This window comes from Rhizobium sp. CBN3, assembly GCF_030518245.1.
Classification (GTDB): domain Bacteria; phylum Pseudomonadota; class Alphaproteobacteria; order Rhizobiales; family Rhizobiaceae; genus Rhizobium; species Rhizobium aethiopicum_A.
This window is the reverse complement of sequence record NZ_JAULSE010000001.1, coordinates 57,672-511,019: the sequence shown is the minus strand read 5'-3', so window position 1 is coordinate 511,019 and position 453,348 is coordinate 57,672. Positions and strand designations below refer to the sequence as shown.

General features: G+C 60.6%; 454 protein-coding genes, 1 tRNA gene and 9 pseudogenes (2 of these 464 running past the window's edge). 208 read left to right on the top strand and 256 right to left on the bottom strand.

Features of this window, described 5'->3' with window-relative positions:
* The 3 genes in view from QWJ46_RS02565 to QWJ46_RS02555 are tightly spaced (at most 58 nt apart) and all read left to right on the top strand, a layout consistent with a single transcriptional unit that may run on beyond the window.
* Positions 1-856, top strand: partial view of a marine proteobacterial sortase target protein gene (locus QWJ46_RS02565; protein ID WP_302748857.1) — the end only. The gene continues 1,526 nt to the left of window position 1, outside the view; only the last 856 of its 2,382 coding nucleotides appear in the window; its start codon lies off the left edge, out of view; its stop codon occupies positions 854-856.
* Positions 846-1,607 carry a class GN sortase gene (locus tag QWJ46_RS02560; protein ID WP_302748856.1) on the top strand — a complete coding sequence of 254 codons (762 nt, stop codon included), beginning with the start codon at positions 846-848 and terminating at the stop codon, positions 1,605-1,607. Before QWJ46_RS02565 ends, QWJ46_RS02560 begins: the two co-directional genes overlap by 11 nt.
* 58 nt (positions 1,608-1,665) lie before the next feature.
* Positions 1,666-2,808 carry a PQQ-dependent sugar dehydrogenase gene (locus tag QWJ46_RS02555; protein ID WP_302748855.1) on the top strand — a complete coding sequence of 381 codons (1,143 nt, stop codon included), beginning with the start codon at positions 1,666-1,668 and terminating at the stop codon, positions 2,806-2,808.
* A gap of 21 nt (positions 2,809-2,829) precedes the next feature.
* Here QWJ46_RS02555 and QWJ46_RS02550 read toward each other — a convergent pair whose 3' ends face one another.
* A complete protein-coding gene (locus QWJ46_RS02550; protein ID WP_302748854.1) occupies positions 2,830-3,261 on the bottom strand; it encodes a hypothetical protein in 432 nt (143 codons plus the stop codon).
* Positions 3,262-3,435: 174 nt separating this feature from the next.
* Here QWJ46_RS02550 and QWJ46_RS02545 point away from each other — a divergent pair, with 174 nt between their 5' ends.
* The 3 genes from QWJ46_RS02545 to QWJ46_RS02535 all read left to right on the top strand — a co-directional run bounded on the left by QWJ46_RS02545 (position 3,436) and on the right by QWJ46_RS02535 (position 5,629).
* A complete protein-coding gene (locus QWJ46_RS02545) occupies positions 3,436-4,326 on the top strand; it encodes a DMT family transporter (protein ID WP_184454195.1) in 891 nt (296 codons plus the stop codon).
* Between the two features lie 486 nt (positions 4,327-4,812).
* The gene (locus QWJ46_RS02540) at positions 4,813-5,028 is read left to right on the top strand and encodes a cold-shock protein (protein ID WP_003561293.1); all 216 of its coding nucleotides are present in this window, start codon (positions 4,813-4,815) and stop codon (positions 5,026-5,028) included.
* A gap of 148 nt (positions 5,029-5,176) precedes the next feature.
* Positions 5,177-5,629, top strand: coding sequence for a BA14K family protein (locus QWJ46_RS02535; protein ID WP_011426247.1), 453 nt, complete (start codon positions 5,177-5,179; stop codon positions 5,627-5,629).
* Positions 5,630-5,688: 59 nt separating this feature from the next.
* On the opposite strand, the gene QWJ46_RS02530 is transcribed toward QWJ46_RS02535, so the two are convergent.
* Positions 5,689-6,561, bottom strand: a complete 873-nt coding sequence (locus QWJ46_RS02530; RefSeq protein WP_302748853.1) for an oxidoreductase — start codon at positions 6,559-6,561, stop codon at positions 5,689-5,691.
* 71 nt (positions 6,562-6,632) lie between these two features.
* Here QWJ46_RS02530 and QWJ46_RS02525 point away from each other — a divergent pair, with 71 nt between their 5' ends.
* On the top strand, positions 6,633-7,055 hold the full coding sequence (locus tag QWJ46_RS02525) for a helix-turn-helix domain-containing protein (protein ID WP_085778894.1): 423 nt from the start codon (positions 6,633-6,635) through the stop codon (positions 7,053-7,055).
* On the opposite strand, the gene QWJ46_RS02520 is transcribed toward QWJ46_RS02525, so the two are convergent.
* The 4 genes from QWJ46_RS02520 to QWJ46_RS02505 form a co-directional block, all read right to left on the bottom strand.
* On the bottom strand, positions 7,052-8,428 hold the full coding sequence (locus QWJ46_RS02520) for an ATP-binding protein (protein ID WP_184454191.1): 1,377 nt from the start codon (positions 8,426-8,428) through the stop codon (positions 7,052-7,054). The two genes, QWJ46_RS02525 and QWJ46_RS02520, sit on opposite strands and share 4 nt — an antisense overlap.
* Positions 8,429-8,502: 74 nt before the next feature.
* Positions 8,503-9,204 (bottom strand): response regulator, encoded by a 702-nt coding sequence (locus QWJ46_RS02515; RefSeq protein ID WP_011426251.1) that lies wholly within the window; start codon positions 9,202-9,204, stop codon positions 8,503-8,505.
* Positions 9,205-9,696 carry a MarR family winged helix-turn-helix transcriptional regulator gene (locus tag QWJ46_RS02510; RefSeq protein WP_064804038.1) on the bottom strand — a complete coding sequence of 164 codons (492 nt, stop codon included), beginning with the start codon at positions 9,694-9,696 and terminating at the stop codon, positions 9,205-9,207. It abuts the gene before it with no gap.
* Between the two features lie 504 nt (positions 9,697-10,200).
* Complete coding sequence (locus tag QWJ46_RS02505) at positions 10,201-10,818, bottom strand: DUF1236 domain-containing protein (protein WP_184454189.1); 618 nt, start codon at positions 10,816-10,818, stop codon at positions 10,201-10,203.
* Positions 10,819-11,109: 291 nt separating this feature from the next.
* Here QWJ46_RS02505 and QWJ46_RS02500 point away from each other — a divergent pair, with 291 nt between their 5' ends.
* Positions 11,110-11,763 (top strand): MBL fold metallo-hydrolase, encoded by a 654-nt coding sequence (locus QWJ46_RS02500; RefSeq protein WP_302748852.1) that lies wholly within the window; start codon positions 11,110-11,112, stop codon positions 11,761-11,763.
* 51 nt (positions 11,764-11,814) lie between these two features.
* Here QWJ46_RS02500 and QWJ46_RS02495 read toward each other — a convergent pair whose 3' ends face one another.
* The 4 genes from QWJ46_RS02495 to QWJ46_RS02480 all read right to left on the bottom strand — a co-directional run bounded on the left by QWJ46_RS02495 (position 11,815) and on the right by QWJ46_RS02480 (position 14,145).
* Positions 11,815-12,156 carry a tRNA-binding protein gene (locus QWJ46_RS02495; RefSeq protein ID WP_302748851.1) on the bottom strand — a complete coding sequence of 114 codons (342 nt, stop codon included), beginning with the start codon at positions 12,154-12,156 and terminating at the stop codon, positions 11,815-11,817.
* Between the two features lie 11 nt (positions 12,157-12,167).
* Entirely contained in the window at positions 12,168-12,995 is an 828-nt protein-coding gene (proC, locus tag QWJ46_RS02490) for a pyrroline-5-carboxylate reductase (protein ID WP_302748850.1), read from the bottom strand.
* Between the two features lies 1 nt (position 12,996).
* Entirely contained in the window at positions 12,997-13,497 is a 501-nt protein-coding gene (locus QWJ46_RS02485) for a YbjN domain-containing protein (protein WP_004680153.1), read from the bottom strand.
* A 387-nt stretch (positions 13,498-13,884) separates the two neighbouring features.
* The gene (locus QWJ46_RS02480; protein WP_011426257.1) at positions 13,885-14,145 is read right to left on the bottom strand and encodes an accessory factor UbiK family protein; all 261 of its coding nucleotides are present in this window, start codon (positions 14,143-14,145) and stop codon (positions 13,885-13,887) included.
* 205 nt (positions 14,146-14,350) lie between these two features.
* On the opposite strand from QWJ46_RS02480, the gene lgt reads away from it, so the two are divergent.
* The 6 genes from lgt to QWJ46_RS02450 all read left to right on the top strand — a co-directional run bounded on the left by lgt (position 14,351) and on the right by QWJ46_RS02450 (position 20,343).
* Positions 14,351-15,199 (top strand): prolipoprotein diacylglyceryl transferase, encoded by an 849-nt coding sequence (lgt, locus tag QWJ46_RS02475; RefSeq protein ID WP_184454179.1) that lies wholly within the window; start codon positions 14,351-14,353, stop codon positions 15,197-15,199.
* A gap of 19 nt (positions 15,200-15,218) precedes the next feature.
* On the top strand, positions 15,219-16,319 hold the full coding sequence (locus QWJ46_RS02470) for a class I SAM-dependent methyltransferase (RefSeq protein WP_302748849.1): 1,101 nt from the start codon (positions 15,219-15,221) through the stop codon (positions 16,317-16,319).
* Positions 16,320-16,429: 110 nt separating this feature from the next.
* Positions 16,430-17,224: a peptidoglycan editing factor PgeF gene (gene pgeF / locus QWJ46_RS02465; RefSeq protein ID WP_184454175.1), complete on the top strand. Its 795-nt coding sequence runs from the start codon at positions 16,430-16,432 to the stop codon at positions 17,222-17,224.
* A 5-nt stretch (positions 17,225-17,229) separates the two neighbouring features.
* On the top strand, positions 17,230-18,381 hold the full coding sequence (locus tag QWJ46_RS02460) for a Xaa-Pro peptidase family protein (protein ID WP_184454173.1): 1,152 nt from the start codon (positions 17,230-17,232) through the stop codon (positions 18,379-18,381).
* A gap of 102 nt (positions 18,382-18,483) precedes the next feature.
* On the top strand, positions 18,484-19,305 hold the full coding sequence (locus tag QWJ46_RS02455) for a hypothetical protein (protein WP_302748848.1): 822 nt from the start codon (positions 18,484-18,486) through the stop codon (positions 19,303-19,305).
* A gap of 105 nt (positions 19,306-19,410) precedes the next feature.
* Positions 19,411-20,343, top strand: a complete 933-nt coding sequence (locus QWJ46_RS02450; protein ID WP_184454169.1) for a ribose-phosphate pyrophosphokinase — start codon at positions 19,411-19,413, stop codon at positions 20,341-20,343.
* A gap of 204 nt (positions 20,344-20,547) precedes the next feature.
* On the opposite strand, the gene QWJ46_RS02445 is transcribed toward QWJ46_RS02450, so the two are convergent.
* Positions 20,548-22,092, bottom strand: a complete 1,545-nt coding sequence (locus tag QWJ46_RS02445; RefSeq protein ID WP_302748847.1) for a hypothetical protein — start codon at positions 22,090-22,092, stop codon at positions 20,548-20,550.
* Positions 22,093-22,493: 401 nt separating this feature from the next.
* On the opposite strand from QWJ46_RS02445, the gene QWJ46_RS02440 reads away from it, so the two are divergent.
* The 5 genes from QWJ46_RS02440 (at position 22,494) to QWJ46_RS02420 (ending at position 27,707) form a co-directional block, all read left to right on the top strand.
* Positions 22,494-23,108, top strand: a complete 615-nt coding sequence (locus QWJ46_RS02440; protein ID WP_085860135.1) for a 50S ribosomal protein L25/general stress protein Ctc — start codon at positions 22,494-22,496, stop codon at positions 23,106-23,108.
* A 227-nt stretch (positions 23,109-23,335) separates the two neighbouring features.
* Entirely contained in the window at positions 23,336-25,687 is a 2,352-nt protein-coding gene (locus QWJ46_RS02435) for an EAL domain-containing protein (RefSeq protein ID WP_302748846.1), read from the top strand.
* Positions 25,688-25,711: 24 nt separating this feature from the next.
* Entirely contained in the window at positions 25,712-26,425 is a 714-nt protein-coding gene (locus QWJ46_RS02430) for an ABC transporter substrate-binding protein (RefSeq protein WP_302748845.1), read from the top strand.
* Positions 26,426-26,517: 92 nt separating this feature from the next.
* Complete coding sequence (pth, locus tag QWJ46_RS02425) at positions 26,518-27,249, top strand: aminoacyl-tRNA hydrolase (RefSeq protein ID WP_302748844.1); 732 nt, start codon at positions 26,518-26,520, stop codon at positions 27,247-27,249.
* Complete coding sequence (locus tag QWJ46_RS02420) at positions 27,246-27,707, top strand: GNAT family N-acetyltransferase (RefSeq protein ID WP_302748843.1); 462 nt, start codon at positions 27,246-27,248, stop codon at positions 27,705-27,707. The genes pth and QWJ46_RS02420 overlap by 4 nt, the downstream gene beginning before the upstream one ends.
* A 9-nt stretch (positions 27,708-27,716) precedes the next feature.
* On the opposite strand, the gene clpS is transcribed toward QWJ46_RS02420, so the two are convergent.
* The 3 genes from clpS to QWJ46_RS02405 all read right to left on the bottom strand — a co-directional run bounded on the left by clpS (position 27,717) and on the right by QWJ46_RS02405 (position 28,786).
* Entirely contained in the window at positions 27,717-28,028 is a 312-nt protein-coding gene (gene clpS, locus QWJ46_RS02415) for an ATP-dependent Clp protease adapter ClpS (RefSeq protein ID WP_210630466.1), read from the bottom strand.
* A 91-nt stretch (positions 28,029-28,119) separates the two neighbouring features.
* Positions 28,120-28,518 carry a type II toxin-antitoxin system VapC family toxin gene (locus tag QWJ46_RS02410; RefSeq protein WP_302748842.1) on the bottom strand — a complete coding sequence of 133 codons (399 nt, stop codon included), beginning with the start codon at positions 28,516-28,518 and terminating at the stop codon, positions 28,120-28,122.
* Positions 28,508-28,786 (bottom strand): AbrB/MazE/SpoVT family DNA-binding domain-containing protein, encoded by a 279-nt coding sequence (locus QWJ46_RS02405; protein WP_302748841.1) that lies wholly within the window; start codon positions 28,784-28,786, stop codon positions 28,508-28,510. The genes QWJ46_RS02410 and QWJ46_RS02405 overlap by 11 nt, the downstream gene beginning before the upstream one ends.
* A 153-nt stretch (positions 28,787-28,939) precedes the next feature.
* Here QWJ46_RS02405 and ychF point away from each other — a divergent pair, with 153 nt between their 5' ends.
* Complete coding sequence (ychF, locus tag QWJ46_RS02400; protein ID WP_184454151.1) at positions 28,940-30,043, top strand: redox-regulated ATPase YchF; 1,104 nt, start codon at positions 28,940-28,942, stop codon at positions 30,041-30,043.
* Between the two features lie 287 nt (positions 30,044-30,330).
* Here the strand turns inward: ychF and QWJ46_RS02395 are convergent, their stop codons facing one another.
* Complete coding sequence (locus QWJ46_RS02395) at positions 30,331-31,404, bottom strand: hypothetical protein (protein ID WP_302748840.1); 1,074 nt, start codon at positions 31,402-31,404, stop codon at positions 30,331-30,333.
* A 192-nt stretch (positions 31,405-31,596) separates the two neighbouring features.
* On the opposite strand from QWJ46_RS02395, the gene QWJ46_RS02390 reads away from it, so the two are divergent.
* Positions 31,597-32,088 (top strand): MaoC family dehydratase, encoded by a 492-nt coding sequence (locus tag QWJ46_RS02390; RefSeq protein WP_184454147.1) that lies wholly within the window; start codon positions 31,597-31,599, stop codon positions 32,086-32,088.
* Positions 32,085-32,552, top strand: a complete 468-nt coding sequence (locus QWJ46_RS02385) for a MaoC family dehydratase (RefSeq protein ID WP_184454145.1) — start codon at positions 32,085-32,087, stop codon at positions 32,550-32,552. Before QWJ46_RS02390 ends, QWJ46_RS02385 begins: the two co-directional genes overlap by 4 nt.
* A gap of 18 nt (positions 32,553-32,570) precedes the next feature.
* Here the strand turns inward: QWJ46_RS02385 and QWJ46_RS02380 are convergent, their stop codons facing one another.
* From QWJ46_RS02380 to petA, 4 genes are all read right to left on the bottom strand, one after another.
* Entirely contained in the window at positions 32,571-33,113 is a 543-nt protein-coding gene (locus tag QWJ46_RS02380; protein WP_020921912.1) for an adenine phosphoribosyltransferase, read from the bottom strand.
* 115 nt (positions 33,114-33,228) lie between these two features.
* Positions 33,229-34,113, bottom strand: coding sequence for a cytochrome c1 (locus QWJ46_RS02375; protein ID WP_302748839.1), 885 nt, complete (start codon positions 34,111-34,113; stop codon positions 33,229-33,231).
* Between the two features lie 25 nt (positions 34,114-34,138).
* Complete coding sequence (locus QWJ46_RS02370) at positions 34,139-35,419, bottom strand: cytochrome b N-terminal domain-containing protein (protein WP_064804088.1); 1,281 nt, start codon at positions 35,417-35,419, stop codon at positions 34,139-34,141.
* A 14-nt stretch (positions 35,420-35,433) separates the two neighbouring features.
* Positions 35,434-36,012 carry a ubiquinol-cytochrome c reductase iron-sulfur subunit gene (gene petA / locus QWJ46_RS02365; protein ID WP_011426278.1) on the bottom strand — a complete coding sequence of 193 codons (579 nt, stop codon included), beginning with the start codon at positions 36,010-36,012 and terminating at the stop codon, positions 35,434-35,436.
* A 286-nt stretch (positions 36,013-36,298) separates the two neighbouring features.
* On the opposite strand from petA, the gene QWJ46_RS02360 reads away from it, so the two are divergent.
* The gene (locus QWJ46_RS02360; RefSeq protein ID WP_184454140.1) at positions 36,299-37,231 is read left to right on the top strand and encodes an endonuclease/exonuclease/phosphatase family protein; all 933 of its coding nucleotides are present in this window, start codon (positions 36,299-36,301) and stop codon (positions 37,229-37,231) included.
* Here QWJ46_RS02360 and QWJ46_RS02355 read toward each other — a convergent pair.
* Positions 37,187-39,100 carry an ABC transporter ATP-binding protein gene (locus QWJ46_RS02355; RefSeq protein ID WP_302748838.1) on the bottom strand — a complete coding sequence of 638 codons (1,914 nt, stop codon included), beginning with the start codon at positions 39,098-39,100 and terminating at the stop codon, positions 37,187-37,189. The two genes, QWJ46_RS02360 and QWJ46_RS02355, sit on opposite strands and share 45 nt — an antisense overlap.
* A 161-nt stretch (positions 39,101-39,261) precedes the next feature.
* Here QWJ46_RS02355 and QWJ46_RS02350 point away from each other — a divergent pair, with 161 nt between their 5' ends.
* On the top strand, positions 39,262-39,492 hold the full coding sequence (locus QWJ46_RS02350; protein ID WP_184454136.1) for a CopG family transcriptional regulator: 231 nt from the start codon (positions 39,262-39,264) through the stop codon (positions 39,490-39,492).
* 82 nt (positions 39,493-39,574) lie between these two features.
* Here the strand turns inward: QWJ46_RS02350 and QWJ46_RS02345 are convergent, their stop codons facing one another.
* Positions 39,575-41,431: an ABC transporter ATP-binding protein gene (locus tag QWJ46_RS02345; RefSeq protein WP_302748837.1), complete on the bottom strand. Its 1,857-nt coding sequence runs from the start codon at positions 41,429-41,431 to the stop codon at positions 39,575-39,577.
* A 384-nt stretch (positions 41,432-41,815) separates the two neighbouring features.
* Here QWJ46_RS02345 and QWJ46_RS02340 point away from each other — a divergent pair, with 384 nt between their 5' ends.
* Both QWJ46_RS02340 and QWJ46_RS02335 read left to right on the top strand, forming a co-directional pair.
* Positions 41,816-42,277: a tRNA (cytidine(34)-2'-O)-methyltransferase gene (locus QWJ46_RS02340; protein ID WP_184454132.1), complete on the top strand. Its 462-nt coding sequence runs from the start codon at positions 41,816-41,818 to the stop codon at positions 42,275-42,277.
* Between the two features lie 198 nt (positions 42,278-42,475).
* Entirely contained in the window at positions 42,476-44,122 is a 1,647-nt protein-coding gene (locus QWJ46_RS02335; protein WP_302748836.1) for a Na/Pi cotransporter family protein, read from the top strand.
* 3 nt (positions 44,123-44,125) lie between these two features.
* Here the strand turns inward: QWJ46_RS02335 and QWJ46_RS02330 are convergent, their stop codons facing one another.
* Entirely contained in the window at positions 44,126-44,386 is a 261-nt protein-coding gene (locus QWJ46_RS02330) for a hypothetical protein (RefSeq protein WP_064804101.1), read from the bottom strand.
* A 167-nt stretch (positions 44,387-44,553) separates the two neighbouring features.
* Between QWJ46_RS02330 and hemF the strand changes: the two genes are divergently transcribed.
* From hemF to QWJ46_RS02315, 3 genes are all read left to right on the top strand, one after another.
* Positions 44,554-45,465 (top strand): oxygen-dependent coproporphyrinogen oxidase, encoded by a 912-nt coding sequence (gene hemF / locus QWJ46_RS02325; RefSeq protein WP_184454127.1) that lies wholly within the window; start codon positions 44,554-44,556, stop codon positions 45,463-45,465.
* Positions 45,466-45,567: 102 nt separating this feature from the next.
* Entirely contained in the window at positions 45,568-45,831 is a 264-nt protein-coding gene (locus QWJ46_RS02320; protein ID WP_184454125.1) for a hypothetical protein, read from the top strand.
* Positions 45,832-45,944: 113 nt separating this feature from the next.
* Positions 45,945-46,130, top strand: coding sequence for a DUF1059 domain-containing protein (locus QWJ46_RS02315; RefSeq protein ID WP_064806262.1), 186 nt, complete (start codon positions 45,945-45,947; stop codon positions 46,128-46,130).
* A gap of 72 nt (positions 46,131-46,202) precedes the next feature.
* On the opposite strand, the gene QWJ46_RS02310 is transcribed toward QWJ46_RS02315, so the two are convergent.
* The 3 genes from QWJ46_RS02310 to QWJ46_RS02300 are packed head-to-tail and all read right to left on the bottom strand — an operon-like array spanning position 46,203 to position 48,723.
* A complete protein-coding gene (locus QWJ46_RS02310; protein ID WP_184454123.1) occupies positions 46,203-47,456 on the bottom strand; it encodes a CCA tRNA nucleotidyltransferase in 1,254 nt (417 codons plus the stop codon).
* On the bottom strand, positions 47,453-48,103 hold the full coding sequence (locus QWJ46_RS02305; RefSeq protein WP_302748835.1) for a CoA pyrophosphatase: 651 nt from the start codon (positions 48,101-48,103) through the stop codon (positions 47,453-47,455). The genes QWJ46_RS02310 and QWJ46_RS02305 overlap by 4 nt, the downstream gene beginning before the upstream one ends.
* Positions 48,100-48,723 (bottom strand): DUF1285 domain-containing protein, encoded by a 624-nt coding sequence (locus QWJ46_RS02300; protein ID WP_184454119.1) that lies wholly within the window; start codon positions 48,721-48,723, stop codon positions 48,100-48,102. The genes QWJ46_RS02305 and QWJ46_RS02300 overlap by 4 nt, the downstream gene beginning before the upstream one ends.
* A gap of 158 nt (positions 48,724-48,881) precedes the next feature.
* On the opposite strand from QWJ46_RS02300, the gene QWJ46_RS02295 reads away from it, so the two are divergent.
* From QWJ46_RS02295 to QWJ46_RS02275, 5 genes are read left to right on the top strand one after another with little or no spacing between them, the layout of a single operon-like run.
* Positions 48,882-49,892: a MoxR family ATPase gene (locus QWJ46_RS02295; protein ID WP_184454117.1), complete on the top strand. Its 1,011-nt coding sequence runs from the start codon at positions 48,882-48,884 to the stop codon at positions 49,890-49,892.
* A 13-nt stretch (positions 49,893-49,905) separates the two neighbouring features.
* Entirely contained in the window at positions 49,906-50,826 is a 921-nt protein-coding gene (locus tag QWJ46_RS02290) for a DUF58 domain-containing protein (protein WP_302748834.1), read from the top strand.
* Positions 50,823-53,636, top strand: coding sequence for a DUF4159 domain-containing protein (locus tag QWJ46_RS02285; protein ID WP_302748833.1), 2,814 nt, complete (start codon positions 50,823-50,825; stop codon positions 53,634-53,636). Before QWJ46_RS02290 ends, QWJ46_RS02285 begins: the two co-directional genes overlap by 4 nt.
* Position 53,637: 1 nt before the next feature.
* Entirely contained in the window at positions 53,638-55,710 is a 2,073-nt protein-coding gene (locus QWJ46_RS02280) for a hypothetical protein (protein ID WP_302748832.1), read from the top strand.
* Between the two features lie 4 nt (positions 55,711-55,714).
* Positions 55,715-56,131, top strand: coding sequence for an N-acetyltransferase (locus QWJ46_RS02275; protein WP_302748831.1), 417 nt, complete (start codon positions 55,715-55,717; stop codon positions 56,129-56,131).
* Here the strand turns inward: QWJ46_RS02275 and QWJ46_RS02270 are convergent, their stop codons facing one another.
* A complete protein-coding gene (locus QWJ46_RS02270) occupies positions 56,132-56,734 on the bottom strand; it encodes a GNAT family N-acetyltransferase (protein WP_302748830.1) in 603 nt (200 codons plus the stop codon).
* A 179-nt stretch (positions 56,735-56,913) separates the two neighbouring features.
* Between QWJ46_RS02270 and QWJ46_RS02265 the strand changes: the two genes are divergently transcribed.
* Complete coding sequence (locus tag QWJ46_RS02265) at positions 56,914-57,924, top strand: glutathione S-transferase family protein (RefSeq protein WP_302748829.1); 1,011 nt, start codon at positions 56,914-56,916, stop codon at positions 57,922-57,924.
* A 33-nt stretch (positions 57,925-57,957) separates the two neighbouring features.
* On the opposite strand, the gene QWJ46_RS02260 is transcribed toward QWJ46_RS02265, so the two are convergent.
* On the bottom strand, positions 57,958-58,437 hold the full coding sequence (locus QWJ46_RS02260; RefSeq protein WP_184454106.1) for an NUDIX domain-containing protein: 480 nt from the start codon (positions 58,435-58,437) through the stop codon (positions 57,958-57,960).
* A 70-nt stretch (positions 58,438-58,507) separates the two neighbouring features.
* Between QWJ46_RS02260 and QWJ46_RS02255 the strand changes: the two genes are divergently transcribed.
* The 4 genes from QWJ46_RS02255 to QWJ46_RS02240 all read left to right on the top strand — a co-directional run bounded on the left by QWJ46_RS02255 (position 58,508) and on the right by QWJ46_RS02240 (position 61,671).
* A complete protein-coding gene (locus QWJ46_RS02255; protein ID WP_302748905.1) occupies positions 58,508-59,416 on the top strand; it encodes a metallophosphoesterase in 909 nt (302 codons plus the stop codon).
* A gap of 158 nt (positions 59,417-59,574) precedes the next feature.
* A complete protein-coding gene (locus QWJ46_RS02250; protein WP_184454104.1) occupies positions 59,575-60,135 on the top strand; it encodes a hypothetical protein in 561 nt (186 codons plus the stop codon).
* Between the two features lie 185 nt (positions 60,136-60,320).
* The gene (locus tag QWJ46_RS02245) at positions 60,321-60,830 is read left to right on the top strand and encodes an RNA polymerase sigma factor (RefSeq protein ID WP_302748828.1); all 510 of its coding nucleotides are present in this window, start codon (positions 60,321-60,323) and stop codon (positions 60,828-60,830) included.
* A 1-nt stretch (position 60,831) separates the two neighbouring features.
* Positions 60,832-61,671: an anti-sigma factor gene (locus QWJ46_RS02240; protein WP_184454100.1), complete on the top strand. Its 840-nt coding sequence runs from the start codon at positions 60,832-60,834 to the stop codon at positions 61,669-61,671.
* 229 nt (positions 61,672-61,900) lie between these two features.
* Here the strand turns inward: QWJ46_RS02240 and leuA are convergent, their stop codons facing one another.
* From leuA to QWJ46_RS02225, 3 genes are all read right to left on the bottom strand, one after another.
* Positions 61,901-63,619, bottom strand: a complete 1,719-nt coding sequence (gene leuA, locus QWJ46_RS02235) for a 2-isopropylmalate synthase (RefSeq protein WP_302748827.1) — start codon at positions 63,617-63,619, stop codon at positions 61,901-61,903.
* Positions 63,620-63,962: 343 nt separating this feature from the next.
* Positions 63,963-65,162 (bottom strand): benzoate/H(+) symporter BenE family transporter, encoded by a 1,200-nt coding sequence (locus tag QWJ46_RS02230; protein WP_302748826.1) that lies wholly within the window; start codon positions 65,160-65,162, stop codon positions 63,963-63,965.
* Positions 65,163-65,344: 182 nt separating this feature from the next.
* Positions 65,345-65,929, bottom strand: a complete 585-nt coding sequence (locus QWJ46_RS02225) for an ATP-dependent Clp protease proteolytic subunit (RefSeq protein ID WP_011426306.1) — start codon at positions 65,927-65,929, stop codon at positions 65,345-65,347.
* A gap of 231 nt (positions 65,930-66,160) precedes the next feature.
* Here QWJ46_RS02225 and QWJ46_RS02220 point away from each other — a divergent pair, with 231 nt between their 5' ends.
* Positions 66,161-66,919 (top strand): DUF2076 domain-containing protein, encoded by a 759-nt coding sequence (locus QWJ46_RS02220; RefSeq protein WP_302748825.1) that lies wholly within the window; start codon positions 66,161-66,163, stop codon positions 66,917-66,919.
* A 137-nt stretch (positions 66,920-67,056) separates the two neighbouring features.
* Here the strand turns inward: QWJ46_RS02220 and queF are convergent, their stop codons facing one another.
* The 5 genes from queF to QWJ46_RS02195 all read right to left on the bottom strand — a co-directional run bounded on the left by queF (position 67,057) and on the right by QWJ46_RS02195 (position 72,004).
* Positions 67,057-67,521, bottom strand: coding sequence for a preQ(1) synthase (gene queF, locus QWJ46_RS02215; RefSeq protein ID WP_064810998.1), 465 nt, complete (start codon positions 67,519-67,521; stop codon positions 67,057-67,059).
* On the bottom strand, positions 67,521-68,435 hold the full coding sequence (gene emfA, locus QWJ46_RS02210; RefSeq protein ID WP_302748824.1) for a CDF family cation efflux transporter EmfA: 915 nt from the start codon (positions 68,433-68,435) through the stop codon (positions 67,521-67,523). Before emfA ends, queF begins: the two co-directional genes overlap by 1 nt.
* Positions 68,436-68,635: 200 nt before the next feature.
* Positions 68,636-69,316: a DUF2161 domain-containing phosphodiesterase gene (locus QWJ46_RS02205; RefSeq protein ID WP_302748823.1), complete on the bottom strand. Its 681-nt coding sequence runs from the start codon at positions 69,314-69,316 to the stop codon at positions 68,636-68,638.
* Between the two features lie 15 nt (positions 69,317-69,331).
* Entirely contained in the window at positions 69,332-69,571 is a 240-nt protein-coding gene (locus tag QWJ46_RS02200) for a hypothetical protein (protein WP_003561395.1), read from the bottom strand.
* Positions 69,572-69,814: 243 nt separating this feature from the next.
* Positions 69,815-72,004, bottom strand: coding sequence for an anthranilate synthase (locus tag QWJ46_RS02195; RefSeq protein ID WP_302748822.1), 2,190 nt, complete (start codon positions 72,002-72,004; stop codon positions 69,815-69,817).
* A gap of 425 nt (positions 72,005-72,429) precedes the next feature.
* Here QWJ46_RS02195 and QWJ46_RS02190 point away from each other — a divergent pair, with 425 nt between their 5' ends.
* Entirely contained in the window at positions 72,430-73,440 is a 1,011-nt protein-coding gene (locus QWJ46_RS02190) for an extensin family protein (protein WP_302748904.1), read from the top strand.
* A gap of 139 nt (positions 73,441-73,579) precedes the next feature.
* Here QWJ46_RS02190 and QWJ46_RS02185 read toward each other — a convergent pair whose 3' ends face one another.
* Positions 73,580-75,259 carry a formate--tetrahydrofolate ligase gene (locus QWJ46_RS02185; protein WP_184454084.1) on the bottom strand — a complete coding sequence of 560 codons (1,680 nt, stop codon included), beginning with the start codon at positions 75,257-75,259 and terminating at the stop codon, positions 73,580-73,582.
* A 141-nt stretch (positions 75,260-75,400) separates the two neighbouring features.
* Positions 75,401-77,071 carry a hypothetical protein gene (locus tag QWJ46_RS02180; RefSeq protein WP_302748821.1) on the bottom strand — a complete coding sequence of 557 codons (1,671 nt, stop codon included), beginning with the start codon at positions 77,069-77,071 and terminating at the stop codon, positions 75,401-75,403.
* Positions 77,072-77,402: 331 nt separating this feature from the next.
* Between QWJ46_RS02180 and QWJ46_RS02175 the strand changes: the two genes are divergently transcribed.
* Both QWJ46_RS02175 and QWJ46_RS02170 read left to right on the top strand, forming a co-directional pair.
* Positions 77,403-78,128: a LuxR family transcriptional regulator gene (locus QWJ46_RS02175; protein WP_184454080.1), complete on the top strand. Its 726-nt coding sequence runs from the start codon at positions 77,403-77,405 to the stop codon at positions 78,126-78,128.
* 102 nt (positions 78,129-78,230) lie between these two features.
* A pseudogene (locus tag QWJ46_RS02170) lies at positions 78,231-78,359 on the top strand (diguanylate cyclase); the annotation flags it as partial.
* Between the two features lie 10 nt (positions 78,360-78,369).
* Here the strand turns inward: QWJ46_RS02170 and QWJ46_RS02165 are convergent.
* The 3 genes from QWJ46_RS02165 to QWJ46_RS02155 form a co-directional block, all read right to left on the bottom strand.
* The gene (locus QWJ46_RS02165) at positions 78,370-79,500 is read right to left on the bottom strand and encodes a DUF2333 family protein (RefSeq protein WP_302748820.1); all 1,131 of its coding nucleotides are present in this window, start codon (positions 79,498-79,500) and stop codon (positions 78,370-78,372) included.
* 138 nt (positions 79,501-79,638) lie between these two features.
* Positions 79,639-80,712: a hypothetical protein gene (locus tag QWJ46_RS02160; protein WP_302748819.1), complete on the bottom strand. Its 1,074-nt coding sequence runs from the start codon at positions 80,710-80,712 to the stop codon at positions 79,639-79,641.
* A gap of 72 nt (positions 80,713-80,784) precedes the next feature.
* The gene (locus QWJ46_RS02155; RefSeq protein ID WP_302748818.1) at positions 80,785-81,387 is read right to left on the bottom strand and encodes a thymidine kinase; all 603 of its coding nucleotides are present in this window, start codon (positions 81,385-81,387) and stop codon (positions 80,785-80,787) included.
* A gap of 236 nt (positions 81,388-81,623) precedes the next feature.
* Between QWJ46_RS02155 and QWJ46_RS02150 the strand changes: the two genes are divergently transcribed.
* The 6 genes from QWJ46_RS02150 (at position 81,624) to QWJ46_RS02125 (ending at position 87,323) form a co-directional block, all read left to right on the top strand.
* Positions 81,624-82,580, top strand: a complete 957-nt coding sequence (locus QWJ46_RS02150; protein WP_184454074.1) for a choline ABC transporter substrate-binding protein — start codon at positions 81,624-81,626, stop codon at positions 82,578-82,580.
* A gap of 74 nt (positions 82,581-82,654) precedes the next feature.
* On the top strand, positions 82,655-83,500 hold the full coding sequence (choW, locus tag QWJ46_RS02145) for a choline ABC transporter permease subunit (protein WP_088393198.1): 846 nt from the start codon (positions 82,655-82,657) through the stop codon (positions 83,498-83,500).
* Positions 83,497-84,549: a choline ABC transporter ATP-binding protein gene (gene choV, locus QWJ46_RS02140; RefSeq protein WP_064804161.1), complete on the top strand. Its 1,053-nt coding sequence runs from the start codon at positions 83,497-83,499 to the stop codon at positions 84,547-84,549. The genes choW and choV overlap by 4 nt, the downstream gene beginning before the upstream one ends.
* Positions 84,550-84,580: 31 nt before the next feature.
* Positions 84,581-85,330, top strand: coding sequence for a HugZ family protein (locus tag QWJ46_RS02135; protein ID WP_184454072.1), 750 nt, complete (start codon positions 84,581-84,583; stop codon positions 85,328-85,330).
* A 108-nt stretch (positions 85,331-85,438) separates the two neighbouring features.
* The gene (locus QWJ46_RS02130; protein ID WP_064684394.1) at positions 85,439-85,756 is read left to right on the top strand and encodes a helix-turn-helix transcriptional regulator; all 318 of its coding nucleotides are present in this window, start codon (positions 85,439-85,441) and stop codon (positions 85,754-85,756) included.
* A 241-nt stretch (positions 85,757-85,997) separates the two neighbouring features.
* Entirely contained in the window at positions 85,998-87,323 is a 1,326-nt protein-coding gene (locus tag QWJ46_RS02125) for an aspartate aminotransferase family protein (protein ID WP_064804165.1), read from the top strand.
* A gap of 78 nt (positions 87,324-87,401) precedes the next feature.
* Here QWJ46_RS02125 and QWJ46_RS02120 read toward each other — a convergent pair whose 3' ends face one another.
* Complete coding sequence (locus QWJ46_RS02120; RefSeq protein WP_302748817.1) at positions 87,402-88,316, bottom strand: HD-GYP domain-containing protein; 915 nt, start codon at positions 88,314-88,316, stop codon at positions 87,402-87,404.
* A 465-nt stretch (positions 88,317-88,781) separates the two neighbouring features.
* Between QWJ46_RS02120 and QWJ46_RS02115 the strand changes: the two genes are divergently transcribed.
* Positions 88,782-89,885 carry a branched-chain amino acid ABC transporter substrate-binding protein gene (locus tag QWJ46_RS02115; protein WP_302748816.1) on the top strand — a complete coding sequence of 368 codons (1,104 nt, stop codon included), beginning with the start codon at positions 88,782-88,784 and terminating at the stop codon, positions 89,883-89,885.
* A 115-nt stretch (positions 89,886-90,000) separates the two neighbouring features.
* On the top strand, positions 90,001-91,698 hold the full coding sequence (ade, locus tag QWJ46_RS02110) for an adenine deaminase (protein WP_302748815.1): 1,698 nt from the start codon (positions 90,001-90,003) through the stop codon (positions 91,696-91,698).
* A gap of 22 nt (positions 91,699-91,720) precedes the next feature.
* On the opposite strand, the gene QWJ46_RS02105 is transcribed toward ade, so the two are convergent.
* Entirely contained in the window at positions 91,721-93,442 is a 1,722-nt protein-coding gene (locus tag QWJ46_RS02105; RefSeq protein WP_302748814.1) for an alpha-glucosidase family protein, read from the bottom strand.
* Positions 93,443-93,728: 286 nt separating this feature from the next.
* Here QWJ46_RS02105 and QWJ46_RS02100 point away from each other — a divergent pair, with 286 nt between their 5' ends.
* The 7 genes from QWJ46_RS02100 to QWJ46_RS02070 all read left to right on the top strand — a co-directional run bounded on the left by QWJ46_RS02100 (position 93,729) and on the right by QWJ46_RS02070 (position 100,803).
* Positions 93,729-95,309, top strand: coding sequence for a peptide ABC transporter substrate-binding protein (locus QWJ46_RS02100; protein ID WP_302748903.1), 1,581 nt, complete (start codon positions 93,729-93,731; stop codon positions 95,307-95,309).
* A 48-nt stretch (positions 95,310-95,357) separates the two neighbouring features.
* Positions 95,358-96,281, top strand: coding sequence for an oligopeptide ABC transporter permease OppB (oppB, locus tag QWJ46_RS02095; RefSeq protein ID WP_184454058.1), 924 nt, complete (start codon positions 95,358-95,360; stop codon positions 96,279-96,281).
* A complete protein-coding gene (locus QWJ46_RS02090) occupies positions 96,278-97,195 on the top strand; it encodes an ABC transporter permease (protein ID WP_184454056.1) in 918 nt (305 codons plus the stop codon). Before oppB ends, QWJ46_RS02090 begins: the two co-directional genes overlap by 4 nt.
* A gap of 1 nt (position 97,196) precedes the next feature.
* Positions 97,197-98,198, top strand: a complete 1,002-nt coding sequence (locus QWJ46_RS02085; RefSeq protein WP_302748813.1) for an ABC transporter ATP-binding protein — start codon at positions 97,197-97,199, stop codon at positions 98,196-98,198.
* Positions 98,191-99,177 (top strand): ABC transporter ATP-binding protein, encoded by a 987-nt coding sequence (locus QWJ46_RS02080; RefSeq protein WP_302748812.1) that lies wholly within the window; start codon positions 98,191-98,193, stop codon positions 99,175-99,177. The genes QWJ46_RS02085 and QWJ46_RS02080 overlap by 8 nt, the downstream gene beginning before the upstream one ends.
* A gap of 177 nt (positions 99,178-99,354) precedes the next feature.
* Positions 99,355-99,696 (top strand): hypothetical protein, encoded by a 342-nt coding sequence (locus QWJ46_RS02075; RefSeq protein WP_210630395.1) that lies wholly within the window; start codon positions 99,355-99,357, stop codon positions 99,694-99,696.
* Between the two features lie 183 nt (positions 99,697-99,879).
* Positions 99,880-100,803, top strand: coding sequence for a sugar kinase (locus QWJ46_RS02070; RefSeq protein WP_302748811.1), 924 nt, complete (start codon positions 99,880-99,882; stop codon positions 100,801-100,803).
* Positions 100,804-100,887: 84 nt separating this feature from the next.
* Here the strand turns inward: QWJ46_RS02070 and gstI are convergent, their stop codons facing one another.
* Complete coding sequence (gene gstI / locus QWJ46_RS02065; protein ID WP_184454046.1) at positions 100,888-101,079, bottom strand: glutamine synthetase translation inhibitor GstI; 192 nt, start codon at positions 101,077-101,079, stop codon at positions 100,888-100,890.
* A 431-nt stretch (positions 101,080-101,510) separates the two neighbouring features.
* Here gstI and QWJ46_RS02060 point away from each other — a divergent pair, with 431 nt between their 5' ends.
* From QWJ46_RS02060 to QWJ46_RS02050, 3 genes and pseudogenes are all read left to right on the top strand, one after another.
* The gene (locus QWJ46_RS02060; RefSeq protein ID WP_011426340.1) at positions 101,511-102,551 is read left to right on the top strand and encodes a glutamine synthetase beta-grasp domain-containing protein; all 1,041 of its coding nucleotides are present in this window, start codon (positions 101,511-101,513) and stop codon (positions 102,549-102,551) included.
* A gap of 237 nt (positions 102,552-102,788) precedes the next feature.
* A complete protein-coding gene (locus QWJ46_RS02055) occupies positions 102,789-103,970 on the top strand; it encodes a glycosyltransferase family 1 protein (RefSeq protein ID WP_302748810.1) in 1,182 nt (393 codons plus the stop codon).
* Positions 103,971-103,984: 14 nt separating this feature from the next.
* Positions 103,985-104,175 (top strand): annotated as a pseudogene (locus tag QWJ46_RS02050) (MarR family transcriptional regulator); the annotation flags it as partial.
* 212 nt (positions 104,176-104,387) lie between these two features.
* Here QWJ46_RS02050 and der read toward each other — a convergent pair.
* The 3 genes from der to QWJ46_RS02035 form a co-directional block, all read right to left on the bottom strand.
* The gene (der, locus tag QWJ46_RS02045; RefSeq protein ID WP_064804199.1) at positions 104,388-105,809 is read right to left on the bottom strand and encodes a ribosome biogenesis GTPase Der; all 1,422 of its coding nucleotides are present in this window, start codon (positions 105,807-105,809) and stop codon (positions 104,388-104,390) included.
* 16 nt (positions 105,810-105,825) lie between these two features.
* Complete coding sequence (locus QWJ46_RS02040) at positions 105,826-106,509, bottom strand: tetratricopeptide repeat protein (protein WP_184454040.1); 684 nt, start codon at positions 106,507-106,509, stop codon at positions 105,826-105,828.
* 105 nt (positions 106,510-106,614) lie between these two features.
* Positions 106,615-107,199: an NnrU family protein gene (locus QWJ46_RS02035; protein ID WP_302748809.1), complete on the bottom strand. Its 585-nt coding sequence runs from the start codon at positions 107,197-107,199 to the stop codon at positions 106,615-106,617.
* Positions 107,200-107,320: 121 nt separating this feature from the next.
* Here QWJ46_RS02035 and QWJ46_RS02030 point away from each other — a divergent pair, with 121 nt between their 5' ends.
* Complete coding sequence (locus QWJ46_RS02030) at positions 107,321-108,310, top strand: polysaccharide deacetylase (RefSeq protein WP_302748808.1); 990 nt, start codon at positions 107,321-107,323, stop codon at positions 108,308-108,310.
* A 58-nt stretch (positions 108,311-108,368) separates the two neighbouring features.
* On the opposite strand, the gene sbmA is transcribed toward QWJ46_RS02030, so the two are convergent.
* From sbmA to glpK, 8 genes are all read right to left on the bottom strand, one after another.
* Positions 108,369-109,634 carry a peptide antibiotic transporter SbmA gene (gene sbmA / locus QWJ46_RS02025; RefSeq protein ID WP_184454034.1) on the bottom strand — a complete coding sequence of 422 codons (1,266 nt, stop codon included), beginning with the start codon at positions 109,632-109,634 and terminating at the stop codon, positions 108,369-108,371.
* A 119-nt stretch (positions 109,635-109,753) separates the two neighbouring features.
* Positions 109,754-110,968 (bottom strand): MFS transporter, encoded by a 1,215-nt coding sequence (locus QWJ46_RS02020; protein ID WP_302748807.1) that lies wholly within the window; start codon positions 110,966-110,968, stop codon positions 109,754-109,756.
* Positions 110,969-111,334: 366 nt separating this feature from the next.
* The gene (gene map / locus QWJ46_RS02015; protein WP_302748806.1) at positions 111,335-112,093 is read right to left on the bottom strand and encodes a type I methionyl aminopeptidase; all 759 of its coding nucleotides are present in this window, start codon (positions 112,091-112,093) and stop codon (positions 111,335-111,337) included.
* Between the two features lie 81 nt (positions 112,094-112,174).
* A complete protein-coding gene (locus tag QWJ46_RS02010; protein WP_302748805.1) occupies positions 112,175-113,236 on the bottom strand; it encodes an LLM class flavin-dependent oxidoreductase in 1,062 nt (353 codons plus the stop codon).
* Positions 113,237-113,725: 489 nt separating this feature from the next.
* Positions 113,726-114,193 (bottom strand): SRPBCC family protein, encoded by a 468-nt coding sequence (locus tag QWJ46_RS02005; protein WP_302748804.1) that lies wholly within the window; start codon positions 114,191-114,193, stop codon positions 113,726-113,728.
* 90 nt (positions 114,194-114,283) lie between these two features.
* The gene (locus tag QWJ46_RS02000; protein WP_302748803.1) at positions 114,284-115,543 is read right to left on the bottom strand and encodes an RNA polymerase sigma factor; all 1,260 of its coding nucleotides are present in this window, start codon (positions 115,541-115,543) and stop codon (positions 114,284-114,286) included.
* Positions 115,540-115,914, bottom strand: coding sequence for a YciI family protein (locus QWJ46_RS01995; RefSeq protein ID WP_302748802.1), 375 nt, complete (start codon positions 115,912-115,914; stop codon positions 115,540-115,542). Before QWJ46_RS01995 ends, QWJ46_RS02000 begins: the two co-directional genes overlap by 4 nt.
* Before the next feature lie 109 nt (positions 115,915-116,023).
* Positions 116,024-117,517 (bottom strand): glycerol kinase GlpK, encoded by a 1,494-nt coding sequence (gene glpK / locus QWJ46_RS01990; protein ID WP_302748801.1) that lies wholly within the window; start codon positions 117,515-117,517, stop codon positions 116,024-116,026.
* Positions 117,518-117,773: 256 nt separating this feature from the next.
* Here glpK and QWJ46_RS01985 point away from each other — a divergent pair, with 256 nt between their 5' ends.
* The 5 genes and pseudogenes from QWJ46_RS01985 to xdhC all read left to right on the top strand — a co-directional run bounded on the left by QWJ46_RS01985 (position 117,774) and on the right by xdhC (position 124,103).
* The gene (locus tag QWJ46_RS01985) at positions 117,774-118,550 is read left to right on the top strand and encodes a 3-hydroxybutyrate dehydrogenase (protein ID WP_302748800.1); all 777 of its coding nucleotides are present in this window, start codon (positions 117,774-117,776) and stop codon (positions 118,548-118,550) included.
* Positions 118,551-118,576: 26 nt separating this feature from the next.
* Complete coding sequence (gene xdhA / locus QWJ46_RS01980) at positions 118,577-120,040, top strand: xanthine dehydrogenase small subunit (RefSeq protein WP_302748799.1); 1,464 nt, start codon at positions 118,577-118,579, stop codon at positions 120,038-120,040.
* Positions 120,041-120,254: 214 nt separating this feature from the next.
* Positions 120,255-122,594 (top strand): xanthine dehydrogenase molybdopterin binding subunit, encoded by a 2,340-nt coding sequence (gene xdhB / locus QWJ46_RS01975; protein ID WP_302748798.1) that lies wholly within the window; start codon positions 120,255-120,257, stop codon positions 122,592-122,594.
* A 24-nt stretch (positions 122,595-122,618) separates the two neighbouring features.
* A pseudogene (locus tag QWJ46_RS01970) lies at positions 122,619-123,038 on the top strand (endonuclease domain-containing protein); the annotation flags it as partial.
* A gap of 249 nt (positions 123,039-123,287) precedes the next feature.
* Positions 123,288-124,103, top strand: a complete 816-nt coding sequence (xdhC, locus tag QWJ46_RS01965; RefSeq protein ID WP_302748902.1) for a xanthine dehydrogenase accessory protein XdhC — start codon at positions 123,288-123,290, stop codon at positions 124,101-124,103.
* On the opposite strand, the gene QWJ46_RS01960 is transcribed toward xdhC, so the two are convergent.
* Positions 124,079-124,282, bottom strand: a complete 204-nt coding sequence (locus tag QWJ46_RS01960; RefSeq protein ID WP_184454010.1) for a hypothetical protein — start codon at positions 124,280-124,282, stop codon at positions 124,079-124,081. The two genes, xdhC and QWJ46_RS01960, sit on opposite strands and share 25 nt — an antisense overlap.
* Before the next feature lie 101 nt (positions 124,283-124,383).
* On the opposite strand from QWJ46_RS01960, the gene QWJ46_RS01955 reads away from it, so the two are divergent.
* Positions 124,384-125,280: a LysR substrate-binding domain-containing protein gene (locus QWJ46_RS01955; protein WP_302748796.1), complete on the top strand. Its 897-nt coding sequence runs from the start codon at positions 124,384-124,386 to the stop codon at positions 125,278-125,280.
* A 54-nt stretch (positions 125,281-125,334) separates the two neighbouring features.
* Here the strand turns inward: QWJ46_RS01955 and QWJ46_RS01950 are convergent, their stop codons facing one another.
* Complete coding sequence (locus QWJ46_RS01950; RefSeq protein ID WP_184454006.1) at positions 125,335-125,667, bottom strand: hypothetical protein; 333 nt, start codon at positions 125,665-125,667, stop codon at positions 125,335-125,337.
* Positions 125,668-126,020: 353 nt separating this feature from the next.
* On the opposite strand from QWJ46_RS01950, the gene QWJ46_RS01945 reads away from it, so the two are divergent.
* From QWJ46_RS01945 to QWJ46_RS01925, 5 genes are all read left to right on the top strand, one after another.
* Entirely contained in the window at positions 126,021-127,265 is a 1,245-nt protein-coding gene (locus tag QWJ46_RS01945; protein ID WP_302748795.1) for a urate hydroxylase PuuD, read from the top strand.
* Positions 127,262-128,572: a guanine deaminase gene (gene guaD / locus QWJ46_RS01940; protein ID WP_302748794.1), complete on the top strand. Its 1,311-nt coding sequence runs from the start codon at positions 127,262-127,264 to the stop codon at positions 128,570-128,572. The genes QWJ46_RS01945 and guaD overlap by 4 nt, the downstream gene beginning before the upstream one ends.
* Positions 128,573-128,615: 43 nt before the next feature.
* Positions 128,616-128,936, top strand: a complete 321-nt coding sequence (locus QWJ46_RS01935; protein WP_184454000.1) for a type II toxin-antitoxin system HigB family toxin — start codon at positions 128,616-128,618, stop codon at positions 128,934-128,936.
* Positions 128,929-129,306 carry a type II toxin-antitoxin system HigA family antitoxin gene (locus tag QWJ46_RS01930; RefSeq protein ID WP_184453998.1) on the top strand — a complete coding sequence of 126 codons (378 nt, stop codon included), beginning with the start codon at positions 128,929-128,931 and terminating at the stop codon, positions 129,304-129,306. The genes QWJ46_RS01935 and QWJ46_RS01930 overlap by 8 nt, the downstream gene beginning before the upstream one ends.
* Positions 129,307-129,384: 78 nt before the next feature.
* Positions 129,385-130,527: an alpha-hydroxy acid oxidase gene (locus QWJ46_RS01925; RefSeq protein ID WP_302748793.1), complete on the top strand. Its 1,143-nt coding sequence runs from the start codon at positions 129,385-129,387 to the stop codon at positions 130,525-130,527.
* 69 nt (positions 130,528-130,596) lie between these two features.
* On the opposite strand, the gene QWJ46_RS01920 is transcribed toward QWJ46_RS01925, so the two are convergent.
* From QWJ46_RS01920 to QWJ46_RS01910, 3 genes are read right to left on the bottom strand one after another with little or no spacing between them, the layout of a single operon-like run.
* A complete protein-coding gene (locus QWJ46_RS01920) occupies positions 130,597-131,037 on the bottom strand; it encodes a hypothetical protein (RefSeq protein ID WP_302748792.1) in 441 nt (146 codons plus the stop codon).
* On the bottom strand, positions 131,034-132,362 hold the full coding sequence (locus QWJ46_RS01915; RefSeq protein WP_302748791.1) for a phosphatase PAP2/dual specificity phosphatase family protein: 1,329 nt from the start codon (positions 132,360-132,362) through the stop codon (positions 131,034-131,036). Before QWJ46_RS01915 ends, QWJ46_RS01920 begins: the two co-directional genes overlap by 4 nt.
* A 10-nt stretch (positions 132,363-132,372) precedes the next feature.
* Positions 132,373-134,157: a bifunctional alpha/beta hydrolase/class I SAM-dependent methyltransferase gene (locus QWJ46_RS01910; protein WP_302748790.1), complete on the bottom strand. Its 1,785-nt coding sequence runs from the start codon at positions 134,155-134,157 to the stop codon at positions 132,373-132,375.
* A 197-nt stretch (positions 134,158-134,354) separates the two neighbouring features.
* Here QWJ46_RS01910 and QWJ46_RS01905 point away from each other — a divergent pair, with 197 nt between their 5' ends.
* From QWJ46_RS01905 to QWJ46_RS01890, 4 genes are all read left to right on the top strand, one after another.
* Entirely contained in the window at positions 134,355-134,966 is a 612-nt protein-coding gene (locus tag QWJ46_RS01905) for a CDP-alcohol phosphatidyltransferase family protein (RefSeq protein WP_302748789.1), read from the top strand.
* Positions 134,967-135,152: 186 nt separating this feature from the next.
* The gene (locus tag QWJ46_RS01900; RefSeq protein ID WP_302748788.1) at positions 135,153-136,292 is read left to right on the top strand and encodes a PspA/IM30 family protein; all 1,140 of its coding nucleotides are present in this window, start codon (positions 135,153-135,155) and stop codon (positions 136,290-136,292) included.
* Positions 136,293-136,297: 5 nt separating this feature from the next.
* The gene (locus tag QWJ46_RS01895) at positions 136,298-136,945 is read left to right on the top strand and encodes an OB-fold-containig protein (RefSeq protein WP_302748787.1); all 648 of its coding nucleotides are present in this window, start codon (positions 136,298-136,300) and stop codon (positions 136,943-136,945) included.
* Positions 136,942-138,708, top strand: a complete 1,767-nt coding sequence (locus QWJ46_RS01890; protein WP_184453983.1) for a flotillin family protein — start codon at positions 136,942-136,944, stop codon at positions 138,706-138,708. The genes QWJ46_RS01895 and QWJ46_RS01890 overlap by 4 nt, the downstream gene beginning before the upstream one ends.
* Before the next feature lie 21 nt (positions 138,709-138,729).
* Here QWJ46_RS01890 and QWJ46_RS01885 read toward each other — a convergent pair whose 3' ends face one another.
* The 8 genes from QWJ46_RS01885 to QWJ46_RS01850 form a co-directional block, all read right to left on the bottom strand.
* The gene (locus QWJ46_RS01885) at positions 138,730-139,470 is read right to left on the bottom strand and encodes a metallophosphoesterase (protein WP_302748786.1); all 741 of its coding nucleotides are present in this window, start codon (positions 139,468-139,470) and stop codon (positions 138,730-138,732) included.
* The gene (gene uraH / locus QWJ46_RS01880; RefSeq protein ID WP_184453979.1) at positions 139,471-139,827 is read right to left on the bottom strand and encodes a hydroxyisourate hydrolase; all 357 of its coding nucleotides are present in this window, start codon (positions 139,825-139,827) and stop codon (positions 139,471-139,473) included.
* Positions 139,824-140,345, bottom strand: coding sequence for an ureidoglycolate lyase (locus tag QWJ46_RS01875; RefSeq protein WP_184453977.1), 522 nt, complete (start codon positions 140,343-140,345; stop codon positions 139,824-139,826). The genes uraH and QWJ46_RS01875 overlap by 4 nt, the downstream gene beginning before the upstream one ends.
* Complete coding sequence (locus tag QWJ46_RS01870) at positions 140,329-140,691, bottom strand: DUF86 domain-containing protein (RefSeq protein ID WP_302748785.1); 363 nt, start codon at positions 140,689-140,691, stop codon at positions 140,329-140,331. Before QWJ46_RS01870 ends, QWJ46_RS01875 begins: the two co-directional genes overlap by 17 nt.
* The gene (uraD, locus tag QWJ46_RS01865) at positions 140,688-141,188 is read right to left on the bottom strand and encodes a 2-oxo-4-hydroxy-4-carboxy-5-ureidoimidazoline decarboxylase (protein ID WP_302748784.1); all 501 of its coding nucleotides are present in this window, start codon (positions 141,186-141,188) and stop codon (positions 140,688-140,690) included. The genes QWJ46_RS01870 and uraD overlap by 4 nt, the downstream gene beginning before the upstream one ends.
* Positions 141,188-142,111, bottom strand: a complete 924-nt coding sequence (puuE, locus tag QWJ46_RS01860; RefSeq protein WP_184453971.1) for an allantoinase PuuE — start codon at positions 142,109-142,111, stop codon at positions 141,188-141,190. The genes uraD and puuE overlap by 1 nt, the downstream gene beginning before the upstream one ends.
* A 114-nt stretch (positions 142,112-142,225) precedes the next feature.
* Complete coding sequence (locus tag QWJ46_RS01855) at positions 142,226-142,933, bottom strand: DUF1045 domain-containing protein (RefSeq protein WP_184453969.1); 708 nt, start codon at positions 142,931-142,933, stop codon at positions 142,226-142,228.
* A 114-nt stretch (positions 142,934-143,047) separates the two neighbouring features.
* The gene (locus QWJ46_RS01850; protein WP_302748783.1) at positions 143,048-144,226 is read right to left on the bottom strand and encodes an FAD-binding oxidoreductase; all 1,179 of its coding nucleotides are present in this window, start codon (positions 144,224-144,226) and stop codon (positions 143,048-143,050) included.
* Here QWJ46_RS01850 and mnmD point away from each other — a divergent pair.
* Complete coding sequence (gene mnmD, locus QWJ46_RS01845; protein WP_302748782.1) at positions 144,225-144,953, top strand: tRNA (5-methylaminomethyl-2-thiouridine)(34)-methyltransferase MnmD; 729 nt, start codon at positions 144,225-144,227, stop codon at positions 144,951-144,953. The two genes, QWJ46_RS01850 and mnmD, sit on opposite strands and share 2 nt — an antisense overlap.
* A 26-nt stretch (positions 144,954-144,979) precedes the next feature.
* Here the strand turns inward: mnmD and QWJ46_RS01840 are convergent, their stop codons facing one another.
* Positions 144,980-148,405 carry a response regulator gene (locus QWJ46_RS01840; protein ID WP_302748781.1) on the bottom strand — a complete coding sequence of 1,142 codons (3,426 nt, stop codon included), beginning with the start codon at positions 148,403-148,405 and terminating at the stop codon, positions 144,980-144,982.
* Between the two features lie 338 nt (positions 148,406-148,743).
* On the opposite strand from QWJ46_RS01840, the gene QWJ46_RS01835 reads away from it, so the two are divergent.
* From QWJ46_RS01835 to QWJ46_RS01825, 3 genes are all read left to right on the top strand, one after another.
* Positions 148,744-149,052 (top strand): hypothetical protein, encoded by a 309-nt coding sequence (locus QWJ46_RS01835; protein WP_184453961.1) that lies wholly within the window; start codon positions 148,744-148,746, stop codon positions 149,050-149,052.
* Between the two features lie 71 nt (positions 149,053-149,123).
* Positions 149,124-150,239 carry a DNA alkylation repair protein gene (locus QWJ46_RS01830; RefSeq protein ID WP_302748780.1) on the top strand — a complete coding sequence of 372 codons (1,116 nt, stop codon included), beginning with the start codon at positions 149,124-149,126 and terminating at the stop codon, positions 150,237-150,239.
* Between the two features lie 247 nt (positions 150,240-150,486).
* Positions 150,487-152,208 (top strand): DEAD/DEAH box helicase, encoded by a 1,722-nt coding sequence (locus QWJ46_RS01825; protein ID WP_184454322.1) that lies wholly within the window; start codon positions 150,487-150,489, stop codon positions 152,206-152,208.
* Between the two features lie 125 nt (positions 152,209-152,333).
* Here the strand turns inward: QWJ46_RS01825 and QWJ46_RS01820 are convergent, their stop codons facing one another.
* Both QWJ46_RS01820 and QWJ46_RS01815 read right to left on the bottom strand, forming a co-directional pair.
* Positions 152,334-153,101 carry a glucose 1-dehydrogenase gene (locus tag QWJ46_RS01820; RefSeq protein WP_302748779.1) on the bottom strand — a complete coding sequence of 256 codons (768 nt, stop codon included), beginning with the start codon at positions 153,099-153,101 and terminating at the stop codon, positions 152,334-152,336.
* 4 nt (positions 153,102-153,105) lie between these two features.
* Positions 153,106-153,996 carry an aldo/keto reductase gene (locus QWJ46_RS01815; RefSeq protein WP_302748901.1) on the bottom strand — a complete coding sequence of 297 codons (891 nt, stop codon included), beginning with the start codon at positions 153,994-153,996 and terminating at the stop codon, positions 153,106-153,108.
* A gap of 168 nt (positions 153,997-154,164) precedes the next feature.
* Between QWJ46_RS01815 and QWJ46_RS01810 the strand changes: the two genes are divergently transcribed.
* From QWJ46_RS01810 to QWJ46_RS01800, 3 genes are all read left to right on the top strand, one after another.
* Complete coding sequence (locus QWJ46_RS01810) at positions 154,165-155,073, top strand: LysR substrate-binding domain-containing protein (RefSeq protein ID WP_302748778.1); 909 nt, start codon at positions 154,165-154,167, stop codon at positions 155,071-155,073.
* Positions 155,074-155,151: 78 nt separating this feature from the next.
* Positions 155,152-156,141 carry an AraC family transcriptional regulator gene (locus QWJ46_RS01805; RefSeq protein WP_302748777.1) on the top strand — a complete coding sequence of 330 codons (990 nt, stop codon included), beginning with the start codon at positions 155,152-155,154 and terminating at the stop codon, positions 156,139-156,141.
* A gap of 58 nt (positions 156,142-156,199) precedes the next feature.
* Complete coding sequence (locus tag QWJ46_RS01800) at positions 156,200-157,408, top strand: MFS transporter (RefSeq protein WP_302748776.1); 1,209 nt, start codon at positions 156,200-156,202, stop codon at positions 157,406-157,408.
* Between the two features lie 133 nt (positions 157,409-157,541).
* Here QWJ46_RS01800 and QWJ46_RS01795 read toward each other — a convergent pair whose 3' ends face one another.
* Positions 157,542-158,441, bottom strand: coding sequence for a DMT family transporter (locus tag QWJ46_RS01795; RefSeq protein WP_302748775.1), 900 nt, complete (start codon positions 158,439-158,441; stop codon positions 157,542-157,544).
* Between the two features lie 575 nt (positions 158,442-159,016).
* Between QWJ46_RS01795 and QWJ46_RS01790 the strand changes: the two genes are divergently transcribed.
* Genes QWJ46_RS01790 through QWJ46_RS01780 form a run of 3 tightly spaced genes read left to right on the top strand, consistent with a single transcriptional unit; the run spans position 159,017 to position 162,204 of the window.
* The gene (locus QWJ46_RS01790; RefSeq protein ID WP_041678724.1) at positions 159,017-160,426 is read left to right on the top strand and encodes a circularly permuted type 2 ATP-grasp protein; all 1,410 of its coding nucleotides are present in this window, start codon (positions 159,017-159,019) and stop codon (positions 160,424-160,426) included.
* Entirely contained in the window at positions 160,426-161,367 is a 942-nt protein-coding gene (locus QWJ46_RS01785) for an alpha-E domain-containing protein (protein ID WP_302748774.1), read from the top strand. Before QWJ46_RS01790 ends, QWJ46_RS01785 begins: the two co-directional genes overlap by 1 nt.
* Before the next feature lie 12 nt (positions 161,368-161,379).
* Positions 161,380-162,204, top strand: a complete 825-nt coding sequence (locus tag QWJ46_RS01780; RefSeq protein ID WP_302748773.1) for a transglutaminase family protein — start codon at positions 161,380-161,382, stop codon at positions 162,202-162,204.
* 20 nt (positions 162,205-162,224) lie between these two features.
* Here the strand turns inward: QWJ46_RS01780 and QWJ46_RS01775 are convergent, their stop codons facing one another.
* From QWJ46_RS01775 to chvE, 8 genes are all read right to left on the bottom strand, one after another.
* The gene (locus QWJ46_RS01775) at positions 162,225-162,635 is read right to left on the bottom strand and encodes a type II toxin-antitoxin system VapC family toxin (RefSeq protein WP_302748772.1); all 411 of its coding nucleotides are present in this window, start codon (positions 162,633-162,635) and stop codon (positions 162,225-162,227) included.
* Positions 162,632-162,874, bottom strand: coding sequence for a type II toxin-antitoxin system Phd/YefM family antitoxin (locus QWJ46_RS01770; protein WP_302748771.1), 243 nt, complete (start codon positions 162,872-162,874; stop codon positions 162,632-162,634). Before QWJ46_RS01770 ends, QWJ46_RS01775 begins: the two co-directional genes overlap by 4 nt.
* Before the next feature lie 117 nt (positions 162,875-162,991).
* Positions 162,992-164,731, bottom strand: coding sequence for an L-arabinonate dehydratase (gene araD, locus QWJ46_RS01765; protein ID WP_302748770.1), 1,740 nt, complete (start codon positions 164,729-164,731; stop codon positions 162,992-162,994).
* 61 nt (positions 164,732-164,792) lie between these two features.
* Positions 164,793-166,226: an aldehyde dehydrogenase family protein gene (locus QWJ46_RS01760; RefSeq protein ID WP_302748769.1), complete on the bottom strand. Its 1,434-nt coding sequence runs from the start codon at positions 166,224-166,226 to the stop codon at positions 164,793-164,795.
* A gap of 67 nt (positions 166,227-166,293) precedes the next feature.
* Positions 166,294-167,289 (bottom strand): AraD1 family protein, encoded by a 996-nt coding sequence (araD1, locus tag QWJ46_RS01755; RefSeq protein ID WP_302748768.1) that lies wholly within the window; start codon positions 167,287-167,289, stop codon positions 166,294-166,296.
* 115 nt (positions 167,290-167,404) lie between these two features.
* Positions 167,405-168,616 (bottom strand): multiple monosaccharide ABC transporter permease, encoded by a 1,212-nt coding sequence (gene mmsB / locus QWJ46_RS01750; RefSeq protein WP_302748767.1) that lies wholly within the window; start codon positions 168,614-168,616, stop codon positions 167,405-167,407.
* Positions 168,613-170,151: a multiple monosaccharide ABC transporter ATP-binding protein gene (gene mmsA, locus QWJ46_RS01745; protein WP_302748766.1), complete on the bottom strand. Its 1,539-nt coding sequence runs from the start codon at positions 170,149-170,151 to the stop codon at positions 168,613-168,615. The genes mmsB and mmsA overlap by 4 nt, the downstream gene beginning before the upstream one ends.
* 99 nt (positions 170,152-170,250) lie before the next feature.
* On the bottom strand, positions 170,251-171,315 hold the full coding sequence (gene chvE / locus QWJ46_RS01740; RefSeq protein ID WP_184453931.1) for a multiple monosaccharide ABC transporter substrate-binding protein: 1,065 nt from the start codon (positions 171,313-171,315) through the stop codon (positions 170,251-170,253).
* A 271-nt stretch (positions 171,316-171,586) separates the two neighbouring features.
* Between chvE and QWJ46_RS01735 the strand changes: the two genes are divergently transcribed.
* The 3 genes from QWJ46_RS01735 to QWJ46_RS01725 all read left to right on the top strand — a co-directional run bounded on the left by QWJ46_RS01735 (position 171,587) and on the right by QWJ46_RS01725 (position 174,321).
* A complete protein-coding gene (locus QWJ46_RS01735) occupies positions 171,587-172,594 on the top strand; it encodes a LysR family transcriptional regulator (protein ID WP_184453929.1) in 1,008 nt (335 codons plus the stop codon).
* A gap of 90 nt (positions 172,595-172,684) precedes the next feature.
* Positions 172,685-173,146, top strand: coding sequence for a hypothetical protein (locus QWJ46_RS01730; RefSeq protein ID WP_302748765.1), 462 nt, complete (start codon positions 172,685-172,687; stop codon positions 173,144-173,146).
* A 305-nt stretch (positions 173,147-173,451) separates the two neighbouring features.
* Positions 173,452-174,321 (top strand): Hint domain-containing protein, encoded by an 870-nt coding sequence (locus QWJ46_RS01725; protein WP_302748764.1) that lies wholly within the window; start codon positions 173,452-173,454, stop codon positions 174,319-174,321.
* Positions 174,322-174,503: 182 nt separating this feature from the next.
* Here the strand turns inward: QWJ46_RS01725 and QWJ46_RS01720 are convergent, their stop codons facing one another.
* Positions 174,504-174,788: a hypothetical protein gene (locus QWJ46_RS01720; RefSeq protein ID WP_302748763.1), complete on the bottom strand. Its 285-nt coding sequence runs from the start codon at positions 174,786-174,788 to the stop codon at positions 174,504-174,506.
* A gap of 157 nt (positions 174,789-174,945) precedes the next feature.
* Here QWJ46_RS01720 and iolG point away from each other — a divergent pair, with 157 nt between their 5' ends.
* Positions 174,946-175,938 carry an inositol 2-dehydrogenase gene (gene iolG, locus QWJ46_RS01715; RefSeq protein ID WP_302748762.1) on the top strand — a complete coding sequence of 331 codons (993 nt, stop codon included), beginning with the start codon at positions 174,946-174,948 and terminating at the stop codon, positions 175,936-175,938.
* Between the two features lie 432 nt (positions 175,939-176,370).
* On the opposite strand, the gene QWJ46_RS01710 is transcribed toward iolG, so the two are convergent.
* On the bottom strand, positions 176,371-177,594 hold the full coding sequence (locus QWJ46_RS01710) for an ROK family transcriptional regulator (protein ID WP_302748761.1): 1,224 nt from the start codon (positions 177,592-177,594) through the stop codon (positions 176,371-176,373).
* A 273-nt stretch (positions 177,595-177,867) separates the two neighbouring features.
* Between QWJ46_RS01710 and xylF the strand changes: the two genes are divergently transcribed.
* The 10 genes from xylF to arsH all read left to right on the top strand — a co-directional run bounded on the left by xylF (position 177,868) and on the right by arsH (position 185,530).
* Positions 177,868-178,908, top strand: coding sequence for a D-xylose ABC transporter substrate-binding protein (gene xylF / locus QWJ46_RS01705; RefSeq protein ID WP_302748760.1), 1,041 nt, complete (start codon positions 177,868-177,870; stop codon positions 178,906-178,908).
* A gap of 263 nt (positions 178,909-179,171) precedes the next feature.
* Positions 179,172-180,485, top strand: coding sequence for a sugar ABC transporter permease (locus QWJ46_RS01700; RefSeq protein WP_302748759.1), 1,314 nt, complete (start codon positions 179,172-179,174; stop codon positions 180,483-180,485).
* Between the two features lie 14 nt (positions 180,486-180,499).
* The gene (locus tag QWJ46_RS01695; protein ID WP_088393066.1) at positions 180,500-181,282 is read left to right on the top strand and encodes an ATP-binding cassette domain-containing protein; all 783 of its coding nucleotides are present in this window, start codon (positions 180,500-180,502) and stop codon (positions 181,280-181,282) included.
* Positions 181,283-181,487: 205 nt separating this feature from the next.
* A tRNA-Arg gene (locus tag QWJ46_RS01690) sits at positions 181,488-181,564 on the top strand.
* A gap of 821 nt (positions 181,565-182,385) precedes the next feature.
* Positions 182,386-182,748, top strand: coding sequence for a helix-turn-helix transcriptional regulator (locus tag QWJ46_RS01685; protein WP_302748758.1), 363 nt, complete (start codon positions 182,386-182,388; stop codon positions 182,746-182,748).
* Positions 182,736-183,173: an arsenic resistance N-acetyltransferase ArsN2 gene (arsN2, locus tag QWJ46_RS01680; RefSeq protein WP_302748757.1), complete on the top strand. Its 438-nt coding sequence runs from the start codon at positions 182,736-182,738 to the stop codon at positions 183,171-183,173. The genes QWJ46_RS01685 and arsN2 overlap by 13 nt, the downstream gene beginning before the upstream one ends.
* Positions 183,174-183,188: 15 nt before the next feature.
* Entirely contained in the window at positions 183,189-183,716 is a 528-nt protein-coding gene (locus tag QWJ46_RS01675; protein ID WP_302748756.1) for an arsenate reductase ArsC, read from the top strand.
* On the top strand, positions 183,713-184,408 hold the full coding sequence (locus tag QWJ46_RS01670; protein ID WP_302748900.1) for an MIP/aquaporin family protein: 696 nt from the start codon (positions 183,713-183,715) through the stop codon (positions 184,406-184,408). The genes QWJ46_RS01675 and QWJ46_RS01670 overlap by 4 nt, the downstream gene beginning before the upstream one ends.
* Positions 184,405-184,827: an arsenate reductase (glutaredoxin) gene (gene arsC, locus QWJ46_RS01665; protein ID WP_302748755.1), complete on the top strand. Its 423-nt coding sequence runs from the start codon at positions 184,405-184,407 to the stop codon at positions 184,825-184,827. Before QWJ46_RS01670 ends, arsC begins: the two co-directional genes overlap by 4 nt.
* Positions 184,802-185,530 carry an arsenical resistance protein ArsH gene (gene arsH, locus QWJ46_RS01660; protein WP_302748754.1) on the top strand — a complete coding sequence of 243 codons (729 nt, stop codon included), beginning with the start codon at positions 184,802-184,804 and terminating at the stop codon, positions 185,528-185,530. The genes arsC and arsH overlap by 26 nt, the downstream gene beginning before the upstream one ends.
* Before the next feature lie 3 nt (positions 185,531-185,533).
* Here the strand turns inward: arsH and QWJ46_RS01655 are convergent, their stop codons facing one another.
* The 3 genes from QWJ46_RS01655 to QWJ46_RS01645 form a co-directional block, all read right to left on the bottom strand.
* On the bottom strand, positions 185,534-186,340 hold the full coding sequence (locus QWJ46_RS01655) for a sulfite exporter TauE/SafE family protein (RefSeq protein ID WP_302748753.1): 807 nt from the start codon (positions 186,338-186,340) through the stop codon (positions 185,534-185,536).
* 107 nt (positions 186,341-186,447) lie between these two features.
* On the bottom strand, positions 186,448-187,659 hold the full coding sequence (gene arsK, locus QWJ46_RS01650) for an arsenite efflux MFS transporter ArsK (RefSeq protein ID WP_302748752.1): 1,212 nt from the start codon (positions 187,657-187,659) through the stop codon (positions 186,448-186,450).
* Positions 187,652-188,014, bottom strand: a complete 363-nt coding sequence (locus QWJ46_RS01645) for a helix-turn-helix transcriptional regulator (RefSeq protein ID WP_302748751.1) — start codon at positions 188,012-188,014, stop codon at positions 187,652-187,654. Before QWJ46_RS01645 ends, arsK begins: the two co-directional genes overlap by 8 nt.
* Positions 188,015-188,056: 42 nt before the next feature.
* On the opposite strand from QWJ46_RS01645, the gene QWJ46_RS01640 reads away from it, so the two are divergent.
* Entirely contained in the window at positions 188,057-188,569 is a 513-nt protein-coding gene (locus QWJ46_RS01640) for a DUF6428 family protein (RefSeq protein WP_302748750.1), read from the top strand.
* A gap of 304 nt (positions 188,570-188,873) precedes the next feature.
* A pseudogene (locus QWJ46_RS01635) lies at positions 188,874-189,940 on the top strand (cyclic nucleotide-gated ion channel).
* A gap of 49 nt (positions 189,941-189,989) precedes the next feature.
* Here the strand turns inward: QWJ46_RS01635 and QWJ46_RS31230 are convergent.
* Positions 189,990-190,094, bottom strand: a pseudogene (locus tag QWJ46_RS31230) (dihydrofolate reductase); the annotation flags it as partial.
* Positions 190,095-190,368: 274 nt separating this feature from the next.
* Between QWJ46_RS31230 and QWJ46_RS01625 the strand changes: the two are divergent.
* From QWJ46_RS01625 to QWJ46_RS01610, 4 genes are all read left to right on the top strand, one after another.
* Positions 190,369-192,351: an acyltransferase family protein gene (locus tag QWJ46_RS01625; RefSeq protein WP_302748748.1), complete on the top strand. Its 1,983-nt coding sequence runs from the start codon at positions 190,369-190,371 to the stop codon at positions 192,349-192,351.
* Between the two features lie 309 nt (positions 192,352-192,660).
* The gene (locus QWJ46_RS01620) at positions 192,661-194,514 is read left to right on the top strand and encodes an adenylate/guanylate cyclase domain-containing protein (RefSeq protein WP_302748747.1); all 1,854 of its coding nucleotides are present in this window, start codon (positions 192,661-192,663) and stop codon (positions 194,512-194,514) included.
* Between the two features lie 136 nt (positions 194,515-194,650).
* The gene (locus QWJ46_RS01615) at positions 194,651-196,168 is read left to right on the top strand and encodes an FAD-dependent oxidoreductase (protein WP_302748746.1); all 1,518 of its coding nucleotides are present in this window, start codon (positions 194,651-194,653) and stop codon (positions 196,166-196,168) included.
* 337 nt (positions 196,169-196,505) lie between these two features.
* Entirely contained in the window at positions 196,506-197,873 is a 1,368-nt protein-coding gene (locus QWJ46_RS01610; protein ID WP_302748745.1) for a DUF882 domain-containing protein, read from the top strand.
* A gap of 601 nt (positions 197,874-198,474) precedes the next feature.
* Here QWJ46_RS01610 and QWJ46_RS01605 read toward each other — a convergent pair.
* Complete coding sequence (locus tag QWJ46_RS01605; RefSeq protein ID WP_302748899.1) at positions 198,475-198,756, bottom strand: DUF982 domain-containing protein; 282 nt, start codon at positions 198,754-198,756, stop codon at positions 198,475-198,477.
* Positions 198,757-199,035: 279 nt separating this feature from the next.
* Here QWJ46_RS01605 and QWJ46_RS01600 point away from each other — a divergent pair, with 279 nt between their 5' ends.
* The 4 genes from QWJ46_RS01600 to QWJ46_RS01585 all read left to right on the top strand — a co-directional run bounded on the left by QWJ46_RS01600 (position 199,036) and on the right by QWJ46_RS01585 (position 201,164).
* Entirely contained in the window at positions 199,036-199,302 is a 267-nt protein-coding gene (locus QWJ46_RS01600) for a BON domain-containing protein (RefSeq protein WP_184453902.1), read from the top strand.
* Between the two features lie 122 nt (positions 199,303-199,424).
* Positions 199,425-199,820, top strand: coding sequence for a DUF1236 domain-containing protein (locus QWJ46_RS01595; RefSeq protein WP_302748744.1), 396 nt, complete (start codon positions 199,425-199,427; stop codon positions 199,818-199,820).
* Between the two features lie 97 nt (positions 199,821-199,917).
* A complete protein-coding gene (locus QWJ46_RS01590) occupies positions 199,918-200,706 on the top strand; it encodes a DUF1236 domain-containing protein (RefSeq protein ID WP_302748743.1) in 789 nt (262 codons plus the stop codon).
* Positions 200,707-200,837: 131 nt separating this feature from the next.
* Entirely contained in the window at positions 200,838-201,164 is a 327-nt protein-coding gene (locus QWJ46_RS01585; protein ID WP_184453896.1) for a GYD domain-containing protein, read from the top strand.
* Between the two features lie 91 nt (positions 201,165-201,255).
* On the opposite strand, the gene QWJ46_RS01580 is transcribed toward QWJ46_RS01585, so the two are convergent.
* Together QWJ46_RS01580 and QWJ46_RS01575 are read right to left on the bottom strand one after the other, a co-directional pair.
* Positions 201,256-202,254, bottom strand: coding sequence for an ABC transporter permease (locus tag QWJ46_RS01580; protein ID WP_302748742.1), 999 nt, complete (start codon positions 202,252-202,254; stop codon positions 201,256-201,258).
* A gap of 33 nt (positions 202,255-202,287) precedes the next feature.
* Positions 202,288-203,198, bottom strand: a pseudogene (locus tag QWJ46_RS01575) (ATP-binding cassette domain-containing protein).
* 80 nt (positions 203,199-203,278) lie between these two features.
* Here QWJ46_RS01575 and QWJ46_RS01570 point away from each other — a divergent pair.
* On the top strand, positions 203,279-204,259 hold the full coding sequence (locus QWJ46_RS01570; RefSeq protein WP_302748740.1) for an NAD(P)-dependent oxidoreductase: 981 nt from the start codon (positions 203,279-203,281) through the stop codon (positions 204,257-204,259).
* A gap of 48 nt (positions 204,260-204,307) precedes the next feature.
* The gene (locus tag QWJ46_RS01565; protein WP_184453890.1) at positions 204,308-205,297 is read left to right on the top strand and encodes a sugar-binding protein; all 990 of its coding nucleotides are present in this window, start codon (positions 204,308-204,310) and stop codon (positions 205,295-205,297) included.
* A gap of 41 nt (positions 205,298-205,338) precedes the next feature.
* Here QWJ46_RS01565 and QWJ46_RS01560 read toward each other — a convergent pair whose 3' ends face one another.
* Positions 205,339-206,214 (bottom strand): LysR family transcriptional regulator, encoded by an 876-nt coding sequence (locus QWJ46_RS01560; RefSeq protein ID WP_302748739.1) that lies wholly within the window; start codon positions 206,212-206,214, stop codon positions 205,339-205,341.
* A gap of 124 nt (positions 206,215-206,338) precedes the next feature.
* Here QWJ46_RS01560 and ampC point away from each other — a divergent pair, with 124 nt between their 5' ends.
* From ampC to QWJ46_RS01515, 9 genes are all read left to right on the top strand, one after another.
* Entirely contained in the window at positions 206,339-207,493 is a 1,155-nt protein-coding gene (gene ampC / locus QWJ46_RS01555) for a class C beta-lactamase (protein WP_302748738.1), read from the top strand.
* 376 nt (positions 207,494-207,869) lie between these two features.
* Complete coding sequence (locus tag QWJ46_RS01550) at positions 207,870-208,850, top strand: NAD-dependent epimerase/dehydratase family protein (protein ID WP_184453884.1); 981 nt, start codon at positions 207,870-207,872, stop codon at positions 208,848-208,850.
* Positions 208,851-208,988: 138 nt separating this feature from the next.
* Complete coding sequence (locus QWJ46_RS01545) at positions 208,989-210,167, top strand: glycosyltransferase family 2 protein (RefSeq protein ID WP_184453882.1); 1,179 nt, start codon at positions 208,989-208,991, stop codon at positions 210,165-210,167.
* Complete coding sequence (locus QWJ46_RS01540) at positions 210,161-213,163, top strand: glycosyltransferase (protein WP_302748737.1); 3,003 nt, start codon at positions 210,161-210,163, stop codon at positions 213,161-213,163. Before QWJ46_RS01545 ends, QWJ46_RS01540 begins: the two co-directional genes overlap by 7 nt.
* 4 nt (positions 213,164-213,167) lie before the next feature.
* Entirely contained in the window at positions 213,168-214,244 is a 1,077-nt protein-coding gene (locus QWJ46_RS01535) for a glycosyltransferase family 2 protein (protein ID WP_184453878.1), read from the top strand.
* Positions 214,244-216,004, top strand: a complete 1,761-nt coding sequence (locus QWJ46_RS01530) for an ABC transporter ATP-binding protein (protein WP_184454317.1) — start codon at positions 214,244-214,246, stop codon at positions 216,002-216,004. The genes QWJ46_RS01535 and QWJ46_RS01530 overlap by 1 nt, the downstream gene beginning before the upstream one ends.
* Complete coding sequence (locus QWJ46_RS01525; RefSeq protein ID WP_184453876.1) at positions 215,994-217,103, top strand: glycosyltransferase family A protein; 1,110 nt, start codon at positions 215,994-215,996, stop codon at positions 217,101-217,103. Before QWJ46_RS01530 ends, QWJ46_RS01525 begins: the two co-directional genes overlap by 11 nt.
* Before the next feature lie 1,193 nt (positions 217,104-218,296).
* Positions 218,297-218,503 carry a hypothetical protein gene (locus QWJ46_RS01520; protein ID WP_004676311.1) on the top strand — a complete coding sequence of 69 codons (207 nt, stop codon included), beginning with the start codon at positions 218,297-218,299 and terminating at the stop codon, positions 218,501-218,503.
* A 208-nt stretch (positions 218,504-218,711) separates the two neighbouring features.
* Positions 218,712-218,912, top strand: coding sequence for a hypothetical protein (locus QWJ46_RS01515; RefSeq protein WP_302748736.1), 201 nt, complete (start codon positions 218,712-218,714; stop codon positions 218,910-218,912).
* A gap of 80 nt (positions 218,913-218,992) precedes the next feature.
* On the opposite strand, the gene QWJ46_RS01510 is transcribed toward QWJ46_RS01515, so the two are convergent.
* The 7 genes from QWJ46_RS01510 to QWJ46_RS01480 all read right to left on the bottom strand — a co-directional run bounded on the left by QWJ46_RS01510 (position 218,993) and on the right by QWJ46_RS01480 (position 224,587).
* Positions 218,993-219,241, bottom strand: coding sequence for a hypothetical protein (locus QWJ46_RS01510; RefSeq protein WP_184453874.1), 249 nt, complete (start codon positions 219,239-219,241; stop codon positions 218,993-218,995).
* A 103-nt stretch (positions 219,242-219,344) separates the two neighbouring features.
* Positions 219,345-220,052, bottom strand: coding sequence for a TfuA-like protein (locus QWJ46_RS01505; protein ID WP_302748735.1), 708 nt, complete (start codon positions 220,050-220,052; stop codon positions 219,345-219,347).
* Entirely contained in the window at positions 220,049-221,236 is a 1,188-nt protein-coding gene (locus QWJ46_RS01500; protein ID WP_302748898.1) for a YcaO-like family protein, read from the bottom strand. The genes QWJ46_RS01505 and QWJ46_RS01500 overlap by 4 nt, the downstream gene beginning before the upstream one ends.
* Positions 221,237-221,278: 42 nt before the next feature.
* Entirely contained in the window at positions 221,279-221,491 is a 213-nt protein-coding gene (locus tag QWJ46_RS01495) for a hypothetical protein (RefSeq protein ID WP_085779099.1), read from the bottom strand.
* A gap of 20 nt (positions 221,492-221,511) precedes the next feature.
* The gene (locus QWJ46_RS01490; protein WP_302748734.1) at positions 221,512-223,356 is read right to left on the bottom strand and encodes a peptide antibiotic resistance protein; all 1,845 of its coding nucleotides are present in this window, start codon (positions 223,354-223,356) and stop codon (positions 221,512-221,514) included.
* A 9-nt stretch (positions 223,357-223,365) separates the two neighbouring features.
* Positions 223,366-223,791 carry a helix-turn-helix transcriptional regulator gene (locus QWJ46_RS01485; RefSeq protein WP_064804372.1) on the bottom strand — a complete coding sequence of 142 codons (426 nt, stop codon included), beginning with the start codon at positions 223,789-223,791 and terminating at the stop codon, positions 223,366-223,368.
* Positions 223,792-223,954: 163 nt separating this feature from the next.
* On the bottom strand, positions 223,955-224,587 hold the full coding sequence (locus tag QWJ46_RS01480; protein WP_184453866.1) for a bifunctional 2-polyprenyl-6-hydroxyphenol methylase/3-demethylubiquinol 3-O-methyltransferase UbiG: 633 nt from the start codon (positions 224,585-224,587) through the stop codon (positions 223,955-223,957).
* A gap of 513 nt (positions 224,588-225,100) precedes the next feature.
* Here QWJ46_RS01480 and QWJ46_RS01475 point away from each other — a divergent pair.
* Positions 225,101-225,970 carry a DUF6030 family protein gene (locus QWJ46_RS01475; RefSeq protein ID WP_302748897.1) on the top strand — a complete coding sequence of 290 codons (870 nt, stop codon included), beginning with the start codon at positions 225,101-225,103 and terminating at the stop codon, positions 225,968-225,970.
* 18 nt (positions 225,971-225,988) lie between these two features.
* Here the strand turns inward: QWJ46_RS01475 and QWJ46_RS01470 are convergent, their stop codons facing one another.
* Positions 225,989-226,342 (bottom strand): hypothetical protein, encoded by a 354-nt coding sequence (locus QWJ46_RS01470; protein WP_302748733.1) that lies wholly within the window; start codon positions 226,340-226,342, stop codon positions 225,989-225,991.
* 193 nt (positions 226,343-226,535) lie between these two features.
* On the opposite strand from QWJ46_RS01470, the gene QWJ46_RS01465 reads away from it, so the two are divergent.
* From QWJ46_RS01465 to QWJ46_RS01415, 11 genes are all read left to right on the top strand, one after another.
* On the top strand, positions 226,536-227,609 hold the full coding sequence (locus QWJ46_RS01465) for an endo-1,4-beta-xylanase (RefSeq protein WP_302748732.1): 1,074 nt from the start codon (positions 226,536-226,538) through the stop codon (positions 227,607-227,609).
* 31 nt (positions 227,610-227,640) lie between these two features.
* Positions 227,641-228,792: a glycosyltransferase gene (locus QWJ46_RS01460; protein WP_184453860.1), complete on the top strand. Its 1,152-nt coding sequence runs from the start codon at positions 227,641-227,643 to the stop codon at positions 228,790-228,792.
* Complete coding sequence (locus QWJ46_RS31225; protein WP_368046066.1) at positions 228,792-229,298, top strand: DapH/DapD/GlmU-related protein; 507 nt, start codon at positions 228,792-228,794, stop codon at positions 229,296-229,298. Before QWJ46_RS01460 ends, QWJ46_RS31225 begins: the two co-directional genes overlap by 1 nt.
* A complete protein-coding gene (pssM, locus tag QWJ46_RS01450) occupies positions 229,295-230,197 on the top strand; it encodes an exopolysaccharide glucosyl ketal-pyruvate-transferase (RefSeq protein WP_368046065.1) in 903 nt (300 codons plus the stop codon). The genes QWJ46_RS31225 and pssM overlap by 4 nt, the downstream gene beginning before the upstream one ends.
* Before the next feature lie 147 nt (positions 230,198-230,344).
* Positions 230,345-231,847: a lipopolysaccharide biosynthesis protein gene (locus tag QWJ46_RS01445; protein WP_302748731.1), complete on the top strand. Its 1,503-nt coding sequence runs from the start codon at positions 230,345-230,347 to the stop codon at positions 231,845-231,847.
* Between the two features lie 30 nt (positions 231,848-231,877).
* Positions 231,878-232,909, top strand: a complete 1,032-nt coding sequence (locus QWJ46_RS01440; RefSeq protein ID WP_302748730.1) for a polysaccharide pyruvyl transferase family protein — start codon at positions 231,878-231,880, stop codon at positions 232,907-232,909.
* A gap of 11 nt (positions 232,910-232,920) precedes the next feature.
* On the top strand, positions 232,921-233,742 hold the full coding sequence (locus QWJ46_RS01435) for a galactosyl transferase (RefSeq protein WP_302748729.1): 822 nt from the start codon (positions 232,921-232,923) through the stop codon (positions 233,740-233,742).
* Positions 233,743-233,823: 81 nt separating this feature from the next.
* On the top strand, positions 233,824-234,762 hold the full coding sequence (locus QWJ46_RS01430) for a glycosyltransferase family 2 protein (RefSeq protein WP_184453850.1): 939 nt from the start codon (positions 233,824-233,826) through the stop codon (positions 234,760-234,762).
* 24 nt (positions 234,763-234,786) lie between these two features.
* Positions 234,787-235,671, top strand: coding sequence for a glycosyltransferase family 2 protein (locus QWJ46_RS01425; RefSeq protein ID WP_302748728.1), 885 nt, complete (start codon positions 234,787-234,789; stop codon positions 235,669-235,671).
* The gene (locus QWJ46_RS01420) at positions 235,668-236,651 is read left to right on the top strand and encodes a glycosyltransferase family A protein (protein WP_302748727.1); all 984 of its coding nucleotides are present in this window, start codon (positions 235,668-235,670) and stop codon (positions 236,649-236,651) included. The genes QWJ46_RS01425 and QWJ46_RS01420 overlap by 4 nt, the downstream gene beginning before the upstream one ends.
* 24 nt (positions 236,652-236,675) lie before the next feature.
* Positions 236,676-238,016, top strand: coding sequence for an O-antigen ligase (locus tag QWJ46_RS01415; protein ID WP_184453844.1), 1,341 nt, complete (start codon positions 236,676-236,678; stop codon positions 238,014-238,016).
* A gap of 376 nt (positions 238,017-238,392) precedes the next feature.
* Here the strand turns inward: QWJ46_RS01415 and QWJ46_RS01410 are convergent, their stop codons facing one another.
* Positions 238,393-240,489: an acyltransferase family protein gene (locus tag QWJ46_RS01410; protein ID WP_302748726.1), complete on the bottom strand. Its 2,097-nt coding sequence runs from the start codon at positions 240,487-240,489 to the stop codon at positions 238,393-238,395.
* Between the two features lie 217 nt (positions 240,490-240,706).
* Here QWJ46_RS01410 and QWJ46_RS01405 point away from each other — a divergent pair, with 217 nt between their 5' ends.
* On the top strand, positions 240,707-241,168 hold the full coding sequence (locus QWJ46_RS01405; protein WP_210630236.1) for a glucuronosyltransferase: 462 nt from the start codon (positions 240,707-240,709) through the stop codon (positions 241,166-241,168).
* Positions 241,165-241,641 (top strand): glycosyltransferase, encoded by a 477-nt coding sequence (locus tag QWJ46_RS01400; protein WP_302748725.1) that lies wholly within the window; start codon positions 241,165-241,167, stop codon positions 241,639-241,641. Before QWJ46_RS01405 ends, QWJ46_RS01400 begins: the two co-directional genes overlap by 4 nt.
* Positions 241,642-241,680: 39 nt before the next feature.
* Here QWJ46_RS01400 and QWJ46_RS01395 read toward each other — a convergent pair whose 3' ends face one another.
* The 4 genes from QWJ46_RS01395 to QWJ46_RS01380 all read right to left on the bottom strand — a co-directional run bounded on the left by QWJ46_RS01395 (position 241,681) and on the right by QWJ46_RS01380 (position 247,769).
* Complete coding sequence (locus QWJ46_RS01395; protein WP_302748724.1) at positions 241,681-242,376, bottom strand: SGNH/GDSL hydrolase family protein; 696 nt, start codon at positions 242,374-242,376, stop codon at positions 241,681-241,683.
* A 209-nt stretch (positions 242,377-242,585) separates the two neighbouring features.
* Positions 242,586-243,893 carry an HlyD family type I secretion periplasmic adaptor subunit gene (locus QWJ46_RS01390; RefSeq protein ID WP_184453832.1) on the bottom strand — a complete coding sequence of 436 codons (1,308 nt, stop codon included), beginning with the start codon at positions 243,891-243,893 and terminating at the stop codon, positions 242,586-242,588.
* A 15-nt stretch (positions 243,894-243,908) separates the two neighbouring features.
* A complete protein-coding gene (locus QWJ46_RS01385) occupies positions 243,909-245,672 on the bottom strand; it encodes a type I secretion system permease/ATPase (protein WP_302748723.1) in 1,764 nt (587 codons plus the stop codon).
* Positions 245,673-246,149: 477 nt separating this feature from the next.
* Entirely contained in the window at positions 246,150-247,769 is a 1,620-nt protein-coding gene (locus QWJ46_RS01380) for a right-handed parallel beta-helix repeat-containing protein (protein WP_302748722.1), read from the bottom strand.
* Between the two features lie 629 nt (positions 247,770-248,398).
* On the opposite strand from QWJ46_RS01380, the gene QWJ46_RS01375 reads away from it, so the two are divergent.
* Positions 248,399-249,106, top strand: a complete 708-nt coding sequence (locus tag QWJ46_RS01375) for an Ig-like domain-containing protein (protein WP_184453826.1) — start codon at positions 248,399-248,401, stop codon at positions 249,104-249,106.
* Positions 249,107-249,385: 279 nt separating this feature from the next.
* Here QWJ46_RS01375 and QWJ46_RS01370 read toward each other — a convergent pair whose 3' ends face one another.
* The 5 genes from QWJ46_RS01370 to QWJ46_RS01350 all read right to left on the bottom strand — a co-directional run bounded on the left by QWJ46_RS01370 (position 249,386) and on the right by QWJ46_RS01350 (position 256,143).
* Complete coding sequence (locus tag QWJ46_RS01370; protein ID WP_302748721.1) at positions 249,386-250,087, bottom strand: hypothetical protein; 702 nt, start codon at positions 250,085-250,087, stop codon at positions 249,386-249,388.
* Positions 250,087-252,363 carry a polysaccharide biosynthesis tyrosine autokinase gene (locus QWJ46_RS01365; RefSeq protein ID WP_184453821.1) on the bottom strand — a complete coding sequence of 759 codons (2,277 nt, stop codon included), beginning with the start codon at positions 252,361-252,363 and terminating at the stop codon, positions 250,087-250,089. The genes QWJ46_RS01370 and QWJ46_RS01365 overlap by 1 nt, the downstream gene beginning before the upstream one ends.
* 51 nt (positions 252,364-252,414) lie before the next feature.
* Complete coding sequence (locus QWJ46_RS01360) at positions 252,415-253,134, bottom strand: sugar transporter (RefSeq protein WP_302748720.1); 720 nt, start codon at positions 253,132-253,134, stop codon at positions 252,415-252,417.
* An 85-nt stretch (positions 253,135-253,219) separates the two neighbouring features.
* A complete protein-coding gene (locus QWJ46_RS01355) occupies positions 253,220-254,431 on the bottom strand; it encodes a polysaccharide biosynthesis/export family protein (RefSeq protein ID WP_368046064.1) in 1,212 nt (403 codons plus the stop codon).
* Positions 254,432-254,733: 302 nt separating this feature from the next.
* Positions 254,734-256,143, bottom strand: a complete 1,410-nt coding sequence (locus QWJ46_RS01350) for an O-antigen ligase (protein WP_302748718.1) — start codon at positions 256,141-256,143, stop codon at positions 254,734-254,736.
* 302 nt (positions 256,144-256,445) lie between these two features.
* Here QWJ46_RS01350 and QWJ46_RS01345 point away from each other — a divergent pair, with 302 nt between their 5' ends.
* Both QWJ46_RS01345 and QWJ46_RS01340 read left to right on the top strand, forming a co-directional pair.
* Entirely contained in the window at positions 256,446-257,045 is a 600-nt protein-coding gene (locus QWJ46_RS01345) for a transglutaminase-like cysteine peptidase (protein WP_302748717.1), read from the top strand.
* Positions 257,046-257,313: 268 nt separating this feature from the next.
* Positions 257,314-258,633, top strand: a complete 1,320-nt coding sequence (locus tag QWJ46_RS01340) for a UDP-glucose/GDP-mannose dehydrogenase family protein (RefSeq protein WP_085779128.1) — start codon at positions 257,314-257,316, stop codon at positions 258,631-258,633.
* Between the two features lie 174 nt (positions 258,634-258,807).
* Here QWJ46_RS01340 and QWJ46_RS01335 read toward each other — a convergent pair whose 3' ends face one another.
* Together QWJ46_RS01335 and QWJ46_RS01330 are read right to left on the bottom strand one after the other, a co-directional pair.
* Positions 258,808-259,599, bottom strand: a complete 792-nt coding sequence (locus QWJ46_RS01335) for a metallophosphoesterase (protein WP_302748716.1) — start codon at positions 259,597-259,599, stop codon at positions 258,808-258,810.
* A 106-nt stretch (positions 259,600-259,705) separates the two neighbouring features.
* A pseudogene (locus QWJ46_RS01330) lies at positions 259,706-259,907 on the bottom strand (TolC family protein); the annotation flags it as partial.
* A 352-nt stretch (positions 259,908-260,259) separates the two neighbouring features.
* Between QWJ46_RS01330 and QWJ46_RS01325 the strand changes: the two are divergent.
* Entirely contained in the window at positions 260,260-260,502 is a 243-nt protein-coding gene (locus tag QWJ46_RS01325) for a KTSC domain-containing protein (protein WP_184453811.1), read from the top strand.
* A 161-nt stretch (positions 260,503-260,663) separates the two neighbouring features.
* Here the strand turns inward: QWJ46_RS01325 and QWJ46_RS01320 are convergent, their stop codons facing one another.
* The 3 genes from QWJ46_RS01320 to ung all read right to left on the bottom strand — a co-directional run bounded on the left by QWJ46_RS01320 (position 260,664) and on the right by ung (position 263,048).
* Entirely contained in the window at positions 260,664-261,269 is a 606-nt protein-coding gene (locus QWJ46_RS01320; RefSeq protein WP_184453809.1) for an alpha/beta hydrolase, read from the bottom strand.
* 10 nt (positions 261,270-261,279) lie between these two features.
* Positions 261,280-262,212, bottom strand: coding sequence for a VOC family protein (locus tag QWJ46_RS01315; RefSeq protein ID WP_184453807.1), 933 nt, complete (start codon positions 262,210-262,212; stop codon positions 261,280-261,282).
* A gap of 134 nt (positions 262,213-262,346) precedes the next feature.
* Positions 262,347-263,048, bottom strand: coding sequence for a uracil-DNA glycosylase (gene ung, locus QWJ46_RS01310; protein ID WP_302748715.1), 702 nt, complete (start codon positions 263,046-263,048; stop codon positions 262,347-262,349).
* 230 nt (positions 263,049-263,278) lie between these two features.
* Between ung and QWJ46_RS01305 the strand changes: the two genes are divergently transcribed.
* From QWJ46_RS01305 to QWJ46_RS01295, 3 genes are all read left to right on the top strand, one after another.
* The gene (locus tag QWJ46_RS01305) at positions 263,279-264,703 is read left to right on the top strand and encodes a phosphomannomutase (RefSeq protein WP_302748714.1); all 1,425 of its coding nucleotides are present in this window, start codon (positions 263,279-263,281) and stop codon (positions 264,701-264,703) included.
* A 40-nt stretch (positions 264,704-264,743) separates the two neighbouring features.
* Complete coding sequence (locus QWJ46_RS01300) at positions 264,744-266,171, top strand: mannose-1-phosphate guanylyltransferase/mannose-6-phosphate isomerase (RefSeq protein ID WP_302748713.1); 1,428 nt, start codon at positions 264,744-264,746, stop codon at positions 266,169-266,171.
* Between the two features lie 134 nt (positions 266,172-266,305).
* Entirely contained in the window at positions 266,306-266,611 is a 306-nt protein-coding gene (locus tag QWJ46_RS01295) for a hypothetical protein (protein ID WP_064804435.1), read from the top strand.
* A gap of 25 nt (positions 266,612-266,636) precedes the next feature.
* On the opposite strand, the gene QWJ46_RS01290 is transcribed toward QWJ46_RS01295, so the two are convergent.
* Positions 266,637-267,593: an endonuclease/exonuclease/phosphatase family protein gene (locus tag QWJ46_RS01290; protein ID WP_302748712.1), complete on the bottom strand. Its 957-nt coding sequence runs from the start codon at positions 267,591-267,593 to the stop codon at positions 266,637-266,639.
* Positions 267,594-267,854: 261 nt separating this feature from the next.
* On the opposite strand from QWJ46_RS01290, the gene QWJ46_RS01285 reads away from it, so the two are divergent.
* The gene (locus QWJ46_RS01285) at positions 267,855-268,871 is read left to right on the top strand and encodes an NAD-dependent epimerase/dehydratase family protein (RefSeq protein WP_184453799.1); all 1,017 of its coding nucleotides are present in this window, start codon (positions 267,855-267,857) and stop codon (positions 268,869-268,871) included.
* 36 nt (positions 268,872-268,907) lie between these two features.
* Here QWJ46_RS01285 and QWJ46_RS01280 read toward each other — a convergent pair whose 3' ends face one another.
* Both QWJ46_RS01280 and QWJ46_RS01275 read right to left on the bottom strand, forming a co-directional pair.
* Positions 268,908-269,294, bottom strand: a complete 387-nt coding sequence (locus QWJ46_RS01280) for a hypothetical protein (RefSeq protein ID WP_302748711.1) — start codon at positions 269,292-269,294, stop codon at positions 268,908-268,910.
* 184 nt (positions 269,295-269,478) lie between these two features.
* On the bottom strand, positions 269,479-269,631 hold the full coding sequence (locus QWJ46_RS01275; protein WP_009988813.1) for a hypothetical protein: 153 nt from the start codon (positions 269,629-269,631) through the stop codon (positions 269,479-269,481).
* A gap of 235 nt (positions 269,632-269,866) precedes the next feature.
* On the opposite strand from QWJ46_RS01275, the gene QWJ46_RS01270 reads away from it, so the two are divergent.
* From QWJ46_RS01270 to QWJ46_RS01245, 6 genes are all read left to right on the top strand, one after another.
* Positions 269,867-270,571, top strand: a complete 705-nt coding sequence (locus tag QWJ46_RS01270) for a CerR family C-terminal domain-containing protein (protein ID WP_184453795.1) — start codon at positions 269,867-269,869, stop codon at positions 270,569-270,571.
* Positions 270,568-271,581, top strand: a complete 1,014-nt coding sequence (gene hlyD / locus QWJ46_RS01265) for a secretion protein HlyD (protein ID WP_184453793.1) — start codon at positions 270,568-270,570, stop codon at positions 271,579-271,581. Before QWJ46_RS01270 ends, hlyD begins: the two co-directional genes overlap by 4 nt.
* A complete protein-coding gene (locus QWJ46_RS01260; protein WP_302748710.1) occupies positions 271,578-273,323 on the top strand; it encodes an ATP-binding cassette domain-containing protein in 1,746 nt (581 codons plus the stop codon). The genes hlyD and QWJ46_RS01260 overlap by 4 nt, the downstream gene beginning before the upstream one ends.
* On the top strand, positions 273,320-274,447 hold the full coding sequence (locus tag QWJ46_RS01255; RefSeq protein ID WP_184453789.1) for an ABC transporter permease: 1,128 nt from the start codon (positions 273,320-273,322) through the stop codon (positions 274,445-274,447). The genes QWJ46_RS01260 and QWJ46_RS01255 overlap by 4 nt, the downstream gene beginning before the upstream one ends.
* Position 274,448: 1 nt before the next feature.
* The gene (locus tag QWJ46_RS01250) at positions 274,449-275,561 is read left to right on the top strand and encodes an ABC transporter permease (protein WP_184453787.1); all 1,113 of its coding nucleotides are present in this window, start codon (positions 274,449-274,451) and stop codon (positions 275,559-275,561) included.
* A gap of 131 nt (positions 275,562-275,692) precedes the next feature.
* Positions 275,693-276,088, top strand: a complete 396-nt coding sequence (locus QWJ46_RS01245) for a DUF1236 domain-containing protein (RefSeq protein ID WP_064804450.1) — start codon at positions 275,693-275,695, stop codon at positions 276,086-276,088.
* A gap of 150 nt (positions 276,089-276,238) precedes the next feature.
* On the opposite strand, the gene QWJ46_RS01240 is transcribed toward QWJ46_RS01245, so the two are convergent.
* From QWJ46_RS01240 to QWJ46_RS01225, 4 genes are all read right to left on the bottom strand, one after another.
* On the bottom strand, positions 276,239-277,282 hold the full coding sequence (locus QWJ46_RS01240) for a Gfo/Idh/MocA family protein (protein WP_302748709.1): 1,044 nt from the start codon (positions 277,280-277,282) through the stop codon (positions 276,239-276,241).
* 9 nt (positions 277,283-277,291) lie between these two features.
* Positions 277,292-278,077, bottom strand: a complete 786-nt coding sequence (locus QWJ46_RS01235) for a ThuA domain-containing protein (protein WP_302748708.1) — start codon at positions 278,075-278,077, stop codon at positions 277,292-277,294.
* Positions 278,078-278,270: 193 nt separating this feature from the next.
* The gene (locus tag QWJ46_RS01230) at positions 278,271-278,612 is read right to left on the bottom strand and encodes a multidrug efflux SMR transporter (protein ID WP_064804454.1); all 342 of its coding nucleotides are present in this window, start codon (positions 278,610-278,612) and stop codon (positions 278,271-278,273) included.
* 18 nt (positions 278,613-278,630) lie between these two features.
* Positions 278,631-279,194: a TetR/AcrR family transcriptional regulator gene (locus tag QWJ46_RS01225; RefSeq protein ID WP_085779146.1), complete on the bottom strand. Its 564-nt coding sequence runs from the start codon at positions 279,192-279,194 to the stop codon at positions 278,631-278,633.
* Between the two features lie 166 nt (positions 279,195-279,360).
* Between QWJ46_RS01225 and QWJ46_RS01220 the strand changes: the two genes are divergently transcribed.
* Together QWJ46_RS01220 and QWJ46_RS01215 are read left to right on the top strand one after the other, a co-directional pair.
* Positions 279,361-279,771, top strand: a complete 411-nt coding sequence (locus tag QWJ46_RS01220) for a group II truncated hemoglobin (protein WP_302748707.1) — start codon at positions 279,361-279,363, stop codon at positions 279,769-279,771.
* Positions 279,768-280,139 (top strand): DUF423 domain-containing protein, encoded by a 372-nt coding sequence (locus QWJ46_RS01215; RefSeq protein ID WP_302748706.1) that lies wholly within the window; start codon positions 279,768-279,770, stop codon positions 280,137-280,139. Before QWJ46_RS01220 ends, QWJ46_RS01215 begins: the two co-directional genes overlap by 4 nt.
* A 235-nt stretch (positions 280,140-280,374) precedes the next feature.
* On the opposite strand, the gene QWJ46_RS01210 is transcribed toward QWJ46_RS01215, so the two are convergent.
* The 5 genes from QWJ46_RS01210 to QWJ46_RS01190 form a co-directional block, all read right to left on the bottom strand.
* A complete protein-coding gene (locus QWJ46_RS01210; RefSeq protein WP_302748705.1) occupies positions 280,375-280,689 on the bottom strand; it encodes an antibiotic biosynthesis monooxygenase in 315 nt (104 codons plus the stop codon).
* Between the two features lie 9 nt (positions 280,690-280,698).
* Positions 280,699-280,971 carry a hypothetical protein gene (locus QWJ46_RS01205; protein WP_184453775.1) on the bottom strand — a complete coding sequence of 91 codons (273 nt, stop codon included), beginning with the start codon at positions 280,969-280,971 and terminating at the stop codon, positions 280,699-280,701.
* Positions 280,968-281,375, bottom strand: coding sequence for a DUF2325 domain-containing protein (locus QWJ46_RS01200; RefSeq protein ID WP_302748704.1), 408 nt, complete (start codon positions 281,373-281,375; stop codon positions 280,968-280,970). Before QWJ46_RS01200 ends, QWJ46_RS01205 begins: the two co-directional genes overlap by 4 nt.
* Positions 281,376-281,481: 106 nt before the next feature.
* Positions 281,482-282,801, bottom strand: coding sequence for a TonB family protein (locus QWJ46_RS01195; RefSeq protein WP_302748703.1), 1,320 nt, complete (start codon positions 282,799-282,801; stop codon positions 281,482-281,484).
* A gap of 58 nt (positions 282,802-282,859) precedes the next feature.
* Positions 282,860-283,285 carry a hypothetical protein gene (locus tag QWJ46_RS01190; protein ID WP_302748702.1) on the bottom strand — a complete coding sequence of 142 codons (426 nt, stop codon included), beginning with the start codon at positions 283,283-283,285 and terminating at the stop codon, positions 282,860-282,862.
* Between the two features lie 255 nt (positions 283,286-283,540).
* Between QWJ46_RS01190 and QWJ46_RS01185 the strand changes: the two are divergent.
* The 3 genes and pseudogenes from QWJ46_RS01185 to QWJ46_RS01175 all read left to right on the top strand — a co-directional run.
* Positions 283,541-283,975: pseudogene (locus QWJ46_RS01185) on the top strand (iron ABC transporter); the annotation flags it as partial.
* A 172-nt stretch (positions 283,976-284,147) separates the two neighbouring features.
* Positions 284,148-284,492, top strand: coding sequence for a DUF883 family protein (locus QWJ46_RS01180; protein WP_184453767.1), 345 nt, complete (start codon positions 284,148-284,150; stop codon positions 284,490-284,492).
* Positions 284,493-284,501: 9 nt separating this feature from the next.
* The gene (locus tag QWJ46_RS01175; RefSeq protein WP_302748701.1) at positions 284,502-284,900 is read left to right on the top strand and encodes a hypothetical protein; all 399 of its coding nucleotides are present in this window, start codon (positions 284,502-284,504) and stop codon (positions 284,898-284,900) included.
* A 345-nt stretch (positions 284,901-285,245) separates the two neighbouring features.
* Here QWJ46_RS01175 and QWJ46_RS01170 read toward each other — a convergent pair whose 3' ends face one another.
* Both QWJ46_RS01170 and QWJ46_RS01165 read right to left on the bottom strand, forming a co-directional pair.
* Positions 285,246-285,803 (bottom strand): RNA polymerase sigma factor, encoded by a 558-nt coding sequence (locus QWJ46_RS01170; protein ID WP_011426507.1) that lies wholly within the window; start codon positions 285,801-285,803, stop codon positions 285,246-285,248.
* 9 nt (positions 285,804-285,812) lie between these two features.
* Complete coding sequence (locus QWJ46_RS01165; RefSeq protein WP_011426508.1) at positions 285,813-286,019, bottom strand: NepR family anti-sigma factor; 207 nt, start codon at positions 286,017-286,019, stop codon at positions 285,813-285,815.
* 248 nt (positions 286,020-286,267) lie between these two features.
* On the opposite strand from QWJ46_RS01165, the gene QWJ46_RS01160 reads away from it, so the two are divergent.
* The 5 genes from QWJ46_RS01160 (at position 286,268) to treZ (ending at position 293,475) form a co-directional block, all read left to right on the top strand.
* Positions 286,268-287,062 carry a response regulator gene (locus tag QWJ46_RS01160; protein ID WP_302748700.1) on the top strand — a complete coding sequence of 265 codons (795 nt, stop codon included), beginning with the start codon at positions 286,268-286,270 and terminating at the stop codon, positions 287,060-287,062.
* Between the two features lie 193 nt (positions 287,063-287,255).
* Positions 287,256-288,251 carry a sensor histidine kinase gene (locus tag QWJ46_RS01155; RefSeq protein WP_302748896.1) on the top strand — a complete coding sequence of 332 codons (996 nt, stop codon included), beginning with the start codon at positions 287,256-287,258 and terminating at the stop codon, positions 288,249-288,251.
* Between the two features lie 403 nt (positions 288,252-288,654).
* Complete coding sequence (locus QWJ46_RS01150; RefSeq protein ID WP_302748699.1) at positions 288,655-290,016, top strand: NAD(P)-dependent oxidoreductase; 1,362 nt, start codon at positions 288,655-288,657, stop codon at positions 290,014-290,016.
* A gap of 15 nt (positions 290,017-290,031) precedes the next feature.
* The gene (preA, locus tag QWJ46_RS01145; RefSeq protein WP_184453758.1) at positions 290,032-291,345 is read left to right on the top strand and encodes an NAD-dependent dihydropyrimidine dehydrogenase subunit PreA; all 1,314 of its coding nucleotides are present in this window, start codon (positions 290,032-290,034) and stop codon (positions 291,343-291,345) included.
* A gap of 141 nt (positions 291,346-291,486) precedes the next feature.
* The gene (gene treZ, locus QWJ46_RS01140) at positions 291,487-293,475 is read left to right on the top strand and encodes a malto-oligosyltrehalose trehalohydrolase (RefSeq protein ID WP_302748698.1); all 1,989 of its coding nucleotides are present in this window, start codon (positions 291,487-291,489) and stop codon (positions 293,473-293,475) included.
* Positions 293,476-293,544: 69 nt separating this feature from the next.
* Here the strand turns inward: treZ and QWJ46_RS01135 are convergent, their stop codons facing one another.
* Entirely contained in the window at positions 293,545-293,979 is a 435-nt protein-coding gene (locus tag QWJ46_RS01135; RefSeq protein WP_302748697.1) for a DUF6766 family protein, read from the bottom strand.
* Between the two features lie 431 nt (positions 293,980-294,410).
* Between QWJ46_RS01135 and QWJ46_RS01130 the strand changes: the two genes are divergently transcribed.
* Positions 294,411-296,090, top strand: a complete 1,680-nt coding sequence (locus QWJ46_RS01130; protein ID WP_302748696.1) for an alpha-glucosidase — start codon at positions 294,411-294,413, stop codon at positions 296,088-296,090.
* Positions 296,091-296,189: 99 nt separating this feature from the next.
* On the opposite strand, the gene ftrA is transcribed toward QWJ46_RS01130, so the two are convergent.
* Positions 296,190-297,188, bottom strand: coding sequence for a transcriptional regulator FtrA (gene ftrA, locus QWJ46_RS01125; protein WP_302748695.1), 999 nt, complete (start codon positions 297,186-297,188; stop codon positions 296,190-296,192).
* Between the two features lie 69 nt (positions 297,189-297,257).
* On the opposite strand from ftrA, the gene QWJ46_RS01120 reads away from it, so the two are divergent.
* Positions 297,258-297,668: a rhodanese-like domain-containing protein gene (locus QWJ46_RS01120; protein ID WP_302748694.1), complete on the top strand. Its 411-nt coding sequence runs from the start codon at positions 297,258-297,260 to the stop codon at positions 297,666-297,668.
* A 40-nt stretch (positions 297,669-297,708) separates the two neighbouring features.
* Here the strand turns inward: QWJ46_RS01120 and QWJ46_RS01115 are convergent, their stop codons facing one another.
* The gene (locus QWJ46_RS01115) at positions 297,709-298,731 is read right to left on the bottom strand and encodes an NAD(P)-dependent alcohol dehydrogenase (protein ID WP_302748693.1); all 1,023 of its coding nucleotides are present in this window, start codon (positions 298,729-298,731) and stop codon (positions 297,709-297,711) included.
* Between the two features lie 102 nt (positions 298,732-298,833).
* Between QWJ46_RS01115 and QWJ46_RS01110 the strand changes: the two genes are divergently transcribed.
* Positions 298,834-299,733, top strand: coding sequence for a LysR family transcriptional regulator (locus tag QWJ46_RS01110; RefSeq protein WP_302748692.1), 900 nt, complete (start codon positions 298,834-298,836; stop codon positions 299,731-299,733).
* Positions 299,734-299,762: 29 nt separating this feature from the next.
* Here the strand turns inward: QWJ46_RS01110 and QWJ46_RS01105 are convergent, their stop codons facing one another.
* Positions 299,763-300,407 (bottom strand): TetR family transcriptional regulator C-terminal domain-containing protein, encoded by a 645-nt coding sequence (locus QWJ46_RS01105; protein ID WP_184453741.1) that lies wholly within the window; start codon positions 300,405-300,407, stop codon positions 299,763-299,765.
* Between the two features lie 299 nt (positions 300,408-300,706).
* Here QWJ46_RS01105 and QWJ46_RS01100 point away from each other — a divergent pair, with 299 nt between their 5' ends.
* The 3 genes from QWJ46_RS01100 to hydA are packed head-to-tail and all read left to right on the top strand — an operon-like array spanning position 300,707 to position 304,001.
* Positions 300,707-301,960: a Zn-dependent hydrolase gene (locus tag QWJ46_RS01100; RefSeq protein WP_302748691.1), complete on the top strand. Its 1,254-nt coding sequence runs from the start codon at positions 300,707-300,709 to the stop codon at positions 301,958-301,960.
* Entirely contained in the window at positions 301,960-302,550 is a 591-nt protein-coding gene (locus QWJ46_RS01095) for an endonuclease domain-containing protein (RefSeq protein WP_302748690.1), read from the top strand. The genes QWJ46_RS01100 and QWJ46_RS01095 overlap by 1 nt, the downstream gene beginning before the upstream one ends.
* Positions 302,547-304,001 (top strand): dihydropyrimidinase, encoded by a 1,455-nt coding sequence (gene hydA, locus QWJ46_RS01090; RefSeq protein WP_302748689.1) that lies wholly within the window; start codon positions 302,547-302,549, stop codon positions 303,999-304,001. The genes QWJ46_RS01095 and hydA overlap by 4 nt, the downstream gene beginning before the upstream one ends.
* A gap of 58 nt (positions 304,002-304,059) precedes the next feature.
* Here the strand turns inward: hydA and QWJ46_RS01085 are convergent, their stop codons facing one another.
* Entirely contained in the window at positions 304,060-304,473 is a 414-nt protein-coding gene (locus QWJ46_RS01085) for a cupin domain-containing protein (RefSeq protein WP_184453733.1), read from the bottom strand.
* 94 nt (positions 304,474-304,567) lie between these two features.
* On the opposite strand from QWJ46_RS01085, the gene QWJ46_RS01080 reads away from it, so the two are divergent.
* The 7 genes from QWJ46_RS01080 to QWJ46_RS01050 all read left to right on the top strand — a co-directional run bounded on the left by QWJ46_RS01080 (position 304,568) and on the right by QWJ46_RS01050 (position 313,945).
* The gene (locus tag QWJ46_RS01080; protein ID WP_085779168.1) at positions 304,568-305,353 is read left to right on the top strand and encodes an ABC transporter ATP-binding protein; all 786 of its coding nucleotides are present in this window, start codon (positions 304,568-304,570) and stop codon (positions 305,351-305,353) included.
* 211 nt (positions 305,354-305,564) lie between these two features.
* On the top strand, positions 305,565-305,945 hold the full coding sequence (locus QWJ46_RS01075) for an endonuclease domain-containing protein (RefSeq protein ID WP_302748688.1): 381 nt from the start codon (positions 305,565-305,567) through the stop codon (positions 305,943-305,945).
* Positions 305,942-306,871 (top strand): ABC transporter permease, encoded by a 930-nt coding sequence (locus tag QWJ46_RS01070; protein ID WP_302748687.1) that lies wholly within the window; start codon positions 305,942-305,944, stop codon positions 306,869-306,871. Before QWJ46_RS01075 ends, QWJ46_RS01070 begins: the two co-directional genes overlap by 4 nt.
* Positions 306,868-307,995 carry an ABC transporter permease gene (locus QWJ46_RS01065; protein ID WP_184453725.1) on the top strand — a complete coding sequence of 376 codons (1,128 nt, stop codon included), beginning with the start codon at positions 306,868-306,870 and terminating at the stop codon, positions 307,993-307,995. The genes QWJ46_RS01070 and QWJ46_RS01065 overlap by 4 nt, the downstream gene beginning before the upstream one ends.
* A 59-nt stretch (positions 307,996-308,054) precedes the next feature.
* Positions 308,055-309,026, top strand: coding sequence for an ABC transporter substrate-binding protein (locus QWJ46_RS01060; RefSeq protein ID WP_184453723.1), 972 nt, complete (start codon positions 308,055-308,057; stop codon positions 309,024-309,026).
* Positions 309,027-309,421: 395 nt separating this feature from the next.
* The gene (locus QWJ46_RS01055) at positions 309,422-310,612 is read left to right on the top strand and encodes an efflux RND transporter periplasmic adaptor subunit (protein WP_302748686.1); all 1,191 of its coding nucleotides are present in this window, start codon (positions 309,422-309,424) and stop codon (positions 310,610-310,612) included.
* A gap of 12 nt (positions 310,613-310,624) precedes the next feature.
* Complete coding sequence (locus tag QWJ46_RS01050) at positions 310,625-313,945, top strand: efflux RND transporter permease subunit (RefSeq protein ID WP_302748685.1); 3,321 nt, start codon at positions 310,625-310,627, stop codon at positions 313,943-313,945.
* A 112-nt stretch (positions 313,946-314,057) separates the two neighbouring features.
* Here the strand turns inward: QWJ46_RS01050 and ureG are convergent, their stop codons facing one another.
* The 19 genes and pseudogenes from ureG to QWJ46_RS00955 form a co-directional block, all read right to left on the bottom strand.
* On the bottom strand, positions 314,058-314,669 hold the full coding sequence (gene ureG / locus QWJ46_RS01045) for an urease accessory protein UreG (protein WP_184453717.1): 612 nt from the start codon (positions 314,667-314,669) through the stop codon (positions 314,058-314,060).
* An 89-nt stretch (positions 314,670-314,758) separates the two neighbouring features.
* Positions 314,759-315,430: an urease accessory protein UreF gene (locus QWJ46_RS01040; RefSeq protein WP_184453715.1), complete on the bottom strand. Its 672-nt coding sequence runs from the start codon at positions 315,428-315,430 to the stop codon at positions 314,759-314,761.
* A 6-nt stretch (positions 315,431-315,436) separates the two neighbouring features.
* A complete protein-coding gene (gene ureE / locus QWJ46_RS01035) occupies positions 315,437-316,051 on the bottom strand; it encodes an urease accessory protein UreE (protein WP_184453714.1) in 615 nt (204 codons plus the stop codon).
* 88 nt (positions 316,052-316,139) lie between these two features.
* Positions 316,140-317,003 carry a GGDEF domain-containing protein gene (locus QWJ46_RS01030; RefSeq protein ID WP_184453712.1) on the bottom strand — a complete coding sequence of 288 codons (864 nt, stop codon included), beginning with the start codon at positions 317,001-317,003 and terminating at the stop codon, positions 316,140-316,142.
* Between the two features lie 330 nt (positions 317,004-317,333).
* Positions 317,334-318,005: a TIGR02117 family protein gene (locus tag QWJ46_RS01025; protein WP_302748684.1), complete on the bottom strand. Its 672-nt coding sequence runs from the start codon at positions 318,003-318,005 to the stop codon at positions 317,334-317,336.
* Positions 318,006-318,033: 28 nt separating this feature from the next.
* A complete protein-coding gene (ureC, locus tag QWJ46_RS01020; protein ID WP_184453708.1) occupies positions 318,034-319,746 on the bottom strand; it encodes an urease subunit alpha in 1,713 nt (570 codons plus the stop codon).
* A 3-nt stretch (positions 319,747-319,749) separates the two neighbouring features.
* Positions 319,750-320,388, bottom strand: coding sequence for a Urease operon accessory protein (locus QWJ46_RS01015; protein ID WP_302748683.1), 639 nt, complete (start codon positions 320,386-320,388; stop codon positions 319,750-319,752).
* A gap of 1 nt (position 320,389) precedes the next feature.
* Positions 320,390-320,797 (bottom strand): lysozyme inhibitor LprI family protein, encoded by a 408-nt coding sequence (locus tag QWJ46_RS01010; RefSeq protein ID WP_302748682.1) that lies wholly within the window; start codon positions 320,795-320,797, stop codon positions 320,390-320,392.
* Between the two features lie 17 nt (positions 320,798-320,814).
* Complete coding sequence (locus QWJ46_RS01005) at positions 320,815-321,120, bottom strand: urease subunit beta (RefSeq protein WP_302748681.1); 306 nt, start codon at positions 321,118-321,120, stop codon at positions 320,815-320,817.
* 10 nt (positions 321,121-321,130) lie between these two features.
* Positions 321,131-321,382 (bottom strand): DUF1272 domain-containing protein, encoded by a 252-nt coding sequence (locus QWJ46_RS01000; protein ID WP_302748680.1) that lies wholly within the window; start codon positions 321,380-321,382, stop codon positions 321,131-321,133.
* 9 nt (positions 321,383-321,391) lie between these two features.
* On the bottom strand, positions 321,392-321,694 hold the full coding sequence (locus tag QWJ46_RS00995) for an urease subunit gamma (protein ID WP_064695492.1): 303 nt from the start codon (positions 321,692-321,694) through the stop codon (positions 321,392-321,394).
* A gap of 28 nt (positions 321,695-321,722) precedes the next feature.
* Positions 321,723-322,544 carry an urease accessory protein UreD gene (locus QWJ46_RS00990; protein WP_302748895.1) on the bottom strand — a complete coding sequence of 274 codons (822 nt, stop codon included), beginning with the start codon at positions 322,542-322,544 and terminating at the stop codon, positions 321,723-321,725.
* Between the two features lie 138 nt (positions 322,545-322,682).
* Positions 322,683-323,378, bottom strand: a complete 696-nt coding sequence (urtE, locus tag QWJ46_RS00985) for an urea ABC transporter ATP-binding subunit UrtE (protein ID WP_302748679.1) — start codon at positions 323,376-323,378, stop codon at positions 322,683-322,685.
* Positions 323,379-323,396: 18 nt separating this feature from the next.
* Positions 323,397-323,915 carry a hypothetical protein gene (locus QWJ46_RS00980; RefSeq protein WP_302748678.1) on the bottom strand — a complete coding sequence of 173 codons (519 nt, stop codon included), beginning with the start codon at positions 323,913-323,915 and terminating at the stop codon, positions 323,397-323,399.
* A 76-nt stretch (positions 323,916-323,991) separates the two neighbouring features.
* On the bottom strand, positions 323,992-324,747 hold the full coding sequence (gene urtD / locus QWJ46_RS00975; protein WP_302748894.1) for an urea ABC transporter ATP-binding protein UrtD: 756 nt from the start codon (positions 324,745-324,747) through the stop codon (positions 323,992-323,994).
* A 104-nt stretch (positions 324,748-324,851) separates the two neighbouring features.
* Positions 324,852-325,916, bottom strand: a pseudogene (gene urtC, locus QWJ46_RS00970) (urea ABC transporter permease subunit UrtC); the annotation flags it as partial.
* Positions 325,913-327,538, bottom strand: coding sequence for an urea ABC transporter permease subunit UrtB (gene urtB / locus QWJ46_RS00965; protein WP_302748677.1), 1,626 nt, complete (start codon positions 327,536-327,538; stop codon positions 325,913-325,915). The pseudogene urtC and the gene urtB, both read right to left, overlap by 4 nt.
* A gap of 111 nt (positions 327,539-327,649) precedes the next feature.
* Positions 327,650-328,942: an urea ABC transporter substrate-binding protein gene (urtA, locus tag QWJ46_RS00960; RefSeq protein ID WP_184453692.1), complete on the bottom strand. Its 1,293-nt coding sequence runs from the start codon at positions 328,940-328,942 to the stop codon at positions 327,650-327,652.
* A 180-nt stretch (positions 328,943-329,122) separates the two neighbouring features.
* Positions 329,123-331,027, bottom strand: a complete 1,905-nt coding sequence (locus QWJ46_RS00955) for a phosphatase PAP2 family protein (RefSeq protein WP_302748676.1) — start codon at positions 331,025-331,027, stop codon at positions 329,123-329,125.
* A 177-nt stretch (positions 331,028-331,204) separates the two neighbouring features.
* Here QWJ46_RS00955 and QWJ46_RS00950 point away from each other — a divergent pair, with 177 nt between their 5' ends.
* Complete coding sequence (locus QWJ46_RS00950; RefSeq protein WP_302748675.1) at positions 331,205-334,588, top strand: ATP-binding protein; 3,384 nt, start codon at positions 331,205-331,207, stop codon at positions 334,586-334,588.
* Positions 334,581-335,498 (top strand): response regulator transcription factor, encoded by a 918-nt coding sequence (locus QWJ46_RS00945; protein WP_184453686.1) that lies wholly within the window; start codon positions 334,581-334,583, stop codon positions 335,496-335,498. Before QWJ46_RS00950 ends, QWJ46_RS00945 begins: the two co-directional genes overlap by 8 nt.
* A gap of 199 nt (positions 335,499-335,697) precedes the next feature.
* On the opposite strand, the gene QWJ46_RS00940 is transcribed toward QWJ46_RS00945, so the two are convergent.
* From QWJ46_RS00940 to QWJ46_RS00915, 6 genes are all read right to left on the bottom strand, one after another.
* Positions 335,698-336,819: a branched-chain amino acid ABC transporter substrate-binding protein gene (locus QWJ46_RS00940; RefSeq protein WP_088392846.1), complete on the bottom strand. Its 1,122-nt coding sequence runs from the start codon at positions 336,817-336,819 to the stop codon at positions 335,698-335,700.
* A 120-nt stretch (positions 336,820-336,939) separates the two neighbouring features.
* Positions 336,940-337,293: a DUF6867 family protein gene (locus QWJ46_RS00935; RefSeq protein WP_184453684.1), complete on the bottom strand. Its 354-nt coding sequence runs from the start codon at positions 337,291-337,293 to the stop codon at positions 336,940-336,942.
* A gap of 18 nt (positions 337,294-337,311) precedes the next feature.
* Positions 337,312-338,055, bottom strand: a complete 744-nt coding sequence (locus QWJ46_RS00930; protein WP_184453682.1) for an ABC transporter ATP-binding protein — start codon at positions 338,053-338,055, stop codon at positions 337,312-337,314.
* Positions 338,055-338,930, bottom strand: a complete 876-nt coding sequence (locus tag QWJ46_RS00925) for an ABC transporter ATP-binding protein (RefSeq protein ID WP_302748674.1) — start codon at positions 338,928-338,930, stop codon at positions 338,055-338,057. The genes QWJ46_RS00930 and QWJ46_RS00925 overlap by 1 nt, the downstream gene beginning before the upstream one ends.
* Positions 338,930-340,321: a high-affinity branched-chain amino acid ABC transporter permease LivM gene (gene livM / locus QWJ46_RS00920; RefSeq protein WP_184453679.1), complete on the bottom strand. Its 1,392-nt coding sequence runs from the start codon at positions 340,319-340,321 to the stop codon at positions 338,930-338,932. The genes QWJ46_RS00925 and livM overlap by 1 nt, the downstream gene beginning before the upstream one ends.
* Before the next feature lie 4 nt (positions 340,322-340,325).
* Positions 340,326-341,228, bottom strand: a complete 903-nt coding sequence (locus tag QWJ46_RS00915) for a branched-chain amino acid ABC transporter permease (protein WP_184453677.1) — start codon at positions 341,226-341,228, stop codon at positions 340,326-340,328.
* Positions 341,229-341,763: 535 nt separating this feature from the next.
* Here QWJ46_RS00915 and cysQ point away from each other — a divergent pair.
* Both cysQ and QWJ46_RS00905 read left to right on the top strand, forming a co-directional pair.
* Positions 341,764-342,561 carry a 3'(2'),5'-bisphosphate nucleotidase CysQ gene (cysQ, locus tag QWJ46_RS00910; RefSeq protein ID WP_302748673.1) on the top strand — a complete coding sequence of 266 codons (798 nt, stop codon included), beginning with the start codon at positions 341,764-341,766 and terminating at the stop codon, positions 342,559-342,561.
* 588 nt (positions 342,562-343,149) lie between these two features.
* Positions 343,150-343,875: a sugar transferase gene (locus QWJ46_RS00905; protein ID WP_184453672.1), complete on the top strand. Its 726-nt coding sequence runs from the start codon at positions 343,150-343,152 to the stop codon at positions 343,873-343,875.
* Positions 343,876-344,238: 363 nt separating this feature from the next.
* On the opposite strand, the gene QWJ46_RS00895 is transcribed toward QWJ46_RS00905, so the two are convergent.
* Complete coding sequence (locus tag QWJ46_RS00895; protein ID WP_302748672.1) at positions 344,239-344,532, bottom strand: hypothetical protein; 294 nt, start codon at positions 344,530-344,532, stop codon at positions 344,239-344,241.
* Between the two features lie 113 nt (positions 344,533-344,645).
* Between QWJ46_RS00895 and QWJ46_RS00890 the strand changes: the two genes are divergently transcribed.
* Positions 344,646-344,921 carry a DUF1153 domain-containing protein gene (locus QWJ46_RS00890; protein ID WP_007533628.1) on the top strand — a complete coding sequence of 92 codons (276 nt, stop codon included), beginning with the start codon at positions 344,646-344,648 and terminating at the stop codon, positions 344,919-344,921.
* A 20-nt stretch (positions 344,922-344,941) separates the two neighbouring features.
* Here QWJ46_RS00890 and QWJ46_RS00885 read toward each other — a convergent pair whose 3' ends face one another.
* Positions 344,942-345,409 (bottom strand): paraquat-inducible protein A, encoded by a 468-nt coding sequence (locus QWJ46_RS00885; protein WP_302748668.1) that lies wholly within the window; start codon positions 345,407-345,409, stop codon positions 344,942-344,944.
* Positions 345,410-345,544: 135 nt separating this feature from the next.
* On the opposite strand from QWJ46_RS00885, the gene QWJ46_RS00880 reads away from it, so the two are divergent.
* Positions 345,545-345,823 carry a GNAT family N-acetyltransferase gene (locus QWJ46_RS00880; protein ID WP_183699090.1) on the top strand — a complete coding sequence of 93 codons (279 nt, stop codon included), beginning with the start codon at positions 345,545-345,547 and terminating at the stop codon, positions 345,821-345,823.
* A gap of 156 nt (positions 345,824-345,979) precedes the next feature.
* Here the strand turns inward: QWJ46_RS00880 and QWJ46_RS00875 are convergent, their stop codons facing one another.
* A complete protein-coding gene (locus QWJ46_RS00875) occupies positions 345,980-346,333 on the bottom strand; it encodes a hypothetical protein (protein WP_011426566.1) in 354 nt (117 codons plus the stop codon).
* 437 nt (positions 346,334-346,770) lie between these two features.
* Between QWJ46_RS00875 and ctrA the strand changes: the two genes are divergently transcribed.
* Positions 346,771-347,472: a response regulator transcription factor CtrA gene (ctrA, locus tag QWJ46_RS00870; protein ID WP_007533606.1), complete on the top strand. Its 702-nt coding sequence runs from the start codon at positions 346,771-346,773 to the stop codon at positions 347,470-347,472.
* 217 nt (positions 347,473-347,689) lie between these two features.
* Here ctrA and QWJ46_RS00865 read toward each other — a convergent pair whose 3' ends face one another.
* Entirely contained in the window at positions 347,690-348,052 is a 363-nt protein-coding gene (locus tag QWJ46_RS00865) for a response regulator (RefSeq protein WP_011426567.1), read from the bottom strand.
* 119 nt (positions 348,053-348,171) lie between these two features.
* Entirely contained in the window at positions 348,172-348,819 is a 648-nt protein-coding gene (gene chpT / locus QWJ46_RS00860) for a histidine phosphotransferase ChpT (RefSeq protein WP_011426568.1), read from the bottom strand.
* Positions 348,820-349,341: 522 nt separating this feature from the next.
* On the opposite strand from chpT, the gene QWJ46_RS00855 reads away from it, so the two are divergent.
* The gene (locus QWJ46_RS00855) at positions 349,342-349,584 is read left to right on the top strand and encodes a hypothetical protein (RefSeq protein WP_302748643.1); all 243 of its coding nucleotides are present in this window, start codon (positions 349,342-349,344) and stop codon (positions 349,582-349,584) included.
* A gap of 325 nt (positions 349,585-349,909) precedes the next feature.
* Here QWJ46_RS00855 and QWJ46_RS00850 read toward each other — a convergent pair whose 3' ends face one another.
* The 14 genes from QWJ46_RS00850 to QWJ46_RS00785 form a co-directional block, all read right to left on the bottom strand.
* Complete coding sequence (locus tag QWJ46_RS00850) at positions 349,910-350,431, bottom strand: dATP/dGTP diphosphohydrolase domain-containing protein (protein WP_302748641.1); 522 nt, start codon at positions 350,429-350,431, stop codon at positions 349,910-349,912.
* The gene (locus QWJ46_RS00845; RefSeq protein ID WP_302748640.1) at positions 350,428-350,667 is read right to left on the bottom strand and encodes a hypothetical protein; all 240 of its coding nucleotides are present in this window, start codon (positions 350,665-350,667) and stop codon (positions 350,428-350,430) included. Before QWJ46_RS00845 ends, QWJ46_RS00850 begins: the two co-directional genes overlap by 4 nt.
* Entirely contained in the window at positions 350,664-351,026 is a 363-nt protein-coding gene (locus QWJ46_RS00840; protein WP_302748639.1) for a hypothetical protein, read from the bottom strand. Before QWJ46_RS00840 ends, QWJ46_RS00845 begins: the two co-directional genes overlap by 4 nt.
* Positions 351,023-351,223 carry a hypothetical protein gene (locus tag QWJ46_RS00835; RefSeq protein ID WP_302748638.1) on the bottom strand — a complete coding sequence of 67 codons (201 nt, stop codon included), beginning with the start codon at positions 351,221-351,223 and terminating at the stop codon, positions 351,023-351,025. The genes QWJ46_RS00840 and QWJ46_RS00835 overlap by 4 nt, the downstream gene beginning before the upstream one ends.
* On the bottom strand, positions 351,220-351,987 hold the full coding sequence (locus QWJ46_RS00830) for a hypothetical protein (RefSeq protein ID WP_302748637.1): 768 nt from the start codon (positions 351,985-351,987) through the stop codon (positions 351,220-351,222). Before QWJ46_RS00830 ends, QWJ46_RS00835 begins: the two co-directional genes overlap by 4 nt.
* Positions 351,984-352,520: a MazG nucleotide pyrophosphohydrolase domain-containing protein gene (locus QWJ46_RS00825; protein WP_302748636.1), complete on the bottom strand. Its 537-nt coding sequence runs from the start codon at positions 352,518-352,520 to the stop codon at positions 351,984-351,986. The genes QWJ46_RS00830 and QWJ46_RS00825 overlap by 4 nt, the downstream gene beginning before the upstream one ends.
* Before the next feature lie 232 nt (positions 352,521-352,752).
* The gene (locus QWJ46_RS00820) at positions 352,753-354,021 is read right to left on the bottom strand and encodes a helix-turn-helix domain-containing protein (RefSeq protein ID WP_302748634.1); all 1,269 of its coding nucleotides are present in this window, start codon (positions 354,019-354,021) and stop codon (positions 352,753-352,755) included.
* Positions 354,022-354,023: 2 nt separating this feature from the next.
* Entirely contained in the window at positions 354,024-354,272 is a 249-nt protein-coding gene (locus QWJ46_RS00815) for a hypothetical protein (protein ID WP_302748632.1), read from the bottom strand.
* A complete protein-coding gene (locus tag QWJ46_RS00810) occupies positions 354,272-354,712 on the bottom strand; it encodes a hypothetical protein (protein WP_302748631.1) in 441 nt (146 codons plus the stop codon). The genes QWJ46_RS00815 and QWJ46_RS00810 overlap by 1 nt, the downstream gene beginning before the upstream one ends.
* Positions 354,709-355,047 carry a hypothetical protein gene (locus tag QWJ46_RS00805; protein ID WP_302748629.1) on the bottom strand — a complete coding sequence of 113 codons (339 nt, stop codon included), beginning with the start codon at positions 355,045-355,047 and terminating at the stop codon, positions 354,709-354,711. Before QWJ46_RS00805 ends, QWJ46_RS00810 begins: the two co-directional genes overlap by 4 nt.
* Positions 355,047-355,592, bottom strand: a complete 546-nt coding sequence (locus QWJ46_RS00800; RefSeq protein WP_302748627.1) for a hypothetical protein — start codon at positions 355,590-355,592, stop codon at positions 355,047-355,049. The genes QWJ46_RS00805 and QWJ46_RS00800 overlap by 1 nt, the downstream gene beginning before the upstream one ends.
* Positions 355,589-355,843: a hypothetical protein gene (locus QWJ46_RS00795; protein ID WP_302748625.1), complete on the bottom strand. Its 255-nt coding sequence runs from the start codon at positions 355,841-355,843 to the stop codon at positions 355,589-355,591. Before QWJ46_RS00795 ends, QWJ46_RS00800 begins: the two co-directional genes overlap by 4 nt.
* Entirely contained in the window at positions 355,843-356,256 is a 414-nt protein-coding gene (locus QWJ46_RS00790; protein ID WP_302748624.1) for a MotA/TolQ/ExbB proton channel family protein, read from the bottom strand. Before QWJ46_RS00790 ends, QWJ46_RS00795 begins: the two co-directional genes overlap by 1 nt.
* 136 nt (positions 356,257-356,392) lie before the next feature.
* Positions 356,393-357,100 (bottom strand): serine protease, encoded by a 708-nt coding sequence (locus QWJ46_RS00785; protein ID WP_302748622.1) that lies wholly within the window; start codon positions 357,098-357,100, stop codon positions 356,393-356,395.
* 126 nt (positions 357,101-357,226) lie between these two features.
* Between QWJ46_RS00785 and QWJ46_RS00780 the strand changes: the two genes are divergently transcribed.
* Entirely contained in the window at positions 357,227-357,463 is a 237-nt protein-coding gene (locus tag QWJ46_RS00780; RefSeq protein ID WP_302748621.1) for a hypothetical protein, read from the top strand.
* Positions 357,464-358,104: 641 nt separating this feature from the next.
* On the opposite strand, the gene QWJ46_RS00775 is transcribed toward QWJ46_RS00780, so the two are convergent.
* Genes QWJ46_RS00775 through QWJ46_RS00705 form a run of 15 tightly spaced genes read right to left on the bottom strand, consistent with a single transcriptional unit; the run spans position 358,105 to position 372,363 of the window.
* A complete protein-coding gene (locus QWJ46_RS00775) occupies positions 358,105-359,496 on the bottom strand; it encodes an SGNH/GDSL hydrolase family protein (protein ID WP_302748619.1) in 1,392 nt (463 codons plus the stop codon).
* Position 359,497: 1 nt separating this feature from the next.
* Positions 359,498-359,812 carry a hypothetical protein gene (locus QWJ46_RS00770; protein WP_302748617.1) on the bottom strand — a complete coding sequence of 105 codons (315 nt, stop codon included), beginning with the start codon at positions 359,810-359,812 and terminating at the stop codon, positions 359,498-359,500.
* Positions 359,813-359,860: 48 nt separating this feature from the next.
* The gene (locus QWJ46_RS00765; protein WP_302748615.1) at positions 359,861-360,169 is read right to left on the bottom strand and encodes a hypothetical protein; all 309 of its coding nucleotides are present in this window, start codon (positions 360,167-360,169) and stop codon (positions 359,861-359,863) included.
* Positions 360,166-360,342: an anaerobic dehydrogenase gene (locus QWJ46_RS00760; RefSeq protein WP_302748614.1), complete on the bottom strand. Its 177-nt coding sequence runs from the start codon at positions 360,340-360,342 to the stop codon at positions 360,166-360,168. Before QWJ46_RS00760 ends, QWJ46_RS00765 begins: the two co-directional genes overlap by 4 nt.
* Before the next feature lie 49 nt (positions 360,343-360,391).
* Positions 360,392-360,763 carry a hypothetical protein gene (locus QWJ46_RS00755; RefSeq protein WP_302748613.1) on the bottom strand — a complete coding sequence of 124 codons (372 nt, stop codon included), beginning with the start codon at positions 360,761-360,763 and terminating at the stop codon, positions 360,392-360,394.
* Positions 360,760-361,356 carry a lysozyme gene (locus tag QWJ46_RS00750; RefSeq protein ID WP_302748612.1) on the bottom strand — a complete coding sequence of 199 codons (597 nt, stop codon included), beginning with the start codon at positions 361,354-361,356 and terminating at the stop codon, positions 360,760-360,762. Before QWJ46_RS00750 ends, QWJ46_RS00755 begins: the two co-directional genes overlap by 4 nt.
* Positions 361,343-361,594 carry a hypothetical protein gene (locus QWJ46_RS00745; RefSeq protein WP_302748611.1) on the bottom strand — a complete coding sequence of 84 codons (252 nt, stop codon included), beginning with the start codon at positions 361,592-361,594 and terminating at the stop codon, positions 361,343-361,345. Before QWJ46_RS00745 ends, QWJ46_RS00750 begins: the two co-directional genes overlap by 14 nt.
* A gap of 51 nt (positions 361,595-361,645) precedes the next feature.
* On the bottom strand, positions 361,646-362,494 hold the full coding sequence (locus tag QWJ46_RS00740; RefSeq protein WP_302748609.1) for a sialate O-acetylesterase: 849 nt from the start codon (positions 362,492-362,494) through the stop codon (positions 361,646-361,648).
* A complete protein-coding gene (locus QWJ46_RS00735) occupies positions 362,494-363,255 on the bottom strand; it encodes a hypothetical protein (protein ID WP_302748608.1) in 762 nt (253 codons plus the stop codon). The genes QWJ46_RS00740 and QWJ46_RS00735 overlap by 1 nt, the downstream gene beginning before the upstream one ends.
* 9 nt (positions 363,256-363,264) lie before the next feature.
* A complete protein-coding gene (locus tag QWJ46_RS00730; RefSeq protein WP_302748606.1) occupies positions 363,265-364,257 on the bottom strand; it encodes a hypothetical protein in 993 nt (330 codons plus the stop codon).
* Positions 364,254-367,898, bottom strand: coding sequence for a host specificity factor TipJ family phage tail protein (locus tag QWJ46_RS00725; RefSeq protein ID WP_302748604.1), 3,645 nt, complete (start codon positions 367,896-367,898; stop codon positions 364,254-364,256). Before QWJ46_RS00725 ends, QWJ46_RS00730 begins: the two co-directional genes overlap by 4 nt.
* A gap of 9 nt (positions 367,899-367,907) precedes the next feature.
* Positions 367,908-368,297, bottom strand: a complete 390-nt coding sequence (locus QWJ46_RS00720; RefSeq protein WP_302748603.1) for a C40 family peptidase — start codon at positions 368,295-368,297, stop codon at positions 367,908-367,910.
* Complete coding sequence (locus QWJ46_RS00715) at positions 368,297-368,800, bottom strand: DUF1833 family protein (protein WP_302748601.1); 504 nt, start codon at positions 368,798-368,800, stop codon at positions 368,297-368,299. The genes QWJ46_RS00720 and QWJ46_RS00715 overlap by 1 nt, the downstream gene beginning before the upstream one ends.
* 15 nt (positions 368,801-368,815) lie before the next feature.
* The gene (locus tag QWJ46_RS00710) at positions 368,816-369,169 is read right to left on the bottom strand and encodes a hypothetical protein (protein WP_302748599.1); all 354 of its coding nucleotides are present in this window, start codon (positions 369,167-369,169) and stop codon (positions 368,816-368,818) included.
* A complete protein-coding gene (locus tag QWJ46_RS00705) occupies positions 369,166-372,363 on the bottom strand; it encodes a phage tail length tape measure family protein (protein ID WP_302748598.1) in 3,198 nt (1,065 codons plus the stop codon). The genes QWJ46_RS00710 and QWJ46_RS00705 overlap by 4 nt, the downstream gene beginning before the upstream one ends.
* Before the next feature lie 54 nt (positions 372,364-372,417).
* Between QWJ46_RS00705 and QWJ46_RS00700 the strand changes: the two genes are divergently transcribed.
* Positions 372,418-372,660: a hypothetical protein gene (locus QWJ46_RS00700; RefSeq protein ID WP_302748597.1), complete on the top strand. Its 243-nt coding sequence runs from the start codon at positions 372,418-372,420 to the stop codon at positions 372,658-372,660.
* On the opposite strand, the gene QWJ46_RS00695 is transcribed toward QWJ46_RS00700, so the two are convergent.
* The 18 genes from QWJ46_RS00695 to QWJ46_RS00610 all read right to left on the bottom strand — a co-directional run bounded on the left by QWJ46_RS00695 (position 372,657) and on the right by QWJ46_RS00610 (position 385,094).
* Complete coding sequence (locus tag QWJ46_RS00695; RefSeq protein ID WP_302748595.1) at positions 372,657-372,863, bottom strand: phage tail assembly chaperone; 207 nt, start codon at positions 372,861-372,863, stop codon at positions 372,657-372,659. The genes QWJ46_RS00700 and QWJ46_RS00695 overlap by 4 nt on opposite strands.
* A gap of 23 nt (positions 372,864-372,886) precedes the next feature.
* On the bottom strand, positions 372,887-373,237 hold the full coding sequence (locus QWJ46_RS00690; RefSeq protein WP_302748593.1) for a hypothetical protein: 351 nt from the start codon (positions 373,235-373,237) through the stop codon (positions 372,887-372,889).
* A gap of 23 nt (positions 373,238-373,260) precedes the next feature.
* Positions 373,261-373,695: a phage tail tube protein gene (locus tag QWJ46_RS00685; RefSeq protein ID WP_302748591.1), complete on the bottom strand. Its 435-nt coding sequence runs from the start codon at positions 373,693-373,695 to the stop codon at positions 373,261-373,263.
* A 62-nt stretch (positions 373,696-373,757) separates the two neighbouring features.
* Positions 373,758-374,168 carry a DUF3168 domain-containing protein gene (locus QWJ46_RS00680; protein WP_302748589.1) on the bottom strand — a complete coding sequence of 137 codons (411 nt, stop codon included), beginning with the start codon at positions 374,166-374,168 and terminating at the stop codon, positions 373,758-373,760.
* Positions 374,169-374,187: 19 nt separating this feature from the next.
* On the bottom strand, positions 374,188-374,679 hold the full coding sequence (locus QWJ46_RS00675) for an HK97-gp10 family putative phage morphogenesis protein (RefSeq protein WP_302748587.1): 492 nt from the start codon (positions 374,677-374,679) through the stop codon (positions 374,188-374,190).
* Entirely contained in the window at positions 374,679-375,089 is a 411-nt protein-coding gene (locus QWJ46_RS00670) for a head-tail adaptor protein (RefSeq protein ID WP_302748586.1), read from the bottom strand. Before QWJ46_RS00670 ends, QWJ46_RS00675 begins: the two co-directional genes overlap by 1 nt.
* Before the next feature lie 115 nt (positions 375,090-375,204).
* Positions 375,205-375,615: a hypothetical protein gene (locus tag QWJ46_RS00665; RefSeq protein WP_302748585.1), complete on the bottom strand. Its 411-nt coding sequence runs from the start codon at positions 375,613-375,615 to the stop codon at positions 375,205-375,207.
* A 56-nt stretch (positions 375,616-375,671) separates the two neighbouring features.
* Entirely contained in the window at positions 375,672-376,106 is a 435-nt protein-coding gene (locus QWJ46_RS00660) for a hypothetical protein (protein WP_302748584.1), read from the bottom strand.
* Between the two features lie 15 nt (positions 376,107-376,121).
* On the bottom strand, positions 376,122-376,697 hold the full coding sequence (locus QWJ46_RS00655) for a head-tail connector protein (protein WP_302748583.1): 576 nt from the start codon (positions 376,695-376,697) through the stop codon (positions 376,122-376,124).
* The gene (locus QWJ46_RS00650; protein WP_302748582.1) at positions 376,694-376,927 is read right to left on the bottom strand and encodes a hypothetical protein; all 234 of its coding nucleotides are present in this window, start codon (positions 376,925-376,927) and stop codon (positions 376,694-376,696) included. Before QWJ46_RS00650 ends, QWJ46_RS00655 begins: the two co-directional genes overlap by 4 nt.
* A 49-nt stretch (positions 376,928-376,976) precedes the next feature.
* Entirely contained in the window at positions 376,977-378,215 is a 1,239-nt protein-coding gene (locus QWJ46_RS00645) for a phage major capsid protein (RefSeq protein ID WP_302748581.1), read from the bottom strand.
* Between the two features lie 72 nt (positions 378,216-378,287).
* Positions 378,288-378,917 carry an HK97 family phage prohead protease gene (locus tag QWJ46_RS00640; protein ID WP_302748580.1) on the bottom strand — a complete coding sequence of 210 codons (630 nt, stop codon included), beginning with the start codon at positions 378,915-378,917 and terminating at the stop codon, positions 378,288-378,290.
* Positions 378,914-380,140, bottom strand: coding sequence for a phage portal protein (locus tag QWJ46_RS00635; protein WP_302748893.1), 1,227 nt, complete (start codon positions 380,138-380,140; stop codon positions 378,914-378,916). Before QWJ46_RS00635 ends, QWJ46_RS00640 begins: the two co-directional genes overlap by 4 nt.
* A gap of 63 nt (positions 380,141-380,203) precedes the next feature.
* A complete protein-coding gene (locus tag QWJ46_RS00630; RefSeq protein WP_302748578.1) occupies positions 380,204-382,102 on the bottom strand; it encodes a terminase large subunit in 1,899 nt (632 codons plus the stop codon).
* Entirely contained in the window at positions 382,065-382,409 is a 345-nt protein-coding gene (locus QWJ46_RS00625) for a hypothetical protein (protein WP_302748576.1), read from the bottom strand. Before QWJ46_RS00625 ends, QWJ46_RS00630 begins: the two co-directional genes overlap by 38 nt.
* The gene (locus tag QWJ46_RS00620; RefSeq protein ID WP_302748909.1) at positions 382,372-382,578 is read right to left on the bottom strand and encodes a hypothetical protein; all 207 of its coding nucleotides are present in this window, start codon (positions 382,576-382,578) and stop codon (positions 382,372-382,374) included. The genes QWJ46_RS00625 and QWJ46_RS00620 overlap by 38 nt, the downstream gene beginning before the upstream one ends.
* A gap of 251 nt (positions 382,579-382,829) precedes the next feature.
* Complete coding sequence (locus tag QWJ46_RS31220; protein WP_368046071.1) at positions 382,830-383,162, bottom strand: HNH endonuclease; 333 nt, start codon at positions 383,160-383,162, stop codon at positions 382,830-382,832.
* A 900-nt stretch (positions 383,163-384,062) separates the two neighbouring features.
* Positions 384,063-385,094, bottom strand: coding sequence for a hypothetical protein (locus QWJ46_RS00610; RefSeq protein ID WP_302748574.1), 1,032 nt, complete (start codon positions 385,092-385,094; stop codon positions 384,063-384,065).
* Between the two features lie 189 nt (positions 385,095-385,283).
* Between QWJ46_RS00610 and QWJ46_RS00605 the strand changes: the two genes are divergently transcribed.
* Positions 385,284-385,709: a helix-turn-helix transcriptional regulator gene (locus QWJ46_RS00605; RefSeq protein ID WP_302748572.1), complete on the top strand. Its 426-nt coding sequence runs from the start codon at positions 385,284-385,286 to the stop codon at positions 385,707-385,709.
* Here QWJ46_RS00605 and QWJ46_RS00600 read toward each other — a convergent pair.
* From QWJ46_RS00600 to QWJ46_RS00455, 30 genes are all read right to left on the bottom strand, one after another.
* Complete coding sequence (locus QWJ46_RS00600) at positions 385,661-386,179, bottom strand: VRR-NUC domain-containing protein (RefSeq protein WP_302748570.1); 519 nt, start codon at positions 386,177-386,179, stop codon at positions 385,661-385,663. The genes QWJ46_RS00605 and QWJ46_RS00600 overlap by 49 nt on opposite strands.
* 259 nt (positions 386,180-386,438) lie before the next feature.
* Positions 386,439-388,679: a bifunctional DNA primase/polymerase gene (locus QWJ46_RS00595; protein WP_302748569.1), complete on the bottom strand. Its 2,241-nt coding sequence runs from the start codon at positions 388,677-388,679 to the stop codon at positions 386,439-386,441.
* 161 nt (positions 388,680-388,840) lie between these two features.
* Positions 388,841-389,365 carry a hypothetical protein gene (locus tag QWJ46_RS00590; RefSeq protein WP_302748567.1) on the bottom strand — a complete coding sequence of 175 codons (525 nt, stop codon included), beginning with the start codon at positions 389,363-389,365 and terminating at the stop codon, positions 388,841-388,843.
* Positions 389,362-389,694 carry a hypothetical protein gene (locus QWJ46_RS00585; RefSeq protein WP_302748566.1) on the bottom strand — a complete coding sequence of 111 codons (333 nt, stop codon included), beginning with the start codon at positions 389,692-389,694 and terminating at the stop codon, positions 389,362-389,364. The genes QWJ46_RS00590 and QWJ46_RS00585 overlap by 4 nt, the downstream gene beginning before the upstream one ends.
* Complete coding sequence (locus tag QWJ46_RS00580) at positions 389,691-390,650, bottom strand: hypothetical protein (RefSeq protein WP_302748564.1); 960 nt, start codon at positions 390,648-390,650, stop codon at positions 389,691-389,693. The genes QWJ46_RS00585 and QWJ46_RS00580 overlap by 4 nt, the downstream gene beginning before the upstream one ends.
* Positions 390,590-390,952 (bottom strand): DUF6511 domain-containing protein, encoded by a 363-nt coding sequence (locus QWJ46_RS00575; protein ID WP_302748563.1) that lies wholly within the window; start codon positions 390,950-390,952, stop codon positions 390,590-390,592. Before QWJ46_RS00575 ends, QWJ46_RS00580 begins: the two co-directional genes overlap by 61 nt.
* On the bottom strand, positions 390,949-391,182 hold the full coding sequence (locus QWJ46_RS00570; protein ID WP_302748562.1) for a hypothetical protein: 234 nt from the start codon (positions 391,180-391,182) through the stop codon (positions 390,949-390,951). The genes QWJ46_RS00575 and QWJ46_RS00570 overlap by 4 nt, the downstream gene beginning before the upstream one ends.
* A complete protein-coding gene (locus QWJ46_RS00565; protein WP_302748560.1) occupies positions 391,179-392,207 on the bottom strand; it encodes a DNA methyltransferase in 1,029 nt (342 codons plus the stop codon). The genes QWJ46_RS00570 and QWJ46_RS00565 overlap by 4 nt, the downstream gene beginning before the upstream one ends.
* Positions 392,204-392,695: an HNH endonuclease signature motif containing protein gene (locus QWJ46_RS00560; RefSeq protein WP_302748558.1), complete on the bottom strand. Its 492-nt coding sequence runs from the start codon at positions 392,693-392,695 to the stop codon at positions 392,204-392,206. The genes QWJ46_RS00565 and QWJ46_RS00560 overlap by 4 nt, the downstream gene beginning before the upstream one ends.
* Entirely contained in the window at positions 392,692-394,110 is a 1,419-nt protein-coding gene (locus QWJ46_RS00555) for a helicase (RefSeq protein ID WP_302748556.1), read from the bottom strand. Before QWJ46_RS00555 ends, QWJ46_RS00560 begins: the two co-directional genes overlap by 4 nt.
* Positions 394,111-394,413: 303 nt before the next feature.
* Positions 394,414-394,935, bottom strand: coding sequence for a siphovirus Gp157 family protein (locus QWJ46_RS00550; protein ID WP_302748554.1), 522 nt, complete (start codon positions 394,933-394,935; stop codon positions 394,414-394,416).
* Entirely contained in the window at positions 394,932-395,117 is a 186-nt protein-coding gene (locus tag QWJ46_RS00545; RefSeq protein WP_302748553.1) for a hypothetical protein, read from the bottom strand. Before QWJ46_RS00545 ends, QWJ46_RS00550 begins: the two co-directional genes overlap by 4 nt.
* A 43-nt stretch (positions 395,118-395,160) precedes the next feature.
* On the bottom strand, positions 395,161-395,319 hold the full coding sequence (locus tag QWJ46_RS00540; RefSeq protein WP_302748551.1) for a hypothetical protein: 159 nt from the start codon (positions 395,317-395,319) through the stop codon (positions 395,161-395,163).
* Positions 395,320-395,687: 368 nt separating this feature from the next.
* Positions 395,688-397,472 carry a DEAD/DEAH box helicase gene (locus QWJ46_RS00535; protein WP_302748549.1) on the bottom strand — a complete coding sequence of 595 codons (1,785 nt, stop codon included), beginning with the start codon at positions 397,470-397,472 and terminating at the stop codon, positions 395,688-395,690.
* Positions 397,472-397,750, bottom strand: coding sequence for a hypothetical protein (locus QWJ46_RS00530; RefSeq protein WP_302748547.1), 279 nt, complete (start codon positions 397,748-397,750; stop codon positions 397,472-397,474). The genes QWJ46_RS00535 and QWJ46_RS00530 overlap by 1 nt, the downstream gene beginning before the upstream one ends.
* Positions 397,750-398,256, bottom strand: coding sequence for a sigma-70 family RNA polymerase sigma factor (locus tag QWJ46_RS00525; RefSeq protein ID WP_302748545.1), 507 nt, complete (start codon positions 398,254-398,256; stop codon positions 397,750-397,752). Before QWJ46_RS00525 ends, QWJ46_RS00530 begins: the two co-directional genes overlap by 1 nt.
* Positions 398,237-398,746 carry a sigma-70 family RNA polymerase sigma factor gene (locus tag QWJ46_RS00520; protein WP_302748543.1) on the bottom strand — a complete coding sequence of 170 codons (510 nt, stop codon included), beginning with the start codon at positions 398,744-398,746 and terminating at the stop codon, positions 398,237-398,239. Before QWJ46_RS00520 ends, QWJ46_RS00525 begins: the two co-directional genes overlap by 20 nt.
* Positions 398,743-399,681 (bottom strand): oxidoreductase, encoded by a 939-nt coding sequence (locus QWJ46_RS00515; RefSeq protein WP_302748542.1) that lies wholly within the window; start codon positions 399,679-399,681, stop codon positions 398,743-398,745. The genes QWJ46_RS00520 and QWJ46_RS00515 overlap by 4 nt, the downstream gene beginning before the upstream one ends.
* Complete coding sequence (locus QWJ46_RS00510; protein WP_302748541.1) at positions 399,681-400,001, bottom strand: hypothetical protein; 321 nt, start codon at positions 399,999-400,001, stop codon at positions 399,681-399,683. Before QWJ46_RS00510 ends, QWJ46_RS00515 begins: the two co-directional genes overlap by 1 nt.
* Positions 400,002-400,291: 290 nt before the next feature.
* Positions 400,292-401,362, bottom strand: a complete 1,071-nt coding sequence (dnaN, locus tag QWJ46_RS00505) for a DNA polymerase III subunit beta (protein ID WP_302748540.1) — start codon at positions 401,360-401,362, stop codon at positions 400,292-400,294.
* 55 nt (positions 401,363-401,417) lie between these two features.
* Positions 401,418-401,804, bottom strand: a complete 387-nt coding sequence (locus QWJ46_RS00500; protein ID WP_302748539.1) for a hypothetical protein — start codon at positions 401,802-401,804, stop codon at positions 401,418-401,420.
* A 55-nt stretch (positions 401,805-401,859) separates the two neighbouring features.
* Positions 401,860-402,423, bottom strand: coding sequence for a DUF669 domain-containing protein (locus tag QWJ46_RS00495; RefSeq protein ID WP_302748538.1), 564 nt, complete (start codon positions 402,421-402,423; stop codon positions 401,860-401,862).
* Positions 402,398-403,210 (bottom strand): hypothetical protein, encoded by an 813-nt coding sequence (locus QWJ46_RS00490; RefSeq protein WP_302748537.1) that lies wholly within the window; start codon positions 403,208-403,210, stop codon positions 402,398-402,400. The genes QWJ46_RS00495 and QWJ46_RS00490 overlap by 26 nt, the downstream gene beginning before the upstream one ends.
* A 4-nt stretch (positions 403,211-403,214) precedes the next feature.
* The gene (locus QWJ46_RS00485) at positions 403,215-403,988 is read right to left on the bottom strand and encodes an ATP-binding protein (RefSeq protein WP_302748536.1); all 774 of its coding nucleotides are present in this window, start codon (positions 403,986-403,988) and stop codon (positions 403,215-403,217) included.
* Between the two features lie 100 nt (positions 403,989-404,088).
* Positions 404,089-404,364 (bottom strand): hypothetical protein, encoded by a 276-nt coding sequence (locus QWJ46_RS00480; protein WP_302748534.1) that lies wholly within the window; start codon positions 404,362-404,364, stop codon positions 404,089-404,091.
* A complete protein-coding gene (locus tag QWJ46_RS00475; protein ID WP_302748533.1) occupies positions 404,364-404,561 on the bottom strand; it encodes a hypothetical protein in 198 nt (65 codons plus the stop codon). Before QWJ46_RS00475 ends, QWJ46_RS00480 begins: the two co-directional genes overlap by 1 nt.
* Positions 404,558-404,737 (bottom strand): hypothetical protein, encoded by a 180-nt coding sequence (locus tag QWJ46_RS00470; RefSeq protein ID WP_302748531.1) that lies wholly within the window; start codon positions 404,735-404,737, stop codon positions 404,558-404,560. Before QWJ46_RS00470 ends, QWJ46_RS00475 begins: the two co-directional genes overlap by 4 nt.
* 65 nt (positions 404,738-404,802) lie before the next feature.
* On the bottom strand, positions 404,803-405,924 hold the full coding sequence (locus QWJ46_RS00465; protein ID WP_302748530.1) for a ribosomal protein L7/L12: 1,122 nt from the start codon (positions 405,922-405,924) through the stop codon (positions 404,803-404,805).
* A gap of 2 nt (positions 405,925-405,926) precedes the next feature.
* Positions 405,927-406,220 carry a hypothetical protein gene (locus QWJ46_RS00460; RefSeq protein WP_302748528.1) on the bottom strand — a complete coding sequence of 98 codons (294 nt, stop codon included), beginning with the start codon at positions 406,218-406,220 and terminating at the stop codon, positions 405,927-405,929.
* Positions 406,217-406,543, bottom strand: a complete 327-nt coding sequence (locus QWJ46_RS00455; RefSeq protein WP_302748527.1) for a hypothetical protein — start codon at positions 406,541-406,543, stop codon at positions 406,217-406,219. Before QWJ46_RS00455 ends, QWJ46_RS00460 begins: the two co-directional genes overlap by 4 nt.
* Positions 406,544-406,680: 137 nt before the next feature.
* Here QWJ46_RS00455 and QWJ46_RS00450 point away from each other — a divergent pair, with 137 nt between their 5' ends.
* From QWJ46_RS00450 to QWJ46_RS00400, 11 genes are all read left to right on the top strand, one after another.
* On the top strand, positions 406,681-407,262 hold the full coding sequence (locus QWJ46_RS00450; protein ID WP_302748525.1) for a helix-turn-helix domain-containing protein: 582 nt from the start codon (positions 406,681-406,683) through the stop codon (positions 407,260-407,262).
* A gap of 708 nt (positions 407,263-407,970) precedes the next feature.
* Positions 407,971-408,666: a S24 family peptidase gene (locus QWJ46_RS00445; RefSeq protein WP_302748523.1), complete on the top strand. Its 696-nt coding sequence runs from the start codon at positions 407,971-407,973 to the stop codon at positions 408,664-408,666.
* Between the two features lie 87 nt (positions 408,667-408,753).
* Positions 408,754-408,951 carry a hypothetical protein gene (locus tag QWJ46_RS00440; protein ID WP_302748522.1) on the top strand — a complete coding sequence of 66 codons (198 nt, stop codon included), beginning with the start codon at positions 408,754-408,756 and terminating at the stop codon, positions 408,949-408,951.
* On the top strand, positions 408,948-409,229 hold the full coding sequence (locus tag QWJ46_RS00435) for a hypothetical protein (RefSeq protein ID WP_302748521.1): 282 nt from the start codon (positions 408,948-408,950) through the stop codon (positions 409,227-409,229). The genes QWJ46_RS00440 and QWJ46_RS00435 overlap by 4 nt, the downstream gene beginning before the upstream one ends.
* Positions 409,230-409,365: 136 nt before the next feature.
* Positions 409,366-410,169 (top strand): pentapeptide repeat-containing protein, encoded by an 804-nt coding sequence (locus QWJ46_RS00430; protein ID WP_302748519.1) that lies wholly within the window; start codon positions 409,366-409,368, stop codon positions 410,167-410,169.
* A gap of 100 nt (positions 410,170-410,269) precedes the next feature.
* Entirely contained in the window at positions 410,270-410,530 is a 261-nt protein-coding gene (locus QWJ46_RS00425; RefSeq protein WP_302748518.1) for a hypothetical protein, read from the top strand.
* On the top strand, positions 410,527-412,488 hold the full coding sequence (locus tag QWJ46_RS00420; RefSeq protein ID WP_302748516.1) for a DEAD/DEAH box helicase: 1,962 nt from the start codon (positions 410,527-410,529) through the stop codon (positions 412,486-412,488). The genes QWJ46_RS00425 and QWJ46_RS00420 overlap by 4 nt, the downstream gene beginning before the upstream one ends.
* Positions 412,489-412,579: 91 nt before the next feature.
* Entirely contained in the window at positions 412,580-413,008 is a 429-nt protein-coding gene (locus tag QWJ46_RS00415; protein WP_302748514.1) for a hypothetical protein, read from the top strand.
* A 285-nt stretch (positions 413,009-413,293) separates the two neighbouring features.
* Positions 413,294-414,511: a tyrosine-type recombinase/integrase gene (locus QWJ46_RS00410; RefSeq protein ID WP_302748512.1), complete on the top strand. Its 1,218-nt coding sequence runs from the start codon at positions 413,294-413,296 to the stop codon at positions 414,509-414,511.
* Positions 414,512-414,686: 175 nt separating this feature from the next.
* Positions 414,687-415,274, top strand: coding sequence for a DUF1134 domain-containing protein (locus QWJ46_RS00405; protein WP_184454302.1), 588 nt, complete (start codon positions 414,687-414,689; stop codon positions 415,272-415,274).
* 116 nt (positions 415,275-415,390) lie between these two features.
* Entirely contained in the window at positions 415,391-416,551 is a 1,161-nt protein-coding gene (locus QWJ46_RS00400; RefSeq protein ID WP_302748511.1) for a hypothetical protein, read from the top strand.
* A 2-nt stretch (positions 416,552-416,553) separates the two neighbouring features.
* Here QWJ46_RS00400 and QWJ46_RS00395 read toward each other — a convergent pair whose 3' ends face one another.
* Both QWJ46_RS00395 and QWJ46_RS00390 read right to left on the bottom strand, forming a co-directional pair.
* Positions 416,554-417,375 (bottom strand): RNA methyltransferase, encoded by an 822-nt coding sequence (locus QWJ46_RS00395; protein ID WP_302748509.1) that lies wholly within the window; start codon positions 417,373-417,375, stop codon positions 416,554-416,556.
* Between the two features lie 6 nt (positions 417,376-417,381).
* Complete coding sequence (locus QWJ46_RS00390) at positions 417,382-417,765, bottom strand: hypothetical protein (RefSeq protein WP_184453660.1); 384 nt, start codon at positions 417,763-417,765, stop codon at positions 417,382-417,384.
* Positions 417,766-417,806: 41 nt separating this feature from the next.
* On the opposite strand from QWJ46_RS00390, the gene QWJ46_RS00385 reads away from it, so the two are divergent.
* Positions 417,807-418,832, top strand: a complete 1,026-nt coding sequence (locus tag QWJ46_RS00385; protein ID WP_302748507.1) for an RluA family pseudouridine synthase — start codon at positions 417,807-417,809, stop codon at positions 418,830-418,832.
* Positions 418,833-419,022: 190 nt separating this feature from the next.
* Positions 419,023-419,931, top strand: coding sequence for an RNA polymerase sigma factor RpoH (gene rpoH / locus QWJ46_RS00380; protein WP_085779205.1), 909 nt, complete (start codon positions 419,023-419,025; stop codon positions 419,929-419,931).
* Between the two features lie 337 nt (positions 419,932-420,268).
* Here the strand turns inward: rpoH and QWJ46_RS00375 are convergent, their stop codons facing one another.
* Together QWJ46_RS00375 and QWJ46_RS00370 are read right to left on the bottom strand one after the other, a co-directional pair.
* Positions 420,269-422,755: a hypothetical protein gene (locus tag QWJ46_RS00375; RefSeq protein WP_302748504.1), complete on the bottom strand. Its 2,487-nt coding sequence runs from the start codon at positions 422,753-422,755 to the stop codon at positions 420,269-420,271.
* 60 nt (positions 422,756-422,815) lie between these two features.
* The gene (locus tag QWJ46_RS00370) at positions 422,816-424,114 is read right to left on the bottom strand and encodes an adenylosuccinate synthase (RefSeq protein ID WP_302748502.1); all 1,299 of its coding nucleotides are present in this window, start codon (positions 424,112-424,114) and stop codon (positions 422,816-422,818) included.
* A 192-nt stretch (positions 424,115-424,306) separates the two neighbouring features.
* Between QWJ46_RS00370 and QWJ46_RS00365 the strand changes: the two genes are divergently transcribed.
* Positions 424,307-425,224, top strand: coding sequence for a DMT family transporter (locus tag QWJ46_RS00365; protein ID WP_302748500.1), 918 nt, complete (start codon positions 424,307-424,309; stop codon positions 425,222-425,224).
* Between the two features lie 2 nt (positions 425,225-425,226).
* On the opposite strand, the gene QWJ46_RS00360 is transcribed toward QWJ46_RS00365, so the two are convergent.
* The 5 genes from QWJ46_RS00360 to QWJ46_RS00340 form a co-directional block, all read right to left on the bottom strand.
* Positions 425,227-426,075: a GNAT family N-acetyltransferase gene (locus tag QWJ46_RS00360; RefSeq protein ID WP_302748498.1), complete on the bottom strand. Its 849-nt coding sequence runs from the start codon at positions 426,073-426,075 to the stop codon at positions 425,227-425,229.
* A gap of 330 nt (positions 426,076-426,405) precedes the next feature.
* Positions 426,406-428,190 carry an IlvD/Edd family dehydratase gene (locus QWJ46_RS00355; protein WP_302748496.1) on the bottom strand — a complete coding sequence of 595 codons (1,785 nt, stop codon included), beginning with the start codon at positions 428,188-428,190 and terminating at the stop codon, positions 426,406-426,408.
* A 285-nt stretch (positions 428,191-428,475) separates the two neighbouring features.
* Positions 428,476-431,676 (bottom strand): efflux RND transporter permease subunit, encoded by a 3,201-nt coding sequence (locus QWJ46_RS00350; RefSeq protein WP_302748494.1) that lies wholly within the window; start codon positions 431,674-431,676, stop codon positions 428,476-428,478.
* Between the two features lie 117 nt (positions 431,677-431,793).
* On the bottom strand, positions 431,794-432,984 hold the full coding sequence (locus QWJ46_RS00345; protein WP_184453643.1) for an efflux RND transporter periplasmic adaptor subunit: 1,191 nt from the start codon (positions 432,982-432,984) through the stop codon (positions 431,794-431,796).
* Positions 432,985-433,030: 46 nt separating this feature from the next.
* Positions 433,031-433,846 carry an alpha/beta hydrolase fold domain-containing protein gene (locus QWJ46_RS00340; RefSeq protein WP_184453641.1) on the bottom strand — a complete coding sequence of 272 codons (816 nt, stop codon included), beginning with the start codon at positions 433,844-433,846 and terminating at the stop codon, positions 433,031-433,033.
* Between the two features lie 164 nt (positions 433,847-434,010).
* Between QWJ46_RS00340 and QWJ46_RS00335 the strand changes: the two genes are divergently transcribed.
* On the top strand, positions 434,011-434,922 hold the full coding sequence (locus QWJ46_RS00335; RefSeq protein WP_184453639.1) for a LysR family transcriptional regulator: 912 nt from the start codon (positions 434,011-434,013) through the stop codon (positions 434,920-434,922).
* 246 nt (positions 434,923-435,168) lie between these two features.
* Here the strand turns inward: QWJ46_RS00335 and QWJ46_RS00330 are convergent, their stop codons facing one another.
* The gene (locus tag QWJ46_RS00330; RefSeq protein WP_302748490.1) at positions 435,169-435,912 is read right to left on the bottom strand and encodes an SDR family oxidoreductase; all 744 of its coding nucleotides are present in this window, start codon (positions 435,910-435,912) and stop codon (positions 435,169-435,171) included.
* A 115-nt stretch (positions 435,913-436,027) separates the two neighbouring features.
* Between QWJ46_RS00330 and QWJ46_RS00325 the strand changes: the two genes are divergently transcribed.
* From QWJ46_RS00325 to QWJ46_RS00315, 3 genes are read left to right on the top strand one after another with little or no spacing between them, the layout of a single operon-like run.
* Complete coding sequence (locus QWJ46_RS00325; RefSeq protein ID WP_302748488.1) at positions 436,028-436,936, top strand: LysR family transcriptional regulator; 909 nt, start codon at positions 436,028-436,030, stop codon at positions 436,934-436,936.
* Positions 436,937-436,959: 23 nt separating this feature from the next.
* Complete coding sequence (locus QWJ46_RS00320; RefSeq protein WP_184453633.1) at positions 436,960-437,274, top strand: hypothetical protein; 315 nt, start codon at positions 436,960-436,962, stop codon at positions 437,272-437,274.
* Between the two features lie 59 nt (positions 437,275-437,333).
* Positions 437,334-437,933: a DNA-3-methyladenine glycosylase gene (locus QWJ46_RS00315; RefSeq protein WP_302748892.1), complete on the top strand. Its 600-nt coding sequence runs from the start codon at positions 437,334-437,336 to the stop codon at positions 437,931-437,933.
* An 84-nt stretch (positions 437,934-438,017) separates the two neighbouring features.
* On the opposite strand, the gene QWJ46_RS00310 is transcribed toward QWJ46_RS00315, so the two are convergent.
* The 3 genes from QWJ46_RS00310 to QWJ46_RS00300 are packed head-to-tail and all read right to left on the bottom strand — an operon-like array spanning position 438,018 to position 441,232.
* Entirely contained in the window at positions 438,018-439,559 is a 1,542-nt protein-coding gene (locus tag QWJ46_RS00310) for a DHA2 family efflux MFS transporter permease subunit (protein ID WP_302748891.1), read from the bottom strand.
* Positions 439,552-440,775, bottom strand: a complete 1,224-nt coding sequence (locus QWJ46_RS00305; protein WP_302748486.1) for an HlyD family secretion protein — start codon at positions 440,773-440,775, stop codon at positions 439,552-439,554. The genes QWJ46_RS00310 and QWJ46_RS00305 overlap by 8 nt, the downstream gene beginning before the upstream one ends.
* Positions 440,768-441,232: a MarR family winged helix-turn-helix transcriptional regulator gene (locus QWJ46_RS00300; RefSeq protein WP_302748485.1), complete on the bottom strand. Its 465-nt coding sequence runs from the start codon at positions 441,230-441,232 to the stop codon at positions 440,768-440,770. Before QWJ46_RS00300 ends, QWJ46_RS00305 begins: the two co-directional genes overlap by 8 nt.
* Before the next feature lie 230 nt (positions 441,233-441,462).
* On the opposite strand from QWJ46_RS00300, the gene QWJ46_RS00295 reads away from it, so the two are divergent.
* The 3 genes from QWJ46_RS00295 (at position 441,463) to QWJ46_RS00285 (ending at position 447,624) form a co-directional block, all read left to right on the top strand.
* A complete protein-coding gene (locus QWJ46_RS00295) occupies positions 441,463-443,004 on the top strand; it encodes a sodium:proton antiporter (RefSeq protein ID WP_302748484.1) in 1,542 nt (513 codons plus the stop codon).
* Positions 443,005-443,263: 259 nt separating this feature from the next.
* A complete protein-coding gene (locus QWJ46_RS00290; protein WP_302748482.1) occupies positions 443,264-444,442 on the top strand; it encodes an efflux RND transporter periplasmic adaptor subunit in 1,179 nt (392 codons plus the stop codon).
* Complete coding sequence (locus QWJ46_RS00285; protein WP_302748480.1) at positions 444,439-447,624, top strand: efflux RND transporter permease subunit; 3,186 nt, start codon at positions 444,439-444,441, stop codon at positions 447,622-447,624. Before QWJ46_RS00290 ends, QWJ46_RS00285 begins: the two co-directional genes overlap by 4 nt.
* A gap of 28 nt (positions 447,625-447,652) precedes the next feature.
* Here QWJ46_RS00285 and QWJ46_RS00280 read toward each other — a convergent pair whose 3' ends face one another.
* Positions 447,653-448,429 carry a metallophosphoesterase family protein gene (locus QWJ46_RS00280; RefSeq protein ID WP_302748479.1) on the bottom strand — a complete coding sequence of 259 codons (777 nt, stop codon included), beginning with the start codon at positions 448,427-448,429 and terminating at the stop codon, positions 447,653-447,655.
* Positions 448,430-448,592: 163 nt separating this feature from the next.
* On the opposite strand from QWJ46_RS00280, the gene QWJ46_RS00275 reads away from it, so the two are divergent.
* Positions 448,593-449,705 (top strand): acyl-CoA dehydrogenase family protein, encoded by a 1,113-nt coding sequence (locus QWJ46_RS00275; RefSeq protein ID WP_302748477.1) that lies wholly within the window; start codon positions 448,593-448,595, stop codon positions 449,703-449,705.
* Between the two features lie 49 nt (positions 449,706-449,754).
* On the opposite strand, the gene QWJ46_RS00270 is transcribed toward QWJ46_RS00275, so the two are convergent.
* Positions 449,755-450,219, bottom strand: coding sequence for an Rrf2 family transcriptional regulator (locus tag QWJ46_RS00270; RefSeq protein ID WP_085780172.1), 465 nt, complete (start codon positions 450,217-450,219; stop codon positions 449,755-449,757).
* 176 nt (positions 450,220-450,395) lie between these two features.
* Positions 450,396-451,184 (bottom strand): SDR family NAD(P)-dependent oxidoreductase, encoded by a 789-nt coding sequence (locus tag QWJ46_RS00265; RefSeq protein WP_302748475.1) that lies wholly within the window; start codon positions 451,182-451,184, stop codon positions 450,396-450,398.
* Between the two features lie 140 nt (positions 451,185-451,324).
* On the opposite strand from QWJ46_RS00265, the gene QWJ46_RS00260 reads away from it, so the two are divergent.
* Positions 451,325-452,095 carry a TIM barrel protein gene (locus QWJ46_RS00260; RefSeq protein ID WP_302748473.1) on the top strand — a complete coding sequence of 257 codons (771 nt, stop codon included), beginning with the start codon at positions 451,325-451,327 and terminating at the stop codon, positions 452,093-452,095.
* On the opposite strand, the gene QWJ46_RS00255 is transcribed toward QWJ46_RS00260, so the two are convergent.
* Positions 452,092-452,625 carry a hypothetical protein gene (locus tag QWJ46_RS00255; RefSeq protein WP_302748471.1) on the bottom strand — a complete coding sequence of 178 codons (534 nt, stop codon included), beginning with the start codon at positions 452,623-452,625 and terminating at the stop codon, positions 452,092-452,094. The two genes, QWJ46_RS00260 and QWJ46_RS00255, sit on opposite strands and share 4 nt — an antisense overlap.
* A 91-nt stretch (positions 452,626-452,716) precedes the next feature.
* Here QWJ46_RS00255 and QWJ46_RS00250 point away from each other — a divergent pair, with 91 nt between their 5' ends.
* Complete coding sequence (locus QWJ46_RS00250; RefSeq protein ID WP_302748469.1) at positions 452,717-453,190, top strand: cupin domain-containing protein; 474 nt, start codon at positions 452,717-452,719, stop codon at positions 453,188-453,190.
* Between the two features lie 6 nt (positions 453,191-453,196).
* Here the strand turns inward: QWJ46_RS00250 and QWJ46_RS00245 are convergent, their stop codons facing one another.
* On the bottom strand, positions 453,197-453,348 hold the final stretch of the coding sequence (locus tag QWJ46_RS00245) for a sn-glycerol-3-phosphate import ATP-binding protein UgpC (protein ID WP_302748467.1). It continues 958 nt past the right edge of the window; 152 of the gene's 1,110 nt are visible here — the last part of the coding sequence; its start codon lies beyond the right edge, outside the window; its stop codon occupies positions 453,197-453,199.

Sequence of the window (453,348 nt, the reverse complement as noted above, 5' to 3'; positions counted from 1 at the left end):
CGGCTCGACCGATCAGGTGGCAAGCCGCATGAGCGAACTCTTCGCCAAGCTGCAGAACCCCGCAATGACCGATATCGCCGCGACCTTCGAAGGCATCGAAGCCGAGGATATCACGCCGAACCCGATGCCCGACCTCTATAGCGGCGAGCCCGTCGTTCTGACGGCGGAATTGCCGCAGGAAAAGCCTACCGGAAAGCTGCAGATCGTCGGCAAGACAGGCAACCAGCCCTGGCGCGTCGAGATGGATATCGCTAATGCCGCAGACGGCAACGGCATTTCCAAGCTCTGGGCGCGACGCAAAATCGAGGATTTCGAGGCCCGCGCCTATGAGCGCCAGGATCCCGCCGCACTCGACAAGAACATTGAGACGGTGGCGCTCGCCCACCACCTCGTCTCGCGCGTCACCAGTCTGGTCGCCGTCGACGTCACTCCGTCGCGGCCGGTAACCGAACCGCTCGGCTCGGCGAAGCTGCCGGTCAACCTGCCGGAAGGCTGGGACTTCGCAAAGGTCTTCGGCGAAAATGCCGTCCCGTCTGGCGGCGCCGAACGCCACGGCGCGGCCACGCCTGACGGAAGCGCCGAACCGCAACGGGCGGCAGCCGCAACGCAGGATCTCGCTGCATCGCCCGAGATCGCCAACTTGATCGCCGCGGCGCCGACGGCGAAAGCCGCCACGCTGATCGCGCAGAAGAGCTCGACCGTGAACCTGCCGCAGACGGCGACACGCGCCGACGAGCAGATCATGCGCGGGCTCACCATGCTGCTGCTGGCGATGGCGGCGGCGAGTGGGCTCGCCATCTGGCGCCGCCGCCTCAAGGGTCTCGTCACGGCCGGAGCCAAGCGCGATGGTGTCTAGCAACAATGAGGAAGCGGCCGAATTCGAGCCACTTCCGACCTATCTGGAACTCGCCATGGCCGCCGCCACGGCCCACGACATGCCGAAGGCGCGAAGGAGAAAGGGTTTCTTCCTCTGGCGTCTTTCGCCGATCGAAAAGACGATCGCCTTCGCCATTGCCGGTCTCGCCTTCTACGGCCTTGCGCTGATCGGCGACGGTTTTCTGCTGAAGGCGAAGGCGGAAATCTCGCAAGTCCTGCTGAAGCGTGCTTTTGCCGCCGAACTGAGCGGCAAGGAGACGAAACCCTGGCCCGGGGCCGATTTCACCACGGAAGCCAGGGTGCGTGCGCCGCGCCTCGGCAAGGAGGTGATCGTGCTTTCCGGCGCCTCCGGCGAAGCGCTCGCCTTCGGTCCCGCCTGGCTCGCCAATACACCGCAGCCGGGCGACGAAGGCACCTCCATCATCGCCGCCCATCGCGACACCCATTTCCGCTGGCTGCAATATATAAGGCCAGGCGATACGATCGAAGTTACCCGCCGCGACGGCAAGCTATTGACCTTCAAAGCCGGCGAAGGCCGCATTGCCCCCTGGGACGCGAGCGGCATCGACCCCTCCTCCGATGGCCGCCGCCTCGTACTGACCACCTGCTGGCCCTTCGATGCGACGGAACGCGGGCCGCTGCGCTACATCCTCGAAGCCGAACTAGTCGATGGTAGCGCGATCGGCTCCGTTCAACCGGCAAACACAAAGCCGTTATTACAGACAGACTGAGGCTTGAAGCTCTGCCCTGCCCCTCCACGTTCCGGATGGAGAGACGACGGGGAAGCAAATGACGAGAATATCCGCCTTCCATTTCGCCGCGGCGCTGGTTCTGTTCGGCGCCACACCGGCCAATGCGGCCGATTCCGTCAACACGCAAGGTCCTGCGGTTCGCGTCGAAAAACTGGCCGATGGTCTCGAACACCCCTGGGCGGTCGAAGTGTTGCCTGACGGCGCCTATCTCGTCACCGAGCGGCCGGGCCGCATGCGTATCATTCGCAATGGCAAGCTTTCCAAGCCGATCGGCAACGTGCCCAAAGTGAATGCCCGCGGCCAGGGCGGTCTTATGGACGTGGCGCTTGCCACGGACTTTGCCACGAGCAGAAAGCTCTATTTCACCGCCGCCATCGCCAACAGGCAGGGCTCCGGGACCGAGGCCTTCAGCGCGACGCTGTCCGCCGACGAAAAGACGCTTGAGGCGGTGACGCCGATTTTCACCATGAAGCGCTTCACATCGGGCAACATTCAATATGGCGCGCGCATCGCGGTCGCCCGTGACGGCACACTGTTCATCAGCGTCGGCGACCGCGGCGACCGCGACCGCTCGCAGGACTGGCAGGACGATGCCGGCTCGATCGTCCACATCAATGCCGACGGCAGCATCCCCGCCGACAATCCGTTCAAGGACGGCGGCAAGGCGCTGCCAGAGATCTGGTCGAAGGGCCACCGGAACCCGCAGGGCATCTCTTTCGATGCCAAGGTCGGCAAGCTTTATACCGTCGAGCATGGCGCACGCGGCGGCGACGAGATCAATCGGATCGAAGCGGGCAAGAATTATGGCTGGCCGATCATCACCTACGGCCGTGACTATTCGGGCGCCGAGATCGGCGAAGGCACCGCCAAAAGAGGGCTGGAGCAGCCGCTGCACTATTGGGATCCTTCGATCGCGCCCGGCGCGCTCGCCGTCTATCGCGGCGCCATGTTCCCGGAATGGGACGGCGACTTCCTCGTCGCGGCGCTGAAATTCCAGCTACTCTCACGCATGCAGCGCGACGAGAGCGGCGCCTTCGTCGCCGAAGAGCGCTTGTTCGAAGGCGATTACGGCCGCATCCGCGACGTCATCGTGGCGCCCGACGGCGCGCTGCTGATGGTGACGGACGAGGACGACGGCGCGCTGCTCAGGGTCTCGCGGGCGCAAGCCAACAATGGTTGAGATCTCGCCAGGCTCAAGCGTCTACTTACAGCTATATTCCCAGATGAAGTACTGAGAATGCCTGGCGTCGGGATCCTTGTCTTGCTCCGGATCCTTGCTCAACCAAATATTTCCGAGCGAGGAAACACCGTTCCGGCAGCTGTCCTTGATCAAAATCGCCACCATCTCGAAAACCTGCAAATGCCGGTCACGAAAAGACATTTCGGCCAGCGGGCCTGTGTATTTCTTCCCGTTATGAGTGACTTCAATTCTGCGGCTGTTCGGACCTGAAGCGGTAACGAGATAGCTGAACTTCGAACCACTGCGCTCTACAGTTCCGCTTTTTACAGCATCGCGGGCATCCGCTGGTTCTGTGGCAAGTGCCAAAAGTCCGCACAGCACAATGAACTTCAAATATTTTCCACCCATAAAATACGCGCTCCCGTTATCCGCCCATGATGCTGGCTTGATCATGTACAAAATCAGCAATCGGCCGGCATTACTACGGTTGCGATCCTTCGCTCCACAGTCACGTGATCTGCTTTGCGGTTAAGGTAATAGATCGACCCGTCAAAGTCTTCGTGCTTGCCTGGAGGAACCGCAACTGCTAACCGCTCGGACAGATCTCCCTTCCCCCTCGAGGACGACATGACGCGCATTCAGGCGAACCTCCTCCTGTTGCTTGCCGCCGCCATCTGGGGCGGCGGCTTCGTCGCGCAGTCGACGGCGATGAAGGCGATCGGCCCCTTCTGGTTCATCGCCTTGCGTTTTGCCGTCGCCACATTGGCCGTCTTGCCTTTCGTTCTTCTGGAAGCGCGCAAAGCAGAGGTGAAGACCAGCGCGCGCCATGCCAGGCTCTACGTCCTCACGGGTCTTGCCCTTTTCAGCGGTGCCGCCACCCAGCAGGTCGGCCTGCAGACGACGACGGTAACGAATTCCAGCTTCATCACCGGCCTCTATGTCGTCTTCGTGCCGCTCATTGCCGTGTTCTTCCTGCGCCGTGCCCCGCATTGGATCATCTGGCCGGGTGCGCTGACGGCGCTCGCCGGCATCTATCTCCTGTCCGGCGGTCAGCTCTCGGCGCTCACCTCAGGCGATCTCCTGACCGTGGTCTGCGCCGTCTTCTGGGCGATCCAGATCACCCTTGCCGGCACGACCGTCTCCGAGAGTGGAAGGCCGCTCGCGCTGGCCGCCACGCAATTTGCCGTCACCACGGTCTGCGCGCTGGCCATTGCCGCGGCGGTCGAACCGATCAGCCTTTCGGCGATTTGGGCCGCAGGACCTGAGATCCTTTATGTCGGCATCTTCTCGTCCGGTCTGGCCTTCGTCCTGCAGGTGATCGCCCAGCGCTACACGACGCCGTCGCAGGCGGCAATTTTCCTATCATCCGAAGCGCTCTTCGGCGCATCGCTCGCAGCCCTGATTCTCGGTGAGTCGATGCCGGCTATGGGATATACAGGTTGTGCGCTAATGTTTATCGCTATGCTTGTAGTCGAGATCGTCCCCGGCTTTGTTCGTCGCCGCCTGCCGGCCATCTGAACATGCGTCCAAATATGGGTGGATGCCGGATTTGAAAAAAATTTCAACGGATCCCGAAAGCCCGTTTACGTTGCATTTTTGGCAAAATCTGCCCGAAACTTACATTGCGGGCGATATAAATCGTTAATCATCTCCCATTCGCGGCGGAAATTTTGCGTTTTTGCGTAAACCAGATGTCGGCTGCAGTGTGCCCGCAAGGACACGTTAAAAAACTTTTGCTTGCCAAAATCCCTTAAACGCAGCACTCTCGGCGCGTTCGGGCATTTTGCGAGCATGGGAAGTCCTTAAGTATTTGCGCGCCGGGAACGCTAATATTCCGGTCAGCCGGTTCCGAAAAAGACAGGCGAAAGTCCTGTTTGGAGCAGGCCGAGGTAGAGGGGACCTTTTTCTCACATTTCAAGACTTGCCTGCCAACGCCTCCCGCAAGGAGGCAATGCTATGATGCTGCCCGTGTGGATGGCGGGCAGAGAGAAAAGGACCTGACGCATGGCCGAGACTGGGACTGTAAAATTCTTCAATACCGACAAGGGCTTCGGCTTCATCAAGCCGGACCGGGGCGGCGCCGACATCTTCGTTCACATTTCTGCCGTACAGGCCTCCGGGCTGGCCGGTTTGACGGAAAACCAGAAGGTAAGCTTCGACACGGAGCCGGATCGCCGCGGCAAGGGCCCCAAGGCCGTCAATCTGCAGATTGCCGGCTGAGCCCTTAACAAGGCTGTCGAATTCGAGTTGAAGCCCGGCAGCAATGCCGGGTTTTGTCGTTCAGCCTTCGTTCAGCTGCGGATTTGTAGGAATGTTGTCATCGAGAAAGGAACCGACATTCGGTTCCCGGAATTAGGGTATCACGCTTATGAACAGGCTCGCCAAAACTCTTTTGCTGACGGCAACGGCTGCCGCACTCACCCTCTCCGCCATCGGCGAGGCATCGGCCCGAGATCGCCATTGGCGCCGGAATGACGCGCTGGTTGGCGGCGCCGTCGGGCTTGCGACGGGCCTGATCGTCGGCTCGGCTATCGCGAATGCCAATAACGGCCCTGTTTACGATGAACCTCGCTACATCGACCCGCCGTACGAGCCGGATTACTATGAACCCGCTCCCGTCTACCGCGCCCCGCGCCGCGTCTACGTTGAAGAGCCGCGCTATGTCGAGCAGCCGCGCTACTATGCGCCCGTCCGCACGGCTGTGGAGCCCTGGTCGCCGCAATGGGAGCGTTACTGCTCTTACCGCTACCGCTCCTTCGATCCGCGCAGCGGCACCTATATCGGCAATGATGGCCGCAGCCACTTCTGCACCGCCGGCTGATCTGCCAACACGTCATCGCGAAGCGCCGCTCTCCAGCGGCGCTTTTGTTTTTGCCTCGTTCAGCCCGCCTTCTTCTCCCAGGGCATCGCCCGCAACTCGGCATCCGACTCGAAATCGGTCGAGACGCTGACCGCGCGCCATACCCGATCGGCCTCGATGCGTGCCGCATCCGACTTCTCGACATTGCGCACAGCATCACTGCCGAGCAGCAACCGGAGCGGCGGTTGGTCGAGACCGGCAATGTGAATGACGACGGCGGCCGCTTTGGCAGGATCGCCAGGTTGACGGCCGTCATATTCACGCTGGAAGCGCACCGTGGCGCCGACCGTTTCCGCATAGTCCGCGCGCCCCTCGGCCAGCACCGTCGAGGCACCGGCGAAATCAGTTCTGAAACCGCCGGGTTCGACCACTGTCACCTTGATGCCGAATGGCGCGACTTCCTTCGACAACACCTCCGAAAAGCCCTCGACGGCAAATTTGGCTGCCGAATAGGCGCCACGTCCGGCCGGTCCGATACGGCCGCCGACGGATGAGAACTGGATGATATGGCCCGCACCCTGTTCGCGCATCAGGGCGATCACCGCCTTGGTCATGATAACAGTACCGAAGAGGTTGGTCTCGACCTGGGCTCGGAAATCGGCGAGGCTGGTATCCTCGATCGGACTGACATTGCCGTAGCCGGCATTGTTGACAAGCACGTCGATACGGCCGAACCGCTTCACGCCAGCTTCCACCGCGGCAGCTGCCGCTTCCTCGTCGGTCACGTCGAGCGCCAGCGTCAGCACCTGATTGCCATATTGTCCGGAAAGATCCGCAAGCCGGGCAGGATCGCGCGCCGTCGCCAATAGATTGTCGCCGGCGGCCAGAACCGCCTCCGCCAGCGCCCGGCCGAGACCACGCGAACTGCCTGTAATCAACCACACCTTCGACATCGGAAACCTCTCCTTGATTGGTTCCCCGAGCATGTAGGTCCTATTGTTCCCGATCGAAAGAAGGTACCAGAATGATCTATACACACCTCGAGGTAACTGAAGTGGCCGGCGACATATTCGATTTCTGCTGCAACATGACCGAAGAGCAGGATGCACGGGCGCGCGCCTTGATAGAACGGGCGGCGGCGAAATGGCCACTGCGCATCCTGCACGCACTATCGGATGCCGGCGCGCCCTTACGCTTCTCGCGCCTCATGGAGCGGATCGAGGGCATCAGCCAGAAAGTGCTGACGCAGACGCTGCGCACCCTCGAAAGCGACGGCCTCATTATTCGCACCCTCTATCCCGAGATTCCACCGCGCGTTGAATATGAATTGACGCCGCTTGGCCGCGACCTCCTCATGCAGGTCGTCACTCTCTGGCGTTGGATCGTGGAGCGCCTGGATGAGTTCGATTCGCGCAAGGCCGTGAAGCTGACGGCAACGGACAATTAGGCCGGAATACGGATCGTTGCCCGTAAGCCCCCGAGCGGGCTGTCGCCGAGCGTGACGTTGCCGCCATGGCTGCGGGCAATATCGCGGGCGATCGCCAGACCGAGGCCGGTGCCTGATGCATCCAGGTTGCGGGCCGCATCCAGCCGGAAGAACGGCTTGAACACGTCCTCGCGATTCTTCTCCGGAATGCCCGGCCCGTCATCGTCGAAGATAACAGTCAGCCACTTGGCATTGTGCTTGGCCTCGATGTCGAGCCTATTGGCATAACGGCGCGCGTTCGAGGCAAGGTTGGTGACGAGACGCGTGAACGCATTCGGTCTGACGGAAATGTCGTCGTCGCCCTCGATCGAATAGCTGAACGTTTTACGATGCAGGACGAAGTCGGATTCCAGCTTGGCGAAGATCTCGCTGAGCTTCAGCTCGCCGACATCCTCTTCGACCTCGCCGCGGGCGAAGGCCATGTAGGCCTCCAGCATCGTCTGCATATCATTGACGTCGTCGTTTAGGCCATGCAGGTCGGGATTGTCGCCGGCGAGCGCCAGTTGCAGCTTGAAGCGGGTGAGAATGGTGCGCAGATCGTGGCTGACGCCGGAAAGCATCGCCGTCCGCTGCTCGATCTGCCGCTCGATGCGTTCACGCATCAGAATGAAGGCAAGGCCGGCGCGCCTGACCTCGTCGGCGCCGCGCGGATAGAAATTGTCGGGCTTCTGCCCTTTGCCGAAGCTTTCGGCAGCCCGCGCCAGCATCAGGATCGGCCGGATCTGCCCGCGCAGGAAGAGGATCGAAATGCCGATCAGCACCAGCGACGTGCCGACCATCCAGACGATGAAGATATGGGTGTTGGAGGCATAGGTCTGGCTGCGTTTGGCCAGCACCCGCAGGATCTTGTTCTCGAGCTTGATGCGGATTTCGACGAGATTCGAGTTGCCGACCGTGTCGATCCAGAAAGGCCGGTGAATTTCGTCGGTGATCTCATCGCTGAGAATGCCATCGAGGATCGAGAAGAACGGCTTGACGCGCGGCGGCGGCAGATCGCCGTCCGGCTCGATCGAAATCTGCAGGTTGAGCTGATCGCGCGCAATGCGGATGATCTCGTTATAGTCCGAATTCTGCGGATAGGTCTCGACGATCTCGATGATCGCGGCGATGTCTCGGGTGACGGCGAGCGACAGCCGCTCGGTCACCATTTGCCAGTGACGCTCCATGAAGACGGCGGCGACGACGGATTGCAGCAGCACCATCGGGATGATGATGATCAGCAGCGAGCGCGCGTAGAGTCCGGTCGGCAATCGGCGCCGCAGCCAGCGGACGATCCAGCGCCAGCCCGCCGCCGGAGCGCGGTCTTCCCGCCGCAAACTGTCCATTGTCACCATCGTCGGTCCCGGCCGTTCAGAGCACGATGCGGGAAAGTGTGAACGTCATCGGCATCATGCTCCACTTCTTAAATCTAGTCGATGCTCAGCCTGTATCCGATGCCGCGCACCGTCTGCAGCCAGACGGGGTTGGCCGGATCCTCCTCGATCTTGCGCCTGAGCCGGTTGATCTGCACATCGATCGTCCGCTCGCCGACCTCGGTGTCATTGCCGATCAGCTCGTGGCGGGGGATGGTGTCACCGGCGCGCCGCGCAAAGAGCAGCATGATTTCCTGCTCGCGATCGGTAAGCCGGATCACCTCGCTGGCTTTCTTTAACTCCTTGCGGGTCAAGGAGAAAGTATAGGGTCCGAACATGACCTGTTCGATCTTCAGCCCCTCACCGTTGGCGTTGCGGCGCAGGATATTGTTGATGCGCAGGACCAGCTCGCGCGGATCGAAGGGTTTGGAGAGATAGTCGTCGGCGCCGGCCTCGAGGCCTTCGATGCGGTTGCCCGATTCCGCCAGCGCCGTCAGCATGATGATCGGCACGTTCTTGATGGCTCGAAGCCCGCGGGTGACGTCGATGCCGGATTCGCCCGGCATCATCACATCCATGATGATGAGATCGAAATCGAGACCGGCAAGTTTGCGCTGCGCCTCGGCGCCGTCGGCCGCGACAGTGACGCGAAAGCCGTTCTCCGCGAGATAACGATTGAGCAGCGCGCGGATGCGAGAGTCATCGTCGACCACCAGCAGATGCGCCGCATCGTCGGAAATACCTGTCTTGACCGCCATTCAATCCGCCTTCTTTCTGTCCCGCATGCCTCTGAGGAAGGCCTTCACGCCCTCCCGCACCTGCGCAGAGGCTCCTTCGAATGCCCGCTCAATGCGGCGCGATTGCGGCTCTGCAAGGGCAAGCGCCAGCTCGCGCCCCGACTTCGTCGGATAAAGCTTGCGCTGCCGCCGATCCTCGGGACCGGCCACCTGGCGAATATAGCCCGAATCGATCAGCTGTTTCAGCACCCTTGCAAGACTCTGCTTGGTGATCTTCAGTGTGTCGAGAAGATCAGCAACCGTCATGCCCGGATTGCGGTTGACGAAATGCACGACGCGGTGATGCGCCCGTCCGAAGCCGCTCTTTTCGAGGATGGCGTCAGGATCAGAAACGAAGTCGCGATAGGCGAAGAAGAATAGTTCGATGATCTCGAAATCGATACCGCCTGTATCCTCCATCGGCGTGGCCAACGGCTCCGGCTTGCCTGCTTTGGGACCGGTCTGTCGTGACACTCGGCATTTCCTTTCTCGTTCCGCATGCTGCGGGAAACTTCCGCAAAGATAGGTCAGTATTATTGACATAAATTTACGCGACTAGTAGCTTTGCTGAACTTTGGTGGGAGCCCGCCCGGCTTCTCAATTTCCCTGGCACTTCTTTGGAAACCAAGGTCCGCCCGGAACTTCCGACGCAATAGTAATTCCCCTAGCGTCTGTGGATAAAACGTAATGGGGACAACAATCAACAGGTATGGCGGGTGAAGCGCCGGAGAAGGTTTGGGATCGCTTGGCATCGAGCGCGCGCGATCCTGCCGGAGGAACTGGCTGATTTCAGCGAATGTGTCCTCACCAGTTTGGCCGCGCAAGTAACGCCGGTCTCTGAGATGCCGAACCCTCAGAATATTAGCATTTTGTCAAATAAAGAAAGAAAGCTAGGAAAGTCAACCCTTGCGGGATTAAGGCGGGGAGGATTGCCCGGACCAGGCGGCCTGCCGACCGCCTCGGTAGTTGCCGATGATCTTACTGATAGACGTAGACGATCCGACGCGTCCCTGGATCGACCAGAACGGGCCGGTCGTTGATCCTTGTGTAGCGATATTCATAGTCCGGAATCGTCTGGAAAGTCACGTCGGCAGGCACTTCCGCGCCGACGACCACATCGCCGCCAAGCCGGACCGTCTCGGTCGGATTGGTCTCGATGTAGGTCCGCACCGTCTCCGGCGGCGTGATCGTTTCGACGGCTCCAACCGGACCGATCAATTCATCGCCCGGCGCCGGTTGCGGGTCGGCCGGGACAACGCTGGCGGTCGACTCGTAGGTCACGACGGGAACGCCGATCTCGGCGCGATGCTGCTCGACGATAACCTGGTTGCCGCCGTAGTCCATCTGCAGATAGTCCGCATAGACCCAGCCGCGCATGCCGTTGACGTCGACACGGCACCAGCGGCTGCCTTCGATACAGCCGTCAAGCACCGCGGTCGAACCGCGGGTGGCAAGGCCGACCGCCGGATATTGCGGACCCGGACCTGCGCGGACGTTGAGATCGTTGACCGTGGTGGCCACCATCTCCGCCTGCGCCAGACCGCCGCTCGCCAGGAGCACGGCTCCAACCAACAGGATGTTTCTCTTCAAGGTCATGTGAGCGTATCTCCTTGGTTTCGATGGCCGGACAACGCGCGGCGTTCCACGATGTTCCCACGCGGCCCACCCCGGCAAAACGCCCCCTGCAGATACGCTTCCACAAGCAATTGAAAAGCCAGAATAAAATTTGATTTCGTCGACGCGCTGAACGGCGGAAGAGACCTATAAACTTGTGTTGCAGTCGGTCTTTCTGCCGTGAAACACGCGTCAAAAGCAGAAGATTTCGGCTGTCCTCGCTGCCGTTTCGGACTATACCCTCAGCACCCCAGACACCCAAGCGAGGCACTTATGGGCATGCTCCAGGCCGGCATCATTCCGGTGACACCCTTTCAGCAGAACTGCACGGTCTTCTTCGATCCCGATACCCAGGAAGGCGTCGTCGTAGATCCGGGCGGCGACGTGCCGCTCATCCTTCAGGCGATCGAGAAAAGCGGCCTGACCATCAAGGAAATCTGGCTGACGCACGGTCATCTCGACCATGCCGGCGGCGCCGGGGAGTTGAAGGAAGCCCTCGGCGTCGACATAGTCGGCCCGCATCAGGACGACCTGCCGCTGCTGCAGCGCATCGAGACCCAGGCCACGACGTACGGCATATCAGGATTGCGCAATGTTCTGCCGGACCGCTGGCTGAAGAACGGCGACACGGTCTCCTTCGGCGCCCACGAATTCGAGGTCTATCACACGCCCGGCCATGCCCCCGGCCACGTGATCTATTTCAACCGCGCACAGAATTTCGCCCATCTCGGCGACGTGCTCTTCAACGGCTCGATCGGCCGCACCGACCTGCCGGGCGGCAATCATCAGCAGCTGTTGGATTCGATCCGCGACAAGGTCCTGCCGCTTGGCGACGACGTCGGCTTTATCTGCGGCCATGGGCCCGGCAGCCGCATCGGCGACGAAAGGCGAAGCAATCCGTATCTGCAGGAGATCAGGCCTCGTTGAGCATCCGATGCAGACACATCAGGCACCCGGCAAAATGGTGTGAGCCCATGCTCACATCATCTTCCTGCCGTTCGGCACCGGCTGTTCGACCGCCGCAAGCACGATCGCGCCATTCTCGTCCTCGAATCCCAGCGTCAGCACTTCCGAACGAAAAGGCCCGATCTGCCGCGGCGGGAAGTTGACGACGCCGAGTACCTGCCGGCCAATCAGGCTTTCCAGCGTATAATGCACGGTGATTTGCGCCGAGGATTTCTTGATGCCGATCTCAGGGCCGAAATCGATGAGCAACTTGAAAGCCGGCTTGCGCGCCTCCGGAAAAGGGCTCGCTTCGATGATCGTACCGATACGGATGTCGACACGCTCGAAATCGGCGTAGCTGATCTCTTCCGCCATGTGGTTCTTCCTCAGCCGGCCAGTTCCTCGGCCCGCTTGCGCGCCGCCGCAAGGGCTGCGTCGAACAGGGGCTGCATGCCGTTCTCGGCCATCAGCACGGCGAGCGCCGCCGCCGTCGTGCCGCCGGGAGACGTCACATTCTGCCGCAGCCGCGAAGCATCGTCGGGGGACTGGTGCAAGAGTTCACCAGCCCCCGCGACCGTTTCCCGCGCAAGACGCATGGCGAGGTCCGCCTGCAGGCCGAGCTTTCGGCCTGCCTCCGCCATACATTCGACGAGATAGAATACATAAGCCGGGCCACTGCCGGAAAGCGCCGTCACGGCATTGATATCGGCCTCCGCAGGCACCCATTCGACCGGGCCGGAGACGCTGAGAAGGGCATGGACGCGTTTGCGCTGCGGATCGCTGACTCCTGAATTGGCAAAGGCCCCGGTCACACCGCGGCCGACCATAGCCGGCGTGTTCGGCATGGCTCTCACCATGGCGGCTTTGCCGAGATGTTTTTCGAGAAAACCGAGCGTCTTGCCGGCTGCCACCGAGACGACGACCGTCGCCGGCCCGACGGCGCTCTTCACATCAGGCAACACCGTCTCCATCACCTGCGGCTTGACTGCGAGGAACAAGACGCTTGCCTTCAATTTCGCAGGGACCGCGGTCAGATGCGTCGCACCGGCTTCCTTGATCGTCGCCAGCATCGCCGACGAGGGGCCGGGATCCACAACGATGACGGCCGAACCCGGAACGCCGCTCTTCAGCCAGCCGGAGAGCATGGCTCCGCCCATGTTTCCGGCGCCGATCAGTACGACGGGATTTGCCGAGGAGAAAGCCTTCGCCGGCATCTTATGCCTCGCCCACCGTTTCGAACAGCACGGCTTCCATCGCCTTCGCCGCGTCCATGCCGGACCAGACAACGAACTGGAATGCCTGGAAATAGGCTTCGCAGGTGTCGAGCGCGCTGGAAAGCAGCACCTCTACCTGGCGATTGGTCGGCTCCGCGCCGCCTGCGAGCAGCAGCGACTGCCTGAAAATGACGACATCTTCCTGGCGCCAGAGGTCGAAATGACCCATCAGCACCTGCCCGTTGATCGCCGAGAGCAGCTTGACCACCTCGTTGACCCTGATGTCGGGGACTTTGATATCGAAAGCGCAGCCAAGATGCAGCGCCTCGAATTCCTCCATCCAGGAAAAGGAAACATGATAGTCCGCCCAGCGCCCCTCGACCGTCATCGCGATCTCGTCCTCGCCGGACCGCTCGAACGACCAGTCGTTGTTGGAGGCAACGTACTCGATCATATCGACCGGGTTCGACTGACGCTCGACTTCCAATTCCATCAGGTTCATGCAGCACCTTCTTGACCGGAACGAATGCGGCTTAGCTTGGGATACGAACACAAGAAAGACACACGCAATGCCGGAAACCACCATCGGATGATCGTTGAACCGCTGCCAGACTTAACGCAGATAACCTGCCCGGAGCTTACCAAGTCGCTTCGAATCATCATTTAAAATCAGTGTATAATGACCCTTGCCACCTGCCAGCCCCCAGAAGGGAAAATAGGGCAGACCTGCTGTGGAAAGCACTTCGAAACTCAATTCAGAAGGGAGATTAAACGACTCTGCGTATTGGCTTTTTTGGCAGTGTCCACAGGTGGAAAACTCACCTGGAATTTTTTATGACAGATGCGGCGTGTGGCATGAAGGCAACGCCGCATCTGCGCCCTACGGGATTTAGTGGGCCTCGCCGGCAAGCTTGGCCTCCAACGCCGCGATACGGGCGGCAAGCGCCTCGTTTTCATCACGCGCCTTGATCGCCATCTCGCGCACGGCCTCGAATTCCTCGCGCTTGACGACGTCCATACTGTTCAACCATCGCTCGGCCTGGGCGTTGAAAGCCGTCTCGATCTCCTTGCGGACACCCTGGGCGGCACCTGCCGCGTCGGTCATCAGCTTGGCGAACTCGTCCATGATGCGGTTCGTTCCGGTCGTCATGGCGTTTTTCTCCCTTCGCATAAGGTGAATTCAGCCCTTTTGGGGCCTCGAAGATTGAGGTAGGGCTTCGCCACCCGCGATGCAAGCGCTTTGCGCGGGATAGCCTTATCCTGAAGCGGGCAGCGGAGGCGCGATCACGAACAATGCACTTGACCGTCCGGGATCGCGGCGGCATGTTCCGCCGACCTCAACGGATGGGAAAACCTTGCCGACAGCAGCCAATCTCCTTGCCATCATGCCTTTCCCGGACATCGATCCGATCGCTTTTTCGATCGGTCCGTTGGCGATTCACTGGTACGGCCTGGCATACGTCGCCGGCATCCTGCTCGGCTGGGCCTATGCGCGCCGCCTCGCCGCCAACGACAGTCTCTGGCCGGGCAATACATCGCCGATGACGAAGACGCAGCTCGACGATTTCATCGTCTGGGCCGCCCTCGGCGTCGTGCTCGGCGGCCGTCTCGGCTATATCTTCTTCTATGACCTCTCCGCCGTCCTGCGCGATCCCATTCGCGCAGTCGAAATCTGGAACGGCGGCATGTCCTTCCACGGCGGCCTGACCGGCACGACAATCGCCATGATCATCTTTGCCCGCCGCAATGCCATTCCGATCTGGAGCCTATTCGATATCGTCGCCGCCGTCGTTCCCTTCGGCCTGCTCTTCGGCCGCATCGCCAATTTCATCAACGGCGAGCTCTGGGGCCGGCTGACCGACGTCCCCTGGGCCGTAGTTTTCCCGACCGGCGGTCCCTTCGCCCGCCATCCGAGCCAGCTCTACGAGGCCGGCCTCGAAGGCATCGTCCTGCTCCTGGTGCTTGCCGCCCTCGTCTACGGCATGCATGCGCTGAAAAGCCCTGGCTTCATCACGGGCGTCTTCGTCTGCGGTTATGCACTGTCGCGCATCTTCGTCGAGTTCTTCCGAGAGCCGGACGCCCAGCTCGGCTACCTCCTCGGCACGAACTGGCTGACCATGGGCATGGTCCTCTCCTCCCCGATGATCCTGCTCGGTCTCTGGGCGATCCTGCGGGCTCGCCGCCAGACTGCGCCGCAGCTCTGACAACGGCGGGACGCGCGACATGACCACCGCTCTAGGCGAAAAGATCAAGGCGATCATCCAGGCCAACGGCCCGATCAGCGTCACCGACTATTTCTCGCTCTGCCTCGCCGATCCCGAGCACGGCTATTACCGCACCCGCGAACCCTTCGGCCGTTCGGGCGATTTTGTCACCGCGCCCGAAGTCAGCCAGATCTTCGGCGAGATGATCGGCGTCTTCGTCGTCCATGCCTGGCAGCGCCACGGCACGCCGGCAGATGTGCGCCTGGTCGAGATCGGCCCTGGCCGCGGTACGATGATGGCGGATATGCTGCGTGTCATCGCCCGCATCGCCCCGCCGCTCTTCGACACGATGAGCGTGCATCTCGTCGAAACCAGCGAGCGCCTGCGCGACGTTCAGAGCCAGACACTCGAAGCCTATGGCGAGCGGATCGCGTGGCACGATGGCTTCGATGAGGTCCCGTCCGGCTTCACGCTGATTGCCGCCAACGAATTGTTCGACGCGATCCCGATCCGGCAGTTCGTCCGCACGCAAACGGGTTTCCGCGAGCGCATGGTCGGGCTTGACGCCGATGGCGAACTGACCTTTGCCGCAGGTGTCGCGGGCCTCGATCCCGCCCTACTGCCGGAACCGGTACAGAACCTGCCGCTCGGCACGCTTTTCGAGATCTCGCCCGCCCGCCAGGCCGTGATAATGGCGATCTGCGAGCGGCTGCGCGCCTTCGGCGGCACGGCGCTGGTCATCGACTACGGCCATCTCGTCACCGGCTTCGGCGATACGCTGCAGGCGGTGCGCATGCATGAATTCGACCCGCCGCTCGCCCATCCCGGCGAAGCCGACCTGACGAGCCATGTCGATTTCCAGCAGCTCGCCGAGACGGCGCTGACGGCCGGCCTGCATCTGAACGGCGCCCTGCACCAGGGTGACTTTCTGACCGGCCTCGGCATTCTCGAACGCGCCGCCGTCCTCGGACGTGACCGCGAACCGCAGACCCAGCAGGTGATCCAGTCGGCGGTCGACAGGCTTGCCGGCGCCGGTGAGGGCCGGATGGGCGAACTCTTCAAGGTCATGGCGGTTTCCCATCCTGCCATCGATCTCATGCCCTTTCGTCCGGTGGATTGACAGGGCGCACGCGGCTGAGCCAACATCCGCGCGAAACAGGAACTTGAAGCGCGCCGCGGATGCGATGCGCTCGGGACAAAACAAACCCCTCGAAAAACCCGGAATTACAGATGCAGGACGCGGCCTCTCCCGCACCGATCCAAAGCGCGCTGCTGAATGAAGCGACGGGCGGCACCATCCGCCACGGTTATTTCACCCGAGCGGGCGGTGTTTCCGAAGGAATCTATCGCGGTCTCAATGTCGGCCTCGGCTCCAACGACGAGCGCGGAAACGTCATGGAAAACCGCCGCCGCGTCGCCGCCTGGTTCGACCTGCCGCTCGAGCGGCTGGCAACCGTTCATCAGGTGCATTCGCCCGACGTCGTGACGATTGGCGCCGATTACGACGGCGCCCGGCCCGACGCGGACGCGATGGTGACCGCAGTTCCCGGCATCGCGCTTGGCGTGCTGGCCGCCGATTGCGGTCCGGTCCTCTTTGCCGACCCGGAAAATCGCGTCATCGGCGCCGCCCATGCCGGCTGGAAAGGCGCGCTGACCGGTGTTCTCGAAAACACCATTGCGGCCATGGAAGCCCTGAGGGCCGACCGCACCAGCATATTGGCCTGCCTCGGCCCCTCGATCAGTCAGGCGAGTTACGAGGTCGGGCCGGAATTCGTCGATCGGTTCGTCGCCGAAAATCCGGACTACGAACGCTTTTTCAAGCCGTCCGCAACGCCGGGCCGCGCCATGTTCGACCTGCCGGCGCTGACGATCGACAGGCTGACGCGGGCGGGTGTGCAGGCCGAAAACCTCGGGCTCTGCACCTATCCGGATAGCGAGCGCTTCTTTTCCTATCGCAGGACGACACATCGCAACGAGCCGGACTACGGCCGCCAGATTTCAGCGATATCAATCAGGGAGACTTGAGCAGAATGGCACTGCACTTCGAAAAGGCCGAGTACGCAAGCCGGCTTGCGCGCCTCACCGAAAAGATGAAGGAAGAAAAGCTCGACGCTCTGCTGCTCTTCGCCCAGGAAAGCATGTATTGGCTGACCGGCTATGACACCTTCGGCTACTGCTTTTTCCAGACGCTGATCGTCAAGAGCGACGGCACCATGGCGCTGATCACCCGCTCGGCTGATCTTCGCCAGGCCAAACACACGTCGATCCTCGACGACGTCCACATCTGGGTCGACAGGGTCAATGCCGATCCGACGCTCGACCTGAAGAACCTGCTGGTCGAGATGGATCTGCTCGGCGCACGCATCGGCGTCGAATATGATACGCACGGCATGACCGGCCGCATCGCCCGCCTGCTCGACGCGCAGTTGACCACTTTCGGCCAGATCGTCGACGCCTCCTATCTCGTCAGCCGTCTTCGTCTCGTCAAGAGCCCGACGGAGGTCGCCTATGTCGAGCGCGCTGCCGCTCTCGCCGACGACGCGCTCGACGCCGCAATCCGGCTGACGAAACCGGGCGCCGACGAGGCCGATATCCTCGCCGCCATGCAGGGTGCGATCTTTTCCGGCGGTGGCGATTATCCCGCCAACGAGTTCATCATCGGTTCTGCTGCCGACGCCCTGCTCTGCCGCTACAAGGCCGGCCGCCGCAAGCTCGACGCCAACGACCAGCTGACGCTCGAATGGGCCGGCACCTACGCGCATTACCATGCCGCGATGATGCGCACGATCGTCATCGGCGAGCCGATGCAACGCCATCGCGAGCTCTACAATGCCTGCCGCGAAACCATCGAGGCGATCGAGACCGTGCTGAAGCCCGGCCACACATTCGGTGACGTTTTCGACATGCATGCCAGGATCATGGACGAGCGTGGCCTCGCCCGCCACCGGCTGAATGCCTGCGGTTATTCGCTCGGCGCCCGCTTCTCGCCCTCCTGGATGGAGCACCAGATGTTCCATGTCGGCAATCCGCAGCCGATCGAGCCGAACATGTCGCTCTTCGTGCATATGATCATTGCCGATTCCGATACCGGCACGGCAATGACGCTCGGACAGACCTACCTGACGACGGCGGATGCGCCGCGCACACTTTCCCGTCATTCGCTCGATTTCATCGGCCTTTGAAGACCGGGACTGACCGGTGAGAATCCGGAATTGACAGAGGACCATGCCCGCCCGCATAAATCCGGGCGGGCTGATGCGATTGTGGGAAGGACGGATCACGGGATGACGCGAGCTGCGACTGTGCCCACGCTCCTGTTCGTCATGGCTCTGCTGACCGCTTGCAACACCACCGACGCGCTGACGCCGCAAGTCGGCATCGGCGAGCCCTCCGGAGGTCCGCCGTCAAGCCCGGTGACGCAAGGCGAGGCAGAACGTCTGGCTGGCGCCCGCCAGCCGGTTTTTGCCGGGAGCACGCAGCCGAGCGGCTATCATCCGGCCTATGATCAATCGCAAAGAACCTATCGACCCGGCAGCGGCGCGCCGCCGACGACGATGCAGGAGCAGGCAGACGCTCTGTCCAGAAACGGCTCCTCGCCCGCCGCCTCCGCTCCGATCGAGGGACAGGCGCTGCCGCCCGCTGCCGCCGGCGCCGGGACTCCAACACAGCCCGATCAGCGGCTTGACACGCAGCAACCGCAGCAGACCGCCGCCCTCACCCTCGGGACATCATCCGCGCGTGGCAATACCGTGCGCTTCCTGCCGATCATCGGGGCGCCGGTGCAAGCCGTGACTCCGCTCTCGCGCCAGCTCGGCGCCGAGGCGCGCGCCCACGGCCTGTCCATCAAGAGCTCGAACGATACGAGCAGTGATTACATCCTCAAAGGTTATCTCTCTGCCTTCAGTGACGACGGCAAGGTCACCGTGGTCTATGTCTGGGACGTTCTCGACGGCGGCGGCGCCCGCCTGCATCGCATCCAGGGGCAGGAAAGCGTACCGACGGCCGCCGCCGACCCCTGGGCGGGTGTCCCGGCTTCGGTGATGCAGCAGATCGCCTCGAAAACCATCGCGGAATTCACCTCCTGGCGGCAAACTCGGGGCGGTTAGTCACAAACTTTTTGCAAATATGAAAGTCTGTGGCGCCTTTGCCCTTGCATTCACGAGGAAGCTGACTAAAAAGCGCGGCTATCAGCGCATAACAGGCGGACCAAAATGAAGGTTTTCGCAGGCAATTCGAACCGGCAACTCGCCGAAGCGATCTGCAACTATCTCAATGTTCCTTTGGGAAGAGCCAGTGTCCGAAGGTTTGCCGACCAGGAAATCTTCGTGGAAATCCAGGAAAACGTGCGCGGCGAGGACGTCTTCCTCGTGCAGCCCACCGCCTTTCCCGCCAACGACCACCTGATGGAGCTGCTGATCATGATCGACGCGATGCGTCGTTCGTCGGCACGCCGCATCACCGCCGTTCTTCCCTATTTCGGCTATGCCCGTCAGGACCGCCGCGCATCCGGCCGCACGCCGATCTCGGCCAAGCTGGTTGCCAACCTCATCACCGAAGCCGGGGCCGACCGCGTCATGACGCTCGATCTCCATGCCGGTCAGATCCAGGGCTTCTTCGATATACCCACAGACAACCTCTTCGCCTTGCCCGTGCTGACGCGCGACATCAAGAGCCATTATGACCTCAGCAACGTCATGGTTGTCTCGCCCGACGTCGGCGGCGTGGTGCGCGCCCGCGCGCTCGCCAAGCGGCTGGACTGTCTTCTGGCTATCGTCGACAAGCGTCGCGATCGGCCGGGTGAATCCGAAGTCATGAACATCATCGGCGACGTCACCGGCAAGGACTGCCTGCTGATCGACGACATTGTCGATTCCGGCGGCACTCTCTGCAATGCGGCCGACGCGATGCTTGCCCAGGGCGCATCCAGCGTCACCGCCTATATCACGCACGGCGTTCTCTCGGGCGGCGCGGTCACCCGCGTCACCTCCTCGAAGCTGCGTGAACTCGTCATCACGGATTCGATCCAGCCGACAACGGCGGTGCTTTCAGCGCACAATATCCGCGTCGTGACGACGGCCCCGCTGATCGGCGAAGCCATCAGCCGCACGAGCCAGGAAGAGTCCGTCTCCAGCCTCTTCGATTAAAAAGCCTCTTCCGTCATGCTCGGCCTTGTGCCGAGCATCTGAACCCTTGGCAGCAAAGCGTTTATTTTCAGATATTTAATCGGCAGGAGCAGGTCCTCGGCACACAAGGCCGAGGATGACGTCACGGCTTTTGCAGTGGTTTGCCAGCAGCCTGAAGGCCGGCACAAGGCCGGCCTCTTTCATTCTGATTCCAACCGAGAACGTTCAAGGCTGCTGAGGTTGCGCAGGTAGTGCGTCCTGATCTTGGTCCGGTTCCTGCTGCTGGTCCGGCTCCAGCCCCTGATCCTGATCCGGACCATCCGGTCCCTTGATCTGTTGGCCATTGACCGCCACGGAACCATCGCGGCTGACGCTGACGTCCCAGCGCGAACGGCCATCCGGATCGGTCTTGGCAAAACCTTTCACCATCATGATGCCGAAGGAGACCTGGTTGAGATCGGGATCCGTCTTGGCAAGCTCCTGAACCGCCGCGATCGTCTTGTCGAGATCGCGGGCAAGGATCGTCGCCTCCATCGAATAATCCTTCTCGGTATCGACGCGACCTTCGATCTTGCCGATTATATCGACGTCATAGACCTGCGATTTGGCACTGATCTTCGGAAACTCGACGGCAAGCCGGCCATCGCGGAAGAGCTTCTTCGCCATCTCCTCGCCGGTCTTCTCGGACGCCGAATCCTTGAAATCCACCGCCATGAGGGCGTCGCCGAATCTTGCGAAATCCAGATTCGGAAGCGCGAGCTGGAAATCGAAGCTGGTCGGCACGAAGGCCGAATAGTTTGCCGGCATCAGCGGCGTGTCGAGGCTGATCTCCTGCGCATTCATGCCGAAGCCGAAACGCATGGCGTCACTCGGCCCCTCGATGGCGAGGTTGTAGCCGAATGCCTTGGCGCCGCCCTTGCCCATCTCGCTGCTGACGGTCAGGTCATTGACCCCGATCGTCTCGCTGAACAAAGTCAGAAGCGGGAAGGCTTCCTTCACTATTCCCTTTATCTTGTCGCTGTTTTCCGGACTCAATTCCTTCTCATCGAGATGGTCGAGCACGAAGAAGACCATCTCGCGAATCTGCTTGGCCGGCAGGCCGTTCACCTTGGCCCCGACATCGATCGAGCCGGCACGAAGTTCGATGGGTGGCATTTGCAGGCCGGAAACCTGCTCGACGAAATCAGACATCGAACCGCTGCCGGCGAAATCGATCCGTCCATTGCCGCCTGCGCTGTCGGTCGAACTCAGCGTCTGGTCCATGCTGGCGATGCTGGCATGGACCTCCTCGGTTTCGGTCTTGCTTGATATCTTGATGTCTTTGGCCGCGAAGGTGCCTGAGCGCAGATAGCTGATCGCCGGGTCGAAGACGCCGGAATAAACAAGCGACGCGATGGAATAGGTGAAATCCGTCGGCTTCTGGTCTGGACCCTTGAAATGGCCTGAGACATCGAGCTTGTTGTCGCCTTCGACGTTCCAGAGCCCACTGTCGAGCGGGGTGGCGAACATCGAAAACGGTGTCAGTCCTGTGATCGTAAACGTCGCCGGATCGGTCTTGGTAAGCAGCTTCGCCAGATCGTAGATGACCTCATAGCGCGTGCCGGCCGGATTGACGGTGATGAGGCCGCTTTTTGCCAAATCCTGCGGAAGCAGCTTCGTCAGGGTCTCCTTGACCGCATTGGCGCCCTCCTGGTTGATCTCCGCGCCCTCGGCCCCGGTGAAAAGGCAAAGGGCAAGCATACTCGTTGCCGTGACAAGTTTGAGACGCATAGTCTGGTTTTCTCCTCAGCCGCTTTTTGATTGCGGTCATCCAAAGATGCGAAGCGCGCCGATGTCAAGCCAAGTAGCGATAAGCACTGGCAATTTTGCCTTTGACCAGTGCATTTCACGAGTGATTTCAACAAGGTTCTCGCACTGGGATGGGTGCGGATTCAATCTGGGCGAGCTCGCTGTTCTCGATGATGGAGCGCCCTGGCGGAAGCCCCTCCATCGCCGAAAAACCGGCGCAATCGGCAACTTGCGTTTCCGAGCGACTTATACTATAGGCCACCGGTCCGCGTAGACACCCTTGGAGGCAACGCGGATGAGGATGGGAAAACCCGCCTCCGGTTCGATGGAACAAGGCTTTTGCCTGCCGCCGAACTCTCCAAATAACCTCGAAAGGAAAAGCCATGAGCCAGGAAACTTACGAGCTCAAGGCCGAGGCGCGCGAACGGGTTGGTAAGGGGTCCGCCCGTGAACTTCGCCGCAACGGTTTGATTCCCGCTGTCATCTATGGTGACAAGCAGGCCCCCATTGCCATCGCTATCAACACCAATGAGGTGACGAAGCGTATTCACGCCGGTGGCTTCATGACCACCGTAGCGACCATCGAAGTCGACGGCAAGAAGTACAAGGTTCTGCCGAAGGACTACCAGCTCGATCCGGTTCGCGACTTCACGCTGCATGTCGATTTCCTGCGCGTCTCCGGCAACACCCAGGTGACCGTCGAAATCCCGGTTCACTTCATCAATGAAGCGAAGTCTCCGGGCCTCAAGGTCGGCGGCGTTCTGAACATCGTCCGCCACGAAGTTGAAGTTCACTGCCCTGCCGATGCGATCCCGGAATTCTTCAACATCGACCTCAGCGGCAAGAAGATCGGCGACAGCATCCATATTTCGGAAGTCACCCTGCCGAAGGGCGTGAGCCCGGTCATCGACCGCGACTTCACGATCGCGACCATCGTCGCTCCGGCTGGCGGCGTCGACGAGAGCGGCGCGGAAGCTGAAGGCGAAGCCGAAGCCTGATCGCTTCGACCAATTGAGAGTATATGGCCCGCCTTACCGGTGAACTGGCTCCCGAAAGTCTAACTTTTCGAGAGCCGGGTCACGGGGAAGGCGGGCTTTTCATTGCCCGCCAAGCTTCCGTTTCAGCAACATTTAACATATTCGTGAAAGCATGGGCCGTCAGCTGCGAAGAAGCCGGCCCGAACGCGCGACAGCAAATATGCCGGCCTGGGGGAGTAGACGGAACCATGAACAATTCCGTTGAGAACAGGTTTTTTGGGATTGTTTGCGGAGCGCTGCTTGTTTTTGTCGCTCCGCTTTTTGTTCTCTTCCTTTTTCTTTCCTCGGAACGCGCCGATAAAGAAATACGTGACCATATCTCTGTTCTTCTTGTCGCCAACGCTCAGGCGCTGGCAAAACCGCTCTGGGACCTCGATGAGGAAAGCGTCACCCAGATCAGCGCGACGGTCGTTTCCCAAGGCGCCATCGTCAAGGTCGAGGTGCGTGATCAGTCGGGCCAGCTCGATGTCAGCCAATCCACCATTCCGCGTTCCTTTGACGGCAAGCTCGTGCAGGTGTCGCGTGCCATCATCTACAACACCGTCGACGGTCCGAAGAACCTCGGCAGCATCAGCGTCTATTATCCCGCCCTCGGACTGTTTTCCGGTCTGAAGCAGGAAGAGGTCGTCTTCATTTCGATCTTCATCTTCGCGGTTCTGACCGTTTTCGGCACAGCGCTGATCGGCAATCGATTCTTCGTCATCCAGCCGCTGATGCGTCTGACGGCGGCAATCGAGGCCACCCGGCAGCTCGGCTCGCGCCATCACGTCGACTGGCAGTCGAACGACGAGATGGGACGGCTTGCCCGCAGCTTCAACGAGATGCAAACCAAGCTCGAAAGCGAGGAGAAGGAGCTGAAGTTCGCCCATCGCCGCGCCACCGATATCTACAATCTGACGCCCGCCATGCTCTTCTCGCTCGATGAGGAAGACCGCATCACCGCCGTCAGCGAGTATTGGCTGCTTGCCACCGGATATAGCCGCGCCGACATCATCGGCCGCAATTTCGCAGATCTGGTGACGTCAAGCAGCCGCGATAAGTTCGTCAAGCGGCGCCAGGGCGAAAACGGCATGACGGTCACCGTCAAGTTCGTCTGCCTGGACGGCCGCACCATGGATATCCTCATCATGGAATCGGAAGCGGCCGCCGGCGCTGACGATCGCCTCTCGCTGTCCGTCATGACGGATGTGACCGAGCTCAAGGCTTCGGAGGACCGCAACCATCGCCAGGCAATCACCGACCATCTGACCGGCCTTCTCAACCGCCAAGGCTTCGAGGCGGTGCTCGATAACAAGATCGCAGCCGCAGACGCCGCCGGCCAGGAACTCGCCTGTCTCTTCGTCGATCTCGACCGTTTCAAGTGGATCAACGACAATATGGGGCACGCTGCCGGCGACACGGCGCTGATCGAACTCGTGGAGCGCCTGAAGACCCATCTTGCCCCCTCCGACGAGGCGGCCCGTCTGGGCGGCGACGAGTTCGCCATCCTGCTGCCGGCGAAGGACGCCGAAATACGCGCAAAAGCGATGTGCGAGCAGATCGCCTCGATCTTCGAAACGCCATTTGCCCCGGACATGCATCTGAGCGCGTCGATCGGCATCGCCATCTACCCACATCACGCCGCGACCGCGGCCGAGCTGCTGCAGAAATCCGACATGGCGATGTACGCCAAGAAACGGGACGGCAAGAACGGCGCACAGCTCTTCGACAAAGCCATGCTCGACCGCGCCCGCAGCCGCGCCGAAATCGAGGCCAATATCGAAGCCGGCCTCGTCGACAATTGGTTCGAAGCCTTCCTGCAGCCGATCGTCAATCTGAACGGCCGCGGCATTGCCGGGTTCGAGGCGCTGATGCGCCTCAACCATCCGCAGAAAGGTCTGATGCCGCCGGCCGAAATTATCAGCGTCGCCGAGGAGACGGGCAAGATCGTCCGCGTCGGCAACGTCATCATGGAAAAGGCGATTTCCAACCTCGCGAAAATCTCTCGCATATCGGGGATGCAGGATACCTACCTCGCCATCAACTTCTCGCCACTCCAGTTCGAGCCGGCACTGCCGGCCCGTCTAGCCGCGATCGTCGGTCGCCACGGCATCCGCCCCGAGCGTATCGTGGTCGAGATCACGGAAGCCGTGCTGATGCACGACAACCCGCAGATTCGCATGATCGTCACCGAGCTTCGTCGCTTCGGCTGCCGCATCGCGCTCGACGATTTCGGCACGGGCTACTCGTCGCTCAGCTACCTCAACCGTTTCCCTGTCGACATCATCAAGATCGACCAGTCCTTCACCCGCGCGAGCAACGACGGCGACGACGAGGTGCGCCAGAAGAGCCGCATGCTGATCGAAGGCATCACCACCCTGTCCCACAAGATGAACTGCACCGTCATCGCCGAGGGCATCGAGACGGAAGAGGAATGCCGCACGCTTCACCAGATGGGTCTGGACTATGGCCAGGGCTATCTCTTCCATCGTCCGCAGCACGCAGCCGCACTCATCGAGGAACTGATGGCTCCGCAGTCGGCCGTCGCGCGCGCCTCGTAAACGAAGAACGAAGGAGACGACACGATGAAAAAGCTCCTGCTTCTCGCATGTCTGGCGCTGCCATGCGCGGCCCACGCACAGACGGTTGCTTTCACGACCGAGGATTACGCCCCGTTCAACTATCGCGAAGGCAAAGAGATCAAGGGCGCGACGGTCGAGCAGGTCGAAAAGGTCATGGCTGCCATCGGCGTCGACTATACGATCGAAGTCATGCCTTGGGCCCGTGCTTTCAGCCTTGCCCGCACCGCACCGATGACATGTGTTTTCGCCACCGCCCACAACAGCGGGCGTGACCCATTGTTCAAATGGGTCGAGCCGCTGCTCATCGACCGAAACATCCTGATCACCCGCAAGGGTTCGGGCATCACCGCCAGCAATCTCGAAGAGGCAAAGAAATATACGATCGGCACCCAGCGCGAGGACTACACCGAGACGATCCTGAAGGAGAAGGGTTTCACCAAGCTGGACGTCGCCAGTGACTTCAACGCCACGCTGCGCAAGCTGCTCAGCGGTCGCATCGACATGATGCCGATCTCCGAACTCTATTACGATAAGCTGAAGGACGATCAGCCGGTGGAGATGGTGACGGTGCTCTCCGCTCAACCAATGGGCATCGCCTGCGAAAAGAGTTTTCCGAACGACCTGCTCGTCAAGATGCAGGCAGCGCTCGACAAGCTGATCGCCGACGGCAATCAGAAGCAGATTTTCCTGAAATACGGCATGGACCTGTCCGACTGATGCTGCCCGGCGGGCTGTTGCCCTTTCCGCTTGACTTTGCGCCCGTTTCCGGATGGTGAACATGGGCAAGCTTAAGCAAGGAAAGACAGGCCATGCTGATCATCGCGGGTCTTGGCAATCCCGGCGGCAAATACGCCGGCAATCGCCATAATATCGGCTTCATGGCCGTCGACGCCATTCATCGCCGCCACAGCTTCTCGCCCTGGTCGAAGAAATTCAAGGCCGAGATCGCCGAGGGCGAGCTTGGCGGCGAAAAGGTGCTGCTGATCAAGCCGCAGACCTATATGAACCTCTCCGGCGAGGCCGTCGGCGAGGCGATGCGTTTTTATAAGCTCCAGCCGGCGGACCTTGTCGCGATCTACGACGAGCTCGACCTTCCCCAGGGTAAGGCGCGGCTGAAGACCGGCGGCGGCCATGGCGGCCACAACGGCATCAAATCGTTGGACGCCCATTGCGGCAAGGAATACCGGCGGCTGCGCCTCGGCATCGGCCATCCCGGCGTCAAGGAAATGGTGCAAAACCATGTGCTCGGCGACTTCGCCAAGGCAGACAAAGCCTGGCTGGAGCCACTTCTCGATACGCTGGCCGACAATGCCGATATGCTGGTGCGAAACGAGGATTCACAGCTGATGAACAAGATCGCGCTGGCGCTCGGCGGCAAGCCCGACGAGGAAAAGCCGCGGAAGGAAAGCAAGGACAGCGAGAAGAAGCCGGCCGGCCAGTCGCATATCCGCCAGGCCCGCAACAACAACCAGCCAAAGCTGCCGGCCACCGGCCCGATGGCCGACATGCTGAAGAAGATGTTCGGCAACAAGGGGGAATGAGGCCGGTGCCGGACCAGGATTTTACCATCCGCAGTGCCGCTCCCGGCGATCTCGTGGGGCTGACCATCCTCTACCGGCATCTGAATCCGACCGATCCCATTCTCGACGGGACCATGGCCGAGGAGCGCTTTTCCGCCATTCTCGCCCAGCCCGGCATGATCGTATTCATCGGCTTTGCCGGCCCTCACGCCACCGCCACCGTCACACTGGTCGTCGTGCCGAACTTGACGCGCGGCGGCGCCTCTTATGCGCTGATCGAAAACGTCGTCACCCGCGCCGAGCACCGCCGGCGCGGCTATGCCGGCGCCGTCATCGGCCATGCGGTGAATGAGGCCTGGAAAGCCGGCTGCTATAAGGTGATGTTGCTCACCGGCTCGAAGAACCCGGCGACGCTGCGCTTCTACGAAAATTGCGGCTTTCTGCAGGACAAGACCGGCTATCAGATCCGCCGGCCGTGAGCTGAAAGGCTATTCCTCGGGCTCTGTGGTGAACATCAGCGGGAAACCCATCTCCTTGGCAAGGTCGATACCCTCCTTGGCCTTGGTCTCGGCAATGTCCTTGGCGCAGACCACGACCACGCAGGAGCCAAGCTTATGCGCCGTCATCATCACCCGATAGCCGGTCTCCTCGCTCATGCGGAAGACGACTTTCAGGATCACGATGACGAATTCGCGCGGCGTGTAATCGTCGTTGACGAGAATGACCTTGTAGAGCTTCGGCCTGTCCAGCTTCGGCTTCACCTTGGTCTTCGGTTTCAGGGCAACGTCATTGTCACTCATCGGAAAATCCACCCGTTGATGACATGAAAAGGCGGAAGAAACATCCGCCGGACTATATTGCACCGTCAGCACGGCAGTTCAATGACGGATATCACTCCGACGAGAGCAGGAGGCAGGCTCGCCCGGCGGTTTCGACGATGGCGGCAGCCTTCTTGTCGAAGGTCGCGAATACCTTCCCGCCAAGCCTGCGGCCTTCGAAGACGATGACGCCATCGGCGAAATCACCGCCGACATCGAGGAAGGACAATCCAGCCTCGACAGCTGCTCTGTCGTAGACGACCTTCCTGTCGGCTATCAGCAGCCGGATGGTCGCGGCGATCTCGGAGGCGCTTTTGCGATAAATCCGGCCGACGACCCAAACGAACTCGCAGAACGTCAGGTTGGAGACGAACAGCCGCTCAGCCTCGCGCATCAATATCCTTGCACGTTCCGTTTGCTTCGGATCGTCGTCGACGGCCGCCCGCACGAGCACATTCGTATCAACGATCATCGCCGATGCCGACCTCACCGGCCCAGCCCGCCTTTATGGCCTCATCGATTTCCTCGAGCGTCGCATGGATAGTGCCCTTGTTCTCGATACTTCCGAAGAAACTCTCGATGGAACCGCTGGCCGGCTTCGTTTTGACCGCAACGACCTCAAGCCTGCCGCCAGGTAGGAGATCGACGTCGATCTTGTCGCCGGGTCTGACCCCGAGGTGCCGAAGCACTTCTTTTCTCAAGGTGACCTGTCCTTTTGCCGTCACTGTCAAGGTTGTCATGCCAGCTATATCCTTTTCGCTGAAGGTAAGGCTAAACCGCCTTACCTTCAAGTCGGCCGGCCTTGCTTTTTCGATTCGTGCCGCAAACCCTTGACCCGAGCCGGTCATTCCCGCATAGGCAGGGCAAAGTTACCAATAGATATGGATCAAGCCATGGGCTTCAAATGCGGCATCGTCGGTCTGCCGAACGTCGGCAAATCGACCCTATTCAACGCGCTCACCAAGACGGCGGCCGCACAGGCTGCGAACTACCCGTTCTGCACTATCGAGCCGAACACCGGCGAAGTCGCCGTGCCCGATCCGCGCATGCGCAAACTCGCCGACGTCGCCAAGTCCAAGGAACTGATCCCGACCCGCATCTCCTTCGTCGATATCGCCGGCCTCGTCCGCGGCGCCTCGAAGGGCGAAGGTCTCGGCAACCAGTTCCTCGCCAATATCCGCGAAGTCGACGCCATCGTGCACGTGTTGCGTTGCTTCGAAGACAGCGACATCACCCATGTCGAGGGCCGTATCAATCCTGTCGCCGATGCCGAGACGATCGAGACCGAGCTGATGCTCGCCGATCTCGAGAGCCTGGAGCGCCGAACCGAGCAGACGCGCAAGCGCGCCACCGGCAAGGACAAGGAGTCGATGGCGATGCTGCCGATCATGGAAGCCTCGCTGAAGCTGCTCAACGAAGGCAAGCCGGTGCGCACGCTGCTGTCGACGCTCGATGCCGAGGAGATCGCTATCCTCAAGGGCCTCAACCTCCTCACCTCGCATCCGGTGCTCTATGTCTGCAACGTCGCAGAAGGCGATGCCTCGACCGGCAACGAATTCACCGCCGCCGTCGCCGCCATGGCGAAGGAGCAGGGTGCCGAAACCGTCATCATCTCGGCGGCGATCGAAGCTGAGGTCGCCCAGCTTGCCGAAGAGGAAGCCAAGGAATTCCTCTCTGCCCTCGGCCTTGACGAGGCCGGCCTCGACCGGCTGATCCGCGCCGGCTACAAGCTGCTGCACCTCATCACCTATTTCACCGTCGGTCCGAAAGAAACGCGCGCCTGGACGATCGAACGCGGCACCAAGGCGCCGCAGGCCGCCGGCGTCATCCACTCGGATTTCGAACGCGGCTTCATCCGCGCCAACACCATCGCCTACGACGATTACATCAAGTACAATGGCGAAGTGGGCGCCAAGGATGCCGGCAAGGCGCGCGACGAAGGCAAGGAATATGTCGTCCAGGACGGCGACGTCATCCACTTCCGTTTCAACACCTGATCAAATCGCTGCCGCCCTAGAGCTTTTCCGGGTTAGATTGAAGCATTCTGCCGGAGCAGGTTTTCGTCAGGGCAAAGGCGATTGGCGACGGGCATACCCCCAGGTACGTCCGAGCCGATCGCCTTTGATCCTGGCGGAAACATGCCCGGCCCTTCGGGTTGGCTGAAACGGGCCGGCTGATCGACCGGCCGGCTTGGCCGTAGAGCTTGGCTACGACGCGCGCCAGCCGGTCGACCATCCGACTCCGTTTGAGCCAACAGAATGATTCAATCTAACCCGGAAAAGCTCTAACCAGGCGGCAGCCTGTTTGCGATTGCCGGAGGCAGTGCCCTGAGCACCAGCCGGCGAAGCGGCATCCAGCCCGTTCCGATAATGAGCACGATCGCGCCGACGACGATCAGCGTCGTGAAGATGTAGGTATCGACAGTCGCATTTCCCTTCCGAACGACGCTGAAGATCGCAACGCCGAGAGACAGCAGCCCCGACGTGACGAAGGCGCGACGATCGATGACGAGGCCGATCAGCATCAGCGCCGCCACAGTCGCGACGACCACAGGCGTCCGGGCCGACATGTTCGCCAGGTCGAAAATACGGCCGGCTTCCCCGAACGACAGCAGGGAGACGGCACTGTAGAGCAGCGCCGGCGCCGCGCCGAGGTGCAGCCAGAAGGCGATATCCGAACGCGTCGTCCGCCGCAGTCGGTCGCCGAGGTCAAAATATAGCGCCGTCGCGAACAGGCCGAGCGCGCAGAGGAAAGCGACCGCGGCCAGCACGCCAAGATGATCGACGAAAAACGCGGGATTGCCGCTTAGCCATTGCACCAGGCGCAAAAGCAGCGTGAGCACCAAGGCAAGCGTCGACATGATAGTGAGCGCCAGCGACAACGGCACGCGATAGAGGGCATAATAGACGCAGAGCAGGATCGGAAAGCCGGCGACGAACTCCGTCAGATCCGCCCCAATTTCGGAGGTCCATGGCGTGAAGACGCGGGACATCAGCAAAAATGTCCAGCAGAACAGCGCGATCGTCAGGCTGACAGCCGGCAAGGCGAGCCGCTGGCGGCGCACCAGGATTTCCGAAAGCACGATGATAGCGACCGGCACGGCGTAAAGCGGCGCCAGGCCCCAGAGGCCGACGAGCGCGACGATAACACCGATGGTGATCAGCACGTCGTGAAAGCCGCGCACGAAGCGCGGCGTCTCGGTGTCCGACCAGGCCTGCTCCTCGGCTGCGACTGCCTTCTGCGTCTCAACGACAGACACGCCACGCTCGGTCAGAAACGGCAGAAGCCGCCCGCCCGCTTCCGACGAAATCAGCCCCTGGCGCGCCGCCTCGTCAAGTATCGACCTCAGTTCCGTCATACCGGATTATCTCCCGGGAATCATTGAGCCCGCGCGGATGCTATTGTAAGCACTAGAGCATGATGCCGAAAAGTGTAAGCGGTTTTCGGACGACATCATGCGCTAACTCTTTAATGTAGAACAGGATTCAGATTTTAGGGCGACCGGCCTAAAAACATCCTGTTCTAGGCGCTTGATATGGCGGAGGAGAGAATGCCGGCAGAAAAGCTGTCTTTCGAGGATTTTGAACCCGGCCGCCGTTTCGCCCTCGGCCCGAAACTGGTGCTCACCGAAGAAATCATCGAGTTCGCCAGCGAATTCGACCCGCAGCCGATGCATCTCGACGAAGGCGCCGGCCGCGCCAGCATCCTCGGCGGGCTTGCCGCCTCCGGCTGGCATACCTCGGCAATGCTCATGCGCATGATGGCAGACAGCTACGTGCTGAACGCGCTTTGCGAGGGTGCGCCGGGCATCGATCTGATGGAATGGCGAAAGCCGGTGCTTGCAGGCGATACGCTGCAGGGCCATTCGACCGTTCTCGAAGCCCGGCCGATGCGCTCGCGCCCCGGCATGGGCATCGTCAAATTCCGCCACGCGGTGGAAAACCAGCGCGGCGAACTCGTCTGCCTCTCGGAGAATTCCGTGATGATTCGCATGCGCCTCACTCCGGAGGATGCCAACGTGAGCTCGGAGCCGTCATCATGAGAATGTCCGAGCTTTACGCCGTTGGTCAGAAAGCCGAGATCGGCAGCTACACCTTCACCGAGGAAAACATCATCCGCTTCGCAACCCGTCACGATCCGCAGCGTTTTCACGTCGACAAGGAAGCCGCGAAAGACACGCTCTTCGGCGGGCTTTGTGCCTCGGGCTGGCATACCACGGCCGCCTGGATGCGGACCTTCCTCGCCTTCTGGCAAAAGCAAAGCGTCATTCTCGCCGAAAAGGGGCTGACGGCGCCCAAGCTCGGCCCCTCGCCCGGCTTCCAGAAACTGCAATGGCTGCGGCCGGTCTTTGCTGGCGACGTCGTGACCTATTCCGTCGCCTTCCTGTCCAGCCGACCACTCGCATCGCGGCCGGGCTGGCACCTCAACACCATCCTCTGCGAGGGCGTCAATCAGAACGGCGATCCCGTCATGCGCTTCGAAAGCGGCGTCCTGGAATTCGACTGACGCCGTCGCAATGCAGGCTCAATGCCCGGAGAATTCGACCAGCGTGTGTACGACGACGCCGAGCTCTTCCAGCTTCCTGCGGCCGCCAAGGTCGGGCAGGTCGATGACGAAGCAGGCACCGACCACCTCCGCGCCGATCTGGCGCAGAAGCTGCGTCGCACCCACGGCCGTGCCGCCGGTGGCGATGAGATCATCGACCAGGATCACCTTCTCGCCGGGCTGGACCGCATCGCGATGCATCTCCATTTCGTCGACGCCATATTCCAGGCTGTAGGCAATGCGCACGGTGTCGTGCGGCAACTTGCCCTTCTTGCGGATCGGTACGAAGCCCGAGGAAAGCTGGTGCGCCACCGCACCGCCGAGGATGAAGCCGCGCGCCTCCATGCCGGCGATCTTGTCGACCTTCGTGCCGGCATAGGGTTGCACCAGTTCATCGACCGCCCGGCGGAAAGCACGGGGGTTGCCGAGCAGCGTGGTGATGTCGCGGAAGATGATGCCGGGATTGGGATAGTCGGGGATGGAGCGAATGCTGGCTGCGAGCTCCGAAATTGTATTGCCCATGGAACGTCCGTATTTGCGAGCGCATAAAACCGGCCGCACCCTATCAATTGCCGAGGGTGGAACCAACAAAAAAGGCGGCTCGCAAGCCGCCTTTTCGAATTCAGGCACGGAACGCTTAACGTTCCTTGTTGGCGTAAACCGAGCGCTTCGTCAGGTAGATCAGCACGGTAAAGATCGCCAGGAACACCATCACCATGAAGCCGGTGCGCTTGCGCTCCTCGAGATGCGGTTCGGCGGCCCACATCAGGAAGGCGGAAACGTCCTTGGCGTATTGGTCGACGGTTGCCGGCGCGCCGTCGTCATAAGTTACCTGGCCGTCGGAAAGCGGTTTCGGCATGGCGAGAACGGCGGCAGCATGGAAATACGGGTTATAATGCGCGCCCTGCGCCACCTGGAAGCCGGCTGGCGGCTCTTCATAGCCGGTCAGCAGCGAGTAGATGTAGTCCGGGCCGCTTTCCTGATACTGCGTAAAGATGTCGAAGACGAATTGCGGGAAGCCGCGCTCGACTTCACGGGCCTTGGCGATCAGCGAAAAATCAGGCGGAGCCGCACCGTTGTTGGACGCGGCCGCGGCTTCAGCATTAGCGAAGGGCGATGGGAAATGATCCGAAGGGACTGCCTTGCGGGTGAACATTTCGCCGGCCGAGTCCGGCCCGTCCTGAACTTCGTAATTAGCCGAGAATGCCTTCACCTGTGCCTCGGAATAACCGAGTTCGTCGAGCGTGCGGAAAGGCACGAGGCTCATCGAATGGCAGGCAGAACAGACTTCCGTGTAGACCTTGAGGCCGCGCTGGAGCTGAGCCTTGTCGTAGTGGCCAAAGGGGCCGGCAAAGCTCCATTCCTGCTCCTTTGGCTCCTTTAGCGGATAGTGCGGCGTTGCGCCTTCCTCGTGATGCGCGGGAGCTGCACCATTCGCGGGCGTCGCTTCCTCGGCGAAAGCGGCGCTGCCAAGAAGAGCGGCGACGGCAAGCGGCAGAATGCTTGCAACAAGCGTTTTCATAGTTCTATTCCCTTCCGTCGCTCGCTTACGCATTGGCCGCCGCGGTGGCGCCAGTGGTCTTGTTGCGCTTTTCAAGCACCGCTTCAGTGATCGAGTTCGGGATGCGGCGCGGCGTTTCCACCAGACCCAGAACTGGCATCGCGACCAGGAAGAAGGCGAAGTAGAGAAGCGTGCAGATCTGCGACACGATGACGTAGCTGCCTTCCGCCGGCTGCGAACCGAGCCAGCCGAGGATGATCGCGTTGAGCACGAACAGCCAGAAGAACAGCTTGTACCAGGGACGATAGACCGCCGAGCGGACCTTTGAGGTGTCAAGCCACGGCAGGAAGAAGAGCACGATGATCGCGCCGAACATCACGAGGACGCCACCAAGTTTGGAGTCGATCGGTCCGATGTTGAAGGTGATCGAACGCAGCATCGCGTAGAACGGCAGGAAGTACCATTCGGGAACGATGTGGGCAGGCGTCTTCAACGGATCGGCCGGGATATAGTTATCGGCGTGACCGAGGAAGTTCGGCAGGTAGAAGACGAAATAGGCATAAACGAGCAGGAAGACGGAGACGCCGAGGGCGTCCTTCATCGTCGCATAAGGCGTGAAACGCACCGTGTCGGTCTTCGTCTTGACCTCGACGCCGGTCGGGTTGGTCTGGCCTGTGACGTGCAGCGCCCAGATATGCAGGACGACGACGCCGGCGATCATGAAAGGCAGCAGGTAATGCAGCGAGAAGAAGCGGTTCAGCGTCGGCTGATCGACGGCAAAGCCGCCAAGCAGGAACTGCTGCACCCATTCGCCGACCAGAGGGAAGGCCGAGAAGAAACCGGTGATGACGGTCGCGCCCCAGAAAGACATCTGCCCCCAGGGCAGGACGTAGCCCATGAAGCCCGTCGCCATCATCAGCAGGTAGATGACCACGCCGAGGATCCAGAGGATTTCGCGCGGCGCCTTGTAGGAGCCATAATAGAGGCCCCGGGCAATGTGCAGGTAGACGGCGACGAAGAAGAAGGAGGCGCCGTTGGCATGCAGGTAGCGCAGCAGCCAGCCGTGGTTGACGTCGCGCATGATCTTTTCAACGGAGTTGAAAGCGATCGTCGTGTCGGCGGCATAGTGCATGGCGAGCACGACACCCGTCAGGATCTGCACGATCAGCATGACGGAAAGCATCGCGCCGAAGGTATAGGCATAGTTCAGGTTTCTGGGAACCGGATATGCCACGAAGCTGTCATAGACCATGCGCGGCAGCGGCAGGCGCGCATCGACCCATTTTTCGAAGCCGGTTGATGGTTCGTAGCTGGAATGGCCACTCATAAATCAGTCTCCCCTCAACCGATCTTGATTTTGGTATCGGACACAAATGAAAAGGTCGGAATCGCCAGGTTCTGCGGCGCAGGGCCTTTGCGAATGCGGCCGGCCGTGTCGTAGACTGAGCCATGGCAGGGACAGAACCAACCATTGTACTCACCGGCCTGACCGAGCGGAACGCAACCGAGATGGGTGCAGGTGCCGATCATGACGATCCAGTTTTCCTTGTCCTTGCCGCCCGAACGGTCAACACCGGTTGCCTGCGCTTCAGGCGGAAGGTTCGCATTGCGCGCGATCGGATCCTTGAGATCCGCCAGCGGAACATCGGCTGCCGCCTTCACTTCCTCCGGTGTGCGGTTGCGGATAAAGATCGGCTTGCCGCGCCACTTGACCGTCAGTGACATGCCGGGCTCGAGGCTCGCGACATCGACTTCGATGGAGGCCAGCGCCAGCGTCGATGCATCCGGACGCATCTGGTCGATGAACGGCCATGCGACAGCAACAGCGCCGACAGCGCCCGCCATACCAGTGGTGAGATAAAGGAAATCACGGCGAGTGGGCTCTGCTGAAGCCTCGCTTGTCGTTACGTGTTCGCTCACGGCTTAACCATCCTCTGCGCAATTATCGCGGAATTCCGCCCCGCCCCCTCTGCTGGCGAATCGATCTGGACACATTTCGGCCATAGATTCCCCAGCAATCCGGCGCGTTCTAAGCTTGATCGCAAATTATGTCCAGCCTTGACAAGGGGATGAGGGCACAATGTCGCGGGAAATTTCAGATGAATTTTTTACGGCAAACCCCCGCTTGCCCCTATGTTGCATTGCAACAAAAAAGCCGCCGTGTTAGGCGCAACCGCAACGATGCCAGCCAGCCGGACCCGAGCGGATGAGAGACACGATCTTTTGCGTAATGAGCGTTCTCACAACTCTCGTCATCGCCATTATCTCGCTGCGCTATGTCAAAGATTTCTATCTGCTTTCTCTTTTTTACAGCTTCCAGATCCATCTGGCGGCGGCCGCAGCAGTGGCCTCCGGCATAGCCCTCCTCTTCAAGCGGCATTGGTACGCGCTGCTGACACTCGGCGCATCGATGGTTCTCGTCGTCCACGGCATCGTGATGACGCGTGAATTCGTCGAGCCTGCGGTAGACGAGAGCCGCCCTGCTCTCTTCAAGCTGATGTCCTTTAATATAGAGAACGACAATTTCGCAAACGGCGCTGATATCGCCGACATGGCGATCGGCTCGGGGGCCGACGTCGTCAACATCCTCGAAGCCGAACCGGTTCTGTCCGAATTACCGCGACTGCTGAAGACCTACCCCTATTATGTCGGCTGCGGCGTCGGCATGGAGCAATGCGATACGCTCGTCCTGTCGAAGCGCCCGCTGATCGAACCTCGCATCCGCAGCCTTGGCCTGCTGTGGCGCAACCGCCTGACGATCTCGACGATCGATTTTGACGGCCAGAAGGTCAACTTCCTCGCCGCGCACCTGACCAAACCTTATTATGACGAATTCCACGGCCTGGAAGTCGAAGATCTCGCCGAGATTATCCCTTCGCTGCCGGGACCACTCGTGCTTGCCGGTGATTTCAATACGTCGATTCTGGCGCCGGATGTGCAGTATCTCATGCGCAGCCAGGGCTTGGGCACAGCATCGCTGGAGCCTGCGACATGGCCGATCGCCGCCGGCCCCTTCGGCATTTCGATCGATCACGTCTTCAGCAAAGCGCCCCTGCGGCTGAAATCGGTCCGCCGCATCGAGAACAGTTTCGGATCAAACCATTTTGGCCTCGTGGCGGAATTCGTCCTCGATCCTTGAGTCTGCATCCTCGTCGGCCGCGAGGAAGCCGCCGGATTGGCGAGCCCAAAGCTCGGCATAGAGCCCGCCGCGGCGAAGCAGCTCGTCGTGGCTACCCTCCTCGATGATCCGGCCGAGATCGACGACGATCAGCCGGTCGAGCGCGGCGATCGTCGACAGCCGATGGGCGATCGCGAGCACTGTCTTACCCTCCATGATCCGATGGAGATTGGACTGGATCGCTTCCTCCACTTCCGAATCGAGCGCCGACGTCGCTTCGTCGAGAACCAGGATCGGCGCGTCCTTCAGCATGACTCGCGCGATGGCGATGCGCTGCCGCTGCCCGCCCGACAGTTTGACGCCGCGTTCGCCGACATGCGCATCGAAACCTCTGCGGCCCTGCTGATCCTGCAGGCGGGCAATGAAGTCGATGGCCTCGGCGCGTCGGGCCGCCTCGACCAGCCGCTCCTCGCCGGCATCCGGCCGTCCGAAGAGTATATTGTCGCGCACGGAACGATGCAGCAGCGACGTATCCTGGCTGACGACGCCGATCTGCATCCTGAGCGATTCCTGGGTCACCGTCGATATATCCTGACCGTCAACCAGGATGCGGCCTTCCCGGATGTCGTAGAGACGCAGCAGCAGGTTCATCAGCGTTGATTTGCCGGCGCCCGAACGCCCGACGATTCCGACCTTCTCGCCCGGACGGATGGTCAGGGAGAAATTCTCGACGACGGGCTGCTGACCCTTGCCATAGCGGAAGGAGACATTATCGAAGCGAATGCCGGGATGGCGGATCGTCAGGCTCGTCGCATCGGGCCGATCGACGAGCCCGAGCGGCTGGGAAATCAGTTCCGCAGAATTCTGGATGGTGCCGAGATTGCGCATGATGCCGTTGAACTGCGTCATCAGCCTGCCGAGCAGGAAATTCAGCCGGAGCACCAGCGCCAGCGAAAATGCCACCGCGCCGGAACTGATCAAGCCGCGCAGCCAGAGATCGACGCTCAAGCCCGCCATAGTCACGATCATCAGGCCGGAGAGCAGCGCCATGGAGGCCCTCACACCGGTGATGAACCGCGTGAAGCGCAGCACCGTGTCCTGATAGATATCGAAACCTTGGCGCATGTAGCGATCGCTCTCTTCATCGCGTGCGAACAGCTTCAGCGTCTGCATATTGCTGTAGGAGTCGACCATCCGGCCGTTCAGCATCGATCCGGCCTCCGCCGTTTCGCGGGAATGATGGCGGATCCGCGGGACGAAGTGGCGGGCAAGCAGGCTGAAGGCGCCGAGCCAGAACAGCACGACGGCGGCGAGTGTAAAGTCCAGTCGGGCGACGAGCACCAGCGTCGTTACCGCATAAATTCCGACAAACCAGACGCTTTCCATCAGCGAGGTGACGAGATCGCCGGTTGCCTGGCCGGCAGACCAGACCTTGGTGACGATACGCCCGGAGAAATCGCTCTGAAAGAACGACAATGATTGCCTTGAGACGTGGAGATAAGATTGCCAACGTGCTAGATTGTAGAAGCCCGGCGTGATCACCTGCTGATCGACGAGAGCAATCATGAAGGCGACGACGAAGCGCACGAGCCCGATGAGAGCGAGCATGCCGAACAGCTCGCCGCCATGAGCCGCGAGAAGACCGCTCCAGCCGACGCCGGGCTTAATGCTGGCGAGAATATCGACGAGGCGTCCGACGAACCAGAAGAGTGCCGCCTCGATTGCTGCCGACGTGCCGCCGAGAATGAGCATGGCGATGAACGGCGTCTTCGCCTGGCCGATGTAGAACCAGATGAAACCGAGCGTCGCACGCGGCGGCTGCAAGTTGTCGCGCGGACGGAATGGATCGATCCATGTTTCGAACAGGCGGAAGACGGGTCGCAGGAACATGGAAGCGATATAGGCGGATTGAGGGTGGCGGCAAAGGGAATGGAAAGCGGACGCAACCTAATATTTTGGTAATAAACGATAACATCGGCGGCATCGCCATTGATTGCCCCCGAAGCCGTCGCAATCTGACGATAGGATCGCGCTTCACCGGAGAGAAGGTCATGGAAACGAAAATGCTCGATGCGCATATTCCGCTTCCGCTTGCAGAAAGGTTGGATGCCCTGGCTCTCGACCTGGCGCTGCCGCGCGATGAGATCGTCATCAAGGCTATCGCCGCCTGGCTCGACAGCGAGGAACGCCGCCGCATCGTGGCACTGCGCACGATCGCAGCCGCCAACACCATCGTTGTCGTCGAACATGACCGCGTGATCGACTGGGCCGACAGTCTTTGAAAGCACGCCGGCCCGACCGCAGCCGGTCAAATCATCGCAATCATGAAAATGCCCTCCCCGCTCACGCCGGGAGGGTCGATTTTTATTCCGCGGCCTCTTCCGCCTCCTCGGCGTGATCGGAGAGGAAGCCGCCGGACTGGCGGTTCCAGAGGTCGGCATAGATGCCGCCATTTTCGATCAGTTCGCCGTGCGAGCCGGCCTCGATGATCCGGCCCTTGTCGAGCACGATCAGCCGGTCCATCTCCGTCAGCGTCGAAAGCCGGTGGGCGATCGCGATCACCGTCTTGCCTTCCATCAGGGCGAACAGATTTTCCTGGATCGCCGCCTCGACTTCGGAATCGAGTGCCGAGGTCGCCTCGTCGAGCACCAGGATCGGCGCGTCCTTCAGAAAGACGCGGGCGATGGCGATCCGCTGCCGCTGACCACCGGACAGCTTGACGCCGCGTTCGCCCACCTGTGCGTCGAGCCCCTGGCGGCCCTGCATGTCGACTAGCCCTTCGATGAACTCCCAGGCGTTGGCGCGTTTGGCGGCTTCGATCACTTCGGCGTCGCTCGCCTCCGGCCGGCCATAGGCGATGTTGTCGCGGATCGAGCGGTGCAGCAGCGACGTGTCCTGCGTCACCACGCCGATCAGCGAGCGCAGGCTTTCCTGCGAGACGCCTGATATATCCTGCCCGTCGATGGTAATGCGGCCGGCCTCCAGGTCATAGAAGCGCAGCAGCAGGTTCATCAGCGTCGTCTTGCCGGCGCCGGAACGACCAACCAGACCCACCTTCTCGCCGGCCTTGATGTAGAGCGACAGATTGTCGATGACGTCTTTGCCCTTGCCGTAGTGGAAGCGGATGCGATCGTAATGGATCGCCCCCTTCTTCGCCGTCATGTCAGGCGCATTCGGCTTGTCGACGATGTCATGCTGCTTGCTCATCATTTCCATGCCGTCATAGACCGTGCCGATGTTCTCGAACAGCGCCGAGACTTCCCACATGATCCATTGCGACATGCCGTTGACGCGCATGGCAAGACCGATGGCGATGGCGATCGCGCCGACCGAGATCGCCCCGTTCAACCAAAACCAGATCGACAAGCCCGAGACGACGAAGAGCGCGACGCAGTTGTTGAGATAGACGCTGATGTGGAAGAGCGTCACTTTGCGCATCTGCTTGTGCACGGTTTGCAGGAACTCGTCCATGCCCTCCCTCGCATAGACCTCCTCACGGCCCGCATGCGAGAAAAGCTTGACGGTGGCGATATTCGTATAGCTGTCGACCACGCGCCCCGTCATCATCGAGCGCGCATCCGCCTGCGTCGCCGCAATCTTGCGAAGCCGCGGCACGAAATAAGAGACGATGCTGACATAGACGGAGAGCCAGACGAGGATCGGGATCATCAGCCGCCAGTCGGCCGCCGCAATCACGATGATCATCGTCAGGAAATAGCTGACGACATAGACGAAGACGTCGAGGATCTTCATGACCGTTTCGCGCACGGCAAGCGAGGTCTGCATCACCTTGGTCGCGACGCGCCCGGCAAATTCGTTGGCGAAGAACGTCATGCTGTGGCGCAGCAGGAAGCGGTGCATCTGCCAGCGCGCCATCATCGGATAATTGCCGAGCAGCATCTGATGCATGATGAGGGAATCGAGCCCAGCCGCCAGCGGCAGGCCCACAAGCACCAGCGCCGCCATCCAGAACAGCTTGTGGCCTTCAGTCTGCAGGAAAGTGGCGCGATCGGCATTGGTCAGCCAGTCGACGATGTCGCCGAGGAACTGGAAGAGCGCCACTTCGCCGACGGCGATCAGCGACGTCAGCACGGCCATCAGGCCGAGCCAGGGTGCTGCCGGCTTGCTATAATGCCAGCAGAAGGCAAAGAGACCTTTCGGGGGCGCAACGGGCTCCTCGCTCGGAAAGGGATTGAGTCGCTGTTCGAACCAGCCAAACATGAAATTGCTCCGAAACATCACGTTCCGGCTCCTGGCTTCGCGCCATCTCGGCGCCATGCAAGCACATATGGGAACCGGACATTCAAGGGGCGAGGCTGAATCAGCCGCGCAATGGATCAAAAGGGAAGTTTTAGAAAGAAGCCCGCTCTAGCGGCGCCATGTCGCCTTGATCGGCATCACGGCGGGAAAGCGCATAATGAGCAAAATATTCATGAGGCCCTCCCTTGCTGGCGTTCGAAGACGTGCATGCATAACGCGAAAACTGCGAAATTTCCAGCCCTGAACTGGCGCGATTAGAACGTTTCTTGGCCAAACTGCGCCCTGTTGCGCCAAAATCACAGTTGTATTAGGCCTCCTGCGTCGAAACGAAGGGGCGGCGCCTGAATGACGAACCTCAGACTGGCACTCTACCAGCCGGACATCCCCGGCAATACCGGCACGATCCTGCGCCTTGCCGCCTGCCTCGGCTTCGCCGTCGATCTGATCGAGCCCGCCGGCTTCGACGTCTCCGACCGTAACCTGAAACGATCGGGCATGGATTATATCGCCGCCGCCGCTCTGACCCGCCATGTCAGCTGGGATCGCTTCGAGGCGTGGCGCGCCACGACCGGCCGTCGCCTGATCCTCGCCTCGACCAAGGCTGCCGATCGCTATACCAACTTCGCCTTCCGGCCGGACGATGTGCTGCTTTTCGGACGCGAAAGCGCCGGCGTGCCGGATCACGTGCACGAAAGAGCCGACGCCCGTATCCTCATCCCGATGGTCGAGGGCCAGCGCTCGATCAATGTCGCAATTTCGGCAGCCATGATCGTCGGCGAGGCGATGCGGCAGACCGGCTGGACTTGATCATCGCCGGCTTGGGAAAGATTGCCTGATATATTGCTGAAGTGTCGGAAATCGACATTGTCAATCCTTCAAAGCCGGGTATATTTATTAGCCGGGCAATCAAAAACATCGAGGGATTTGCACTATTTCAATAGCTTGGGAAGATGAGTCCTCAGGTCAATACCCCTCCAAACCGACGAAAGCAGAATAGATAAAAGAATGGATTCCATGATCATCATGATCAACCTGTTCGGAGCCGTGGCGCTGCTGCTATTCGGTCTCGCGCAGGTGAAGGACGGCGTATCCAGGGCCTTCGGCGCCCGGCTGAGAACCGGTCTGGCGACCGGTACGCGCGGCGGCCTTCGATCGTTCCTGTCCGGGCTGGTGGCGACCATCGCGCTGCAGAGCTCCACGGCAACGGCGCTGATGACCGCCTCTTTCGTCGAACGTGATCTGATAAGACCGCGCATGGCGCAGATCATCCTCCTCGGCGCCAATGTCGGCACCGCCATTACCGCCTGGATCGTCGCGACTGGAATCGAATGGCTCTCCCCACTCCTGATCCTCTCCGGCATCGTGCTTTACCGCGGCCGCTCCAGCACCCGCCAGGGCGCCGGCGCAGCGCTGATCGGCATCGGCCTGATGCTGTTGTCGCTGAATCTCCTGAGCCTTGCGACGGAGCCGATGCGCGCCTCACCCGCTCTCGCCGCTTTCATCAGCCTGCTGGATGGCGCTTTGCCCGTGGCGCTCCTCTTCTCGGCAGCGCTCGCCTTCGTCTCATCGTCCAGCCTGGCGGTTGTGGTGCTCATCCTGTCGCTCGCCTCGGCCGGCTTGATCTCAGCCGAACTCGTGATCGTGCTCGTGCTCGGCGCCAATCTCGGCGGCGCAATACCCCCTGTCGTCGCGACGATGTCCGGGCCGGTTTCGGCGCGACGCGTCACGTTCGGCAACCTTGCTGTCCGTACGCTCGGCTGCATCATCGCCTTACCGCTCGCCGGCTACGGCGCGGAATTCATCCAGATGCTGCCCTTCGGACCGTCAAAGCTGCCCGTCGACGCGCATCTGCTCTTCAACGTTCTGCTCGCCGCCCTCGCCTGGCCCTTCTCCCGACCGCTCGCCACGCTGATGACCCGTCTGGTTCCGGATCAGGCCGAGCCGGACACCGCGCCCAAATATCTGGACGCCCATGAGCTTTCGACGCCCGTCATTGCTCTAACCAGCGCTACCCGCGAAGTGCTCGGCATCGGCGATCTCATCGAGCGCATGCTGATCCGGGTCTCCGAGGCCTTCGAAGGCAATGACTCTTCCAAGCTTTCCGAGATCGCGACCCTCGAAGAGCGCGTCGACAAGCTGCAGCAGGCGGTGAAGGTTTATCTCTCGAAGCTCGGCCGCGAGGGGCTCAGCGACGAAAACGCCCGCCGCTCGATCGTCGTCATCGATTATGCCATCAATCTCGAACATATGGGCGATATCATCGAGAAAGGCTTGCTGGAGCAGGTATCGAAGAAGATCTCGCTCGGGCTGAGGTTTTCCGACGACGGTCATCAGGAATTGCGTAAGCTGTTCGACCTGACGATCGACAATCTCCGTGTCGCCCAGACGATCTTCGTCACTCGCGATTTCAATCTTGCGCGTCAGATGATGGAGACGAAGGTGGAGGTCCGGCGCATGGAGAAACAGTCGGCCGAACACCATCTGGAGCGCCTGCGTGACGGACGCGCCGACAGTCTGCAGACAAGCTCGCTGCATCTCGATATGCTGCGTGACCTGAAGAGGATCAACGCACACATCGTCTCGGTGGCGCATCCGATCCTGGATGAAAGCGGCCTTCTGATCGAAAGCCGCGTGCGCGCCGTCGCGGAGTGACGGTCAGTCGGCCGAAGGCAGGCGGCGCATGGTGAATTCGATTTGGTCACCGTCGAGCTGACGCCAGCTTTCCACCTCGGTCCAATAGGCGGCTTTCGGATATTCGTCGAACCATTCGCGCGCCTTGGCGCGGGCGTCGAGGAGGCCGAGGCAATATGTCTCACGCACGAAATGGTCTTTCTTACGGGCAGGATTTTCCGCCCGGTGTCTCGCCATTCTGCGTTTCAGACCGTCGAAGGACGGAGGTCCTGGAATTTTTGCCATCAACCCTACCTCTGTCGAAAAGATAGTATCGAAACCCTTGTTTTGCGAGTCGAATCTCGATGCCTTGGCCGCAGCTTGGCGAGGGGCGGCGTCGCCTGCTAGATGTGGCGGGTAACAAGGAATGAGCGAGTCGCATCCTCAACGGATGCCGGCCGCGGAGGCGTGACATGGAAAGACCGGAACTGCCAATCGGCTTGCCTGAGAATATCGAAGAGAAGAAGACGGCCGCCCGCAACTGGTTCGAAGGGCTGCGCGATACGATCTGCGCCTCCTTCGAAGCTCTCGAAGACGAGTTGCAAGGCCCCCTCTCCGATCATGAGCCAGGCCGCTTCGTCGCCAAGGAGTGGTCGCGTGAAGAAGGCGCCGGCGGCGGTGGCCGCATGTCGATGATGGAAGGCCGCGTCTTTGAAAAGGTCGGTGTCCATACATCAACGGTCCATGGCGAATTCTCTCCGGAGTTCCGGGCGCAGATACCGGGCGCCAAGGACGACCCGCGCTTCTGGGCCTCGGGCATCTCGCTGATCGCCCATCCCGTCAACCCCAACGTTCCGGCTGTCCATATGAACACGCGCATGGTGGTCACGACAAGCCGCTGGTTCGGGGGTGGCGCCGATCTGACGCCGGTGCTGTCGCGCCGCCGCACCCAGGAGGACGAGGACAGCCAGCTCTTCCACAAGGCCATGGAGATCGCCTGCCGCAATCACGCCGTCGCCGATTACGGCGCCTACAAGGCCTGGTGCGACGACTACTTCTTCCTGAAGCACCGCAACGAGCCCCGCGGCATCGGCGGCATCTTCTATGACTGGCTGCATTCGAGCGAGGAAGCCGGCGGCTGGGACGCCGATTTCGCCTTCACGCGCGATGTCGGCAGGGCTTTCGCCATGGTCTATCCGAAGATCGTTCGCTCCAACTTCAACAAGCCATGGACGGAAGCCGATCGTGACGAACAGTTGATCCGCCGAGGCCGTTACGTCGAATTCAATCTGCTGTATGATCGCGGCACGATCTTCGGCCTGAAGACCGGCGGCAACGTGGAATCCATTCTCTCGTCGTTGCCGCCTGTCGTGCGCTGGCCGTGAGACTGTAAAATCTCATCGATAATTCGAGCTGAGGGACCTTCATAAAAATTCAGTGAGTCCTAACTTTATATGTACGTGCGTAACAATCGGAGGAGGATTGTCATGACGACAAAAAGCGGCTCGCCTGCGTCCACGGATGCCCAGGAAACATTCCGTGCCATCGACACACCCGAGTTCCTGATCCGCATTGCCGAGAAACTGCGGGCCAAGAGTGGCTCCGATCTGCCGCTGTGCTGCTTCATCGAGCAGGTCAAGCTGCAGCTGGCCGGCGGAAAGTCGCCGGAGGATCTGCAGAATGACGCAGCCAACAGCAACACGCCCGGCCATCTCTCGGAAACCTATAAAGCTTGGGCAATGCCCGACTGAACCGCCTTGTCCGGTCGCCACCTCCTGCCGACCGGAACCTTCTCTTCGCACGTACATTTCATCAATCGCGTGAAAGCGCGATGGCCGTTGCGTCCCAGACAGAGGAGAAAACCATGCGACTTTTCGAATGCGGCACGCTCGTTCCCGGCTGTGCCTGGCACACCCGGGCGGATAATGACGCAGAGGTGGTTCGCCGCGCAGTCGAGCACCTGAAGACTGCTCACGGTGAAACGATCATACGCGAAAACATGGTTGATAACATCAAGGCACGCATCCGCGACGAAGCCACCGCCGCCTGACGGCCGGTCACCGAGTGCTGGCAACAACGATCGAAGCCGCGCCCGCATCCATCCGATGCGACGCGATGTCGACTATTGCGCGCGTTCCTGCAGCCGGGCGAGCAGCGCCGTCCGATCCGAGATGAAATTTTCCTCCACCCACTGATTTTCCAGCACCGCAAGCAGTTCGCCGACGCGAGGGCCGGATGCGACGCCCGCCGCAAGCACGTCGCCGCCATTCAGAGGAAACTGCGGCTTCTTCCAGTTCGCGGCCTGATCCATGAGCTTGCCGAGCCGCGCCGAACGCGCCATTTCGCCAAGATCGCCCTCAGCCTTGCCGCGTGCAACGGCAAGGGCAAGCTTCAGTCGGGTCACGATGCCGTCGAGGCCGTTACGGTAAAGCAGCCGTTCGAAAGCAGCCGGCGAGATTTCATCGTTGATCGGCGCCGCCATCGCCCAGGCCTTGAGAGTGGCCGCTTCCGCATTGGAGAGTTTCAGCCGGGCCGCAAGCGCCTCCAACCGCGCCGCATCGGGCGGCACGATGGCCATAAGGCGCAGCAGCGGATCAGGCGTCCAGCCGAGCGCCTTCTCGGTGGCGACAAGCGAAGGGATGGCATCGATCCCCCAACGTTCCGATTCCGGCAGAATTTCCGTCAACACCGCCACCTGCCGCATCCAGAGAAGTGCCCGGCCGGGATCGGCAGCACCGAGCAGTTTTCTGAGCTCCGACCAGACGCGTTCGGCCGACAGCGTCTTGAGTTTCGACCGCGCCGCCGCACAGGCCTTCAAGCCCTCCGCATCGGGCCGCCCGGAGCCGTAATAGGCAAAAAAACGGAAGAAGCGCAGAATGCGCAGATGGTCCTCGGCAATACGCCTTGCCGCATCGCCGATGAAGCGGATGTTGCGCGTTTCGATATCGGCAAGTCCGCCGACGAGATCAACCACTTCGCCCTCGGCATCGGCATAGAGCGCGTTGATTGTCAGATCTCGCCGTTCGGCATCGGCCTTCCAGTCGGTGCTGAAAGCGACCTTGGCGTGGCGCCCATCGGTTTCCACGTCGGTACGCAGCGTCGTCACCTCGAAAGGCTTGCCATCGATGACGAGCGTCACCGTGCCGTGCTGCAGTCCTGTCGGCACCGCCTTGATGCCGGCCGCCACCGCCCGCTCCATGACGATCTCAGGCCTCAGCGTGGTGGCGATGTCGATATCACTGACCGGCAGGCCCATCAGGCTGTTGCGCACCGCGCCGCCGACCACTCGCCCTTCCCCCGCATCGGCATTGGTAAGCGCAAGGACCCGGCCGAGAGCCGGGTCGCGGAACCATGCTTGGTCGGCAATGCCGGTCATGCATAAAGCCTTTCGTAGAGCGTGCGGACGATGCCGGCGGTGATGCCCCAGATCATCCTAGTTTCATAGGGCATGCGGTAGAAATGCCGGTCGATGCCGTCGATGACGCGCCTGTCGCGGCGGTGATTGGCCGGATTCATCAGGAAGGAAAGCGGCACCTCGAACACGTCGTCCACCTCGGCCGGATTGAGCCTCAACGCGAAACCCCGCTCGACGACGCCGAGTACGGGAGTAATGCGGAAACCGGTCGAGGCGAGATAGTTCGGCAGCCTGCCGACCGTCTCGACGAAGGAACCGGCCAGGCCGATCTCCTCCTCCGTCTCGCGGATCGCCGCCATTTCGGGCGAGATATCGGCCGGATCGATCGAGCCGCCGGGAAAGGCGATCTGGCCGGAATGTTTTCGCAGCGTCGTCGTGCGCTTGGTGAAAATCACACGCGCTTCCTGGCCATCGTCGACGACAGGCACGAGCACCGCGGCGTCGCGCAGCTTGAAGGTCGCCACCTCCTCCACGATATCAGGATTGAGGACATGGTCGCCGTGATCGCGCCAGGCATGATCCACCGGCCCGCCGTTCTGGTTGAGCGCGCGGCGGCGGAATTCGGCTGCTGAGAACAGCGGATAACGTTGGGTGATCGCATCGTTCATCGGCTAAGCGCATCCAGTTCATCGGCCGGCATGACGGGGAAGACCCCTCCGGCGGAGCGAACGGCAAACATCGCCTGCCCCTCCACCTCGAGCGTCTCGCCGAGCGCGACCAGTTCATACATCACCGCGCGTGACACCAGCGCCTCCAGCCGCCCGCGCACATGCAGATAGGGTTTCAATTCGGCATTGCCGCCCGCAATTGCAAAGCGCAGCCGATGCTCTCCTCCCGCCTCGACGACATCACCGACATTGGTGCGGAATGTGAGCACCTGGCGGCCCTCGCGCACAGTCACGCTCATCTCCACAGCGATGAACGGCGCGTCGATGACCCTGATCCCGACCTTTTCCACAGGAGTTACGAGATAAGTCTTTTCGTCCTCGTCTTTGCGCAGGACCGTCGAAAACAGCCGCACCAGCGCCGGTCGGCCGATCGGCGTACCCATGTAGAACCAGGTGCCGTCGGCCCTGATCTCCATGTCGATATCACCGCAGAAAGGCGGATTCCACCGCTCGACCGGTGGTAGCCCGCGTTTTTTACCGCTGTTTTCGGCAGACGCGCGCGAGATGAGCGCGGCAAGCCCCGCCGCATCCGCCTGTCCGCTGATTTCTTCGGCTGCCATTCTTCCGTCCCGGTTTGTCCTTAACGAAGTGAAGTCACGAGATAGTCATTCGTAACGAACTTGTCAGCCCGTCGCATCTCCATAACTCTATCGAGTATGAGGCAGATGTATAAGTCCGCCGATTCGCTGCCGAATGATTTCAGCCGTTGGAGATGCCCGTGGGTATGATGAAGACCGAAGCCAGCCTCGATGAAAAGGCGATCGTCGCCGCCGCCGAAAGGGCGCTCTCCGATATCGCCGCCATCCGCGGGGAAGTCTCGAAAGTGATCTTCGGTCAGGAAAGCGTCGTCGAGAACACCATTCTTGCTGTGCTGTCAGGCGGTCATGCCCTGCTCGTCGGCGTCCCCGGCCTTGCCAAGACCAGGCTGGTGACGACGCTCGGCGAGGTGCTGGGCCTTGCTGCCAACCGCATCCAGTTCACACCCGACCTGATGCCTTCGGATATTCTCGGCTCCGAGGTGATGGATCAGGACGACAGCGGCCGCCGTTCCTTCCGTTTCATCAAAGGCCCGGTCTTCGCCCAGCTCCTGATGGCCGACGAAATCAACCGCGCCTCTCCGCGCACACAGTCGGCACTTCTGCAGGCGATGCAGGAATATCACATCACCATCGCCGGCCAGCGCTATGACCTGCCGGCTCCCTTCCACGTGCTCGCCACCCAGAATCCGCTGGAGCAGGAAGGCACCTATCCCCTGCCCGAGGCCCAGCTCGATCGCTTCCTGCTGCAGGTCGACGTCAACTATCCCGAGCTCGCCGCCGAGCGACAGATCCTGCTCGAGACCACAGGCCTTGGCGAAACCCGGCCGGAAGCCATCATCGATGCGCAGCGGCTGATCGAAATCCAGACGCTGGTGCGTCAGATGCCGGTGAGCGAGACGGTCGTCGACGCCATCCTTTCGCTGGTGCGATCCGCCCGCCCCGGCCAGGGGAATGCCTCGACCGACAAGAACGTCGCCTGGGGTCCGGGCCCGCGCGCCGGCCAGGCGATGATGCTCTGCGCGCGCGCCCGCGCACTCTACGAGGGCCGCCTCGCCCCGTCCCTCGATGATATCTTCGCGCTTGCCGAACCGATTCTTCAGCACCGCATGGCGCTGACTTTCGCCGCCCGCGCCGAAGGCATGTCGGTGCGCGACGTCATCGCCGGACTGGTCAGGCAGGCAAAGGGATAAGGAAGCCGGACGCGTGGCATCTATCGGACAGACCGTCAACCCGACGTCAGGCAGCGATGCCCTTTCCCGCGCCAGGCAGCGGGCCTCGCTGATGCCGGACTGCCTGGTGGAGGCCAAGCGCATCGCCAATACGGTGATTGCCGGCTGGCACGGCCGCCGCAAGCGCGGCATCGGCGAGAATTTCTGGCAGTTCCGACCCTATGCCGAGGGCGAGAGCCTGTCGCGCATCGATTGGCGCCGCTCAGCCCGCGACGACCACACCTATGTGCGTGAGCGCGAATGGGAGGCGGCGCACACGATCTGGCTCTGGAGCGACATGTCGCCCTCGATGATGTACAAGTCGAGCTACGGTAGCGTCTCCAAGGAAAGCCGGGCGCTGGTCGTGATGCTGGCGCTTGCGGAAATCCTCGCCCGCTCCGGCGAGCGCATCGGCTGCCCCGGCATCATGGAACCCGTCTCTACCCGCAACGCCGCCGAACGCCTGGCATCGGCGCTCATGCACGCGCCGCTGACCGGCGGACTGCCGGAAACGGGAATGATCCGCGGCTGGAGCGACCTCGTGCTCATCGGCGATTTCCTCGACGACGCTCCTGTTATCATGGAGCGGCTCGGCCCGCTTGCCCGCCGCGGCCTGCACGGCCATGTGGTCGAGATAGCAGATCCCGCCGAAGAGATCTTTCCCTATAGCGGCCGCACCGAATTCATCGATCCGGAGACCGGCGCCAAGCTCATCTCCGGCCGCGCCGAACACATCCGCGATACCTATCGTAACGCCTACCTCGCCCGCAGGGAGAGCCTCGGCCAGTCGCTGCGCCATCTCGGCTGGACCTTTACGACCCACCGCACCGATCATCTTGCCTCGGAGGCGTTGGTTGCGGTCCACATGTACCTGTCCGGCATGCCGGCCAAGGCAACGCATGGGGGGCTGCTATGAACGCCCTTCCCTTCGCTTTCGCCTATCCCGCCATTCTCGGCGCCCTGATCGCCTTGCCGGTCATCTGGTGGCTGTTGCGGCTGACACCGCCCCGTCCGAAAACGGAGGTCTTTCCACCGCTGAAGATCCTTGCGTCGGTGCTGAAACGCGAGGAAACGCCGGCGCAAAGCCCCTGGTGGCTGACGCTTCTGCGCATGCTGCTCGCCGCCATCATCATCCTTGCGATTGCCGATCCGGTCTTCAATCCGCGCACCAATTCTCTGGCATCGGGCGGCCCGCTCGTCCTCTTCGTCGACAACGGCTGGGCGGCATCGCCCGATTGGGAGCGGCGCGTCCAGACCGCCGACGCGCTGGTGGACGATGCCGAATCCGCCGGCACGCCGGTAGCGATCGCCTTCACCGCCGATCCCACAAACGATGCCGTGCCCGGCACGGCAGCGAGTGCCCGCGACAAGCTGCGGGCTGCCGAGCCGCGGCCGCTGGTCCCCGATCGCGAGCGCGCCTTCCAGGCGCTGCGCGCGGCGCTCAACGGCGTCAAGCCCGGCACCCTCGCTTTCCTGACCGACGGCGCCGCCGCCAAAACCGATGATCCGACGGTGCGCAGGCTCGCCGAGCTCCAGCCCGCTGATCTGCGCCTGATCGAGGGCGATGCCACGAAGACGGTTGCCGTCACCGCGGCCAGCAATGCGGCCGACGCCATGACCGTCAAGGTCACGCGGCTCGACAGTTCGCGCCCCGCCTCCGTGGCGCTGAACGCCGTCGATGCCCAGGGCCGCTCGATCGCCAACGGCAGGGTGGATTTCCGTCCCGGCCAGAGCGTCGCCACGAGTTCGATCACCGCTCCCTTCGAGATGCGCAACGATTTCGCCCGCATCAGCGTCGACAATGGCGCGACGGCAGGCGCGGTCCACCTCCTCGATGATGCATTCAAGCGCCGCCGGGTCGTCCTGCTGTCCGGTACCGGAGCCGATGAATTCCAGCCGCTGCTGTCGCCGCTCTACTATATCCAGCGGGCGCTGCAGCCCTATGCCGATCTTATCCAACCCACCGATTCCGATCTGGCCGTTGCCATACCGAAGCTTCTCGCCAGCAACCCCTCCATCATCATCATGGCTGATATCGGCCGCCTGCCGGAGGAGACTTACGAACCGCTGACACGCTGGATATCGAATGGTGGCATGCTCCTGCGTTTCGCCGGCCCGCGCATGGCGGCGGCACCTGCCGACGATCCGCTCATTCCCGTAATCCTGCGCCAGGGAGAACGGGCGCTGGGCGGCACCTTGTCCTGGAGCGAACCGCAGTCGCTGGCCGAATTTCCGAGCATCGGCCCCTTCGCGGGCATACCGCGTCCCGCCGATGTAGTCGTCAAACGGCAGGTGCTCGCCGAGCCGACACCCGACCTTGCCGAACGCACCTGGGCGAGCCTCGCCGACGGCACGCCGCTGGTGACGATGAAGCAGCTGGCATCCGGCCAGATCGTCCTCTTCCACGTGACCGCGGAAGCGACCTGGTCCGATCTGCCGATCTCGGGCACTTTCGTCGATATGCTGCGTCACCTCCTGCAGATATCGCGCTCAGGCGGTGTGACGTCCGAGGCGCGCAGCAGCGCGCGTGTCTCCGAGACCCTTCCGCCCTACCGCATGCTGACGGCCAAGGGCGTGCTCGTCTCCGAGACTGGCTCGGCGCGACCTCTGATCCCCAGGGCCGGAGCCGAACCGACGGCGGATTTCGACAATCCGCCCGGCCTCTACGGTTCGGAAGATGGTTTCACCTCATTGAACGTGCTGCCCGAGAACGCCGAACTGAAGCCGCTCGATACCGCTGGAACCAATGCCGTGCGCGAAGGCTTGATCGGCGGCGAAAGCTGGTCGGCAAAGCCGGCTCTTTTCCTGGTCGCCTTTCTGCTGCTGCTCGCCGACAGCCTGGTCGTCCTCTTCATGAACGGCGCTTTCTCGCGATTGCGCCCGGCCGCTCGCACCATGGGCGTGATCGCAGTCATAGTCGGCGCAGGCTTCCTGCTGCAGCCCGGCGCACTTCAAGCCAACGACTCCCGGCCCGATGACGACCTCATTCTGCAGAGGCTTGACAACACGCATCTCGCCTATGTCGTCACCGGCGAGCAGGAAGTCGACAATATATCCGAGCGCGGCCTTGAGGGTTTGACCCAGTTCCTTACCTTCCGCACGACGCTGGAGCCGGCGCCGCCCGTCGGCCTTGACCTCACCAGGGACGAACTCACCTTCTATCCGATCATCTATTGGCCGGTTTCGGCAACGGCGCCCATGCCGTCATCGGCCGCGATCAGCCGCATCGACGCCTACATGCGCAACGGCGGCACCGTGCTCTTCGATACGCGCGACCAGATAAGCGCTTTGGACAATGGCGGCAATGTCAGCTCCAACGGTCAGAGGCTGCAGGAAATCCTCGCCAATCTCGATATCCCGCCGCTCGAACCGGTACCCTCAGATCACGTGCTGACGAAATCCTTTTATCTCCTGTCGAGCTTTCCCGGCCGCTATGCCGGCAGCCCGCTTTGGATCGAGGCCCGGCAAGGTGGCCGCGAAACGACCGAAAAATCGGCGGCGACGGCCGATGGGGTTTCGCCGATCCTGATCACCGGCAATGATTTCGCCGGCGCCTGGGCAGTCGACGAAAACGGCACGCCGATGCTGCCGACTGTGCCCTCGGATGAAGGACAGCGTGAATATGCCTACCGGGCCGGCGTCAACATCATGATGTACATGCTGACCGGCAACTACAAGACCGACCAGGTTCACGTTCCCGACCTCCTCGAACGGTTAGGGCAATGAGATGACCTTCGATTTTTCACCCTTCCTGCCCTGGCCGATTCTGGCCGCACTGGCCGTCGTCAGTGCTCTCATAGCCGCCTTTGCGATCTGGCGCGGCATTCGCGGTGCCTGGATCAGGACACTGGCCGCCCTCGCCCTGCTGACCGCCCTTGCCAATCCGGTACTGCTGCAGGAGGATCGAGATCAGCTATCGACGATTGTCCCCGTCATCGTCGACCGTAGCCAGAGCCAGCAGACGCCCGAGCGCACGAAGATGACCGATGACGCGCTTGCGGCATTGAAAGGGCAGCTTGCCCGCTTCCCCCAGATAGAACCCCGCTTCGTCGATGTCGAAGGCGACGTCAACTCCGACGTTCCGTCCACCCGCCTGTTCGATGCGCTGGCAGCCAACATCGCCGATCTCCCGGCCGCCCGCATCGGCGGCGCCATCATGCTGACCGACGGCGAAGTCCATGATGTCCCGGCCGCTAATCAGGCGCTCGGCTTCGATGCGCCGATCCATGGTCTCGTCACCGGCAAGCCCAAGGAATTCGACCGTCGGATCGAAGTCATCAAGGGACCGCGCTTCGGCATCGTCAACGAGGAGCAGCAGGTCGTCCTGCGCGTCTTCGACGATGGTCCAAGCCCCGGCGGCACGGCCGACGTCACGGTGAAGCTGAACGGCGACGAGATCGCTAGCTTGCAGGCAACGCCCGGTCAGGATACGCCCTTCTCCTTCAAGGTGCCGGCTGGCGGCAGCAACGTGCTCGAATTCTCCGTCGCCGCGCTTCCCGGCGAAGTCACCACCGCCAACAACCGCGCCGTCCACGTCATTGACGGCATTCGCCAGAATCTGCGCGTCCTGCTCGTCTCCGGCGAGCCGCATGCCGGCGAGCGCGCTTGGCGCAACCTCCTGAAATCCGACGCCTCGGTCGATCTCGTTCACTTCACCATTCTGCGTCCGCCGGAAAAGCAGGACGGCACGCCGATCAACGAGCTGTCGCTGATCGCCTTCCCGACGCGTGAGCTCTTCATCGATAAGATCAAGGATTTCGACCTGATCATCTTCGACCGCTATCAGGACCGCGCCAACGTGCTGCCGATGCTTTACTATGACAACATCGCCCAGTACGTGGAGAACGGCGGCGCGCTGCTGATCGCCGCTGGTCCGGAACATGCGAGCCCAGAGTCGATCGCGATGACGCCGCTCGCCTCCGTGCTGCCGGCAGAGCCGACGGGCCGGATGATCGAAAAGGCCTTCTATCCTCGCCTCTCGGAGGAAGGGCGCAAGCATCCGGTCACGCGCGGCTTGGACGGCTCCGGCGAGGACCCGCCGCATTGGGGCCGCTGGTTCCGCAGCGTCGATGTCGAACGACCGCAGGGCGAAACGATCATGGTTGGCGCCGACAACCATCCGCTGCTGGTGCTGAACCGCGCCGGCCAGGGCCGCGTCGCCATGCTGCTCTCCGATCAGGGCTGGCTTTGGGCGCGCGGCTTCGAAGGCGGCGGTCCAAATGTCTCGCTGTATCGCCGCATCGCTCATTGGCTGATGAAGGAACCAGCGCTCGAGGAAGAAGCGTTGACGGCGCGCGCCTCCGGCCGAACGCTTGAAGTCACGCGCCAGACGATCGGCGACAATCCTGGTAACGCCACCGTGCGTTATCCCTCCGGCAAGACCGAAACCCTGCCGCTCACCCAGACAGAACCCGGGCTCTACAAGGCCGAGAAACGCATGAACGAGGTCGGCCTCTTCGAAATCCGTAACGGCAAGTTATCGACGCTTGTGCATATCGGCGCCGTCGATGCGCCGGAATTCAAGGCGATGATCTCGACGACCGACGTGCTGAAGCCTGTCGTCGACAGGAGCAAAGGTCTCGTGACCCGTGTCGCCAGCGAAAAGGGCGCGATCAGCGTTCCGCCGATCCTGCCGGTGCGCGGTCAGGTCCGCGTCTCCGATAACGAGCGTATGATGATTCGCATGACCAACGAAACGGTCCTGAAGGGAATCAACACGCTGCCGCTCTTTGCCGGCTTCGCCGGCGTCGGCATCCTCCTGCTCGCTTTCGGCGCCATGTGGTGGCGCGAAGGGCGATAGTCGCATGCCGGAGTTCGAGCTCACGGCATCGCTTTCGGCTGTGGAACTCGCGGCAATCACCGATGCGCTCTCGGCCTTCAATAACAGCGATGTCGGCCCTTCGGACCGCCAGCCGCTGGCCGTCCTCATCCGCGATACTGACGGGACGGTGACCGGCGGCCTGTCGGGCTTTACCGCCTGGGGCTGGCTCTTCACCCAAATGCTTTATATCCCAGATACGCTGCGGGGAACGGGCATAGCCGGCAAGATCCTCGCAAAAGCGGAAGACGAGGCCAAGGCGCGAGGATGTCGTGGCGCCTGGATCGATACCTTCAACCCGCAGGCTCTCCGCGCCTATCTGCGCCAGGGTTATGAAATCTTCGGCGAGCTTGAGGATTTCCCGGAAGGCCGCACCCGCAGCTTCCTCCGGAAAAATCTCTGATCATCCGCGCCAGGCGATTATGCCTTTCAGCCGCTCGTGCACGCCTTCGGCGATCGGAACGACCAGCACCCGGCCGGGATCGACGGGACCTGGAAAGGCAAGTGCGTTATAGGCCACCTTCTCAAAGCCGAGCGAACCGTAATAGGGCGGATCGCCGACGAGGATAACGGCTTCCGAACCCTTGTGCCGCGCAGCTTCCACTGCGATCCGCACCAGTTCCCGGCCGATACCTATATTTTTGTGCGAGGGTCGAACGGCAAGCGGGCCAAGAAGATGTCCCTTCACCGTGCCGGCCAGCACCGGCGTCATGCGCACGGAGGCGATCGTCTCGCCGTCGTCAGCGCAGATGAAGGAGAGCGACAGGTCATGCGGCCCCTGCTCGCGGATACGCGCGGCCGCCCGCGCGAAGCGGCCCGGACCGAAGGCTTCTTCATTGATGTGTTCGATGGCGGCGTCGTGGGACGCGTCTTCGGTGAGATAGACGAGATCGTGCTTGTACATGATGACAGAAACCGGTTGGACAGATTGATGGGTCTCGAACACGCCTTCGGCGTTCGGGAGCATCAGCGTCGTCGCGGGTTTCTGGAAATGAACATCAGGCAAGCGTTCCTCAAATCGTGAAAAGGCCGATAGCAGGAAAAATTTCCGCCGTCCAACGCAAAATGCACACCCGATCCTGCTCGCGTGGAGGGCGTGACGCACTGTTCAGTCTTTACCGCCTGCAAAGCCCGACTATCTCAGCTAACGTCAATTCCAACACGCCAATCAAGGGAATGAAGATCATGGGAATGCTTGTGGACGGCGTCTGGCATGACGTCTGGTACGACACGAAGGAGAGCAAGGGCCAATTCAAACGGCAGCCCTCGCAATTTCGCAACTGGGTGACGGCAAACGGTGACGCCGGGCCTTCCGGAAGCGGCGGCTTCGAGGCCGAGGCCGGGCGGTATCATCTCTATGTCTCCCTCGCCTGCCCTTGGGCGCATCGCACCTTGATCTTCCGCAAGCTGAAGAAGCTGGAGGATTTGATTTCGGTTTCTGTCGTGGATCCGCTGATGCTCGAGAATGGCTGGGAGTTCAAGATCGGTGACGGCGCTACCGGCGATCATCTCTTTGGCGCTGGGACGCTCTGGCAGATCTACGTCAAGGCGGATCCGCACTATTCCGGCCGTGTCACCGTTCCCGTCCTCTGGGACAACCAGACCGGCACGATCGTCAATAACGAGTCGGCCGAGATCATCCGCATGTTCAACAGCGCCTTCGACGGGTTGACGGGTTCAAAGGCCGATTTCTATCCGGAGGATCTGCGTGCCGAGATCGACACGCTGAACGCCACAGTCTACGACACCGTCAACAACGGCGTCTACAAGGCGGGCTTCGCCACAACGCAAGAAGCTTACGAGGAAAATGTCGGCAAACTGTTCGAAACACTCGACATTCTCGACCAACGCCTGGGCAAGGGCCGCTACCTTTTCGGCGACAGATTGACCGAGGCCGATTGGCGCCTCTTCACCACACTGGTGCGTTTCGACCCGGTCTATGTCGGCCACTTCAAGTGCAACATCCGCCGCATCGCCGATTATCGCAATCTGCCGGGCTATCTCAGGGACCTCTATCAGACGACAGGCGTTGCCGAGACGGTAAACCTGCAGCACATCAAGCAGCACTACTACCGCAGTCACAAGACGATCAATCCGACCGGCATTGTCCCGGTCGGCCCGGCGCTCGATCTCGACAGCCCGCATGGCCGCGCTACAACGCCGCGCGTCTTTTTAGACGCGCAAAGGACGCTGTAGAACTTTAAATTGCTGAATGCAGCCTGAAGCTTCTCACCAGCGGTGGTCGGGCTCCTGCTCGCCCCGAAGCTCGGCGAGGCGGCGATAGGTCGCCTCGGTCGTGCCCTCGGGCAGGCTGTCGAGCGAAAAGAACCCGCTGTCGGAAATCTCCCAATCCGGCGGCCGCGGTGCCGTCTGCTCGACGGTTACGCGATAGAATACGACATGGTCGCGCCGCGTGGTCGTGGTATTGAAATAGACTTGGACCAGCTGCGGTTTTCCGATGATTCTGAGGTTGCCCTCCTCGCGCAGTTCCTTGACCAGCGCTTCTTCCGCCGTCTCGTTGCGCTCCAGCCCGCCGCCGGGCATATGCCAGCCGCCGATATAGCTGTGGCGCACGAGAAAGATCCGGCCGTCCGCATCGAAGCAGGCGGCCCTGACGCCCATCGTCATGCCGCGGGCGAAGGAGAAATAGACATGCAGGAGGCGCAGGGCCAGCCGGATGTGAGGGGGCCGCTTCTCTTTATCCACCATCGTTCCGTTTCGGCTCTTCATCGCGCCGGATGTGTTTGATTTGTCAATAAGCTGGTCTATGTCTCGTAGCATGTTCAAGCTCGCGCATATTTCCGACGTCCACCTCGGACCACTGCCCCGTCTTTCCATTCAAGAGCTGTTTTCCAAACGCATAACCGGCTTTGTGAACTGGCATCGAAATCGACGCAAGCACCTTTTCGCCAGCACCCTGGATCTGCTGCTTGATGACATCCGCGCCCATCAGGCCGATCATTTGGCCGTCACCGGCGACCTCGTCAACCTGGCGAGCGGCATCGAGATCCGCGCCGCCGCCGCCTGGCTGCGCGCGCTCGGCGATCCCGCCGAAACCTCGGTCGTTCCCGGCAATCACGACGCTTATGTGCCGGGTGCCTATGAGAAATCCATGCGCGCCTGGTACGATTATGTCCGCGGCGATCTCGCCTCGCCGCAATGGCAGGAAGACCGCCGTATCTTTCCCTATCTGCGTGTCCGCGACAAAGTTGCGATCGTCGGCTGCTCCACGGCCGTCGCCACGCCCCCCTTCGCCGCCTCTGGCTTTTTCAGCGCCCGCCAGGCCCGCGACACGGTGAACATGCTGCGCGCGGCCGGCGAAGCCGGTCTCTTCCGCGTCGTCATGATCCATCATCCGCCGATCCGCGGCGCCACCGCCTTCCACAAACGCATGATTGGCATCCGTCGCTTCGCGGCCGTGATCTCAACCGGCGGCGCCGAGCTCGTGCTGCACGGCCACACGCATCTGAATACGCTGCATTGGCTGCGCGGACAGGTGCAGCCGGTGCCTGTCGTCGGCATCGCGTCGGCCTCGCAGGGGCCGGGCAGCATAAAGCCGCCGGCGGCCTACAACCTCTTTTCCATCGATGGCTCTCCGGGCGCCTGGGAGCTCACCGGCGAGCGCTTCAGCCTGAACAGGACAGGCGATGCGATGATGCCGGAAAGCGTCGATATTTTCGCGCCTTAGCGCTGACTTCGGACTCTGTTTATGCGGCACTTGAATCAATCTCGGAAGCCGCTTCGCCACCGTCGCAACATTTGTCATGGAGGCGGCCTACCCTCTTGGTATTTTTACCGGTAAGCGTACAATCCAACCGACTGCATCGCCTCAGAACGGAGCCGCCAATGACTTCACCCTTCCACCGCCTGTGCAGAACAACACTTGCCGCCGGCTTTGTCTTCGGCATGGCGAGCGCCGCCTTCGCGGTCGGCGACAGCAACGACGACACCAATCCGCCGCCGAAGACGCAGACGACCAAGACCTGCACCGGCGGCAAGGTCTGGGACAAGGCCAAGAAGGAATGCGTCACCCCGAAGAAGAACAGCTTCAACGACGACGATCTCTATAAGTTCGCCCGCGAATTCGCCTATGCCGGCCAGTATGAGAATGCCATCGCCGTGCTCAATCTTGCCCTTAATCAGAACGACCCCCGCATTCTGAACTATCTCGGCTATGCCAACCGCAAGGCAGGTCGCATGGAGCTCGGCATGTCCTATTACCGCAAGGCATTGCAGGCGGATGAGAATTATATTCTCGCCCGCTCCTACATGGGCATGGCACTGGTGGAACAAGGAGACATCCAGGGCGCGCGCGTCCAGCTCGTCGAAATTCGCGACCGCGGCGGCGAAGACACCTGGGCCTACCGCGCTCTGCTGCAAAGCTTGCACGGTTACAAGACATATTGACGCAAGCTTTGCGGGCTAGATTGGGAAAACCCCTTGGGAAAGGGGATAAGATGACCGAATGCTTGCGAAGTGCAGTGGATTTGCTTCATAAAGCATCTGCATCTCCGGTGCCGACAAAGCCGGTTTCGCGTCCGATGGCGAAGCTTTCGTCCGCGAAACCATTGTGAATGCTTCTTGGATAGACAATGCGTCAGCCCGCAACGACCATCGACCTCCGGCGTGATCTCGTCGGCCTTCTGCCCCACCTTCGCCGCTTCGCGATCACGCTCGCGGGCGAAGCTGGTGTGGCCGACGAACTTGTCCAAGCCGTTTGTCTTCGCGCCATTGCCAGGGGGCATCAGTGGAATGGCGAGGGCCGACTGGAAAGCTGGATCTACACGCTTGCCCGCCAGCAGTGGACGGAGGACAGCCGCAAGCGGAAGCCGAAGGCGTCGGCACGCGGCAACGTCACCGATATCAGAGAGGCTGCGCGTGAACGCTCGGCCTCGGTCGATCCCGACGCTATCCATCGCATGATCGCCGAAATGCCGGCCGGTGTTTCCTCGATCTTCCTGCTCGTCGATGTCGAAGGTCACAGCTATCAGCAAGCGGCCGACATCATGGGCATTTCGACGGCAAGCGTCGTCTCCCAGCTGGCCACCGCAAGGCTGCATTTCGCCGGACTTGCCGGCACCCACCCCATCCACAGGTACTGAATTGCTTGATCTTAGGAAATTGCCGCTCGAAGCCCAACTCACCGCCCTTCTCGACGGCGAGGTCTCTCCCGAACAGCGGCATGAACTGGAACAGCGCCTGGCTAGCGACGAGAATGCGCGTCGTCTGCATGAAAAGCTGCGCCATGGCGCCGATTTCGGCCGCCGCCGCCTGGACGATGTCTTGAAGGAGCCGGTGCCGCTCGCCCTCGTCCGCTCGATCAAGAGCACGCAGCCGCCAAAGACTCCGATCACTCAGCGCGCCATGCGCCCCCAGGTGAAACTGGCTCCCAGCGGCCCACAGGCGCTGGCAGCCGCTCTTATCCTCTTCGTCGTCGGTTGCGGCATCGGCTATTTTGCCGGCACCACCCCGGATGCCGACGAGATCGCCACCACGACCGCTACGGCGCCCGCCAATACCAACGACTGGCTCGGCGACGTCACCGCCTATCAACGCCTGCTGATCCGTCAGCCCCGTCACCTCGTCGAAGTGCCGGCCTCGCAGGCCGAAGAAATCTCCAGCTGGCTGACGACCGCCATCGGCGTGCCTTTCCGTGTGCCGGATCTCAGCACCGAATCCTGGACCTTCCAGGGTGCCCGCGTCATTCTCGGCGACAATCGCCCCGTCGGTCAGCTCGTCTATTCCAACAGCGACGGCGACATCATCTCCATCTGCTTCCGGAAGGACGCGCAGCCGCCTGAGACCGACGACTTCAAGGAAACGATCAAGGACGAGATTGGACTGGTCACCTGGCACAATGCCGGCACCTCCTACGTTCTCGCCGGCCCCTCCGCCGAAGCCACCCTCGGCCAGCTCGCCATGAAGATCGCCACCGCGATCTGATCGGCAGGTCGACGATTTGACGCGATAGGAAAATTGACGATCAGCGCCAGCCGCCCCCTCATCCGCCTGCCGGCACCTTTCCCCGCTGGGGAGAAGGTGGCCCGCAGGTCGGATGAGCCGCACGGCACGCCTTTCATTGCTTTCGCGTACGCTCAGCGAAGACGCAACGAAGTCAACCCGATCGTCAGGCCGCGCCGCACCGAGACGATCACGGCCTGAACCTATTCGATCAGGCCTTGCCGGCCTTCACCTCGAGCACCCGGTTGGCAGCCGAGACGATCGCCTCCAGCGATGCCGCGACGATGTTGGTATTGATGCCGGCGCCGAAGAGCTTGCCGCCGGGATAGGAGGTCTCGACATAGGAGATCGCCGCCGCGTTCGAGCCGTGCTGCAGCGAATGCTCGGAATAATCCTCGACCGACATCTCGATGCCGAGATAATGCGACAATGCGTTGATGAAGCCGTCGATCGGGCCGTTGCCGCGCCCTTCGATACGCTTGATCTCGCCATTGTCGGTGATTTCAGCTGCTACGATCCGCTGGCCCTTGTGCTCGGTGTCGGGATAGGTGTGGTGGTCGACGAACTTGAGGCGCGCCTCCGGCTGCGTCACGTAGCGCTCGATGAAGCGATCGTAGATGCGCTTCGAGGGAAGCTCCTTGCCCTCGATATCGGTGATGCGCTGGATGTCTTCACGGAATTCGACCTGCAGGTTGCGCGGCAGGTTGAGCCCGTAATCCTGCTGCAGGATATAGGCGATGCCGCCCTTGCCGGACTGCGAGTTGATGCGGATGATCGCCTCGTAGGAACGGCCGACGTCACGCGGATCGATCGGCAGATAAGGCACTTCCCAGACCGGATGATTGGCGACTTGCGCCGCCTTCATGCCCTTGTTGATCGCATCCTGATGCGAGCCGGAGAAAGCGGTATAGACCAGCTCGCCGACATAAGGGTGACGCTCGGCAATCGCCATCTGGTTCGAATATTCGAACACTTCCTTGATGCGCTCGATGTTCGAGCAGTCGATCCCGGGATCGACGCCCTGCGTGAACATGTTGAGCGCCATGGTGACGACGTCGACATTGCCGGTGCGCTCGCCATTGCCGAAGAGCGTGCCTTCGACGCGGTCGGCGCCTGCCAGCAAGGCCAGCTCAGCGGCGGCGATGCCGGTGCCGCGGTCGTTATGCGGATGCAGCGAGACGATCAGGTTCTCACGATTGTCGAGATTGCGGCACATCCATTCGATCTGGTCGGCATAAACGTTCGGCGTCGCCATCTCGACGGTGGACGGCAGGTTGATGATGAGCTTGTTGTCCGGCGTCGGCTTGACCACCTGGATGACGGCGTTGCAGATCTCCAGCGCCACTTCCAGCTCCGTGCCGGTGAAGCTCTCGGGCGAATATTCGAAACGATAGCCGCCGCCGGCCTTGGCGGCCATGTCGGTGATCATCTTGGCGGCGTCGACGGCGATCTGCTTGATGCCCTGCACATCCTTGGCGAAAACAACGCGGCGCTGCAGCTCGCTGGTCGAGTTATAGAAATGCACGATCGGCCGGTTTGCGCCTTCCAGCGCTTCGAAGGTGCGGGTGATGAGCTCCGGGCGGCACTGTACCAGCACCTGCAGCGAGACATCGGCGGGCACGTTGCCCTCTTCCACGCACCAGCGGGCGAAATCGAAATCCGTCTGCGAGGCGGAGGGGAAACCGATCTCGATTTCCTTGAAGCCCATCTCGAGCAGCAGATGGAACATCCGGGCCTTGCGATCGTGGCCCATCGGGTCGACCAGCGCCTGGTTGCCGTCGCGCAGATCGACCGAGCACCACACAGGCGCCTTGGTGATGGTCTTGGTCGGCCAGGTGCGGTCGGGAATATTCACCTGCGGATAGGGCCGGTATTTCATCGCGGCATCGGGCATGCCCTTCGCGGAGGATCGGCTGTTGGTATTGTCCATTGTCTTGTCTCCTCGTCCCGGCATTTGCCCCGCCTCTTAGCCGATCGCATCGGACTTGGCGATAAACAAATGCGGACCTTCGTCGGTCGTTCGGTCAATTTTGAAAGTGAATCGCGAGGAGCGATGCCGGGCGGGCTTTCGGCCGCCGGGCGCTCCTCAACGGACCCGGCAACCGCGCGTAAGGCCGAGGAGAAGAAGCGAGGTCACGGCGCTCGAGACGTCACGCAGGGCGATGCGGCCGCGTGCAATCGTATCGGAAATCTTAGCGCCAGAGGTCTTCATGGCCGCGCTTATAACCTTGGGCGGTGAAGCTGGCAAGCCCTCGCGGTCCGCCGGCTCTCCGTTACTTCTGCCGAGCGCGATCTTTCGACATCTTCACCAGCCGCGACAGCGCCAGCATCAACCCGCCGGCGATCAATCCCCAGAAGGCGCCTGAGATGCCGCCGAAGGAAACGCCGGATGCGGTGACGAGGAAAGTGATCGCAGCCGCCTCGCGCGATTCCTGCGCCTGGAAAGCCGACATCGCCGAGGATGAGAAGGCTCCGACCAGCGCCAGTCCCGCCACCGCTTCGATCAGAATGGGCGGCGCCAAGGCGACGAAAGCCGTCACCGCGCCGGCGAGCAACCCGAGGATCACATAACCGACGCCGGCGATCAGCGATGCCCAATAGCGCCGCTTGGGATCGGCATGGGCGTCATGCCCGGCGCACATGGCCGCGGTGATGGCCGCCAGGTTGACGGCGTGGCCGCCGAAAGGCGCCGACAGCAACGAAAAGAAGCCGGTGACGGCAAAGAGCGGACCTGGCTTCGGATCGTAGTGATTGACCTTTAGGACGGCGATGCCGGGAATGTTCTGCGAGGCCATGGTGACGATGAAAAGCGGCAGCGCGATCGAGATGAAGGCGGCGAGGCTGAACACAGGGTGGACGATTTCCGCCGCCGGCACCAGCGATCGTTCGAGTGAGGCGAAGGCGCCCTCGGGAATATCGACGCCGAAGGCGAGCACCAGCACGAAGGCTGCGAGCGCGGCCGGCACCGCCCAGAGCCGCTTGAAGGCGCCGACGACGATCCAGGAAATGACGATCGGCAGACCGAGCAGCGGATTGAAGCCGATCGCCTTCACCGGCGCAAAGCAGAGACCGATCAGCACACCTGATAGCATCGCATTGGCGAGCGGCGCGGGAATGGCGGCCACAGCCCGGCCGAGCGGCTTAAACAGCCCGGCAATGATGATCAGCACGGCGCAGACGAGGAATGCGCCGACCGCCGCATTGAAGCCGCCCTCGGTTGCGCCTGTGCTTGCGAGCAGCGCCGCCCCCGGCGTCGACCAGGCGATGCTGATCGGCAGTCGAGTCACGGCGCTGAGCACGATCGCGCAGACGCCCATGGAGATCGACAAGGCCATCAGCCCCGAAGCGGCCTGCGCATCCGTCGCACCCACAGCCTGCAGCCCGTGCAGCACGACGGCGAAGGAGCTGGCGGAGCCGACAAAAGCGGTAAGCAGACCCATGAATAGGGCCTGGACGGAAAAATCTTTGAGCATGGCGGACTCTGAGCTGCTGGAAATGGCGCATGGAGCATGATGGTTGCCGCCCGCGCAAGTCCAGATTGAGGCTTTCCGTCCAGCTCTGCCGGTCGATGACCGCAAGCACCGTCCGAAATCAAGACGCCCTCACCCGCGGTCGGCAGGCAAGGGCGCGTTTCGAAGGTTCCGACCGAGAAAACTCAGATGTCGGCTTGCGACGTCACGATGCGCGAGACAAGGCCGTAGTCCTTCGCCTCTTCGGCCGAGAGCCAGTAGTCGCGATCCGTGTCCTTGGCGATCTTCTCGAGCGGCTGGCCGGTGGCCTCCGCCATGATCTTGTTCAGGCGCTCGTTCATCTTGATGATCTCACGTGCCTGAATCTCGATGTCGGATGCCATGCCGCGCGTGCCGCCCGACGGTTGGTGCAGCAGGAAGCGCGTGTTCGGCAGGCACAGGCGTCTTTCCCTGGGAGCCGCGACGTAGATCAGCGCGCCAGCCGAAGCGACCCAGCCGGTACCGATCATCCAGACCTTCGGCTTGATGAACTTGACCATGTCATGGATGGAATCGCCGGATTCGACGTGGCCGCCGGGCGAATTGACATAGATGCGAATGTCTTCGTCGCTCGCCGCGGCAAGTGCGACAAGCTGCGAGCAGACCTTCTGCGCCAGTTCCTGGTTGATCGGTCCATAGATGAAGATCGAACGCGACTTGAAAAGATTCGCCTCCGTTTCCTTGCCGAGCGGCAGTTCCTTCGTCTTGTCGTCCTGTTCTTCGTCGTTCATTCGAACCTCTCGGAGATGAATTCGGGTTCCTCGCACATAGTGCGACTCAATGCCTAAAACAATGCGGGAAAAACACAAGGCACCGAAGCGGTGGAGATATCCTTAAGAAGCCGCGCACCGTTCCGCAAGCCTTACTGAAATGTAACGGTGGAAGGCTTTGAAAAGCCGGAATCGGTTCCTACCTCACCTCTCACATGGCAACCGCCAAACGAGATCAACAGGAGACCGGACATGTCACCGGAAGAACGCCAATTGCTGACCGCCCTCTTCGACCGCGTGCGCACGGCGCAAGCCCAGCCGCGCGACCGCGAGGCCGAAGCCCTGATCGACCAGGCGACGCGCGAGCAGCCGTCCGCCACTTATTATCTTGCCCAGGCCGTCATCGTGCAGGAAAAGGGGCTTGAAGCGGCCGCCAACCACATCAAGGAACTCGAGGAGCGCGTCCGGCAGTTTGAAGCCGGAGCCAGCGAGCACCACCAGGCCGAACAGGGCGGCGGCTTCCTGAGCTCGATCTTCGGCAATACCCAAACGCAGCACCCCGCGCCTGTCCCCTCCAACCCCGGCCCCTGGGGGCAGCCGTCCCGCGCCTATGACGAGCCGCGCGCCTACGATCGTCAGGCGCCGCAGCAGCCCACCGGCCCCTGGAGCCAGCAGGCCTATGCGCCGTCTGCCGGCGGCAGTTTCCTGCGCGGCGCGCTCGGCACGGCAGCCGGCGTTGCCGGCGGCATGCTGCTTGCCAACTCGCTGAGCGGCATCTTCGGCAACCATATGTCTTCGCTCGGCTGGGGGTCGCCCTTCGGCGCCAATCCGTTCGGCAATGCCGCCGCACCGACCGAAGAAACCATCATCAACAATTATTATGGCAATGACGACACCCGTCAGGCCGCGGATAATGCCGGCAATGACAATGACGACAACCTGCAGCAGGCCGATTACGACGATGGCGACGATTACAGCGATGACTCGTCCGGCGACGTTACGGATGTTTGAACTCTAACAGGCAGAAAAGGGCGGCAGTTGCTATTCAGTTGCCGCACTGTTGCCCAGCCCTTTGCTTTGGCTCAGGGCGTTCGCCGCTGCAATCGATTCACTGGATCGATTGCTGCCGCCTTTGGCGGCACCGCGGCTCACCCACGTCCACGATAGGTAGCAACACCCTGCTCCGGCAGCCAAACACCTTCCGGCGGCTTGCCCGTCTGCCAGAAGACGTCGATCGGAATGCCGCCACGCGGATACCAGTAAGCGCCGATCCTCAGCCATTTGGGGTCGAGCAGTTCGACGATACGCTTGGCGATGTAAATCGAGCAATCCTCGTGGAAGGCGCCGTGATTGCGGAAGGAAAACAGGAAGAGTTTCAGCGACTTCGATTCCACCAGCCATTCGCCGGGGATGTAGTCGATGACGATATGGGCGAAATCCGGCTGCCCCGTCATCGGGCAGAGCGAGGTGAATTCCGGTGCGGTGAAGCGCACGACATAGTCGGTGCCGGCATGATTGGACGGCACTTTTTCCAGCACCGCCTCTTCCGGCGATTTCGCGGTTTCGGTTTGCTGACCCAGCATCGACAGGCTGGAAACATCGGTATTCGGCATCATGCCTCCTTGACGACTTTGACGCGGATGCCATGGGCCTTTTCGCCCTCCGGCTCCACATGAATGGCTATCTTGGCGCCCTCATGCACCGCTCTGATGGCATCCTCAAGGCGATCGCATATATCATGCGCCTGCCGCACGGACATAGTGCCGGGCACCACCATGTGAAAATCGATGAAAGTGACGGCGCCCGCCCGCCTCGTCTTCAGGTCGTGCACGCCAATCGAACCCGCCGCATGGGTGGTAATCGCCTGCTTGATCGCCTCCTCCTCCTGCGGCTCGACCGCCTGATCCATCAGGCCGCTGATCGATTGCGAAATCACCTTCCAGCCTTGATAGAGAATGTTGATGGCAACGAGGATGGCAAGCACCGGGTCGAAAATCGCGTAACCCGTCGCCAGCGCCAGCAGCAGCCCGGCGAGCACGCCGACGGATGTCACCACATCCGACATGATATGCTGCCCATCCGCCGCCAGTGCCGCCGAGCGGTGTGTGCGCCCGGCGCGGATCAAAAGCCGCGCCCACACCGCATTGATGACGCCAGCCGCCAGATTGATCGCAAGGCCGAGCACCGGTGCATCGAGCATGCGCGGCGCAGCGAGATAGCCGACCGCCTCGTTGACGATCAGCAGCGCGGCGACGACGATCAGTACGCCCTCGGTGACGGCAGAGAGATATTCCGCCTTGTGATGGCCGAAGGGGTGGTCGTGATCGGCAGGCTTTTGCGCGTAGCGAATGACGAAGAAAGCGATGAACGCCGCCACGACGTTGACCGTCGATTCGAGCCCGTCCGACAGCAGCGCCACCGATCCGGTCACCCACCAGGCCACCATCTTCAGCCCCATGACGCCGAGCGACAGCGGAATGCCCCACATTGCCAGCTTCCGAACCGTCAGGTCGCCGTTGTCGTTCATATCGTCCTCCTGCGGTTGCGAATGAATTGCAGGGTCTAAGCCATTGAAATGCAAAACCGCCCACGCGAATGTCGCGCAGGCGGCCCAGTTGAGCGTGATATGGGCGATGATGGAGGATTTGTCAAAGAGAATGACGCGTCCTTCTCAGCTGTGGCCGCGTCCCTATGGGAAAGCAGTGCAGGCACATGATACGCGATCCTCTACACCGCCGAGGGAGCGGGATCGGACTGGAGAGATTGTGGCCACCGCAGAAGAGCGGCCTGGCCTGCCGACGTCAGGGCGTAGACGCCCTTTTCCTGGCGCTCGAACCATCCATAGACATTGTCGCGCAGGATCGGACCGGCCTTCGGCGTCAGCGCCTTCATATCCCGCGGGCGCACAATTCCCTGGTCGAGCGCGGCCGCGCAGAGCAGCGCCTCCTGGCGATAGGCCGTCATGATCGGCGCCCGCGAGCCGCCGCCAACGGCAGGATCGCCGCGACGGCGCTGATGCTCCTTGACGAGGCGCGAACGCCGCTTGGGATTGGTGCGCGGCATCGGCGAGATGGAACTGACGATGACGCTGACCTCGCCGCCATCCGAGACGCCGAGCATGCCGATGCCGAGCCGCCGGCAGAGGTCGCGATAACGCTTGTCCGTCTCTCGCCCGCGCCCCTTGGCCGAAACGCGCGCCGCGATCCAGACCTCATCGCTCATCGCCGCGCGATCCACCGCCTGGAGAAGCAGTTCGAGGTTGAAGGTGAGCTTCAGTTCGCAGACAACCACGACCGGCGGCTCGCCATCGCTCAGGCCGACGAGATCGCATCCGCCGACCTCTCCCTTGACGACATAACCGGCCGCTTCGAGGAAGGTTTTGACCGGCAGGTAAAGCGACGTTTCCACTGTGAAAACGGCGCCTCAGGCAGCGTTGAGATCGGCAATTTCGCCATATCGGGCGAGCAGTCGCGGCGAAGACATGTCGCCGGTTTCCTCGTCGACGATCACGGCATAGGCCGCCACGCCGACAAACCGTTCAGCCATCGCCGAGGCGATCTTTTCGGCGCTGACGGAATTCGATGCCTGGCGCATTTCGCCGGGCACAAGATTGCCGCGGTTCTTGCGGTAAGGGAGCACGATGAACTTTTCAGCATTGGCCACGGTGATGGGTCCCGGTTGATCGTTCCTGAAATGTTCTGATTTGACTGACAAAGTCAACCGCCTCGAAAGATCTTTGCGGCGTTGTTCCATGCGTAACTGTTGTATCCAGTCCGGAATGCCCGCCCGTCCTTCGAGGCTTCGCCCTACGGGCTACGCACCTCAGGGCGAAGCCTCTAAGGACACGTTCGACGCCGCTCCTGGCCCGCCCTTCCCGCAAACAGGAAGGGCGAACCGGAATTGCCATCAAGCCGCCTTCGTCTTCACCTTGCGCGCCAGATGCGCCACGACGTTCTCGATCATCCGCATGCCGGCATCGCCGCCAAGCGTCATGATCGATTCCGGGTGGAACTGCACCGCGGCGATCGGCTCCTTGGCGTGCTCGATGCCCATGATCGTGCCGTCTTCGCTTTCAGCCGTGATGATGAATTCACGCGGCAGCGTCGAGGGATCGGCAAAGATCGAGTGGTAGCGGCCGACCGTCACTTCCTTCGAAAGGCCGGAGAAGACGATGCCCGGTTCCAGCACGCGGATGCGCGACGGCTTGCCGTGCATCGGCAGCGCCAGATGGCGCAATTCCCCGCCATAGGCTTCGGCGAGCGCCTGCAGGCCGAGGCAGACGCCGAAGATCGGCAGGTTGCGCGCCCGCGCCTTCTTGATCGTCGCCTTGCAGTCGAAGTCCTTGGGCGTTCCGGGTCCAGGCGACAGCACGACGAGATCGGGGTTCAGCCGATCGAAGATCTCCTCCGGCACTGGCGTGCGCACGGTCGAAACCGTCGCTCCCGTCTGGCGGAAATAATTGGCCAGCGTATGGACGAAGCTGTCCTCGTGGTCGACGAGCAGGATGCTGACGCCCTTGCCAACGGAAGCAACGTCGCGCTGGATCTTGCCGGAATTGCCGATCTTGGCGTCTCGGATGGCGGAAAGCATGGCGGAGGCCTTCAGTTCGGTTTCGGCTTCTTCTTCGTGCGGGTCGGAATCGTTGAGTAGCGTCGCGCCGGCGCGCACTTCGGCAATGCCGTCCTTGATGCGCACCGTGCGCAGCGTCAGGCCGGTATTCATGTCGCCGTTGAAGCCGACCATGCCGATCGCCCCACCATACCATGCGCGCGGGCTCTTTTCATGGCTCTCGATGAAGCGCATCGCCCAGAGCTTCGGTGCACCGGTGACGGTGACCGCCCAGGCGTGGCTGAGGAACCCATCGAAGGCATCCATGTCGTCGCGCAGCCGCCCCTCGATATGATCCACCGTGTGGATGAGGCGCGAATATATTTCGATCTGCCGGCGGCCGATCACCTTGACCGAGCCCGGCTCGCAGACACGGCTCTTGTCGTTGCGGTCGACATCCGAACACATGGTAAGCTCGGATTCGTCCTTCTTGGAATTCAGGAGCTTCAGGATCTGCTCGCTGTCGGCAATCGGATCGTCACCGCGTTTGATCGTGCCCGAGATCGGGCAGGTCTCGATGCGGCGGCCGGAGACGCGCACGAACATCTCGGGCGAGGCGCCGACCAGATATTCCTGATTGCCGAGATTGATGAAGAAGGAATAGGGCGACGGATTGATCGCCTTCAGCCGTTTGGAGATATCGGAAGGCTTGCTTTCGCAGCGCTCCATGAACTTCTGCCCCGGCACAACTTCGAAAAGATCACCCTTGCGGAAGCTTTCCTTGGCTTTGACGACGAGTTCGGCATATTCGCCCGGCCGGTGGTCGCTCTTCGGCGGAATGGCATCGGTCTGCTTGAAAGGCTCGGGCGCGATATCTTCCGCCTTGCCTTCGGTCGTCACGCCGTCCTTCGCGAAATCATAGCGGTCGATCCAGGCCTTGGCGGCATAATTGTCGACGACGAGGATTTCGTCCGGCAGGTAGAGCACCATGTCGCGCTGGTCGGAAGGCCGCGTCAGCTTCAGATCGATCGCATCGAATTGGAAGGCAATGTCGTAGCCGAAGGCGCCGTAGAGCCCGAGGCTCGCATCGGCCTGCGAATAGAAGAGGTCGGTGACGGCGCGCAGCACCGTGAAGACGGTTGGCATCTTCGAGCGCTCTTCCTCGGTGAACACCCGGTCCGGCGCCTTGACGGAGAGGTCGAGGCGGCGGGCGGAGGAAGCGCCGAGCACGAGGTCGGACATCGTCTTCAGCCGCTCGGTCACGAAGCCGAGGAGCACCTCGCCGCGCTCGTTATAGGCGTCGATCCAGACGTCACGGCCGAAGGAGGAGATGCCGAGCGGCGGATCGACGACGGCGGTATCCCAGCGCGTATAACGGCCCGGATACTCGTAGTTCGACGAGAACACAGCGCCGCGGCGTTCGTCGAGCTTGTCGATATAGGAGGAGACCGCATCGCCGTAAGGGATCGCCCGCCGCTGCCTCGTGACGGATATGCCGCCCTTGGTCTCGTAGATTTCCGCACCATCATCCCGCAGGATCGTTACCATTGTTCCACTCCGTTATCGGGGCCCGGACGACAGGCGGCGATAAAACAAAAAAGCCGCCTCGAAGTTTCGGGCGGCTCACTCGTCGTCGTCTTTGGACACGATTGGTCGAGGCCGCCTCAGCGAGCCCACCACCAAACAGCAATGTTCAAGGACGTGATCATGGAAAAATTGTTAGCCTGAGATCAGCCGCCGCGCAAGAGGCGATTGCGCAATGAAAACGGGCGGCCCGAAAGCCGCCCCTCCCCAGCCGTGAAGGTGTGTCGCCGGCAATCAGAAGGTCTTCGTGAGCGACACCTTAGTCGAAATCGAAGGCATCGCCGCCATTGGCATTGGCGGTTCGAAAGCACCCTGGCGTTGTCAACATAAGCCACGGCATTATTTTGGAAATCCATCAAGCCTTGGCGACCCTCAAAAACGTTGCACGATTGCAACGAAAATCGCTCTCATGCGTTGCTTCTAGCCACCAATACTGGGAACCGGATGGATTGAGAAAATTTTCGACATTAGCGATCCTGCTTGCCGCTACCGCCTTTCTTGCCGGCGCCCGCCTGCCCCCGCACGGCCCATTGCCCGAGCCACGGCCCGATGCCGGGCAGACGACCAGTCCTACCCCCCCGTCCTCGGAAAAAGTGGAACCCTCCGTGCCTGAACAGGTGCCTGCCCCTCAGCCGAAACCTGACGTAAAGGAGCCGGAGACATCAGCACCGGCCCAGTCGCCTGCTCCGCCAGCCGAACCGGCAAAGCCTGAGCCTGCAGAACCTATTCAGGGCCCGCCGCTTCCGCCGGGCCAGCTCGAAAGTCCACAGACTCCGCCGGAAGAAAAGCCGCTCGGTGAGCAGACGCTTGAAGAGCAGCATCTGACGATCGAATCCGAAAGTGACGCCGAGCATGCCGAATGCACTGCCGCACTCAAGGAGTTGGGTGTCGTCTTCAAGGAAACGCCGCGCATCGATGACGGCAACGGCTGCGGCATCGACAAACCGATCATCGTCTCCGAGGCTCTGCCCGGTATCGCCCTCAAGCCGGAGGCAACGATCCGCTGCCCGGTGGCACTCGCACTTGCCCGCTGGATGAAGGAGAGCGTCATCCCTGCCGCTTCCGCCGCCCTGCCTGAGCAGGGCCGTATCACCGCCGTCAACCAGGCTACTGCCTATATGTGCCGCCTGCGCAACGGCGCCGAAACAGGCAGGATCTCCGAACATGCCCGCGGCAACGCCATCGATATTGCGAGCTTCCATTTCGAAAAGGGCGACGACGTCGCCGTGCGCTCCCGCCGCGAGGATCCAACACTTACCGGCGCCTTCCAACGCGCCGTCAGCGCCGCCGGCTGCCTCTATTTCACCACCGTCCTCGACCCCGAAAGCGACGCGGCCCACGAAACCCATTTCCATCTCGACGTCATCGAAAGGAAGGGCGGCTATCGTTATTGTCATTGACGGTTGAAGGGCTAGAATCCCGTCATCAAGCGACAACTGGCGGGGAACGGAGACGGTGCGGCATATCCTCTTCTCCCCTCGGGCCCGGAGGGGAGAAGGGAGGATTGAGAGGCCGCATCCGTCCCTTCACCACGCCTGATCAGAACAACCCCTCGATAAAACCCTGCTCATTTAGAAAAATCCGCTCCGCCGACGGCGATTTCGGCAGGCCCGGCATCGTCATGATCTCGCCGGTGATGGCGACGACGAAGCCGGCGCCGGCCGAGAGCCGCACCTCGCGCACCGAAACGATATGGCCTTCCGGCGCGCCGCGCAGGTTCGGATCGGTGGAGAAGGAATATTGCGTCTTCGCCATGCAGACCGGCAGCTTGCCGTAGCCCTGCTCCTCCCATGTCTGCAGCTGATCGCGCACCGCCTTGTCGGCGGTCACCTCGCCGGCATGGTAGATCTTCGAGGCGACGATCTCGATCTTCTCGAACAGTGAAATGTCGTCCCCATAGAGCGGCTGGAATTTCGCTTGACCCGATTCGGCCAGTTCCACCACCTTGTGCGCCAGTTCCTCGATGCCGGCCGAACCTTTGGCCCAATGCTGGCAGAGGATCGCTTCGGCGCCGAGCCGCGAGACGAATTCCTTCACCGCCGCGATCTCCGCATCGGTATCCGTGACGAAATGATTGATCGCGACGACGACGGGCACGCCGAAGCGGCGCACATTGGCAACATGGCGGCCGAGATTGGCGCAGCCCTTCTTCAGCGCCGCGACGTCCTCCGTGCCGAGATTCTCCTTCTTCACGCCGCCATTCATCTTCAGCGCCCGGATGGTCGCGACGATAACGGCCGCGTCCGGCTTCAGCCCGGCCTTGCGGCATTTGATGTTGAAGAATTTTTCAGCCCCGAGATCGGCCCCGAATCCCGCTTCCGTCACCACATACTCTCCGAGCTTCAGCGCCGTCTTCGTCGCCGTCACCGAATTGCAGCCATGAGCGATATTGGCGAACGGACCGCCATGCACGAAGGCCGGATTGTTCTCCAGCGTCTGCACGAGGTTCGGCTGCATCGCGTCCTTCAGCAGCACGGCCATGGCGCCGTCGGCTTTCAGATCGCGCGCATGCACCGGCGTCTTGTCGAAGCGGTAACCGATGATGATGTCACCGAGCCGCCGCTCCAGATCCTTGAGATCGGTGGCGAGGCAGAGGATCGCCATCACCTCGGAGGCGACGGTAATGTCGAAACCGCCCTGGCGTGGAAAACCGTTGGCGACGCCGCCGAGCGAGGAGACCATGCTCCTCAGCGCCCGGTCGTTCATATCCATGACCCGCCGCCAGGTGATGCGGCGGATGTCGATATTCTCTTCGTTGCCCCAATAGATGTGGTTGTCGATTATCGCCGCCAGCAGATTGTGGGCCGAGGTGATCGCGTGGAAATCGCCGGTGAAATGCAGGTTGATATCTTCCATCGGCACGACCTGCGCATAACCGCCGCCGGCCGCCCCGCCCTTGACGCCGAAACAGGGACCGAGCGACGCCTCGCGAATGCAGACGATTGCCTTTTTGCCGATCCGGTTCAGCCCGTCGCCGAGGCCGACGGTCGTCGTCGTCTTGCCCTCGCCGGCAGGCGTCGGATTGATCGCAGTGACGAGGATCAGCTTGCCGTCCTTCTTGCCTGCCTGCGCCGCAATGAACTCGGCGCTGACCTTTGCCTTGTCGTGGCCGTAGGGGAGGAGCTGCTCGGCCGCGATGCCTAGCTTCGCCCCGATCTCGAAGATCGGCTTCTTGGCCGCGGCGCGCGCGATCTCGATATCCGATTTGATTGCTGGCATGGATGTTCCCCGTCCCGGCCCGCGCAGGCGCGAGGGCATTTGTCCTCGTCATTGAGATATCGAAATATCGGCAAGCTGTGAATAGCGCTCGCCTTGCGGCCACGCTGGATCATGGAAGGTATGGTGCGTAGATTCAAAATGTTACAGCGCCCTTTGCGCGTCTGATAAAACGCGCGGCGCTGTAGGGCATTGGAGACTTTCCTTCGCCTGTGGGCCACAGACATGGGAGCCGGGCTCTTCCCCATAAGGAATAACGCCATTGATGATGCCTAGCTCGAGCGCCTGAGAACGAAGCACAAGCTTTCGCTCAATTGATGTCGCGAGCATCATCGTCTCGTAGGTCTCGGCAGTGACGCCCATCTCATCGAAATAGGCGAAGAATTTCATGTATTCAAACGCCGTCGGTCTGACGAGGCCGATAGCGGAATATCCGACGATCCGCGGCGTTCCGCTCATCAGGACAAGAGTACAGGTCGAAAGGCAGTACGCACGGCCGGCAAAGACTTCGCCTTCAGTCAGTCCGCTTTCGGCGATGCTGGCTTTGCAACGCGGGTCCTGCTTCGGACAATTCGGCAACTGCGTTCTGCCGATCGACGTCTCCAGACCTGCAGCACGGATCAAACGCCCCATTGCAAAAGCCGCATCCATATCCCCGCCATTGGACTGAAGGACGATCGGGAGTTTCCTTTCGCCAAGCGCCTTCAGGATCGCTTCCAGCTGAGCCGGCGTATCCGGCGTGATGTCTCCATCCGCCGAAATCCATTGCGTGCACTCTTCCTGGCAATTGCCGTTGGACATCAGGAGAAAATCCATGGGCCGAGTTTTCGGCAGGCTCTCGCTTGCGCCTCCGGAGGCATTCTGCGCCGGTGCCTCGGATACCGGCGCCTCAGCCAGAGGCGGCTGGACCGCCCGATGTCCGTGGCAGACAGCCTCGGCGGCTGCATCCGGTGCGCAAAGCGGCATTCCCGGCCGCTCGCTGTAAGACAGCATGTCGGTCATGAGGCCTATTCGAATTGCCTCTGCGGGCGGCACGATCTTGATGCTGTCCGGCGTGGCGCTCATCATATGATCCACCAGATCCTTATCGACCCCCATCTCCTTCAAATAGGCCATTAGGGCGTTGCTGGCCTTCTTGCCGAGCTTGGTGGAGCTGCTCTGCCCGGCCGACTTGCGCCCGACTTCCTTGCGGGAGATTTCCTTCTTCTTGCCGTTCACGATCTTGTATTCGATACGGTAGGAAACGCGCACCCTGTTATAGATCGTCGTGATCTGGTGAACACCGATGAAAGCCCATTGTGACGCGACACGCGACGTGCCGCCCGCAAACGCCAGCGGGCAGGCGGAAAAGCAATATGCGCCGTCCGAATAGGTGTTACCAAGCGCGGTCCCGTCCTTTGCGATGGCGGCATCGCAGCGCAGATCGTCCGGCGGGCAATCCTTCAGCCTAGTGCCGCCTACCGCCGTTTCCAGACCCGCTTTGCGGATCATACGGCCCATCGCATAGGCGGCATCGACATCCCCGCCCTCGGAACGGAAGACGATCGGCGGCTTTCGGTTACCGATCTTCTTGAGGATTTTTCGCAGTTGCGCGGGCGTGTCGGAGGTTATGCGTCCCTCTGCCGATATCCATCCCGGACAGTCCTCCATGCAGAGGAGATGGTGCACGAGGATGAAGCGCATCGGCGGCTGCCCTGCCGCCTTCTGCCCGGCTGCCTGCGAGGTCGCGACATCGACCGGCAAGTTCAACAAAAGAAAAACAAGTACTGGCAGAGAAAACAGATGCTTAAAATGCAGGCTGGATGCAAAGCGCACGATTAAATCGCCTTAGTTATACATGATAATACGCCTATCAATTGCATCGTGCCGCAGCAAGCCAGTTTTGGCGCCTCTCGCCGCCCAGGCTCTTCCGGCCCGATTCTCTTCCTGCCCGGAGCAGCCGGTATCCACAGCTGTCCCGCCGCAGCAGAAGTCAAAGATACCACAACGCTACTTGCGCAAGCCGCAACTCAACCGAGGCGCGCGCAGCCGTGACTATTTCTACGCCTTTCGACCTAATCGGCTTGAGATAAGGCAATTGGGGCTAGCGTCCGGCGGTGTTTGTGTATTTGATAGCGTTAACATTGAGGCTGCCGGGAGCGTACAAATGTCTTACATGACTACCTCTGAAAGACAGTCGTTGCTTTCGGCGGAACTTGCTGTTGCAGGAACACGCGGCCTGTTTGCACAAGGACTCGGCAGAGTCTCCGCGGCCTTCGGACTGTCCTATGCGACGCTGATGCACGCTCCCTCGCCGGAAGACCTCCTCCTGAAACCGCTGCTGATCGAAAGCTCGCTTCCCGCGGCCTATATCAGGGATTTCGATCGCGCCAACATGATGCGTGGTTGCCCTTTCGGCATACGGTTGAGGGAGTCAGCCGTGCCGCAGGCCTGGCACCTCAACGATGCCGTCAATGGACAGGCCTTTCCGGTCGAGCTGCGCGCCTTGATGCTGCGCCATGCGATACCTGCGGGCGTTGCAATGCCAACCATTGCAGTCGATGGCCGGCGCCTGGTCTTCTGGTTCTGCGGCGAACGTGCGGCGCTCGGCCAGAGCGAAGTCAACGAGCTGGCGATCATCATCCTGCATGCCCTCGACGCATTCAACGCGGTCAAGCGCAACGAGGAAAACGCGCACAATGCGCTGTCGGCGCGTGAACTTGAAGTCGTGCGCTGGACGGCACAGGGCAAGACCTCGATCGAGATCGGCCAGATCCTGACGCTCTCCGATCATACGGTGAATGCCTATATGACCAATGCGATCAAAAAACTCGATTGCGTCAATCGCACCCAGTTGGTAGCAAAAGCAATTCGATTGAAGCTGATCAGCTGAAAAATCAGAAGAGGGTCAGCACGTCGTCCCGTGAATTGGGGGAATCGTGTCTCTTCGCTTCGAACAGCCTGTCGTCGACAAGATAGCACAGTCCCGCGCCCATATCGGCATGTGCGCAGCATCGGCCGCTTCCGTGACGATGCCAGCGGCGGCGGCATCGTCGGCGTCACCTATGAATTCGTCGAGAAGCTGCGCGTCGTTGGCTTCGAGGTTCATGCGGCGCGCCGCTGACGCGCAACGCTTAACGATCGAGCACCGACCGGATCTCGACGAGGTTCGAGCGCACCCTCAAGATATAGAAGCCCATGGTCGCGAGGTGGCTCGGCATGATCCAGCCGTCTTCGCGGCCGTTCGAGATGATCGAGGGCTGGATGCGCAGTGCCGCCTGGAACTGCCTCGTGGTGCCGCTCCAGATCGCGCCGAGATTGCGTTCCTGCACCACCTGCGAGAAATCCGCCTGCGCAGCGGTCAGGATGGCGTAATAGGCATAAAGCTGGCCGTAGGCGAACCAGAACCGATCGTCGGCACGCGTGTCGAACCAGCCGCGATTATGGTGTTCCGAGCGCTCGGCGAGCATGTCGGAGGTGGAGCCGAGATCGTTGGCGATGCGATCGATGAACTGCATCAGATTGTCGGCGCGGCCGTCGAAAATAACGTTGCAGGCGGACAGATCAGTATTGAACTTGCGTAAGCTGCCGATCGCCGAGCGGTAGTAGGAAGGCGTCGGCGTTTTAGGCCCGAAGGGATTGAGCCCGAAATACCAGCTATATTCGTCGAACTGCAGATTGCCGCGTGCGCTCTGCAGATCGTTGTTGATGCCAGACGTGCCGCGCACGCGCCCGAGTGTATCGACAAGCTCCGCCGAGGTACGCCGGACTGCCTGGTTGATGCCGCGCTGGAATGAGGCCTTGTTGTCGAGGAAGGGCGTGTGATCCCAGTCGATCCCGAAGAAGCCCATTTTGTAGAGCAGCATGGAAGAAATCCATGCGTTCTGGTTGACGTTGAAATCGGTAAGGTCAGCCGTGACATCGACAATGGCTGAGCGCTGACAGGTCTTGGTGGCCGCGCCGCTCGCGCCCTCGGCGGACGGCAGTTCCTGCCCCGCGGCAATCTTGCGTTCCGAAAACCGGTATTGGTCGACAAAGGCGGTGTTGAAGTTCGACCAGACCTGCGTCTGCCAGAAGAAATAGCCGTAAAGTACGGCGAAGAGCGCCACGAATGCGATGATCGGCAGCCGGATCAGCCAGCTCCGGCGCTGGTACCAGCCATGCGCGGCAAGAAAGGGCCAGAAGGCCCAAGCGAAAAACAGGCGGGCCCAGCGGCCGATCGTCTGGCCGATCAGCCTGAAAAAACCGGCTATCCGGTCAAGCATCGTCGTCTCCTGTCAGGCGAGGCGAACATCGGGACATCGCCGCCCCGTCGCATCCACATATGCGCTCGGTGAGCCGAGCACAACATGAGCCGCCCGATTTTTGCGAATGAAAGCAGCCCTGACTGTGCGCTTCACGGTTCAGGAGCGCAGGAAAGGCAGGCTGAAGCGGAAGGACCTGCGAGCGGGATCGATGAGCGGCGCTCCCGGCGTTTCCGGCGCCGGCTCGGCATAGGCCGGAAACTTTCCGGCGACGTCGACGTCGGCCCGGCTCTTGCGCCGCTCCAGATCCTGGGCGACCAGCATGCCCTTCTCGAACAGCCTGATCGGTGCTGCTATATCGGGGAAGAGCTCCGGCTTGATCCTGACCTTCATGCCCGGCCGGTCGGTATCGACCTGCGCCTGATAGATGATCAGCCGCTCCTCGACGTCGATCATCAGCTTGCGCAGCAAGACGTTGCAGGCACCGATCCGGCCATTCAACGAATCGACGAAAGCCTGGAACAGGCCGATGAAGCGCTCGCGCCGCTGGCTGTCGTCCCGCATCTCGTGCTCCTCCGCGGAAATTTGTTCGGCCTCTGCCTTCAACGCCCGCCGCTCTGCCTCCATCTGTTCCCAGTGCGCCCTGTTGCCATAGACGCCGATACGGCCCTGCGTCGTCAGTGCTTTGGCGTTGAGCTCCTTCATCTTCAGCCGGGCGATGTCGATAGAATCGACCAGCCGGCGCCGTTGCTCGACAATGCGCACGAGACCATGTTCGGCTATCTTGTGGCGTTCGATGATAGAGGTGCGCTGGCTCACGATCAGCCTGGCGAGCGCGTCCGATTTCGCCAGGAGATCGAGCAGCCGCTCGATGACAGGCGCCTCGCGCACCCGTTCGGTATACATGCGCCACATCCGATGGCGTGATGTCCAGCCGGCCATTTTCTCGCGCAGCGTCAATCCGCGGAAACTGTCGAGATCGGCCGAAACCTCTGCCGTCATGCGGTCCAACGTAAAGACCAGCTCGGCAAGCAACGCATCGAGCGCCGCGCCATCGGCGATATGGGCCTGGAATCGCGCATTCTGTTCGAGAAAAACCTCGTCAGCCGATCGTGTTTCTTCGCTGTCAAAGCCGCGGATGCAGGCTTCGCAATAGGCTCCCTCGGCCGCAATCTTTTCGGCAAGGCCGCCTGCGGCTTCGTACTGACTGTCGAATGGCGGAGCTTTGCGCACCTCATCCCTCCGGAGAATCTCCTGCCCAAGCTAGCCGCTCCAGACGCCGAAGAAAACCGGCCTGTCACCGCCTCACACCGGCTCGGCGATCCAGGCCCCGTTCATTTCGTCATCCCAGTGCTTGCGGCAGAGCGAGACATACTTCTCATTGCCGCCGACGTCGATCTGCGCGCCTTCGTGCAGCACCTTTCCCTGCGCGTCCAGCCGCACCACCATCGTCGCCTTACGCCCGCAGTGGCAGATCGTCCGCACCTCGCGCATTTCGTCCGCGATCGCCAAAAGCTCCTGTGAGGCCGGAAACAGCTTGCCCTGAAAATCCGTCCTCAGCCCGTAGACCATGACGGGGATGCCGAGCCGGTCGACGATGCGGGCAAGCTGCCAGACATGGAGAGGCGTCATGAAATGCGCCTCGTCGACGAAGACGCAGGAGATCGGCGCCCCTTCGCCGCTCAGCGTCATGACCAGCCGGAACAGATCCTCGTCCGGCTCGAAGGGAATGGCGCTCGCCTCCAGCCCGATCCGCGAGCCGATGACGCCGCGGCCGGCGCGCTCGTCGAAGGCGGCGATCAGCTGCACCGTCCGCATGCCGCGCTCCTGATAATTATAGGAGGCCTGCAGCAGCATCGTCGACTTGCCGGCGTTCATCGTCGAGTAGTTGAAATAGAGCTTTGCCATCCGATTTCTCCTTGATCGGTTTATTGAAAGCTCGGATTGGCAAAGAAAAGCCCCGCAACGGCGATAATCACAGGAATTGACGCCCAAAACCCGCCGAAAGCCGCGAAAACCCGCGACTGCGAAAAATCTGCAGACGTCGCAATCGCACCCGTCGATACGACGCAAACACACTGAGGTCGCTTGTCAAACTCGGCTATTGGTGATTGGCTTGGGGACCTAAAGACTGGGAGTCTAAAATGAAAACAACAAGCACATTCAAACTCGTCACTGCAACTGCCGTCGCCGCCCTCTCCGTTGCGACCGCCGCTTTCGCCGCCGATCCAGACAGCTGCTCCACCGTCCACTTCTCCGACGTCGGCTGGACTGATATCACCGCCACCACGGCGACCGCATCCGTCGTCCTGAAAAGCATCGGCTACCAGACCGACATCAAGGTCCTCTCGGTGCCGGTCACCTACACCTCGCTGAAGAATAAGGACATCGACATCTTCCTCGGCAACTGGATGCCGACACAGGAAAAGGACGTCCGCCCCTATATCGATGACAAGTCGGTCGAATCCTTCGGCCCCAACCTCGTCGGCGCCAAGTACACGCTCGCCACCAACGCCAAGGGTGCCGAGCTCGGCATCAAGGACTTCAAGGATATCGCCGCCCATAAGGACGATCTCGACGGCAAGATCTACGGTATCGAGCCCGGCAATGACGGCAACCGCCTCGTCATGGATCTGATCGAAAAGAACACCTTCGGCATGAAGGATATGGAAGTCGTCGAATCCTCCGAACAGGGCATGCTCGCCCAGGTCGCTCGCGCCGAAAAAGCAGGCAAGCCCGTCGTTTTCCTCGGCTGGGAACCCCATCCGATGAACACCAACTTCAAGCTGACCTACCTCACGGGCGGCGACGACGTCTTCGGTCCCGACTTCGGCGGCGCCAAGGTCTTTACCAATGTCCGCGCCGGCTACCTCGGCGAATGCCCGAATGTCGGCGCGATGCTGAAGAACCTGACGTTCTCCCTCGACATGGAGAACCAGATCATGGGCAAGATCCTCGATGACGGCAAGGAGCCGGAAGCTGCGGCTACCGAATGGCTGAAGGCCAACCCGTCGGCGCTCGAGCCCTGGCTCGCCGGCGTCAAGACCCGCGACGGCAAGGGCGACGCGCTGGCGGCCGCCAAGACCAGCCTCGGCCTTTGATCGCATGAACGGGGCGGCTCGCCGCCCCGCTTCATTTTTGTCCGATTGTTATTTTTTTCTGGATAGGCGCGCTCTTGAATTGGATCACCGACTCTAAGATTCCCATCGGCCCATTGGCCAAATCCTTCGTGGACTGGCTGACCTCGAATGGCGAATGGTTCTTCAACCAGCTTGCCTTTCTGCTGTCGCACGTCATCGACGGCCTGCTCTTCGTGCTGCAAAAGCCGCATCCGCTGATTGTCATCGCGGTCATTTCCGCCCTCGCCTTCTGGCTTCGGCGGTCGATCGCGATCACGCTCTTCACATGTCTTGGGCTGCTGCTCATCATGAACCAAGGATACTGGAAGGAGACGACGGAGACGCTCGCCCTCGTGCTCGCCTCCACCTTTGTCAGCATGGTGATCGGTATTCCGCTCGGTATCGCGGCCGCCCGCCGCGCCTGGGTCTACGCAGCCATGCGCCCGGTACTCGATCTGATGCAGACCATTCCGACATTTGTCTACCTGATCCCGGCGCTGATCCTCTTCGGCCTTGGAATGGTTCCGGGCCTGATCGCGACCGTCATCTTCGCAATCCCCGCTCCCATCCGGTTGACACGTCTCGGCATCATCTCGACGCCGCCCTCCCTTGTCGAAGCCGCGGTCGCCTTCGGCGCACGGCCGATGCAGGTGCTGCGCAAGGTCGAGCTCCCCTTCGCCGCGCCGCAGATCATGGCGGGCCTCACCCAGACCATTATGTTGTCGCTATCGATGGTAGTCATCGCCGCACTTGTCGGCGCCGATGGTCTCGGCGTGCCGGTCGTGCGTGCGCTGAACACCGTCAATGTCGCAAAAGGCTTCGAAGCCGGTCTCTGTATCGTCATCCTGGCGATCATTCTCGACCGCATGTTCCGCACGGCGGGTGAAGGAGACGGCGCATGACCGCGGTAAGCTTCAAGGATGTCAGTATTATCTTCGGCGACCGACCGGAAGCCGCCCTTGCCATGGCCGACCAGGGCAAAACGCGTGACGAGATCGGCGCCGCGACCGGCCTGGTGCTCGGCGTCGCCAATGCGTCGCTAACGATCGAGGAAGGCGAGATCCTCGTGCTGATGGGCCTTTCCGGTTCGGGCAAGTCGACCTTGCTGCGCGCCGTCAACGGGCTCGCTCCCGTGGTGCGCGGCGACGTCGCGGTCTCCACGACCACCGGCCTCGTCAACCCTTACAAATGCAATGCCAAGGCGCTGCGCGAACTGCGAACCCACACCGTCTCCATGGTGTTCCAGCAGTTCGCTCTCCTGCCCTGGCGCACCGTCGCCGAAAATGTCGGCTTCGGTCTCGAACTCGCCGGCATGCCTGAGGCCGAACGCAAGGCCCGCGTCGGCGAGCAGCTCGAACTTGTCAACCTGACGAAATGGGCGAACCGCAAGGTCAACGAGCTGTCAGGCGGCATGCAGCAGCGTGTCGGCCTTGCCCGCGCCTTTGCTACCGGCGCCCCGATCCTGCTCATGGACGAGCCGTTCTCGGCGCTCGACCCGCTGATCCGCACCCGCCTGCAGGACGAACTCCTGGAGTTCCAGCGGCGGCTGAAGAAGACCATTCTCTTCGTCAGCCACGATCTCGACGAGGCCTTCCGCATCGGCAACCGTATCGCCATCATGGAGGGCGGCCGGATCATCCAGTGCGGAACGCCACACGACATCGTCAAGAACCCCGCGGACCAGTATGTCGCCGACTTTGTGCAGAACCTCAATCCGATCAACATGCTGACCGCCGCCGACGTCATGCAGCCCGGCCTCGGCCAGACGGCCGCCGGCATGAGCGTCAGCGCCACGGCCCGTGCCGCGACCCCGCTCGTCGATGTCCTCGATGTACTCGCCCGCCAGCCGGGCAGCATCGGCATCGTGGAAAACGGTACTGTCATCGGCACCATCACCGCCCAGGATATCGTCGCCGGCCTCACGCGCCATCGCCGCAAGGAGGACGCTTGATGTTTTCGATCCGCTTTGCCACAAAGCGGGTATGAAAGATCAGCCCTCGCCCTTACGCGAAACCGACGACGAGGCCCGCAGGCTCGCCCGCGTGCTGTTGCGCTCCGCACGGTACGCGGCGATTGCCGTTCTCGATCCCGACACCGGTTTTCCCTTTGCCAGCCGTGTCCTCCTCGCCACCGATATCGACGGCGTCCCCGTCATCCTGGTTTCGAAACTTTCGGCTCACACAAAGGCGCTCGCAAGAGACCCGCGCGCCTCGTTGCTGACCGGCGAGCCCGGCAAGGGCGATCCGCTTGCCCATGGCCGGCTGACGACCCAATGCATCGCGGAGCCGATTGAGCATGGTCATCGGTTTCACGAGCGCATTCGCACGCGTTTCCTCGATCGCCATCCCAAGGCAAATCTCTATATCGATTTCCCCGATTTCCTCTTCTTCCGTCTCAAACCGGAGCAGGCGAGCCTCAACGCCGGCTTCGGTCGCGCCTACCATCTCGACGGCGGGGATCTCATCATCCAGTCGCCGGCAAACGAAGAGATCGCCGCTAAAGCGGCCGAAACAGTGCGAGATTTAGTAGAACGCCATCCCGATGTGGCGGGAGCCCTTGCAGCGCGCTTAAAAGCCCCGAAATCGGCTTCTTGGCGCATCTGCGGCATCGATCCGGCGGGTTTTGAGATCATTTCCGGCGACTTTTTGCTGCGATACGAATTCGAAACGCTCGCTGTGGATTCCGATCACATTTGTTCAAACATATCTAAAATAGCATACTCGATACCTTAAATTTAGGTATATACAATCTTCGAGCCCAGTTGCTAATTTTGCCGCGGGCTCCGGCAGACAGCCCTTACCAGATAGATGATGTACGTTTCGCATTAGGAAGATAACAATATGGAAACCCCCGATTTGGCTGACCACACGAATGTGGCGGCAGCCCTATTGTCAGCCATGGCCAATCCCAAAAGATTGCTGATCCTGTGCAGCCTGGTGAAGGGCGAAGTCGCCGTCGGCGTGCTTGCCACACAAGTCGGCCTCAGCCAGTCGGCGCTTTCACAGCACCTTTCGAAACTGCGTGCGCAGAAGCTGGTCAAGACCCGCCGCGACGCCCAGACCATCTACTATTCGAGTACTTCCGAGCCTGTCATGAAGATCCTGGCGACGCTCGAAGACATCTACCTCGTTCCGAGCAGAAGCAGATCCGCAGCCTGATGATAGCGCTGACATAAGCGTTGGCCGCTGCCGCGCCGAAGGAAGTGCTCACCGGAAGTCTCGGCAACGTATTCCAGCAGCTGAACTCAAAACGACCGGCAAATCTCGCGATTTGCCGGTTGTGCTTTTTTGTCGGGACATTTCTCGTTGACGCGTTGGGAAGCCCTGATAATTTGACCGGGCAGTAAAAATTCGAGCGACAAGCCCCCGGGAACGGGCCGCCAAGGGCCAGGAGAACAGCATGTCCAACCGCCTCAATGCACCGAACGATCTTCGTGCCTTTTGGATGCCATTCACGGCAAATCGCCAGTTCAAGAAGGAGCCGCGGTTATTCGTCGGCGCCAAGGACATGTATTATACCACCCATGACGGTCGTCAGGTGTTGGACGGCACGGCTGGCCTATGGTGCGTCAACGCCGGCCACTGCCGCCCGAAAATCACCGAAGCCATCCGCGAACAGGCGGGTGAACTCGATTACGCGCCGGCTTTCCAGCTCGGCCATCCCAAAGCGTTCGAACTGGCGAACCGCCTGGTCGATATCGCTCCGGAAGGCATGAACCACGTCCTCTACACTAATTCCGGTTCCGAATCCGTCGAGACTGCCCTCAAGGTGGCGCTTGCCTATCACCGCGTGAAGGGTAACGGTTCGCGTTTCCGCCTGATCGGCCGCGAGCGCGGCTATCACGGCGTCAATTTCGGCGGCATCTCCGTCGGCGGCATCGTCGCCAACCGCAAGATGTTCGGCACGCTCCTGACCGGTGTCGATCACATGCCGCACACCCACCAGCCCGGCAAGAACAACTTTACCCGCGGCGAACCTGAGCATGGCGGCGACATCGCCACCGAACTCGAGCGCATCGTCACGCTGCATGACGCCTCCACCATCGCCGCCGTCATCATCGAGCCGGTGGCGGGCTCCACCGGCGTTCTGATTCCGCCGAAGGGCTACTTGCAGAAGCTGCGCGAAATCTGCACCAAACACGGCATCCTTCTGATCTTCGACGAAGTCATCACCGGTTTCGGCCGTCTCGGCGCCCCCTTCGCCGCGCAATATTACGACGTCAAGCCCGACATGATCACCACCGCCAAGGGGCTGACCAACGGCGTCATTCCGATGGGCGCCGTGTTCGTCACCTCCGAAATCCATGACGCCTTCATGAACGGGCCGGAGCACATGATCGAGTTCTTCCACGGCTATACCTATTCCGGGAACCCGATCGCTTCCGCCGCAGCCCTCGCCACGCTCGACACCTATAAGGAAGAAGGTCTGCTCACCCGCGCCGCCGAGCTTTCGGATTATTGGGCCGACGCGCTGCATTCGCTCAGGGACTGCCCCAACGTCATCGACATCAGGAACACCGGCCTGATCGGCGCAATCGAACTCGACCCGATCGCCGGCGAACCGACGAAGCGCGCCTTCACCGCCTTCCTGAAGGCCTATGAGAGCGGGCTTCTGATCCGCACCACCGGTGACATCATCGCACTCTCCCCGCCGCTGATCATTGAGAAACAGCATATCGACGAGCTCTTCGGCAAGCTGCGGACCATCCTTCAGAACAACATCTGAAGACGCCCACGAGGCCCTCTACCAAAGACCCGCAATGGACAATGTTCTCGCGGGTCTTTTCGTCTGAAAATGCAAACCTCAGCTCACAGAAGCGACGGAAAGGCAGAGGGCGAACTTTTTCAGGAGCTGGCGATCGAAATGCCCCTCGGCGCCGAACATCCATTTCAGTGCCTGGCTGGCACTCCACGGCGCCTTATATGGCCGCACAGAGGTAATGGCGTCATACACATCGCAGATCGTGGCCATCCGCGCGTGGAGGCTCACCTCGCTGGCTGGCAAGCTGCGCGGATAGCCTTTGCCGTCGATGCGTTCGTGATGATTGAGGCAAACGTCGAGAACGATGTCCGACATGCCCTCCTGCTGCGACAGGATCGCGTGCCCCTTCTCCGGATGGCCCCGAAGCAAGCCGATTTCATCCTTTTCCAGAGGCCCTGCCTTGTTCAGCACCTCAAGCGGAACTTCAAGCTTGCCGACATCGTGCAGCAAACCCGCGGTGCCAAGCATCTGAATCGTATGCTCGTCGAGTGCGAGATGGCGGCTGAAAAGGATCATCAGCGCGCTGACCGAAATGGAATGCAGGAAGGTTACCTCGTCCTTTGATTTCAGGCGCGTGACGCTCAGAAACACCGCAGGGTTCTCATCCATCGACTTGGAGACGGACGAGATCACCGGCGCCACGTGATCTATGCTGATTCCATCGCCGTTCCGCAACTTTGCGAAAGCCTCTTCCAACAACGGCACTGATTTCTGAACGGTCTCGCGCGCGGCTTGAATGTCGATCTCGACGTCACGGCTCGGCGGGCCGTTGGTATCGAGCCCCTTGCTGGTATTGATGACGACGCCGGCAGTGCCGCATTTACGAATTTTTGCAGCATCAATCTCACGCCGCAGGGAAAATCTGCGCTTGGACAAAAACGGATCCTGCCACAGACCCTCGATAACCTCCACAAACATTCCGATACACACCTGACCGGCGTCGATACGCTTGAGCATCAGATCTCTGTTTCCCGATAGGTCTATCTAATTCTTTGTATAGTTCTCTTTTTCAATGCGGCGGTATTCGGGGTCTCCTGGATACTACTGCCATTGGCCAAACTAACGGTTAATAGGAAAGTTAAAGACAACCTTATGGATGTGATTTTGTCCGGAGGCAGGTCGTGACCATTCGCCGCCTCGCCTCTGAAAACCACGGAAAAACGAAGGAAATGATCCGTTCCGACTGAGTTTTCGGCTGGATCGGCCGAATTTTTCTTCCATTTTGTTATGAACTTGCGCAATCTCATCAAAATTTCTAGAAATCTTGCCATGAGCCCTCCCCGAGTCAAACATGGCCGGCGGGTTCGCTGATCGCACCGTTACCGATCGTCCTTGGCGCAGCCTCTGGAGGCTGTTGAATGATCGGGAAAGCCGGCGCGGCACATCATCGCGGGTCGACGACCCCATCCAAGGAGACAGACAATGACCCTCAAGACATTGACGGCGACCCTCGTCGCGTCACTCGCCTTTGCGCCCTTTGCTCATGCCGATATCACCATTGGCCTGATCGCGCCGCTGACCGGTCCCGTCGCCGCCTACGGCGACCAGGTGAAGAACGGCGCTCAGACTGCCGTCGATGTGATCAATAAGAAGGGCGGCATTCTCGGTGAGAAAGTCGTGCTGGAACTGGCCGACGATGCCGGCGAACCGAAGCAAGGCGTTTCCGCCGCCAACAAGGTTGTCGGCGACGGCATCCGCTTCGTCGTCGGTCCGGTGACATCGGGCGTTGCGATCCCCGTGTCGGATGTTTTGGCTGAAAACGGCGTGCTGATGGTCACCCCGACCGCAACAGCTCCCGACCTCACCAAGCGCGGCCTCACCAACGTGCTGCGCACCTGCGGCCGCGACGATCAGCAGGCCGAAGTCGCCGCCAAATACGTGCTGAAGAATTTCAAGGACAAACGCATTGCCATCGTCAACGACAAGGGCGCCTACGGCAAGGGTCTTGCCGACGCCTTCAAGGCGACGCTGAATGCCGGCGGCATCACCGAAGTCGTCAATGACGCGATCACCCCTGGCGACAAGGATTTCAGCGCGCTCACCACCCGTATCAAGTCCGAAAAGGTCGACATCGTCTATTTCGGCGGCTACCACCCGGAAGGCGGCCTGCTCGCCCGCCAGTTGCATGATCTTTCCGCCAATGCGATGATCATCGGCGGCGACGGCCTCTCGAACACCGAATTCTGGGCGATCGGCACCGATGCGGCAGCAGGCACGCTGTTCACCAATGCTTCCGATGCCACCAAGAACCCTGACTCCAAGGCTGCCGCCGAAGCGCTTACCGCCAAGAACATTCCGGCCGAGGCCTTTACGCTCAACGCCTACGCCGCGGTCGAAGTTCTGAAAGCCGGCATCGAAAAGGCCGGCAGCGCCGAGGATGCGGAAGCCGTCGCGGCTGCTCTGAAGGGCGGCATGGAGGTTCCGACCGCCATCGGCAAGCTCACCTACGGCGAGACCGGCGACCTGACCTCGCAGAGCTTCTCGCTCTACAAGTGGGAAGGCGGGAAGATCGTCGCTGCGGAATAAACCAAGATATAGAGATTGCGACCGGGCGCTATAAGCGCCCGGTTTCGTTTGTGGCATCGCATGTCGCTGCAGATCGGTTATAAGTTCCGGAATCGGTTGCAATGTGAGCGGTGCCATGACCAGCAGACTCGAACGACTCATCGACCAGGGTGTGGGCCGTGTCCCCGCCGACATCGTGCTGAAGGGCGGCAGCTTCTTCGATCTCGTCACCGGCGAAATCGTCCGCTCCGACATCGCCATCGGCGCCGACCGCATCGTCGGCACCGCGGGCGACTATGCGGGCGAGACCGAGATCGACATCTCGGGCAGGACAGTTGTTCCGGGCTTCATCGACACACATCTGCACATCGAATCCTCGCTGGTGACGCCGCACGAATTCGATCGCTGCGTCTTGCCCTATGGCGTCACCACCGCCATCTGCGATCCGCATGAGATCGCCAATGTGCTCGGTGCCGAGGGCATCGAATTCTTCCTCGAATCCGCGCTGGAGACGATCATGGACATCCGCGTCCAGCTCTCTTCCTGCGTGCCGGCAACGCATCTTGAAACTTCGGGCGCCGACTTGCCGATCGAGCGCCTGCTGCCCTTCCGCGATCATCCCAAGGTGATCGGCCTTGCCGAGTTCATGAATTTCCCCGGCGTGATCCACAAGGATCCCGTCTGCATGGCCAAGCTCGACGCCTTCCAGGCCGGCCATATCGACGGCCATGCGCCGCTGCTTTCCGGCAACGACCTGAACGGCTACCTCGCAGCCGGCATCCGCACCGAGCACGAGTGCACGACCGCCACCGAGGCGCTGGAAAAGATTCGCAAGGGCATGCACATCTTGGTGCGCGAGGGTTCGGTCTCCAAGGACCTCGCCGCGCTAATCCCCATCATCACCGAGCGGCTTTCGCCTTACCTCGCGCTCTGCACCGACGACCGAAATCCGCTCGATATCGCCGAACAGGGCCATCTCGATCATATGATCCGCACGGCGATCGCGAGCGGCGTCGAGCCGCTCGCGATCTATCGTGCCGCCTCGATCTCTGCCGCCCGCGCCTTCGGCCTTAGAGACCGCGGCCTGGTGGCGCCGGGCTGGCGCGCCGATCTCGTGGTTCTCGACAGCCTGCAAAGCTGCCGTGCAGAGATGGTTTTTTCCGCCGGCCGCCGCGTCACCGACGGACTTTTTGCCACGCGCAAACCGGTCGCCCCGATCGGTCTCGACAGCGTCAAGGCCCGGCCGGTCAATGCCGCCCATTTTGGAGTGCCGGTCGCCGAGGGCGAAACATCGGTCATCGGCGTCATGCCGGGCAAGATCATCACCGAGCATCGCCGCTACCGCCTGCCTGCCAAGGGTAACGAGACGACGGTCGATCTAACCAACGACATCATCAAGGTCGCCGTCATCGAGCGCCACGGCAAGAACGGCAACCATGCCAATGGCTTCGTCCAGGGCTTCGGCCTGAAGAAGGGTGCGATCGCCTCCACCGTCGGACATGACAGCCACAATATCTGCGTCGTCGGGGTCGATGAGGATGACATGGCGCGCGCCGCAAATCGCCTCGGAGAGATCAAGGGCGGCTTCGTCGTTGTTGAGGATGGCAAGATCACCGGCGAAATCGCCCTACCCGTCGCCGGCCTGATGAGCATCGAGCCTTACGAGACCGTGCGCGACACGCTGCACCATCTGCGCCAGGCCGCCTTGGCACTCGGCGCCACGCTGGAAGAGCCCTTCCTCCAACTGGCCTTCCTGCCGCTGCCCGTCATCCCGCATCTGAAGATTTCCGACCGCGGCATGGTTGACGTGGACAAGTTCGCGCTGATCGGGTGAGTAGCGCCGGGGTTGGGAGTGCTTACTGCCAGGCCTCGGGCAATTCACTCTCAACAGGTTTCGCAACGGGCACCTTCCCGAGCAGCTTCGCGAGCCTACCAACCCGCGCACAAAACCCGTCCAGCGCCGCAAGCGTCACCGCTCCGGCACCCTCCACAGCCTCGTATCCCGGCATGACCAACGGCTCTCCGAACACCATGCCGTCAGGCAGGCGGAATTCCGCCGGTTTGCGCGTCAGGTTGAAAACGAACAGCAGTTTCTCTCCGTCCTTTTCGCGGGTGAAGGCGAGCAGATCCTGATTGGTGCCGATGAAGGTCATCTCGCCGTCGATCAGCGCAGGATGGCTCTTCCGGAAGGCGAGCGTCCGGCGGTAGTGGTGCAGCACCGAGCTGTCGCTATCCTCCTGCGTATCCACGGAAAGCGCAGCCTGCTCGTAAGGCACCGGCAGCCAGCTCTTTTCAGCCGAGGTAAAGCCCGCATGCGCCTTGCCGGCCTCCCACGGCATCGGCGTGCGGCATCCGTCGCGGCCCTTGAAGGCCGGCCAGAAACGGATGCCGTAGGGATCGCGCAGATCCTCGAAGGCAAGCTCCGCTTCCGGCAGTCCGAGCTCTTCGCCCTGATAAAGGCAGATTGAACCACGCAGCGCCGCAAGTACGGAGATCGCGAGCTTGGCGATAACAGGCCGCTCCTCCTCAGCAAGTGCAAACCGGCTGACATGACGCATGACGTCATGATTGGAGAAAGCCCAGCAGACCCAGCCGTCGGTCACCGATTTCTGGAAGGCTTCGACGCAGCCGCGGATATGCGCGGCGGTAAAATCGGGCCCCAGCAGATCGAAGGTGTAGCACATGTGCAGCTTGTCGTCGCCGCTCGTATAGGCGGCGACCGTCTTCAGCGAGCGCGCGCCATCGCCGACTTCGCCGACGGTCGTGCGATCTTCATAGCGGTCGAGCAGCGCCCGAAAGCGCTTGAGGAAGCCGATATTTTCCGGCTGCGTCTTGTCGTAGAGGTGGTTCTGCATGCCATAAGGATTGGTGTCGGGCGCATCGAGGCCCCCATCACTGGTATCGGGCTCGTGCGGCGGATTGCTTCTGAGCTCTCTGTCGCAGAAATAATAGTTGACCGTGTCCAGCCGGAAGCCGTCGACACCGCGGTCGAGCCAGAACTTCACCGTCTCCAGCACCGCCTCCTGCACTTCTGCGCTGTGAAAATTGAGGTCAGGCTGCGAAGTCAGGAAATTGTGCTGGTAATATTGCCGGCGCACGCCGTCCCATTCCCAGCCCGGGCCACCGAAGATCGACAGCCAGTTGTTCGGCGCCGTCCCATCCGGCTTCGGATCGGCCCAGACATACCAGTCCGCCTTCGGATTGCTCCGGCTCGCCCGGCTCTCGATGAACCAGGGATGTCGGTCGGAGGTGTGCGAGATCACTTGGTCGATGATCACTTTGATGCCGAGCCTGTGCGCCTCGGCCATCATCTCGTCGAAATCGGCGAGCGTGCCGAAGATTGGGTCGACGTCGCAATAATCGGAAACGTCGTAACCCATGTCGGCCATCGGAGACTTGAAGAAGGGCGAAAGCCAAATCGCATCGACACCGAGGCTGGCGATATGCGGCAGCCGGCGGGTGATCCCCTTGAGATCGCCGAGCCCATCGCTGTTGGTGTCCTGAAACGAGCGCGGGTAGACCTGATAGATCACCGCTCCGCGCCACCAGTCCGCATTCCCGCCTGCCTGCAATGCCATCGGCTACGTCTCCTACCTTGTTCGCGCTCGCCACACTAAAGCGGACGAAACAAAAGACAACCATGTGAAGCCGTTATCAATGGAGCCGAAACCGCCGCGACGCTTCGTCGCGATCCAACAAGAGGGAGCCGTATATAGGCTTGTCCACAACCGCAAACGAGCCTCCGGATTTGGGGTTGCAACGCAAAGCCTTTGCGATAAGGTGCGCACTGACCTGCACGTAAGAGGTCGAAAATCGGGAACAAATGTCTAATAAAGGCGCAAAGCCTAGAAAGGTGGACCCATGATGAAGCAGTTCACGAAAAAATTTCTCGCTTCCGCAATGCTTGGCACATTACTGGCGTTTTCGGCGCACGCGGCGACGCTCAACATCCACAATGGTGGCGATCCGCAATCGCTCGATCCGCAGAAACTTTCCGGCGACTGGGAGAATCGTATTGCCGGCGATATTTTCGAAGGCCTCGTCACCGAAGACGCCAAGGACAATCCGGTCCCCGGCCAGGCCGAAAGCTGGACCATTTCGCCTGACGGCAAGGTCTACACGTTCAAGCTCCGCGACGGCATCAAGTGGTCCGATGGCCAGCCGGTAACGGCAGGAGACTTCGTCTTCGCCTTCCAGCGCCTCGTCGACCCGAAAAACGCCGCCGACTACGCCTATCTGCAGTTCACCATCAAGAACGCCGAAAAGATCAACAAGGGCGAGATCACCGATCTCAGCCAGCTTGGCGTCAAGGCGATCGACGACAAGACGCTCGAAATCACCCTGGAAAATCCGACTCCCTATTTCCTCAATGCGCTGATGCACTACACGGCCTATCCGCTGCCGAAGCATGTCGTCGAGGCGAAGGGCCAGGATTGGGTCAAGATCGGCAACATCGTCACCAACGGCCCCTATAAGCCGGTCGAATGGGTTCCCGGCTCGCACGTCACAACGGTCAAGAACGACCAGTGGTACGGCACCAAGGACCTGAAGATCGACGGCGCCAAGTTCTTCGTGCTCGAAGACCAGGAAGCGGCGCTGAAACGCTACCGCGCCGGCGAATTCGACATCCTCACCGACTTTCCCACAGACCAGTACGAATGGATGAAGAAGAACCTGCCGGGCCAGGCGCATGTCGCCCCCTTCTCCGGCCTCTATTATTACGTCGTCAACTCGCAGAAGCCTCCTTTCAGCGACAAGCGCGTCCGCCAGGCTCTCTCCATGGCGATCAACCGCGAAGTGATCGGCCCGCAGATCCTCGGCACCGGCGAGCTTCCGGCCTATTCCTGGGTTCCGCCAGGCACTGCCAATTACGGCGAGCCGGCCTATGTCACCTGGAAGGACCTGCCTTACAAGGACAAGGTCGCCGAGGCCAAGAAGCTGCTTGCCGACGCAGGATTCGGCCCAGATAAGCCGCTCCACGCGGTCCTCAGCTACAATACCAATGACAACCACAAGCGCATCGCCGTCGCAATCGCGTCGATGTGGAAGCCGCTCGGCGTTGATGTCGAGCTCGTCAACGCCGAAACCAAGGTGCATTACGACCAGATGCAGCGCGGCCAGGTGGAAATCGGCCGTGCCGGCTGGCTTGCCGATTACAACGACCCGGACAATTTCCTGAACCTCCTGGTGACGGGCGTGCAGATGAATTACGGCCGCTGGTCCAATCCTGAATATGACAAGCTGATCAAGGACGGCAATGCTCAGACGGACCTCACCAAGCGCGCCGAAATCTTCAAGAAGGCCGAGCAGCTGGCGCTTGATGAATCCGCCGCCCTGCCGATCTACTATTACGTCTCGAAGAATGTCGTTTCGCCGAAGATCGAAGGCTTCGTCGACAACATCCAGGACATCCACCGCACGCGCTGGCTGTCGATGAAAGAGTAAGGGAAAACGGTCCTTCCCGCACACTGCGGGAAGGACCGGCCCACGACCATGATCAAATACGCTCTCCGTCGCCTGCTGTCGACGATCCCCGTCATGTGGATCGCCGTGACAGCCTCGTTTTTCGTCCTGCGCCTCGCTCCCGGCGGCCCCTTCGATGGCGAAAGGCCATTGCCGCCGGTCATCCTCAAGAATCTCGCGGCCCACTACAATCTCGACAAGCCGCTGATCCAGCAATACCTGCTCTACGTCGGAGATCTGCTCAAGGGCGATCTCGGCCCCTCCTTCTCCAGCGAGGATTTCAGCGTCGCCCAGCAGATCATGATCGGTCTGCCCTATACTTTCACGATTGGCACGGCCGCTTTCCTGCTCGCCATCCTCGTCGGCGTGACCGTCGGCTGTCTCGGGGCGCTCTACCAGAACAAGACGCCGGACTACATTCTCGGCAGCCTCATCCTGATCGGCGTCGTGCTGCCGAACTTCCTGATCGCGCCGATCCTGCAATTGATCTTCGGCATCCACCTCGCCTGGTTTCCGGTCGGCGGCTGGGGTGACGGCTCGCTCAAATTCCTCGTGCTGCCGATCGTCGTTCTGGCCCTACCGCATGCCGGGCGCATCTCGCGCATCACCCGCGGCTCGATGATCGAGGTGATGAACCAGAACTTCATCCGCACCGCCAAGGCCAAGGGCATCGGCCCGCGGCTGACGGTGATGCGCCACGCGCTGAAGCCTGCATTGATGCCTGTCGTCTCCTATCTCGGACCGGCTGCAAGCTACCTTCTCACCGGCTCGCTGGTTGTCGAGAGCATCTTCGGATTGCCCGGCATCGGCCGCTACTTCGTCAATGCGGCGTTGAACCGCGACTACGGCATGGTTCTCGGGACGGTCATCTTCTACATGGTGCTGATCGTGTTCCTGAACCTTCTCGTCGATATCGCCTATGCGTGGCTCGATCCGAAAGTGAGAAACCGATGATCCTCAATCCCGCAAAACGCGAGCTGCTCGCAGAGGAGCTTCTGCAGGCCGAAGGCCTGGCGCCAGAAGGCCGTTCGCTCACCAGGGATGCGCTCCGCCGCCTGGCGCGCAACAAGGCGGCAGTGCTGTCAATCGTCGTCCTGGGGCTGCTGATCCTCGCCGCCTTCCTCGGCCCCTGGTTCATTCCCTTCAACTACGAGGACCCGGATTGGGCGGCCTTCCGCATCCCGCCTTCGATCGAGACCGGCCATTATTTCGGCACCGATCCGAACGGCCGCGACCTTCTCGCCCGGGTGCTCTATGGCACCCGCGTCTCGCTGGCCGTGGCGCTGACGGCAACCGTCGTCTCTGTCGTCATCGGCGTGCTCTATGGCGCGATATCGGGCTATATCGGCGGAAGACTGGATGCGATCATGATGCGCTTCGTCGACATCATGTACGCGCTTCCTTACATCCTCTTCGTCATCCTGCTGATGGTGATCTTCGGCCGCAACGTCTATCTGCTCTTTGCCGCGATCGGCGCGCTGGAATGGCTGACCATGGCCCGTATCGTCCGCGGCCAGACGTTGTCGATCAAGCATCGCGAATTCATCGAGGCGGCGCGTGCCTCCGGGCAGCGGCCGTTCAAGATCATCGTCAAGCATATCATCCCGAACCTCGTCGGGCCGGTGGTCATCTTCGCGGCGCTGACCGTGCCTGAAATCATCGCCACGGAAAGCTTCCTCTCCTATCTCGGCTTCGGCGTGCAGGAACCGCTGACCTCGCTCGGCACGCTGATCGCCGAAGGAACCGACGCCATGGAAAGCATGCCCTGGCTGCTGATCTTCCCGGCAAGCTTCCTCGTCGCCCTGCTGCTCAGCCTGCTTTTCATCGGCGACGGCCTGCGCGACGCGTTCGACCCGAAGGATCGATAGAATGCTCCAAGAAAAAGACATCCTGCTCGAACTCAAGGATTACTCGATCACCTTCGCGACGCCCGACGGCGAGGTGAAGGCGGTCTCCAACATGAACCTCACCGTCCGGCGCGGCGAGCGCATCGCCATCGTCGGCGAGTCCGGCTCCGGCAAGAGCCAGACCTTCCTCGGCATCATGGGCCTGCTTGCCAAGAACGGCAGGACGACAGGACAGGCGCTGCTCGAAGGCAAGGACGTGCTGTCGCTGAAGTCGCGCGAGCTCGACCAGATCCGCGGCAAGGACATGGCCATGGTCTTCCAGGACCCGATGACGGCGCTGAACCCGTCGCTGAAAATTTCCCGACAGCTGACGGAACAGCTGGAGGTTCACCGCGGCCTGACGGCGCGCGCGGCATCCGACGCTGCCCTCGACATGCTGAAGCGCGTCGGCATCCCCGACCCGACGCGGCGCTTCCACCTCTATCCGCACGAACTCTCCGGCGGCATGCGCCAGCGCATTGTCATCGCCATGGCGCTGCTCACCAAGCCGAAGCTCCTGATTGCCGACGAGCCGACGACGGCGCTCGACGTCACTATCCAGGCGCAGATCCTCGATCTCTTCAACGATCTGACGGCGGAGATGAACACAGCGCTCATCATGATCACCCACGATCTCGGCGTCGTCGCCGGCCTCGCCGACCGCGTCGCCGTCATGTATGCCGGCCGCATTGTCGAGGAGGCGCCTGTCGATGAACTCTTCGATAGTCCCGCCCATCCCTATACGGCGGCGCTGCATGCCTCAATCCCGCGGCCGGACCAGGATGTCGACCACCTCGTCGTTATCCCCGGGCGCCCGCCGAACCTGCAGCACCTGCCGAAGGGCTGCAATTTCTCGCCGCGCTGTTCGCAGGTCCAGGACGATTGCATCGACCGTCCTCCTCCCCTCGAACCGTTGGCGACGCGCCACTGTGCGGCCTGCTACCATCCGTTTCCGCGCCGTGAGGAGTTGCTGAACCATGGCTGATCGATCGCTGCTGAGGGTCGAAAACCTCACCACCCAGTTCGAACTGCCGGCGAAAGGCCTCTTCAAGCCGCCGGTCTTCCTTACCGCCGTCAACAATGTCAGCTTCGATCTCGCCGAAGGTCGCACGCTCGGCGTCGTCGGCGAATCCGGCTGCGGCAAATCCACGCTTGGCCGTTCCATCCTGCGGCTGTTGAAATCGCAGAGGGGCCGCATCCTCTGGCAGGGCCGCAATCTTCTCGACCTGTCGGAGGAGGAGATGCGCGCCGCGCGCCGCGACATGCAGATCATCTTCCAGGATCCGATCGCCTCGCTCGACCCGCGCATGACGGTCGGCGACATCATCGCCGAGCCGCTCACTGTCTTCGAAACGAAGCTTTCGAAGGCCGAGCGTACCCAGCGCGTGCGCGAAATCATGAGCGCCGTCGGCCTAGTGCCTGAGATGATCAACCGCTATCCGCACGAGTTCTCCGGCGGCCAAGCGCAACGCATCGGCATTGCGCGTGCGATCGTCACCAAACCGAAACTCATTGTCTGCGATGAGCCGGTTTCGGCCCTCGACGTTTCGATCCAAGGCCAGGTCATTACGCTCCTGCGTAGGCTGCGAAAGGAGTTCGGCCTGACGCTGATCTTCATCAGCCACGACCTCTCCGTCGTGCGCCTGATCTCCGACGACGTGCTGGTGCTCTATCTCGGCCGCGTGGTGGAATCAGGCGACTGCGCTACCGTCTTCGATCATCCCGCCCACCCCTATACGCAGGCGCTCTTTTCCGCAGCCCCGATCCCGGATCCGAAGCTCGCGCGCCTGCGCACCCGCATCCGCCTGCAGGGCGACCCGCCCTCGCCGCTCAACCCGCCGAAAGGCTGCGTCTTCTCTCCTCGCTGCTGGAAGGCGACCGACATCTGCCGGACCGAAATGCCGCCGACCGAGGAGGTTCGTCCCGGCCAGAAGGCCGCCTGCTATCATATGGACAGGCCGTGAATGGAACGAAGGCCGCATGAAGCGGCCTTCGCTTTTTCCAAACGCTTGTCACGTTCCCTTCGCGGCGAATCGGCCAAAACACAGATACTTCGGAATCTATGGCCTCCGATAACAAAGATTTAGATGCGAATATGTTATCCCCATCCTCGCCTAATCATGGGCTTGGGGAACGCATCTATGAAATCGAAACTATCCGGATTGATCGCGCTTGCAGCCGCGATCATTGCCACCTCCGCCGTATCGTCGTATGCCGAAGATCTGAAATTCCAGCTCACCAACGGGACCAATTCCGTCCTGACGCGCTTCTACAGCTCGCCGACCGGCGTCAACAACTGGGAAGAAGACGTCTTCGGCGAGGATGTCCTCAATCCGGGCGAGACCGTGAACATCACCATCGCCGACGGCCGCACCGTCTGCAAATACGACATGCGCTTCGAATTCGACGAAGACTCGAACCTCGACACCACCGAAGACACGCAGGACCTTTGCGCGCTCGGCAGCTACACCATCCACGAATAAACACCTTCGCGCTCGCCGCCTTCGCTTGCCCGCGAAGGCGGCTTTCGGTTCCTTGTCCCAATGGCGCTCGCAATATCGACGCTTGTCACTCCGCCCGGCTCCGCGTATCAGCGGATGAAGCGTTAATTCAAAGCGATAGAGCGGCCTGTTGCATCAGCGGCGCTCCGATGCCGGGAGGACAAGGTGAACGGAAGACGGTTTCTGTCGATCGGTGAATGCATGGTGGAGCTCTCGCAGGCCGGCGACGGCCTGCTGCGCAAGGGCTTTGCCGGCGATACCTTCAATACCGCCTGGTATGCCCGCGCTTGCCTCGGCCCCGACTGGTCGGTCGATTATTTCACCGCGCTCGGTGACGACGCCATGTCGGACGAGATGGCTGCCTTTATCGCCGGAGCGGGTATCGGCACGAATCTCATCCGCCGCATCAAGGGCAAGACGCCCGGCCTCTACATGATCAACCTGAAGAACGGCGAACGCTCCTTCAGCTATTGGCGCGACAGTTCGGCCGCCCGCAGCCTGGCTGCTGATCCGGATCATCTGCGCGAGGCGGTGGAAAGCGCTGAAGTCATTTATTTCTCCGGCATCACCCTTGCCATCCTGCCGCAGGAGGATGCCGCAACGCTGCTCTCCGAAATCCGCCGCGCCAAGGCAGCCGGCAAGCTCGTGGTTTTCGACCCCAACATCCGTCCACGCCTGTGGTCGAGCTACGATGTGATGCATACGACGATCAGCGAAGGCGCTCGCTCCTCCGTGCTCGTCATGCCGAGCTTTGACGACGAGGCCGCTCATTTTGGTGACGATTCCATCGAGGCGACCATTCATCGCTACCGCGCGCTGGGCGCTCTCGATATCGTGGTCAAGAATGGCGCGGACGGTGTCAACTTGAATTTCGGCGGCGAGGAGACCTTCGTTCCGGCCGAAAAGGTCAAGAAGGTCGTCGATACCACGAGCGCCGGCGACAGTTTCAACGGCGCCTTCCTCGCACGATATCTTGAGAGTCAGGACGCGCCGGCAGCCGCCCGCTTCGCCGCAGGCGTGGCGGCTCGCGTCGTCAGCGAGCATGGGGCGTTGGTTGCAAGAGAAAAACTCGGGTTGAGCGGTCGCTGAACCCGCGCATGACGATCGCGCAGGTGTGCCATGCGCGGGCGCTCCCCGCTTTATCGGCATTCTTCCCCGTCAAGGGCGTAAAAATCAGGACTTCGTCGGCCGATCCGTCTCGCGAACCGCCTCGTCATGATACCAGCAGCTGTCGAGCGCTGCGTCGCAGACATCAGCCGCCTCGCGCTCCATCAGCTTGGCGCGTTCGAACCGGTTTGCGGCCCGCGTCGGTTTGACAGGAAACTGGTAGATCGTCGCGGATTCACGATGGAAACCGGTGGGCATGAGATCGCCTCCATTCCGTTCGGCGCATCGATATCAGGACTGCGACCATAGCATGATGCACATAGTTTATGCAAATTGCACAAAATATATGCATGAAGTAACTATGATTGATCCATATGCTGTCTACGACTGAAGCTTCCGCCTATTTGTTCAACACTTCACCATTTCGAACTAACGCCCAAATTTTCATCCGGTTCCGAGGCAGGAAACATCTTTATCCTCCTGATGAATCAGCCTTCGATCGTTCAAACGGGCTTCTTTCGAGAAAGGGAAAAGTGCGGATCGACCGGCCGATTTAAGATTTTTCTTTTGTCGGCAATCAAACTGGCACGCTACGTGCTTCGATAGGTGCATCCCCTGGCGGTCGGATGCGTTTGCGCGCCCAGATCGTCTCCGGGTTTGCTCACCTTCGTCGCATTGAGAGAGTCACGATGACAAAATATAAGCTCGAGTATATTTGGCTCGATGGGTACACCCCGGTACCGAACCTGCGTGGCAAGACGCAGATCAAGGAATTCGACGCATTCCCGACGCTGGAACAGCTTCCGCTCTGGGGCTTCGACGGCTCGTCGACGATGCAGGCCGAAGGCCGCAGCTCCGATTGCGTGCTGAAGCCCGTCGCCATCTATCCCGACCCGGCCCGCACCAACGGCGTTCTCGTCATGTGCGAAGTCATGATGCCCGATGGCGTCACGCCGCACCCGAGCAACGCCCGCGCCACCATCCTCGACGACGAAGATGCCTGGTTCGGCTTCGAGCAGGAATATTTCTTCTATCAGAACGGCCGCCCGCTCGGCTTCCCCGAGCAGGGTTATCCGGCTCCGCAGGGCCCCTACTACACCGGCGTCGGCTATTCTAATGTCGGCGACGTCGCCCGTGAAATCGTCGAAGAGCATCTCGATCTCTGCCTCGCTGCCGGCATCAACCACGAAGGCATCAATGCCGAAGTGGCCAAGGGCCAGTGGGAATTCCAGATCTTCGGCAAGGGCTCCAAGAAGGCCGCCGACCAGATCTGGATGGCGCGCTACCTGCTGCAGCGCCTGACCGAAAAATACGGCATCGACATCGAGTATCATTGCAAGCCGCTCGGCGACACCGACTGGAACGGCTCGGGCATGCACTGCAACTTCTCGACCAAGTACATGCGCGAAGTCGGCGGCAAGGCCTACTTCGAAGCGCTGATGGCGCAGTTCGAAAAGAACCTGATGGACCACATCAACGTCTACGGTCCCGACAACGACAAGCGCCTGACCGGCAAGCACGAAACCGCTCCGTGGAACAAGTTCTCCTACGGCGTTGCCGACCGTGGCGCTTCGATCCGCGTGCCGCACTCCTTCATCAAGAACGACTACAAGGGTTATCTGGAAGATCGCCGCCCGAACTCGCAGGGCTGCCCCTATCAGATCGCTTCGCAGGTTCTGAAGACGATCTCGGAAGTTCCGCTCGCCGGTTCGGCTTCTGCTGCCGCCTAACCTCCCAAGCGGCGCCGGTCTCCGACCGGCGCCGTCATTCTTTCTTTCTGAAATGATGATCGGCCGCTGACATATTTGCGCCGATCGGACCGCTAAACGCCTGAAAACACTGGCAAGCGGCTGTAATATTTCCATCATGGTCATGCCTCAAAATAGGCAAGCGGGAATCGCCGTTCCGGAACCCCGCTTTGGGGTTGAGCGTTGACAGATCACTGCAACGCGGATGGAAATCGCGATATGCTGCAACGTCCGGCAAATACTTATAGCGGCGAAAGCTGGGCCAATGCCGCAGCCGCCGGAAACCTGCCGGAAAGGCTGGTGATCGTTACCGACGCCTGGCATCCGCAGGTCAATGGAGTCGTCCGCTCAATCGAGAACACCAATCGCGAACTGGCGAAAATGGGTGTCGAGGTTGCGATGGTGACGCCGGAGCGTTTCCACAGCATCCCCTGCCCGACCTATCCGGAAATCCGCCTGTCGATTGCCAATTACCGACGTGTCGCGCGAGAGATCGAAAAGCACAATCCGACCTATGTGCATATCGCCACCGAAGGTCCGCTGGGATTGACCGCCCGCCGCTGGTGCCTGCGCAAGCGCATGCCTTTCTCAACCAGCTATCACACGCGCTTTCCGGAATATGTTTCTGCCCGCCTGCCGATACCGGAGAGCTGGCTCTACGCCTTCGTGCGTTGGTTCCACAATGGCGGCGCCGGCTGCATGGTGGCGACGCCAAGCCTTGCTCGCGAATTGTCCGCGAGAGGCATCAAGAACCTGATGCCCTGGACCCGCGGCATCGACGCCACGCAATTCCATCCGATGCCGCTTGAGCCGGAGCCTCTTGGCCTTCCTCGGCCGATTTTCATGACCGTCGGCCGCGTGGCGCTGGAAAAGAACCTGCCGGCCTTTCTCGATCTCGACCTGCCGGGCTCCAAGGTCGTCGTCGGCGATGGTCCGGCGCGCGCCGAACTGGAGCAGCGTTATAAGAACGTCCATTTCACCGGAGTGAAATTCGGCGAGGATCTGGCGAAAATCTATGCCCAGGCCGATGTCTTCGTCTTCCCCTCGCTCACCGACACCTTTGGCAACACCATTCTCGAAGCCTTGGCATCGGGCGTGCCGGTCGCCGCCTACCCGGTCACCGGCCCGCTCGATATCATCGGCGAGGACAGCGAGGTCGGAGCACTCGACGCCGACCTGCAGGCAGCATGCCTGGCCGCTCTCTCCGCCTCGCGCACCAAGGCGCGTGAGCTTGCCATGCAATATTCTTGGGAAGCGGCAACGCAGCAATTCATCAACAATATTCGCGCTGCCAATGGGGTCATCACGCCGAAATGGAAAAAGGCTTGGCAATTCGCCAAGTCGCTTCCAAGAAGCAGAAAGCCCGGCGAAACCGCCGGGCCTCTCCCATCCGGAGATTGATCGACGTTACTTGTAAGTGCCTGGAAAGCGCCGGCTATATCAGGCGCGAGCGCAGCCGCGAGGACGAACGCGTCGTCGCGCTTCGGCTGACGGAGGAAGGTAAGTGCCTCAAGGAAAAAGCGACTGGCAATCCCCGGCTGCATCGCCGCCGCTACAGGCTGAGATCGTGGCGCTGCGCGAGGCGTTGAACAAGAGCGTGGCTTAGCGATAGACTACCACCAAGATAGCAAGGTCGCCTGGAGCACCCCCCTCTGCCCTGCCGGGCATCTCCCCCACAAGGGAGGAGATCGGCTGGGGCGGACCCGCTCGTTCCAACATCAATTGTTTGGAGAGATTCCATCCACGAGTCGATCTCCCCCCTTGTGGGGGAGATGTCCGGCAGGACAGAGGGGGGTGCATGGCGGGCTACGTCGAACCCTACGTCCGCCTCTTCTTCGACTCGTACGGATTATCAGGCGAACGGAAATGGATGCGGATCGGCACGCTCGGCATATCAAAATCGGCGCGCAACCCGTTGATCAGGTAGCGCGTATAGGATTCCGGCAGCGCGTCGGAGCGGGTGCACGAGATCATGAAGGCCGGCGGACGGGCCTTGACCTGCGTCATATATTTCAGCTTGATGCGGCGGCCGGAAACGGCCGGTGGCGGATGTTGGATCTGCTGCGTCTCCAGCCAGCGATTGAGCCGCGCCGTCGAAATACGCTTGTTCCACACCCTGTCGGTATCGATGATCGACTGCATCAGCTTGTCGAGTCCCCAGCCGGTCTGGCCGGAGATCGGCACGGCGCGAATGCCGCGCGCCTGCGGCAGCAGCCGATCGGTCTTTTCACGCAGATCCGCAAGCACCGCTTGCCGGTCCTCGATCATGTCCCACTTGTTGAAGGCGAGCACGGCCGCGCGACCCTCGCGCAGTACGAGGTCGACGATCTGCAGGTCCTGCTTCTCGAAGGGGATTGTCGCATCGAAAACGATGACGACGGTTTCGGCGAAGCGGATGGCCCGCAGGGCATCGGCGACCGAAAGCTTCTCCAGCTTCTCCGTCACCCGCGCTTTCCGGCGCATGCCGGCGGTATCGAACATTTTGATGGTGCGGCCGCGCCAGTCCCATTCCACCGAAATGGAATCGCGGGTGATGCCTGCCTCCGGGCCGGTCAGCAGCCGATCCTCGCCGAGGAAGCGGTTGATCAGCGTCGACTTGCCCGCATTCGGCCGGCCGACGATTGCCACTCGCAGCGGCTTGGTCTCGTCATAAGCTGGCTCTTCGTCCTCGTCCTCACCCTCATCAGCTGAGTGGGGAATATCGACGTCCGTGACGGCAACATCCTCCTTGGCATAGGCCCGGTCCTTGCCGATCGCCTCGACGATCGCGTCGCGCAGATCGAGCATGCCTTGCCCGTGCTCGGCCGAAATCGGCGTCGGCTCGCCGAGCCCCAGCGTATAGGCGTCATAGAAGCCGCTGTCGGAGCCGCGCGCCTCGGATTTGTTGGCGACGAGCACCACCGGCTTGCCGCGCCGGCGCAGCATTTCGGCAAGAGCGGTATCCACAGGCGTCAGCCCGTTCTTGGCGTCGACGACGAAAAGCGAAAGATCAGCCTCATCGATTGCCGCTTCGGTCTGCGCGCGCATCCGGCCCTGCAGGCTTTCCTCGTCGGCTTCTTCCAGACCGGCCGTGTCGATAATCGTAAAGGTCAGCCCCATCAGCCGCGCATCGCCCGGCCGGCGGTCGCGCGTCACGCCGGGTGTATCATCGACGAGCGCAAGCTTCTTTCCCACCAGACGGTTAAAAAGCGTCGACTTGCCGACATTCGGACGACCGACGATGGCGACCGTGAAACTCATTCTTTTTCCTTAAAACTCAGCCCTGCGCGGCGGGCGCCTTGCCGGATGCGGTAATGAGATCAAGCATCATCTGCGCCCGATTGGCAACAGGACGCGGGCTGCCGGCGTCGTCGACAATCGACTGGAACCATTGCCGCGCCTGCGCCATGTTGTCGGCCTTGTAGGCGGCCAGACCGAGTGCTTCGCGCGCCGAATGGCGGAAAGCGTTACTCGGCACGGCCATTTCTTCGATCGCAGCCGAAACCTGCTCATAAGAGCCGTTCTCGATCAGCAGCCAGCCCGCGCGCATTTTGGCGACATCGCGCACGGCAGCCGGCACGCTGTTGTCTTTGCCGATCTCATTGAAGGCGGCGATCGCAGCAGCAGCATCGCCCTTCTGCGCCTGGACAGTCGCCGCCCGCATGCGCGCCAGCACCGGATAGGCGCCATGGCCTTCCTTCTCCAGCTTTTCAAGCGCGGCCAGCGCCTCGTCGTTCTTGTTTTCGTCGGCAAGCTTCATCGCCGCCAGAAACTGGTCGCCGGCGCTGGAGGAGCGGTTGTCGTCCCAATATTCATAGAGAACCTTGCCGGCGGTGCCGAGAACGATCAGAACGGCGACGACAATGATATAGCGGCCGAACCGGCGCCAAACGCCCTTCATCTGGTCGGACCGCAATTCCTCATTGACTTCACGGATGAAGCTGTCGTCGTTGAATGCCATTCTCGTCTCCGGCCGCGGAAATACCTATACGCATGTGCATGACACGCACATTTCCGGCCTTCTACCCCATTTTGCCGCCGTTGTAAGGGGGATGTGAAAGATTCGTCACATGGTGAGCGGCGAAACGCCGATCAGCCATTCGTGCAGCTTCCAGATGATCAGCGCCCAGACGAGGATCCCGATGACGGCGGCATAGAGGTCGTACTTGGCCGAGACGAAGGGCCGGAGCGTGATTTCGCCCGCCAGCTCGCGGCGCTTGAGTGAAATGCGCACAATCACGCCCCAGGCAAGGAAGGCCGCAAACAGCAGGACCGACGATGTCTCGCCGTTGGCGAGCAGGTGCGCCAGCGCCCAGATCTTTACCGACAGCACCATCGGATGTTTGGTCCTGGTCGCTATATGCCCCGCCGGCAGCAGCGAGGCGACGAGACAGATCATCGCGAACAGCATCAGCGTGATTGATATATGAGCCATCCAGACCGGCGGATTGTAGAGCATGCCAGTCACCTGCCGCGCCTGACCAAATCCGTAGATCAGGAGGATCAGTGTGAGGATGCTCGCGATCGAATAGCCGGCCCGCCAGCCCTTCTCGCCGAGACTTGCGATCATCGAGCGGCGCAGATCCGGAGCCACCACCCGCACCAGATGCACCCCGAGAAAAAGTATGATGCCGACGATAAGCAGTGCCATTGCGGTCCCTTCCGTGCAGTTTGACATGACTTAGCGGCTGGCGGGAAAAAATACCAGTTGTGACCGCAGCTTCGCCGCAATTCTATCGGAGGGAAACCGCGAACAAATTGCCGCGGTGCCCATGTCTCGTCCTCTCCTCGCCGTCTGTCTGGTTGCCTCCCTCGTTCTTTCCGCGGTAGCAGAGGCGGCCGACCAACCGAAGCAGCTCGTCATCATCTCCTTCGACGGTGCCCACGACAACGCGCTCTGGGTGAAAAGCCGCGAGATGGCGGCGAAGAACGGCGCCCATTTCACCTATTTCCTCTCCTGCACTTTCCTGATGAACGAAGCGGCGAAGAAGACCTACCAGGCGCCGCACCAGAAACGCGGGAAATCCAATGTCGGTTTTGCCCAGAGCGACGACGAAATCCGCGAGCGCCTCGGCAATATCTGGCATGCCCATCTCGAAGGTCACGACATAGCGAGCCATGCCTGCGGCCATTTTGACGGCCGCCTCTGGAGCGAGGCCGACTGGTCCGCCGAATACGCGACCTTCCATGCCACGTTGAAAAATGCCTGGAAGAGCGTCGGCCTCGATGAACCCGCCGGCTGGCAGGATCTGGTCGATCACGGCATCAAGGGCTTTCGCGCTCCCTATCTCTCGGCGACGGCGGGCGCCGACATGATCGCCGCCGAGAAGAAGGCGGGCTTCACCTATGACGCGAGCCTCGTCACCAAGGGTCCGGCCATGCCTGTCGAAGAAGACGGCATCCTCCGCTTCGGCCTGCCCCTGATCCCCGAAGGCCCCAGCGAAAAGCCGATCATCGGCATGGACTACAATCTCTTCGTCCGCCATTCCAAGGGTGAGGAGGACAGCGCGGATTCGAAGGCATTCGAAGACCGCGCTTACGCCGCCTTCTCCCAGGCTTTCGACCGCCAATATAACGGCGACCGCATTCCCCTCCAGCTCGGCTTCCATTTCGTCGAAATGAACGGCGGCGCCTACTGGCGCGCGCTCGACCGCCTGGTCAGAAACGTCTGCCATAAGACCGACGTGGCCTGCGTCAGCTATTCCGAAGCCATCCCGATGATCAAGGCGCGTGGGAAATTGGAGCAGACCTCAGGGCTCTGACGGTGTTTTAAAATTGAGGGGTAGTGCCGTTCAGCCCCATCCGCCCAAACCTCACCAGTCAACCATCGACATGCGCGACGCCGGCTTCCCTCTCCAGATAGTGCCGATCGATCGCAGGTAGCGGTTCATCGTCGATCGCCGCCTCGAAAGTCCTAAGACGTTTGTAGATGGACAACAGCTCGATAATAGTCGTCCAGGAACTTACGAGATATTGAAAAGATCCGCGAACCTGATCGAAAACATTCGTAATCTGCGTCATCAATCCCAGCGTCAGCTTACCTGCGACGATCGATGGAATGAGAACGATAAAACTGAATATATTATCAGCCTGGGAATAGAAGAGACGTGCGACATTGAAGTATGTATAGTGGAAATAGATACGGAAATAATTCCGTCGGACATTCGTGAATAATTCAGCCAACGTTAACGGATCCGCGCGATCTGCATGATCCTCGCCATAGACCAGTTCCTTGCGGTAGTGGGCTTCCACGCGCTGATTGAGGAATTGCAGCCCAGGCAGCTTGATACCGACAATAGCCAGAAAGACTGTTCCAAACAACGACCAGAAGATTGCGGCCCAGACAAGCGCATGCGGGATGGCGCCGATTAGCGGCAATTCCGTAATATTTGCGCCAAGCCGAAAAAGTACCGGCAAGAATGCAATCAAAGTCATGATGGAATCGACAAAGCTGACGCCCAAACCCTCAACCGTTTGTGCAAAGCGCATCGTGTCGTCCTGCACGCGCTGAGACGCGCCTTCCACATGCCGCAGCTTGGGCCAGTTAGCGACATAGTAGTCGTTCATCGCTGTGCGCCAACGAAATACCCAATGGCTTACGAAGAACGAGGTAAACACCCGAATCGCGACCGCAACAAACGCTATACTGGCGAATATCAGCAGTTCCGCATAAAATCGTGAAGCGGGAACGGAACCGACCTTCTCTAGGGCCTGCTGGACCAAATTATAGAAAGGCCCATACCAAGCGTTCACAGCAACACTGACCTGTACACCAAAGTAAGTCGTGAAAATGATCAGCGAAGCACCGAGAACTGACCAATACTGCCAGGGATGCGGACTATACCAGAACCAGAAGGCAGTGAACAAACCAACGACAATTGCATAATAGATATAGAACCACAGGAAAGGTGCCGTCCAAAAGACAGACACACCGATAGGTGCTTCCTGCCCTTCGGGCAGCGGCGGCAGTCCGATCGCCGCGCCGGCCTGCTCGCCACCAAAATACCAAAGAAGGACCGCGGCCAGGCACCAGAGCGCGGCCGATATAAAGAAAGCTTTTGGTTTTGGGAAAAATGAAAGGAACACTGGGGCACTTTCCTGAACGGGAATCTCGGGAGCATCAGCAGATGCTGATTGCCCGGAAATTAAGGCACTTCGAAGAAAGCGGCAATGGACTCAAGCCATTGTTACGCACTTGTAACCACTTAATGGATTTCCTTCATCACCGGCATCGCCATTGAAGCGCACACGACCAGGGCAATGGCAGCGATCACCGTCGGCAGGGTAAAGCTGCCCGAGCGTTCGGCAATCCAGCCGGCAACAATCGGCCCGACGATCTGGCCGACGCCGAAGGCGGCCGTCATCATCGCCAGGATCCGCCGCGGACTCTTCGGGGAAAGCTTGCGGCCGATCTGCAGTCCGTAGGCAGTGATCGCAAGGAATGTCGCCCCGAATAGCGCACCGCCGATCAGCGGCGCGACGGAGGGCGGCAGCGCCACGGTGGCGAGCACGCCGGCCGCCTCGATCAGGAGCGCCGCGACATAGACGCCGCCCAGCCCGAGCGGCCTGACCAACGGCTTCCAGGCAAACAGCGCCACCGCCGCCGTCACACCGGCAATGAACCAGCAGAGAAATTCGACGAAAGCTCCCGTCGCCGCCATGCGTGCGATGGTAACGAGGAAGGTCGCCGTGATGACGTAGCCGAAGCCGAACAGGCCGTAGGAGAGCGTGACAAGCACCATCGGCCGGCTCCAGTGGAGCGCCGGTTCCTTGCCCGTTCGCGCTGCTTGTGCCGGCGCCGTGGGCAAGAGCCACCAGACGACGGCGAGACTTGCCGCGCAATAGAGCGCTCCGCCGATCCAATCGGCGCGCCAGCCGCCCGGCTCATCGTGAAAGCCAAGACCGATCAGCAGCACCATGACCGACGAAAGCGCGATGCCCGCCCCCGGCCCGCCGAAATGCGCAGCCTGCACATGATCGTTGCCGGCAGCAGCCCCGTGGCTGAGCACGATCGATGAGGTGAAAACCATGGCGAAGGCGCTGGCAAGGCCTGCCACGAACCGGATGACCGCAAAGATCGCGACGGAATCGGTAGCCGCCATGGCGGCGAGCAGGATCGCGTTGGCCAGCAATGCCGCAAGCGCCACCAGCCGTTCGCGCCCCGCCGCCCAGCCATAGGCCGCCAGCACGGCGCCGACGAGATAACCGACGAAATTCGCCGACGCGATAAAACCGGCATCGGCCGCCGAAAGCGGCACGCCGCTCATCATGCCGGGCAGGATCGGCGTGTAGGAGAAGCGCCCGAAGCCCATGGCCGCCGCCATGGCGGCGGCGCCGGCAGCGGCGGTAGAGACGAGATTCGGCGGGGAGCGAGGGGGGCGGGAAAGCATGCAACGCTTATCGCCCTGCAGCACCGGCATCGCAAACGACTATTTCTGATCGATTGATCAATTCTGCGAAAGTCGATGGATGAGGTGAGCGCTCCGAGTTCGATGAACGCAAGGAGCGGCGTTGCGGCGTGCTTCGAGGCTTCGCCCTATGGCTGCGCACCTCAGCATAAGGGGCTTTGGAGGATGCCGCGCTTATAACCGCGGACGCAGGAGTATGCGCACAGCCTCTAAGAGAACCTCATCCTGAGAGCGTGTGAATCGATTTTGCCATTTTCGATGCGAGTCAAATCAATGACTTAGCTCTCGTAAAAACAACGAGAATCCAAAAGATTCACAGACTCTGAGACGCCCCGCAGGGGCCTCGAAGGACGAGGCGGGTGCGCCGACGATGAAACCCTACGCCCGCCCATCCGGCAAGGTCAGAATCACCGGCCCGTTCCGCGTCGCAACCACCGTGTGCTCGAATTGCACGGTCGGCGCCTTCGGATCGGCATAGAGCGTCCACGCATCGTCGCCGCCTTCGGCCCAGGTCGCGCCGAGCGAAAGAAACGGCTCGACGGTGAAGACGAGGCCATCCGTCATCACACGTTTTTCCGACGGATCCGGCCAGGTCGAGAGCTCGGCCGGCTCCTCGTGCAGCGAGCGGCCGACGCCGTGGCTCGCCAGATTGGCGACCAGCGTATAGCGGTTCTTCTGCGCGAAAGCGCCGACGGCGGTGCCGATCTTTGCCAGAGGTTCGCCCGCTTTCACCTGATTGAGCCCGACCCAGAGCGCCCGCTTGCCGTCGCGGCAGAGGCGTTCGATCTTCGGCTTGACCGGCGGCATCGCAAAGGAAGCGCCGGTATCTGCGAAGAAGCCGTCCTTTTCCGCCGAGACGTCGATATTGATCAGGTCGCCGGCTTGGATGACACGCGCGCCTGGAATGCCGTGGGCGATTTCTTCGTTGACGCTGATGCAGGTGGCGCCGGGAAACTGGTAGCAGAACTCCGGCGCCGAGCGCGCGCCTGAATCCTCGAGCACCTTGCGGCCGATCCGGTCGAGCTCCAGCGTCGTTATGCCGGGCTCCATCGCCGCCGCCATCACCTGGATGGTGTTGGCGCAGATCCGGCCGATCTCTTTGAGCTTTGTCAGTTCATCGTCGTTTGCGATTACCATTCGTCTCTTCCGGCCTGCACGCGACGGCCGCGGCCGCCTTAGAGCACGCGTCCGGCAGGACGCGCTGAGGAATTGCGCTGATCAAGCCGTGGCTTTCGCCCCTTCGCCCCTTTCAGTCAATGCCTTTCTGACGATCGGCGCGACTTTCGTCCCGTAGAGCTCGATGCCGCGCATGATCTGATCATGCGGCATCAGGCCGATCGCCATCTGCAGCAGGAAGCGGTCGTTCTTGAATATCGCATGATGGGCGATGATCTTTTCCGCAACCACCTCGGGATCGCCGACAAAGAGCGCGCCGTTCGGCCCGCGCGACAGATCGAAATGCGCCCGGCTCGTCGGTCCCCAGCCGCGCTCGCGGCCGATACGGTTCATCACCTCGGCCTGCGGGCCGTAGAACTGGTCAGCGGCTCTCTCCGTCGTGTCGGCGATGAAGCCATGGACATTGATGCTGGTCTTCAGCTTCGCCTTATCCTGCCCTGCCCGGCGCGCAGCCTCGTGGTAGAGATCGAAGAGCGGCGCGAAACGGCGCGGCTCGCCGCCGATGATCGCGAGCGCCACCGGCAGTCCGAGCGCCCCGGCGCGCGCCACCGACTGCGGTGTGCCGCCGACCGCGATCCACAGCGGCAGCGGATCCTGCAGCGGCCTGGGATAGACGCCGCGTCCGTTGATCGCCGCGCGAAGCTCACCCTTCCACGCGACAGTCTCGTCGTCGCGCAGCGCCAGCAGCAGATCGAGCTTCTCCTCGAAAAGCTGGTCGTAATCCTCGAGATTGTAGCCGAACAGCGGGAAGGACTCGATGAAAGAGCCACGCCCTGCCATGATCTCGGCACGACCGTTGGAAATGAGATCAAGCGTCGAAAACTGCTGGAACACACGCACCGGATCATCGGAGGAGAGCACAGTGACGGCGCTGGTCAGCCGGATGTTTTTGGTCTTGACGGCCGCCGCCGCCAGCGCCACGGCGGGGGCCGATACCGCATAATCCGGCCGATGATGTTCGCCGAGGCCGAAGACGTCGAGCCCCACCTGATCGGCAAGCTCGATCTCCTCGATCAGATACTTCAGCCGCTCGGCCCCCTCAGCTCCCTTGCTGCGGGAGGGATTGGGATTGACATCGGCGAATGTGTAAAGGCCCAGTTCCATCGTCGGTATCCTGTTGAACTCGATCCGGAGATAAGGATGGTGGGGATGGAGCGCAAATACAAATTGTGGAACGGATTGTTCGAGAATCTTGATAGGCGGCGCGGTGATTTTCGCGAACGTGTTGTTGTCGACCGAGCTTTATCGGCGAAACAACAAGGAGTCTTTGCGCCGTGGCCACCCCCCCTCTGCCCTGCCGGGCATCTCCCCCACAAGGGTGGAGATCGGCTGGACGCAATGGCTTGCCCAAACAACTAGACATCGTGATTGCCGCAGCCGTCAGAGAGGGAGCGACGGTCCACCCGCTTGCCGATCTCCCCACCTGTGGGGGAGATGCCCGGCAGGGCAGAGGGGGTGTCACGCACACCAGAGCCGCGACCGAAGCACGAACTCGAACCACCAGTTCGAATCTGAATTCAACGACTTCCAGCCGCCGGCGGAATCATCTTCCAAGCTGCCTCAGACCTCACCTGAAGCGCCACGCCCCGCCGCTCACATCGTCGCCAGCAGCTCCGCCAACTGATCAGCCGCCTTGCCCCATCCCTCATGGAAGCCCATCTTCTCATGCGCTTCCTTGTCCTCGGCGCGCCAGTGCAGCGCCTTGGCCGTATATTTCGTGCGACAGTTGCCAAGGTCTTCGAGCAGGATGACGCCGGTGAAGAAGGGTTTTTCCGACGGCATCCAGGCGCTGCTATAGGCGTCGGTGAAGACGATCTTCTCGTTCTCGACGACCTCCAGATAGACGCCGCGATTCGGATACTGATTGCCCTCGGGATCCTGCATGACGACGATGCTGGAACCGCCGGGCCGCACCTCGAGCGTTGCTTCCGCAACACCCCAGGGGCGCGGCACGAACCATTGCTTCAGCAGGTCGGGATCGGTCCAGGCTTTGTAAATCTTCTCGCGCGAAGCGTCGAATTCGCGAACAAGGACCAGTTCATGTTGCGTGCTGACGGTCATTTCAACATCTCTCCGTTTGAGTGAAACCCGTTTCGTATCAGGTTGTTACAAGGACGTGTCAAACTTCGCCGTTCCGACAGCACGCCGAAATTAATTTGCAATCGGCTGCGCCGCCTCTTCCTGCATCTTGTCGATCTGCCGGCGGATATGGGCGGCTTCTGCCGCCGAATGGGCAAGCGCGATGGCATGGTCGAAGGCTTCGCGCGCCTGGCTGGTCAGACCAAGCTGCTTCAGCAGCCCGCCCCGCAGACCGTGATAATAGAAATAGCCCCCGAGCTTCTCGCCGAGCGGATCGATAAGATCCAGCGCCTCCTGCGGCCCTTGCAGCTTGGAAACGACGACCGCGCGATTAAGCGTTACGACGGGCGACGGCTGAACACGTTCCAGCGCGCGGTAAAGCAGATCGATCTCCGCCCAGTCGGTGTCTTCGGCGCGTTTCGCGCGGGAATGAATGGCGGCGATGGCCGCCTGAAGCTGGTAGGGTCCCGGTTGGCGGTGGCGCACCGCCTTGTCGAGAAGCGCCAGGGCCTCATTGATGAAAAGCTGGTTCCAGAGAGAGCGGTCCTGATCCTCGAGCAGCACGATTTCGCCTTCGGGACTGAAGCGCGCCGGGCGGCGCGATATCTGCAGAAGCATGAGCGCAAGCAACCCCATCAACTCCGGTTCGGACGGAAAGATGTGCAGCATAAGGCGTCCCAGCCGGATCGCTTCGTCGCTGAAGGCGGCTGCCTCATGCCTCGGATCGGCCTGGCTGTAGCCTTCGTTGAAGATAAGATAGATCATCATGCTGACGATCGAGAGACGTTCGGCCCGTTCCTCAGGGCTCGGCGTTTCGAAAGGCACGCCCGCCTTCGCGACACGCGCCTTGGCCCGGGTGATGCGCTGCTCCATGGCGCTTTCGGAGACCAGGAAGGCCCGCGCGATCTGCGTCACCGAAAGGCCGGAGACGATGCGCAGCGCCAGCGCGATCTGCTGGGTCGCCGGCAGATCCGGATGGCAGCAGATGAAGAGAAGCCGCAGGATATCGTCGCGATAGTTGGAATCATCAAGCCGCTCGACGATATCGCTTTCGGCATCCTCGGTATCGGAAATGACGTCCTCGTCCGGCAGCCCCTGAAGCTTCGACCGTTTGCGCACGGCATCGATACCGCTGTTGCGACCGACGAAAATGAGCCAGGCCGTCGGATCGCGCGGCGGTCCTTTTTCCGGCCATGTCCGGATCGCCCGCAGGCATGCCTCCTGGAACGCCTCTTCCGCGGTATCGAGATCGCGGAAATAGCGCAACAGCGCGCCGAGCGCTTTCGGGCGGGCTGAGGCAAGGGCAAGGTCGATCCAGGCGATATCGGTCATGATGCAGCATCTCCCGGCCTGAACACGTAGAAAGGCCGAATTTCGTAAGAGGTGGAGCCGGGATTGACCGAGGATAGCTGTTTCGAGAAGGCGACCGCCTCGTCGAGCGTATCGAAGTCAACCACGTAAAAGCCGAGAAGCGCCTCTTTCGTTTCCGCGAACGGGCCATCGATGACGAGAGCTTCGTCCTTGCCCTTGCGCACGGTCGTCGCCACCGTCGTCGGCATCAGCCGGCCGACAGGCCCCAGCTTGCCGGCTTTGGCAAGCGGCTCCTGCACGGCGTAAAGCTTTTCCATGACGGCAGCCTCCTCCTCTTTGGTCCAGGCGAAGACGGTTTCCTCATGGGCGTAACAAAGGATTGCATAAAGCATCGGTCACTCCTCTTTCCAAATGACGAAGGAGTAACCGCTTACCCGACAGACCGCATCAAAAATTATCCAGCTCAGCGGCGATTGCAGGAACCACGGCTCTTACCGAAGGCTAGCCTTCGCTCAATGTCCGCCTGACTGCATTCTTCCAGCCCTTGATCTTTGCCGTCCGCACCTTCTCGTCCATGTCGGGCTCGAACCGCCGGTCGCGTTTCCACGTCGCCGAAAAGCCGTCCCTATCCGGCCACACCCCTGCCCGGCCACCGGCGAGCCAGGCCGCACCCAAGGCGGTGGTCTCCAGGATCACCGGGCGATCGACCGGGGCATCGAGCAGGTCAGCGAGGCGTTGCATCGTCCAGTCGGAGGCGACCATGCCGCCATCGACGCGGAGTACCGTATCCTCGGCGCCGTTCTTCCAGTCCTTCTGCATGGCATCGAGCAGGTCGCGGGTCTGGTAACAGACGGCTTCGAGCGCCGCGCGGGAAAGCTCCGCCGGGCCGCTGTTGCGCGTCAGCCCGAAAATCGCGCCCCGCGCTTGGGCATCCCAATATGGCGCGCCAAGCCCGGTGAAGGCCGGGACGAGATAGACCTCCTGCGTGGGATCGGCCTTTTCGGCAAGCGCATTGGTCTCGGCGGCGCTGCCGATGATGCGAAGCCCGTCGCGCAGCCATTGCACGGCAGCACCCGCGATGAAGATCGAACCTTCGAGCGCATAGGTCGTCTCGCCGTTCAGGCGGTAGGCAATGGTGGTCAGCAGTCGGTTTTTCGAACGCACCATATCGGCGCCGGTATTGAGCAGCGCAAAACAGCCGGTACCGTAAGTCGATTTCATCATGCCGGGCGCAAAGCAGGCCTGACCGATGGTCGCCGCCTGCTGGTCGCCGGCGACACCAAGGATCGGGATCGCGGCGCCGAAAATCTCCGGATCGACCGTGCCGAAATCGGCGGCGCAGTCCTTAACCTCCGGCAGCATGGCGGCCGGCACTCTCAGAATGTCGAGCAGATCCTCGTCCCAAGCGTTTTCAGCAATGTTGTACATCAGCGTGCGTGAGGCATTGGTCGCGTCGGTCACGAAGCTCTTGCCGACGGTCAGCCGCCAAATCAGGAAGGTGTCGATCGTCCCGAAGCAAAGATCACCCCGGGCCGCACGCGCCCGCGCCCCCTTCACGTTGGCAAGCATCCAGGAGAGCTTGGTGCCGGAGAAATAGGGATCAAGGATCAGGCCGGTTTTCTTGGTAAAAACCCGCTCCAGATCCTGCCGTTTCAGGTTGTCGCAATAGCTTGCCGTGCGCCGGTCCTGCCAGACGATGGCATTCTGGATCGGCCGGCCGGTCTCGCGCTCCCACACAACCACGGTCTCGCGCTGGTTGGTGATGCCAAGCGCGGCGATGTCCGTCGCCGTCAGCTTCGCTTCGTGCAGCGCCATCTTGACGGTGGCGACGACCGAATCCCAGATCTCCTCGGGGTCATGCTCGACCCAGCCGGAGCGCGGATAGATCTGGGTGAATTCCTTCTGGCCCTTGCCGACGATCTGCATGTCGCCATCAAAAACAATCGCCCGTGTCGACGTCGTTCCCTGATCGATCGCCAGAACATATCCGCTCATGAAATCCCTCTCCCTAGAGCAATTCCAGCAAAAGTGCGCAGCGATTTTGCGTCCGGAATTGCGTGGAACAAAGAGATAGAGCATTTCCGTGATTCGGAGAAAAACGGAAATGCTCCACGCCGATTATCATGACAAATCAATAGGACACGGATGCGGGCGAGAAAAGCCAATAAAGCGGAATTGCCAGCCAGCCGGCTTTGGGAATAACCTCCCGGCTAACGCTGCGACGCAGCATCGGCATTCACGGAGAAACAGCATGAGCAGATCAGTCGTCGTCACCGGTTCCACCAGCGGCATCGGCCTTGCGATCGCCACCGCCTTTGCCGAAGCCGGCGACAATATTGTCATCAACGGTTTCGGAAACGCCGATGAAATCAAGGCGATCGTCGCGCGGCTTGAATCGGCATCGAAGGGCCGGGCGATCTACCATCCGGCCGACATGACGAAACCCACCGAGATCGCCGACCTAATCGAAACTGCGGCGAAGACCTTCGGCAGCGTCGATGTCCTCGTCAACAATGCCGGCATCCAGCATGTCGAGAAGATCGAGGATTTCCCGATTGAGAAATGGGATCAGATCATCGCCATCAACCTGTCGAGCTCCTTTCACACCATGCGCGCCGCCATTCCGCTGATGAAGGCTAGGAAGCATGGCCGCATCATCAACATCGCCTCGGCCCACGGGCTCGTCGCCTCCCCCTTCAAATCCGCCTATGTCGCGGCAAAACATGGTACATTAGGCCTCACGAAGACAGCGGCGCTGGAACTTGCCGAATTCGGCGTGACGGTCAACGCCATCTGCCCGGGCTACGTGCTGACGCCGCTCGTCGAAAAGCAGATACCCGATACCGCCAAGGCGCGCGGCATGACTGAGGAGCAGGTGAAGAGCGAGGTCATCCTCAAGGCGCAGCCGACGCGTGAATTCGTCAAGGCCGAGGAGATCGGCGCGCTGTCGCTCTACCTCGCCAGTGACGCCGCCCGCCAGGTGACGGGAACCCACATCTCGATTGACGGTGGCTGGACGGCGGCTTAACCATTGGAAAAACAACCGGGAATATCATGAACGACAGCATTCGCTTCATCCTGAATGGCGAGGACATAGAACTTACCGATCTCGGGCCGACCGAGACGCTTCTCGATTTTCTGCGGTTGAAGCGGCGCCTCACCGGCACCAAGGAGGGATGCGCCGAGGGCGATTGCGGCGCCTGCACCGTGCTCGTCGGCCGGCTCGTCGACGGCAAGCTTGCCTATGAATCCATTAATGCCTGCATCCGCTTCACCGGCTCGCTGCACGCCACGCACGTGGTGACGGTCGAGCATCTGGCCGGCCGGGACGGTGCGCTGCATCCGGTGCAGCAGGCGCTGGTCGATTGCCACGGCTCGCAATGCGGCTTCTGCACCCCGGGCATCGTCATGTCCCTCTATGGTCTGTGGCTGACGAAGGAAAAACCCGGTCGCCGCGAGATCGAAAAGGCATTGCAAGGCAATCTCTGTCGCTGCACCGGCTACGAGCCGATCGTCAAGGCCGCCGAGCAGGTGAGCCTGACGCGGCCGAGCGCCCTGTTCGACCCGCTGGAGCGCACGCGCTCGGAAATCATCGCACGGCTCTGGGCCATGCAGGCGAGCGGCACCATCCGGATTGCCAAAGGCGAAGACCGTTTGATCGTGCCGGCTTCGGTCCAGGCACTGGCCGAAGTTCTCTCGCAGGAGCCCGACGCGATCGTCGTTGCCGGCTCGACCGATGTCGGCCTCTGGGTGACGAAACAAATGCGGCGGCTGAGCCCGGTCGTCTTCATCAACCACCTGAGCGAATTGCAGTCGATCACCGAAAGCGAGGACGGCGTCACCATCGGCGCCGGCGTCAGCTACACCAGGGCCTTCGAAGCGATCGCCCGGAAAATCCCGGCGCTCGGGCGGCTGATCGACCGCATCGGCGGCGAGCAGGTGCGCAACATGGGCACGATCGGCGGCAACATCGCCAACGGCTCGCCGATCGGCGACAGCCCGCCGCCCTTGATCGCCCTCGGCGCGACGCTGACGCTGCGCTCCCTGGAAGGCCAGCGCAAAATGCCGCTCGAGGATTTCTTTATCGCCTACGGCAAACAGGACCGCAAACCCGGCGAATTCGTCGAAAGCGTCTTCGTGCCCTATCCCGCGAACAGCCGCTTTGCGGCTTACAAGATCACCAAGCGCCGCGACGAGGACATCACCGCCGTGCTCGGCGCCTTCCTGCTGACCCTCGACGAGGCCGAGATCGTTACCGAAATCCGCATTGCCTACGGCGGCATGGCGGCGACGCCGAAACGCGCCCGCACTGTGGAGGCCGAACTGATCGGCAAACCGTGGACAGAAGCAACGATCGAGGCCGCGCGCCCTGCCTTCGACACCGATTTCCAGCCGCTCACCGACTGGCGCGCCTCGGCGGAATACCGCCAGCTGACGGCCAAGAATTTGTTGACGCGGTTCTATCTTGAAACGGTAGGCGCGCCGGCAGAGCTGAAGCGGTTCGACGAGGTGGCGTGATGCAGAAATCGACGCTCGGCGCCAGCCACCCCCCTCATCCGCCTGCCGGCACCTTCTCCCCGCTGGGGAGAAGAGACAAGGCGCCACGTCTCGACTCCCTCTTCTCCCCAGCGGGGAGAAGGTGCCCGATAGGGCGGATGAGGGGGGCGAGCGGCCCTGAGCCGCGAGTGCTCGGAGCATCTGCGACGGGCAATCGTTCGGCAGGGAGACACTAATGGACAAGTCCACCTTCGAAGACCCCAAGGCCGTCATCTTCGGTCCGATGCATGGCTCCCTGCGCCATGATTCCGCGCACAAACACGTCACCGGCGCTGCCGATTACATCGACGACATCCCTGAACCCACCGGCCTGCTGCACGGCGCGCTCGGCCTTTCCGACCGGTCGCATGCCGAAATCCTCAGCATCGATCTTTCCGCGGTCGCCGCCTATCCCGGCGTGGTCTGGGTCTTCACCGGCAAGGACGTGCCCGGCGTCAACGACACCAGTTCCAACGGCAGCCATGACGAGCCGCTGCTGGCCGAAACTTTGGTTCAGTTCCACGGCCAGCCGATCTTTGCCGTCATCGCCGAAACGCGCGAAGCCGCCCGCCGCGCCGCGAGGCTCGCCAAGATCGACTATCGCGACCTGCCGCACTGGAGCGATATCGACGGCGCGCTTGCCAATGGCAGCCCGCTGGTCGTCACGCCGATGACACTCCAGCGCGGCGAGCCGGAAACGGAAATGACCAATGCCGCTATGCGTCTCAAAGGCCGGATGCGCATCGGCGGACAGGAGCATTTCTATCTCGAAGGCCATATCGCCGTGGCGATCCCCGGCGAGGATGACGAGGTCACCGTCTGGTCCTCGACGCAGCATCCGAGCGAGATCCAGCATATCGTCGGTCACGTGCTGGATATCCCGTCCAACGCCGTGACCGTCAACGTACGCCGCATGGGCGGCGGCTTCGGCGGCAAGGAAACCCAGGGCAACCAGTTCGCGGCCCTTGCGGCGATCGCCGCCAAGAAGCTCGGTCGCGCCGTCAAGTTCCGCCCGGACCGCGACGAGGATATGAGCGCCACCGGCAAGCGCCACGATTTCCTCGTCGATTACGAAGTGGGCTTCGATGCCGAAGGCCGCATTCACGCGATCGACGCGACTTATGCGGCGCGTTGCGGCTTCTCCTCGGATCTCTCTGGACCCGTTACCGACCGCGCCCTCTTCCACGCCGATTCCAGCTACTTTTACCCGCATGTGCATCTGCAGTCGAAACCGTTGAAGACGCACACCGTCTCCAACACCGCCTTCCGCGGCTTCGGCGGCCCGCAAGGCATGCTCGGCGCCGAACGCGTCATCGAGGAGATCGCCTATTCCCTCGGCAAGGATCCGCTCGATATCCGCAAGTTGAATTTCTATGGCCAGCCGGGCTCCGGGCGCACGCTGACGCCCTATCATCAGGAGGTCGAGGACAACATCATCGCCCGTGTCGTCGACGAACTGGAGGAGACGGCCGAATATCGGGCGCGGCGCAACGCCATCATCGGCTTCAATCGCGACAGCCGCTACATCAGAAAAGGCATCGCCCTGACGCCGGTCAAATTCGGCATCTCCTTCACCATGACCGCCTTCAACCAAGCCGGCGCCCTGGTCCATATCTATCAGGACGGCTCGATCCACCTGAACCATGGCGGCACCGAAATGGGCCAGGGCCTCTATACCAAGGTGGCGCAGGTGCTGGCCGACAGTTTCCAGGTCGATATCTCTAGGGTGAAGATCACCGCGACGACGACGGCCAAGGTGCCGAACACCTCGGCCACCGCCGCCTCTTCCGGCTCGGATCTGAATGGCATGGCCGCCTTCGATGCCGCCCGCCAGATCAAGGAACGTCTGGTGGCCTTTGCCGCCGAAAAATGGGAGGTGGCGCCTTCCGACGTCGTCTTCCTGCCGAACCGCGTGCGCGTCGGCGAGATCGAGATCTCCTTCCCCGATTTCATCAAGCAGGCCTATTTCGCCCGCGTCCAGCTTTCCGCCGCCGGCTTCTACAAGACGCCGAAGATCCACTGGGATCGCAAGGCCGGCCGCGGCACCCCCTTCTATTATTTCGCCTATGGCGCCGCCTGCACTGAGGTCTCGATCGATACGCTGACCGGCGAATATCTGATCGACCGCACCGACATCCTCCACGATGTCGGCCGCTCGCTGAACCCGGCGATCGACCTCGGCCAGGTCGAAGGGGCCTTCGTGCAAGGCTTGGGCTGGCTGACGACGGAAGAGCTCTGGTGGGACGACAAGGGACGGCTGCGCACCCATGCCCCGTCGACCTACAAGATCCCGCTCGCCTCCGACCGCCCGAAGATCTTCAACGTGCGCCTCGCCGAATGGTCGGAGAATGCCGAATCGACGATCGGCCGCTCCAAGGCGGTCGGCGAGCCCCCCTTCATGCTGGCAATCTCGGTGCTGGAAGCGCTGTCGATGGCGGTCGCCAGCGTCGCGGACTACAAGGTCTGCCCGAGACTAGACGCGCCGGCGACGCCGGAACGGGTGCTGATGGCGGTGGAGCGGATGAAGCGGGTGTAGATGACGGCTGAGATGTCCGATCCCGAAGATATTAGGAAGAGACGTCCAGGCAAAACTCGTCAGGCCCGCAAACTACGCCAAACCGAAACTGAAGAGGAGTATCGGCTTTGGGGCGATCTGCGAAATCGACGGCTGAATGGATATAAGTTTACGCGACAAGCTCCCCTCGGGACCTACATCGCCGATTTTCTATGTCGCGAAGAGCGCCTGATTGTCGAAATCGATGGATTTCAACATGCCGACAATATGTCTGACATGGCTCGGACCTTGTGGCTAAACCAGGCCGGATATTCGATCCTCCGATTTTGGAATCACGAAATAACCCAAGAGCGAAGAGCGGTCCTCGAGACGATCCTTACGGCACTTGAAGGGCGAATATTCCAGCGAGATGATATCCTTCGCTTCTATCTTGCGATCGTTCGTTCCGAGGGTGTGAAAACGTAATGCACTTGAACCAGGCCCCCTCATCCGACCCTTCGGGCCACTTTCTCCCAGCCGGGGAGAAGAGGAAGCAAGCCTCTCGCGCACTGCCTGTCCGAACTGTTGCACCGGAGAGCGCCCTTTTAGAACGGATGATGGGATCAACGGCGAAGCGGCGATCTCCCTCTTCTCCCCAGCGGGGAGAAAGTGGCCCGAAGGGTCGGATGAGGGGGTCTTCGCGGCATACTCCCAAGGTCGCGAGGTCTATCAGTGATGACTGACCTCCCGACCTTTCTCGCTGCCCACCCCGACGCAATCCTCGTCGATATCACCGGCACGCAAGGCTCCACCCCACGCGAGGCCGGCGCCTTCATGCTCGTCTCGCCAACCGCATTGTGGGGCACCATCGGCGGCGGCCAGTTCGAGTTCATGGCAATCGCAAATGCGCGCGAGATGCTGGCTGGAACCGGCGGAGCCCTTACCATGGACATCCCGCTCGGCCCGGAAATCGGCCAGTGCTGCGGCGGGCGCACGCAACTGCGGTTTCGGCGGCTGACACAGGCGCTGACGGATGAGCTCGAGGCAAGGCTTGCCGGCGAGATCGAGCGCCTGCCGGAGGTCTTTCTCTTCGGCGCCGGCCATGTCGGCCGAGCGCTGGCGGCAGCCCTTGCGCCGCTGCCGCTGTCGGTAACGGTCGTCGAAACGAGACAGGAAGAACTGGCCAACCTGCCGGATGAAACCAAGACCCGGCTCGTGCCGATGCCGGAAGCGCTGGTGAAAGATATTCCCGCGGGCGGCGCGGTCGTCATTCTGACCCATGACCACGCGCTTGATTTCCTCATCGCCCGCGAGGCCCTGGAGAGAACCGACCTCGCCTATACCGGCATGATCGGTTCCGCGACCAAACGCGCCACCTTCGCAAGCTGGCTTTTGCGCGAAGGCGGCGGCGAGCGCGGCTGGATGGACCGGCTGACGCTGCCGATCGGCGGCTCCGCGGTCAGGGACAAGCGCCCGGAAGTGATCGCCGCGATGACCGCCGCCGAGATCCTGACGGCGCTTACGGCCTACCGCATGCGCTCGTCCTCGTAATAGGGATCACGCCCGTCGAGGAAACCGAGGTCGCGCTTGACGCGGTCCGGTGTGGCGGAAAGATCGAGCCGCGGCAGACGGCAGAAGCGGTGCGCGCTGCCTGACAACCAGCCGGCAAGGCGCAGGAAAACGCTGCTGATCTGTTGCGGCCGGCTCTCTTCAATAGCATGGCAATCCATGACGTCACCTCGTCAGATTGATGGTATGAGTTGCAGTCTGTCGCTAAAAATGCTGCAATTCCAATCGAACGACCGTCTGCCTGCATCAAGAGAACTTATCCATGAAACTCTCGAAGCAATTTCCGCTGAATGCGCTGCGCGTCTTCGAGGCCGCTGCCCGGCTCGGCAGTTTCACCAAGGCGGGCGACGAGCTCGGCATGACGCAGACGGCCGTCAGCTATCAGATCAAATTGCTGGAGGAGAATGTCGGCGAGCCGCTCTTCCTGCGCCGCCCGCGCCAGATCGCGCTGACGGAGACCGGCGAGCGGCTGGCGCCGAAGGTGACCGAAGCCTTCGCCATGCTGCATGACGCGATGGCGACGGCGCGCGACAGCGTCGAAGGCACGCTCGCCATTAGTTCGACCCATACCTTCGCGTCGAAATGGCTGGCGCCGCGCCTCGGCTCCTTCCATTTGAAGCATCCGGCGGTCGCGGTTCGGTTTCAGGCGACCTCCGACATCATCGACTTCGCTCGCGAGCAGATCGACGTCGGCATCCGCTGGGGCGATGGCAACTGGCCGGGGCTGACGCTGCACCGGCTGATGGGACTTGAATTCACCCCGATGCTGAGCCCGAAACTGGCGGAATCGGCAGGCGGCATCAGGGAGCCGCGCGATCTCCTGAAATTCGACCTCTTCGACGCCGGCGACATCTGGTGGAAACAATGGTTCGAGGCAGCCGGCGTCACGGAGACGGATCTCGACCGGCGCCCGCGCAACCAGCTCGGCTCGCAGGCGGTGGAAGCCGATGCGGCGATCGCCGGTCACGGCGTCGCCATCCTCCATCCGGCCTTCTACGCGGCCGAAATCGCACTCGGCCGGCTCTATCAGCCTTTCGAACTGACCCGCAGCGACGGCAAAGCCTACTGGCTCGCCTATCCTGAAAATCGCCGCAACGTGCCGAAGATCAAGGCCTTCCGCAATTGGATCCTGGAAGAGATGAAAGCCGCCGGAAGTTAATCCGGCAAACACATCAGGGCCAATCACGCCGAACCGGACTTGCTACGTTTGGCTTCAAAATCCCATTTCCGGCGCGTAGAAGCAGCGCGGTGTGTTCTCGTTAGGGAACAGACAGAGGTGATAATCACCATCGCCGGACTGCATGGCCTTCGTCATAGGCAGCAGAAAGACGTGAGCATGCGTGACGAGCCGGTGGTCGCCCGGCAGCAGCGTCACACGATATCCGTTTGGCGTCACCGCCACGCTTTTCGACGGAATCATCTGGCAATCGCCATTATGACTGTCGCCATTGCAACAATAGGGGTCATAACTCCACCCCGAAGGTGCGTCGTGAGCCGTCGCCAACGATGCGTATGCCATCATCACACACGTCAGAATGCTGCGCATGGGCATCTCTCCGTCGATGAATGCGCCGCCGATATCTAACGTTTCTTATTATTTCATGCCGGCGGCCTGCAAAACCTAACTGTATCTGCTCATCATAGTTTCAAGATCGGCAAATCTTTGCAAATCCAGTATGAGACAGTCATAATGCATGGCCTTCTCGGCAGCTTTTAGGCACGGGACGACAGATCGGCGATGCGTCAGCGGTCGCCGACATAGGCGAAACCAATGGCGACTGCCAGCGCCCCGCCTCGGCCCGCCGCCTTGCGAAGGGCCTGTGCGGTTCATCATTCTCCTCTTTCCTCCCCGCCAAAATTTCCGCAATGTCGCGAGTCGGAGGAAGATAGGGGAACTCGATGTATGAATATGCCATAGCATGGGAATGGCTCGCCTTCGCGGCCCGCTGGTTCCATGTCGTCACCGCGATCGCCTGGATCGGATCGTCCTTCTATTTCATCGCCCTCGACCTCGGGCTGGTGAAACGACCGCATCTGCCGCCCGGCGCCTATGGCGAGGAATGGCAGGTGCATGGCGGCGGCTTCTATCATATCCAGAAATATCTGGTGGCGCCCGCTCGGATGCCGGAGCATCTCACTTGGTTCAAATATGAGAGCTATTTCACCTGGATCTCCGGCTTCCTGATGCTCTGCATCGTCTATTACGGCGGCGCCGACCTTTTTCTCATCGATCGCCACGTCCTCGATATCAGTCCGCCCGTCGCGATCCTGATCTCGTTGGCATCGCTTGCCTTCGGCTGGATCGTCTACGACCTGCTGTGCAAATCCCCGCTTGGCCGCAACACCTGGGGGCTGATGGCGGTGCTCTATGTGGTGCTGGTCTTCATGGCCTGGGGCTATACGCAGCTCTTCACCGGGCGCGCCGCCTTCCTGCATCTCGGCGCTTTCACCGCGACGATCATGTCGGCGAACGTCTTCATGATCATCATCCCGAACCAGAAGATCGTCGTCGCCGACCTCATCGCCGGGCGCACGCCCGATCCCAAATACGGGCAGATCGCCAAGCAGCGCTCGCTCCACAACAACTACCTGACGCTGCCCGTCATCTTCTTCATGCTGTCGAACCACTATCCGCTGGCCTTCGGCACGGCGTTCAACTGGGTGATTGCGGCGCTGGTCTTCCTGATGGGCGTCACCATCCGCCACTGGTTCAACACCACCCATGCGAGGAAAGGCCGCCCGACCTGGACCTGGATCGTTACCGTCATCCTCTTCATCCTGATCATGTGGCTTTCGACGGCGCCAAAGCTGCTGACCGGCGAGACAGATGCGCATGCGACGGCGGTGGCGCCGGCCTTCCAGCAATTCGCCGGAAATCCGCATTTTCCCGCCGTCAAGCAACTGGTCTCGACACGCTGTTCCATGTGCCATGCGGCCGAGCCCGCCTATGAAGGCATCGTGCGGCCCCCGAAGGCCGTGATGCTCGAAAATGACGCGGAAATTGCCGCCCATGCCCGAGAAATCTATATACAGGCAGGCCGCAGCCATGCCATGCCGCCCGGCAACGTGACCGATATTACACCGGACGAACGCAGACTGCTCGTCGCCTGGTTCGAAAGCGCAGTCGAAGGCAGGAAACAATGACGACGACACTTCTCCGCGGTCGCCTCCTCTCCTTCCATCGCGCGCCGCTGAGTCTCGCCGACAGCCAGAGTTATCTCTACGAGGAAGACGGTGGCCTGCTGATCGAGGACGGGCTGATCGCAGCAGTCGGTCCCTATGCCGACGTCAAGGCGAAAGCCGCCGAAGGCGCGGCCGAGATCGACCACCGCCCGCATCTCATTATGCCCGGCTTTATCGACATGCACCTGCATTTTCCGCAGATGCAGGTGATCGCCTCCTATGCCGCCAACCTGCTCGAATGGCTGAATACCTACACTTTCCCCGAGGAATGCCGCTTCGTCGAGAGCGCGCATGCGCAAAGGATCGCCACACATTTCTACGACGAGCTGATCCGCCACGGCACGACGACGGCGGTCGCCTACTGCTCCGTGCACAAGACCTCGGCTGACGCCTTTTTCGCCGAGGCGATGAAGCGCAATATGCGCATGGTCGGCGGCAAGGTGATGATGGACCGCAACGCCCCGCAGGGTCTGCTCGACACGCCTGAGATGGGTTATGACGAGACCCGCCAGGTGATAGCGGACTGGCACGGCAAGGGCCGCAACCACGTCGCCATCACCCCGCGCTTCGCCATCACCTCGACGCCGGCGCAGATGGAGGTGACGTCAGCGCTGGCCCGCGAATTTCCCGATCTGCACATCCAGACGCATCTTTCGGAAAACCACGACGAGATCAAGTTCACCTGCGAGCTCTATCCCGAGGCGATCGACTACACCGACATCTACGCCCGCTACGGTCTGCTCGGGCCGAAAAGCCTCTTCGGCCACGCCATCCACCTGTCCGAACGCGAGGCCGATGTCATGAGCGAAACGGGTGCGGTCGCCGTCCATTGCCCGACCTCGAACCTCTTCCTCGGCTCCGGCCTCTTTCCGCTGAAGGCGTTGGCGCGGCGCGAAAAGCCGGTCCGCATCGGCGTCGCAACGGATATCGGCGGCGGTTCCAGCTATTCGATGCTGAAAACCATGGACGAGGCCTACAAGATCCAGCAACTGCTCGGCGAGCGGCTGAACCCGCTAGAAAGCTATTACCTGATGACGCGCGGCAATGCCGAGGCGCTGTCGCTCGCCGACCGGATCGGCACGCTGGAACCCGGCACCGAAGCCGATCTCGTCGTCCTCGACGCGGCCGCGACCCCGGCCATGGCGTTGAAGATGGAATCGGTGAAGACGCTGCCCGAGGAACTCTTCCTGCTGCAGACGATGGGCGACGACAGAGCGATCGCGGAGACTTACGTGGCGGGCGTCGCTTTGAAAGCGGTGCTTCGATGATATCTCTATTGCTCCCAAAATGGGAGCGTGATATGATCTCATCATGAGGGTAATCGCCCGGCGCACCCTCACTCAGTTTGTTGAAAGCCCTGATGGTCAAAAGGGTCAGGCCGCGTTGAAGGCTGCTCTCGATACGTGGTTTCACGAAGTCAGCAAGGCGGACTGGAAATCCATGTCCGATGTGAAGAAGCGATATGCCCATGCAAGCGTCGTCAATGCCGAGCGGATCGTCTTCAACATCAAGGGAAACGACTACAGGCTGATCGTTGCCATCGATTTCGTACGGTCAATCGCCTGGATCAAATGGATCGGTACGCATCGCAACTATGACAGGATCGACGCAGCGACGGTGGAACATGAATGAGCTGAAACCCATCCGCAACGACGACGATTATGAAGACGCTTTCCTGCTGCTGAAGCAGCTCTGGGGCGCGAAAGACGGCTCGCCCGAAGCCGACAAGCTCGACATCCTGGCAACGCTGATCGATGCCTATGAAACGACACGATATCCGATCGACCTGCCGGACCCGATCGATGCGATCCTCTTCCGGATGGAACAGCAGGGGCTGGCGCGGAAGGATCTGGAACCCATTCTCGGCAGTCGCGGACGGGTGGCCGAGATCCTCAATAGAAAGCGCGCATTGTCACTCGACATGATCCGGCGATTGCATGAACATCTCGACATTCCGCTGGATATTTTGATTCAACCGATCCGCATCCGAAAAGCTGCCTGACACTGCCGATTCCCCATAATACTCGTGCAAATTTCATGCTACGGACGATAGCCGCGTTCAGATGTGAAGGTTCCATTTATGGCTGCTCCGCTCACCATCGCCGATCTGAAAAAACTCGCGCAGCGCCGCGTGCCGAAAATGTTCTTCGACTATGCGGATTCGGGCGCCTGGACGGAGTCCACCTATCGGGCCAATGAGAGCGATTTCAGTGAGATCAAGCTCCGCCAGCGCGTGCTGGTCGACATGACCAACCGCACGCTCGAAACGACGATGATCGGCCAGAAAGTATCGATGCCGGTAGCGCTGGCGCCGACCGGCATGACCGGGATGCAGCATGCCGATGGCGAGATGCTGGCGGCGCGCGCGGCGGAAGAATTCGGCGTTCCCTTCACGCTTTCGACGATGAGCATCTGCTCGATCGAGGATGTCGCCTCGGTGACGACGCGTCCCTTCTGGTTCCAGCTCTACGTGATGAGGGACAAGGATTTCGTCCTCGACCTCATCCGTCGCGCCAAGGCGGCGAAATGCTCGGCGCTGGTGCTGACCGCCGACCTGCAGATCCTCGGCCAGCGCCATAAGGACCTGCGCAACGGTCTCTCGGCCCCGCCAAAATTGACCGCGAAACATATCTGGCAGATGGCAACCCGGCCCCTCTGGTGCCTTGATATGCTGCAGACGAAGCGCCGGTACTTCGGCAATATCGTCGGCCATGCCAAGAACGTCGCCAATGTCGCCTCCGTGCCCAAGTTTGCGCACGAGCAATTCGACCCGCGGCTCTCCTGGACCGATGTCGCCTGGATCAAGGAGCAATGGGGCGGCCCGCTGATCATCAAGGGCATCCTCGATCCGGAAGACGCCAAGGCAGCCGCCGACACCGGCGCCGATGCAATCATCGTCTCCAACCACGGCGGCCGCCAGCTCGACGGCGCCCCCTCCTCGATTAGCATGCTGCCTTCAATCGTCGACGCCGTCGGCCACCGCATCGAAGTCCATCTCGACGGCGGCATCCGCTCCGGCCAGGACGTGCTGAAGGCCGTGGCGCTCGGCGCGAAGGGCACCTATATCGGCCGCCCCTTTCTTTACGGGCTCGGCGCCATGGGCAAGGACGGCGTCACGCTGGCGCTCGACATCATCCGCAAGGAGATGGACATCACCATGGCGCTCTGCGGCAAGCGCGACATCAACGACGTGGACGCGTCGATCATATCGGGGCGCGGCTGAGAGAAGTCGGCACTGGCTGAGCGCGCCGATGGGTCGGCAAGACCTGCGATATACGCAACGGCATGCGGTTCAGCACAGCGGCTGTCCGTCGCTCGCAGTGAACAGTAGGATCGCGAAAATCAAGAGACTGATGGCGAGCGCAAAACGCTGCCGCCAGACGATACGGCGCGATCCGGCAATCCGCCTCTCGAGGCCAGGCGGTGTCCCGTCAGGCTTGCGAAGCTGCATCCGGGAGAGCAGGTCGTCAACGGCGGCAAGACCGGCGGCCTCTGTCTCGTGGCTCGACGCGAGGCGAAACAACAGCGCATCGAAAAGGAGATGGATCGCCAGCGCAAGGACGATCCCGCAGAAAACGAGCGTCAAGAGCCAGCCGAATGCTGGAGCGAAGCCTCGATATCCCTGAGTGATCGGGCCGATAATCAGCGGCAACAGCGCTGTCAGCCCGCAGACGATTGAATTGCGGCCGAGATTTCGCGCAGCCGCCGAGGCCGCGGCATTCCACTGCGTCATTGCAAGCCCTCCGTCACGGCATGGATGCTTTCCTCGGGCAGATGGACCCGCCGCCCCGCGCGTTCGATCAGCCGCAGCGCTTCGGCCGGATTTTCGCAGCGTCGACTGATGAGCAGCCATCGCACGATGACACCGGCGCTCCGCTGGAAACCGAGCGCACAGCAGACGAGGACCGGTCCCTGCGGGCGCGCAGCCTCGATGAGGTTCGCCGCGGCGAGCGTCTGGATCATGTCGAGGCCTGTCAGATCAAGGGTCGGAAAGCTGCACCAGCGCGTTGATGTCCCGCTCGGGCGCTGAAGCTCGCCGGTGAGGTCGATTACCGTGGCAAAACGGTCGGCCTCGTGGCGACGCGGAAAACGGCCGAGATGGACGCCGTCAGCGATCGCCACGGATGACGGCATTTTCCGGGTCCAAAGCCAAACGTTGATGAGAGCACCGAGCCGGTAGGGTGCCAGCAGCCAGCGGCTGGCAAGCGTGGCCCGGCCATCCAGGCGTTTCTGGAAGATTTGCGGGCCGGCGCCGAAATATCCAACTGCGACAATCACCAGCGCAACGGCCGGCCAGAGCAACAGAAGCGCTGCGGCCGATCGAGGAGTGAAGAGCGCTGCAAGGCCGAGAAATGCGAGGGCGCCGCACAGATAATAGGTGCCGAGACGGCGCGACTTCGGATCGTCGCTCAAAACAAAATTCGCAAGAGGCGAACGGGCATCGCGCGGGAAAAGCCAGGCGGCAAACAGGCCGAGCAGCACGCCGGTTGGTATGTCCATGACGTGATGCTGCCACGTCGTCAGCACGGAGGCGCCAATGAGGAAGCACCAGAAATGCCAGGCAAGTCGGGCCCTGCGCGGCAGCCGGCCGCGCAGATGGTCCCAGATCACCACCAGTAGCGCAATATGCAGCGACGGCGCCTGGTTGAACGGCTTATCGAAGCCGCCGAGGACGGCGAACATGAAACCGGGCAGGCCGCTGGTGGCCGGCCGCACAAAGATTGCTTCGAGCGGAAACGCGATAAAGCCGGCAATCGCGATTAACTGGATCGTCAGATAACGCCTCGCCAGCATATCCACATCGCGCGGCGTCGTGTTGATGAACAGGCAGAGCCCGTAGAACAGGTTGATCGACCAATATGGAATGATCGTCCATCCGAAGAACGGAATGGCGCTTTCCCATGCGAAGGCGATGTTCGGCACATGAGCGCGTTGCGACGCCAGCCAGTTGGCGCCGCCATAGGTCAGATAGAAGAACGGCGCCAGAAAGGCGAGCCAGAGCGCCGCCCGCTTCAGGACCGGCGCTGTCTGGGAAAGAGGAGAACGTGCCTGCCCCAAGGTTTTGCCCTCAAACTCTCTCCGCCAGCGAGACGGTGAAAATGCCCCACTGGTCGATGCGCTGTTCGATCTTGCGGAAACCGGCCGCGGCAACCAGCTGGTCCATTTCTTCTTGCGTGCGCCGCCGCATCACCCACGCCTGGCCGCCACGGTGGGAGGTCAGCGCGCGGGCGATCATCTCCAGTTGCGGATGCCATGGCTGGTTGGTGTAGATGAGCAAGCCGCCGGGCCGCATCGCGCGGGCGATCCCGCCGAGCGAAGCGGCGATCATCGCGTTGTCGGAGAACAACTCGTAGAGGCCGGAAACGATCGCCAGATCCGGAGCCGGCCTGATTGCAGCCAGCCCCTCGCCGTCAAAGGCATCCTGCTGGCGGAAGCTCACGAAATCACCCAGTCCACGCGCGGCGATGCTGCCGCGGCCGGCCTCGACGTTGATCGGGGAATAATCCTGCAGCCGCGCACTATCGGGACGCACGGCAGCCGTTTCGATCGCATCAAGGACATAGCGGCCGTGACCGGCCGCTATGTCGAGCATATGGGTGCTGCGGCCGGCCGCTTTCAGGCGCTGCAGCCCTTGGTCGATTAGCTCCTGTAAATGCAGCTTCCGCTGCCTGATGCCGCGCCAGCCGATCGCCTCGAGGAACACCTTGTCGATCAACCGCCCGCCGGGACCGAGCCCCCGCGGCTCGTTCTCGTAGACGTAATCGAGCGTCGAGCCGGAATCGAAGCCAGTCTTGACTCCGGTCCTTATACCTTCGGACACCAGTGCGCCGAGGCGGATGTTCAGACGGCTGAGCGCCCAATAGATGCCGCGTGGGGATGCAGCGTCCAGAGGGCTCGCCAGCCGGTCAGCCTCATCCTTGGTATAGCCCTGGACATCGGCGGTGCGAAGGTCGGCAGGCACCCGGGGCTCGGCGAAACGCGCATTGATGAAACGGCGGATTTCGGCGAGCGCAATTGCGCGGTCCCTTTCACCAAGCGTGTCGTGGTAGAAGCCGGCAAACACATGCCGTTCCTTGATGCGGCTGCCGAGGTTTTCGTAAAACCGGTGCTGCGGCGCGTGTCGCACCACCCAGTCGCTGCCGGAGATCAGCAACTGAGTCGGCACGGTGATGGCGCGGGCGTCGTCGACGACGCGGGCTGCCGCCTCATAGAGCTGCACCAGAATGTGGGAGGCAATCGGCCGGGTGATCATTGGGTCCGCTTCATAAGAGGCGATACGCTCGGGATCATGCGTCAGAAACCTCGCCTTGACATAGGAATTGACGAAGAACGTTCCCTTCAGCTTTTCCCAGAGCGCAATACCTTCTTTGGCAAAAGGCACGTAGAGCTTGACGCTGAAGGCCGGTGAGGCCAGCACCAGCGCACGGATCGGCGGCGCATAGTCGTGCACCCAGGTGCTGGCCAGCACCGCGCCGACGCTCTGTGCAATGACGGCGATGTCTTCGACTGAAGTACCGCTGGTCTCGCTGACATGGCGGACGAAGCAATCGAGATCTCGTACCGAGGCAGCAAAGGATGGCGAATAGCCGCGCTCTCCCGGTGAACGGCCGTGGCCGCGTGCGTCCCAGGCGTAGAAGGCAAAATCATCAAGGCCGAGCTCGGTGCCGAGATGGGCGACGCGGCCGCTATGCTCGTGGCCGCGGTGGAGAAGAATGATTGCGCCCTTCGGTGCGGCGCCGGTCGCAGGCCACGTCCGATAAAACAGTCGAGTGCCATCATGCGAGACAAATTCGGATTCGCGCATTGGTCTGACCGTCAAGGAAGATTGCCCACTTTCGGCAGTTTGCAGCACGGTCTTCTCCAATTCTGTTTGATGGATGGGTTGCAACCATTGGCGGCAACAGTGATTTGCTTTTATTGCAAAAGTCTAGCTGCAAATGTAAGTCCTTGAGAAGATCGACATGGGGTGGGACCTTCCTCACAAGTACGGCGATCTGTACGTCCGAGCCGATAGACTATTACCATGCCACAAAATTCCACTGAGGTAGCATGTCCGTTTACCAATTGAAGTCCCGATTTCAGGATATTCTCCGCCCTCTGGTGCACTCCCTGGCGGCGCGAGGCGTTACCGCCAATCAGGTGACTTCAGTTGCTGCCGCCGTCTCGGTTGCACTTGGCCTTTTTCTGAGCATCGCTCCGCTTCCGCGTTGGTTTCTCTTGGTGCCTGCTTGGTTTCTCCTGCGTATGGGCCTCAATGCCATCGACGGCATGCTCGCGCGCGAACATGGGCAGAAGAGCGTTTTGGGCGCCTATCTCAACGAAATCGGTGATGTCGTCTCGGATGCTGCCCTTTATTTGCCGTTTGCGTTCATCGATCCGAACGATCTGATGCCAGTCATGGCGGTCATATTCCTCTCGGCGCTGACGGAATTTGCCGGCGTCCTGGGTCAGACGGTCGGTGCAAGCCGGCGTTACGACGGGCCGCTGGGCAAGAGTGACCGTGCGGTGTTGTTCGGCGCGCTCGGCATCTTTACCGCGGTTGGCGGTACGTTTGCAGCATGGACCGCCTGGCTTTGGGCAATGGTGGCTCTACTTCTCGTATGGACCATCATCAACCGTATCCGCGCCGGTATTCGTGAGGCGCACACGGCCGCCAGGTAGGAAGCGGGGCCGATCGGCCGGCCGCCGGTTCTTCCATCGGCAATGTATTCCGGCAACTATGTTGAACGCTGTTTCTTTCGAGTTGCTTGGCAAGTTCTCCTTTCCAGGCCTCTCTCCTTTAAAACCGGGTTGTATTTTTAGCGCCACCTCTTGAAAGCACAAAAGCGGTGCTTTATGTTTTATACCATGGCGAACACAGGTAAGACATCTCACCCATCGCTGCTGCGTTACACTCTGGCGCCTGATGACCAGGCCAGGCAGGCACTTGATGACACCATTGCCGCCTATCGCAGGATGATCGACATCCTCACTGAGATCATCGACGACAAGGCAGGCGCCAATCTCGTCGTCCTGCACGACCTTGCCTATGAAACCGTGCGCGAACAAACGGGCCTGCCGGCACGGCTGGTCACACTCGGCCTTCGCGATTTCGCTGCCAATCGCGGCATGATCGTCGACCCGCCGCAAATGCCCCTCGACGACAAGCTCTTCGCCATCAAAGGGCCTGCCGACCTGACCATCGCGACGGTGCACGGACGCGTTGCCGTGCCCTTCGACGTCGCCGGTTATTCAAGGGGATGGGAGAGCATTTTTCCGGCCTATCTCGTTGCCGGCCCGGATCACTACGAGATTCACATCGGCGTCACGCCGAATTCCGCTCGGATGGAGGAAAACATGACGAACGAAGGCATTCTTTCACGCATGGGTCGCCTGATCGCGGGCATCGCCAATGCGGCGATCGACAAGGCGGAAGGCGTCAACAAGATCGCCGTCATCGAACAGGCGATCCGCGAGATCGATGCGGCGGCGGACGAGGCCCGCACCGATCTCGGCAAGGCGCGCGCCGAGGAATACCGCATCCAGAGCCGCAGGGACGAAATCGTCGAAGACATGAATACGCTCGATGAGAAGATCCGCGTCGCCGTCTCCTCCGAGCGCGACGATCTCGCGAAGGCCGGCGTCGCCCGCCAGATCGATCTGGAATCCCAGATCGCAGCGCTCGACAAGGCCCTGGCCGATGCCAAAGAGCAGGTGGACGAAGGCCAGAAAGCGCTGCAGGCCGTGCTCGCCACGCGCCGCGAGGCCGATGCCCGCCTTGCCGATTTCAAGCGCAGCATCGCCAGGCATCCCGAACAGGTTGGCGCCGGTCAGAGCCAGCCGGCGCCGGGCGTCGGCGCCGCCCGCGCCGCGGCCGCAGTCTCGCGATTGACCGGCGTGCCATCAAGCGATCATGGCCATAGTTCCGAACTGGACGAACTTGACCGGCTGCACCGCGAACAGGCGATCGAGGCGCGCCTCGCACGCTTCAAGGCGGATAACCGGTAACGCCGATGGCACTTCTCCTCGCCCCCGAATGTGCTCCCTTCGCCATCGCCGCCGCCGTGCTCGCAGGCCTGACCGCAATCGAGATGCTTGCGACCGTCATGGGGTTTTCGATCATGGAATTTCTGGGAAAACCGGATTTCCATGGGCATGACGGGTTTTCGGGCTATCTGTCCTGGCTCAATGTCGGCGGCGTTCCCCTGCTGATCCTCATCATGCTGGCGCTCGGCTTCTTCGCCATGACGGGCTTTGCCATACAGGCCGTCGCCGACGCCTTCTGGGCGCCGCTTCCCGCCGCCATCGCCGCCATTCCCGCCAGCTTGGTTACAGTTCCCATGGTCAGGGCATCGAGCAGGACCGTGGCGCGGATCGTGCCGCACGACGAGACTTATGCCGTCGATCTCGACGCGCTGATCGGCCGGACCGCCGAAGTTTCGCTCGGCCCGCTCGACCAGGGACTGCCCGGACGCGTCCGCGTCAAGGACCAGCATGGAAACTGGCACGTGCTGAGAGCCAAGGCCGCCAGAGATCAGGAGCCTCTCAATGTCGGTACGGAGGTTCTCCTCGTCGATCGCACGGCAGATGTATTTATCGCCATTCCCGCACTGGCGGACCCCGCCGCAGCGGACAATCAATCTTTCAGGGAGCAGCCATGATGTATGACATTATTCTACCGGCCGGTATCGGCATCGTTCTGATCTTCGGCATCGGCTTTGTCCTCGCCTCTCTCTATACGCGTTCCAGCCGTGACGAGGCCTATGTGCGCACCGGCCTCGGCGGCCAGAAGGTCGTGCTCGACGGCGGCTCCGTCGTCCTGCCGATCTTCCACTCGATCGCCCGGGTGAACCTGAAGACGCTGCGCCTCGAAGTCCGCCGCGGCGAAGGCGATGCGCTGATCACCAAGGACCGCATGCGCGTCGATATCGGCGCGGAATTCTACGTCCGCGTCAAACCCGACGGCTCCTCGATCGCGCTGGCCGCCCAGACGCTCGGCAGCCGCACCAACGATGCCGAGGCGCTCCGCATCCTGATCGAAGCGAAATTCGTCGACGGTCTTCGCTCGGTCGCGGCGACCATGAACCTCGACGCGCTGCAGGAGCAGCGCATGGATTTCGTCAAGGCCGTGCAGGAAGCCGTCGGCGCCGACCTCCAGTCGAACGGCCTCGAGCTCGAATCCGTGTCGCTCACCCGCCTCGACCAGACCGACATCAAACATTTCAACGCCAACAACTTCTTCGACGCCCAGGGTCTTGCGGCGCTGACCCGCATCACCGAGGGCCGCAAGAAGGAGCGCAACGAAATCGTCCGCGACACCGAAGTCGCCATCGCCCAGAAGGATCTGGAGGCCCGCCAGCAGTCGCTGGCGATCGAACGGACCAAGCGCGAAGCCGAACTCAACCAGGAACGCGACATCGCCAACAAATCCGCCGCGACCCGCGCCGAAACCGCCCAGCAGGAACAGGCGGCCAAACGCGCCGAGGAGGAGGCCCGCATCGCCTCCGAACAGGCGATCGCCGAGCGCGAGGCAGCCGCCAAGCAGGCCCGCGAAAGCGCAAACATCGATGCCGCCCGCGCCGTCCAGCAGCGCGATACCGAAGCCAAGCGCGACCTTCAGATCGTCGCCCAGGAAAGCGCCATCGCCGTTGCCAACAAGAGCCGCGAGGAATCCGAGGCGAAGGCGACCGCCGAAATGGCCCGCGCCCGGGCGATCGCGGCAGAGGAAAAGGTCGGCACCGCCAAGGCGATCGAAATTGCCGAGCGCGAAAAGCAGATCGCCGTGATCGACGCGCGCAAGACCGCCGAGACCGAAGCCACCGCCGTCACCGTCGGCGCCGAAGCCGAGAAACAGGCTGCGATCGACCAGGCGGAAGCCATCAAGACGCTTGCGACCGCGGAAGCCGATGCGGCGATCATCAAGGCCAAGGGCATCCTCGAAACCGGCCGGGCTCAGGCTGAAAGCGAAGCGCTTCTCAACGAGGCCCGCAACAAGCTCAGCCAGACCATCATCGAGTTCGAAATCACCCGTGAGCGGATCCGCATCATTCCCGAGGCGCTCGCCGAGGCGGTCAAGCCGATCGAGAAGATCTCCGATATCAGGATCTTCGACACCGGCGGCATGCTCGGCCGCGGAAACGGCGCGAACGGTGAAAGCGGCATCGGTCTCGGTGATGGGCTGGCCGGCCAGTTGCTCTCCTATCAGGCCAACAAGCCGATCCTCGACAAATTGTTGAAGGAGGCCGGCTTCGACGGCGACAACGCCATCTCATCCCTCCTTGGAAATCTCGATGGCGCAAAACCGGCAAAGCCGGCTGCACCTCCGGCAAGGCCTGCAATCCCGGCCACGGCTTCGGCAAAGCCGGCAGCATCGGCCGCAGCCCCGCCAACGCCGATGGCCCCTCAGGCGCCAAAGAAGGAATAATCCAACGCAGGCAGGTCCGAGCTATCGCACCCAGCCTGTCGCCAGCGCGCTTGCCCAGTCGGCACGGCCCCTTTCGGCGGCCAGTGCCGACATCGCCACGTGGTCGTAGGCGACGGTTCGGAACTGCCACATCCATCCGGCCGCCGTCTTTTCCAGGATAGCATAGCTCGCCAGCGGATGGCCGGCTTCGACCTTGTGATAATAGGGCAGCACGTCGTCATAGGCAGGGCAGCCGACGCTGCCGGGATTGACGATCAGCCGGCCGTCCGAGAGTCGGACGGCACGGGGAATGTGACTATGTCCGCACAGCATCAGCGGCAGGTCGATGCCTTCGGCGAGCGCCTCGATCGCTTCGATCGGCTTCAGGAAGACATGCCCCTCCGCCGAAACGGAGTCCAGCCAATAGAGATTGTCGTTCTTCGGAGTCGCGTGGCAGAGATAGGCCTCGCCGCGATAGACGGCATCGACCGGCAGACTGCGCAGCCAATCGAGATGGGATGGCGTCAGTTGCCGGTAGGCGACGGCATCCGAGGCATGCATGGAGGCGGGATCCTGCTCGATCAGATAGCGATCGTGATTGCCGCGCACCGAGGTCAGCCCGAGCGGCATCAGCATGTCGGCCGCCCGGCCGGCTTCCAGCGGGCCGCTGAAGAAATCGCCGAGATTGACGACTTCCTCGATGCCATGAGCCCGGATATCCGCAAGCACCGCCTCGAGTGCAAGATGGTTGCCGTGAATATCGGCGATCGCAGCAAACCTCATTTAGCTGCCGCGATAGGTTGAATAGCCGTAAGGCGAAAGCAGGAGCGGTACATGGTAATGCGCCGTGACATCGGCAATGCCGAAGCGGATCGGCACGAGATCCAGGAAGGCCGGATGCGGCAGCGGCGTGCCGCAGGCCCTGAGATACTCGCCGGCGTGGAAGACCAACTCGTAGGTGCCGACGTGAAAATTTTCGCCAGCAAGGATCGGGCCACCATCGACCCGGCCGTCCGCATTGGTCTCAACCGTTTTCAGATGCCTGCGGAGCTCGCCGTCGAGCTGGAAAAGATCGATCCTGAGCCCCTTGGCCGGCGTGCCGAGGGCGGTGTCGAGAACATGTGTCGTCAGTCCGGTCATGGGGCTGGCTCTTTGATGACATAGGGGTTTTCGAAGAAGAATTCCTCCAGATTATTGCCAGGGCCGTCGCGGTCGACGACCAGGAAATCGGAGGTCTGGCCGAGCGCCATCAGCGGATGATGCCAGACATTGCGGCGGTAGTTCACGCCCTGGTCGCCGCGCGCGAAAAACACCTGCGGCTTGCCCGGACGTCCGCCCTCGTCCTCGGAGACAACGACGAGGAAGGGCCGGCCGGAAATCGGCGAGAAACTCTGACTGCCGAAGGGATGGCGCTCCATCATGTCGACGTCATAGGGGAAGCTGCGCGGCTGGCCGCGAAAGAGATTGATGATGACGCGCGCACCCTCGCCCGCCGCCTCCGCCGCGGCCAGTGCATGGAAGCGCTCGGTCGTGCCGCCATTGATGAGCCGCATCGAGGCTGGATCCGCTTCGATCACCTCGCCGTAAGGGGCGAAAGCCGATCTGGTAAGCGGGCGGATGTCGAGAAAATCAGACAATGGTTCACTCGCCTTCGGCATGCCAGTGACGAATGGCGTCGATCTCGACCAGAAGTTCCGGCAGCGTGCGATAGGTTGCATCCCAGATGTCGGAGGCATCGAGGGCGAAGACGTCTTCCAGGATACGGTTGCCCGTTCCGCAGATTTTCGTCCACGGCAGAGTGGGATGCTCAGTTGCGAATTCCGGATGGGTTACGAGCAGCCGGGACGCAGCCGCGCCTATGGTGAAGTGGCAGAAGGCAACCGCCTTGAAGGTGAGATTGTCCTCGGCGAAGGCCGCCTCATCCATTCCGCCCACGAAGTATAGCGCTTCGGCTGCCGCCTTTTGCATTTCATTGAGATAGTCGATAGCACGAGGCTCGCTCATTTGCCCTCCGGCAACATCGATGTCAGGCGCAGCAGCGCGATCCGCTCGACCTGTGTCGTGGCGGTCGCGAATTCCTCATCCCGGCCATTGCCGATCCGCGTTTCAAAAGCCGAAAGGATGTCGGCCTTGTCGAGCCCTTTGACGGCGATGATGAAAGGAAAGCCGAATTTTTTGACATAGGCTGAATTAAGTTCGGTGAAGCGGGCATGTTCGGCTGGGCTCAGCCGATCGAGACCGGCGCCGGCCTGCTCCTTCCGGCTGTCTTCCGTGAGTTCACCTGCTATCGCAAGACGCCCGGCAAGATCGGGATGGGCGCGCAGAATGCCGAGACGCTCCTCCCGGCTTGCCGCACGGAAGGCGGCGGTTAGCGCTGCATGCACAGCTGATGCCGTCAGCGGCTCCGTCACGCTGCTCGCGTCATAGGCGCGCTCGGCAATGAAAGGCGAATGTTCGAAGACGCCGCCGAAGCGGGAAACGAAATCCTCACGCGACAGCATTAGAGCGCATCCGGCTGATGATGCTTGTGCCAGTGCTCGGCGATCTCGATGCGGCGCGGAATCCAGACCTTGTCATGCTTCAGCACATATTCGATGAAGCGCTTCAGAGCGGCTGCCCGGCCCGGACGCCCGACGAGGCGGCAATGAAGGCCGACCGACATCATCTTCGGGCTGCCCGCCTCGCCTTCCTCATAAAGCGTGTCGAAAGCATCCTTGAGATAGGTAAAGAACTGCTCGCCCGTGTTGAAACCCTGCGGTGTGGCAAAACGCATGTCATTGGTTTCGAGCGTATAAGGAATGATCAGGAACGGTTTCCCGTCGACGCCCTTCACCCAATAAGGCAGGTCGTCGGCATAGGAATCGGAGGAATAGAGGAAACCGCCCTCTTCCTGCACCAGTCGCAGCGTGTTGTCGGAAGGCTTGCCCTGGTACATCCCGAAAGGCCGCTCACCGGTGATTTCGGTGTGCAGGCGCACGGCTTCGAGAATGTGCTTGCGCTCCAGATCCTCGGGGAAATCCTTGTATTCCAGCCAGCGATAACCGTGGCTGGCGATCTCCCAACCGGCCTCCTTCATGGCCGCAACGGCCTCGGGATTGCGCGCCATCGCCAGCGTCACCCCGTAGACGGTCGCCTGCACCTTGAGACCGGTGAACATCCGCCAGAGCCGCCAAAAGCCGGCGCGCGAACCATATTCGTAGATCGATTCCATGTTGAGATTGCGCTGCCCCGGCCAGGCGGCCGCGCCGACGATCTCCGACAGCAGGTTTTCGGACGCCGGATCGCCTTCGAGGATGCAGCTTTCGCCGCCCTCCTCGTAATTGATGACGAACTGCACGGCGACGCGGGCGTCGCCCGGCCACTTCGGATCGGGCGTCTGACGCCCGTAGCCGACGAGATTGCGCGGGTAGGTCTCGGATACCATCAAATCACCTTCTGAAAAGACGAAGGAACGGTATCATCCGCAGCCGGAATGTCGAGACGGAAACTGCACAGCAGAATTTCTCTTTTCGACACAACCACTTAGATCGACATCTGCTCAGGCGATCCTGCGCGCGCTGACCTTGCCCATCGGGTGGAGCGAGTGAACGCGAAAGGGGCCGCCAGTGCCCTCCTCGATCATCAAAGCCACATTCGAAACCATCACCGGCTCCCTCAGGACGGGCTCGAAGATCGTTCCCAGCACTGGCTCGATGCGGGGCATGTCGATCGCGTTGATGGGGCCCGTCACCGGCATATGGAAGCGGAACTCCTCCATCACGTAAGGATTGCCCCAACGATGCAGATTGGCGAATTGCGCCGCCGACAACCCATCGGGATCGCTGCGCTCGATATCGGCTTCACTCAGCGGCGCCCGGAAACGATCGAACTCCTGAACGATCGCCGAAGCCAGATACTGGATCTGCTCACAGGGGGCGCTCGGCATCAGGCTGTAGAAATTGCCGAGCCGGGCGATCTCGAGACGGGGAATCTGGAAAGGAGCGTATGTCCCGGCAAACCGCATGAGATCGCGCAGGAGTTGCGACTCGGATGCGTCGGCGGACAGGTGAAAAGGCGCCTTCAAAACACCGTGAAAACCATAGCGCCGCGGTACGGCGGTATAAAAGGCGATCTCATGGATGCCGAGGCCGCGGACCGCCGGAGGCTCCACCATATCGCCCGAAAACACGTTTCGGCCAAGCCAATTGGCGGCCATGAGCGACAGGGGATCGCTCGCCGGAGGCGTGAAGCAAATGGCATAGCGCATGCAATTTCCTCCATCAAGGAAGTGAGCACCGGTAAAATCCGGTGCTGCCGATGCGCAAGCAGATAGGTGATTTGCATGACAGAATAACGAAACGCAGCTATATCTAATTCACGTTTAACGTGAAGCGACCGCGATATGGCTTGAAATCGCGAAGCTTTCCGGCAGCGGAATTTCGCAATCTGTATCGCCTGCGATACAAACCGCAGCCTCCGCCAGCCGATGAGCCAGCCCGAAACTGACCTTGAAACCGCCGGTCAGTGCGATCAGTCGGGGATGGATGGGATGGCGGCCGATCATTGGATCGCGGTCGATGGCTTTCGGGCGAAGCCCCGCCCAGCGCTCGATGACAGGGGCATTGCGGAGCGCCGGCACGATCGCCCGCGCCGCCTCGATCAACGCGTCGAGCTGGGCATCGGTCGAATGCGGATCGTCGAAACGGTTCTCGCTGGTGCTGCCGACCGCCGCATACCCACCCTCATGCGCGACGACATAGAGTCCATCGAGGAAGATCGTCGGCAACGCCGGGTCGACATCGGCTTTCAACAACGCCGCCTGCCCTTTCACCGGCTGGCCGAGCGGCTGCTTCAAGTCCGGCGTCAGCCCTTGTAGCACAGAAAAGGACTGATGGCCGGCGGCCAGGATGCAGCGGCCGAACGTGATGGTTTCGCCGCCGATCTCGGCCGTCCCGCGATCGGGATTGAGATCGGCGACAGCGGCATTTTCCATGACGCGCACCTGTCTTGCCCGCCGCAGGAAGGCGACCAACGCTGAGATCAACGAGCGGGGGGCGACGCGGGCGGCGAGCGTATCATGCACGAAACCGCTCTCGCCGGCAGAGGCCTCTACCCAGCCCTCGACGTCTGGCCTGCCGAGCACATGCCAGTGGAAGCGGCGCTCGCCGGCCCGCCAGTGGCGCTCGGCATCTTCGGAATGGCCGCGGGCGATGCGGTTGAGATGCGGTTTCGGCAACGGGATCAGCCGTCCGGACCTGTTGTAGCCGGCCGAAAGTCCGGTTTCGGCTTCCAGCGCGGTGATTTCGGTTTCGAGCGAGACCAGCGCATCAAACTGGAATTGCTTTTTCTCCGACCACCGGTCCGGCATATGCGGCATCAGCGCGCCGAGCAGTCCGCCGCTCGCGCCTCCGCCCAAGCTGCCGGCGTCGGCAAGGATGGTGCTGATGCCGCAGCGTTCGGCATGAACGGCCGCCCAGAGACCCATGATGCCGCCGCCGACGATCAGCAAGTCGCAAGAAGATTGACCGGACGCCGGTGCAGGACTATCGGCTTTTTCCATGAGAGACGTGAACCCCGATCAGATTGGCGCGGGCGCGCCGCAGCCGCTCGAATGGCGCGACGGCGATATGCCCTATTCCACCGCCTTTGGCGATCATTTTTATTGCCAAACCGATGGCCGGCTGGAATGCGGCCATGTCTTTCTCGCCGGCAACGGCTTGCCGGAGCGTTGGAACGGGCGGCAGGAATTCGTGATCGGCGAACTCGGCTTCGGCACCGGCCTGAACTTCGGCGAGACCTGGCGGCAATGGAAGCTTCACCGTGAACACGGCCAGCACCTGCATTTCATCTCCTTCGAACTCCACCCGATGCGCGGCGAAGAGATCGGCCGGGCGCTCTCGCATTGGCCGGAAATCGATGCGGAACGTGAGGCGCTGACGGCGGCCTGGCCGCAAACACCTGCCGGAACCGTCTCGCTCGATCTCGATGCCCAGACGCGGCTCAGCGTCGTCTGCGGCGCGGCACTCGACGGCGTCGCCGCGGCAAAACCTGGCTACGACGCCTGGTATCTCGACGGTTTCGCGCCCTCGCGCAACGGCGACATGTGGTCGGAAGAGCTGATGCGTGAGGTTAACGAAAAGACCGTGGCCGGCGGCACCTTCGCAACTTACGCCGCGGCCGGCTTCGTGCGCCGCAACCTCATCGCCGCCGGCTTTGCCGTCGAACGCCGCACGGGCTTCGCCGGCAAACGCGAGATGCTCTGCGGCACCAAGGTGCCCGCCAGGTAAATCCTGCGACTGCCATTTGATGGCGATCAGTAGCCGGTGCGCTCCGGCTGCAGCTCATCCTTGCCGAGCCATTGCCGGATCTTCTCCTCCAGAAGTTCCGGGCTGATCGGCTTCGACATGTAATCGTCCATGCCGGCGTCGAGGCAGGCTTCGCGGTCGCTTTCGAGCGCATGGGCGGTGACGCCGATGATCGGCACCCGGTGACCCTGCCCCTTTTCCCTCTCGCGGATCGTCCGGGTCGCCTCATGGCCGTTCATGACGGGCATCGAGACGTCCATCATGATGATGCGCGGCGTGTGGCTTTCCCAGGCGGCGACCGCCTCCTGCCCGTTGTTGACGACCAGGAAGGAGAGGCCCGTCGACTGCAGGATCTGGGTAAAGACGATCTGGTTGACCTCGTTGTCTTCGGCAACCAGCACGTCGACGAATTCGGCCGCCCGCTTTTGCGGCTCGGGCACAGTTGCAGTTGCAAGCGCAGGCGCCGGCGCGGCCGCTTCCGCCCGCAGCCGGGCGATCTCGGCTTCAGAGGCCTGTTTGACGCGGCGGGCGCGGACGACCTCGACAACAGTGTTGCGCAGCACGTTGGCGCGTGCCGGCTTCATCAGATGCGCATGGCCGTTCAGCGCCGCGAATTCCTTTTCCGTGCCCGAAATATCCATCGATGTGAGGAAGATGATCGGCAGCTCGACGAAACGGGGATCGGCGCGCAGCCGGCGCGCGACGTCGGCGCCGTTCATGTCGGGCATGTGATAATCGAGTACGACGGCATCGACGGTGACACCGAGATCGGCCGCTGCCTCGAGGATCGCCAGACCGGTGCCGCCACCCTCGGCAGCCACTCCGTCGAAGCCCCAGAGCGAGAGCTGTTCAGTCAGGATGCGCCGGTTCACTTCATTGTCGTCGACGACGAGGATGCGCGCGCCCTGCACATTGATCGGCAGCGGCTTCTGTTCAAGGTGAGCGGCCGCCACCGCAAAAGGCAGGTTGAGGGTGAAGACCGAGCCCTTGCCCCATTCGCTCTCGACATTGATATAGCCGCCGAAGAGATTGACGAGGCCGGCAGTGATTGCAAGGCCGAGCCCCGTTCCCTCATGCCGGCGGGTCGACGAGGTGTCGACCTGCGAAAACTTGTCGAAGACCGATTCGAGCTTTTCTCGGGGAATGCCAATACCGGTATCCTCGATGCGGATGGTCGCCATGATCTCCCCGCCAGCGATCGTCTCGAAGCCGACATCGACGAAGACATGGCCGCGCTCGGTGAACTTGACGGCGTTGCCGACGAGATTGGTGACGATCTGGCGGAAACGCCCGGCGTCACCGATCACCGCGGCCGGCAGGTCCGGTGCTGCCCGCACCAGGAGCTCGATATTCTTCTCGGCGGCATGCGAGGAGAGGAGTGTCGCCACATCCTCCACCGCTTCGGTGATATCGAAGGCGGCTTTGCGCAGTTTCATCTGCCCGGCATCGATCTTCGAGAAGTCGAGGATGTCGTTGATAATAGTCAGCAGCGCATTGCCTGACTTGACGATGATGTCGATGAAGGTCTTCTGGCGCGTGTCGAGATTGGTCTTGGCCAGCAGTTCCGCCATGCCGAGCACACCATTCATCGGCGTGCGGATTTCGTGGCTCATATTGGCGAGGAATTCGGACTTGGCGCGGTCGGCGGCTTCGGCGCGCGAGAGGAGCTGGCGCAGTTCCTCCTCGCGGCTCTTGAGCTCGGTGACATCGGTGAACAGCGCCACCCAATGCTGTCCCCGGCTGACGGTCGCATCCATGTTCACCCAGCGCTCGCCGCCGACATGGAAGACGGTGGAAATCGGCTGCCTGGCCGCGATATTCGCCCGCCACTCCTGCAGGATCTCATCCGCCGCATCGTGGAAATCGCCGCGCGCCGCGCAGAATTCGAACATGCCGAGCCAGCCCTGGCCCGCCTCGATATAGTGCGGCGGGATCTGCAGGATATCGGCCATTGCGTCATTGGACATCTTGATGATGCCGTCCTGGACGATGGCAAGACCCTGCGACATGGCGTGCGTCGCGTCGCGCATCATTTCGCCGAGCCGCTCGAGGGCTGCGCGCGTCTCGTGGATTTCCTTTTCCCGCTCGCGCACCGCCGAAATATCGGCATAGGTCAGCAGGATACGATCGTTGGAGATGCGGCGGCTGTCGAAGATCACGGATTTGCCACCCGCCCAGCCAAGCTCGATCGGCTCGGGCTCTTCGGCTTCGAACAGATGTTTGCGGAAGGCGTAGATCTCTTCCGGCGTCTGCGTCCCGTCGTAGCGGCCGAGTTCGTCATTGCGGCGGATGACGTCGATGAACGGGCGGCCGTCGAAGCGATCGTCGAACGGCAGTTCCCAGATGCTGTAGAATTCGTCGTTGATGTAGAGAATCTGGTGGTCGTTATCGAGGATCAGCACGCCGATCGGCAGCGAACGCAGAATGCTCTCGATGTCCCGATGCAGTATTTCTTGCTGCTTGCGCGATTCAATCAGCGCCTTTTCGCGTTCCTTGAGCGGTGAGATGTCGGAAAAGGAGCCGACGACATAGGTTCGCCCATCCGCTGTCACGACGCGGTTGACGCGCGAGATAACGGGATAGACATGGCCGCTGCTGCTCGGCATCTCGCTCTCGAGCTCCACCGAAATGCCGTCCCTGAGCGCCAGCAGGTTTTCCTGGTAGATCGCCTCAGCACCTTCCGGCCCGAACATTTCGTGTTCGGTCATTCCCAGATACTCGGAGCGGGCGCGGCCGCTGAAGGTCTCATAATATTTGTTGGCATAGACCAGGCGGTGCTCGTCGTCGCGGACGAAAACCGCCACCGGCAGGTCCTCCAGGACGGTACGCAGAACGTCGAGTTCGTTCACGCTCTCCCCCCAGGCCGATTCGCCGGTGGCCGCAGGCTTCGCACCGTCGCGATAAGCTGCGTTGACGACCAGCGGACGTCCGTCTGGCGCAAAGATGCCGATCGGATGATCGAGATTCTCCAGCGCCACCCGCACCTCAGCGAGGTCGGCGGCAGTTCCGGAATCGTTTACAGTCCCAGAGCTACCGGCAATCTCGGGGTTGCCGGCAATCCCCCCAAGAGCAACGGCACGGCGTTCGCGGGCTTCGAAGATGCCGAGCACATAGATTCGCTCCGGCGACGGCGAGAAGCTTTCGATCTGGATGCGCTCGTGGCCAAGGCCCGCGGCATCGAAACAGATGGCGTTTTCCTCGGTGCCGAACACCAGCGCGCGGCGCTCCTTGTCCTCGCGGTCCTCTTCCTCGGGGCGATCGAAGAGTTCGCGGCTGCGCCTGCCGATGAAATCGGAAATCTCACGGCCCAGGAAATCGGCATAGGCCTGGTTGACGGCGACATAGCGCAATTCGCTGTTCTTGACATAGGCCGGGGTGTCCAGATCGGCGATCCGGCGGCAAGCCAATTCCAGAATGTCCCCGGCTGATTTCAAGAAATCGTCGCTCCCGCAATGAATGGAATATCAACGAGAAAGACTATAACGCCAAGGCTTTTAACAAGGTTTTAACCATAAATTTCAGCAGACGAAATTTGCAAGCCAGATTGATGAGCTGAAATATCTTCGTTTGGCAATGCGGTCTCGCAGGAGGCTAGATGTCGCCATCGGCGGCGGCCCCACAACGCGCGATCAGTGCCTTGCTGCCTTGTGATCCGTTGAAATCATGACCAAAATTTAATGCCTGCCGCCCTTGTGCGGCCATCGCTCCGCCGCGATCCGGGCGGAGTCTGGCCATGGCTTTATAGAAGCCAGTCTAAATCAAGGAAAATACCATGTCCGTTCTTCATAAGACCATGGCGACGGGCCTGATCGCGCTGACCTTTGCCGGCGCCTCGCTCGCCACTGCCACCACCGCCGATGCCCGTCCGCGCGATGCCTTCTGGGGCGGCCTTGCGGCGGGCGTCGTCGGCGGCGCCCTGCTGTCGGAGGCCGCCCGCCCCGCCTACCCGGTCTATCCGGCCTACCCTGTCTATCGCCCCTACCCCGTCTACCGGACCTATTACCGGCCGCACTATTGCCATCTCGAATGGCGTTACGACCGCTGGGGCGAGCCCTACCGCGTCAAAGTCTGCCCTGAATAGCAAGACCGCATCCGGCGCCGCTTGACCTCCCGGCGGCGCCGGTCCAATCCTCCTCCACTCAGGGAGGAGAAATGCCGGAACCGCTCAAGAACCTGCTGCACGAGGCGCTGGCCGGCGATATGGCCGATTGCATCGCCGCCAATGCGCCTTCATTCGACCGGAACCATTTCGTGGCGCTCGCGACCGATGGCCTCGCGACGCTGGAGCTGATGGAGCGCTCGGCGCTGATCCGCGACGCGCTGTTCGCCACCCTTCCAGGCGATTTCCCCGAAGCGGCCGCCATCCTGAAGGCGAGCCTGCCTGCATCAGGCAGCCCTGGACTGTCCGGTTGGATGCTGCTGCCGGTCAACCAGTTCATCGCCGCACGCGGCCTTGATCATTTCGATCTCGGTCTTGATCTCCTCAAGGCGCTGACGCCGCATTTCACCGCCGAATTCGGTATTCGTCCCTTCATGCATCGCGACCAGCCACGCGCGCTCGCGGTCATTTCCGGCTGGGTCAATGATCCAGACCAGCATGTGCGTCGGCTGGCGAGCGAGGGAACGCGGCCGCGCCTGCCCTGGGCCATGCGCCTGCCGCAGCTCGTCAAGGATCCCGCGCCGATCCTGCCCATCCTGACCGCGCTGATGGACGATCCGGAGGATTATGTGCGCCGCTCCGTCGCCAACAGCCTCAACGATATCGCTAAGGATCATCCGGATATGGTCGCCGCCTTCATAGCCGGTCATATCGACGGCGTCTCTTCCGAGCGTCGCCGGCTGCTGAAGCACGCCTCTCGCACGCTCCTGAAGAAAGGCCATGCGAAGGCACTCGCCAATTTCGGTTTCGACGCCGCGGCGGCACTTAGATGCGAGCTGCGCCTTCTGAACGGCGAGGTGATGTTCGGCGAAGGGCTGGATTTCGAAATCCGCCTGACCAATGCCGGCGAGGTTGAGCACGCGCTGATGATCGATGACGCCATCCACCATGTGAAGGCCGCCGGCTCGCTCTCGCCCAAGGTCTTCAAATGCAAGACGATCACGCTGGCTCCCGGGCAGAGCCAGGCCATCGAGCGCCGCCACGCCATGCGGCCGATCACGACCCGGCGCTATTATCCCGGCGAACACCGCATCGCCATCCTCGTCAACGGCGCGGAAAGTGCATCGGAAAGCTTCGTCCTCAGAATGCCGTCAATGGATGCTGGTTAAGGCTTTTTGTGCATCGCACTTGACATTCCACGCGAACTAGCCCAAATGCGGCTCAGCTTTCACCCTTCCGGCCGCCGCGTGAGCGTGCCCCTGCTAGAAAATACGAAACGCAGGAAGAAGGGACAAAAGCGCATTTCGATAGAGCGCCGCACTCCCAATGAGCGGCCAGAAGCGCTGGAAAGCTTTTTCCAACTTGCAAGTTCCCACTTCACGCGGGGTTCTTGACGCCAGAATGAAACCGGATCGCATGGTGCGTTCCGGCGCTAGTCGTTGTGGCGCCCCGAAAGGTTATACCTTGACTAATTTTGAATCGCTTGGTGTCTCCAAGCCGATCGTCGCCACCTTGTTCCAGCTCGGTATCGAAACGCCGACGCCGATCCAGGAACAGTCCATTCCTCTCCTCATATCAGGCCGCGATCTGATCGGCCTTGCCCAGACCGGCACCGGCAAGACCGCCGCCTTCGGCCTGCCGCTCATCGAAAAGCTGCTCGCCGACGAGCGCCGCCCCGACAACCGCACGACGCGGACGCTGATCCTGGCGCCGACTCGCGAGCTGGTGAACCAGATCGCCGAGAACCTCAAGAAGTTCATCCGCAAGTCGCCGCTGCGCATCAACGTCGTCGTCGGCGGTGTGTCGATCAATAAGCAGCAGCTGCAGCTCGAAAAGGGCACCGACATCCTGGTCGCCACGCCCGGCCGCCTGCTCGACCTCGTCAACCGCCGCGCCATCACGCTGACGACGGTGCGTTATCTCGTGCTCGACGAAGCCGATCAGATGCTCGACCTCGGCTTCGTGCACGACCTGCGCAAGATCGCCAAGCTCGTTCCGAAGAAGCGCCAGACCATGCTGTTTTCGGCCACCATGCCGAAGGCGATCGCCGATCTCGCCGGCGAATATCTGGTCGATCCCGTCAAGGTCGAAGTCACACCTCCCGGCAAGGCTGCCGACAAGGTCGAGCAGTATGTTCATTTCGTCGGCGGCAAGAACGACAAGACCGAGCTGCTCCGCAAGTCGCTGACCGAAAACCCGGATGGCCGCGCCATCGTCTTCCTGCGCACCAAGCATGGTGCGGAGAAGCTGATGAAGCACCTCGATAATATCGGCTATTCCGTCGCCTCGATCCACGGCAACAAGAGCCAGGGTCAGCGCGAGCGGGCGCTGAAGGCCTTCCGCGACGGCAGCATCAAGACGCTGATCGCCACCGACGTCGCCGCCCGCGGCATCGACATCCCGGCCGTCAGCCACGTCTACAACTACGACCTGCCCGAGGTGCCGGACGCCTATGTCCATCGCATCGGCCGCACGGCGCGCGCCGGCCGCGACGGCATCGCCATCGCCTTCTGCGCTCCCGACGAAGCCAAGCTGCTGCGCGATATCGAGCGCCTGATGGGCATCGACATCACGGTCGCAAGCGGCGAACCGCCGGCACATATCAGCGCCGGCGGCCCGCGCCGCGGCAACGGCAATGGCAACAACCGCAATCGCGGCGGCGGCCAAGGCCGTGGCGATGCCAACCGTTCGGAACATCGCGGCAGCCGCCAGGAACGCCGCCCGCGCCGCGACGGCGAAGGTAGCGAAATCCGCGCCGGCGGCGAGGAACGCCGTGAGCGCCGTCCGCGTCCCGAGCGCCCAAGCCGCAACGAGGACTTCCGCGGTCAGCGCCGCGGCGAAGCGGCCCCGGATTTCGGCCCCGACAACGATCTGGCATCGACCTCCGATTTCCGCCCGGCAAAGCCGCAGCGCCCTGCGCATAACGGCCCCAATGGCCATCATGCCAATGGCGAACCGAGCGGCCATCACCGCGGCAACGGCCGCCACGCTCACGGCCGCCCGGCCCGCAAGCACGGCGAAGACCGCGGACCGCATCAGGCTCAGGGCGGCGAACAGCGCCGCGACGGCAACGGCGGCAACCGCCGCGGCGGCTCGGGCTCGCGCAATGGCGGCGGCCAGCGCCGCGAACGCGCCTGAGCGCCGATTGATTTAAAGGAGAAAAGGCCGAATCTTCGGTCTTGAATATTGGGAGGCCGGAGCATCTGGTGGGATGTCCGGCCTTTTTCTCATTGTGGTGATGGCAATACCGCAACGGCAGTGAATCAATGCGCTGTAAAGCCGCCGTCGACGGGCAGCGCGACGCCGATGATGAAGCACGCCGCTGGGCTGCATAGCCAGAGCACAGCAGCGGCGACCTCTTCGGCACGTCCGAGCCGGCCGATCGGCTGCTGTTTCATGATTTCATCCATCGCATCGGACTGCCCGTCCAGCATCTCCTGCACCATCGGTGTATCGATAACGCCAGGGCAGACTGCATTGATACGGATTCCGCGTGGCGCGTATTCGACGCCGGCACTTCGGGTCATTCCGATCACCGCATGCTTGGTCCCGTGATAGGCGGCGCGTCCGGGCAGGCCGACCAGGCCGCCGAGCGAAGAGCAGTTGACGATCGCCCCGGAGCCTTGCCGGCGCATAACGCGCAATTCGTGCTTCATGCACGCCCACACCCCCCGTTGATTGACGGTGGTGACCCGCTCGAAGCTGTCGAGCGGCTCATCGGCGGCATCGGACGGCGGCACTTGGATGCCGGCGTTATTGAAGGCCATATCGAGGCGGCCATATTCGGTGGCCGCGCGGTCGACCGTCGCTGCGACCTGCGTCTCATCGGCGACATCGCAAGCCATGCCGATCGCGATGCCGCCCTCAATCACGATTCGCCGCGCTTCGCGATCGGCGAGGTCGCCATCGAGATCGGCCAGCACCACCGATGCGCCATTCTCGGCAAAGGCGCGTGCAGCGGCGAGCCCCATGCCCTTGGCCGCACCCGTCACGAGTGCCACCTGACCTTTGAAGTCGTAGACCGGATTCATCGTTTCAGCTCTCCCTGTTCGCGTCGGCGACCTGCCGCTTCTTGCCGAACACCGGAAAGGCGTTGGCTGCGCCATAATCAAAGTTGTTCCTGGTGCCCTTAAGCGTCTTCATGTCCTCATCGGAAATCATGAAATCGACCGCAGCATTGTCGCGCATGTGTGCGGCGGTGACTGTCTTCGGCAGGGGAAGCAGACCAAGCTGGAGGCAGTAGCGGATGCAGAGCTGCGCAATACTGACGCCATATTTCCCAGCCAGCGCACCCAGGTCGGAATTGTTGAGCACCGCGCCGTGCGCCACCGGCGAGTACGCTTCGACCAGCATGCCCTTGGATTGCGAATATTCGATCAGATCGAACGGCGTGTTGCCGACATGGGCGAGGACCTGGTTGACCATCGGCGCGACGGCACCATTGTCGAACAGATTGTCCAAATCCGCTCGCTCGAAATTGGAGACGCCGATCGCGCGGAGCTTGCCCTCACGATAGGCCTCTTCGAGCGCCCGCCATGCTTCGAGATTGCCTTCGAAGAAATGCTCACCCTCCCGGAATTCCGCCCACGGCTGCGGACTGTGGATCAGCATCAGATCGATGTGGTCCAGTCCGAGCTCCTGCAGCGATCCGTCGATACGCTCCTTGGCATCGCCGTAGCGCTTGCACTCAGCGGCGAGTTTCGTGGTTACGAAGATTTGGTCGCGGGAAGCGCCGCTTTTGCGCAGACCTTCACCAACGCCGTGCTCGTTCCCATAAGCTTGAGCGGTATCGATATGGCTGTAGCCGAGCTCGATAGCGTCGCGCACGACGCGCATGGTTTCGGTATCAGGAATTCGCCAGGTGCCGAGACCCAGCTTTGGGATTGCCACGCCGTTGGCAAGCGTAAACGTCTCTTCCAGTATCATAGTGCTCACCTTTTCACCTCGGGATCAGGCTCCTTCACGAGCGTATCCGATCGGTCGCCTGTGGAGCGAACGAGACGCAGTAAATTTAGCGTGTCGGTTCGATCTGAATAAGCGCCCGCGCATGCAATGAACCGATGAACATCGCTCAACAATGTGATAGTCAGGGCCATGCAGCTGAACCGGACCGATCTAGCGGACTTTCTCTACTTCCTGGCAATCGCCAGACATCGCAGCTTTCGGCGCGCTGCGCTGGAAATGCGTGTCACGACTTCCGCCTTGAGCCACGCCATCACGGCGCTCGAAGCGCGACGCGGCGTCCGATTGTTGAACAGGAGCACGCGTAGCGTCACCCTGACGGCGGCCGGCGAACAACTCAAAGCCTCGATCGAAGGACCGCTGGCGGTCGTGAGCGAAGCAGCGGAAAACCTGAACAGATTCCGCGATTCGCCGGCCGGCCGGGTGAGAATTAATGTCCTCGAAGACGCGGTGCCGTTGGTGCTCGACCCGGTGATGCCGGCTTTCGTCGAACGTTATCCTGAGGTCGAGGTTGACATCAGCGTCAGCAACCGCCTGGTCGATGTGATAGATGGCGGCTTCGATGCTGGCATCCGTTACGGCGGCACGGTGCCTGAGGACATGATCGCCCAGCGTCTTTCGCCAGAGATTCGCTGGCTGGCAGCCGCGTCACCCCACTATCTCGAACGCTATGGAACGCCCCTTACGCCGTACGATCTGCTGGATCACCGTTGTGTTCGAATCCGATTGGGAAACGATCAGATCTACCAATGGGAGTTCGAGCAGGGCGAAAACACGGTTGCGATCGCTACACTCGGACCTCTGACCGTCGATGCAAGTCATGCCTCGATAGGCTTGGGGCTGAGTGGGGTCGGCATCATTTATGGCGCGGAACCGGTCCTTCGCCCGCACATCGAGACGGGCGCGCTGACGGTCGTGCTCAGCGATTGGGCTTCGATGGGCAGCGGGTTTCACGCATACTATTCCAGCCGCCGACAGGTCCCAACCGCGTTGCGCCTGCTCATCGACCTTATTCGAGAGATACGGCCGCTGGCTGGTTGAACAGACCGCTATAGTACCCGGACTGGGTCACGAAGCCAGCCGCTTGAATGCCGGACGCTTGCGACCTAAATTGGCTCCATGCTTGACCATTCGTCCCGGCCGTTATCGCCATCCACTATCCCAATGGATGCCCTGAGTGAAGTCCTGCAGGACTTTCGCTTGAGCGGAGTCAACTATGGCCGCTGCGAGCTCAGGCATCCATGGAGCATAGCCTTTCCGCAACAACAGCTGCTTCGTTTTCACTTCGTCAGCCAGGCTCCGTGCTGGATCCATACCGAAACCCACGGATGGCAGGAGTTGAACGATGGCGATCTGGTGCTGCTGCCGCAAGGCATCGCACATCGATTGGCCAGTGCGCCGGACGTTGAGGGCGACTCGCTTAAAAGCTGTCAGATTACAAGATTGGGCAGCAACGTCTGCGACGTCTTGCGAGAAGGAACGGGCGCCACCAGCACCCTTTTCTGCGGCTCCATGACTTTGGGCGCTCATGCGCTTAACCCCTTGATCGCCCTGATGCCGCCAATCATCAAGGGTTGCGATGTAGCCGGTAACGACCCGATCGTAGGGCCCCTGCTTGCCGCTATGTCAGCGGAGGCGACACAGCCCCAGATGGGAAGCGCGACGGTCTTATCGCGTATGGCGGACTTGCTCGCTGCGCGGCTTATCCGCTGCTGGGTCAACTGCAGCGGAGGCTCGACCACCGGCTGGCTCGCCGCCATCCGCGATCCCCATATCGGTCGTGTGTTGGCGGCCATGCACCGGGATCCGGGCCATAACTGGACTCTCGAAAGCCTCGCTGGTGTGGCCGGCCAGTCGCGCTCGATCTTCGCCGAGCGCTTCAGCGCTATCTTGGGAGAAGGCGCGGCACATTATCTCGCCCGTCTGCGTATGCAGCTTGCCCGCGATTTGTTGGCCCAAGGCGGCATGTCGGTTGCCGAGGTTGCTTCCCGGCTGGGCTACGAGTCCGAGGCGTCTTTCGCGCGGGCCTTCAAGCGCGTCACAAATGTCTCCCCGGGAATTGTGCGTCGCACAAGTTCCGGACGAATGGACATAGATTTCGGATTTTAAGACACATATCATCCTGAAAACTTCGTCTATGAAATGTCCGAACATAGGAGATTCTTCAATGACGGACACGACATCACAGTTCGACGAAGCCGCAATTGGCGTAGAGACGGCTGAACCATCCGCGTGGAGCGGGGCGACCTGGTTTGCCGTTGTTTCGATGGCGGCCACCAGCTTTGCACTGGTGTCTGCTGAGTTCCTGCCGGCGGGACTGTTGACGCCAATGGCGCGCGATCTCGGCATTTCCGAGGGAACGGCCGGACAGGTCGTTACCGCCACCGCTTCCGTCGGCGCCGTGACGGCCCTTTTGAGCAATGTTCTCATCGGCAGGCTGAACCGCAAGGCGGTGCTGGTCGGTCTCAGTGCGTTGGCGGTCGGCTCCAATATTCTTGCATCGTTAGCGACCGATTTTTGGCTGTTGCTGTTGGGCCGGGCCGGCTTGGGCATCGCGCTCAGCGGCTTTTGGGCGCTTTCAGTGGCCGTCGTGGCGAGGCTGGTCGGCGCCAATGCGACAGGTCGGGGCATGGCTATCGTCACCCTCGGCGTTTCGCTCGCCACGATCGCTGCCCCATCAATGGGTGCTTTGATCAGCGATTGGCTGGGATGGCGCAGCGCCATGGCGATGACAGCCGGGCTTGCCGCGCTTGCCATGCTGCTGCAGCTGCTCAGCCTGCCGACGCTACCTGCAAGCACAAGCAACAGTCTCGCGGATGTTTTCCGGCTGACGCGACGGCGCGGTGTTCAACTGGGAATGCTTGCTATCCTTTTGCTGATGACCGGGCATTTTGCCGGGTCGGTTTATGTGCGTCCCTTCCTCGAACAAGTGACGCTCCTTGAAACCAGATCGATCGCCCTGGCACTGCTCGGATTTGGCATCGCGTCCGTGATCGGCAATGTTGCCGGTGGCCGGATGGCCGACGCGAGCATCCGCATTGCGCTGGCTGTTACGGCTTTATTGATGGCGTTTGCCGCACTCGCTCTGGTGCTTTGGGGCGCTTATACCGCCGTCGCGTTCGCACTCGTCACGCTGTGGGGCTTTGCCTTCGGCATGGCGCCGGTAGTGCTGCCGACCAACCTTTCCCGCGCGGCCGCCGACGCTCTCGAGGCGGCGGGTAGCCTGATGGTCGTTTCTTTTCAGGTGGCCATCAGTATCGGCGCGGTTTTTGGCGGCTATATCGTCGACCACTACGGCGCTGTGGGACCATTGACTCTCACCGCTCTCCTGGCTGCATCAACGGTTGCCTTGGCGCTGCTGCAGCCCCGCAACTGATCGTTGCTTCCTGCTTGATGGGCCGAGTAACGCTCTACGGCGCTCTGGATATGAGGTCGTCGGCAATCGACGGCGACCTCGGTCAGTTGAGGTTCAGGCCATCCGGTTGTTCGACCTTGGCGCAGCCATCAGCCTATACACTCGCCTGCGCCTGCTGAACGACCTTGCGGTTTGTCATATATACGCCCGTCACCACGATCACCGTGCCCAGAATCAACGGCAGCGTCAGCCGCTCCCCGAACGCGATGAAGGCTTCGAGCGCGACGGCCGGCGGCATCAGGTAGATCAGCGAGGCGGCGCGCGAGACCTGCCCGCGGCGGATGAGGTAAAGCAGCAGCCCGACACCGCCCATCGACAGGCCGAAGACCGACCAGAGAAGCGCGCCATAGGCCTGCGCGGTGCCGTCGAAATGCTGGTGCTCGAAAATCAGCGACAGCGGCAGGGTGAGGATGAGAGCGCCGACATATTGCAGCGTCGCGATTGTCCTGAGGTCACCGGATTGCAGGTGTTTCTTCTGGTAAAGCGTGCCGTAGGTGACGGAGCCCATGGCGATGAGGTTGATCGCCAGCGGCAGGGCGGCATGGCTGAGATCGGCCGTCGCTGGATCGAAGAGCTTTGGCGAAATCGCGATGGCAATACCGATGAAGCCGAGAGCGAGGCCGAGCTGCTGGGTCTTCTGCAACCGCTCGCCGACGAGAAAGGGCGCCGCCATCGCCGTCAGCAGCGGCTGCAGCGCCGCGATGATGCCCGATATGCCGGCCGGCACGCCATTGGCAATCGCCCACCAGAGGCCGGCGAGATAGAAGCCATGCAGGAAAAAGCCCGAATAGACGGCACGGAGCCACGTCGCCCGGCTCTTCGGCCATTGCGCCCGCGCCACCAGGCAAAGCGCCAGGAAGGCGAGCGCCGACAGCGCATAGCGTATCGACAGAAAGGTGAAGGGCTCGGAATGCAGCGCCGCATATTTCGCCACCACCCAGCCCGTGGACCAGAGCAGGACGAAGAGAGCGGGGGCCAGGCGATCGAGGGACATGAGGCTGCTCGGCAAGAGGAGGTTTCGCCCCGCTGATATCCGCAGCCGGCGGTCACAGTCAAAGGCGAAGCGTTGATGCTTATTTGAAATTTGGCTGATGGTTGGAACAACCGACCGTCAGGAAGACGATAGTTTCAAACATAACGAACGAGCCTGTTGGAAGCTCGACAACATGCTACCGTAGCGAGGAATCGCCGGCGCACCGCCATACTCTACCTCATTCCTGTGCTCGTCACAGGAATCCAGTGCGCCCAAGTCCATGGGCGCGGGAGACTCCATTTCTCGGTAAAGTCATTCACCGCGCCGACGCGCGGTGGCTGGATTCCTGTGACGAGCACAGGAATGAGGGTGGAGAGGTCGAGAACCGACTCCCGCCCGCCGACCGAAAAACCATCACCTGCCCAGATTTTGCGCAATCGCTGCAGAACAACCCTCCACCGCCCCGCGCCGCGCCGCTCCAAACGCCCCGATCTCCCCCGTTTCCCGCACCGCAAAATCTTTTCCTCGAACTGCGCATGGTTCTTGCATTGCAATTTGCGTTGTATTCAAATGAACAAAAAAGGGGAGCCGCACCTTTGGCATTTGACGAAATGATTACCGGGGACGAGAGCCCCCGCCCGCCTTATGAAAAATATTTCGAGTGGTACAACAGCCAAGACCGGTCGCATCTGATTGCCAAGTCCCGCGACGCGGAAAATATCTTCCGGAAGACCGGCATCACCTTCGCCGTTTACGGCCATGCCGACAGCTCCGAAAAGCTCATCCCCTTCGACATCATTCCCCGCATCATCTCCGCCCGCGAATGGCGCAAGCTCGCCCAGGGCATCGAGCAGCGGGTGATCGCGCTCAACGCCTTTCTGGACGATATCTATCATAAGCAGGAGATCATCCGCGCCGGCCGCATCCCGCGCGAACTGATCGAAAACAACGTCGCCTTCCTGTCCGAGATGATCGGCTTCCGCCCGCCTGGCGGCGTCTACACCCATATCGTCGGCACCGACATCGTGCGAACAGGCGAAGACCAGTTCTACGTGCTGGAGGATAATGCCCGCACGCCTTCCGGTGTCAGCTACATGCTGGAAAACCGGGAAACCATGATGCAGATGTTCCCGGAGCTCTTCCATGAGAACAAGGTGCAACGCGTCGAGGATTACCCCTACCTCTTGCGCCAGAGCCTCGCTTCGCTCGCGCCTCCCGGCTGCACTGGCAAGCCGCGCGTCGCGGTGCTGACGCCTGGCATCTATAATTCGGCCTATTACGAACACTCCTTCCTCGCCGACATGATGGGCGTCGAACTGGTCGAGGGTTCGGATCTGCGCGTCATCGACGGCAAGGTGAAGATGCGCACGACCCGCGGCTACGAGGCGATCGACGTGCTCTACCGCCGCGTCGACGACGACTTCCTCGATCCGCTGACTTTCCGGGCCGATTCCGCCCTCGGCATTCCCGGCATCATGGATGTCTACCGCTCCGGCAACATCACCATCGCCAATGCGCCGGGCACCGGCATATCGGACGACAAGGCGATCTATTCCTACATGCCGGAGATCGTCGAATTCTATACCGGCCGCAAGGCGCTGCTCGAAAACGTCCCGACCTGGCGCTGCTCGGAAGCATCAAGCCTGAAATACGTGCTGGAGCACCTGGAAGAGCTAGTCGTCAAGGAAGTGCACGGCTCCGGCGGCTACGGCATGCTTGTGGGACCGACGGCATCGAAGAAGGAGCGCGCCGATTTCGCCGAGAAGCTGAAAGCCAAGCCGAACAACTACATCGCCCAGCCGACGCTGTCGCTCTCTACCGTGCCGATCCTCGTCAACAAGGGCATTGCGCCCCGCCATGTCGACCTTCGCCCCTATGTGCTCGTGTCGGACAAGGTTCAGATCATTCCGGGCGGTCTCACCCGCGTGGCCCTGAAACAGGGTTCGCTGGTGGTCAATTCCAGCCAGGGCGGCGGCACCAAAGACACCTGGGTATTGGAGGACTGATGCTCGGAAGAACTGCAAACGGCCTCTACTGGATGTTCCGCTACATCGAGCGCGCCGAAAATATCGCCCGCCTGGTCGATGCCGGATTGCGCATGTCGCTCACCCGCAGCAGCGCCGGCGACGACAACTGGGACGGGGTGCTGCAAAGTGCCGGCGTGCGCGAGGCCTATGACGAAGGCCACGCCAAACTGACCAATGCCGACGCCGTCGATTATCTCTTGCGCGATCGTTCCAATCCGTCGAGCGTCATGTCCTGCATCGATTTCGGCCGCAACAATGCCCGCATGGTGCGCACCGCGCTGACACGCGAAACCTGGGAAGCGACCAACGAATGCTGGATCGAGCTGAAGGCGCTGCTCGAAAAGCGCGTCAAGGCGGCCGACCTGCCTGAGGTGATCGACGTCATCAAGCGCCGTGCCGGCCTCATCCGCGGCGCCTTTCATGGCTCGACGCTGCGCAACGAGCTCTACAATTTCGCCCGCATCGGCACCTTCATCGAGCGGGCCGACAATACCAGCCGCATCCTCGACGTCAAATATTACGTGCTGCTGCCCTCGGTCTCGGCGGTCGGCTCCTCGCTCGACAATGTGCAGTGGGAATCGATCCTGCGCTCGGTCTCGGCGCACCGCGCCTATAGCTGGGCCTATGACGGCGAATACCGGGCGATGAACATTGCCGATTTCCTCACCCTCAATGTCCAGATGCCGCGCTCGCTGGCCTATTGCTACGAAAAGATCGTCAGCAATCTCGGCTATCTCGCCCAGGATTATGAGGCGCGGCTGCCCGCTCACGATACGGCCGATGCGATCCGCACCACGCTGCAGACCAGAGCGATCCGCGACATCATGGATCAGGGCCTGCATGAATTCCTCGAGGATTTCGTCTCGCGCAACAACCAGCTCGGCGCCGAGATTTCCGACGGCTACCGGTTCTACGTTTAAGCGGATCAGAAAATGAGACTGAAGATCAGCCACCTCAGCGAATACCGCTACGACGACCCGGCGCAGTTCTCGCTGCAGCGCCTCAGACTGACACCGCCGACATCAGCCGCCCAGAAGGTGCTCGCCTGGTCGCTGAACGTCGAGGGCGCTACGCCCGAGGTGGAATATGACGACCAGTATGGCAACCACGTCAACTTGGTCTCGCTGGAAGGCGCGCAGCACGTGACGCGGATCTTGGCCGAAGGCGAGATCGAGACGGCGGACAATAACGGCGTCACCGGCCCGCATACCGGTTTCTGCCCGCTCTGGCTCTTCCTGCGCGAGACGCCGCTGACTAAAAGCGGCAAGCTGATCAAGGAACTGGTCAAAAGCGTCAGCGGCGACAACGAGCTCGCCCGTATGCACGCGCTGATGGCGGCAATCCACGAAACCGTCGACTACCGACCCGGCACCAGCGACACCGCGACGACGGCGGAACAGGCGCTGGAGAAGAAAAGCGGCGTCTGCCAGGACCACGCGCACATCTTCGTTGCCGCCGCCCGCGCCCTGCAGGTGCCGGCGCGTTATGTCTCTGGCTATCTGATGATGGAAGAAAAGGTCGAACAGGCGGCGACCCATGCCTGGGCCGAAGCCCATATTCCCGGCCTCGGCTGGGTCGGCTTCGACCCGGCCAACGAAATCTGCCCGGATGAACGCTATGTCCGCATCGCCTCCGGCCTCTGCTACCGCGACGCTGCCCCGATCTCGGGCATGCGCATCGGCACGCCGGGTGAGACGCTGTCGGTGACCGTGAAGGTCGAGGACGGCGGGCAGATGCAAAGTCAGAGCCAGAGCTGAGCGAGGGCGGGAAGCCGCGTCTATCCAGCCGCAACGACCTGGAGGTGACCGCGCGCTCCATAGCTGAGGATTGCCTGATCCGCCGTCAGCAACGGTACGCGATGAAAACGGGCTGTGGCGGCGATGATGCGGTCCGCGGGGTCGGCATGAAACTCGCCGGGCAGCCGAACGCTGTCTATCGCGATGGAAGGCTCGATCGGTGCAAGCTGAAGCCCGGGCAGCGACAGAGCGCTATCGATCCATCGCCCGACATCGTCGCCGAGCGCCAGGCGCCCCTTCTGCACGAGCATGGCGATTTCCCAAGGTGTGATCGCCGAAATCAGGATACGGCTTTTCTCCGTCATCTCGTCGATGATGCGCCGGGCCTGTGAACCGAGGCGCGCATCGTCCTGCACCGCCCAGACGAGGATATGCGTGTCGATGACGATCAACGGAGGGCGTCCCAATCCTCCGGCTCGACGGCCGGAGACAGAGGATCGTCATAGCGCAATACGCTGCCCTTCATCGCGCCGATGATGCTCTTGCGTTCGCCTGTGTCGCGCGCCGGGGAAAGCACGGCAACCGGCTTGCCGCGCTTGGTGATGACGATGGATTCATCGTCGCTGCGCATCTGATCGATCAGATTCAGGCATTTCGCCTTGAATTCCGCAGCACCGACCACCTTTGACATGACCATCTCTCCTGTACACTTGTACAGAATATAGCGTCATTTTCTCGTTGAACAAGTACAACAAAAAACGGGGCTCTCGCCCCGCCTTTCAACTATTCCAATCTCGAATGCTTCCGCTCAGTGGCTGTCCTTGCCGACCGCATTTCCGCGACATCCCTTGAGGAAGTCGAGATCGGCGCCGGTATCGGCTCCTTCGACATGCTGCTGATGCAGGAAGGCGTAGCCCGAGGTCGGCAAATCGTGGTTCGGCCGCCATTCGGCGAGACGGCGCGCCAATTCCTCGTCTGAGATGTCGAGATGCAGGCGGCGGTTCGGCACGTCGAGCTCGATCATGTCGCCGTTCTTGACGACCGCCAGCGGTCCGCCGACGGCGGCTTCCGGCGAGGTGTGCAGCACGACGGTGCCGTAGGCCGTTCCGGACATGCGGGCGTCTGATATCCGCACCATGTCGAGGATGCCCTTCTTCAGCACCTTGGGCGGCAGGCCCATATTGCCGACCTCGGCCATGCCGGGATAACCCTTCGGACCGCAGTTTTTCATCACCATGACGCAATTCTCGTCGATGTCGAGATTGTCGTCGTTGATCTTGGCCTTGTAGTCGTCGATGTCCTCGAACACGACGGCCCTGCCCCGATGCACCAGGAGATGCGGCGATGCAGCCGAAGGTTTCAACACCGCGCCCTTCGGCGCGAGATTGCCGCGCAGCACGACGATGCCGCCCGAAGAGGTCAGCGCCTTTTCAGCAGGCAGGATGACGTCCTCGTTCCAGTTGACGACGTCCTTGACCTCGTCCCAGACGGTTTCGCCGGACACAGTCAGCGCGTCCTTATGCAGGAGGCCCGCCTCGCCGAGGCGCTTCAGCACGACCGGTAGGCCGCCGGCGTAGAAGAACTCTTCCATCAGGTACTTGCCCGACGGCATCAGGTTGACGATCGTCGGAACGTCACGGCCACAGCGGTCCCAATCGTCGAGCGTCAGGTCGATGCCGACGCGGCCGGCGATCGCGAGCAGATGGATGACGGCATTGGTCGATCCGCCGATCGCCGCGTTGGTGCGGATGGCGTTCTCGAAGGCCTGCTTCGTCATGATCTCCGACGGCTTCAGATCATCCTTGACCATCTGCACGATACGGCGGCCGGTCAGCTGCGCCATGACCTTGCGGCGGGAATCGACGCCGGGGATCGCGGCATTGCCTGACAGCGCCATGCCGAGCGCTTCGGCCATCGACGCCATCGTCGAAGCGGTGCCCATGGTATTGCAGGTGCCGGACGAACGGCTCATCGAAGCTTCCGCCTCGAGGAATTCGGCCTGCGTCATCTCGCCGGCCTTCACCATTTCGGAGAATTTCCACAGATGCGTGCCGGAGCCGACACGCTCGCCGCGGAAATAGCCGTTCAGCATCGGTCCGCCAGTGACGACGATCGACGGCAGGTCGCAGGAGGCGGCGCCCATCAGCAGCGACGGCGTGGTCTTGTCGCAGCCGACGAGCAGCACGCAGCCATCCATCGGCTGGCCGCGGATCGCTTCCTCCACCGCGAGAGCGGCAAGGTTGCGGTACATCATCGCGGTTGGGCGGAAGGTGTTTTCCGATGCCGAGAACACCGGCACTTCGAGCGGGAAGCCGCCGGCCTCCCACACACCCGCCTTCACCTTCTCGGCGAGCTCTCTCAGATGGCCGTTGCAGGGGGTCATATCCGACCAGGTGTTGAGGATACCGATGACCGGCCGTCCGTCGAACAGGTCGTGCGGATAACCCTGGTTTTTAAGCCAGCCGCGATGATAAATCACGTCGCGGCTCGTGCCGCCGTACCATTCTTGCGACCTCAGCCTGCGCGGCCATTCCGCTTTCTTCTTCATAATCTCCGTCCTTCAGGTGATTGCCGGGCCGCCTCGTACGGCCCGGGTCATCGGATATGTCTCAAGCCAGCGTGTAGGCCGTCTTGACCACAGTAAAGAATTCGCTCGCATACTTGCCCTGCTCACGCGGGCCATAGGACGAGCCCTTGCGGCCGCCGAACGGAACGTGGAAATCGACGCCTGCCGTCGGCAGGTTGACCATCACCATGCCAGCTTCCGAATTGCGCTTGAAATGCGTCGCATGTTTCAGGCTGGTCGTGGCAATGCCGGCCGAGAGCCCGAACGGCGTGTCGTTGGCGAGGGCAAGCGCCTCGTCGTAATCCTTCGCGCGGATCACCGAGACCACGGGTCCGAAGATTTCCTCGCGCGAAATGCGCATCTGGTTGGTCGCTTCGGTAAACAGCGTCGGCTGCAGATAGAAGCCGGGCGTTTCGCGAGAAATGACCTCGCCGCCGAAGGCGAGCTTGGCGCCTTCCTTTTTGCCGATCTCGATATAGTCGGTATCGGTCTTGAGCTGCCGTTCGTCGACGACGGGACCTATATGGGTTCCGGCTTTCAGCGCATTGTCGACAACGAGCGTCTTCAGCTTGTCGGTGAGCGCCGCGACGAACTTGTCGTGGATGCCTTCGGTGACGATCAGGCGTGACGAGGCCGTGCAGCGCTGACCGGTGGAGAAGAAGCCGGAATTGGCGGCGGCCTCGACGGCAACGTTGAGGTCGGCATCGTCGAGCACGACCATCGGGTTCTTGCCGCCCATCTCCAACTGGAACTTGCGGTTATGCTCGATCGAGGCGGCGGCCACGCGCCGGCCGGTGCCGGTGGAACCGGTAAAAGTAATGCCGTGAACGTCGGGGCTTTCGAGCATGGCCTGGCCGACAACCGAGCCCTTGCCCATGACGAGATTCAGCACGCCCTTCGGCAATCCTGCCCTATTGAGGATATCGACGATCGCCCAGGAGCAGGCCGGCACCAGCTCGGCCGGCTTGAAGACGATCGTGTTGCCATAGCAGAGCGCCGGCGCGATCTTCCAAGCGGGAATGGCGATCGGGAAGTTCCACGGCGTGATGATGCCGATGACGCCGAGCGCTTCGCGGGTGATCTCGACGCCGATATTCGGGCGAACCGACGGGATGACCTCGCCGGCGAGCCGCAGGGCTTCGCCTGCAAAGAATTCGAAGATCTGCGAGGCTCGGATGACTTCGCCGGTCGCCTCAGGCAGCGTCTTGCCCTCTTCGCGGGCGAGCAGCGCGCCGAGCTCGTCCTTGCGCGCCATGATCTCGTCGCCGGTCTTCTTCAGGATGACGTGGCGCTCCCAGATGCCCGAGCGCGACCACGCCGGAAAGGCGGCCTTGGCGGCGGCGATGGCATTTCTCGTGTCTTCGGCGCTGCCGTCGGCATAGAGGCCGACGACCTCGTTCGTATCCGACGGGTTGATGTTCTTCGTCGCGTTCGTGCCGACCCATTCGCCGGCGATCAGGTTTTGATAAATGGTCATGGGCTGAACAAGCCTCCTTTACCGTTTACATCACGGCCCGGCCACGGAAGCAGCCAGGCCTCGAAAATCAGAGCTGCTTGACGGCGATCTCTTCTTCGGCCGCCACCTTCAGCGGATTGCGCAGCGGCAGGCCGAATTCGGCGACTTCGATCTCGAAGACGTCGCCCTCTTCCGTCTTGATGCCATCGGCAAAGGACAGCGTCGCCGTGCCGAACATATGGACATGGACGTCACCCGGAACACGGAAGAGGCCGTATTTGAAATGGTGATATTCGAGGTTCGCGAAGGTGTGCGACATGTTCGCCTCACCCGACAGGAAGGGCTTTTCGAAGATCACCTTGTCGCCGCGCTTGATGCGCGAGGTGCCGCGGATATCGTCGGGTGCGGCGCCGATGCGGATTTCCGGACCATAGGCGGCCGGGCGCAGTTTCGAGTGGGCCAGATAGAGATAGTTGATCCGTTCGGTGACGTGGTCCGAAAACTCGTTCGACAGGGCGAAGCCGATGCGGAACGGCGAGCCGTCCTTGGCGATGACATAAATGCCCGCCATCTCAGGCTCTTCGCCGCCGTCGAGCGCGAAGGAGGGCGAGACGAGCGGAGCGCCGGGGGCAGCCGTGCCATAGCCGTTGCCCTTGTAGAACCATTCGGGCTGCACGCCTTTTTCGCCGGATTTCGGCTTGCCGTTCTCCAGGCCCATCTTGAACATCTTCATCGAGTCGGTCAGCGTTTCCTCGGCCGCCTCGCTGGTCTTCTTGTGCATGCTATCACGGGTGGCGGCGGAGCCGAGATGGGTGAGACCGGTGCCGGTCAGATGCAGGTGCGCGGCATCGGGATGAGTGATCGGCGGCAGGAAACGGCCTTCCGCATAAGCCTTCTTAAGGTCGACGGCCTCGCCGTAACCATGGGCCTCGATAACGGCGGCAAGCGACTTGCCGCCGTCGGCGGCTTCCATCGCCAGCGCATAGACGCTGCCGGCGTTGTTGACCGACCTGGCCGCGCCGCCCTGCTCGCGCACGGCGACGACGATCTCTCCGTTGGCACCCTTGATCTGGGAAATAAGCACGACTTCGATCCTTCTCGTTCCGGCGAAGACAGAAAAAGCTCCGCCTGTCCGGCTCCCACGGGAGCCGGAATCCAACTTTCATATGACTGCGAATGCCGGGGCTGCGCTTAGGCGCTCAGCCCTTGTTCTTGTTGTAGACGTCGAAGAACACAGCGGCGAGAAGCACCGCACCCTTGACCATCTGCTGCGAGTCGGTGCCGAGGCCGTGGATCGACATGCCGTTGTTCATGATGCCCATGATAAGCGCGCCGATCACCGCACCCGTCACCTTGCCGACGCCGCCCTGAGCCGATGCGCCGCCGATGAAGCAGGCGGCGATCACGTCGAGCTCGAGACCGAAACCACCCTTGGCCGTCGCCGAGTTGAGGCGCAGCGCCACGATGAGACCGGCGAGACCGGCAAGCAGACCCATATTGGCAAAGGTCAGGAAGGTCAGCCGCTCGGTGTTGATACCGGACAGCTTGGTCGCCTTCTCGTTGCCGCCCATGGCGTAGATCCGCCGACCGATCGTCGTGCGACGGGTAATGAAGGCATAGGCAGCGACGAGGACGAGCATGACGACAAGCACGTTCGGGAAGCCGCGATAGATCGACAGCTGATAGCCGAGCCCCAGGATGGCGAGCGAGACAATGATGTTCTGGGCAAGGAAGAAGCCCATCGGCTCGACGTCATTGCCATGCTTCTCGTTCGACAGGCGCTTGCGCCACGCCAGATAGAAGAGGGTTACGGCGCCGACGACGGTCAGGATGATCGAGGTCGAGTTGATGCCGCCCATATCGAAGAGGTTCGGCAGGAAGCCGATGCTGATCAGCTGGAACTCCGGCGGGAAAGGACCGATGCTGGTGCCGGTGCCCGATGCCGTCATCACGAACAGCGTCAGGCCGCGGAAGACCAGCATGCCGGCGAGCGTGACGATGAAGGAGGGAATTTTGTGATAGGCGACGAAATAGCCCTGAACGCCGCCAACGACCGCGCCGAGAGCAAGACACACGACACCCGCCAGGACATAGTTGGTGTGCCACTGCACCGTCATCACACCGGCGATTGCGCCGATGAAGCCGACGACCGAGCCGACGGAAAGATCGATATGGCCGGCGACGATGACCAGCAGCATGCCGAGCGCCATGATGACGATGAAGGAGTTCTGCAGAATGATGTTAGTCAGGTTGAGCGGCCTGAAGAGAACGCCACCGGTCGAGAACTGGAAGAACACCATGATCGCGATGAGTGCGATGAACATGCCGTATTCGCGGATGTTGCCGCGAACATAGTCTCCGATGGAGACGACACGCCCCTGCTCAGCGATGGGTTGGTTGATCGGCGTCATTGTTTCTTCTCCCCTGAGCGCATGATAGCGCGCATGATGGTTTCCTGGCTTGCTTCTCCCTTCGGCAGTTCCGCGACGATGCGTCCTTCGTTCATCACGTAGATGCGGTCACACGTACCAAGCAGTTCGGGCATTTCCGACGAGATCATCAGAACGCCCTTTCCGTCGGCGGCAAGCTGGTTGATGATAGTATAGATTTCGTATTTTGCGCCAACATCGATGCCGCGCGTCGGCTCGTCGAGGATCAAAATATCGGGATTGGAAAACAGCCATTTGGACAGCACCACCTTCTGCTGGTTGCCGCCGGATAGATTGACCGCTTCCTGGAAGATGCTGGAGGAACGGATGCGCAGCTTCGACCGATAGTCGGTCGCAACGCGCGATTCCTTGACGCTGTCGATGACGGAGGCATTCGACACCGCCTTCAGATTGACCAGTGTCGTATTGTGCAGGATCGTGTCGTTGAGCACCAGGCCGAGCTGCTTGCGGTCTTCGGTGACATAAGCGAGACCGGCATCGATCGCCTTGCGCACGGTGCTGACGTCGACCGGTTTGCCATGCATCAGCGCTTCGCCCGAGACCTTGTGGCCATAGGCCTTGCCGAACAGACTCATGGCGAATTCGGTTCGCCCTGCCCCCATCAGACCGGCGATACCGACGACTTCGCCCTTGCGGACGGTGACGTTGATATTGTGCAGGACCTGGCGGTCGCGATGCTGCTGATGATAGGCGTTCCAGTTCTTCACTTCGAGAATGGTTTCGCCGATCGGCACCGAACGCGGGGGATAGCGGTCCTCGAGATCGCGGCCGACCATGTTGCGGATGATGATATCTTCGCTGATCTCGTCGGCGTGACAGTCGAGCGTCTTGACGGTCATGCCGTCGCGCAGGACGGTGATCTGGTCGGCGACCTTGCGGATCTCGTTCAGCTTATGGGAAATGATGATGGAGGTGATGCCCTGCTTGCGGAACTCCATCAGCAGCGTGAGCAGCGCATCGGAATCGCGTTCGTTGAGCGACGCCGTGGGCTCATCGAGGATGAGCAGCTTGACGCTCTTCGACAATGCCTTGGCGATCTCGACGAGCTGCTGCTTGCCGACGCCGATGTCGGTCACCAGCGTGTTCGGAGATTCGGACAGGCCGACTTTCTTGAGCAGCTGCTTCGTGCGGTTGAAGGTCTCGTCCCAGCTGATGACGCCGCTCTTGGCATTCTCGTTGCCGAGGAAGATGTTTTCGCCGATCGACAGCAACGGCACGAGCGCCAGTTCCTGGTGAATGATGACGATGCCGATTTCCTCGGAGTCCTTCAGGACCTTGAAGTTGCGTGTCTCGCCTTCATAGACGATGTCGCCTTCATAACTTCCGGTGGGATAAACGCCCGATAGGACTTTCATCAAGGTCGATTTGCCGGCCCCGTTTTCGCCGACCAATGCGTGAATTTCACCCTTGCGAACCTTGAGGTTCACGTTCTCCAGCGCCTTGACGCCCGGGAACGTCTTGGTGATGCTCCGCATTTCGAGGATGGTGTTGTCCATAGTCAAAGTTCCAGCGCCTTGAGCCGCCAAGCGGCCTGGCGATCATAAAATCGAAGACCGGAACCCGCAAGCGCGGGCTCCGGCCTCCTGCTTAACGTCTTACTTCAGCTTGTCTTCAGAGTAGTAACCGCTGTCGACGAGGATCTGCTTGTAGTTGGTCTTGTCGACGGCAACCGGCTTCAGCAGGTAGGACGGAACGACCTTGACGCCGTTGTCGTAGGTCTTGGTGTCGTTGACCTCAGGCTCCTTGCCGGACATGACGGCATCGACCATGGCAACCGTGACCTTGGCGAGTTCGCGGGTGTCCTTGAAGATCGTCGAGTGCTGTTCGCCAGCGATGATCGACTTGACCGACGGGATTTCAGCGTCCTGACCGGTGACGATCGGCAGCGGCTGAGCAGCCGTACCGTAACCGACGCCCTTCAGCGAGGAGATGATGCCGATCGAGAGACCGTCATAGGGAGACAGAACGGCGTCGACCTTGGCGTCGGTGTAGTTTGCCGAGAGCAGGTTGTCCATGCGGGCCTGGGCCGTTGCCGGATCCCAACGCAGCGTGCCGACCTTGTCCATGCCGGTCTGGCCGGACTTCACGACGAGCTTGCCCGAGTCGATGTAGGGCTGCAGGACGGACATTGCGCCATCATAGAAGAAGAAGGCGTTGTTATCGTCCGGCGAACCGCCGAAGAGTTCGATGTTGAACGGGCCCTTGCCATCCTTGAGGCCGAGGCCGTCAACGATGGAGTTTGCCTGCAGAACGCCGACCTGGAAGTTGTCGAAGGTGGCGTAGTAGTCGACGTTGCCCGAATCGCGGATCAGACGGTCATAAGCGATGACCTTGATGCCGGCGTCGTGGGCCTTCTGCAGAACGTCGGACAGGGTCGTGCCGTCGATCGAAGCGATGACGAGAACCTTGGCACCCTTGGTGACCATGTTTTCGATCTGCGAAAGCTGGTTCGGAATGTCGTCGTCGCCATACTGCAGGTCAGTGCCGTAACCGGCAGCCTGGAGCTGCTTGACGATGTTGTTGCCGTCGTCGATCCAGCGGGCCGAAGCCTTGGTCGGCATTGCAATGCCGACGGTGCCCTTGTCGGCGGCCATTGCCGGCGCAACGAACGAAGCGACGCCGAAGGCAGCCGCAGCCATCAATGAGATAATGGATTTCATTTCTCTCTCCCTTGTTAATAGAGCAGCGGACGAAAAATCGCCCGCCCCGAAACTGTGGCAGGTTCCGTATTGGATAGTTACTTCAGATGGTGAGAAACGAAGTAGGTCTCCTCCACGATCTCACACGTGTTGAGTGCCAACCAGCACACGGCGGCAAACTGGTATGGATTCCTATAACTGTCAAATAGAATAAGTGGTAATGTGCATAACAATTTTGGTATATCGTTAAAAAGTATTACTTTTGATGGAGCGCAGTGGGGAGGCTGCAACCATGACGATCGTTTCAGAGCCCATTTCGATGGATCACGTCGATATCCACAGCGATAATTTCGGCGACGACAGCTTTCTCCGTTCGGGACTTAAGCTGAATCACCTGCGCATCATCGTCGCAATCGAAGATAGTGGACAGATTTCCGCAGCTGCAGAAGTTCTCAACATCTCGCAGCCCGCCGCATCGCGCATGCTGTCGGAAATGGAGGCGATCACCAAGACGTCGCTCTACGAACGCGTCGCCCGCGGTGTGGTGCTGACGACCTTTGGCGCGGCTCTTGCCAGACGCGCCCGCAAGATCCTGCTGGAGCTGCGCGAGGCGAGCCGCGAGATCGGCGAATTGAAGAGCGGCAAGGGCGGCTCGGTGTTCATCGGCGCAGTGACGGCGCCGGCCATGAGCCTCGTCGTGCCGGCAATCAACAGGGTGCGCAAGGCCTATCCCGGCATCGAGATCAACATCCAGGTGGAGACGAGCAACGTGCTCGCCCGCGAGCTGCTTGCCGCCCGTCACGACTTCATCATCGGCCGCATTCCCGACGACCTCAACCCGCGCCTGTTCGAGGTGAAGGAGATCGGCATCGAACGGGCCTGCCTGATCGTGCGCAACCGCCATCCGCTCCTCAAAAGAAAGAAGACGAGCAGTCTTTCCGACGTCAGGGATTACGACTGGGTGTTCCAGCCGCCGGGCACGCTGCTGCGCCGCACGATCGAAGATATCTTCCTGTCGCGCGGCGTGGCGCTGCCGGAGAACATCGTCAACACCTCCTCTCTGCTGCTCACCTGCGCCATCGTCTGCGAAACCGATGCGATCGCCCCCGTCGCCGTCGACGTCGCCCATTTCCTCGCAAGCCAAGGCGCCAAGGCGTCCGACGTGCGCATGCTGCCGATCGATTTCGACATCAACGTCAAGCCCTACAGCCTGATCACGGCGAGAGAACGGGCGCTGCCGCCGAGCGCCAAGCTGCTCTACGACATCATCCTCGAGGAGAGCCGCAAGCAGGGCGGCTAGAGCGCGACGCGGCGACATCATGCTCCATCGATTTAACCGGCAAGCTCTGCGCCATCTTGCCCAGATCTAATGTCTTCGAGAGGAAGGCGCATGCTGTTCGGACAATCGGTATTTCAATCTGTGCTCGAGCGGCTGAAGGCGGAGGAAGACCCGGCCGAAGAGACGCACGCGCCGGCTGCCCACCGCGTATCCGGGCTTGCCACCGGCCTCGCATTCGATGTCCTGGAAGGCATCTCGGTCGCCTCGCAGCGGATCGGCGAAGCTTATTTCGACAATCTCGGCAGCGAGCCTGCGGCCGAGGCGACTCTCCCGCCGCAGCCGGAACCCGTCATGCCGGACCATCTCGCCCGCATCGCTCCGGAAGAGATCGCCGCCGAACTGGCGATCGCTGCCGCCGATACCCAACAGACGCTGAACGAGAAGCGGCGCGCCTTTGCCAAGGCCAATCACCCTGATGGCATCGCAGAGCCTTTCCGCGACAATGCCAACAGGCGCATGATGATCGCCAATCTGCTGATCGACGAGGCGATGCGCCGCCTGCCGCAGAGCTGAAGCTATCTCGAACGCGGCTAAACACTCCGACGCCACGGAAGAGCCGCCATCCGGCTCGGTCCGCGCACGCTATATGTGCTGTTTTCCTGCGATTCAACCGGTCACGACGGTACTCAGTTCGATTCTTTCGCGCTTCGGTAGCATATAAACCTCCCGCTTTTTGCTATCTGACACAGCGTATTTCGCGACCCCATAACCCCTGCCTACGCCCTTTTCAGTAGGGCACAGCGCTAACTGGCGAAATTGAACGCGATACAACACGTTGTAGCATTGAGCGGTTTAAATGTTTTCAGGAGACCGCCTACATGTCATCTACGGAAGATCCGAAGCAGCCGCGCAACACTGCGCGCAGACATTTTTTAGGCGTAGTCGCGGCCGCCGGCGCTCGTCTCGCCGGCGTGGCGGCTATGGCCACGGCAATATCCACCTCTCCGGCCAAAGCGATGGGGCGGCGTTGGGGACGCGGCGGCTCCGGCGGACACGGAGGTTCCGGCGGGAGCGGTGGTCCAGGCGGAAGAGGTGGCCATGGCGGCAGCGGCGCAAATTGCTTCCTGCGGGGAACGGCGATCCTCACGGATTGCGGTGAGAAGCCCGTCGAGGATCTCAGCATCGGCGATCGCATTGCCCTTCCTGATGGCAGCACCCGTGCGGTCAAGTGGGTCGGCCGCCAAAGCTTCAAGAAGAGCGCCGCACGCTGGCAAAAGGACGTCGTGCCGATCCGTGTTTGCCGCCACGCACTGGACGGGCACACACCCCATTCGGATCTCTATCTGTCGCCTGGCCATGCGCTGTACCTGAACGGCGTTCTGATCCAGGTGAAGGAACTCGTGAACGGCACGACCATCGCACCGGTCACTCCGGCCGCCGACGCATCGATCGACTACTATGCCGTCATGCTCGATACGCACGAAGCTATCCTAGCCGAAGGTGCTGCGGCCGAGTCCTTCCACCTGCAGGACAGCAATCACGAGAACTTCTGCAATTTTGCAGAGTACCAGCGTCTCTATGGCTGGGAATGCAGCGTGATGACACCCTTTGCGCCGTTGCTCGGAGGCGGCTGGTCACATTTGAAAGCGCTTCTCCTGCTCGGCGTCTCGCCGCTGGTGCCGATGCGCGATCCCTTCGGCGATGCCTGCGAGAAGATCGACGCACAGGCCAGGGAACTGTCACTCTGACAGGACGGAAATGCGCGGAGACCGGGCTCGCTGCACGCGAAGCCCGGCGCCGGCTTTGCGATAATATCGAACAAAGATGTCAAGCGCGACGCGCATCGGAAAGAGCGCGGCGCGCTTCGATTGTTCGGCTGCGACGAAGCCGATGATGCTCGCCGATCTCTTGATCGGCGAGCCGCCCGCTACTATTCCGCCTGACCGTCTTTCGAAGGCTTTTCGGCGGATGTCTCATCGGCCTCGTCCTCTCCCTCGGCGTCAGGTTGCACAGCCGGCTCGGCCGACTGCGGCTGCGGCTTGAAGGTCCAGAACAGCATATAGAAGGCATAGGCGCCGGCTGCAGCGGAGATCACCGCCCAGAAGGGATCGCCGCCGATAATCTCGATCGCCGCCCAGCCGAAGCAGACTGCAACGATGCCGACACGCACCCAGAGGCGCTGGTATGCCGGATGGTTCGGATCGATAAGCTGCATGTCTGTCCCCGCGGTCGCATTTTGTCGCACTGTCCTTTAGTTTGAATCTTGCAAATGTGAAAGAGTCGCGGGCTTGACGCGACGCGCAGATGATGGAATGAAAATTCCAGATTTTTGGCAATTCGGTTTATTTGTTCCGAATTCAAGGGAGATTGAAATGACTGTAAGATTTGGTCTGCTCGGCGCCGGCCGCATCGGCAAGGTTCACGCCAAGGCCGTCAGCGGCGACGCCAATGCGACGCTGGTTGCGGTTGCCGACGCCTTTCCGCAGGCGGCGGAAGCGATCGCTTCGGCCTATGGCTGCGAAGTCCGCACCATCGAGGCGATCGAAGCCGCCAAGGATATCGACGCCGTCGTTATCTGCACGCCGACGGATACTCATGCCGACCTGATCGAGCGCTTCGCCCGCGCCGGCAAGGCGATCTTCTGCGAAAAGCCGATCGATCTCGACGTCGCCCGCGTCAAGGCCTGCATCAAGGTGGTGGAAGAGACTGGCGGCAAGCTGATGGTCGGCTTCAACCGCCGCTTCGACCCGCATTTCATGGCAGTGCGCAAGGTCATCGACGACGGCAAGATCGGTGATGTCGAGATGGTGACGATCACCTCGCGCGACCCCGGCGCCCCGCCGGTCGACTACATCAAGCGCTCGGGCGGCATCTTCCGCGACATGACGATCCACGATTTCGACATGGCCCGCTTCCTGCTCGGCGAAGAGCCGGTCTCGGTGCTGGCGACCGCTGCCGTGCTTGTGGACAAGGCGATCGGCGAAGCCGGCGACTACGACAGCGTCTCGGTGATCCTGCAGACCAAATCCGGCAAGCAGGCCGTCATCTCCAACTCCCGCCGCGCCACCTATGGTTACGACCAGCGCATCGAAGTGCACGGTTCCAAGGGCATGGCCGCAGCCGAAAACCAGCGCCCGGTTTCGATCGAGGTGGCGAACGGCGACGGCTACACCCGCCCGCCGCTGCATGATTTCTTCATGACCCGCTACACCGAAGCCTACGCCAACGAGATCGCCGCCTTCATCGCCGCGATCGAAAAGGGCGCGAAGATCACCCCCTCCGGCGCCGATGGCCTGGCAGCACTGGCGCTCGCCGACGCCGCCGTCCAGTCGGTCAAGGAAGGCAAGCTGATCAAGATCGGCTGACGGTCCTCTCCCGACCGGAAGTCGTGCATGAGATGGCCGGGCTCTGCCCGGCCGTTTTGCGTTGGATGGCAGAGCGCGATCAAGACCCCTCCCCAACCCCTCCCCACAAGGGGGAGGGGCTAACTTGCCGCACCCCGCTGCTTCCCATTCCACGGTTTCATCCGCAGAAAGGTGGAGGTCTGCCAAGGTGGGCGCCACGTGGTAGCCCCTCCCCCTTGTGGGGAGGGGTTTTCGTTCGAGCGCGTGCGCTGAGCGCAGCGAAGAGTGATGAATGGCGTGCCGTGTGGCCCCCTCATCCGACCCTTCGGGCCACCTTCTCCCCCTTGTGGCCCCGAGGGGAGAAGAGAGAATCGAGAGCTCGCAGCATACCCTTCTCCCCAGCGGGGAGAAGGTGCCCGTAGGGCGGATGAGGGGGTTGCACGGCAAGCCATCTCAATCCGTCCCCTGCCCCCCCGACAGCACGATGTCCTGGTCGATCACCGATAGCGCCCGGTTGAGGTGGCCCTCGAAGACCAGGATGGGTTCGTCGGGGACGACGCGGATCTCCGGCATGCCTTCCATGCGCACGACATGCGACTGGCCGAGGCCTTCTTCGATGCCCTGGCGAAGCAGGTCGTAGTAGCGGGTGCCGGGGCCGGTGATGGCGATCGGCATACGTTCGGTGAGGCTCAGCATGCGCGACAGGCCGTTGCCGAGCGCAAGCCCCGCCTGGCGGAAGGCGAAGGCGGAGGTGCGGTGGCCCTGGCGGGCGCGGGCGGCGATCTTGTCGAGTTCGGCGACCGGCACGAATTTGGCCGGAATCGTATCGAGCGGCACTTCGAAGGCGCTGCGCAGGATGGCGTAGAAGCCGGCATAGGCCTCGATACAGCCGCGGGTGCCGCAGCGACAGAGGCCGCCACCCGCCATGTGCAGCATGTGGCCGAAATTGGGGGCGGAGATCTCCTGGCCGGTCTGGCCGCCGCGCCGAACGATGCCAAGCCCGATGCTGTGGCCGAGCGACAGTGCGGCGAGCGAACGGAAATCGGCGCCCTTGGCGATCTCCTCACGCGCTCCAAGCGCGGCGGCGACGAGCAGCGTCTCGTTGTCGAGAATGACCTTCGCCTGCCAGTCGGGCCGCAGCGCCGATTCGAAATCGATCTGGTCGCTGCCGAAGATCGGCGACCAGACAAGCACCGGCTCGGTGGAATTGACCAGACCCTTGGAACTGATCGAGATCAGCAGCACCCTTTCCTGCGAAATCCTCGAGCGATCGAGAATGCGCAAGAGCCCGGCCTGCACCCCGGCGACGAAGCGGGCGGCACCAGACGGATCACGCGAGCGCTCCTCGCTGAAACGGTCGATCAGCTTGCCTGCATAATCCACAAGCGAATATTGCACCGCATCCGAAGAGATGATGACGACGATGAGATAGCCGCAATCGCGCCGCTGGCGCAAAAGCACGCGCGGCCGGCCGCGGCCGTTTGCCGCCTGCTGCTCGGACTTTTCGATGATCTGGGCGCGTTCCAGATCGGCGGTGATCGCCGAAATGGTGGCTGAGGAAAGGCCGGTGAAATCGGATATTTCGGTATGGGCGAGCGCGCCGTGGCGCCGCAGCACGGACAGCACGAGCACGCTGTTTCTCTGCCGGACCAGCTCCGTGCTCGACTTGGTCAGCATGGACGCCGCCCTCTCCTCCTGCTTTCGTGAGACCATGACGCCGGCCGAAAACCGCTCACGGTTTTCGGCATCATGATCTTCATCGCCCTCACCTTCCCCTGCATCTCCGGTCGCTTTTGCGCAAGCCAATTAAGCCGGCGATGCAGAGTTGACAGTTGAAAAAATCTCTGACAGTTAATTTCTCGACTGTCGAGAAAAAAATCTCGACAGCTTTCGCGGTGGCCGGAGGAAGCATGGGCTGGGCCGGTCGCAACTCACTCGGGAGGACAATTTATGAAGTCTATTATGAAACTGATGGCAGGGGCTGCCATTCTCGTTTCCGTGCATACTGCCGCCATGGCTGCCGATCTCGTCGTCGGCGTTTCCTGGTCGAATTTCCAGGAAGAGCGCTGGAAGACCGACGAAGCCGCCATCAAGAAGGCTCTCGAAGCCAAGGGCGCCAAATATATTTCCGCTGACGCGCAGTCCTCGGCCGCCAAGCAGCTGACCGACGTCGAATCGCTGATCTCGCAGGGCGCCAACGCGCTGATCATCCTCGCCCAGGACTCCGACGCCATCGGCCCGGCGATCGAAAAGGCCGCTGCCGAAGGCATTCCGGTCGTCGGCTACGATCGCCTGATCGAAAACCCGGCCGCCTTCTACATCACCTTCGACAACAAGGAAGTCGGCCGCCTGCAGGCCGAGGGCGTCTTCAAGGCCAAGCCGGAAGGCAACTACGTCTTCATCAAGGGCTCGTCCTCCGACCCGAACGCCGACTTCCTGTTCTCGGGCCAGCAGGAAGTGCTGAAGGCTGCGATCGACGCCGGCAAGATCAAGAATGTCGGCGAAGCCTATACCGACGGCTGGCTGCCGGAGAACGCTCAGCGCAACATGGAGCAGTTCCTGACCGCCAACAACAACAAGGTTGACGCCGTCGTCGCCTCCAACGACGGCACGGCCGGCGGCGCGATCGCAGCGCTCGACGCCCAGGGCCTCGCCGGCTCCGTTCCGGTTTCCGGCCAGGACGGCGACAAGGCGGCGCTGAACCGCATCGCTCTCGGCACGCAGACGGTTTCCGTCTGGAAGGACAGCCGCGAACTCGGCAAGCGCGCCGCTGAAATCGCTCTCGACCTCGCCGGCGGCAAGGACATGAGCAAGATCGACGGCGCTCAGGCCTTCAAGGGCGGCCCGAAGGGCGTGGAAATGCAGTCAGTCTTCCTGAAGCCGCTTGCCATCACCAAGGACAATCTGAACGTCGTCATCGACGCCGGCTGGATCTCCAAGGCTGAAGCCTGCCAGGGCGTCAAGGCGGGCGCGGTTGCCGCCTGCAAGTAAGCCAGCTTTGAACTAGAATAGCCGGCGCCGCAGCGGACACCGCTGTGGCGCCGGATGCGGACGGGAATTCCAACGACGAAGTTTTCTCCGCCTCGCCGCACCATCGCAGACTTGCATTCCCTGCCGGAAGAGCGCCGCGTCGCCACGCGACCGGCTTCCGGAAGCATCGCGATGGTCAGTTGAAGACAGACGAATGACGCCTTTGGCCAAGCTCCAGTACGCAGGCGCGCCCGTCCAAACAAGAATGGGGGAACGGCAAACCCATGGCCGACATGCTAAAATCAACGACTTCAAGCGGGCCGCGAACGGCAGAAGCCAATCCGGTGACCCGCTTCTTCCGCGCCACCGAGATCGACACCCGCCTGCTCGGCATGATCGGCGCGCTCGTCATCATCTGGATCGGTTTCCACATCATCACCGGCGGCCTGTTCCTGACCCCGCGCAATCTCTGGAACCTCTCGGTCCAGACGACCGATATCGCGATCATGACGACGGGCATGGTGCTGATCATCGTCACCCGCAACATCGACCTTTCGGTCGGTTCCGTGCTCGGCCTCTGCGGCATGATCATGGGCGTGACGCAGGCGAAGATCCTGCCGGAATATATCGGCTTCGACAGCCCCTTCACCTGGGTGATCACGCTGCTGATCGGCATCATCGCCGGCGGCCTGATCGGCACCTTTCAGGGCATGATCATCGCCTTCCTCAACGTGCCCTCCTTCATCGTCACCCTCGGCGGCCTGCTCGTCTGGCGCGGCGCGACCTGGCTCGTCACCAGCGGTCAGACGGTTGCCCCCATGGACCAGACCTTCCGCATCATGGGCGGGGGCGCCGAGGGCTCGATCGGCGCCACCTGGAGCTGGGTCGTCGGCATCGCCGCCTGCCTCTTCGTCATCGCCAGCATCATCGGCTCGCGCCATCAGCGCCGCCGCTTCGGCTTTCCGCGGCGGCCGATCTGGGCGGAATATTTCCTCGCGACCTTGAGCTGCGTGCTGATCCTCGGCGCCGTCTCGATCGCCAACAGCTATTATTGGCCGATCAACATCGCCAAGAAATATGCCGAGACCAACAATATCCCCTGGCCGGAAACCGGCCTGGATATTCCCTACGGCATCGCCGTGCCGGTGCTGATCGCCATCGTCGTCGGCATCATCATGACCTTCATCGCCACCCGCCTGCGCTTCGGCCGCTATGTCTTCGCGATCGGCGGCAACCCCGAGGCGGCCGAACTCGCCGGCATCAAGACCCGCTGGGTGACGGTGCGCATCTTCGCGCTGATGGGCGTGCTCGCAGCCATTGCGGCGGCGATTTCCACCGCCCGCCTCAACGCCGCGACGAACTCGCAAGGCACGCTCGACGAGCTCTACACCATCGCCGCCGCCGTGATCGGCGGGACGTCGCTCGCAGGCGGCACCGGCACCATCGCCGGCGCCATGCTCGGCGCGCTCGTCATGCAGTCTCTGCAATCGGGCATGGTGCTGGCGCATGTCGACACGCCGCTGCAGAGCGTCGTCGTCGGCACCGTCCTTGTCGTGGCGGTCTGGCTCGACACCGTCTACCGCGCCCGTGCCAAGTGAGAGGAGCTCCAGATATGGCTGATCAACGCACTCCCCTCGTGGAACTGAAAAACATCTCGATCTCCTTCGGCGGCATCCACGCCGTCGACAACGCCTCGGTGGATCTCTACCCCGGCGAAGTGGTGGCCCTGCTCGGCCACAACGGCGCCGGCAAATCGACGCTGATCAAGATCCTCTCCGGCGCCTACAAGCGCGATGGCGGCGAGATCCTGATCAATGGCGAGCCGGCCGAGATCCGCAATCCGCGCGATGCCAAGAAATACGGCATCGAGACGATCTACCAGACGCTTGCCGTCGCCGACAATGTCGACGCCGCCGCCAACCTCTATCTCGGCCGCGAGCTGAAGACCCGCTGGGGCACGCTCGACGACGTGGCGATGGAAGCCTCGGCGCGCCAGGTGATGGGGCGGCTCAACCCCAACTTCAAGCGCTTCAAGGAGCCGGTGAAGGCGCTTTCGGGCGGGCAGCGGCAATCGGTGGCGATCGCCCGCGCGATCCTCTTCAACGCCCGCATCCTGATCATGGACGAGCCGACGGCGGCCCTCGGGCCCCAGGAGACGGCGCAGGTGGGCGAACTGATCAAGCAGCTGAAGAAGGAAGGCATCGGCATCTTCCTCATCAGCCACGACATCCACGACGTCTTCGACCTCGCCGACCGCGTCTCGGTGATGAAGAACGGCCAGGTGGTGGGCCACGCCCGCACCGAGGACGTGACCAAGGACGAGGTGCTCGGCATGATCATCCTCGGCAAGGTGCCGCCGAAAGCCATCCCCGGCCCCGGCGCCATGCAGATCTGACGCCACCGGCGCCCTGCTCCGGACAACCAGGCTCCGCCGCCCGCAAGGCCGGCGGAGTTTTTTATGTGGCATTCCCCGGGCTGACGGATAAAAACGCCCGCCAAATCGCAAGCATCGGTATTTCCGAGAATTTCGCGATTGAAGCCGGCCGCAAGCTAGGCTAAGAACCACCCATCGGACAGGCGATTCAAACCGCCTCAGGCATGCACCCGTAGCTCAGCTGGATAGAGTGTTGGATTCCGATTCCAAAGGTCACAGGTTCGAATCCTGTCGGGTGCGCCACAAATTTTTAGATCAGCGCATATGAGCGGATTAGTTACGCTATCTCCGGACGCATTGCACCATGAGAGCGGACTGGAATTACTGATTTCTCTGTAAAATCAGGATATCCGGCGATTCTACCGGCCGAAAGCTCGGCCGCGTCTGTCCGATCGGCGTTCAATTCTCTAACGGCGGTCGCCACGCCCGGGCTGCCCTCTTCCCGCATCGACTAAGGAACTCTCCCTTCGTAATTCGAAGCAGGGAAGCTCCTGCTGGCCGCAGTGCGCTTCGAACCGAAAGCGAGTTCCGTTCGCACTTGGCCGTGGTAATTGTTGACAGTGGCTCGGTGCGGCCGAAAAGGCGGCGACCGACATGGGTCCCGGATGCCATTTCAGGATTATGGTTAACCGAACGTTGCGCTCCAGGATCGGCCTAAAGCAGGCCCATCGAATAGTATTTGCGCTGCGAAGTGACGGGCATCAGTCCTGCCTTACAATAGAGAAGCAGTAGAGGTCGGAACTCGCCCATGTTACGCCAAGTCATATATCCGTCCGTAAAGACTATCCGCGGGGTATACGTTGCGTTACTTATGCGCGGCGTGCGCGCCCATGGATTCGCCCGCCAGGACTGAAGCCCAAATCCCGCCGATACGAATCCTTAGCTGCGACACCAGGCCAACTGCATTTCGTGCGCCGCCCTCCGCGGAGCCGGGAAGCGCCGCACTCAACACAAGGACAGCCAGGCAGGCAGAAGCCACTCATCTGCGGCTTAGAAGTGATCTTCCGCTTTCGATGGCCGACACGCCCCATTGACATCAACAACATATCCATTATTCTGGATATATGGAATCAAAGAACGCTATAGCGGCGCTCGCCGCCCTCGCCCAGACGACAAGGCTCGAAACCTTCCGCCTGCTTGTCAAATCCGAGCCGGAGGGCATTCCGGCGGGCGAACTGGCGCGCATCATGGACGTCCCGCAGAACACCATGTCCGCTCACCTCGCGACGATGGCGCGCGCCGGAATCGTGAAAAGCGAGAGACAGAGCCGCTCCATTATCTACCGGGCGGACCTGGAGGGCTTTCGCGCCCTCACGCTGTTTCTTCTCAAGGACTGCTGCGGTGGGAACGCCGAGCTTTGCGCTCCTTTGATCGCCGATCTGACCCCCTGCTGCACTCCGGAAGGAGCGGCGACATGCGTGAACTGACGCTCAAGGAGATCCCGTCAGGCAGCGACCTCAAGGCGGCACTTACGGCTGCCGGGCTTCCGACTGACGACCTCGATGAAGCCGGACGGCTCTATTTCGAATGCCGAAATCCCGACGGCATGCTGATCGGTTTCTCGGGGCTGGAGAAATGCGGGCCGGACCTTCTTCTGCGATCCATGGTGATCCTTCCGGAATTCAGATCGCAAGGATACGGACGATATCTGGCCCTCGCGACGATTGCCCAAACACGACCATCCGCTGACATCTACCTGGCGACGACAACCGCCGCGGCATTCTTCGAGCTGCTTGGCTTCGAAGCTGTGACACGCGACCGAGTACCGGAACAAATCCTCTCCACCCGCCAGCTTTCGGGCATCTGTCCGGCGTCGGCGACGATCATGAAGCTGAACAGGCCTCCGACCTAACGACGGAACACGACCATGACCGACAAGACCTACAACGTGCTCTTCCTGTGCACGGGCAATTCCGCACGCTCCATTCTCGCCGAATCCATCCTCAACAAGGAAGGCGGCGGACGTTTCAAAGCTTTCTCAGCGGGCAGCCAGCCAAAGGGTGAAGTGAACCCGCATGCGCTGAAGGAACTGGCCGCCCTAGGCTATCCGTCGACAGGTTTCTCGTCCAAAAGCTGGGATGTTTTCGCCGAACCCGGCGCTCCGGAGATGGACTTCATCTTCACGGTCTGCGACAGCGCGGCTGGAGAAGCCTGCCCGGTCTGGATAGGCCATCCGATGACGGCGCATTGGGGCGTCGAGGATCCGGCTACCGTAGTCGGCGCCGAAGTCGAAATCCAGCACGCCTTCGCGCAGGCGGCCCGCTTCCTGAAGAACCGCATCACCGCCTTCGTCAATCTTCCGCTTGCCTCAATCGACCGCATGGCACTCGAGCAGCATGTACGCGAGATCGGCACCATGGAAGGTGCCAGCATTAAGCGGCCGGAGGCAGACTGATGGGCTTCGATCTATCGCGCCGACTCGTCGCCGAAGCCCTCGGGACCGCCATGCTAGTCGCAACCGTGGTCGGATCCGGCATCATGGCGGCGTCGCTGACAAAGGATGTCGGACTGGCGCTGCTGGGCAACACGCTGGCGACGGGCGCCATTCTGATTGTTCTAATCACCGTGCTCGGGCCGATATCAGGCGCTCACTTCAATCCGGCGGTGTCCCTGATCTTCTCGATCTCCCGATCGCTGCCGAAGCGCGACTTCGGCGGATACGTCGTCGCGCAGATCGTCGGCGGCGTGATCGGCACGCTGGCCGCGCATCTGATGTTCGACCTGCCGCTGATCGAGCTGTCGACCAAGGTTCGCACCGGTGGCGCGCAGTGGTTCTCCGAAGGAGTCGCAACCTTCGGGCTTGTGGCCACCATCCTCGCCGGGATCAGGTTCGAGCAGAAGGCGGTGCCATGGCTGGTCGGGCTCTACATCACCGCCGCCTACTGGTTCACGGCATCGACCTCCTTCGCCAATCCCGCGGTCGCGCTTGCCAGATCGCTGACCGACACATTCTCCGGCATCCGCCCGATCGATCTTCCCGGTTTCTGGATGGCGGAGATCATCGGCGCGGTTGCGGCCCTCTCCCTCTTCACCTGGCTTCTCGCGCCCGGTGCGTCGTCAACAGTCTCATCGGAGGCAAAGTTATGAACGTCACCATCTACCACAACCCCGCCTGCGGGACGTCGCGGAACACGCTCGAAATGATCCGCAATGCGGGTATCGAGCCGACCGTGATCGAATATCTCAAGACCCCTCCGTCCCGAGCCGAACTGGTGAAGATGATTGCCGACGCTGGCCTGACAGTGCGGCAAGCCATCCGTGAGAAGGGAACGCCCTACGAAGAACTCGGTCTCGCAGACCCCGCGCTGACCGACGACGAGTTGCTCGACGCGATGCTCAAGGATCCGATCCTGATCAACCGCCCCTTCGTCGTGACACCGCTCGGCACCCGCCTGAGCCGTCCGTCCGAGGTCGTCCTCGACATCCTGCCGGACACACACAAGGGCGCCTTCACCAAGGAGGATGGCGAGAAGGTGCTCGATGAGGAAGGGAAGCGCATTGTCTAAGACATTTCCAGCCCTCGACGAGCGGCACCTGCATCAGCCCGACCTCGACGCGCTCCGCCCGCAGTTCTCAACACACAAGCCGCGCATCCTGATCCTGTACGGTTCGCTGCGCGAGGTCTCCTACAGCCGTCTCCTCGCTCACGAGGCAAGCCGACTGCTCAAACGGCTGGGCTGCGAGGTCAGGGTGTTCGATCCCAAGGGGCTGCCGCTGCCGGACGAAGCTCCCGTCAGCCATCCCAAAGTGCAGGAACTCCGCGAGCTTTCCGAATGGTCCGAAGGCCAGGTATGGGTCAGCCCGGAGCGCCATGGATCGATGACCGGGGTCATGAAGTCTCAGATCGACTGGATTCCTTTATCCGTCGGCTCTGTGCGGCCGACGCAGGGGAAGACGCTCGCGGTGATGCAGGTGTCGGGCGGCTCGCAGTCGTTCAACGCCGTCGGCCAGCTCCGCATCCTCGGTCGCTGGATGCGGATGATCACGATTCCGAACCAGTCCTCGGTCGCCAAGGCCTATCAGGAGTTTGATGCAGACGGACGGATGAAGCCGTCGTCCTACTACGACCGGGTGGTCGACGTGTGCGAGGAACTGGTGAAGTTCACGCTGCTCACCCGCGATGCCTCTTCGTACCTCACCGACCGTTACAGCGAGCGGAAGGAAGACGCGGCCAAGCTCGAACAGCGGGTGCAGTTGAAGTCGATCTGACGGCTACTTGTGCCGCCAGACCTTCACCGCGGACAGGAGCAGGATTACGGCGAGCGCGGGCAGAAGAACCGCGTTCGGAACGATTCCGAGCAATCGACCGCCTATGAATGTGCCAACGATCGATCCTGCCGCCGTGACGATCAGGAACACCTTGTTGCGTCCGAGCACAGAGAAGCTTTGGTCCCGGCTGTATCGGGTGAAACCAACGAGCATTGTTGGCAGGCTGACCGCGAGCGACAGCGATCCCGCCAGCTTGATGTCGCATCCGAACAAGAGAACGAGAGTTGGAATCAGCAGCTCGCCCCCCGCTACCCCGAGAAGCGAGGCGACGATGCCAATCGCGAATCCTGCGACGATGCCCGCCAGGAGCTGTGTGCCGCCTGTCAGCAGCGGCTGTCCGGCGGTGGCGTCGTGGCCGACGATCAGGATGACCGCTATGGCGGCCAGAAGGCCCCCGATCACCTTGTAGAGCGTCTCAGACTTGAGGCGTGTTGCCCACCCGGCCCCGAACCATGCACCCGCGAGGCTTCCAGCCAATAGGTTGACCACGATCTGCCAGTGCGATCCGATCTCGCTGAAAGGGACAGTCGCCGCGCGAAACGGCAGAGCCGACGCCACGACCACCAGGCTCATCGCCTTGTTGAGAATGACGGCCTCCAGGGCCGCGAAATTGAAGATGCCGATCAGGAGCGGAAGCCGGAATTCCGCCCCGCCCAGTCCGATAAGACCTCCTAGCGCGCCGATCACCGCTCCGCCGGTGAAGGCTGCGGGCTTGCTGCGGGAAATGGTTGGTTCGGCAGGCCCGTCCATTCTCGTTATGTCTCCGGAGACATCTCGATATCCTTATGCTGATGTGCGCGAGCGTCCGCAAGTGTAGGTGGGGCTTTGGCAGGATCGTTCGTCGTGTGCAAACTGCTTCACTCCGCGGCGACAGTCTCCCGTCGTGAGGTTGCCGCAACGCTGACAAATGCGGCCATGCCGACCGTCCCAAGCGCCGCCGTGGCGAACAGGGACAGACCGATGCCGAGCTGCTCCATCGCCATTGCGAAAACGAAAGGCGCGGCCGCTCCCAGTGCGAGACGGGCGGCCGCCATCTTGCCAGTGATCGCGCCGTAGCCATCGCTGCCGAACAGATAGAGCGGCAGGCTGCCCTGTGCGATCGAATTGATGCCCGAGCCCAGACCAAGGCAGATGGCGAACGCAACGGCTCCCGGCAGCCAGCTTCCGCTCATGCCGAGGATCACGATGCCGATGACCATGAGCGCAGAAGAAATGACCGCAAGCACGGGTGGCGACAGTCGTGTCCCGAAGATCATGTTGATCAGACGGCTCAGGACTTGCGCGGGTCCGAACAGCGAGCCGATAACCACTGCAGCGGTGCCGAGACCAAGGTTGCCGAGCATCGGCACCATGTGAGCGAGGATTGATGTCAGCGTAAACCCGAGGAGGGCGAAGGCGGCCGAGACAACGATCATTGCACCCCGTCGCGCTTCCGGCGGGATCGCGCCGATCACCCGCTCTCGTTCGCGGACGGTTCCGTCGGCGCTAGCCGCCTTTCCCTTTCGCATCATCCGGAAATGCAGGGGCATGCAGACGGCCAGGTTGAGGGCGGCGAACACCAGATAGATTTCCCGCCATGAAAGGTACCCCATCAGCGCCGCCGAGATCGGCCAGAAGATCGTGGAGGCGAAGCCGCCGATGAGCGTCAGATAGGTGATGCTCCGGGAAGCCGTCTTGGGATCGCTTTCGACAAGCGCCGCGAAGGCTGCCTGGTACTGAACCATTCCAGAGGCGATTTCGAGCAGGACGATGGCGAGTGCGAATACCGCTATCGATGGCGACCACGCGCAAAGGGCGAGCGTCAGCGCCGAGAGAAGCGAGCCGACGGTCAGGACGGTCGCCGCCCCAATCCTATCCATCTGCTTCCCGATCATCGGTGCCGACAGTCCCCCGACGAACAGCGAGACCGAGAAGACGCCGAAGACCTGCTCGAGCGTCACGCCGAGGTCCTTCGCCATGCCGGGCGCGAGGATCGAAAACGAGTAGTAGAGCGTCCCGTAGCCGATGATCTGCGTCAGGCCGAGGGCGGAGATCGTTGCGGGCGAGATCGTGTTCCTGGCTTCACGCATGCTGGTTGGTTTCCGGCTGTTCGGCGGAGCAGCAGTCACCCTCGTTGGCAGGAACGCCGAGCACCCGCGGATGGCCGGCGCAGCAGTCGTGCATGAGGAATGTCACCAGGCCCGAGAGCGCGTCATAGTTGGCCCTGTAGAGGATCGAGCGGGACTCCCTCCTCTGGGCGATCAGGCCCGAGCGCTCGAGTTCCTTGAGGTGGAACGAGATATTCGATGGGGAGACGCCCATCTTCTCGGCAATGGCGCCTGCCGCCATCCCCTCCGGGCCTGCGACGACCAGGGTGCGCACCACCGCTAGACGGGTTTCCTGCGACAGCGCCGCGAATGACATGAGGGCTTGACGTTCATCCATATTTCAATATTCCTTGAATCATCGAAACAAGGAGTAGCGCACATGAACGCGATCGACAAGACGCTTTCGGCCGACATCACGCTTGGCCATCTTCTCGATTCCCTGGGGGCCGCGCCTGACGCACCGCTCGTCTTCTACTACGACGGCCGCGCGGTGAAGGCGGGCTATCACGTGACTGAGGTGAAGGCGGGGCAGTTCTCGGCCTTGGACTGCGGGGCCAATCCTGAAGCCTGGTCGGAGATCTTCGTGCAGCTCTGGGACATCGACGAGGATGAGCCGACGCACATGCCCGCGGGGAAGTTCGCTGCGATCATCCGGAAGGTGTCGGACCACGTTCGGCTTGAGCCATCCGCGAAGCTAACCTTTGAAGTCAGCGATGGGGAAAAGCCAATGGCTCTCTATTGCGCGGCTTCCCCCCAACTGCACGGCGGATCGTTCCAGGTGGTGCTGAACGCCCGGCCCTCGAGCTGCAAGCCTCGTGATCGCTGGCTTGCTGAGGAGAAGGCGAAGACCTCGTGCTGCGGGTCATCATCAAGCCAGAACTGCTGCTCGTGATGTTTATCCTCTGGATCGGTCGGCAGCGCGCGTGCGCGAGGCCGGCGGCACCTTCTTCAACGAGTTCGACAACCTGCGAAGGTTCTCGCGGTGGGATTTCTTCTCCGGTCTTGCTGAGAGCCCAGCCGATGGCAGTTGATCCGCGCAGGCACGGGAACGCTGCGACAATCGCCCCGCCACGGATGCGCCGGTGCCTTGGCTGGCTGTCGCCTAGGCAGATCGACGCGGTTTTGTGCCCTCGTCCCCATCGTCGAGAGCGTCCCGTATCTATTGTCGACGAATGCGGGACGGTGGGGAGTATGCGATGTCGACAGTGCCGTTCTCAAAGATTTCGACGCCGCTCAACGCGCTGTTCGCTACAATCGGTCTCTTGGTCGTTGCCGCACTGACGACGCAGGGCCTTACTGGACATGAGAGGCTTGTCTTTGAGCTGCTACTTGCGGTAATTTGGCTGGCCTATGTCCTCCAATTGAGCGGCACATTGCTTTCACGGCGACACCGCTGGTCGGGCGGGGTGCCGGCCCTCGTGATCGATTTGCTCGCGGTTCTGGTTCCGGCTGCTGCATTCTTGTTCGTTGGGTCCCGTGATCGAAACCTCTATTGCGCCATTTGGCTTCTCAAGCCGTTGCGCAACTCGACCTTCTTCAGGCTGCTGGCAAAGGTGGTCGCGAATGAATCGCGCAATCTGCTTGGCGTGACGTCGGTGTTCGGCATCGTTCTTTTTGGCGCTGCATTGGCTGGTTATATCATCGAGCGAGATGTCCAACCCGATAAGTTCGGCAGCATTCCGCAGGCGATGTGGTGGGCGGTCGTGACGCTGTCGACGACCGGCTACGGTGACGAGATCCCGCAGAGCCTTGCCGGCCGAGTTCTGGCCGGATTGGTGATGATGAGCGGGATCGGTATTTTGCACTTTGGGCCGGCATCCTCGCCACCGGCTTCTACGAAGAGGTTCGCCGCCAAGACTTCGTTCGCAACTGGCAATTGGTCGCTGCCGTACCCCTGTTCCAGAAGCTTGGTTCCGCTGCACTGATCGAGATCGTTCGGGCGCTGCGACCGCGCATTGTCCCCGCAGGTGCGGTGATCTGCCGCAAAGGCGATGTTGGCGATCAGATGTTCTTCATCGTCGAGGGGCGGGTCACCGTGGCGACACCCGACCATCCCGTGGAACTCGGTGCCGGAAACTTCTTTGGCGAGATGGCGTTGATCAGTGGCGAACCTCGCTCAGCGACCGTCAGCGCAGCAACCGAGGTATCGCTGCTGTCGCTCTACGCCGTGGATTTCCAGATGTTGTCGAGCAGTAGTCCGGAGATCGCGGAGACCATCCGCAAGACGGCGCTGGAGCGGCGGGGCCGGCCGCCGAAGGAATAGTCAAAGCCTGATGGGTACGTGCATTGCCGCGGCTGGTCGGCCGCGGTGTCGTGCTGTCGAGTGGCTTCAGTGGAAGCTGCCTGCCCGCCGGTTTGAAATGCGGGTTGCGGTCGCCGAGGATGATGGGCACAAAGCAGATTCGGATTTCATCCACTGGGTCTTCGGCGCCGATCTTTACGCAATGACATCGTCGATGTCTTCGGATCCCTTCAGCAGCACCACCAACAATCCCGCAGCCCTTGCAAACCAACGAGAGTTCCGGAATGCTGATTTACAACAGCCGAAAAATTAAGATCAAATTCGGCCCCGCCCGCAAATCTTTTATCAGGCCGTACTGTTCTCCCTCCAAGTTCTCTGTGTTAGGCAGCCCCAAAAGCGCCAATCTTGCGCGCGACCAAACCACGCTCTCTATATGAAGGCCGCTGGCATTGAAGGTTTACAGACCAGAGATTGATGGCCTCAGGGCCATATCGGTGATCGCGGTTATTCTTTATCACGCCGAGTTCACGGTTGCCGGCCACACGCTGCTTTCCGGTGGGTATATCGGCGTCGATGTATTTTTTGTGATCAGCGGCTTCCTGATTTCCCAGATTTTGCTGACGGAGATTGAAGCGACGGGGCGTATCGATTTCCTGAAATTCTACGCCCGGCGCGCGCGGCGAATTCTGCCTGCATTGTTCGCGGTCATTTTCGCGACAATGCCCTTCGCCTATTATTTCTTATTGCCGTTGGAACTCACGGACTACGCCAACTCCGTAGGTTCTTCGCTCCTGTTTGGATCGAATATCTATTTTCATTTTACTGCGGCTCAGTACGGGGAGCCCAACACCCTTCTCAAGCCTTTTCTGCACACCTGGTCGTTGAGCGTCGAAGAGCAGTTTTATATCGCCTTTCCGGTCTTATTGCTGATCGTGCGCCGATACCTGAAATCAAGGTTTTTGCCATGTGTGTTGGTCGCGGCGGCCCTCAGCTTTGTATTCTGTTTCGTCACGGTACGGCACGATCCGCAGCAGGCCTTCTATTCGCCGCTCACCCGGGCCTGGGAACTGCTGGCCGGAACACTGCTCGCCTATTACGAGGTGCGGCGTGGACGGCCTCGCCCCCAGCCGTTGCTCGCGGCGGCCGGGCTTATCCTCGTTCTTGGTTCGCTCATCTTGTTTGGAAAGGATACGGTTCATCCTGGCAGGATAACTGTGATCCCGGTCGTCGGGACCTGTCTGGTGCTCGCATTCGCCAGCCGCGAGAACGCAGCCGGGCGCCTGTTGGCTTCCCGGCCTGCGGCGCTCACCGGATTGGTGTCCTACTCTTTATATTTGTGGCATTATCCGGTCTTCGCCTTCTGGCGGTTGACAAGCTTGAATTTCAGCAATGGTGACAAGCTTCTCGCCGTCGCAGTGACGGTGCTGATCTCGGTCGTCAGCTTCGTCGTCATCGAAAAGCCCCTGCGCCACACCAGGAGAAGCCGCGCTCTCTGGATCACCCTGAGCTCGTCGGTTGTCACCATCGCGGCTGCTGTCCTTTCAGCAATCCATATGGCCGGCTTTCCCAACAGATTGGATGACGTCTATTCACCTGTCGCGCAGGCGAACGAGGCGCGGCTCGAAAGCACTTTTCTAAGCTTGAACGACAACATTCAGGCTGGGAAACCCATTATCTTCATCATTGGGGACTCGCACGCCAGAAACTGGTCGATCGCGCTCAAAAATTACATCGATACCGACCGATATCAAATCGTCGCACTCAGCTACTTGAACTGCATGGTCGAGATCAAGAACGATATTGTTAAGGCTCCCTCTCGCGCCAGCATTTACGACAAATACTGCATTCCCTTCGAAAAATATATCAACGACAAATCATTGCTCAGCCGAACCAAAGCGATCTTCCTCACGAGCCTTCGGCCTTTCGAATACACCGTCAACCCCTTCAGGTTCGAGCTTATCTCATGGATGAAAAGCCACTCGGATAATGCGCGCGTTTTCGTGTTCGGAAATTATTTCCAGCTCGACGAATTGCACTCGTGCCTGGGGCTGATGTTTCAGAGAAAATCCGATGCCTCCATATGCCTGCGGGAAGCCAGCTATCCGCCGGCCAACCAGCCTTTAGAGCAACTGCCATTTTTCCCATCCGGTCTTCCGTTCACCTACGTCGATATCGTCAAGCTTCACTGCGATTACGACAAGGAGAAGTGCCTGACCAGCAGCAAGGGTGTTCCGTTCATCATCGACTGGAACCATATGACGGCAGAATTTCTGACGACCTTGATTGGTGACATTCTGGAAAAGAGAACCGCTGACCTACGCAGCGACGGTCTCCTCGATTTCCTGGTACCGCCGCACGCCGGGCAATCCGAACGAACGGCGAGTTCTCAGCCGAGCGCTGCTGCGACGTTATCCGCTTCTCCATCGAATTAAGCGGTGAGACGCCGGCAACGACGGTTTCCATCGTCTCAATGCGTTGTTCTGATCGCGCATGAATTGGAAGCAGACGATGAGCGCCTTCCACTCCCCATTTCAACAGCAGAGGTCGCTGAAGTCGCTCGAGCGGCGTACATTCGGGTGACCTTCGATCCGATAGTGGCCCGTTCCATTCCCGGTTTAGAGCCGCAGCGGCATCGGGCGCCACCGGCCGAATGCTCCGACGGTTGTTTATTAGCCACCACTGAAACATGCGTCAAACTCGTGTATGATGTCTGGGGAGAATTCATGTCGGGGGACTGAGACATGGAGCGCAGGTTATCTGCAATTCTAGCCGCCGACGTGGTCGGATACTCCGCCCTTATGGAACAAGACGAAGCGGGCACATTTGACCGTCTTCGAGCGCGCCGCACAGAGCTTTTTGAACCCGAGATTACGCGGCATCATGGGCGCATCTTCAAGCTCATGGGTGACGGCCTCCTCGCGGAATTCGGCAGCGTGGTCGACGCCGTCGAATGTGCCGTGTCTCTGCAGCGCGGAATGACCGAGCGCAACGCCTCTGTTCCTGAGGAGGAAAGGTTCAACGTCCGCATTGGGATCAACATCGGCGAAGTGATCGTGGACGGCGACGATCGCTATGGCGAAGGCGTAAACGTCGCGGCCAGGCTGGAGCAACTCGCGCCACCGGCCGGGATCTGCGTTTCCGGCAAGGTGGCGAAGGAAGTCGAGAACAAACTTGCATTTACCTTCGATTCCGTTGGGCGGCAGAAGGTCAAGAACATCGAAGAGCTTGTCGATGTCTACCAAGTGCGCATCGACGCCGCGCCACGCCGACGCATTCGACACAAGCGCAGGATCGGCCAACGATGGTGGGCCATTGGGGCCGCGGCAACCATCGTCGCCTTGGTGGCCGTATGGATGGTGTTACAGAATACGCTGACCATGACCTCTCCTGCGGGCCCCCGTACGATTCCTTCTGTCGCCGTATTGCCCTTCGCTGATCTCAGTGCCGACAAGAGCCTGGGCTACATGGGAGAAGGGCTGGCGAACGACGTCATCGCGATCCTCTCGCGCTTTTCTGACATTGCGGTCGTCTCGCGAACTTCGTCGTTTGCGTACGAGGACAAGCAAGGCGACATCCGCCAGATCGGCAAGGAGCTGGGCGTCGGCTATGTCGTCGAGGGCAGCGTGCGCAAGGAAGGCGATAGAGTGCGCATCGTTGCACAGCTTATCAACACCAAAACGGGTGATCATGTCTGGGCGGACCGCTTCGACAAGGCCGGCACCGACCCATGGGCGCTTCAAGATGAGCTGACCGGCAAGATCGTGGGGGCGATGACGGGCGAATTCGGAGCCATTCGCAAAGCGGATTACAGTCAGGCCTGGGGCAAGGATAGCACCAATCTGGCTGAATACGACTACTACTTGCGCGCGGAAAGCCAGTTGAACCTTTACACCAAGGAAGGTCTCGAGCGATCCGGTGAGATCTCGCGACAGGGGCTGCAGGTATTCCCCGGCTCCCCCCTTCTGACTGTGGAGTTGGGGTGGTCTCATTGGTTGAAAGTGGCGCTGCTTCACAGCCCTGATCCGCAGGCTGATCTGCAGGAGGCGGACCGACTGGTCAAGCAGGTCCTCGCAGACAAGAATCTAAGCCCGCAAGTGGCGAGGCTGGCAAACTGGCTCAACGCTTGGCTCCTCACGCTCAAGCGGGACCATGACGGGGCTGTTGCGGCAATGAACAAAGCCATCGCCGCGGCACCCTATAATGCCTTCACCCTCACGGATGGCGGAAGTATTTTCCTGCAGGCGGGTCAACCCGAAAAGGGGCTGGAGCTGACCGACGCTGCAGCCGCGCGTGATCCTGGGCTGTCTTGGTTTTTTAACTATGTGCGCGGTTTTATCTATATCGTGCTTGGCAGAAACGAAGATGCAGTTGAGGCGCTGAAGGCCACGGAATTCGCCGACGCACCATTGCAACTAGCCATCGCCTATATGAGGCTGGGACGCGAGGCAGACGCCCGATCTGCCGTCGAGAAGATGCTCAAGTCAGCTCCGACTGCGACCATCCAGTCGTGGCGGCAGACCTGGAACTTCCGAGATCCTTCTATTATGGATCAGGCCGCGGCAGACCTTGCGCGCGCCGGCCTTCCGCCGCAATAGACTGTCGATGGTATTCAGCCTTCGTGGCGGATTCCATTCGTCCCGCTGTCTGCCCATGGGCAGGTTTGGCAGAGTCCCGGCGGAACTTTTGCGTGCCTTCTTCAATTTAGGAAATACTTGTTCGGAGATGTGCGCCATGAATGTGAGCGACGAAAGAACTGTCTCCTTGTGGGCCTCGCTCAGGGTTATGCCCGACGCCACTCCACTCACTGGGAATGATGAGGCCGATGCCGTTGTCATCGGCTCCGGAATTGCCGGCCTGTCGGTAGCCTACGAACTCGCCCTTGCAGGGCAGAAGGTTGATGTCATCGATCGCGGCCAGATAGGCAGCGGCATGACGGCCCGCACGACGGCGCATCTGTCATCCATATGTGACGACTATTTTTCCAAGTTGATCGATCTTCGAGGGCGCGTTCTGGCTCGGCAGTTTCATGAGAGCCAATCGGCGGCGATCGACCGTATTGAAGCGATCCAAGCGACCGAAGGTTTGGACTGTGATTTCAGACGTGTCGACGGGTTCCTGTTTCCATCGTTCGAAGGTGAGGAAGCCGATCTCAAACGCGAATTCGACGCCGCACTGCGAATCGGCGCCGCGGTCGAAAAAGTCACGGGCCTGCCATTTGCGGGATGCGCTGCGACACCCGCGCTTCGTTATATCAATCAGGCGACATTCCATCCGCTCAAATATCTCCGTGGGCTGACGGCGGGCATTCGCGCTCGCGGTGGCAAACTCTTCTGCGACACGGTGGTCGAGCAGGTCGAGGAGACCGAAGGCGGTGTCCGTGTGTCGACGAACTCCGGCTTCAGCATCACCGGCAAATGGGCCGTGGTCGCCACCAATTCGCCGATCAATGACCGTGTCGCCATTCACACCAAACAAGCGCCGTATCGGACCTACGCGATGGCTTTCGAGATCGAACGCGGGGCGATCGCAGATGGGCTCTATTGGGACATGGAAGATCCCTATCATTACGTGCGTCTGCAACCCGGTGACGGCGCGACGGACTTTCTCATCGTGGGCGGTGAAGACCACAAAACCGGCGCCGTCGACGATGCCGGAGAGCGCTTCGCCGCCTTGACGGCCTGGATCAGGCGTCTGCTGCCGGATATTGGAGCCGAGACCCATCGCTGGTCGGGCCAGGTCATGGAGACGATCGACTACGCCGCCTTCATCGGCCGCAATCCCGGCAATCAACGCGTGTTCGTCGTCACCGGCGATTCCGGCGAAGGCATGACCCATGGGGTGGTCGCTTCCCTGTTGATCCGCGATCTCATTCTCAACGGCGACAGCCCGTGGCGGGAACTTTACGAGCCCTCGCGCAAGACGCCCCGGGCGATCGGCGATTACCTGATGGAGAATGCGACGGCGATCAAGAATTTCGCAGAGTATGTCGCGCCTGGCGAACTCGATTCCGTCGACAAGTTGCAGCCCGGTGAAGGCGCCATTGTCCGGGAGGGGCTCACCAAGATCGCCGCCTTCCGAACTGAGGCTGGGGTGCTCTACAAACAATCGGCATCTTGCACCCACATAGGCTGCCACGTGCACTGGAATTCCCTTGAGCGCTGCTGGGATTGTCCTTGCCATGGCTCACATTTCGCCGTCGACGGCACCGTTTTGAATGGCCCGGCTGTCTCGCCGCTGGCCGGGATTTGATAGTCCCTTCTGTTGCTCATTCAGGTCCCGCAGGCGGGTAAGATAATCAGACGGCGACGGCCGGCCTGAGCGGAAGGTCGTGCGCTGAATTGTTCTTCACGCATACGGGCGAGAAGGGCGCGACGGAAGGTTCGATCCAAACCGCCTCGCCCAGATCAAGCTTAAAGTGGTGCGCACATTCACGAGCTTGACGCTTTGGGCGGCCCACATCTTCAATTCGCCAAACCTCCACATGCGCTCGTTAGCATTTTGTTGACCATAAGCTGGCTTTACTGGGTCGGATGGATGCGGAGGTTTCCGCCCGTCGTCGAATGTTTGGTGTGGGACGGGATTGTTCGTGTTGGAGTATTCACAGGGTTTGTCGGGCGGAGCCTTGGGCGGAATTGCCGCGCTCCTGTCAGGTGCTAAACGCTTCGCAGCGCAGACCATTCTGCCGGCTCTGTTTGCGCTGCCGGCACTTGTCGGTTCTGCATCCCTCGCCTCGGCGGAAGATCGGGCGCTGAAGCTGTTCTTCACCCATACGGGCGAAAGGGCGACGATTACCTACAAGCGGGATGGAAAGTTCGATTCCAGGGGCCTTGCCCAGATCAACCGGTTTCTGCGCGACTGGCGAAGGAACGAGCCGACCCGGATGGATCCACGGCTGCTCGACCTGGTCTGGGAGGTGTATAAGAAGAGCGGCGGCAAGGATTATATCCACGTCGTCTCCGCCTATCGTTCCCCCGCCACCAACAACATGCTGCGCAACCGTTCGCGCAGCACGGGAGTCGCCAAGAAGAGCCAGCACATGCTGGGCAAGGCGATGGATTTCTACGTTCCCGGCGTCAAGCTTGCGACGCTGCGTGCCATTGCCATGCAGATGCAGGTCGGCGGTGTCGGATATTATCCGACCTCGGGATCGCCCTTCGTGCATCTGGACGTCGGCAATGTCCGTGCCTGGCCCCGCATGTCCCGGCAGGAACTCGCGCGCATATTCCCGAATGGGAAGACGATGCATCTTCCGGCCGATGGCCGGCCGCTGCCGGGATATAACCAGGCGGTTGCGAACTACAGGAAACGCGTCAGCTCCACCTCGATCGAGATCGCCAGCACCGCCGGAGAAGACGAAGACGTGGCAGTGTCGAACACGCCGAGCGGCGACACCACAGACAGCAAGCTGGTGACGGCGCTGCTGCCGACACCGAAAAGCCGGGCCTTGAATGCGCTGGCGCAACAGACCGGCGCGGTCGAGCGGGATGACAAAGGCTCCGCTCCCGATCTTTCATCTCTCCCGATTCCGATACCGGCGATGCGCCCATCAGCCGTTGCGCAGGAGGCGGGCGCGGACGACAGGCTGGAGACTGCCTCGATCGGCCCGATTACAGCCCTTCCGGAGAGACGGCTGCCCGCATTGCCGGTTCACGCACGCTTCCATCCCGTCATTGCCGCACCGCAGACCTCCAGGCAGGGCGCCGACATGATCGCCTCCCTGCCAATGACCGCATCCTGGGAAGAAGCAGATTTCCTTGGATCGACGTCCGAAGCGGCGCTGATGCAATGGGCGCTGCATTCTCCCGGCGCGGCGATCGGCTTGAGCGCGCCTCGCCTTTCTCCCCGCACGGTTCATCGCGAGGCGAATGTCGCGGCTTCAGACGAGAATCCCGTTCCGGTCGCCGCCACAGGTCCGTTCGACGCCAGCCGGTTTTCGCTGCCCCCGGAGGGTTGAGCACTGGCAAACGACAGGTGCATAGGGGCCGGAAGGCGTTTCTAAGCTTGCGTCAGAGAATTGCTCAGGTGCTGTTGGGACAACGGCGGAGAGCCAGTGGCGACGCGGCAGAAACAGAGATGCTCTTCTCTCCGTTCGCGATCAGATCAATAGAGCGATCAAAATACCTCAACGCAAGATTTTAAATATATCATCACTCGCCTAACGCTTCTGAGCCGTATTAGCGAGATCATAAGTCGCCGGAACTTCTTCAAAACCGGCGCGTTAGCAGTGCAGATGTGATCGTCGCTCGGTCGACTTCGCATTTGTCCTTTCCAACTCTTCGCTGCCCCGCAATCCAGCGGGGCTTTTTTTGCGGAAGTACTTTGCTCAGTACGGCACCGTACGGAAACTCCTGCGGCCCGCGGGCGTTTCTTGCTTCGGATCGCGCAGATGGAGCCTCTCCTGTCTCCGCGCGCACCCCTATGCTCTGTGCGATCCACACTACCCTCGAGACAACCTTCTGAGATCTGAGTGCGAGCAGCGGCCGGCCGCCCCCACCATTTCATCCGGCCCGACAGCGCTGTGCATATGCCGCCGGCTCAGGCGACATCTCACTGTCTCAGTGAACAACCGCGATCACCCGTATTCCGGCTTCCTCCGCGGCGCGAATGAGTGCGGCGCGGGCCACATCGGGCGAAATATTGCCCTGGATTGCATCCAGGCAGGTCTTTACAGCCGCTATATATTCCCGGCCGTCATCCGCCGGCCAGGCGGCGATAAGCGCGCCGGCGACCTCGCCGAGCGACCGGACCAGCCTGTGTTTTTCCTGACCGCCCATCACGAGCATCAGAGGCGCGAAGTCTTCGCTTGTCTGCCAGTCCACGATACCGACCGTCTGTATTGCCATTCGTTCCGTTACCCTCACAAGACGCCTTCCCCATCCGCTGAAACGCGGACGTCGGGATGGCAGGTTGGCGCTTCGCCAGGAAGTCTCGGCGGTGTTTCGCGACAACGACCAGGACCTTCCCGAAATGTCCCGTCAATCGGACGGGAAGCATCTAAGGCAGGTGATGCCGGGGAAAAGCCGGACCTAAGTCGGACTGGAAGGGCGGCGCCTGCTATTCATATAACAGAGTCATGTAACCTGCAGGTCCGTGGAGGGGCGGAACGGGAGGAGGAGATGAAGTTCGGCCCCAACAACCACGAAGAGCGCTTTTCGCAAGGCCACAGTTCGGCAGCAACCGTCGCCACAATCGAAGCAGCCCTTTCCGCTGATCCCGACATCGACAGCAGCGCTATCGAAGTCAGGATGCTCGGCCCTGTCGTGCTGCTCGAAGGCTATATTACCAAGCCCGCCGACCGCGACAAAGCCATCGCGCTTGCCGCGATGATCGTCGGTGAGGAGAATGTCCACGATCGGATGCTGAGCCGTTTCCCCCCGCAGTAGCGAGGGATCGGCGGCTGGGACCAAGGTCGGCTAAGCCCCGGCCTCAAGTCCTAACTCCGGAACCGTTCCTCCATCAACCGGTTGGCACTCCAGCGGAACCAACCGCATCAATGGAGCAACAGATGAATATCAAAGCAGTAACAACTGCCGCCGGCATCCTGCTGGCGTCGGCCTCTGCCTTTGCGCAGCAGTCGACGGTCACGGGTGCGGTCGGTGGCGCCGCGACGGGTGCGATCGTCGGCGGCCCGGTCGGTGCTGCCGTCGGCGGCATCGTCGGCGGCGTCGCAGGCAGCGTCATCGATCCGCCGCCGCCAAAGGTGGTGACCTATGTCGAGCAGGCTCCCGCCCCGGCTGAACGCGTCATGGTGAAGGAGAAGGTCGTCGTCGGACAGCCCCTGCCGGAGACCGTCGTCGTGACGCCAATTCCCGATGATCCGAAATATGCCTATGCGATCGTCAACGATCAGCGTGTGATCGTCGAACCTTCCTCGCGGACCGTCATCCAGATCATCGAGTGACCAACGGGCGGCAAAGCCGCCATTCCAACAATCAGGGCGCGCATGTCACGCATGAGGATGCGGGCGGCATCGCGCGTTCAAACTTCGGAGATTGATCATGAAAAGCAACCGTCTCACCATGCTTCTGGCAGCGCTGTCGCTCAGCGTGTCGCCGCTTGCCACACTGCCGGCCGCGGCCCAGCAGGACACCACCAAGAGCAGCGGCCAGACCCAGTCTGGTTCTCAAAGCACGGATTCCGGTTCGCAGTCCGGCGCCGGCAAGACCGACTGCACCCCCGATGCTTCCGGGGCCTGCCCGCAGGGCAAGGGCCAGACGACGCAGCAGAAATCCGGCCAGGGCTCCGACATGAAAAAGAGCGCTGAACAGCCTTCCAACGACAACAGCGCGACGAGCGGAAGCACCTCGGGCAAGGCTTCGACGGAAACCAAGCCCGCATCGCCGGACGCCAGCGGCGCCACCACGACCGAACAGAAGCCTGCCGCCAAATCCGGCACCACCACCACGCAGAGCGGCGATACGACGAAGCAGCCGAGCGATCAGAACGCGACGACGACGAACAAGAGCTCGTCGGAAACCAACGTCAACAACAACACGACGACGAACAAACAGACTTCGAACACCACCAACGTCAACATCTCGGTCGAGCAGCAGACCGAAATTCGAACGGTCGTGAAGGAGGTCCATGTAGCGCCGGTGAAGGAAGTGGACTTCACGGTCTCCGTCGGGGTAAAAATTCCGAAGAAGGTCCGGCTCGAACCACTGCCGCCGCGCATCGTCAAGATCGTTCCGCAATATGAAGGCTATCGCTTCTTCATCCTTGCGGATGGCCGGATCGTCATCGTCGATCCGACTGCTTTGACGATTGTCTATATCATCGAGGTTTAAACCAGCAGGCGGTCCCGGCGGCGTCATTCTCGCCGCCGATCCGCCCACCGACACCCAATACGCACATTGAGTGACTGGCCTTCCTCCCGGCTTGAGCGTTTACTCTGTCGGTCTGGCGGAGGAAGCAGACCATGGCCATGTATCTCACACGCTTCAGCTACACGCCCGAGACCTGGGCGCGCATGATCGAAAAGCCTGAAGATCGCCGCGAGGCGGCACGCAGCTACATCGAATCCGTGGGCGGCAAACTCCATGGGTTCTGGTATGCCTTTGGCGAGCATGACGGATGGAATTTGTGGGAGGCGCCCGACAACGTGTCGATGGCGGCCGTCACGCTTGCGATCGGCGCCGGCGGCGCGCTCAGCTCGATCGAGACCACCGTGCTGCTCGAAGTCGAGGACACGATCCACGCCCTGGAAAGAGCGAAGTCGATCCGGTACCGCCCGCCGGCAGCCTAGATTGCGGTAGCATCAAAGCGCGCCGAGACCTTCGGATCCGCTCGCGCTCAGCTCATTGTTTTTACGCATGCTGCTGTCGAAGGACCGCAGCCTACTCGCTCTGCCTGAAATTCCGGATCCGATCGAACAGCACCGCCAGCACGATCGCGCCGCCGATAAAAGTCCCCTGCCAGAAGGCGTTGATGCCGAGCAGGCCGAGGCTGTTGCGGATCACTTCGATCAGCGCCGCACCGACCAGCGCGCCGAAGGCGGTGCCGACGCCGCCGGCGAGATTGGCGCCGCCGATGACGGCGGCGGCGATGACCTGCAGCTCCATGCCGGCGCCGATATTGGTGGTGACGGCGCCTAGCCAGCCGGTCTGGACGATGCCGGCAATGCCGGCCGACAGCGCCGAGATCATGTAGACGGCAACCTTGATGCTGCGCACGGGAACACCGGTCAGTGTTGCAGCATGCTCATTGCCGCCGATCGCGAAGATATAGCGGCCGAACCGCGTCCAGCGCAGCACGAAGCCGGTCAGCAGCGCCAGAATTATCATGTAGAGGACCGGATTGGCGATGCCGAGGAACCAAGCGCCGCCGCCGAGCGCCAGGAGTTGGTCATGATCGGGGCCGAACTGGAAGACGACGGTGTTGTTGGAGGCGACCATGGCGAGGCTGCGCGCCACCGACAGCATGCCGAGCGTCACCACGAAGGGCGGGAAATCGAGATAGGCGATCATCACGCCATTGAAGGCGCCGACGACAAGCGCCGTGCCGATCGCGGCCGCTATGCCGACCTCGATGCCATAGCCGGCATGCATGGTGACCGCCAGCACCATGCTGCAAAGGCAGAGCACCGAGCCGACGGAGAGGTCGATGCCGCCGGTGATGATGACCAGCGTCATGCCGAGCGCGATGATGGCGACGAATGTGACGTTGCGGGTGATGTTGTAGAGGTTCTTCGCCGTCGCGAAGGAATCGGTGGCGAAGGACAGGAAGAGGCAGGCGAGAATGACGGCGATCAGCACCCAGAAGGTCTGGCTGCCGATGAACTCCGAAAGCCGGCTTCGCTCTCTCTGCGCAATCGTCTGATCGAGGGTAACTGCCATTGCTGACCTTCTTTTCTGCCCGTGCCGCGCCGCTCAAACCTGTTCGATGGCGCCTGTTATGAGACCCGTCACTTCCTCCGGCGAACTCGACGCGATCGATTTGTCGGCGACTTTCCGGCCGCGGCGCATGACGATCACCCGGTCGGCGACGGTGAAGACATCGGGCATGCGGTGACTGATCAACACAACCGCGATGCCGCGATCGCGCAGCTCGCGGATCAGGTTCAAGACCTCCGCCACCTGGCGGACCGAAATCGCAGCGGTCGGCTCGTCCATCAGCACGATCTTCGCTTCCGACAGCATGGTGCGGCCGATCGCCACCGCCTGGCGCTGGCCGCCCGACATCTGCTTGACGAGGTCACGCGGGCGGGTTTCCGATTTCAGCTCCTTGAAGATCTCACCGGCGCGCCTGTACATCGTCTTGTAATCGAGCACGCGGAACGGACCGATGCCGCGGCGCAGCTCACGGCCGAGAAAGACGTTGGCGGCGGCCGTCAGATTGTTGCAGAGCGCCAGATCCTGATGGACGATCTCGATGCCGTGCTGGCGCGCCTCGACCGGCCGGTGCATGACGATCTCCTTGCCGTCGAGCCGCATCGTGCCCTCGCTCGGCCGGAAGTTGCCGGCGATCATCTTGACCAGCGTGCTCTTTCCCGCGCCGTTATCGCCCATCAGACCGACGACCTGGCCGGCTTCGAGCGTAAACGACACGTCGTTCACCGCCTGGATGGCGCCGAAATGTTTTGAGATATTGGTAAGTTCGAGAACCGCAACCAGCCGACTACCCTCCCCGGAACCTGCATGCCCGCGCCGCCGCTTGCCGATAGCCGGTCAGACGCCTGCGATCTCGCTTTTGCCGATCTCCTCCCGGAAGAGCGATTGGGTTCATTAATGCAAAAGCGCCAGGAATCGTCAATCGAATGTCCGCTAAAACGGCCCCTCATCACAAAAATCTATTTTAGTACGACAAATACAGATTGACGCGGGAAACGCGCGCATATTAGCTGTTGCTGGGGAGAGAGGTATGCTGATCCTTGTCACCGGGGCTACGGGCAAGGTCGGGCGGCGCTTCATTACTGGGCTGCTTGACGAGCCGCGATTTTCCAAAGCACGCATTCGCGCGCTTTGCCATAATCGCGTGCTTGATGAAACCGACCGCGTCAGTGTCGTGAAAGGTTCGATCGCCGACAGAGACGTCGTCGCAGCGGCGATGGACGGTGTCACCCATGTCGTGCACCTCGCCACCTGCAAGGAAATCCCCGCGGATGTGATGGACATCACCGTCAAGGGCCTGTTCTGGCTGCTTGAGGCGTTCCGCGCCAGCCCCACGGCAAAGCAGTTCATCCTGATCGGCGGCGATGCCGGCATCGGCCATTTCTTCTATCGCCATGACGGACCGGTGACCGAAAAGACGCCGCATCGCGCCTATTCCGGCTGCTACGCGCTCTCAAAGGTGCTGGAAGAGGTGATGCTCGAGCAGTTCGCCATCCAATATGGCATCAACACCTGCTGCCTGCGCGCGCCCTGGATCATGGAGAAGGACGATTTCAAGTTTACCCTCTCTTTCGGCGACGATGTCTTCGGCGGACCGGATTGGAAGAGCCTGGTGCCGCCGGCGGATGCGAAACGATATGCGCGTGACGGCACGGTGCCGCTGCTGCGCGATGCCGACGGACGGCCGCTGAAGCGCAATTTCGTCCATGTTGACGATCTTGTCTCGGCGATCCTGGCGGCGATCGACAATCCGCGCGCCGTGGGCGAGCTTTTCAACATCGCGATGGATCGGCCGGTCGATTACGGCGAGGTCGCCGCTTATCTCGCACGCACGCGCGGGCTCGGCTCCGTCGACATTCCGAGCGAATATCACTCGAACTGGATGGACAACAGCAAGGCCAGATATCTGCTGGACTGGAAGCCGGTCTACGATCTGGAAAAGCTGATCAATTCGGCTTGGGACTACCAGCGTTCGAAGGAGGAGCCTCGGGTCGTCTGGTATCCAGGTTGATAACGCGGCGGGTGCAGAAGCGCCCGTCTTTTTCAATGGGAGGAAGCTATGAGGAAGGCATTATTGCTTACAGCTGCAGTCCTGGCGTTGACGGCCGGTCAGGCCCTGGCAGCCAAGAAGCAGTTGGTCATTGTCGTCAAGGGCCTCGACAACCCGTTCTTCGAAGCGATCAACCAGGGTTGCCAGAAGTGGAACAAGGAAAACGCTTCGGCTGAATATGAATGCTTCTATACCGGCCCGGCATCGACCTCGGATGAGGCCGGCGAAGCGCAGATCGTCCAGGATATGCTCGGCAAGGCCGATACGGCAGCGATCGCCATCTCGCCGTCGAATGCCAAGCTGATCGCCCAGACGCTGAAGACCGCCAATCCGAGCGTGCCCGTCATGACCCTCGATGCCGATCTGGCGGCGGAAGATTCGGCTCTGCGCAAGACCTATCTCGGCACCGACAACTACCTGATGGGCGCCAAGATCGGGGAATATATCAAGAAGGCCAAGCCGAAGGGCGGCAAGATCTGCACCATCGAAGGCAATCCCGGCGCCGACAACATCCTGCGCCGCGCCCAGGGTATGCGTGACACGTTGAGCGGCAAGAAGGGACTCGACGCCCTTAAGGGCGAAGGTGGCTGGACCGAGGTGGCGGGCTGCCCGGTCTTTACCAATGACGACGGCGCCAAGGGCGTGCAGGCGATGACCGACATCCTTGCCGCCAATCCCGACCTCGATGCCTTCGGTATCATGGGCGGTTGGCCGCTGTTCGGCGCCCCGCAGCCCTATCGCGACCTGTTCAAGCCGATGGCCGACAAGATCGGCAAGAACGAGTTCGTCATCGGCGCCGCCGACACGATCGGCGACGAAGTGGCGATCGCCAAGGAAGGCTTGGTGACCGCGCTCGTCGGCCAGCGGCCGTTCGAAATGGGCTACAAGGCGCCGACCGTGATGATGGACCTGATCTCGGGCAAGAAGGTCGATGATCCGGTCTTCACCGGGCTGGACGAGTGCACCAAGGATACGGTCGACACTTGCATCCAGAAATGACCCTTAATCGGAGCGCCCATTCCGGTGGGCGCTCCCCTGGATTACCTTTCGATTTCCGAAAAGATCCAGTCGGAAAAAGCGTGCATGGCCGGCGTGACCGGCCGCGACTGCAGGCGCGTCAGCCAATAGCTTCCGAGCGAGATGACGGTGGCGAAGGGCTGCACGATCGCACCCGAGCAGAGGTGCCTTGAAAACATCGAGGGCGGGGCGAGCGCCACGCCGAGCCCCTGCAGGGCCGCCTCCATCATGCCGACGGAGGAATCGAAGACGATGCCCGCATTGAGCTGGGCCGCCGGCGGCACACCCGTGGCCTGGAACCAGGTGCTCCACTCATCCGTGCGATAGCTGCGAAGCAATGTCGCCCCGGCAAGGTCTGCCGGCGATCGGAGTTCGTCAGCCAGTTTCGGGATGCAGAGAGGCGAAAGCGGCGCGTCGAACAGGCGCTCAGCCTGCGTGCCGTGCCATGAGCCGCTGCCGAAGCGGATGGCGAAATCGAGCCCTTCCGCCGCCGGATCGACGCGGTTGTTGTTGGTGGAAATGCGCAGATCGATGAAGGGATGCCGACGCTGGAAATCCGCAAGCCGCGGCAGCAGCCAGCCGACGGCGAAGGTTCCGACGACACCGAGGAACATGAGCTCGCGCACCTGCCCGGCCTCGATCCTGTCGAGCGTCGTCGCCATCTGGTCGAAGGAGGCGGTGACCGTCGGCAGCAGCGCTTCGCCTTCCGCGGTGATCTTCAAGCCGCGGGGAAGGCGCTGGAACAAAGCCACGCCCAACCGCTTCTCCAGTCCCTTGACCTGCTGGCTGACGGCCGCCTGGGTGACGCAGAGCTCGATTGCAGCGCGGGTGAAGCTCAGATGCCTGGCGGAGGCTTCGAAGGCGCGGAGACCGTTCAGCGGGAGGAATGGACGAACCATGTAAGCCCTAGATTTTCTTTTATCTCCCGCGAGATATCATCGTTTGTGATCGGAAAACAGCGCCTTTAAACGCGGTCTGAGTGCGCTTCACGCTCTGTTGACCGACCTCTGGAGGATGACTGATATGAAGATTATTGGGATAAGAATTTTATCGGCCGCTTTGATCTCGACATGCACTTGCGCAAGCGGCTTTGCCGCCGATGTCGCGAAAGTGAGGGCGATCGCCGACGCCGCGATCAAGCCGGTGATGGAGAAAAACGCCATCCCGGGTGTTGCCGTCGGCATCACCATCGATGGAGAGCAGCATGTCTTCACTTATGGCGTCGAATCGAAGGAGACCGGCCGGCCCGTGGCGCCGACGACGCTGTTCGAACTCGGATCGGTCAGCAAGACTTTCACTGCGACGCTGGCATCTTACGCTGACGCGAAGGGCAGGTTTTCGCTTGACGGCAAGGTGGGCACATATCTGCCGGCGATGAAGGGCAAGCCGTTCGGCGATGTAGGGCTGGTCAATCTCGCCACCCATGCCGCCGGCGGATTTCCGCTGCAGCTGCCCGATGACGTCAAGACCGAAAAGCAGCTGCTTTCCTATTTCGCTGCCTGGCAGCCCTCCTACGCGGCGGGGACGCAGAGAAGTTACGCCAATCCGAGCATTGGCATGCTCGGCTATATCACGGCGAAGGCGATGGGCGGCGATTTCGCCGCCCTGATGGAAGGCAAGCTGTTTTCCGCTCTCGGATTGAAGAACACCTTTATCAAGGTGCCGAAGTCGCGGCTGGCCGATTATGCTCAAGGCTATAAGCGCAACGGCGAGCCGGCGCGGCTGACGCCGGCCCTGCTCTCCTCCGAAGCCTATGGCGTGAGATCGACCGCCGGCGACATGATCCGCTTCGTCGGCGCCAATATGGGCCTGGTCAAGCTCGACGAAACGCTGCAGCAAGCGATTGCCAGGACCCATACCGGATATTTCAGCGTCGGGGCGATGACCCAGGGTCTGATCTGGGAGCAATATGCCTATCCCGCCACCCTGGAGAGCCTGCTCGAGGGCAATTCGGCCGCTATGCTGAAGACAATTCCAGTCTCTGAGCTCAGGCCGCCGATGAAACCGCGTGACGACGTCTGGATCAACAAGACAGGCTCGACCAACGGCTTCGGCGCCTATGTCGCCTTCATTCCCAAGGAGCGCCTCGGAATCGCCATCCTGGCCAACAAAAACTATCCCAACGAGCATCGGGTCGCCGCCGCCTATCAGATATTGACTGCGCTTGCGGCCGACTGATCGAAATGGGCGCAGTCGGCTTGATGGACGCTGGAGCAGGCTGTTTAGGCGTCGGCCTTGAGGCACACGGAGGAGAACGCTCTGAATCAAAGTACTCGTCTCGAGTCGGACTTTAGACCGATGCGCGACTGCGCTCGTGTGCTAGAGAACCCGCGACGGCCGATGGAGAATGCTGTGGTCGAGCCGGCTGCAGCATATGTCCGAGGGTCCGCAACTTCGCCCCGCAGTACACATGGTGATACTACTTTAAGTACTGCAAATTAATAATTAAGATTAACGCGCGAGTATTTCTTAGACTTTTTCTAAGCAATTGCCAGTCCTTATAGGGAATGCTAATAGACAATTACCTTACTTGAAGTCATCAGGGGCAATGCAAATGAAAACTGTATTGATTTCGGGCGGAGCTGGTTTCATCGGGTCGCATTTGTGCGACCGACTTCTGCTCCGGACTGACGTTCAGAAGCTCGTGGTTGTTGACAATCTTTGGACCGGACTTCTCGAAAACATCGAGCACATCAAGGATCCGCGTTTTCACTTCGTGAAATCGGATGTCGAAACCTTACAGACCTCCGATAAATTCGACGAAATCTACCATCTTGCCTCTCCCGCATCGCCACCCTGGTATATGAAGGAGCCGAAGCGGACGATTTCCGCCAATCTTCTCGGGGCAATGCGGCTTCTCGATCTCCTGAAAAAGGGCGGTCGTTTCGGCTTTACCTCGTCTTCCGAAGTCTATGGCGATCCTCTGGTTTCGCCGCAGCCCGAATCCTACAAGGGCCAGGTCGACTGTACAGGGCCACGCTCGTCCTACGACGAGAGCAAGCGCTGCACGGAATCGCTGCTGTTCGAGATGCAGCGCACCCAGGGGCTCGACGTCAAGGTCGTCCGTCCCTTCAACATTTATGGCCCCCGCACCCGCGCCGACGATGGGCGCGCGGTCTCCAACTTCATCACCCAGGCGCTCTCGGGCCGCCCGATCACCGTATTCGGCGATGGTCTGCAGTCCCGCAGCTGGGGTTATGTCGACGATATCGTCGACGGCTTCGCGCGTTATTTCTGGGTAAACCAAACCGACTATAAGGGGCCTCTGAACGTCGGCAACGATCGCGAAATCTCGGTTCTCGAGGTCGCGCAATATGTCTCCCGTCTCGTCGGCGGCGTACCGATCGTCTTCGAGCCGTCCCCTCCGCAGGATCCCACCAACCGGCGGCCGGACCTCAGCAATGCGAACTACGTCATGCCCGAGTGGTCGTGTAAGATCAGTTACGAGCAAGGCGTGGCCCTGACGCTCGAATGGTTCAGGGAAAAAATGAAGGCCGAGAAGCAATCATCACAGCTGCGCAGCGCGCATCGTTGATGCTGACGGCTTGGGGCGGCGCGCGGCCTTTCGAACGCGCGAAGGGCGCCGATATTCTGAACCGGCGCATCGTGCCGTCAGATCAGCCCGATCTAGGGCCGATGCGCAAGGTTCAAGGGTGCGATCGAGAGAGCGTTGATGCGAGAACCAATTCCGGCTGATCTGAAGGACATCCGCTTTCCCGTACCAATTCGCTATCTGGATCTCGCCTCGGCCGAGGTCGATACCGGCTCATCCGCCCTTTCCGAGGGGTTGGTGATCTTTCTGTCGGATGGCCTTCCCGTAGGACAGGCCTATGTCGACAAGCCAGAGAACACGACCGCACTCGCCTTGCGCGTCGTGCAGCCCGAGACGGTCGAGCATGCGCATCAGGTCGCGCAAATCCCGCTCAAAAATCACGACGTCAGTATTCTGATCTGCACCAAGGACCGGCCCGACGAGCTGGCCCGCTGCTTGGCATCCATCCCCAGACAATCTCTTCCGCCGGTCGAGATCGTCGTTGTCGACAACGCATCGGCCGGCGATGGCACACGTCGTGTCGCAGAGGCAGCCGGCGCCACCTATGTCCGTGAGGATAGGATCGGCCTCGACTATGCCCGAAACGCTGCCGTGCGCGCGGCAACGACGGAATTCGTCGCCTTCACGGACGACGATGTCGTGCTTCACGAGCGATGGCTCGAGAACCTGATGAAGGGGTTCGACCAGCCCGAAATCGGGTGCGTCACCGGCCTCGTCCTTCCCGGAGAGCTTTCCACGCCCGCGCAGCTGATATTCGAAAGACACTGGGGGTTCGGCCGAGGCTATCGGCGCAGGGACTTCGATCGGCACTTCTATCGCCGGCATAAGCGGCATAAAAATCCCATGTCGATGGTCGGCGCAGGAGCAAGCCAGGCGTTTCGTCGCAAAGTGTTCGATGAATGCGGATTATTCGACGTCCGACTCGGCGCGGGGGCGGCTGGGTGTTCGGACGACTCCGAGTTCTGGGATCGGCTTCTCCATCATGGCCATACTTGCCGCTACGAGCCGACCGCGGTTTCGTGGCATTTTCACCGCAAGGACATGGAAGGGCTGGCAAAACAGATCCATCAATATATGAAAGGCCATGTCGCTGCGCTGCTGATCCAGTACCAGAACACCGGCAAGCTGGGCAATCTGCGCCGCATGCTAATGTCGCTCCCCTGGTATCATCTCAAAAGGTTCGCGAAGCGGCTCGAACGCGGAGCGACTTCGGACAACTTCTTTCTGAAGGAAGAGGTTCTGGGGAGCCTGCAGGGCGCATTTTATCTTCTCGGCCGCTGGAAAATGCAGCCATGGTGACGGCGTCGAGACCTGCGATCTCCTTTCTCATCCCGGCCTATAATGCCGCCGGTACGCTGTCGGATTGTCTGGGCAGCCTGCAAAATCAGACGATATCGAACTGGCAGGCGGTCGTGGTGGATGACGGCTCGACCGACGGGACTTGGGAGGTCCTTGAAAGCCTTGCCAACGCGGACGGGCGGATTACGCTTTACCGTCAACCGAATGCCGGTGCCGCCGCCGCACGCAATGCAGCCGCTCAGCTTGCCGCTGCGCCTCTCCTCTGCATGCTCGATGCCGACGACTGGCTGGATCCCGCCTTCAACGAAAGCATGCTGCCGATCGCCAGCAACCAGTCTCAGCCACTAATCGCCCATTGCAGCTATCGCCGCGTCACGGCCGACGGCCGGATGCAGAAGATCGAGCAGGCGCATGATCTTACCGGAGATCGTGCAATCCAACAATTTTCGTCAATTTGCGCTCTGGCCATTCATACGGCAGTCTTTCCCAAGCGCCTTTTTACGGAACTAGGCGGCATGGATGTCACATTACAAACCTGCGAGGACTGGGATCTCTGGCTTCGCATGGCGTTCGCCGGGGCTCGATTCCAGCGGGTGGACAAATGCCTGGCCTTCTATCGCATGAAGGCCGGCTCTCTGTCGTCCGATCCGATCAGGATGATGCGGGACGCGATTGTCGTGACGGAAAGGGCGCGGGCCTTGCAAGTTGAGCGGGGCTTGCCGACGCAGGGCGAGGACGACGCTTGGCCGAAGCCGGCCCTTAGCCAGCTTCGCATCTTCATTTGGATCGCCTCGATGCATCTTTGTGCGGAAACCGATCCCAAGGACCTGGCCGAGCTTCTGCCGGAATTTCCCGATGGCTCGGGCCACGAAGACATGATGGCGGTGGCCATCCTTCATGGGTTGCAGACGGGCCAATCGGTTGAGAATACTGGCGCCCTGATCGACCTGATGGACTCGTGGGCACCGGCAGTCGCGCGGCTCCTCGCCCTCATCGAAAGCCATTCGCTGGCCGGAACCGCACGAAAGACAGAGCAGCTTCTTGCCTGGCGGCTTTCATCAGAAGCCGTCTCGCGTCCTTTTAAGCTCGGACGCGTCCAGACTGTGGGCGTCGACGTCAACAAGCTCGCGAAGATTACCAAGGCCGTCGAAGCCGATACGCTGGTACTGCAGCTTTCGTCTGGACAGAAACATATCGGTGCCCACGTGGGGCCGCTATGGGGAGATCTGTCGGTCGGCGCATTGGTTCGCCTGATCGTCCGAGACATGCATGCAGGCGGCCGGCTGCCCACGCCCAGGACCTTCGCCTATGCGCGCCACTGGTTATTCGAAACCTTGCGTAACTATAGAGGCTTCCTTGGGATTCTTCGTCGGGGAGGACGACGGCGGGGACGCCTCGGCCGCCTTGTCCAATCAACGCGCGACGCAGCTCTTATAAAATCTCTGGCAGGCGACGGGGAAACGGATGACCTGCACCTTTCGAAGGCAGATCGGCAGAATGAGCGCTTGCATGGCGCGGTGTTAGCCGAGCGCCGCGGAAAAAAAACGGGAAAGGAAGCCCTTTTGTCAGAGGCCGCTTCCAAAGAGGAATATTGGGAACGGGTCTTTGAGCATCCCGACCCATGGAACTACGTGTCGATCTACGAACAGGTCAAATACGAGCAGACGCTGGGCCTTGTCCCGGAAGGGATAGGCAAGGCATTGGAACTTGCCTGTGCGGAGGGGATATTCTCCGCCAAGCTTGCGCAAAAGGTCGGGACGCTGACGGCAACGGACATCTCGCGTCGTGCGATCGAAAGAGCATCCGAGCGGTGCCGAGAGTTGGGGAATGCCGAGTTTCGTGTCCTGGACTTCGCAGGCGACGACATTCCTGGCGGACAGGACCTGATCGTCTGCTCGGAAGTCCTCTATTACATGGATGACGAACAGGTCTTGGAGCGGGTCTGCCGAAAGATTGCCGCAGCACTGAAGCCGGGCGGCTGTCTGATTACCGCTCACGCCCATCTCCGGCGAGACGAGCCCGAAAGGACAGGTTTCGATTGGGACAATCCGTTCGGTGTCGGCACCATCAGGAAAGTCTTTTCGAACCTGCCGGACCTTAGCCTGGAAGAAACGATCGAGACCGAGCTTTACGCCATTCATCGGTTCCGCAAGCGTGAAACGTCCGTACACACAATGCGGTTTGAACGGCACGGTGTCCCATTGGACACGGAGGTGGCCAAGAACATCATCTGGGGACCGGCCGGTGTCGAACGAGTGGCGGCGTGGTCGAACGAAGTGACGACCTCGATCCCGGTGTTGATGTATCACAGAATCGCGCGCGAAGGTCCCGATCGGCTGCGGCGTTTCCGGATCGCGCCGGAGATGTTCCGCCAGCACATGCAGTTTCTCCGGCGGCAGGGCTACTATGGGCTGACGTCCGATGCGCTGGCCCATCTGCTTCAGGTGGGAAAGCCGATACAGGGGCGGCCGGTCGTCCTGACCTTCGATGATGCCTATCTCGATTTTTTTACCGAAGCCTATCCCATCCTTGTAGAGAACGGCTTCAGCGCCGACGTCTTCGTCGTGACGGACAAAGTGGGCGGCCGATCGGATTGGGATGCCGCTTACGGTGAGCCAGCCCCTCTGATGTCTTGGAACGACATTGAGGATCTCCATCGAAAGGGCATCCGATTTGGGTCTCATCTGGAAACCCACACGCCGGCGAGTGCGCTGGATAACGCCATGCTATTGGCCGAAGCGGTTCATTCTCGCAAGACGCTGGAGAACCGGCTCGGCGCGGCCACGACATCTATCGCTCTCCCCTTCGGCTGCACCGATTTCCGTGTTCCCGGAATTCTGGCCGAGGCGGGATATCAAATTGGCTTCACCACCAGGCCGGCAAAAGCGGGCTTTTCGGACAAGCTGCTGTCACTCCCGCGCCTTGAGGTACGCGGCGATTTACCCATCACGGCGTTTGCCGAACTGATGGGCCATCCCAACGCCTTTATCGGATAATGCCATGATCATTGACCCTCTTTTGGTGACCGTCATCATTCCCGCGTACAATGCGGAAGCGACCCTCGTGCAAACGCTGCGAAGCGTCTCGGCCCAAACCTATGAACACCTCGAGATCCTCGTCGTGGACGATGGATCGCGGGACGAAACATTCGAACTGGCGACAGAATATCGCCTTTCTGACCCGCGCGTTCGTGTCCTTCGCCAGCAAAACGGCGGCGTCGCCCGTGCCCGCAACTACGGTATAGAAGAGGCCCGCGGCAGCTACATCGCACCGATCGATGCCGATGACCTCTGGCACCCTCTAAAAATCGAGATGCAAGTCCGCGCACTCGGGAAATTGTCGACAGGCCACGGCGTCGCCTACAACTGGTACGCGGCAATCGACGGGAACGACGTGATTTTCAGCCATTCGGGTCCCGTGCTCTATGAGGGCGATGTCTTCGAAATATTGGTCGGGGAAAATTTCATCGGCAACGGCAGCACCCCCCTCATGCCGCGGGCGGAAGTCCTGGCATGCGGGGGTTATGATTCTGCCCTGCGTGATCAGGGAGCCGAGGGATGCGAGGACCTGAAGCTCTATCTCGCATTGGCTGAAAGACTACCCTTTGCAGTGGCTCCCGATTTCCTGACCGGTTATCGTTTTACCGCAGGCAACATGTCGAGCAACGCCTCGCGCATGCTGAAATCCCACGCTCTGGTGATGGCAGACGTGAAGCGGCGCCATCCCGATCTTGCCGCCGCCGCCACCCGGGCGGAATTCCATACGGCGTGCTGGTATTTCAAGCAGGCGTTTGCCGGCGGCAACTACGGGCAGGTCAGGAAAGTGGCGCCTCTCCTTGTCAGGAGATTCCCGTCAAGGCTTGTCGGCCAGGCTGTAAGGCATCTGTGGCGCCAAGCGAAGCGGCAGCGCAGGAAACTGTTGAAACGGATACGTCGTAGGTCGCACGCGTGGCCGAAAGGGGCGGCTCCGAAAAGCGTGGCGCTCCCCATCAGCGGCACGTCGTTTTACGACCTTGTCGCAGCCACGCCAACGATACGGACAGGCGAGCTCATCAAGTCCCGGATGGATCATTTATGATGACGCTACGGAAACCCGTTCTCCGCAGGTCGTGGGGCGCCTTCAACGTTATTGTCGCAGCGCGTTTTCGCGAACTTCTGGAGCTCGTTCCCTCGCTCCGGTTGAAGACCTCCGTCCTGATCGTCATCGGTATCCTGACCGGGCTATCGGAAATGGTGGGGATAACCTTGCTGGTCAGCCTCGTTTTTGCCCTCAGCCAACAAAGCCCTGCTTCCGGGTCCGTCGCCTGGCTACCGGCATACTTTGGCGGATTGGAATCTTCCATCACGAAGTCGATGCTAGTCGCCGTGCTGATCTGCGCGATCATCCTGAGGATCATTCTGGGCTTCGTCAACGACATCATCGCAAGCACCGTAAGCCATCAGATCAGCGAGAGTATTCGTCACCGTCTTTATGCAAAGATTCTGACGATCCCCTTCCAGCGATTTCAACGCTATGAGCGCAGCGATCTGATCAATGTCATCGCCACCGAATCCTATTCCGTGGCCTCAGCTCATACCGGCCTTGTGCGCCTGGGAATCAGTCTCGGGACCATCATCATTTTCGGGGCCGGAATGCTCGTAATGGCATGGCCGATTGCTGTGCTCGCGGTGATGTTCGGCGTCGTCCATAACCTCAGCCTCGGCTTGTTTGCAGCTGCCTATCGCCGTCTTGGCGCCGCCAGTCTTTCAGCTCTGGAAGAATTGACCCATCTGAGCTGGACCACATTGCAGACCTTAAAGGCGGTGAAGAGCTTCGGTCTGGAAGACGACCACAAAGGTATTTTCGAAACCTTGTCCAAGACAGTGGGGGAAACCTGGCGCCGTTCGGATCGGATGGGGGCAGCAACGTCGCTTCTGAGCGAAACGCTGACATTCGGGGTGATCCTGACGATCATCCTGTCCTCGCAGGTCCTGCCGGTCGATTTTCGGGCCGCCCTGTCTGCCACGATACTTCTTTACAGGCTCCAGCCACATATCAAGCAATTCGATTCCCAGCTGCTGCGCTTGCATGAAATCGAAGCCTCACTGCAAAACGTGCTCGCGCTGATCGCGGAACAGGACGACGCCAGAAAAACTGCAGGCGGAGAGGAACTGCGACATCTAAAACAGGAGATCGTTTTCCACGATGTATCCTTCTTCTACGAAGAGGCCAGAATGCCTGCCGTGCGTCATGCCAGCTTCTCGATCAGGGCAGGCGAGACCACGGCTCTGACCGGACCCAGCGGCTCCGGCAAAACGACGATCATCAACATGCTTCTCGACCTTATTCAGCCGACCGAAGGCCGGATCACGATCGATGGCAAGGACCTCTCGACTATCGAGCGATCCAGCTGGCTGCGCCTGCTCGCGGTCTCGGGCCAAGACGTCGAGCTTATGGATGGCTCCGTCCTCGACAATATCCGCTTCCGTCGCGACATCCTTGAGGAGGATGTCCGCTGGGCGGCAGATATGGCCTGCGCCACCGAATTCATCGAGAATCTGCCCTACGGCTTCGACGAATGGCTGGGCGACGAAGCGATCCGGCTTTCGGGTGGGCAACGACAGCGCATCGGTCTGGCGCGGGCGCTGGCCGGCCGGCCCGACATATTGCTCCTGGACGAAGCGACCAGCGCACTCGACGAGGAGACGGAGGGGCGCGTGCTCTCCCTCCTGCTCAGGGAATATGACGGCCGGACCCTGATCGTCGTCAGCCATCGCCCGTCGGTCGCAAGGTTGATGAAGAACCGGATCGACCTGCGTCCGGCCACAACAGCGGATGGGTTGCTCTATGGCGGCTGAGCCTCTATCCGGATTGACGGTGGCAGTCGTCATCCCTGCCTACAATGCCGAAGAGTTCATCGCCGCCACACTTCGATCGGTTGTCGACCAGACCCATTCGGCACTCGAAATCATCGTCGTGGACGACGGCTCCACCGATGATACCGCATCGATCTGTCGCGAGTTCGCCGCAGCTGATCCGAGGATCACGATCCTGTCGACCGAAAATCGTGGTGTAGCCGCGGCGCGCAATGCCGGGATCGAGGCATCCAGGTCTAGCTATATAGCCTTCATCGACGCAGACGATCTCTGGCATCCCACTTATGTCGAAAGGATGCTGTCAGCGCTCCATCCCCTGCCGGACGCGTGGGGTGCAGTATATGCCCTTCACCGTTTCGTCGATTCCGAGGGATATTGCACGAGGTCCGGCTCGTCGCTCAACGCCCGGGAATCCATTCTCATTCGCCACCTCGTCTTCCGCTTTGTCGGCAATGGCAGCGGCTTCATGGTGCGCCGCGCCGTCATAGACAAAATCGGCGGCTACGATCCGAGCTATGCCGATCGAGGAATTGGAGGATGCGAAGACTTCGATTTCGAACTCCGCACCGCCGAGCATTTCAAGATCGAGGCAGTGCCACTCGGTCTGGTGGGCTATCGCCTTCATTCCGCAGCCATGTCTGCCGACAGGTCCCGAATGGCGCGGTCGCTTTTGGCAGTGACCGAGCAATGTGTCTCCCGCAACCCGGAGCTTCCCGCTTTCGTCGTCAGCTGCGCCCACGCCTCGGCTCACCTGTATGCATTCTCAAAATTTGCAGCTTTGAAAGATTGGCACAGCGCCGCCACCTCGCTTAGGCACATCTATCGTCATAGCCCCCTGCTTGCTGTGGCCGTCGTAATCAAACTGATCTTCTCAAAAGCCAACAGAGCCACAAACAGGGCTTTGGCCAAAGTCCGGCCGGTCAGGCAATCAAAGCAGAAGTATTTTAAGAAATTCGAGGAATTAGACCCCCTTATCCCGCTGGTCGGCGGGTGGTCACGCTTCCGGACGAAGGCCTTGTTCCGGCGCTTATCGAAGATCGACCGGTGCTGCGGAGAGTCCATTGCGACCTCGCGAAGGTAGAGCATCTCCGCCAATCGAGCGAGAACGAAAATGCTTCGGAAGCCGGCGCTTTCCACTCCGCCGGCGACCATCTCATTATTTTGAAGTAAAAACTTCAAAAAATACAAATATTGGCATAACGATAAGACAATAAATTGTGGGAAAACATAACTACCCAACAATAATCCGTGACAGTATAGACTTTAACAGCAATCATATCTTCGTACTGTGCAGGCAATCTTACCCGAGGACCCGTCACCACCCCGGCGGGTCCTCGCACTTGCGAAGGTTGGCGCAGAGTAAACAGTGATGAATCCTGCGTCGGACGACGAGAAATCCGCGATATCGACAGGACCAAGGCTGCCGTTTTACAGCGCATCGTCTCGGCAACATTGCAATTAATGCCGAATGCTTCCACTCAGTGGCCCGGCGCACAGCAAGAAGTCGTCACACAGGCGATATTATCATCTATTATAGTCAATCACATTGTCTCTACTATGTTTCGGTTACCACATCCTCGAATAATTATTAGACAAACCTCATTCAGCTTATAATGGATATTTAAATACAACTTTTATGTGAAATAAATATTTTTACCTTTTGGTAAAATTTTATTAATACTTTACTCATCCATGGGATTATTAAATTTTGAACCCACAGCGAACAGCGACAAATTCTTTCAGAAAAAAGTAAAACTGCCGACGTTATTTCCGATTTGCCCTTGTCGGCAGCGGCGTGACTAACCGGTATTATAAACGAGGCGGCCACGACCGATTGCCCGGCAGTGTCTGGACTGGCCGGCTCCAAAGACCTGGCGACGTAATTCAACATCAACGAATGATGATCTGGAGACGAATGAAACTTTAATATGGCGGCAAATCAAAGGATTATCACCATTCATCACGCCACTGGCCAGACCGGTATAAGGGCAGCTTCGACTGATCATGACAAGTTGTCCTGATGAGCCGAGACCCTCGCAACGACAAGCCGCAGCCTAGGAGACGACCAGCTTCGGTCGAGCGGCTCCCCCGACATGGAACGATGAACCTCCAGCACGAAAGACCTCACCTCATTCAACGGGCTGAATGTCCGCTTATGGCCAAACCTGTGTCGAAATGGTCGCACCCGCCGTCGAATTAACCGTTCATAAAGCATTTGCTTGCTCAACTTATAATTTGTGTCATGGTCACTGTAAGTAGTGAGGAGCCGACCTGATGAGTGATATGGCATCGCAGATTCCGGAATTTGGTTATGATGAACGCGTGATGATCTGCCGGAAACAGATTGAGAAGGCGGTTTATCAGTTCATTGCAAACACGAAGGTCGAGGGGTGCGATCCGGCGGAAGTCGCAATGGCCATCGCGGACATTGCCGACGATTACATTTTACTGCTGGCACAGAAGCGCAATTTGACCCATTGAGATCAGGGGTCGGCCAGGCTGGCCGGTCGGCAGACGACCGCTGAAACGAAAATCGTCGCCGTCTCCTTGCCCGGAGACAACGTCAACGAAAACGCTTACCATTCATTTTGAACCTATCTTTATGCAGGGCGTCGAATAAGTTCTGAATGAACGGCAGTCGTCCAGCGGCCCGCGAAATGCCGGGACCTTTTCGGAGCTAACAATTCAGATGATCGCCGATACATTGAGTCTGCAGGGCGGCTCGTATTTCAGCCGGCAGCACCCGTCTTTTGAACCGATCAAGCCCACTATTCGCGACCCATCACCGGTACAAAGCGCCCATAACCTCAAAGCCCACGTTAATTTTCACGGGTTATCCAAAGTTCTGAAGCAGCAAGGTGCCGCCCGGCACATCGGCCTGGAACCGTAATCGATTTTCGGAAAGCGCGATGCATAGATCAGGGTGTTTGTTAAAGCGTCCTTTGTGCGCCCGACAGGACGCACGGCGCTCTAATGACTTTTTATGCTCACCAGGGGAACCGGAGAGCTCAATTCGGCCAACTCTCTGGTCAGCCCCTCCCCGACTTCCTGCTTCACCGCCTCAAGAGCAAGGTCGAGGCAATTCGTCGCGAATTGCAGTTTGACATCCTGAGCAACCTGTCGCGCATAGGCGATCATCCGTGCCAGTGCAACCAGTTCGTCCAGAGCGTCTTTCGCCCCCGGATCTCCATCTAGCTTAATAGTCGATGTCACGCCCATGCCCATTTTCTCCAACGAATGGAAGGAATGATACGCGGGCTGACGTGGTCGAGCCCGTGAAAAAAGCGTGACACAACTCTCGGTGACGATCGTCGTCTTCGCTTCACAATGCGGACCGTGTGGAGAACGAGGTTTCGCGCAGTTTCCAGGACAAATCGGCATTCATGCGAATATCGGCGGTCGACTGCACCACCTCCAGCAATTCCAGCGCATCGATGCGTTTCTGATCAACGGAATGCGACAGGAGGGTGGCCAGAAGGTGCGGGCGATCCGGCTCGGCTACGTCAGCGCATTGCTCGACGATTGCCCGCCACGTCCGCCTCTTGAAAAATATTGCGCTCGCGGCGTCTTCGATGACTTGGCGCAGCCCATCTGGGAGCAACTCATTCCTTTCCATGGCATCGAGCGTGGCGCTGACATTGACGAGCGGTATCGTCAGCGGCTTGCCGCCCAGCGCGCTCGGCGCGTGCACGAGCGCAACGGCGGCATCGTCGACCAGCCGACCCGTCCGATAGTCTTCGAAAATGCGGCCGACCCCGATCATCCCGAATGAATGACATTCCGCAGCGCGTAGCGCGCCCATGCTTGCCGCCCCGAGGACCGCCACGCCAAGCGAAAGAGCATGCAGAATTTCCTTATGCCAGACCGGTGCAGCGTATTCGAAACCGCCATCGATCAGGCCGATGACATTGGCACCCTGTTCCACCACAGCCAGAACATCGCCCTGCGTAGCGGGCGGCAGGACCCGTATCCCCTCGCCGGCAAGTGAGGCTGCGTCGGGAAGACTGGGACCCGCGAAAATGAACTTCAAAAACCTATCGCTCTCGCGAGCGCCCTTGTTCCAAACTGGCGAGCACGCGGCCCTTCCGGATTTTCGAGTTCGGGGATAACCACCTTGACGACGCCAAAAGGAAGCGTGTCGTCGCTGAGGCGTACGGCGATGACCGAACCGATCCCTTTGTCTCGCAAAGCCTCCAGCACATGCTGCAGCAAATGCGCCAGATCCCGATGTCCCGGCGTTCGGTGGTGGACAGGACCGGCAGCCGGCGAGACGGGAACTGCGTCGAAGGCTCGCCGCATCAGCGGCGGCAAGGATCTCAAAAACGTGGCGGGAGAAATATCGTCCCTGGCTCCGCTGATATAGGTGAGTCTGGATTGCGCGGCTTCCGTTACCGCTCGGATGGCCGCGCGCACGGGAGACGGATGGGCCCCCGTACCGCCGGTCACCTCGACAAGGCGAATGTCCCTGCCGCCGTGGCGATCCCGCTGGCCTGGAACGGAACCCCCAGGCCCTAGAATGGCGGTGAAACAGGGAATGGCGATGTCGCTTGTGATATCGAAGAGCCGGAGCGCCAATCCTGATTTTTCGATCTTGTCGATCAACCCGGTCAGTGCATCATTCTGAAAGCCGCGGGGGTCTACGCAGCCGGCATAACGATCCCTTTCCGCGCCAACCTGCCATAGTACATGCGCATCCCGCTCGATCCGCTCGAGCACACCGTGGAAAACGGCCTCCTCGATATTATTTCCCGATGCCAAGCCGTCAGATGACATCCAGTATCGCGCATCGCGCGTGCGGTCGAGCAGCACCGCTTCAAAAGGGATATGAATCGTCTCGCCGGTGAGGATATTGATGCCGGCCACCCATTCCGTCTCCTCGTCCGGCCCGAGATCGGGTTTATGCATGGCGATCAGGCAGCTCAGCGTATCGATCTTGTGCCCCATCGCCTGCAGACCGAACGAGGTGCTGCGGACAAGATCGACGAAAGGCTCGCCGGCAACTGCCCGTTCCACGGCTTCCATGACGGTGGATACTTTGGCGTCGATATCGGTCAGACCCTTCCCCTGAGCAATCACGATTGAGCGCGAATTCGGAGTATAGGCGCACCAGACGGGAATTCCGACGTCATCAAGCCCGGTATGTCGTGCAACTCTTGTTATACCGAACCGAGCTAAAAAAGGCTCGACGCGGGAAAGAGTTTCCCGCGGCGATATGATCCTGTCGGAATATATCGACCGGTCCGTCAGAATGCCGGCTCAGCCGTCGACGTGACCGGAAAGCGCGACCTGCGCCGACGAAACGGCGACGGCCAAATCGACGCCCTTCACGAATATGCCGCCGGCTTTGCGCAGGCTGCTCGCCGTCGCCAATTCCCCCGTCGGATTGAGCGGTTTGACGGTGCCTGCGTCGAGATCGGCGAGCCAAAGCCCTTCCTCGCCCGGTATTCCTATAATGACAGCTTTCGCCATGGTTTGCCCCTCAGCTATTGTTAAAAACCAGCCTTCAACAGGCCCTCCCGATATAGCTCTTTTTGCCAGTGCTCCTTGAAGGGAACGATGGCGAGCCACTTCTCGACGTCGAACACCGGATTGATGCTTTCGGCGCGCTGCCGATGGAAGAGTGCCCGTTTTCGATCGCCGATCATTGCGCAACTGGCCGCGGCGATACGATGGGCCGGCGCTTTGTCTTTCATCGCCTCGACATAGGCGATGGCCTCCTCATACTGTTCCAGGAAGAAACTTGCTCCCGCGGCACACCAGAGATAGGCGTCAGGCGCAATCGGATTGAGCGAAATTGCCTTTCTGATCTTGGCGAGCGCGTCGCCGGGGCGGGATGCATGCACAAGCGTGTCGGCATGGCTGTAGATGACATCGGCAAAATGCGGACTGAGCTCTTCCGCCAGATGAAGGGCTGCAACGCTGGCATCCACATCACCAAGATAAAGTCTGGTGACCCCGAGCTCGCGATGGCCCGCCGCCGATCCCGGATCTCGTTCGATTGCGCGAAGCGCATGCTGCTCCGCCAGGTGCAGCAGTTCATTGTTTCCCTGCGCCGTCACGAGCCACTCGCTGGTGAAAGTTCTTGCCAGCCCGGTAAATGACGGAGAGAAATCCGACCTATGCGACAGCGACTGTTTGAACGCCTTCCTTGCCCGGCGGATATGCGGCAGCGTCAGCTTGCTCATCAGGCTGGAGCCGATGAGATAGGCGTGATACGCCTCAGGATTGGCTTCGAAACGTAGCCGTTCCTCCTCGTTTTCAGCCAGCTCACGCGCCACCGATTCGGTCAACTGCTGGGCGAGAACGCGCCTTTGACGCGGCAATATATCGGGGGTCGTCTTAAAGCGATTGGCCCAGACGATCTCATCGGTGGGGAAATAGATCAGCTGGGCGAACAATCCCTCTTCGGAAAATCGGGTGTCGAGAAGATACGTGATCGAGTGCCTGGCGACCACCGTCGCTTTTTCGGAGTCGCGGCGGATCTGTCCGGCCGTATGCGGAGCGACGATGGAAATATGCCGAAGCGCACAGAGTTCGATTGTGACGTCTTCGATCAGGGCGTTGGCAAGTGCAAGTCCGGCATCGGCGTGCTTCGCCGTCGGGGGAAGTAACACCAGACGGGGAAGGATCCGCGGGATCGGCGATATGTGTTCAATATTGGTCGACTGGCTGCCGGGCTCGGGACGCTTCACCTCCACCCTTGCTTGGCCGCCGCCTTCCGGCAATCTCTCGCCGAACGATGCGCCGCCGGATAGCCGATGCAGCAATGCCCTGACCTGCTCGTCATTCGGATCCCGCTCGAGGATTTGCAGGGCGGCGCTGGAAATGATGCGCGCCGCGCCCGGCTTTTGCACATCGGGCAACGCCTCCAGCAATGCTTGACGCAATTGCAGCGCATGGGCGTCCCGCTGCGCCCTGATCCAGGCATCTATCTGCTTTGTCGCCGGCTTGATATTTCCGATGAAACCGCGCTGCGTCGATTCGGCGATCGCCTGTAGTCGATCCAGCGGCGGGCCGCCGGCCCGAAAGACATCCAAATCGCTGGAAACCACCTGCTTGTTGAGGCACACCGTCGTGGCAGTGAAATCGAAAGCTATGTCAGTGCGTCCGCCGTCCATCTCGCGGATGCGGGATAGCATTTTGCGCAAATTGAGCCGCGCCAATTCGGGCTCGACGTCGCTCCATAGAAACTGGGCCAGTTCATAACGGCTGAGTTCATGGCTCGCACCCGCATAGATGTGGGCCATCATCAACAGACCTTTGATCGGATAGCGAACCGGCTCGCCATCCGACTCAGTCAGCCGCAGATCGCCGAATGTCTGCAGATGAAGCACGATCCATCCTCAGTTGTGTACAACCGGATCCTGCAGGTCGCTATCGACGTCAGGCAATCCCGTCATCGCCAGACTTTTGGCCAACGCCACCAGCTTCTGCCTGATGTTGGGATCCTCGATGGCGATGAACGCTTTATTGAGCGCGAGCCCTTCCTTCGAGGACAAAAACTTGTTCAATTCGCTCGTCTCGCCTTCGATCGGCCCGGAACCGCCGTTCTCGAAGAAGAAGCCGACCGGCACGCGAAGGATCTCGGAAATGCGCTGAAGGCGGCTGGCGCCGATCCGGTTCGTTCCTTTTTCGTATTTTTGAATCTGTTGGAAGGTGATGCCAAGAAGTTCGGCCAAACCATGCTGGGTCATGCCGAGCGTCTTTCGCCGAACTCTCACGCGGTTGCCAACATAGACATCGATGGAGTTCGGCGATTTGGCCTTCATCTGCTTAAGTCTCCCGCTTCATCAATACGCCCGCTGTATAATGGAGAGTTTAAGCAAGAATGCAACTAAAAGTAAATATTTCATCACGGTTTTTTTTGCACAGCACGCAGTAGAAACAACCTCCGGACTACTGCGGCGAACGGCGCAATGTCGCGCCGACCGGCTAAAGCGGCTTGTCGGCGACGGCGATCATTGATTTGGCAAAGGCAGGAATTCTTCCAACATATTCGAAACGGACGTTATCGAAGCCGGTCTCCAGCAACAGTGTGCGCAATGTGTTTTTCGACCAGAACTTGATATGCCCATGATCCTTCAACGGCATGAAGTGATCGTCCATTTTTCCCGTCGCAGCCAGTGCAAGATTCTTCAGATAGCCGTGATAGGGCGTCGATATCACCGCGATGCCGCCCGGCTTGACGAGATCAAACATCGTCGAGGTGAAGCTCTTCGGATCGTAGACATGCTCGACGACCTCCAGGCTGATAACGGCACTGAAACTGCCATAATCCCGGGACAGGTCGTCATAGGCAGAACCGACGCTCAGCGCCAGACCTGGATGACGGATATTGGCCTTGCCGATCCCGTCGCTGGAGGGATCGACGCCGACGACATCATATCCTGCTTTCGCAAGAGCCGCAGCGGCACCGCCGGTGCCGCATCCGAGATCGAAGACGTCATTTTCCGCAGAACCGTCGAAATGATCCCCCAGTACATCGAAGATCTTGGGCAAGATGTAGGAGTGCGCGGTTGTCGGTTTGGCGTGAATATAAGTGGTTGCGTCTAGCTCGATGGACATGGTCTCTCCTTTCTGCTGTTGCACGCAACCCTATCGATTAATGCGTCGAAAATTTGATCTAATTCGCCTAAATCCGTTCAGGATATAAATATATGTCCGGCATAATTTAGAATTCACCAGATAACTTTGAACGCTCTGCGCGAAAAAATTGCTGAAATTAAGCCAATTTACCCCAAATCGCCATTAAATATCTTAATACGCTCGACCGATAGCTGAAATTAATCATGTCAATTCAACAATATTTTCAAAAAACTCGGATTTATTTCAATCCAATTCGGATAACGCCCCTCTATGCCACCACAGAAGCGGCAAGATCAGCGGCTAGCCCTCGCCGAATTGCCGAACGCTGTATTGGAATTCTCGGCTGGAATCCTGTTGAAGCGCTCTCGGCGAACATGCGGGCGCGGATGAAAGGGCGCTCGGTTGCAGACACGAAGCCAAGGATATTTAACCGGATCATGTATACTCCAGACAGACCAACGAAACCCTTCTCGCGTGCCGGAGAAGACAAGCTTGCCCGATAATTCGTCCCCCGCATATGCGAAACAGCCGGCAGGAAAACCGCGGATTCCCGTGATCTTCTGGTTGTTGCTGACGATTTCCCTCTCGCTGGTCATCGGAACGGTGCTTCTGTCCAACGACATGAAACATTTAAAGGCGGTTGGCCATTATTTCGGCTTCGACCTTTTCCCCCCTGAGGTTAAGCCGCCGCCGCCCAAAGCCCTTCCCAGACCGGCGCCGCCGGCGGTCTACAAGCTTCCCCTGCATGCCACCGAAGCGCCCGTGGCACAGACCGCGTCGGCCTTTCTGCGCACATGGCGCATATCCGGGCCTGCAATGTGCGCGGCGCTGCGTCAGGCGGGCGTTCAGACCAGCGAATGGGCGGCGGCCAGCTTCAACGCCGACACGTTCGAATGCTTTTACGAGCACAGCGCCAAGCGTGAAAAGGATCAGCTTGCGAATTCCATCTTCGTCATTGTTCGTGGCGATGCCGCCGGCACGATCAGCAGCATGCGCGTGAAGATCGTCAATCCCGGAACGGATCAGAATGGCCAGCTCGATCCGGCTATCCTGCGAGTTTTCGAAACCATGCTGCTTCAACCGCAATGGCTCGATTTTCATGAGACCCTGAATGCGATAAAAAACCTGAAGGATGTCAAGGAAGACGGCTTCGGAGCCAATATCGCCTTCACCCACGAAGTGCTCAATCCGCAGCGATACAATTTTACCCTCACGCTGGAGGCAACGTCGGGCCCCCAGAAAAGGGCGAGGAATTACTTTTCCGGCAGAACATGGCTTCCCGCGCCGGAGCCCGCAATTGCGGCCAACCGCACGCAGCCGGAACTTCCCCATCAAGAGCCGCCGGCAGTAAATCACAATTAGAACCGCATGCGGCGCACTTCAGGCGATGCGACCTGCATCACCGTGATGCCGGGACAGGACCCTGTAAAGCTCCGTCAAGCTGTCTGGACCTGGCCGTTCGGCCCCTTCACCGCCGGCCAGACGCCAGAGACGCTCTACATTGAGATCCTGAGTAGCCTGCGCAAGTTCGTCGTTGAGCGAGCGAACGACGCGTGCCGATCGACGCAATAGCAACGAGGTTCTGACGAGCGCGCCGAACAGGATGAGAATGATGCCGACAACGCCGAGAGCAAACGCCGCGAACTGCCGATCATCAAAAAGGGATACGCCGCTGCGAACGGTCGCCATAAAAAAAGCGGCATAGCTCATCAGATAGTTAAACCAATCCTCCATAACGAGCTCCCTCCGCAGCGGTTTAATATCTTGGATTACGCAGAAAAGTCTAACAATTGCCGTCGCTATCCACGCCGCTGAAAATACGTACCGATGTATTAATTAAGATCGAAGCCGCGATGGATCGTAATCCGCAAGCTTGGCCCTTCGATTCCGCCGAAGACGTTAAACACAGCCAACAGTGAGAGAAAGAATGAATAGAAGACGTTTCCTCGCCTCCGTTCCGCTCGCCCTGTTATCTGCCCGCGCGGGTCAGGCTTTGGCGCAGGTGCCGCCGTCCGCGGGGCTTCGCGCCCTTGCCGACAGAAAATCGTTTCGGTTCGGTTCGGCGATCGATCCGGAGGATGTCGGCAATCCGATTGCGTCGCAGATATACATCGACAACGTCAATTCGATAACGCCGCGAAACCAGCTGAAGTGGAATGCAACGGAAAAAAGGCCAGGCGTCTTTTCCTTCGGCCCTGCCGATCAAATCGTTACGTTTGCACGCAAAAACAACATGAGGGTTTATGGACACACGCTTGTCTGGTATCGCACGCCCGACTGGGTGTCCGCCATCACCGACGCTGCGACCATTCGGGCGGCGATGAACCGTCATATAAAACAGGTTGTCGGTCGCTATAAGGAGTCGATCGATGCGTGGGATGTGGTGAACGAGCCGTTGGAATATGATGTGCCGGATCTGCGGAACTGCGTTTTCCGACGCCTTCTTGGCGACGACTATATCCGCATGAGCTTCGACATGGCACACGAGGCCAATCCCGACGCGATGCTGGTTCTCAACGAGACGCACCTGGAGAAAAAATCCGACGTGTTCGAACAGAAGCGTGCACGCATCCTGAAGATTGTCGAGAATCTCGTCGCCAGAAAGACGCCGATCGGTGCCGTCGGGCTGCAATCGCATTTCCGCCCCGGTCTCGATCGGATCGATCCGGAGGGCATGGGCCGATTCTGTGCAACGCTGAAGGATATGGGTGTCGGGGTTTTTATCACCGAACTCGATGCGTCCTGCCACTTCCTCAACCGCGACAAAGGCTCCGCGCCGGTCTCCTATGCCGAGATTTTCGGTGACGTGATCACCATCGCAGCCGAGCGTGGTGACTTGAAAGGCGCCACCGTTTGGGGCATGTCGGAGAAATATGGCGGGCTTGACGAGAAGGACACCAACCCCGGCGCGGCATGCACGAAGCGCGTTAATCTTTACGACGAAAACAACGATCCGAGAAGTTCGATTGACGGCATCAAGCGGGCAATAAAGGCAATGTGATCGCCAAGACAGTGGAGACGCGAACAGATTCATGAGAAAAGCCGTTATTTACGTGGAAAAATTTCTGCCTGCCAGCCAGGCATTTGTTCTCAACCAGGCGGTGGCGTTTCGCTCCTTCGAAGCTGAAATTCTTGCCGGTTCGCGAATCTCTTCCGCCCATACAAAAAAATCGACTGTCCCGGTTCATGACATTCGTCGGTCTCCCGTTGCGCGGGCCGGTGAGCTACTTCTGAAAATCCCGCAGGTCGGCCTGCCTTTTCTCTTTCCCGCGATCAGCCAAGCCGATCTTGTCCATGCCCATTTCGGCAAGAACGGCTATGTCATCGGTCCGCTCGCGCGCGCCGCCGGCAAGCCGCTCGTCACGACGTTTCATGGCTTCGACGCCACCTATCGTGGCGATCCGAAAAAACCGGGCGGCTTCAATCAGGTGCGTTTCTTCGCCAAGGGCCGGAGCGAGATGGCAGGCTGGAACAGCTGGAACATCGCCGTTTCCGATTTCATCCGAGAGCGGTTGCTGGCGCTCGGCTTCCGCGCCGACCGCGTCTTTCGCCATCACATCGGCATCGATCTCGATCTCTTCAAAATGGAGCCGCGTCCACGAAAAAAGGGGCTGGTGGTTTCCATTGCCCGTTTCGTCGACTATAAGGGCCACCGCTTCATGATCGACGCGCTTTCACGCGTGGCGGCGGCCGGCACCCCGGTTGAATTCGTCATGGTCGGACAGGGACCATTGAAGGAGGAAATCGAAGCTTTGGCGCGCCGTTCCTTGCCAAGCGTCACGATCCATGAAAATCTGTCGCAGACGGAGATAAGGGATCTGCTCGCCAGTGCGGAACTCTATCTTCACGGCAGCGTGACGCTCGACAATGGTCACGCGGAAGCCTTCGGCCTCGCCAATCTGGAGGCCGAAGCCGTCGGCACTCCGGTCGTCGCATTCCGCTCGGGAGGCGTGGGCGAAGCGATCGAAGAGGGGAAAACTGGTTATCTCGTGGAGGAGCGGGATGTCGCGGGCATGGCGGAAGCGGTCGGAAGGCTGCTCAACGACCAGGCCCTGTGGACAGCCTTCAGCGCGCGGGCACCGCTTCTGGTGGCCGAGCGCTTCGACATACGTCGTCAAACGGGGATGCTAGAGGACTATTACAGTTCCGTACTAGACCAATTTTCCAGCCGGGGTCGGACTTGATGGTGCAGACAGGAAAGAAGCCGAAATGGGGACTGAACGTATTTCGGCCGCTGCGGAACGGGATCGTTAAGACCAAGTGGCTCTATTATACGAAATTCTGGGGTATGGACATCGATCCGACCGCCAGCTTTTCGCTGAGCGTGCGCTTCGACAAGACCAATCCGAAGGGACTGCATATCGGCGCCGAAACCTATGTCGCCTTCGAAGCCGCCATCCTGACCCACGACCTCACACGCGGTCTCTACCTTCACACGAGGATCGGCAAACGCTGCTTCATCGGCGCCCGCAGCATCATCCTGCCCGGCGTGGAGATCGGCGACGAATGCGTCATCGGCTCCGGCTCGGTGGTGACCAAGAGCGTGCCGCCGCGCTCGCTCGTGGCCGGCAACCCGGCCAAGATAATCCGCAGCGACATCAAGATCATTTCGCGTTACGGACGCATGGCCCGCGAGGACGAAACGGTCACGCAGATCGTGACGCACTTGCCGACTGGAGAAGCACGATGAAGATGTTTGCCTATCGCGGGAAACACGAGAATTTCGGCGACGAACTGAACCATTGGCTCTGGGAACGTCTGCTGCCCGCCTTCTTCAATGACGACGAGCGCCAGCTCTTTCTCGGCATCGGTTCGATCCTCTACGATAATTTCGACCCGAACATACAGAAGATCGTCTTCGGCTCGGGCTATGGCGGCTACACCAACGCGCCGAAGGTCGACGGCAACTGGACCTTCTACTTCGTGCGCGGAAAAAAGACCGCCGAGGTCCTCGGCATCGATCCGAGCTACGCCATCGGCGATTCGGGCATCCTGACGCGCAGCTGCTGGGATGCGAAGAGCGTTGAGAAGCGCTACCCCGTCTCCTTTATGCCGCACTACGAAAGCGCCATGTACGGCAGCTGGGACAAGGTCTGCGACCTCGCCGGCATCCATTATATCGATCCCCGCTGGTCGGTGGAAAAGGTTCTGACCGAACTCAGCGCATCGCAGAAGGTCGTCTCCGAAGCGATGCATGGCTGCATTATCTCAGATGCGCTGCGCGTTCCGTGGCGGGCGATCCGGCCGATCGCGCCGGGCAATCGCGCCAAGTGGCATGACTGGGCGAGTGCGCTCGATCTGGAGATCGATTTCGATCCGATCGGCCCGTCGAACCTCGTCGAAGCAGGCGCATCTTTGGTGCGGAAAAACACATATCTGTTGAAGAACATCACGTTCCGCCACCGCCGCATCCGGCAACTGACCGGCAACTATGTCTTCGGCTCGACCGTCAAGACGTTGCAGCGGGTGGCTGAGAAGCCGGGACAGCTCAGCTCCGACGAGGCTATCGTAAGAGCCCACGAGAAAATGCTGGTCGAGCTGGATCGGCTGAAGCAGGATTTTTCCACGAAGACGGCCAGCGCCCTTTGATGTCGCAGACTCCGTGACGAGGCAATAAGGCATGATGCTTTCTAATTCCGCCAATACTCTCCGCTTCCGCAAGGGCAAGAAGCACTCCGGATGGGCCTGCAGCCCGATGAAATGGTCAACGTCATCGACCTCGGGAGCCGTTCGCCCATGAGCAGTGTTACCGACCGGCTGATTCAAGGCAGCATGTGGCTGAGTTTGTCCCGCGCCATCGTCAACGGACTCTCGGCGCTCAGCACCTTCGTACTCGCCTGGTACCTGGTGCCGGCTGACTTCGGTCTCGTCGCCATTGCAACGACGATCCAGGTCATTCTGAGTTCGGTCACCGAACTCTCGCTCAATCAGGCGCTTATCCGCCACGAGTCGCCCAGCGAAACGCACTTCAGCGCGGTCTGGACCTTGAGCGTGACGAGAAGCGCGATATTGGCGCTGCTGTTTGCCGCCGCGTCCTATCCGATCGCCGAATTTTATGATGAGCCGCGGCTGACGAGCGTCATGCTTGCCTTGAGTTTCAGCCTGCTCTTGAGCGGTCTTGCCAATCCACGCCGTGTCATGCTCCAGCGCGATCTGATCTTCTGGCAGGAATTCGTCCTCAACGTCTCGCAAAAGCTGGTCGGCTTCATCGTGACGGTGGCGATTGCGGCCATCTATCAGAGTTACTGGGCCCTCGTGATCGGCACCCTCGCCTATCAGGTGACCAATATCATCGTTTCCTACACCGTCCTGCCATTCTGGCCGCGCATCACCTTTCGGCACGCACGCGAATTGTTTTCGTTCTCGGTGTGGCTGACGGCCGGACAGATCGTCAACACGCTGAATTGGCGGATCGAATATCTGCTGATCGGAAAGTTGCTCGGCGCCACGCAGCTCGGCCACTACACCGTCGGCAACACCCTTTCGACGCTGCCGACGCGCGAGGCCACGGCGCCGTTGAATCAGACGATCTACCCAGGCTTCTCGAAGGTCCGCAACGATCCGGTCCGGCTGATCGCAGCCTATCAGCGCGCACAGGCGCTGCTGGCCGCTGTGGCGCTTCCGGCGGGCATCGGCATGGCCGTGGTGGCCGAGCCGATGATGCGGCTTGCCTTGGGAGAGAAGTGGATTCCCGCCATCTTCATCGTCCAGGCGCTCGCATCGGTCTTTGCCCTGCAGACGCTCGGCTCACTCGTCCAGCCGCTCGGCATGGCGAAGGGCCATACGAAGATGCTGTTCATCCGCGACACGCAGATGCTGGTGGTCCGCATTCCCATCATCATCGCCGGCCTGATGATGGCCGGGCTTCCGGGTGTCGTTTATGCCCGGGTGTTGACCGGCCTGATTTCCACCGTGGTCAACATGCTTCTCGTCAAGCGCTTGATCAATCTGCCGTTCTTCCAGCAGCTTGCGGCCAACTTCCGCGCGCTTGCCAGCGTCGCCTTGATGGCCGCCGGCGTCTGGGGATTGTCGCACATTCTGAGCATGCCTACAGACAAGCTGCATCTGGCGCTCTATCTCGCCTTCCTCGTCACCACGGGCGGCATCATCTACGCCGGGTCGAGCTTTGTTCTCTGGGTGGCGATGAAGAAGCCAAATGGCCCGGAAACTGAAGTTCAGCGTATCGTTGTCAAGTTCCTGTCAAAAGCAAAACGTATTGCCGTACCCAAATCGGCCTGAAGTTAAACGAACATCAACAAGAGAGGCAGAATGACCAGCCAATCCAGACCGGAGCTGATCGCAAAACTCAACGGCATGATCCATGATTGCCTGAAGGACTATGTCTCGCGCGATGAACCGCTTGCGATTCTCGACTTTCCCGACATCCGCAATTGCGGCGACTCGGCGATCTGGCTGGGAGAGATGGCCTATCTCAGGGATCGCTTCGGCAAGCGCCCGGACTATGTTTCCAGGCTCTACGACTTCTCCGCCGACGAGCTGAAACGGCGTGTGCCGACCGGTCCGATCTTCATTCACGGCGGCGGCAATTTCGGCGACATCTGGGTCGCCCACCAGGACTTCCGCGAAATGATCATGGAACGCTTCCCGGATCGGCAGATCGTCCAGTTCCCGCAATCGATCCACTACAGTTCGCCCGAGCGCATCGAGCAGTCCAAAAAGGCCATCGGACGCCACAAGAATTTCGTACTGCTGGTGCGCGATGAAGAATCGAAGGAGTTTTCCGAGAAGCACTTCGACTGCACCGTGCGGCTGTGCCCGGATATGGCTTTCGCCATCGGCCCGCTGCCGGAAAGGGCGACGCAGATTCCCGTCCTCGCCATGTTGCGGGAGGATGCGGAACGCGTTGGCGGCGGTGATCGCAAGATTCCTTCCGATATTCCTGTGGAAGACTGGATTACGGAATCGAAGCGGAAGGTGGACATCGCCAAGAAGTTGGGCGTAGCCTCCGCTTATCTCGCATTGAAGCCGAGCGAGGTTGCCTTGCGCAGGTTGGATGCTGCGGCTCATAACCGCTTCGAGCGTGGCATCAGTCAGATTTCGCGCGCCCGCGCGATCGTGACCGACCGCCTGCACGTCCATATCTGCTCGCTGCTGCTCGGCCGTCCGCATGCGGTGCTGGACAACAGCTATGGAAAGATCCGCCGCTTCATGAATGCTTTCTCCGGCGGAACCGACCTTTCCTACAAAGCGACCTCGCTCGAAGACGGAATCGAGTGGGCGCGTCAGCAGGCTGCCAAGGGGCGCGTCGCTGAAAAAGAAGCTGTGGGCCTGCGGGCTTAAGGGGGAATTCGATGCCACTTGTCACCTTCATCATCCCGGTCCGACATCAGGACAACGCGCGCGATTGGAGCAAGCTGAAGGCAAATCTCAGCCAGACCGTGGCCTCCATTTCCAATCAGACCAATGGCGATTGGCGCGGCATCATCGTAGCCAACGAAGGGGCCGATCTGCCTGATCTGCCGGAGAAATTTTCCGCCGTTCGTGTGACGTTTCCGCCGAACGACATGCACGAACTCGGAAAGGGCAGCAAGGAAGACTTCCTCGATGCCTTCCGCGCAGACAAAGGCCGGCGCGTTCTGAGCGGCATGCTGGCCGCGGCCGTCAGCCGCTTTTTCATGATTGTCGATGACGACGATTTCGTCAGCTCCCGGATCGTGCAATATGTATCGGAAAACCGGGATGCCAACGGATGGACGATCGACAACGGTTACATCTGGGACGACGGCGGCAATTTTCTGCTCGGCCATGATGACTTCAGCCATCTCTGCGGCACCTCGCTGATCATTCGCGCCGATCTGTATGAGCTGCCGCAGCGGTTTGAAGACGCCTCTCTCGACTGGATCAAGTCGATGCTGGGCAGCCACGTCCGCATTGCGGGCATTCTTGCCCAGCGCGGAGCGCCCCTGACCAAACTGCCCTTCCGGGGGGCAGTCTACCGGGTCGCCCATGGTGGATCGCACAGCCGCGCGCCGAGCCTGATGCGGCAGTATTTTCTCAATCGCGGCGTACTTCTGAAGCCGCGACGGTTGTTGCGCAATTTTCGCAAGCTGAGGGTTCTCGGCGGCGGTTACCGGCGCGAATTCTTCGGCGGGGCGCGGTCGAATCCCGCATAGCAAACCGATCCGTCCAATAGGCATAGGCAGTCAAATCATGAGGCTTTTCTCTTTCGACTTCACCAAAAGGGTTGGTAACTGATGTCGGATCTTTTCGTCAGCGTGCTCTTTTCATCCTATAATGGCGCCAGCCGCCGGCTGCGCCATACTTTGGATTCATTGGTGAGCCAGGAGCTTCCCCATGATCGATGGGAATTGATCGCTGTCGACAACAATAGCAAGGACGATACGTTCGACCTTCTGAAATCGTATAGCGAGAAGCTCCCGATCACCATCCTGCAGCAGCGCAAGCCGGGAAAGTCCAGTGCGCTGAATCTGGCCTTGGATCGGGTGAAGGGGGATCTCGTTGTCCTTACCGACGACGACATCCGCGCCGAACCAAATTGGCTGAAAGCGATCGTCGATTGTGCCGCAGCCCATCCGAGCTTTGGCGTCTTCGGCGGCAGAATCGTTCCAGATTGGGAGGAGGAGCCGAAGGACCGCTTTATCGACTGGATTCCCATGGGATCGACATTCGCGATCGTCGATGAAACACAAAGCGGACCGTGCGATCCGACAAAGGTTTGGGGCCCGAACACGATCGTTCGGCGAGAGTTGCTGGGGACGAGCGTACGCTATCGAGAAGACATCGGCCCTCTTCCGGGAAAGATGTTCGCGATGGGTGAAGATGCTGAAATCATCATCCGCCTGGCCGCGGGCGGAGCCAAATCCTATCGATGCGCCGAAGCCGTGGTTCACCACTGGATCCCGGCGTCGAGCGTGACCGAGAATTGGGTGCAGAAACGCGGCGAGCGGCTTGGCTACGGCATGCCGGCACTCTTTCCTGATGAGGTGCCGGAAGGCGTGAGGATAAGCGGCGTTCCATTGCCGACCTGGATCGAAAGCGCACAGTGGGCTTTCCGAGCAGCCCTCCTCTATCTCCTGCCGCGGTCGAAGAAGCGTTTCTGGGCGATTTGGAAATACTACTACATGCGCGGGTATCGTGCCGGGATTCGCCGATACGCGCCGCTGGGGCGGTGATCGATTGGCCCAGGAGACGGTAATTTGAAACTTTCGGTGCTGATCAACAATTTCAATTATGGGCAGTTCTTGCGCCCATGCATCGACAGCGTCCTGTCGCAGACCTATCCCGACTACGAGGTGATTGTCGTCGACGATGGCTCCACGGATGATTCCAGGGAGATCCTCGCTTCCTACGGCGAGCAGATCCGATCCGTATTGAAGGAAAACGGCGGCCAGGCCTCAAGCTTCAACGCAGGTTTTGCGGCTGCAAGCGGCGATATCCTCTTTCTCCTCGATGCCGATGATGCGTTTCTGCCTGGCAAACTCGCGCGCATCGTCGAGGTCTATGACCGCAACGAGATCGACTGGTGTTTCGACCGTGTGACGACCAACGAAGACGACCAGTCTCCCGCGCAGTTGCAGGTGACGCTGTTCGACAAACGGGACACGTTGCGCAGGGGCGGCTTTCCCTCGCTTCCGGTGCCGACCTCCGGCTTGAGCTTCCGCCGCGACCTTCTGTCCCAGATCCTGCCGATGTCGGTCGCGAAAGACGTCGTGCTCAGCGACAATTACATCAAGTTTGCAGCCGCCTATCTCGGTCGCGGCGCCATCGTCGAAACGCCGCTGACCTTTCAGCGCATGCATGCCTCGAACCGCTATACGGGCACGAGCAGGGCAAAAACACTGCGCCCACGGATCATGATCGCCACAGGATTGGAGCTGGCGCGCCGCTATGATGGGCTGCATGCGCTGGGCAAGAGCCTGGTGGCCGGAGGCATTGCCGAAACGACATCGCTTTTGAAACTGAGGAGCGAAGCTCGCAACACGGTGGCCGGCGGTCCGTTCGGCGATGATGCCGTCAACGAAGTGGCCCTGATGGCCGCGCGCAAGCGTTTGGGCACTATGCTGCGGAGAGGACAGTCATGAACCAGCAGGACACTTTTCCGCGTTCATCAGCCGGAACTGATCCGTCAGGCGCGTCGCCGTTGAACATCGCCGTCGGCGTGCTGACCTATCGGCGGCTGGACGGAATTGCCAAGCTGCTCGACGTGATGACACGCCAGACCAGGCATCCGGCTCGCCCCTATCACCTGACGATGGTGATCGTCGACAACGATGCCGCCGGCAGCGCAAGAGCCACGGTCGAGGCCTTTGGCCAAACGGGCGCCTATGATCTGATCTATGTCGTCGAGCCGAACCAGGGCATTCCCTTTGCGCGCAATCGCGCGCTCGATTCAGCCCCGGCCGGCACCGACCTCTTCTGCTTTCTCGACGATGACGAATGGCCGGTCGATGGCTGGCTCGATGCGATGCTGGAGACCCGGGAGAAAAATCGCGCCGATTGCGTCTACGGTCCGGTCCAGCCGGTCTATCCCGAGAATCCGCCGGAATATTTCATCAAGGCAAGGGTATTCGAGCGCAAGAAGAATAAGGACGGCCAGCGCATTTCCTATGCGGCTTCGAACAATGTCATGTTCGATTATCCCCTCATCCGCTCGTGGAATCTGCGCTTCGAAGAGAAAATGCGCTTCACCGGCGGCACTGACTATCTCTTCTTCAATCAGGCAATTCGTCGTGGCATGCAGGTTTTCTGGGCTGACAAGGCGCTCGTCTATGATATCGTTCCCGCCAGCCGCATGACTTGGAAATGGGTGTTGCAGCGACAATACCGGCTCGGCAACACTTTCGCCGTCAGCGAAGTCCTGCACGGCAACCTCAAGCGCCGGCTCTACCGCGCGGCCTATGGCGCCACGAGAGTGATGCTTGGGCTGGTTATGCTGCCGGCGATCCTGGTTTCACCCTATTGGGGCATGCGGGCACTCACCCATGTACTACGCGGTGCCGGCATGGTGAACGGAATTCTCGGACACGCATACCAGGAATACAGGCCCAATGCCGCCTTCTGATACTGTTTGCAGGAGTACACTCGGATGAGTCTCGGCCATTCTTATCTTTCGGACCAGGAAGTCATCCTGCGGCCAGTCGTCCGACCGCGGCCACGTCGCGGCATCAGAAAGGAAACGCTTGTCCGCGTGCTCCTCACCGGAATGTTCTATCTAACACTCTTGCGAACAACCGGGATGTGGTACGGCTATCCCTCAAACTTCAATGAAGATGCATCTGTTGATCCGTTCGCGCAGAAACTGATGCTGTACAGCCTCATTCCGCTGATCGGCCTTTACTTCGTATTGGAACCAAACCGATTCCTTTCCTATTTTCGTAGGATACCGGTTCTGGTTTTCATCGTTATTATAATTTCAATCATTTCCCTTGGGCTTTCCATCAGTTTTAGCGCATCCGTGCGCGGCATTGCCGCCGTCGCCGTGCTGACAGTAGCGCCGTTGCTTTACCGGCATCGATACGGCAGCGTTGAAACCTTCCGGCTTCTGGCGACCTTTGGTATGTTCGCGGCGTTTGCGAACATCCTGTATACCGTGGCCTTGCCAAGATATGGTGTGATGGGAGGATCCTATGCCGGCATGGTTAAGGGTCTATTCTACCACAAGAACGGCCTAGGTCAGTTTTGCGCCGTTAGTTTCATAACCATGCTGTCGCTGGGAATGCCGAGGGGGCCATTACGCTATAGCCAACTTCTACGCTGGGCGGCGTTGCTGTGTACTCTCCTACTCATCGTTGTTTCCAAATCTTCGACTGCGGTTGTTATGGTGGCTATCGGCGTGGCCACATTGGCCGGCTCACGTATGATGCAAACTGTGAGAAACTCACTGGCGCGCTCCTTCATTGTTTTCTTCTTCTGCATTATTTTGGGAGTGGCGGCATCCTTCGCCTATCTTGGCGTTGCACAAGTGATTGCGGACGCATTTGGAAAAGACCTTACCTTTTCCGGACGCACCAACATCTGGGAACAATTGCTGCCTCTGGTATACGACCGCCCTCTTTTTGGTTACGGTTTTGCCGTTTTCCGTCAGCCTGAAATTATGGAGCAATATGTCTCGCTGACCTTCGACGCACGCTCCACCCATAACACCTATTTGGAACTCGCGCTCAACATCGGGGTCCCAGGCATGATTGCCTGGACAGCCTTTATTCTTCAGCGTTTGGGCGGCCGTCTAGTAACGATCCAACGCTCTACCGAACTTCGTGCCACACACTCCAAGGAAGTTGCAATCATTCTTCTGATCGTGGTTGGCTCAATGATGGAAGCGGGAATGATGCTGGCGCCAGTCATTCTCTGGCCTTACCTGGTTGTCTCGCTTCCGCTAAGCAGAATGAAGAGCGGTGGCTCGTCGATGAACACACACAGTGGATAGAAGTTTTAATTATTTTGCGATCGCTGCCGGTGGCCGTGCTTTGATTTATACGTTCATCGAAAAGCCAGTGGGGCGCTACCCCAAATCCATCAGCCTCAGAGATAAGGTTGTTGCGGCTTAGCGCCTTGGCCCGAAAGTTGGAATCGATCTTTCGGAAAGCACGATGTCTAGATTGAAAGCGACGCGCTTTGGTCGTGCGTCCTAAACGACGCACGGCTCCCAGCGCACTGGAAGCCGTCCATTCTTCAACTGGTCGATCCCACATGGCGTCGAGGCCGCGGATGACAGCGCATTCATTGCATCAGCGCTTGGGCGCATTCGTTGCGGGATGTGTAGAGGTGAAGTCACCACTGTTCACACAGGAGCTGAAACTAATTCAGCGCACCGGCGTATCAATATGCCTCACAATACCAGTCACCCAAGATTGTTTGTCGGAAAAAGACGTCGTCCTCATTTTCTCCTCGTCATCCGCCGGAAGGACTGCCCTGGCGGCAACTTCCGAGCCGACTGTCGATAGATGCTGGTTGTCTATGAACAACGGGGCGCCGTCGGCGGCGGAAAAACTGCACCGAGCTCCCGGGCAAAGCGCGTTGAAAGGATCGACCAGGGCCACGCCAGGCGGTGATTTCTCCGCGACACGCGTGATGATATCCCTGACCGGATCGTTGAAATTCGCGACAGCTTTCATCGGAGCATCATATGGTGTCAGATCACGATCGCCGTCGATCCATCTTCCAAACGCCGCTCTGAAGGGTATCGCACGCTGGAGCACGGCACGGACAGGGTTAAAGTTGAACAGTGGAACGTCTTGCAGAAGGACGACATCCTTGTTCATGGCCCGCAATTGGGCGACCTGCGATGCAAGTGCCGACTCCAGGGTCGGCCCATTTTGGTTTTCGGCCTGCTCTGCGCCATTGGCGCCTGGGCTGATATAGCGCGAACCGGTCTCTGCCTCACGCATCGGAGCAGACCAGTACCCGGCCAGGATAACTTTCTTGATCGCGTCGTTTTCACGCAGCAAACCCAATACTTTGGCGTTATAAGCCGAGCATTCTGCAGCATGGAGCGGATGATTGGGCATATAGCGCGTGGCGTCTGTCAGCGGCGGGCAGGATGTTTTGGTAAAGACGTAAAGCTGGTAACCCCGCTCTTGCGCGATGGCTCGCAATCCGGGCGCAAGTGCAGCCGCATGGCTGTCGCCGATCAAGGCTATCGCAGGCTCGGTATTGCCTGCAGGTTGGCAGTTGCTGCCGAGAGCTGGGGCGGTTGCACCATAAGATACGAGGCACGCTTCACGCCCGCCTGCGATCTCTTCAATCCTGGTAACCTGTGAACCAAATCTCTGTGGAACGCCGGCCAGTAGCGCGGTCAGCGCGAAAGGAAGCGCGAAAACCGCCAGGGCCGTTGCGTAGCGCCAAAGTGTGCGGCCATTGGAAAGACCCGGGCGCCGAAACGGTTTCTCCACGAGATAATACGTCAGAACCGCCAAAATAAATGAGAGTCCAACGATGAGCAAAGCCGTCGATTGCGGCAATGGCCAGACGGATGCGACGCTGGCGAAGCTCAAAAGAGGCCAATGCCACAGATACCAGGAATATGAGACAAGCCCGATAAAAACGAACGGCCGCGAACCGAGTGCAAAAGCCACGATCGAGCTTGGCGTCGCAATCAGCAGCGCCGACCCGAGAACCGGCAAAAGCGCCGCAGCTCCGGGAAAAGGCGTGGAATCGTTGTAGACGCAGATCGGGACGACAATCAATATCGCGCCGATCAATGCAATGGCATTGACGACTGCGCTTCCCCCCCGATCGAGACGCAAACCCTTTGTCTCCATCACAGCGAGAATGCCGCCAATCCCCAGCTCCCACGCGCGGGTCGGAAGCAGGTAAAAGGTGAAAGCCGGATTGATCTTCAACGCTGCAACGGAAAATATGAAGGAGAGTACGACAAGCGATGCGATTGCGGGAAGAATAGCCCGCTTGAAGTAGCGGTTCAGGAACAAAATGATCCAGGGAAAGACCATATAAAACTGTTCCTCCACGCCGAGACTCCAGGTCATCAGCATGGGCAGCTGGTCGGATGCCGGCGAGAAGTAGTTGCTGGAAAGCCAATAATAGACGTTGGAAAAGCCTAACATGGCAGCAACGGCACTATGCGAAAATTTCCTGAACTCGCCCGGGGACAAGAGGAGAAAACCGATCAGAAACGAAACAGCCAATACGAAAAACAGCGCCGGCAAGATGCGCCGTGCCCGCCGCGCATAGAATCTTGTGAATTTGAATTCCGATTTTAGAATGTCGCCATAAATATGTCCTGTAATGAGATACCCGGAGATGACGAAGAAAATATCGACACCAACGAATCCGCCGGAAAATGACCTCAAACCTGCATGAAACAGCACAACAGAAATGACGGCAACCGAACGAAGACCATCTATATCGGGACGGTAAGTGCGTACGGGATTGTTGTGCATCCGATTGTCCTTTCGAGGTGATACAAGACGATACACTGTCACTCGCGAAGTCAATGCCGGCCGAGCCACTCACATTGCATTGCATTCAAAAATGGTGCATTGCAATAGGAAATCACACTCTCCAACGCATGGCTCGCAAAATGTGAACAATTCGCAACGGGCCTAAATATGCTGAGACACCATAGCAGCCATAAGATAGTGCGAGGATGGATCTAATATGACTGACGGAAAAAAACGGAAAATTCTCGCCGCTTCGTCCGGAGGTGGTCACTGGGAACAGATGATGGCTATGCGCGCCGCCTTCGAGGGTAGCGAGGTATTTTTCGCCACCACGATTCCCGGTCTCTTAAAAAAGTACGATATCAGCAATGGCTTGGTTTTGCCCGATTGCAGTCGGGATTCAATCGTTATGTCAATCAAGTGTTTTTTCAGCGCGTTCTACATTGTCTTCAAGCTGAAGCCCGATGTCATCCTGTCGACGGGAGCAGCTCCAGGCCTGTTCTGCCTGTTGGCCGGCAGGCTCATGGGCAAGCGAACGATCTGGATCGATAGCGTCGCCAATGTCGAGAAACTGTCCTTATCGGGAAAATTGGCCGGCCATATTGCAACGCTCTGGCTCACGCAATGGCAACATCTCTCGCGGCCGGATGGCCCCCATTACGCAGGAGCTGTCCTTTGATCCTTGTCACCGTCGGAACGCAGCTGCCGTTTGATCGCCTCGTCAAGGCGGTCGATACCTTCGCCAAGGATCTGACCAGACCGGTGCTGGCGCAGATCGGCAAGGGCACCTATACTCCACAGAACATGAAATGGATCAAGAATATCGAGCCTGCGGACTTCGATAGGGTCTTTCGCGATGCGACTGTCATCGTCTCTCATGCGGGAATCGGCACGGTCCTCACGGCGAAGCGTTTCGGCAAACCGATCATTCTTGTTCCGCGGAAGGCGGCACTTGGTGAGCACCGAAACGATCACCAGCTTGCCACGGTCAGCCAGCTTGTCGGCCGGCCGGGCATCTATGTCGCCCAGAACGACGACGAGCTCAAAGACTATCTCCTCCAGGACCTGGACAGCCCCTCTCATCAAGACGTGTCGGATGTCGGCCGGACTTCGCTGGTTAACTATTTGAAGGGTTATCTCGCAACAGGTTGAACCCGCCGACAGGTGCAGACACCCACAGGCGGGGGAGATTCATTCTCCGCAATTGCGGCCGGCTATGTGTCGGGCCAGTTGGGGCACGATGATTTTAGAAGCGACTTCGGGCCGCGGATGTGCGCCGTCAGGAATTGCAGCGGCCAGATCGTCAGGGGTCAGACGCTCCCAATCGGGCCGATAGTCGATAAACTCTAGGCCGCGTTTCCGAGCCTCCGCCTGATGAGCCGAAATATAGCTGCCGACGAAAGGACGGATCAGCCCACGCAGCCCCGAAAACGGATTCATCGCCATGAGGATGATCCGCGCCCGCGGCACGCGTTGATGAAGCTGATCGAGAATGTCGGCAATATTCCTTCGGCTTTGCGCCAGCGACACGAACCGATGCAATGTCGCGTCATTGGCGTAGAGCTCGATCAGAATAATATCCGGCTGCTCGGCAACGACCCGATCCAGTTGGGTCAAAGCCCATGTGGACGTCTCGCCGCTCTTTGCTACGCTGTCGACTCTCACGGATCTCTGCAGGCAGGCAGAAAGCCTTGTCTGGAGGCCGGGCTGCCATCCCCCGCGCGCTGTCAGCGATGTTCCGAAAGCCATTATTTTCAGCAGTGGAAGGTTCTCGGCATCACTCTTTCCAGTCATCAAAACCATCACGAGGCAGGCTAAAAGCAGAACCAGACCCGAGGCCAGTCGCCTCTCGGTCGGCGCCGCTCGCCAAAGCCGCAAACATATCATGACAGAACCATATCTCGGCGAGAGCTATACGTCACCGGCAGGAGAACCTTGTGGAACGGCTGGCAGGCCGTTGAAGCCAGCCTTGCAGCAGGCTTGAGACAATATCATGAAGGACAGATTGTCACGTCCGCTTCAGTGCGCAAGTCAGCCTTGCATCCAACCGGGCGATAGCAGCTGCCTCATGCCGCAACGACGCCGAGGAGCGCCAATCACTCCTCACGAAATACATGCTGCATCTGATCGGTCAGCGGTTTTGTAAGATAAGAGATAACGGTCCGGTCGCCGATCTTGATAAAGACTTCGGCCGGCATGCCGGGATAGAGCTTTATCGATTTCAGCTTTGCGATACTTTGAGCCTCCGGCTTGACGCGCACCGGATAATAGCTGATCCCCGTCCGCTCATCCTTGACGATATCAGGCGCAATTGAGGTGATCACCGCCTGCACATCGGGCGTCGTGCGCTGATCAAAAGCGCTGAAACGCACATCGACGGATTGGCCGACATGGACCTGGTCGATATCGCGGGTGGCGACCTTCGCCTGGACGGTAAGATCGTCATTTTCGGGAACGACAAGCCCCAGCGTCTGACCGGCTTCGATAACGCCATTGACGGTGTGCACCGACAATTCGTGAACGCGGCCACTGAGCGGCGCGGTGATGTCGAGACGGCGGAGTTGATCGAGCGCAGTGCCGCGGCGCTCCTCATTTTCGGCGATTTGAGCTTCGACATCGGTCAGGTCCTTTGCGATCTCCGAACGACGGTCCTCATCCAGCTGAATCGACTGTCGGTCGATTTCGATCGCCTTGCCTTCGGCCTCCGCCTTTGCAGCGATTTCCTGACCGCTGTTACCCTGGAGATCGGCGCGGGCTCGCTTGAGCGTATTCAAACGCTGAAGCGTGACGAGACCCTTCTTGTAGAGAACATCGACGGCTTCGAGCTCCTGTTCGATCAAGCCGAGGGAATCGCCCGTGGCGTTGATCTGAACGACCAAGCCTTTGATCTGCTCGCCCAATTGATCCTTGCGCGACGCCAGCTGACTCTTCATACCGATCAGCGCTGACCTGCGGCTGTCGAACAACTTCCGCTCGCCGTCGAGCAGCTGCTGCGCCGCGGTGCTGGATGTCAGATCGCTGAGGTTTTCTTCGACTTCGAATGACTCGGCGCCGATCCGCTCCGCCTTCAGGCGGGCGCGGCGCGCATAAAGCTGAGCAAGCGTGCTCTCGACAATCGACAGCTGTGCTCTTGTCGCCGTTCCATCAAGCCGTATCAAAACCTGTCCGGCCGACACATGCTCGTTTTCGGAGACTAAAAGTTCCGAGACGATACCGCCCGTCAGATGCTGGATCTTCTTGACGTCGCCGTCGACGACAACGACGCCTTCGCCGATGACGGCGCTCGAAAGTTCCGTCGTCGCCGCCCAACCGCCGATGCCGCAAACCAACGCAATGGACAGCGCGCCGACAACCGCCACATGGCGATTGAGGGAGCGTTTGGATTCACTAATAACTTTGCTCACGATCTTCCTTCCGGCCTATTCCGCCGCATTGCCGTCGACCACGACCTTAAGCTGAGCTACGCGCTCGGCAATCGGCGTGCGCGCTGCCTCGGTCCGGCTGACCCGCGCCAGAACTTCTTCCTTAGGACCGAATGCGATCATCCTGCCCTCCTGCATCATCAGCACGAAGTCGCACACTGCCAGAACGCCGGAGCGATGCGCGATGACAACGACGATGCCGCCACGTGCACGCACGCTCATGATCGCAGCACTCAGCGCCCGCTCGCCTTCCTCATCGAGATTGGAATTCGGTTCATCGAGCACGACGAGGAATGGTTCGCCATAGAGCGCTCTCGCAAGCGCGATACGCTGTCTCTGCCCGGCTGAAAGCGCAGCACCGCCTTCGCCGATTTCGGTCTCGTAACCGTTCGGCAGACGCAGAATAAGATCGTGAACGCGGGCCGCCCTCGCCGCGGTAACCACCGCTTCCGGCGACATCTCTTTGGCGAAGCGGCAGATATTCTGCGCGACGGTGCCGGAGAAGAGCTCGACATCCTGCGGAAGATAACCGATATGCCGGCCGAGTGCGTCGCCGTCCCACTGGTCAAGCGCCGCGCCATCCAGACGAATGGATCCTCTGACCGTCGGCCAGATGCCCATCATCGCCCGCGCCAGCGACGATTTGCCCGAGGCGCTGTAGCCGATGACACCAAGCGCGCTCCCGGCTTTCAGGCCGAAGCTTATATCGGAGATGACCAGCCGCTGGCCGGCTGGCGGTCCGCTGGCGACGCCTTCAACCGTGACCTGCTTGGAAGGTGCAGCCAGCGCGAGAGGGGCTTGGATCTCCGGAATTGTCTTCAGGAGGTTCGCAAGCCGCGCCCAGCTCTGCTGGGCGGAAACGAAACCGCGCCAATTTCCGATCGCCGCCTCTACAGGCGCCAGAGCGCGGGACGTCAGGATGGAGCCGGCGATGATAATACCCGAAGAGGCCTGACCTTGAATGACCAGGATCGCGCCTGTTGCCAGCGTTCCGGACTGCAGGGCGATACGGAAAATCTTCGACAGCGTCGCATAACCGTTGCCGACATCCGATGCCTGCCGGGTGATGTTCCGGTATTCGCCGTTCTTGCGGTCCCAGATCTCAGCCATGGTGCCTGCCATGCCCATGGCATGAATGACCTCGGAATTGCGGATCGAGCTCTGCGCAAATCCGTTGCGCATGTTGGCGGCTTCCGATTGCCGCTTGGAGAGCGTACGCGTGCCCTGGTTGGTCAGGAACGTCAGAATGGCGAGAACGAGCGATCCGCCGATCGCGATATATCCAATGGCCGGATGGAACAAGAAACAGATAACGAGATAGAAAGGAAGCCAGGGCAGATCGAACATTGCCGTCGGGCCCATGCCGGACAGGAAGGTTCTTATCTGATCGAAATCCCGCAGGGGCTGAAGCCCGTCGCCGCCGATCTTGACCTTCAGCGGCGCTTTGATCAACGCCCGAAACACCCGCCCATTCACCATCTCGTCGAGCGCACCGGCGACGCGAACGAGCATTCTGCTCCTGAGAACTTCGAACGCCCCCTGGAAAGCGTAAAGAGTCAACGCAAGTATTGCCAAGGCGGCCAGCGTCGGTATGCTTTTGCTGGGAATGACCCGATCATACACCTCAAGCATAAAAAATGAACTTGTCAGATAAAGGATATTGATAAGGGCGCTAGCTATACCAATGAAGATCAGTCCTCCTTTGCATTTCCGCAAGGCTTTGGACGGTTCATTGACGTCAGCTGCTGAACTTTGAAACACGAAGCAATCCTCTCTACCGCATCGCGCACCAACGAATGCTGGTCCACAGTGCAGTTACAGGCCCTCAAACCCGATCATTGACATGGCTGCCTTCGGATCCCCGGCATCGTTGCCGATCCCGCTTGCGAGCCCTAACATAGAACATAAATCCCACTGAAAAATGACCGAAAATACAAACTTATCACGAGCAATTTCAGGGGGTCTAACTTTAACACTACGATAAGCAAACCAGCCGAAGCAAGTGAATATCGCAAAACCGCCAATAAGGGTTAAAAGCGGCGAGCGTGTGGCAGCTTAAATCCGACCTTTACTGACGAATTAAACTATAAATGCAATCTATAGTTTGTTTTGGCTATGTCAGACGCGAATTTTTCGATTAAGAGGGTGCCTTTGCATCGCCCGTTGGCGAAAACTTGGCTGCCTCGCAAATTGAGACCGCCCGCGGCTCACGGGAATGCGCCAGAATCCCGTCCAGCCTCACGCCAGGACGTACGAGGCGTGACTGCCATGGAATGCGTCGACGTTGATGGAGACGCTCAAGCTGTCGGTATCGATGTGGGACGCGCCATCGGAGATTTTGTATTGGAAGAACTCACTGACTTTGCCGCTGAGGCCTGCGAGTTTGGTAGCATCGACCGTATAACTATAATCGCCGTCGCTTTCGACGTGGATGACGCCATATTTTCCGGTCAGCGTCAGGCCGTGCTTGTCCACCGCGCTGTCACCGAAGCGGCGAAGCAGTATTGTACCGTTGCTCGCATTGTCGTTCTCAAGAAGATTTCCGTGATAGGCGCTGCCGGTATCGGTCGAAATTTTCAGGCTGTCATGGACGGCTACAATTTTCGGAACGACCGCTGCAGGCACGGTCGCGGCCAGCGCTTCCACGCTAGGCGCGGGAGAAGCTACCTGAGGCGCCGGTACCTCCACATGCTCGGAAACCGGTGCGACAGGAGTCTGCTCATTGCTCGACGACGTGTCGCCGCTCGCGCTGCCCGCTGCGCTGTCAAGCTCGGCCTGCGCTTGTTCGAGCGTCTTGTTTTCACCGATGGAAAATGTGTTCTGCGCAGCGATTGCGGCGGGCATCGTCAGCGTCGACACCGAACTGTCGATGATATTGTCGTAGAAGGAGCCCGATGCAGGCCTGTCGACCTTCAGTGCCGACGCGGTCAGGTCGTCGAAGACATTGTCGTGGACAATGATGTTCTCGCGGACATAAGCGGGATTGCCGACAGCGCTGACCAGGACGCCGTAGACGCCGTCGTGCAGGTAATTTCCGCTAATGTCGTAGTTTTTCGCATCGCCGGAGTCGCCAAGGCCGATGCCGTACGACCAGCTGTAGCCGCCATATCCTGAGATGTCATTGTCATGGATGGCGATGTTCGTGCCCGCCTGAGCGCTCACCCCGAAACCGCCGCCGATAAGCGTATTGCCCTCGACCACGGCATCTTGAGCCCGGATCAGCACCAGGACGCCCTTGGCGCTATTGGTTTCCGTCTGCTCGAGATGATTGTCCTTGATCAGGATATTGCTGCTGTCGTTGAGCTGAATGGCGTCAGCCACGCTCCCCTGACTGTTGGTAACTGTATTGTTGACGAGGGTGACGCCCTTGACCTTATCCATCCAAATGCCATCGGCATGCACACCGGTCAGGGTGCTATTCTCGATCGTGATGTTCTGGCTGCTTTGAAAGCTGAGCGAGCCGGCCTTTCCGGCCAAACCGGTATTCGAGACCTCGACGTTGCGGACGATCCAGTTCGATACACTCCCGGCATAGATCGCGTTGGCGCCAGTATCGGCGATCTTGATGTTCTCGACAATGATGTTCGAAGCCTTGGAACCGTGTATCCCGTTATTGCTGCTGTGAATGACTGGCGCATCACCGATGCCATAGCTGCCGATGGTGATCGGAGCGCTGACAGTGCCGGAATATTTCAGGTCGAACTGTTCGTTAAATACACTTCCGGCAGCAAGCAACACGCTGTCACCAGGATTTAGTTTCAAGGCTTCAACAGCGGACAACGTCGCAAAGGCTGAACTCTCACCGGTTCCGCTGTTATAGTCGGATCCCGTCACTGAATTCACGTAATAGACGGTCATGCTGCGATCTCCCGAGGTTATGGAAGACCTTCTAACTTCGGACATCTCTCCGGCTGCTAAAATGAAACACTAAAATGCGTGATATCTCGGAATATTCTTAAATTCTGCGCATGATTATTTTAGTGTACGCACAATATTGTATCGCTATAAGGTTGTAGAGCCCCACAAAACGCCGGCTCTACCTGGATTCGGCACATCTGCCGAATTGTGATCCGGAGCAAGCTGAAGCCGGCATGTACCCGCTCCAGCGCAGCACAATGGGGCGATACGCTACCGCCCGAGGGGAGGGTCCTGCGATATAATCCTTCGTAATTACACAATAACCCTGCGGGGGAACACTATCGGCCAACCGTGCTACATTTGCCCGCGAATAATAATTTTCTAAGCATGAAGAACCATCCAGCGCGATTGCAAAAGACTCAGACGATCACTAATTGTTAAAACTATAATATTTAAGACTTTCATCGACTTATGCAAATTGTACGGGTATAATTGTCGATAAATACACTCTCAAGTTCTTTATCTGTTGTTAACTGCGCGCTTGACTCCATGTATTAAGATACTCTTAATCACGCGGCTCGCCGAAGTCAAAAATGACCGGCGAAGATCAATTTCAAGGAGAGACACAGATGGCTATTCACGCAACCGACGATACTGCGACATTTCTCGAAACCGACGTTATTTCCGGGAACCTGCTCAGCAACGACACATCCGATGGCAACCTTTTCCTACGCGCCTTCGACCAGCAGAGCGTTGGTGCTAAGCAGGGCAACAATCAGATTACCGCAATCGCAGGCGACTACGGCACGTTCTACGTCAAGCCGGACGGAAGCTATACTTACGTATTGAGTGATGCTGCAAAGGTCGGCTTCACTGCCGGTGAGACGCTCCACGAACGGGTTTCCTACAAGATCTCCGATGGCGCCGGCCATACCGATTTCGGCCTATTCACGCTGAATATCCAGGGCGTCACTCAGGTAAAGCCGATTGCTGTTGACGACCATCTCAGCTTCAATGAGGGCGACGCCGTCGGCGGCAATCTGCTGACCAACGACATTCCTGGCGACAATGGCCATCTTTTCCTGCGTCAGTTCGCCAACACCAGCGTAAACGGCGACCCGACCGCAACAACGAACATTGCCGGCACCTATGGAACCTTCCATGTCAAGGCGGACGGCTCGTTTACCTATGATCTAGCCTCGGATATCGCTCCGGGCGACCATATCACCGAAACCATCCAGTACTACAAGATCTCCGATGGTCAGGGCCATACGGATGTCGGCGTTCTAACGCTCAACATCACGGGCACGGACGTCGTCTCCGGCGCCACCGTCTGATCATCGATAAACCGACGATGATGCAACGCCCGCTGCCTTACGCGGCGGACGTTGTCGGTTATCAACCAGTACCGTCACGAAATTTGGCCGATGGTATCACTGAGTAACGGGCGTCTTATCGGACGCGCAAAGGACGCTGTTACGTTCGCAATTCTCGTGTCGCGCTTTCCGAAAATCGAATTCCGATTTTCGGGCTGATACGCTAGCTCTTTATTTCTCGCATGTCGTTATCACGACGTGCTTTGTCCGCTCTGGCAATGTTTCATCTCAGATGCGGGTTCAGCCGCAGCGCTGTCGAAACCGCGCTGTCGCCCCCTCTCCTACGCTCGCCCAAGTTCGATCGAAGATTGGGCGGAGCTGCGGGTTGACCTTCTTTATCGCGGCATTGACCATACAGCGATCGCCAAGTTTCAGCATTGTGGTGAGATCGCTATCAAGCGCAATCTTTGCAGCGGAAAGGGTTACGCTGGTAAAATTGTTCCAGAAATAAAACCGCGACAGAATTATTCCTTGATCGTGGGGCGCGAGCAGGACCGAACGCTTCATCATTTCCGCAATCGAGACCGGCTCTTCTGCGATTTTCGACTGCACGGCCGCAAGTCGAAGCCAAAAGTTGCTATTCGTCGGCATGCACGAGAGGGCATGCCGCAAATATTGACGCGCATTTGACGCCGCAGCGGCCCAAGCGTCGTAGTTGACATTGACGTTCTGTCGATCGAGCTGCGTCAGAACGAGCGTGACGCCGGCGGCGACGATGTCAGATCGGCAATAGTGCCCTTCGACCACCTCGACAGCGCGCGCCGCATATCTGGCCGTGACATCGTTCGCGACAGTTTCGCCGCGTTCTATCCTCTCGGCGACGAGCGAAATGCTGGCCGTCCTTATCGAAGCATAGAGCTCCCGGCCGGCCAGCACCGTAAAGACCACGGCGACGATGAGGAAAACGATTCTCGTGGGCGAAACATACCGAATGCCGAGCATCAGCTTTCGGTATAGTATCGCGAATAGCGCTTATAATAATACTCGCTGGAACCGAACGTCCGGTAGAGCTTCATCTGCGCCGGATCGACCTTGGTCAATATAGCGCCGACGCACTTCGTATAGAGATCCGGTTCGGACAACAGTGTCGACTGAACCACCTTCCGCGAAGTCTTGCCCCACTCGATCACGAACACGACCGCGTCGAGCTTCGGGTTAATGGCGCGTGCATCCACCACCGGAGCCAGAGGAGGCAAGTCGACGATAATGTAATCGAAACTTTGACGCGCAAACTCGAGAAGCTGATCCATACCGCGCGACGCAAGCAGCTCCGACGAATGCGGAACGCGATACCGCGCCACGGTCGGCAGGAATGCGAGCTTTGTTTTGGGGTCAAGAAGAATGAGATCCTTCAGCGGGCGATTGTCGACGATTGCTTCAAGCAAGCCGGCTTCCGCGTGGCGGCCGATGGCCCGCGTCGCTCCCGGATTGCGCATATCGGCGTCGATAAGCAGGCACCGTGCCCCTTGCATGGCCAAAAGCTTGGCAAAATTGATGGCGGTCGTCGACTTGCCTTCACCGGGCAAGCTCGAAACCACACCGATAACTTTGCAGCGCTGATCGGAGGCACTGATATCGATCGCGATTTTTGCGCTGCGAAGCGTCTCGGCGAATGCCGACAGCGGATGCTCCTCGACATAGGTCGTGGTCTTGCCGCCTCTGGCGATGCTTCGCGGGTTCCCCGGATCGACGAGCGTCGGATCATCGACGTTGTTCTCAATCAGCGGCATCACGCCAAGAGATTCGACGTCGAGCATATCCTTGACATCATCACCGGTGCGGAAGAAGCGATCGCGGAATTCACGGAAAGCTCCAATGCCGCTACCGAACGCGCATCCCAGGAACATGGCGAAAGCGATGACGAGGCTTCTTTTCGGCGCGCTCGGCTTCGTCGGCGTCTCCGCAGTCGTGATGATACGTGCGGCGGTAATTGGGAAGCTCTGCTGTTGGATCGCTTCTTGATAACGCGCCAGGAAGCTCTGATAGAGGTTCTTATAAGTATCCCGCGTCCGCTCGAGCTCGCGGAGCTGCACCTGCGTCTCGCCCGCCGTTGCGGCCACACCCGTTGCCTTATCAACGCTGTCGCGCAGCGATTTTTCGCGGGATTGCGCAACCGTGAGTTCGCTCTGATAGCTCTCGGCGATGCGATTCAGCTCGTCGAACATAAGCCGTTCGTATTCGGCCATCTCCGCACGGAGCCGGACTGCCTGAACGTGGTCGGGGCCAAGCCGCGCCTCGATCTCGGCCTCGAGCTTCGAAGCTTCCAGATATTTCTTGCGAAGGTCGTTTGAAATCGAGCTGTCGAGCACATCGGTCACGATCGCATCGGTCTGCTTGGCTTCGATGATCGACTTGATGCGGGTATATTTCGCCTCCGCCTGCGCCGTTTCGGCCTGAGCCTTGATCAACTGGCTGTTCAGCTCGGAAAGCTGCTGCTCGCTGAGCAAGGTGCCCGATCCTGCCTCGACAAGCCCATGCTCGCTGCGGAATTTCTGCACTGCGAGATCGGTGTCCAGCGCCTGCTGCCGGAGTTCTTCGATACGCTCCTGCAGCCACTCGCCGGCCCGGCGTGTCGCTTCATATTTCGAATTGAGCTTATCGACCAGGTAAACATCGGCGATGGCGGCGGCGATTTCTCGCGCCAGATCCGGCGACTGCGAGGTATAGCTGAGGTCGAGAACGTAGGATTTGCCGACACGCTCGACGTCGATATTTCCGGCGACCGTTTCCGCAGCCCATCGCCGCTTCATTTCCGCATCGGGAGCAACGGCCCCGTCGTCGGCAAACCAGGAGCGAAAATTCAGCAGAGATTTCAGCGTTGCGACAGAAAAGAGTGAGTTCTTCTGTGCAGTGAACACCGGATCATCGACAAGTTTCAGCTTGTCGACAACCGCATAGGCGATCGTATCGGACTTCAACAGCTCGACTTGGCTGAGGACCGTGCCCTCGTCATCGTCCAGCTGGCCGAAAGCCGCCAATTGGTTAATCATCTGATTGTCACTGCGGTCGATCAGCACTTTGGTCTCGGCCGTGTAGACCGGCACCGCAGTCAGGACATAGACGACACCAAGAATGGCAAAGGCGAAAGCGCACACCGCGACGATCCGCCACTGCCGGCGAACGATTGCGATAAGCTTGTCGAAATCGATGAAATCAGCTTCGTTTCCCGTATCGCGGGAAGCGTCGATACGCGGCGTAAGTTTATCTGGTGACAGCAATTTCGATCTCCAACAATGGCGTCAAGCGCTAAGATCTACAGGCAATTCCAGCTATTGTGTGACGGGGATGCTCTGACTGGTCGACTCCGTCGTATCAGAGGACGACTGCCCCGCTCCTCCCGCGCTGACGACTGTCGTCGTCGAGGTCGTCGAACTCGTGGACGAGCTGTCCTCATCGTTCGTATCCGAAACCCTCAGCGTGCCGGCAGTCGTGGTGCTGCCGTCAAACGGCGTACCGTCATCCGTCCCGGGACCTGTCTGCCCGATCGAACCGGTGTTGCCGATACCGGATGCTGCCGCTGGCGCACCTGTGCCCGGACCGAGCGCCGCCGTCCCGCCTTCAGCCAGAACCTTTGCAAAGGCTGTCAGCAGCGGCGCAAGATTGGGATCGGCGCCGGCCGCCTCGGCAACAGCTTTTTCGATCGCCAGTTTGAACTGCGGATCCGAGACTTGGCAGCTGTTTGCGGCTCGCCCGAGACCGGATCCGATCGCCGCCATCTGTGCGGCATTGGCCTTCTTGGCCTGCTCGAGTACCGGCAATAGGGCGTCGTTACTGCTCCCTACCAGCGCTCGAACACGCGATGACAGAACCAAGGGATCGGACATGTCGAGCAGAACAGCGGGATTGGCGGTAAATCCGCCGACGTCCGCGGGTGTGAGATTTGCGGGACCCAGGCAAGCAGCCGCAAAGGCGCTCGAAGTCATGCCGACAAAAATTGCCGCGGCAATTCCGCTATATGCAAGTTTACGATGAACACTAAACCTTGCCATATAAGTGGCTTCCTTCATCAAATCCGCTATTGGAAACAGGCCACCGGCACCGATCGTTTGCGATCGGCGCCGGCCATTTCCTCAATTAACGCCCGAGCTCTCGCACCGCACTACGAGTATCGCGTGCGTCGTCCGTCACGCCGGCAACAGTGGACGATACCGAGTTTACGATGTCAAGGAACTTGACCAATTCGATAGAGTCCGAATTGGAAACATAGATAATATCCTTGTCTTCCATCTTGAATTGCTGAGCGGCAAACAGGGCAGCCGGATCACGAAGATTGACGCGGATAATCACCGGAACCGTATCGCCCGCAAACCGCGTCGTATCTACATGCATCGCCGCAAGCGTCTTTCTCGGGACAAGGCGATAGAGCAGGACCTGGGCCGGATCCGCACGGTCATCGCGCAGGCCGCCCGCCTTGGCGATGGCCTCCCCGAGGGTTAGATCCGACTCTTCGAAATCGAACCGGCCGCTGGTGCCGGCGGCGCCGAGCGCGAGGAACGTACGGCGCTCATGATCGACCGAGATCGTATCATCCGGCGCGACATAGATATTCTCCGCTGGGTTTTTCAACAGCGTATTGTAGGCGACGGTCGCCGTTCTGCCGCGGCGCTGCAGCGTCACATTCGTTTCGATGTTATTGGTCGTCAAACCACCCGCGGCGGAAATGACGTCGAGAATGCGCTCACCGGCCGGACTGATCTGAACGCGCTGAGGATTGTTGACGTCACCGAGCACGGCTACCTGACTGGAGCGGTTGGTCGTCGTGGTGATAACAACCTGCGGCTCGATCGCGCGGCTGGCCAGTCGATCTTCGACATCCTGCTCGACGGTCTCCTTCAGGCGGCCGGCAGCCGGAACACGACCCGCATAGGGGATCGTGATCGTTCCATTTCTATCGATGGTCTGCGCCGGCAGAGAGATATAATTGCCGGGCCGGCTACCGGCGTCGGAGGGAATGAAGAGACCGCCGGACTGAGCTTCGAAAATCGCAACCTCGACGACATCGCCGTACCCGAGCGGAATTTCAGGCGCACCGCCACGACCACCGCCAAAACCCTTGAAGGAGGTCGGCTGCGGAGAGGTGAAATAGGACAGGACGTTCTTGCTGAGATCAACCAAGGCGTAGTCGATACCGACGCGACGCTCCTTCGTTGTGACCTTTACCGCCGCCCCTCGATCGACATCTTTGTGATCGGGACCGGATCTTGGCAAGGACGTGCAGCTTACCAATATACTCGTTAGCGCTACAACAATGGCGACGCGTGTACTACCGACAGGAAAACAACCCATAGAATAACCCGTGTTGACGCCCTTGAAGCTACTGCTCCGCAATCGGACAAATTACAAGACAATCCCTGATCAATAATTACCGAACGCCGTTTATCATTCTCTAACTGTGGCAGCCCGGCAACGCCGAGCCCTTCAGCAAACGAACGGCCTCAGCCCGGCTCTCTGACGCCGGCAATAATCTAAAGGCTGCGTCCGCTATAAAATTTCTTGCGTTTAAGAGTCAACCCGCAGCCCTCAATCAATCGGTATTTTCGAAAAACCTTCATAAATTCCATTCATTTAAACCTTTGTGTGAGGACCGGTTACACATATTGGCGATCCGTTTGGCCGTGACTGCGACCGAGGCTGATCGCAACGACGGCGCTCAGGAATGCGGAAAAAAATACCGCAAAACCAGGGATTTGCAGCGAAAAGTCGACGGCCGCATGAAGGGCGACCAAAACCGTCGCCGCTATTCCGAGCAGAACATAATGCCTCAGGCGCCGCCGCTCGGAGAGCCCGCGCCAGAAAACCTTCGCAAGCACTGCGAAAGTAAGAAACGTCGCAACCGGAAACGTAACCCCCAGCCCCAGAAATCCTTCGAGATAGAAATTATGTGCGCGGTCAAAGATCCCGAAGATGCCGCAGGCCGGATCGCGGTACGCAGAAAACACGGTGCGGAAGGTTCCAAGGCCCGTTCCGGTTAACCAATGATCCGAAATGGCACGCCATATGCCCGGCAGAATACAGAAACGATCATCATCCTCGAGCCGCCGCTCCTGCGCGCGCAAAATCGCCTGCCCTGCAAACATGCTCAACAGCAGAACGATGAAAATGACCGCCGAGAGAAGCTTCAATACCGAGCGCCATCTCGGCGCCGGTGTTAAATATCGCCTCGAGCTGTTCCAATTGATGACAAGCCAGGGAAAATAGATGATCGCGGCAATAAAGGTCGCGAATATTCCGGCGCGTGATCGGCTCAGCATCAATGCGGTGAAACATGCGCACAGGAGCAAAACATAGATCCACGTTCTCAAGAGCAGAAGGTTTCGGCCTGGCTCGCCGGGCGGGTGGATTGAATAGGAACGGGCAATGTCCCTGACCAGCGTCAGCATGAGCAACGTTCCCAGCCCGAGGAAGGTCGCAGCGGTATTGCGGTTGACGAAGACCGCTGTCAGGCTGTCGAGGTAGGCGTGTTTTTCTATGACGATCAGGATGTTGGGAAACAGCGAAAATTGCAGCAGGCCGAAAACGGCGATGCCCCCCGCCGCGAGCCCTAGGCTGGCCAGCACTTTCCGCGCTCGTTGATCGGTATCGCACAAGATAAGTCCGGTCAGAAAGGTCACGAAAGGCAGGGCCACCCAGAGTATCGAGGCAAGCGTGTCCGCCGGTTCGACGGAGATCGCCGCATATTGGACGCCCGCCAGATCGCGCGCAGCGCCCCAGGCTGGATTTGCCAGCCAATTGGCCGGCAGTTCGATCGTTTGAATAAATGTCCAGCTCGTCAGCACGACGAGCAAAAGCAAGGCGATCTTGAACACCCACCTGCTTTGTCGTGGCTCCGCAAACAGCAATATCGAAACGATGGCGAGAGCAAACATTCCGATTGCGGCGAAGGCGAAGGGCAAAGGTGTGACACTTCCAAAAGGAATGAGCGTCAATATCACCAGGCCGATGAAGGCAACGAGAATCGCCTCCCGCAAGACCTGCCTGTTGATGAGGTTGGATAACATTTGACTTCACTCACCAGCAGCCAAAACGAGGCAATCACAACCATTACGGTTAATATACTCGTACTAACATAAGTTGCAGATCAAGCGCTTGCGTGTTAAAGTGCAACAGAATTCCACATCGTTAAAATTGTCGCGAATGGCTTAAGCCAATCGAGACAGGACCCCGCTTATGCTCCTTCAAGCAGCAGAAACGGGACAGACGTTCTGTGCCCAATACTTGGCAGATCACTAAATCGCCATGCCATTGACTGAGCCAAAAGGCAAGCCTGATCTCAATCGCTTGCCCTGACGGGGATTAAGAGATGAAGAAAACCTTCGTTACACTTCTGGCACTGGCTTTTACAGCGGGGAATGCCTGCTCTGCATTCGCGGCCGGCCCCGCAGGTTTCGCTCGCGGCCTGACCAACGGTTCGGAGGTCAGCTATATCTCCGAAAAAGGAAAGATCGTTCCGCCCTTCGCCCAGGTGCTGTTCTGCGCCCAGAACCCTGCCGAATGCCGCGACAACAACGGACTGTCGGTGATCGCAGTGACGGACAAGGAAATGCTGCAGCTGAAGAATGTGAACAACACCGTCAATCGTACCATGATTGGCCGCAACGATTCCCGCAACGAACTGAACGGCGATGTCTGGAAGGTGAATGTGCGCAGCGGCGACTGCGAAGATTTTGCATTGACCAAGCGCAGCCGGCTGATGGCGATGGGCTGGTCATCGCGCGCCTTGCGGATCGCAACGGCCTATACACCCTCCGGCGAAGGGCACGCCGTCCTCGTGGTCAGAACCGACAAGGGCGATCTGGTGCTCGACAACAGGCAAAGCAGCATCAAGAACTGGCGCGATACAGATCTGCGCTGGGACAAGATCCAATCGGGAACGGACCCGTACGTCTGGTACCGGCTGTAGCAGCCGAGGCAGCCGATAGAGCAATTCGTCTCATTCCAGGATTGAAGCCGAGCCGGCACTCACGAACGGCTCGACTTGTCATATCGCCCACATAAACCTATGTTTTTGCTGTCGAGCGGGTGGCTGGCAGCAAACAGCGGCACCCGCAATACGACTTCCGATGTGGGTATTAAGCGATCTTCGATATTGTCTTTTGGCCCAGATTCAGTATGACGAACGCCATGCTGCGACGCAGCATGACGTTCTACTCTAATGATTTGAGGGAAATATGCGCATCACGATGATTGGATCAGGCTATGTCGGCCTCGTTTCAGGCGTTTGCTTTGCGGATTTCGGCCACGACGTCATCTGCGTCGACAAGGATCTGAGTAAGATCGAGGCCCTTCGCGAGGGCCGTATTCCGATCTACGAGCCGGGTCTCGATCAATTGGTTGCTGAAAATACCAGCACCGGCCGCTTGTCGTTTTCGACGGATGTCGGCGAAAGCGTTCGTGGCGCCGACGTCGTGTTCATCGCGGTCGGCACGCCGTCCCGCCGCGGCGACGGCCATGCCGATCTCTCCTACGTCTATGCCGCTGCGCGCGAGATTGCCACCTATGTGGAGGGCTTCACCGTCATCGTCACCAAGTCGACGGTGCCGGTCGGCACCGGCGATGAGGTTGAGCGCATCGTGCGGGAAACCAATCCTTCGGCTGACGTCGCCGTCGTCTCCAATCCCGAATTCCTGCGTGAAGGCGCGGCGATCGAGGATTTCAAGCGTCCTGATCGGATCGTCGTCGGACTGAATGACGACCGGGCACGCGAGACCATGACCGAAGTCTATCGTCCGCTCTACCTCAACCAGGCTCCCCTGGTCTTCACGAGCCGCCGCACCTCCGAGCTCATCAAATATGCGGCCAACGCCTTCCTGGCCATGAAGATCACCTTCATCAACGAGATCGCCGATCTCTGCGAAAGGGTCGACGCAAACGTCCAGGACGTTTCGCGCGGCATCGGCCTCGACGGCCGTATCGGCTCCAAGTTCCTGCATGCCGGCCCGGGTTACGGCGGTTCGTGCTTCCCCAAGGATACGCTTGCCCTTGCCAAGACGGCGCAGGATTATGATGCACCGGTCCGTCTGATCGAAACGACGATCTCGATCAACGACAACCGCAAGCGGGCGATGGGCCGCAAGGTCATTTCCGCCGTCGGCGGAGACATTCGCGGCAAGAAAGTCGCCATCCTCGGACTGACCTTCAAGCCGAACACCGACGACATGCGCGACAGCCCAGCCATCGCCATCATTCAGACGCTGCAGGACGCCGGCGCCCAGGTCGTCGGCTATGATCCCGAGGGTATGGACAATGCCCGCAAGGTCATCGAGAACATCGAATATGCGAACGGCCCTTACGAAGCCGCTGCCGACGCCGATGCCCTCGTCATCGTCACCGAATGGAACCAGTTCCGCGCCCTCGATTTCAATCGCCTGAAGCAGTCGATGCGCGCTCCGGTCCTGGTCGATCTGCGTAACATCTACCGCAGCGACGAGATCCGCAAACACGGCTTTACCTATACCGGTATCGGCACCAATCTTTATCAGGACGCCTGACAGCGCCTGGCAACTCTCTGAACCTTCTGACGCCGCGGGCACAATCCCGCGGCGTTTGTCTTTGGAGCATGCGCCACGCTCTCTTCGCCCAGCGCATTGGCTTGAAGGCCGGAATCGATTTTCGGAAAGCACGACACGGAGAGGGCAGCGCGTCCTTTTTGCGTCCGAAGGGCTCTAAAGCAGCCCTACCCGCGTCCCCTTGATCGTCAGTACGGTCAGCCGGCCCGTCGCCGAAACCGCGGTGTCGATGCCGATGCGTTGCGGACCGAATGTCGGGGCTCGCCCCGGAGTATGTCCGTGGATCACGAGGACAGGAAGCTGTGGCCCCTCGTCCAGGAAGGGCTGCCGGATCCACATGAGGTCGCTGTCTTTTTGTTTCTTGAGATCGATGCCGGGTCTGACGCCTGCATGCACAAACACCACCCTGCCTATCCGCAGCATGATCGGCAGCGATTCCAGGAACTGGATATGCCGCTCGGGTATCATATTGCGAATGACGCGGGCGATCGTTTCATTTCCCGCCGCCGACTGCAGGAGATGCTCGATATCGATGCCGTAGGAGTGCAGCGTCTCCGTCCCGGCGAAACCCAGCCATTCGAGAATGCCCGCCGGTTTGCGATAGAGCTTCACCAGTTCGGCATCGTGATTGCCGCAAAGAACCAGGCGCTGAAATCCTGGCGGCGGGTTCTTGCTCAGGAACTCCAGAACTGCGCTCGAATCGGGTCCACGATCGACATAATCGCCGAGCATGACGATGAGTTTCGGCCCCTGAATGCGTGCTGCGTCCTCCTCGATGCGGCGATGCACCTCGACGAGCTCGTCGTAACATCCGTGAACATCGCTCATGGCGTAGACCGCAGCGAAGTCGCCTTCGGCAAAGCTCAGCCGAGCGCGCTGCTTACGGTTGCCGGCCAATATCGGTATCTGTTGTCGCCACCGTCCTAGATAATTAGACATGTAACCCATTTATGAGACCCGACCACGTGGCGGGTTGATCGATTTCCCATCTATCGCTGCAACGGCACGAATCACAGTGTTCATATGAAGTTGGCCTGATCGCGGCGTCGACAGTGTAGCCGGAACCTGTTTGCCATATTCAGAATGACATGATCCTTCGCCGTTTGCTGAACCGCCTGCGCCATGCTCGCCTGGGCGGCCGTGACAGAACGCTGCGCGTCCAACACATCAAGCAATGAGGATTGGCCATCCTTGTAGCTCCCGATTGAAAGCGCAAGGGTCTCCGGCGTGATCTTCACCTGGGTGCGAAGCGCCGCAGCTCGCCAGCGATAGCGAAACGGCTGCCGCGGAGAACGGCGTTCTGTACTTATCCATAGTTGAGAAGACATCGCGACTAATATTAGGTTGTATTTTAGCACATGATGGTTAACTGCCGGTTAAGCTTATGTCTACTGGATCGAGTCTTTCACCTTCAGCTGTGTCATCCAACATTTCCAAAGCTGGGAGAACTCGAAACCGTCGGCTTTCCACAGGCGAAGCCTCCGAAAAAGCTGCATAAATCAACTATAGAGAGAGGCGCTGGGAAAAAATGAACGTTAAAGCAGATCACGCTTGACGACCCTGCGACGCCGCCTAAATATGGTGCGCTGCGAGCGTGAATGACAATATTTGATCAGGAAGCTCAGATCCAAAACTGCGGGGTGCAAAGTGGAAACTGCGGTTGATTCGAAACTTATCGAGGCGATCAGCTACGACGAAGACAGCCGGCATCTACGGGTCTATCTGACCAACGGCCAGAGACGAGAATATGAAGGTGTTCCCAAAGGCGTCGTCGTCGGTTTGACGATGGCAGAATCACCGGGGAATTTTTACATGAAGGCAATAAGAGGCAAATATCCTCATCGCCCCTAAGCATGTCGCGGCAACGACATGCGCAAGGAGCGAATCTGAAAGATCGCGGCGCGCTTTAGATAATCTGTCGATCAACGACGACATGATTGTCATTTCAGCAACGTTGCGGGGCCGGCATTCGCCGGTCCCGCTCAATATCTTGGCCACTGTGCTGGCACAGATCAATAGCCGCCGAGGAAGTCGCCAACCGCATTGATCTCCGATGGCGCGATCTCGTGCCCACCGGCATGCCAGACCGTCCTGACCTCCGCGCCCCGGCCCTCCAGGTGCGCAGACAGCGCCTGGGTCATCGCGACCGGAGCGATGGGATCCCGCTGCCCGGCTGTCACCAGCACCTTTCTTCCCGCGAGCGTCGACCGGGCCTCGGGCTGAAACGGAATGAGCGGATGCATCAAAACCGCCGCGTCGAAGATGCCCTTTTCGATCAGCACATTGGCCAGAATATTTGCGCCGTTCGAGAAACCCAGGCCGAGAATCTGGGAAGCCCGGTATTCATCGGCAAACGCCTTGACGTAGGCCGCCATCTTCTCCGTCGCGCGTGAAAGGTCGGACATGTCGTAGACCCCTTCCCCGGTGCGGCGGAAGAACCGCGCCGCGCCGTATTCGGAAACATCGCCGCGCGGCGAAAGAATCGTTGCTTCGGGCAGCAGCCGTCGGCCGAAATCGAAGAACTGGTTTTCATCGCCGCCGGTGCCGTGCAGCACGAGCAGAATGGGTTTGTCAGGTGCACCGGCATGCAGCCGGTGCACATATCCGGTTTCGGTCATTTCGCCCTCCTTACGCTTCGAGCGGCTGCAGATGCTGCTCGAGCAAGGCGCGAAGATGAGCGTGCTGCTGTGGCAGCTTCAGCGCTTCGCCGAGATGAGCCGTGTCCTCGTCACGGTCGAAGCCGGGCTCGTTGGTCGCGACCTCGAACAAAACACCGCCCGGCGTGCGGAAATAGATCGCCCAGAAATAATCCCGGTCGATGACAGGTGTGACCTGATAGCCCGTATCCATCAGCGCCTTGCGCACTTCGAGCTGCTTTTCGCGATTTTCGACGGCAAAGGCAACATGGTGGACGGAGCCGGCGCCGGGAAGTGCGCGGGCAATGTTCGGCATGGTTTCAAGGTCGATGAGGTGCGCGCCGTTGCCGCCGGGCCTGATCAGCCGTTTGACCCCGTCCCTTTCCTCGGCGACTTCGTAGCCCATGAACTTCAGCAGTTCGCCCGTCGCGCCTTCATCCCTCAGCCGCAAGGCAACGGAATGGAAGCCGCGAATAGCGTGATCCTCGCTGATGCCGCCATGCGTCCACGGCTGGCGGCCATCGTCCTTGACCTCGACGAGCGCAAAGCCGTCGCCATCCGGCCCGGAGAAGTTCAGACGTTTTTCGCCGAAGCTTTCCTCAGCCTTCAGGCCGCCGAGACCAAGCGCGGCGAAACGGTCGCTCCAGAAGCCGAGTGAGTCTTGCGGGACGGAAAATACCGTCGTGCCGACCTCCCCGGTCCCGGGCCGGCCCTGCGCCATCTTCGGGAACGGGAAATAGGTCATGATCGTGCCGGGCGCACCGGTCTCGTCACCGTAGTAGAGGTGATAGACATCGGGCGCATCGAAATTGACGGTCTTCTTGACGCGACGCAGGCCGAGCGCATGGGTGAAAAACTGGTTGTTGGTGCGGGCGTCCTCCGCCATCGACGTGACGTGGTGCAGACCCTTGATCTGATCGAGCATGTGAGACCCCTTTCTGCCCGCCGTTCGCGGGCTTTTGATGGATCATAAATGCGCCTCACCCGGCCTCCGGAATAGACCCTGAGACCAAAACGCATTGTCTATTATTAGTGAACGAAGATCGGGCCGCGTTCACTTCATGCGCCGTGAGGATCTGCCGGCAATTGCCAGTCGATCGGCGCCCGCCCGCGGGACTGGAGGAAGGCATTCGCCTTGGAGAAATGTTTGCAGCCAAAGAAGCCGTTATGGGCCGAAAGCGGCGAGGGATGCGGCGCCTTGAGCACCAGATGCCGCGCCGTATCGACAAAAGCGGCCTTGCGCTGGGCATAGGAACCCCAGAGCATGAAGACGACGGATTCGCATTCGTCATTGACTTTGCCGATAATGGCATCGGTGAAGCGCTCCCAACCCTTGCCCTGATGAGCCGCCGCTTGCCCTTCCTCGACCGTCAGCACGCTGTTCAGCAGGAGCACGCCCTGCCTGGCCCAATGCTCGAGAAAACCATGGCGCGCTGGCGCTATGCCGAGATCCGTCTCCATCTCCTTGTAGATATTGACGAGCGAGGGCGGTATGCGCACGCCGGGTCGGACGCTGAAGCATAGTCCATGAGCCTGCCCAAGTCCGTGATAGGGATCCTGTCCGAGGATGACGGCCTTGACGTTGGCAATCGGCGTCAGATCAAGAGCGCGGAAATATTCGCTGCCCTTTGGGAAGATCCGCTTGCCCACCTGTTTCTGCGCGACGAGGAAGGATTTGAGTTGTTGCATATAGGGGCTTGAAAACTCCCCTGCCAGCGCGGCCTTCCAGCTCTCATCGAGACTAACGGATGTATCGCTCATCAGGAACCCTTCGGCATAGGACGAAACAATGGACACACGGTTCTAACAAAATAGGCTGATGTCGCAATGCCTGCGCTCTCGCGGCGGCTTCAGCCCATCGAAAACCGGCAGCGGGCTGCAGAGCTTGTTCGAGACATCATCGTCCGTGTTTACTATATGCCCGCTTCGGTATTTACGCCGACTGGCGGGGTGAGTAGAACCCTATTGTGACAATCGGGGCATGTCTTCACATGAAATTCGGCACGAGCGGCCTTCGCGGACTTTCAGTCGATCTCAAGGGACGCGCTTCCGCCCTTTACGCCGCCGCGTTCGGCAAATATCTGCTGCGGACCGGCAGGGCGCAGGCGGGCGACGTTATTCTGATCGGCCGCGACTTTCGCGATTCAAGCCCTGAAATCTCGGCGAATTGCGCCGGCGCGCTGACGGCGCTCGGCTTCCGGATCTTCGATTGCGGCAATGTGCCGACACCGGCCCTTGCCCTTTATGGCCTCGAACGCAAGGCTGCATGCCTGATGATTACGGGCTCGCACATCCCGGCGGACCGCAACGGCATCAAATTTTATCGCCCGGACGGCGAAATCGACAAATCGGACGAGGCAGCCATTACTGCAGAGGCAGCCGAAATCGAGCGGAGCGGTGAAGCGCCGGTCGTGGCGCCGGCCAAGATGGAAGAGCATGAAGCGATCTGCCGCCAGCTCTTTTTCGAACGCAATGCCATGCTGCTTCCAAAAGGCGCGCTGTCGGGCTTGAAGATCGGCATCTATCAGCACAGCACCGTCGCGCGCGACCTGATGGTCGACGTTCTCACCGATTACGGTGCCGAGATCATCGCTCTCGGACGCTCGGAGAGTTTCATTCCCGTCGACACCGAAGCCGTGTCCGACGAGACGATCACGCTGATGAAACGCTGGGTGTCCGAGCACCAGCTCGATGCGATCGTTTCGACCGATGGCGACGGCGACCGCCCCCTTGTCGCGGATGAAACCGGTGCGCCGCTGCGCGGCGACCTCCTCGGCCTTATAGCAGCTAATTTTTTGGGAGCTCGCATAGTGGTGACGCCCGTCACCTCCAATTCCGGCATCGAGGCCACAGGCTCGTTCGCCGTCAAGCGCACCCGTGTCGGCTCTCCCTTCGTCATAACAGGCATGGAAGAGGCCGTGGCGGCCGGCGACGATCGGGTCATGGGCTTTGAGGCCAATGGCGGTTTGCTGACCGCCAGCCCTTTCGATGTCAACGGGCAGAACGTCCGCGCCCTGCCGACGCGCGATTGTTTTATTCCCATGCTTGCAGTCCTGTCGCTCGCGGCCGCTCGCAGGCAGCCGCTCTCTGCCATTGCGACCTCCTATAAGCTGCCCTTCGCCGCTGCCGATCGTCTGGAGAATTTCCCGGTGGAGACGAGCGCCGCGCTGATGCAACACTTGCGCGCCTCGGATCAAAATCTCCGTTCTTTCCTGCAGCCGATCGGCGCTGTCGCGACCAAATCCGATATTGACGGGCTTCGGGTGACACTGACGGACGGCCGGATCATCCATTTCCGCCCATCCGGCAATGCGCCGGAAATGCGCTGCTACGTGGAAGCCGGCAGCGAGCCTGCAGCTCTCGACCTGCTGCACGCCGGTCTCAACAGAATAAGAGGCTGGGCAGCCGCCCGCTGACATGCAACGAATAAGGTCGTCTATTTCAAGGAACCCGCCTATGACGCAGAAAATCGTTCCCGTGATCATGGCCGGCGGCAAAGGCACGCGGCTCTGGCCGCTTTCCCGTGCGACCGCGCCGAAACAATTCATCCAGTTCGTGGGCAATAAGACGCTGTTTCAGGAAACGCTCGAACGCGTTTCCGATGCCGAGCTCTATGAAGCTCCGATCGTCGTCACCAATGAGGAGTTCCGCTTCCTAGTCGCCGAGCAGGCGCGCGAGCTTGCCATCCCGCTCGCCGCCGTCTTGCTCGAACCGGTCGCCCGCAATACCGCCGCCGCGGTCGCTGCCGCTGCAACGCTTGCCGCTGACCTCTTTGGCAAGGGCACCATCATCCAGATGCTCGCGTCAGATCATGAAATCCTCGCCGACAAGAGCTATTTCGACTGTATCCGCATCGCTCGCGAGGCGGCGGGCGACGGCAGGCTCGTCACCTTCGGCATTAACCCGACCGAGCCGGCGACGGGTTATGGCTATATCGAGATCGGCGATGCGCTTGATAACGGCGCTCACAAGGTGAGCCGCTTTGTCGAGAAGCCGATATTGGACGAAGCCCAGCGGATGCTCGCCGACGGCGGCTTCTACTGGAACTCGGGCATCTTCATGTTCCCGGTGACGGAACTTCTTGCCGAGCTGCAGGAATATGCGCCCGAGGTGCTGAAGGCCGCAAGCAAGGCTGTTTCCAAGGCAAGCCGCGATCTCGACTTCACCCGCCTCGATGCCGACCATTTCGCCAAGAGCCCGGATATATCGATCGATTATGCGGTCATGGAAAAGACCTCGAAGGCGGCGGTCGTCCCCTCGCCATTCCGGTGGTCGGACATGGGAAGCTGGGATGCCGTTTGGAAATCGGGCAAACGCGACGATAACGGCAATGTCGCCGCCGCCAACACGACCGTCGTCAACACCCGCAACTCGCTGGTCATGACCCATGGCGTGCACCTTGCCGTCCAAGGCATGGAGGATGTCGCCGTCATCGCCAGCGAAGACGCCGTCTATGTCGGACCGCTGAAAGACAGCCAGAATGTCGGGCAGTTGGTCAAGATGCTGGCCTCCTCCTCGGCGACGGCAAAATTCGCCGAAACGCATCCGACATCGTACCGACCGTGGGGCGGCTATACCTCTATCTTCAACGGCGACCGCTTTCAGGTGAAGCGCATCTTCGTCACGCCGGGCAAGAAGCTTTCGCTGCAAAAACACCACCATCGCTCCGAGCACTGGGTCGTCGTAAAGGGAACGGCCGAGGTGACGATCGGCGACAATGTGCAGATGCTGCGCGAGAACGAAAGCGTCTATATCCCACTCGGGGAAGTCCATCGTCTCGCCAATCCCGGCAAGATCGTCCTCGAGCTCATCGAGGTTCAGACGGGCTCCTATCTCGGCGAGGACGATATCATCCGCATCGTCGACGAATTCGGAAGAACGTAAGCCAAGCGCCGGAACGGCCGGCGGGCCAGGTCAGCCCGCCGGCCGTTCCGACATGCCCACCATCCCTGTTGAATTCCCTTGCGGGATTCTCGTAGAATGAATGAGCCGACAGACCTGACAGGAGATGTCCTCTGATGCGTACCCTGCCCGCCCTCGCCGGATTTCTTTCAATCCTGCTGCCGGCAATCGCCTTTGCCCAAACGGCAAACATGCGCGCCGCAAGCGAGGCGGAAATCCGCCAGCATCTGCCCGGCACGTCGGAGCTGAAAGAAAGCAGCAACGGCTATGAATATCGTGAGGGCAGCAAGAATGGCTACAAGATCAACAATGGCGAGGTCTGTGTCCGGTTTCCCGACAAGTCGACCGACTGCGTCAACGTAAAGACTGACGGCAAGAATTTTCAGATGATCGACCGCAAGGGCGGCCGAACCAGATTCTGATTTCGGCCCGGCTTATCTTGCCTGTTTATCGTGCCGACGCCGTCTCACCGCTCTTGTCGACAACGAATTCGGCGATCAGCCCTGAATGGTTGGAGCCGAGATTGTCGTCGAGGCGTTTCAACGACGTCAGGTGAAGCGGCGCGCGCGCGAATGTGTGATCGATGGCGATCCCGAACCGACCGGCGGCGATCGGCCATGTCGCCGGTTCTGGCGCCATAGTCTTCAGCTTCTGCTTGCGCAGGAGAACCTGAATGCTCGGAGCAATCGACGACGAATTGAAATCGCCGGACAGCACCAGCGGACCTGAGATCGCATCAAGCGCTCTGCTGAGATCTGCCAACTCTTCCATCTGGTAATCGTCGAAATAGGGTTTGGTCAGATGGGCCGATACGAGATTGACGGTTTGGCCGCCGAAATCGACGCTCGCTGCGACCAGCCTGTCTTTCCGCAAGCTGCCGATGCTCGCGACCTGGCGGGTCACGAACGGGCGTTTGGACAGCACCAGCGTATCGCAGCTGTCTTTGCCGTTGTCGCAGCCGATATGATACGGATAGACCTTGAACAATCGCTGCAGATGGAACGTCAGCGGCTTGGCTTCGAGCAGATTGACGACATCGGCGTTCGAAGCGATCACCATATCCGCGATGGCGGTCGAATTTTTCCAGTTATCGATCGCAACGTTGAACGACATCAGCCGGAAAAGCGGCGCCGTTCCCGTTCCCCTGTCGTCCTCCGCAAATTCACGCAGCATGATAACGCCGTGCGCCGTCAGGAGCAGCGAGACAAGCAGAAGGACAAAGCCGTAGGCATGCCTTCTGACAGCCAGGATGACGAGGCTGGCGGCGACGAATGTGAGGCCGAGATGGATCTGAAAACTGTAAATGAAGGAGAGCAGCCAGAAGTTCGTGAGATAGCGCAGCGACACGACCGCAATGGCCAGGGTCAGAAACGCAGAGAGAATCCAATAAATTATGTTTCTCATCAATCCCTGGTTCCGCCTGAACAGGATGTCGCCCGAAAACCCCTCAACCTTTCGGCATCATGCTCAAGACGACCCGCCGCCCATAACATGCAAGCTGTTATGGTGCAATGCAGCATAATGTCCGGAGACGACGACAGCGGCCTCGCATCGGGTGCTAATCTTTCAAACGCCTATCGACTCGGTCTCTTTTTATCCTGTAAGTGGGTGCCATTTTACGGAATCGGCTTTTGCCGTCGGCAGGGAGCCGAGAAAAAGGTGGGAATGCGCTACTTCATTACAGGCACGGCCGGCTTTATCGGTTTTCATCTGGCCAGACGCCTGTTGCAGGAAGGGCATGAGGTGACGGGCTTCGACGGCCTCACGCCTTATTACAACGTCAAGCTCAAAGAGATGCGTCACGCCGCACTCTCTCAGTTTCCGGCCTTCCGGCCTGTCATATCAATGCTTGAGGACCGGCCGGCGCTGGAGGCGTCAGTCTCCGCGGCCGCGCCTGACATCCTGATCCATCTCGCCGCGCAAGCCGGAGTCCGCTACAGCCTGGAAAATCCCGAAGCCTATATACATTCGAACGTCGAAGGCTCCTGGAACATCATGGAAATCGCCCGGCGGGTTGAAGTCCGCCATTTGATGCTGGCCTCGACATCATCGATCTATGGCGCCAACGCGACTGTACCCTTCCGCGAGACCGATCGCGCCGACGAACCACTGACCATCTATGCCGCGACGAAGAAATCGATGGAGCTGATGGCGCACAGCTATGCCCATCTCCACAAGATTCCGACGACGGCCTTCCGTTTCTTCACCGTCTATGGCCCATGGGGCCGGCCCGATATGGCGCTGTTCAAATTCGCCAAGAACATGCTCGAAGGCCAGCCGATCGAGATCTACGGCGAAGGCAATATGAGCCGCGACTTCACCTATATCGACGACCTCATCGAAGCGATCGTCAGGTTGTCGGCAATTGCCCCGAGCGAGGAAAATCGTCTCGGTGACGCTGGGATCGAAACGCTTTCGCGTCAGGCGCCCTTCCGCGTCGTCAATATCGGCGGGGGTCAGCCCGTCAGCCTGATGGATTTCGTCGAGACGGTGGAAAAAGCGCTCGGCCGCCCTGCCATCCGTAAGATGCTGGCAATGCAGAAGGGTGACGTGCCGCGCACCTTCGCGGCCCCCGATCTGCTCGTGGCACTGACGGGATACAAGCCCGACACGACACTGGATGTCGGCGTCAAGGCCTTCGTCGATTGGTATATCGACGTGCGTCGCGAACTGGACGCCTGAAGCGCGTTGTTAGATTTACGCAATTCCCGGAATTGCTTAGCGGAGAAGCCTGACTGCTTCCACAGCACCGACCGCCGTCGAGAATACATAGCCGATGGCAATGCTCAGGCTCTGCGAATAGGCCTTGAGCTGAGAGCCCCTACCCTTGACGGCAGCCGGGCCGCGCAGAACGAGAGGAACGCTCGGCCGCACGAAACCGGCGCGCGTCGTCAGGGGAATTTCAGGCGAATGGCCGATGGCGGAAGTGTAGATCAGGTCGCGCGCGAGGCTCGCCGGCCCGATGGCGAAGGCCGGGCCGGCGGCCGCGGCAATGCTCAAGGTCAGGGTGATGGCGGCAAGAGTTTTCTGCATGTCGAAGTCCCCGTTTTCGGATCGGCGGGCTTTCGTTTCGCCCGGCTCCAAGCGATCGACGCGTCTGTCCACGCTTCGTCCGCCTTCATGAGAACACTCTACACGTCAGTATTTGCAGGGCTTTTAAGCAGATCGATCAAATTTTACGAAATTTGACTTTCTATACGGAAGGGCTCGAGGCAGGCATGAAAATGCCTTGGCCGGCGGCTGGACGGCGGCATCGGCAAAACGTCCAGGATTGGACGCTGATCGCAATCTAGAGAATGCGATCCAGCTTCTTGTTGATATGCAGGTTCGGCATCAATCCCGCACTTTGGGCGGCATGATAGGACTCTCGCGCCGCATCGAACGAGATCGACCACATAATGGCGCTCAACAGCAGCGCGATAATATAGATCTGAATACGCATCGATCTGCCGATACGGAAAGAGCAAGGCAGTTTTGTGTCAAAAAATGAGCGTATAACGCGAAACAATACGCTTTAAGAGCCGCTGAGATGGGGCGCCGGGCATATCAGAGCGCCGTGCGTGGAATTCATCCTGATCGAGAGTAGGAAAGTCGCAGCTTGCGTCCTCGCCCGGAAGCGCCGCTCGCACAAATAATCAATCGATTGACTTATTTTATCAAAGGCGCTATAAAATGTCATGATCCAAGAACGCGACGACCTAAATCCGCCAGCTTCAGCCCGCGCCGAGATCGCGCGCCAGAAAATGCTGTCCGCTGCTCTCGATGTCTTCGGGCGCTACGGTTTCGATGGCGCCTCGACGCGCCAGCTGACTGAAGCCGCCGGCGTCAACCTGCAGGCGATCCCCTATTATTTCGGCAGCAAGGAAGGCCTCTACATCGCCACCGCCGAATATCTGATGATGAGGATCGATGCGCATGTCAGCGGCATGAGGGCGCGCATCGGCGCGCATCTGATGGCGCTCGACGCGGCCGGCGAGCCGCTCGTCGAAGCCGACGCCCGCCTCTTCCTGACCGAAGTTCTCCAGACCATGGTGACGCTCTTCGTCGCCAAGGAATCAGAACCCTGGGCCCGCTTCCTCATCCGCGAGCAGATGGAGCCGACCGAAGCTTTCAAGCGGGTTTATCGGGGCATCATGCGGCCGATGATCGAAATGGGCCGGCGCCTGGTCGGCGCCATTCTCGGCGAGGACCCGGCGTCCGAACATGTGCGCCTGCGCACTTTCAACCTCGTCGGCAGCATCCTCATCTTCCGCTTTGCCCACGCCTCCGTACTCGCCCAGATGGAATGGGACGCCTTCGGCCCGGAACAGGTGGAAATCCTGCGGGGCCTTGCTGCCGAACTGGTCGATGTCATCGGCCCGCCGAAAGGAGGCGCAGCATGAAACGCATCCTTCCGCTCGTGATCCTTCTCCTCCTTGCCGCAGGTGCCGCCGCATGGTGGTATGGCTTGCCCGAACGGCTCGGCTGGCTGCCCGAGGCGCGGCGCGAATTCGTTCTTTACGGCAATGTCGATATCCGTCAGGTCTCGCTCGGCTTCCGCGTCAGCGGCCGCCTCTCCGAACTGCGCGTCGACGAGGGCGATGTCGTCAGGAGCGGCACGGTTCTGGCGAAGCTCGACGCCGCCCCCTATGAATTCGCCGTCCGCTCCGGCGAGGCCAATGCCGCGGCCCTTCGCGCGACGCTCGACAAGCTGAAGGCTGGCCCGCGGCCGACCGAGATCGCCCAGGCGCGAGCTGCCTACGACGAAAGCCTCGCGGATCTGCAGAATGCCAACCTCGCTTACGACCGCGCCCGCCAGCTTCGCCCGCAGGGCACGATTTCCGAAGCGAACCTCGACCAGGCGACCGCCGCAAAGGCGATGGCCGCCGCCCGCTCGCAATCCGCCAACGAGGCGCTGAAGCTGCTGCAGGAAGGCTCGCGCGTCGAGGATATCGCCGCCGCCGACGCCCAGCTGAAGGCCGCCGAGGCCACACTCGCCTCGGCCCGAACCTCGCTCGCAGACACCGAACTGCGTGCTCCGAACGACGGCGTCATCCTCTCGCGGGTGCGGGAGAACGGCGCGATCGTCTCGCCGGCCGATACCGTCTTCGTGCTTTCCCTGACAACGCCGGTCTGGGTGCGCAGCTATGTCGCCGAACCCGATCTCGGCCGCATCCACCCCGGCATGAAAGTATCCGTCGCCTCCGATACCCTGCCGGATAGACCCTATGAAGGCACCATCGGCTTCATCTCGCCGGTCGCCGAATTCACGCCGAAGTCGGTGGAAACGCCTGAACTGAGGACCGATCTCGTCTATCGCCTGAGGATCGTCATCGACAGGCCCGGCCCCGACCTGCGGCAGGGCATGCCGGTCACCGTGCGGCTGTCCACGCCGCCGGCAGGCGGACAATGACTGCCCCCGAACCCGGTCGGGACGCCAAGCCGCTCGTTCGGATCGACGGCGTCACCAAACGCTTCGGTGATGCGCCCGCAGCCCTCGACGCCGTCTCCGGCGTCATCGGCGGCGGCGCGATCACCGGCCTCGTTGGCCCCGACGGCGCCGGCAAGACGACGCTGATCCGGCTGATGACCGGCCTGATGCTGCCCGACACCGGAACGATGGAAGTTCTGGGCTTCGACACCAGAAAGAACGCCGCCGCCATTCAGACGGCGATCGGCTACATGCCGCAGCGCTTCGGTCTTTATGAGGATCTCTCGGTGCAGGAGAACCTCGACCTCTATGCCGATTTGCGCGGCCTGCCGAAGAGCGAACGCGCCGGCGCCTTCGACGAACTGCTGACCTTCACCGACCTCAAGCGCTTCACCGGCAGGCTCGCCGGAAAGCTCTCCGGCGGCATGAAACAGAAGCTCGGCCTTGCCTGCGCGCTTCTGAAAAAGCCGCGCCTGCTGCTGCTCGACGAACCGGGCGTCGGCGTCGATCCGATCTCGCGCCGCGACCTCTGGAAGATGGTCGAGAACCTGACGAAGGAAGGCATCGGCGTGGTCTGGTCGACCGCCTATCTCGATGAGGCCGAAGCCTGCGACCACGTGCTGCTCTTGAACCAGGGAAAACTGCTCTTCTCGGGAAAACCGAATGAAATGACCGAGCGCGTCAGCGACCGCGTCTTCCGGGTATCCGATGTCACCGGCCGCCGTCGGCAGGTTCTCGCCGAACTCCTGCAGGCCGATGGCGTCATCGACGGCGTGATTCAGGGCGAGGCGATCCGCCTCGTCGCGGCCAGCGGCAAGACGCCCGATATCGGCAAGGCCGGCAACGGCGCATCGCTTTCCCCTGCCCCACCGCGTTTCGAGGACGCATTCGTCGATATGCTCGGCGGCGGCCCCGGCGGCCGCTCCCGGCTCGCCGAAGCGCAAGAGCCGCTGAAGGCCGAGGGCGACCGCCCGGTGATCGAGGCGAGGGGCTTGACCAAGCGCTTCGGCGATTTCACCGCCGCCGACGACATCAGCTTCGATATCCGCCGCGGCGAGATCTTCGGCCTGCTTGGGCCAAACGGCGCCGGCAAGTCCACCACCTTCAAGATGCTCTGCGGCCTGCTGAAACCGACCGGCGGCGAAGGCCGTGTCGCCGGTTTCGATCTTCGCCGCGACGCTGCCGAAGCGCGCAATCAGCTCGGCTATATGGCACAGAAATTCTCGCTCTACGGCGATCTTACAGTCATGCAGAACCTGGAATTCTTCGCCGGCGTCTATGGCCTTCGCGGGCAGCGAAGACGCGAGCGCATAGAGCTGATGGCCGATATTTTCGATTTCGGCCGCCACGCCCGTGAACCCGCCAAGGACCTGCCGCTCGGGCTCAAGCAACGCCTGGCGCTTGCCTGCGCCGTCATGCACGAACCGCGTGCCCTCTTCCTCGATGAACCGACCTCGGGCGTCGATCCGATCACTCGCCGCGAGTTCTGGACGCATATCAACGGCTTGGTCGAAAAAGGCGTCACCGTGCTCGTCACCACCCATTTCATGGACGAGGCGGAATATTGCGACCGCATTTCGCTGATCTACCGCGGCCGCTCGATCGCACTCGGTTCTCCCGATGAGTTGAAGGCACGCGTCGCGACAAAGGACGCGCCGGATCCGACGATGGAGGACGCCTTCATCGCGCTGGTGCAACAATCGGAAGCGGAGGATGCGGCATGAGCATTTCCTCCGGCCGGCTCCGGCGTCTTGCAGCTCTGGTGCGCAAGGAAAGCTTCCAGGCGATCCGCGACCCGAGCAGCATCCTCATCGCCTTCGTGTTGCCGCTGATCCTGCTCTTCCTCTTCGGCTACGGCGTCTCGCTCGATACAACGCGTACCCGCATAGGCCTCGTGACCGAGGAGATGACGCCGCTGACGCAGGACCTCGCGGCCAGCTTCCGGGCCTCGCGCTATTTCGACGTGGCGATCGGCCGTGACCGCCGCCTGTTCGAAGAAGATCTCGTGATCGGACAGGTGCGCGGCATCGTCGTCATCCCGGCCGATTTCACCACCCGTTATACCGCCGGCAACCGCCCGCAGGTCCAAGTGATTGTCGACGGCTCCGATCCGAACACGGCGAACTTCGTCCAGAACTATGCGCAGGGCGCCGTTGTCAACTGGGAACAGCAGAGGCAGGCGGACGTCGCCTCCCACAGTCCCGCCATCACAGTCGAGCAGCGCTTCTGGTTCAATCCGGAGCTGACCAGCCGCAATTTCCTCGTGCCGGGCTCGATCGCCATCGTCATGACGCTGGTCGGCACGCTGCTGACCTCACTCGTCGTCGCCCGCGAATGGGAGCGCGGGACGATGGAAGCAATGATGGCGACGCCGGTGACGGCCGTCGAGCTGCTTGCCGGCAAGATCCTGCCCTATTTTCTGCTCGGCCTCACCTCGATGACGCTCTGCGTGCTGCTTGCGGTCTTTCTCTTCGGCGTGCCGTTCCGCGGCTCCGTCGCCGGCCTTTATGCGCTGTCGGCCGCCTTCCTGATCCCGGCGCTCGGGCAAGGCCTGTTGATCTCGACGGCAACCAAGAACCAGTTCCTCGCCTCGCAGCTGGCGCTGATCTCCGCCTTCCTGCCGGCCTTCCTGCTCTCGGGCTTCCTGTTCGAGATCAACTCCATGCCCAAGATCATCCAGTGGATCACCTTCATCGTGCCGGCGCGCTACCTGATCCCCAGCCTGCAGACGGTGTTTCTCGCCGGCGACATCTGGCCGATGTTCGGTCGAGCAGTCTCGGTCATGCTGACGATCGGCGGCGTCATGTTCGTCCTGGCCGCACGCAGCACCAGAAAGAGGATCGGCTGAGATGGGATGGACAAGGCTCTACGCCCTCATCGTCAAGGAATTGCTCGCCGTGCTGCGCGACCCCAAGGGCCGCGCCATCCTGATCGGCCCGCCGATCGTCCAGCTCCTCGTCTTTTCGTATGCGGCGACGCTCGAAGTGCGCAATGTCGACGTCATGATCCTCAACCGCGACAGCGGCCATTGGGGCCAGGAGCTGATCGAGCGCATCGATGGCTCGCCGACCTTCCGCAATATCGAGATCGCCGCCGAACAGGCGCAGGTCCAGGTGGCTATCGACAATCAGGCGGTCATCGCGGCGGTCGAAATCGGCCCGGATTTCTCCCGCAATATCGAAGCGGGAACGCCGACCGACCTGCAGGTGGTGCTCGACGGCCGCCGTTCCAACGCCTCGCAGATCGTCGCGGGCTACCTCTCGCAGATCGGCGCGACGCTTGCCGCCGAGACACCGGCCGGCAAACGCGCCGGCGCCAGCATCGTCTCATCCGTGCCGCGCAACTGGTTCAACCCGAACCTCACCTATCAATGGTTCATGGTGCCGAACCTGATCGCCAGCATCGCGCTCCTGATCGGCCTGATCGTCACGGCGCTGTCGATCGCCCGCGAGCGCGAGCTCGGCACCTTCGACCAACTGATGGTCTCGCCGTTGCGCCTGCACGAGATCCTGATCGGCAAGCTGATCCCGCCGATGATGATCGGCCTCTTCCACATCACCGTCTATATCCTCGCCGCCGTCTTCCTCTTCGAGGTGCCGCTGCGCGGCTCGCTCTTCCTGCTTTACGGCAGCGCCATCTTCTATCTCGGTTCTGTCGCCGGCCTCGGTCTTTTCATCTCGGCGCTGTCGATGACGCAGCAGCAGGCGATCCTCGGCGCCTTCCTCTTCATGGTCCCGGCCATGCTGCTCTCCGGCTTCGCGACCCCGATCGAAAACATGCCGGGCTGGCTGCAGCCGATAACCTACGTCAATCCGCTGCGCTATTTCCTGGTGATCGTCAAAGGCGTTTTCCTCAAGGATATCCCGTTGAGCGAAGTGGTGAACCAGACCATCCCGCTGGCGCTGATCGCCACCGTCACGCTCAGCGCCGCCGCCTGGCTCTTCCGCCGGCGCCTGGAATAATCCCAGTCCCACACATGCTGCGGCCGTCTCACAGAATGTAAACCGGCCTTCCAAAGCGTGACTCTTTGCTGCTGGAACCTCGATTTGGCGTCGTCGTTACCCAAACGCAACCCCAGCAAAGGAGAAGCAAAATGTACAAGATTCTACTTGTCTCCAGCGCCCTTGCGCTGTCGTCGCTTGCCACCAACGCCCTGGCTGACGGAGCCGTGACCGGCGCTGCCGGCGGCGCCATCACCGGCGCGATCGTCGGTGGCCCCGTAGGCGCTGCCGTGGGCGGCATAGCCGGCGGTGTTGCCGGCGCCGTGGTCGATCCGCCGCCGCGTGAGGTCGTTACCTACGTTCAGCAGCAGCCGGCCCCGACCTCCCGCGTGGTCGTCGAGCAGCCGATCGTCGTCGGCAAGCCGCTTCCGGCCGATGTCGTCGTCACTCCGGTGCCCGACAACCCGAAATACGCCTATACGGTCGTCAACGATCGTCGTGTGATCGTTGAACCCCGCACCCATAGAGTCGTGCAGGTCATCGAATAATCAAGCGGTCGAGACCGCCTGCTGCGGCTCGACCACCTCCGGCCCCGCTTCGGCGGGGCCTTTTTTCTACGTTTGCACCAACAATCAATCGGCGCGCGATAGCACGGCAAACCGTCGTCTGAACGGCGGCTTCCATATTCCAAGCGGAGATCAGACTTTCAGCTCGCGACGCTCGCGCTCCGTCACCATGGCAAGGTCGAGGACCTTCTGCAGGTTGGCGGCGTGGCGGAAGTTGGGGTCGGGCTGGATGCCGCTTGCCACCGCTTCGGCGAAGCGCTGGTAGTTGGTCGGCACCGGCGGCACTTCGATCTCCTTCCAGGTGGCGGTCTCGGCATCCTCTCCGAGGCACCCCCGCAACTCGGACTCGGCCGGGCGATGGATGACCTCGAGGCTGCCCTTTTCGCCATAGATGCGCAGCTTCAGCTCATTCAGATGGCCCGTCGCCCAGCGGCTGGCATGGATGACGCCGAGCGCGCCGTTGGCGAAATCGACAGCCATGGTAAAGCTGTCATTGGCGTCGAGCATATACTCGCCGATCTGGCCGCCCGGCGCCTTGTTGAACGTCTTCAGCCGGGCAAAGACGTGGTCGATGTCGGTCGCGGCGCCATACGCGGCGAAATCGAGGATGTGGATGCCGACATCGCCGAGCACCCCGTTCGAGCCGTGGCCGGTGGAAAGCCGCCACAGCCAGGTCGATTCGGTGCGCCAGTCGCCCCAGGCGCGCGAGACGAGCCAGCTCTGGAGATAGGAGGCCTCCACATGCTTGATCGTGCCGAGTTCGCCGGCGAGCACGATTTCGCGGGCGCGCTGCAGCGGCGCGACGTTGCGATAGGTGAGATTCACCATGTTGATGACACCGGCCTTTTCGGCCGCTTCCGTCATCTCCAGCGCCTTCGGATAGTTTTCCGCCAGCGGCTTCTCGCAGAGCACATGTTTGCCGGCCGCAATCAGCGCCATGGTGGTCGGGTGATGGATGCGATCGGGCGTGATGTTCGTCGCCGCATCGAACTCACCCCAGGCGATCGCCTCATCCAATGAATGAAACCGCTTCTCGATGTTGAACTTGTCGGCAAAGGCGGAAAGCCGATCGGGATCGGTGTCGACGGCGCCAACCACCGTCACGCCGTCGATTTTGCTGAAGTGGGTGAGCTGGTTTTTCGCCATCACGCCCGTGCCAAGAACGAGTAGTCGCATGAATGCTCCTCAGCGGTAACCGGCTTCGCCGGCGTGGTGCAGTTTCGGGCCGCGTTCGACGATCGGCTCCAATGCCTTTTCCACCGGCACATTTGGAGCGTCGGTAATGCCAGTCAACGCGCCTTCAGGGTTGTAGGCCCACTTGACGCCGTTGATCAGCACCTTCTGGACGGTGGCGTCGTGATAGGTCGGATAGGTCTCATGGCCCGGGCGGAAATAGAAGATGTTGCCGGCGCCGCGGCGCCAGGTCAGGCCCGAGCGGAACACTTCCCCGCCCTGGAACCAGGAGATGAACACCGTTTCGAGCGGCTCCGGCACCGAGAACTGCTCGCCATACATTTCTTCGTTCTCGAGCTCGAAATGCTCGCCGATGCCGGCGGCGATCGGATGGCGGGGGTTGATCGTCCACAGCCGCTCGCGCTCGCCCGCCTCGCGCCATTTCAGCGCGCAGGGCGTGCCCATCAGCCGCTTGAAGATCTTCGAGAAATGGCCGGAATGTAAGACGAGAAGGCCCATGCCTTCCCAGACGCGCTTGGCGACGCGCTCGACGACGACATCGGAGACCGCGCCATGATCCTTGTGACCCCACCAGGTCAGGACGTCGGTTTCGGCAAGGCGGGCCTCGCTCAGCCCGTGCTCCGGCTCCTGCAGCGTCGCCGTGATCGCGGAGATGGCGGGATCGGTATTCAGCGCATTGGCGATCGTCGTATGCATGCCTTCCGGGTAGATGCCCCGGACGACCGCATTGGTATTCTCGTGGATATTCTCTCCCCAGACGACGGTGCGTATGGCCATGCTGTGCTCCTCTGGAAGCTGGAAGGATCGTTAGGTGGGAAAGGCAGAATTCAAAGCGCTTTGGAAAAAGGCGCCGGGTGCGCCTCGATCTCCACAACGTCCGAGCAACACATAGCGCTTTGTCAGGAGTTTGACAAAGGGGAAATTTTCTCTCGTGAAACGCCGGAGGATCCTCTGAGATATAACAATGAAATCAATGAGAAACGGATTTCGAGAACAGATTGACGACGATGACGCCCGATATGATCAGTCCGAGGCCGACAATGGCCGGCAGGTCGAGGCGCTGCTTGAAAAAGATCAGGCCGACCGAAGAAATCAGCACGATTCCCAAAGCGCTCCAAATCGCATAGGCGATGCCGACGGGAATGCTCTTCAGCGTCAAGGACAGGCAATAGAAGGCCGCCGCATAACAGGCGACGACAAGCGCCGTCGGCCCGATGCGGGTAAACTGCTGCGACAATTGCAGCGCCGTAGTGCCGATGACTTCGAGCACGATGGCTGCAAAGAGCAGCCCGTAGATGGCGGCCTGGCTCATGACGAATTCCTTTTCGGATTACTTTCCCGTGAGCTCGACGAGACGGCTGATGAGATTCCGCCTCAGAGCACTGCTGATGTCGTGGCTCTCCAACGTGTCGGCGAACCACAGCCCGTCGGCGGCGAACCGCACGATTTGTGCATCGAGCGAGGAGTCGGTGCCGACATATTCCTCAGCCCGCGCCTGCACCCATTGGCGCCAGCGAAGGCGCAGCCTGGGTTCGGCGAGAAGCGCGATCGTCACCTGCGTCCAGCTCCTGGAATCGTCGGGGCGATCCTTGAGACCGGACACCGCCCTGAGATAGGCCCGGGTGAAGCGCCCCTGCGGCACGGGATCGCCGCGCATCAGCTCCTCGATATCCGCATCGAACCTTTCGAGCAGACTCTCGAAAAGCGCGTCGAGCAGCGCATTCTTCGTCGGGAAGTGATGCAGCAATCCGCCCTTGCTGACGCTGGAGGCGGCGGAGACTGCATCGAGTGTCACGGCCGCCATGCCTTCGCTGGCGGCAAGACGCGCTGCGACCTCCAGCAATTCCTGGCGCACGAGAGCCGGTTGTTTCTTGCGATGATGAGCGTTTGACATGCCAAATAAAGATACCGTCCGGACGGTTTTGTCAAGAAGAATCGGTGCAAACCCCTGCTCCACAGGCATTATGCGCGAAATGCCGCGGCACCTCGATGACAGTTGCGATCATTTTCCATCAGGTGCATGAAGGATCGGGGAATGGAATGATATCGGGGATGGTTTCGTGACGGAGAAGGTCACCACTCTATACGAGGCGATCGGCGGCGATCCCGCCGTGCGGGCGCTGACCAACCGCTTCTATGCGCTGATGGATACGCTGCCGGAGGCAAGCAACGTGCGTGCTGTGCACCCGCCGAGCCTCGAAGGCAGCGAAGAGAAATTCTACGAATATATGACCGGCTATCTCGGCGGCCCGTCGCTTTATACCGACAAGCGCGGCCATCCGCGCCTGCGCAGCCGCCATTTCGTCGCCGAGATCGGCCCGGTCGAGCGCGACGAATGGCTGCTCTGTTTCCGCCGCGCGCTCGACGAGACGACATCGAGCCAGGCGCTGCGCGATCTCATCTGGGCGCCGGTCGAGCGCCTTGCCTATCACATGCAGAATAAGGCCCCTGACGACAAGGAACAACCATGAGCCTGAACGCGCGCCTGGAGCCGGTGCTCTATCTCTTTGCCGGCCTGTTCGGCGTCGCCGGCGTGGCGCTCGCCGCGCTTGCCGCCCATGGCGGCGGTGAGGCCAACCTTGCGGCATCCGCCTCCGCCATGTGCCTCGCGCACGCCCCCGCCCTGCTCGCCTTGGCTCTCGGCACCGCCAAGCTCAAAACCGCCTGGCTGGCCGGCTTTCTGATGATTGTCGGAACGCTGCTCTTTGCCGGCGATCTGGTCTCGCTGCGTTTTGCCGGTTCCGGCCTCTTCCCTTATGCCGCGCCCACCGGCGGCTGGGCGATGATGCTCGGCTGGCTGGCCGTGGCGGCGGGTGCTGTCTTGCGAGTTCGCTCCTGAGAGAGCTTTGACTCATCCGCAACTGGGCGGCTTATGGAAGGCACCCCCTCTCCTCCCTCATCCCTGTGCTCGTCACAGGGATCCAGTGCGCCCAAGTCCTTGGGCGCGGAAGACTCATTCATTGCAGAGAGTCAATCACGGCGCGGACGCGCCGTGGCTGGATTCCTGTGACGAGCACAGGAATGAGGGAGGATAAAGAACCCTCGCCTTCTCCATACAAATGCATCAACCGCTATCAGATACCCTCGACCACTTTAAAACCCTCAAAAACCGGCGGCCCTTTATACATCGCCTTGCGGTCTCCGGCATTGCGATGCGCAGCGCGAAAATTCTCGGACTTCGTCCAGTTCTGAAAATCCTCTTCGCTCTTCCAGACCGTGTGCGAGGAATAGAGCGTATAACCCTCTTCTTCGTTGCCCTTGCCGCGCAGCAGCCGGAATTCGACGAAACCGGGCACCTCGGCCAGGCCGGAATCGCGATTGCGCCAGACCGTCTCGAAATCGCCCTCACTCCCGGTTACGACCTTGAAGCGGTTCATTGCGATATACATGGAATCTCCTCAGGCTTTCCGTTTGCCCGCCCTTATCGCAGGCGAGGGAAAGGCGAGAATATTATTGCCGTTTGCCGCCGCCGCGCCAAGCGGTCTTGTCGCCGCTTCCCCAGGCATTCGCGCCTCCCAGGTCGGGAACAGCGTCACATTCTGGTAGATCTGCCGGCGTTCGGCATGCTGCTGAAAAAGCTCGTAAAGCTCGGGCACGAGGCCGTCGCCGCTCTGCGCGGCGAGCTTGTGCAGGCCGATCATGGTGAAGCCGTCGGGGCGCTTGTCATTCATCGGGAATTGTCTCGTTCGTTCATCGTCTGCAGCGCACGTTCCAGGCTGGACTTGCTGCCGTTTCGAAGCGGGATGAAGGCCTTGCTGAACTTCTTGCAGCCGGTCTTCACGCGCAGGCAGGCATCATGGCTGATACAGTCGATGGGGCAGAACACGCAGTCGACAGAGGGTAGCAAGGTGTCGATGCGCGAAACCGCCTCGCGCAGGCCGCCATCGTGATGAATGAGCTCGGCGCCGAAATTGCTGGCGATCTGGCGCAGATGCGCCACCTGGCAGTCGCGGCCGCCGACATAAAGGAAACTGCGGCCATCCAGTTTGGTTCGTCCGTTGGATGCCTGGCCGACCTCCTCGCCCGCGGTCTCGCGGACCTCCCGGTTCGATCCCTTCTTGCCCTTGCGAGCCATATGCCACCCGTTCGCTCGTTGATCGTCACACGATTCCTGCGTGTGTGGACGGACCTTATTAAACCTGATTTTTGGAGTAAAGTATAAAGTTGATATTTTTATCATATTATCTCGGCGTCACCTGAACCGGAAAGGTGTATGTGCGTGAGGATGCTACCATATCATCCGGCATAGCCGGAAGATTGCAGGAAGCCACCCTGCCAAGAGCGGCACGATCCACTTCAGGCAAGCTTGAACCCCGGACGATGCCCGATGCTGTGATATTGCCGCTGGGATTGACCGTGATACGAACAGTTAAGCTGGCATGAGCCGTACGATACCGCGCCTCCATACGGTCGACACAACGGAACAATCGTGCAACGAGCTTACCTTTGTAGTTGGCTTCCGACGCACCGCCGGCTCCATTCCGCCCGCCCAACGTGCGTGAATTCTCGCTGGAGTTGGCGTTTGCTTGCCCGTCCGCAGCGCCTCGGCGTGCCTCCTCTTTGGCATCCCCCTCCGAACCTTGGGCCTTTTTCGGCGGCTGTTTTCTTTCCGCCGATTTCTTTTCAGCGGGCTTTTCCAGCTTCGGTTTCGGCTGAGGCTTCGCAATCTCTACTGGCGGTTTCGGCTCAGGAGAAATCGCAGCCGTCTCGAGGGGCTTGATCTCCTCTAGCTCTGAGGGCATTGCGGCCACCACCGGCTGAGCAGACATTAACTGAGTCTCTACCGGCTGCTTCGGCACCACCGTCGACATCGGCTGTACGACTGAAGTTTCCGCAGGGGTTTCCGATACAAGAACTTCCGGCTCCGCAGCCGTCACCGTCTCCGCTGACTGACGTGTAATCCCCTGCGTCGGTTGAACAGCCTCGACAGGCTCCGCATCGGTCGGCTGGACGGCCTCCGGCTGTACCTCTGCTGTCTCTACCGGTTTGATCTCATCAGGTTCGACAGCTTCTGGAACGATCTCTTCCTGTATTGTGACATCGGTCTCGCCGGCTGCGCTCTGATCGGCGTCAGAACTGCCGAGCATAACGACGCTGATCGCTTCGCCTGCTTCCATCAGCGTCTCGTCCGAAGGCATGGGCATAACGACCAGCAGCGCTGCGGCCAACGCCACATGGAAAATCAGCGAACCGACACACGTCAGCGCCACCCGCCGCCGCACCGGCTTCTGCTCGTCTTCCTGCTTCTCCACCGCCGCATCCATCGGCGGCGCGGAAGCGGGAGCGGCCGGTTCGGCTTCCGGATGATCGGGAAAGGAAGAGATCTGCGCAAAACGTGTGTAGTGGATCACCGTCTCGCCGGCCGGCTGCCGCTGCGCGTTTCGCAGTTCCGGAAGCTCGTGGCCGGGGTGCATGCCGGGCGTATTGTCGTTCAGGCTGCGGTCGGCGTCCGCCTCCTCGATGAGCACGTGTCTCGATCTGGATTTCGCTGAAATCGCCATTCTTTACGCCTCGGACAGCCAGAAACATGTCCGCCGGGGTTCATCCCCCGGCGTCTTCTCATCCTTCGAAGGGGACGGAGATCTGCGAGCGGGTGACGAGACCCTTCATACATTCACCGGCGACCGGCCCGTCGCAGACCGGCGTGTCGTTGATGAGGATGCGGGTCACGCTCTCGCATTTGACATTCGGCATGTCGAACTGACGCACGCGCTTCTTGCCTTGGGGCAGATCGCGGAAGTCGAGAACGGTGATGCGGTCGAAGGCATTCTTTTCATTGAAGAAGGCGAGCTCGAAGGAAACCTTGTTGATGGCGGCGGGCAACTTGTTGAGCGCCACAAAGGTCATCATGCAACCCTTCTGCGAGGGCGCCAGCGCATTGAGTTCGACATCGAGGGAGGCTGCCGGCGCCGCCTCCTGCGCCTGGGCTACGCTTGCAACCGTCATCACCAAGCTGGCCGCAAAGGCCGCAAACCTACCCGTCATAATCGTCTCCGCATTGTCGCGAGCCGTCGGCGGACGGCTTCGTAGCAGCAATCTCACAAACTTGACTGTATTAGTCTTCTATTGCGTTTTTAAAAAACCATGAGTCGGAAAGTCAAGTTAATTGTAAACCCAATCGGAGAGCGTAGATGGCCGGCCTCACGGAATTGCCAGCCGAAATAACGGTCAAAAGCCAGACACCTTTAAGAATGTGCCACCGTCCTGCGAGCTGCCGGCGCAGCACCGGATCGTCGAAAGCGCATGGGCCTGACCTCGGGCCAAAATCTGCACCCCGTCAAATCAGATCAGACGACCGCCGCCGCTCTCGCCTCCGTCGACCTTGTCGGCTTCGACGGCCGCTTTTGCCAGGGCCTTTCGGGCAGCGAGCAGCGGCGCGTGCAGCTTACCCGCGTTCTCTGTTAGATTTCCGAACCCGTCGTCGACGGCAAGCCCTGCTGGCTGCTGCTCGACGAAACCGTTTCGAGCCTCGACATCAGCCCCAGCTGACGATCATGATGCACGACCTGAACCTGACCGCTCTTTTTGCCGACCGCGTCGTCCTGATCAAATCACCCGGCTCGCCCCGCCGGAAGCATCAAGGAAGTGCTGACAGACGAGACGATGCTTTCGGTCTTCGGTTGCGCGCTGCGAATCAACCAGATCCCGGCCGACGGCACGCCTTTCGCCCTCGCCCCACAGCGCCCTCTCCCCTGCCGGAGCCTGCGCGGGCGGAACTTTTGCCCCCGCAACACGTTGTCGGCAATGATCTGGGTCAATGCCGGGCGACATCATTCATGCAACGGACGGTGGTGACCCCTCGTGCGAAAATAGGCGGGCTTGCGCGCGCCCACCAATGGAGACAGCCATGAGCTATTCTATATTCCAGTCCGGCCGCAGCCGCCGCAACGGCACCTTCCACAATCTCGAATCCGGTATAGAAGACCAGATCGAAGCATTGCGCGACGAGCTTGCCGAACTGACGCGTCTGGTCGGCAAAAACTCACGACACCAGAGCGAGAAGTTTCGCAGCCAGGCGAGCGCCGGCTTTGAGGAACTGCTCGGCCGCAGCGAGGATCTGCTGCGCGAACTGCAGCACGGTTACGAGCGCGGCGCAACCGAAATGCGCGAGACGGTGCGCAATCATCCGCTGGCAACCATCGGCGCCGCTGCCGCATTGGGCTTGGCCATCGCCTTCCTCGCCCGTCGCTGAGGAAGCGCGATGCTGTCGATCCTCAGCCTGCTGACGGGCGCAAGCGTGCATCGCAGCCTCGCCCGCGCCAAACGCACCAGCATCTTCATCGCGGTTGCCGCGCTCTTCCTCCTCACAGCCTATGCGCTGGCGGTGGCCGCCGGCGCCATTTGGCTCGCCGGCATCTACGGTCCGCTCGCCGCCGTCCTCTTCCTGGCCGTCGGCGCGCTGCTGGTCGCAATCATTGTGCTGGTCGTGATGTCGATCATCAACGCCCGCGAGGCACGCCGCGCCCGCGATCGCCGCGCGGCGCTGGAATCTCTGGCGACGGTAGGCATCGGCCTCGTCCGAGCCCAACCGCTGCTCACCGCCGGCGTCCTGGCCGCGATTGTCGCGGCCAACCTTATGGGTTCGAAGCGGGAGGATTGATCGGCATAGATGCTCCTGATCGTTCTGAGAAGGGGCGATGAAAAGCGAATTTGCACACCAACGGAGGATTTGGGTAGGACGCCCACCCCAACCTCCCTCATTCCTGTGCCTGTCACAGGAATCCAGCCACGGCGCGTCCGCGCCGTGAATGACTCTCATCAAAACAAAATTAGTCTCTCGCGCCCAAGGACTTGGGCGCACTGGATTCCTGGGACGAGCACAGGAATGAGGGAGGAAAGGTAAGCGCTGGAATGGCGAAGCCATCACGTGGGGCGTCATCGCCCATCCAACGACCCAAAATGCGCGCCCAGGAAGCACGCCCGGCGCCTCCCATTCACAATCCCGTCAAAACGCAAAAGCCTTCGAGGTCAGCGGCGCCGAGGTCGCATCCGGGCCGAAATCGGCCTCGCCTGATATCTGCAGCAGTTCCTGCAGGCGCTGCCGCGCGCGGTTGACGCGGCTCTTGATGGTGCCGACGGCGCAGCCGCAGATTTCCGCCGCCTCCTCGTAGGAAAATCCCGAAGCACCGACGAGGATGATCGCCTCGCGCTGGTCCGGCGGCAGCTGATCGAGCGCCTTCTTGAAATCCTGCAGATCGAGCGCGCCATATTGCGAGGGATGCATGGCCATCGATTCCGTGAACAGCCCATCGCTGTCCTGCACCTCGCGACCGCTCTTGCGCATCTGGCTGTAGAGTTCGTTACGCAGGATTGTGAAGAGCCAGGCCTTCATATTGGTGCCCATCTCAAAATGATCCTGCTTGGCCCAGGCCTTCATGATCGTGTCCTGGACGAGATCGTCGGCGCGATCATGCCGTCCGATCAGCGAAATGGCAAAAGCGCGAAGGCTAGGGAGGGCCGCCAGCAATTCCCGCTTGAAGCTGGGTTGCAGTTTCTCTTCCATGCGACGATCCTATTCGGCCATCTTGGCAGAAGCCATCATTTCAGCATGGTCGAGCTTTTCGAGAAGGTCGAGAAAACGATCGGGGATCGCCTCTTCCTGTGCCGCGGCATAGAGCGACCGCAGCTTGACGCCGATCTGATTGTTCGGGTCCAGAATATCGCTTGCCCGCAGCTCCAGCTTCCGCTGATCCGCCGCCTCTTTATTGCGTGTAGTCATCAACTCGTCTTCTCACCGTTATCTGTTCCAGAGGCGTGCAAATCACGAAATCCACCACCGACACCGACCGTTCCACTATCGATGTCGCTGGTATTTGCCGCGGCATGGGTCAAAATGCTACGCCCTTTCTTTGTCGGGTGGGATAATGCGGCGCGACAAAAAAAGTTCCTGCCCTTCCGGAACTTTTTTACCAAGGCAGCGTTAACCGCCCATTGAACCTACGACCGGCCTGCATACGGGAGCCTTTGATGACACTTTCTACTCGAATTGCGCCGCACCTTCCTTATCTGCGTCGCTATTCCCGCGCCCTTACCGGCACCCAGACTTCAGGTGACGCTTACGTCGCCGCCGTTCTCGAAGCCATTATAGCCGACCTGTCGATCTTCCCGGATACGCCAAATGACCGGGTCGCGCTTTACAAACTGTTCACGCAACTGTTTGGTTCCACTGCGGTCCAGATTCCAGAGCCGACCTCCCCTTATGCGTGGGAACAGCGCGCCACACTCAACCTGTCCAAGGTTTCGCCGGGCGCCCGTCAGGCCTTCCTGCTCGCTTCGGTGGAGAATTTCCGCGTTGGAGAAATCGCGGAAATTCTCGAACTCGATGAACAGGACGTCATGCAGTTGCTCGACAAGGCCTCGCAGGAAATCTCCCGTCAGGTCGCAACCGACATCATGATTATCGAGGATGAACCGCTGATCGCCATGGATATAGAGCAGATGGTCGAAAGCCTCGGCCATCGCGTCACCGGCATTGCCCGCACCCATGCCGAAGCCGTCGCGCTCTACAACAGGACGAAGCCGAGCATGGTGCTCGCCGACATCCAGCTTGCCGACGGCAGTTCCGGCATAGACGCGGTCAACGACATCCTGAAGACGTCGAGCGTACCGGTGATCTTCATCACCGCATTCCCGGAACGGCTTTTGACGGGCGAACGCCCCGAACCCACTTTCCTCGTCACCAAACCGTTCAATCCCGACATGGTCAAGGCCCTGATCAGTCAAGCGCTTTTCTTCAATGAATCGACCAAGGTAGCCGCCTGAGACGCAATTTTCCGGTCCTCGGAACCAAACCGCCGAGACAGGCGTTCCGGTGCTACCGGGGCGCCCCGATGACTTTAACGGTTTTTGCAGCGCTTTATTCTAGAGTTGGCAGGCGGTTTCTGGCGGGGCGTTCCGTTCAGCGACGCTCCGAGATGTCACAGGGAAAGGCGGCCGAGTGAATACGACTGAACCATTGTCGGGCACGCCTTTCACCTTCGAAGGCAAAGCCGCAATGATGGAGCGGGCGCTCGGCAGCGCCGGGATTTCGATCCTCTGCCAGGACGCCCGGCTTTCAATCTTCTACGCCGAAAATCTGCCGCCGCATTTCGCAGCCCTTTTTATGCCCGGCGGCAGTGATGCCACTCTTTTCGGTGACGTCCACGGGCAATATCTGACGGCACTGAAACGCAAGGTGCTGGAGACTGGCATTCCCAACAATGCCGAGGTCGAGATCGATGTCGACGGCGAAATGCGCACTTATGAATTGAAGATCCAACGCACCGGCGACCGCGGCACGCTTGGACTCCTGTCCGTAATGACGGAGGTCACTGAAAGCCGGCATCGTGAAAAAGTGCTGAAATCGCTGCTGCGTGAGCTCTCGCACCGTTCGAAGAACCTTCTCGCCATCATTCAGGGCATTGCGACCCAAACTGCGCGCAACACGCTCTCGCTCGACAGCTTCCTCCTCAAGTTCCGCGGCAGGCTGCAATCGCTTTCCAATTCCCAGGACCTCGTCACGGATTCGAGCTGGCGGGGCGCTTATCTCTTCGAGCTCGCTGAAAAACAGTTCGCTCCCTACTGGCCGGAGACATCAGGCTCCATGCCGATCTACGGCATCAATGCCCATCTGACGCCGAATGCCGCCGTGCATCTCGGCCTCGCCCTCCACGAGCTCATTGTCAACTCTGCTTCCTACGGGGCAATATCAGGCGGTGCCGCCTCGATCACGTTGAACTGCCGTGAAGCGATGATCAACGACAGAAAAGCGATCGAGATCGCCTGGGCCGAAGTGCTGCAGGACCAGTCGGAAGTCCATGAGTTCAGCGACAACAGCTTCGGCCGCACCGTGCTCGAGCGTGTCGTGCCCTCGTCTGTCAACGGCAAAGCGGAATTGAGCCTTGTGCCCGGCCGCATCGAATATCGTCTGACTATTCCGGAAACCGAATTCGAAATCTTCAAGCGTGTGTGAAGCCCGACACCGCTAACAACGAAAAACAGCCGGTGCGAGGGCGGCGCACCGGCTGTCTTCACTCACCGGGAGGGGACCGTGAGTACGTCCGGATAGTGGGTTGGGGGCGCGCATGTTGGGTCGATGCGATCACCATCCGGATACCGCAATAACGGTGAAGCTCGTGTTTGGTTCCCTGGCATTCGAAAAAAATCGTGTTTTTTTGATCTTTTTTCCGATGCCCTTCCCTCGCCGCACGCTCAGATAAATCATCGGTCAGAACCGAAGAAATTAATGTTTAAAAAACAGATATTTACCGGCGCTTCGCCCAGGAGGATCCGTCAAAATTTTACCGTTTGATAAATTTTTAAACCTGAGTTACGCTTCCCCTCACAGGCCGTTTACCAATAATGAGGGAACTTCAATGGAACGACTGGAAACTGGGATTCATGCCGGCCGGCTTTCGCCCGCTGAGTATGAGGCTAATTTTTCCGATCTGCATCCGCGCCTCGACAATCACGAGGCGCTGGTCGCCGCCGACCGCTGTTATTTCTGTTATGACGCGCCGTGCATGACGGCCTGTCCCACCTCGATCGACATTCCGCTCTTTATCCGCCAGATTTCGACCGGCAATCCGCTGGGTTCGGCCAAGACGATCTTCGACCAGAACATCCTCGGCGGCATGTGCGCCCGTGTCTGTCCCACCGAAGAGCTGTGCGAACAGGCCTGCGTGCGCAACACGGCCGAGGAACGGCCCGTCGAGATCGGCCGCCTGCAGCGTTATGCGACCGATGCCGCTATGCAGACCGGCAAGCAGTTCTATGTCCGCGCTGAGGCGACAGGAAAGAAGATTGCCGTCGTCGGCGCCGGCCCGGCAGGCCTTGCCGCCGCCCATCGCCTGGCCGTGAAGGGTCATTCCGTCACGATTTACGACGGCAGGGAAAAATCCGGCGGCCTCAACGAATACGGCATCGCCACCTATAAAACAGTGGACGATTTCGCCCAGCAGGAAGTCGATTACATCATCTCGGTCGGCGGCATCGACGTCCGCCACGGCGCCCTCCTTGGCCGCGATTTCTCGCTGTCCGATCTGCAGTCGCAATATGACGCCGTCTTTCTCGGTATCGGTCTTGCCGGCGTCAATGCGCTGCGTATCGAGGGCGAAAACCTAGCCGGCGTCGACGACGCGGTCGATTTCATCGCCGCGCTCCGCCAGGCTGAAGACAAAAGCGAAATCGCCATCGGCCGCCGCGTCGTCGTGCTCGGCGGCGGCATGACGGCGATCGACGCTGCCGTGCAGGCAAAGCTGCTTGGCGCCGAGGAAGTGACCATCTGTTACCGCCGCGGCAAGGAGCACATGAACGCCTCGGAATACGAGCAGGATCTGGCCAGCTCGAAGGGCGTCATCATCCGTCACTGGCTGGCGCCGAAATCGATCCTGTCGCAGGACGGCAAAGTTGCCGCGATCGAAGTGGAATACACCAAGATCGTCGAAGGCCGCCTCGTCGGCACCGGCGAGACCGGCGTAATTGCCGCCGACCAGATCTTCAAGGCGATCGGCCAGACCTTTGATGCCGCGGGCCTCGGTGCGCTGCGCATGGAGTCCGGCCGCATCGCGGTCGACGTCGAAGGCCGCACCTCGCTCGACGGCGTCTGGGCCGGCGGCGACTGCGTGTTCGGCGGCGAAGATCTCACGGTTTCCGCCGTCGCCCATGGCCGCGACGCGGCTGAATCCATCCATCGCGCCCTCTCCGCAACAGCCGCTCCGGCTGTCGCGGTTGCTTGAAGGGGAGAATGAACAATGGCTGATCTCCGCAACAATTTCGTCGGCATCAAATCCCCGAACCCGTTCTGGCTGGCCTCCGCGCCGCCGACCGACAAGGCCTATAACGTCGAGCGCGCCTTCAAGGCCGGCTGGGGCGGCGTGGTCTGGAAGACGCTCGGCGAGGAAGGCCCGCCCGTCGTCAACGTCAACGGCCCGCGATACGGCGCGATCTTCGGCGCCGACCGCCGCCTGCTGGGCCTCAACAATATCGAGCTCATCACCGACCGCGACCTCTACACCAACCTGCGTGAAATGAAGCAGGTGAAGATGAACTGGCCGGACCGGGCGCTGATCGCCTCGATCATGGTGCCCTGCGAGGAACAGGCCTGGAAGTCGATCCTGCCGCTGGTCGAAGAGACCGGCGCCGATGGTATCGAACTCAATTTCGGCTGTCCGCACGGCATGTCGGAGCGCGGCATGGGCTCGGCCGTCGGCCAGGTCCCGGAATATATCGAAATGGTCGTGCGCTGGTGCAAGCAGTACACCCGCATGCCCGTCATCACCAAGCTGACGCCCAATATCACCGATATCCGCCGTCCTGCGCGGGCCGCCAAGGCCGGCGGCACCGACGCCGTTTCGCTGATCAACACGATCAATTCGATCGTCTCCGTCGATCTCGACAACTTCGCCCCCAACCCGACGGTCGGCGGCAAGGGCAGCCATGGCGGCTATTGCGGCCCGGCGGTCAAGCCGATCGCGCTCAACATGGTGGCCGAGATCGCCCGTGATCCCGAAACCTACGGCCTGCCGATCTCGGGGATCGGCGGCATCACCACCTGGCGGGACGCAGCCGAATTCCTGGTTCTCGGCGCCGGCAACGTCCAGATCTGCACGGCGGCGATGACCTATGGCTTCAAGATCGTGCAGGAGATGATAACGGGGCTCTCCGACTGGATGGACGAAAAGGGACATCGCAGCCTCGACGATATTACCGGCCGCGCCGTGCCCAACGTCACCGACTGGCAGTATTTGAATCTCAACTACGTCGCCAAGGCGAAGATCGATCAGGATGCCTGCATCAAATGCGGCCGCTGCCACATCGCCTGCGAGGACACCTCCCACCAGGCGATCACCAACGTCGTCAACGGTCTGCGTCATTTCGAGGTGATCGAAGAGGAATGCGTCGGCTGCAATCTCTGCGTCAACGTCTGCCCGGTCGAGAACTGCATCACCATGGAACCGCTTGCTGCCGGCACCGTCGACAGGCGTACCGGCCGTGTCGTCGATCCGAACTATGCCAACTGGACGACCCACCCGAACAATCCGATGGCCCGCCAGGCGGCGGAGTGACGGCTTCGCAACGCCGCGGACCAGCGCGTCCGCGGCGTAACGCTAGATTGCAAATCCGGATTTCCGGCTTGATGGACGACCCTGAAGCGGGAACATCATGAGGCTGCCGAAGTTAGCGCAGGCGATCTCCGCGAGAGAGCCATGCACGACCACTCAAGCAACGAAAAATCGAGACCGGCACCCCCCCATTGGAGCCGACGCCTCCCGATCGGAGCGGAGGTTGATGCCGGCGGCGTTTCGTTCCGGCTATGGGCCCCTGCCAGGGAACGCTGTTTCCTCGTGATCGAGGAAAATTCCGAATACGAGATGACGGCGGAGGAAGGCGGCTACTTCTGCCTCTATCTGCCCGGTCTGGCTGCAGGGACGCGATACCGGTTTCACTTTGGGGACGCAGGTGATCTTCTTGCCGATCCTGCCTCGCGTTTTCAGCCGGATGGTCCATCGGGGCCGTCAGTTGTCGTGGATCCGGCGCGGTATCAGTGGAATGATCACGATTGGCAAGGAATGTCTCCCTTCGGAGCCGCTCTCTACGAGCTGCACGTCGGCACCTTCACAAGGGAGGGGACCTTTGCGGCGGCCCGGGAAAAGCTGGCAAGACTCCGGTCGATTGGCATCAACTGCCTGGAAGTAATGCCGATCAACGAATTTGAAGGCGAGTTCGGCTGGGGTTACGACGGCACGTTGCTCTATGCTCCGACCCGGCTCTATGGACCACCGGATGATGTGCGCGCCTTCGTCGACGAAGCCCACCGGATCGGCATCGGGGTGATCCTCGACGTGGTCTACAATCACTTCGGTAAGGGCGAGCGTTTTTGCGAATTCACACCAGACTATTTTACCGAGCGTTATTCGAACGAGTGGGGCAAATCGATCAACTTCGATGGTCCGAACAGCCGTGGCGTTCGCGAATATGTCGCAAAGAACGCGGCCTATTGGATCGACGAATTTCATTTTGATGGCCTGCGCATCGATGCAACGCAGGCCTTGTTCGACTCAAGCCGCGAACACATCGTCACGGTTATCGTCAGGGAAGCTCGCGCAGCAGCGAGACAGCGTCAAATCTATCTCGTTAGCGAAAATGAGCCGCAACAAACCAATATGGTGCGGCCGGCTGAGGTGGGAGGGCATGGGCTGGACGCCCTGTGGAATGAGGATTTCCACCGCTCCGCGACAGTGGCGCTGACGGGCCGCAACGAAGCCTATTATCATGATTATCGCGGTACGGCTCAGGAGTTCGTTTCCGCCGCCAAATATGGTTGCCTGTTTCAGGGACAAAGATATGATTGGCAGGACAAACCACGGGGCACTGCGGGGCTCGATCTCAAGCCGTGGAATTTCGTACACTTTCTCCAAAATCACGATCAAGTCGCCAACTCCGGCACAGGAGCCAGGATCGGTCACATAACATCGCCGGCTCGCCTTCGAGCCCTGACGGCGCTCCAACTGCTGGGGCCGCAGACGCCCATGCTGTTTCAGGGGCAGGAGTTTGGTTCCTCTTCTCCGTTCTATTATTTCGCCGATCACGACGGAGAAATCGCCGACATCGTACGGCAGGGACGGCGCAGTTTTATCAGCCAATTCCCGAACCTGCGGGATGAAGAACTCATCAGACACATGGCAGACCCATGTGCTCGCGCGACGTTCGACAAGGTGAAGCTTGATTGGGCTGAATGGGAGAGGAACGCGGCAGTCGTTCAGCTTCATTGCGACCTGCTGAATCTGCGCCAGACGGATAAGGCTTTTGCTCGCCAGGCCTGCGCCCGCGACGGCGAGATGGATGGCAGTATCTTGTCCAGCACCGCCTTTCTCCTGCGATTCTTCGCGGAGGAGCCCTCTGACGAGAGACTATTGCTGATCAACTTCGGCAATGATCTCGTGATCGACAGTCTGCCGGATCCGCTTTTTGCTTCACCACAAGGTCATCAATGGCGTCTCTCGTGGTCAAGTGAGGATCCCTTATATGGTGGCAGCGGTCGCCGGCCCTATGATTTCCAGAAGCGTTGGGTATTAAACGGGGATATCGCTTTGGTTCTCGCATCCGCAGAAGTCGGCAACCGACGAAACGCCTCAGAAGTATCCATCAAGAGCTGGCAAGCCGGTATTTCGCGAGCCGAAGACGCTGGCCTCTGACTCAAATATCACTGCGCATAACCGTCCCATGAAGCGTAGCTGATCGGCAGCTCCGTTTCGTGAGCCAAGTCAGGTGGCGCCGCCGATCCTCTCTGGCCCCCTACGAGTTTCCAGATCGTGGGCGTATGGTCCCGCATGTCCACCGGTTCTCATGAAGTGCTTATCAATTTCGGCGATGATCGCTTCAGCGTTCTCTCCGGCATTTAATCGGATCAGAGCGTCCAGTTTCGCTTCCGCACGGTCATCGTTTTCCTTCGAAGACGGAGATCCGATGTAGAGGAAGTAGGCAAGACCAACGACCTGCCAGAGCAGCTGCAGGAATTCGGACTGCCAATTTTCAAAGGTGTCTCTGCCCATCTCCATGAGGTAGGCGTTGATATCAGGGGCTTGACCGTGGCTCTGCTGCTCGCCGACAAAAGCAAACCAGCCAAATAACCAATGGCCGGCGAGCGAAAATAGAAAGAAGCCGACGGTGATCCAGGCGTAGGCGTATTTCTTGAACATGATACCTCCTTTGGACAGGCGACTGGTGCGGCGAGTGCAAGATCAGCCGCATTTGAATTCCCCATCAGCTGATCCCTGGTCTGCCCTTCAAGTCCCCCCGGATTGAGAGATCGGATGCAGCAGCCGTCGCGTCGGCCCTGAAAGCGGGCAGCACCTCGCGTCCGTAGATTTCGATGAATTCGCTGCGAATTTTTCGACATCGATGCTGTAGATCACCGCCTCCTCATACCAGCTGCTGCTTCGGTTCGGCACCGCGACGGTCTCCCGTTAATCTCTGTTGCACACCTTCTAACGGTTCCGGAAGGAGGGGGTTCCTTGGGTTGCGCCAGCTCCACCGAGGCCACGGGAAGCCGGATGAAGGTCCGGCCCGGTGGAACCCGCAAGCATCACCGGTGTTCTCCCAAGATCCCAAACAAGTAGGAAAGCTTCCGATGGATCAGTCCACGACACCGCTGGGAGGTCCCGTGCGATCACCTCTCCAACCGAAATGGTGGCATACGGCAACTGTCTACCAGGTCTATCCGCGCAGCTTCTGCGATTGCAACGGAGATGGCGTCGGCGATATCCCGGGCATCTCCTCCAAGCTCGATTATTTGAAGAAACTCGGGATCGACATCATCTGGCTATCGCCGATCTACAAGTCGCCGATGGACGACAACGGCTACGACATATCCGACTATCGGGACATCGCCCCCGAGTTCGGCACACTCGCTGATTTCGACCAGTTGGTGGCGGAGGCGAAAGACAGTGGGATCGGCATCATGCTCGACCTCGTCGTCAACCATACGTCCGACGAGCATCCGTGGTTTCTTCAATCCCGTCAGGGGCCGGACAACCCGTTTCGCGACTTCTACATCTGGCGCAAACCCGCCCTGGACGGGGGACCGCCCAACGGCCTGAAATCCTCCTTCGGCGGGCCGGCCTGGACGCTCGACGCGACGACGGGCGAATATTACCTGCACATGTTTTCCCGCCGCCAGCCGGACCTCAACTGGGAGAACGAAAGGGTCCGGACAGAAATCTACGACATGATGAACTGGTGGCTCGAGCGCGGCATTGCCGGCTTCCGCATGGATGTCATCGATTATATCGGCAAGCAGGTGGACCGGGAGCTCGTCAAGGACGGACCGCATCTGCACGATTATCTGCAGGAGATGAATGCCAAGACCTTCGGCAGCCGCGATATCCTGACGGTCGGCGAGGCCTGGAGCGCCACACCCGGCGCAGCTCTCCTCTATTCCGGGCGCGAACGCCGGGAACTGTCGATGATCTTCCAGTTCGAGCACGTCACCCAGCAATGGGACGCGGTTTATGGGAAATGGCGCCCGAAGCCGTTCGACCTCGTGAATCTCAAGACGGTCCTCAGCAAGTGGCAGCTTGCCCTATCCGAAGATGGGTGGAATTCGCTCTTCTGGGGTAATCACGATTTGCCGCGCGCCGTTTCGCGCTACGGCAATGTCAGCGGCTATCACGTCGAGTCGGCCAAGATGCTGGCGACCGTGTTGCATCTCCTGAAAGGCACGCCTTTCATCTATCAAGGCGAGGAGATCGGCATGACGAACGTCCCCTTCACCTCGATCGAACAATATCGCGATATCGAAACCATCAACATGCACAGGCTGCACGTGGAGGCCGGCCTTTCACCGGAGGAATTCATCCGCGGAGCAAACGAGAACGGCCGCGATAACGCTCGCACGCCGATGCAATGGAGCGCCGCCCCCCATGGCGGTTTTTCCACAGGCGTCCCCTGGATCGAGGTCAATCCCAATTATCCGAAGGTCAACGCCGAAGCGGCCATCAAGGACGAAAAGTCGATCTGGAACCATTATCGCAAGCTGATCGCTCTGCGGAAGACCCACCCTGTCATTGTCTATGGCGAGTACAGATCCTGGCTCGACCAACACCCCGATGTCTTCGTTTATACCCGCACGCTCGACAGGAGCTGGATCATTGTGGTCGCCAACTTCACACCCAGGGACATTACGCTGAGGTTGCCGACGGAGCTCGCTATCAACGGAGAATGCCTCATCTGCAATTATGAACCAGTGCACATGATCAGCGAAACTGTTGAGCTCAAGCCGTACGAAACCTTCGCGATAGAATGTAAGTGAAGCTCTCGCGCCGGTGCGCGCTTTGCCAACCGACGGAGTGACGGTTTTCGGCGATCTCGAACCCTTTGAAAAGTTGCACCCTATGTTGGAATGACGCGATCAGCCGCCGAATGACTTCCGATAGGCATGCGGGCTCGTGCCCAGCCGCTTGCGGAAGTGGTGCCGCATCGTCGCCAGAGTGCCGAAGCCGCTTGATATCGCGATATCGTCGAGCGATACGGCAAGTTCTCTTTCGAGAAGGTCGCGCGCATGGCGCAGCCGCTCCTTCAGCAGCCATTCGCCGACGCTGAGACCCGTCGTCGCTTCGAAGCGGCGCTGGAAAGTGCGTATGCTCATGCCGGCCCTTTTGGCGAGCAGGCTGATCGGCTGTTCCTCGGCAAGGCTTGCGCGCATCCAGTCGATCAGCGGGCTGAGGCGTATGCCCTCACGTTCCTCCGGAACCGGCGCGCCGATGAACTGCGCTTGCCCGCCTTCGCGGTGCGGCGGCACGATGAGGCGGCGGGCGACGCTGTTTGCCGCCTCCGAGCCGAAATCGCCGCGTACCACATGCAGGCAGAGATCGATGCCGGCGGCGCTGCCGGCCGCTGTCAGCAGGCTGCCCTCGTCGATGTAGAGTACATCCGCGTCGAGCGTGATGTCGGGATAACGCGCCGCGATCGAATTGACATAGCGCCAATGTGTTGTCGCCCTGCGGTTGGCAAGCAGTCCGGCGCCGGCAAGGACTGCAACGCCGGAACAGAGCGACATGATGCGCGCGCCGCGCTGATGCGCTGCCTTGAGAGCGGCGGCAAGCGGTTCCGGCACCGGCGCATCGATCGACCGCCAGCCGGGCACGACGATCAGGTCTGCCGCGTCGAGCACTTCCAGCCCCCTGTCGACCGCGACCGTCAATCCGCCGGCGGCGCGAAGCGGCCCCAGCTCGATGCCGCAGACGGAGAAGCGATACCACCCCTCGCCCATCTCGGGACGCGGCAGGCCGAAGACCTCATAAGCTATCCCGAATTCGAAGGTGCAGAGCCCGTCATAGGCAAGCACCGCGACCAGCGGTCCGTTCGTCTTCGGAGATATGTTTGGCATGATCTTTACGCTGTCAGTCATGATGGCCAATTTCGCCAAGCTTTAACATCGGCGATATCAGGGTGCAATCCAGCACGAAAGGAAAGACCGATGCCAAGCGCCGTCTCCGAAATCCCCGCCGCCGAGCCTGACCTCGCCGCCGCCCATTATGCCGCTAAGCTCGCCTTCGAGACCGATTGTTCGGATGTCCGCGCCGCTTTCGCAGCTGGAAAGGTCGATTTCGTTCTTCTCGATGTGCGCTCGCCGGCACTGTTTGCGCAGTCCCATGTGCCGGGCGCGATTAACCTGCCGCACGGCAAGATGACCGCACATCGCATGTCGGAATGGGCAAGAAACACGCTCTTCGTCGTCTATTGCGCTGGTCCTCATTGCAACGGCGCCGACAAGGCGGCCTTTCGCCTTGCCAAGCTCGGCCTCAGAGCCAAGCTGATGATCGGCGGCATGACCGGCTGGGCCGATGAGGGTTTTGCCTTCGAAACCGAAACCATCGCTGCCGAATAACAGAAGGCTCCCCTCCACGATGCGCAGGGAGCCTCATGTCTCAAAACTCAATGACGATCTTGCCGAAGGGGCCTCGATAGAGATGATCGAGCGCCTGCGGCAGCTCTTCGAAGCCATAACGCCTGTCGATAACAGGCTTCAGCCCGGTCTGGTCGACGGCGCGCACCAGATCCTCCAGTGCCCTGCGGTGACCGACCGTAATTCCCTGCAGGACGGGCGCCTTGAGAAGCAGTGGCGCCACCGGCGCCGAGATCTCAAAACCCTCGAGGACGCCGATCACCGAAATGCGGCCGTTAATCGCCACAGCCTTCAGCGCTTGGCCGAGATGTGGTCCGCCGACGATTTCGAGCACGTGGTCGGCGCCGTAATCGCCGGTCAGTTGATGGAACTGCGCCACCCAGTCGCCCTCGTGCCGGTTGATCAGATGATCGGCGCCGAGCGCCAGCGCCCGGTCGAGCTTTGCGCTACTGCCTGACGTGATGAAGACCTCGGCGCCATGCGCCTTGGCGATCTGCAGGCCGAAGAGCGCGACGCCGCCGGTTCCCTGCACCAGCACCTTGTCGCCAGCCTTGAGCTTGCCGCATTCGATTAGCGCGAACCATGCCGTCAGTCCGGCGCAGGGCAGCGTGCTCGCTTCGGCGGCATCGAGCGTTTTCGGCGCAGGCGTGAACCACTCCTCGGAAAGCACCGTGTGTTCGGTCAGCACCCCCGGATAGAAACCGCCGCGCGTCTGGTAGGGTAGATTATGCGCGGTGCCCGGCCCGCGTCCGTCGATCCAATCCGGGGAAAAGGTGGAGATAACTCGATCTCCGGGTTTGAAGCGTGTGACGTCCGGCCCGACGGCCTCGACCACGCCTGCCATGTCCGAGGCCGGCACAAAGGGAAACTGCAGCGGCAGTCCCATGCCGCTCTCGAGCACAAGCCTGTCGCGGAAATTGAGGGAAACCGCCTGCGTCCGCACCCGGATCATCCTGCCGGACACGTCGGGAATTCTCGCTTCACCGATCTTCAGATTGGCTTCCGGCCCAACGGCATCGGTTTGCCACTGCTTTGTCGTCTGCATCTCCTGCTCCTTCTCGATTGGAGGAGCGGCAGGTATATCGTTGAATATTCATCGCCTGTTGCGATATTATGTCGTCAAACTGGTGCCATAAAGGAAACAAAGATGGAGCAATTGAAGGGGATTGCGATCTTCGTCCAAACGGTCGAAGCCGGCGGTTTCTCCGCCGCCGCCGAACGACTTCACCTCACCCGCTCGGCAGTCAGCAAGACGATCGCAAGGCTCGAACAGCGACTCGACATCCGGCTCTTCAACCGCACGACCCGGACCCAGAGCCTGACCGACGAGGGCCGGTTCTTCTATGAGCGGTGCCTAAGAGCCATCGAGGAAATCCGGATCGGCGAGGCCCAACTTGAATCAGGCAGGCGCGAGGTCCGCGGCAGGCTGAGGGTATCGATGCCGGCGCTGTTTGGGCGCCATTGCGCCGCTCCGATCCTGACCCGCCTGCTCGACGACCACCCCGATCTCGAATTGGACTTATCCTTCAGCGATCGCGTCGTCGATCTCCTGGAGGACGGCTTCGACCTTGCCGTCCGCAACGGTCCGCTGAAGGACAATCCCGACCTGATGGCGCGAACGATCGCCCGGCAGTCCATGACGGTCTGCGCCTCGCCCGCTTATCTCGAAAACTACGGCGTGCCGCAAACGCTCGACGATCTCGCCTGCCATCACGGCATCGTCTATCGCAGGGGTGACAATGACAAGGCCTGGACCTTCCCGACTCCGGCCGGTCCCCCACGCGAAGTTCTGCCGAAATCACGGCTGCGGCTCGACGATCTCGCCTCGATTGCAGACGCCGCGGTTGAAGGCCGCGGGCTTGCCTGGCTGACCTGCTGGCTGGTGCGGGACGAGGTCCTCTCAGGTGCACTCGTGCGGGTTCTGACCGATATACCATCCAGCCTATTTGAAGCCTATGCCGTCTGGCCGCGATCGCCGGTAATGCTGCCGAAAGTGCGTCTTGCCATCGATACGCTGGCTGCCGAACTGCCGGCGATCATGAGCTGAAAAAGGCATCCTCTCAGGAAATCGAGCTGTCAGCCAAGCTCCGGCCGCAGGCCGCCGATGAAGAGTTGCTCCAGAAACCGCGCGGCATCCTCGAAGCGCCCTTCGCCGGAATGTTCCTGCCCCAGCACCGCGCGAACTTGGACGTCGAAGTCGGCATAATGCTGCGTCGTCGACCAGATCGAGAAGATCAGGTGGTAGGGATCGCATTCGACGATCTTGCCTGATTTCGCCCAGGCGCGAATGACCTCCGCCTTCTCGTCGACCAGTTGCTTCAGCGGGCCCTTCAATTCGTCCTCGATATGCGGTGCGCCCTGCAGCACCTCATTGGCGAACAGCCGGCTCTCGCGCGGAAAATCGCGCGCCATCTCCAGCTTGCGTCTGATGTAGCTGCGGATTTCTTCTTCCGGGTTGCCCTCGGCGTCGAAGGCCCGCAGCGGCTCCAGCCAGGTATAGAGGACTCGGTCGATCAGCGCCCGGTGCATCGCTTCCTTGGTGCGGAAATAATAAAGCAGATTGGGTTTCGACATGCCCGCGACTTCGGCGATCTGGTCGATGGTCGAACCGCGAAAGCCGCGTGCGGAAAACACGTCGAGCGCCGCCTCCAGAATCTGCTCTTCCTTCTCCTCCTGGATTCGCGTTCGCCTCAGGGTCTTCGCTGCTCTCGGAATAGCCATCGGCTATTGTTTCCCCTTGATATTCAACTTCTTCCCTCAAATTTCGGCTGAGGCGGCCCCTGCCGTTTTCTTGAGCAACTGACCGCATTTTTATCGGCGATTTTCGTGATTTTCGTCTTGAGCCCAGCGGTGGAAGTTGTAATGTTTACCAATCGGTCAAATATCCGTCAGATGAAAAACAAAGGCAACTGGCGATTTTCCAGCGCTCGACAAAACCAATAAGAGGCGCGGGAAAGGACCACGGGAACAGGCGGGCATGCCCCTTGCATGACTGCCGCAAACAGGTGAGGGCTTGAAGAATGGTGGCAGCACCAGGCGAGAACATGCGCGTCAATGGCGACCGTCTCTGGGACAGTCTCATGGACATGGCGAAAATCGGCCCCGGAATCGCCGGCGGCAATAACCGCCAGACGCTGACGGATTCGGATGCCGAGGGCCGAAGCCTTTTCAAGACATGGTGCGACGAAGCCGGCCTGACGATGGGCGTCGACCAAATGGGCACGATGTTCGCCACCCGCCCCGGCACCGATCCCGACGCCCTGCCGGTCTATGTCGGCTCGCATCTCGACACCCAACCGACCGGCGGCAAATATGATGGCGTGCTTGGCGTGCTCTCGGCCCTCGAAATCGTGCGCACGATGAACGACCTCGGCATCAAGACCAAGCATCCGATCGTCGTCACCAACTGGACGAACGAGGAAGGCGCGCGTTTTGCCCCGGCTATGCTCGCTTCAGGCGTCTTCGCCGGCGTGCACAGCCTGGACTTCGCCTATAACCGCAGGGATCCCGAGGGCAATCTGTTTGGCGACGAGCTCAAGCGCATCGGCTGGGTCGGCGACGAAGAGGTCGGCGCCCGCAAGATGCACGCCTATTTCGAATATCATATCGAGCAAGGTCCGATCCTCGAAGCCGAAGACAAGCAGATCGGCGTCGTCACCCACTGTCAGGGCCTGTGGTGGCTGGAATTCACGCTGACCGGCAAGGAAGCCCATACCGGCTCGACGCCGATGAACATGCGCGTCAATGCCGGCCTTGCCATGTCACGCATCCTGGAAATGGTCCAGGCTGTCGCGATGAGCGAGCAGCCGGGCGCCGTCGGCGGCGTCGGCCAAGTCTTCTTCTCGCCGAATTCCCGCAACGTGCTGCCGGGCAAAGTGGTCTTCACTGTCGACATCCGCTCGCCCGACAAGGCCAAGCTCGATCGCATGCGGGCAAAGATCGAGGCTGAGGCTCCTGGCGTCTGCGACGCGCTGGGCGTCGGCTGTTCCATCGAGGCGATCGGCCATTTCGCGCCGGTCACCTTCGACGAAAAGCTCGTCACCTCCGTTCGATCAGCCGCCGAACGCCTTGGCTACAGCCACATGAACCTCATCTCCGGCGCCGGCCACGACGCCTGCTGGGCCGCCAAGGTTGCCCCCGCGACCATGGTCATGTGCCCCTGCGTCGGCGGGCTCTCGCACAACGAAGCGGAAGAGATTTCCAAGGAATGGGCGACAGCGGGTGCCGATGTGCTGTTCCATGCGGTGGTCGAGACGGCGGAGATCGTGGCGTGATGTCCAACGCAGCGCCCGGAGCCCCCTCATCCGACCCTTCGGGCCACCTTCTCCCCGCTGGGGAGAAGGAAATGTTGGACGTCGCGGCCTCCCCCTTCTCCCCTCGGGGAGAAGGTGCCCGAAGGGCGGATGAGGGGGCTCCGGGCGCGACCAAAATTATCAAACAGGATATCCGCAAACCTCGCCCGGTCAAAACAGCACAAGCGCGACAACTTCGTCAAAATGAAACCGAAGAAGAATATCACCTCTGGAGCGACCTGCGTGCGCGTCGGCTGAACGGCTACAAATTCGCACGGAAAGTCCCGCTCGGCCCATTCATTGTAGACTTCCTCTGTCGTGAAAAACGCTTGATCGTCGAAGTCGACGGCTTCCAGCATGCCGATAGCGTCACCGATCAACCCCGGACCGAATGGCTCAATGCCAACGGCTATTCGGTCCTGCGCTTCTGGAATCAGGAAATCTCGCGCGAACGACGCTCGGTTCTTGAAACGATCCTGGCTGCATTACAGGCCCGCCTCGAATTCAGCTCCCAATTGCCGAGCTTTTATTCGCCTGCCGAACAACGAATAAAGAGTAGGGAACGATCATGACCACAGTCATCAAGAACGGCACCATCGTCACCGCCGACCTCACCTATAAGGCTGACGTCAAGATCGACGGCGGCAAGATCGTCGAAATCGGTCCGAACCTCTCGGGCGACGAGGAACTCGATGCCTCCGGCTGTTACGTCATGCCCGGCGGCATCGATCCGCACACCCATCTCGAAATGCCCTTCATGGGCACCTACTCCTCCGACGATTTCGAGAGCGGCACGCGCGCAGCCCTTTCCGGCGGCACGACCATGGTCGTCGATTTTGCCCTTCCCGCCCCCGGCCAATCGCTGCTCGAGGCGCTGACCATGTGGGACAACAAATCGACCCGCGCCAATTGCGACTATTCCTTCCACATGGCGGTCACCTGGTGGAGCGAGCAGGTCTTCAAGGAGATGGAGACCATCGTCCGCGACAAGGGCATCAACACCTTCAAGCACTTCATGGCCTATAAGGGTGCGCTGATGGTCGATGACGACGAGATGTTCGCCTCGTTCCAGCGCTGCGCCGAGCTCGGCGCGCTGCCGCTGGTGCATGCCGAAAACGGTGATGTCGTCGCCTCGATGTCGGCAAAGCTGCTCGCCGAGGGCAATAACGGCCCCGAGGCGCATGCCTATTCCCGGCCGGCTGAAGTCGAGGGTGAGGCCACCAATCGCGCCATCATGATCGCCGACATGGCCGGCTGCCCTGTTTACATTGTCCACACCTCCTGCGAGCAGGCGCATGAAGCGATCCGCCGGGCCCGCGCCAAGGGCATGCGCGTCTATGGCGAACCACTGATCCAGCACCTGACGCTCGACGAGAGCGAATATTCCAATCCCGACTGGGATCATGCCGCACGCCGCGTCATGTCGCCGCCCTTCCGCAGCAAGCAGCATCAGGATAGCCTCTGGGCCGGGCTCGCCTCCGGTTCGTTGCAAGTGGTCGCAACCGACCACTGCGCTTTCACCACGGCGCAGAAACGTTTCGGTGTCGGTGACTTCACCAAGATCCCGAACGGCACCGGCGGCCTTGAAGATCGCATGCCGATGCTATGGACACACGGTGTCAATACCGGCCGGCTGACGATGAACGAGTTCGTCGCCGTCACTTCGACCAACATCGCCAAGATTCTCAACATCTATCCGAAGAAGGGCGCGATCCTCGTCGGCGCCGATGCCGATATTGTCGTCTGGGACCCCAACCGTTCGAAGGTCATCTCCTCCAAGAACCAGCAATCGGCGATCGACTACAACGTCTTCGAGGGCAAGGAAGTGACTGGCCTGCCCCGCTACACGCTGACGCGTGGCGTGGTGGCCATCGAGGAAAGCACGATCAAGACCCGCGAGGGGCACGGCGAGTTCGTCAGGCGCGAACCGGTGACAGCCGTCAGCAAGGCACTGTCCACCTGGAAGGAGATCACCTCTCCGCGCAAAGTGGAACGCAGCGGCATCCCGGCAACCGGCGTATGACGATGGCGCATGACGATACGGCCATCAACCGGGGAACGACGCCTCCATGCGGATGACCTCACGCCGGCACCAACGCGTCCAGCTCCGGCAGAAGCACGACGCTTTCCTGCTCGTGCGGATCGGTGCGCGCAATGACCGCCGTGCAGGGCGTGCTGCTGAGGTTCGCAGGCATATGCGGCACGCCGGCCGGGATGTAGAAGAGCTCGCCGGCATGGGTGATGACGTGATTCTCCAGTTGGTCGCCGTACCAGGTATGAGCCTCGCCGGAGAGCACGTAGATCGCCGTCTCATGCGCCTCGTGCAGGTGCGCCTTGGCACGCACGCCGGGCGGGATCGTCAGGAGGTGCATGCAGATGCCCGTGGCGCCGACAGTCTCGGCCGCTATCCCTTCGAAATAGCTGAGCCCCTGCTTGCCGTCATAGGCGTGCTTGGGACGAACGATGTGGCAGGTGGGTTTTGATGTCGCGTCCATTTTCTTCCTCCAAGAATTGCGCCGCCGGCAAAGCCGGCAGCGATGGTAACATGCAAACCGCCGTCAAGCGGGGAAAACAAGATCGGTCGCATTGATGCAAGCACCCTCCGTCGTATCCGCCAAGGACCTCTGTCTCACCTACCAGGCGAATGACGGCCCGGTGCGGGCGCTGAGCGATGTCAATCTCGATGTCCGCAAGGGCGATTTCGTCTCTTTCATCGGCCCGTCCGGCTGCGGCAAGACGACTTTCCTCCGCGTCATCGCCGATCTCGAAAGGAGCACCTCGGGCGAAATCTCGATCAACGGCATGACGCCGGCGGAGGCGCGCAAAGCCCGCGCCTACGGCTACGTCTTTCAGGCGCCGGCGCTCTATCCCTGGCGCACCATCGAGAACAATATTGCCTTGCCCTTGGAGATCATGGGCTACCGCGGCGCCGATCGGACGAGGCGCATCGCCGAGGCGCTCGATCTCGTCGGTCTTTCCGGCTTCGAGAAGAAATTCCCCTGGCAGCTTTCCGGCGGCATGCAGCAACGCGCCTCGATCGCCCGCGCGCTCGCCTTCGACGCCGACCTGCTATTGATGGACGAGCCCTTCGGCGCGCTTGACGAGATCGTCCGCGACCATCTGAACGAAGAGCTGCTGAAACTCTGGGCCCGCACCAACAAGACGATCTGCTTCGTCACCCACTCCATCCCCGAGGCGGTCTACCTCTCGACCAAGATCGTGGTGATGTCGCCGCGCCCCGGCCGCGTCACCGACGTGATCGACTCCACGCTTCCGGCCGAACGCCCGCTCGACATCCGCGACACGCCGGAGTTCCTGGAAATCGCCCACCGCGTCCGCGAGGGGCTGAGGACGGGGCATAGCCATGAGGTTTAGGCGCGAGTTGTTGGAAAAGACCCCTCCCCAACCCCTCCCCACAAGGGGGAGGGGCTTTGGCGCTCGCAGCAATCCCTCGTCTTCTGACGCAACGCTACAACAAGCTGTGATCTTGCCATGGAAGACAAAGCGGGCCGCAGGCTTGCCCCTCCCCCTTGTGGGGAGGGGTTGGGGAGGGGTTTTTGCCTCAAACGGCATGGGAGGGGTTTAGATGCCACATTCCAACATCACCCCTAAAACCCGCGAAACGGCAAAACGCCTCCGCCGCGAACTGACAAAGGCAGAGGCAGCCATGTGGGACATGCTTCGCGATCTCAGACCCTGCGGTGCCAGGTTCCGACGAGAAACGCCGATCGGTCCCTATATCGCTGATTTCGCTTGGCTGTCGGCACGCATCATCGTCGAGGTTGATGGCGACAGTCACGAGACCGCCGCTGGCCGGCGCCACGATCTGGCCCGAAATGCATTCCTGCGCGACCAAGGTTTCAAAGTGCTCCGCTTCGATAATGCCCAAGTGCTTGATGGACCTGACTACGTATTCATCACCATCGAGAAACATGCCGCTCCATTCTTGAAGGAGCGTGCCGCATGAAGTCAGACACCCTCAAGGACAAGATCGTCCCCGTCACCACCATCCTGCTCGCCCTCATCGCCATCTGGTATGTCGCCGCCATTCTCATGAACGCGCCGTTCCAGCGCGACATGGACAGCCGCGCCGGCGTCACGCCGACCACGATGGAATTCATCGGCAAGACGCTGGCGCAGCCGAAGCCGATCCTGCCGGCGCCGCATCAGGTGGCGCAGAATGTCTACGAGAACACCTTCCTGCGCAGCCTTTCGAGCAGCCGCAGCCTCGTCTATCACAGCTGGGTAACACTCTCCTCCACCCTGCTCGGCTTCGGTTTCGGCATGCTGCTCGGCATTCTTCTCGCCGTGCTGATCGTGCATAACCGCGCCATGGACCGCTCGCTGATGCCCTGGCTAGTGGCAAGCCAGACGATACCGATCCTCGCCATCGCGCCGATGATCGTCATCATCTCCTACAACGTGCTGACCGGCGACAATGCGCTGGCGCATCTGCTGAATCTCGATTCGGACGCCTCCCGCCTCGTCTCCAAGGCGCTGATCTCCACCTACCTCTCCTTCTTTCCCGTCGCCGTCGGCATGGTGAAGGGGCTGCGGTCACCCGAAATCCTCTATCTCGACCTCATGCGCACCTATAATGCCAGTCCGATGCAGACCTTTTGGAAATTGCGCGTTCCTGCCTCGATCCCCTTCCTTTTCACCTCGATGAAGGTCGCGATCGCCGCAAGCCTCGTCGGCGCCATCGTCGGCGAATTGCCGACGGGCGCGGTTGCCGGCATTGGTTCGAAGCTTCTCGCCGGCTCCTATTACAGCCAGACGATCGATATTTGGGCGGCGCTTGTCGCCGGCTCGCTGCTTGCAGGCGTCCTGGTCGCGATTGTCGGCGTTGCGGGCAAGATCGTCGACCGCGCCATGGGCGGGAGACCGGCATGAGACGTCTGACCTTCTCCTGGCAAGGCGCGGCCGCTCTTCTTTTCTGCGTCGCGGCGCTGGCAACCCTACCCCTTCTGGCCGACGGCGCAGCGCGTCCGCTAACCGATGGCACCGCGAGCCTTATCTTCATCGTCATCGCCGCGGCTGCTCTCCTGTCCTTTGCGCCGCAATCGCCAGCCTATCGCGCCACCGTGCTGTTCATCGGCGCGCATGGCGCCGCCTGGCTGCTGCTTGCCGCCCTTTCCGGCAACGAGGGCACGGCAACCCGAGCCTACTTCCTGCTGCTCTTCGCCGCCTGGCTGCTCGCCTGGCGATGCGTCACCGAACTTTCGAAAGTGAAGCCTGCCGCCGCTTTCGGTGCATCGCTGCTCGAATTGCTGATTCCGGCGATTTTCGGCGCCTGGATTCTCATCCTCTGGGAGGCGATCACGCGCGGCGCCGGCATTCCGTTCATCCTGCTGCCGCCGCCGAGCGCCATCGGCTCCCGCATCATGGTCTCTCTGCCCATCCTCGGCGACGACGTCAGGCAGACGATCTTCAAGGCAGTGCTGATCGGTTATATCGTCGGCTGTCTGAGCGGCTTCGCCGTCGCGGTGCTGGCCGACCGCATCGCCTTCCTGCGCCGCGGCCTCCTGCCGATCGGCAACATGGTGTCAGCCCTGCCGATCATCGGCATCGCTCCCGTCATGGTCATGTGGTTCGGCTTCGACTGGCCGTCGAAAGCCGCCGTCGTCATCATCATGACCTTCTTCCCAATGCTGGTGAACACCGTCGCAGGCCTTTCCGCCTCCGGCGGCATGGAGCGCGACCTGATGCGCACCTATGCCTCAAGCGACTGGCAGACGCTGTTCAAGCTCAAGCTTCCGGCGGCCATGCCCTTCATTTTCAACGCACTGAAGATCAACTCGACGCTGGCGCTGATTGGTGCCATCGTTGCGGAATTCTTCGGGACGCCGATCGTCGGCATGGGCTTCCGCATCTCGACCGAGATCGGTCGCATGAATGTCGACATGGTCTGGGCGGAAATCGCCATCGCGGCGCTGGCCGGCTCGATCTTCTATGGCATCATCGCCCTGACCGAACGGGCGGTGACATTCTGGCATCCGTCTATCCGTGGTGGCTAGGCGCGCGCAGGCTTCGCAAATGGGGTCTGGGCATAACTTCAGAGGGTAAGGACAAGAAAATGAAAAAGTTGATGGTTGCAATGATGGCAAGCGCCATGACGCTGGCCGCTGCTCATGCGATGGCCGCCGACAAGGTGGTGCTGCAGCTGAAATGGGTCACGCAGAGCCAGTTCGCCGGTTATTACGTCGCCAAGGAGAAGGGTTTCTACAAGGAAGAAGGTCTCGACGTCGACATCAAGCCGGGCGGCCCCGATATCGCGCCTGAGCAGGTAATCGCCGGCGGCGGCGCCGATGTCATCGTCGACTGGATGGGCGGCGCCTTGGTTGCCCGCGAAAAGGGCGTTCCGCTGATCAACATCGCCCAGCCCTATCAGAAGTCCGGCCTGGAAATGATCTGCCGTAAGGACGGTCCTGTTAAAACCGAGGCCGATTTCAAGGGCCACACGCTCGGTGTCTGGTTCTTCGGCAACGAATATCCGTTCTTCGCCTGGATGAACAAGCTGGGCCTCTCCACCGAAGGCGGTCCGAACGGCGTCACCGTGCTGAAGCAGAGCTTCGACGTGCAGCCGCTCGTCCAGAAGCAGGCCGACTGCATCTCCGTCATGACCTACAACGAATACTGGCAGGCGATCGATGCCGGCTTCAAGCCGGAGGAACTGACGGTCTTCAATTATACGCAAATGGGCAACGACCTTCTCGAGGACGGCCTCTACGCCATGGAAGACAAGCTGAAGGACCCGGCCTTCAAGGAGAAGATGGTCAAGTTCGTCCGCGCCTCGATGAAGGGCTGGAAATATGCGACCGAGAACCCGGATGAGGCGGCAGAGATCGTCGTGGACAATGGCGGCCAGGACGAAAACCACCAGAAGCGGATGATGGGCGAAGTTGCCAAGCTGGTCGGCGACGGCTCCGGCAAGCTGGACGAGTCGCTCTATGCCCGCACGGCAAAGGCGCTGCTCGATCAGAAGATCATCAGCAAGGAGCCATCGGGCGCCTGGACGCACGAGATCACCGACGCCGCGTCCAAGTAAGGACGGCTACATTTGAGGCAAACGCGCGGGGACTATTTCCCGCGCGTTCCGTTTTTCCCCGCACTAAAAAAATACCTTGCAGCTGTCGCATTTATCGGACGTCAAACGTCATTAGGGGAGAAGCAGGATCAATCATCGTCATGTTCGCATAATCCTACGATGATTGATTCAGGTTCTGATGGTAATTATTATCGGTTCATGGGGAATTGTTTTCTGCCGGGCTTGCATATCGAGCAAATCGATACCAACTAGAAGCCGATTTGCCGGCGAGGGATGAAGACGGCAAATGATGTGTGGATACCCCTGAGAATGCAGGAAAGGCAGTGGCCTGGTCGCGAGCTCAATGGCAGACGCGCGAATTCGGCTAACCTTATGACGAGATTGGACGAAAACGCATGGCACGCAAGCCGACTGGAATTTTAGGCGCATCCACCCTTTTTGCAGCGGCGCTGGCTGCATCCACCGCATTTTCGCAGGAGGCGCCGGTCGCAAAGCCGCAGCAGAACCTGCCGGCGATCGTCGTCACCACAGCTGTGAATCGCACTCTTGTCGACCGTGTCATCGGCACCGGAACGGTCAAGCCGGTCGAGGAAGTCTATATCCAGCCGCAGGTCGAAGGCCTTTCGATCCGCACGCTGAAAGCCGATATCGGCGACAAGGTTCAGGCCGAAAGCACCCTGGCGACGCTTAACGACGATGCGCTGGTCCTGGAGAAGAGCCAGATGATGGCGACGAAGGCCAAGGGCGAGGCCAGTCTCGCCCAGTTGCGCGCTCAGCTCATCGAGGCGCAGGCCAATGCCGAACAGGCAAGACAGCAGCAGGCCCGCGCCCAGGAAATGGTCAAGAAGGGGACGGTTTCCACCGCCCAGGTCGAGCAGGCTGATGCAACCGCCGCTGCCGCCAATGCCCGCGTCGTATCCGCCGAACAGGCGATCGGGGTCGCCGAAGCCGATCTGAAGGTCTTCGACAGCCAGATCGCCGACGCCGATCTCAAGCTCGCCCGCACCGACGTAAAGACGCCAGTTGCCGGCGTAGTTTCTGCAAAGAACGCCAAGGTCGGCGCGATCGCCGCCGGCAACGGCGATCCGCTGTTCACCATCATCCGCGACGGCGATATCGAGCTTGTCGCCGAAGTCGCCGAAAGCGATATCGTCAGGATCATGGCCGGCCAGAAGGCGACGATTTCCCTTTCCGGCAGCCGCGAAAAGCTTTCCGGTGCCGTGCGCCTGGTTTCACCCACCGTCGATTCCGTGACCCGCCTCGGCCTCGTCCATATCTCCATCGACGATGACAGCAAGGCGCGTTCCGGCATGTATGGCAGCGCCGAGATCATCGTCCGCGAAACCGAGGGCGTATCGCTTCCCCTGACTGCGGTGCTCACCGGCGATGAAGGTTCCTCCGCCCGCAAGGTCGAAGATGGCGTAGTGAAATTCGCCAAGATCGAGACCGGCATCCAGGACGGCGCCTATGTCGAGGTCGTCAATGGATTGAAGAGCGGCGACGAGGTCGTCGCCAAGGCGGGCGCTTATGTCCGCGACGGCGACCACATCACGCCGGTGCGTGAACAGCCTTCGGCTTCCAACTAAAGAGACCATCCGATGAATTTTTCAGCCTGGTCCATTCGAAATCCCATCGCGCCGCTGCTGGCCTTCTGCCTGCTGATCTTCATCGGCATTCAGTCCTTCAACACGCTGCCGATCACGCGCTTCCCGAACATCGACGTACCGCTCGTCTCGATCAGCGTCACGCAAAGCGGCGCTTCTCCGGCCGAACTCGAAATGCAGGTGACGAAGGAGATCGAAGACGCGATCGCCTCGATCACCGGTATCGACGAAATCCAGTCGACGGTAACCGACGGCAGCTCGCAGACCAACGTCATGTTCCGGATGGAAGTGCCGACGGAACAGGCCGTACAGGACGTCAAGGACGCGATCGACCGCATCCGCAGCGATCTGCCGGCGACGGCCGAAGCACCAATCGTCACCAAGGTCGATGTCGAGGGTCAGGCGATCCAGACCTTCGCCGTGTCGTCACCCGACATGTCGCTCGAAGAACTGTCCTGGTTCGTCGACGACACGATCAAGCGCGCCCTGCAGGGCCAGGCCGGCATCGGCCGCGTCGATCGTTACGGCGGCGCGGAGCGCGAAGTGCGCATCGAACTCACGCCCGGCAAACTCGATGCTTACGGCATCACGGCTGCAAGCGTGAACGATCAGCTGCGCGGCACCAATGTCGATCTCGGCTCCGGTCGCGGCCAGGTGGCGGGTAGTGAACAGGCAATCCGCGTTCTTGGCGACGCCCGCAACGTCGCCGAACTTGCAGACACGACGATTGCGCTGCCGAGCGGACGCTTCGTCAAGCTGTCCGATCTCGGCGTCATCAAGGACACCTATGAGGAGCCGAAATCCTTTTCGCGCTTCAACGACACGCCCGTCGTCACCTTCGGCGTCTTCCGCTCGAAGGGCGCCAGCGAGGTCAGCGTCGCCGAGACGGTCGCGCAGAGCCTAGACAAGGTTCGAAGCGAAAATCCGAGTGTGAAGATCGAAATGATCGACGATTCGGTCTATTTCACCTACGGCAACTACGAAGCCGCCATCCACACGCTGCTGGAAGGCGCCCTACTCGCCGTCATCGTCGTGCTTCTGTTCCTCCGAAACTGGCGGGCGACGCTGATCTCGGCCATCGCGCTGCCGCTCTCTGCGATCCCGACCTTCTGGGTCATGGACATGATGGGCTTCTCGCTGAACCTCGTCAGCTTCCTCGCTTTGACGCTCGCGACAGGTATCCTGGTCGACGACGCGATCGTGGAAATCGAGAACATCGCCCGCCATATCAAGATGGGCAAGACGCCCTATCGGGCGGCGATCGAGGCGGCGGATGAAATCGGCCTCGCCGTCATCGCCACCACCTTCACCATCATCGCCGTTTTCGTGCCGGTTTCCTTCATGCCGGGCATTCCGGGCCAGTACTTCATCCAGTTCGGCCTGACCGTCGCCTTCTCCGTCTTCTTCTCGCTGATGGTGGCGCGCCTCATTACCCCGATGATGGCCGCCTATCTCATGCGTGCCGAAGACGGCATGGAAGACCATCATGACAATGACGGTCTGCTGATGAAGGGTTATACGCGCCTGATCCGAGGTACGACCGGGCACAAGTATTCGCGATATCTGACCCTGCTAGCTGCGGTTGGCTTCCTCGTGGGTTCCGTTTTCCTGCTGATGAAGGTTCCGGGCAGCTTCCTGCCGCCGGAAGATGCCTCGCGCATCGTTCTCTCCGTCGAACTGCCGCCCAATGCGCGGCTCGACGACACCGAGAAGACGACGAAGGCGATCTATGACAGGGTCAAGGACATCAATGGCGTCGAAAGCGTCTTCGTTCTCGGCGGCGCGTCGCCGAAGGGTGATCTCGAACTGCGCCGTGCGACCATCACACTGGCGCTTCACAAGCTCGACCAGTCGCTGGTCAAGAAGGTGGTCAACGATGTATTCGGCCGCATTCCAGCCATTGGGCCGATGTTGCCGAAGGTAGAAGTCCAGGGCCGCGAACGCCCGCAATGGGATATCGAAAAGGAAGTCTTCGCCAAGCTGCGCGACATTCCGGACGTCCATATCCTGAAGCTGAACGACCGCGGCGAACGTGACCTCTCCTTCAACTTCCTCTCCAAGAACGAGAAGGACCTGAACGAAGCCGTCGGCATTCTGGAATCGAAGCTCCGCGCCGATCCGCTGCTCGCCAATGTCAGCGCCGACGGCGCCCTGCCCCGTCCGGAGCTGCAGGTCTACCCGCGCAAGGACGAGGCCGCCCGCCTGGGCATCACACCGCAGCAGATCTCCGAGACGATCCGCGTCGCCACCATCGGGGATGTCGACGCGGCTCTCGCCAAAATCTCGCTCGACGATCGCCAGATCCCGATCCGCGTACAGGCGGCGCTCGACATGCGGCGCGATCTCGCGGCGATCCGGGCGCTGAAGATCCAGACCGCCAGCGGCGGCACCGTTCCGCTTTCGAGCGTCGCCAATATCGACTATTCCGAAGGCGTAAGCTCGATCAAGCGCAACAACCGCTACCGCGTCGTCTCGATCGGGTCCGACCTGCCGCAGGGCGTGGCCCTCGATACGGCCTCGGCCCGTTTCCGGGAGATCGTCAACGAGGCCAAGATCCCGGCGGCGGTGCATCTTGCCGAAAGTGGCGATACCAAGGTGCAGACCGAGATGCAGCAGAGCTTCGTCAATGCCATGTTGATGGGCCTGCTGCTGGTGCTGACGGTGCTGATCCTGCTCTTCAAGGACGTGATCCAGCCCTTCACCATCCTGTTCTCGCTGCCGCTCGCCATCGGCGGCGTCGCCGCAGCCCTGATCATCACCAGCAATCCGTTGTCGATGCCCGTGATGATCGGCATTCTGATGCTGATGGGTATCGTCACCAAGAATGCCATCCTGCTCGTCGATTTCGCGATCGAGATGCGCCATCAGGGCATGACGCGGGTCGAAGCCATGGTCGAAGCCGGCCGCAAACGCGCCCGGCCGATCATCATGACCTCGATTGCCATGTCGGCAGGCATGCTGCCCTCGGCGCTCGGCGTCGGCGAAGGCGGCTCGTTCCGCGCGCCGATGGCGATCGCGGTGATCGGCGGCATCATCGTCTCGACGGTGCTTTCGCTCGTCGTCGTACCTTCCTTCTTCCTGATCATGGACGATCTCTCCCGCCTGCTCGGCTGGATGTTCGGCCGCCTGGTCGGCAGGAAGGATCAGGAAGACCTGCCGCTATCACGCGAAGATCTCACCCGCGTCACTCGCGAGAACCGCAGCGACATCGAAGCGCTGGAGGGGCGCATCACGGCGATCGAAAAACCGGAAAGCAAGCGCAAGGGCGCCAACGACACTAACGTGCTCCGCCTGCCGCCGTTTGCGGCGGAATAAGCGCAGAATAAGCAGAGCGTGGAAAACGGTACGGGCCGGGAGCAATCTCCCGGCCCGTTTCATTTTGCCGTTCTCGCTGCGGCCAGCGAACCTCAACCTTCTGGAGTTGGCGTCAAAGCCCGCCCTGCTCTCTCAAGAAACTAACGATCGAGCTGACGCCGTCGCCGCGCTTCATGTCGGAGAAGACGAAGGGGCGTGAGGCGCGCATGCGCGTCGCATCCCGGTCCATCACCTCCAGATCGGCGCCGACATAGGGAGCCAGATCCTTCTTGTTGATGACGAGCAGGTCGGAGCGGGTGATGCCGGGCCCGCCCTTGCGCGGGATTTCCTCGCCCTGGCAGACGGAGATGACATAGATAGTGATATCGGCGAGATCCGGCGAAAAGGTTGCCGCCAGATTGTCTCCGCCGGATTCGATGAAGACGACGTCGAGGTCGGGAATCCGCTCGTTGAGGCCGGCGATCGCCTGCAGATTGATCGTCGCATCCTCGCGGATCGCGGTGTGCGGGCAGCCACCGGTCTCGACGCCGACGATGCGGTCCGAAGGCAATGCCTGCATGCGCACCAGCGCCTCCGCATCCTCGGTCGTGTAGATGTCGTTGGTGACGACGGCGACGGAATAGTCGTCACGCATCGCCTTGCAGAGCTTTTCGGTCAGCGCCGTCTTGCCCGAGCCGACCGGCCCGCCGATGCCGACGCGCAAAGGTCCGTTTCTTGATTTCATGTGTTTCACTCCAATAGGATCCCGATGATAGCCACGCCATCGGCGTGCGCCACCGTCAAATGACGCAGTCGCACGGATAATTTGGTCCGCTACGAGCGGAAAAGCCTCGTAGTTTGAGTTTCGTGACGCAGGCTGGCTATATCGGCCTGAACCGTCGCCGAACCGAGATCGTCGAGCGTCGAGCCTGCCGCCCGCCGTGCGACCTCCGCAATATGCTCTTCAAGAGCGGCAAGCATGGCAACGCCACTCGCCTGCCCGGCGACGCCAAGGCGGATGCCTGCTGAGATCGCTTGCGAGGCATAGGCATGCAGGAAGACCGCGAGCACCTTCTCGGGCCCTATGCGATGGGCGCCCGCAACCGCTCCGATTGCGATGGGATAGGCGGCCCTGTCAGGCAGCTTTTCGAAAACCTCGTCCGGCCAGGCCCGCGCCGCCGCGAGGAAGGCCTCACCGAGCAGCGTGGTTTCCTGATGGCGCTCGCGCGATCCGGCAAGCGCCTCGGCAAGTGCGGCGACCTCGGCAAGGCGCGCTGGTTCCGAATGGCACCTATGGCTCTCAGCCAGAAGCACGGCATCGTTCCAGACCGAGCCATGGCCGATCAGCGTGCCGATCCAGACAGCAAGCGAGGCGGCATCGGTGACGAGCCCGTCAGCCACCGCACGCTCCAGACCGCCGGAATAGGCAAAACCGCCGATCGGAAAGGCCGGCGAGAGCCATGCCGTCAGGCGCAGCAATGCCTGCAGCTCAGAATCCTCGGTCATCGAGCCTCAGTCGTGCTTGTGGCCGTGATGCCCGTGGTCGTGATCGTGATCCCGCCCGTGGTCATGGTCATGATTACATCCCGGTCCATGCACGTGGTCATGGCCGTGATCATGTTTGTGGTCATGACCATCGTTATGATCGTGCCCGTGGTCATGATGGGCATGCCCGTGATCATGTGAATGTCCGCCGTGCGAATGATAGGCTCCCCGCGCCGGCTGGAAGGGCTCCTCGATGTCGATGACGGTGGCGCCGAGCCCTTGCAGCATGGAGCGGATAACATGATCGCGGAGAATGACGATGCGGTCTTCCTCGATCTGTGCGGCCAGATGACGGTTGCCGAGATGCCAGGCAAGCTCGACCAGATGCGTGCGGTTGCGTCCGCGAATTTCAAAGAGCTTCTCGTCGGCCGCGAGGATCTCGATCAGTTCCCCATCCTCACGCACGAGAAGGTCGCCATCGGCAAAAAGCACCGGATCCTTGAGATCGAGCATGACCATCTCGCCATTTTCCAGATGCAGCAGCTTGCGGCGCAGATGGCGCAGATCATGCGGCAGCTTGACCTGGGCGGTCGGGTGGGAGGAAGGGGTTCCGGCAGGAAGATAGGAGGTGACGCGCTGCATGATATGTCCGTTTTGTTAAGACGACGACCATGCAAAATAGCCTTTCCCGATGCAAGCACCAATGGCCTTTCGTTTGGAAGACCGGCTTTTATATTCCGCACGCCTGCATCACGTTGTCGCTGCCCAGCCCCCTGCCCTCGGCGTCGGGACCAGCCTCGGCAAGCCCATGCCAGGCATGATGCAGCCCCTCCCGCTCGTGCACGACGCGATTGCGTCCGAGCGCCTTGGCGAGATAAAGCGCCCGGTCGGCCGAGGCGTAGACCTGCTGTTTGTTGCGCCCAGGAATGAGATCGGCCACGCCGCCGGAAATGGTGATGGCAATATGGTTTCCATCTGCCACGAGCGGCCTGCCAGCGATATCGGCCTGCACGGCCTGGATCCGCTCCAAGCGTTTCTCCAGCGGTTCGCCGGAGACGATGACGCCGAATTCCTCGCCACCGAGGCGCGCAACGACGGACGATTCGTCGAAGGCGGTGATCAGCACCGCCGAGACCGCCGTGATAACCGCATCGCCGCAGGCATGGCCGAAGCGATCGTTGATCGCCTTGAAACGGTCGACGTCGAAAATGACGAGCGAGGCGTCGCCTTCGATCCGATCCAGCGCCTCGGTGAAGGCGCGCCGGTTCAACAGGCCGGAGAGGGTATCCGTGCGGCTGAGCTTTTCGAACTTCGCCCGCGATAGCGTCAGCTCATGCATGGTGAAGCCTGTGGCCAGCGACAGCATTCCGGAAACCGTGCCGCCGACAAGCCAGGAAAAAATGGCGCCGAAGCCGATCGCGTGCGAAAGGGTCACCGGCAGCAGCCCGAGAAAACCGAGTGGCGGTATCGTCAGCGCGGTGATGACGCCGGAGAAAATGACGGCAAGAAAGCTCATCTTCAACGCAAAGACGTAGACATGCCTGCGATAGTGAAAATCGCCAAAATCGGCCTGCAGCGACATCCAGTTTCTCATGAGAATCGACCTTCCTGCCCGGCGTTTCAAGGCATTGATAAGAGCCCAATTGCTGCGGGTGTCTTAATCGACTCGCTAAAATTTGAACGATTTCAGACGATTCGCTGGAGAGATTTTTTCTAGCATGGGCTGCAAGTCTCCAATCCCTGAATAGAACAAGGCATGCAAGCACCTAATGGACTGATATATAATAGCTTTCTCAGGCCCTACCGCCGGGCTGTTCCAGAATGGTCTAATCGGAGAAAACGCAGGTTTTCCCACTGATTTCTACAACCGAACGGAGAGTTCCGTTCACAATTTCGTTTAAGCGAGGACGGCCCGGCGAATGCGTCAATTGTAGACACCAACAGACAATCGCAATGATTGTGGAAGCGGGTTCCATAAGCCTGTCCGAAGCCCCGCCGAACGGAGCGCAGCGGCAGTCCAGGTGTTGCAGCCGAAGAGGGCGTTGAAGTATCCCTTGGCTTCGAAAAACCGATCGATCTCCCTGTAACCCGCATCCGGGATCGGCGCGATCTCGCCCGCATTGCGGACGAAGCTGTCCGCAATGAATTGGCGCAGCCGCGTCAATTCATCATCACCAATATCGAATGCGGTAACATCAGGCTGCGGCTCGGCAATATGGCCGGCGAGATCAACATGCAGCACCGAACGGTCGATCGTCAGCGCCCGTAGCACCGGCAGCGGCTTCAGCTCAGCCCAGGTCGGTGTTTCCAGATAGAAGGCGCGACCGCCCCAGCCGACCACGAGCCATTCCGCATTCGGGTGGCCGAGCGGAAAATCGGGATCATCGAGGAAGGAAAAGGCCGCCCGCGTCTCCTCATCGAGCGGATTGGCAATATCGGTATGGATCGGTCCCGACAGCAGAAGCACCTGGTGGGGTGGCATCGCGGACGACGCCTTGACCGGAGCAATCAGCGGCCGGGGAATGAAGGTCCCGCCCGCTGCCAGAATCAGAAGCAGGAATAGGGCCTGCAACAGCCAGCGGATGCCCATCCTCATCAGCCGCCCCGCACGCACGGATGCTGGCCTAAAACAGGAAATAGCGCTGCGCCATCGGCAGTACCGTCGCCGGTTCGCAGGTCAGCAATTCGCCATTCGCTCTGACTTCATAGGTCTCCGGATCGACCTCGATCTCCGGCGTCAGGTCATTGTGGATCATCGATGCCTTGGAAATGCCGCCGCGCGTATTCTTCACCGCCACGAGTTCCTTTGCGACCCCGAGCCTGCCTTTCAGCCCGGCATCGAGCGAAGCCTGGCTGACGAAGGTGACGGAGGAATTGGTGAGGCTCTTGCCATAGGAGGCGAACATCGGCCGATAATGCACCGGCTGCGGCGTCGGGATCGAGGCGTTCGGATCGCCCATCGGGGCGGCGGCAATCGAGCCGCCGAGCAGCACCATGTCGGGCTTCACGCCGAAGAAGGCCGGGTTCCAGAGCACGAGGTCGGCGCGCTTGCCGACCTCGACCGAGCCGATCTCATGGCTGAGACCGTGGGCGATCGCCGGATTGATCGTGTATTTGGCGATATAGCGGCGGACGCGGAAATTGTCGTTATCGCCCTTTTCCTCCTTCAGCCGGCCACGCTGGCGCTTCATCTTGTCGGCCGTTTGCCAGGTGCGGATCGCCACCTCGCCGACGCGGCCCATGGCCTGGCTGTCGGAGGAGATGATCGAGAAGGCGCCGATATCGTGCAGAATGTCTTCGGCCGCGATCGTCTCCTTGCGGATCCGGCTTTCGGCAAAGGCGATATCCTCGGGGATCGACGGCGACAGGTGATGGCAGACCATCAGCATGTCCAGATGCTCGGCGATGGTGTTGACCGTATAGGGCCGCGTCGGATTGGTGGACGACGGGATAACGTTCGGTTGGCCGCAGATCTTGATGATATCGGGCGCATGGCCGCCGCCCGCCCCTTCCGTGTGGAAGGCATGGATGGTGCGGCCCTTAATGGCGCCGATAGTATCCTCGACGAAGCCGCTTTCGTTCAGCGTATCGGTGTGGATCATCACCTGCACGTCATACTCGTCAGCGACCGACAGGCAGCAGTCGATGGCGCCGGGCGTCGTGCCCCAATCCTCGTGCAGCTTCAGCGAGGTGGCGCCGGCCAGCACCATTTCGGTCAATGCTCCCGGCAGCGAGGCATTGCCCTTGCCGGCGAAGGCCAGGTTCATCGGGAAGGCGTCCGCCGCCTCGATCATGCGGGCGAGATGCCAGGGGCCGGGCGTGCAGGTGGTGGCAAGCGTGCCATGCGCCGGCCCTGTGCCGCCGCCGAGCATGCAGGTCATGCCAGACATCAGCGCTTCCTCGATCTGCTGCGGCGCGATGAAGTGGATATGGCTGTCCATGCCGCCCGCAGTAACGATCTTGCCTTCGGCGGCGATCGCCTCCGTGCCAGGGCCGACAATAATATTGACGCCCGGCTGCATGTCAGGATTGCCCGCCTTGCCGATCGCAACGATGCGTCCGCTCTTCAGCCCGATATCGGCCTTGTAGATGCCGGAATGATCGACGATCACCGCGTTGGTGATGACGGTATCGACCGCGCCGTCCGCCCGCGTCACCTGGCTCTGGCCCATGCCGTCGCGGATCACCTTGCCGCCGCCGAACTTCACCTCCTCGCCATAGGTGGTGAAATCCTTTTCGATCTCGATGAAGAGCTCGGTATCGGCAAGGCGCACCTTGTCGCCGATGGTCGGTCCGAACATGCCGGCATAAGCGGCGCGGGAGATCTTGTAGGGCATTCATCAGGCTCCGTGGGAGGAAGAGACAAGTGTTTTTTCGCCGAGCCGCGTGAGGCGGCCGGCGGTAATATAGCTATCGACAAGATGCCGTTCGGCAGCAAACGGGTGCCATTCCCAGCCGGCGTGACCAAAGCCGGCCAACATTACCTCGGCCTCGGCATATTTGTTCAGCACCTCGACAATGACGATCATGCCGCTGCTCGGCACCACGTAGGGCGCCGGCGCAAAGGCCGAAAGCGAGGCGTCGACGGCCTCGTGGACCTCCTTGCCGATGACGACATGCCTCTTGCCGGTCTCCGCGCAGAAGGCAGCGAACGCATCGGTATAGTCGTCGCAGAAATCGTCGAGCTCCGGATGCGAGACGGCAAGCGGCGCCCGCATCGCGGCGAATTTTTCCGGGTCGCGCACACTCCAGATTTCGCGCGCCGCGATGATGCCGGGATGAGCGCGCCACTCAGGCGAGCCGAGCATTGCCTTTGCCGGCCGGCCGGTATTGCAGACCGCAACGGCATCCGTGCGGCTGCCGCTGGCGCCATAGGAACGGCAATCGTTGAAGCGGATCACGAAATCGGCGGCATCGATGATGCCTGCCTGTCCTTCCCCGACCTCGCCATTGCCGACGATTACGATCTTTTTGATCACCTTAATTGCTCATCGTGTCTTCGAGCTGTTTCAGCTCTTTCGTGCGTTTATCCGTCTCTTCGGCCAGGCATCCGGCAACCAGCATCGGCTCCATCGTGCCGCCACGGGCCTGAAAGCCGAAGGCGTCGCATTCGGCGTCGCGATAATCGATCCAGGCGCGCTGCGCCTTGACCAGCGCCTTTTCCGCGCCCTTCATGTCGCCGTCGAGATCCTTGTCGATCGCCACCATGGCGGCGCGCGTCTTCTTATATTGTTCGTTCAGCGCCTTGTCGGCCGCCTCATGGCGCGCCTCTTCGCAGGAGGTCATGCCCGATTGCGTCTGCGGATTTTTGCAATCGACATCCTGCGCGGACGCACCGCCGGCCACAAACAGCATCGCCGCCCCGATGAGGCAAATATTCAGACGCATTCACCTCTCCCGTTCTTCTAAAGCTTGCCCATCACCAGCTGGCGGAAGCCATAGACCTCGCGCTTGCCGGAAAGCGGGATCAGCGTCACCGAGCGCGTCTGCCCCGGCTCGAAGCGCACTGCCGTTCCCGCCGGAATATCGAGCCGCTTGCCATGCGCCGCCGCGCGGTCGAAGGAAAGCCCGGCATTGGTCTCAGCGAAATGATAGTGGCTGCCGACCTGCACCGGCCGGTCGCCGGTATTGGAAACTTCCAGCGTCACCGTCGGCGCGCCGCCATTGAGTTCGATGTCGCCGCTGGCGGCAATGATCTCGCCCGGAATCATAGGGTTCTCCTTAAGCCGCCTTGGGCGCGCAGCCCTCGGCCTTCAGCACACGTTTTGTCGAAGCAGGATTTTTGGCAAGCATGGCGGCCGGCCGGATAGGCCTGGCAACGAGATTGCCGCCGCAGTTCGGGCAGGCACCCTTCAACACGCCGTCGACGCAATCGGCGCAGAAGGTGCATTCATAGGTGCAGATCCGCGCCTCCGCGCTATCAGGCGGCAGGTCCTTGTCGCAGCATTCGCAATTGGGTCTGAGCTCGAGCATGCTCTTTCCTCACCGGATCGGTTCGTGGACGGTGACGAGTTTGGTTCCATCCGGGAACGTCGCCTCCACCTGCACGTCGTGGATCATCTCGGCAACGCCTTCCATCACCTGGTCGCGGCCAATCACATGGGCGCCGGCCTCCATCAGCTCGGCGACGGGGCGGCCATCACGGGCGCCTTCGACGACGAAATCGCTGATCAGTGCTATCGCCTCGGGATAGTTCAGCTTGACGCCGCGCTCCAGCCGCCGCCGCGCCACCATCGCCGCCATCGATATCAGCAGCTTGTCTTTTTCTCTCGGAGTGAGGTTCATTACATACCCATCTGCTTCGTGCTTAAATTCATAGATTCCAGACTTTCGGCACAGGCGCACCATTGCGCAAGGTAGAAATGACCGGGATCAGGATTTTTCTGAGCGAGAAGCCGTCGGCTGCTGCAAGACGCACGACGAGCTTGTCGTTCCAGGCGCTGGCACCACCCATCAGCCCTTCGACGAGCGGCCGCACTTTGCCGAGATAGGCCTCCGCCAGCGGCCCGGTGTAAAGCAAGGTCGCGAAGGCGACCTGCCCGCCGAGCACGGCCTGACGTGCAGCCAGCGCCGAAATACCTTCGGAAAGTTTCAGTTCCTCGGCATGGATCAACCGGCCCGGACGGCGGATACGCCAGCGGTCACGAAAGAGCCCGGTCTCCACCGCCTCGCCCATCGCCTTGCGGCCGAGCAGCACGGCCTCGACGGCCAGGAATTCAGCGTTCTCGTCGAGATCGACATCGAGCCGGCGGAAAAGCGAAGCCCGGTCGAAGAGGATCGTCTCCTGCGGCAGCCAGTCGACGCGTGCTCGCGGGCCGACCTTAATACGAGTCGTCACCTCGGCGGTGCCTGTCGATGCCTTGTAGATCTTCTCGCAGGCCTGGGTAGTGACGTCGATCTTCGTGCCGGCGCCGGCAACGACGCTCCAATCCATCCGGTCGCCGCCGGTCAGCCCGCCCGCGGTGTTGATGATCACGGCTTCCATCGACACATCGAACGTATCTGGCAGGCGGATCTTTGCCGCGCCCTCCTGATAGAGCTCGCGAATGCGCGTGCGGCCATCGAGCAGCCTCGCCGCCAGATGCCCGCGTCCCTCCGCTCTTTGCGGTCTGGTGCTGGCCGCCGCAATCGTCATATCGTCCCTTTCGGTCGCGCTACCGCTTTTCATTCCATCGCGCGGATAACGGAAAGCAAGCAATTCCTATGCCGCCCGAAAGGTGCAGCAGATCGGCGAAGCGCCGCTCCAACTGCCGCAAAATACGGCATCTGCCCGTCAGACGGTCAGATGACGGCGGGCTTCCGGCGTGTCCAGCGTCTCCGCCAGTCCTTCATGCACGATCTCGCCGCGATCCATGATGTAGACGTAATCGGCAAGCTCCCGGCAGAAATCCAGATATTGTTCGACGAGCAGGATCGCCATGCCGGTGGAATCGCGGAGGTAGCGGATCGCCCGGCCGATATCCTTGATGATCGACGGCTGGATGCCCTCGGTCGGCTCGTCGAGCACGAGGATCTTCGGCCGCGTCACCATCGCGCGTCCAATCGCCAACTGCTGCTGCTGTCCGCCGGAAAGATCGCCGCCCCGACGCGACAGCATCGACTTCAGCACCGGAAAGAGACTGAAGATATCGTCGGGAATATTGCGGTCGCGGCGGCCAAGCGGGGCAAAGCCGGTTTCGAGATTTTCCTTCACGGTGAGCAGCGGAAAGATTTCGCGCCCCTGCGGCACGTAGCCGATGCCCTGCTTGGCGCGGGCAAAGGGCGGCAGGCCGTTCAGTTTCGCATCGTTAAAAGTGACTGTGCCGGCCGACAGCGGATGCTGGCCGGTGACGGCGCGCAGCAGCGAGCTCTTGCCGACGCCGTTGCGGCCCAGGACGCAGGTGATCTTGGCCATCTCCGCCTTGATGGAGATGCCGCGCAGCGCCTGCGCCGCGCCATAATGCAGATTTGCGTTCTCGACTGTCAGCATCCGTTCACCCATTCCCCATCAGTTCATCAGGCTGCGCCTCAGCGTCTGCAGCGCGTAGTCCTGTTCTTTCGTTCTCCCGCCACCGACCGCAGCTACGTCCTCGGCAATACCGATCAGCTGCTGGCGCTCTTGCATGTCGAGCGCCTTCATCCAGAGGTCTCGAAACCGGCGGATCGGATCTTCGGGACTGGTGACGTTCTTGGACGCCCATTCGCCGAACACCAGCACCTCTTCCATGTCGCCTGGCCGGATGATGCCCGTCATATGGCTGCGGACGACATCCTTCGCCGCGTCGACATACATCGGCTTTTCCTTGGCAAGGCAGAAGAAGAAAGCCACCGCCGCAATCGCCGGGTCGGCAATCGACGCCAGCGGCGCTGCCTCAGCCTGCCTGCGGCGCTTTCCGCGCCTATAAGCGCCCCGCATACGCTCGACGGAATCGATGATCTCGTTTCCAGCCTCACGCATCATTTTGAAACGCCAATACCAGATGACCGCGCCGCTGACCGCCGCGACCAGAATGCCGAGAAAAGCCATGCTGAAACCCCACAAGAATACCCACTCGTTTTAGAGCTTGTTCTTTTGTCAGGTTCAAGCCAGCAAGTTGCATTGATCACCGCCCCAGATAATTCTCGATCACCTTCGGATCGGAGCTGACGAAATCAATCGATCCTTCCGCAAGCACCGAACCTTCCGCGAGGCAGGTCACCTTGACGCCGAGGTCGCGGATGAAGCCCATATCGTGTTCGACGACGACGACCGAACGGGTCCTGGCGATGTCCTTGAGCAGGATCGCCGTTTCCGCCGTCTCCGCATCCGTCATGCCGGCAACGGGCTCGTCGACGAGCAGCAGCTTCGGTTCTTGCGCGAGCAGCATGCCGATCTCCAGCCACTGCTTCTGCCCGTGCGAGAGATTGGCGGCCAGCTCGTCGCGCCGGTGGGTCAGCCGCACCGTTTCGAGGATTTCCTCGATGCGCGTCCTGTCTTCGCCCGAAAGCCGGTAGAACAGCGTCGAAAACACCCGGCGGCGGCGGTTCAGCGCCAATTCCAGATTGTCCCAGACCGTGTGGCTTTCGAAGACCGTCGGCTTCTGGAACTTGCGGCCGATGCCGAGCTGAGCAATGTCGGCCTCATCCTTCTTGGTGAGATCAACAGTGCCGTTAAAGAACACCTCTCCCTCGTCAGGCCTGGTCTTGCCGGTGATGATATCCATCATCGTCGTCTTGCCAGCGCCGTTCGGGCCGATGATGGCGCGAAGCTCGCCCGGCTCGATGACGATCGAGAGCGAATTCAGCGCCTTGAAGCCGTCGAAGGAAACGGAGACGCCGCTGAGATAGAGCACGCTGGTGGGTTTGACGTCGGGAATCATGGTGCTCACTCCGCTGCCTGGATTTTCGGCTCGATCCCGTCTTCCTTCGCCGGTTGCGGCGCGGGCTCGGAGACGGTCTTCCGCTTGGCGAAATAGTGCGAGATCGTGCCGACGACGCCCTTCGGCAGGAGCAGCGTCACGGCGACGAAGAGGCCGCCGAGCGCAAAGAGCCAGAACTCCGGGAAGAGACCGGTAAAGATCGTCTTGCCGCCGTTGACGAGCATCGCGCCGATGATCGGCCCAATCAGAGTTCCCCGCCCGCCGACCGCCGTCCAGATGACGACCTCGATGGAGTTGGCGGGCGCGAATTCGCCGGGATTGATGATGCCGACCTGCGGCACATAGAGCGCGCCGGCAATGCCCGCCATCATCGCCGACACGACGAAGGTGAAGAGCTTGAAATGCTCGACGCGGTAGCCGAGGAAGCGTGTGCGGCTTTCGGCATCGCGCACGCCGACGAGCACCTTGCCGAATTTCGAACGCACGATTGCCGAGGCGATCGTCAGCGACAGCGCCAGGAAGATCGCGGTCGCGGCAAAGAGGCTGGCGCGCGTGCCGTCCGCCTGGATGTTGAAGCCGAGGATATCCTTGAAATCAGTCATGCCGTTATTGCCGCCGAAGCCCATGTCGTTGCGGAAGAAGGCAAGCAGCAGCGCGTATGTCATCGCCTGGGTGATGATCGAGAGGTAAACGCCGTTGACGCGCGAGCGGAAGGCGAACCAACCGAAGACGAAGGCGAGCAGCCCGGGCACGGCGAGCACCATCAGCGCCGCGAACCAGAACTGGTCGAAGCCGTACCAGAACCAGGGCAGTTCCTTCCAGTTCAGGAACACCATGAAGTCTGGCAGCATGGGATCGCCGTAGACGCCGCGCGAGCCGATCTGGCGCATCAGATACATGCCCATCGCATAGCCGCCGAGCGCGAAGAAAGCGCCGTGGCCGAGCGAGAGAATGCCGCAGAAACCCCAGACGAGATCGAGCGCCAGCGCCAGCAAAGCGTAGGTCAGGTATTTGCCGAACAGCGCCATGATATAGGTCGGGATGTGCAGCGGGTGCGTCGGGCCGGTGGCAAGGTTCAGCACCGGCACGAGAATGGCGACCGCCAGCAACAGGGCGACGGCGATGGAGATCCTGCGATCGAGAGACCGGAGAAGGAAGGCCGTTATCATGCTTCCACCGCCCTTCCTTTGAGTGCGAAGAGCCCGCGCGGCCGCTTCTGGATGAAGAGAATGATGAGGACGAGCACCAGGATCTTGCCGAGCACGGCGCCGGCGAAGGGCTCGAGGAACTTGTTGACGACGCCGAGCGACAGCGCGCCGACCAGCGTGCCCCAGAGATTGCCGACACCGCCGAAGACGACGACCATGAAACTGTCGATGATGTAGTTCTGGCCGAGGTTCGGCGAGACGTTGTCGATCTGCGAGAGCGCCACACCGGCCATGCCGGCGATGCCGGAGCCGAGCGCAAAGGTGAAGGCATCGACCCAGCCGGTGCGAATGCCCATCGACGAGGCCATGCGCCGGTTCTGCGTCACCGCCCGCATCTGCAGGCCGAAGGCGGAGTGCTTGAGGAGCATCAACAGCGTCAGGAAAACGACCATCGAGAAGACGATGATCCAGAGTCGGTTCCAGGTGATGACGAGCCCGCCGAAATCGAAGGCGCCGGACATCCAGCTCGGATTGCGGACCTCGCGGTTGGTCGGGCCGAAATAGCTGCGGATCGCCTGCTGCAGGATCAGCGACACGCCCCAGGTGGCAAGCAGCGTTTCCAGCGGCCGGCCGTAGAGGTAGCGGATCACTGCACGTTCGATGACGAGACCGACAAAGCCGGTAAAGACGAAGGCGGCCGGCACCGCGAAAGCCAGCGAATAATCGGCGAGTGACGGGAAGGCCGAAGCGATTGTTTCCTGCACGACATAGGTCGTATAGGCGCCGATCATCACCATCTCGCCATGCGCCATGTTGATGACACCCATGACGCCGAAGGTGATGGCAAGGCCGATTGCAGCAAGCAGCAGCACCGAGCCGAGCGACAGGCCGTACCAGACGTTCTGGACGACGTCCCAGAGCGCCAGGTCGCGGTTGATCGAATTGATCTCCGTCTGGATCGCGGGCTTCAGATCGTCAGGGGCATTCGCCATCGCGGTCGTCAGGATCGTCAGCGCATCGCGGCCGCCGCGGGCGGCGATCATGTCAATGGCGGCCCGCTTCTCCTCGCTCCCGGCATCGCTCTTCAGCACCATCACAGCCCGCGCCGCTTCCATCGTGCTTTTGATCTCCCCGTCCTTCTCGGCTGAAAGAGCCGAATTCAGAAGTTCGAGATTGGCGGGATCGGCATCCCTCAGCATGCCCTCGGCCGCTGCGAGCCGCGCGGAGTGATCCGGGCTCAAAAGCGTCAGCTGGCTCATCACAGTCGTGATCGTGGTGCGCAGCGAATTGTTGATCTTGACCTTCGACATCATGTCGGGGTCGACATCGGCAACCGCCTCGCCGGTGATCGGGTCGGAATAGGTGGGCTCGTCCTCCGTGCCGCCCTGAACGAGAACGGGGCCGCCCTCCGAATTGACGTAGAGCTGGCCGCCGCTCAGTTGCTGCAGGATCTGGCTGACATGCGAATCCCCGGAAGCGGCAAGCGCCCGGATGGCCGCGTCGCGCTCGGGAAAGCCGCCGACGCCGAGCGCATCGACGAGAGCATGCACGTCACCCTCGGCGCGCAGGCTGGTCACCGGAAACGTCAGGCCGGAAAGCATCAGGCAAAATGTCAGAAGAAAAATCTTGATGGCGCGAAACATCGGCTCTCTCGCCTTGAGTGTCGTCGGCCTTTCGGCGCAGCGGTAAGGACGGAGCTTCCGCCCGGATCAGCTCCGGACGGAAGTCTTTAGGCTGTCAACAGTTGGATCTCCTCAGGAGCCCTTGCCGCCGCACTTACCGGTCGCGACGTTGAAGTTGCCGCAGGAGAGAGGCTTGCGCCAATCGGAGATCAGGTCCTTTGAGTCAGGCAGGTAGTCAGACCATTCGTCACCAACGACAGCGGGCGTCTGCTGGACGATCTCGAACTGGCCATCGGCCTGGATTTCACCGATCAGCACCGGCTTGGTGATATGGTGGTTCGGCATGACGGTGGCATAGCCGCCGGAGAGGTTCGGAACGCTGACGCCGATGATGGAGTCGAGAACTTTATCGGTATCGGTCGTGCCGGCAGCCTGGACGGCCTTAACCCAGGCGTTGAAGCCGATATAGGCAGCTTCCATCGGGTCGTTGGTCACGCGCTTGTCGTTCTTGGTGAATGCGTGCCAGTCCTTGATGAACTTCTTGTTGGCGGGGCTTTCCACGGATTCGAAGTAGTTCCAGGCAGCGAGATGGCCGACGAGCGGCTTGGTGTCGAGACCGGCAAGCTCTTCTTCGCCGACCGAGAAGGCGACGACGGGGATGTCGGTTGCCTTGATGCCCTTGTTGCCCAGTTCCTTGTAGAACGGAACGTTGGCATCGCCGTTGATCGTCGAGACGACCGCCGTCTTCTTGCCGGCGGAACCGAATTCCTTGATCTTGGAAACTTCGGTCTGCCAGTCGGAGAAGCCGAACGGCGTGTAGTTGGTCATGATGTCTTCTTTCGGAATACCCTTCGAAATCAGGTATGCCTCGAGGATCTTGTTGGTCGTGCGCGGATAGACGTAGTCGGTACCTTCGAGCACGAAGCGTTTGACGCCTTCTTTTTCCATCAGGTAGTCGACGGCCGGAATTGCCTGCTGGTTCGGAGCCGCACCAGTGTAGAAGATGTTGCGCGAGGATTCTTCGCCTTCGTACTGCACGGGATAGAAGAGCAGCGAATTGAGTTCTTCGAAAACCGGCAGGACGGATTTGCGCGAGGACGAGGTCCAGCAGCCGAAGACGGCGGCGACCTTGTCTTTTTCGATCAGCTCACGCGCCTTTTCGGCAAATAGCGGCCAGTCGGACGCCGGATCGACGACGACGGCTTCGAGCTTCTTGCCGAGAAGGCCGCCCTTCTTGTTCTGCTCGTCAATGAGCATCAGCATGGCGTCTTTCAGCGTGGTTTCGGAAATCGCCATCGTGCCCGAGAGCGAATGCAGCACGCCGACCTTGATCGTATCGTCAGCGGCAATCGCGCTGCTGAAGGCAGCCGACGCTGCCATGACGGCGCCGAGCGCGGCGCCTGTAATCGTGGATTTGAGATTCATATGGTTGATCCCCTCTCTTGTTCCGCAACAGGCCGGAAACGGAGTTAACTGTTGCCGAGGGGACTATCGGGTGCTGCAGCGCAAAAACACATACGCAAAATGACGTAGGCGCAGGGGTCGAATGCGCAGTCTTGACCAGCAGGGCATCCCCGCAGCAGGGGATGCCCGGTCGGTTCGATATTAGCCGTCGATCGTCAAGGTGACCGAGGTCGGGCCGTAAGACAGAGTCGCCCTGTGGCCGGAGATGGTGAATTTGCCGAAGGTGCCGGTAATGGCGGCAGCCTTCAGGATTTCGATCTTCGTTCCCGGCGCCGGCGCAAAGCCATGGGCAAGCGCCACGTCCAGATCGCCGGCGAGCGTCGCCTTGCCTGCAACGACCAGCGTGCCGGCGCCATTCGCGCCGAGAGTCGGCTTCGCCGTTGCACTGGCGAGCTGCTGATAGTCGCCGCCCACGGCTAAGGGCTTGTCGGCCGCCACGATGAGCGAACCGCCATTGACCGTGAGCCCGCCGGCGCCGAAGGCTGAGGACGAGCCGGCCACCAGCACGCCCTCGTCCAGCACGGTGCCGCCGGCATAGCTGTTGGCGCCGGAAAGACCAAGAATGCCGCTGCCGCGCTTCACCAGCTTGCCCTTGCCGCCGATGTCGTTGCGCCAGGTGTCGATCGCATTGAAGCCGCCCTTTGCCGCATCCATGGTCACCGTCACATCCTGGTCAAAAGCGCCATAGCCATCGGCGGCGGCAAACAGGTTCAGGCGGCCGTAGCCTTCCGCGTCGTCGAGAAGCGGATAGCCCGAAGCGATCTCCGTTGTGCCAAGCACCTCGCGGCGCTGTTCACCATCGAGATAGGGCAGACGGGTTTCCAGAAGCGCTTCGGCGCCCTCCGGCACGCGAGCCGGCTGATCGGTCGCATGGATCGTCGGCAGGCCGTAACTCAGGCGCTGCAGCACATAGGCACGATTGGCTTCGTGATCGGCGAAACGGTCCGCCGAAAGCGGCGCCGCATGCGCGACGACTTCGAGCGCACCCGCATCCGCAACACCCGACTTGGCGATCAGCCATGACTGCGCCTGGGCGTAGGCAGCGCTCTTCAGCGCTGAATTGTCGGACTTGTTCAGGTTATAGACGACCGTGGCGGTGCCAAGCATGCGGCCGCCCATCACGTCGAGCGGAGAGTGCATGCCGGCAAGGATGCGGTCTTCACCCATTTCGCTGGCGCGCGCGATCATTTCCTGGAATCGCTGCGGCACCAAATAGGCCATGGCGAGCGCATCCCGCCAGGCTTCCGCCGTATGTCCGCTGGGGAAGCCACCGTCCTCGACCGGCTTGCTGCTTTTGGCGGGCTCGAGCGTCGGGACGACCGAGACGTCCGGGCTCCAGCGATAGGGACGGCCATATTTGAAATAGCGCTTGGCGGGCTCCGTCGAGCCATCGCCGCTTGCGGCATTGATGAAGTCGATGGCGAGGCCCATGTCCGGGTTGGCGTCGGTCTTGTTTTCCGCGTCCGCTTTGCTGCCGGCGCCGCGATTGTTCCCCTTGTCGTCATATTTGACCGTCGTCGCATCGGCCGCTACTTCGGTGATCGTGGTGGTCTGCTTGGAACCGGCCTTCCAGGCATCGGTCAGCGGGCCGAGGCCATCGACGATGCTGGCATTTTTGCCGCGCCGGTCGTCGAGATAGGCCGCGACCGCCTGTTCGGCGGTACGCGCCTTTGTCGCCTTGATGACATAGCCGATATTCGCATCATGAACGAGCTTGTTGACGATCTGGCCGTCGGTCTTGCTGAAGGGGATGCCGTCCCAATCTGTCTTGGCGACTGCAGGGCAATTGTCCTTGGCCGGAGCTTCTACGCCGGCATCGACGAAGGGCGTGCGCGGCCTCCATACTTCTAAGAAGCCGGAGAGAAGATGGACGGCGGCGTTGGTGTCGGCGGTCGAGAAGCAAGCGTCACCGCGCTTGTTGGTGTTTCCGGTCTCGGCATAGGGCGCTTTCGCGCTTGTGGCTTGCTCTGCCGCGGCAAGCGAGGGCACGACCGAAAGAAGGCTGACGAGAGCGGTGCTCAGGCGGCAAAGTTTTGAAACAGACATGAGTATACCCGGAATGGTTTAACGAACGGCGGTAGGGTTAGAGCGGATACGTGACAGAGCCTTTTCAAAAATATGACTGTTCTGCAAATCCGCCAGTGCTCACCCCTTGCCTTTCCCGTCCATCCCGCCAAAACTGCCGTGGAAACGATGAGCCCAACGAGAGTGCCGGAAATAGGCATGACAGCGCGCCAACGCATCATTCCGGTGAGACGCGAATATAATCGCTGGGTCGCCAACCAGACGCTGGAAGATTACGCGCTGCGCTTCACCGCAAAGAGCGCCCGCCATTTTTCCTCCGAGCGCATCTCGCAGACGGCGATCGGCGCAATCTCCTTCCTGGCGCTCGAAGCGATCGGCGCCGCGATCACCCTCTCTTACGGCACCACCAACGCCTTCTACGCCATCATCGTCGCCTCGATCGCCATGCTGGCGATCGGCCTGCCGATCAGCCGCTACGCCATCCGCCACGGCGTCGACATCGATCTTCTGACGCGCGGCGCCGGTTTCGGCTACATCGGCTCGACCATCACCTCGCTGATCTACGCGGGCTTCACCTTCATGCTGTTTGCGATCGAAGCCTCAATCATGTCCGGGGCGCTGGAGCTCACCCTCGGCATTCCGCTCTGGATCGGTTACATCATCAGCGCCGTCATGGTGATCCCGCTGGTGACGCACGGCGTGCGGCTGATCAGTAAGTTCCAGCTGATGACCCAGCCCTTCTGGATCGTGCTGAACATCCTGCCCTTCATCTTCATCGCCTTCATGGACTGGGAAAAGTTCGATCTCTGGCGCGCCTTCGCCGGCATCCATCATGCTTCGGGTCCTCCCGGCACCGTCGCAGGCTTTGATCTGGTTGAATTCGGTGCAGCCTCCGCCGTCATCCTGGCGCTGATGTCGCAGATCGGCGAACAGGCCGATTTCCTGCGCTTCCTGCCGCCGGTCCCGCAGCGCAAGTGGCGCCATCGCCTCGCCGTCTTCCTCGCCGGTCCCGGCTGGGTCATCATCGGAGCACCGAAGCTGCTTGCCGGTTCGTTTCTCGTCGTGCTGACCCTCGCCTCGGGCGTGCCTCTCGACCGTGCCGCCGATCCGGCGCAGATGTATCTGACCGCCTTCGGCTACATGGTTCCCTGGCATAACGCTGCACTGCTGCTGATGGCCGCCTTCGTCGTCGTTTCGCAGCTCAAGATCAACGTGATGAACGCCTATGCCGGCTCACTCGCCTGGTCGAATTTCTTCTCACGGCTGACCCACAGCCATCCCGGCCGTGTCATCTGGCTTGTCTTCAACGTCGCAATCGCCCTGCTCCTGATGGAACTCGGCATCTACAGGCTGCTGGAAGAGACGCTCGGCATCTTCTCGATCATCGCCATGGCCTGGCTCTGCACGATTTCAGCCGATCTCTTCATCAACAAGCCGCTGGGGCTTGCCCCTCCCGGCATCGAGTTCAAGCGCGCCCATCTCTACGACATCAACCCGGTCGGCCTCGGCGCCATGACGCTTTCGGCGACGATATCGCTCGTCGCCCATTTCGGCGCCTTCGGCGAGACAGCCGCTTCGCTCGCCCCCTATATCACCCTCGTCATCGCCCTCATCGCCACGCCGGCGATCGCCTGGGCGACAAAGGGGAAATTCTACCTCGCGCGCAAGCCGCGCCAGAGCTGGAAGAACCAGACGAACATCACCTGTTCCGTCTGCGAGCACCCATTCGAGCCGGAGGATATGGCCTGGTGCCCGGCCTATGCCGCCCCGATCTGCTCGCTCTGCTGCTCGCTCGACAGCCGCTGCCACGACATGTGCAAGCCGGCCGCGCGTTTTAACGCCCAGGTCGGTACGGTCGCGAGGACGCTGCTGCCGGAGAGTATTCTGGGCAAGCTGACGACGCGCCTCGGCCGCTATGCCATCGCCGTCGCCCTGGCGCTGACCGCCATCGGCGCCATCCTGGCGATGATCGCCCATCAGGTCGCCTCCGCCTCGCCGGAAACGGCAGAGGTTGTCGATCGCACCATTCTGATCGTCTTCTTTGTCTTCTCGGTGATTTCAGGCGTCGTCTGCTGGTTCTATGTGCTCGCCCATGACAGCCGCGTCGTCGCCGAGGAGGAATCCTCGCGCCAGAACACGCTGCTGCTCAAGGAAATCGCCGCCCACAAGAAAACCGATGCCGCCTTGCAGAACGCCAAGGAGACGGCCGAGGCAGCCAACCGAGCCAAGAGCCGCTATGTCGTTGGCCTCAGCCACGAGCTGCGCACACCTTTGAACGCCGTGCTCGGCTATGCCCAGATCCTCGAACGGGACGAAACGATCCCGGCGCCGCGCCAATCCTCGATCAAGGTCATCCGCCGCAGCGCCGAACATCTCTCGGGGCTGATCGACGGCCTGCTCGATATCTCCAAGATCGAGGCCGGCCGCCTGCAGGTCTATTCCAACGAGATCAACATCCATGACTTCCTCGACCAGATCATCGAGCTTTTTCGGCCGCAGGCGCAGGCAAAGGGGCTCGCCTTCATCGATGATCGCTCGCCCGCCTTGCCGCAATTCGTCCGCACCGACGAAAAGCGCCTGCGCCAGATTCTCGTCAACCTGCTCTCCAATGCCATCAAGTTCACGGACGAAGGCAGCGTCACCTTCGATGTCGCCTATCGCAGCCAGGTCGCGACCTTCACCGTCACCGATACCGGCCGCGGCATCGCCGAGAAGGACCTGACGCGCATCTACGAACCTTTCCAGCGGGGCGAGGCAGACAGCGTGCGGCCGATGCCGGGCCTCGGTCTCGGCCTCACCATCACCCGGCTTCTGACCAATACGCTTGGCGGCGAGATTGCGGTCTCGAGCGTCAAGGACGAAGGCTCGGCATTCCGTGTGCGGCTGATGCTGTCCGCCGTCCTGCGCGCCGCCGCGCCGCCGCAGGAAAAACGCATCGTCGGTTACGACGGCCCACGCCGCACCATCGTCGTCGTCGACGACAACGAGGATCACCGCGAGATGATGCGCGAAATCCTGGCGCCGCTCGATTTCATCGTGCTGACAGCGGCAGGCGGCGCCGAATGCCTGACACTGATCGACGGCATCCTGCCCGATCTGTTCCTCGTCGATATACTGATGCCCGGCATGAGCGGCTGGCAGCTCGTCTCGCGTCTGCGTGAGGCTGGTCAGACAGCACCGGTTGTGATGCTTTCGGCCAACATCGGCGATGCGACGGTTCTGAGCGACAGCGACGACAGCCACAATGATGCGATCGGCAAACCGGTCGACATCCGCCAGCTGCGCGACAAGCTCGCTTTGCATCTCGGCCTGAACTGGATCTATGCCGATGACGCGCCCGCCGCTCCTGCAAAGATGGAGGCGCCGATGCGGGGCCCAGGTGCCGCCCATGTGCAGGAATTGCTGCGGCTCGGCGAGATCGGTTACATCAGGGGCATCGAAGCCAAGCTTTCGGACCTTGCCAAGGTGGAGGCAAATCGGCCATTCACCGAGGCTCTTCGACCCTATGTGGCCGCTTTCGATCTGGCCGGCTTCATGTCCTTCCTGCACGACTTCGACGAAAAGGTGGAATCCATTGGCTGAGCCGGCCCTCCCTCGCGACATCGTTCTGCTGGTCGACGACTCGCCCGAAGCGCTCGGTTTCCTCACAGACGCGCTCGAACAATCCGGCTTCTCCGTGCTGATCGCCACCTCGGGCACGGCAGCGCTTGGCATCGTCGAGCGGATCACGCCCGATCTGATCCTGCTCGACGCCGTGATGCCCGTGATGGACGGCTTCGAGACCTGCCGCAGGCTGAAGGCGAATGCCACTGTAGCGCAGGTGCCCGTCATCTTCATGACCGGCCTGACGGAGACCGAGCATGTCGTGCACGCGCTGGAATCCGGTGGCGTCGATTACCTCACCAAGCCGATCAACATCGACGAACTGCGCGCCCGCATCCGCGTCCATCTGCGCAATGCCCGCTCGGCCCAGAGCGCCCGCGTTGCGCTCGACGCTGCCGGCCGTCATCTGCTGGCGGTCAAGGGCGACGGCGCGATACATTGGTCGACGCCGCAGGCGACCCGGCTGGTCAATGCCGCCATGGGCAGTGACGACGGCATGGAGATCGTCGTCCGCCATATCGCCGGCTGGATGCGCGATCGCATGGCAGCAGTGCGCGACGGCATCATCTCAATCACCCATGCCGGCCAGGCGGCGCTGCAGCTTGCCTTCCTCGGTTCGATCGGCCCGGATGAATATCTATTCCGCCTCACCGCCGCCAGCCAGCGTAGCGACGACGAGATGCTGCGCCAGCGTTTTGCGCTCACCCAACGAGAATCCGAAGTGCTGCTCTGGATCGCCAAGGGCAAGGCAAACCGTGACATCGGCGAAATACTGGGCTTGTCGGCGCGCACAGTGAACAAACACCTCGAACAGATCTACGTGAAACTCGGCGTCGAAAACCGGGCGTCGGCGGCCGTGAAGGCGACGCATGTTCTGCATGAGATCTGAGGGATAGCGGACGGCGTTCCGTGGATCACGTCTCCTCCACCGCACCGCTGACAAGCGGCAGCAGTATCGCCTTCTCCATCCATCCAAGCCAGCGCCGAACAGCGCCGCTTCACCGCCTGACCGCGCCGTGGATGAAGCGCCGCCAAAAAAGAAGCCCGGCGAACCGGGCTTCAATGATCATATTCCTAGGAAGCAAAGCTTACATGCCCTGCGGCACGTAGGTGTACTTGCCGTCCGCGCCCTTCTTCCATTCGTACATGATGTAGCCAGGAATCTTCGGGTCGCCCTTTTCGTCGAACGAAATGTCGCCGAGAACCGTCGGGAACGGACCCTTTTCCTTCATGGCCGTGGCAACCGCTTCAGGATCCACCGAACCGGCAGCCTTGGCGGCACCGACAATCGCCTGCATGGCAGCGTAGGAGTAGAGCGTATAGGCTTCCGGGTTGAAACCGGCGGCCTTGAACTTTTCGACGAGCTCCTTGTTCGCCGGGTTCAGCGTCGGATCGGGGCCGAAGGTGTTGAGCGTACCGGCGACAGCGTCACCAGCGATCGAGGCCAGTTCGTTCGAAACGATACCGTCACCGGAAACCAGCGTTGCCTTCAGGCCCTGGTCTGCGGCCTGACGGATGATGAGACCGGCTTCGGTGTGCAGACCGCCCCAATAGATGATCGAGACGCCGGCTTCCTTCATCTTGGCGATGAGGGCCGAGAAGTCCTTGTCGCCGACGTTGATGCCTTCGTACATGACTTCCGTCAGGCCGGCGGCATTCATCGCCTTCTTGGTTTCGTCTGCAAGGCCCTGACCGTAGGGGGTCTTGTCGTGAACGACGGCGATCTTGGCGTCCTTGAAGTGGTCGGCGAGATACTTGCCGGCGATGGCGCCCTGCTGATCGTCACGGCCGCAGGTACGGAACGTGTTCCAGAGGCCCCGTTCCGTGAACTTCGGGTTCGTGGCGGCCGGGGTGATTTCGAGGATGCCGTTTTCGGCATAGACTTCCGAAGCCGGGATCGAAACGCCCGAGTTGAAGTGGCCAATGACGAACTTGACGCCGTCGGCAACGAATTTATTGGCGACCGAAATGCCCTGCTTCGGGTCGGAAACGTCGTCGCCGAGCTCGATCTTGATCTGCTCGCCATTGATGCCGCCAGCAGCGTTGATGTCGGCGGCTGCCTGCTCGGCACCCTTCTGAAGCTGAGCGCCGAAAGCGGCGTTCGGGCCGGTCAGCGGACCAGCGACAGCGATGAGGACGTCGGCCCAAGCGTTGCCGCTGAAGGCGACCATCGCCGTCAGAGCCACTGCCGACAGAAGAGACTTCTTCATATTGTTACTCCCAATTTTTGGGCGGGTTCCGGTCCAAGGCCCGGCGCATTACCCACCATTGACTGCGCCAGGAAAGCTGTTCCACTCTGAAGGCAATTCATGCCTAGTTTCAACGGACTGTCAATGTTTGTCCTTCCACGAAAACGCGGAAGTTTTTTCGTACAGCCAGTAATAGTTGTTGACCATCTGATTGGTACGGCGAAAGCGGTAGCCGGCCGTCGAGAAGACCAGCAAGGTCACGAAGTCGATGCCGTAGAAGAGGCCGCTGAGCATCGGTCCATTGAACAGGGCATGGTGTAGAAACTGCATCGCCCAGGCAAGGAGGAAGGTGTAGACGACGGCGAGCGGATAATTGTTCCAGCCGTCCGCAACCGCCTTGCCGGCTCGCCAAGCCGTCCAGAAGCCGATCAGTACGACGAGGGCGCGAATGACAACCCGGACGCCGTCGTCGCTTTCGAAGAAAAGTCCCTGCATGTCAAACTCTCCCTTTGACTAATGTCTTCCGCCTTCGAGGTAGGCGGCGCGGACTTCCGGGTTTGCAAGCAGTTCCTTGCCGGAGCCGCTCATCGTCACCTTGCCATTCACCATCACGTAGGCGCGGTGCGAGAGTCTCAGCGCCGCGAATGCGTTCTGCTCGACGAGAAACACGGTGAGGCCTTCCAGCTCATTGAGCTTCCGGATCGCTTCGAAAATTCCCTTGACGATCAGCGGCGCCAGGCCGAGCGAAGGTTCGTCGAGCAGCAAGAGCTTCGGACGCGCCATCAGCGCGCGGCCGATCGACAGCATCTGCTGCTCGCCGCCCGAAAGCGTGCCGCCGCGCTGGGCGTGACGCTCCTTGAGACGCGGGAAGAGCGTGAAGATCTTCTCGACGTCCTCGGCGAAATATTTGAGATTATCGAGACCCGCGCCCATCTGGAGGTTTTCCATGACGGTCATGCGGGGGAAGATGCGGCGCCCTTCCGGCGACTGCGCGATGCGCAGGCGTGCGATTTCATGGGTCGGCATACGGGTGATCTCGCGACCCTCGAAGACGACCGAGCCCTTACGGGCCTGGGGGCTGCCGCAGATCGTCATCATCAGCGTCGACTTGCCGGCGCCATTGGCGCCGATCAGACTGACGATCTCGCCCTTGTTGACGGCGACATCGATGCCGGCCAGCGCGCGGATATTGCCGTAGTAGGTTTCGACGCCATTCACCTGAAGGAGCGGTTGACCCGTCATGACTGCATCGCCCATCAGTTTGCGCCTCCTTCGAGCTGCTCGACGGTTGCGATCACCTCTTCCACTTCTTCATCCTCGACGCCGAGATACGCCGCAATGACCCTCGGGTCGTGCTTCACATGATCCGGCGTGCCATCGGAAATCTTCTGGCCATATTCAAGGACGACGACGTGATCGGAGATTTCCATAACCACAGACATGTCATGCTCGATAAGGAGAATGGAGGTTCCGGTATCGGCGCGAATGCCCTGCAGAAGCTCGTTGAGCTTAGCAGATTCGCGTGGGTTGAGGCCCGCGGCCGGTTCGTCCAGGCAGAGCAATTCCGGGCCCGTGCACATTGCACGCGCGATCTCGAGACGGCGCTGGGCGCCGTAAGGCAGATCGCCTGCCGGATCGTCGGCACGTTCGATCAGATCGGCCTTTTCAAGCCAATGACGCGCCAACTCGACGGCTGCTGCGGCTTCTCGCCTATAAGGGCCGATGCCGATGAGGCCGAGAATGGTATAACCCGACGCCTGCATCAGCTTGTTGTGCTGAGCGACGAGCAGATTTTCAAGAACGGTCAGGCCGGAAAACAGCCGAATGTTCTGGAAGGTGCGCGCCACCTTGGCTTCCTTGGTGATGCGAAAGTCCGGGAGGCGCTCCAGCAGGTACTGCTTGCCGCTTCTCTGATTAAGCGTGATCATCCCCATCGTCGGCTTATAGAAGCCGGTGATGCAGTTGAAGACGGTGGTCTTGCCGGCGCCGTTCGGACCGATCAACGCGGTGATGTCGCCGCGCTTGGCCTCGAAGGAGAAGTCGTTGATGGCCATCAGGCCGCCGAACTTCATCGACAGGTGCTCGACCTTGAGAAGCGTGTCGCTCGACATCGTATTGGTGACGGGGCTCATCAACCGTGGCCCTCCTTGGTGAAGCTTCCGGATACGGCCTTGCGTGTCTTGAGGAAGGCAGTTGGTTCACGCGATCCGACGAAACCGCGCGGTTTGAACAGCATGACGACCACCATGGCGAGACCGAAGAGCAGCATCCGGTAGAGTTCCGGCGTGAAGTCGGGCCCGAAGACTGCTTTCAGGAAATTCATTTCGCGCAGCGCTTCGGTACCGCCCACCATGACGATCGCGGCGATCGCAATGCCGGTCAGCGAGCCCATGCCGCCGAGAACGACGATGGCGAGAACGACGGCCGACTCCAGGAAGATGAAGGATTCCGGCGAGACGAAGCCCTGGCGAGCGGCGAAGAACGAGCCCGCGAAGCCACCGAACATGGCTCCCGTCGCGAACGCCGTCAGCTTGGTCGTCACTGTGTTGATGCCGAGCGAACGGCAAGCGATCTCGTCTTCACGCAGCGCTTCCCAGGCACGCCCGATCGGCATGCGCCGCAGGCGGATGGTGACGTAGGCCGTCAGCATGCACAGCGCCAGGATCAGATAGAAAAGGAAAATCTTGTAGTAGGCGGAAGACATCGGCAGGTGAAAGAGCTTGGCAAAGCCGCCGGCCGTCGCATCGAAGGGAATGCCGAAGAGCGTCGCCTTCGGAATGCTCGAGATGCCGAAGGTTCCCTTGGTCACGTCGGTCCAGTTGATCAGGACGAGGCGGATGATCTCACCGAAGGCGAGCGTGACGATGGCGAGATAGTCGCCGCGCAGACGCAGCACCGGGAAGCCGAGAATGACGCCCCAGAGCGCTGCGAGGGTGCCGGAAAGCGGCAGCAGCAACCAGAAGGACAGGCCGAAATAGCTCGACAGTAGCGCGTAAGAATAAGCGCCGACCGCATAGAACGCGACATAGCCGAGATCGAGGAGACCCGCGAGGCCGACGACGATGTTCAACCCCCAGGCGAGCATCACGTAGATCAGGATCTGGATGCCGAAATTGTCGACCCATTTCAGCGAGCCCTGAGCGCCGACAAGCGCCACGATCACCACGGGATAAAGCAGCAGCGCCAGCAGCGCGATCTTCAGGAAATGCCGATGGAAGAAACTCTTCTCGGTCGAAATGTCGAGATCGCCTTCCCGCGCCTTGCGGAGTTTTCGGCGGTCGATATTCGGCTTGACGAAAACGACCATTGCGAAACGGCCGATCGCGGCGATAGCGACAAAGATCGCCAGCAGTCCCCAGCGCTGGACGATGATCAGCTCGTTGTTGATGTTCTGATCGGTTTTCAGGCCGACATAGAGAACGAACATGCCGAGGGAGAGAACGGCGGCGAAAAGGGCTTCGATAAGACCTTTGCGGACAAGTCCGGCATCGGGCTTGCCTGCGGAATTCTCGATGTTTGCCATGACGTTATACCTTCTCGACTTCCGGCCGTCCGAGGATGCCCGTCGGCTTGAAGATCAGCACGAAAGCGAGGATGGCGAAGGTCGCCACATCCTTATACGCGATGGTGAAATAGGCTGACCACAGCGACTCGATCAGGCCGATCATCAGCCCGCCGAGAACGGCACCCGGCAACGAGCCGATGCCGCCGAGAACGGCTGCGGTAAATGCCTTCACACCCGGCGTGAAACCATCGGCGAACGAAGCGACGCCATAATACATCAGATACATCGTCCCGGCGACGGCAGCCAGCGCCGCCCCCATGACGAAAGTGATCGAGATCGTCTGGTCGACATTGACCCCGAGCAGTGCAGCCATCTTGCGATCCTGCTCGGTGGCGCGCTGGGCGCGGCCAAGCGCGGTATGATTGACGATATACCAGAAGACCGTCAGCAACACCGCCGTGATCAGGATGATGATGATCTGCTTCAGCGACACCGAGATGTTGCCGAACTGGTAAACCGTGCTCACCATCGGCGGGATCGGCTTGTTGCGCGGCCCCTGCGTCACCTGGATGAAGTTGGACAGCACGATCGACATGCCGATCGCGGTGATCAGCGGTGCAAGGCGGAAGGATCCGCGCAGCGGACGGTAGGCGACACGCTCGATCGTCCAATTCCACAAACTCGTCATCAGCATCGCGACGACAAGCATCGCCAGCAGCAAAATTGCCACCGGGAGACCTGCGAAGATGGATGTGAGGACGAGAAAGACGATAAGAGCGGCGAAACCACCGAGCATGAAGATGTCGCCATGGGCGAAATTGATCATGCCGATAATGCCATAAACCATCGTATAGCCGATAGCCACGAGGCCATAGATGGATCCGAGCGTCAGCCCATTGAAGAGCTGCTGGACGAAATACTCCATATGTCGTTTTCCCCTGGATGCGAGCCGAAGATGCTGCATCTCTTTTTGGTTATTCGGCTCCCCGTTCAAGGAACCTCATAGGCCGCATGCATAGCGGTTTCGTTGAAAATGTGAAGACAAAAAGGATTTACTCCAGCAGATTCTTGTTCGAACAGGCCTAAATGGCGCATTTTGAACCAAAATCCACAGAAAATCGGCAAAGACCGACCCATTTTTAGCCAAAACCTGCTGCCGGCTTAACCATCCGGCAAGCGCGGCTTCGCTTTCCTGCGTCGCTTCCCGCGTAAGCTATTCCACAAGGCTGGAAGAAAGCGCAAATTCAACCCTTGAGCCCGTATTTTTTGCGAATGGTATTTCACAGGTAAATGCCGCCATCCTCGCCTGACAGCTGCGGGAACTTATGGTAGCATCTTCAATCTGCGTCATCGGGGGTGCGGGGCGCGGCGAGAACCACCATATCGATATCTGGTGCGACAGGGATGGTTGACGACGAGCGACAGCGGGCGCTCGCCGCGCGGCGAACGGCAAAAGGACAATGCTGACGACATTTGAAAAGGCGGCGCTCGAAGCCGGTAAGGCCATCATCGCGGTTTTATGCGAAGGCTTTCCCATCGCCATGAAGGCGGATGCGAGCCCGGTTACGGTTGCCGACGAGGAGGCCGAACGTATCATCCTCGCCCATCTGTCCAGGGATTATCCCGATATACCCGTCGTGGCGGAAGAGTCGGTTGCCGCTGGAAACGTGCCCGACATCAGCGGCAGGGGCTTCTTCCTGGTCGACCCGCTCGACGGCACCCGTGAATTCGTCGACGGACGGCAGGAATTCACCGTCAACATCGCCTATATCGAGAACGGCGCCCCGGTCGCCGGGATCGTCTACGCGCCGGCGCTCGGGCTCGCCTTCTTAGGAGAGCGCGGCCGTGCCGAAAGGCTTGATGTCACCGAGGACTTCACCATCGGGGCGCGCACCGCAATTGCCGTGCGCGAGCAGCCGGACGATCGGCTTGCGCTCGCAAGCCTTCGTCACAACAGCCCGGAGACGGGAACCTTCCTCGCCGATCACGCGATCTCCAAATGCACCAATATCGGCTCCTCGCTGAAATTCTGCCTGCTGGCGGAAGGCAAGGCCGACGTCTATCCACGCTTCACCCGCACGATGGAGTGGGACACCGCGGCCGGCGATGCGGTGCTGCGCGCCGCCGGGGGATCGACGGTGACGCTCGACGGGGCGCTGCTGACCTATGGCAAGACGGGGACGGCGGCCGATTTCGACTTTGCCAACCCGAACTTCATCTCCTGGGGCGGCAGGAAACGCGTCCTCGAACCGGCGTGACCGTCCAGGCATTCGGCAAATGGCGTGATAGTGCGATCCCGTTCATTATGATGTTCTGCGCCTGCCGCGGCATTCCCTGCCGCGTTCGAGCCGCACAGCAGACCCTCGCAGAAACCGGCAGGTGATTTGGCCGAGGGGGTCGCGTGATTCCGGGCCTGGCTGACTCTCCATCCCTCACGATTTTGAGCCCTGTCGATTCGGCCTTGATTTTGTCATATTCTGACACATTTTGAGAACGGCCGAACATATCCGGCAAAAAAATTCACGTCGGAATTCGTTAAAAACGCCGCCTGCCAACCGTCGGTCGCGTGTCGAAACAACACGAGGACAGACCTGTGGAAGCCCTCGCCAAGGGCCTAAAAACCTTGACGAAATTGCAATTATTAACGAAATATCATGAGGTTGCCTCAACTTAACGCAAGTGCGAAAGATTTGTTGCGATGCGATATTTCTCTGGACACCATTACACAATTGTCGCATTTTTCCGTTTTAGTAGGGTTACCAACACCTGAGTGCAGCCTTGGTCACAGGGCAAACCATTGATCGCCTATTGCCGCCGCGCCCCTCGAAGACAACAGAGTACGATCCTTGAGCATCACGGAATTAAACAACACCATTTCGACTGATTCCTTCCGGCCGAGCCGCCGCCAGCAGCCGAGCCTGAAGATTCAAACCCCTGTCATCCATAGCGATGCCTCCCAGGCGCCGTTGGTGGATCTAGCCCTGAAGCGGGCGTTCGACATAGTTTCGTCGTTGAGCGCCCTCCTCGTCCTCGCCCCTTTCCTTCTCCTCGTCGCCCTGCTGATCAAGCTCGACAGCCCCGGACCGGTGCTGTTCAAGCAGACCCGTTGGGGTAAGAACTGCAAGGCCATCAAGGTCTACAAGTTCCGTTCCATGCGCACCGATCTTTGCGATGTCTCGGGCGTTGCCCAGACGGTGAAGAACGACCCCCGCATCACCCGTATCGGCGCTATTCTGCGCCGCACGAATATCGACGAGTTGCCGCAGCTGTTGAACGTGCTGTTGGGCGACATGTCGGTCGTCGGTCCTCGCTGCCATGCAATCGGCATGCGCGCCGGCGGCATGCTCTATGAAGAGCTCGTGCCGGAATATCATCAGCGCCACGCGATGCGCCCCGGCATGACCGGTCTTGCCCAGATGCGTGGCCTGCGCGGTCCGACCGATCGTCCCGCCAAGGCGCGCGCCCGCATCGCTTGTGATCTTTATTATGTCGGGAATTTCTCGATCTTGATGGACATGCGCATCATCGTCGGGACCGTCGTATCAGAAGTGGCCGGCGGAAAAGGCTTTTAAGAGCGGTTCAGCTTTCCGCGGAAGCGCAGAACCGCTCTAACCTTTGTATTTTTAGGCAATTCCCGGCAAAAGCGCTTCGCGCTTTGCCTGGAATTGTTCTAGCCTTTTTGTGAGAAAGGACCGGCTGCCTCAGGGCGGCCGGTTCCTTTCTGGCGACCGCCTGTGTGCGGTTGACCGTATATGGCGTGTAGATCGCGCTCTTCAGATAACCATCGACCGCGTGCGACGAGAGATCGAGAATGATCGCAATCTCATCGCTGCTCTTGCGATTCGCCGACAGCGCAGCCCTTCGATCTGGCGCCGGCTAGACGTTCCGGCGAGCCATCTTCGGGATTGCTGTTGCGTGAGAGCTGGTCCAGAAGCTCACGCAGCCACAGCGCATTGCCATAGAATGCTCCCATGTCGACATGGCTGGCCGGTAGCGAAAATGTATTGTTTCAGGTCAGTGTCGTGCAAAGCGAAGGCGGAGCCGTTCTTCAGGCCGGCCACCTGGAAGAGCGCGCCGCGGCGGCAATTTTCCTGATCGGCCGCACCGTCCGCAATCGATTCCTCCTCGCAGAAGATCGGCGGAACCGTCCGCTTCATCGCCGTCACCGGTGCCTTAGAAGAGATCGACGTGCTCGTGAGTGCCGGCGGGATTTTGCGTCGCTCGTTCACCGGCCGCTCCGGGCATCTAAATTTGTTATCAAAGTCTTACTTTGGGCTTAGGCAATTTTTAAATGTGGCAGGCTAGAGTGGCGCTCGTGGTCTTGCGTTGTGTAGAGAGTCCAATGACCGAAATGATACGTCCCCGAGTGAAATATGTCATCGGCCCCGATGGCAGCCCCCTGACCATCGCGGACCTTCCGCCGCCCAATACGCGGCGCTGGGTGATCCGCCGCAAGGCAGAGGTTGTCGCGGCTGTGCGCGGTGGCCTGTTGAGCTTGGAAGAGGCCTGCGAGCGTTACACGCTCACGGTCGAAGAATTCCTTTCCTGGCAATCGTCGATCAACAGCCACGGCCTCGCCGGCCTGCGCACCACGCGCATCCAGCAATATCGCCACTGATCGCACGCCATCGTCGACATTTATTTCGGGCCGGACGCATCTCCCATCAGGGAATGAAGAAGGCCCGAAATTATTGACGAGGCGGCGTAGCACCAGAGGCCGGGCTGCGTGAAGGCATCCGCCAACCCCGTTGTCTTCGCCGCAGCAATGACGATCGCGACCAGCAGCACGTCCATCATTGACCACTTGGACAGATGCGGCACGACGCGACGATAGAACAGGCTCCCGGCCCCGCTGCCGGCAGCCGTCGCTTCCGCCGCAATCCCGATCATCTTCAGAAACGGAAGCACGATCGAGACCAGCGCGACGATCGCCGCCAGCAGCCCATCTCCGCCTTGCCAGAGCGAGACGACGATGTCGATGAGCGAAGGGGTCTGATCGAAGAAATACAGCGTCTCGAAACGGACCAGCGGCAAGATCAGCCCGAGCGCCAGGAGGAACGGCGCTGCCACGAGAAGAGCGGGGCGGACGATCGAAAGCGCGCTCATTGCCCCAAACCTCGCGCCGATGCGACATTTTTCATGAACACTGCGTCTCCCTGAGGAACTGTTCCGCCGGCTTGGCACGACCGCGCCGCCGTGTCACCGTCGGCTGCGATAAATATCTGTGTACGAGGAAAGACGATGGATATTCGAAATGAGGAAGGCGCATCCGGCGGTCGTTATGCCGTAGACGTCGAGGGGCACGAGGCGGAGATGACCTATTCGCGCGCCTCGCCAAAGCTCGTCATCATCGATCACACGGCGGTTCCCGATGCCCTGCGCGGCAAGGGTGTCGGCCAGGCATTGGCGCTGCACGCGGTGGAAGCGGCTCGCGCCGGCGGTTGGAAGATCATTCCGCTCTGCCCGTTCTTCAAGGCGCAGGCCCAACGTCATCCGGAATGGCAGGATGTCGTGAACTGATTCGCGACGCCTGAAGCGGTCGCCGTGTGGAGCGGCGGCGTGCGGACGCAACACGCGGGAAACACCAAAAGCCATGTATGACGGACGGCACGCCCATCATACATGGCTTCTCTGTGGCAATTCCCGGGGCGCCGACGCCGGCGCCCGCATTTTCTCTCAGGCCCTGGCGGCGCGGGCGCCGCTGTCACGTTCTTCCAGCGCCGTCGCCCTTGCATATTCCGCCTGCATTTCCTCAAGCGCCAGTTCCAGCGCCTCTTCCTGCATCTTCAGTTCCTTGATCGAAACCTGCAGGTTGTCGGCCCGCTGACGCGCGGCCTTGGCGAAGGTCGGATAAGCAAAGTGATTCGGGTCGGATATACCGGACTTCTTTTCCTCGACGACGATCTGGCTCTCCAGATCCTTCGTCATCCGTTCGAATTCGGACATCATCATCTGCAATTGCTGCAATTGACGTCGTTTTTCGTTCACCTGAAACTCTTTCAGGCGAACGAGACTTTCTCGCGACTTCATACGCATTACTCCCGTGATGCGAGACCCCGGCTCAACTTGAAACCGCCCTGCGCGCCGCTTTGACACGGTTTGCTAAAAAATTTCCTGCGATATTAACAAAAACCTACCGCTGGTAACCTTTCGTTTACGGGCATCGTTAATGATAGACCCGATGATTTAAGGGTCGGTAAATGCCACGGCATGAAGTTCGAACCTTTTCATTGGCGAGTCGGATGAATCACTTAGCGCTGTTTCCTAATGTTAATGTTGAGGAGCACCTTTTTGAGATTCCTATTGGAAAACAGAGAAATGGAAAAATTATTTAATAAATTCGATACTCCTTGCCAGAGTGAATTAGAATTTGTTAACCATTTCGTGGCAGCTTCCAAATCACGTAGCTTGTTCGGGTAGCGTGTAGGGGGCCAGACCACCTTTCGGCGGCGGTAAAGGGGATAATTATGCGGGTACTTCTCATCGAGGATGACAGCGCTACGGCGCAGAGCATCGAATTGATGCTCAAATCAGAGAGTTTTAATGTTTATACCACCGATCTCGGTGAAGAAGGCGTCGATCTGGGCAAGCTGTATGATTACGACATCATCCTTCTCGATCTGAACCTGCCCGACATGTCCGGGTATGAAGTGCTCCGCACTCTCCGGCTGTCCAAGGTCAAGACACCGATCCTCATTCTGTCGGGCATGGCAGGCATCGAGGACAAGGTTCGCGGCCTCGGCTTCGGCGCCGACGACTACATGACCAAGCCGTTCCACAAGGATGAACTGGTCGCCCGCATCCACGCTATCGTTCGCCGCTCCAAGGGCCACGCCCAGTCGGTCATCATGACCGGCGAGCTCATCGTCAACCTCGATGCCAAGACCGTCGAAGTCGGCGGCCAGCGCGTCCACCTGACGGGCAAGGAATACCAGATGCTGGAGCTGCTTTCGCTCCGCAAGGGCACCACCCTCACCAAGGAAATGTTCCTGAACCACCTTTACGGTGGTATGGACGAGCCGGAACTGAAGATCATCGACGTCTTCATCTGCAAGCTGCGCAAGAAGCTGGCCAACGCCGCCGGCGGCGCCAACTACATCGAAACCGTCTGGGGCCGTGGTTACGTTCTTCGCGAGCCGGATGGCACCGAATATGCGGAAACCGCTTGATCTTCCGATCCCCCTTATCGGATGACGAAATCCCGCCCTTTCGGCGGGATTTTTCGTTTGTGCTGCCGGCGCTGCCGCCGCGTTAGAGGGATCCCGCCTGATCTGACCGAACAGGTTGATATCCCGGGCAGGGAAAAGCGCAGCGTCAGCCGGAGCCCGGCGGCGCTTTCGGCACTCTGCTCAGGGACGACCGATGCGGCCGGGAAGAAAGCTGCCGTCAGGCAGCAATCGCGCGGTTTCCGAAAACGGCGGTCAGGATCTTACGATCGAACGGCTTCAGCAGAAAATCGGTGGCGCCAGCTCGTTTACCCGCCATCAGCTTCTTCAGATCCGCCTCGATGACGCAGTAGTAGATCTTGACCTCTTTGCCGCCGTCCATGGCGCGGATGGCCGCGATGAGGTCGAGCGCCCCTTCCATGCCGGAATCGACGATCAGGTATTCCGGCAACTCTGTCTGGCAGCGCTGCAGCGCCTCGGCGGCATTGGAGGCCTCGCTGACGAGAAAGTCGAGTTCGGAGAGAATGCGCTTGCCGACCTTACGGACAATGTCCGAATTATCGGTGATCATGAACCTTTGCATGACTGCTCCTTTCCCCGCATTCGTCGCAACGAGGGGTCTTCCACAACCTAAGAGAATAGGTCCATCAGGCTAAGGAATCGTTACCAGACGGGCGAGAGCATGCTGCTGCACCCCGAAAATCAGACCGCAGCAACCGTCGCCGTGAACACCAGTTCGTCCGGGCTTGCGCTGTGGTCGAGCGTCATTCCGCACTCCTCGGCCAGAAGCACGGCGTAGTACGGCTGGATCGAATGGGCGTCGATCGCTTCCTCGATCGTGCCCGTCGAGATCTCGACGAATTTCGGCGGCAGACGCATCAGCTTGCCTTTTGCCGTGAGCGTGAACTTGGCATCGAATTCGGGATTTTCGAGCGTGACCTCGAGCACGCCGCCGCGCGGAATCGCCGAATAGGCGACGAGGAAGAGGTTGAGCAGCAGCTTGACGCGGTTCTTGGCCACGATGGCACGCGGTCCGTTCCAGATCACCTCGGTCTTCTTCTCGGCGATCGCAAAATCCTTGGCGGCCCGCTCGGCCTCGCCGGTATCGATCGAGGCGCCGACTGAACCCGATGCGCCGAAGGCGAGGCGCGCGAATTTCAGGCGGACGGAAGCGTTGAGCGCACTGGTGCGGATCAGATCCATTGCATCGGAATCAGCGCCGCCTTCATCCAGAAGTTCCAGGCCGTTGTTGATCGCGCCGACGGGCGAGATGACATCGTGGCAAACGCGGCTGCATAGAAGCGCGGCCAGATCCGGGCCGGACAGGGTGAGGTTCGGGTTCTTGGACATCATCGTCTCCTGAAGGGCGGCAATCTCATCGCGCCCGCAATATGCTTCATCAAAATTGCGCGAAGTTTGCGATCGTATTCAGTGCCATAATGACACCATATTTGGTAAACCGATTGTTAAATCTAACGCCTTGAATTTGTTTCAAGGCGTTATTTTTTTGTGTTGGGCGTTACTGATTTTGGTTCCCCTCTCGTTCCCGCGCCGATTCCCACATCGACACACCATTAGTGACTCATTAGCAACAGCTAACGCTCCTCAAAAGTTACGATGTTGCGCCTTACTACTTTTGGGGTATTAATTGACTCGGGCTTTAACACCCTGACTTCACATAGGCTTCGCGCAAGCGCGAAAGCCGAACACGTGCGCAGCTTAGCGGCGGCGCATTGCCTGGGCCACTACGTGGCCGGCGGGCGGTGCGCGTATGTCCAGGGCTTCGGCCTAAAGGCGCATCGGCGTGTCTGTGAAGCGCGTGTTAAACCCCCGGCTACGGTGCCGAGCGCCGTGTTCTGGCAGGGATGCAGCATGATGCTGATGGAAGTGCAGGCGGCAGGGGCGGCCGCGGGTGAAATGCCCGAGAGACGGTCAAAGGTTTATGAGGCAGACTGGACCTTCGAAATCGGGCAAGCAGTAAAATTCGATGAAATGGCCGCAATCGTCTTATGGCGGATGCGGAGCGCAATGGGAAAAGAGATCTGTAAGATATGGGTTTCGGGAGAAGCCCATGGGCGCCCACTCAGGACGGTGGACGCCAGAATGCTCAAATAAAAAATGGGCGGACAGTGCCGCCCAATCTCCTTTTATGTTTTTAGGATGTCTCTGGCGCATCGGCGCGCCTCATATGCCAACTTGCCTTCCGGCTCATGTGGATCACCGGCGGAAGCATTTCGGCTGGCAATCTTATCGTACTCTTTGGCTCGCCCTTCGCAAACATCCGCGCAACGCTGGCGCTCTGCGAGGATGGCGCGGGCGATAAACTCAGCGGCATGATTGCACGAGGCCGAGTGCTTCTCGCCGGGCATGTGCCCAGCGCACCTCGGCGTCAAGCTGCAAGCCGCCTCAGATGCGGCGCGCCAGACATCATCCGGTATCGTCACGCCGCCACCTTCAACCGATCAATAGCCTCGCCCGCCGACGCACACTTCGGCCGGTCGTCGATGAGAGTCCCGCCCGCCTGCGCATCGATTAGGATAGCCATACAGGCCCGAACATGCGCAAGGTGAGACGAGCCGCTTTCCGGATCGATGTCCTCGCCGGAGAACCATTGCAGCAGATGGCGAATTGCCGCGCTGTAGTAGGTCGTGGCGTCGACTGGATCGTCCTGCCAGTTGAATGCGCCATACTTAGATGCGCCGAGCGCCATCACGACACTTTCCTCAATGATGGCAACCGGCGGGATAAACTGCGCCGATGGCTTCCTTACGCCGAATGCTCGCTTTGGATTCGTCGATGGCGTCGATGCAATGCCCATGACGCGATTGAAGAAGCTGCCGTCAGGCGCGTTGTCATTGGCCGCCGGCTCCTTGCCGATCGCCCTCGCTAACGCTTCTAGCTCGGCCGGCACAGCGGTGAGCTCGCCGGCTGGCGTCCAGGCTGGTACTTGGTTCTCGGTCATGCGGTCTCCTTTGTCATTAGAGCGCGGATAGCTGCGGCGATGGTACTTCCGTCTTGAGACTTTCGTTTCACTGGTTCCTGCAGATCGTCATCCCAGTGCATGTGGGTCGTGATGCTGAAGTCATCGGCGAGCTTAGCCGCCTCCTCAAGCGCATGGATGCGAGCGAGCCGCTTTCCCTTGTCCACCTCCAGACGGAGGCGGGCGGTGGTGTATCGTGGTTGGTTATCTTCGCTCATACCTTCTCCTCCTCTTTCGCCGGCGCCTTCCGCCGCGGCTCCTCCACGCTGGGCGCCAGCGGCTGACCGGGCACCAGCAGCGCCCGCAGGCTTCCCAAACGATCCGCAACAAGCGGCCGGAACCTGGTGGCGCGAAACGGCTGGTCGACATAGCCCCAGGTCGGGCAAACACCGCGGTTGATGCCATCGAGCCGCAGCCCGATGTATTCGCCGTCGAGATAATGGACGAACGGGCCTACCCAGCGGACCTTGTAGATCTGCCCTTCAGTTAGCTCTGACGGCAGTGTGGTGTTGGCCGGCTGCTTGGCGTCGATGCAGACGACTTCCTGGCCAACGTAGAATTGGTGGGCGTAGGTCATGCTGATTCCCCACCAAAACTGAAGGTAACGATGGCGTGTGGCTCACCAGTCGAGCGTCGTAGCCGGCGCTGCATCTCGATGCGGAGATCTTCCCAAAGCCTCGGCTCAAGAAGATTGCCCTGCCAAAACGCATCATGGCCGGCCGCAATGCTGACCAAGGCTTGATCCGCTATTCGCTCAAATTCCTCCATCGTCACGCTTCCATCCCCCTCGCCCGGCAATCCATCAGCGCCTCGAATGTCGCCAGGAACTCCTCCTTGGCCTTCTCCGGCGACCAGTAGCGCAGCCGCACGCCGAGCGGCTCATTGTGCTTGCCGTGCCATTCCATCTGCACGAGGTTTTCGAGCTCGTCGGCGATGATGCGGTTGTCAGCGTCGTGAACGACGGCCGGCATCTCGTGCGGCAAGGAGAACCTGTCGCACACCACGGCCATCACCTTCGCCTCGGCGGCCTTGTAGCCTTCTAAGTAAGGCTTGACCGGCCGCGGCACGTCGACGAGGAACGCCTCGCTGGCGTCGTGCAGAAGCGCGTGCAGCGCCACGTCTACGCCTTCCCAGCGCAGATGGCGGGCCATCAGCACCGAGTGCTCGGCGACACTATAGAAGCGCAGGCAGTGGCCGGCGTAGCGGCATTGCAGGCTCAGCGCGTGGGCGATGTCCTCGATGAAGACTTCATCGGCCTTGGGGTCCATGGGCCAGAATTTGCGGCCGGTGGCGGTTTGCATGAAGTCGCCGTAGCGGACCAGCTCAGCAAAAACTTGATGAAGGTGTGGCGGCACGTCAAAACCGCCTTTGCTGCCGCCGGCGGCAGGGCGTCGGAGCCCGATATACTGGCCGCGCTCCTGCGGCACATTGTCATTCGCCGGCACGTATTTCTGCGGCGGGACTGGCTGTGCACCGTAGCCCGGGATCATGAGCGGCTCGTCGTTATAAGGTTTTGGCTGGGCGGTTATAACGGTCATGCCGCCACCATGCGTGTGCGCAGCCCGACCTTTTCGCTGGTCGCGTTGAACTTCGATCGCACTGCCGCATCGAGATCAACGCCGGCCTGCATTGCTACAAGGTCGGTGCAGATGACGATATCTGCCAACTCCTCGGCCAGGTGCTCGACCGTATCGCGAGATCCAGCGATGCCTCGGCGCTCGCGTTCAAGCTTCTTGATGACGTTACACGCCTCTCCAACCTCACCAGCAAGCTCATTGCCGCGATAGGCGAGGTCGATCTGGTTGTCGCCGTCCCACTCTTTCTGGCGGGCGACGTTTGCGGCGCGAAGACTGGTAAAGCTGGACGTGTTGTCGTTGGCCGCCGCCGGAACCTGCGTGATCTGCCAGTCTTCGGCTAGCTGATCGGCAACGCTCGGATTGAACGGCATGCCGTCCTCGTATGCAAAATACTGCAACGGCGTGTCGCGATGGGCGATGCGGATGGATCCGGCAATGCTGCGCTTGGCGGATCCGCCTCTCTTCATGGCCTCAATGGCCTGTCCGTAGTTCATGTGGTCTCCTCTTAGTGGCGGTTGCCGCCGATTGGTGGTCGGCGGCAGGTGGTGGTTTAGTTTGCGGCGTTGATGCGCCTGAGCTCCAACATGGTCGCCTCTATTCCGTCGAGACGTCTTCTGATCTCAGCCGCGAAAGCTGGCGCTCCATGGCCAGGTGACGTGTAGAGTTCGTGCCGCCTCGACAAGCTGGCGTGCTCGTCGATAAGGCGCGACAAGATCCTGTCCTCGCTCACGCCACCATCCTCTGCTCCGCCGGCTCGTTGTCATTGGCCGCGACATAGGCGCCAGCAACCATCTCTGGCCGCATCGTGTTGCGCGACACCTCGCCGAACATCTTCGAATAGGTGATGCGCTTCGCCGATCTGCCGGACAGCCACGGCCCGCCAGCTGCATAGGCGTCCTGCGCGGCTAGCGTTTCATGGCGCTCGACATACATCAGGTCAGTCTTGACGCCTTCGTCGCTGTGCAAGTGGCCGTGATGACAATAGGCGAACTTCGACCGGCCGAAGAGCTCGCGGAAGATGCCGGCGCACTTCACGTCGAGCGTCTTGATGTTGCTCTTGTGGCCGTGGTGATAAAATAGCGCGGTGCCACCCCACTCATAGGCGTAATAGAGCATCGGCGAGTTATCGACCGAGATGCGAGGCTCGTTCTCGTACATGGCGGCCAGCATTTCGCGCAGCCACGCGGACGACGCCGGATCGTGATTGCCGGACGCCATGACCACATGCACGTGCTGATGCTTCTGCAGGAGCATGTCGATGATGCGGCGCACGGTTCTGATGACGACGCGGATCACTTTCTGCAGGCGGCTGTCCGCGTCCAGGACGTGCTTGTGGGCAGGCGTGACGCTCTCGAGCGCGTCATGGTGCATCAGGTCGCCGAGCTGCGCCAGCACAGCAGTGTGAGCCGTCGGAGCGCTTGCAATAGCCGCAGAGAACCAATCAAGGAGGAGCTGTTCGGCAATTCGGAGGTCATAATCTGCGCCGGTCTCTTCGCGCCATGCCAGCATTCCGAAATGGCTATCCGTTACAACGAACTGGTTTAGCAGATCCGCCTCGACTTCCGCGGGCGGAGGAGTCATCTCGACGCGCGGCAGTTCTTCTTTCAGTGCGGCGACCGTAGCGGCAAAAGCAGCATCCTGCCGCTCTGCATCAGCCGAAGTCTTGATCCACTTGATAACTTCGCGGCCGTCGGCGTCGACCAGCGCGGACACGCCTTTGATCTTTTGACCGTCGGGAACGGAGAACTGTCCGCCATGTTCCGGCTTCTGCTGGACGAAATCGCCATTCGGCGTGCTCGTGACCTGGCTGATGCGGAAGCCCGGCAGCACTGGCTTGGTTCCTAACATGCCGCGCTCCGCGGCGACCTTCAGGCGTGAGTTGAACGTGTTGCGCGGCAGGCCGAGCAGTTCGGCGGCCTGCGACTTGTTGCCGAGCGCTTCGAACGCATCGGCGGCTTCTTGGGCTAGTTCGTCTGGGAGTCTGGGTGCGGGCAAAGTTATGCTCCTTGGCTGTTTTTCTTGGCGCAGTATTCGCGAGCCGCTTCGTAGGCTGGCTTAGGATCGCTGGTTTTGCCTTTGACGCGATGCTGAACCTTGCCGCGCTTCAGCCCCTTCCCGGAAGACTTCTTCACCCACTGAAAGCACCCAAGCGTGAATGTTCCGTATAAATGCCGCGACACCCCATTCTCAGGCGGCGCACACGATCCGTCGAAGCTCCACATTCCTTCGTAAATATGCTTGTCCATCACTGCACTCCAATAATCGGCTGCGCTTCCTGCGGCTTCGGTTCTTCGCGCCCACCTTGGCCTTCTTCTGCGAAGCCTGGACTTCCAGATTCGCCTTGCCGCATGCCTACCGAGCCGCCATTGCCAGCCGCTTGGTCGAGAGAGTTCTGCAGGTTGTTCGCAGTGGCCGTGGTGTACGGCAAGCGGTAGTAGCGTGGCTCGCCGGTGCCGCCGTCGAGCAGGACGTAGATTGCCTTGTCGATATCGATGCGGGCGCCGAGCACGGTGTAGCGGCCGGCCGGAGGAGCGGTGATGGCGGGATGGCCGAGCGGCAGGAGTGTGGATGGTGCCGTGAGGATGGCTACGAGGGCGAGGCAGAGGGCTTGCCGCTTCGTGCCGAACCAGGCGATTACGCCGGCGGCCAGCACGAAGGCGAGCCAGAGGGTGATGGCGGTGGTCATGACAGGGCCGCCAACTCTGCTCGCCGATCAGCGGCGAGGCGTTCGTAGTCTTTGATTTCTGCCGTCAGATCAGCCCGACGTGATTGACTGTATTCATCCATCTCGCCATCCGTCATCGGGCGCCTGTAGGTGATGCGCAGGGAATCGTAGCCGCATCCGTCATACGGGTCAGGATCTTCGGAAACATCAACTTCAGCGGTTGCGCGATATTCCGGCGGAATGTCAGACAGAGCATCCTGTAGCGCCGCAATCAACTCTACGGCAGTGTGCGGAACGTGGCCATCGTCCGTCCTGCTGGCCGCTCCGAAATGGCGAACGATAATTATTTTATCCATCACCCCTCTCCTCTCTTCATCTGCTTGAAAACACTCGACGCGCTCCCATTGATGACCTGACCACCCGCCATGCGGAAACGGATCGCCGTCCGCTCCTGCTTATCTTTGAGAAGCTCGACGGTCCCGCGCCAGACGACGCCGCCTTCGGCCAGCCGCACCTCCACCGAGACCAGAACTGGCACATGGCCGGCGCAGCCGAAGCAGCGGATGTTGATTGCGTATTCGCCATCAGGCAGACCGCGCGTGAACGCGCTCTCATAATTCAAAGGCGTGTCGTCATTGGCCGTCCCGAGGTCGTCCCGCAGGAGCGACCAGACGCGGCCGCTCTTGTTGCTGTAGCCGACGGCGAGATCGTCGCCCTGCTGCACCCATAGATCGACGTCGATCGCGCCGGCCGGCCAGGCTATGCTGGCGACGAGATTGCCTGGCAGTTGGGCTGGTTCTTTTTCGGCCGGTGGGGCGATGTTGGCGAGAACCAACACCACCAGTGCGACGAGACCCAGAAGCATGTTCATGAGCAGGTCGCGGAAGAGAATGGCGTTCATGATGTTGCCTGCATGGCGGGTGCAGACAGTGCCAAATCCGCCAAGTCCTGACACGTTCCGATGAAGCCGGACTGCGCATCGCTCATTGCGCTGTACTCGGCGTCAAGCTTGGTGCTCCAGTCACCGCACTCTCGCTCTGCCCGCGCTACCTTCAAACGTTGATTGTATGCCGAAACCGCGTCAACGTGCCTTTTGTGAGCCGCGACAATTTTGTCGAATGCGGCCGCTTTTTCTTCCGTAGAGGATACCATCACTCCACCCCCTTCTCGCCAGCGACCCATGCCACCGTGGACACCCACAGTGCGGCAATCGCGCCCACCAGCGTCGAGCAGAACGCAACGCCCATTCCCGCCAACAACGAAGCAGCGACGCGCTGGACGCCTTCAGGTGAGCCGAGTGAGCCGGTGTCAATGTGCTGCAAGGCAATGATGAAGCCGACGACATTGCCGATGAGGCCAAGCGTCACCAGCCAGACTTCTGTCCGAACGAGATGCCCAGTCTTGCCGAAGAAGACGGCGGCCAGCGTGGCAACCAGTAGGCCGGAAATCACATACGACAACCCCGAAATGTCGTGCGTGAAGACGAACTGCGTGTAGCCCATGACCGTGGCCCAGACGACGAGCGCTGCCCAGCAGGTGTTGAGGATGATGAGGCGGCCGGTCATATGGATGCCTCCCGCGCGGCGGCGAAGAAGGCGCAAAAGAACACCATGAACAATGTTCCGCCGCGCATGTCGGCATTTGAAAACGCAACAGATAGAAGACCGCACGTTACAGTAAAAAATGTGAATAGCGCCCGCATCACGAAGCCCTCCGCGCCAGCAGATCGCAAACAACCGAAGCAGGAACCACGAAGCCGAAGCCGGTCATGGTTGGCGTGTAGGTGTCGGCGCCGGCCGCATCCTTGCCTGACTTGAGCGGCGCGAGCGTAACGCCAACATTGATGCCGACCACGCGGCCGTCATTTGCGAAGATGCCTCCGCCGCTCTGCCCCATGACCGTAGTCATGTCGGTGACAACGACACGCTTCCAGTTGCCGAGCCGGCGACCGGCGCCGGCGACGCGTCCGAACGATGCGATGAATTCCATGCCAAGCGGATTTCCGACGGCCTGGATCTGTTCGCCGAAGCGGGGCTCGCGGCAATCAAGCTCGCTCGAGCCGGCAACGTTGCCGTCGGTGTGGATCAGCGCAATATCGTAGTCTTTGTTGATCCAGAGAACGGCCGCATCGCTTTCGACGCCGGCGTTGGTCTTGATCTTTACCGCCTTGGCGTCCTCGACGACGTGGGCCGCCGTGACGATATTTCCGCCGCCGATGTGAACGCCAGAGCCGAGGCCGTTGCCCACGGAAATCTTGATGGACGAATCTTCGGATGTGGTTGCCGGCGCCTGGACGATCGTGTTGGTGACCGTGGTGTAGACCGGCTGGCTGGGCGCCAACTTGACGGCGCCGAACAGGACAATGGCTAGTGTGACAACGGCTATGGCCGCGAATCTGTAATATCTCATCTGCGCCTCCTCTGTGGTGAATGGGAAGCAGAGGTTTGGTGGACCTCAGCAAGAAGACGCTGATGTAAACATACAAATTTGTCAACAGAGATTGACGAAGACGCAATTAGAACGTAAGAAGAACAGATGCGCAGATTTCTGGAAATCAAAGGATGGTCGCCCGGCTATCTCTATGTGGCTCCGCAACACGTGACGATCATGGCCGCCTGCCAGGCCTGCGGAACTGAGCGCGAGTTCGATCGGCAAAGCGTGCCACGGCGGCTCGAATTCGCGCTGATACCGGAAATCGAGGCGCATCTGAAATGCTCGGCCTGCGGCTCGAAAGCCGGCCGCCTGCTTTTTGGGAGCTACTTGGATGGGTGACGCGCGCCTCTTCCATTGCTGCCGAGGCCACCGGCCGCAGGCTATATTCGGCGCCGTCTCGGTCGTGTCTTGCCGATGCGGCGAGGAAATCACCATCGAAACGCCGCCATTTTTTCGCGACCCAGCCACGCAACGCGAGCACGAGGCTTGGCGCGCCGTTATGGCATGGAATGGTCGGCCAACCATAAACGAAAAAAGCCGCCTCCCCGGTTAAGGAGAGGCGGCTGACGCGGCAAGTGATCCAAAAGGTTCCGCTTCGGAATTATATCCTCATTGGATCATTTCATCACATGCCAAGCTATCGAGTCTTCCATTTCTTCTGGGGTCATTTCCCGATATTCCCATCCGCCGGGGACGCGGCGCCGCATCAAGAGCTTACGGTTCCTCAAATGCGGATCCCATTCTTTTGAGCAAAGAATATCGAGAATTTTGTTTGCAATTGACTTCAACATATAGGCTGAGCCTTTGTGGCCTTGGAGTTAAAGCCGTCGAATACCATTTGCATTATTCTTCGCAATCCCTGTTTTTAGGGATCACTGACCGCCTGTGAAGCGTAATGCGCGCGTTCCTGTAGGTGACGCTCCGATGAGCGCGGCAAAAATTCTCATTTTATTTTATCGAGAAGTGTCCCTGTTTACCATTTAAGCCCACGCCGTGCGAGGGTTGTCGACGAAGAAATACCCAAGCCGCTTCACCTTGGCGATCATGTGGACGTTTCCGCTTGCGATGGCGCGATCGGCGTTCGGATAGAGCCTGATTGACAGATTGGCCGTGTCGGAGCTGACTTGCACCGCGTCCGTCATCAGCCAATAGGTCTGCTGCTGTGCGTCCCCGATCAACCCGCTCCATCCGTTTTCATAGAGCGCGCGCCGGCCGTTCGCCCAAAGTTGCGGAACAAGAAGAGCGTCGTTGCCCATGACCTCGATTTCGGCGATTGACCGCACCCACTGACCAGTTTGGCCCGTCACGGTGAAATCGCCAGTCGTGCCGATGCCGAGCTGGTAATAAGCCGTCGCACCAGTGCCGACGCCGGTGATATCGAAAATGCGGGTCTTGCCGCCCGTTTCGAGATTGTCTTCAGACGAGAGAACGAGCGTCGAGCTTCCTGTTCCGCCCTTCTGTGTCCGCATACCTGTAGGCGTCGAGCCGGTGCCGTTCGCCGTGACGCCGCCGTTGCCCAGAAGGGTCGGGAACGGATACTTGTTAAGGCCGGTGTTCCACAGCTCCAGTGCATAGTTCCGCGCCGGGATAAGAAGATCCAGGATCTGGTTGATAAGCCGAGCGCACTTCAGCGCGCCCTGCGTTCCCAGGTGGATATAATCCGACATGTTGGAACGATCGGTCCAACCGGTTCCGGTCGGATCGAGCGCAATGTCGTAGTCGACCAGGATGGCCTTGGACTTCGGCAGGGTCGGCACCCATGCGCGGATAGCGGCATTGATGTAGGCTCGGTTGGCGTTATTGTCCGACCCGTTGAAGGCGTTCGACGGGTCGTTCACCCAAGGGCACATTGTCCCGATGACGACAAACACGCCAGCGTCCATCGCGATTTGCACAGTCTCCTGGAAATAGGCGAACGTTGCCGGGCCGGTTCCCGAGCCGACCGAGTTATTGACGCTCGGCCTGTAGAACAGGATATCAGGGTGCATCGGCAGCAGATAGTTCTGGAGCATCGCCCGATGGCTGGCGGCATTCGACCCTGAAATTGCCTGATTAGCGCCCGTCGTGTACCGGTCGCTTGACGGCGTAAAAGCCGTGGTATCGGCCGGCCAGTTATCGTGCCGGAACCGCTGGTGCATCATCAGGGCGAGGTTCAGTTCGCCGGCATTGGTGGCCCATGCATTGGTCGTGCCGGGGCTTGCACCTTCGACGCCGTGGGCGACAAGGCTATCGCCGATTGTGCCTATCTTCGGGTTAGTGAATTGTGGGTAGTTGTTGCCTCCGGGGCTGCTCGCCGAGTGCCGGCGAGCGCCTACCGAGATCAGCGGCGTCAAAAATGACTGCCGCCTCAAACTCGTCTTGAGCCCCGCCATGTTATGCGGCGATCCACTGGAATTTGTCGCCCGGCTCAGCGTATACGTCGTAGTCGGTCGCGGCCGGAACAAGGAAGCGCTTGCCGGTCGTCGCGTCCGGTGTCGGGCCGACGGAGACCCATGAGTCCGCGGCAGCGCGAATGCGGAACATTGCCTGACCTGAGCCGGCGCTTTCGGTCGGAGCGACGTTGGTCGACGTCACGCCGGTGGCCGGCGCTTCGCTCCATGCGATCTTGCCGAGGATTGCCTGAGACTTGTCTCGAGCGAACAGAGAACCGGGATAGCCGCAAACGACATGAAGGCCTGAGAAAGCCATGGGTAGTCTCCTGAAATGTGGTGGTGTTAGTCGGCTGGTTCGCCGTGATTAGCCGCGCGTGGTGGTGCGCCGTGGCTGGGTTTCGTAGAGGCGATCTAGCCTCTCGTTGAGGCCGTCGATACGGTTGCCGACGCCTTCGATTGCCTTCATGATCTGGCTGGTCTGCTCCTGCATCCCGGCCTTGGTGACGTAGGATTCAGCCACGTGCAGCTTGTGCGCCGCCAGGTCGTTGGAAACCTTTTCGGTGTCGCGGCGCTGGATCATGAGCTTGCCGTCCAGGTACTTCCAGATACCGAACAGCGTGCCGAAGACAGCCATGCCAAAGCCGACAACGGCCATGATTTCTGTGCCGGTCATGGCTTGCCGCCTTCCAGCGCCGCGTCACGGTCGGCGTAGAAGTCGCGCAGCGCCAGATGGCGCCGGATGCACGTCAATAGACGCTGGCGGTCGGTGATCCACAGTTGCTCGAGCTTCGCCTGTGTCAGTGCGTCCTTGCCGAGATCGACCGGGCCGGCGCACCGCGCAGTCAAGGCGCCGTCCGGCCGCATCAGTTTTGGCGGCGCCGGCGGAACAACCAGCCTATCGGACCTTGTTAATGCGCTGCACGCCGGGAGCGCCAAGAGCAACGCGGCCAGCATCAGGATCTTCGCTAGCTTCACGCTGCAGTTCCTCGATTTGAGATTGAAGATTTTCGGCTTGAGCCTGCATCTCGGCGATACGGCCGGCCTCGCGCGCCTTGGCGGCGTTGTTGGCAGCCACCTGGCGCTCGGTCTCGGCGGCGGCTTCGGCTGCCGCAGCAGCATGCTCCGCCGCAATGACGCCCTTATAGTGCGCCTCGGCGCGAGCGTAGCCACGGTGATCGACATAGGCATAAGCGGCAAGCAGCAGCGCAAACGCAGCCAAGGCACCCAGCAGGCGGCGCCCAATTGGGCTTAGGGCGAACGCGATCATTGGCTAAGCCCCGAGACGCAGACTTCAGCCTCGCCGGCACGCTGGGCGTCGCCCATCTCGCGGCGCTTCACCAGACCCTGCACCACTCGGCCGCCGGCCTTGTTCCAAGCCGTCTGCGCCTCGCAGGCCTCGCGCCAGCGGCCCTGCATAGCCAGGCGCGCCGCAGTCGAGTTGACCATGCCTGACACGCCGAAGTTATAGGCGCCGGAAATCATCGCTGCCTGCACGCCGATCGGGAAGCGCGTGAAGCCCTTGATTTGTTTTGTCAGCGGTTCGTAATAGTCGTTCTTGACGCGCGCCTCGAGAATGGCATCGCATTCGGCCGCAGTCTTCGTGACGCCAGGCTTTACCGGCTTGCCGTCGATCTGCGTCTCGCCGTGGCAGATGTCCCAGATCTTGGCATAAGGATCCCAGTGCGACTTGAGCACCAGCCCCTCCCACGGCTTGATCAGTGTGTCGGTGGCGAGGATAACTGCGGCCGGTCGCGCCGGCTCGGCGAAATACGAGCCGCTACCAGCCAGCACCGCCGCGAACATCGCAGCCGCAATGGCCGTCTTGCCGCGCTTCGTGGCGACAATCTTATTGATCGGCAACTGGTGCCTCCTTGTTCTGTGTGAGCAGGCGCGCGACCCATGCGCCGCCGAGCAGCGCGAGCGTCAGCCACCACGGCAGGTAGTCGGAGACGACCGGCACGACATTGAGGATGACGTCGGCAAGAGCCGCCAGCTCGATGAAGCGAAGCGACCAGGCGCGCTTGGCTGTTGCGGTCGCATCGGGAATGAGCACGCGCGCGACAGCGTCACGCGCGCCTGTGAAAAGCGTGCGAAGCATGGTGGCTCCGATTTTTTGAGGGTGATTGGCGCGCCTAAGCGCGCTGTCAGGCTATAGTCCTAGCGCGGCCACCAGCGCGGCAACAGCAAGCGTGGCGCGCTGATCGGCGCCGGCGTCATTCAAATGCGTGTTGTCGTAGCGGCCGGATGGTCCGATCAGTTCGACATTCTCCCCGGCGAAGACGGTCGTGTTGTTGACGACACTTGCCTGTGCCGCAAGGATAGCCGGCGACGTGGTGCCATAGATATACGACTCTTGGGCAACAAGCATCGGGCAGCCGGGGATGGCCCGCTTGAATTCGGCGATCACTTTTTGCAGGCTTGCGGCATATGAAGCCTGAGACGTGCCGTCGCGTGTGTCGCTCTCGCCCTGCCCCCACATGATTGCGGTGCAAGGCAGGCCGGCATCCCGCATGCGCAGACCGACCGTGTTGATGCGCCGGAAGAGATATGGTGCTAGATTTGGATCTGACCACTGCCCGATGTTGGTGTTCCCCACCGCCATAGGAACGATGATAACGCGGTCATAGTGACCATCGCTGATCAGCTTGTCAGCCATCCGCAGCAGCCACGTGCCGCCACCATTGCTTCCGCCGTTGATCCCCAGCAGCGGGTCTTTGGCTTTGTAGAGCTTTCCGTCCCAGATGTTGAGCTGGTCGATATCGGCATTTACCGGGGTATAAGCCCACTTCACGCTGTTGACGCTGAGAGATTGGCCGATGAAGACAATGACGGCGGTTCGATCGTCGATCGTACCCAGCGTGACTTCCTGTCGGTCGGAGAGATCGAGGTAGGGAGCCGTTCCAGTGATCACGCCATCCGAAGGATAGATATAATAGGCACCATTCGCCGTGAAGCGATTATAGGCGAGACCTGCGCCGCCGAAGAGCATGGCCGCCATCAAAGCACCACCGAACCAAGAATACCGGTTTGATAGCCGTTGGGCTGTCCGCCAGTGCCGTACCAATTTTGCGTGCCTCCGTTGCCGCGCTCAAGCCACCGCAATTCATGGTAGCCGATCCCGACGTATCCAACATATCGCGCCCATGCTGGCAAGACCGGAAATGTATTTCCAGCGGCTGCAGGGTTCTTTACCTGTGAGCTATCGGCGGACGACGTGTCGAGGCCGATCCCGACAAAACCAGCGGTGACGGATGACGTGCCGCTGATCATGTAGGCAGAGGCCGTCACATCGACCATCCGGCCGGAAACGCCGCAGAAGACTTCGATCTGATTGAGGGCATTGCCGTTTGCTTGACGCCATTGCGCCGCTGAATAGGCCCACCCCGTCGCCGCCTCTACCCGGCAGACTGGCAGCAGGATCGCGTCGTGAAGGCTCCAGACCAGCCGGGATTGCTTCGTGCTGCGCGTCAGTCCGTCAGCATGGCAGCGGAAGCCGCCGACCAGCTCGGCATCGCCTGCGTCGATCCCGCTGAACGAGATCGCGTTGACGATCCTGTCGCCGTCCTTCTGCACCTGAAGTGCGCGCGTGGTGCTGTTCGTCCATTCCGGGCCGATAACAAGGCCGTCAACAGTCAGAAAGACATCATAGCACTTGCCAGCGAGAGCGCTGGAAATGTCGATTGTTTCAACCCCATAATAGAGGATGCCTGTCGTGATATCTGTTTCGGGGAATTCATCTGCTGATACCGAGAGGCGCATTTTATATCCTTATTCGTAAAGAATGTTGACAGCGCCGCCGTCGAAGGTCTCGACTCCGTTACCTGTTTTGAAGCGAACCTGTTCAAGAGTTCCGGCAAGAGTTTTAGAACCGGCGGCACCGACGTAACCTGCTGTATCTGTTCTTACAAGTTGAGAAGAGAATGCCCAGGTGTTCGAACCAATGAGCGTGAGGATGGCCATCCCTTGGTAGACACCAGCAGCAGCTGTAGTGCCAGCCAGAGCGAACTGTGTAGTAGACAGAATACCGGTACTTGCAGAGCAAGCGTATCCCGTTGTTTCAGGGCCGCCGCTAGGCCCGATTTGGATACCGATACCAGTTGTACCGCTTGTTGAGACGTCATAAAAAGATATGGTGACGCGCTTGGCCCAAGACGGAATACTGGTGAAATCGACGGCCGTGCCGGATGCCGACTGCACGACTCCCGAGACCAGTCCGTTAGCCCCTACCCGCGTATAGCTCGTCACCCGCCAGTTGCCGGAACCGAGAGAGACGGCCTCAAGACTATCCCCTACCGCAGTGACGACGTTGCCACCTTGAGGCAGAATGAGCGACGTCGCGTTGCGAGTGAGTGTGAGGATTCCAGAAAATACCAGCCGGCGGGTCGTGCCGGCAGGCGCCGTGCCGAAGCTGGTAATGGTCGTGGTTCCGGTAACCGTGACGTTCTCGCTGGTCACGGCTCCAATATCGGTCGTTGCGGCCGACGCCACCGTTCCGAATGGCTGTGGAGGACGATCGACACGATTATTAGTCGTGTCGATCGTGTAGAGCAGAATGTCGTCGGAGCCGTCGTAATGATAGTACTTCACCGACCCGGCGACCGACGTATCTTCCCAAACCGTGCCAGCCACGGCATAAGTCGGTCGCGAAGGCCCGGAATGGCCAGAGATGATTGCATCGAAGTTGTCATCGATGCGCTGCGCCATGGCGGTAGGAGTCGCCGGACCAACCAGGGGCACGCTATAAATGGTGGCTTGCGTCATTGAACTGACCCGTATCCTTTTGCGACATAGTCAAACGTCCGCGTTACCGGCGAGCCGGCAGCATTGCGGAAGATGATAGAAAAGCCATCGGCGTCCTTGGCCGTGATCTCGTAGTAATCACCGGTTTGGAGGCCTTGGGCAGAGATGGAAACTCCGCTGAGCACGAAGTATGGTGGCGTGAAATTAATCACTAATCCCCCCGTTGAAACGACGAGATCATTCTCAGCGATAACGCGATCCGGCATATCAACCTTAACGGCAAGCCCGGAAATCACTGGAGTCACGTCGAACTGAAGCGATTGCAGCAAAACCCTGAATCGATAGCCACGCGCAGAGATGTCGGCCGTCACCAATTCAGTCCAATCACTCCACGTCGGCGCGCCTGATGGGTCGTCGTTGGTGGTGGAAATTTCTACCGAGACATCCCATAGAGATTCCAGTGCGGTGCCAAAGAACTCATCAGAACCGAACCAATCTTGGAGCGAAAACACATCCTCGCTGGTCAATTCGCCGTACGCCAAGACTTCCGCAGAGACGCGCGACGTGTAGATATCGCCAAGGTCGATAATGTTGGCAAACTCGTAGAGCCCATCGGACGGGAATCCACCTCCGAACAGGAAGTAGTCTGGCACTTCAAAGAAGTCCGCAAGGTCAAAAACGTCGCCAATATTCTCAAGGCGAAGCTGCCCGCCGACGGCTGCCACATCCGTCTTGACGCCAGGGAAGTCTGGGGCGTCCTGCATCTCTTCAACCGCGTTGAAAGACGTAAGAGGATTGACGGTACTAACGATCAGCGCTGCGTTCAGGGATTGCAGGCCAGCATAATTGACTGCTTTGATGAGGTAGGTTCCAACCATGGCCGACACCTGCACCTGCGAGCCAAGAATGTTGGTCCTAAGCTGGGATGCCGTCTGCCATGTCACGCCGGTAGTGGCCGGCGAAAACCTTATCTCACAATGTGACGTCGCTTGGTCGGCAACCATGCTCCATTGCAGTGTCGCAACGTCACCGCTGACCGATATCCTAAAGTCTTCGATGTCGGCTGGGTTGGCAGCAAAAATCGCGCAGACGAATGATCCGACCAAGAATCCAGACAGCTCGCCATTGGCGAAAACCGCCCGTATGCGGACGTCATAGACGCCAGTCGCAAGATCGACGAGGCGAATAGATGGAGCGCTAACGCTTGACGCTGTAAACCATTGCGTGTCGCCCGCTACTTTGTATTGCACGATATAGGATGCAACGGCCCCGACATCCGGCGCCTGCCAAGCCATATCGATTGTCGATGTCGCCGGCGACGTGGTCCAGAGGGTCTCGGCGTACGAGAACCCAGTCGGAGCCGAGGCCCGATAGTCAGGAACAGGCGCGATGCCCGTCTGGAACTCTGGAATCGTGCCAGTGTCGGCCTGCAGAATGCCCGGCGCGTCGTCTACGAGTTCAAGGCGCGCAGAAAGATCCTGCCTCGCCGTGATGCTCTTGACACGCAGAACGACGCTCTCGAATCCATTCTCGCCAAACATTGCCAGGTCGCCAGGCACCGGAAGATCGCCGGTGTCCGAAAACTGGAACGAGTTGAACTCGCCATCTGCACCCGTAATCGTCCTGCTGATAGACGAGCCATCAGCAGCGCGGAACCGCATTGAGTATGTCTTGCCGGCCTGCATCGTCAGCAGGTCGTCGAGGACAACGCCATCCGGCGCCGCCGAAACAGACCGCACCCTTGCGGCGCCTGCGCCCCAGAGGACTACGTCATGATTGACACGGACCCGGTCGCCCCTGGTGCAGACAAGATGCTCGAAATCTGTATCGAGCGAATAGGTCTCCCGCTGCAGCCGAAGCTGGGCCAGGTGATATCGCCCATGCTTCCAGATGAGATCTTTGTCTGTGACGCCAGAAAAGTCGATGCCCTCGAATTTCGTGGCGTTGTCTTCCGTGTAGCCATCGTCGTAAACGACGCGCTCGTCGTTCAGATAGCCGTTGTCGCGGTTGATGAACGAAACGCGGAAGCCATGCGGCAAGTCTGCAAAAGCGCGCACCGATGAGAAGTTCGACGAGTTGCGCGGCGTGAAATGCTGCACGATCGGCGAATCTGCGACATCCCAGACGACACCCCATCGACCATCGCGGAACGAAACGGCGGCGCGGCCGGCGGCGGCGATTTCGGTGAGTCGCTCATAGACCGACTTCGGCTCATTCGCCACGAGGTCGAAAGTGAACCCGTTGGCGGCACAATAGTCGTGCCATTCCTGAAGGCTTTCTAGGTCGATCGCTGCATCATCGACTGGTCGCGCATTTCCGTTGCCCTGCAGCACCTGCCTGAAGTGATCTGCCGGGTTGCGAGTAAATTGCCCAGATAACCACGTCGCCCCACTCCATTTTCTGATCTTCGGGCTAGCGATGCAGTTCAGGGTATTGACAGTGCCGTTTAGCTGACCGGTTGCGCGGATGCGCATGGCAATCAACGTCAGTGGCTTCGGAAAGCTGATGACCGGTTCGTTGCGCCGGCCGCGGACTGCCGTCCAATAGACCGTTTCGCCTACCGTGTCTTTGCCGCTATAATCAGAAGACGACTTGGACAGCCGGACGTCGTATTTCCCGCGGGCGACCGCCAGTCTCTGCGTCCGGCGGAGCGCTTGAGGCGAATTCGCCGTTAGGTCGAAGGTACCGAACGGCAGCCAGGTGCCGCTGCTCGAAAGTTTGTACTGGACATCAATCGTGACGGTGTAATTGACGCGCTTGCCGTCTTTTGCCTTCAGCCGATAAATGCCGCTCGGCGCGCTGACGTCGACGGAAAGTTCGTCAATGTTATCGGCCGTCGTGCGCTGGACCCACCCGGTGCCGGCATCCAACTCGATCGAAACGTCCTCTTGGTAAACCGGCTTCGTGTAGAGGGTCGGCGGCGTAACCGTATGGTCCTCGAGGACTTGATAGGTGACGTCATCGAATTTCGAGATGGCCGTTTCGCCGATCTTGATATCCGAAACGGCGATCGGCCCATAGCCAACCACAAAGAGCATGCGCAGATATTGATCGTCACCGACGAGTTCGGTGTAAGCGCCCGCCGCGTAGGGCGGAGAAATGCGGTGCGTACCGAATATCTCTGGGATCGAGCCGTATTGGGCTGCCGAATTCTGCGCGCCGCCGATCGAATAGAGTGTGGTCGTATTCGGCAAGGAGGATGGCTTTGCGACCGGGAACAGAGCATTGACGACCAGCGAGCCCGCGATCGAGATCCCGGCGCCGATAAGCCCCGTCGCCACTGCGCCTGCCGTCGTGCCGACCAGGCCAGGAAGCAGGGCGCCGACCAACCAGGGAGCAACAACGGCGGCAAAAAGGGCGACCACAAGCCCGGCGATGGCGCGGAGGGCGCCCTTGCCTGGAACCTTGACTATCGTGACCGACGCGCCCGGCTTGACGCGGACGCGGTTCCAGTTCTTTTGCTCGATGGAGTGCCCGTTGATCGCAACGTAGAGCCTGCTCGGCTCAATATCACAGCGATCGATGATCTCTTCAATCGAAAGGCAGGCTGGAACGCAGAGGTGCTCCCGTTCCGAGCGCAGCGGAGATCGACGCAGATAAACGTCCACGCCTTCGCCCGGCGCAATGATTTCAATAGGCGCCGTCGCCGGTACAAGCTGCATGGATCTGCCTTATTGGTTGAGGCGGTAGAATCCGGAGATCCGGTTTCGCCAGCGCATGTCGCCGATGCGGTCTATGACTGAGGGATGCGGCCCCTCACTGTGGAGCATGAGGCCATGCCCGAGAAACACGCCAACGTGGCTGTCGTGGCGCCCTGCCCGCATCAGCACGCAATCGCCAACCTGCGGGACATCAACGGCGTGCCAGTGCCTCTCGCGCTCCTCGGCGACCAGTGGGCCGATGGCACCGCGGTGAAACTCACGAGCGTCCATTTCCGCAGAATAGGATGGAACGGGCGTGGCGAGCACATCGCGATAGTAGAGAAACAAGACGCCCCAGCAGTCCGCGCCGGTGTAATCGCGCCCATGGGGCACGTAGGGAATGCCGATGAAGCGCTCCATCAGAACAGACCGGGAAACGATCCCGGCGTGAATTGGCCGGCGGGATGCGGCTCGTTGACCAGCGCATCCGCCACCAACGTGACCGATATCGCGTGGTCATCCATGGTCGCGTCAGACATTTGCAGCACCGGCATGGTGATCTCGACCACGTCAGGATCTGACGCGAGGATGATCTCGAGCTTGACAGCAGGCGGCGTTGTGAATGTGCGAAGAATGGTGACCAGTGTGCGGTCGATGTTGTCCATCGTGAGTTGGACGCGCGGCGGAGCATCGCTGCGATCGTCCGGCAGCGTGAAGTCGAAAGGCAGAAAGATAAACTGCTCGCCACGACTTTCCGTGCCATAGACCAGTGGATCATCTGACAGGCGCGTCGTCGGATCGCTGGAGATATAGATAGGCTCGTCGAGCTCGTCGTGCGTCACGGTCAGCAGACAGATCGGAACCTCGTCTGTCTCCTGTGAGAAAATCCCAGCAAGAAATCCGGGCGAAAGAATACGGCTCATCGAATATCCAGGTTGTTAAGGCAATACCTCAAGGGAAAACGAGACTACCCAGGAATTGCCGTCTAGTGTTGCCTTGTGAGGCTCTTTCAGTCGGACCAGGAGATCCGACCCGCCGAGGCGGTCTGGGAACGTGAAGGCCTTTGCACCGTCGGAAATGGAATCCTGCACGAATGTGAGGAAATCGCCATATTCGGCATAAGACATGACCATCTGCCCGCTTTGTATCCAGACATTCGCCGTCGTGCGGCGTCTGGTCTTGGCCGGGCCGATAGATGTTTCGGAGCGCAGAACATTGTCTGCGCCCCCTTCGTCGTATGATGTTGCCGTAAAAAACTTCGGCAGGGTCACCGGCCAAGCTGGAACAGTCATCGCCTTGCCAATCCTCCGCGCAGACCGAACTGCGATTGCATTGCGCCGCGCGACCTCGATCCCGGCGTGGAGACCTTGTCAGCCACCATTTCATCGACCAGCACGTCGATTTGCGTACCGCTCGACGTCTGCCGCGATTTTTGCGTGACCTGCGCGTTTGCATTGTTCGTGATGTTCACCACGACACCAGAAGCGCCAGTCGACGCCTTGCCGGCAACACGAGAACCGCCGCCCCCAACCAATCCACCACTCGCGAACCTTGCGATAGATCCGGAATTGATCGCGTCCAACAGCCTGCGGTGTCTGCGCGCCGATGCAGCATTGACGACAAACTCGCCATTTGAGAGCATCGCGGGGATGCTATCGCTGGTCGGGCCGCCAGGGCCGGATACGTGACCGCCATCAGCATAAGTGCGGGTATTGAACGCCGAGGAGGCCGCTCCACCCGAACTCACGCCACCGAATATGCCAGCGAGCCAGCCAAACAAGCCGCCACCACCACCGGAAGAGCCAGCGCTACCGGCGGTGTTCAGAGTGTTTCCGAGCTTTCCAAGGCCGTTACCGAACTGGCCGAGTCCATCGGTGGCCGCGCCAGACGAACTAGTCAGCCTCGTCAATGAATTCGCAGCATCGGTTGCGCGCCGAGCTTGAACGCCGATCGCGTTGACCCATTCTTTCCCGACCCCATCGTTGAGGTTGCCGGAAAGCATCTCTATCTGCTGCTGGCCCTGATAGAAGCGAGTTGCACCGGTTGCAAAACCAACATGGCCACCGGTTTGATACGCTCCAAGGCCACGATTCTGCACCAGCACGTCGCCGCGCAGGATTTGGCTAGGATCGATCTTCGTTCCCCAATTCAAGAACGAATTGGCGACGTTCGAACCACTGCCCTTGACGCCGACCTGCTCCAGTGACGAGTTGACGAAAGCAGCGCACCAGGCTTGCTGCGCGGCGTTCAAATCAACGCCGCCCTGCCTCAGAAAGGCATTGATCGACGAGGTATTTGTGTTCTCGTTGGCACCGAGCAGCGAAAATGCTTTATCTACCGCTGAGCCTGCGCTGGAGACGACTGCCTTGCTTGCCGCGGGCGCATTACTGGTGGACGAGCCACCGCTTATGGATCCAGTAATGGCACCGCTGATCCCATTAGGCGCGGCGCCTGGCGTCGTCCTGAGAATGCCATTGATCAACTGATCAATGAACTTATCGGCAATCTTCGATATTTGGTTCAGTGCGGCGTTTTGGATTGCGTCAGCAAACGCCTTGCCGATGTCACCGCCGTTATTTAGCAGCGCGTTCTTGAAGTCACCGAAGAATGACCTAAGATCGGATCGCGCGTCCTCGATGTTCAAAGACTGGCGGATCTTACCGGCTTCTGGGCTGTTCAGATCCTCCGGCAAGCCGTACTGGCGAAGCGTCGTGGTGATCTGCTGATCCTGCTTGGACAGCGAGTTGTATCGCGCATCCATGAGCAGATCTTGCTGCAGCTTTGCCTTCGACAGCGTCTCGGAATACTGCTTGTAGAGCGCAACTTTCTTTTCGATCTCCTTGCGCTGCTGCTCACTGAGAGACCGGCCCTTATCCTCTGAGCGCTGGAACAGATCCAACGCAAAGCGGGCAGCATCAGCGTCGACGCCGTACTTGCCGAGGAGGTCGATCTCCTGCTGCACTTGGCCGATCCGGTCATCGGCAATCTTCACCAGGTCGCGATATGCGTTCGCCGCCTTGGTCGCCGCGGTCTCGGCCTGCTTGTTTGGCTCTTCGCCAAGCTGGATCGGCTTTGCCGTCGGCGTCGGAACCGGAACCGGAAGGCCGCGACCGGTATCGATCGTCGGATTCCGGTTTTCCTCCTGCTGCTTTTTATATCGCTCGATCTCATTCGGATCGGTCAGCAGCTTGCCGTTGTCGGAATATATCGGTCCGAGGGTGCCGAGCGTCGGAAGGCGGCTCTTGTTTACGTTTTCATTGAAAAGCGGGCTATTTTTAAGCTTGTCGGCCTCTGCTCTCGCTCCGGCAATCGATTCCGCAAGGCCATCGAAAGTCTTCGCGAAGTCGCCGACAGCCTTAATGCCGGTTTCCTGCATGAGAGCCAACAGCGCAGCCTGAACAGCCTTCGCTTGTTCAGACGTAGCCGTGCCGTTGGCGATACCGTCGCTGAGTTCTTTGTATGCCTTCTGCAGCGCGCCGATTTTTGCGGTGTCTGCCGCTTGGTCGTTGAACGTCTGCAGGAATTCGGCATATTTGGCCTGCGTAAGGCCGATGTTCTTTCTTAGATCGGTCCACTGCTGGTCTGCCGCCGCAATGGATGCGTCCTTCTGCTCTTTCTGATCGACAAGCTTCTGTCGCTCATCGGCATACTTTTTCAGCTCCGGAAGAACGTCGCCCCACTTCTGAGCAACGCTCTGGATGAGCTCGGCCTCCTTCTTGAGCGCCTTCTCGGACTTCTCTCCGCCTTCACCGACCGAGCTGAAATACTGATAGGCTGCGCCGCCCGCAGCAATAAGGCCGATCGTCACCAGTGAGACGGGGCTCACTAGGCTAGCGAACGCCGCGCCGAGTCCTGCAATTATCTGCCTGCCGGATCCCATTGTCTGGAAAACAGACGCGAGCTGGGTGCCCTGCTGCAGCGCAATCGTCAGCGGCTTGCTGCCGCCTTGAAGCTGAACGGCGATATCCTGGAACTGGGCCGCAATATTTGCAGTCTGGAATGCGCCAGCGCCGCCGGCAGCTCGCTGTGCGGGAGTCGCTTCAAGGGCGGCATTGCGACCCTTTATGGCTGCTGTAGATGCAAGCGCAGCCTGGCGCTCCTTGCTGATCGCGAGCGCCATCTCATTCGCCGAGATGGCGCCAACGGCGTGGGCCTGCTTGATATCTGCGACAGCGGCCTTGTATTGGGTGATCGTCGCGAAGAGCGGGTTGTACTTGGCGCGGAGCCGCTCCAATTCCTTGCCCTGATCGGCGAGAGCGCCGGTCCACTCCTTCGACGCCTTCGTTCCGATGCCGACCATGGCATCGATCCGGTTCTGCATCGTCGATGAGATGGAACTGTCGATCGACTTGCCGACAGCCGTGAACTGCTTCTGCACGGATCCGGACAGGCCGGCCAGGTCGCGCTCAATGCGCTGGATGCTGCGGCGGAGCGTGGCCTGATCGGTGCTGATCGAAATAATCAGGTCATCGGTATTGTCAGCCATGCGTTGCGCATCCTAAAATGGAAAAGCCCGCGGTGGTTGCGGGCTTTGGAGGAAATGATGGATGGGTGGCTGAAAGGACTAATTGCCTCCGCCTGCATCGTGGTGATCGCTGGCGGCGCCTATATGGCATACGACATCAACCAGGAGCGATCTGGCCGTCTGGCGGCGGCCAAGGAAGAAACGATGCGCGGAGGATGCCGAGACGCACTGGCAGACAAAGGCATGCGAGAAATGCGCATGTTTTGCCGCGACCATGGCTATATCACCGATGACGAATTTTATCGCGCAGGTCTTTAGCCATACTTCGCCACGAGCGCTTCTATCTCGCGATCGCTTGGCGCATCGGCGCCTTGCTCGTCGAGGCCCTGCGCTTCGTTGTGACCTTCGATACCGTCAAAGAACTCGGTCAGCGTAGCGTCCCAAAAGTCAGCCGGCCGCCATTTTAAGCCGCCGATGCCGATCCTCATCCATTGTCGCCAAGGGAACGGCCTGTCGTCCAAGCCGTCGTCCGCGTTCTCGCCGTCTACGCCGCCTCGCCGACGGCCTCCACGTTTCCCTCGTCACCATCGAAATGGTGCGCCAGGATCGCAGAAAAGGCCACTGCGCAGGCCGGAAAGTGCTTCAGCTTGAGCTTCGTGATCGCCTCGACAGCGTTGCCCTTGACGGTCAAAAGCTCGATGGCTGCAACCGTGGCGGCCGCCTCGACGCCAGACAGGCGCAGGAACAAATCATTCAGAGACTTGCACTGCAGCCGGCTCGACAAAGCCGAGAGGCCGCCCATCGTTGCCGCAATTACGAGCTCGACGCCGTCAATGATGAGGCGCGCTTCGCCGCGCGCCTCGTTTACCGGATGTTTGTATTCTTGATCAGCCATAAAACTCTCCTCTTTCTGATCGATTAGACTTCAGGCGTGAAGGTGAGCGTGTCACCCGCGGTGAAGGTCGCGCTGAATTCCATGTTCGGCTCGACGTCACCGGATGCGGTGAAATCGGTCACAAACCAGGTGCCGGCAAAAGTGCCGAGGCCGGGAACGATGACCTGCGCATTGAAGGCGGTCGCGTTGATGACGTGCGTCATGAACGCCGACATGTTGGCGCCGGCGACATATGCGCCTGAGCCGGTGAATGTGCGGTTTGCAATGCCGGGCCGGCTCGTCTTCTGGACGACATTGCCAGGGTTTGCGCAATCCGGAATGGTCGTATCGACCTCGCCGGCCGAAAGATTGAAGCTACGCGTCTTCAGGCCGCAGAGGTTCGAAAATACCTCCGGGTCAGCGCCGTCGCCGATTTTGATGAGCAGGGTTCTGCCGAGAACCTGTCCGACTGATGCCATGATAGTCTCCTGATGTGGTGATGATTAGCGCGGTGGGCGCGATGGTTATTCTGCCGCTCGCGCTACGCAGCCGGCTTTTCGACGTAGGCAACGAACTCGATGACCGCGTGCGAAGTGAGCCCGTCAGCATCGCGGAAAACCCGCGTCTGGCGGTGATTGATCGAAATCAGATGATTGGTTGCGAGCGTCAGCGGCGCGAGGTGCAGGTTTTCAACAACCGCGTCAGCGATGCGCTTGACTTCGGGGAAGCCGACGGCGCGCGACCACGCATGCATCGTCAGATAGACTTGGCCACCACTGACGCACGTCGCGTCGTCACGAAGGAATTGCGCCTCGCCGATCGTGAAATAGGGGAAGGTGCCGCCTTCCGGCGGCTGATCATAGACACGAGTGGCTATGAGCGTCACGAGGGTCGCGTCAGCCTTCAGTCGCGCCACTATAGCGCCCTGTAACTCCAGGTCGGGGCTTGCCATGAGATGTCCTGCCTTCTGGCTATTTGCCCATGGCCTCGCGCACCGCTTTGTTGACGGCCGCGCGAATTCGTTTGCGGATTGCCGGCTTCATGGCGCGATAGGTCGGAAAGATGTGGGGCTGCGCCGCGGTGCCAGGATGCATGCCGGTGCCGGACGCTGCGGCCAGTTTCTTGCCGAGAACCGTTCCGCCGCCCTTCGCTGTGCTATGAGGCGCAGTCCCGAATTCTAGGAACCGCCAGATGTATTCCGCAAAGATGCCTGCGGCCGACGGGTCTTTGGTGGCGGTTGTTCCGACAGTCTCTTGCTGCGGCCTGCTCGACAGGCGATCGCCTTCTATGCTTTCCGCATATTCAAGTGTGGCGCCCCGAGGCGCGCGCGCTTGAATAGCGTCGGCAATCTCTTTTGCCGCCTCGAGCTTCGCCGTGGCTGCGTACTTCTCAACGTTGGGCGCCAACTGGCTAAGGCGCCGCATCAGTGCGTCGCGCCCCTTCAGTTCAGCGGTGATAGCCACTACGTCGCCACTCCCTGCGTTGCCATCATGTCGATGTAGCGGTTTTTCTCGTCGAAATTGGCCGCAGACGTGATATTGAAGATGCGAGACGGATTGCGGGCGTCGACCGCGCGCCACGCTGTCGTGACGACTCGAGCCTCGATACAGCTGCGGATCTGGATCACGAACGGCTGCACGCCGGATAGTCGGGAGGCAATGACGGGTTCACTGCCCTTGAGCGGCCTCAGTTCGGCCGCGGCAGTGAAAACCGTCTCCCAATCTCCGGACTGCTCATTGCCGAAACCGTCATCGACGATCGCGCGCGTCTGAAAGTGCAACCTCTCGCGCAAATTGCCTGCAGGCATCACACACTCCCGGCTGGCCGCGCTGCTTTTACCGCTGCACCAGCCTCGATGGCCTTCGCGGCGCATTCTCGTGTGACGAGATAACGACCGTCATTCATCTTGCCGCCGTCTGGCTTAAAGACGACGCTCACGGCGGGCGTCGCTGTCCAGCAATAGCTCGTCGTGAACTTCACCCAAGGCATTAGATCGCGACGCCAGCGCTCTGGATCTTGACGGCAAGCACAGTCGTCGACTTCGCGATACCGAGGAAACAGGTATAGTCGCCGGTTGCGAGATCAGCCGCCGGGCAAATGCCGCCGGCGTTGCCGGACAGGTAATAGCCGACGCCCTTGGTCAGGACCGCATTGAGCGTAAGATCGCCCTCTTTGAGGATGGCGATCGGCTGATTGAGTGCAGCGCCATTAAGTGCGATCCCTTTCGCTGTGCGCGCCTCTGCTGTTGCCGAGTCGGTGTCTGCGAGCATCCACTTGTTCGTGGTGGAGCTGAAATAAACGGCCTGCCCGGCCGTGATCGTTTCGCCGGCAATGCCTGCGTCACGCGTCGCGTTGCTGCCGGCAACAACTGAAGTTGCCGTAATTACAAGATCTGCCATGATGGCTCCTATTCAAAAGAGGGAATAGGCGCGCCCGAAGACGCGCCATCAGGCAATTATTGCGGAGGGTTGGCAGTCGGGCCGGTGGCCGGATAGCCAAGAACGGCAACGCCTGAGATGAAGATGTTGCCCGAATCATTGCCGGACGGCGTCACGGTCACGCGCACATAGCGCTTGGTGCCGATATAGCCGATCTTGCGGCACTCGTTGTCATCGTCGAACTGGAAGCTCGCCTGCGTCAGCGTCCCGACAAGCTGGCTGGCCGATACGGCCGCCGCGTCAGAAAGGTTGGCGGCATCGCCATGGTCGACGGTCACGGCAAAAGTCGCGTTCGTGTCGGTGTTGGTGCCGGTCACGATAACGAACTCGGCGGCATTATAGCCGGCCGTGTCAATAATGGCGGAGACGATGGCGGTGTTGTCGGTGCGTGCGGCGACCGGAACGATCAGCGGCACGACGTGCAGGGTGTTGTGAATTTCACGATTTGGCATGGTGGTTCCTTTCGGTCAGGCGAAGCGGCCGACCCGATATCTTTCAAGAATTGATGATACGCCCATCGGCAGATCGACTGCCTTTAGGTCGGTGGTGACGGCCTCGCGGTGCTCATAGAAGTGACCGACAAGGAGAAGGATTGCGGCGCGCAGATCAGGCGGCAATGTTGCGTATCCGCAAACGAAAGTGACCTTGACGGCGCCAGGCTCGCAGTAGATTTCTGGCCATGCCGTGTCTCGTGCCGGCCAAATACGCAATGGACTTGCGTCAAGATCAAATCTCAGGCCAGAGACGGTCGCCGGCGATCCGTTGGCATCCGTGTAGGCTACCGAGGTGACCGAGGTGACCGGGCCAAGCGGCACGATTATCTCACACGGAAAGTGGTCAAGAGACATGCGCCACGTCTGCGGAGAAAGCGCTATCCCTATGCCATTCGGCCCTTCGATTGAAGCCTCGGCGGCCGCAACCATCGCCGTGATATCGGCGTTGTCGTCATCGTGGAAAACCCGCAGATGACGTTTGGCCTCGTCAACGGACACAACCGGAGAGGCTGGCGCTACCGTCCTGACCAGTCGCGTCCATTCGTTCATTTGCGGCGGCCTCGGCGTTCCTTGGTGGACACGACAACAGCAGTCTCGACCTCAGCGGCCGCAACAGCCGATTCGGATGGAGCCGGAACGACTGCCTTTTCAGCGATCGTGTTGCAAAGATTTTCCCAGCCGTTGCCGACACGTGCAGCAAATTCCTCGGAATCCACTTCATCGCCGAAATTGTACGAAAAGTCGGCACCGGCCAAACTTGTATTCACCTTGACGAGCATGCCGCCCTCCATGTGGTGGGCGCCGCCATTTCTGACGGCGCCGCTTCAATTACGGGTGCAGCAGGGTCTTGACGGCCGCGGAATCGAGCAGCTCGCCGTCGAGTCGCATGAAGCCAATCAGACCGACCTGGCCATAGTCAGCATAGCGCTCGACAAGACGCTTCATCGCGAATTCACTGACAACGCGAACGGCATACTTGTTCATCGCGCCGAACAGCACGGACTTGTTGCCGGTGCCGATGTCAGCGATAGCCTGGTTGATCGAGTACCGGTAATCGCTGATGCTCGCGGGCGCGCCGCTCTTGACGTCTGCCGGCTGCCAAATGTAGTTGCCGTTCAGATCCTTGAGCTTGCGCAGCGCCTTCAGCGTGGCGTCGTTGAACTGCCAACCAACCGACGGATCAGAGCGATAGGCCGGATCGACCGAGTGCTCGAGGTTGAAGAGGTCGTCGAAGGTGATGGCAGATGCACCGGCCGCAGCAGTGGTGCCGGCAGCGGAAACGATACCGTTCGGCTTGGAAGCGCCGTCGCCGGTCGTCAGGTGCCGGTTGGCAATGCGGCCGATGCGCTCAGCCATTGCATCCCGAACGATGCCCTCGACGTCCATAACGGCGTCCTGCAGAAGCTCATCGGAGATCAGGACGACGCCGGAAGTGTATTTGTAGGCGTCGAGCGACTTGGTGCCGAACGCGATTTCCGATACGGAAACCTGCTGGTTTTCGCCGATAAGCGCGCCTTCGTTGCCGGTGTCGTTCATCGACGGCATCGTGATCGTGGCGCCGGTAGCGGTATTCAGCATGCGGGTCACACCAGGATCCATCATCGGACCCCAAGCCTTCAGCGACTTGATGAGCTCCGCCAGGAACTGGCCGGGGACGAGATAGCCGCCCTGCGTCTGGGTGCCTACGGACTGGCCGCGCTCTTCGACCGCCTTCAGGATGCTGCGCTGCTCAGGCGAAAGGCTGGCGCGGCCGCCGCGAAGGAAGCCGCGGAAAGCTTCCGCATAGAGTTCGTCGGCGGTCTTTTCGACCTGACCCGGCTTGACGGTGCGGGATTCGCCATTCGGGCGGCGCTCGTCTGCGGCGTTGAGGTCGCGTTCGCGGGCTTCAAGAGCCTCTTCGCGCTTGATGCGCTCTTCGAGCTTGTCGTACTCGGCCATTGCCTTGTCGTGCGCAGCGTCGATTTCGGCGACGCGAGCTTCGGCAGTGTCGTCCTTGATTTCGTCACGGAGCGAGCGGGCTTCGGCGACGAGACGCTGCTGCTTCTCGCGCATTTCAGAGATTTTCATGTGATTTTCCCATAGAAAAGCCCGCGTTAAGCGGGCTCGTTGTGGTGGTGCTTGGCGGTGACAGCGCTTTGGTCAGCGCATGCTGCGGACCTTGAGTTCCAGGTCCATCTTCAGGCGCGCGCGGTGAGCGGCCTTGCTTACCGGCGCTGCCGCCGGATCTTCTGCGCCCGGTTCAGGCGTAATTTCTGCTGGATTTGCCGATCGCCACTCTTCCAGCGATCGAACACCAATCGTGGTGTCCTCGTAGGCCGGGAAGGCAACCGCCGAGACTTCCATCAGCTCGAGAGCCTGGATGGTGCGCACCGGAACATCGCCAGTTTCGTCCCAGGTCTCTTTGGTCACCCTGAATCCGAACGACATGCCGCTGATATCGCCGCGCTCTACGAGCTCCCAGATGTCGTTGCCATCTGTGGTGTTCGGCACATCGATCTCAACTTTGAGACCGGTGCCATCCTCGGCCAGCCGCAGTGTGCCGCTTTTGGTGCGACCGATAACCCGGCCCGAGTCGTGATCGACGAGCGCGCGGATATCGCCTTTAATGGCCGTCGCAAACGCGCCCGGCGCGATCTTCTCCTGGAAGTACCCACCAATCATGGCGAGCCGCTCGAACACGGCTGCGTAGCCAACCAGCGTTCGCTTGTCGTCTTCAGCGCGCGTCTCGACGCCGAGGCCGGCCGCGCGCTTTTCAATGTTTGTGGTCATGCGGCCTGCGCCCCGTCATTCTGATTGTTGTCGTTGGCTGGCTTGGGCGCGTTGATGGTGCTCTGCATCCCCAACGGCACGGTCGCCCCTTGGATGTGAAGCTTTGCCGCCTCGCCGCCTTGCGCCGGCCAGTTCTCCATGCCACGCACTTCGTCGGGCGTGTTGATGGCGTTCTGAATCGCAGTCGCGTAGCCATCCATGCGGGTCTTGAAGTCGCCGCGAAGGAGGCCGTCGACGTTGAACTCTACGAACTTCGATTTGTTGCGCGCCGTGAACAGTTTGAGGTTGAGCTCTTGCTCCCACGCCTTGATCCACTGCGTCAGCGTGTGCTTGACGAAGTGCAGATCCTGCTGTTCAGTGTTCGAAAACGTGCCGTGCGTCAGATCCTGCAAGAACACCGGCGGGATATCGAAAATCCGCGCGATTTCCTCAATTTGGAAGCGGCGAGCCTCTTCCATCTGGGATTTCTGTGGATCGACGCCTACCGGCTTCAATTCATGCCCTGCAGGCATGATCATGACGTTTCGACGCTCGGCGTTGGCGTCTTTAACCGCCTTCTCGACGTCTTGCGCTGCCCTCGTTGCGGCTGCCGGCGACGGCATTGGGCCATAAAGCGCCAGTGGAGGGACGCCGCCGTTGGCAAAGAACTTGCGGGCGTACTCGTCAAGGGCCAGCGCCAGACCGACGGCGCCCTTGAGCTTGCTCACGGGATCGACATGCGTGATGCCGTCCGGCTTCAGCATGAATGTCAGGTCGATGACTTCGCTGGCCGCGTAGGTGACGGTTCGCTCGCCATCCCGGTAACGGTAAGATTTGCGGCCGTTATTTCGCTCGATCGTCAGCTTGTCGACGTCAAGCGGCCAGATGTTCATCACCCTGCCGGCTTTATTGCGCTCGATAAACGAGACGCCGCGCCCTCGCAGAAGAACGCTCACCATCATGGCCTTGCGCCACATGAATGACGTCAGCTCGTCGTTCGGAGCGTCGTGAAGAATGCCATAAAGCGGGTCGTTTTCGACTGTCTCGCGGCCTTTTTCGCCTTTGCGAAATACCTGGAGCGGCAGGCTGGCGATCGTGCCAGCGATAAAATTGATGGCGCACCAGACGGCCGGCACCTCAAGTGCCGTCTCATAGTTGACGACAACACCTGCGACGCTGTGCCATTCATTGAACAGTGTGCGCCATGCATTCGGGTCGGAAAGCGAAACGCTCGGGCTTTCCATGGTGGCGCGCGTCTCCGTCGCCACCCTATCCTTAAAAGGCCACATGCATATTCCTTGCCGCCGTCACACGACGGCAATTTTGAAGTCTGGATTTTCCCAAGGTGACGTCGCCGGCTTGATTTCGACAACGCCATCCACCGCTGCCCCAACAGCCATCGCCGCAGCAACGGCAGGGTCGATGCGAACCGTGGATTTCTTCTTTGAGAACCACTGATTGCCCATGAGCGGGTCAGTTTCGATCGCGACGCCCATCAAGGCGCCCAGAAGCACCGGCGATCGCCGCAATCTGATGCGCTCCTCAAGGATGAGCTCCTCGAGCGCAGCCACGCTGCCCGGCATCCACAGCCCGAGAGGCTTCGGAAGGCCGGCCGCCTCAGCCGCTGCTACCTTTTCCGGCGATGGGGCGGCGCGTTTCTTGCCGCCCTGCGGGTGGTTTACGGTCTGGATTTCGGCGCCATACGCATCAAGTTCTTCAGCGAACTTGTCAAATGCGTAATTGTCGTACGCCAGGACACCAATGCCATGCTCGGTGTTGAGACGAGCGAATAGAGCAGCAACATGATCATATCGTACACGTGAGCCCTCCGGCGCATTGATGTAGCCCTGCTCGAGCCAGAGCCGGTAAGGGACGTGGTCGACCTTCGATCGCTCGTCCATTGTGTCGCGCGGCGTGAACGCCTCGATCCACAAGTCGAAAGTCGGAAGATCCGCCTCGGTGCCGTCAGCCCGGGTGATACGCTTCGTGCCGGTCTCCACGACGAACGCTGCTGCGGTCAGATCCTTCGCACCAGACAAGTCCAGACCGGCGGCCGCAATCGGCTTGCCGGCATGCTCCTCGTATGGGTCGAAGTCGACCATGACTTTTTCGAGGATGGGTCTAGGTATCCAGGCGGTGTCGGATTCAGTCCAGACGCAGAAATGCAGGCGCAGGATATTATTGCGCTTCGACGGGATGTCGCGGGCCTGAGCCACAACGCCCTCGATGTATTCGTATTTGAGCGTAACGCCGAGAAGCGGGTTTGCCTTCACCCAGCACGACGGATCCGTGAACGGGTCATCGTCTTTGTCCAGAGCGCAGACATACGAAAAGCACTCATCACTGGTGCCGAACACCTCGCCGACGTAGGTGAATTCCTCGTCGGGCGTTTCGGTGCCGGCCGCCACTTTTACGGCCCACTGGTGCTCAGCCCAGCAGACCGAGTTGCGATCTGAACCGGAGTTCGTGATCATCAGCAGCAGCGGCTGGTCGCGAAACTTGAAGCCGCGCTCAAGCATCTCAAGCGTATGGCCGTTCGGGTGTTCGTGGATCTCGTCGCAAAGTGCGACATATGGACGAGGGCCACTGTGCGCCTGCTCGCGCGAGATCGGACGAAAGAACGATCGCGACTTGATGTGCGCCAGGTTCCAGACCGGATTTCCGCCCGACGGCGTCAACTCGCGCTTCAGCTTCGGCGACTGCTCGTACATCGCGACCGAGTCGCGAAACAGAACGAAAGCCTGCGCCTTGTCTTTGCCGGCGGCGTAGATCTCGGCGGCCGCCTCGCCGTCAGCGGTCATGCAGTAGAGGCCGACCGCGCCAGCGAATGGCGACTTGCCCTGCCCTTTTGCCTGCTCTATGTACGCGCGCCGAAAGCGCCGGACTACCTTGCCGTTCTCGTTGGTGCGCTTCCATCCGAACAGCGAGCCGGCGATGAACGCCTGGCTCGGCTGAAGGATGAAGGGCTTGCCTTCGAACTGGCCGCCATTGAGGCGGAGCACATCGCGGCAGTAGCCGATGAAACGGGCCGCGCCCGCTGGATCCCAGATCAGGCCGCGCTTCTTGCCGTCTCGCAGATCGTCGAGATGACGGCGGCATGCGTTGCGGACGTGCGGCCCGGCAACGATCTCGCCGCTGACTACGGCCTTCGCGTAGTCCGTCGTCGGATCAGAAATACTTGTCGGCGGGATCTTCTTCTTCGCCACCTGGCTTAGCTCCCGCCTTCGATGCGTCCGCGGGTGTCGCCCCCATCTGCCCGAGGCATTGCCTCAGCAGGTTGAGCGCCTGCACACCGACGTCCTCGCCGGCCATTAGCCTTCCGCGCACGTAACTTGCGATTTCAACTAGCGCTCGATGCGATGCATTGAGCCATGGGATTTCTTTGGCGATCGTGCGCCATGCTAGTTGCTGGCCTTCCGGCATCCATGCCGGCGGGTCGCCGAGATCGTCACTGACGGCTGGCTCGACGCGCTCCTCAAATTTCTTTCGGCGAACCGTAGCCTGCCCGGTCACCGCGGCCTTCGCCTTCGGCGTCCTCGGCCTTGCCATGGTTCATGCCCTCAACTTTTGAATTGGAAAAATGTGCGCGAATGGCCCACGCCGCTCCCTCGGGGTGCGCTTCCGTCAAGGTCCGACCCGCCCCCCTAAAGGGGCCATCCATCAGCACCGAAGCGAACGACACTCTTGCCATTCTCCTCTTTGTGTTTCGTACTGTCGTGATGGTACTTGCATAGCGACTGGAATGGTCCTCCGTAGAACAGCCCAAGGTCGCCCTTGTGTGGCGTGATGTGGTCGCATATGGTTGCAACCGTTACATCCTCAGCCTCAAGACACATACGACAAAGAGGCTCAGTCATAAGCTGAGCCTCGCGTATCTTGCGCCACCTTGCCGTCTTATAGAGGTGCTGCCACGCAGCACTATCTGCCCTCGATCTATGCGACATGAGCAAATAGACTGGCCTGAATAGGTGGGGTGTTGCTCTTTGCTGCATTGCACCTGCGGCATGCGCACTGGGTGTTCATGTAGCTATGCGCTCCCCCAAGACTGAGCGGCATGATATGGTCAAGCTCAGGCGCCCTATCATCGTATGTGCCGCGTAGCTTTCGTGGTGTGGTACATCCGCAGATCTGGCACTTCCACTTGTCGCGATCAAATACCTTTATCGGATCGACGTTCTCTATGGCCTGTGTGCGAAGCCTAGCCCGCTCTTTCTTTCGATTTAGACGACCGGCATTCCGACGGGCGCACGCCTTTGAACAATACATACTGCGCTTGTCACCATAACTGGGTGAGAAGACACTGGCGCACTCGGCGCACGGCCTAGGCGATCTGTCTACATTGTCATTTGCCGCAGCATATTTTCTTGCCTTGCTGTTGGCGTCAGCCTTGCGACACTCATCAGAACAAAATCTGCCTTGAATGCTTCTGGCAGTAAAACGCAGTCCGCACTGTCCGCACAGTGGACGGAAAACAACAAAAGAAATCGGCTTCGGCGGACCTATAAGCCTGGCTATTCCAGCCTTCCCGGAGCAGGTCTTCGAACAAAATTTAGGTGGAGCCTTATCTTTCTGCACCTTCTTGAATGCAGATCCGCAAAACTCGCAAATTCGTTCTGGCGCTCTGGCCAGAGCCAGTTTCTTTTCACGAGCAGTATCACGCTTTGAGCGATCAACCGCCCGAGCGCAGGCTGCTCCGCAATACTTCTTGGAAGCGTGCCCAGTTATCGCGGCGCCACAAGAGGCGCACTTCCTGCCATTATCGTTGGCGGCCACTGGCCCGCCGAAAAGCGCATCCATCAAGGTCTCGACTCCTTGTCGACCTCATGTGAAAGCGGGTGAGCCGAAGCTCACCCGCAGAACCAGCGCAAGAGGTCGAGAATTGCGCCGATTGCATGAAAACGAAAGCGCCGAGCTCAACCCGAAGGGAGCCCGGCGCAGGATTACCCGTCGCCGAGAGGAGGCAGCGCCAGGCAATTCACAGCCAGCAATGCTGGCCGGACGTTAGCCGTGCCTATGCACATAGCATCGCGTCCTATAGTTACCCAAAGCTCAGCGGCTGCAACGAAGTGCAGCATGGCGATGGGTCCGTCGCTCTTGCGCACGGGACAGTGCGGGGCTCAAGCGAACCCCTTCACTGTACTCCGATTAACTTCTGAAAAAGGGACATCAGGCAGCATATAACTCGATGACGTCGGCCGCATTGTCGTTCGCTGCGATCAGAGCCTGCTTGCCCTTGCGCTCGGCATGCTTTCCTTGGAATCCGAGGGACATGCCGATCTCCTGCATGTTCTTGGCGCGGAGCGACGTGTCGAGAACGTCCCTGGTTTCGGCAGGGATGGCCCGCAGAGCGTCGCGCCATGCTTCACGGCCAGACTTCAGCGTCGCGAAGTCCTGCCAGGCCATCGAGCCGCTCTCTCCCTTCTTGCCCTTCTTCATTCCGACGAAGGCATCGGCGACCATCTTCATGCCGCACGGCAGGCCGGTTGGATAGACGGTCACGGCCGGCATAACTGCGGTATTGGCCTTCGCCTCTTCCAGCATGGCGATAGCCTCATCGCGGCTGTAGTTCTTGCCCTTGCGCCTTTTGCCAGACTTGATGAACCGATGCGGCAAGCTACCGAGCGTTTCGCCGAACCATGCATTGCTCAGATCGATATATTTCCCGGTCTTGCCGGATGCGCCAAGATTCGCTTCCATCTCATCGCGGCACCGAAGCATTGCGCCGGCTGGCATGGTGATTTCGCCATTGATGGCCTTGCCGTCGATCCCGTACATGATGCAGCGCTCTGTTTGCGTGCCGTCGCTGAAACGCAGCGAACCCCATTTGATGATCTGGCCTGTTGCGTTTCGTTCGGGCTCGTGGCCGATCACGCTGCGCATAATCTCCTCCAGGCTCGGCGAAATGCGTAGAAAGCGCTCGTGACCGAAGTCAGCGACTTCGTCTGGATTGTTGTTATTGGCCGGCACGACCGACCAGTTTGTCTGAAGCGGTTCCGGATCATGGTCCGGCTCAGTCGCATATTTGCGAAGCGCTACCAGCTGCTCCGCCAGTGATCCGTGTCTTGCCATGTCGTCTCCCGCATGTGGTGGTGACAGGTATATAGGCTTGGCGGCGCCAAATAACAAATTTGTCAAAGAGGCAGCAGACAAAAAATACGTATTACGTGCAAATAGTCCTTGCACGTAATACGTGGTCATGCGATAACAATCTTACCGAAGCAATCCCGCTTCGGGGACTAGGAGGCACCCATGAGCGTCAAGCTCACCCTTCAAGTCCGGTTCGGCAAGTGGAGAGTAACGATCTCCATCGGCCGGTAACTGGGGGCCGGAGGGGTCTAGCACACCCTTCCGGTTCCCAAGATATAGCGAAAAGGCGGGAAACTTTCAATGTTCGATCTAAAGGCCCACCGCATCAGCCTCAATCTTACTCAGCAGGAAATGGCGCAGGCCATGGGCATGCCGCTGCGCAGCTATCAGGACATTGAGGCTGGGAAAAACCCTGTTCGGCCGGTTCATGAGGCGGCAGCAAACTATGCCGCCTACCTCATCCGCATCAAGGACCGCACAAAGAGCGATGATCCTCTGCGTCTGTTCTTGATCCGCTTCAAATCGCATAACGGCCAATGGGGAAACCCATGGACGGTCTGGGCTGAAGACTTTCCGGATGCTGTCGAGCGGTTTTATAATCTCGCTCGGGTGGACAAAACATCCGAGATCCAGATCAAGGGCGCCTTAAGTGGCCTGATACCAGATCACTCGATCGATCATGCGCAGGCCGTGCTGGAGCATCGCGGCTGGCCTTGGCCGGACTGATTGTCATTCTCGGCCAGCCAGCCGCGGACAAGAGCCACAGCTTGGTGTGCTGCGTCTTCCGTGGTCACGGCGCGCAGCACATCGACAGTGAAGCCCATGCGAGCCAACGCCGCGTGGCGATCGACCTGGGCCGGCGACAAGCGCCCGCGGCCGACCTTGTTCTCGATCATGCGCAGCTGGCCGCCAGCGATGTATATCCGCATGTCGGCCTCGCCGGGCGTCATGCCTGCGGCACTCGCCTCCATCTGGGCACGCGGGCCGCGCTTTGCTGAATTCTGATCGCCGGCCAACAGGAACTGCTTGCCGTACTCAGGCATGCCGCGCAGGGCGCGCACCTGGGCAGCCTGCAACTCCCATTCCTTCGGCTCGGCCTCGGTGACTTGAACGCGGGTGCCGTTGGCGCCGGTGGTGGTCACGATGCGAACGCGCTTGCCGTCGATCTTCGTTGTTTGGACTTGCCGCTTTGCCATGGTGGCCGTCTCCTATTTTCTCCCACCTCCCACCTCAGAGGTGGTGGAGGTGTCGAGGTGGTGCGGTTTCTACCTTCACTCCACCACCACCACACCACCCTCCACCCCTAAAGGGGAAGGAGGTGGTGGTGGGATGTGGATTCTTACGTCTCGTGGTGTGATTTCCCACCACCTCAAAATGGCAGGTGGGAGGTGGTGGTTTTCACCACCTCAACCACCTCAAAACGAGGTGGGAGCGAGGTGGTGTGAAACGCCATTTTTAGGCCATTTCAGCTGGTCGGATGAACTTGATCTTGCGGTCGATATGCTTCGGATCTGGCTCGTCAACGACTGCCAAAGTGCCATCAGAAATGAGGGCATCGAGCATCGCCTTGACCTTCTTTTTCTCAGCCGTCATGGCCTTCGTGACGTCTACCGGCTCGCTCATTAAGGCGGCGAGCGCATAGCCAGCCCAGTCCTCTGACTGAGAGCTTTCGCGGTAGCTCTGGTTGCCGAATTTGATGACAATGGCCCGCCTTATGTCAGCTGGGATCGATTCAGCGATCTCCTCCCTGGATGGCCATTTCCATTCCGTTACGACCGGCGCGAAGTCCTGCGGCTTCGTGAGCCCGCGCCCGTTCCCCAGCGGCACGCCGACGAGATGCCGCCATTCTGCCTTGTGTGACAGCGGCGTGAGGTTGGACTTGCCGTAGGTCGTAAAGAAGTAGCCAAAGCGGTCCTCTGGCGGCACGCCGGCCTGTGACGCCTGCTCTTCCGACATACGGTTGAGAACGCGCACCGACCGCGCCGCGCCGATCAGCGACACGGCGCCTCGAGCATCTTCGACGGTCGCCTCACGGTCGGCAACCTTGCGCAGGTGGTGCACGATATCGATGGCGCAATTGGTATAATCGGCCACCTGCGCCCAGAGCTTCGCCACCTTGTCGATCGCGCCGTTGTCGTTCTCGTTGACGCCGTGGGTGGATACGAACGGGTCAACGATCAGCACGTCAATGCCGTGCCGCTCAATCTGCTCGACGACGGCCTCGACTATCGGCTCCTGGATCTTCACGCCGGCCTTTTTGTCTTCGATCGCGATGACGAGCTCCTGCTCGCGGCCGGTATCCAGGAATAGGTGGCCTTCGATATCCTCCGGCTTGAGATTGTAGTGGATGCAGGCTGCCATGATGCGCCGCTCCATTTCGTCGCGCGGATCCTCGGCATTGAACACCCAGACACGCAACCGTTGCGGCGGCTTCGTGCCGAGCAGCGCCCGGCCGGATGCCATGGCGAGGCTTTCCGCGATGCTGGCCGAGGTCTTGCCGAGGCCGCCAGGGCTGACCGTGACCGATACATACTTGCGGATGAAGTGGTTGCCGTAGGCGAACTCGCGCCGCGGCAAGCTGGCCGGGTCGATCCACTTGAAGGCCGTTGCGGTGATCGGGCTGGCCGGTTGGGCGTTGTCGTTCTCGGGTTCGTCTGGTTCGTCCTGCGGCTCGACGTCACCGGCTGGTGACACGTCTTCGCGCACCACATCCTCATCGACCGCAGCGGCACGTTCTTTGCGGCCTTTCTCAAGCCCGTTCTTGATCATCCGGCTGATGTCGACGAGGCGAGTGTTGTCCTGCTGGAATTCAGACTCGGGAATCTGCCTCGGCTGCCGCATGCCGGCTTCAAGGCCGCGCCGGATCTTCGACCACGTCTCTCGCTCACCGTCCTTCTGAGCCACGCCGTTCGACTGCGCCGCCGCATAGAGCGCCTGCTCTGCCTCGCCACGCGATATCGCACCGGCGCCGACAAACTGGCCGAGCGCATAGGCGCTGGCGTTCAGCTGCTGGCCTCGGCCACCCTGCCCCGTCGTCGCCAGCAGTGCCAGCTCGTCGTCGACGGCCTTGTTGACGTAGTGGTCATTGGTGCCGGCCTGGTAGCTGAAGGGCATTGCCGGGCCTTGGGCGGCCGGCCGCGGCAGCACGAGATCCAGCAGCCATTGCGGAGCGTCGGTGATAGGCGCTTCAGACACCCATTTGTAATGCCGGCCGTCGGCCATGATCGAGCCCGGCATGATGACATAGCCGCCGTCACCGCGCACATCGACGCCAGAACCCAGACCGCCGCGGTTGCGGACGCCAGCCACATGCCTGAAGAAGATATGCGTGCCGCCGTTTGCTGTCTTGGCGCGCGCTGTCTCGGGCAGCGGGCCGTTGGCGTTCTCCATAGCTTCAAGCCACTGGTGACCGTCGGCGACGCCAGGCTTTAGATCGAGATCGAGCACCCAAAAGCCGGAAGGCGCGCCCGTAGGCACGCCGACCAATGCGTCTGGATTGTCGCCCCACCAGCGATGCAGGATGCGGGCATATTTGCTGGCGCCGCGTAGGCCGTTGCTGGTGTATGGCGTCTTTTCGTGCTTCGTGTCGAGTTCGCCAGTCGTCGGGTCCGGCACATCCTCCGGCTTGGCCCGGCATGGGAATACGGGATAGCCCTTGGCGACGTAGTGTTTGGCTAGGTCAAGCGGCGTTTGCAAGAAGATCCTCCCTTACGGTGGAACGAAGATGAGGCGCGTTTGCCAGATATACGGCACGCGAGAATCCATGCGGGAACGCGCTGCGGAAGTTTGCCCGGTCATCGCCAGGAGGCGCTGCATGGATGCGATTGTCGGGCTTGCCGAGGGATGGGTTTGGGCACTTAGGCGGCATGCGGAAGCCCCCCCCCTACGCGAAGACACGTCTTTTTCGTGTAGTTGTCGTCGGCGCAAAACTGGGTGTACTCGTGCGGGTGAAAGGTATGTTTTGCCGGCCCGAAGATGTTGGTGAAAACACTGACTGGATTTTCCCACATCCACGGCGCGCCAGATAGCAGACCGGTCATCCGGCACTGCTCCGCGACGATGGATGCTTTTGCCTGAAAATATGGGTCGGCCATGCGCTTGGCTTCAAACCAGCGAGCACCGGAAACGGCGACATCAGTGCATGGTGGGAAGCCGGCAACGAACACCACGCGGCCCGACCTGATGAGGCGACCGAGCAGATCACCTGCTTCGACGATGGTGCCGGCGAACCGCGTCACTCCGTCTCTAACGGTCGTCTCTCCATGTTGTGGGTCGATCATCACGACTTCGTAGCCGCCATCGAGCCACGGCAATGCCATCGCGTCAGTTAGGTTGCACAGTAGAATGACAATCCCACGGCTGTTATCGTTCGCTGCGATCATGCCGGGCGCCTCGAATACCAAGCAGTCTCTTCTGGATCAACGATCGAATATGAGTGCTGACAAAGGCGCTCCATTAATCGGCGCGCAAGCTCGCCGGCTTTGTCCTTGATAGCCCACACGTCAGCCGGGAAGCGCGGATAATTGATGAAGCCGACCCGCACCCCAGCCTCCTGCCCGCCAGTGTAGATATAGTCGGCCGGCTCGACCGTGACGCATGCGCCAACTTCCATGCAGTATTCGCGGCAGACCTGCTTGGCCTGCTCGATGTCGGCCGCGATGAATATCTCGATCTTGATTGTCGGCGCTGTCTTTCTGGTTGTCTCGGTCATGCTGCCTCCTCGTAGTCAACTTCGCAGGTATCCTCACAGCCGTCGCCAACGTCTAAGAATGGCGAGAATAGGCTGGGCTGGTACTGCCTGGCGTCATCAGTTGCGGGTGTGAATTTTGTGATGGCGGCCAACCGTCGCAAATCAGCGGTGCTTCGTTCCTCGCGGAAGAACACCCTCCTTTTGTCGCCCGCTCCACAATGGCCTTTCTCAGCCTCCATCCGCTCCGGAAAGTCGTATGCTGATGGATTTTCCGAGATGATTGTCAGGTGTTTGCGGAGTGACTTTTTCCAGCACCATTTGCAGTTCCCTTGATATCCTCTGAGCCTCAATCGGAACGGCATTCTCGCCCAAAAATCGTTCACGTCGGCTTTTGAGGATGGAAACATCTGGCTTTCCGCCAACGGATAAATCAGCCTGTGCTCTTTCGCTGACGGAGAAATCCGATCGATTTCGTCCACGCGAATGCCGATGGCCGTGTCATAAGACCCAGCAGCCCACCCGATGCTGCGCGCGTAAGCCTGGACAACTCGCGCCTTTAGTTCTCTGCTGCAATGAGGATGGGCGCGATTTGGGATGCCATATTTGTCGATCATGGCTTCGAAGACTTCACCATTGCGGCTGGCCGTCGTGAAGTCGACCACTCTCGCCCTGGTTCCGTGCCCAGCCTCAGGACGAATTTCAGCTTCGACCCAAACCAAGTTCAGGCCGAAATGCCGATCGCATTCATCGGCAAAGACCAAGGTCTCCTCGTTCTCCTGGCTCGTGTTTGCGATGACGTAGATGATCCGATCGTAGAGATGAGCCATGCGTTCCTTGACGACCCGCGCCATAAGTCCGCTTGTTTCACCTCCGCTGAAGGAGACCAGCAGCCGCCGCTCGTTATCGTTTGCGTGCTTCAAAACGGTAAATCCCCCTTCCTGATCAACTCCCGCAGCCGATCGGCGCAGCCCTGCCATGCCGCCTTGACCAGCATGCGCTGCTGTAGCTCGTCGAACTCAGCGAGCTCGGTGAGGCCGCCAATGGAATCGATGTATTCACCCACGGCATCAACTCCGCCGTCGAGCGCGGCCAGCTCGTAAGGATCCATGCGGCGCACGCGCTTGATCTCTTCGATCAGCAGGATGCACTCGCCGCAGAGATAGCCGGGATCGTCCGTTGACTTGGCCATGCGGCTGATGCCCATTCCGATCGCGTGCCGCCCACAGCAGCGGCACGTCGTCGGCTGGCCTTCCGCGGTTGCGGTTGGCGTGAAGGTCATGCGTCACCTGCCTGCGACCGCAGCCACTGAAGAACGCGCTTTGACTTGAAGTGCCAAAGCCGGCTGCCGTCATCCTTGACCTGCAGCAGGTAGCCGCGCGGAAACTTCGACGGAGCCTTCCATCCTTTCGGCGTCACCAGCGTTATGACCGCAGTGTCTTCGGTGCCGCCAAAATCCTTGGCTCCGGTCATGCTGTTCAGGCATAACTGTTCCATCTCTGCCGGGCTCATGCTGCCACCTTCGCCGGCATGTTGTCATTCGCGGCGAACAGATCGGCCACCGGCTGCTCTTTGGTGCCGAGCGCAGCAATGTTCTTTGCAGCCTGGCGGAAGTAGGACGGCTTGAGTTCGAACCCGACGCCGCGCCGGCCCATCTCGACGGCAGAATAGACCTCGCTGCCGATTCCGAGGAATGGCGTCAGCACTGTCTCGCCCGGCAGGCTCCACAGATCGATGCAGCGCTCGATTACATCCAACTGCAGCGGCGAAATGTGCTGCTCGTCCTGCTCCTCGCGGGCCGACCGATATTGCAGGGTGCGGGTCTGGCGGATGTCGCTCCACACCGGCGACGCGTAGCGCTGCCACACGAAGACCGATCGCCACTGCTCAAAGCTCCAGGGCTTGCGGCCGTCGGCGATCGTCTCTGTGGCGTGCCGGTCGTATGCCTCGCGGCTTATGTCGAGTGTTTCGTCACCAATCCAGCAATCGAACATGCCTTCGACCGGCTCCGGATTGTCGCCCGGCTTGCGGAAAGAAACGATGTAGTCGGCAAGCCCTTGCCCGCTGATGCAGCTATCCTTCGTGATCTGCTTGTGCAGGAGCCGGATCGACTTCGTGCGCTGCTGCGCTACGACCGGATCTTTCCAGATACAGACCTCGGAATGGAAGATCCAGCCGGCGTCTTCGTAGGCGCGGATGATCTCGCCGCGGAAGTCGCGCATGCCGATGAAGCCGTTGCGTCTCTTGCTGGTCGGCAGTTGCATGCAATGCACGGAGTGGACGCGGCCGGGCTTGGTCACGCGCAGCAGTTCCTGGATCAGGAACTGGTAGTGAATCCAGAAGCTATCGCCTTCGTTATTGCTGATGTCGCGGTCGAAGCTCGAGAACTTGTAGAGACCTTCGAACGGCGGCGAGTGGATGGTGAAGTGCACACTGTCGCCTGGAATAGCTCGGATCAGCTCGCACGCATCGCCCTCATAGATGGCGTAGTTGTCGGTGACGATCTGGTTTACGCAGTTGATTGCTGACGTGTTCATGCTGCCCTCGCGAAAGATTTGAACTGATCATTTGCCGCTTGCTGATATGCCGCATGAGCCGCATCAGCTTTTTCAAACAGACCGAGGTAGATGCTCTTTCCATCTACGCAGATATGAGCCTGATATTTCTGCGCGCCGCTGTGCCAGCTAACGCCTTTCATGCCGACTGAATTGCCGGCGCTGACGTGAGTATTCGCAGCGTTCTGCGATTTCGTCGCGCTGCGCAGGTTTGACCATCGGTTATCACCTGGCAGCAGATTTTCATGGTCTATGAGAGCGGAAGGCCATTGGCCTGTCATGTAAAACCACGCCAGCCGATGCTCATAGTACCTGCGTCCATAGATAGAGATCTGGCGATAGCCATCCTTATTGATGGTTCCCGCTCGACGGCCGATGACGGTCTTTGCGCTCACCTTCTTGAGCCATGTAAAAATTCCAGTGCCGGGATCGTAGTGCAACGCTTCTCGCAGTTGTTCAGCGGAAATCATTCGGCACCTCCTAGCCATGTTGGGATCTGCATCGGCAGTTTCGGATCGTAGCTGGCCTTCTCGCGCGCCTGCGCGTTGATGGCCGCCTTGGTGATGTTGGCGGTGTGCAGAACCATCGCCGCCGCCATGCGGTCGGCGTCAGCCTCTTTCCGTTTGAGGTTGGCGACGACAGCGCCCTCCGTCTCGGCCGCGATGAAATGTGCCGTGACTTCGTTCTGCTGGCCGAAGCGCCAGAACCGGCGCACCGCCTGATAGACCTGTTCGAAGCTGTCATTGAGCCCGACGAAACCGGTATCGGCGCAGTGCTGCCAATTCATGCCGAAGCCTGCGATCGATGGCTTGGTGACCAGCACACGAATGCGGCCTTCGCTGAAGTCGATTAGCTTTCGCTCCTTCACGTCTTCCTTGTCGGATCCGCGCACCTCGACGGCGCCGGGAATCTCCTTCGTCAGCGCCTCGCTCTCGGCATTCAGATTGCACCACCAGACGAACGGCCGATCAGTAGGTGTCAAGTTGGCAGCGAATGCTACGCGATCCTCGACGCTATCCCGGCGAGCCTTGATGCGCTCTTGCAACGTCGACGCCCGGCCGCCGATGAGATCTGCGGTGTCTGCCGGCATTGCCACCGTGTGGTGAATTTGATGCAGCGCCGGCAGCTGATAGGCGCCGTCGTCATATCCCAAGTCCGACGGCTTCCGCAGCATGACGGCCCACGATGCCATCCAACGCCAGAAGTCATTCTCGGCGTGGCCCTTCAACCGCCACTTCTGCGTCTCGCCGCCGTCATGGGTGAAGAAGGTCGCGAGCATGTCGGAATAGGACATGATGCCGAGGAACTCAGCGTGATTGCCGAGCTCCATGAAGTCGTTCGGCGCCGGCGTAGCGGTCGCGGCCAGCCGGAACGGAATGCCGTGGCAGGCCTCCACGAGCTCGTTTCGGTAGTGGCCGCTCTCCGATTTGAGGATGCTGCTCTCGTCGAGGATGACGCCAGAGAACTGATCAAGCTTGAAATGCTCGATCTTCTGGTAATTCGTGATGTTGATGCCCGGGCCGACCTCGGCCTGCGAGCGGACGTGACGCGCCGGGATGCCGAACTTCTCGGCCTCGCGCACCATCTGGGCCGCGACTGCCAGCGGCGCGAAATGCAGAATGTCGCCTTGGGTGGCGCCGTGCACAGCCCTGCCCCACGACAGTTCCATCAGGCTCTTGCCGAGACCGGTTCCGGCAAACAAAGCCGACCGACCGCGCTTGATCGCCCAGGTCACAATGTCGCGCTGGAATGGAAACAGAACCGCGGGCAGTTCCGGAATCTCTGAGAGGCCAGTCGGCGGATCCAGGATCGCCTTTCTGGCTAGGAACGCGGCATAGGCCTGCGCTTGCGCTGTCGGCGCAACGTTGATGTCAATAATGCCCATTGGGCTGGTGTCTCCTCTGTGGTGCAGTCCCGCGCGTTGGTGGCGCGCGGTTAGTAGTATGGTGGCGCCGACTGCGCGCTAGGGCGCGGCAGTGGGGCGGATTGCGTTATCGTAGATACGGGTAGCCCACACGAGTTGCGACACAACCTTGCCGTCGAACGCTTCGTGGTGCTTTAGCTCTTCGCTAATCGCCACAATGATTTCTTCGCGTGTTCGATCTTCGACTGGTTGTTTGGCAACCAGCCTGGCCGCGCTCGGGAACGCCGAATTCACGCTCCCATGCCATTCCGTCAGCGAGGCCCATCAAGCCGCCCTCACCGTCAGGATATCATCGCCGGTCTTGATCGCCGCGCCCTTCACCTTCTTGCCGGCGTCCAGCGCCGCCTTAATCGCCGTCTTGTCCGGCGTCTTCACAACCTTGAGGAACCGCGCCGGCACGGCCGTTTCATCAACTATTTCCACAGAGTCGCGACCTTTCGTCACCGAGATCGTTGCCTCGGTCAGCGGCACATTCGGCAGGCTTGCTGCCTTCATCAGGCGCAACATCAGCGCGCGCATCGCGGCCTGCCGGCGCTCCTGGCGCTTCTTGCGGGCGTCTAGCTCGTCGGCGCGCTTCTTGATGGCGGTGACCATGCTGGCCGCTTCGCGCTCGTGGCCGAGCAGGCGGGTGAGCACGCCGCCAAGGTTGGTTTCGCCGTCCAACATGTCGGCGCGGAGCGTTTCGTCTTCCTGCAGATCGAGGAACGCGGCGAGCAGCGCGTCGATCTCGGCCTCGAGATTGGCGACGTCGGCGGCGAGAAATCTGGTGTTGTCGGTTTTGGTCATGCCGACACCACGCGGTAGGCAGCGACATCTCTGTCATTGCGCGTGCTCCAGCGAATTTCATCGCTATATTCTTCGTATTGCATGCCGTTTTTCAGGACGACTTCCAACAACACCTCATCGGCCACTGGCTGCTCACCGCCCGCCCATTCAATCCATCCGTCCTCGGCTCTTCTCTCGCTCATCGTCGTCTCCTCTTCGTCGTGGTGGTCTTGCGCTGGTGAGGCGCTAAATATTAATGGCGTGAAGCGCGAGATAGTCTGACCGCTTCATCGTGATTTTTAGCGTTACCGTTTCAGTGTCTTTCCGCTTATCGTCTTTGGCGATGATAATGGCGAACTGCGCTTCCGCGAGCACTCGCAACTCCTCTTTGGTGAGTTCGGTCATCGCGTCAGTCAGAACTGCAGCTGGACGAGCCGCTGTCGTACGACGATCCGCTGTCGTAGCTGGACGACGAATGATGGCTATCGCACGAGCCAGAGGAAGGTGCGTCCCAGCTCTGATAGGCCGGATTGAGCGGCGAGAACGGGCTCATGATGTTGAGCGGATTCGTGAGATCGTAACTGTCATCGCGGCGCGTTGGCTCACTCGACGATCGAGCCGCATCTGCCCGCACAATAGGTCTTCTTGCCGGTGCGGGCGGCGCCTGTTTTGCGGACACCTTGCCGAATCTGAATTTCCACATGTTGCATCTCCTCTTCGTGGTGGTCTGGTATTTGCACTTTCGTGTAAACATACAAATTTGTCAACGCGCGTCAGAACGGCACGTCATTTTCCCAATCCTCGGCAATGCTGCGATTGTCGTTCGCCGGTGCATGCACTCGCTCGACACGCTCGCCGACCACGTGCGAAACCACATCCCAATACCGATCTCGTGGCTTGACCATGATTTCCGCAGTCTCGGCCAGTTCGTCCTGCCGCTCCAGCCACTCAAGCGGCGTCTTAGGGAACGGCCGCTGGCCACCGTGCGCCAGCCAATATCGATCGGCTTTAGACTTGGCGAAACCACTGTGCTGCGGGCAGAGCCACTCATTGATTGCGTTCATGCCGATCATGTAGCTCACCTTGACCGACGGCGGCTTGTCACCTTTGCCTTCGTGAAAGCGGAACGACCTCGACGAAACCGTGCGCGCCTCCGGCTCGACCGTAGTCATGATCGGGACATCGGCGGCCGTGGCCGAGATCTTCGGGCTGTCGTCAATGTCGAACTCAAATCCACAACACGAGCAGACGCGCACCGATGCATGCAGCTTCTCGCCGCAGCCTGGCCGGTTGTGCTTGTCGAAACCCTCTTGCGGGCAGATCTTCATCGGCGCCTCGCCGTCACCGCTGCCCGGCTCCTTCGGCTGTACCATGTCAACCGGTCCATGCTTGTTGACCAGCCCGGCGAAATCCAGCACAAGGCATGCCGGCTTCGGCCCGGCAGCAATCGCTGCCCGCCGCTCCTCCGGCGTTTCCAGCGACATGCCAGGCGCATAGAGTACGCGCGTGCCGCGGCCCATCATCTGGATGTAGAGTGCCGCGGAAAGCGTCGGCCGCAAAGCAGCGATGAGATCGACGCCCTTATGATTGAAGCCGGTCGTCAGCACCGAGTTATTGGTCAGGGCACGGATGCGATACGCCTTGAAATCCTCAATGATGCGGCGGCGCTCTTCCTTCGGTGTGTCACCGGTGATGGTTTCGCAGCTGATGCCGCGTGATCGGATCTCGTCGCGCACATGCTCGGCGTGCTCGACGCCGGAGCAGAAGCAGAGCCAGGACTTGCGGTCGGCGCCCTTCGCAACGATCTCGTCGACGGCCTTGCGGGTCACGTCGAGCTTGTCGACCGCAGCCTGCAACGCCGACTGCTTGAAGTCGCCGCCTAACCTGCCAACGCCATTGGTGTTGAGCTCGAGCGCGGTATGCTTCGATGACAGCGGCGCGAGATAGCCATCGCGGACGCCGTCGCCGATGCCGTAGGTATAGACGACGCGATCGAACATGCGATCCTCGCCCTCGTCCAGCCGACCACTATCGAGGCGAAATGGCGTGGCAGTTAAACCAACAATCTTGAGATCGGGATTGATCTCACGCATGGCAGCGAAAAACTTGCCGTACATCGTGTTGCTGTTTTTTGGGATGAGGTGGCACTCGTCGACCAGCACGACATCGACCGGGTGACGCGCCACGACAAGGCCGCCGGCGGCATCGCGGCTGACGCTGCAGATCTCGTCAACCTTGTTCCAGACCGTCTGGATGCCGGCGAAGATGATCTGGCTGCGCGCATCCCGCCGGCTAAGTCCGGCAGAATAGATGCCAGCCGGTGCGAAGGGCCAAATGCCGACCAGCTCAAGGTAGTTTTGCTCAATCAATTCCGCGACGTGCGTCACCACCATGATGCGCATGTCTGACCAGCCCTCGACGAGGCGCTGGATGACGGTGGCCATCACCATGCTCTTGCCGGTGCCGGTGGCGAGATCGATGAGCGGATTGCCGGGCTCTTCCTGCCAATAATCGAAGAGCGCGGAAACCGCGTCTTCCTGGTAGTAGCGCAAGGGCATCAGCGCACCTCCTGCTTCGCTTCACGCGCGAGCATCTTGGCGATGGGATTGGACGCCGGTGTCAATCCACCGTAGGGATCCAGATACGAGCCGTTCGCCTGAACTCCGCCGCCGAACTCCAAGTCGTATCGCTCCGATTCCGACCAACCGCAGCTTTCGCAGCCCCATGGTCCGTAGATGATACCCACGCCGACGTCAGCTTCTTCGCGCCAAAGGCTGCCTTCGCTGCATCGCGGGCAGACGCCTTCTTCGGTCATCGTTTCGTGCACTTTCGCCATCACGCCGCCTCCCGCTTCAGCTTCCACCGCAGCTCGGCCAGTTCCTTTGCCTCAATCTGGCGCACGCGCTCCGCCGTAACGCCAAGGTCGGCGGCAATCACCGGCAAGGTCTCGCCCATCGCGCGCCGAATAACTACGCCACCGCCGCGTTCGCTCATGGCCGCCAGGGTCTGCGTCAACTGGACGCGATCAAGCTGGGCCGGCGCCGTCCCGCGAAGCGCCATCAGCCTGCCTTCTGGATCCTCGACGATGCTTAACTGCCGGCGCGCCGCATCTCTGCGCAAGCTGAGAACGCCGCGCATCGACCAATAGAGCCAATTGTAAAAGCCGCCCTCTGGGCGAAACGAGCGCCAATGGCTGAGGCAATAGATAATCGTGTCGGTGACCAGATCCTCGCGCTCTTCCTTGGTCTTCGTCAGCTTTCGTGCCAGAACCTCAAGGCCCTGCTTGTATTGCATCACCCGCGCGTCAAACTCTGCCGGCCGATTATCGTTTGCTGCTTCCATTGTTGGCCTCCTTCATATTGAGAACATCGAAAAGTCTTGCCCGGGCCTTGGCCTCGAGTTGTCGCACCGCCTCGCGGCCGACGCCTCGCTCCTCGCCGATCTCGCGCAAGAGCTCGTCGTCGGCCCGGCGCAGCACGATGTCGCCGTGTCGTATGCCGGCCAGCGCCTCGGTGACGATCGCGAGATCGGCGGCATGTTCCTGCGCCGGCGGTGTGGCGACGCTGTATGCGGCCTTGAGGTCCACGGTAGGCGCGACGCGCTTTTCGGCCCGCATGGCCCGCTTGTGGTTGCTGGCCGCCCGCCGCATCATGATTTGCGCCCACGTGCGGAACGTCTCGACGCGGCACTTGTCGGCAAGGCTCAGCATCATTGCGATCGTGTCCTGCAGCAGATCCTCGTGCCGCGCGCCGGCCATGTATTTGGCCTGGCGGCGCAGGGCAGGCAGATAGGCAAGCAGGGCGGCGTCGAAGCCTGCGGGGCGGGTAGTCATGCCGCCTCCTCGTGGCTCGCGCCGTCGATCCACAGTTCTCCGGAAGCCAGCCGATAGGTGACCGTCTCGGCATCCTCGTCGCTATCGACGAGTTCGCCCGGCACCAGCGCCGGAATATGGAGATGGGTGGGGCACGCTTCTTTCTGCTCATCGAACGAGATCGGCTTCGCCCACCGCGCGCATGACCAGTGGCCGTCACCGCCCATCTCCGGCGTCGAATGCAGGCACGAGCGACAAGTCACGCGCGGCCACGCCGCGTCTTTGCAGATCGGTTTGTGCTTGCAGAATGTGCATTCGAACCAGTCCGGCTTGTCCGATATACGCGCCGGCGGCTCCGATGAGTTGATGATGCGCTCTAGCCGTGCCAGCAGCCGCAGCGTCCACTCCAAGTCATATTCGATGCGCTCGGCATAGAGCGTGTCGTCATCCTTGCAGCTGACGAGATACAGGCAGCGAGACAAGCTGAAGGCATGCATTCCCAGCTGGCATTGGCCATAGTGAAGCGGCTTCGCGACCTTGCAGCCGTCCTTGACGATCAGCTTCATGTTCTTCGCGTTGCTCGACTTGAATTCGAGCAGATGCTCTGTCTTCGGCGCCTCCGGCACGCCCATGGCCTTGCCGTCGCACTTGCCGCGGACGTGCGAGCCGACGAGCCGGATCTTGTCCTGCTGGCCGTAAACGTCTACGCCGATGCGCTGCAGATCCTCGACGAGGCGATCTTCTTCGAAGTTGCCGGTGGCGAACAGGCGCAGCTGTCGGCCGCTGTGTTTTTCAAGCGGCGTGCACCAACGGAACGAATACCAGAGCTGGCGATCGCACGGCCCGTTGGCCTCGCCGACCGATATGCCGAGGCTGTCCCAGGATTCGGCGGCTGCTTCGTAGGCTGCGTAGATTGCTCTGACCGTGCTGGACTCGGCGCGGGGAAGTGGGGACATTACGGAGCCACCCGCATTTTCCAGAATGTATCGTTATCGATCGGCACGACGATGCGGCCTTTGACGTTGCCGAGGTCGGATGCGCTGTGGTCGTGCTTGGACCACGTTGATCCGCCACTCCAGTGCGAGCCCTCTTCGATCAGTCGGCAATGATTGCAGATGCGGTGAGCGGCGCGGCTGCCGAAGTAATTGCCGGCCCGGTATGGCATCTCGGAAACGATGCGGTGCTCGCACGATGCCCGCGCATCAGAGAGGGCGGTCTGCAACGCCTCCTTGGCCGCCGCGAGCGACGCGACGGCTTTGGAAATGGTTGCTGCCACTTGTGCCTCTGGTAGCGGCTTCATATTTTCCCTACCTTCTCAAGGTTGGCCATGAATTCAGCCATCCCGCCGCCGCCCACGCCGAAAGCTTTTTGAAGAGCCTCGACGCCTAGCGCCAGCCGCGCCTTCTCGGCCCCTTCTGGCGTGTCTAGGCGAAACGTTGCGATTGGCTTTGGCCCGTTAGGAAAGGCCGCATTGTAGTCCTTATCTGCCTCGCTCTCGCAGTAGACGCATCCACGCCCAGCGCACCATCGGCAATCTCGGTACTTTTTTCCGTCGAACCTCATCAGTCACACCCGCATCGGCATTGCGACGAGCATGAGCCCCTCGAAGCCGGCCGAGGTGAACAGGCCAGGCGATCCTCCGTCGGCGAGCGCAATGGTGACTGGCCCAGACGGAAGAACGCTGAACAGATCACGCAGGTACGCTGCATTGAAACCGATCTCGATCGGTTCGCCGCTGTATTCCGCCTCGATCTCGTCAGTGGCGGCCGCGTCAGCATTATTGACCGTGAAGCCAACCGAACCGGGCGCGATGGTGAGCTTGACGGCCTTGCCGCGCTCGCTGCTGACTGTCGCAACGCGGTCGGCAGCCTTCATGAAGGCATCACGATCGACAACGACACGGTTCTCGTTGCTGCGCGGAATGACGCGCTCATAGTCTGGGAACGTGCCGTCGATCAGCTTGCTGGTGAGAACGAATTCGCCGCTGGCGATGCGGATTTTCGCCTCTCCGACTGACAGGCTGACCGTGCCCTTCGGCACGAGACCGACCGCCTTGCGCGGAACAATCACGCCCTTGAATGCGTCCTCGCCTGGATAAGTGACCTGGTGGCGAGACAGACGGTGGCCGTCCGTTGCTACGGCGCGCAGGCACTGGTCGCCGTCCTCATGGAGATGAAGGAAGACGCCGTTGAGGTAATAGCGCGTTTCCTCCGTGGAGATCGCAAACGCCGTGGGCGCGAAAAGCGCCGCGAGGTCGACGTCGAAGGTGGCGTCGTACTTGCCGTCCTGCAGATCGGGGAAGTCGATGGCTTCGAGCTTCGCCAGCTTGAACTGACTGCGGCCTGATTTTACGATCAGATTTTCAGCTTCAAGGCTGATGGAGATGTCGCCGCCGGCCTTCTTGACGATATCGGCCAGCAATTTGGCATCGACACAGATCTCGCCGGTCGCGTCTACTTCCGCCGGCGCGACGTCAGATGCGACGATATCCAGGTCGGTCCCGGTCACGCGCAGCTGTCCCGGGACAGCTGACAGCTTGACGTGGCCGAGGATCGGAATTGTGTGGCGGCTTTCGACGACACGGCCGACATTAGTCAGGACGCGCGCGAGCTCGGCTCTCACGATGGTGAGTTTCATATTGGTCTCCTCTTGTGGTGGGTTGCCGCATGGTGGTGGCCATGCGGCGGGTGTTTTAGGCCGTGGCGCCGTTGAAGAATTCCGTGGTGCGGAATTCGTCGACACAGAAGGTTTTCGGCGGATGGTCGACGAGCCACTTTGCTACGGCCTCTTGCAAAAGTCGCTCGAGCGCCGGGATATCCTGCCATGCTCCGTCTGCGCCGTCGTCGCCCCAACACTCCTGATTGCCTTCTTCCAGCTGCTCAAGCAGCGTCTCGATAAGCCAGTCGGCGTGGAAATTCGGCTTCACGACGGAACGATCGGCCTCGATGAGGACGAATGGATCCTTGTCATAGACGCCATACCCTTCCTTCAGAGCATCCTCGCGGGTGTCGTGCCGGCTGTGGAAGACATCCGCGTCGATGCTATCGGCGACGCACCATTTAAAAATCTTGTCACCCATGCTTCATCTCCTCTTGTGGTGAACAGCGGGCCGCTGGTGACGGCCCGCGTTGCTGTTATTTTGAACCCCACGGCCGGCGACCGGCAGGCTTGCCTTCCTGCTGCTGCGCCGGCGCACTGCGCTGTGCCTGGCGGTTGTCGTTGGCGGGAGCTGGGCGCTGGGCGGGCTGGTTGGCGTCGATCTCTGCCGGCGGGATGTTGCCCTCGTCAGGAAAATAGAATTTGGAAATGCTGTTGCGGGCCTTGTACGGACGACCAGCCTTGTTGACGCCCGCCTCCCCCTTCTTCACCTTCGCTGTGAAGGCGATGAAGTGGAGTTCGTCACTGTCCTCGATGTCGTTGATTTCGACGGCGCGGCAAAGGCGAGCGAAATCCTTCTGGCCTCGCTCCTGCTTGACAGCGTCGTCGTTCTCCAGGTCGATATAGCCCCAGAATTTTCTGCCCTTGTATTCCTCCGGCTCAATGACGTCGTAGGTGAGTGAGAGCGTTTTGTTGCGACCCTCCTCCTTCACCTCGCTGGCGGAAACTTCCAACTTGTACGTGCCGCTCGGCAGGAGCTCGAAATCGGTCTGCTCGGTATCATGCTGAGTTGCATCAAATTTTTTGCCCAATGAGGCCATGCGTAGTCTCCTTCTGTGGTGAATTGATCATGTTGTCGTTGGTCGCGATCAACAGGCTTGGCTGAAAGGGCGCGCTCAGTCTGTTGCCCTTACTTATGTTCGCTTTCGCCCACATTGGGCGAAGGTTGTTGAGTGCCCAGCATCGTTTAAAGTCGAGATGCTCTGGCGTCTCATAATTGAATGCACTCTTCGGCACTTCATGATCTATGTGCCAATCACCGTAATTGTCCCAAGACATACCTGGAGTGAACTTCTTCTCCAGATGCGCCATTAGATCATCAATGGTGTATCCGACGAGTAGCTCCCACTTTCTTCCGGCCTTTGCTCCATCTGACAGGCTTTTATAAATTCCGCCATAAATAGACCTGTTGAGTCTAGCCCTATCGGATGTGCGGTGAAGCTCGCGCTGGTATTCACGCATGTAAGTCCGTATCTGCAGCCTGTCCTCGTCAGTTAGAGCTGCCCTCCATGCACGATAGTATTCTTTCTTTTTCTCGCGAATCTCTGGGGCTTTTTGCTTGGCCTTTGCGGCGTTTCGGAATGCTTCATCCTCAGCATACCTTCGGTTCATGTATTCTCTTGTTTTAGACTTATTCTCCTCCCAGTTTTCATAGTACCTGCGCAGGCCTTTGATCCGCGCACATTCTGCGCAAGCGCCGTCAGTTGTGTAGCGAACGTCGATATGCCCATGCTTGCACGGCTTGCCTGTGTAGTAATGAATGCCGCCCAGTGCCTTTGCCTCCGCGCGCGTGCGCGGAAGCTTTTCGTTGTCGTTAGCTACGTCCACGGCTTTATGCCGAAATCCCCGTCGGCGCCGGGAAGTGCTTGACGAGCTCGGTGAAGCCCTGCCCTTTCCGGTAGGCGATCGAGTCCGGCATGCTGTAGCGGTTCTTGGCCTGGAAGCCGGCGCCTTCGTTCAGGTGGATCTGCCGTTCCTTGCCGCCCTCGGCGTGCGCCACCTTGGTCTGCCGCGCGACTTCCTTCTCCTTGATGGAAACGCGATAGTTCATGAAGGCGACGATGTCGGACTTCTCGCGGACCAGCGCATTGGCGCGCTTGTGCAGCTTCGGCTGGTAGCGGCTGTATGGGTCGGTGACCGGGCTGTCGAAGCGGACTATTTCCGGATGCGCCAGCATCACGACACAGATGCCGCGTTGCGCCAGAGCTGAGACGGCAGCCATCAGCTCGTTCCATTCGGAATCGGCCTCGACATAGCCCTTGCCGAAGCCGGCCTCTTCGATCGTGTTGACACCGATGCGGCGGCAGGTGGCGGCCCAGACAAGCGGCTCTAGCCCGTCGAGGCTGTCCAGGATGACGGTCTTGCGGTCGTGCTCTTCGGTGAGCAACTCGCCGAAGAAGTCAAGCAGCGCGTCGAAGCTTTCGATCGTGCCGGGTGTCGCGAGTTCGACGTCGGACGGCGGTCGCTCGCCCTCGGTGTTGAGGTAGATCGCATCGGGGAACTCCGCCGCGAGCGAAGTCTTGCCGATGCCGTCGACGCCATACAGCAAGATGACGGGCGGATCGTTTCTTTTCGTGCTCTTCAGCGAGCCAAGCGAAATTGCCATTCATTTCCCTCCTGGAAAAAAGCAGATTGCGACGAAGATGCAGACGATCACGATGACCGGCCACCAGCTGAACGGATTGGGCGGCCACATGCCGGCCGCATCAGGTTTGGTCATGGCTGTCGATCGCCTTGATGAGCTTGTCGGTTCCCCAGACGCAGCCGCTGACGAAAGCAATGGCAATCGCCCCGACGAACACGGCCGGTGCAAGGATGAAGAGCGCGACGGATACGCCTGCCACACTTGCCGCGATGGCGGCGCGGCGGATGACTGGCGCTTTGAAGCGGGTGGGTTTGTCCTGAGCAGACCGCTTGCCGACTGGTGCGTCGATCGGCACGTAATCCAGCGGCGTGCCGGTGAGTGGTGGGAGGATGGTCATCAGAATACTCCCAGCCAGACGCCGAGGCCGTGGATCACGCCGACCGGCGCGACGATGCATCCGAAGGCAAGAAGCACCCATGCGCTGGTCTTGATGCACACGATGACGTGCGTGATCCATGCGGCGATGGATCCGACGATAAGGCCGCCCCACACGAGGGCGCCGATGACGATAGCGAAGATGCTGGCGGCGTTCATGCTGCTGCCCTCGCGTTGCGGCGGGCGACTTCACGCGTGCCGTTCGGACGATAAGTCTTGCCGGTTGCGAGGAATGGCACATAACTGCTGGCCGGGTAACTGCCAGATTGACGCTCGTTGGCGCGATCGATCTTGGCCTGCCGGCGTGCGGCGGCCCGCTTCATCTGTCTGGTCATAAGTCTCCTCTCAGCCGTGCGCTTGGTCGGCGCACGGCGTTGCTGTGGTGGGTTTGGTGGAGGCGTTAGGCGGCGATGCGCGAGCGCGGCTCGTCGTTCGCGAGCCAATACTCGACGGCATCCTTCGTCGATTTCAGCCCGAGGCCGGTGATGCCGCGCAGCTCCTTGATCGCCGCGATCTTCTCGCCCTTGGCGGCAAGCCGCTGCCATTCGTGCTTGTAGGTCGGCGCCGCTTCCTGGCTGGTGGTGGTCAGGACGTAAACGCCGAACTGCTGGCCCTTGTGAACGGACGCAAGGCGCGCCGCCTCTTTGGCTGCAGCGGCCTCTGTCGCGTGGACGTGCGGCCGGTCGGCGGGCTTCGGCTGGCCGTCTTCGATCAGGGCGACGATGGCGGTTGGAGCGGGCGTGGTAATCAGCTCTATCGCATCGAATTGATCTGTCGCGCCCCATCCGACGTTCGTCCAGAACACCTTGGCATGATTGGTGCCGATGATCGATGTAATGTGTCCGGTGTGCCCGAGAGACTTATGCCGGATTTTGTCGCCCACCTTGAACTTGGCCGGCGCCGCGTTGTCGTTGCTTGCCGCAACCGCAACGGGTTCGTCGACCCATTCGGCGATGAGGTCTAGATTTCCAACCGCGCCCTTGATGAACGAGCCGTCTTCATTCCACGATTGCGACGTGATGCTGCGGCTGGAGTCGCTGAAGCCGCCCCACGGCGCCCGGCTGACCGGCCCGACCTTGCAGCCGTCGCGCGTCTTGTAGAACTTGCCAGCCTCGATGGTGAGGACTGCCGGTTGCGCTTCCGCGGCAACGGGCTCGATTGCCGACAGCGGAGCGCTCGGATTGAAGTCGTGAGACGGATGGGAAATTTTCACCTGATCGCCATAGTAATCAGATGTGGTCGCAGTCCGGACGACTTCATATTCCTCGCCCTTCCGGCCGTATGATGCGCCGCCATTCGGGTTGTTCTTCGTAAACCGCACCCGGTCGCCGACCTTCGGCTGCCATGCCGGCACGAGTTCGACGCGGCTCATGAGGCAACTGTGTGAACCCTTGTCGTTGTCGACAACTACCCTCACGCCGTCATCCGACCAGAAGCCCGTAACTGTGGCTTCGTCACCGACATTTGCGTGTCCATACTTCTCGACGAACCGCACCCGATCGCCAACCTTAAATTTCGCCATGCTCATGCCTCCCCTGCTGTCTTGGTGGATTTCTTGAGAACGCGCGGCTTGGTGAAGTCCACGGCGATCACGTTGCTGGGCTTTTCTTCGGCTTTGGCCGGTGTCGGCGGCAGCTCGTCGTCCTCGGTGAGCTGGAGCTCCCATTCGTGGAACGAGAGAACGGCAAGCGTCGGGCTGGTGCGGATGTAGATAAGGCTACCCGCAATGCCGATGACGATGCCGAAAACGCTTGTGTTCATCTTGTGCTCGACGACATCGCCAACACTGATGAAATCGCATTCGCATTGTTCGCTCATGCCGCCACCTGCTGTGTTTGCAGCCCTGCGAGCAGCAGCTCGCGGGCGGACGGCTCGACTTCGGCCGTGTCCAAGGTGGGGATGTGCGGAAGGGTGACTGGCGCCATGCCGCTCGTCGTCGAGCAGCCGCCGTTCCAGGGAGACAGACGGACCACGCGTCCGGCTGTGCTGTTGTCGTTTGCGGCGGTGCGTTTTGGTGTTTTGCTACGCTTGCCGCCGAGGGCGTAGAAAACGGTCTGGTGGCTGACGCCCAATCTGTCTGCGATTTCGCGCAGCGAAAGCTTTTGCGCTCTCAGCGAGCGCATCATTTCTGTCGGTTCCATGTGTCTCCTCTGTGGTGAATCTGCCGAGCCGGTTGCTTGACAAATTTGTTGGTGAGTTTAGGTGTAGTGTAAACATCTCCTTATGCGCAAGGTGGAATATGCCGCGTCAGCAAAAACAGAGAACTCGCCTGGCGCGATTGATTATCGAAAAGCAAGGCGGCGATTCCGATCGCGAAGTCGCCGAACGCCACGGCTGGCTGCAGCAGACCTACAACAGATGGAAGAACGGCGGCACGCCGCGTCCGGATATGTACGCCTCGCTTGCCGAATTCCTCGGCGTGCCGCACGACGAACTCGAGGCGTTGGTCATCGAGGCGCGGCAAGCCGCAGCTTCGCCGGTGCCGAGAACCGGCGTCTTCAACACGGCCAAGACCTACGGCCGCGTCAGCGACAGAAAAGACGGCAAGTATGCGTTCGAGGCGTTCAACAACGGCCGCAAGCGCATTCCGGAAGGCAGATACTGGATCGACATCGATACGAAGGTGATGGAGCCGGCCCTGCCCGTCGGCACCCGCGCATGGGTGGATCCAGGCGTCTGGCCGAAGCCAGGGCATGAAGTGCTGGTGCACGCCAAGGGCGGAGCGGCGTGGCTCGGCCGGCTGCAGTCGTTGGGCGATGGCACGGCGTCGCTTGGAAGGGACAACGGCCAGCCGGTTACGGTTCGCGATGTCGAAGCTGTGCATGCCATCGTCCTTTCTGAGCGTATTCCTGCCGGCTGACGCTGGCGCGTGACGCGGTCGCGATAGCGGCAAGAATGCGCTTGACAAATTTGTGAGATGTTTGGTAGACATCCCACGTCGCTGTGGTGGCGATATGGAACTCCGGGGTTTGACCGCAAGTCTCCTCCCCCGAGATAGTACGAACCGTTTCCCCCGAGCTGCTAAGCGGGTGGTGCCGGCCTTCGGGTCAGCCGGGGAAAATGGAACACAGAAAAAGCGCCTGCAGGCTAAGCCAGCGGCGCTATTTTTATTTCGGCTTGTCGTGGATCTTGCTTCTCAAATTCCCCTCCATCAGGTGCTTCTATAAAAAGGAAAGGCCGCCCTCATGGCGGCCCTCTTCTTGGCGGTGCGCGCCCCTTGGGCGCTAAGACTCTTCTGACGGTGGTTTCTTTCTCTTGCCGCATGATGCACTCCCTGAAATGGCGGTATCTAGAAATGATGCCCTGTGAAAAGATGGTGGGTATACCACCGGTTGAAACTCGGTTACACTAAACTCTTCTGTCGTCGAGCAATGCCAGCATCGGAGACCTCCTTATCTGACCCGTTCGTCGCCCCGTTGATGAGATTATGAATGCCACGACTCAATTGATTGTGCAAGCGCTTTCTGTTGTGTTTCGATTATGATTATGATAAGCAATTGATAAATAGGAGAAATTTTTAATGTCTCGATTGACCGAAAAGTTACATGAGCAGTCGAAGAAGACCGGCGTGACGCAGGCCGACATTTCGCGCGAACTCGATATCACACAGCAGGCAGTCAATAACCTCTTCAACGGCAGGGCTAAGTCGTCGTCATACTGGCGCGAGATCGCACGTATGCTGCAGATCGACGAAGCCGAAATGCGCGAGATGATGATCGAAGCTGGCCGAGATCCGGACCGCAAGACGAAACTGCCGCCGGCCGTCTCTACATCGAGCGCCGCGTTCGCCAACAATGTTCCCGACGACGAACCGCCGCAACCGAACGCCAAAATGGTTGAAGTTGTGCCGTTTACCCGCCCCGGCAAGATGATTCCGGTGCTTGGCGAAGTCGTCGGCGGTGATGACGGCGAGTACATTTTCAATGGTCAGGTACAGGATTGGGTCGCCTGCCCGCCTTCGCTCGTCAATGTCAACGGCGCCTATAGCGTCTATGTCGATGGCGAGTCGATGTCGCCGCGGTATCGGCCAGGCGAGACAGTCTATGTCCACCCTAACAAGCCGCCTCGGCGCGGCGATGACGTGATTGTGCAGATCAAGCCCGGCGAGGAAGGTGCGGCTCCGCACGGCTTCATTAAGGAGTTTGTCGGCTGGACCGGAAACAAGCTTGTGCTGCATCAGCACAATCCGCAAAAGCGAATCGAATTCGATCGCGGCAAGGTCATAAGCGTGCATCCAATCATTCTTTCTGGAAAATATGCTTAATTCACAATCAAGGTTGACACGCTTGCTATAAGTGCTTATAAGTCTCCTCACAGCCGCACCTTGGCTGGCACCACTGAGGAGACGACAATGCAAGGCAGAAGATATATCGAACAGGAAGACTACATTCCGCTGGCCATCGCTGCCGGCAGTGTTGAGCCCTTCCGCAAGCCTGACCACAAAGCTAAACGCCACCCGAAGCCGCGCAACGTAGATTGCCGCGGCCGTTTTGCGTTGCGCCGTCAAAAGCCGGGCCGTGTGCTGGCCGAGATTGGCGGTGAGGAATGAGCGACCTCAAGCACAGCCCCGGTCCCTGGCACTGGAACGGAAATTCGCTCATCAGCGGCAAGCACGGATATTACCTCATGCACACCGAGGAATGCCCTGGGCTTGGCCATTCGGCAGAAGCAAACAAAAGGCTGATCGCGGCGGCGCCAGATCTTCTCGATGCGTTGAAGACACTTTGGAAGGCAACCGATGCCGGCCCCGACACAAGCACAGATTTGTGGACTGATGCGGCTCTAAAGTATCGTGCTGCCATCGCCAAAGTGGAGGGTCGCTCATGACCATCCGCGATTTTATCAAGGATCTGATCGGCGCAGCGTCGGCAGGCGTGTTCGTCGCGGCCGTATCCATCTGGCTGCCGTATCTCGCGCAGCATCACTGACCAACCAACCACCACACCGCTAGAGGAGACCACCAGTGAAATTCGATATCCTGAACAGATTTTCCGGCGAAGTGCAGATCTCTGCAGAGATTGATTGCGCCGCAGACACGATTCCGTCCGTAAAGCTCGGCCTCGCCGTCAAGTGGGCGATCAAGGAAAAGAAGGACCTGGGCGGCGCCGACCTGCGCGGCGCCGACCTGCGCGGCGCCAACCTGGGCAGCGCCAACCTGGGCAGCGCCGACCTGCGCAGCGCCGACCTGGGCGGCGCCGACCTGGGCAGCGCCAACCTGGGCGGCGCCGACCTGCGCGGCGCCGACCTGCGCGGCGCCAACCTGGGCAGCGCCAACCTGGGCAGCGCCGACCTGCGCAGCGCCGACCTGGGCGGCGCCGACCTGCGCGGCGCCAACCTGGGCAGCGCCGACCTGCGCAGCGCCGACCTGGGCGGCGCCGACCTGCGCGGCGCCAACCTGGGCAGCGCCGACCTGGGCAGCGCCGACCTGCGCGAGGCGAAAAATGCTGAGCTTCCCATCGCGCAAACTCGCATCTTGCCGGAAGGTAGCATCATCGGCTGGAAGAAGTGCCAGAACGGCGTGATCGTCAAGCTGCGCATTCCGGAAGAGGCGAAACGATCGCACGCCTTCGGCCGAAAGTGCCGTGCCGAGTTCGCCGACGTGGTCGAAGTCATCGGCGCAGAAGTCGGCGTCAGCATGCACGACTACAGCACCGAATACCGCGCCGGTCAGCGCGTGACACCCGACCGCTTCGATGAAAACTGGATGGAGGAATGCGCGCCGGGCATCCACTTCTTCATCACCCGCATCGAGGCAGAGAATTACTAATTGCCCCGAGGGCAATAGAGCGCGGCCGGTGATGATGGCTGCAACTATTCGTTTCCGTGCCGCGCTCTCACCAATTCCACCACCACGAGAAGGAGACACCATGACCACCAACAACAGAAGACCGAAGCCCGCCAACAACAACCGGCCGCAGCAGGCGCGGCCCAGCAACTACGAGTTCTTGCCGTACGCCGGCACTGGCACCGAGGTCGTTGACGACCTGGCGCCTGGCGTTGCGCCCAGTTGGCGGCTACTCGAAATCGCCAAGTGGCACGACGGCAAGCATGCTGGCCGCAATCGGACGATCGCCGCGCGGCTGCGCGCCGTGGCGGCTGAGCAGGATGATGAGAGGGTGGCGGCGTGACATCCCTCCGACCATACCAGGAAACCGCAGTTGTTAGCGCGCTCGACGCGCTAACAAGGAGCGGTAGCGTTGTTCTGCAGATGCCGACCGGCGCCGGCAAGACGCGGACGGCGGCCGAGATCGTAAAGCGTTCTTCCGGCGTGGTTTGGTTCATTTGCCATCGCCAAGAAATAGAACGGCAGACTGCCGAGGCCTTCCGCAAGGCGGGCATCGATTTCGGCATTATCTCCCCGCGAGCCAGCCCCGACTACGGCAAGGGCGTTCAGATCGTGTCAGTGGCCGTTGCACGTCTCGACGAGATACCAAACCCATCTCTGGTCATTTGGGATGAATGCCACCACGTGCCGGCCGAATCGTGGGCTGAGCTACACCGGAAGCTTGCCACTGCACGCCACCTTGGCCTTACCGCAACACCGGAACGACTCGACGGCAAGGGTCTCAAAGATTGGTTCTCCGCACTTGTGATCGGCCCTTCAATTTCTGAGCTTGTCCTGGACGGGTACCTGTCGCCATTCCGATATTTCGCGCCGAGCGACCCAGACCTGACGGCCGCAAAACTCCAAGCTGGCGATTACCGCAAGAAAGATACAGATGCCGCGATGAATACTCCCGTCCTGATCGGTGACGCCGTGGCTGAATATCGCAGGAGCGCCAACGGCAAGCGGGCCATTGCGTTTTGCACGTCGGTCGAAGCCAGCAAGGCTCTCGTGGATCGCTTCAACCGCGATGACATTGCGGCCATACACGTAGACGGCAAATCGAGCGATGACGAGCGTCGAGCGGCTATCGATGCGTTCACGTCTGGAGAGGTCAAAATCCTGTCAAACGTGGACGTTTTTACGGAGGGCTTTGACGTCCCTGGCATCGAGGCCGTGATCCTCATGCGCCCAACCAGATCAACAACGTTGCTCTTGCAGATGATCGGCCGCGCGCTCCGGCCAGTTGGCGGAAAGACCGCAATCATAATGGATCATGCCGGGCTGCATCGTGATCACGGATGGTTCGCCAGGGAATGGGATTGGTCTATTGATGGCGGCGCCGCCAGGACTCGCCGCATGGGCGGCGACGGAGTCCGCCGTTGTCCTGAGTGCAAGGAGGTTCGTGGCGAACGTGTCGAGGCGTGCGCTTGTGGATATGAGTTTCCGACGGGTCGCGAGATTGGTGAGTATGATGGGGTTCTGCACGAGGTTAGCGGCGATGTGCCGGATGGGTGCGTCACACAGGCAGAGTTCGCACGCTTGGTTGGAGCTAAGAGCTCATCGTCGCCTCAACAGTGGGCTAAAAAGGGCATGCCCATGCACGGTGCGTATGTGCCAGTATCAGATGCGGTTGCCTGGCTTTCTCTGAACCCGCCCAGCAGCATGCCGCCGATCGGCATAAAGAACGCAGATGAGTACGAATCCCAGGCTGCTTTTGCGAGGAGATCTGGGTGGTCACAAGGGCGCATTAACAAACTCGTTGCGTCTGGTGAGATTCCCAGTGCTAGGAATGGCTGGATTCATATTCAGGACGGATTAAACGCCATCGCGAAAAGAACCATTGGGAGACCCCCATCAGACGTAGACGACCCAGAAAACTACGAACCAGTGCACAAGTTCTTTCGAGAACGTCTCGGTCGCTGGAATTTCAGAAGTAGCAAATTTGCCTGTCTGCCACGTGCCAGCAACGGGTGGGTGCACATCCCGACCGCCATGCAGATTGCGCAAGATCGCGGATGGATCAAGGGAACGTTCGATCGGAAAACCCACGAAACCAAAACTCAGTTTGCAAAAAGGATAGGGAGGGCTCCCGCTTCCGTTACATTATATGCAAAAAGCGGGCTGCCTTGCGATGCTGGCGGTAGGGTCTCAATTCTGTCCGGCCTCGAATGGGTGCGCGACAACACCAACGTCGCCATCCCGCCGGAGGCGTGGCCCACCGCGAACGATAACGAGAAAAAGCATCACGCTGCGGCTTGATGCTTGGGCGGAAGATGGGGAGCCGGACCATACGCTTACCCGGTCGATCTTCCGCCCACCCGCACCACCACCACGAAGAAGGAGACACGACATGAAAGTTTCACTAGGCCTCGACATCCCGCATGAAAAGCAGGTTGAAATTGACAAAGCCATAGACAAGCTTGAGCGAAGGCTCGGCAAGATCATGGCCGAGTGCGTCACGTGCGAAAACACCAGCGACGCAGCCGAGCATCCGCCACATATCGACATTTCCAAGATGATCGAAAACGCACTTGGACGGAAGGTCGAGCCGCCCGAATACGCAGTCGGGGTGTCTGATCCGCTGCCGGGCAGCCCATCCCTAGCTCAAAATGAACATGTGCTGGTCCGGATCGTCAGCCGCAGCGAACTTCGCGACATCGAAGAAGACCTGATCGGCGATGGCTTCCGCCGGCGGCTGCATATCGAGGAAATATTTGAATTTAGCAACACATCAACCGGCACCATCAAGCGCTTCATCGTCGACAAGTGGCTTCGCTGACATGACACGCCAGCCAGCCAACGACAACGAACCGGCGGTGGGGCTAAACGCCCTGCCACTCTTTGCCACCGACAAGCAACTGGCTGTTGCCCTCGTCGGCAGAGGCCGGGCCGACACCTGGATAAAGCGAACCCTGCCAATACTTGAGGCCAGAGGTTTCCCACGCATTGATGCGCTTCACGATGGCAGGCCAGTTCCGCTCGTGAAGCGATACTATGATAATTATCTCGGCGCCAACGCGAACTATGTCTCTACAGGCGCGCGAACTCCGGAGGATCCAGAATCATGGACAGCAGGCCCCCGCACCCGAAAATTCAAGCGCCGGGTCTAATTTGGCAGTGGCGCAAGAAGTCGTGGACGCCACGGTGGCGTCCGCCTCAACGCCTCTCCAAGCTGATGAAGGGCGAAAACCTAAAGCACCTATTGGACCGGCCAGAAGAGCTAATTTCCCGATGCCACTATCTTGAAGGGCAATTAGAAGCTCTTGTAGAGGCATCTGAAGGGTCGACATTAAACACGTTTGACGGGACGATGGGTACGCTACTGAAAAGGTATCAATCAGACCCAGATAGCCCGTATTTTTCGCTAAGGCCCAAGTCAAGGAAACCGTATGATTTCTACATACCAAAGCTGATAAACCACATCGGCGGCAGTCGCCTCAACGAGATAACGGGCATCGACCTAAAGAAGTGGCATGGCGTCTGGTCAAAAGGAGGTACGCGCCTTGCTGCGTCCAAGATGTCGCGCGCAGTTGTAGACGCGGCCGTATCATATGGGATCATGACGCGCCTTCCAGACTGCCTTGAACTTAAGGAGGTCTTGAAATCGGCAAGCCGCAAGCTGCCCAATCCAAAACGGCGAGAGGTTGTCATCGCCGCCAATCAGGTAATCGCACTTCGCAAGGCAGCCCATGCCGCTGGCCGTCCGTCATCTGCATTAGCCTACGCCTTGGTCTACGAAACGACCCTTCGGCTATGGGATGTCATCGGCCAGTGGGTGCCAATCCAATCTGAAGGCGTCAGTGATGTCATCAATACCCGCACCGGGAACAAGTGGTTCGGTCTGCGGTGGGAGGATATCGATGAGCATATGGTGCTTCGCTACGTACCATCGAAGACATCCATGAAAACAGGCCTAGCCGTTACCTACCCTCTCAACAAGGCGCCTATGGTGATGGAGGAGTTGGAGAAGTGGCCGCTTGAGCAACGAACTGGACCGGTGATCGTCTACGAGGTCAATGGCCGCCCATACCTATCTGAGGTATTCTCCAGCATGTGGTCTCGCGATCGAAAAGCGGCAGGAATAGATACCAGCATCTGGGCGCGCGATCTGCGAGCTAGTGGAATCTCTGAAGCGCGCGCGGCTGGCGTCGCAACCGATGACGCCGCAAAGGTCGCCGGCCACGCCTCGACTAAGACGACCTCTGCTGTATATGACCGAGCCGCGCTGGCTGCCGCTGAGCGTTTTGCTGATGCACGAGCGAGCAAGCGAGACGCCAAATGAAAAAAGGCACTGGGTGGCACATCGTAACGCCACCAGTAACGCCATGTAACGCCTACCAATGAAATCAACAGGTTAACAAACTGTATATTTAACCGATTGTTAAGATCATCGGCGCAAAATGCAGCAATCGACGCGAGCGGGTGCCCGCTCCAGCAAACGACGAACGGATGACATGATGCGCCCTCGATTTCCGCACCAATTCATTGGCTTCTGCAGGTTGCTTTCGGCCCTCGTCTTCTCCTCGCTGATGATTGCCGGGCCGGCCGCCGCCCAGAACAACGGTCAGTATACGATGCAGGAAATCATCGATACCGGCCACTCCTTCTTCGGGTCCGCGAGCGGCGGCCTTGCCAAGGTGGTCGAGAGCGCCTTCCAGAAATACGGCCTGCCGAACGGTTATATTCTCGGGCAGGAAGGCGGCGGCGCCTTTATCGCCGGTCTCACCTATGGCGAAGGCCAGCTCAACACCAAGAACGCCGGCGAGCATCCGCTCTACTGGCAGGGCCCGTCTCTCGGCATCGATTACGGCGGCCAGGGCTCGCGCGTCATGATGCTGGTCTACGATCTGCCTTCCATCGACGGCATCTACGCCCGCTTCGGCGGCGTCAGCGGCTCGGCCTATGTGATCGCCGGCTTCGGCATGACGGTGCTGAAAAACAACGACGTCCTGGTCGTACCGATCCGCACCGGTGTTGGCGCCCGTCTCGGCGTCAATGTCGGTTATCTCAAGATCACCCAGGCGCCGACCTGGAACCCCTTCTGAGGCCGTAAATCGGCAGGAATCGGCCGCCGCCGGCATCGGCGGCCTTGCCATGCGTGCCATGCGTGCTTAATCATCGCGGCTGACCCCGCATTAACTGTCGAACCTATGGCCGCGCCGTGATCGAATACGCTCTCTTGTTCGGATTGGGCTTCCTGACCGCGGCCTTCCTCGTCTTTCTGGTTTCGCCGGCCGTTCATCGCCGCATTGTCTGGTATACCGAAAACCGTCTCAAGGCGACGATGCCGCTGAGCCCGCAGGAGGTTCGTGCTCAGAAGGATATGGTGCGCGCGCTTCATGCCGCCGAAAATGCCCGCACCACCCAGGACCTTCTGCGTGAGCGCGAGAAATCTCTGTCGCTCCAGCTGCGCCACGATGCGCTCGCCGTCGATGCCGGCAGGCTCGCCGCCGAGATCGGCGAATTGCAGGCCCAGATCGGCGAGATGCATGTCGAGGCGGCCGAGCAGCGCTCGCGCTTGCGCAAGGATGAGAACTATATCAGCCAGTTGAAGACCAATCTGCATATTGCCGAACAATCCGCCGCCAACAAGGAGAGCGAACTGGCGGCAATGCGGACGCGGCTGAGCAAACTCAGCGAACAGGCTGACGGGCTGAGAATCGATCTCGCCGCGCGTGAGACCGAAGCGGAAAGCCTGAAATTCCGCGCCAACACGCTGCGGGACGAACGCGACACATTGCGCCAGGACGTCAACCTGCTGCAGAAGCGGGCCAGGGATGCCGAGCAGAAACTGACGCAGCAGCAGCATATGGTGATCCGCCTGGAGGACAAGGCTGCGCGCGAAAGCGCTTCCGCCGCCGAGAAGGAAACGCAGCTCGCCCGCCGTCAGCAGGAGATCGCCAAGTTGAAGGAGCAGTTGAAAGCCGCCAATGCCGAGATCCGCAAGATCAACCGGGTGCTGCGCGATGCTGGCCTGGCGAAGATAGCGGCGGAACTACCGGCGGAACTGACGGCCGAAGACACGACCTCATCCGTACTCGACACCGCCGCTGTGACGGCTGAGATAGGCGAGGATGTCCGCAAGCGCAGCGCCGCCCTTGCCGAGCGCCTGCAGAAGGCAAAGTCCGTCACCGGACGCGATGGTGCGATTCGCGAGGAGATCGCTTCGATCGCCGCCAATATGGTGGCGCTGACCGCAATCAACGAAGGCCCTTCCTCACCGATCCACGCGCTGCTGCCGGACGCCGGCAACAACAACCCGAGCGATCGCGTCAGCCTTGCCGACAGGGCGGCCGCCATCATCGCCAATCCGGGGCGTTAAGCTCATAGCCGCCCCATGGCGGAGGCCATGGAAAACAATGCGATCCCCGTCGCAGTCGCCGCGTTGAGACTGTCGAGCTCGTCCGATTGCGGGATGCGGGCGCTCTGAAAGCGCGCCAGCAGTTCCTCCGGCAAGCCCTCCCCCTCCGTGCCGATGACGAGCGCCATGCGTGCCGCAGCCGGAATGGCGCGGATGTCGGTCTTCCCATGCGGCGAAAGCGTCCAGATGGTAAAGCCACGTTGGGCAAGCGCCAGAAGCAGGTCCAGCGCCTTGCCGCCGCGCCGGTGCGGAACGCTCAGCACCGAGCCGACCGATACACGCAATGCCTTGCGATAGAGCGGATCGCAGCAGGTTTCGTCGAGTAGCACGGCATCCGCCCGGAAGGCGGCAGCATTGCGAAACATCGAGCCGGCATTGTCATGGTTGGAAATGCCGCAGCCGACCAGCACCAGCGCCCGTTCCGGCAATGCGTCGAGAAGTGCTGCCTCGCCGCGGTCCTCTCGCTTGCCGAGGGCGAGAACGCCGCGATGCAGATGAAAGCCGACGATACCATCGAGCACTTCAGCCTCGGCGACATAAACCGGCACACTAGCCGGAAACCGCTCCAGGATGGATTGCAGGCCGTCGACGCGATTGCGCAGCAGCAGGATTTTCTCGGCCGAGAAGCCGCGACGTGCCGCATGCGCCTCGGCGAGCATGCGCAGCACGACAGTGCCTTCGGCGATAAAGCGGTTTTCCCGGCCCGTCAGGTCACGCTCTCTTATATCGCGAAACTCAGCAATGCGCGGATCGTTGGCGCTGTCGATGACGATCGGGGCGGCCATCCCGCCTCAATTCCCCGCGACGGTGACGTCGGCGACCGTGCGGCCGGTCCTCAGATCGAATACCAGCGCCTTCCTCGTGCCTTCAACCGTTTCTCCGAAGAACAGCATCTGTCCCGCCGAAAACGAGGTGGACTGCACCTTGAACCCGAGCGGCAGGGAAAGGGTCGCCGCAAGCGGTGCATCCGAGGGCACACCGGAGGCTGCGGCAGTGGACGCTGTCTCCTTGGGCTCGCGCATCGTCTTGTAGACAACAGCGCCGAAGACCGCCATAAGGCTGACGAACATGATGGCGCCGGATACAATCTGCAGGCGCACCATCTTGCGCCGGACACTTTCCATCGCCGGATCAAGGGGCTTCTCTTCCTGGTCGTCTGGCTCGATTGCTGTCATCTGTGCGTTCCGTTCTAAAAATACGTCGGAGAAGAAGCGTCTTGAGCGACCCCTTTAAACAAGCAGCCGGCATTAGAAAAGTCCTGACCGCTGATGAAACCGCCGAAGGCCGGCTCGACGCATGGCTGACCGCGCAAGTCGGTGAGGATTTTTCCCGCAGCCGCATCAAGGCGCTGATCAAGGAGGGGCTGGTTTTTTTGCGAGGCGAGCAGGTTACCGATCCGCAGCGCAAGGTGCGCGTCGGCGACAGCTTCGAAATCACCCTGCCCGAGCCTGAAGACCCGACCCCAAAGGGCGAAGATATCCCGCTCGACATCCTTTATGAGGACGATGACCTTATCGTCATATCGAAACCGGCAGGTCTGGTCGTCCATCCCGGCTCCGGTAACTGGACAGGAACGTTGGTCAACGCGCTGATCCATCATTGCGGCGATACGCTCTCCGGCATCGGCGGCGTGCGCCGTCCCGGCATTGTCCATCGTCTCGACAAGGACACGACAGGCGTCATGGTCGTCGCCAAGAACGACGTCGCCCATCGCCACCTCTCGCTTCAATTTGCCGACCACGGCCGCACCATGCCGCTGGAGCGGGCTTACCGGGCAGTCGTCTGGGGCCGTCCCCGCACTCTGTCGGGAACAATCGATGCGCCTCTCGGCCGCGCCACCGGCGACCGCACCCGCCGGGCCGTCAAGCGCCCCGACAGCCAGGATGCCGACGCGGCGATCACGCACTATGAAGTGATCGAGCGCTTCCAGGAGAACCCCGACGCGACCGCGCTCGCCTCGCTGGTCGAGTGCCACCTGGAAACCGGCCGCACCCATCAGATCCGCGTGCACATGGCCCATATCGGTCATCCGCTCGTTGGCGACACCGTTTATGGCGCCGGCTTCAGGACCAAGGCCAATCTTCTGCCCGAAGAGATCCGCAAGGTCGTCAATGGTTTCGGCCGTCAGGCACTGCATGCCTTCATGCTGCAATTCGAGCATCCCCGCACCGGCGAACTCATGCATTTCGAGGTGCCGCTGCCGGCCGATATGGTGAAACTGGTCGAGGCATTGCGGCAATAAGGCGGCTTCGGGACACCGCTCTCGCCGCCTCACACCTGCGTGAGCGGCACCTTGAACCGCCGTTTCGCCATACTTATCTGTATATAGACTTAGTGCGGGCTTGGAACAAAAGCCGCACGTCCCGGTTCGCCTTTTAACGCGGGGGGCGCGTTTCCATCGGGAGCCGGAATTCACTTTAGGAGGGTGCACTATGGCCCGAAATACCTTGCCGTCCATTACCGCCGGCGAAGCCGGTCTCAACCGTTATCTCGACGAAATCCGCAAATTCCCCATGCTGGAGCCGCAGCAGGAATATATGCTGGCCAAGCGTTATGCCGAGCATGGCGACCGCGACGCTGCCCATAAGCTCGTCACAAGCCATCTTCGCCTCGTCGCGAAGATCGCGATGGGCTATCGCGGCTACGGCCTGCCGATCGGCGAAGTCGTCTCTGAAGGCAATGTCGGTCTGATGCAGGCCGTCAAGAAATTCGATCCCGAACGCGGCTTCCGCCTCGCCACCTACGCCATGTGGTGGATCAAGGCCTCGATCCAGGAATATATCCTGCGGTCGTGGTCGCTGGTGAAGATGGGCACGACCGCCAACCAGAAGCGCCTGTTCTTCAACCTGCGCCGGCTGAAGGGCCGCATCCAGGCGATCGACGACGGCGACCTGAAGCCGGAGCACGTCTCGGAAATCGCCACCAAGCTGAACGTCTCGGAGGAGGAGGTCATCTCGATGAACCGCCGTCTCTCCGGCGACGCCTCGCTGAACGCACCGATCAAGGCGGCCGAAGGCGACAGCGGTCAATGGCAGGATTGGCTTGTGGATGACCACGACAGCCAGGAAGACGTGCTGATAGAACAGGATGAGCTCGAAACCCGCCGGCGCATGCTGGCGAAAGCGATGAGTGTTCTGAACGAACGCGAGCGCCGCATCTTCGAGGCCCGCCGCCTTGCCGAGGATCCGGTGACACTGGAAGATCTCTCGGCCGAGTTCGACATCAGCCGCGAACGCGTCCGCCAGATCGAAGTCCGCGCCTTTGAAAAAGTGCAGGATGCTGTTCGCAAGGAGGCCCTGGAACGCGCCAAGGCCATTCGCGTCGTCGAAGCCACGGCCTGATCGGCTGAACTCGAGAATTGCAAACGCCACCTCCTTAGACGGGAGGTGGCGTTTTTGTTTTGTGGCGGGCGATGCCGGCAGGAAGGGCGTTGAAGGGCGTGCCGTGCAGACCCCTCATCCGACCCTTCGGGCCACCTTCTCCCCGCTGGGGAGAAGAGGAGGAGCAAGCTGCTCGTCCTCATTTCCAAAAGAATGCTTAAAGAAATACAGGACGCTGCCACTATTCCCTTCTCCCCAGCGCGGGGGTCCGAAGGACGGGTCGAGACCTGTGGCTCGACCCCGGCTGGTGCCGGCAGGCGGATGAGGGTGTCGGTGGCACAACGCACCGAGAACCCACTCACTGGCTCGTCGAGACATCCCCGAGGGCAGTCCATTCCTTGATGGCTGTATTGAAGGCATTCGTTCCCGTACCACCCTTCTCCATCGTCAGCAGCGCGCGGCGGCCGTTGCGGTAGGTGATCGGAATATCGATCCAGTTGCGGGTCGACAGCAGATCGAGATTGGCCTTGCGTGCATCGGGGTAGTCGTTGAGCGCAATCATGTGGAAATCATCGGTGATCTTGGCCGGAACCGCGATCAGCGCGTCGCCGCGATCCTGCTCGGTGCGCTTCATCGAGATGCGCTGGACGCTTTCGATGCTGCCGCCTTCAAAGTTGGGCGGCACCGAAAAGACGATCTCGACGAGATGGCTTGCCGGCAGCGACGGATCGGAATTGCGCTTGAAGGTGACAAGCGCCGAGAGGTTGCGCTCGGGAACGGTGACATTGCCCTGTACCGTCGCTTCCTGCCGGCCGTCCTGGCCGGCCTCATGCTGGACGCTCCAGACAACAGTTCCTTCGATCGCCGTCGGCGAGCTCTGGCCGATACGCTCCTCATAGAGGAACATTTTTTCCGATGAACCAACCGGCGCAGCCTGCTGCGGCGATGCCGCAGGACCGTTCGGCGTCAGCGTTTCCGGCGGAGCCGCATCGCCTTGCGCACTGGCCGCAGGCGTATCCGCTGCCGCGACGTTCTGCTCGGCCACCGATTTTCCTTCGGCCGTCGGCGTTCCCGGCACCGTCGCCGGGCCGCTGTCGACTTCAGTTCCGTCGGAAAGCAGTCGTTGCGTAAATTTGGAATTGGCCGCCGCGCCGTCATTGTTCAATGACGCCACTTGCTGGTTCGGCTGTGCCGGTGCCGGCGGCGTATTCTGCGCTTCCGGCGCAGCTGGCTGGGCTGGCGTCGGCGTGGTCTGGGCCGGCGTCTCGGACCCCGACGGCGTCATTGCCGCCTCGTTCCTCGTAGCTTGCGATGGCGCCGAGCTGACAAGCCCATCGACCATCGCCACCAGCGCTTCTCTGTTCATCCAGCCGGCATAGGCGCCGCCACCGATCAGGATAAGTGCGAAGAGGAGAGTTATTATCGTGCCGATGCCGAAGCGGCGGCGCTTCGGTTCCATGCGGAAATTCTTGCCCTGCAGCTTCGAGGCGACGATCTGATCGATATCCATCGCCGGATTGGCGTCGTCATCGTCAGTGGCGATCGGACCGCGGCGGTCATAGCCACGCAGGGCCTTCGCTTCGCGCCATCCCTCGCTCGGCGCGCCGCCGGCGGGTGTAGGCTTGCCGTCGTGCACCTCCGCAAAGATATCAACGTCGTCGAAATGCGAGGAAACCGGCGTCTTCTTGTCGGTGCCCGCCTCGATCGGCGGCAAGTCGTCGAAGGCAGCCTTCTCCCAGGAGAAAGCTTCCTTGGCGGCCGGCATGACAGCGGCGGGCGCCATTTTCTCGAGATTCGATATGACGTCTTCGAAGGCACGCGCCGAAGCGTCGGCGGTAACTGGCGCCGTTTCCGAATATTGCCGGAGCTCCTCTTCGGCCCATTCGGTCTCGGCATCCTTGGGCGCCGGAGCCGGCGTCTCGACGGCAGGCTCGGCCCAGACAGGATCGAAATGTCCCGCAGCATCGGCCTGCAGCGGCTCCTCGCGGCTATGTTCGACGAACTCCTGCGCACGATCGAAATCGGCGACCGGCTCCACGAGCCGGTTGGATGCATGCTCCATGCCGCGTGTGATCGGCTGAAACGACTCGATGGGCTCGTAAGCCGCCTCGGCCTTCGGCTCGTGGCTTTCCGCCGTCGCCGGTTCGGCCGGAATCTCCTCGGCCGCCACAGGATGCTCTTCATCGGCACGATGCTCGTCGGCTTCCTCGTAGGAATGACCGGCAGGCGGCGTTTCGAAGCCGTGATGTTCCGGCTGCATTTCTTCGGCGGCGACGTCACGCGCCTCGCCGGCATGCCATTCCTCAGCCGGCGCCTCCTCCTCATGCGAGGGATGCCAATAGGTCTCGACGGGTGTAGCTGTCTCAGCGGAAACAGGCGTTTGTTCGGGCTCAGGTTCCGCGGAAGGCGGCTCCTCGGCCGCGACCTCTTCCTCAGTTTCCTGCCGTGCGTCGGCTTCCAGGTGATCGGGCTCGTGGACGGCGTCGGCCGTCGGCGAGCCCGCATCGGCTTCACCGGCCGGCTCGTCGATAGCTGTCTGGGGCGCAGGCGGTGACGTGCTTTCGTCAGGAACCGCTTGTTCTTCAAAGCTTTCCGGCGCAGCACCGGCGCCAGCCGTCTCATCGAGGGGCAACGCTTCGGAGTGTTCAGCCTCCACTTCGCGAATGGCGGCCTCGAGCTTTTCGAGCTGGCGTTGCAGCATGGCTTCCGGCGGACGCGGCTTCATGTTCTCGAGCTGCCGCTGCACCGCGCCGCGAGCACGTTCGTAGACTTTCACCCGCATCTCGGGGGTGTTTTCAGCCAGGCCGTCGACAGCCCGCCGAATAACTGCAATAAAATCCGCCATTCTTACTTTCTCAAGAAGTCCGGCCTTCTGCCGAACTGTCCTCAACAGTGGGCCGTGACCTTAATCCTCAAACGGATCGGTCACAAGTATCGTGTCGTCCCGCTCCGGACTGGTGGAAAGGAGCGCGACCGGCGCCCCGATCAGTTCTTCGACCTGGCGAACATATTTGATCGCCTGCGCCGGAAGATCCGCCCAACTGCGGGCGCCGACGGTCGATTCCTTCCATCCCTCGAGCGTGATATAGATCGGTTCGACCCGAGCTTGCGCTGCCTGGCTTGCGGGAAGATGATCAATCTGTTCGCCGTCGAGCATATAACCGACGCAGATCTTCAATTCTTCGAGACCGTCGAGCACATCGAGCTTGGTGAGCGCGATCCCCGTGATGCCGTTGGTGGCGACCGACTGGCGCACCAGCGCCGCGTCGAACCAGCCGCAGCGACGCTTGCGCCCCGTCACCACGCCGAACTCATGGCCCTTCTGGCCCAGGAATTCGCCGATCTCATCTTTCAGTTCCGTCGGGAAAGGCCCCTCTCCGACACGTGTCGTATAGGCCTTGGTGATGCCGAGGATATAGCCGAGCGAGCCGGGACCCATGCCGGAACCGGCTGCCGCCTGACCGGCCACCGTGTTCGAGGAGGTCACGAAGGGATAGGTGCCGTGGTCGATGTCGAGCAGGCTGCCCTGCGCGCCTTCGAACAGGATGCGGGCGCCCTTGCGGCGCTCCCGGTCGAGCAGCAGCCAGACGGTCTCGCGGAACGGCAGGACGCGCTCGGCGATCGAGGTCAGCTCGTCCATGATCGCCTGGTGGCTGACTTCGGCGACCCCGAGGCCGCGGCGAAGCGCGTTATGATGCGTCAGGATACGGTCGACCTTGCCGGAAAGGGTATCGAGATCGGCAAGGTCCATGACGCGGATGGCGCGGCGGCCGACCTTGTCTTCATAGGCCGGGCCGATGCCGCGGCGGGTCGTGCCGATCTTGGTGCCGCTGTTGGACGCCGCATCCTCGCGCATCGCGTCGAGTTCGCGGTGCAGCGACAAGATGAGGGTCGCATTGTCGGCGACGCGCAGATTGTCAGGCGTAACAGTCACGCCCTGCGCTTCCAGTCGGCCGATCTCGGCGATCAGCGCGTGCGGATCGACGACGACGCCGTTGCCGATCACGGCCATCTTGCCGGCGCGCACGACGCCGGAGGGCAGCAGCGAGAGCTTGTAGCTCGTGCCGTCGATGACGAGCGTATGGCCGGCATTGTGTCCGCCCTGATAGCGCACGACGATATCCGCACGTTCCGAAAGCCAGTCGACAATCTTGCCCTTGCCTTCATCACCCCATTGCGAACCGACCACGACTACGTTCGTCATCTAACTCTTCCTGTTACCGGCGCAGAACCGCGCACCTGCTCAAACCCGCGCATCTATAAAGCTTTGTTTTTGGGAAAGCGACCCTGTTGTCACAGCCGATTGGGCTTTTTACGTGACAAATCAGCAGCCGGCAGTCTATTTCCCCTGGGAAAAAGCCGATTATTTCTAGCAAAAAGACGAGGAAGAACGCTCTTGCAAGCCACGGCCTATATCTGCCTCGTCATCGCCACCCTCTGCTGGGGCGGCAACTCCGTCGCCGGCAAGCTTGCGGTCGGGCATATCAGCCCGATGATGCTGACCTTCCTGCGCTGGTTCCTCGCCGTCGCACTGATCGCCTCGATTTCGTTGCCGCAGCTGAAGAAGGATTGGCCGGTGGCGAGGAAAAACCTGCCGCTGCTCCTTTGCTACGGCGCCATCGGCTACACTCTCTTCAACGCCATGCTCTACTCGGCGGTGCAATATACGACGGCGATCAACGTCGCCATCGAGCAGGCCGGCATTCCGATGCTGATCTTCCTGTTGAACTTCTTCTTTTTCCGCACCGGCATCTCGCTGGCGCAATGTCTCGGCTTCGGCATGACGCTGCTGGGCGTGGCGCTGACGGCCGCCCATGGCGACCTCGCCACGCTGCTGCAGTTGCAGCTCAACCGCGGCGACGGGCTGATGCTGATCGCCATTGCCGCCTATGCGCTTTACACCATCTTCCTACGCTGGAAACCGGCGGTTGATTGGCGCACGCTGATGGTCTTCCCCGCCCTCGCCGCCATGTTGACCTCGCTGCCGCTGCTTCTTTGGGAGATCGGCCGCGGCGCGGCGCAGTGGCCGGACCAAGCCGGTTGGAGCATCACCTTCTATACGGCGATCTTCCCCTCATTGCTGGCGCAGATCCTTTATATCAAAGGCGTCGAGGCTATCGGCGCCAACCGCGCCGGTCTCTTTATCAATCTCGTGCCGGTGTTCGGAACACTGCTCTCAGTCGTCCTGATCGGAGAAAGGCTTCAGTCCTTCCATATGGTCGCGCTGATGCTGACGCTCGGTGGCATCGCGATCGCCGAAAGGGGCCGGCCGAAAGCGTCCGCTCCCACCGTGCCTGCCTCACCCGTGGATTAGGCTTAACCAAGCTCCAGCGTCGTCACGCCGAAGACGTGTTTCAGCGGGATGGCTGGCGCCGGCCCGCGATACATCCGCATCGTCTCGAACACCGGCTGAAGGCCCATGCCTTCGGCAAGCGCGATCGCCTCGCGGTTTTCGACCGGGATGTCGATGAATATCTGAGTCCCCTTTGCTTCGGGGATCAATTCGGCAAGCAGCGCCGCGGCGCTGTCTGCATCGTTGGCGAAAAGCGGGCCAATCTTATAGCCCTCGTAGCAGCGGCGGATCGTGCCGTAGCCGCGGATCTTGTGGCTTTTGCGGACCACGGCAGTGCGGCGCCCCTTACGGGCGGTGCACCAGGCGGCGAGGAAGGCATCCCGCGGCTGCGGAAAGACCGCCGCATCATAACGCTGCAGCCCTTCCAGGCGTGAATCCAGCACCGGCTGCGCGGCAAGCGTCGAAGTCGGCAAAGAGGAGGCAACACCGCCGTAACGAATGGTGGTATAGGCGGGCTCGAAGCCGGCCTTCCGATAATTCCCCTGCTGCGCGGCAACGCCGTCGAGACCGATCGTCCGGTCTTCCGCCGTGGCAATCCCCGCTTCCCAGATCGCCTTGCCGTAACCCTTGCCGCGGAAATCCGGGTGGACGATGTAGAGGCCGAGAAAGGCGAAGCTGTCGCCATATTTGACGACCGAGATCGAACCGACGGGGACTTCACCGATGGAGCCGACGAAAAATCCTGACGGATCGGCTTCGAGGAACGCAATCGAATCGTCGAGACCCGGATTCCACCCCTCCTGACGCGCCCATTCGAGCACGAGCTCCAATTCGCCGGGCCGCATCGAACGAACGGCAAATTCCGAATTCATGCGACCTTCCCAGATTGAATGTCCCGCAAGTCCATCCCGCCAACGGCAAAGCAATTGTCAGATCACCGCCATTCGATCGCACCGGACGAATGATGGAGAAGCCGCGCCGATGGTCTTGACCACGCGTATAATCGTTTTCGATGCAATGCAGTAAGCTTCGTTTCCGCATTACCATGAAACAATGCCGTTGCAAGCTCAAGAAAATTACTTGGCGCCCAATAACTTCCTGCCGGCGCGAATAAATGTCGCGACCAAATCTCCGCTTACTCAACCCGGAGGACGAGGAAGCATTTCAGCCGAAATCAGCCACTATGGCTGCCCTGCGCCAGATCAATGGTTGTGCCGCGGCGGGTTTTTCGCGATCTGGCGGAACTCCGAAGCCCCTTCCAGAACCGCGCCGTCCGACAGTTGCGTGACCGAACGGCGGTAGATCCGCTGCCACGGCGTTGCATCCGCCGGCACCGGCGGAATACCGTCACCCTTGCGCCGCTCGATCTCGGCGTCGTCGACGAGCATATCGCAGCGCCCCTGGTTGAAGTCGATGCGGATGAAATCGCCGGTGCGAAGCCAGGCGAGGCCGCCCCCGGCCGCACTTTCCGGTGATGCGTTGAGGATCGAGGGGCTGTCGGCGGTGCCCGACTGACGGCCGTCGCCGATCGTCGGCAGGCTGCGGATGCCGCGCTTCAACAGATGATCCGGCGGCTGCATGTTGACGACCTCGGCCGAACCCGGCCAGCCGAGCGGCCCCGCGCCGCGGATGACGAGGATGGTATCCTCGTCGATGCCGAGTTCAGGGTCGTTGATGCGCTTGTGATAATCCTCGGAACCGTCGAAAACCACCGCCTTGCCCTCGAACACACCTTCCCGCCCGGGCTCCAGAAGATAGCGCTGGCGGAAATCCTCCGAGACGACGCTCATCTTCATAATTGCAAAATCGAAGAGATTGCCCTTGAGAACGAGAAAGCCGGCCCGCTCCTTCAGCGGTTCGTCGAAGGGCCGGATGACCTCGCGGTCGCTGGCCTGGCGCCCGTCGAGGTTCTCGGCCATGGTCCTCCCCGTCACCGTGCGACAGTCGCCGTCGAGCTTTCCGGCCTGCAGCAGCTCCCACATGATCGCCGGCGTGCCGCCGGCGCGGTGATAGCGCTCGCCGAGATAGGCGCCCGCGGGCTGGACATTGGCCAGAAGCGGGATATCGAAGCCGTGCACCTGCCAATCATCGGGATAGAGTTCGACGCCGGCGTGTTTGGCCATCGCAGCCAGATGCGGCTGCGCATTGGTCGAGCCGCCGATCGCCGAATTGGTGCGGATCGCATTGAGGAACGCAGCCCGCGTCAGGATATCCGATGGCTTCAGATCCTCGAACACGATCTCGACGGCGCGCCGGCCGGTACGGTAGGCCATCTGCCCCCGCTCGCGATAGACGGCCGGAATGGCGCCGCAGCCGGTGAGCGACAGGCCGAGTGCTTCCGCCAGCGCATTCATCGTTGAGGCTGTGCCCATCGTATTGCAGTGGCCGACGGATGGAGCCGAATCGAGCGCGGCCTGCAGGAACTCCTCCCGATCGATTTCGCCTGCCGCATATTTCCGCCGCATCCGCCAGATGACCGTGCCGGAACCGGCCAGCTCCCCCTCGTGCCAGCCATCGAGCATCGGCCCGCCGGAGAGCACGATGGCCGGAATATCGACGGTCGAAGCAGCCATGATCGCCGAAGGCGTGGTCTTGTCGCAGCCGGTGGTCAGCACCACTCCATCGAGCGGATAGCCGTAGAGGATTTCGACAAGGCCGAGATAGGCGAGATTGCGGTCGAGGGCGGCGGTCGGGCGCTTGCAGTTCTCGAAGATCGGATGTGTCGGAAATTCGATCGGGATGCCGCCTGCGTCGCGAATGCCGTCGCGCACGCGCTTGGCGAGTTCGACATGCACCCTGTTGCAGGGCGTCAGATCGCTGCCGCTCTGGGCAATCCCGATGATCGGTTTGCCGGAGCGCAGCTCTTCCGGCGTAATGCCGTAATTCATGAAACGCTCGAGATAGAGCGCCGCCATGTCGATATGATCGGGATTGTCGAACCAATCCTGCGAACGCAGGCGGCGTTTCTTCGGTTGGCGGTCCGTCATCATTATCCTCCCGATCGGCCACTCTTCTCTTCGAAGTCGAGAAGCGGAGCGCTGCAGTCCGCCTCACCGTCTTCCGCAAGCACGCTGGCTTTGCCGACATCGCCTATCCAGATGGTGGAGATGGCGCCGATCCTCCCAACTCCTATCCGTCTTTGATAGTCCCCTCGTCCACGGTTGCAACCGTTTTGATGAACGTAACGCATTTTCGTCGGGTGTCAGAAAACGATACGGGCGAGAACCGAGGTTCCCGCCCGATTTACTCGACAAAGGAAGGTTGAATTCCGTCTATTCCGCTGCGAGCCGGATGACCTCGGCCTCTTCCTCCTTGTGCTCGTCCGGCTTGTGCTGGATGAGCGGACGATTACCCGTCAGCCGTCGCAGCAGCACGTAGAACACCGGCGTCATGAAGATGCCGAAGAAGGTCACGCCGATCATGCCGGAGAAAACCGCGACACCCATGGCCGCACGCATTTCCGCGCCGGCGCCCGTGGAGACGACCAGCGGCACGACGCCCATGATGAAGGCCATAGAGGTCATGAGGATCGGGCGAAGGCGCAGGCGGCTGGCCTCGACCGCCGCCTCCCGCGGCGTCCGGCCCTCAAACTCCAGTTCGCGGGCAAATTCCACGATGAGGATCGCGTTCTTCGCCGATAGACCAACAAGCACCACGAGGCCGATCTGGGTGAAGATATTGTTATCTCCACCGGTGAGCCAGACGCCTGTCAGAGCGGCCAGGACACCCATAGGTACGATCATGATGATCGCCAGCGGTAACGTCAGGCTTTCATACTGGGCGGCCAGTACCAGGAACACCAGCAACAGCGCGAGCGGGAAGACGACGACGCTCGAATTGCCGGCAAGGATCTGCTGATAGGTCAGATCCGTCCATTCGAAATCGATGCCAGCAGGCAGCGTCTCCCGAAGGATCTTCTCGATTGCCGCCTGGGCCTGACCGGACGAGAAGCCCGGCGCGGGACCGCCGTTGATATCGGCAGCGAGGAAGCCGTTATAACGGTTCGCCCGCTCCGGACCCGTGCTCGGCTCCACCTTGAGGAGCGCCGACAGCGGGATCATCTCGCCCGATGCCGAACGAACCTTCAGCTGGCCGATATCTTCCGGCTGGGCACGGAATTTCGCGTCGGCCTGCACGCGGACGCTGTAGGTGCGGCCGAAGGCGTTGAAGTCGTTCACATAGAGCGAGCCGAGATAGATCTGCAGCGTCTGGAAGACGTCGGTGACGGAAACGCCGAGCTGCTCGGCCTTGGCGCGGTCGAGATCGGCATAGAGTTGCGGCACGTTGATCTGGAAGCTCGAGAACAGCCCGGCAAGCTCAGGCGTCTGATAGGCCTTGGCAAGCACCGCCTTGGTCGCCTCGTCGAGCGCCTGGTTGCCGAGACCCGCCCGATCCTCAATCTGCAGCTTGAAACCGCCCGTCGTGCCGAGGCCGTTGACGGGCGGCGGCGGGAACATGGCGATGAAGGCATCCTGGATCGCACCGAACTTCTGGTTGAGCGCCATGGCGATGGCGCCGCCCGCAAGATCCGGCGTCTTGCGCTCCTCGAAATCCTTCAGCGTCACGAAGACGATGCCGGCATTCGAGGAGTTGGTGAAGCCGTTGATCGACAGGCCGGGGAAGGCGATTGCATTGGCGACGCCGGGCTGCGCGAGCGCGATATCGGTCATGCGCTTGATGACGTCTTCCGTGCGGTCGAGGCTTGCGGCATCCGGCAGCTGAGCGAAGCCGATCAGATACTGCTTGTCCTGCGACGGCACGAAGCCGCCGGGAACCGTGGTGAACATGCTGCAGGTCGCGCCGACCAGCGCCAGGTAGACCACCATGACGATGCTCTTGCGCGACACCAGGCCGCCAACACCCTTGCCATAGGCATTCGAGCCTGCGCCGAAGACGCGGTTGAAGCCACGGAAGAACCAACCGAAGATCGCGTCCATGAAGCGCGTGAGCCAGTCCTTTGGCGCGTCGTGGCCCTTCAGCAGAAGGGCGGCAAGCGCCGGTGACAGGGTCAGCGAGTTGAAGGCCGAGATGACGGTCGAGATCGCGATCGTCAGCGCGAACTGACGGTAGAATTGACCCGACAGGCCAGAGATGAAGGCGAGCGGCACGAAGACCGCTACGAGCACCAACGCGATCGCGATGATCGGACCGGACACTTCCTTCATCGCCTTATAGGTGGCCGCGCGCGGCGACAGGCCATGCTCGATATTGCGCTCGACGTTTTCCACCACCACGATCGCGTCGTCGACGACGATACCGATCGCCAGCACCAGCCCGAACAGGCTGAGCGCGTTGATCGAGAAGCCGAAGACATACATGACCGCGAAGGTGCCGATGATCGAGACCGGAACCGCGATCAGCGGGATGATCGAGGCGCGCCATGTCTGCAGGAAGACGATGACGACGAGGACGACGAGCGCGATCGCCTCGAGCAGCGTGTCGATGACCTTCTCGATCGAGGAGCGCACGAATTTCGTCGTATCGTAGACGATCTCGTATTTGACGCCCTCAGGCATGGCCAATTGCAGCTGATCCATGGTTGCGCGCACATTATCGGCGATTTCGATCGCATTCGAACCGGGCGCCTGAAGGGCGGCTACGGCGACGGCCGGCTTGCCGTCGAGCAGCGACCGCAACGTATAATCGGCGGCGCCAAGCTCGATGCGGGCGACGTCGCGAAGGCGGGTGATCTCGCCATTGGCGCCCGTCTTGACGATGATGTTGCCGAACTCCTCGGGCGTGCGCAGGCGGCCCTGGGCATTCACGTTAAGCTGCAGGTCGACGCCCGGCTGGCTCGGTGACGCGCCGATGATGCCGGCGGCCGCCTGGACATTCTGTGAGCTGATCGCGTTGCTGATGTCGCTGGCGGCGAGTTCATGCTCAGCGGCCTTCTGCGGGTCGATCCAGACACGCATCGAATAATCGCCGGCGCCGAAGACCTGCACCTGTCCGACGCCAGGGATGCGGGCGAGCCGATCCTTGATGTTCAAGGTCGCGTAGTTGCGAAGATAGGTGATGTCGTGGCTGTTCCCATCGGAGACAAGGTTGACGACCATGATGAAGTCGGGCGAGCTCTTGACCGTTGTGATCCCAAGCGCGCGCACTTCCGCCGGCAGGCGCGGTTCGGCCTGGCTGACGCGGTTCTGGACGAGCTGCTGCGCCTTGTCTGGGTCGGTACCGAGCTTGAAGGTGACGGTTACGTTGAGCACGCCGTCCGACGTTGCCTGGCTGGACATATAGAGCATGTCCTCGACCCCGTTGATCTGCTCTTCGAGCGGTGTTGCCACCGTTTCGGCAATGACGCTCGGATTGGCGCCGGGATAGGTGGCGCGCACGACGACCGACGGCGGCACGACGTTGGGATATTCGGAAATCGGCAGCGCCCGCAGGCCGATCAGGCCGGCAACCACGATGAGGACCGAAAGAACGCCGGCAAAGACCGGCCGGTCGACAAAGAATCTGGAGATGTTCATATCAAAGCCCTCTCCGGGGTGAACATGGATGCAACGTCCCTTTCCGGCGGGTGAGACGCCGCCGGCGGGTCATAATATTTCGGGTGTCGGCCTTCCCCCGCAGGGGAAGGCGGGATCTTACTGAGCGGTCGCGACCTTCTCTTCCATCTGCGGAACGACGACGGCACCGGGACGGATGCGCTGCAGACCGTTGACGACGATCTTCTCGCCGGCCTTCAGGCCGTTTTCGACCACCCGTTGGCCGTCAGCCAGCGTGCCGAGCTGGACCTGCCGGTAGGCCACCTTGTTCTCGCCGTCGACGACGAAGACGAACTTCTTGTCCTGGTCCGTGCCGACGGCCCGGTCGCTGATGACGATCTTGTTCTCGGCTTTCGGCTGGCCCATGCGCACGCGCACGAACTGGCCGGGAATGAGGCGTCCGCCCGGATTGTCGAAGACGGCGCGCACGCCGATCGTGCCGCTTGATGCGTCGACTTCATTGTCGATCAGTTGCAGCTTGCCTTTGATCGGCGTACCGTCATCGGCCAGCGTGCCGATTTCGACGGGGATTTGCTCGACCGGGGGCAGAGCGCTGTCGGTCTGCGGCAGTTGGGCAAGCGCCCGCGTCACCATCTCTTCGCTGGCGTTGAAGCTCGCATAGATCGGATCGACCGAAACCAGCGTCGTCAGCGCCGGCGAGGTCGATCCAGCTGCAACGAGGTTGCCGGCGGTTACCTCGATCTTGCCGATACGGCCCGATACCGGAGCGCGAACCTGCGTGTAATCGAGATCGAGCTGGGCCGACTGCAATGTGGCCTGCGCCGAACGCAGGCCGGCCTGCGCCTCGGCCAGTGCGCTTTGGCGCTGATCGAGATCGCTCTGGGAGATGGTGCGGTTGTCGGAAAGCCTGCGGCCGCGATCGAGCTCGGTCTGCGCCAGGCTGACCTTGGCTTCGGCCGAAGCGACCTGGCCTTGCGCCTGCGCCACGCTCGCTTGGTAGGGCGCCGGGTCGATGGTGAACAGCAGGTCGCCCTGTTTGACCAGTGCGCCCTCACGGAACGCCACCGACAGAATGGCCCCGGCAACGCGGGAGCGCACCTGCACGCGGTCGACCGCTTCCAGGCGACCGGAGAAACTTTCCCAGGCCGTCACGTCGCGCGCCGCGACCACGGCAACCGTCACCGGCACGGCCGGAGGCTGCGCCGGCTCGGATGCGGCCGTGGCAGCCGTGCTCATCGGCAATTCGAAAAACAATGCAGCGCCCGAAACGGACGCAATGAGACCTAAGCCGGCACCCACCAGGGCCCAGCGCTTGCTTCTGGACGTCATCAGTACTCTCCTTGCGGCCTCGAGCCGCCGAAATATCAGATCTTCTTCAATGCAATTGCGGTTGGACGCTTACGTCCTGAAGGAAACTCCCGAAATGGCGGCTGACGTGTTCCTGCCAACCGGGCGCTTCCCCGGATTTCCCACCATAAATCGAAGGCCAGCCCGTCCCGGCGGGAAGGACATGCTGGCGGACACCGACACCGGCCTTTTTCAGGCGGGCGCCATAACCGATTGTTTCATCGTGCAGAGGATCGTCCTCGGCGGTGAATATCAGTGCCGGCGCGACGCCTGAAAGACGCGAACAGAGGCAAGGCGCCGCATAGGGATGGCAGCCACCGCCGCTCAGGTAATGACTCCAGCCATCGGTCCAGCGCTGGCGCATACCGACGGCTTCCGCCTTGCGGATGGAGGACGTGCCCATGAACGGATCAAGCAGCGGCGAAATCAACACCTGGCCATCGAGTGCATCAGGCAACTGGTCGCGCGCCTTCAGTGCCACACCGGCGGCGACATTGCCGCCCGCCTCCTCACCGGCGACAAAAAGCAGCGACTTGCGGTCGCCCAGACCGGCAGCACGTTTGTTGGCGAGATAGCTGAAAACCGAGAAGGAAACTTCCAATGCCTTCGGAAACAGGTTGTCGGACAGGCTGCTATAGTCGACGGCGGCGACGATGGCGCCAGCCTTGGCGAGGCTCATCGCCACCGGGCGATCGACATTGGTCTCGCTGTCGAGAAAGGCGCCGCCATGCAGATAAAGCACGATCGGCGGACCCTTGCCATAATCGGCGCCCTGGTAGATACGTGCGGAAACGGGGCCAATGGCCACCTTGTCCAGCATCATATCTTTCCACTCCACCGTCATGCTTCCGGTCTCTTTCCGCATGGGAGCAAACAGGCACATTCCGCCGCTTGCATTTTGCACAAAAAAGATATTGTTATTCAGCACAGGGAATAAGAAGCAATATCGCGATTACACTGTTCCGATTTTCGAATAATGGTGCAACGCAAACTGCGGACTTGAAACCGATGGATCAGCTCTCGGCAATGCGCGTCTTCATCCGCGTCGTGGAGACGGGCAATTTCACCCGCGCCGCCGACATGCTCGCCATGCCCAAGGCGACGGTGACCAACCTCATTCAGGGCCTCGAAGCGCATCTGCGCACCAAGCTCCTGAACCGCACCACGCGCCGGGTCATGGTGACCACGGACGGCGCACTTTATTACGAACGCGCCGCCCAGATCATCTCCGAGCTGGAGGAACTCGATGGCAGCCTCTCCAATTCGCAAAGCCTGCCGAGCGGGCGGTTGCGCATCGAAATGAGCGGCGCCTTTGCCGACGCCATTGTCGTTCCGGCACTTTGCGATTTCTACCAGCGCTATCCCGATATCCGTCTGGACCTGGGGGTCGGCGACCGCACGGTAGACTACCTGGTCGAAAACGTCGATTGCGCGCTGCGGGCCGGCACGCCTACCGATCAGTCACTGATCGCCCGACGGGTTTCGGAGATGGAACTGATCACCTGCGCTTCGCCGAGCTACATTCAGAAATTCGGCATGCCCGAACGGCCGGAGGATCTTGAGGCCACGCACTATTCCGTCAATTATTTCCGCGCTCAGAACAACCGGACGCTGCCCTTCGAATTTCGCAGGGGCAACGAAATGGTCGAGACCACCCCGCGCTGCATCGCCTCGGTCAATGACAGCCGCACTTATCTGACCGCGGCCCTGACGGGGCTCGGCGTCGCGCAGGTTCCGACCTTCATGGCGCGTGAACCGATGCGGCGGGGCGAACTCGTCCGCGTGCTGCCGGACTGGCGCCGCGATCCGATACCGCTCTATGTGGTCTATCCGCCGAACCGCCACCTCAGCAACAAGGTCCGCGTCTTCGTCGATTGGCTGGTCAAGCTCCTGGTCGAGGCCAAGCTGAACGATTTCTAGAGCATGTCGCGCGGCGGCAAAACAGAGACGGCCCGGAAGGCAAGGGAAACCTTCGACGGGCCGTAAAATTTTGAACATCGGACCTGTCGCGCCGCAGACTGGGCGCGGCAGGCTCTGGAGGTTCGGGAGAGAGCGTCAGGGAACTCCACTCTCTCGCCGATAAAGCAACTATAGGCACTCTCCACACGATTGTAAGGGGGAAGACCTACAATCTTCGTTCACATGATTGCGATGAGGGCGCCTTCGTCAGATCACGCCGCCGTTGGCGCGCAGTGTCTGGCCATTGATCCAGCCGCTGTCCGGGCCGGCGAGAAAGGCGACCGCGGAGGCAATATCCTCGGGCGAGCCGAGCCGTTCCAGCGGGTTCATCTTCGCCATGCGGGCAATGAGTTCCTCCGTCTTGCCGTTGAGGAAAAGATCGGTGGCCACCGGCCCGGGCGCGATGGCGTTGACCGTGATGTTACGGCCGCGCATCTCCTTGGCCATGATCGCCGTCAGCGTTTCGACGGCGGCCTTGGTGGCGGCGTAGACGCCGTAGGTTTCGAGCTTCAGCCCGACGACCGAAGTCGAAAAGTTGATGACCCTGCCTCCGTCGCGCAGGCGCCGGGCCGCTTCCCTGAGCGTATTGAACGTGCCCTTGAGATTGACGCCGATCTGGCGATCGAAGTTTTCGTCGTCAGCCTCCGCGAGCGGCGACAGCATCATGATGCCGGCATTGTTGACGAGCACATCAACGCCGCCAAAGGCGCCTTCCGCAGCGTCGAACATCCGCTGGACGGCTCCAGCATCGCTGACATCCGCCTTTGCCGTCAGCGCCCTGCCGCCAGCCTGCTCGATCTCCCGGGCGAGCTCCTCGGCCGCGGCCGCACTGCCGGAATAGTTGACGACGACGGTGAAACCATCGCTGGCGAGGCGTCTGGCAACGGCCGCGCCGATGCCACGGGAAGCGCCGGTGACCAGTGCGACCTTGTTGTTTTTGTTGGAAGCCATTGTTCTTCTCCTTCTGCGCCACGGGCGTTTTCGATGAGAAGAAGATGCGCCTTTTCCTGCGGCGCATAATCGTGCATTCTCCGGCATCACTATCCGGAGAATACGAACAAACAAGATGGACAAATTCGATGCCATGCGTGTGTTCTGCCGCGTTGTGGAGCGCCGCAGCTTCACCCTCGCAGCGGAAGACACGGGCCTGCCGCGCTCGACCGTTACCGACGCGGTCAAGCAGCTCGAGGCCCGCCTCGGTGTTCGCTTGCTCCAGCGCACGACACGCCATGTCAGCCCGACGCTCGACGGCGAAGCCTATTACCAGCGCTGCCTGTCGATCCTCGCCGACATTGAGGATGCGGAAGGGGCCTTTGCCGGCGCCAGACCGAAAGGCCTGCTGCGCGTCGATGTGCACGGCACGCTCGCGCGCCATTTCGTGCTGCCGAGCCTGCCGTCCTTTCTGGAGACCTATCCCGAGATCGAGTTCTATATGAGCGAAGGCGATCGGCTGGTCGATCTGGTGCGCGAAGGCATCGATTGCGTGCTGCGCGTCGGTACGCCTGCCGAAAGCGATATGATCATCAGGCGTGTCGCCATGCTTGATGAGATCACGCTCGCCGCTCCCGCCTATGTCGCCGCCCGCGGCCTGCCGCAGCATCCGGACCAGCTTGCCGGCCATCGCATGGTCGGCTTCCGCTCGAGCAGCACCGGCGGTCTGCTGCCGCTCGAATTCATCGTCGATGGCACCGTACGCAACATAATCATTCCCGCGACCGTCACCGTCAACGCCGCCGAAAGCTATGTTGCTGCAGCGAGGATGGGCCTCGGCCTCATCCAGATCCCGCGCTACCACGCCGAAAAAGACCTGTCCGACGGCACCCTGGTCCAAGTGCTTCCGGATTTTCCGCTGACCCCGACGCCGGTCTCCCTGCTCTATCCCCGCAACCGCCAGCTTTCGCCGCGCGTGCGCGTCTTCATCGATTGGCTGGTGAAGGTCTTCGCTCGACAAAATTCCAAAAACACGCTTTGCTAATATGAGCGGTTGGGGGAAGGGCCATGGCACTCAGCGATATTACCGTCTACCAGACGGAAGACGGCTTCGTCGTCGAGTTCGGCGGTGAAGGTGAAGACAGCATTGCCGTAACGCTGCGGAGCGCACCCGAACTGACGTTGGAAAACGCGGTCGCGCGCGCCAAGGTCCTGCTTGCGGCAGCAATCGAACCAGCCCATGGCGACGGCGCGCGCAGCAAGGATCCGGCCCTGCTCGAAGAGGAACTGGAGGAAGGCCTGGAAGATTCCTTCCCAGCGAGCGATCCGGTCTCGGTTACATCATCCTCGATCCCCATGCGTGATCCGAATGCCGGCCGCTGAGGCGGCATCAAATGGTTTTGGGATGACGGCGGCGGCAGCGAATGTTATCTGCCTCGGTTATGACCGATGGTGGAATGACAAAGGGCGCGATCGGCGCCGACGCGCTTGCCGGCGAAGGCCTCAGGGCGTTTTTCGAGCGCGACGCGATCACTGTGGCCCGCGACCTGCTCGGCTGCCATCTGACCGTGGATGGCGCCGGCGGCCGCATCACCGAGACCGAAGCCTATTTCCCCGATGACGAAGCCTCGCACAGTTTTCGCGGGCCCACCAGGCGCAACGGCGCCATGTTCGGCCGGCCCGGCAATGTCTACATCTACCGCATCTATGGCATGTACTGGTGCCTGAACTTCGTCTGCCATCCAGGCTCGGCCGTGCTGATCCGGGCGCTCGAGCCGGAAACAGGAATTGCCGCCATGATGGAGCGGCGCGGCACCGATATGCTGACGGCGCTCTGCACCGGCCCGGGCAAGCTCTGTCAGGCGCTTGGCGTCGACATCGAAATCAACGATAGGCTGCTCGACCGTCCGCCCTATGCGCTGACGCCGTCTGCGCCGGTGCCTGTTGTCTCGGGAAAACGCATCGGCATCACTAGAAATGCCGAAGCACCGTGGCGCTTCGGCATTCAGGGATCGCGGTATCTCAGCAAGCCGTTTCGCTAAGCAATTCCAGCAAAAGTGTGAAGCGGTTTTGTCGGGAAAAACCGGGAAACCGGCTTTTCCCAGGAATTGCGTAAACGTCCGAGTCTACTCCATGACCGCGCTATGGTCGACGGCGGGCGCCGCTTTCGGCTTGCGCAGCAAGAGCACCAGCGGGATGACCGCGAGCGACATCAGCATCAAGAGCTTGAAATCGTCCATATAAGCGATGATCGTTGATTGCAGGGTGATCATCTCGTTGAGCGAAGCGCGGCCAGTGGCCGTCAGGGGGCTCAACCCTTGCGCCGCCACCGCATTGAAGGCGTGGTTGAAAGGCGTCACATAGGCCGCAATCGACTCGTGATTGCTCTGCGTGTTCTCGACGATCAGCGCCGAGACGATCGAGATACCGACCGCCGAGCCGATGTTTCGCGACAGATTGTAGAGACCGGTGCCGTCGCCACGCATTTGGGCGGGCAGCGTCGCGAAGGCAATCGTCGTCAGCGGCACGAAGAGAAAGCCGAGGCCAGCGCCCTGGATGAAGCCGACCGAGACAATCGTCCATTGCGAAACATCTGGCGTCCAACCCGTCATGTCGTACATCGCCCAGGCGGTCAGGCCGAGACCGAGCACCAGCAACACGCGCGTATCGACCTTGCCGATCAGCCGCCCGACGATGAACATGCAGAGCATGGTGCCGAGCCCGCGCGGCCCCATAACGATGCCGGCGGTAATGACGGGATAGCCCATCAGCGTCTGCAGATAGGGTGTCATCAGCGCCAGCGAGGCGAGGTAGGTGACGCCAACCACGAAGATGAAGATCATGCTGACCGTGAAGTTCTGGTCGAGAAACAGCTTCGGATTGACGAAGGATTTCTCCGCCGTCAGCGTGTGCACCAGAAGCAGATAGAACGCGGCGGCGCAGACAATCGCTTCGACCATGATCTCGCCCGAGGAGAACCAGTCGAGCTGCTCGCCGCGGTCGAGAAAGAGCTGCAGCGCGGCGATGAACAGGCTCATCATCCCGAAGCCGAACCAATCAAGTTTGGCGAGCAGATCCCGCTTGGTCTCGCTGACGAAGATGACGATGCCCATGAAGGCGAGCGCGCCGATCGGCACGTTGATATAGAACACCCAGCGCCAGCTGATATTGTCGGTCAGCCAGCCGCCGATGACAGGGCCGAGCACTGGCCCGACCATGACGGAGACACCAAAGAGGGCCATGGCCGAGCCGCGCTCCTCCACGGTATAGATGTCGAGGAGGATGCCCTGGGAAAGCGGCACCAGCGATGCGCCGAACAGGCCCTGAAGCAGGCGGAAGGCAACGATTTGGTTCAAGGATTGCGCCAGGCCGCAGAGCACCGAAGCAACCACGAAACCGGCGATGGCGACGAGCAGCACGCGCTTGCGACCGAACTTGGCGGCGAGGAAACCGGAAGGCGGCGTCATGATCGCTGCCGCGACGATATAGGAGGTCAGGACCCAGTTGATCTGGTCGGCCGACGCCGACACGCTGCCCTGGATATAGGGCAGCGCCACATTGGCGATCGTCGTATCCAGCGCCTGCATGATGACGGCGAGAATGACGCAGGCCGTGATCGCACCGCGATTGGCGACGGGGGTCGCCGGAGATGCGGGAGCGTTATTCATCATCCTTGCCCTGAGGCCGGCCCAGAAGCGTGTTGACGAAGTCGGGCAGGCCTCTGATATGGCCGGTATCGACGTCGACCACGGTGCTCATGCCGACGCGCAGCGGCGGCTTGCCTGCGGTATCCTCGATGCTGACGCGCATCGGAATGCGCTGCACGACCTTCACCCAGTTGCCGGTGGTGTTCTGCGCCGGCAGTAGCGAGAAGCTGGAGCCGGAAGCCGGGCTGATGCTCTCAACCTTACCCTTCCACGTCACACCGGGATAGGTGTCGACGTAGATCTCGGCGGTCTGACCTGGCTTGACATAGGTCAGCTCGGTTTCTTTCGGGCTGGCGGCGATCCACAGATGATCGGTGGCGACAAGCGAGAAGGCTTGCTGCGAAGCCTGCAGATAGGAACCGACCTGCAGCGCATTGACATTGGTGGCGATACCGTCGAAGGGCGCCTTGACGACGCTGTTGTCGAGTTCGCGCCGGGCATTGTCGACATTCGACTTGGCTTGCAGGTAGAGCGGATTTTCTTCGACCGGCTGGTCGGCAGAACCGCCGAGCTGGGCGAGCGTGGTTGCGGCTTCCGCCTTGGCGACGGCAACCTTCTGCTGCGCGGCTTCGAGATTGTGCTTGGCCTCGTCATAGGCAGATTGCGTCGCGCTGCCGTTGTTGACGAGGTTCTGCTGCCGGTCGAACTGATCCTGGTAATAGGGCAGGTCCGCTTGCGCCTGAGTGATCTCGGCGAGCGACTGCTGATAGCTCGCCTTGAGATTCATGATCTGGTTGCGCTGGACGCCGAGCTGCGCTTCGGCGCCGGCAAGTGCGATCTTGAAGGAGTCGACCTTCAGGCTGAACAGCACCTGCCCCGCCTTGACCGCCTCGTTCTCATGCACGTCGATCTGGTCGACGATGCCGGAGACATCCGTGGTGACCCCGACCATATCGGCCTGGATATAGGCGTTGTCGGTCGACATCACCTGACCGCCATTGACGTAATAATAGCCGCCGACGACGAGCGCCACGGGCAGGAGCGCGAACAGGATCGGCCGCGTGAGACTGCGCCGGCGGCGGACCTTGCTACCGCCAGGCGCAGCCACGGCGACAGCCGGCGCTGAATTGGATGAAGGCGCTTCGGCTACCGTTTCCTGCTGTTTCGCTTCATTTTCTTCAATAGGAGACTTGGCATTGGCGTCGGCAACGACGCGCAGGGGAGATTGATCAGCCATCGTTCATCTCATTCTCGTCAACCGGGGTCCGGCATGCCTGGACCAGGTTGGTCTTCATTACGGACAGGATATGAAAAAGCTGCTCGCGCTGCTCGGCTGAGACACCTTCCAGCGCCTCGGCGCGGGTGACATCGCCAAGTTCGCGCATTTCGGCGAGCAGAGGATGCGCCTCGTCGCGCATGTAGAGCAGCCAGATCCGCCGGTCGGTCGGATGCTGGCGGCGCTCGATGAGCCCGCGTTCGGCGAGCTTGTCGAGAATGCGCACCAGCGTGATCGGCTCGACTTCGAGAATTTCGGCAAGGCCGCTCTGGTGGATGCCCTCGTTGTTCGAGAGATAGGCGAGCGTCTGCCATTGCGAGCGTGTCAGCCCAAGACACTTAGCACGTTGTTCGAAGCGCTTGCGTAGCAGTCGTGCGACATCGTGGAGAAGGAAACCGAGTGTGGGCGTGGCGTTCATGGAAACCTATGCCGGATATTTATAAGCATACTTATGATGTGCTCACATATATTGAGCGCAGACGCTCGCACAAGAGCGTAAGCCGCAGATTCTGCAACCGCGGCCAAAATGCCGCAGGCTGCGGCCGGCGGCTTGCCGTCCCTCACAGCTTTAGGCTCGAACGGTAGCCGCGGCATCGCCTGGCCCTAGTTTCTGGCAAGAACCATCCGCTGAAATGCTCTGGAGGGCCTATGGCGTTCTTCGAAAGCATGCTGACGCTGCTATTGGTGGCGATCATCTTCCTGCAATTCTCCAGGAAGTTCCGTGTGCCTTATCCGACCATGCTGGCGATCGCCGGCATCATTGTCGCTGCCTTCCCGTGGGCTCCGGAGGTGGCGATCGATCCCGGGCTGGCGCTGGCGCTTTTCATCGCACCCGTACTTTTCGATGCCGCATACGATTTGCCGCCGAGGACGTTGAAGCGCAACTGGCTGCCGCTCTTTTCGCTTGCCGCAATCGCCGTCATTTTGACGGCCGCGGCCGTCGCCGCCGTCGGCGTCGCAATGGCCGGCCTGCCGCTTGCCGTGGCCGTCGCACTCGGCGCCATTGTCGCGCCACCGGATGCGGTCGCGGCGACCGTCATGCTCGATCGCTTCAATTTGCCGCGTCAGACCTATGTAATCCTCAAGGGCGAGAGCCTGCTCAATGACGCCGTCGCCCTCCTCATCTTCAGCGCCGCAGTGGCGGCCGCCACCAATCCCGCCTTCTTCACCGGCATCCTGGCAGAGTTGACGCTGGCAGCGCCGGGCGGTCTCATCCTCGGCTATCTTCTCGGCCGTCTCTACATGATCGTGGGTCTGAAGCTCGCCGGCACGCTCGGCGGCACACTGCTCGAGTTCGTCGCCACCTTCGGCACATGGATCATCGCCGAGCGACTGCACCTTTCGGCGATCCTGGCGATCGTCGCATATGCCATGGTGATCGCCCGCTACATGCCGGAGCGGCAGACGGCCCGCCACCGCATTCATTCCTATTCGGTTTGGGAAGCCGCGGTGTTCCTGCTTAACGTGCTCGCCTTCCTGCTGATGGGCTTGCAGGTCCGCCAGATCGTCCTCGATCTCGATCCCGGCCGGCTGAATTTTGCAATCGCCCTGGCAACCGCGGTCTTCGTCACCGTCATCGCCGTGCGCCTGGCCTGGGTGCTCGTCTATAACCGCGCCATCACCTTTCTTGCCGAGCGCGGCCTCACGACACAAGCCGCTCCCACATTTGCCGCGAGCCTGCTTGCCGGCTGGTGCGGCATGCGCGGTCTCGTCACGCTGGCAACTGCGCTCGCCCTGCCGATCGACTTCCATGATCGCGATATCATCCTGCTCAGCGCGCTGGCCGTCGTTCTCGGCACGCTCATCGTCCAGGGGCTGACGCTCGGGCCGCTGATCCGCTTCCTGAAATTCGATCCGGACACTTCCCTGAACCGCGATCTCACCAAAGCCCGCGTGGCTTTGATCGACGCGGCGCTTGCCGAGCTTGAAGGCGAGGACAAATCCACCCGAATCCTGCGCGACGTCTACACCTCCGAGCGCGAGATTGCTGCCGACGGAAGACACCCGCGCGAGGTCAGCAGGCTCGACAAACAGCGCCGCAATGTCATCGGTGCGAAACGGCGCAAACTGGCCGCGATGCGCCGCGCCGGCGAGATCGACGACGACGTCTTTCACATGCTGGAACAGGAGCTTGATTGGGCTGAGCTTGCCGTTCTGCCGCCCGGCCGAGATGAGATCGTCGAAAGCTGATGCCGCTCCATGAAGTTCATGGAATCCAGAAAAGCGAATAATTGGCATTTGCTATTTTTCGTCGCTGCCGCTTATATCCCGTTCCATAGCGTTATGATTTTCCATTGTGCATCGCATACCGGCTTTCCCTTCCAACGATTGAGCGCCGGGGAGATCACGGGAGCCCAAGGCTTTCGTTCAAAGTAGCAAGACATGAATAGCATCACTTCATCTTAAGTTCGGTGGCAGTCGATCGGCCGCCGCGATTGGAGGGACCGATATGACTTTCGCGCTTCGACGGATATTGATGCTCGGCTGCATCGCCACGTTCATGCCTCTGGCCGCGATGGCGCAGGGCGCACCGTCCGCCCCGCCTCCCGTCACCGTCTCAAAACCCGTGGTGCGCGATGTCGTCGACAATGACGAGTTCATCGGCCGCTTCCAGCCGGTTGACGAAGTCTCGGTCCGCTCCCGCGTCGGCGGCTACCTGCAGGAAGTTCATTTCGAAGACGGCGCCTTGGTCAAGCAGGGCGACCTGCTCTTCGTCATCGACCAGCGGCCGTTTATAACAGCACTCAACCAAGCGAAGGCGGCGCTCGAAGCATCGCAATCCGCCCTCGTTTTTGCCGATGCGCAGTACAAGCGCGCCCAATCACTCGCGTCAAGCGGCAGCCAGTCCGCGCAGACGCTGGACGACCGCCGCCGCGAGTTCGATTCGGCCGAGGCCAATGTCCGCGGCGCGCAAGCCGCAGCCGACCGCGCGGCCCTCGATTTGGAATATACCGAGATCAAAGCGCCGCTCAGCGGCCGCATCGATCGCCGCCTGATCTCGCCCGGCAACCTGGTGCAGGCCGATCAGACGGTGCTCACCACCATCGTTTCCCTCGATCCGATTGATTTTTATTTCGACGTGGATGAGCGCCGCCTGCTGAATTTCGCCGACACGGCGCGCAAGCAGGGCAAGGACCTACAAATGGGCGGCGGCGGCGTGGATGTTTCCGTCACGATCTCGGACCCGACCGCCAAACCCTTCAAGGGCAAGCTCGATTTCGCCGAGAACCGGGTGGACAACGAGAGCGGCACCATCCGCATCCGCGCCCGTCTCCCAAATCCCGATTTCATCCTCCAGCCTGGCCTCTTCGGCCGTGTTCAGGTCGAAGCCTCCAACACTTACAAGGCCGTTCTCGTCCCCGACGAAGCGATCGGCTCGGACCAGAATGAACGCGTCGTCTATCTCGTCGATGCGCAAGGCAAGGTTTCGACCAAGCCCGTGCGACCCGGACCACGGCTCTATGGCTATCGCGTCATACGCGAGGGTCTCGACGGCAGCGAAACCATCATCGTCAACGGCGTGATACGCGCCCGGCCCGGTTCGACCATCACCCCGCAGATGAGCGAACTGCCGCAGGAGCGGCAGGATACAGCGCCGGAGGCCGCAAACGCGGAGAGCGGACAATGAGGTTCGCGCATTTCTTCGTCGACCGGCCGATTTTTGCCGCCGTCATCTCGATCCTCTTCCTCGTCGTCGGCGGCATCGCCTATACACAGCTGCCGGTCGCCCAATATCCGGAGATCGCGCCGCCCACCATCGTCGTGCGCACCTCCTATCCGGGCGCCGACCCGCAAACCATCGCCGACACCGTTTCGACCCCGCTCGAACAGCAGATCAACGGCGTCGAAGACATGCTTTACATGTCTTCCTATTCCAGCGCCGACGGCGCCATTTCGCTGACGATCACCTTCAAGCTCGGCACCGATCTCGACAAGGTCCAGGTGCTCGTCCAGAACCGCGTTTCCATCGCGCTGCCCCGCCTTCCCGAGGAGGTCCAGCGGCTCGGCGTGACCACCGACAAGAGCTCGCCCGACCTGATGATGGTCGTGCACCTCTTGTCGCCATCACACCGCTATGACCAGCTTTACGTCTCGAACTACGCCCGCAACCGCATCCGTGACGTGCTCGTGCGCCTCGATGGCGTCGGCGACGTGCAGGTCTTCGGCGAACGCCAATATTCGATGCGAATCTGGCTGGATCCGGAAAAACTCTCCGCCTACGGCATGACATCCGACGACGTCGTCTCCGCCTTGAGAGACCAGAACGTCCAGGTCTCGGGCGGCAAGATCGGCGCGCCGCCGGTCACAGGCAGGAACGCCTTCGAATATACGGTGCGCACGGACGGACGCTTCTCCGATGTGCGCGAATTCCGCTATGTCATCGTGAAGTCGACGACATCGGGCCGGCTCGTGCAGTTGCAGGATGTCGCCCGCATCGAGCTTGGCGCGCAGGACTACGTCACCAATAGTTACCTCAACAACGATCCGGCGGTTGCGCTTGGCATTTTCGCCCGGCCGGGAACCAACGCCCTGGATACGGCCCATCAGGTCCAGGCACTCATGAAGGACATCTCCCAGAATTTCCCGGAGGGTCTCGAGTATCGCATCGTCTACGACACGACCGAATTCATCTCAGCCTCGATCAACGAGGTCTATAAAACCATCGTCGAAGCGGCCATCCTGGTGGCGATCGTCGTTCTCGTGTTTCTGCAATCCTGGCGCACCGCGATCATCCCGATCGTCGCCATCCCCGTCTCGCTGATCGGCACCTTCGCGGTGCTTTTGGCCTTCGGCTTTTCGCTCAACATGCTGACACTCTTCGGCCTTGTGCTGGCGATCGGCATCGTCGTCGACGATGCGATCGTCGTGGTGGAAAACGTCGAGCGCAATCTCGCCCGCGGCATGACGCCGAAGCAGGCCTCTCACGTCACAATGGACGAAGTCGGAACCGCGGTTGTCGCGATCTCGCTGGTGCTGATCGCGGTGTTCGTGCCGACGGCCTTCATCCCCGGCATATCAGGCCAGTTCTACAGGCAATTCGCAGTGACGATCGCCGTGACAACTGCGATCTCTGCCTTGAATTCCCTGACGCTTTCGCCGGCCCTCGCAGGCATATTGCTGAAGGCCCACGATCACGAGAGGAAACGCAAGAGCATTGCGTCGCGCCTGGGAACTGGCATTGCAAACGGCTTCAACCGCGGCTTCGACCGGATGAGCTCCGGCTATTCGTGGACCGTCCGGCACCTGGTCAGCAGCTGGGTAGGATTGACCTGCTCGATGGTCGCCTTCGCTGCCCTTCTCGGCGCAACCTGGTACATGACCACCCGCGTTCCCTCGGGTTTCATCCCGACCATGGACCAGGGTTATGCGATCATCGTCGTGCAGCTTCCCGATGGCGCCTCGCTTGCGCGCACCGATGCCGTCGTCAAAAAAGTGGGCGACATCGCCCGCACCGTACCCGGTGTCGGCAACGCCGTGCAATTTGCCGGCTTCAGCGGCGCGACCTTCACCAATGCCTCCAATTCGGGCGTTGTCTTCGTTCCTTTCAAATCCTTTGCCGAACGCGAGGAAGGCGGAGAGAACGCCAACAAGATCATCGGCGAGCTCTTCGGCAAGCTGCAAAGCATCCAGGAAGCCTTCATCATTGCCATCCCGCCGCCGTCCGTGCGCGGCGTCGGCAACTCCGGCGGCTTCAAGATGCAGATTTCCGACCTCGAAAACCCCGACATGACGCGCGTGCTCGGCCTTGCCCGTCAGATGATGGGGGCGGCAGCAACGACCGAAGGGCTCACCGGCGTCTTTACGACGTTCTCCGATGCCAGCCCGCAATATTTCCTCTCGATCGACCGCGACAAGGCGCGCTTCCTGAACGTGCCGATCCCCAATATCTTCAACGCGCTTTCGATCAACCTTGGCGTCGCCTACGTGAACGATTTCAACGCGTTCGGCCGCGTTTACCAGGTTCGCGCCCAGGCCGACCGGCAGTACCGAATGGACAGGGAGGATATTCTCGCCCTGAAGGTGCGCTCGGCGACCGGTGCACTCGTGCCTTTGGGAACGCTGATGGACATCCAGGATTCCAGCGGACCGGCGCTCGTCCAGCGTTACAACATGTATGTCTCGGTGCCGCTTCAGGGCAATCCGACGCCCGGCACCTCGACGGGCGATGCTCTGAAGAAAATGGAGGCATTGGCGGCCAAGATCCTGCCGCCCGGAACGACCTTCGAATGGACGGAACTCGCTTATCAGGAGACTCATACCGGCAACACCGCCGTCTATATCTTCGCCCTATCCGTCATTTTCGTCTTCCTGGCCCTGGCCGCCCAATATGAAAGCTGGGTTCTGCCCCTTGCGATCATTCTCATCGTTCCGCTTGCCGTGCTCGCGGCGCTGATCGGAGTGTCGCTCAGAGGCATGGACAACAACGTCCTGACCCAGATCGGCCTGATCGTCCTGATCGGCCTGGCGGCCAAGAACGCCATTCTGATCGTCGAATTCGCCAGACAGGCGGAAGAGGAAGGCAAGTCGCCGGTGGAGGCCGCCATCGAGGCCAGCCATCTTCGCCTGCGCCCGATTCTGATGACGGCATTCGCCTTCATCTTCGGCGTTCTGCCGCTTGCCATCGCCACCGGCCCCGGCGCCGAAATGCGTCAGTCGCTCGGAACAGCCGTTTTCTCGGGCATGCTCGGCGTGACGCTCTTCGGCCTGTTCCTGACGCCGGTCTTCTACGTCGTCCTGCGCGGCCGGCGCCGCAGCCGCTCGGCGGAAAAGCCGGTCGAAACCGTTCCGAGCGAAAGTGAGACGGTCTGATCACCGTGTGACTTGCGGTGGGACGATGTCAGGTGGAAAACAGATGCACCCGGCTCTGCCAGAACCGAGCGACGGTCAGCCTGCCGCTGCGAAAGGCGCGCGTATCGAGATTGAGCCGCTTCGGGCGAATGTCGGGCTCGTCGCTGGGCGTATGGCCGTGCACGACAAGCTTCGGCAAAGGAACCCTGCTTTCAAGAAAGCGGTGGCGGATAAGGACCAGGTCCTCCTCCGTCTGCGCGGAGAGCGGCAGCATCGGATCGATGCCGGCATGCACGAACAGCACGCTCGGCGTGTCCAGCATGATCGGCAGTGCCCGCATGAAATCGATATGCGTATGCGGCAGCGACTGCCGCAGGAAGGCGTCGAGCTGCGCGCCGGAGGGAAAGACGAGCGGCAGATGCTCCGGATCGAGTCCATAGGATTTAAGCGATTCCGCCGATCCCATCCGCATCCAGTCGTCATAAGGGAGCCAACCGTCGACATAATCGAGCATGGCGATCTCGTGATTGCCGGCAAGGCAGATACGGTCGAAACCATCAGGCGGCGGCTCCATGAGGTGAGTGATGACCTGCGCCGATTCCGGGCCCCGGTCGATATAGTCGCCCAGCGTCACGATCAGCTTTTGCCCGGGCAATCGCGCGCCATCTTGCAGGATCGCCTCCTCGGCTTTCAAAAGCAGATCATAGCGGCCGTGAATGTCGCCGATCGCATAAGTTGGAATCTCGGCGATATCCAGCGTCAGGCGCGGTCTCGGCTGGCGCCCCATTTTCCAAACCTCGCTATGGCGAGCAAGTGCTTCACCCATCATATTCCTCAATTGGATAGCCCGGTTAACCATAAGTAGAGTGCAAGACGAGGCGATCAAGTTGGTGAGAAAATTCGAAGCTTTGGGTTTTTCTGGAAAAACCGTTCTTATCATCCGGAGGAAAATCCCTCACTCCTGTCACCCGTCGAGGAAAGAGTGAGCGATGGGAACAGTATCGCAGTTTCAAGACCGCATCAGGCCGCCGGCACGCCGCATCGAAAACGAAGAGGAGGCGGTAGCCACGGCTCGCAACCTCGCCGACACATTCCGTCAACAGGCAAGCGAGCGCGATATCAACCGCATCCTGCCTTTTGCCGAGCTCGACGCGCTGTCGGTATCGGGGCTGACGGCAATCTCTGTTCCGCCGGAGTATGAAGGGCTTGACGTGCCGAACGCCCTGCTTGCCGAGATCATCGCGATCATTGCCGAGGCCGACGCTTCGATCGGCGAGACCCTGGAAAATCACTTTTCCGTTCTGGAGACGCTCCGCACCCAGGCTGCCGAGGATCTGAAGGCATCGCTGTTTGCCCGTGCGCTGCTCGGCGACCGCTTCGCCGGCGCAACGGTCGCCGACGGCAGCGAGCTGTCGGCCGAGGGACCGGGGTACCGTCTGAGCGGACGGATGCGGCCGGCGGCCGGTATTCTCTATGCCGATTGGATTGCCGCTGCCCTCACGCTCCCGCCCGGCCGCCCTGTGACGCTCTACCTCAGCCGCAACAACGAGGACGTGCAGGTAGTCGATGATTGGGACGGCTTTGGCCAGCGCACCAATGGATCGGCAACGACGATCGCCGGCGCAGTGCATGTCGATGCCGGCACGATTGCGCCGGCCTCCTCATCCGGATATTCGACGGGCATTTCGCTCGGACTGCTGCTTAAGGCGGGCGTAGGCCTCGGCATCGCGCGGGCCGCATGGGCCGACCTGATGACAGCCATTGGCGATCGCACCGTCTCCCCCTCTCAGCTCGGCAAACACGCTGTCGGCATCGAAATCACGGCGGCAGCTCTGGAGCGGGCGGGCCGCAAACTCGATATTGCCCAGGTCAATCCTGTAGAGGCTGCGATGGCGGATGCCTATTTTTCCGCCTCGGCGGCCGCGATCACTGCCAGGGAAACGGCCCTCAGCACCGCAAACGCGCTGTTCGAGCTCGCGGGCGAAGCATCAACCGGCATCGGCCTCAATCTCGACCGCCATTGGCGCAATGCACGCATTCATGCGCTGTCGCTACCGCGCGATCGATTGCTGCGCCGCGCCGGCGACCATATGTCGAGATGAGCCCTGAACGACCAGCACGGCGCCGTAAACCGTATGAAACCGAAGCGTCTCAGCTGGCGGCGGAGATCGGCAATTCGTCCCCGGTGTCTTCAATCCGGCCGCCGGCTGCGACGAATTGATCGAGGGTCATATTGTCCAGAATGGCGGCGATCGCGTCCCGAACATCGGTCATCGAACGCCGCACCTGACAGGTCTCGGGGTCGGCGCAGTCGTCGCAGGCCTCGTAAGCCGTGCGGCTGGCGCAGCGGATCGGCGCCAGCGGACCATCGAGCGTGCGGATAACGTGACCGATGCGGATCTCGGAAGCCGGCCGCGATAGAGAATACCCGCCGCCAGGTCCCTTCTTTGAACGCAGGATACCGACGTTGCGCAGTTCGAGCAGGATCGTGTCGAGAAACTTCTTCGGAATATTGTTGCGCGCCGCGACGTCATTGATGAAGGCGGTCTCGCCCGGCGCCAGACGCGCCAGATCGACCAGTGCCTTCAGGCCGTATTTTCCCTTCTTCGTCAGCATGGTCGTCGCCTTTTGGAAATCGCAATATTTGTCCGCCAATAGCAGGCAAATAACGTCGAAAGCGTGAAGATACAACAAAATAGCTAATATTTATAGCTTGTATCGGCAACGTCCACGGCCGGCCGGCAGTCTTGCGAAGAACAGGCTTGCCGTGCTGCTTTTTGCGACAGCTTCGATCAAATCGTCTTCAGCATGCCGCCATCGACGAAATAGGTCGATCCGATGCAATAGCTCGCCCGCTCCGAACTCAGAAAGACGAAGACGTTCGCCAGTTCCTCCGGCGTGCCGAAGCGTTTGGAGGCAGCGTGTTCATTGGCAACGCTCTGCAGGTACCCTTCCCAGTTTCCGCCGCTTTCGGCGGTAAGCTGCTTGGCGGTCTTGATCCAGTCGGGCGTCAGGATCAGGCCGGCATTGATGCAGTTGACGCGGATATTGTCCTGAATGAGTTCGGTCGAGAGCGTCTTCGAAAACATCATCAGCGCCGATTTGCTGACATTGTAGATCGGTTCGTACCAGAGCGGCTGGACGGCGCAGATAGAGGCATTGTGCAGGATCACCCCGCCGCCGCGTTTCTTCATCTGCGGTGCGATGCCGCGCACAAGCCTGACGGCGGCCATCACATGCAGATCCCAATAGGCCTGCCATTTCTCATCAGGCGCCTCCATGACGGTCTCGTTCGATCCAGTGCCGGCATTGTTGATGAGAATATCGGCGCCGCCCTTTTCGGCAGCCGCCGCGATGATCGCCTCCGTTCCCGCAGCCGTCGCGACGTCGGCGACGACGGCGGTGGCGTCGACGCCGAATTTCTCGGCAATGCGGGCGGCCTCCGCCTCCAGCCGATCGCCGCCGCGCGCCGCCAGCACGAGGTCCACGCCCTCAGCCGCCAGCCCTTCGGCGACCGCCAGCCCGATGCCGACCGACGCACCCGTTATGACGGCGATCTTACCCTTCAATCCCAGATCCATGTCTTCCTCCAGAAGCGCCGGCGATCCCGGCTTGATGGCAGCGAGTGTTCCGCCAATGAATCCGGGCGTCAAGCACCCAAACGCCTCTTGCGGCAGGCTCCGTTCTGTCGCAGCCTGCATCCGCACCGGGAGGAGTTTTCATGCGACGTTATTCAGCCTGTATAGAATGGCTGTTTGCCGAGAACGGCGACAGCTTTCCCGACCGCATCCGCCGCGCCCATGCCGGCGGCTTGAAGGCGGTCGAATTCTGGCGCTGGACCGACAAGGATCTGGATGCCATCGAGGCGGCGCTGAAGGAAACCGGCCTCGCCGTCACCAGCCTCGTCGCCGAGCCGATGATCGCGCTGACCGATGCCGCCAACCGGCAGGCCTGGCTGAAAGGCCTTGCCGATTCCGGCACAGTCGCCAAACGCCTCGGCGCGCCGGTGCTGATCGCCCAGGCCGGCGACGACCTCACCGGCTTCAGCCGTGAAGAACAGCGCCAGGCCCTCACGGAAACACTGAAATCAGGCGCGGATATCCTCAAAGGCAGCGGCGTGCGCCTCGGCGTCGAGCCTCTCAACATCCGTATCGATCATATCGGCTACTTCCTCGATTCGACCGGCGAAGGCCTCGACATCGTAAACGACGTCGCCCGCCCCGAGATCGGCATCGTCTACGACATCTACCATTCCGCGGTGATGGGCGAATGCACCGAAGACGTGCTGAACGGTCGCCTCGACCGTGTTTTCCACGTCCATGTCGCCGATCATCCCGGCCGCAACGAACCGGGCTCCGGCGGCATCGACCTCGCCCATCGCCTCGACTGGATCTTCGCCAACGGCTATGACGGGGCCGTCGGCCTCGAATACCGGCCAACGAGGGCCGGCGCGGACGCGGTCAAAGCCGCAATCGCCTCACTTGGCGGCTAGGAACCGGCGCCTTCTGCGAAGGCCTCAAGCTCCGGGTCGAATTCGACCTCGACGACATTGTTGAAGACGGCGGTCGCCAGCATGATGCCGGCGAAGGCGACGAGATCGACGAGCGCCTTGGTTTCGTAGCGTTCTTTCAGCTTCGCCCAGAGCTCGGCCGGAACCGCATTGGAATCGGTGACAACAGCCTTGCCGAAGGCGGCGAGCAACGCTTCCGCTTCGGAAAGCTCCAGCGCGTCGGGATCGAAGCCCTTGTTGATCAAGGCACGGCGAAAGAAGGTGATGGCGATCTTGGATTTCGCCGCCTTCGAGATCGCAAGCGAAAAAATCCAGATCTCGCGGTCGCTGGTGACAGGATCAAGCTCGGCCCGCAGCGTGAACCATTCGGCATAGATGCGATGGGCGACCGGCGAATGGAGGAGCGTCCGCTTCATGTTGGTCATGCGCCCGCGCAGCCTGATTTCTTCATCATGCGCCGCGCGAACTTCTGGCGAAGCGGTGTCGTAATCGATCTGCGGGAGATGACTCATCGGCTCCGCTCTTTCTGCTGTATCAAGGTAAATCCGCTTGGCCGTCGCGGTACTCCCGCCTAGACTGACCCGATCAAGGCAGAGGCTAGGCATGAGCGGCGACCACGAGCATTCTCACATCGACTGGCGCGAACACGGCGTCAAGGTCATTCCCGGCAATTCGCTCGACCCGAACACCGCGCAGACCTCGGGGATGAACCGCGCGACCGCGATCAACCATGCGCGTGCCGGCGCCGAGAAAATCTGGGCGGGCACGGTGACGATCCATGCCAATGCGAAAACCGGCGCCCATCATCACGGCGATCTCGAAAGCATCATCTACGTCGTCAAGGGCAAGGCCCGCATGCGCTGGGGAGAGCATCTGGAATATACCGCCGAGGCCGGCCCCGGCGATTTCATCTACGTCCCGCCCTTCGTGCCGCACCAGGAGATCAACGCCAGCCGCGACGAGACGCTGGAATGCGTGCTCGTCCGCTCAGGCCAGGAACCGGTCGTGGTCAATCTGGATATCGAACCGGTCGAAAAGCCGGAAGACGTCGCTTGGATCGATCCCATCCACCGCTGACGCCGCTCAGGCGTGAACGGCGCCGGCGCTGTTCACCGCCGGGTTTTCGATGATCCGGCCGCTATCGGCGGCATAGAGGTGGATCGCATTGTGATCGATCGCGATGCCGATCGGATCCCCCGATTTCACCGTCACCGCCTCGGTCAGCGCCACGGCAA

Coding starts and splice junctions, on each gene's coding strand:
- QWJ46_RS00785 (WP_302748622.1), bottom strand. CDS start 357,100: ATGAGATATTACAGATTCGCGGCCATAGCCGTTGTCACACTAGCCATT.
- QWJ46_RS01485 (WP_064804372.1), bottom strand. CDS start 223,791: ATGAAGGCCAAATCGCCGAACTCCATCGATGTCTATGTTGGCAACCGC.
- QWJ46_RS01285 (WP_184453799.1), top strand. CDS start 267,855: ATGCGCTACTTCATTACAGGCACGGCCGGCTTTATCGGTTTTCATCTG.
- QWJ46_RS00500 (WP_302748539.1), bottom strand. CDS start 401,804: ATGGGTGACAAGATTTTTAAATGGTGCGTCGCCGATAGCATCGACGCG.
- QWJ46_RS00755 (WP_302748613.1), bottom strand. CDS start 360,763: ATGATCGCGTTCGCCCTAAGCCCAATTGGGCGCCGCCTGCTGGGTGCC.
- ureE (WP_184453714.1), bottom strand. CDS start 316,051: ATGCAGCGCGTCACCTCCTATCTTCCTGCCGGAACCCCTTCCTCCCAC.
- QWJ46_RS02105 (WP_302748814.1), bottom strand. CDS start 93,442: ATGGCATTGCAGGCAGGCGGGAATGCGGACTGGTGGCGCGGAGCGGTG.
- rpoH (WP_085779205.1), top strand. CDS start 419,023: ATGGCCCGAAATACCTTGCCGTCCATTACCGCCGGCGAAGCCGGTCTC.
- QWJ46_RS01050 (WP_302748685.1), top strand. CDS start 310,625: ATGAATTTTTCAGCCTGGTCCATTCGAAATCCCATCGCGCCGCTGCTG.
- QWJ46_RS01295 (WP_064804435.1), top strand. CDS start 266,306: ATGCGTACCCTGCCCGCCCTCGCCGGATTTCTTTCAATCCTGCTGCCG.
- QWJ46_RS00290 (WP_302748482.1), top strand. CDS start 443,264: ATGACTTTCGCGCTTCGACGGATATTGATGCTCGGCTGCATCGCCACG.
- QWJ46_RS00475 (WP_302748533.1), bottom strand. CDS start 404,561: ATGAACGCCGCCAGCATCTTCGCTATCGTCATCGGCGCCCTCGTGTGG.
- QWJ46_RS01225 (WP_085779146.1), bottom strand. CDS start 279,194: ATGTCAAACGCTCATCATCGCAAGAAACAACCGGCTCTCGTGCGCCAG.
- QWJ46_RS01355 (WP_368046064.1), bottom strand. CDS start 254,431: ATGGGTTGTTTTCCTGTCGGTAGTACACGCGTCGCCATTGTTGTAGCG.
- QWJ46_RS02405 (WP_302748841.1), bottom strand. CDS start 28,786: ATGACAACCTTGACAGTGACGGCAAAAGGACAGGTCACCTTGAGAAAA.
- QWJ46_RS31225 (WP_368046066.1), top strand. CDS start 228,792: ATGGTGCAGACAGGAAAGAAGCCGAAATGGGGACTGAACGTATTTCGG.
- QWJ46_RS01070 (WP_302748687.1), top strand. CDS start 305,942: ATGAAGTCAGACACCCTCAAGGACAAGATCGTCCCCGTCACCACCATC.
- QWJ46_RS02275 (WP_302748831.1), top strand. CDS start 55,715: ATGCCGGAGTTCGAGCTCACGGCATCGCTTTCGGCTGTGGAACTCGCG.
- QWJ46_RS01235 (WP_302748708.1), bottom strand. CDS start 278,077: ATGGCCATACGCACCGTCGTCTGGGGAGAGAATATCCACGAGAATACC.
- QWJ46_RS00485 (WP_302748536.1), bottom strand. CDS start 403,988: ATGGCAATTTCGCTTGGCTCGCTGAAGAGCACGAAAAGAAACGATCCG.
- QWJ46_RS01540 (WP_302748737.1), top strand. CDS start 210,161: ATGGTGACGGCGTCGAGACCTGCGATCTCCTTTCTCATCCCGGCCTAT.
- QWJ46_RS01725 (WP_302748764.1), top strand. CDS start 173,452: ATGTCATCTACGGAAGATCCGAAGCAGCCGCGCAACACTGCGCGCAGA.
- QWJ46_RS00825 (WP_302748636.1), bottom strand. CDS start 352,520: ATGAACTACGGACAGGCCATTGAGGCCATGAAGAGAGGCGGATCCGCC.
- QWJ46_RS00575 (WP_302748563.1), bottom strand. CDS start 390,952: ATGACCTTCACGCCAACCGCAACCGCGGAAGGCCAGCCGACGACGTGC.
- urtB (WP_302748677.1), bottom strand. CDS start 327,538: ATGTTTCGCGCCATCAAGATTTTTCTTCTGACATTTTGCCTGATGCTT.
- QWJ46_RS02220 (WP_302748825.1), top strand. CDS start 66,161: ATGTCACCGGAAGAACGCCAATTGCTGACCGCCCTCTTCGACCGCGTG.
- QWJ46_RS01340 (WP_085779128.1), top strand. CDS start 257,314: ATGCGCATCACGATGATTGGATCAGGCTATGTCGGCCTCGTTTCAGGC.
- QWJ46_RS01900 (WP_302748788.1), top strand. CDS start 135,153: ATGGCGAACACAGGTAAGACATCTCACCCATCGCTGCTGCGTTACACT.
- arsH (WP_302748754.1), top strand. CDS start 184,802: ATGAGGAAGGGAAGCGCATTGTCTAAGACATTTCCAGCCCTCGACGAG.
- QWJ46_RS02445 (WP_302748847.1), bottom strand. CDS start 22,092: ATGCGTCTCAAACTTGTCACGGCAACGAGTATGCTTGCCCTTTGCCTT.
- QWJ46_RS00530 (WP_302748547.1), bottom strand. CDS start 397,750: ATGGCGAAAGTGCACGAAACGATGACCGAAGAAGGCGTCTGCCCGCGA.
- QWJ46_RS02350 (WP_184454136.1), top strand. CDS start 39,262: ATGGAAACGAAAATGCTCGATGCGCATATTCCGCTTCCGCTTGCAGAA.
- QWJ46_RS01710 (WP_302748761.1), bottom strand. CDS start 177,594: ATGCTGACCAAGTCGAGCACGGAGCTGGTCCGGCAGAGAAACAGCGTG.
- QWJ46_RS01120 (WP_302748694.1), top strand. CDS start 297,258: ATGCCAAGCGCCGTCTCCGAAATCCCCGCCGCCGAGCCTGACCTCGCC.
- QWJ46_RS00260 (WP_302748473.1), top strand. CDS start 451,325: ATGCGACGTTATTCAGCCTGTATAGAATGGCTGTTTGCCGAGAACGGC.
- QWJ46_RS02155 (WP_302748818.1), bottom strand. CDS start 81,387: ATGGCAAAGCTCTATTTCAACTACTCGACGATGAACGCCGGCAAGTCG.
- QWJ46_RS02285 (WP_302748833.1), top strand. CDS start 50,823: ATGAACGCCCTTCCCTTCGCTTTCGCCTATCCCGCCATTCTCGGCGCC.
- der (WP_064804199.1), bottom strand. CDS start 105,809: ATGAGTTTCACGGTCGCCATCGTCGGTCGTCCGAATGTCGGCAAGTCG.
- QWJ46_RS01415 (WP_184453844.1), top strand. CDS start 236,676: ATGAGTCTCGGCCATTCTTATCTTTCGGACCAGGAAGTCATCCTGCGG.
- QWJ46_RS01870 (WP_302748785.1), bottom strand. CDS start 140,691: ATGAGCGAGCCTCGTGCTATCGACTATCTCAATGAAATGCAAAAGGCG.
- QWJ46_RS02380 (WP_020921912.1), bottom strand. CDS start 33,113: ATGGGCAATACAATTTCGGAGCTCGCAGCCAGCATTCGCTCCATCCCC.
- QWJ46_RS00455 (WP_302748527.1), bottom strand. CDS start 406,543: ATGGAACCGACAGAAATGATGCGCTCGCTGAGAGCGCAAAAGCTTTCG.
- QWJ46_RS01065 (WP_184453725.1), top strand. CDS start 306,868: ATGAGACGTCTGACCTTCTCCTGGCAAGGCGCGGCCGCTCTTCTTTTC.
- QWJ46_RS02225 (WP_011426306.1), bottom strand. CDS start 65,929: ATGAACGACGAAGAACAGGACGACAAGACGAAGGAACTGCCGCTCGGC.
- QWJ46_RS00550 (WP_302748554.1), bottom strand. CDS start 394,935: ATGACCAAAACCGACAACACCAGATTTCTCGCCGCCGACGTCGCCAAT.
- QWJ46_RS01040 (WP_184453715.1), bottom strand. CDS start 315,430: ATGACCGAGGATTCTGAGCTGCAGGCATTGCTGCGCCTGACGGCATGG.
- QWJ46_RS02125 (WP_064804165.1), top strand. CDS start 85,998: ATGTCCAACCGCCTCAATGCACCGAACGATCTTCGTGCCTTTTGGATG.
- QWJ46_RS00665 (WP_302748585.1), bottom strand. CDS start 375,615: ATGGCAGATCTTGTAATTACGGCAACTTCAGTTGTTGCCGGCAGCAAC.
- pth (WP_302748844.1), top strand. CDS start 26,518: ATGCTGATCATCGCGGGTCTTGGCAATCCCGGCGGCAAATACGCCGGC.
- QWJ46_RS02245 (WP_302748828.1), top strand. CDS start 60,321: ATGCGTCAGCCCGCAACGACCATCGACCTCCGGCGTGATCTCGTCGGC.
- QWJ46_RS00950 (WP_302748675.1), top strand. CDS start 331,205: ATGACAGCGCGCCAACGCATCATTCCGGTGAGACGCGAATATAATCGC.
- QWJ46_RS01685 (WP_302748758.1), top strand. CDS start 182,386: ATGGAATCAAAGAACGCTATAGCGGCGCTCGCCGCCCTCGCCCAGACG.
- QWJ46_RS00590 (WP_302748567.1), bottom strand. CDS start 389,365: ATGATCGCAGCGAACGATAACAGCCGTGGGATTGTCATTCTACTGTGC.
- QWJ46_RS01920 (WP_302748792.1), bottom strand. CDS start 131,037: ATGACGCAGTGGAATGCCGCGGCCTCGGCGGCTGCGCGAAATCTCGGC.
- QWJ46_RS01305 (WP_302748714.1), top strand. CDS start 263,279: ATGAAATTCGGCACGAGCGGCCTTCGCGGACTTTCAGTCGATCTCAAG.
- QWJ46_RS01465 (WP_302748732.1), top strand. CDS start 226,536: ATGAATAGAAGACGTTTCCTCGCCTCCGTTCCGCTCGCCCTGTTATCT.
- QWJ46_RS02020 (WP_302748807.1), bottom strand. CDS start 110,968: ATGCCGGTGCTGCAGGGCGATAAGCGTTGCATGCTTTCCCGCCCCCCT.
- QWJ46_RS01520 (WP_004676311.1), top strand. CDS start 218,297: ATGAGTGATATGGCATCGCAGATTCCGGAATTTGGTTATGATGAACGC.
- QWJ46_RS01025 (WP_302748684.1), bottom strand. CDS start 318,005: ATGAGGATGGGCATCCGCTGGCTGTTGCAGGCCCTATTCCTGCTTCTG.
- QWJ46_RS01830 (WP_302748780.1), top strand. CDS start 149,124: ATGCCGGAACCGCTCAAGAACCTGCTGCACGAGGCGCTGGCCGGCGAT.
- QWJ46_RS00370 (WP_302748502.1), bottom strand. CDS start 424,114: ATGACGAACGTAGTCGTGGTCGGTTCGCAATGGGGTGATGAAGGCAAG.
- QWJ46_RS01960 (WP_184454010.1), bottom strand. CDS start 124,282: ATGGATTGCCATGCTATTGAAGAGAGCCGGCCGCAACAGATCAGCAGC.
- livM (WP_184453679.1), bottom strand. CDS start 340,321: ATGGCAAACATCGAGAATTCCGCAGGCAAGCCCGATGCCGGACTTGTC.
- QWJ46_RS02495 (WP_302748851.1), bottom strand. CDS start 12,156: ATGGCGGAAGAGATCAGCTACGCCGATTTCGAGCGTGTCGACATCCGT.
- QWJ46_RS02390 (WP_184454147.1), top strand. CDS start 31,597: ATGCCGGCAGAAAAGCTGTCTTTCGAGGATTTTGAACCCGGCCGCCGT.
- QWJ46_RS00610 (WP_302748574.1), bottom strand. CDS start 385,094: ATGACCACGTATTACGTGCAAGGACTATTTGCACGTAATACGTATTTT.
- QWJ46_RS02260 (WP_184454106.1), bottom strand. CDS start 58,437: ATGGTGGATAAAGAGAAGCGGCCCCCTCACATCCGGCTGGCCCTGCGC.
- QWJ46_RS01395 (WP_302748724.1), bottom strand. CDS start 242,376: ATGATATGTTTGCGGCTTTGGCGAGCGGCGCCGACCGAGAGGCGACTG.
- QWJ46_RS00605 (WP_302748572.1), top strand. CDS start 385,284: ATGTTCGATCTAAAGGCCCACCGCATCAGCCTCAATCTTACTCAGCAG.
- QWJ46_RS01095 (WP_302748690.1), top strand. CDS start 301,960: ATGTCCAACGCAGCGCCCGGAGCCCCCTCATCCGACCCTTCGGGCCAC.
- QWJ46_RS01435 (WP_302748729.1), top strand. CDS start 232,921: ATGCCACTTGTCACCTTCATCATCCCGGTCCGACATCAGGACAACGCG.
- QWJ46_RS01380 (WP_302748722.1), bottom strand. CDS start 247,769: ATGACCGTCTATTACGTGAATTCAGTGACGGGATCCGACTATAACAGC.
- QWJ46_RS02470 (WP_302748849.1), top strand. CDS start 15,219: ATGACCACCGCTCTAGGCGAAAAGATCAAGGCGATCATCCAGGCCAAC.
- QWJ46_RS01535 (WP_184453878.1), top strand. CDS start 213,168: ATGATCATTGACCCTCTTTTGGTGACCGTCATCATTCCCGCGTACAAT.
- QWJ46_RS00560 (WP_302748558.1), bottom strand. CDS start 392,695: ATGATTTCCGCTGAACAACTGCGAGAAGCGTTGCACTACGATCCCGGC.
- QWJ46_RS01060 (WP_184453723.1), top strand. CDS start 308,055: ATGAAAAAGTTGATGGTTGCAATGATGGCAAGCGCCATGACGCTGGCC.
- QWJ46_RS01820 (WP_302748779.1), bottom strand. CDS start 153,101: ATGAATCCGGTCTACGACTTCAAAGGTCAGGTGGCACTCGTGACGGGT.
- QWJ46_RS01005 (WP_302748681.1), bottom strand. CDS start 321,120: ATGATTCCGGGCGAGATCATTGCCGCCAGCGGCGACATCGAACTCAAT.
- QWJ46_RS02355 (WP_302748838.1), bottom strand. CDS start 39,100: ATGTTCCTGCGACCCGTCTTCCGCCTGTTCGAAACATGGATCGATCCA.
- QWJ46_RS01825 (WP_184454322.1), top strand. CDS start 150,487: ATGGTGCGTTCCGGCGCTAGTCGTTGTGGCGCCCCGAAAGGTTATACC.
- QWJ46_RS00660 (WP_302748584.1), bottom strand. CDS start 376,106: ATGCCAAATCGTGAAATTCACAACACCCTGCACGTCGTGCCGCTGATC.
- QWJ46_RS00735 (WP_302748608.1), bottom strand. CDS start 363,255: ATGCGCCTCTCGGTATCAGCAGATGAATTCCCCGAAACAGATATCACG.
- QWJ46_RS02560 (WP_302748856.1), top strand. CDS start 846: ATGGTGTCTAGCAACAATGAGGAAGCGGCCGAATTCGAGCCACTTCCG.
- QWJ46_RS01345 (WP_302748717.1), top strand. CDS start 256,446: ATGAAGAAAACCTTCGTTACACTTCTGGCACTGGCTTTTACAGCGGGG.
- QWJ46_RS01470 (WP_302748733.1), bottom strand. CDS start 226,342: ATGGAGGATTGGTTTAACTATCTGATGAGCTATGCCGCTTTTTTTATG.
- QWJ46_RS02135 (WP_184454072.1), top strand. CDS start 84,581: ATGAAAGATCAGCCCTCGCCCTTACGCGAAACCGACGACGAGGCCCGC.
- QWJ46_RS00340 (WP_184453641.1), bottom strand. CDS start 433,846: ATGACGGTGGAGTGGAAAGATATGATGCTGGACAAGGTGGCCATTGGC.
- QWJ46_RS01925 (WP_302748793.1), top strand. CDS start 129,385: ATGGCTGCTCCGCTCACCATCGCCGATCTGAAAAAACTCGCGCAGCGC.
- QWJ46_RS00495 (WP_302748538.1), bottom strand. CDS start 402,423: ATGGCCTCATTGGGCAAAAAATTTGATGCAACTCAGCATGATACCGAG.
- QWJ46_RS02315 (WP_064806262.1), top strand. CDS start 45,945: ATGCGACTTTTCGAATGCGGCACGCTCGTTCCCGGCTGTGCCTGGCAC.
- xylF (WP_302748760.1), top strand. CDS start 177,868: ATGAAGTCTATTATGAAACTGATGGCAGGGGCTGCCATTCTCGTTTCC.
- QWJ46_RS01515 (WP_302748736.1), top strand. CDS start 218,712: ATGATCGCCGATACATTGAGTCTGCAGGGCGGCTCGTATTTCAGCCGG.
- QWJ46_RS02450 (WP_184454169.1), top strand. CDS start 19,411: ATGAAGGTTTTCGCAGGCAATTCGAACCGGCAACTCGCCGAAGCGATC.
- QWJ46_RS01200 (WP_302748704.1), bottom strand. CDS start 281,375: ATGGCTCGCAAGGGCAAGAAGGGATCGAACCGGGAGGTCCGCGAGACC.
- QWJ46_RS02525 (WP_085778894.1), top strand. CDS start 6,633: ATGATCTATACACACCTCGAGGTAACTGAAGTGGCCGGCGACATATTC.
- QWJ46_RS00335 (WP_184453639.1), top strand. CDS start 434,011: ATGGATCAGCTCTCGGCAATGCGCGTCTTCATCCGCGTCGTGGAGACG.
- QWJ46_RS00935 (WP_184453684.1), bottom strand. CDS start 337,293: ATGCAGGGACTTTTCTTCGAAAGCGACGACGGCGTCCGGGTTGTCATT.
- xdhB (WP_302748798.1), top strand. CDS start 120,255: ATGGACAAGTCCACCTTCGAAGACCCCAAGGCCGTCATCTTCGGTCCG.
- mmsB (WP_302748767.1), bottom strand. CDS start 168,616: ATGACGCCGATCAACCAACCCATCGCTGAGCAGGGGCGTGTCGTCTCC.
- QWJ46_RS01525 (WP_184453876.1), top strand. CDS start 215,994: ATGGCGGCTGAGCCTCTATCCGGATTGACGGTGGCAGTCGTCATCCCT.
- QWJ46_RS02030 (WP_302748808.1), top strand. CDS start 107,321: ATGTCTCGTCCTCTCCTCGCCGTCTGTCTGGTTGCCTCCCTCGTTCTT.
- QWJ46_RS00320 (WP_184453633.1), top strand. CDS start 436,960: ATGGCACTCAGCGATATTACCGTCTACCAGACGGAAGACGGCTTCGTC.
- QWJ46_RS00460 (WP_302748528.1), bottom strand. CDS start 406,220: ATGAGCGAACAATGCGAATGCGATTTCATCAGTGTTGGCGATGTCGTC.
- QWJ46_RS00680 (WP_302748589.1), bottom strand. CDS start 374,168: ATGGCAAGCCCCGACCTGGAGTTACAGGGCGCTATAGTGGCGCGACTG.
- QWJ46_RS00925 (WP_302748674.1), bottom strand. CDS start 338,930: ATGAGCCCCGTCACCAATACGATGTCGAGCGACACGCTTCTCAAGGTC.
- QWJ46_RS01800 (WP_302748776.1), top strand. CDS start 156,200: ATGACGGACACGACATCACAGTTCGACGAAGCCGCAATTGGCGTAGAG.
- QWJ46_RS02255 (WP_302748905.1), top strand. CDS start 58,508: ATGTTCAAGCTCGCGCATATTTCCGACGTCCACCTCGGACCACTGCCC.
- QWJ46_RS01130 (WP_302748696.1), top strand. CDS start 294,411: ATGGATCAGTCCACGACACCGCTGGGAGGTCCCGTGCGATCACCTCTC.
- QWJ46_RS00690 (WP_302748593.1), bottom strand. CDS start 373,237: ATGGCTGATCAAGAATACAAACATCCGGTAAACGAGGCGCGCGGCGAA.
- QWJ46_RS01290 (WP_302748712.1), bottom strand. CDS start 267,593: ATGAGAAACATAATTTATTGGATTCTCTCTGCGTTTCTGACCCTGGCC.
- QWJ46_RS01570 (WP_302748740.1), top strand. CDS start 203,279: ATGCTGATCCTTGTCACCGGGGCTACGGGCAAGGTCGGGCGGCGCTTC.
- QWJ46_RS02115 (WP_302748816.1), top strand. CDS start 88,782: ATGACCCTCAAGACATTGACGGCGACCCTCGTCGCGTCACTCGCCTTT.
- QWJ46_RS00650 (WP_302748582.1), bottom strand. CDS start 376,927: ATGCTCGTCAAGGTGAATACAAGTTTGGCCGGTGCCGACTTTTCGTAC.
- QWJ46_RS00465 (WP_302748530.1), bottom strand. CDS start 405,924: ATGGCGAAATTTAAGGTTGGCGATCGGGTGCGGTTCGTCGAGAAGTAT.
- QWJ46_RS02300 (WP_184454119.1), bottom strand. CDS start 48,723: ATGGCAGCCGAAGAAATCAGCGGACAGGCGGATGCGGCGGGGCTTGCC.
- QWJ46_RS00930 (WP_184453682.1), bottom strand. CDS start 338,055: ATGGGCGATGCAGTCATGACGGGTCAACCGCTCCTTCAGGTGAATGGC.
- urtE (WP_302748679.1), bottom strand. CDS start 323,378: ATGCTGACAGTCGAGAACGCAAATCTGCATTATGGCGCGGCGCAGGCG.
- QWJ46_RS01890 (WP_184453983.1), top strand. CDS start 136,942: ATGATGTATGACATTATTCTACCGGCCGGTATCGGCATCGTTCTGATC.
- QWJ46_RS02535 (WP_011426247.1), top strand. CDS start 5,177: ATGAACAGGCTCGCCAAAACTCTTTTGCTGACGGCAACGGCTGCCGCA.
- QWJ46_RS02550 (WP_302748854.1), bottom strand. CDS start 3,261: ATGATCAAGCCAGCATCATGGGCGGATAACGGGAGCGCGTATTTTATG.
- hlyD (WP_184453793.1), top strand. CDS start 270,568: ATGAAACGCATCCTTCCGCTCGTGATCCTTCTCCTCCTTGCCGCAGGT.
- hemF (WP_184454127.1), top strand. CDS start 44,554: ATGGAAAGACCGGAACTGCCAATCGGCTTGCCTGAGAATATCGAAGAG.
- QWJ46_RS02000 (WP_302748803.1), bottom strand. CDS start 115,543: ATGACCGATATCGCCTGGATCGACCTTGCCCTTGCCTCAGCCCGCCCG.
- QWJ46_RS00300 (WP_302748485.1), bottom strand. CDS start 441,232: ATGAACGCCACGCCCACACTCGGTTTCCTTCTCCACGATGTCGCACGA.
- QWJ46_RS00525 (WP_302748545.1), bottom strand. CDS start 398,256: ATGGAAGCAGCAAACGATAATCGGCCGGCAGAGTTTGACGCGCGGGTG.
- QWJ46_RS00470 (WP_302748531.1), bottom strand. CDS start 404,737: ATGACCAGACAGATGAAGCGGGCCGCCGCACGCCGGCAGGCCAAGATC.
- QWJ46_RS00375 (WP_302748504.1), bottom strand. CDS start 422,755: ATGGCGGATTTTATTGCAGTTATTCGGCGGGCTGTCGACGGCCTGGCT.
- QWJ46_RS00310 (WP_302748891.1), bottom strand. CDS start 439,559: ATGAATAACGCTCCCGCATCTCCGGCGACCCCCGTCGCCAATCGCGGT.
- urtA (WP_184453692.1), bottom strand. CDS start 328,942: ATGAATCTCAAATCCACGATTACAGGCGCCGCGCTCGGCGCCGTCATG.
- QWJ46_RS00745 (WP_302748611.1), bottom strand. CDS start 361,594: ATGCTTCGCACGCTTTTCACAGGCGCGCGTGACGCTGTCGCGCGCGTG.
- QWJ46_RS02035 (WP_302748809.1), bottom strand. CDS start 107,199: ATGGCACTGCTTATCGTCGGCATCATACTTTTTCTCGGGGTGCATCTG.
- QWJ46_RS01300 (WP_302748713.1), top strand. CDS start 264,744: ATGACGCAGAAAATCGTTCCCGTGATCATGGCCGGCGGCAAAGGCACG.
- QWJ46_RS01545 (WP_184453882.1), top strand. CDS start 208,989: ATGCGAGAACCAATTCCGGCTGATCTGAAGGACATCCGCTTTCCCGTA.
- QWJ46_RS00990 (WP_302748895.1), bottom strand. CDS start 322,544: ATGACGATTGCGGCGGCCAGCACCAGACCGCAAAGAGCGGAGGGACGC.
- QWJ46_RS00395 (WP_302748509.1), bottom strand. CDS start 417,375: ATGGCCGCCCCGATCGTCATCGACAGCGCCAACGATCCGCGCATTGCT.
- QWJ46_RS01780 (WP_302748773.1), top strand. CDS start 161,380: ATGAGACTGAAGATCAGCCACCTCAGCGAATACCGCTACGACGACCCG.
- QWJ46_RS02480 (WP_011426257.1), bottom strand. CDS start 14,145: ATGACGACCGGAACGAACCGCATCATGGACGAGTTCGCCAAGCTGATG.
- QWJ46_RS02250 (WP_184454104.1), top strand. CDS start 59,575: ATGACTTCACCCTTCCACCGCCTGTGCAGAACAACACTTGCCGCCGGC.
- QWJ46_RS01805 (WP_302748777.1), top strand. CDS start 155,152: ATGCTTGACCATTCGTCCCGGCCGTTATCGCCATCCACTATCCCAATG.
- QWJ46_RS01405 (WP_210630236.1), top strand. CDS start 240,707: ATGACTGACGGAAAAAAACGGAAAATTCTCGCCGCTTCGTCCGGAGGT.
- QWJ46_RS00670 (WP_302748586.1), bottom strand. CDS start 375,089: ATGCGCCGCGAAGGCCATCGAGGCTGGTGCAGCGGTAAAAGCAGCGCG.
- QWJ46_RS01410 (WP_302748726.1), bottom strand. CDS start 240,489: ATGCACAACAATCCCGTACGCACTTACCGTCCCGATATAGATGGTCTT.
- QWJ46_RS01160 (WP_302748700.1), top strand. CDS start 286,268: ATGACACTTTCTACTCGAATTGCGCCGCACCTTCCTTATCTGCGTCGC.
- QWJ46_RS02100 (WP_302748903.1), top strand. CDS start 93,729: ATGAAGCAGTTCACGAAAAAATTTCTCGCTTCCGCAATGCTTGGCACA.
- QWJ46_RS01645 (WP_302748751.1), bottom strand. CDS start 188,014: ATGGATGAACGTCAAGCCCTCATGTCATTCGCGGCGCTGTCGCAGGAA.
- QWJ46_RS00790 (WP_302748624.1), bottom strand. CDS start 356,256: ATGACCGGCCGCCTCATCATCCTCAACACCTGCTGGGCAGCGCTCGTC.
- QWJ46_RS02040 (WP_184454040.1), bottom strand. CDS start 106,509: ATGGCATTCAACGACGACAGCTTCATCCGTGAAGTCAATGAGGAATTG.
- QWJ46_RS02080 (WP_302748812.1), top strand. CDS start 98,191: ATGGCTGATCGATCGCTGCTGAGGGTCGAAAACCTCACCACCCAGTTC.
- QWJ46_RS01275 (WP_009988813.1), bottom strand. CDS start 269,631: ATGCGTATTCAGATCTATATTATCGCGCTGCTGTTGAGCGCCATTATG.
- QWJ46_RS01815 (WP_302748901.1), bottom strand. CDS start 153,996: ATGATACTGGAAGAGACGTTTACGCTTGCCAACGGCGTGGCAATCCCA.
- QWJ46_RS01215 (WP_302748706.1), top strand. CDS start 279,768: ATGAGCCTGAACGCGCGCCTGGAGCCGGTGCTCTATCTCTTTGCCGGC.
- QWJ46_RS00425 (WP_302748518.1), top strand. CDS start 410,270: ATGACCACCAACAACAGAAGACCGAAGCCCGCCAACAACAACCGGCCG.
- QWJ46_RS00815 (WP_302748632.1), bottom strand. CDS start 354,272: ATGGACAAGCATATTTACGAAGGAATGTGGAGCTTCGACGGATCGTGT.
- QWJ46_RS00770 (WP_302748617.1), bottom strand. CDS start 359,812: ATGGCTTTCTCAGGCCTTCATGTCGTTTGCGGCTATCCCGGTTCTCTG.
- QWJ46_RS00360 (WP_302748498.1), bottom strand. CDS start 426,075: ATGAATTCGGAATTTGCCGTTCGTTCGATGCGGCCCGGCGAATTGGAG.
- QWJ46_RS01460 (WP_184453860.1), top strand. CDS start 227,641: ATGAGAAAAGCCGTTATTTACGTGGAAAAATTTCTGCCTGCCAGCCAG.
- QWJ46_RS01440 (WP_302748730.1), top strand. CDS start 231,878: ATGACCAGCCAATCCAGACCGGAGCTGATCGCAAAACTCAACGGCATG.
- QWJ46_RS02085 (WP_302748813.1), top strand. CDS start 97,197: ATGCTCCAAGAAAAAGACATCCTGCTCGAACTCAAGGATTACTCGATC.
- QWJ46_RS01170 (WP_011426507.1), bottom strand. CDS start 285,803: ATGGAAGAGAAACTGCAACCCAGCTTCAAGCGGGAATTGCTGGCGGCC.
- QWJ46_RS01935 (WP_184454000.1), top strand. CDS start 128,616: ATGAGGGTAATCGCCCGGCGCACCCTCACTCAGTTTGTTGAAAGCCCT.
- QWJ46_RS02335 (WP_302748836.1), top strand. CDS start 42,476: ATGGATTCCATGATCATCATGATCAACCTGTTCGGAGCCGTGGCGCTG.
- QWJ46_RS00580 (WP_302748564.1), bottom strand. CDS start 390,650: ATGGCAGGGCTGCGCCGATCGGCTGCGGGAGTTGATCAGGAAGGGGGA.
- QWJ46_RS02360 (WP_184454140.1), top strand. CDS start 36,299: ATGAGAGACACGATCTTTTGCGTAATGAGCGTTCTCACAACTCTCGTC.
- QWJ46_RS01875 (WP_184453977.1), bottom strand. CDS start 140,345: ATGCCGAAGGCGAGTGAACCATTGTCTGATTTTCTCGACATCCGCCCG.
- QWJ46_RS02440 (WP_085860135.1), top strand. CDS start 22,494: ATGAGCCAGGAAACTTACGAGCTCAAGGCCGAGGCGCGCGAACGGGTT.
- QWJ46_RS00570 (WP_302748562.1), bottom strand. CDS start 391,182: ATGAGCCCGGCAGAGATGGAACAGTTATGCCTGAACAGCATGACCGGA.
- QWJ46_RS01550 (WP_184453884.1), top strand. CDS start 207,870: ATGAAAACTGTATTGATTTCGGGCGGAGCTGGTTTCATCGGGTCGCAT.
- QWJ46_RS02010 (WP_302748805.1), bottom strand. CDS start 113,236: ATGGAACTGGGCCTTTACACATTCGCCGATGTCAATCCCAATCCCTCC.
- QWJ46_RS02130 (WP_064684394.1), top strand. CDS start 85,439: ATGGAAACCCCCGATTTGGCTGACCACACGAATGTGGCGGCAGCCCTA.
- QWJ46_RS00940 (WP_088392846.1), bottom strand. CDS start 336,819: ATGAAGAAGTCTCTTCTGTCGGCAGTGGCTCTGACGGCGATGGTCGCC.
- QWJ46_RS01000 (WP_302748680.1), bottom strand. CDS start 321,382: ATGCTCGAGCTCAGACCCAATTGCGAATGCTGCGACAAGGACCTGCCG.
- QWJ46_RS02530 (WP_302748853.1), bottom strand. CDS start 6,561: ATGTCGAAGGTGTGGTTGATTACAGGCAGTTCGCGTGGTCTCGGCCGG.
- QWJ46_RS02430 (WP_302748845.1), top strand. CDS start 25,712: ATGAAAAAGCTCCTGCTTCTCGCATGTCTGGCGCTGCCATGCGCGGCC.
- QWJ46_RS02280 (WP_302748832.1), top strand. CDS start 53,638: ATGACCTTCGATTTTTCACCCTTCCTGCCCTGGCCGATTCTGGCCGCA.
- QWJ46_RS01370 (WP_302748721.1), bottom strand. CDS start 250,087: ATGCTCGGCATTCGGTATGTTTCGCCCACGAGAATCGTTTTCCTCATC.
- QWJ46_RS01100 (WP_302748691.1), top strand. CDS start 300,707: ATGGTGGCAGCACCAGGCGAGAACATGCGCGTCAATGGCGACCGTCTC.
- QWJ46_RS00810 (WP_302748631.1), bottom strand. CDS start 354,712: ATGACCACCGCCATCACCCTCTGGCTCGCCTTCGTGCTGGCCGCCGGC.
- QWJ46_RS01950 (WP_184454006.1), bottom strand. CDS start 125,667: ATGCGCAGCATTCTGACGTGTGTGATGATGGCATACGCATCGTTGGCG.
- QWJ46_RS01105 (WP_184453741.1), bottom strand. CDS start 300,407: ATGGCTATTCCGAGAGCAGCGAAGACCCTGAGGCGAACGCGAATCCAG.
- iolG (WP_302748762.1), top strand. CDS start 174,946: ATGACTGTAAGATTTGGTCTGCTCGGCGCCGGCCGCATCGGCAAGGTT.
- QWJ46_RS02555 (WP_302748855.1), top strand. CDS start 1,666: ATGACGAGAATATCCGCCTTCCATTTCGCCGCGGCGCTGGTTCTGTTC.
- QWJ46_RS02075 (WP_210630395.1), top strand. CDS start 99,355: ATGAAATCGAAACTATCCGGATTGATCGCGCTTGCAGCCGCGATCATT.
- QWJ46_RS01360 (WP_302748720.1), bottom strand. CDS start 253,134: ATGGCAAGGTTTAGTGTTCATCGTAAACTTGCATATAGCGGAATTGCC.
- QWJ46_RS01480 (WP_184453866.1), bottom strand. CDS start 224,587: ATGTCCATCGAGCTAGACGCAACCACTTATATTCACGCCAAACCGACA.
- QWJ46_RS01855 (WP_184453969.1), bottom strand. CDS start 142,933: ATGCGCTATGCCATTTGCTTCACGCCTCCGGCGAGCGATCCCCTGTCG.
- QWJ46_RS01985 (WP_302748800.1), top strand. CDS start 117,774: ATGAGCAGATCAGTCGTCGTCACCGGTTCCACCAGCGGCATCGGCCTT.
- ampC (WP_302748738.1), top strand. CDS start 206,339: ATGAAGATTATTGGGATAAGAATTTTATCGGCCGCTTTGATCTCGACA.
- QWJ46_RS02435 (WP_302748846.1), top strand. CDS start 23,336: ATGAACAATTCCGTTGAGAACAGGTTTTTTGGGATTGTTTGCGGAGCG.
- QWJ46_RS00840 (WP_302748639.1), bottom strand. CDS start 351,026: ATGACCTACGCCCACCAATTCTACGTTGGCCAGGAAGTCGTCTGCATC.
- QWJ46_RS01835 (WP_184453961.1), top strand. CDS start 148,744: ATGTCCGTTCTTCATAAGACCATGGCGACGGGCCTGATCGCGCTGACC.
- araD (WP_302748770.1), bottom strand. CDS start 164,731: ATGAAGAAGAAAGCGGAATGGCCGCGCAGGCTGAGGTCGCAAGAATGG.
- QWJ46_RS02150 (WP_184454074.1), top strand. CDS start 81,624: ATGAAAACAACAAGCACATTCAAACTCGTCACTGCAACTGCCGTCGCC.
- QWJ46_RS00270 (WP_085780172.1), bottom strand. CDS start 450,219: ATGCTGACGAAGAAGGGAAAATACGGCCTGAAGGCACTGGTCGATCTG.
- QWJ46_RS01055 (WP_302748686.1), top strand. CDS start 309,422: ATGGCACGCAAGCCGACTGGAATTTTAGGCGCATCCACCCTTTTTGCA.
- chvE (WP_184453931.1), bottom strand. CDS start 171,315: ATGAAATCCATTATCTCATTGATGGCTGCGGCTGCCTTCGGCGTCGCT.
- QWJ46_RS00285 (WP_302748480.1), top strand. CDS start 444,439: ATGAGGTTCGCGCATTTCTTCGTCGACCGGCCGATTTTTGCCGCCGTC.
- QWJ46_RS31220 (WP_368046071.1), bottom strand. CDS start 383,162: ATGTATTGTTCAAAGGCGTGCGCCCGTCGGAATGCCGGTCGTCTAAAT.
- QWJ46_RS02515 (WP_011426251.1), bottom strand. CDS start 9,204: ATGGCGGTCAAGACAGGTATTTCCGACGATGCGGCGCATCTGCTGGTG.
- QWJ46_RS01640 (WP_302748750.1), top strand. CDS start 188,057: ATGAACGCGATCGACAAGACGCTTTCGGCCGACATCACGCTTGGCCAT.
- QWJ46_RS00645 (WP_302748581.1), bottom strand. CDS start 378,215: ATGAAAATCTCTGAAATGCGCGAGAAGCAGCAGCGTCTCGTCGCCGAA.
- QWJ46_RS01560 (WP_302748739.1), bottom strand. CDS start 206,214: ATGGTTCGTCCATTCCTCCCGCTGAACGGTCTCCGCGCCTTCGAAGCC.
- QWJ46_RS01255 (WP_184453789.1), top strand. CDS start 273,320: ATGAGCATTTCCTCCGGCCGGCTCCGGCGTCTTGCAGCTCTGGTGCGC.
- QWJ46_RS00415 (WP_302748514.1), top strand. CDS start 412,580: ATGAAAGTTTCACTAGGCCTCGACATCCCGCATGAAAAGCAGGTTGAA.
- QWJ46_RS00915 (WP_184453677.1), bottom strand. CDS start 341,228: ATGGAGTATTTCGTCCAGCAGCTCTTCAATGGGCTGACGCTCGGATCC.
- QWJ46_RS01195 (WP_302748703.1), bottom strand. CDS start 282,801: ATGGCGATTTCAGCGAAATCCAGATCGAGACACGTGCTCATCGAGGAG.
- QWJ46_RS01240 (WP_302748709.1), bottom strand. CDS start 277,282: ATGCGACTACTCGTTCTTGGCACGGGCGTGATGGCGAAAAACCAGCTC.
- QWJ46_RS01945 (WP_302748795.1), top strand. CDS start 126,021: ATGTATGAATATGCCATAGCATGGGAATGGCTCGCCTTCGCGGCCCGC.
- mnmD (WP_302748782.1), top strand. CDS start 144,225: ATGAGAGACGTGAACCCCGATCAGATTGGCGCGGGCGCGCCGCAGCCG.
- QWJ46_RS02185 (WP_184454084.1), bottom strand. CDS start 75,259: ATGCCAGCAATCAAATCGGATATCGAGATCGCGCGCGCCGCGGCCAAG.
- QWJ46_RS01585 (WP_184453896.1), top strand. CDS start 200,838: ATGGCCATGTATCTCACACGCTTCAGCTACACGCCCGAGACCTGGGCG.
- QWJ46_RS01030 (WP_184453712.1), bottom strand. CDS start 317,003: ATGAGAAACTGGATGTCGCTGCAGGCCGATTTTGGCGATTTTCACTAT.
- proC (WP_302748850.1), bottom strand. CDS start 12,995: ATGCCGGCGAAGGCTTTCTCCTCGGCAAATCCCGTCGTACTGATCGGC.
- QWJ46_RS02320 (WP_184454125.1), top strand. CDS start 45,568: ATGACGACAAAAAGCGGCTCGCCTGCGTCCACGGATGCCCAGGAAACA.
- QWJ46_RS00740 (WP_302748609.1), bottom strand. CDS start 362,494: ATGGCGGCCATGCTCTTCGGCGGCGCAGGTCTCGCCTATAATCGCTTC.
- QWJ46_RS00705 (WP_302748598.1), bottom strand. CDS start 372,363: ATGGCTGACAATACCGATGACCTGATTATTTCGATCAGCACCGATCAG.
- QWJ46_RS00275 (WP_302748477.1), top strand. CDS start 448,593: ATGGGAACAGTATCGCAGTTTCAAGACCGCATCAGGCCGCCGGCACGC.
- QWJ46_RS01905 (WP_302748789.1), top strand. CDS start 134,355: ATGTCCGTTTACCAATTGAAGTCCCGATTTCAGGATATTCTCCGCCCT.
- QWJ46_RS02305 (WP_302748835.1), bottom strand. CDS start 48,103: ATGAACGATGCGATCACCCAACGTTATCCGCTGTTCTCAGCAGCCGAA.
- ftrA (WP_302748695.1), bottom strand. CDS start 297,188: ATGACTGACAGCGTAAAGATCATGCCAAACATATCTCCGAAGACGAAC.
- QWJ46_RS00535 (WP_302748549.1), bottom strand. CDS start 397,472: ATGCCCTTGCGCTACTACCAGGAAGACGCGGTTTCCGCGCTCTTCGAT.
- treZ (WP_302748698.1), top strand. CDS start 291,487: ATGCACGACCACTCAAGCAACGAAAAATCGAGACCGGCACCCCCCCAT.
- arsN2 (WP_302748757.1), top strand. CDS start 182,736: ATGCGTGAACTGACGCTCAAGGAGATCCCGTCAGGCAGCGACCTCAAG.
- puuE (WP_184453971.1), bottom strand. CDS start 142,111: ATGGTATCCGAGACCTACCCGCGCAATCTCGTCGGCTACGGGCGTCAG.
- QWJ46_RS01210 (WP_302748705.1), bottom strand. CDS start 280,689: ATGTATATCGCAATGAACCGCTTCAAGGTCGTAACCGGGAGTGAGGGC.
- QWJ46_RS00265 (WP_302748475.1), bottom strand. CDS start 451,184: ATGGATCTGGGATTGAAGGGTAAGATCGCCGTCATAACGGGTGCGTCG.
- QWJ46_RS01250 (WP_184453787.1), top strand. CDS start 274,449: ATGGGATGGACAAGGCTCTACGCCCTCATCGTCAAGGAATTGCTCGCC.
- QWJ46_RS00280 (WP_302748479.1), bottom strand. CDS start 448,429: ATGGGTGAAGCACTTGCTCGCCATAGCGAGGTTTGGAAAATGGGGCGC.
- QWJ46_RS00545 (WP_302748553.1), bottom strand. CDS start 395,117: ATGAGCGAGAGAAGAGCCGAGGACGGATGGATTGAATGGGCGGGCGGT.
- QWJ46_RS00775 (WP_302748619.1), bottom strand. CDS start 359,496: ATGGCGGGGCTCAAGACGAGTTTGAGGCGGCAGTCATTTTTGACGCCG.
- QWJ46_RS02460 (WP_184454173.1), top strand. CDS start 17,230: ATGGCACTGCACTTCGAAAAGGCCGAGTACGCAAGCCGGCTTGCGCGC.
- QWJ46_RS02120 (WP_302748817.1), bottom strand. CDS start 88,316: ATGCTCAAGCGTATCGACGCCGGTCAGGTGTGTATCGGAATGTTTGTG.
- urtD (WP_302748894.1), bottom strand. CDS start 324,747: ATGATTCCCGACGTCAAACCCACCAGCGTGCTCTATCTCAGCGGCGTC.
- QWJ46_RS00980 (WP_302748678.1), bottom strand. CDS start 323,915: ATGGCTTTTCTCGGCATTCTGGTCGCGGCGGTCAGCGGCGCGGTCATC.
- QWJ46_RS02385 (WP_184454145.1), top strand. CDS start 32,085: ATGAGAATGTCCGAGCTTTACGCCGTTGGTCAGAAAGCCGAGATCGGC.
- QWJ46_RS00720 (WP_302748603.1), bottom strand. CDS start 368,297: ATGGAGCGCTTCATCGGCATTCCCTACGTGCCCCATGGGCGCGATTAC.
- QWJ46_RS00520 (WP_302748543.1), bottom strand. CDS start 398,746: ATGACTACCCGCCCCGCAGGCTTCGACGCCGCCCTGCTTGCCTATCTG.
- QWJ46_RS02545 (WP_184454195.1), top strand. CDS start 3,436: ATGACGCGCATTCAGGCGAACCTCCTCCTGTTGCTTGCCGCCGCCATC.
- QWJ46_RS00250 (WP_302748469.1), top strand. CDS start 452,717: ATGAGCGGCGACCACGAGCATTCTCACATCGACTGGCGCGAACACGGC.
- QWJ46_RS00730 (WP_302748606.1), bottom strand. CDS start 364,257: ATGACGCAAGCCACCATTTATAGCGTGCCCCTGGTTGGTCCGGCGACT.
- QWJ46_RS01600 (WP_184453902.1), top strand. CDS start 199,036: ATGAAGTTCGGCCCCAACAACCACGAAGAGCGCTTTTCGCAAGGCCAC.
- QWJ46_RS02370 (WP_064804088.1), bottom strand. CDS start 35,419: ATGAGTGGCCATTCCAGCTACGAACCATCAACCGGCTTCGAAAAATGG.
- arsK (WP_302748752.1), bottom strand. CDS start 187,659: ATGCGTGAAGCCAGGAACACGATCTCGCCCGCAACGATCTCCGCCCTC.
- QWJ46_RS01175 (WP_302748701.1), top strand. CDS start 284,502: ATGCTGTCGATCCTCAGCCTGCTGACGGGCGCAAGCGTGCATCGCAGC.
- QWJ46_RS00540 (WP_302748551.1), bottom strand. CDS start 395,319: ATGACCGAACTCACCAAAGAGGAGTTGCGAGTGCTCGCGGAAGCGCAG.
- gstI (WP_184454046.1), bottom strand. CDS start 101,079: ATGCCCACCGGTTTCCATCGTGAATCCGCGACGATCTACCAGTTTCCT.
- QWJ46_RS02310 (WP_184454123.1), bottom strand. CDS start 47,456: ATGACCGGCATTGCCGACCAAGCATGGTTCCGCGACCCGGCTCTCGGC.
- QWJ46_RS02055 (WP_302748810.1), top strand. CDS start 102,789: ATGCTGCAACGTCCGGCAAATACTTATAGCGGCGAAAGCTGGGCCAAT.
- QWJ46_RS01700 (WP_302748759.1), top strand. CDS start 179,172: ATGGCCGACATGCTAAAATCAACGACTTCAAGCGGGCCGCGAACGGCA.
- QWJ46_RS00710 (WP_302748599.1), bottom strand. CDS start 369,169: ATGACTGTTCCAGCTTGGCCGGTGACCCTGCCGAAGTTTTTTACGGCA.
- QWJ46_RS00515 (WP_302748542.1), bottom strand. CDS start 399,681: ATGTCCCCACTTCCCCGCGCCGAGTCCAGCACGGTCAGAGCAATCTAC.
- QWJ46_RS00890 (WP_007533628.1), top strand. CDS start 344,646: ATGACCGAAATGATACGTCCCCGAGTGAAATATGTCATCGGCCCCGAT.
- QWJ46_RS02395 (WP_302748840.1), bottom strand. CDS start 31,404: ATGACGGAACTGAGGTCGATACTTGACGAGGCGGCGCGCCAGGGGCTG.
- QWJ46_RS02420 (WP_302748843.1), top strand. CDS start 27,246: ATGAGGCCGGTGCCGGACCAGGATTTTACCATCCGCAGTGCCGCTCCC.
- QWJ46_RS00440 (WP_302748522.1), top strand. CDS start 408,754: ATGCAAGGCAGAAGATATATCGAACAGGAAGACTACATTCCGCTGGCC.
- QWJ46_RS01510 (WP_184453874.1), bottom strand. CDS start 219,241: ATGGGCGTGACATCGACTATTAAGCTAGATGGAGATCCGGGGGCGAAA.
- QWJ46_RS01615 (WP_302748746.1), top strand. CDS start 194,651: ATGAATGTGAGCGACGAAAGAACTGTCTCCTTGTGGGCCTCGCTCAGG.
- QWJ46_RS01595 (WP_302748744.1), top strand. CDS start 199,425: ATGAATATCAAAGCAGTAACAACTGCCGCCGGCATCCTGCTGGCGTCG.
- pgeF (WP_184454175.1), top strand. CDS start 16,430: ATGCAGGACGCGGCCTCTCCCGCACCGATCCAAAGCGCGCTGCTGAAT.
- QWJ46_RS00795 (WP_302748625.1), bottom strand. CDS start 355,843: ATGGTATCCTCTACGGAAGAAAAAGCGGCCGCATTCGACAAAATTGTC.
- QWJ46_RS01075 (WP_302748688.1), top strand. CDS start 305,565: ATGCCACATTCCAACATCACCCCTAAAACCCGCGAAACGGCAAAACGC.
- QWJ46_RS01115 (WP_302748693.1), bottom strand. CDS start 298,731: ATGCAGACGACAAAGCAGTGGCAAACCGATGCCGTTGGGCCGGAAGCC.
- QWJ46_RS00255 (WP_302748471.1), bottom strand. CDS start 452,625: ATGAGTCATCTCCCGCAGATCGATTACGACACCGCTTCGCCAGAAGTT.
- QWJ46_RS00700 (WP_302748597.1), top strand. CDS start 372,418: ATGATGGATGGGTGGCTGAAAGGACTAATTGCCTCCGCCTGCATCGTG.
- QWJ46_RS00410 (WP_302748512.1), top strand. CDS start 413,294: ATGGACAGCAGGCCCCCGCACCCGAAAATTCAAGCGCCGGGTCTAATT.
- ureC (WP_184453708.1), bottom strand. CDS start 319,746: ATGCCCTACAAGATCTCCCGCGCCGCTTATGCCGGCATGTTCGGACCG.
- QWJ46_RS01655 (WP_302748753.1), bottom strand. CDS start 186,340: ATGGACGGGCCTGCCGAACCAACCATTTCCCGCAGCAAGCCCGCAGCC.
- ung (WP_302748715.1), bottom strand. CDS start 263,048: ATGAGCGATACATCCGTTAGTCTCGATGAGAGCTGGAAGGCCGCGCTG.
- QWJ46_RS00850 (WP_302748641.1), bottom strand. CDS start 350,431: ATGACCGAGAACCAAGTACCAGCCTGGACGCCAGCCGGCGAGCTCACC.
- QWJ46_RS01135 (WP_302748697.1), bottom strand. CDS start 293,979: ATGTTCAAGAAATACGCCTACGCCTGGATCACCGTCGGCTTCTTTCTA.
- QWJ46_RS01375 (WP_184453826.1), top strand. CDS start 248,399: ATGGCTATTCACGCAACCGACGATACTGCGACATTTCTCGAAACCGAC.
- QWJ46_RS02230 (WP_302748826.1), bottom strand. CDS start 65,162: ATGCTCAAAGATTTTTCCGTCCAGGCCCTATTCATGGGTCTGCTTACC.
- chpT (WP_011426568.1), bottom strand. CDS start 348,819: ATGTCCAAGAACCCGAACCTCACCCTGTCCGGCCCGGATCTGGCCGCG.
- QWJ46_RS00885 (WP_302748668.1), bottom strand. CDS start 345,409: ATGAGCGCGCTTTCGATCGTCCGCCCCGCTCTTCTCGTGGCAGCGCCG.
- mmsA (WP_302748766.1), bottom strand. CDS start 170,151: ATGGACAACACCATCCTCGAAATGCGGAGCATCACCAAGACGTTCCCG.
- QWJ46_RS02175 (WP_184454080.1), top strand. CDS start 77,403: ATGTCTTACATGACTACCTCTGAAAGACAGTCGTTGCTTTCGGCGGAA.
- QWJ46_RS01010 (WP_302748682.1), bottom strand. CDS start 320,797: ATGCGTCTGAATATTTGCCTCATCGGGGCGGCGATGCTGTTTGTGGCC.
- ctrA (WP_007533606.1), top strand. CDS start 346,771: ATGCGGGTACTTCTCATCGAGGATGACAGCGCTACGGCGCAGAGCATC.
- QWJ46_RS01260 (WP_302748710.1), top strand. CDS start 271,578: ATGACTGCCCCCGAACCCGGTCGGGACGCCAAGCCGCTCGTTCGGATC.
- QWJ46_RS00765 (WP_302748615.1), bottom strand. CDS start 360,169: ATGACCGGCACAGAAATCATGGCCGTTGTCGGCTTTGGCATGGCTGTC.
- pssM (WP_368046065.1), top strand. CDS start 229,295: ATGAAGATGTTTGCCTATCGCGGGAAACACGAGAATTTCGGCGACGAA.
- QWJ46_RS02005 (WP_302748804.1), bottom strand. CDS start 114,193: ATGACCGTCAGCACGCAACATGAACTGGTCCTTGTTCGCGAATTCGAC.
- QWJ46_RS01850 (WP_302748783.1), bottom strand. CDS start 144,226: ATGGAAAAAGCCGATAGTCCTGCACCGGCGTCCGGTCAATCTTCTTGC.
- QWJ46_RS01110 (WP_302748692.1), top strand. CDS start 298,834: ATGGAGCAATTGAAGGGGATTGCGATCTTCGTCCAAACGGTCGAAGCC.
- QWJ46_RS02485 (WP_004680153.1), bottom strand. CDS start 13,497: ATGAACCTGATGGAATTGGAAGTCGAGCGTCAGTCGAACCCGGTCGAT.
- QWJ46_RS02500 (WP_302748852.1), top strand. CDS start 11,110: ATGGGCATGCTCCAGGCCGGCATCATTCCGGTGACACCCTTTCAGCAG.
- QWJ46_RS00585 (WP_302748566.1), bottom strand. CDS start 389,694: ATGACCGAGACAACCAGAAAGACAGCGCCGACAATCAAGATCGAGATA.
- QWJ46_RS01205 (WP_184453775.1), bottom strand. CDS start 280,971: ATGAATGACAAGCGCCCCGACGGCTTCACCATGATCGGCCTGCACAAG.
- QWJ46_RS01895 (WP_302748787.1), top strand. CDS start 136,298: ATGGCACTTCTCCTCGCCCCCGAATGTGCTCCCTTCGCCATCGCCGCC.
- QWJ46_RS02540 (WP_003561293.1), top strand. CDS start 4,813: ATGGCCGAGACTGGGACTGTAAAATTCTTCAATACCGACAAGGGCTTC.
- QWJ46_RS00355 (WP_302748496.1), bottom strand. CDS start 428,190: ATGACGGACCGCCAACCGAAGAAACGCCGCCTGCGTTCGCAGGATTGG.
- QWJ46_RS00865 (WP_011426567.1), bottom strand. CDS start 348,052: ATGCAAAGGTTCATGATCACCGATAATTCGGACATTGTCCGTAAGGTC.
- QWJ46_RS01995 (WP_302748802.1), bottom strand. CDS start 115,914: ATGCTTTATGCAATCCTTTGTTACGCCCATGAGGAAACCGTCTTCGCC.
- clpS (WP_210630466.1), bottom strand. CDS start 28,028: ATGAGTGACAATGACGTTGCCCTGAAACCGAAGACCAAGGTGAAGCCG.
- QWJ46_RS01315 (WP_184453807.1), bottom strand. CDS start 262,212: ATGCTCGATCAGATCAAGGGTCTGCACCACGTCACGTCGATGGCGGAG.
- QWJ46_RS01565 (WP_184453890.1), top strand. CDS start 204,308: ATGAGGAAGGCATTATTGCTTACAGCTGCAGTCCTGGCGTTGACGGCC.
- QWJ46_RS00635 (WP_302748893.1), bottom strand. CDS start 380,140: ATGGAAAGCCCGAGCGTTTCGCTTTCCGACCCGAATGCATGGCGCACA.
- QWJ46_RS00875 (WP_011426566.1), bottom strand. CDS start 346,333: ATGAAGTCGCGAGAAAGTCTCGTTCGCCTGAAAGAGTTTCAGGTGAAC.
- QWJ46_RS01795 (WP_302748775.1), bottom strand. CDS start 158,441: ATGTCCCTCGATCGCCTGGCCCCCGCTCTCTTCGTCCTGCTCTGGTCC.
- QWJ46_RS00685 (WP_302748591.1), bottom strand. CDS start 373,695: ATGGCATCAGTCGGACAGGTTCTCGGCAGAACCCTGCTCATCAAAATC.
- QWJ46_RS00640 (WP_302748580.1), bottom strand. CDS start 378,917: ATGACCACAAACATTGAAAAGCGCGCGGCCGGCCTCGGCGTCGAGACG.
- QWJ46_RS02375 (WP_302748839.1), bottom strand. CDS start 34,113: ATGAAAACGCTTGTTGCAAGCATTCTGCCGCTTGCCGTCGCCGCTCTT.
- QWJ46_RS01580 (WP_302748742.1), bottom strand. CDS start 202,254: ATGGCAGTTACCCTCGATCAGACGATTGCGCAGAGAGAGCGAAGCCGG.
- oppB (WP_184454058.1), top strand. CDS start 95,358: ATGATCAAATACGCTCTCCGTCGCCTGCTGTCGACGATCCCCGTCATG.
- QWJ46_RS00880 (WP_183699090.1), top strand. CDS start 345,545: ATGGATATTCGAAATGAGGAAGGCGCATCCGGCGGTCGTTATGCCGTA.
- QWJ46_RS01085 (WP_184453733.1), bottom strand. CDS start 304,473: ATGGACGCGACATCAAAACCCACCTGCCACATCGTTCGTCCCAAGCAC.
- guaD (WP_302748794.1), top strand. CDS start 127,262: ATGACGACGACACTTCTCCGCGGTCGCCTCCTCTCCTTCCATCGCGCG.
- QWJ46_RS00725 (WP_302748604.1), bottom strand. CDS start 367,898: ATGCAGCTTGTACCGGCGACGGCGCCTATTGAAATCATTGCGCCGGGC.
- QWJ46_RS01720 (WP_302748763.1), bottom strand. CDS start 174,788: ATGCAGCTTATCGATCCGAACCATCCGGCATACCAGCGCCTCTGGGTG.
- QWJ46_RS01495 (WP_085779099.1), bottom strand. CDS start 221,491: ATGGCGAAAGCTGTCATTATAGGAATACCGGGCGAGGAAGGGCTTTGG.
- QWJ46_RS01735 (WP_184453929.1), top strand. CDS start 171,587: ATGACGATCGTTTCAGAGCCCATTTCGATGGATCACGTCGATATCCAC.
- QWJ46_RS02165 (WP_302748820.1), bottom strand. CDS start 79,500: ATGCTTGACCGGATAGCCGGTTTTTTCAGGCTGATCGGCCAGACGATC.
- emfA (WP_302748824.1), bottom strand. CDS start 68,435: ATGAACGACAACGGCGACCTGACGGTTCGGAAGCTGGCAATGTGGGGC.
- ychF (WP_184454151.1), top strand. CDS start 28,940: ATGGGCTTCAAATGCGGCATCGTCGGTCTGCCGAACGTCGGCAAATCG.
- QWJ46_RS01150 (WP_302748699.1), top strand. CDS start 288,655: ATGGAACGACTGGAAACTGGGATTCATGCCGGCCGGCTTTCGCCCGCT.
- QWJ46_RS02330 (WP_064804101.1), bottom strand. CDS start 44,386: ATGGCAAAAATTCCAGGACCTCCGTCCTTCGACGGTCTGAAACGCAGA.
- dnaN (WP_302748540.1), bottom strand. CDS start 401,362: ATGAAACTCACCATCGTGAGAGCCGAGCTCGCGCGCGTCCTGACTAAT.
- QWJ46_RS00435 (WP_302748521.1), top strand. CDS start 408,948: ATGAGCGACCTCAAGCACAGCCCCGGTCCCTGGCACTGGAACGGAAAT.
- QWJ46_RS00305 (WP_302748486.1), bottom strand. CDS start 440,775: ATGGCTGATCAATCTCCCCTGCGCGTCGTTGCCGACGCCAATGCCAAG.
- uraD (WP_302748784.1), bottom strand. CDS start 141,188: ATGCTGTCGCGTGAGGATTTCGTTTCCCGCTTCGGCGGCGTCTTCGAA.
- map (WP_302748806.1), bottom strand. CDS start 112,093: ATGGTAATCGCAAACGACGATGAACTGACAAAGCTCAAAGAGATCGGC.
- glpK (WP_302748801.1), bottom strand. CDS start 117,517: ATGAGCGGATATGTTCTGGCGATCGATCAGGGAACGACGTCGACACGG.
- QWJ46_RS00995 (WP_064695492.1), bottom strand. CDS start 321,694: ATGAACCTCACTCCGAGAGAAAAAGACAAGCTGCTGATATCGATGGCG.
- QWJ46_RS02410 (WP_302748842.1), bottom strand. CDS start 28,518: ATGATCGTTGATACGAATGTGCTCGTGCGGGCGGCCGTCGACGACGAT.
- xdhA (WP_302748799.1), top strand. CDS start 118,577: ATGAACGACAGCATTCGCTTCATCCTGAATGGCGAGGACATAGAACTT.
- hydA (WP_302748689.1), top strand. CDS start 302,547: ATGACCACAGTCATCAAGAACGGCACCATCGTCACCGCCGACCTCACC.
- QWJ46_RS01695 (WP_088393066.1), top strand. CDS start 180,500: ATGGCTGATCAACGCACTCCCCTCGTGGAACTGAAAAACATCTCGATC.
- QWJ46_RS00805 (WP_302748629.1), bottom strand. CDS start 355,047: ATGGATAAAATAATTATCGTTCGCCATTTCGGAGCGGCCAGCAGGACG.
- QWJ46_RS01445 (WP_302748731.1), top strand. CDS start 230,345: ATGAGCAGTGTTACCGACCGGCTGATTCAAGGCAGCATGTGGCTGAGT.
- QWJ46_RS01180 (WP_184453767.1), top strand. CDS start 284,148: ATGAGCTATTCTATATTCCAGTCCGGCCGCAGCCGCCGCAACGGCACC.
- QWJ46_RS00315 (WP_302748892.1), top strand. CDS start 437,334: ATGACCGATGGTGGAATGACAAAGGGCGCGATCGGCGCCGACGCGCTT.
- ureG (WP_184453717.1), bottom strand. CDS start 314,669: ATGAAATCAAGAAACGGACCTTTGCGCGTCGGCATCGGCGGGCCGGTC.
- QWJ46_RS01590 (WP_302748743.1), top strand. CDS start 199,918: ATGAAAAGCAACCGTCTCACCATGCTTCTGGCAGCGCTGTCGCTCAGC.
- xdhC (WP_302748902.1), top strand. CDS start 123,288: ATGACTGACCTCCCGACCTTTCTCGCTGCCCACCCCGACGCAATCCTC.
- QWJ46_RS00955 (WP_302748676.1), bottom strand. CDS start 331,027: ATGTCTGTTTCAAAACTTTGCCGCCTGAGCACCGCTCTCGTCAGCCTT.
- QWJ46_RS00325 (WP_302748488.1), top strand. CDS start 436,028: ATGGACAAATTCGATGCCATGCGTGTGTTCTGCCGCGTTGTGGAGCGC.
- QWJ46_RS01350 (WP_302748718.1), bottom strand. CDS start 256,143: ATGTTATCCAACCTCATCAACAGGCAGGTCTTGCGGGAGGCGATTCTC.
- ade (WP_302748815.1), top strand. CDS start 90,001: ATGACCAGCAGACTCGAACGACTCATCGACCAGGGTGTGGGCCGTGTC.
- QWJ46_RS02195 (WP_302748822.1), bottom strand. CDS start 72,004: ATGGTAACGATCCTGCGGGATGATGGTGCGGAAATCTACGAGACCAAG.
- QWJ46_RS01430 (WP_184453850.1), top strand. CDS start 233,824: ATGTCGGATCTTTTCGTCAGCGTGCTCTTTTCATCCTATAATGGCGCC.
- QWJ46_RS01930 (WP_184453998.1), top strand. CDS start 128,929: ATGAATGAGCTGAAACCCATCCGCAACGACGACGATTATGAAGACGCT.
- QWJ46_RS01675 (WP_302748756.1), top strand. CDS start 183,189: ATGACCGACAAGACCTACAACGTGCTCTTCCTGTGCACGGGCAATTCC.
- QWJ46_RS01730 (WP_302748765.1), top strand. CDS start 172,685: ATGCTGTTCGGACAATCGGTATTTCAATCTGTGCTCGAGCGGCTGAAG.
- QWJ46_RS00715 (WP_302748601.1), bottom strand. CDS start 368,800: ATGAGCCGTATTCTTTCGCCCGGATTTCTTGCTGGGATTTTCTCACAG.
- QWJ46_RS00855 (WP_302748643.1), top strand. CDS start 349,342: ATGATGCTGATGGAAGTGCAGGCGGCAGGGGCGGCCGCGGGTGAAATG.
- QWJ46_RS01245 (WP_064804450.1), top strand. CDS start 275,693: ATGTACAAGATTCTACTTGTCTCCAGCGCCCTTGCGCTGTCGTCGCTT.
- QWJ46_RS01530 (WP_184454317.1), top strand. CDS start 214,244: ATGACGCTACGGAAACCCGTTCTCCGCAGGTCGTGGGGCGCCTTCAAC.
- QWJ46_RS00405 (WP_184454302.1), top strand. CDS start 414,687: ATGCGCCCTCGATTTCCGCACCAATTCATTGGCTTCTGCAGGTTGCTT.
- QWJ46_RS01230 (WP_064804454.1), bottom strand. CDS start 278,612: ATGAGCCAGGCCGCCATCTACGGGCTGCTCTTTGCAGCCATCGTGCTC.
- leuA (WP_302748827.1), bottom strand. CDS start 63,619: ATGGACAATACCAACAGCCGATCCTCCGCGAAGGGCATGCCCGATGCC.
- QWJ46_RS02345 (WP_302748837.1), bottom strand. CDS start 41,431: ATGTTTGGCTGGTTCGAACAGCGACTCAATCCCTTTCCGAGCGAGGAG.
- QWJ46_RS00830 (WP_302748637.1), bottom strand. CDS start 351,987: ATGACCGTTATAACCGCCCAGCCAAAACCTTATAACGACGAGCCGCTC.
- QWJ46_RS01785 (WP_302748774.1), top strand. CDS start 160,426: ATGCTCGGAAGAACTGCAAACGGCCTCTACTGGATGTTCCGCTACATC.
- QWJ46_RS00565 (WP_302748560.1), bottom strand. CDS start 392,207: ATGAACACGTCAGCAATCAACTGCGTAAACCAGATCGTCACCGACAAC.
- QWJ46_RS01885 (WP_302748786.1), bottom strand. CDS start 139,470: ATGAGGTTTGCTGCGATCGCCGATATTCACGGCAACCATCTTGCACTC.
- cysQ (WP_302748673.1), top strand. CDS start 341,764: ATGCTGACGACATTTGAAAAGGCGGCGCTCGAAGCCGGTAAGGCCATC.
- QWJ46_RS01320 (WP_184453809.1), bottom strand. CDS start 261,269: ATGACCGAAACCGGATATGTGCACCGGCTGCATGCCGGTGCACCTGAC.
- QWJ46_RS01335 (WP_302748716.1), bottom strand. CDS start 259,599: ATGGGTTACATGTCTAATTATCTAGGACGGTGGCGACAACAGATACCG.
- queF (WP_064810998.1), bottom strand. CDS start 67,521: ATGCCGAATACCGATGTTTCCAGCCTGTCGATGCTGGGTCAGCAAACC.
- QWJ46_RS00330 (WP_302748490.1), bottom strand. CDS start 435,912: ATGGCTTCCAACAAAAACAACAAGGTCGCACTGGTCACCGGCGCTTCC.
- QWJ46_RS01760 (WP_302748769.1), bottom strand. CDS start 166,226: ATGACCATTTATCAAAACCTGATCGCCGGCGAATGGGTCGGCACGAAC.
- QWJ46_RS00555 (WP_302748556.1), bottom strand. CDS start 394,110: ATGGGCATTATTGACATCAACGTTGCGCCGACAGCGCAAGCGCAGGCC.
- QWJ46_RS01190 (WP_302748702.1), bottom strand. CDS start 283,285: ATGACGGGTAGGTTTGCGGCCTTTGCGGCCAGCTTGGTGATGACGGTT.
- arsC (WP_302748755.1), top strand. CDS start 184,405: ATGAACGTCACCATCTACCACAACCCCGCCTGCGGGACGTCGCGGAAC.
- QWJ46_RS00480 (WP_302748534.1), bottom strand. CDS start 404,364: ATGACCATCCTCCCACCACTCACCGGCACGCCGCTGGATTACGTGCCG.
- QWJ46_RS01270 (WP_184453795.1), top strand. CDS start 269,867: ATGATCCAAGAACGCGACGACCTAAATCCGCCAGCTTCAGCCCGCGCC.
- QWJ46_RS00800 (WP_302748627.1), bottom strand. CDS start 355,592: ATGAACGCCATTCTCTTCCGCGACCTGCTCATGAACATGCTTCTGGGT.
- QWJ46_RS02340 (WP_184454132.1), top strand. CDS start 41,816: ATGACGAACCTCAGACTGGCACTCTACCAGCCGGACATCCCCGGCAAT.
- QWJ46_RS00780 (WP_302748621.1), top strand. CDS start 357,227: ATGCGCAGATTTCTGGAAATCAAAGGATGGTCGCCCGGCTATCTCTAT.
- QWJ46_RS01955 (WP_302748796.1), top strand. CDS start 124,384: ATGAAACTCTCGAAGCAATTTCCGCTGAATGCGCTGCGCGTCTTCGAG.
- QWJ46_RS00350 (WP_302748494.1), bottom strand. CDS start 431,676: ATGAACATCTCCAGATTCTTTGTCGACCGGCCGGTCTTTGCCGGCGTT.
- QWJ46_RS00390 (WP_184453660.1), bottom strand. CDS start 417,765: ATGACAGCAATCGAGCCAGACGACCAGGAAGAGAAGCCCCTTGATCCG.
- uraH (WP_184453979.1), bottom strand. CDS start 139,827: ATGACCGGACTGACGACACATGTTCTCGACACCGCCCTCGGCACGCCG.
- QWJ46_RS02505 (WP_184454189.1), bottom strand. CDS start 10,818: ATGACCTTGAAGAGAAACATCCTGTTGGTTGGAGCCGTGCTCCTGGCG.
- QWJ46_RS02520 (WP_184454191.1), bottom strand. CDS start 8,428: ATGGTGACAATGGACAGTTTGCGGCGGGAAGACCGCGCTCCGGCGGCG.
- QWJ46_RS00655 (WP_302748583.1), bottom strand. CDS start 376,697: ATGAACGAATGGACGCGACTGGTCAGGACGGTAGCGCCAGCCTCTCCG.
- QWJ46_RS00345 (WP_184453643.1), bottom strand. CDS start 432,984: ATGACGTCCAGAAGCAAGCGCTGGGCCCTGGTGGGTGCCGGCTTAGGT.
- QWJ46_RS01080 (WP_085779168.1), top strand. CDS start 304,568: ATGCAAGCACCCTCCGTCGTATCCGCCAAGGACCTCTGTCTCACCTAC.
- QWJ46_RS01770 (WP_302748771.1), bottom strand. CDS start 162,874: ATGTCAAAGGTGGTCGGTGCTGCGGAATTCAAGGCGAAATGCCTGAAT.
- QWJ46_RS02060 (WP_011426340.1), top strand. CDS start 101,511: ATGACAAAATATAAGCTCGAGTATATTTGGCTCGATGGGTACACCCCG.
- QWJ46_RS00600 (WP_302748570.1), bottom strand. CDS start 386,179: ATGGCAAAGCGGCAAGTCCAAACAACGAAGATCGACGGCAAGCGCGTT.
- QWJ46_RS02265 (WP_302748829.1), top strand. CDS start 56,914: ATGGGAATGCTTGTGGACGGCGTCTGGCATGACGTCTGGTACGACACG.
- QWJ46_RS00845 (WP_302748640.1), bottom strand. CDS start 350,667: ATGAGCGAAGATAACCAACCACGATACACCACCGCCCGCCTCCGTCTG.
- choV (WP_064804161.1), top strand. CDS start 83,497: ATGACCGCGGTAAGCTTCAAGGATGTCAGTATTATCTTCGGCGACCGA.
- QWJ46_RS00295 (WP_302748484.1), top strand. CDS start 441,463: ATGGCGTTCTTCGAAAGCATGCTGACGCTGCTATTGGTGGCGATCATC.
- QWJ46_RS02455 (WP_302748848.1), top strand. CDS start 18,484: ATGACGCGAGCTGCGACTGTGCCCACGCTCCTGTTCGTCATGGCTCTG.
- QWJ46_RS01420 (WP_302748727.1), top strand. CDS start 235,668: ATGAACCAGCAGGACACTTTTCCGCGTTCATCAGCCGGAACTGATCCG.
- QWJ46_RS01165 (WP_011426508.1), bottom strand. CDS start 286,019: ATGACTACACGCAATAAAGAGGCGGCGGATCAGCGGAAGCTGGAGCTG.
- QWJ46_RS01810 (WP_302748778.1), top strand. CDS start 154,165: ATGCAGCTGAACCGGACCGATCTAGCGGACTTTCTCTACTTCCTGGCA.
- QWJ46_RS02090 (WP_184454056.1), top strand. CDS start 96,278: ATGATCCTCAATCCCGCAAAACGCGAGCTGCTCGCAGAGGAGCTTCTG.
- QWJ46_RS01620 (WP_302748747.1), top strand. CDS start 192,661: ATGGAGCGCAGGTTATCTGCAATTCTAGCCGCCGACGTGGTCGGATAC.
- preA (WP_184453758.1), top strand. CDS start 290,032: ATGGCTGATCTCCGCAACAATTTCGTCGGCATCAAATCCCCGAACCCG.